Here is a 453,345-nt window from a genome sequence, read left to right as displayed (position 1 = left end):
CAGTTCCCGGTCGATGACGTTCTTGAGGGCGTCATAGGTGGGCCTGCCGGTGAACTTCACGCCGTTGATGAAGAACGTCGGCGTGCCTTCCACGCCGACCTCGGTGCCGTCGGCTTGGTCGGCCAGGACCCGGTCGATGGTGGCTTGGGCGTCCAGGGCCGCTTCGAACGCGGGCATGTCGAGTCCGAGCCGGCGGGCGAAGCCGAGGAACGTGTCACGGTGGGAGACGTCTTGGTCGCCCCACTGCGGCTGGTTCTCGTACATCAGCCGGTACATCGGCTCGAGTTTCCCTTGCCGTCCGGCAGCTTCCACCGCACGGGCGGCGAGTTCGGCGTTGCGGTGACTGGCGATCGGGAAGTACCGCATGACGAAGGTGACTTTGTCGCCGTATTCGGCACGGAGCTTTTCGACGCCGGGGAACGCCGCCCCGCAGGCTTCGCACTCCAGGTCGAGGAATTCGACCACGGTCACCTTGCCGTCGGCAGCGGTGGAGAGGCGGTGGCTGTCCGGACGAACCAGCAACGAAGCGGGCGCGGTGGACGGCCCGCCCGCGGGCCCCGCCTGAGCGGGCCCGGAGGAGCGGTCGGGCAGGTTGAACAGAACGACCGCGGTCACCACCGCGACGACAACGGCCGCCACGGTCAAGGAAACCTTCGTGTTCGGGGTCATGACTTCATCCTTTGCCGATCGAGTTGGGTTGGCAGTAGTCGGTTCAGTTCAGAACGGGGTGCTGGTCACAACCAAGCTCAGACCCCGCAACACCGGCGGGCCGGCCTCGGTGCCGCTGGCCAGCGCCGCAGGATGTGCTTTTGCGAGAGCTACGCGGAATTCAAGCTCCAGCTACGGGACCGAAGCGGAAGCCGACGGCAACGACCCACCGCGAACGACACGGCAAGGCCGGTGCGGTTACTGGCTTCTGCTACGTGCGAAGCACGCAGAGCACAGCGAGACGCGGCGCACGAAGACTGCGGCGCAGTGGCGCGAACAGCGGCCTAGCGCGGGGCGTTGCCTCCGACAACAGGCCAGGTCGCAGCAGGCCGATCACGACGAGCAACACGGCGACCAGGAGAGCCAGGCACAGCTCGACCACGCCGGTCGGCAAGTCCGGCAAGCTCGGCGGCGCCAGCGAGCCATGAGCGTCCAGCGGACCGGCGTCATCCACGATGTCCGGCAAGGCCGGACCGGCGCTCCCGATGGTCGTCATCGTCGAACACATCGGGTCGTGTCCGAGGGCGTGGAACTCATCCGGACACGGCGCGCCCTGCAGGACGATCAGGCCGACCAGCGCTCCGATCACAGCGACCAGCCGTGCGAGCCTTCCTCGCGCGGCTGCTGTACCACTTCGCCTGTCGGGCACGTCACCAGGCTAAAGGGCTCCAGCACCTGCCACCGAAGCCACCCCGAAGACATCAGCCGGATCGCGGCCGCACGACGGCGTGGGTCACCAGGACATGCGCTGGCAGCGATCGGTCAGGTCAGGGGACTCCACCTGCAGCGTCGCGTGCCGCAGGCCGAACTTGTCCGCCAAGACCTGCTGGGCCTCGGCCAGCACCGTGGCAGGTTCGATGTCCACGTCGATGGTCAGATGCGCGGAGGCGACCTCCATGCCCGAGGTCAGTGTCCACACGTGCAGATCGTGGACCTGACGTACTCCGGCCAGCGCGCTCAGCGCTCCGGACACTTCCACGACGTCCAGGTCGGGCGGAGCGTGCTGGAACAGGATCCGCAAAGCGTGCCTGCCCAGGTTGTAGGCCCGCGGCAGGACGAACAGGCCGATTGCGACACCGATCACCGGGTCGGCATAGCGCCAGCCGAACAGCAATGTGATCAGACCGCTGAGCAGCACGCCGACCGAGCCGAGCATGTCGGCCAGGACTTCCAGGTAGGCCCCCCGAACGTTCAGGCTCTCCTTCGCGCCACTCTTGAGCACCAGCAGCGCGGCCACGTTCATCGCCAGGCCGACCACCGCGACCAAGGTGACCGGCAAGCCCGGCACCTCCGGCGGGTCGGCCAGCCTCCCGACCGCCTCATACAGCACCCAACCCGCGACCGCGAACAACAAGACGGCGTTGAACAAGGCAGCGAACACCTCGGCCCGGTACATCCCGTAGGTGCGGTCGCTGCGGACGACAGCGCGACGGGCGACCAGGATCGCCACCAGTGCCATCGCGACGCCGAAGACGTCGGTGAACACATGCGCCGAATCCGACAGCAACGCCAGCGACGACGTGTTCAGCCCGACCACAAGCTGAATGACGAAGGTGACCAGCCCCAGCCCGATCGCGATCGCCAGCCGGCGCACGTACCGGCCTGAAGCACTGCCCGCTTCCGCCGGCGGCAACCCGTGACCGTGTCCCTGTCCCACCTGGTCAACCTCCCTGTTCGTGCCGGTCACAGGCAACCTGCGGGGCACCGGTTCACTCCAAAGACAACACATAGTAACATGCGCATGTATTGATATATGCGCTGGGTTCGCCGCCATGGCAGTTCGATCAACTGGATCCACGCGCGACGCGCACGTCTCGGCAGGATGGACGAGTGCCCGACTCGCCTTCTACATGCCGTTCGCGATGTTCGTGGTGCACACGCTCGAGGAGATACCCGGGTTCGCATCGTGGGCGTCGCACTTCGCGCAGCAAGACAACGGAGAAGTTCGCCATCAGCCCCATCCCGTTGATCTTGCTGGTATCGCTGTCGTCGTGGCGGGCCCTCTCGCCCGGAGTCGGCCACGGGCTGGGTCGTGCCAGCGACGGCGTTCCAATGGCAGTTCGCGGTGAATGCCGTCTTCCATCCGGGGACAGCGATCGGCGTGCTGTTCCTCGGGGAGGGATTGACTTCTCGGGCTTGACCTTCGAGTCGAGTCGAAGGTTTAGGTTCGGGTTGTGACCAGTTTGCGGATTTCCCAGCTCGCGACCCGGACCGGTGTCCCGGCGACGACTCTGCGGTTCTACGAGACGGCCGGGCTACTGCCCGCGGACCGCACCACCGCCGGATACCGGGTCTACGGGCAGGACGCGGTGGAGCGGCTCGCGTTCATCTCCTCGGCGAAAGTCCTCGGCCTGCCGCTGGAGGAGATCCGCGACCTGCTCGACGTGTGGGAGCAGGGTGTGTGCGCGGCGGTGCGGGCGCGGATGCGGCCGCTGGTCGCCGACCGCATCGCCGACGCCGATCGCCGCCAGGCCGAGCTCGCGGCGTTCTCCGCCCGTCTCGCCAGAGTCCAGGAGCAGTTGTCGACGCCCGCTCCGGCAGGCGGGTGCGGACCGGACTGCGGCTGCACGACCGCCACCGCGCCCGGCCCCGTGCCGGTGACGTTGTCCCGTTCTCGCCCCGGCGAAGCCTCGGCTGCGGCATGGCGGGACGCACCGGTGGCCTGCACGCTGGACGGTTCCGCGCTCGGCGAGCGGATCGCGCAGTGGCAGCGGATCACGGCGCGGGCCACCGACCGGCGCGACACCGCGGACGGTGTGACCCTGAGTTTCCCCGCCACCCCTGAGCTGGCCGCCGAGGTCGCCGCGCTGGCCGCTGCGGAGCAGGACTGCTGCGCGTTCTTCGACTTCACGCTGCACCTGACCCCCGCCGCGCTGGAACTGACCGTGCGCGCGCCCGAGACCGCCGGCACCCTGGTGGCCGAACTGTTCGGAGCGACCGGATGAACCCGGCTTCCCGTCCCTCCCGTTCGTGGACAAGGTGGGGCGCCGGTGCGACCGGAGTCGCGGCGTGCGCGGTGTGCTGCGCGGGACCGCTGCTGGCCGTGCTCGGCGGCATCGGTGCCGCGTCCGCGCTCACGGCGATCTGGCTGCCGGCGTTCGCGGTGCTGGCCCTGCTCTCAGTGCCGGCCATCATCGTGGTGCGCCGGAGACGACGGGCCTCGGCGTGCGGTGGTGACACCGGGCCGGTCGCGCTGGGCCTGCCCGCCGTGCCCGGTGATTCGGCCGCCATCGCGGCGCGCTCGGACCGACCCGTGGCGGAACATCAGACGCCGGACCTGTGAGGATGGGACGGCAGAGAGCGATCGAGAAGAAGGAATCCGCGGAGTGGCACAGGGGTTCGCCGACCGGATGGAACACCATCAGGTGCCGATCTATCTCGCGGCGATGGCGGCCGGCGGCCTGCTCGGCTGGGCGCTGCCCGCGGCGGGACCGGGCCTGGAACACGCCATCAACCCGGTACTGGGCGCCCTGCTGTATGTGACGTTCCTGCAAGTTCCCGCCGCCGAACTGGTGCGCTCGCTACGGGACACGCGGTTCCTGTCCGCGACGTTGGTCGTGAACTTCGTCGCGGTTCCCGCGGTGGTGGCGGCGATGTTCGTGTTCCTGCCCAGTGAGCAGGCGGTGCGGATCGGCGTGCTGCTGGTGCTGCTGTGCCCGTGTGTGGACTACGTCATCGTCTTCAGCGGTCTGGCCGGCGGGAGCAGCCGACGGTTGCTGGCCGCCACCCCGCTGCTGCTGGTCACGCAGATGCTGCTGCTACCGGGTTTCCTGTATCTGTTCCTGGGCTCGGAGCTGGCCGATATCGTCGAGATCGGCCCGTTCGCCGAAGCGTTCCTCGTACTGATCGTCATCCCGCTCGCGCTGGCCTGTGCGACCCAGGCGTGGTCCGCCCGCGCACCGGCGGGCCGGGTGGTCTCCGCCGCGGCGAACACCACGATGGTGCCGCTGATGGCCGCCACCCTCCTGGTCGTCGTCGCCTCCCAGGTACCGAAACTGGGCGGCAACCTCGCCAGTGTGGCCGCCGTCATCCCCGTTTACATTGCGTTCCTGGTGGTCATGGCCTTCGCGGGCTGGGCGGTGGCCCGCCTGTTCCGCCTCGACATCCCTGCCGGGCGAGCCGTGGTGTTCACCGGCGCGACCCGCAACTCCCTGGTCGTGCTGCCGCTGGCCCTCGCACTACCCGACCGCCTGTCCCTCGCCGCCGCTGTCATCGTCGCCCAGACCCTCGTGGAAGTGCTCGGCATGGTCGCCTACGTCCGCCTCGTACCCAGGCTCATCCCCGCCTGCTCACCCTGAGCGGCGAGGTCAGCGGGCCGGAACCGGCCAGCGAGGGTGTTCTTTGTCGATGACGAGCTCGTGGCTGTGTCGCCACACCCCGTCGGCGACCTCGACGGCGTCGGCGAGGTGCGCGTCATCACCGGGACCGTGATGGGTGTGTTCGACGACTTCAGCTTCCCGGCGAGGCCACATCCGCACTGCGACAACGAGGCCGGCGAGTCCGAGCACGGCGAGCACCGTCCAGGTGGCGGTGAAGCCGGCCGCCGTGGCCAGCCAGCCGGCGATCGGGTACGCCAGGAGCCAGCAGGCGTGTGACAGGGAGAACTGGGCGGCGAACACCGCCGGCCGGTCACCGGCGTGACTGGACCGGCGCAGGACCCGGCCGACCGGGGTCAGGATCAGCCCGGTTCCGGTGCCGATGAGCGCCCACAGCGCCAGCGCCGCGGGCCATCGCCATCCCCCAGCGTCCACTGTGGACATTCCAATGGCGCCGGTGATACCGGTCAGGAGTACCGAAGCGCCGGTCAGCATGACCGCGCGCTCAGCGATCCGGCCGAGCACTCGCGGCAACAACAACGCCGCGACGATGGTGCCGACGCCGTTGCCCGCCAGCAACAGCGCGACATCGGCCTGGGATCGGCCGAGCGCGTCCTGGACGTAGTTGACGGTGTTGACCATCACCACCGAGCCGACGGCCGCGACCACGAGGTTCAAACCCAGTACGCCGCGCAGGCGCGGGGTGGCGACGAAGATCCGAGCCCCCGCCAGCGTGCGATCCCAGACACCACCACGCCTGCTGCGGACCGCGTCCGGGATCCGGGTGCTCACCACCAGCAGCGCCGAGAGCACGAATCCGGCCGACGTGCCGCTGAACAGCCAGTGGAAGCTCACCACGCTGAGCACCGCCGCCGCGATCACCGGGCTGAGCAGGGTCTCCATCGTCGACGCGAGCTGCGAAGCCGACAAAGCCCGGGTGTAGAGCCCCTCATCAGGAAGAATGTCCGGCAGCACCGCCTGAAAGGTGGGGGTGAAGGAGGCCGACGCGGATTGCAGCACCACGATCAGCACGTAGATCTGCCAGACCTCGTCGACGAACGGCAAGGCCAGCACCACCAGCGCCCGCACCAGATCCAGGCAGACCAGCGCCGTCCGGCGTGGCACCCGATCGGCGTACGCGCCCGCGAGCGGCGCCACCGTCACATAGGTGATCATCTTGATCGCCAGTGCCGTACCCAGGACCGCGCCCGCGTCGGCGCCGGCCAGGTCGTAGGCCAGCAGGCCGAGCGCGACGGTCGCGAGCCCCGTGCCGAACAGTGCGACCAGCTGGGCACCGAACAGGTGCCGGTAGTCCCGATGACCGAACAACGACATACCGGAACACTCCTCACCTCTACGACAACCACCATGATAGGTGCACATGTACGCACATGACGAATCTGGTGCTCAGTGGGCTCAGCTTCCGCCACCCGACCAGGTAGAAGCCGCGTCCACCGCGTTCAGGATGCTGGCCGACCCGGCCCGGATGCGGATGCTCTGGCTACTGAGCGGGGACGAGTCCGACGTCGCGTCGCTGGCGGCCGCGGTGGGCATCGCCCGCCCGGCGGTCTCCCAGCATCTGGCCAAGCTCCGGCTCGCCGGACTGGTCAGCATGCGTCGCGACGGCCGATACGTCCTCTACCGCGCCCGCGGTGGCCACGTGCGCCGGCTGCTGGCCGAGGCCATGAACGCCGCCGACCACCACCTCCACGGCATCCCCGACCATGACTGACCGCGGGCGACGCCACGCGTTGGCGGAACCACCAGGCCGAGACAGCCCGTAAGCTGCACCGGTGGCACGGGATCCCGAAAGCCTTCCGGTCGCGGTTCACGCTGCCCGCACCGTGGTTCTCGCCGGCGCGGCGGCAGCGCTCGGGATCACTGCGCACATCCTTGGCGGTGGCGTGATCCCCCACATCGGGATGACCCTGGTGATCGCCGGGCTGATCGGCTGGGCGGGTACCGCCATCGCCGACCACTGCCGGGGCCCGATCGCGGCGATCGGCGCGTTGGCGGCCGCCCAAGCCGTGCTGCATGCCGTCCTGCTGCTGCCCTCACAGCTGACCCACCGCCACATCGACCCGGTCCTCGCCGAGGTCGGCCCGCTGCAGGTACTCGGTGTTTACGCGCTGGCCATCGTCCTCCTCGGGCTCTTGCTGACCGGCGCGGACACCGCCCTGCTCGCGATCCGCGGCCTCGTGTGGCGGACGCTGGGCTGGATTCCGGTTCCGGCCACACCACCGCATACCCCGCTGTGGTCGCCAGTCCTGCGCCCGGACAGGACGAACATCGCGACCGACGTTCTGCTTCGGCGTTCCCGCCCTCGTCGTGGACCACCGGCCTTTCGCTGAATTCCCCCGTATCCACAAGCCCGCAGCGCCACGTTGAGCGCACGGGTTCCCCTCCGCGCGCCCGGACGCCTGAGGCCGCGAGATTCAGCGAAAGGCTTCCCATGCTTGCAAGACCGAGCCTGACCAACATCGTCCGAAGACGACTTCCCCGCGCCGTCGCCCACGGAAAGCACCTCGCCGTCACGACCGAAGACCTCCTGCAACGCGCCTTGGCAACCGCAGGTCTCCGACAACGCGACTCGACGATCGCGGCCGACGCGCAGAAGTACTGGCGACGCCCGTCCGGGCCCCGCTGGGCGGCGGACTCCCATTGGCGTGATTCACCGGCGTTCGACGGCAGCGACCTCTGGCACAAGATCGGTGAAGAGCACCTAGCTCTGTTCGAAGCCGGGGCACGGATGGCCGGATTCACCCGCACCTGGGACCGGGTCGTCGAATGGGGATGCGGAGGCGGCGCCAACGCCGTCCGTTTCGCGCCCCGAGCAGGAGAGTTCGTCGGCGTCGACATCTCCACGGAGTCCCTCGACGAATGCGGCAAGCAGATCGCCGACGTCTGCGACACCCCGTTCCGCCCGACGGCCGTCGAAGTGGCGAATCCTGAATCCGCGCTCGACCGGATCGACGGCGAGTGCGACGTGTTCCTGTCCTTCTACGTCTTCGAGCTGATCCCGACCCCGGAATACGGTGAACGTCTGCTGCGCATCGCCCGGGACCTCCTCGCCCCAGGCGGCCTGGCCCTGATCCAGATCAAGTACAACACCGGCAGCTGGTTCACCAGACCCCGGCGACGCTCCTACCGGCGTGGACTGGCGGACATGACGACTTACCCCATCGACGGATTCTGGGAGCTGTCCGCACGCTGCGGGCTCACCCCGAAAGCGGTCCACCTCGTACCCCGCAACGAACTCGACGCTCGCTACGCGTACTTCTTCCTGTCCAAGGAATCCGCAACCCTGTGATCGCATCCGGCCGACCGAATCCAAACGTCGATCAGGAGCCGCTCGGCGGAGGGCCGAGCGTGATGGCGGGACTCTCGAGTGCTTGGGCGAGATCGGCGATGAGGTCGTCGGCGTCTTCGAGACCGATCGACAACCGGATCATGCTGTCGGCGATGCCCCTGCGGGCACGTTCGGCGGGGTCGAGGCCGTGGTGGGTCGTGGTGATGGGTTGGGTGACCAGGCTTTCGGCGCCCCCGAGGCTGGCGGCGATGCTGAACACACGCAACCGGTCGACCACGGCCGCCGTGGTGGCGGCGTCGCCGTCCACGAGGAAGCTCAGCATGCCGCCGTGGCCGCGCATCTGGTTTTTGACGATGGCGGCCTGATCGCCGGTGGCGAGACTGGGGTGATTGACCTTGGTGACACGGGGATGTTCGGCGAGGAATTCGGCGACGGCCGTGGCGGCTGCGTTCTGGGCTCGGACGCGGACGACGAGAGTGCGGATGCTGCGCGCGAGCAGGGACGCGATCTCCGGGGCGATGACCTGGCCCAGGTTCTTGCGCCAGCCCGCGATCGGAGCGAGCAGGTCGGCGGGCCCGGCGACGAGTCCCGCGGTGAGGTCGCTGTGACCGCCGAGGTATTTGGTGGCGGAATGGACGACGAGATCGGCGCCGTGACGCAGCGGGTTCTGGTTGACCGGGGTGGCGAAGGTGTTGTCGACAACCACCAGCGCGCCGACCGAGTGCGCCTGCGCGGTGATCGCGGCGATATCGAAGACATCGAGGCCGGGGTTGGTGGGAGTTTCGAAGAAGACGATCCGGGTCCGATCGGTGAGCACTTCCGGTAACCGGCCTACCTCACTCGCGGTGAGGAACGTGGTGTCGATGCCGAGGCGAGGCAGGTTCTCCCCGAGCAGCTCGAACGTTCCGCCGTAGACATCGCCCAGACACACGATGTGGTCGCCGGTGATGACGTGGGCAAGGAAGGTCGCGGCCTCGGCGGCCATGCCGGAGCCGAACGCCAAGGCCACTGGCGCGTCTTCGAGATCGTCGAGCTTGCGCTCAAGCGAGCGGATGGTGGGGTTGAGACCGTAGCGGGTGTAGAGATTCCCCTCGACGCGGCCCTCCACCACGTCGAGCAGATCGGCGGTGGAGTCGAAGGCGAACGTGGAATGCCCGTAGAGCGGAGGATGGATGGCTCCCTCGGGATCGCGGATGTCCCCGGCGTGGACACACCGGGTGGACAAACCGGCGCGCGGCTGCCCTGGCGTGCTGTTCATGTTCGCTTCACTCATGAATTCCTGCTTCCTGTCGGGGTGTTGCCGGTCGTTCGCGTGCAGTCCTGAACTCGGTGCGATCACGGCCTCATGAGGCTGTGACCAGCTCCGCCGCCCGGTCGACGTCGTCCTGGGTGCTCCAGCGGCCCAGCGACAGCCGGAGCGCGGACATGCCGCGGGCGTCGTCCAGCCCCATCGCGGTCAGTACCGGCGATGGCCGGTGGTCGCCGCTATGACAGGCCGAGCCGGTGGAGGCGGCGATTCCGGGTGTCGCGGCGAGAAGGCTGTGCCCGGTGATCCCGCGGATGCTGATGTTGAGCGTGTTCGGCAAACGCCGTTCCACCGGCCCGTTGAGCAGGACCCGCCCAGGCAGGCTCTCGGCCAGCCGGTGGTGGAGGCGGTCTCGCAAGTGCCGGAGGTGGTGGTGTCCACCGGCGGCGAGGTCGTCCGCGGCGATCCGGGCGGCTTCTCCGAGCGCGACGGCGAGGGCGACGTTTTCAGTACCGGCGCGCAGTCCGCGCTCTTGGCCGCCGCCGTAGACCAGCGGTTCGAGGACTGTTCCGGGCCGGACGTAGAGGGCGGCGATGCCTTTGGGGGCATACATTTTGTGCCCGACCACCGTCAGCAGGTCCACATCGAGGTCCGTCACGTCGAGTGGGATCTTCCCTGCTGTTTGGGCAGCGTCGCAATGGAACACCGCACCGTGGTCGTGCGCGATGCGCGCGAGTTCACGGATTGGTTGCAGTGCACCGGTTTCGTTGTTGGCGGCCATGATCGACACCAGCGCGGTGCGTGCGGTGATCGCGGCCGCCAGGTCCCGCGGTTCGACGATGCCGTCGGTGTTGACGGGAAGATAGGTGACCTCGGCGCCGTGCCAGCGTTGCAGCGCACGGCAGGTTTCGAGGATGGCGGGATGCTCGGTGCGCTGGGTGATCACGTGCGGCCGGTCGGCTCCGGCGGCGAGAAAGGCACCGCGGATGGCGAGGTTGTCGGCCTCCGAGCCCGACCCTGTGAACACGACGTCACCAGTCGACGCGCCCAGCAGCGCGGCGACCTGTTCACGGGCACGCTCCAGTGCCCCGCGAGGCGCCTTGCCGTAGTGGTGATCGCTGGATGGGTTCCCGAAGCCACCGGTCAGATAGGGCAGCATAGCGTCGACGACAGCGGGATCGACGGGAGTGGTGGCGTTGTAGTCGAGATAGATCGGCCTGTCGCCAAGTCCACTGTGGATGGTCACGATACGTCTTCCTCTTCGAGAGAAGCGGGGTTAGGGCGCCGGCTCCGGGGGTGGGTTTCGTACATGCGGGCAGCGACGAGCACGCCCGAGAGAGCGGTGATCGCCGCGACCACCCACACGGCGGAGCGCAGTCCCCAAAGGTCGGCGACAACGCCGGCCAGAAGGGCGCCGACAGCGAAGCCGCCGTCGCGCCAGAGTCGGTAGACACCGACCGCACGGGCGCGCCACGCGGGGTGGGCGACGTCGCCGATGGTGGCCAGCAACGTCGGGTAGACCATCGCCGTACCCGCGCCCAGCAGCACGGCTGCCCATACCCACGCGCTGAAGGTGTCGGCGATCGCGACCAGGGCAAGGGCCGCGGCTTGGACGAGCATGCCGGTCGTGATCAGGTGTTTGCGTCCCCAGCGATCCGACAAGGGCCCGGTGACGAGTTGCCCGAGTCCCCAGACCGCGGGGTAGACGGCGGCGAGGATTCCGATACGGGAGATCGAGAGACCGGCGGTGGCGAACAGGATCGGGAACAAGCCCCAGGCGAGGCCGTCGTTGAGGTTGTTGACCATCCCGGCCTGGCTGGCCGCCGACAGGGCGGGTTCGCGCACGCTGGTGTGAGCGAACACCTCCCGGTTCGTCAGTTCGCCATGGCGTGCGACGTGCTGAGCGGCCTCGGCTCTGGCGTGGTCGCGGGTCTCCCGGACGGCGAGGGCGGTCAGCCCGAGGGCGAGGGCGACGTAGGACAGGCCGAGCAGGAACGGTGCCGGCCGTAGCCCGTAGCGGGCCGCCAGGTAGCCGGTGGCCAAGGCGGTGAGAGCGACGGCGAGGTAGCCGGCGGCTTCGTTGAGGCCCATCGCCAGCCCGCGCCGGGCGGGGCCGGCGAGGTCGATCTTCATGATCACGGTGGTGGACCAGGTCAGCCCCTGGTTCACGCCGAGCAGCACGTTGGCGGCCACGACCCAGCCCCACGACGGCGCCCAGATCAGCATGAGCGGGACGGGGATCGCGATCAACCATCCGGCAAGCAAAACGGGTTTGCGGCCGAAGCGGTCGGAGAAGGTGCCGGCGAAATAGTTGGTGACAGCCTTGGTGAGGCCGAAAACGAGAACGTAAGTAAGCAGGAACGTGTAGCCGGTGAGGTGGAAGGTCTGCTCGGCCAGCAGCGGCAACACGGTGCGTTCCTGCCCGAGCACGCCGCCGACGAGCGCGTTGACCGCGACCAGCAGGCTGAACTGCGCGAGGTTGGCGCGGATCCCGAGCGCGGGGTGACTCACAGCCCGGTCTCCAGGTGACGACCACTCGCGGCGGCCCAGTCATCGGCGCCACCGGTGAGCACGGCGAGGTCGCGGTGCCCGGCCCGTTCGAGCAGGCTGGCCGCCCCCATCGCCCGTTCGCCGTGTCCGCACATCACCACCAGCGGCTCGCCCGGCACCTCATCCGCGCGACCGGGGAGGTCGCCGAGTTCGATATGCAGGGCGCCCGGCAGGTGACCCGCCTCGAATTCCGGCGCCTGCCGGATGTCCAGCACCGGCCCCTCGACCTCGCCGGGGCCGACCAGGCGGGTACTGGTGGTGGGGTGTCCCGCGGCGATCCAGGCATCGATACCGCCATCAAGCTCCCCTGCGAGGTCGGTATAGCCGATTTTCGTGGCCTGCCAGGCGATCTCGGCCGGGTCCTGATCGGCCTCGCGCAGGAAGATCAGCGGCCGGTCAGGCGGCGCCAGCCATCCCAGCCAGGAGGCGAACACCGGCCGGAGCGGGATCGACAACGAACCCGGCACGTGGGCGTCCGCGAAATGCGTGAGTGGGCGGACGTCGACCAGTTGGGCGCCTTGGGCCAGCAACGTGCGCACACCGGTGGGATCGAGCGGCACCAGCGCGGGCGGCGCGCCGAGCACGGCAGGGCCACGGCGGTTGATCTCCCCCAGCCGGTGGAAGTACGGCGGGAAACTGCCCAATGAACCGAGCAGCGCGGCGACAAAACTGTCTTCGTCCGCGGCGTGCAGCAGCGGATTGGTGGCCTTTTCCCGGCCGATGGTGCTGGTTCGCTCGGAACCCGGCGGCGCGGAACAGAAGGATCCGGCGCCGTGTGTCGGCCACACCGCCACGTCGTCCGGCAGTTCGGCCAGCCGTCGTAGCGAGGCGTACTGGGCGCGGGCCAGCGCCTCGGTCTGCTCGGGCGAGACCAGGTCGGTGCGGGCTGCGGATCCGACCAGCAGAGAACCGCCGGTGAACACTCCGACCGGCCGTTCACCGTCCAGCAGCAGGAACGACAGATGCTCGTGGGTGTGGCCCGGCGTGCCGAGCGCCCGCAGCCGAAGCCCGCCGAGGTCGACCTCGTCTCCGTCACGCAGCCCGCTGTGGGTGAACTCGCGGTGCCCGGCCGCCGAAGCGAGCACCTGCGTGCCTTCGGTCGCCGACAACTGCCGGGCGCCGGAAAGGAAGTCCGCGTGCAGATGAGTGTCGGCCGCGAACGCCACCGTCAACCCGCGCCGTCGAGCGGCACGGGAGGTCGCGCGCAGGTCAAGGCTGACGTCCACGACCATCGCCCGCCCATCCCCCAGCTCAAGCAGGTACGCGGAATTACCCAATCCCTCGTCGACAAGCGGAACGACCTCGACCGAGCTCACAGGTACCTCCTCGACTTCGGAAGCAGGCCGTCAACGCACCCGCCCTCCCATGTTCTACACTATTCCACAGATGATTGGAGGATCATGGGTGACCGCGACGCGAAGAACGCCTTGTTCGATCAGTTCGCCCGGGTGGGCAAGGCGCTGGGCAGCGGGAAGCGCCTGGAGTTGCTCGATCTCCTCGCCCAGGGCGAGCGGACGGTCGATTCGCTGGCGCGCGCCGCGGAGCTCGGGCTGACCACCGCTTCGGCGCATCTGCAGACTCTCAAGCAGGCCAACCTGGTGGCGACCCGCCGGGACGGCACCAAGATCTACTACCGGCTCGCCGCCGACGACATCGCCGCGCTGTACGCGCTGGTGCGCTCCGTCGCCAGCGAGCACCTGCCCGATGTCGAAGCCGCCCGAGCCGCCTACCTCGGCCCGGACACCGATCAGGTCACCCGCGAGGAACTACTCGACCGCGTCCAGGCAGGCCACGCCACCGTGCTCGACGTGCGGCCCCGCGAGGAGTACGCCGCCGGGCATATCCCCGGCGCGGTGTCGATTCCGTTGGAGGAACTCTCCGAACGACTGGCCGAGCTGCCCGCGGATCAGGAGATCGTCGCCTACTGCCGCGGCGCGTACTGCGTACTCGCCCACGACGCGGTTCGTCTGCTCGCGGCCGAGGGCCGATCCGCGCGAAGGCTCACCGACGGGATGCTCGAATGGCGGCTGGCCGAACTTCCCGTCGCGTCCTGAGCCCTGCGCAGCGGCTCAGGCTTTGACCGCGGCGACCCGTTCCACCGTGCCGAGCTTGAGCCGTTCCTGTCGTCGCACCACGAATCCGGCTTGTTCCACCAAGGGCAGCGGCCGGCGGGTCTGGTAGTCACCGCACATCCGCAGGCTCACCTTCTCCAGCAACGACTGTCCGAAGTGGACGATCTTGCGGTGGCTGCCGATGTGGTCGAGCAGCAGCAGCGTCCCGCCCGGCCGCAGTACGCGGTACATCTCGCCGATCGCCGCCCGGTCATCCGGGACACCGCACAGACCGAGCGTGCACACCACGGTGTCGAAAGAGGCGTCAGGGAAGGGCAGCTCCTGCGCGTCGCCTTCACACAGCTCGACGTCGCGGCCGAGTTCGACTGCCCGGATGCGGGCGATGTCGAGCATGGCGGGGCTGAGGTCCAAGCCGGTGAGCGTGACGCCTGCCGGGTAATGCGGGAGGTTTCGGCCGGTGCCGATGGCGACCTCGAGAACGTCGCCGCCGGCTTGGGAGCACACCCATTCACGGCCGCCGCCGAACTGGAGACGTTCGACGAAACCCATGTCGCGGTCGTACCGGGACGCGTAGCGATCCCACACGTCGCGAAGCCGTTCATTGCCGTGTTCGTCGCTCATCTCGATATCCCTTCGGCCGGTCAACAGCCCCGGCCACGTCGACGATGCCGTGCACGATCTGGGCGATGCGGCCCGCGGCCTGGTCCGGATCCGGCTGTCCCGCGTCGAGCCAGGCGATCACCGCCTCAAGCGTGACCGCCGGAACCAACTGGACCGCCCAGTCCAGCCACGGGCCGTCCGGGATCATCGCGGCGAGCTCCTTGCGCGTGACCTCGGCGGAGGCGGACCGGATACCGTCCACCACGTCACGGAACTCCGGCTCCCGCACCGCGTGACGGAACAGCAGCCGGAATCCGTCCGGATCGTCAGCGGCACTGCGCATCAGCGCGGGCAGGCTGCCCTCGTCGTAGTCCCCCTCGGATCCCACCGCGGTGCCGAGCCGGGCGCAGGCCCGGTCGAGCACGGCCCGGTACATGTCGCCCTTCGAGTCGAAATGCCGGTACAGCAACACACGCGTGATTCCCGCCTCTGCGGCCACGTCATCCAGACCGGTCGCGGCATACCCCGTGCGCGCGAACGCCCGGGTCGCCGCGTCCAGGATCTGCTCGCGCCGTTCGGCGCGGGGCATGCGCCGGACGGGCTCGGGTTCAGCCATCGCACCTCCACTTGTCAACATCGGAGTATACAAGTACGTTTGTTTACGTCAACGTATACAACTGTGAGTTCACAAAGAGGTTCATCGTGAGCGCTTCAGCCCGACTCCCTTTCGACCAGCCCGACCTGCTGCGGGTCGCACCCCAGCTGTGCGCCTTGCAGGCCCAGGGACCAATCCACCGGATCCGCACCGCCGTCGGCGACGAGGCCTGGCTGGTCACCGACCACGCGCAAGTGCGACGCCTGCTCTCCGACGACCGGCTCGGCCGATCCCATCGCGAACCCGAGAACGCGGCGCGAACCGGCGAGTCCGCGTTGTTCGGTGGCCCGCACGGCGACTTCGACACCGAGTCCACCCACCACGCCCGGATGCGCACCCTGCTGCAACCGCACTTCTCCCCCAAACACATGCGAGCGCTCAGGCCCCGCATCGACACACTCACCACACAACTGCTCGACGACCTGGACGGCGGCCCGCAACCCGCCGACCTGCATACGGCGCTGGCCTTACCGCTGCCGATCCTGGTGATCTGCGAACTGCTCGGCGTGCCGTACGAGGACCGCGACCAGTTCCGCGCCTGGACCGAAGCAGCCGGTGACATCCGCGACCGGGCACGATCCGAACAGGGACTGGGCGAGCTGTTCGGCTACGGCATGCGCCTCGTCGTCGACAAGCGCAAGTCCCCAGGCGACGACGTGATCTCCCGGCTGTGCGCGACCGACGGTGTCTCCGACTCCGAAGCCGCCATGCTGTCGATGGCATTGCTGTTCGCCGGCCACGAGACCACCGTGGTCCAGATCGGCATGGGCGCGCTGCTCCTGCTCGCCAACCCTGGCCAATGGAACGCCCTGCTCGACAATCCCGGTCTCGTCCCGAACGCGATCGAAGAACTCCTCCGGGCACCAGGCAAGAGCGGCGGCGGGATCCCCCGATACGCGCGAACGGACTTCGAGATCGACGGCGTCACGATCCAGGCGGGCGAACTCGTGCTGCTCGACAACGGCGCCGCCAACCACGATCCCGCCGTCTTCGCAGAGCCCGACCACGTCGACGTCACCCGCCATGCCTCGGCGCACCTGACCTTCGGGCACGGCCTCCGCTACTGCATCGGCGCGCCTCTGGCCCGCATGGAACTACAAGCCGTATTCACCCAACTGATTCCACGGTTCCCCACCATGCGCCTTGCCGTGCCCGTCGAAGACCTGACCATCCGACGAGACGTCCTCACCGGCGGCCTGACCGCCCTCCCCGTGACGTGGTGACCCGCCTCTCCCGCCCCGTCCCCCCGAATCGGAGCCGCTCCCGCGAACTTTGTTGCATCTTGGGACTATATAGTTCTAGATTGGAACTATGTCGAGTAGCCCCGAGCCGGCCGCCGCCCACGAGTTCGCCGAAACGTTCGTCAGTCTCGTGCGGTCCCTGGGGCTGCTCGAACCAGACCGCACACCCTGTGGATCTCCGATGTCCGTGGCGGAGGCGCACGCACTGACCATCCTGCGAGATGGCCCGCTACACCAAGGCGAACTGGGCTCTCGCTTGAATTTGGGCAAGTCGACCACCAGCCGCCTGACAGATGGCCTCGTCGACCGCGGCTGGGTACTCCGCCGGCCCGACCCCGCCGACGGCCGGGCCCGGCTGCTGTCGCTCACCGACTCCGGCACAGAGGTCTCCGCCGGAGTCGTCGAGCGACGCGGCAAACGGCTTGCCCAACTCCTCAGCAACATCGACCCCGAACAGCACACCAACGTGATCAACGCGCTACGCCTACTGAAAGAGGCCACCACCAGTGACCACCCGTAGAGCCATCGCCGCCGCCGTCCTCGTCGCGACCCTGGGCGCCGCATGCTCGACACCAGCCACAGAGCCACAGTCGGCCCGTCAATCAGAGGTCGCCGAGAAGGGCAGATCCGTCATGCCGTTCGACCTCGAGAAGACAACGCACCGCTTCACACCTCGCCCAGACGGCCTCCTTCAAGAAGTCGTCGCCGACGTGCCGGGCGACATGGCGCAAATCGGCCCCATCCGCACCCACCTCACCGAAGAGAGCACACGGTTCCGCAGCGGAGACTTCACCGACCCCGCCAGCATCCACGGCGGCACCATGCCCGGCCTGACCGAACTCACCGCCGGGGCGCCACGGATCACCATCGACTACGCCGAACTACCGGACGGCGCTTCACTTTCCTTCCACACCAACGATCCTGCCCTCATCACAGCACTGCACGCCTGGGGCGAAGCGCAGGTCTCCGACCATGGAGAGCACGCTGAACACGGGAATCGATGAAGGTCTCCAGCCTCCGGCAACCCCGTTCGCGGGCGGGTCGGGCACTGTCTGCCCGACACCGGACGGATCGCCAGAACACGCGGCCAAACACGGGCTTCGCGTCGTGGGGCATCGCTACGCCGGCGGAGTCGCGGTCGACGCACAGATGATCCCTTCCAACCGCCCACGATCACCCTCACGCAACCGCAACGCCTCCGCCACATACATGCGGCGATTCTCCCGCACCCACACCCGCAGACGTAAACGAATCAACGACACTAGGGTGCATACGTGGCCGCAGAAGGAAGTACGCGGGCGGTTGTCACGGCGATGTTCGCCAACCTGGGGATCGCGGTGACGAAATTCGTCGCGTTCCTGCTCACCGCGTCCTCCTCGATGCTTGCGGAGTCCGTGCACTCGCTGGCCGACACCAGCAACCAGGCATTGCTGCTACTGGGCGGCAAACGCGCGAAGCGGGCCGCGACACCGGAGCATCCGTTCGGCTATACCTGCTGGCATGGGTGGTGCGGAGAAGCCCTGATCAGATACCCCCGGGTGTATCTTCGGTAGCGGTCCGACAATCAACGAACACGAGAGGTGATGAGAATGGACTACGGCATCGCGGTCCGGAGTGCCGCGCCGATGGCGGAGACAGTCGAGCGGGTGCGGACGGCGCTGGCGGATCAGGGATTCGGGGTACTGACTGAAATCGACGTACAGGCGACGTTGAAGGCGAAGCTTGGGCAGGAGAGCGAGCCGTACCTGATCTTGGGGGCGTGCAACCCTCAACTGGCGCATCAAGCACTCGGTGTCGATCGCCGGATCGGGCTCTTGCTGCCGTGCAACGTCGTGGTGCGCGTGGACGGTGAGTCGACCATGGTAGAAGCACTGGATCCGCAGGTGATCGTCAGCGTGCCGGAGGATTCGCGGCTGCAGCCGATCGCGGACGAGGCCGGACGGCGGTTGCGGGCGGCCTTGCAGGCGGTGGGTGAGCGGTAACCGGATTCGTTCCACGTCACCGTCCCGGCACGGAGGCGACGATGGGCGGTGCCTCGATCGGCTGAATGTGACGGTGGCCCTGGCGATGGCCGCTGGCGTGGTGTGGGCGCGTAGCCGGCGCTCGACCTCGATGGATCGACCTGGCGGGAGTACGCGGCGGATCCTGGACGAGCGTTCGCGCGGGGCGAGATCGACCAGGACGAGTACCGCCGCCGGGCGAGCCGGAATGAACGGCGGCCAGGTCGGCCGTCGCCGCGCGTTGGCCTGGTGGCAGGCTCGGCGAGCGCGGCGGCGGGGTGGTGGTACCAACCCGAACCGGGCACCGTTTCGTCGCCGACCAGCTCTTCGGCGGACGCTTCGGCGCGATCATCGTGGCCGACGTGCGCGTGCAGTTCGCCGACTTTCCCGGCCGCATTGTCTACCACTGCCACATCTTCGACGACGAGGACGCCGGAATGATGGCCACCGTCCAGGTCCTCCTGACTACATCTCCGGGCGTCGATCGCCATTGGTGAAACGAGTCCAGCGGAGGCACGAGGTTTGCTCCCGCCCTCTGCCGCCCATGACGTCGCGGGCGACTCCTTTCTCTCCTAGATGACTGATTCCGTGAAGATCGCGTGAAGGGAGCCGCTGTGTGGGCTCGGGAGGAGGGTGTCCAGGATCAAACCGTGACGAAAGAACTGAACACCCTCTTGGTCGCACTTTACGTGCTGATCGACGATCATGTGGTGCCGCCCCGGGCCGGTCGTGGGAGGCGACCGGAGTTGACCGACAGTGAGCTGATCACGATGGCTGTTGCGCAGGTTCTGCAGCGCTACGACAGCGAGCGGCGCTGGATCCGGCGCATCCACGCCGACTCCGAGTGGCGGTCGATGTTCCCCGCCATGCTGGGCCAGTCCGGATACCACAAGCGACTGAAGACGGCACAACCGTTGCTGTGTAAAGCAATCCTCACGGTGGCCGCGTGCTGCCCGTCCTGGTTCGACGACCTGTGGATCACCGACGCCACCCCGGCGCCCTGCGGAATGTCGCGGGAAACAGTGAAGCGCTCGGACCTGGCCGGGCACGCCGGCTACGGCTACTGCGCGTCACACACCCGTTATTACTGGGGCCTGAAGCTCCATCTCGTCTGCGCCGGTGACGGGATGCCGATCATGTGGTGCCTGGCCAACCCGAAACTCGGCGAACGGCAGGTGCCGGCGGCCCTGCTCAACCACAACCATCACCTCATCCGTGAAGGCCAAGTCCTGTTGGCGATAAAGGTTTCGCCGGTAAGGACTTCAAACAGCTGACCGAGTCCATGGGGCTGGAGCTGCTGCGCCCGGACCGCAAAGACGAGACCTATCGCAATGGCAACCTCGGTGGCGTCCGCCAGCGGATCGAGTCGGTCAACCAGACCCTCAAAGGCCAACTCGACCTCGAAGCACACGGCGGACGCACCCCGCACGGCGTGTTCACCCGCGTCGCGCAGCGCCTACTGGCCATGGCAGCCGTGATCTGGTGTTGATATCGGGGGTCGTGAGTGTTTTGTGTGGTTAGAACGACACAAAACACTCACGACCCCCTGCAAAACCGTACATATGGACATGAATCGGTCCTCCCGCCGCCAAGAAGTGTCCTTTGTGGACACCCGAGACACGGTCGGCTCCCCCGCGGCCCCAGCAGGGACAGCCTTAGCGGACGAACAGCCCTACACCTCACACGATCTTCACGGAATCAATCATCTAGCAGCGTCGGCCTTGCCGCCGCACCGGCGGAATCGGACAGAACGCAGCCGCTGGCATCGGTGTGGCGCACGACTCTGTCCGCTCTATACCCTGGGGGGTACCCTGCGGGTAAGAGGCATCGAATCGAGGAGGTTCACTGATGTGCCGTCGGGTGACGTGTTCGCGTTGCGGGAAGACCACCTACGCGGGATGCGGGCAGCACGTGGAGCAGGTATTGGCCGGCGTGCCGGCCGCGCAGCGGTGCCAGTGCCAGCCCGAACCGGGCGGGGTGACCCGGGTGTTGCGTCGGCTGTTCGGGCGCGGCTGACGTGCTCCGCCCCGGATCGCGTCCACCCTTCGCGGGAACTGCATACCCCGGGGGGTAGGCTGGCGACGTTGGAGGTGGGGCATGGAGATGACGCCTGAACTGGTCGGTGACGCGCTGGTGCGGCTGCGCCGCGCCCAGGGGCAGCTGGCCGCGGTGATCGGCATGATAGAGGCCGGTGAGGACTGCGCGACCGTGCTGACCCAACTGGCGGCGGTGTCGCGGGCGCTGGACCGGGCCGGGTTCAAGGTGGTGGCCAGCGGCATGCGGTACTGCCAGGCCGCCCGGGACCGCGGCGAGGAACCCTCGATGACCGAGGCCGAACTGGAGAAACTCTTCCTGGCCTTGGCCTGAGCGCCGGTATTGGCGGACAGCGCGGACGTGTGTTTCGCACATACCCCCCGGGGTACAGCAGGGCAGAGGTAAGGCATGGCAGTCCATGAAGCAGCCGTCGGTGACGTGGATCGGGCGCTGAGCGTGGGAGCCCGGTTGGTGGACGTGCGTTCGCCGGGTGAGTACGCCCGGGCACACGTGCGTGGCGCGGTCAATGTGCCGTTGGAACAGGTGCCCACGGCCGGCCGGGAATGGGCCAGGCAGCAGGTGTGGGTGATCCGCCAGTCCGGCAAACCGCAGCCTGCGCGCCGCCCAGGCGTTGGCCGCGATGAGTGTCGACACGGTATCGGTTGCCGAGGGGACCGCGGGCTGGCAGCGCAGCGGCCGGCCCGTGCGCACCGGGCCGGAACTGACCACGCAATGACTCCCGAAGGAGACAATCGCATGCTGGACGTAGAAGTGATCGAGACGTCGTCGCTGGGCGACCGCAGCTACCTGGCGCACGACGACGAGGTAGCGGTCGTGGTGGACCCGCAGCGTGACATCGACCGGGTGCTCGCGCTGGCCGGCCGGCTCGACGTGCGGATCGCGTGGGTTCTGGAGACCCACGTGCACAACGACTACGTGTCGGGCGGCCTGCAGCTGGCCCGGCTGACCGGAGCCCGCTACGGGATCGCCGCCGACGACGAGGTGCCGTTCGACCGGGTGCCGCTGCACGAGGGCGACGTGCTGAACGTGTCGGAGCGAATGCACATCCGGCCGGTCGCGACGCCGGGCCACACCTTTCACCACCTGTCCTACATCCTCGACGGCCCAGGGGGGCCGGAAGGGGTCTTCACCGGGGGCTCGCTCCTGCTGGGCACGACCGGACGCACCGACCTGCTGGGCCAGGACCACGCGCACGACCTCGCACGGCAGCAACGTTCGTCGGTGCACCGGCTGGCGCAGCTGCTGCCCGACGGGGCGCAGGTGTGGCCTACCCACGGCTTCGGCAGCTTCTGCTCGGCCACCCAGGCCTCCGGGGACGCGTCCACGATCGGGCGGGAACGACAGATCAACCCGGCACTGACGCTGGCCGAAACCGAGTTCGTGGAACAGACCCTCGCCGGGCTGGACGACTACCCCGCCTACTACGCCCACATGGGCGTCCGCAATACCGCCGGCCCGGAGCCGATCGACCTCACCCCGGTGGCCACCGCCGATCCGGTCGAGCTGCTCCGGCGGGTCGATGCCGGGGAATGGGTGGTGGACCTGCGCTCACGCAAGGCGTTCGTGCGCTCGCACCTCGCCGGGACGGTCAGCCTGGGCCTGGACGGGCCAATGGTGACCTGGCTCGGCTGGCTCATCGACTGGGGTGCCCCGATCACGCTGCTCGGCGACACCCCCGACCAGGTCGCCCAGGCACAGCGGGAACTGGTCCGGATCGGGATCGACCGCCCCGCCGCCGCGGCCACCGGGGACCCCGCCCAGTGGGCCGGCGACCACGCCGAGCGGCTGGCCGCGCTGGCGACGGCGTCGTTCGGCGACCTGGCCGCAGCCTTGGCGCACCGCGGCCCCGACGGGCTTCCGGCGCCCGCCGTGGTGCTGGACGTCCGGCTGCCCCACGAGTGGCGCGAGTCCCACGTGCGCGACGCGGTACACATCCCTCTGCCGGAGCTTCCACAGCGGCTCGGTGACCTACCCGCAGGACCGGTGTGGGTGCACTGCGGAAGCGGCTACCGGGCCGCCGCCGCGGCCTCGCTGCTGGCCCGCGCCGGCCGCACCGCGGTGCTCATCGACGATGCCTTCGGCCACGCCGAGACCGCCGGCGTGCCGATGGCAGCCTGACCGATGTTGATCGCCGCCGCGCTGGCCGGGCTGCTCATCGGGCTCGCGCTGGGCCTGCTCGGCGCGGGCGGGTCGATCCTGGCGGTGCCCGCCCTCGTCTACGCCGCCGGACAACCCCTCGCCGCGGCCATCCCCGCCTCCTTGCTGATCGTCGGCGTGTCCTCCGCCGCGGCAGTGATACCGCGGCTACGGACCCGAGCCGTGCGGTGGCCGATCGCGCTCGTCTTCGGTGCCGCCGGCATCCCGGCCGCCTTCGGAGGCGCGGCGCTGGGCCGGTCACTGCCGCCGCGTGTGCTGTTGCTGGGTTTCGCCGCGTTGATGGCGGTCGTCGCGGTCCGGATGCTCACCGAACACCGCAGCAGCGGCGGTGCCTGCCGCACGAGCGGCGGCCGGATCAACTGGCGAGCCTGCCTGCCCAAGGCTCTGGCCGCGGGCGCGGTCGTCGGGGTGCTGACCGGTTTGTTCGGCGTCGGCGGCGGATTCCTCATCGTGCCCGCCCTGACCCTGCTGCTCGGCCTGGACGCGGCCCAGGCCGTCGCCACGTCATTGGTCATCATCGTCATCAACTCCGCCGCAGGCCTGGCAGCCCGCGCCGACGCCCCCATCGACTGGACCACTACCGGGATTTTCGGCGGTGCCGCCGTCCTCGCCGCACTCGCGGCGGGGCGCCTGGCGACCCGTCTGCCTGAGCGCGCGGTCCGCCGCGGGTTCGCGTATCTCGTCTTGCTCATCGCCGCGGCCATCGCCGTGACCGCCATCGTGGATCCCGCCACCTTGCCCACGCGATGAACCCAGCAGCAGACCCGGGTCCAGTGTGGCCATGAGCCGTCGTCGCCCGAACTCAACGCTCGCGGCGCCGACAAAGAGTTCTCGGTGGACTGACTTTGATGGCAACTGATGGCCTCGTCGCTGCCGCGCCCGGGACACGGGAAGGACATGATCCACTCCTTCGGATGGCGCGCCAGGCGTTCTGCTGATAGCTGACTCAGCGGATCGGCAACAGGTTCGATAGTCCAGTACGCAGCAGCAACCGGTGGATCCTCGCCGAGGGCAGGACCCGAAGGGCGATGTGGTCGGCGACGCAGCGATTGTTGAGTCCGACGAGAACCGATAGACCGGTGGTATCACAGAAGTCCACCGCGTTCAGATCGACGACCACGCTGGTCGGCGTTGGATCGAGTGCCTGACTGAATTCCCCTTTGAGGAACTCGGTCGTCACGAGATCGATCTCGCCGGTAACGGTGATGCTCACGTGCCCAGATCCCGCTCTGGTAGTCACCACCGACAGCGGGTCCGACGTGCGGCCATCGCCTCCACCTGCCACGGTCATCCTCCCAGCGGCGTTTCGTTCTCTAAGCGTATTGCTGGAAATGGCGAAACGCCGCGTGAAGGGCGTAACCCTTGAGCGGGCTGGCCCTCCGATCCGCCCCGCGCCGAAAGGACACGCCGACCGCGGTCATCGCGGCCTGACCGAGCGCCGACCCGATCTGGTACGAGGTGTTCACGATGCCCGACGCGAGCCCGCCTATCTCCGGCTTCGCACTCGAGATCGCGGTGCCCAGCGACGGGTTGAACGCCGGCGCCTGACCAAGTGCCGCGACCAGCGACGCGGGCAGGACGCCGACGACGAAATCGCCCCGTCGGGCTGACGAGCGACAGCCACACCAGACCCGCCGCGAGCGCCCACAACCCACCGCTGATCATCTTCTTCGGCCCTAACCGGACAGCCCGCTCCGGTCTGCGGCCGAGGTTGCACCGAGTTCGGTCTCGAATCCCTCCGGGACAAGCACGTCCTCACGAGTCAGGTCTCGGACGCTCTTCTTGCCCAGTGCCAGCAGCGTCGAGTCGATGCCGTTGCGCAGCACGTCGAGGACGTTTTCCACACCCGGCTGGCCGTTCGCTGCCAACCCCCATAGGTAGGCGCGGCCGATGAGGACCGCCCGCGCGCCGAGCGCCAGTGCCTTCACCACGTCGCTGCCACGCCGGATGCCGCCGTCCAGCAGCACCTCCACCTGGTCGCCTACCGCGTCGGCGATCGAGGGAAGGGCCCGGATCGTCGCCGGGGTGCCGTCGAGGTTGTTGCCGCCGTGGTTGGACACCGAGATCGCGCTGACTCCGGAGTCGACAGCGCGCCGGGCCTCGTCGGCGCGGATGATTCCCTTGAGCAGGAACGGCCCGTTCCATTGCGCGCGCAGCCAGCGCACGTCTTCCCACGACGGGGGCGGCGTTTGCATCCACTGGCCGTACGCGCCGAAGAACGTAGGTGCCTGCTCGTCCGGGGCGACCATATTCGGCACGCTCAGGTCGGGCAGCCGCCGTGTCTTCGCGTAGTCCAGCAGCCACCCGGGTCGGGTCAGCCCCTCAGGGGCGAACCGCAGCAGCTCGCGGAAGGTGAGCCGCTCCGGGATGTGCGGGCTGCCCCAGTCGCGGCTGTGCGAGAACGACCAGTCGAGTGTGAGGATGATGCCGACGGCCCCGGCAGTCCGGGCGCGGTCGAGGCGGCGGAGGATGTCGTGGCGCGTTCCGGTCCAGTAGATCTGGAAGTACGTGTTCGGGTTCGCGGCGACGACCTCCTCGATCGGCTTGCTGCCGAACGAGCTCAGTCCCATCGACGTCCCGCGCGCGGCCGCTGCCCGGGCGACGGCGACCTCGCCGTCCGGGTGCACCGCCTGCACCCCGGTCGGGGAGATCAGCACCGGCAGCGCGACGTCCCGGTCGAGCACGTGTGTGCTGAGGTCGCGGTCACCCGACAGCCCGGCGGTGCGGGGAGCGAACCGCAGCTCGTCAAAGGCGCCGAGGTTGTCGCTCAGTGTCAGGCCTTTCTCAGCCCCCGCGATCAGGGCGGAGTAGACCGAGCCGGGCAGTCGCTTCTTCGCGCGCCGCTGGGCTTCGGCGACAGACTCGAACCAGGTGCTCATCGTTTTCCCTTCGGGTCGAAACGCAGCGGGCGCCGGAGGAAAGCTGGGCGGACCGGTGCGGCGGTGCGGCTGGTCAGGCAGCCGGCCCAGACGCCGGCGCCGTAGGCGATGTCGTCGGCGATCGCGGCGGCCGTGTAACGGATCGGGTCGAGTTTCGGTCGTTTGCTCGCCCACGCGGTCAGCGGCGGGCCGAGCAGCAGCGAAGCCACGGCGGCACGGCGGCCCCATCGCCGCCGTCCGCCCGGCACCAGAAGTGCCACGAGCAGCGGTGCGGCGAACTGGGTGCCGTGGCGGCCACAGCCGAGCCAGGTCTGGTGGACGGCGGTGGCCAGCGCCCGCACGACTCCGTCCGATGGGACGTCGTTCGCGCGCAAGAGCCGGACCGTGCTGCGCACCGAGCCGCCGAACGCCACAGCGGCGAGCAGCGGCCGGCGGGCGAGCAGCGCTCCGACGGTCAGCGCCGGCCAGAAGTGCAGCACCAGCGGGGCCAGTGCCTTCGGATGCCGTAGCGCCAGCGGCGCCGCGGATACGCCATAGCGGACGCGGCGGCCGAGAAGCCCGCGCCAGGACGCGGGTTCGTGGTGGCCAACTTGGACGTCCGGGGCATAGCGGACCCGGAAGCCCGCGGCGTGCAACCGCCAGACGAGGTCGACGTCCTCGCCGACGCGCAGCCGTGGGTCGAACACCTGGCCGCCGTCCGCGACGGCGGCCAGCGCGCTCCGGCGGGCCACGAGCATGGCGGTCGGCACGTACGACATCCGGGTACCCGGCGCGACGCGCGCGGGCCGGTCGCCGAGGTCGAGACAGCCTGCGGCCCGGGTGTACCGCCCGGACCAGGTGTCCTGGGCGAGCGCCCGGACTCGAGGCGCGATCGCGGCGAGCAGTGGGTCGGCGAAGTGCGCGGCGAGCAGGCAGGCCCAGTCCTCCGGCGGTACGCAGTCACTGTCCACAAAGGCCACGAGCTCGGTGGAAACCTGTTCCAACCCGGTATTCCGCGCCGCACCGGGGCCTCCGTTGACGTCCCGGCATACCAGTTTCGCGCCGTGCGCGGCGGCCACCGCGGCGATGGCGGCGGGGTCGGCCGAGCCGTCGTCGACGACGAGCACGGGATGCCGGCTGCCGAGCCCGGCCAGGCAGCGGGCGAGCAATTCGGCGCGGTCACGCACGGGGACCACGATGGTCACGCCCGGCGGGCCGTCCTGCGCGGGCGGTACCGGGTGGGCGAGCCCGGCGTCAGTGAGCCGCCGGGCCAGCACACCGGTCGCCGCCGTCGTCACAGGACCGGCGTCGAGCACCCGCCACGCGGCCTGCCCGGCCGCGGTCAGCCGCAGCACGCGCGCAGGGGAGCCGCCGAACCAGAGGCCGTCGGCGAGCTTCCGGACGTCCGGGTCAAGGTCGATCCGGAAGCCGGGAGGCAGGGGTATCGTCACAGCGCCAATCCTCCGTCCACCGGCACCATCGCGCCGGTCATCGCACCGCTGTCCGGGCCGGCGAGGAACGCCAGCACCGCGGCCACTTCGTCGGGGTCGAGCAGCCGGTGGACCGGTTGCTGGGCGGCGAACGCGACCGCGGCGGGCAGGTCGTAGAGCCGGGCACTTTCGGCCAATATCGGGGTGTCGGTCGAACCGGGGCTGACGGCGTTGGCCGTCACGCCGCTCTCCCCCAACTCGGCCCCCAGCGCGCGGATCAGGCCGCCGACACCCGCTTTGGCGGCACAGTAGGCGGCGAGCAACGGCAGGCCCCGGGTGGCCGCGGCCGACGCGACGGCGAGGAACCGCCCGGACCGGGGCCGCGGGCGCTTCAGCAGTGCAGGCACCGCGGCGCGGGCCAAGTGGACGACACCGTTCAGATCGACCTCCAGCACCGCCCGCTCCTGCTCCGGCGGTACCTCCCAGAGCGGGACGCCGCCGGCTACGACACCCGCGGCCGCGACGGCGACGTCAAGCCCGCCCCACCGCCGTTCGGCTTCAGCGACGGCTGCCGCTACCGCCGAGAAATTCCTTACGTCGGCTACGAAAGCTTCGACGTTCCCGCCTGCCTGTTCGACGACGGCGGCGAGCTCGGCCTTGCTCCCCATCGGGTACGGGAGCGTGGGGTCGTCGGCGGCAAGGTCGACGGCGAGCACCGCATACCCCTGCCGGGCCAGGATCCGGACAGTCGCGGCGCCGATCCCTCGGGCCGCGCCGGTGACGAGGGCTGTGCGCGAGGTCATCGCCCACCCCATCCGTCCACATGAGACACCAGTTGATCGGTCAGCCGGTCCAGCAACACCGCGCCTTCAACGGCGGTCGCCCCGGTCGGGTCGCCGAGCACCCCGGTCGCGGTCACGGCCCACACCCCGCCGCCGAGCAGGTGTGGCATCAGCTCTCCGATCGGCCGCCGGTCCCCCGGCACCGCGCGTTCCATCCGGACCGCCTCGGGCCGCAAGGCCAGCTGCAGCGCGGTTTCCGGCCGTCCGGCGTGCGGTTCGCCGGACCATCGTGGCTGGAAGACCTCGACATCCCGGGATTCCGCGCGCAGCCGGGTGACGGCGCGGGCGACCGGCCCGGCGTTTCCTCCGTGGGCGGAGACGAACAACAGGCGGTGGAACGTCTCCGCCGCAGACCGGCCCAGCTCCAGCAGGAGGAGTTCGATCGCCTCCTGACCGATCGACAGCGTCCCGGCGAATCTGGCGTGCTCTCCGCTGGAGCCGTACGCGACGGCGGGGGCCACGATGACGTCCGTACGTGTGCCGGCCAGCCGATCGCACAGGGCGAGCGCGATGTCGGTGTCGGTCGTCAGCGGCAGGTGCGGGCCGTGTTGCTCGGTCGCCCCCACCGGGACGGCGAGGATCGCACCGGACGCCGCGCGTTCCGCGACGTCCGGCCAGGACAGGTCCGCCAGCCGCACGATTCAGCGCCCCGGCGGGGCGAACCCGGCGAGGGGGTTCTCGTCGCAGGCTCGTTCCGGCGGGCGGCGCATCCCGATAGTGATCGGGACGGGACGGCGCCGGTGCGAGTGGTCCAGCGACGGCTTCGGAACACTCCCGGCGACGACACCGGCCAGCGCGCGTTCGCCGTGGCCGCGCACACATTCCGGATCCGGCCCGTCGAGCGGCAGACCGGTGAAGAACTTCGCGGCCATACACCCGCCGCGGCAGCTGTCGAACGCGGAGCACGACGTGCACGCACCTCCGCTCTGCGGGCGCCGGAGTTCGGTGAACAGCTCCGATTCACGCCACACGCGGGTGAATCCGCCGCCGTCGCGGACGTTCCCTGCGAGGAAGGTGTCGTGAATGGCGAACGGGCAGGCGTAGACATCACCGACCGGATCGACCAGGCATACGACCCGCCCGGCACCACACAGGTTCAGCCCGGGCAGCGCGCCGTCGCCGTACCCTGCGAGGTGGAAGAACGAGTCCCCGGTAAGGACGTTCTCACCGCGCGCCACCAGCCAGTCGTAAAGCTCCCGCTGCTGCGCGGCGGTCGGGTGTAGCTCGTCCCAGACGTCGGCGCCGCGGCCGGACGGGCGCAGCCGAGTGATCCGTAGCTGGGCTCGGTAGCGATCAGCGATCGCCTTGAACTCGTCGAGCTGGCCCGCGTTGTGCCGCGTGACCACTACGGAGATCTTGAAGTTCTCGAACCCGGCGGCTGCCAGATTCTCCATCGCACGGATCGCCGTGGCGTACGAACCCGGCCCGCGAACGTGGTCGTTTACCTCGGCGGTGGCACCGTCCAAGGAGATCTGGACGTCGACGTAGTCGCTCGCGGCCAGGCGGCGCGCCACCTCGGGAGTGATCTTGATACCGTTCGTGGAGAACTTGACCCCGACGTGATGCTCGGTGGCGTAATCGACCAGCTCCCAGAAGTCCGGGCGCACAGTGGGTTCACCGCCACCGATGTTGACATAGAAGACCTGCATCCGCTCGAACTCGTCGATCAGGGCCTTGCACTCCGCGGTGCTCAGCTCCCGCGGATCCCGCCGCCCTGACGAGGAAAGGCAGTGCACGCAGGAAAGATTGCAGGCGTAGGTCAGCTCCCAGGTGAGGCAGATGGGGGCATCGAGCCCGTACTGGAACTCGTCCACAAGGGACATCACACACTCCTCGGCTGGATCATCCGTGACACGGCCAGTTCGGCCAGCGCGGCGCGGTAGCGCGGCAGCTCCGGCGGCCCGACCCCCGCCCCCGCGCACGCGGCGCGGGCTGTCGGGTGGTCGGCCAGCGTCCGGACGACGTCCAGCAACGCCGGACTCTTCAGGAACGACAGGCGACGGGTGCCGAAGTGATAAAGCAGCGCCCCGAACCGCTCGGGCCGGACGGCGACCCGGTCGTCCAGGCGCCAGCCCGCGTCCAGGTCGAACGCGCGGCCCTCAGTAGACACCGCACATCCCGTCGATCGAAACCTCCTCGACCAGCAGGTCCTCGGCGACCACGGTGTCTTCGGCGGGAGTTGCCTGTTCGGCGATCTTCTCAGTCATCGGAACTCCTTCGAACGTTACTGCTTGGATATGGACTGAAGAATGTCGTTCAACTGGCGGGTCCATCCGCTACGAGCCGCCGGACCGGATTCCCAGCCGCGCGACCATCCGTCCCATGGGCGGAAGATGACCGGCCGCCGCGGTGACCGTTGCCCAGTGGCAAGGGCCGCAAGCTGGAACGCGGACTGACGGCTGCGCGCCCACCAACGGCACGAACTTGTCCCGGCTCGCCAGTTGCGTACAGATATTCGCGTGGTGTCCCGCGGGTGTACACAGGCAACGGCATTCGATGCTCGCCATTTTCACGCTCCTAGCTACTCGGCCAATCTCGTAGGATCACGGCGGCGGAATGCGGATCAGAACGGCTGCTTGAGCAAGCCCCGCATCCAACGCGTCTCGTTCCGTTTTTGTGAGCTGGGCTCGCATGTCGGTTCCGGCCGCCCGGGCCAGAACGACCAGCCGCTTGGCAAGGCCCCGCGCCTGGGTCAGGCGGAGCCGGCCGCTGCCAAGTGAAACTCGCGAGTCATCGATCAGTCCTCGATAGCGAGAATTGAGATCGGCGTGATCATCGACAATCTCGATCGCGTGAGCCAAGGCCGCCAGCTCGGACGTGTACACGCTGTCCAGATACGGATCAGCCATGAGCGTGCCCATCATCATGGCCTGCCAAAGATGGTGCCCGCGCTCGACCAGAATACGAAAACAACCACCAGTAGCAGGAGCGCGGCTACACACCACACCGGACGACCCGGATCGACGGAGAAGAATCGTCTCGCGCGCTCATCGCCGTGCAGATCACCTCCTCCGACATCGACCTGCAGTGGCCCGGCAAGATCAGATCGGAAGAACCGCCGCCCGAACTCGTCGCCGGTCCGCACGCCACGCAACAGGACGTCTGGCGGCCCGAGGGAAGCGATCTTGCCGTTCCAGAGGACTGCGACCTCATCAGCCACCCCACGCGCGAAGCTCAGGTCATTCGTCGTGATCAGTACCGTTGCCCGTCTCTTCTCGTTGACCGACTTGATCGCCCTGACGACGGCATCGAGGTAACGGGGGTCGCATGTGGTGTCCACGTCGTCGAGGATGATCAGTGGCATGCCCGACACCAAAACCTGCGCGAGGAGCACCCTGCGTCTCGCGTGCGCGGGAATCTCTTCGGGGAAGGAGTCCGCGAAGACTTCGAGCCCGAATTCCTGTATCAGCGGGGCAACGGCCGCGTGCACCTCGTCGTCAGCCGCACCGGCATGACGTGCTACGCAAGCGACGTTCTCGTAGACGCTCATCGACGAGAACAGCCGGCTGCCGTCCAAGTGCGTCCCACCGATCACGGCTGCGATTCCGCCTCGCGCACTTGCGAGTTCGTCCGAGGTCATCGACCAGACGTCCCTGCCGTCGAGTCGGATACTGCCTCCGGTCGGCGGCAGTATGCCGACAAGGTGCTTCAGGAGAGTCGTCTTGCCACTCCCCGGCTGCCCGAGAATGACCGTGATCTGTCCCGCCGGTACCGACAGCCGTAGTCTGTGCAGTACCGGTTCCTCGCCGAGCACCGACGTGACGCCGTCGAACTCGAGCTTCGAAGCACTCTTGGAATCGTCCATTGCGATCACCTCCTCACCTTGGCCAATACCGCGAACTCGATGGCGCAGACGTCAATCGAGGGTTTCCACCTTCAATCGACCGCCCGCGTAATCCCCGCGCAGCACCTTCTTGTCGAATTTCCCGACACTGGTCCGGGGAATCTGCTCGATGAAGCTCCACCGCTCGGGTAGCCACCACCGCGGTAACTTGCCGGACAACCATGTCCGAAGTTCACCAGGCGAAGCCGTCGCCCCTTCACGAATGACGACGGCGGCCAGAGGACGTTCCTGCCATCGCTCATCAGGTACCGCGATGACCGCTGCCTCGAACACATCGGGATGCGCCGCGAGCGCCGACTCCAGCTCGACGGAAGAGATCCACTCGCCGCCGGACTTGATCACGTCCTTCATCCGATCGGTCAACGTCAGGAAGCCATCTGGGCTGATGTAACCGACATCGCCTGTCCGCAGCCATCCGTCATGGAAACGCGCGTCATCGCCGACCTCATAGTACGAGGCCGTCACCCAGGGCCCCCGCACCTCCAGTTCGCCGACGGATCGCCCGTCTCGTGGCTGCGGCGTCCCGTCCTCGGTGACGATCCGCATCTCGACGCCGCAGACCGGGCGCCCCTGCGTCGCTCGCATACGCCATGAGTCGTCCGAGCTCGCAGTGACCGCCGGGCGCGCCACCGACGCCATCGGCGAGGTCTCGGTCATGCCCCACGCCTGCAAGATGGTCACGCCGAGCCGGTCCTCGAACGCCTCCATAAGAGCCTGCGGCACAGCAGATCCGCCGCAGACCACCAGCCTCAACGACGAGAAATCCAGGCCAGTGTCCTTCTCCGTGTGCAGCAGGACGTCGTTCCAGATCGTCGGGACCGCCCCTGCGACGGTGGGCCGCTGGGAGTGGACCATCTCGGCGAGCGGAGCCGCCTGCATGAACCGGTCGGGCATCAACAGCTCCGCACCGGCCATCAAGGCGGCATACGGTAGTCCCCAGGCGTTGGCGTGGAACATCGGCACGATCGGCAGGATCCGGTCCTGCTCGGCGATGCCCAGGCCGTTGCCCGTGCAGGCGGCCATCGAGTGCAGGTACAGCGAACGGTGGCTGTACACCACACCTTTCGGATCGCCCGTGGTACCGCTGGTGTAGCACATCGCGGCACCGGAACTCTCGTCCGTGTCGATCCAGGCGAATGCCGACGACTCGGCGCTGAGAACCTCCTCGTACCGAAGCACTGCCTTCCCGCTGGCCTCGAAGGGTTCCAGGGCACCGTCTCCAGTGACCAGCACGACCTTGACCGTATCGAGTTCGGGAAGTATTCGGCCCAGTATTGGCGCGAGCGACGAGTCGACGATGACGACCTTGTCTTCGGCGTGACCGACGATGAAGCGAATCTGTTCTGCGGACAACCGGATATTGAGCGTATGCAGCACGGCGCCCATCGCCGGAACCGCGGCGTAGGCCTCCAGGTGTTCCTGGTTGTTCCATTGAAAGGTGGCCACCCGGTCGTCGCCGGCGATCCCGAGTCGGCGCAGCGCGTTTGCGAGCTGTCCGCACCGTTGGCCCACCTGTTCGTAGGTCGTCTGGCGGAATCCCTCACCTGTCGCGGTGATCACCCTTCGGTCGCCATGAATCTCCACGCCGTGCCGCAGGATGGACGCGACCGTGAGCGGCGTGCCCTGCATGGTGCTACGCATTACTTGACCTCCGTCACGCCGACGTCGTCGTCGGAACTTCGCACGCCACTCACGCCTTCAGGAGGTCGTCGCGCCCGTCGCGCTCCAGCATCGCTTCATAGGTCGGGAAGAGAGACTTCGCTGCGGGCACGAGCTTCAAGATCTTCGAGACCGGGCCCTTCGCCCGCACCTGGCCCTTCGCCATCGCGACGGACAGGTTGACCTTGCCGAGCCAGAACCGGTTACCGGTGTCCGCGGACATGAACAGTTCGACATGCGGCGTCAGGCTGCTCTGGCCGGTGTGGACCTCGCCAGAGGGCATGTCGACCGTGACGACCGAGTCGGGGTCGGTGTAGGTGATCTGGAGCACGACGCCGGAGCTCTTCAGCTTCGGCCCGACGTCCGGGTCTGCCAGACCGTTCTCGAAGACACCGCCAATGTACTTGTAAACCTCGGTGTCGTCCTTGAATGCACCCATTTTGTACTCCTCGTTGAGCTTCTTACGGAATCTGTGGAATGGTGAGAGTTGGCGGGGTTCAGTCCAGCCCGATCCAAACGGACTTCGTCTGCGTATACCCCAGTAGCGACTCCTCCCCGAGGTCACGTCCATAACCCGAGGACTTGTACCCGCCGAAGGGAGCCGCCGGGTCGATCATGTTGTACATGTTCACCCAGACCGTGCCTGCTTCCAGCTCGCGCGCGACCCGGTGAGCTCGCTTCAGGTCGTTGGTCCACACGCCCGCGGCGAGGCCGTAGGCGCTGGCGTTGGCACGACGCACTGCCTCGTGCTCATCGTCGAACTTCAGGACCGAAAGCACCGGACCGAAGATTTCATCGGTGGCGATGGACATCTCGTCCCGCACGTCTGTGAACACCGTCGGCTCGAGAAAATGCCCGCCGGCCAACGCTCCTGCAGGCTGTCGGCCACCGCATACCAGCGCCGCACCGTCGCGGATGCCGGCTCCGACGAAGCCTTCCACCCGTTCCAGTTGCCGCGCCGAGATCAAGGGCCCCATCTGAGTCTCTTCGTCCAAGCCGTGGCCTAGCCGGATCGTCTCGGCCTCCGCCTGAATTGCGGCCACTACCTCGTCGTGAATGTCGCGGTGGACGAACAGCCGCGACCCCGCACAGCACACCTGGCCTTGGTTCAGGAAAATGCCGTTGAGAGCACCTTGCGCAGCCGCCTCGATGTCGGCGTCCGGGAAGACGATGTTCGCGGACTTCCCGCCCAGTTCGAGCGTGAGCTTCTTCAGACTTCCAGCGCTAGCGGTCACGATCCGCCGTCCGGTCTCGGTCGACCCGGTGAACGAGATCTTCGCGACGCCGGGGTGGTCGATAAGCGCCTGGCCGGCGTCCGACCCCAGGCCCGTGACCACGTTGAGCACACCAGCAGGAAGCCCCGCCTCGAGCGCGACCTCAGTCAGGCGCAGGGCGCTCAGCGAAGTGAACTCAGAGGGCTTCAACACTGCCGTATTTCCTGCGGCGAGCGCGGGCGCCAACTTCCACGACGCGATCATCAGCGGGAAGTTCCACGGCACGATCGCGCCGACCACTCCAAGTGGTTCACGCTGGGTATAGACCAGTGCCTCCCCAACGGCCGGGGAGACCGGCAGGGTCTGACCGCCGAGCTTCGTGGTCCATCCACCGAAATACCGCCAGATCTGTGCGGAGAGGCTGACATCGAGGTAAGTCGACTCGGTGAGCGGTTTGCCATTGTCCAGTGTCTCGAGGATGGCCAACTCCTCGGCGTGCTCGTCGATCGCATCGGCGACGTCGAGCAGCACGCGTCCACGCGCGGCCGGGCTGAGGCGCCGCCATTGTGCGAATGCCTTTCGTGCGGCATCGACGGCGCGGTCCACGTCCGCCTTGCCACCGGCCGCGATATTCGCCAGCAGCGTGCCCGTCGCGGGATCCGTGGTCGGGATCTCCCCTCCCTCGGCCGCCGCCGTCTTCGTCGCACCGATGACGATGCTCGCGGACGCATCATCCAGGAAGGGACGTACCTCCGGCGGAACCTCGACCGACATCATCGTCATCAGCAAACGCCTTTCCGACTCAATGCTTCATGAAGCAATCTTGTTCCCACCGCGGCTCTCAATCGACCGCGACCGGGTCGACCAACTCCGCCAGCCTCCGGACGGCGCGGTGCTGCAACGCGCGCACCGCACTGCTCTTTCGCTTCATCACCTGCGCCGTTTCCGATACGGACAGCCCGTCGAAGAACCTTAACCGTAAACAGACCCGCTGGTCTTCACTCAACGCGAACATCTGCCGAGCTATCTCGTCCCGGCGAGGCTGCAAAAAGATGCTGAATTCCGGATTCACGGCGGCTTGTTCTTCTTCAGTGAACTCCGAAACCGTCAATTCATGCCGGAACCGCCCCGACTTGACGTGATCCAGGATTATGTTTCTGGCTATGGTCATCAGCCAAGCCCGAACGCTGGACCCGAAGTAACTCACCGTGCTGATACTACGGAGAGCGCGAAGGAAGGTTTCACTGGTGACGTCCTCGGCGGCATGCTCGTCTCGAAGCCTTCCTCGCGCAAACCGGAACACGTCCATTGAGAATCTCGCATACAGCAGGCCGAATGCTCGCCGATCTCCCTGTTGCGAGGCGCGGACCAAGGACCATGGATCAGTTTCGGAAGCCACAACAGAGAACACGTCGTTCACTCTGTTCTCGTGCGCACGTTCGCAGTAAATCGTCGCCATTGACGTCATCCGGAACTCCTTATGACCCGCTCTCCGCCGGCATCGGGCCGATGCGTGCCGTATAGCGGCTAGTTCTTCTCAAATTTCTGCACGAATTCCGTATCCTCGATCGGCGGGTCGACCTTCGTGGAACCCCCCGGGCTACCGAGGGACTCGAAGGCCGTCTTCGCCGACTCTTGGAACGGTCGCCAGCGGTCGTCGACCTGCTGCGCCGGCTTGATGGCTTCGACCGGGCAGACCGGCTCACACGCCGCGCAATCGATGCACTCGGAAGGGTGAATGTAGAGCATGCGCTCGCCCTCGTAGATGCAATCGACCGGGCATTCCTCGATGCAGGTCATGTCCTTCACATCCACGCACGGTTCTCCGATGACGAAAGCCATCAGTCCACCTCCTCAGGATTATTCGATGAATGTCGCTGGGCTCAGACGCCGACCCGCGCCGGGACGGTCAAGTCGCTCGAGTGCCCGGGGGCGAGCTCCGCCCGCGGGTCGAGCGCGACAGCGGCGTTGTTCACAGCGGTCGCCACTTCACCGAAGCCGACAGCGATGAGCTTGACCTTGCCCTCGAAAGTGGCCGCGTCGCCGGCCGCGAAGACCTCCGGCAGGTTCGTCCGCATTTTGCTGTCGACCCGGATCGCCCGCCCCTCGAGTTCGAGGCCCCAGTCCTTGATCGGGCCGAGATCCATCAGAAAGCCGAGCGCGGCGACGACAATCTGCGCCTTGGTCTCACGAACCTCGGGTTCGCCTGCCACCCGGATGCTGACGCTCTCCAACTGGTCCTGCCCTCGCAGTTGAGTCACATTGGCGTCGACCAGTACCTCGCAGGCCGACTTGTGCAGCAGCTGGACCGAGTGCTCGTGGGCGCGGAACTGCCGACGGCGGTGCACGAGCGTGGTCGACCGCGCCCTGGGAAGCGCAGCCAAGGCCCAGTCGACCGCGGAATCGCCACCTCCGACCACGACGACGTCCTTGCCGTCCAGCACGTCCAGCCGCGGTACGAAGTAGCACAGCCCACGGCCAAGGAACTCCTCGCCTGCCGGGATGGGCCGCGGGGTGACGGCTCCGACACCGGAGGTGATCACGACAGCCCGGGCTTCGACGACCACGCCGGTGGTAGTCGTGGCTCGCCACCGACCTTCACCGCGTTCGAGTCGCAGCACTTGTTGCGACAGCAGGTACTTCGGGGAAAACGGCGCGGCCTGCCGAACGAGATTGCCGATGAGCTCTTGGCCCTGCACTCCCGGCAGGCCCGCGATGTCGTAGATCTTCTTCTCTGGGTAGATCGCCTGCACCTGGCCGCCGACCTCGGGAAGGGCGTCAACCACCGCCATGCTCAGGCCCCGAAATCCTGCGTAGTACGCGCCAAAGAGACCCACTGGTCCGGCGCCGATGAAGAGCAGGTCGACGTTCGTGTCCGGTTCTTGCACAGAGGTGGCCTGCGACATGTCGATGGTCCTTGGGTTCGAGGTCGGCGTCGACCTGGTGTCGAGTGAGGTCGGTCGGCGTATCAGGACCCGACGGCCGTGAGCGCCTGCGCGACCGCCACTTCGTCTTCCGCGGCGAACTTGTCCTCGAGCTGCATCGGGGAGTAGTCCTCATCGACCTCCTCCACCGGGCAGCCGCGCGCGCTCTCGATCGACTCGAGCCTGCGGTTGACCTTGTCCAGCGCGTAGTCGGTCATCTCGTCGATGCTGATACCGAACGGCGTGTCGTCCTCAAAGACGTCGAACAGCCGCACGATCAGCTGGAGCGCCGGCTGGAGCAGTTCCTGCATCCGCTCGTCGACGACGTCCCAGTTGCGGTCGTCGGCGGCGACGTGCCGTCGGCACGTGAAGGTGCCCCACGCCATGTGACGCCGCTCGTCGTCACCGATGTGCTTCACGACCTTCTGCATGCCGGGCAGGATGTTGCGGCTCTTACACACTTTTGCCCAGGCGAAGTAGCCGGTGAGCGCGAGGCAGCCTTCGACGACGTGGTTGTAGGTCACAGACGCGCGGATCTGCGCGGCCGCCGAAGGGTCCTTCTCCAGCGCGTACAGAGATTTCGGCAGCTCCTCGGTGAAGATCTTCGTGTACGGCTCGCTGTACTCGACGAACTCGTGAAGGTCAGTCCCGAGGCCGACTGCGTCGAACCACAGGCGGAAGGCCTGCATGTGTTTGGCTTCTTCGAAGGTGAACTGCGTCAGGTATGCCTCGTCGGCGAGCCTGCCCTCTGCGGCCATCGCCTTCATGAACGGCTGCAGGTCCTGCGTCACGGATTCCTCGCCGGCCATGAACTGCGCGGCCAGAATCGACGTGAGCCGTTTCTCCCCGGCGTTCATCGCGGCGAAGTCCTTGGCGTCCTGCGAAAAGTCGATGTCTTCGGGGTTCCAGAATTTCTTGTTTCCCTTGCGGAACAAGCGCATCGGGAACGACTCCATGCGGAGGCCATCCTCGCTCAGGCTGCCGAAGCCCGTGCGGTTGCCGTGCTCGATGTTGCGATCGATTGCCATGAAAACTGTCCTCACATCACGAATTTGAGCTGTGGCGGGCGACCGAGCTGAACTAGAAGCGAATGAGTCCGCGAATGTTCTTGCCGTCGCGCATGTCCTGATAGCCCTGGTTGACGTCCTCCAGGGAGTACTCGGTGGTGACAAGCTCATCGAGCTTCAGCAGCCCGGCGTTGTAGAGCTCGAGCAGCCGCGGTACGTCGTGCTGGCCGTTGGACGAACCGAACAGCGAACCTCGGAGCTGCTTCTCGTACAGCGTCAGTTCCATCAGGCTGGCCGTGATCGTCGTTTCTTCGGGGTGGCCGATGGCTGTGACGACAACCCTGCCGCGTTTGCCGACGAGCGAAAGAGCGGGCAGGATGTGAGCCCCTTCGGCGACATCGGTGGTGATCACGCAGACGTCGGCCAGCTGACCGCGGGTCAACTCGCTGACGGTGTTCCACGCCTCGTCCATCGACGCGGCTGTGTGGGTGGCACCGAACTCGAGGGCTTTCGATCGCTTGAATTCGACGGGGTCGATCGCGACGACGAGGCGGGCGCCTGCGATCCGGGCGCCCTGGATCGCATTGATGCCGATGCCGCCGACGCCGACAACGACGACCGCGTCCCCGGCTCGCACTTCGCCGGAACGAACAGCGCTGCCGAAGCCGGTGGTTACGCCACAACCGACGAGCGCGGCCTTGTCCAGGGGAATACCATCATCGATCTTTACGACCGACGCCGCCGGTACGACCGTGTACTCGGAGAACGTTCCGAGCAGGCACATCTGACCGACATCCTCGCCGCGTGCGTGAAAGCGGTAGGTGTTGTCCAACTGCGGGCCGAGCATCACCGCGGCGCCGGTATCGCACAGATTGCCCAGGCCCTGTGCACAGTACGAGCACCTGCCGCAGGCAGGTAGGAAAGTCATGACCACGTGGTCGCCCTCGGCGATGTCTGTGACGTCGGGGCCGACGGCTTCGACCACGCCGGCGCCTTCATGTCCGCCGACCAGCGGGTAGGGGAAGGGCAGATCTCCGGTGACGAGATGCTCGTCGGAGTGGCACAGCCCGCTCGCGGTCAGCTTGACCAAGACCTCGCCCGCCTTCGGCGGGTCCAGGTCGATTTCCTCGACCTGCCACTTCTCGTGCAGTCCCCAAAGGACCGCAGCCTTCGTCTTCATTGACGTCAACTCCTTAACGGTGAAGGTCTCGGGTCATCATCACAAGACCTGGCTCGATTAGCACCGGTCGCGCGAGCCATTGATGGCCCGCACGTGCCAACTGTGCGGGCCCGCATGGACCCCTCGCGAATGCCACCGACACGCAGCAGAGCCAGAACCTAAAGGGAGGTCATCGGATGGGCCGGGGTCGACCGGAACACCGCGAAATGCTCAGTCGACCGGCATTTCGAGGCACACGACCATGCCACCGCCCGAGCGCGGCCGGAAGCTGATCCGGCCATCGAGGGACTGCGCGATCTGGTCGGCGATCCATAGCCCGAGGCCGGCGGTGCCACGCCGCTCGCCGACGGAGACGAAGCGTTCCGTGACGACGGGGGCGAGTTCGGCCGGAAAGCCCGGGCCCCGGTCGAGGACCATGACCCGGAGCAGGCCCTGCCCCAACCGCGCGACGACCTCGACGGGAGTTCCCCGGCTGTGCCTTCCTGCGTTCTCCACGAGATTGGTGACGACGCGGCGCAGCAACTGCGGGTCCAGCTGGCACCGAGCGCCAGGCGGCGTAACGGTGATCCGCAGCTCGGAGTCCGCCAATCCGGCAGCGTCTCCTGCCGCGTACAGGAACTCCCTGACATCGACCACCCGGCGCCGCCCGGTGCTGAAAGTGGGCCGCCTGCTCGCGGCGACGTCACCGAGCGCGTCCATCATCGACGAGAGATGTCCCGCGTGGGCCGCAAGCAGACGCACACTGGTCCAGCTGTCGTCCTCTTCCGCCGACGTGTCAGCTTGCTCCGCCAGGTTGTCGGCAAGCGCCTTGAGGGACGCAATAGGCGTCCGGAACTCATGCAGAATGACGCGGAGCCCGGTTTCCTGAGCCTCATAGGACATCATGAGCCGGGCACGCAGGTCCCGTTCCTCATCCGCGGCCGCGCGTTCGGCTATCGCCTGCGCGCGGGCGGCGGTGTGCGCCTGCGTCGCCCGCTCGGTCAACAACGCGAAACCACCCGTCAGGGCGGCGCTGAAGACCAGGTAGACCGGCCACCACAAGCCGGATTGCAGCCGAAACTCCAGTGGTGTCTGGCCGGTGTCCACCAGCACCGCGATCAGCAGATAGGCCACCCCCAGTGCCAGCGACAGACCCATGGTGGCCACGAAGGACAGTCGCATCGCGGCAGCCGCGATGACGAGGAAAAGCAGTGACACGGCGACGCTACCTCCGCCGCCGGTGAGCCCGATGATGGCCAGCGACAGTACTGAGTCGAGACAGGTCACCACCGAAGAAGATCGATTGCTGCGCAATTCGATAGAGGGATCCCAGAAAACGATCAGTGCGTAGATGCTTCCGACAGACAGCCACACCAGCGCGATCAGGAGGTGATGACGCACCTGGTCCGGTCCGAGCACCAGTAGTAGACCGACCGACACCACGACACCGACTCGGACGCTGGCGGGCACCCGTTCCACAGTCCGTATGTCCGTGTCCCGGAAGGCATCCGTCTGAAGGATCGTGCTCGACCGCACGGAACGCCACCACGGTACGGTCGACATCGAACCCTCCACAACGCCGACTCCAGCGCCATTGCTGGTGAACTAAGTCAGTATACTGATAATGCCACTTTCTGACGAGGAGAGCCGTGCGAGACCATAAACTCGTCCTAGTGCTAGTCGACGACCACGACCTGTTCACCCAGGGCCTGGCCATGCTGCTCAAGGCGAAGGCCGGTGACCTGTTCGAGATCGGTGGTACCACGAACCGCGCCGAGGAGGCGGTCTCGTTGGTGAACTCGACTGGCGCCGACATCGCGCTGGTCGATCTCGCCATGCCCCCGCTCAACGGCATCCCGGCTATTCGGCAGATCAAATCTCGCTACCCGGACACAAAGGTTGTTGCTCTTTCGGGCACCTCGGACTTGAAACTGGCCGAAGAAGCCCTGCGCGCGGGCGCGAATGGATTCCTGCCGAAATCGGCGGATCCAGACGTGCTTGTCGCTCCCCTGCTGACGATAGCCGCGGGCTTTCGAGTGATCGAGGACGGTCTTTTCACCGCGTTGCTCGATGCGGTTCGCCACCCGCCGGAGGAGATTCTCGGCCAGCTGGCGGTGGAGGAGATTCGCCTCTGGGTACTGCTGTCGCGTGGCCTTGAGACCACGGAGATCGCCGAACGCATGCTGGTCTCAGAAAGGACCGCGAAGCGTTTGGTTGCCTCTCTCCTGCACAAGCTGGGCGCCCCGAACAGGATCGTCGCAGCAGGTATGGCGGGTCACTACGGTCTGCTTGGGAAGCAGGCGCCGAGCCCGGGCTGACCAAGCTCGGCGCCTGCCGGCTAGAAGAACGCGGCGACCGAGAACGCGACGAAGACCGCCGCGACGGCGTAAGCGCCGACCGCGCCACGCCGGACAACCTTCGCGCGCCGCTCACGCTCGGCGATCGGCAAGTTCGATGGGACGAGGTCCAGCGAGCGCTTCCTACCCCACCGTCCCAGCAGGACGAGAAGTGCTGCCAGGCAGAGGAGGAAAATCACCGTGCTCATCGCGACGGAACCGGTTGTCCCGGAGCAGGCTGGCTCTGAGTCGCCGCCCCCTGCTGCCCACTTACCGGGCTACCACCCGGCTTGACGTCCGGGGCTGCGTCGGGGTTGTCCGGCCTGTACTCGTCGGTGTACTCGACGCCTGCATCGCGAATCTGCGTTCCCAGCCAGGAACGCCAGACTCCGAGCATCTTTTCCATCTGGAGCTGCTGTTTGAGGCTGTCGTGCACCTTCTCGAAGGCCGCCGGTACCGGCGGTGTCACCTCGTTGACTCGTCCGACGTTCCAACCGAACTGGTTCTGCACCGGGCCGAAGACCGTTCCGGAGGCTGCGGTGAAAGCTGCTTTTCCGTAATCGTCCTGCAGCTGGCTGCGAGAAATCGCTCCGAGGTCGCCACTCTTGTCCCGTGTTGCGGTGTCGATGCTCCGCTGTTGGGCCACGGTCTCGAACTTGGCTCCCTGCCCCAGACCGGCCACGATCTGGTCTGCCTCGTCCTTCGTCCGGACGACAATGTTGCTGAGCTTGCGGAGCTCTGGGGTGCCGAGCTGATCTTTCCGCTTGACGAAGGCATCCTTCACCTCCTGCTCAGTGACGTCGCCGGATCCCCTGGTCACCGCATCGAACAACTGCGACAGCGCCAGCTGCTGCTTGATCTCCTCGATCACGGCAGCTTCCGAGGTGCCGACGGTGCCCAGCTGCTGAACGAACTTGCCGCGGGCTTCCGATCCCTCGCCGAGTTGCTGCGAAATCAACCTGGACAGCGCGTCCTGCGCTACTTTGTCGCCGACCACGATTCCACGTTCCTGTGCGGCCTTCTGCAGGATCAAGCTCACCGCGTACGCCTTGGCGGAGTCCTTGCGGAACTTGCCGAGCGTCGCCTGGTCCTGCGGCGGCTGAACCCCGTACATAGCACGCCAGGTCTCCAGTACGCCGCTAAGCTGATCGGCCGTGACGGTGCGGTCCGCTACCCGGAAGGCCGCGTCGTCCGGCAGTCGCTGGGAGTCGTACCAAACGTAACCGCCGACCCCGCCGCCGACCAGGAGCACTAGCACCACAAGCAAGATGACACGCACTTTGCGTGTCTTCGGCAGCCTGGCACGCAGGATGCGCCTCAGGGTGTTCTTCGGCTTTTCCGTATCTGTATCGTCGTCCTGCTTCGGCGCGTCTTCGCGATCGTCCGATTCGGACAAGTCGTCATCGTCCGCGGTGCCGCGCTCGGTCGCTTCCGTCTTGTCGTTCTCGACCGACGCCTCGACGTCATCTGTCTCTACGTCGTCGACCATGGTGGTGCTTGAGGTGGTCACAGTCACCTCCTCGTCCTTGTCAGTCTTCTTCTCACGTTCAAACCGCACGCTCATCGACCCACCTCCGCTACAACTCGTTCACCAGGTTCGGACTGAGGCGTCGCCGTCTGGGCAACGCGATCACGAGGCGGCCAGAGCCACACCACACAGCACGCGGACAGCAGGGCGAGAACGACCGAACCCGCCAGCAGGATGCCGAACTCGCGCACCGCGGCGAGCTTCGACAGCACCAGGACCGCGTACCCCACAGTGGATGTGCACGCGGCGAGCAGGATCGACAGCCGCAGCCCCCTGCTGCGGCGGCGGGCCGCTTCCGACAGCAGCACGGTGAACTCACACCCGACCGCCGCGGTCAACGACCCCAAGCCGGCGGTGATCGGGCTCAGCGGCACTCCGGCCCCCCAAAGGAAACACAAACCCGCACCGGTCGCGACGGCCGCCGCCACCACCGCACGCATTGCGTCAGCCCGGCGACGAAGGGCGATAAGGAGGACAACGCCCGCGGCCAGGATCCCGGCCAGGTTGGTGAGCAGCCGGTCGGCCGATACGAGCTCGTTCCCGCGTACCGCGATCATCGGCAACCCGGTCAGGTCCACGTGATAGCCCTGCGGAGGCGGAGGCAAGTACCGCACCACGTCGTCGCGCAAGGCCTGCAGCTCACCAAGGTCCTCCATCCGCACGCCGAAGCTCAAGAGCGCGGCCGTCCGGTCGCTGCGGAAGACCGCCCCCGTGAGGTACGGCGGCAACAGCCGGACCCCAGCCGCGATCTGGCTCGCCGTGGGCGAGGAGCCCAGGAACGGAAGCAGCGTCGGGGGTGACACCACCGGGCGCATCTGATCCCCATGCCGCGAGACGATGCTTTCTTGTGCGTCGCTGGCCCATTTCATGGCTTCGGGAGCCAGAACGTCACGTCCCCTGAGGACGACGGCGACCTCCCCCGAAGAGCCGATGACGGATTCGACGTGCTGAGCGTCGGCGAGCGCGTCCAGACCGGTGGCGAAGCTCTGGAAGTTGCTCTCCAGCCCGATCCGGGGGAGCGCCACCCACCCGGCTACCGCCACCGCGCCCACGACGATTCCGGCGGCGAGTCGAGCCCATCGAGGTGAGGTCGCCGCGCGCGGCGAGTCGACAGTCTCGTCGAGCTGCTGGTCTCCTTCGGCCGAGGACTTGAGGCCGCGGATGAGAAGCATGCCGACCAAAGCCGCGATGAGCACGCCCATCGACAGCGCGAGACCGAGCTCGCGGACGAAGGGCAGCGGCGACAGCAGCAACATCGCGAACGCTGCCGCCGTGGCGGCGGCGACCACCAGAACCACGCGGCGTCTCGCCTGCTGGACGAAGTAGGTCGGGTAGTAACTTCCGACGCCGAGCAAAACCGGGAGGAAGGCGATGACACCAAGCGACAGCGGTTGTCCGAGCCAGCCGAAGATCGCGAGTGTCAGCCCGATCGCGACGACCGTCGTCATGACCGGCACCAGCCTGCGCCGCCACCGTGCGGTCCATGGAATCAGCAGGAAACACGCACCCACCGCGAGCAGAGCCACCCCACCGATCCACGGGATCTCCCGCTGCACCTGGTCACCCAGCGACACGGCCAGGACCGGAACACCGGAGACCGTGATCCGCTCCGCATCCGGTTTGGCCGCCGAGACGGCGTTACGAACGGCCTCGACCAGCCTGTCCGTGCCCTGCTGATCCAAACCTTCCCGAGGCCGGACGAGAATCGCCGCCGCCCGGTCGGACGGCACGACGAAACGCCACTGAGGACGTGGCTGGCCGGCCTCCGTATAGACAACCGTGTTCACAAAGGACGGGTTGTGCAACGTCGGGAGACCCGCCGGCAGGCCTTGCACCAGCAGCGGGCCGTAGCGGGCATCGAACTCCGCGACCGCGGCGTCGCCGGCCTCTCGCGCGTCCTTCTCGGACTTTCCTTGCTGGGCCTGCTGCCTGACGGCGTCACGCCGCCCGGACAGCTCTGCGAGTAGGTCTTGTGTCCGGCCGGCGATCTGGTTCAGCGTCGTGCCGGGACCGTAGGCGGCCGCGACGTCCGGAAGCCGCGCAAGTTCGCCTTCGAGCTTCACCAACGTCGGCAGGTGCTGCTGGTCAAGCTGTGTCCGTGGCTGTCCCGACTCCAGCAGTACCACGATCGGGTCTCCACCGAAGGAGCCTGACTCCGCCTCGAACTGGCGCACCACCGGGTCGTCGGTCGGCAGGAACGAGTTCACGCTCGTCTCGATCCGCACCTTCGCGAGGCCGCCGAGCAAGAAACCAGCCGTCGCGATCACGCCCAGCGCGACGAGGAGGCCGCGTTTGGTCGGCCGTCGCCAAAGGGTGTGCACCCGCCGCAGCCCATTCCGAATGCGGGCGTCCGGGGACATCCTGCTCAACGACGGCCGACGCACCATCACTTCGTTCCTTTATCCACTCGTGGGTACTGGCCTTGGAACGGCCCCGGGTTTGCTGACTGACCGGGCGCCGGATACGGGTTGCTCTTGTTGAGGAGAGGCAGATTGTTGAGGTTGAGCGGATTCCCGCGCAGGCTCTGCTCGTTGAGGATGAGGAAAGTGCGCAAGGCCGTGCCGTTGTCGTCGCCTCTGGACAGTGCCTGCCCCATGTTGGTGAACATCGCGGCGATGTCCCGCCCATACGGCTGCAGGTACGACAGCATCGGATTGACATCGCCGAGCGCGACGTTCAGGGTCGGTAACAGCTGGTGAGCGTCCGCGGCCACCGCCGGCACTCGCTCCAGCGTGCCCGGCGCGTTGTCGAGTACTCCGTTGAGCGCGGGCAACAAGCCCCGCAAGTCGCCGGCGGTCTCCGGTAGCTGCTCCAGTGCCTTGCTCAGGTCCGGCGCGGCGGTGTTGAGGTTCTTCGCGACCGGCGCGAGTGATCCGGAGAGCTCGTTCAAACTGCCGCTCGCGCTCTTCGCCTTGTCCATGACGCCCGGCAGTTCCCTCATCACGGCCTTGAGGTCCTCCCCGCCGTCCGCGGTGGTCTTCGTCAGCGTGTCGGCATCGCGCACTAGCTGCGCGATCTGACCCTGGCGAGTGTCCAGCGCGGCGAGGAGGTTCGCCGTGTTCCCGCTGAGCTTCTTCAGGTCCTCGCTTTGCGCGGCCAGCGCGGACAACGCGCCCTGCCCCTCGCGGCCGAGATAACCGAGCCCGCTCAGTGCGCGGGAAATGCTGTCCTGACTGTCCTTTGTGGACGCCCCGAGCGAACGGACAGTGCTCGCCAGCGCCTGCCTGGTCGAAGGATCGATACTGGCCAGCACGTCGTTCAGCCCGACCGCGGGCTTGGCGGCGCTCTCCGGGAGTGCCGTCCCGCTGTCCAGATCCGGACCACTACCGTCGGTCAGTTGGAGGAAGGTCTCCTCGACGAGGGTCTTGTTCCGAACCTGGACCGTCACGCCTTGGTGGAGCGGGTACTCCTGGTCGAGCTCCATGGTGACGTGCGCGCGCTCACCCTCGTTCTTGATCTCGGCTACCTTTCCGACGGCGACACCGCTGATCATCACGTCGGAGTCGGGCACGAGGTTCGCCACCCGGGGAAAGGTCGCCGTGACCTGATAGCGAGCACTGCTGAAGGGAAGCTTGCCGCCCGAGTTCACCCAGAGGTAGCCGAAGAACACGGCACAAGCGGCGGCGAAGACGACGAGTACGAGCAGCCGGATCACCGGCATCACGGAATGAGAGATTCGCATGGCAGCCACCTAGCGGGGGGTCTGGCCGGACGTGGCGCCCACACCGGGAGTCCCCAGGCTGCTCGGGGTGAATTCGAGCAGGCCTCGCAGGATCCCTCCGTTGGCGTCGTGCAGGCTGGTCAGTGAGTTCGTCTGGTAGACGAAGGCGCCGAGGTCGTTCAGATACGGCAGTACGGCCGCAGTGATCGGGTTGAGCCTGCCGGTGACCTCGTGCAAATCCGGCAGTGTCCTGTTGAGATCTCCGACCAGTGGACGCAGGTCGCTGACGACAGGCTTCGCCTTCGACACGACTGGCTGCGCCTGGTCCACGGTGGCGCCTACTTGGTCCACGGCCTTCGTCAGCTTCGATAGCGAATCGGGGAGTTCGCCTGACGCCTTGCGCAGGTTGTCCAACGTCGGATCGAGCTGGTCGCTCAGCCCCACCACACTGCTCGTCGCTTCTTTGAGCTGACGCGTGAGGTCGGGTAGCTGCGCCAAAGACGCGTTTAACGGTCCACTCTGCGCGCCGGCGGCTCCGAGGGTCTCCTGCAGGCTCTTGGCAAGCGAGGACAGGCGGGCATCGTTCCCGCCGACGGACTTCGATATCTGGGCGAGGGCGGTCACCAACCTCGCCAATGTCTCCTTACGGGTCTGCAGCGCAGTCACCACCGGCTTCAGGTCGGTCGCGACCTGGCCGGTCGCCGACAAGCCGCTCGCAAGCGCTTGCGGCGCGTGGGCAAGTGCCACATCGGACTCGTTGACCAGCGACGTCAGCGCGTTCAGGGTGTTGTCGTCCAGGTGACCGAGCACTTCATCCACCTGGATCGGCCGCTGTGAGTGGCTCGCCGGGAGCGTCCCGTCCTGCGGGATCTCTTTTCCGGGTGGTCCGCCAGGAGCGATCTCGACGTACATCTCGTTGAGCGGGCTCTTCGGCCGAAGCACCGTGCGCGCATTGTCGTAGACCTTGTACTGCGGGTCGATCGACAGGGTGAGCAGCGCCTTGCCGTCGTCCGAGACGGAGGCCGAATCGATCTGACCGACCTTCACTCCGGCGATCCGGACCTCCTGGCCGTTGCCGGGGCTGACAGCGGGAGCGTTGTCGAACTCCGCCTTCATGATGAACCTGTCTTGCCACGGCCAGGTCGTGGTCCCGGCGCCTTGCTGGCTGATGATGTATCCACCGACCGACAAACCGAGCACCACAAGCACGGCGAGCGTGAGTACGTTCCGGCCGAGCTTCGGCTCGCTGCGGACGCGCTCCCAGGTCTTCTTGATCCGGCTCTGCTCGTGGGTCATCGCCCCTCCTGCTGCTGTCCGAGCCTCATGAGATTGCCGACGAGCTGTTCAAGGCTGATCGGCAGGCCACCGATGGTCCCGGGGCCGATCCCGGGTTCGAAACCGATCGACGCGCCGTTGCCGTCGGTCATCGACGACGCCCTGTCCACGTTCGACAGCATGTATCCGAGTTCCTGGTAGAGCGGCCGGTCGCCGAAGGTGCTCGCGTATGGTCCGGTTCCGCGGTACGGCGAGAGCACCGTCGACTTGATCGGTCCGTTAACCCGGTCGAGGACCGGTCCGCGTACGTCGTCGAGCACAGTGGTGAGCCCCTGTGCGGTCGGTACGAGGTCGCGGACGACCGGCCTGGCGTCGGTCAGCAGGTTCTTCAGGTCGTTCACCAACGGACGGGCCTTCACCAGCACCGGGTCCGCATGCTGCAGGGCGGTGTCGAGCTCTTCGGCCACCGGCCGGGCCCCGTCAGCGGTGTCCCGAAGCTTGGCCAGCGTGCCGTCCAGCCGGGACAACCCGGCGTTGGTCGAGTCCAGCGCCGCCGGCAGACCGGAAACCGTGCGGGACAGATCCGTCGCGCGATCTCCCAACACCGAACTGACCTTGCTGAGGTTCTGGACGATGGAATCGAGCTGGCCCGGCTCCCGCGTCAATGCCGAGGACGCCGACTGAAGCCCGGTCACCAGGTCGGTGAGGTCCTGGCGCGGCCGGGTCCCTTGCGCCGCGCGAAGAACGTCAGCAGCCGGGTCCAGCGTTTCCGGCGCGGCAGCGAGGAGTTGGTCGATGGCCGCGCGCCCATCCTCATCAAGGGTGGCGTCCAGGCTCCCGGTCGTCTTCTGCAGCGAGTTGAGCGTATTCGGCGGCAGCGCGCCGACGACCTTGTCAAGTTCGACCGGTACGCCCGTGCGTTCCTTGGGAATCCTGCTGGTGAAAACTCCCTTCTCCCCACCGGGGACGAGGTCGACGTAGTACCTGCCACCCAACACGGTGGCCGCGCGGATCACTGCCGACGGGGCGGTGCGGAGTTTGGCGGGCACGTCGTCGTCGACCTTCACCGTGACGTCGGCGGATCCGTCCACCGCTTCCCGGACGTCCACGACCTTGCCGACCGGGATTCCCGCGATCTTGACTATCGTGGCGTAGGGCTGGAGCCGGTAGTCACGCGCGAAGTTGATGGTGAACTCCGTGCCAGGACGTAGCGTGGTAAGGATCTGATCCTTGTTGAACAAGGCGATACCGGCCACGAGTGCCATGACGATGAACGCGGCTCCCAGCCGGAACGGCGTGCCCTTGCCCTTCGGACGCCAGCGCCGGTTCTTCATCCGCAAAGTCATCTTCCTCACCTCGGCCCCAGCAACGAGTTCTTCTTGTCGCGCGGTGCCTGCCCTGGTGTGGGATAGGCGTTGCGCGCGGTGACCGGGTCCTTCAACGCACTCAAGGCGCCGGTAAGGGACTCGGTGTTGAACAACGGATAGATGCGCAGCCAGTGGCCCGCCGCGTCGCCCTGGCCAAGCGCATTGGCCGCGTACGAAAACCATGACGTGATCTCCGGCGAGTACGGCGCGAGGATCTCGAGTGGTACGTGCGCCGAGCCGACTGCCGTGCGAACCGCCGGGGCCAACGGCCTCGCGTCGGAGAAGGTCTGGGTGAGCGCGCCGACCGCAGGCTCGGCCTGCCCAGCGACGCCGGGCACCTTGTTGAGCGGAGGAACACCCTCACGGAGCACGCCACGGACATCCGGAGTCGCCTTGCCCAACGCGTTAGCTCCTGGCTTCAGCGACGTCATGGCTGACTGGGCGTCAGCCAGCGGCCCCTGCAACGCCTGTAGCGCTCCACGGGTCTTCTCCAAGGTGTCAGGCGCCTTCTCTACGACATCCGCGAGCGGCTTTCCGCCGTCGACACCGACCGCGTCCAGCGTGGTTTTCAGCTGTCCGACCAACGCGGAGATCTCCTGCTGGCGGTTGGTGAAGCGACCGCTGAGGCTGTCCAGCGCACGCAGTGTCCTGGTCAGGTCCTTCCCATTGTCGATGGACAACGCCCGCGCCACCGTGCCGAGGTCAGGCAGTTCCCTGGGCAAGGCTCCGAGCGCGTCGCGGAGGTCCTGTTCGTGTCCAACCGCACCGCCGCCGGTCTCACGCAGCGTCTCCTGCAGAGCTTTCCGAGTCGGCTCGTCCAGCACGGCCAACACGTCGGAAAGTTCCTGCGCGCCTTCGGTTTTCGTCGAGGGGATGATGTCGTTTTCGCCGACCTCACCCGCGTCGGGTGTTCCCGGCGTGAAGTCGACGTACTTCTGCCCCAGTGCCGACCGCGCGCCGACAGAGGCAGTCACGGCCTTGGAGTTACGGTAAATCTGCTTGGTACCGTCGAACTTGAGCTCGACGATCGCTTGGTTGTCGACGAGGTCGATGTCGCCGACCTGGCCGACCCGCACACCGCCGATGCGGACGTCGTCACCGCCGCGCAACGCTCCCACGTCGTCGAAGGCGGCCCTCACGGCCGTCGTCGGCTTGCCGGGCAGGCCGTCGCTCGCGGTGATCGCGACACCGACCGACGCAACGAACAGCACAAGGACAACGAGTCCTATGAGCAGAGACCTCTTGCGGCCGACCATGCGCAGCATCACTGACCTCCACCGATGAGGAATTGCAGCACGCCGCTCTCTTGCTGCTGGCTGAGTCCGGTCACTCCTCCGTCGGATTGCTGCCCCGTCGCCAGCAGCCCGCCGAGGACTCCGCCCGGACCGGTGAGCCCAGGAAGGCTCGGCAACGGAAGGGGGAGTTCACCGTCTTGGGGTGGCGTGGCCGTACCGCCCTGAGGGACACCCTGTTGCGGAGGTGTCGGAGCTCCGTTCGGCGCGTTGAGGCCCGGCACGAGTCCCGTCAGCAGATCGGGATTGACGACGAGCATCGCCCGGAAGTAGTGGGAAACACCATCACGACCGTTGGTGGTGAGTGCCCAGTTGCGGATGAAGTTCAGCACGTTCCCGAAGTTGCTCGTCAAGTCGGTGACGATCGGGCGGGCGGCGCCGACGGCGGATCGCAGGTCCGGGCCGGCGGCCTTGAGCTGGTCGACTACCGGGCGAGCCTCGTCGAGCAGGCCCTGCGCCTTGACCAGGACCGGCTTCGCGCTGGCCAATGCCGGATCGAGCGACTCGGAGAACTTCTTGAGCTCATCGCTGATGGCGCTCAGGTTGTCCGTGGTCGGCCGGATCGATTGCAGGACGGGTGTCGTGGCCTGCGCGGTACCGGTCAGCTGCCCGAGTGTCGTCCGGGCCGCGGCCAGGGTGTCCGGCAGTTGCTTGAGGGTCGTTTCGAGCGCTGCGCGATTCTTCGCGGTGGCTTCCGTAGCGGTCTGCGCGGACGAGAGGAGACCATCCAGGGCAGCCCCGTTGTCCGTGGCCAAGGCTTGGGCCACCGGTTCGATCTTGTCGACCACGCTGGTGAGCAGTCCGTTTTGGTCCTTGAGGATCTTCGCTAGTCCATCGGTGTCCCGCATGGACGACGCGAGCGCCTGGATGGTCGCGTCGGCATTGCTGCCGTTTCCCCGCATGCCTTCGCCGAGCATGGTCACCAAGGCCGCCAGCGACTGCCCCGTGGGGTCGTCGATGGTGTTGAGGACCTGGTCGAGGTCGGTATACACGCTGGTCTGCTGGACCGGCAGGACGCCGCCGTCCTGGAGTGCAGGCGCCGAGGGTGTCCCGCGATCAAGATCGAGGTAGCGCTCGCCGAGGATGCTGACCGGCTTGAGCGTGACCTTGGCGTCGGTGTGCACCGGGAGAGCCGAGGGGTCCAGGCTCAGTGCGACCGCGGCGTGCTTGTCGCTGTCGACCGTCATGGCCGCCACCTGGCCGACGTTGACACCGTTGACTTTGACCTCGTTGCCCGGGATCAATGGGCTGGCATCAACGAACTTGGCGACGATCGTGATCTCTCCTGGCTGCCCCCTGTCCGCCGCGCCCATCGCACCGGCGGTCACACCGATACAAGCGACGACGACCACGACGAGGCCCCGGAGCCGAAATGACGCCGGACGCGATCGCCGGACCAGGTTGAAGGAATGCGTGCTCATCGGATCCCACTTCCGAACGCGTCGGTCCAGGGCTGGTTGACAGGCGATCCGGGCAACGGGGTCGGGTTACTGGTGAAGCCCGGCGGAACGATGCCCGGGTTGATGTTCAGGCTGGACGCGCCGGCCTGCACGTAAATCCGGCTGTAGTGGCCATTCGCGTCGTAGTTGGCGCTCGCTGAGCCCCAGTTGGACAGGAGGCCCGCCGCTTCGGGTGTGAACGGACGTAGGAAGCTCAACGCGGGCGTCAGACTGCTGACCGCCGAGTTCAAACCTGGCGCTGTCGCGTGTGCGGTATCGAGCAACCCCGGCGTGTAATTCAGCAGCGTTTGCGCGTAAGTCAGGGTCGGCCGTAACTCGGCCACCAACGGCCGCAGATCGGTCAGCAGCGGACGGAGGTTCTGGCTCACATTCGGCAGCTTCGCGGTCGCCGGTTCGAGATCCTTCAGCAGCGGCACTGCCTTTCGGACCGCATCGGGCACGCCGCCTAGCGTCTGACCCGCGGTCTGCAAGGTGCCCGGCATCTTCGCGAGCGCCGCGGCCAGTGCCGCATGCTGCTGTGCGGTGAGTGACGTCGTCTTCGACAACTGGTCAATCACCGTGCGCAAGTCAGCCTCACGGCCCGCAAGAGTCGAAACCATGGCGTCGAGCTGGGTGACCATCTGCTTGATGGCGGGCCCGTCACTGCCCAGGCCGCGCAGCACCTCTCCAAGCGCTTGCACGGCCGGGCCAGCCGACCGCACCGTTCGGTTCAGATCATCCTCGTTGCCCTTGACCGTGCTGTCGAGCCTGTTGATCAGCGAGCTCAGCCTTGCCCGGGTCGGCGGATCCAGTGCGTTGAGGACCTGGTCGAATTCCATCGGCACAGGCATGTGCCCCTCGATCATCCCGCCGTCGGGGATCACCGCGTTCCCTTCCGGTCCGTCGTTGATGTTCACCATCCGCTCACCGAGCGCCGCCTTCCACTCGATCCGCACCTTCGCGCCGTCGTGGAGGGGAACGTGATCACCTTCGAGAGCAAGCATCAGCTTCGCCTTGCCGCCCTCGACCGAGATGTCCGACACTCTGCCGACTTCGAAACCGTTGACCTGCACGGTGCCACCGGGAACAACGTTCGTCGCGGAGTCGAGGATCACGCCGACTTCGTAATCATCGCTGCTCATCGCCGCCACGGCAGCGGCCCCGCCACCCAGGAGTGCCACCGCGATGATGCCGACTGTCAAGACACGCTTCATGAGTCAGTCCATCCCCAATGGGCCCGCGGATTCACCGGCGAGGAACTGGCGAACGAATGGGTCGTCCGACGCGAACGCTTCCTCAGCTTCACCGTAGTGAACGACCTTTCCCTGCCAGATGAGACCGACATAGTCGCTGACCTTGCGCGCCGTGCGAATGTCGTGCGTGACGAGAAGGTATGTTCCCTTGTGCTCGCTGTGCATTTCCAGAATGAGGTCGTTGAGCAGGCTGGTGCGGACCGGGTCCAAACCGGAGTCCGGCTCGTCGAACAGCACGATGTCCGGGTTGAGCACCAGTGCCCTCGCGAAGCCGGCACGCTTTCGCATACCACCTGACACCTCGTTCGGCAGCTTCGTCACAGACTTTTCCAGGCCGACCTCGGTCAATCTGGTCATCACGATGTGCTCGATCTCGCCTTCGCTCATGTCTGTGTGCTTGCGCAGCGGGAAGGCGGTGTTGTCGTAGATGTTCATGGAGCCGAACAGGGCTCCGTCCTGGAACAGGACGCCGAAGCGCTTCCGAAGGGCGTAGCGCTCCTGTTCGCTGATCTTCCACAGGTCCTGGCCGAAAACGACGATCTCCCCCTCGTCGGGTTCGAGCAGCCCGACGAGGTGCTTCAGCAGGACGCTCTTGCCGGTGCCAGAAGGTCCCAGCACCGTCGTGATGGCGTCGTCGACGAAGTCGATGTTCATGCCGCGCATGACATGAAAGTTCCCGAACGCCTTCGATACGTTTCGCACTTCCATCGAGTGCGTCCGATCCGCAGGGCCGGCCAGCAGATGGCCACTGCGGGTGTGGATCCGCGTGGGCGCTTCGGCGGAGTTGGAAGTGGGCACAGAATTCTCCTCACGGGGCGAAGGTCCGGCTGACCGGTCAGTTGGCGATGGGCGCATTCGGTGCCAAGCCCCAGAAGAGCTGCGTTCCCAATACGCCGATTATATGTATGAGCACCATATTCAGCATCATCGACTTCGCGGTATTTCGCCCCACACCGACCGACCCGCCACTGGCGTTGTATCCGTAATAGCAACCGACGAAAATGATCGCCGTTCCCATGGCCATCACCTTGCACAGCGAGAAGAAGAGGTCCTGTGGATTCTGGTAGAGCCAGAAGATGAAGTTGTACCCGCCGGGCGAAACTCCGCCGAGCATTTTCACGGTGGTCAGGAACTCGCCGATGTACATGATCCCGAGACCCACCACATAGAGGAATGGCATCGCGATCCAGGCCGCGACGATACGACTGCCGACCAGGTAGCTTCTCGACTTGACCCCCATGACTTCCATGGCGTCGATCTCATCGGAGATGCGCATCGAGCCGATCTCGGCAACCAAGCCACAGCCGACTTTCGCCGCGAAGATGTAGCCCCACATATACGGAGCCATCTCCCGGATGGCGCACCAGGCATTGAAGATCCCCGAATAGAGGGGAACACCGATCTGCTTCAGCGTGTAGTTACCCTCCAGCCCGCACTGGTAACCGATCACGAACTGCATGAACCAGATAATGAGCCCGCTGGACAGGATGAGCACGCCACACTGGTGAAACACTTCGGTCGCGTAGTGACGAAGGTCAGGCAATGCCCGAATGGTCCGACCGGAGAACCTGGCAATGTCGCCACCGGTCTCGACTGCCGACTTGACCGAATTCGCCATTCCCTTGAACGAAACTTCAACGTCGGCCGGCTTCGGTGCCCCCTGCCGCTGCTTTTGGCCGACTCCGCCGTTCTGCGCAGACCCAGTCACGGTGTCCTCTCCCCGCCTCGTCATTTGTAGACCTGCATCTCGGGGTTGAGACCCAGCATGGTCGCGGTGAACACCGCATTGAAGATCCAGATCGCAGCGAAGGCGATCACCACAGCCTGGTTGACCGCACGTCCCACTCCGATCGGACCGCCACCGGTGTGCAAACCCTTGTAGCAGCAGACGACGCCGATGATCAGACCGAAGATTGTCGTCTTGAGAACACTCGCCCAGATGTCGGTCGTCGTCGCGTTGTCGAAAAAGCTTCCGAAGAACGCGCTGCTGTTTGCTTTGAGGATCGGCACGGCGGCGATATACCCACCCACGACGCCGAATGCCAGCGCCACCAGGTCCATCAGCCCCGTGATCAAGGTCATCGCGATCACGCGCGGCACGATGAGCGTCCGGACGGGGTCGACGCCCAGGACCTCCATCGCGTCGATCTCTTCACGGATGCGACGCGCACCAAGGTCTGCTGTGATCGCCGTGCCCATCACCCCGGCGACGACCATCGCGTTGATCCACGGCGCGAACTCGCGAACGCTCGCCATGATGAAGAACGACCCCAGCCGTTCGGGGATACCGAACAGGGAGAAGATATTGCCGCCCTGCAGTCCCGGAGCCCCGAGACCGAAAGCCGTGGTCGAGATGATCATCGGGAGCCAGCACAGCTTGAGCGTCTGGAACATTTGCTCACGAACTTCGCCCCAGTAACCGACGGGATGCCGGATGGCGGAGTACAGCACCTTGCCCATCAACTGCACCATCTCACCGGCCTGCTCCAGCGGACGCGCGACCGCGGAACCCAGACCGGATCGCCGACTTGCCTTCCGCCGCTCCCGACCTTTCGACCTGGGCGGTCCGGCTGTGTGCGTCGTCATCGGTGCACTCCTCGGTGGGATTCAAGTCAGTTCTGCGCGACAGGACTCATCTGAGGAACGAGGTTCCCGGCTTTCCGCCACGCCGCAGGGGCGGAATACGCCTTCCGGCCATCACCTGGAACTGCCGTCATCCCGCACACCACGTTTTCTCCTGCTGCGGACAAACCCGACCACAGCGCCGACCACCACGGCTGTTGCGGCCGTCAAACCGATCTGGACGGGGTCCCGGCCAGCCGGTACGAGCAACGACAACGGAAGTGCGAGTATGTAGCTGCACAGGGCAGCGACCGCGCCGTGCACGGCAGGGAGGCTCGCGGTTCCAATTCTTCGTGAGGCAACGGCGAATGCCGCCAAAGCGACCAGGGGAAGCCACACGCCGCCGAGAACCGGCACCACCATCACCGCCAGTGGCTGCGCGAGCCCGCCGATGACAAGAATGCTGAACCCGGTCGAAGCACCGCGGACCGCAACAGGCGCGTCGATTCGTTCAACCCAGGACAGTTGCCCTGCGAGACCCTTGGAATTGTCTCGGGTTGGCCTCATGCTGCTTCCGCCTTCGCGCCGATTTGCGATCTCGTGCACCTATCCGATGTGTGACCTCGGACAGTTTCAGCGGTGCGCCCCCTCTGCCGGGAATAGCGCCAGTGTGCGCACACGAATGATCTTGCAAAGCCACGTCGAGGCCAGCTGAGGGCTGCGCACGTTGGTTTCGGACGCACACCGGCCGGCGACGAGCTAGACCTCCTGCCCGTCGCGACCAGCGGGTCACGGGATTCCAAACCGGCTTGCCCCGGGGGTTCGACAATGAACACTGCGGAAGTATGTCCGCCCAGCGCTGGTCCATATGGGCCAACGGTGGCCCCCGAGGGCCAACTTCACATAGGTCCGCCTGTCGAGATCGCGGCGGGACCAAAAGGGTCACCAGCAGTAATTCTGGCGGCCTAGACCACTCCAATCGGGCAGACGCGTGCCTCTGCCGATCACGTGGCGTACGACACGGCCCAAGTCGCAAACTGTTGCCGAGGTCGAGTGCAACGCCAGCAATCCGGGACGGCGTACCGCGCACCGCGGGCTTCACACTAACTGCGCATGCCACGGTAAGAATCGATATGGACGCGGCCGTGTCAGACACCAGCCGAGACCATGGACCGTTTCGCACTCTCCACCTGACGGCAACGACATCACCGCGACGGCGGTGATGTCGTTGACCGATCATTCGCAGGGCCAACCATGTCTCCTCGCAGGGACGCGAATATGCCCTTGGCCGCCGAATACTCCCAGTAGGCGACCCAATGAGGTTCTGGTTCTGACCCACATTCGTGATCATCATGACCCGCGCTGCAGCGGCCGGGCGGCGGGGGCGCTGCGATCATGCTCGATCGTGGGTTGATCATGGCCTGGACGTGCCGTTTCCGCGTCTCGCGCAAGGAAGAGCAGGAAGGCGATTCTGCGGGAGCTAGTGTCGCGTGATCCTGTTTCCTTGCGTCCGATGTGGATCCACGTGATTCCTGGCAAGACGGAGAAAAGCCGCTTGTACTGGTTGTACCAGGGGTTTTCTCCGACGCAGCCAGGGGCCGCGTGGGCCGCAGCGACGTAAGGCAACAGGATCACGCGACACTAGGGCTGGCGAGGAGGCGGCGCACCGTTTGCCGTGTCGTGGATGTCGCTGAGTCGACCGCAATTACACATCGGCACAATTCGACAAGACGCCGAAATCGCTCACAATCCGACGATAGGCCAGACGCAGAGGAATCTGCGATTCAAACATCGTCGAATCGTTCTTTGCAAGACTAAGAATCAGCTTGCCCGCTGCACTATCTATCCAACGCGCCAGCATACAACAGCAGATATTGCACGCTATACCAAATTACACAACTACAGCCAGCGTCTCCACTCAGGACTCGAATATAAGACCCGCACGAGGCCCACGCCGAGGTTCTGGAACCGACAGCTCACAGCATGGAGTAAGCAACTAAGCAGCTGTCCGAAAACGCCGGTCCCGCAGATCGACGGCTTCGCACACCGGGTCCCGCGCCCGGACGCCCAGCGATTACTCGCACCGTCCGCGCGACTGGCTCGTCGCGACGGTTCCCTGCCTAGACTGGCTGCGGATGGCACCTACCAGATCTGAGTCTATTGGCAACAACCGGACTCACGAACGTGCGCGGTCTGCCGGTGCATCGCGTGCACCATCTCACCGGATCACCGTTCAGAATACCGCTTGGAATCCCACTCCGCTGTGTTGACACCGTCGACACGGTCGGACGGCCGTGCAGTTACAGACGAGCAGGGACATCTTGTTCATGTGGCTCGCGATTCAGTGCCGCGATCCAGCGGGGGCTTGTGAAGCTGCTGGTGGGTTAGCGTGGTGGTTTGGGTGAGTGCGTCTGCCCATGGGGTTCTCTGGGTGATGAGGCGGCGGAGTTTGGTGATGGCTCGGGGTTGGTTGACGGCGAGCGCCGCGGTGATGTGGTTGCTGTGGCGGTAGAGCACGGTGAATTGTCCGGTGTCGGGATCTCCGATGAGGGTGGACGGTTGGTCGGTGTGTGGGTCGCCGATGATTTGGATGCGGTGGCTGTACCAGTCGGACCACACGTAGGGCACGGGTTCGTAGCGGGTGGGTGCCGCGGTGGTGATGGCGTTGCGGGCGGCGTGGGCGCCTTGTTCGGCGGCGGCGGTCCAGTGTTCGAGCCGGAGGGTGCCCTCGCGTCGCGGATGGGGGAATCGTGCCAGGTCTCCTGCGGCGTACACCCCCGGTGCCGAGGTGGCGAGGTACGGGTCGCAGGCCACGCCGTCGTCGAGGGCGACGCCGGAGTCGGTGAGCCAGCCGGTGGCGGGGACGGCGCCGATTCCGACGAGCACGGTGTCGGCGGGCAGGACGCTGCCGTCGGACAGGTGCACCTGCTCGATGTGGCCGGTGCCGGAGAAGCCGGTGACCTGGACACCGCATTTGAGGGTGGTGCCGGCCTGTGTGTGCAGCCGGGCCAGTGCTGTCCCGGCGGTTTGTCCGACCGCGTGGGCCAACGGGGTGTCCTGGGTTTCGACGATGGTCGCGTGGATGCCGTGTTGGGTTGCTGTGGCTGCGACTTCCGAGCCGATGAAGCCTGCGCCGATGATCACCAGGTTGGTTGTCCGCGCGAGTGCGGCGCGCAGCGCCCGGGCGTCGTCGAGGGTACGCAGGTAGTGCAGGCCGGCGAGGTGGGTAGTGGTTGGCCACCGGCGTGCCGTGGCGCCGGTGGCGATGATCAACCGGTCGTAGGGCAGGCGTTGCTGGTCGCGCAGCAGGAGTTCCCGGCTGTCGATGTCCAGTCCGGTTGCCGTGACTCCGAGGCGGAGGTCCACACCGAGGTTCTCGCGTAGCTCGTCTTCTGCCATCAGGACGGTGGGGGCAGGGGGGTGAGCCTGCTCGTCGGGTTCGTGTGCGGCGGGGTGGTCGCTGCTGTGGGTGAGGAACGTTTTCGACAGTGGGGGCCGGTCGTAGGGTAGGTGTTCCTCGGCGCCGATGAGGATGATGGTGCCGGTGTGCCCGGCGTGGCGTGCGGCGCGCGCGGCACGCACCCCGGCCAGCGAGGCACCGACGATCACGAGTCGGCCGGGCTCGGGGGCCGCGTGGGCACTCATGACGGCGGGGCGTCTTCAAGCCGGAGCGCGAGTGTCGGGCATTGCTGCACGGCCTGCTCGATGACCTCACGCCGATCGTTGGGGGGCGGGTCCTGGAGCAGGTGTGCCAGTCCGTCGTCGCCGACTTCGAAGATGTCCTCGGCGAGGCCTTCGCAGACGCCGTGCCCGGTGCAGCGGTCGGGGTCGATGTGGATCTTCATCTGCTCCCTCCTTGATGTGGTGGCAGAAAGGGGTGGGTCGGGGCTGGCAGTCGGTGTCGACGGTCAGTGCTCTGGGGTGAAGCGGCAGGGCATGGACTTCACGGCGTGCAGGAAGTTGCCGGGGACCAGTCGCTGATCGCCGGCTTCAATGTCGGGTAGGCGGTGCAGTAGTTCGTCGAACAGCGCACGGAGCTGGGTGCGGGCGAGTTGGTTGCCGAGGCAGTGGTGGATGCCGCCGCCGCCGAACCCGATGTGCGGGTTGGGGTCGCGGGAGAGGTCGAAGCGCCACGGGTCGGTGAACACCCGCTCGTCACGGTTGGCCGAGGAGTAGAACATGACGACCTTGTCGCCGGCGGTGATGTGCTGGCCGTGTAGTTCGAGGTCGCGGGCGGCGGTGCGGCGGAAGGTCATGATCGGGGTGGCCCAGCGGACGAACTCCTCGACCGCGCCGTCGATGCGGTTGGCGAAGTCGCTCATCAGCCAGGCCCGCTGGTCGGGGTGGTCGGTGAGGGCTTTGAGCGCGTGGCTGGTGGACTGGCGGGTGGTGTCGTTGCCGGCGATGGTCAGCAGGGCGAAGAAGGCGCTGATCTCGTCGTCGGTGAGGCGTTCCCCGTCGATTTCGGCCTGGACGAGAGCGGTGATCAGGTCGTCGCCGGGGTTGCGGCGCCGGTGATCGGCAAGGTCGGTGATCAGGCCGTGCATGTAGTGCAGCGCCTGGAACAGTCGGCCGAGGACCTGTTCACGTCCGTGCCCGACGAGTTCGGGGTCGTTCCAGCCGGTGCCGACGGCGGCTTCGTGGGCGGCTTTCTGACGTTCACCGTCGGGCACGCCCATGATGTCGTTGATGTTGTGCATCGGCAGCAGGGCCGCGCACTCGGCGACGAAGTCGGCCTCGCCTCCGCTGTCCGCCCCTACGGCGGCGAGGTGGTCCACGACCATGCGGGCGTTGGCGCGGATCCGGTCGTTGATGCGGCGCATCTGTTTCGGGGTGAATGCCGAGGCCACGAGCCGTCGCATCTTGGTGTGCCGGGGCGGATCCATCCCGATGATCGACTGGGCGGCCTCGACGAGTTCGGGGGGCAGGCTTTCCATCAGGATGCCAGGCCCGGACAGGAAGTCCTCGTGCCGCTTGGTGACCTCGACCAGATCGGCGTGCCGCACGATCGCCCAGAACCCGTAATCCTCCGGGTCATCCAGCAACTGCTCCTCGAACGGGCGATGCCAGGTGACCGGCCGGTCGGCGCGCAGCGCGGCGAAGTTCGCGTCCCGTTCGGCCATGGTCGCCGACCAGAACCCCCGTGAGGACAGGTCCACCTCGTCGTAGGGGCGGTCGGGATGTCCGCTGGCGTTCCGGGTACGGGGCAGCGTCATGGCGGCACTCTCCTCAGATCGGCGTTGACACCCTCAAGGTTAGACAGTACGCGTCACATTGTCCATGGATCAGACATAAGGTCGTGGCTGGTCTACTGGTTTGACGACCGTGGGCGGCTTGTCTGAAGATGGTGGGGTGGTGAATGCGGGATTGTCGGGGCGGGCGCGCCAGTTGATGCGGGCGGACGCCCTCGATGTGGCGGAGGCGATCGTGCTGGATCGCGGGTACCGCGGGGTGAACATGCAGGAGGTCGCGGACCGGGTGGGGGTGGCCCGGCAGACGCTTTACAGCGAATTCGGCAGTAAGCAAGGTCTCGCGTCGGCGTTGGTGCTGCGGCTGACGGGCCGGTTCCTGGACGGCATCGAGCGGGCGCTGGCGGCTCATCCGGAGATGCGGGCGGCGTGGTGGGCGGCCGCCCGCTACACCTTCGACGCCGCTGCCGACAACCCGCTGCTCAAGGCCGTCCTGGTCGGCGACGGCAGCGGTGAGCTGCTGCCGCTGTTGACCAGCGAGGCCGCGCCGGTGGTGCGGGAGGCGACCGACCGTCTGGTGACAGGTGTATGTCGGCGTTGGCCCGGTCTCGATCATGCCGAGGTCGGCGTCGCGGCCGAGGCCGCGACGCGGCTGGCGTTGAGCCACCTGGTGTTGCCGCTGCACCCTCCGGATGTCGTCGCCGAGCACATCGCGGAGTTGGTGGTGCGGTTTCTTGGTCACCAGGGGTGACCCGAGGGTGGAGACGGGTGGCGCGGTTCAGCGTCGGGTCAGGTGGACGGGCAATCCGTCGGTGGGGATGGGTAGTGAGGTGTTGTCCCAGCGCACCCGGTAGCCATCCGGCACGCTCCAGTGGTGGGTGCGCAGCATCTCGTGCAGGATCGCCTTGACTTCGAGGGTGCCGAAATGCATGCCGATGCATTTGTGCACGCCGCCGCCGAACGGGATCCACGCGAAGCGGTGGCTCTGGTCCTCACGGCGGTGCGCGGCGAACCGGTCGGGGTCGAAGGTGTCGGGGTCGGTCCAGCATTCCGGCACGAAGTGGTTGATCGCAGGGGCGACCGCGACCAGGGTGTCGGCGGGGAGGTAGTGGCCGAGGATCTCGGTGCCGGTCACGGTCTTGCGCATCACCAGCGGTACGGGCGCGAGCAGTCGGAGTGCTTCCTTGATGACCAGGTCGAGGGTGTCCAGGCGCTCCAGGGCGTCGATGTCGGGGAGGTCGTCGCCGAGGGCGAGGGATTCCTGGCGGGCGCGGTCCTGCCAGTGGGGGTGGGTGGCGAGGTAGTAGGCGGCCGCGGTGGTGGTGATGGTGGAGGTGTCGTGCGCGGCCATCATCAAGAAGATCATGTGGTTGATGACGTCGTCGTCGCTGAACTGCTCGCCTTCGGGGGTGGTGGCCTGGCACAGCGCGGAGAACAGGTCCTCACCGTTGCCGGCGCGGGCGGCGGGCAGATGCTGGGCGAAGTAGCGCTCCAGGACGCGGCGGCCGCGCAGCCCGGCGCGGTAGCGGGTGCCGGGCAGGGGGTAGCGCACCAGGGAGCTGGCGGCGCGCACGGTGGCCACGAACGCGTGGTTGATCCGCTCACTGTCGGCCCCGTCCCCGCGGCCGCCCATGAACACCCGGGTCGCGATGTCCAGGGTCAGGTCTTTGAGCAGCCAGTACAACCGAACCGGGTGGGTGGTGGACCAGGTGGGCACGGTGGCGCGCACACAAGGTCCGACCTGCTGGGTGTAGCCGGCGAGGCGGTCGCGGGTGAAGGCGTGCTGCATGATGCGGCGGTGCATCTTGTGCTCGTCGAAGTCGAGCAGCATCAGCCCGCGGTGGAAGAACTGGTCGATCAGGAAGGTCCACCCAGCTTGGGAGAAGGCCTTGTCCTTGTTGGTGAGCACCAGCTGGGTCGCTTCGGGTCCGGCGACGGTGGCGATGCGGGTGCCGAAGGCACCCATCCAGGTCACGGGGCCGTAGCGGTCGTAGCGTTCGCGGGCGAAGTCGGTGCCGAACCGGATGTAGTCGAGCACGTGCCCGACCAGCGGCGCTCCGTAGTCGCCGCGGATCGGCCGCAGGTCGCTGCCTGAGGGTGGGGCGGCGAGGTCGGTGGCGGGCCAGCGGCGGCTGAACCGGCGCAGGGCGTCATCGACCGGCTGGGGTGCCGGTGCCAGTAGCACCGAGGACAGGCGCTGCCGGGCTGCCCGGGTGGTGCGCTCGATCAGGTGCGTCATCTCGGCTCCTCTATCGGTGGGGTGTGAGACGGGGCGAAAGTGTCGATCACCGCGGTGGTGGCCGATGGGCCGGCGAACGAGGGCGGGTAGAGCAGGGTGTGCTCGTACAGGCCCGCCCAGCGAGCATCGAACTGGGCCCGCACCTGGTCAGGGGTGCCGGCCAGGGCGATCGTGTCGATCATCTGGTCGGTGACGGCGGCCACCATCGCCTCCAGGTCTCCGGCCTTGTGGGCGGTGCGGATGGCGGCGGCCTCGTCGGTGAACCCGTGCAGGGTCATGATCGCGTCGTAGGTTTTGACCGAGGCGTAGAACGCGATCTGGGCCGCGGCGAGCCGGCGGGGCCCGTGTCGGGTCCGGATCGACCGCGCAGATCACGTAGCCCGCGACCGGCACCGGCTCGGTGCGTCCCGCCCGGTGGGCGCCGGCCTGCAGCGCGGGACGCACGGTGTGGCGCAGGTATTCGGGGGTGCACAGCGGATGGCCCACGAGCCCATCGGCGACCGCGCCGGCGGCGCGGACCATGCGGGCGTTCACCCCGGCCAGATAGAGCGGGATCGCCCGGCGTGTCGGCGGCGGCACCGGGGCGGTGGGCACGACGTGTGCGCGGTAGAAGCGGCCCTCGTGGTGCACCGGGCCCTCGTCCAGCCGCCACAGCTGGCGCAGCAGCGGTATCAGCTCCTCCGTCCGGGGCGCGGGATGCTCACCTGACAGGCCGTGCCAGTCCTGCTGCATGCGCCGGGTTCCGGTGCCCAGCCCCAGGATCAGCCGCCCACCCGAGAGCGTGTCGAGGTCCCGGGCCTCGGCGGCCAGCACCAGCGGGGTCCGGCCGGAACCGTAGGCGATCCCGGTGCCCAGCGTGATGTTCTCGGTCGCCGCGGCCATGGCCGCCACAGCCACCACCGCCGACCGGTCGTAGAAATCGGCCGCCCACACCGAGGCGAAACCCGCCCGCTCCGCCGCGGCGGCCATCGACGCCACCTCGTGCACATCCCGCCCGGCGCACACCAGCGACACCCCCCCGCCGGACCGATGCCACCGTCGGTTCGCTCGTCATCGAAGGCTCCCTTCGCGCCACCTGGCTTGTCCTCCCCCACGGCGGGGACCCGTCACTCCGTCGCGTCCACGGGGCCGGGCCGGTCGCGCTGCACCGCGCGGGCCTCGTAACCGGCCCGGGCGGCCGGATCGGCACCCGCGAGGACCCGATCCGCGCGGGAGGCCCGCAACAGAACGTCGCCGACCGCGCGCGGCACCACGGCCAGCAGCCGGTTCATCGCCCCCAGCGACCGAGGCACATACACCGCGAACCGCGGGCGGGCCACCGCGCCCACGATCGCCTCAGCCACCTGCTGCGGCGTCACCGGCCGCACCAGCGGCGACTCGCCGAGCCCCGAGGCCAGCTCGGTCCGCACCACCGTGGGCATCACACACGACACCGACACACCCGTGCCGCGCAGCTCAGCCCGCAGCGCCTCGGACAATCCCACGACGCCGTGCTTGGTGGCGCAATAGGTGGCCGCCTCGGCGAACCCGACCTTGCCCGCCTCCGAGGCCACGTTGACGATGTGGCCCCGCCCACGCGGACGCATCCGGCGTACTGCCTGCCGGCTGCCGTGGATCACGGCGTGCAGGTTGATCTCCACCTGTCGCGCCGTGACCGCCTCCGGCTCGTCGGCCAGCCGCCCCAGCGGCATGATCCCCGCGTTGTTGATCAGCACGTCGAGCGGCCCGAACGCCTCCTCGACCTGATCGAGGAAACCGGTGAACGAGTCCCGGTCGGTCACGTCCACCCGCCACACTCGCACCGCGTGCGCCTGACCCGCCTGCCCCTGTGCCGGCGAGGTGTCCAGGTCACCGATCGCCACCCTGGCCCCAGCCCGGGCCAGCGCGTCCGCGGTCGCCGCCCCGATTCCGCGCGCTCCGCCGGTGATGGCAACCACCACACCGGCCAGCGGCCGCGCGACCGGAACCCGGCGTTGCCAAAACCTGCCTACCCGCTCAGCCATGGACATCGCCTCCGCCGCTGATCGATCCATCTTCTGACAGAAACCACTGTCAGAATGCTTCTGACAGGAGACCATGTCAAGATGGGGTCATGACGACGCCTAAGCGGAGCTATCGCGGGGTCAGCGCCGAGCAGCGCCGCGACCTGCGGCGCGAGCAGTTGCTGGAGGCTGGCCTGGATCTGCTGGGCACTCAAGGGTGGCGGCAGACCACGATGACCGCGGTCTGCGCGCGTGCCGGGCTCACCGAGCGCTACTTCTACGAGAACTTCGCCCACCGCGACGAGCTGCTGCTGGCCGTCCTCGACCGGATCGCGGCGCGGATCCGGGACGTGGCGTTGCGGGCACTGGCCGGCCCGGACGGCGACCCACGCGCGAAGGCGGAGGCGGCGATCGGCGCGTTCGTCGACCTGCTCACCGACGACCCCCGGGTCGGGCGCGCGGCCATACTGGAATCCGCCGCCGCTGAACCGCTGCGCGCCCGGCGGCACGAACTGCTCGTCGGCTTCGGTCAGCTGATCGCCACCCAGGCGCGCGCCCTCTACGGCGACAACGCGCTGCCCCCGCCCCGCGACCGCATCAACGGCCTCATGCTCACCGGCGGGCTCGCCGAACTGCTCATGGCCTGGCTCAACGGGGAGATGCAGATCGACCGCCAGGACATCATCGACACCGTCGCCACGCATTTCGCCGCCACCGCACGGCGGCACTGAGTCACGGGAGGTCGTGTGACGGTGCCCACCGGAGACTTTCAGAACTCATGGTCTTACAACGAGACTAGCAGTCTCGCTGTGTTCGATAACGGAAGGACAACATCACGATGGCTGATTCGGGGGTCGCTTCGCTGCCGCCGCACCATCCGCAGTGTCTGGGCTGCGGGCCGGACAACCCGGCCGGGCTACATCTGTCCGTCTACCGCGACGGTGACGAGGTCTTCACCGACCTCGCCTTCGACGCGCGCCATCGGGGCGCTCCTGGGCTGGCGCACGGCGGCGCGATCTCCGCCGCCTGCGACGACCTGTTCGGGTTCGTGCTCTACGTCGTCGAGGAGATCGCCGTCACCCGCACGTTGACCGTCGAGTACCGCGCTCCCGTGCCGTTGGGACAGCGGCATCGCATCACCGCGCGCCTGCACCACCGGGACGGCCGGCGGCTACACCTGGAAGCCACGGGCGTCGGCGAGGACGGTGTCACGCGGTTCACCGCCCAGGCGCTGTTCATCGTCGTCGACATCGACCATTTCAGCGATCACGGCACCGAACTCGACGTCCACGCCATGTTCACCCAGCATCCCCTGCGTACCCGCGAGGGTGGCTGAGGCCGTCCACCACGGCACCACCGGCGACCTGCTCACAACACGATGAACGCGGTGCCGGTGGCTGGGGTACCGCGACACGATGAAGGAGATGCTCCGTGCCCGCACACCGCAGCCCGTGGATGACCGACGACCTCGACGCGTTCCGCGACCTCGCGCGCCAATTCTGCGAGAAAGAACTGTCGCCGAACCAGCAGCGGTGGGCGGCGCAGAAAAGCGTGGATCGCGGCCTCTGGAACAAGGCCGGGGAGGTGGGGCTGCTGTGCCTGTCGATCCCGCAGGAATACGGCGGGGGCGGTGGCAGCTTCGCCCATGAAGCCGTCCTGCTCGAAGAACAGGCCGCCAGCGGCGACAGCTGCTGGGGTGTGGGCCTGCACAACGCCATCGTGGCGCACTACCTGCTCGCCTACGGCACCGAGGGGCAGAAACGGGACTGGCTGCCCAAACTCGCCCGCGGCGACTGGGTCGGCGCCATCGCCATGACCGAACCCGGCACCGGCTCGGACCTGCAAAACGTCACCACGAAAGCCATCCGCGACGGCGACTCCTACCTCGTCAACGGCGCCAAGACCTTCATCACCAACGGCGGCCAGGCCGACCTGATCCTCGTCGTGGCCAAGACCGATCCAGCACGGGGTGCCGAGGGCATCTCGCTGATCGTGGTGGAAGCCGAACGCGACGGGTTCCGACGCGGTCGGGTCCTGGACAAGGTCGGCCTGAAAGGACAGGACACCGCCGAACTGTTCTTCGACGACGTCCGCGTCCCGACCGGTCACCTCCTCGGTGAGGTCGAGGGCCACGGTTTCCTCCAGCTGATGCAGCAGCTCCCGCAGGAGCGGCTGCTCATCGGCATCGCCTCCGTCGCGGCCATGGAACTCGCCCTACGCGACACACTCGACTACACCCGCAGCCGCACGGCGTTCGGCCGGGACATCTTCTCCTTCCAGAACACCAAGTTCACCCTCGCCGAAGCGGCGACCGAAACGCGGGTGGCCCGCGTGTTCCTCGACGACTGCATCAGCAAACACCTCGACGGCACGCTCGACGTCCCGACCGCGGCCATGCTCAAATGGTGGTCCAGCGACCGCGCCATGCGAGTCATCGACGACTGCGTCCAGCTCCACGGCGGCTACGGCTACATGAGCGAGTACCGCATCGCCCGTGCATGGACCGACCAGCGGGTGCAGAAGATCTACGGCGGCACCAACGAGATCATGAAAGAGATCATCGCCCGTACGCTATGACCTCGGCATGCGCGGGACTCCACGGCGGGCACGGCTCGATCGGCCGCGCGGGGCCGGCGGAACTCACGTCCGGCGGGTGTTGGCGGCCAGGAAGTCGTCGACAACGCGGGCGCAGAAGGTCTCGTCGTTGGGAAGGCCGGTGACCAGGCGGTTGAACACGACCGGCCCGACAAGCTGAGCCAGCGCCGCGGTGGTGTCGATGTCGGCGCCCAGTACCTTGCGGGCGTCGTCACCGGTGAGAATAGTGTCGAAGGGCCGCCGGTAGAGTTCGACGATGCGGCGCCGCAACGTGCGCATCCACGGCCGGGCGGTATCCGGCTGGTCGATGCCGGGCAGGTCGTCCGGTTGTGCCGGCAAGGTGCTCATCCCCACCCAGGACAGCACAGTGAGCTGCAGCGGGGCGTGGTCGATGAGCTGGGCCTGGTTGACGAGCAGGGTGAGCAGCCGACGCCGCAGCGTGCCCCGGGCGGGAGCCGGCGGCACGGGCGGCAACAGTTTCTCGAAGGCCGCGGCCACCAACTCGGTGCCAGTGCCGAAATGGCGGTAGAGCGTGGCGCGGGCGACACCGGCGGTGCGGGTGACCGCGTCGATGGTGACCGCGTCGACGCCGCCCTCGGCGAGCAGCCGGGTGGCCGCGTCGATCAGCAGTGCCCGCGACTGCGCCGGTCGCGGGTCCTCACGTGGCGTGCGTGGTGAGCGGGTGGTGGGTGTGGGCATTGGTCTCCCTACTGGCCGACATCCTAGTAGCGCAGCGTTTCACCAGGACGGCGAGTGTGCTCGAGCAGGTGTTGTGAACTGTCAGTCTAGGTCCGATACTGGGAGTCTCATAACCGTGTAGGAGTCGTGGGTGATGCGCGTGCCGGAACCAACCGCCAGGTCGCGGCCGTGGCGCCAGATGTGGACACTGACGGTGTCGTGTCTGGCAGTGGCGCTGGTGATGGCGGCGGTGGCGTCGCTGACCACGGCTCTGCCCGGCCTCGCCGGGGACACCGGGGCCAGCCAGACGCAGCTGACGTGGATCGTGGACGCCTACACCCTGGTGCTGGCCTGTGCGCTGCTGCCGGCGGGCGCGGTCGGCGACCGCTACGGTCGGCGAGGCGTGCTGGTGATCGGGCTCGTGGTGTTCGCGGTCGGGTCGGCCCTGCCGACGGTCGTCACCTCGCCAGGCTGGGTGATCGCCTGCCGCGCCGTCAGTGGACTGGGGGCGGCCCTGGTGATGCCCGCGACGTTGTCCATCCTGACCGCGGAATTCCCGCCGCGACAGGCCTCGCGCGCGGTGGGGGTGTGGGCGGGCTTCGCCGGTGCGGGCGCGGTGCTGGGCATCCTCGGCGCCGGGATGTTGTTGCAGACCTGGTCATGGCGGGCGGTGTTCGCCGCCACGGCGATCCTGGCCCTGCTGTTGCTGGCAGGGGCCTTCGCCGTGCCACCCTCTCGGGAACCGGACACCCAGCCGCTGGACGTCCCCGGCGCGGCGCTGAGCGCGACGGCGATCGGCCTCGTGGTGTTCGGCATGATCGAAGCACCCGACCGAGGCTGGGACAGCGTCCTGGTCATCGGCGCGCTCAGCGGCGCCGTCCTCGCCGCGGCCGGATTCATCCTCGTCGAGCGTCGCCACCGTGCGCCGCTGCTGGATGTGCGACTGTTCACCGAACGCGCGTTCGGCACCGGCGCCGGGTCGCTGGTCGTGCAGTTCCTGGCCGCGTTCGGGCTGTTCTTCGTAGTGATGCAGCACCTGCAACTCGTCTGGAACTACTCGCCGCTGGACGCCGGTCTGGCACTGACCCCCATGGCCGTCCCGCTGGTCGTGGTGGCGGTGCTCGCGCCGTGGCTGACCGAGCGGCTCGGGCTGAGGCTGATGACCTGTACCGGGTTGGGGCTGGTCGCCGTCGCCCTGGCCGGAGTGGCCGGCCTCGGAGTCGAGGAGAACTACCCACGTCTGGCGGTGTTCATCATCATGTTCGGGCTCGGCCTGGGAATAAGCGCCACCCCGGCCACCGCCGCCATCGTGCACGGGGTCCCCCGCGCGAAACAAGGTGTCGCCTCCGCGGTCAACGACGCCACCCGCGAAATCGGCGCGGCACTCGGGATCGCGCTGGCCGGCAGCCTGCTCGCCAGCGGCTACCGCACCGGCATCATGCTCGACGCTGCCACCCTGCCCGAGCCGGACAGGACCCTGGCCACCGACTCCTTGACCGCGGCACTGCACGTCGCCACCACCCAGGCAGACCCCGCTCTGGCGGCCGCGGCCCGCCGGGCGTTCACCGAGGGCATGCACGACTCGCTGCTCACCCTGGCCGCCGTCACCGCCACGGCCACGATCGTGCTCGCCCTGCGAGCTCCCGGGCGCCCGCGCGCGAAACCCGCGCACGCTCCCTCGACACCAACGGCCGAAACCCCCGGACCCAGCGCCCTCGATCAGTCAAGGAGCACGTCGTGACCGACCAGCAACTCATCGGCAACTACCCGCACCAAGTGGCCGGACACTGCGGCTCCGGAGCGCTGCGTGATCTGATGCAGTGGGCCGGACTGTCCTACGACTCCACGCCACTCAGCGAAGGCACGATCTTCGGCCTCGGCGGAGAGCTCGGATTCAGCTATCTGCGCCACTCCGCCATGTCCCCACCGATCTACCTCGTCGGCCGCGGCCCCGACCTCACCGGCCACTTCACCCGTCGACTCGGGATCACCGCCACCCAGCACGCCACCGACGACCCCGACGAGGGCTGGGCCTGGGTCCGCGACGAACTCGACCAGGGCCATCCCGTCCTCTGCTGGGCCGACATCGCCGAACTCCCCTACCTGCGCGTCCGGCTGAGCATGAGCCGCCACGACATCGTCATCATCGGCTACAACGACCACACCCGCACCGCCACCGTCATCGACAACGACCGTGCCGACCCGCAACCCGTCCCCTATGACGCGCTCGCCCGCGCCCGCAGCTCTACCGGATTCCCCGCACCCACCCGACACACCACCTACCGGCTGCGCTACCCCACCCAACTCCCGCCTCTGTCCAGCACCGCCGCCGACGCCTGCGACGCCGCCGCCTCCGCACTGCGACACCCCGAACCCATGCTGACCGGCGATCTCGACACCACACCCGAACTCGTGCACGGCTACGGCCTCAACGGCGTCACCACCTTCGTCGACGACCTCCACCAGTGGTCCGACCTCTTCCCACCCGACCAGCTCGACACCGTGCTGCGCGCCCTAGCCGCCTTCATCGACAAAGCCGGCACCGGCGGCGGCCTCTTCCGTCGCCTGCAAGCCGACTACCTGCACTACCTCGCCCGCCACACCCACCTGCCCACCGCACAACAGGCAGCCGACACCTACTCTCAACTCGCACAAGTCTGGAGCGACCTCGCCACCACCGCCACCACCGATATCGACATCACCACCCGAATCGCTGCCCTCACCGACACAGCCCAACAGCTCCCCGCCCTCGAACAACGCGGCGCCGACGACCTCCATATCCTCGCCCGCGACCTCACGACCTGACACTCGCTTTGGTCGCGCACGCCAATCCAGCCCCCGGCACTCTTGTCGCGGGTCGGGACTGTGGGGCGGGTCTATCCCGTGATCGGTGTTTCCGGCCCCAGCCCGGTCGACCGAGCCCGTATCGGGTCGAAACACCACGTGATCACCGACGGCACCGGCATCCCCTTGGCGGCCACCCTGACCGGCGGGACCCGGCACGACGTCACCCAGCTGATGCCGCTGATCCACGCGATTCCGCCGGTCCGGGGCCGCCGTGGGCGACCCCGCCGCCGACCACAACGGCTCTACGCCGACCGCGCCTACGACCACGACAAGTACCGCAAACTGGTCCGCGCCGCCGAAATCACGCCTCTCATCGCCCGCCGAGGCCAGGAACACGGCTCCGGCCTCGGCGTTCACCGCTGGGTCGTCGAAGGCGCCTTCGCCTTACTGCACTGGTTCCGGCGTCTACGCATCCGCTGGGAAATCCGCGACGACATCCACGAAGCCTTCCTCACCCTCGGCTGCGCCATCATCTGCTGGCGCAGACTCAAAGCCTACTCAATCTGTTAGGACCCCTAAGTCCTCCTAGCCTCCCCGTCAGGCGGCCGGCGGTAGCTTCCTGTTCTTTCGGCGCGGGATGATCGAGGCGGCCGCTTCGGCGGTTTCGCGGGCGAGCTCGGGCAGGACGTGGGTGTAGGTGTCGGCGGTGATGGCGATGCTGGAGTGTCCGAGAAGTTCCTGGACCTGTTTGAGGTCGGCTCCGGCGGCGATCATGAGGGTAGCGGCACCGTGGCGGAGGTCGTGCAGGCGTACGGGCGGGAGGCCTGCGGCTTCGGCGATGGCATGGAAGGCGTCGCTGAGGTGTGAGGGTTGCAAGGGTTTGCCGTCGGGTTCGGTGCAGACTAGGCCGTTCTCGATCCACGCGTCGCCCGCTGCCACACGCTGGCCCTCCTGTCGCTGCTTGTGTGTGGCGAGGACGTCGGTGGTGTCGTTATCGAGGGCGATGACCCGGCCGCTGGCTTCGCTCTTGGGTTCGCCGAATTCGGCCCGCCAGCCGATTTGGACCAGCGCCGCGGTGATGGTGATGCTGTTGCGCGCGAGGTCGACGTCCCACCAGGACAGACCGCAGGCTTCACCGCGCCGTAGTCCTCGGTAGGCGATGAGGTGCAGCAGTACGTAGTAGGGGTGGTCGACGGCGTGGTCGAGGAACCGCCCGGTCTGCTCGGGTGTCCACACCATGACCCGGGAAGGCTTCTGCCCGGTGCGTTGCCACCGTTCGACGCGTTCTGGGGTCCAGAGCAACGCTTTCGGCCGCCGCCCGGATGGCAGTTCGACGTAGGAGGCGGGGTTGAAGGTGATGGGCAGTCGTGGGTCGCGGATGGCGGCGTTGAGTGCGGTGCGGAGGGTGGCGCGGTAGCGCTGCATAGTGGCGTCGCTCAATGTCCGCATGCCGTGCACGCTCTTGCGGATGTCGGGATCGTCGCTGGCTTTCGCGGCAAGAATGGTGTCGTTGCGTTCGGCCATCGCGTCGAACATGCGTGAGATGTGCACGACGGTGAGTTCGTCGAGCCGGTAGTGGCCCAGGTACGGGATGAGCCAGAGTCGGATGTGGCTGCTGTAGGAGAGCTGGGTGGTACTGCGGAGTTTCTTCTTCCGCCCGGCGAACCACGTGGTCAGCCACTCACCGACGGTGGGAACCTGGCTGGCATCGACGATCCCGGCGTCGAGCTGCGCGCCGATGGTTCCCGATGACGGGAGTGGCTCCCCGGTTTTGAGGTGCTTGTCGATGAGGTCGCCGATCGCGACGATGGCGGCGGCGCCATAGGATTCGGCGACGTCAATCAAGGCCGCCATATTGTCCAGTTCAGCCTGGGCGTCGGTCTGTGACTCGTGCCCGCCACGCCTGCGGGTACGGCGGGTGCCGTCGGCGCGGGCGGGTAGTTCGGCTTGGTAGTACCAGGAGCCGTGGTCGGAGCTCCAGGCTCCGTTGCGGCGTTTGAGTTTCCGGCACGCCGACCCGAGTGGTTTACCGGTGTCTGGGTGCTTGCAGGTGCAGCGTTTGTAGGTGCTGCCCGAGAAGTTCTGTGCCATCGGATTCGTTCCTGCCGTAATCAGTTGATGCGTGTTTCGGACAGCGCCTATCGACGCTCCTGTGAGGACAGAGAGGAACCATCAGCCACGAGGCTCTTCGTCCAGTTCGAGGAATTCCGCCAGCCGGGCGACCACGACCCGGTAGTTACGGCCGACTCGTTTCAGCGGAACAGGAAACGTTCCCTCGCGGGCGAGTCGGTAGGCCGTTGTGCGGCCGACACCGAGTACCCGGGCGGCTGTCATCAAGTCGGTGGTGACGCCGAGGCTCCATAATTGGGAGGAAACGGCGGTGGTCGCGGTGTGAGTTTCGGGTGCGTCACCAGCGTGGTGGCCACAGTCGCGCAGGGCGGACTCCTTAGTTCCCGCGTGGCCCTCGGAAGTCACGTGGCCAACGACGACTTGTCCTGAGGTTGCCGACAGGTCGGGCGGCCGGTGCGCTGACGACGTTGTGTGAGTCGCCGATGCCGTGGTATTCGGGCGCAATGTCGTCATGGCGTGTTCCGCTCTACGCGGGATGTGGAACCGGGATTTGTTGGCACTAGGCGACGCGGGAGGCACCGAACGCTGGTGGCCGGGTCTTGAGCGGCCCAGAACAATGCGGGGGTGATCAGGGCGCGGTGCGCGGGCTGGTCGGAGAGCACCCAGTGCTCGGCGGGGCGGAAGGCGCCGTGTTCGTCGCGGGTACCGGTGGCTTGGTAGCCGGTGTACTTGATGTCGGTCAGGATCGCGGCTACTGCGTCGGGCGGCCAGGAGGAGTGAGTTCCGGGCGGCGGGTAGCGGTCGTGGTCAGTGTCGAGCCGCGCGGTGATGTCCTCCACGGACAAGCCGGTGATCGCGCGCCAGTAGAAGACGTCTTGCACCACTAGAGCGCGGCGTGGGTCTGGTGTCAGGCGAGTGCGAGGTGTTCCGCGGCGGCTTCGTGCTCCGCTCACGGTCATCGTGGTGTAGCCGTACGGCGGGTGGTGAACGTTCCAGCCCGCGCGGATCAGGACGGCGATCGCCTCGGCCGAACGTCGTGTCAACGGCTGCTGCGCGGGCTGGACGCCGGAAGGCGTGTGGCTGGTGAGTGAGCGGTTTGGTGGCCGCCGGAGGCAGTGGCGGGCGGTTCGGGCCCAGCGGCGCAGATGGGCCGCTGGGTGGCGTGTCCAGCTGTGTACGGGCATGACGAAGAAACCCTTCAAGAAGTCGAGGTGTGGAAGCGGGTGGAGCGTGGCGCTCCGGGGCGGGCTCGGTGGTGTCCTCGCCCCGGAGCGCCACGGGTTCAGCGCCGTTTGCGGGGATTGCTGCGGCGGGTGTGCGCGGCGGGTATGGCCTGGGCGGTGCCCGCCGGATGCGTCAAACCACTGTCCGCCCGGGGCGGGCGACTCGCTCGGGAGCCGCCTGTCCTGCGGCGGCGGGCTGGCCGGCGGCTGGCAGGGTGAAGGTGCAGGTGAGTGAGGTCGTCCAGCAGGTGACGTAATGCGCGCGCGGCTTGCTGGGGCATGACTCCGTTGCCCAGTGCGCGAAGTCGCGCTGTGCGGGGCAGCTCGAGGTGCTCGGCGGTGACCCAGCCTGGGGGCAGGCCCATGAGCCACTCGACGAACGGTGGCGCGAGCACGGGGCGCCCGTGCCGGCCGGGCTGGGTCGGGTACGGCGCTGCGCGGCCGGTGATGAGTTCCCATCGGTGCACGGCGGCGGCGTACTCGCCCCAGTCCACCGGCCTGGGTTCACCGCGTGCTGTGCGGCGGGCGCGCGGTGCGCGGGCGGTCGTCATGGTCCTTCACCTTCTTCCGCGCTCGGGACTTCGGTGCGGGTGTGGTGACGGCGATGACGACCGAGGGCAGCATCAGGTCGCCCTTCGAGCCGCGCTGCGCGGGACAGCCTTTGGTGCCGTCGGTCGCGCGCGGGGTCGGCAGAAGTCGTGGAGTGTCCATGAGGGTTGGGCCTCCTTGTGCTGGAGATTCGGTGGGCGGACCGTGGTGCGCGGTCAGGTGTCGGCGGCAGTGCACCAGGCACCAGCGGAGAGGCAGCTATCGATCTCTCCGCTGTGGGCCGCGGCGCACCACGGTCCGTCCGTCGGTGGCGTCGGTGTGCTCAGGGCGCGGGCGCGGTCGGGCAGTGACGGTCCGCCGTCGTGTGTGTCGTGGGTGCAGTTCTTCGCGTCCGAGGCGGTCGGGGTCGGTAGCAGCCGCACCGAGTCGGTCAGCGTCACGCATCCGGCGGGGATCGGGCGGCCCGGCTTCTGCACCGTCTGGATCGCCGCCGACCGCGAGTCCGCCGCCGTCGGAGTCGGCAGTACGTGCGCCGCCTTGGCGACCGAGTCGACCGCGTCGTTGAGGTTGACCTGATGTCCGCCCGCCCGTCGCCGTGCTGGGTCGACGGGGCCGCGGGGTTCGCCGTCGCGGGCCTGCGGGGTCGGCATCATCCGCATCCCGTCCCGGGGCGGGGACGGCACACAGGAACACGCGTTCGCGGCGGTGGGCGGCGCCGATGTCGGCGGCTCGTACGCAACGCCAGACCGCGTCATACCCCGCTTCGGCCAGCCCTGCGAGTACACGGTCGAGGCCGCCGTTTTTCCAGCGGAGGGCGGCGACGTTCTCCACGACGACGAGGCGGGGTCGTAGTAGGCGAATGGCGTCCAGGATGTTGCTCCACAGTCCACTGCGAGCGCCTTTCTCGATGCCCGCGCGCCGACCGGCGGCGGAAATGTCCTGACAGGGGAAGCCCGCCGTGAGCACCTCGACCGGTGCGACGGAGGTGAAGTCGACCGCGCGCAGGTCGCCCAGGTTCGGCACGCCGGGCAGGCGCGCGGCGAGGATCGCGGCCGCGTGCGGGTCGACCTCCGAGTACCAGGCGATGCGGCCGCCGAGCACGGCGGCGACGCCGAGGTCGAGACCGGCCACTCCGGTGCACAGCGACCCGATCACCGGGCCGTCGGTCGCGACGAACCGCAGCGGATCCACAGCGTCGGTGTGGCGCTCAGGCATGGTGTGCCTCCCGCGCGACGGGTCGCCGGTCCGAGTCGTTGCCCGGCGGCGGGCAGCGGTGTCGGGTGGCGGCGCGCCGGGCTGTGGCGGGATGCCGGAAGTGCGCGTCCCAGCCGCAGTCCCGGCAGTGCACCCGCGTGCTCACGACGCCCCCCGCCCACGACTCGCGCCCCCGTCGCCCGACAAGGCCGACGTGCCGCTGGGTGCGAGGGGCTTGGCCAGGACGATGACGTCCTCGTGCGCGATCAGATGCAAGGGCAGGCCCTGCTCGCGCTGTTTGCGGATGAAGTCGCGCTGGAAGAAGCTCCCGCGGGCGACCAGTTCGCGGTCGGCGAGGCGGGCCAGCAGGGCGACGCAGCGTTCGACCGGTACCAGCCCGGCGGCCTGGCCGCAGGCGATGATCTGCGAGGGCAGGTCAATGAGCTCCGAATGCTCGCGCCACGGGCGGACGGTGATCGCGATGTGCCCGCCGGGGCGCAGCACGGCCGCGCAGCCGGTGAGGATGCGGGTGAAGCCGGCCAGCAGCCGGTGGTGGCCGACGTTGGCGAGGTTCCCGCGATCCAGCGCGGAGCCGTAGCGGTGGTGGTACTTGTGCACTTTCCCGTCATGTGAGTCGGTGGTGGCGGTGACGACCTGCCCATGCGTGGACGGCCCATACGGCGGAGAGGTGATCACGAGCGCGACCTGGCCGCGGTATTTCGCGGGTAGCAGGGACGGCAGCTGCCGGGCGTCGCCGTGCACGATCTCGCCGTCGTGCTCGTGGCCGCGTTCCCGGGCCAGGTCGAGGTTCGCTTGGGCGACGCTGACCCAGTGCGGTTCGTACTCGACACCGACCGTGCGGCGCCCGGCGTCGATCGCCTCCACGAGGGTGGTTCCGGATCCGGCCATCGGGTCGAACACCAGCTCCCCGGGGCGGGTGTAGGCGCGGATGGCGTGCGCGGCCACGGCCGGGAGCATCTTTGCCGGGTGCGCGGTCGACTCGGGCACGTAGCGGCCTTTGCGCTGGGAGGCTGGGGAGGTCTGCGCGGTCGTCCACACCGACAACGGCAGCTCGCCGGCATCGAACGCACCGGTCGGGTTGGCCGGGTCGTGTCCGGTCGTGATGTCCGTCCGTGCCGCGCTGGTGTCGCTAGCGTTGTCGAGGGTGTCGATGAGCGCGCGGGAGATCGGCACGGTCGGGTCGGCGCTGCTGTGGGTGGTCGAGCTGGTCGCGTCGGCGGCGATCGATGCTGCGGAGTGCTGGTGGGACATGAGGGCGCTGCCTTTCGCTGGTGCGGGAGTGGCCGGGGACGGCCAGGCCGGGTGCGGCAGGTGCGGGGTCACTGGTCACCTCCAGTGCCGGGCGCGGCGGTCACCGGACCGGTCCCGCTGGGCGGTGTGCCGGGGTCGGCCGGTTGCGCGAACGCGAGGACATCGCCATGCGCGCGCAGGTGCGGTGCGGGCAGTCCGCGGACCGCCGCGCGATGCCGGGCGCGGTCGTACTCGGTGGCCACCGCCGCGCTCGGCGCGAGATTGAGACGTCCCCTCTCCACGAGAGCGTGCAACGTGACGATGTGCTGCAGGTAGAGCAGATCGGCGTGCTGCGCAGCGGCGACGATCGCGCCGGTCGGGTCGACCAGCCGACCCCGCGTCCAGTCACCGTGCGTGTACACCGCGAGGATGCCGCCATGGCGCAGACGGTTCGCCGCCAGTAGCGCGAGCCGGTCCAGCGACACCGACTCGGCGGAGTGGTCGGGCAGGGACACGATCACGAGATCCGCCCGCGCGCCGTGCTCGGACTCCGGTCCTTCCGCGCTGCCGGGGACACCGGTGCGCGCCAGGGCCGACGGTGTTCCGGCCAGCGCCGCGGACGGGTCGGTCGCCTCGGTGACGAGGTCAGCCCAGAACGGGCGCGACGACACGGCGGAGCCGCCGTCGCCTGTGTGGAAGGTGAGTGTGTCGGCGGTGCGGCCGAGCGCGCACACCGCCTCCCGCGCCGCCACCAACGACGCCTCGCCGGTCGTCGCCGAGCCGTCCGCACCGGAGGTCAACGCTGCGGCCGGAGCGGGGTCGAGGTCTACCAGGACGACGTGCGCACCGGGGTCGGTGAACGCCGCCGTGACGGACTCCACGATCGGTACCGGCCACACCGCGTGCGCGTCGATCGAGTCCGGCCCGCACGTCCACACCGTCGCCGGAGTCGGCGCGGTCGACGACGGCGCCGGGCGCCGGCGCGACGAGGTCCGTGTGCCCTCTGGACGCGAGGTGCTGTCGGTCCCACCGGCACCTGCCGTGGTGCTGTGAACGTGGGCTCCGGGGTAGGGAGCGCGGTCGCCACCGCGCCGGGTGCGCGGCGGGCGAGTTGAGTCTGTGCGGCGACCGGGGCGGCCATCCGGCGACTGCGGACGAGGGGACATCAGGACCTCCGAACACGAGTTGCCACCACGTATGCGGGCGTGTGGCGCTGTCACCCCCTAACTCCGCGAAAAACGTCGATTTTGGACATGTGGTATCGGAAATTTTCAGATTAATTTGCTAAACCGGCTCGCGGCGCACCGAATGCGTCAACGCTTTCAGAATCTGATTGCACACTGAGGGTTCATTGCACCGCCCGACCGCGCGCCTGTCGAGCCGGAAGCTTGAGGCGCCGCCGCACGAAGCCTGAACCGAACAGCTCGCATGTGCAGCTCTAAGCCCTTTGTTCTCCGTCGAAGACGGCGCCTCGCGATGGGATTCTCGCGCCAGGCAGCACGCTGACCTTTGCTCACGACTCCGAGCATTGAGGCGCTTTTGAGGCGCCCGCGAAGCGGTCTTGAGGCGGCTTGGAGGCGGTTTTGAGGCGCCGATTATGGCTTTCTTCGAGGCGTCCTTATTTTGCCTTTTAGGGAGTGTGGCCGACATGGACTCATCGTTATCGAACGTCGAGCCCGAACCGGGCTCTTTCTCTGCCCGCCGGGGCCGTGGCACAGGCATAGAGGGCGGGGTGTTCGATGTCGCGGCGGTCAGCTTTGAGTGGCTGGTGACCGGCCCGCGTCCGGTGTGTGTGAACGGCGCCGAGATCGCGGGGCTGCCCGCTCGGCCGGTGCCGCTGGATGAGCTGGGTGCGGTGCTGGTGGCCGAGGAGTGCACGCAGGCCGTGCGGGACGCGGCGTGGACCTATCTGGTCACCCGCGCGCGAACCGAGCGCGGCACGTGGACCGTCGCGTGCGTCGGGCTGGCGCTGCCCGTACTGCTGTCCGTCGCGACGGCCTTGACCAAAGGGTTCCGCGGCGACAAGCACGACATCCACGCCGACATCTTGACCGGGTTCCTGCAGTGGCTGAACGAGGTCGATCTGGACCGGCCGGCGATCCTCGCGCGTCTGCGGTGGGCGGCTTTCCGCCACGGCTATCTCGCGTTGCGCGAGGCTCTCGACGCCCCGCTGCTGACCGAGGAATTGGACGAGCTCTCGGCAAGATCCGCTCGTTTCCGCTCGGCACCGCCTCAGCGACTGGGCGGACATCCCGAGGACTTGCTGATGGCCGCCGTCCGCGACGGTGTCATCACCCTCGAGGAGGCCGCCCTGATCTGGGACACCCGCTTCGGCGAGGTGCCGATCGAGGACGCCGGAGGGCCTCTCGGCCGTGACGGGTGGGCGATCCGGAAGGTACGCAGCCGCGCTGAACAGCGCCTGGTTTCCGACCTGACCAGACACGAGGAAAACCCTGCTGGATCGGTGCCCCGCGTCCGCCAGGCACCGCTATTGATCCCTGCCTGGCTCCGCTGTCTTCCACGTCTTGCCGAGGCTCCCGTGCCGCGAACGAGTCCGCGATCGGACCTCGCTGCGCGCGGAACCCAGCTGCCCGCGGACCCCCGTTTCCGCACCAGCCGTATCGGCTCCGCTGCGCTCGCGCAGACCAGCCGGGAGGTGAACTCATGCGACTGACACCACGGCCGCCCGTTCTGTCCAGCCCGCCTCACGGTTCGCCGCATCGCATCCCGCCGCCGCGGAACCCAGACCACCGCCGTGTGCCCCGGCGAGGCACGTCCTCGGACGATGCCCGCCCCCGACCGGCCATGCCACTGTGCCCGTTCTGCCACTACGCGGCCCCGGCTTCGTCACTGTGTGACCCGTCGTCGGGTAGTGCTGCTGCTCGGGTGGCTGGTCGCCGCCGGGGTCCTGCTGACATCCTCGGCCGCGCGGGCGGAGACCGTCCACTATGTCGCGCTCGCGGCGACCGTCGATCAGGTCCTCAACAACATCCGTAACTGGATCATGGGGATCTTGGCCGGGGTCGCGGTCGTGTTCATCACCATCGGCGGCCTGCGCTACCTGATGGCCTCGGGTGACCCCGGCGAAATCGAGAAGGCCAAGGGCGCGTTCAAAGCCGCCGGCATCGGCTTCGGGCTCGCCGCGCTCGCCCCGCTCGTGGTCGAGATCCTCAAGGGCATCGTGGGCGGGGTGTGAGCGATGACCACCCCACGCCACACACCGTCCTTCCCTCCACGCGACCCCGCCCGGCGCCGACCGGCGGCACGGACTGTGCGCCCCGCCCGAACTGCCGATTCCAGTCCTGACAATGAGGGCACGGACACGAGGTCGGGGCGCGGCGATCGGCTCATGCTCGGACCACCGGCAGCACCCGCCCGGCGCCGTCGCGGACGCGGCGGTCGGGGCCGCTGGCTGCCCCAGCGGCGGTGGGCTCGCGCGCTCGCGGTGCTAGTGCCGCTGCTGGTGGCCGTCGCGGGAATCGCGCTGACCGCCTCGGCCGCGCCCGGGCCCACGCCCGCACCCGTGGCAGCGGCGGCACCGCTGGCGCCCGCGCAGCCACCGGTACTGCCGCTGCCGCCCAACCCCAGCTGTGTGCCAGGTTCTGCCGAACCGGCGTGCCTTCTGCCGGAGACGTCGTCGCCGCGCCCCGCGCCTCCGACCGGACTCCCGAGTACACCGCTGGTACCCGGCCCGTCGGCGCCGCCGGTCTCGTGTTTCCCAGGCTCGGTGCTGCCCGAGTGCGGCAACCTCCCCACCCAGCCACCCACGAGCCAGCCATGCGATGGACCGAACTGCATCCCACAGCCAGTACCCCGCGACCCCGGCGACGACGACAGCGAGTGCGGGTTCACCGACCCGGTCGCGTGTGTCACCGAGGCCATCGACACCTTCTTCCGCGGCCTGGTGATCGGCGCACTGAACCCGCTGCTCGATCTGCTGGGCAAAACGGTGCTGTCCACACCGGACCCGAGCCTGCTGCCCGGCATCGGCCAGGCCTGGACCGAGTCCTGGCACCTGATGCTCGCCTTCTACGGCAGCATCGTCGTGATCGCGGGCCTGATCCTGATGGCCTACGAAACCCTGCAAACCCGCTACACGATCAAGGAGATCGCGCCCCGGCTCGCGGCCGGGTTCCTCGCCGGGACGCTGTCACTGTTCTTGGCGACCCAGGGTATCGAGATCTCCAACGCCGTGAGCGCGACGTTGATGACCGACGCGGTCAATCCGAACACAGCTGCCAAGGCGATGACCGACATGATCCTCGGTTCGCTCAACGGCGGGCAGGGCTGGCTGCTGTTCATCGGGCTCGCGCTCGCCGCGCTGCTCGTCGTGCTGCTGTTGACGTTCATCGTGCGGGTCCTCGCAACGATGCTGCTGATCGCCGCCGCGCCGTTCGTGCTGATGTGGCACGCCTTGCCGCACACCGAAGGCGTCGCCGTGTTCTGGTGGAAGGCCTACGGTCTGCTGCTGATCATCCCGATCGGACAGGCCGGTGCGCTGAGTGCGGCGCTGCGGGTGTTCTTCACCCCCGGCGGTTTCACCATCTCCGGGCCGACGCTGAACGGGGTGACCAATCTTCTGTTCTGCGTCGCGCTGATGTGGATCTTGGTCAAGATCCCCTTCTGGTGCCTGCAACCGCTGCGCGGCGGTGGCGGCCGGTCGCTGCTCGGGTCACTGGTGCGCGGCGCGATCGCCTACAAGACCATGGGCCTGCTCGGCGGCGCCACCTCGCTCTTCGGCCGCAAGGGCCGCAAGCCCGGCCCAGCACATCGTGCGCGCGGACGCGACACCGCACCCGCGGATCCGCCGTCGACCCGTTCGGGCCAGTTCATGCTGCCGATACGGGTCCGCCGCACACGCCCCGCTCCCGGACGATCCCCGCGACTGGGTGAGATGACGGACACCGGTGCCGGAGCGGGGAGGAAACCCGGGCCGGGACAGCTGTCGTTGTTCACCACGAGTGGCTCCGGGGACGGGCAGACGGTCTCGGCGAACCCGCGGGCGCTCCCACCGGATTCCCTGCCGGGCGCACTGCCCCGTGACCAGCTCGGGCTGCCGATCACCACACGCAGGAACCCCGACCGGGTCGGACGCCGGTCCCTGGCCGACGACCTCGCCGCACGAGGCGCCGGGATACCGCCGCCGGTGCCCCAGCCCGGGTTACTCACCTCGGATGGGCGGGTCAACCGCAACGCCCGCCCGCCCGCGCATCTACCCCGCGCGCTCATCGCGCCGAGCGCCGGGATGCTGCCGATCCACCTGCGTCCAGCACCCCCGGCTACGCCTCGGCGGTCGCTCGCCGACGACCTCACCAACCCCGCGCCGGCCAGCCCACCGCGGCAAACCGGGCCTGGGCTGATCACCCCGTCCGGCCAGATCAACCGCGCGGCCCGCGCCTCCCGTCGTCCGGCACGGGATGCCTACACCGGCAACCGGCCACTCGCCTCCGGCCAGTACCCGCTTCCCCTCGACGTCCGGCGCCAGCCCCCACCCCCGCCGCCTGCCAGCGGCGCGAGCGCTGCACCTCCGCCGAAACGGCGCACCGGAACGCAACTACGCCTGCCCCTGGACCTGCCCGCCCGGCGAGGCCCGAAGACGAAGTGAGGACCGACTCGCCATGACTTCTCCTGTGCGTGTGCCCGCCGACGTCGACCGCCCGGACCGGGTGCTCGGTCCGCTGACCGCCCGGCAACTCGCGATCCTCGGCATCACCGGCCTCCTGCTCTACGGCCTGTACTCGCTGACCCGTGGGTTCGTGCCGCTGCCGGTGTTCCTCATCGTCGCCATCCCGGTCGGGATCACGGCCACCGTGCTGGCTCTCGGGCAGCGTGACGGGCTGCCCCTGGATCGGCTCGCGCTCGCCGCGATCCGCCAGCACCTGTCTCCGCGGCACCGGGTCGCCGCGCCCGAAGGCGTCCGTGCGGCCCCGGCCTGGCTCACCGCCCACCACTCCGACACCCGCGCCCGTAGCCGTGACGGACGGCGTCGGTCACCAGCCGGGACCGAGCCGGTGTCCCCGGCACCGTTGGAGCTGCCCGCCCACGGTGTCGCCGACACCGGCGCACACGCCGGAGTCGTCGACCTCGGCACGGACGGGCTCGCCGTCATCGCCGTGTGCAGCACCGTCAACTTCTCGCTGCGCACACCCGGGGAACAAGAGGCGCTCGTCGCCAGTTTCGCACGCTACCTGCACTCGCTGACCGCGCCCGTGCAGATCCTCATCCGCGCCGAACGGCTCGACCTCGCCCCGCAGATCGCCGAACTCCGGACCCACGCCGGCGGGCTCCCGCACCCCGCTTTGGAAGCGGCCGCGCGGGACCACGCGGACTACCTCGCCGAGCTCACCGCCCAGGCGGATCTACTCCGCCGCCAAGTGCTGCTGGTGTTGCGCGAACCGCTGCGCACCGGCCCAGCCCCCGCCGCCGCGTCGAGCGTGCTGCCATGGCGACACCACCGCCGCGACAACGGATCGGTGGAGAACGGAATACGGCAGGCAGCCGAGCAACGCCTGGTGCGCCGCCTGGACGAGGCCGTAGAGCTGCTGATCCCGGCCGGGATCGTGGCCACCCCGCTCGACGCCGCCGCCGCGACCGGCGTTCTCGCGGCGGCCTGCAACCCCGACACCTTCCTGCCGCCCTCGGCCGCACTGGCGGGGGCCGACGAGGTCGTCACCTCCACCACCACCTTCACCGACCTCTACGGCCCCGACGACCCCGCCGGCGATGCCGATCTCGCGGCGGCGTCTCATCCGGCTCCGCCGCGTCCATCCACTGTCGCGCCGCGCTCCGGTCGCTCGCAGGCGCCGGGCCCGTGGCTGTCCGAGGACGAGGACTGGGACTACGACGACGAGATCGAAAGCAGGTAACCCCTGATGGCACGCACCAGAAACCACGGCACCGTGGCCCGGCCCGGGTCGGCGGGGGCGTTCACCCCGGACGCGCTGTCGGTGTCCGCACGGCACCTCGAGGTCGGCAACGAATTCGTCGCCAGCTTCGGCGTCACCGGCTATCCCCAAGAGGTCTACCCCGGCTGGCTCGCCCCGCTGCTGACCTACCCCGCCCGCTTGGACGTCTCGGTCCACGTCCAGCCCGTCGACCCTGCGACCGCGGCCAGCGGACTGCGCAAGCAACGCGCCAAACTCGAATCGTCCCGCCGCCACAACGCAAAGCATGACCGGCTCGACGACCCAGATCTCGACGCCGCCGCCGAGGACGCCGCCGACCTCTCGCGCAGCATCGCCCGCGGCGACGGACGCCTGTTCCGCTTCGGGCTGTATCTCACCGTGCACGCGCCGGACGAAACTTCGCTCGGCGAGGAAGTATCCGCGCTGCGTTCGCTGTGCGCGTCGTTGCTGCTGGACGCGAAACCCGCGACCTACCGGGCTTTGCAGGGCTGGGTGAGCACCCTGCCGCTCGGGCTCGACCCGCTCGGCCTGAAGAGGACGTTCGACACCGCCGCGGTCAGCGCCGCGTATCCGTTCACGTCGCCGGACCTCCCGCCGACCGATCCGACCACCTCCGCCCCCTCCGGTGTCCTTTACGGCTACAACGTCGGCTCGTCCGGGCTGGTCCATTGGGATCGGTTCGCCTGCGACAACTACAACTCCGTCGTCCTCGGCCGCTCGGGCGCGGGAAAGTCGTACTTCGTCAAGCTCGAGACCCTGCGCAGCCTCTACCGCCGACTCGGCGACACCGAGAACGGATCGACCGCGCACGGAGTCCAGGCATTCATCATCGACCCGGAAGACGAGTACGCGCGGCTGGCCTCCCAGGTCGGCGGAACGTACGTCCACCTCGGCGCGGGCGGAGTCCGGCTGAACCCGTTCGACCTGCCCGTGCACCTCGGCGCGAACGGACGCCGGACCGCGCCACAGGACTCCCTCAAGCGGCGCAGCTTGTTCCTGCACACCGTCCTGGCAGTGCTGTTCGGCACGGAGGTCACCGCCGCCGAGCGAGCCGTGCTCGACACCGCGATCACCGCCACCTACCACCGCGCAGGCATCACCGGCGACGCCCGCACCTGGACGCGCCCGGCGCCGCTGCTGCGCGACCTGCGCGACGTGCTCGCCACCACAGGCGACGGTGGTGACGCGATGGCCGCCGACCTCGCCGCCCGGCTACACCCGTTCGTCGACGGCTCGTTCGCCGACCTCTTCGACGGGCCCACCACGACCATCCCGGACGGGCACCTCGTGGTGTTCTCCTTGCGCGACCTGCCCGACGAACTGCGCACGATCGGCACCCTGCTCGTGCTCGACACCGTCTGGCGGCACGTCTCGAACCCGGCCGACCGCCGGCCCCGGCTGGTCGTGGTCGACGAAGCCGGAATTCTCATGCGCCAGCACGAGGCCGCGCTGTTCTTGCTGCGCCTGGCCAAAGCCGCCCGCAAACACTGGTGCGGACTCACCGTGGCCACCCAGGACGCCGCCGACCTGCTCGGCAGCGATCTGGGCAAAGCCATCGTGTCCAACGCCGCCACCCAGGTGCTCCTTCGCGCGGCGCCGCAGGCCATCGCCGAGATCGCCGAAGCCTTCGACCTCTCCGCCGGAGAGCGGCGATTCCTGCTCTCGGCCGACCGCGGCCAGGGCCTGCTGTCCTCGGGCACGCAAAGGGTGGCCTTCCAGTCACTGGCCTCCCCAACCGAGAACTTCCTGGTCACCACCGACCCCGCCGAACTCGCCCAGTTCGCCGACGAGGACCCCGACGCCACCGACAGTGGCCTCGCCGACGCCTACATCGACCTCGGCCCCGCCGGCAGTGCCGACCTCGACGACGGGATCGACGACACACGACAGGTCGACCTCGACACCACGTGATCCGACCTCGTGCCGCTTTCCGACTTTCTTTGTCTCACAGGAGTTTTCCCGGAAGGGAGTTCCGACATGGCCGTACACACCACAGGCTCCCCGGTGACGCAGAACGGGGTGAGCGACTACCTGCGCGACCCCGGCGGTGTCACCGGTCGCCTGCTCGCAACCGTAGGCGACTGGGCGCTGACCTGGGGACCGGTCGCCGTCCCGGCCCTGATCCTCGCGATGACGGGCGTGGTCGTGGCGCGGCGCTGGTGGCGCGTTCACCGCCATACCGCGCTGCTGGCCGACGCTCGCCGGATCACCGTGCTCGCCCCGCCCACCGTCGATCCCGCCGGCGGGGCCGTGGTCTGGTCCAACCTCGTCGGACTCCTCCGCCCCGCCTGGCGGCGGCTCTGGGCCGGGCAACCACATCTGGCGATGGAATACGTGTTCGGCGAGCACGGCGTCACCGTGCAGTTCTGGGTCCCCGGCGTCATCCCCCCGTCACTGGTGGAACGGGCGGTCGAGGCTGCCTGGCCCGGCTCCCACACCCGCACCAACCCAGCCACCTCACCGTTCCCCGCGCTGGAGTCCGGGCGCCGGCGGATCACCGTCGGCGGACAGCTACGCCTCGCCCGCACTGAGGCCCTCCCGATCCGCACAGCGTTCGACGCCGACCCGATCCGCGGCCTGCTCGGCGCACCGGTCGGACTCGGCCGCGACGAGCGCGCTTGCGTACAGATCCTGGCCCGCCCGGTCACCGGCCGCCGCGTCGCCCAAGCCCGCCGCGCCGCCCGCCGGGTCCACCACGGCTCCTCGGGACGGCTCGGGGGCCGGATCCTCGACGCGATCACCCCAGGCGCGAACGCGACCCGCGCTCGCCGGACCTCGGACTCGCGACGCATTAGCCAGGATCCGCAGCTGTCGCTGGAATATTCGACGCAGAACAAGGCGATCGTGGGCAAGCAGCGCGGTTCGCAGTACGAGACGGTGGTCCGGTACGCCGTGGCCACCGACCTCCCCGCCGACGCTACCGACGACCTGGCACGGCAAGCCCGTGACACCGCACGCGGGCGGGCGCACGCGCTGGCCGCCGCGTTCGCCGCCTACACCGACCACAACCACTACACCCGCACCCGCCTCCACCGGCCCGCTCGCGCGCTCGCCGACCGGCGCCTCGGCCGTGGAGACCTGCTCTCCGTCCCGGAGCTCGCGGCGCTCGCGCATCTGCCCACCGACGCCGAGATCCCCGGCGTCGAACGCGCCGGAGCCAAAGCCGTCGCCCCACCGCCCGGCATCCCCGCCCCGGGTCCGGGCGTGATGCCGCTGGGGCACTCCGACACCGGGCATGCCCGGCCGGTCGGCCTGCGGCTCGCCGACGCCCGCTACCACCTGCACCTGATAGGACCGACCGGTTCCGGGAAGTCCACCCTGCTCGGCCAGATCATCCTCGACGACGTCGACAACCAGCGCGGTGTCGTCCTGATCGACCCGAAAGGCGACCTGGTCACCGACATCCTCAACCGGCTCCCCCGCAGCGCGGCCGAACGGGTGGTGCTGTTCGACGCCGACTCCCTGCACCGACCACCCGTCTTGAACCCGTTGGAAGGCGGGGAAACCGACCGCGAGGTCGACAACCTCGTCTCCGTCTTCCGCCGCGTGTACTCGGCGTTCTGGGGGCCGCGCACCGACGACCTCATGCGGGCCGCCTGCCTCACCCTGCGCGCGCAAGAGGCCGTGCCGACCCTGGCCGACCTGCCGAAACTCTTGACCAGCGAGGCGTTCCGGTCCCGCATCACCGACGGGCTCACAGATCCGGTGCTGCGCGGGTTCTGGGAGTGGTACGACGAGCTCACCGACTCCAGTCGCTCTCAGGTGATCTCACCGCTGATGAACAAACTACGCGCGTTCTTGCTGCGGCCCTTCGTGAAAGAAGCCATCGCCGGAGGACGATCCACAGTGGACATGTCGCAGGTTCTCGACGAGGGCGGCATCTGCCTCGTGCGCATCCCGAAAGGATCGCTCGGGGAAGAAACCACACGGCTGGTCGGGTCGCTGGTCGTCGCCCGCACCTGGCAGGCCACCACCGCCCGCGCCCGCGTCCCGCAACGCCTGCGCCCCGACGCGCACACCGTGATCGACGAGTGCCACAACTTCCTGCATCTCCCCTACCCCATGGAAGACATGCTCGCCGAGGCCCGAGCGTTCCGGAACGGGTTCATCCTGGCCCACCAGCACCTGGGCCAACTATCGAGGGAGCTGAAAGAAGGCCTCTCCACCAACGCCCGCAACAAAATCATCTACTCCTCATCCCCCGAAGACGCCCGCGAACTCGCCCGCCACACCACACCCCGGCTGTCGGAACACGACCTGTCCCACCTCGGCGTCTACCACGCCGCCGCACGACTGGTCGTGCACGGCGAGGAAACCGAACCCTTCACCATGACCACCGCACCGCTACCCGAACCCATCCCCGGGAGGGCACGCGAAATCCGGGCCGCGCTCCGCGCCCAGCGCCGCGCACACAACACCGCGACCAACACGAGCGGCACGGCACCGAGTACCGGAAGCCGCGCACCTGCCACAGCGACGCGGACCGGGCGCCGGGTCCCGCCGACCCGGCCACCGAGGACCGACCCACGCCGTGCCCGCCCCCAAACCATCGCGCGACACGGGGTTTTTCGGCGCACCACAAGGACATAGCTGCGCGACTGCCGGCCTTGGCCCGGGACGGGAGTTCGGCTTGCCCACAGAACTTGTCCACAGCCTGTTGACAACCAAGGGAGCGTCCGTTGATCACGACCACCACCCGCCAGCACACTTTGCGGGGCCATCTCCCTGGCCGTCACACCGCCCGCGCCGCCAGTTCCGTTGAGCACCAAGCCATGCTCGCCTCCCGCCTCACCGCCCGCGACAAGTGGCTCCTGGCCTTGTTGCACGAACACCGGGTCCTGACCAGTTTCCAGATCCAGGACGCCGCCTTCCCGTCGGGCCGCTCGGCCCGCCAGCGGATACGGGATCTCTACCTCTGGCGCGCGGTGTCGCGGTTCCAGCCGTTCCAGCAGCTCGGGTCCGCTCCGATGCACTACGTCCTCGGCCCCGCCGGGGCCGCCGTGCTCGCGGCCGAACACGGCCTCGAGGTCAAGGAACTCGGCTACCGGCACGACCGCGCCATGGCCATCGCCCACAACCAGCGCCTCGCCCACACCATCGGCGTCAACGACTTCTTCACCTCCCTGATCGCCCGCACCCGCCACACCAGTGCAGGTGAGGCGCTGGCGGTGTGGTGGTCGGAAGCCCGCTGCGCCCGCCACTTCGGCGACCTCGTCATCCCCGACGGCTACGGCCGCTGGCGCACAGGTTCCGGGGCCGTTGTCCGTGAGGTGGAGTGGTTCCTCGAATACGACACCGGTACCGAATCTCTCACCAAGGTCGGCCGCAAGCTGGCGGCCTACGCACGGCTGGCCGAGTCCACCGGCATCGCCACCCCGGTGCTCGTGTGGCTGCCCACCACCCGCCGCGAAGCCGGAGCCCGGACCGCCCTGGCCGGCGTGCACGCCGGGCTCGACAACCCTCGCGCGGTGCCGGTAGCCACCGCCGCGGCCGACCTGCTCGACCCGACCTCGCCGCATCCGAGCCCAGCTGAAGCGGTGTGGCTGCCGCTGACCTCCGCGCGCCACGGCCGCGCCGGCCCGCGCTACAACCTCGCCGACCTCGCCGACGCCTGGCCCGGCCTGGCACCACCAGCCGGCCAAGGCGGTGAGGACGGCGAGGGCGAGGCCGGTGACGCCGCGGTGGCCTCGCCGTACCGGCTGCCGCCACCGAATCCGATCCCGCCGCGGGCCACTCCGAACCGGGGCGCTCGCGGCAAGCACTGACCCGGCATCGCCACTCGCTCACAACGAGTCCCGTTTCCACCCCGTCGCCGTGAAAGGAGCGCGATCCAGCCATGGGAAGCAAACTCGGGGCCGCCGTCGCCGCCGTAGTCCTCGCCATTCCGTTGCTCATCGGCGCCGGCGTCGTCGGCATCGTCAGCACGTTGTCCGGCGGCAACGGCGCGAGTTCGCTGACCTGCACGCCCGACGGGACACCGACCGGCGCCGTGCCGGGCCTGACCGCCGAGCAGATAGACAACGCTGGCGTCATCGTCGCGGTCGGCAAGCAGATGGGCGTGCCCGAGCCGGGCTGGGTGGTCGCGATCGCCGCCGCCATGCAGGAATCGAAGCTCCGCAACCTGCACTACGGCGACCGCGACTCCCTCGGACTTTTCCAGCAACGCCCCTCAATGGGCTGGGGCACCGTCCAGCAGATCACCACACCGACCTACGCGGCGACGAAGTTCTTCGAACGCCTCACCGCCACACCGAACTGGCAGACCATGAGCGTCAACGACGCCGCCCAAACCGTGCAGGGCTCCGGCTTCCCCAACGCATACGCCCAGCACGAGGACAAGGCACGCGCGATCGTCGTGGCTGTGTCCGGGGTGCGCTGTCAGCCCGCGCCCGCGATGACCGGGACTGGTGACTGCGACAATATTCAGGCACCCACCGCCGCCGCGATGACCGCGATCAACTACGCGTGCGGGCAACGCGGGCTGCCGTACGTGTGGGGCGGCAACGGGCCTTTGAACGGCGACGCGGGATTCGACTGCTCAGGCCTGACCAAAGCCGCATACGACGCGGCTGGAATCCCCTTACCCCGCACCGCGCACACCCAGTACCACGCCGGACCGCGAGTGCCCGGCGGGCAACTGCTGCCAGGCGACCTCGTGTTCTACGGCCCAACCTCGAAAATCAGGCACGTCGGGCTCTACATCGGGAACGGGAAGATGCTGAACGCCCCGACCTTCGGCCAGCCAGTGCAGATCGACAATTACCGCTACCCCGGCGACGACTATGCGGGCGCCACACGACCCGCGCGCTAATCACGTGTAGGTTCTCAATGAATCTTGCGGTTTCTCACGGAGTTTGCGGCGGTCTTGCGTTTCCGCAAGATCTGATGAGACAACGTCGGCGTGTCGGCGTTCTGGTGGCCCCGCGGCGGCGGAGGGTGGCCGCTATGAGCGGAAACCCTTGCGCGGGAACGATCTTGCTCGATGCACCTACTGGTGATCCTTTGACAGTGCGGTATCGACGTCACGATGGACGGTTCGTGGATACGGTGTTGAGCCGGTTGCCGGTCACGGATGTTTTGCGCGGGCTGCCGGTGCGTGAGTTCCGTGCTTGGCGTGGACGTCGGCATTACTCGGGCTGGTACTGGTCTGCCACGACCGGTGGTCATGTGGTTTATGAGAGCCGGTTGGAGCTGGCCAGGATTCTTCTGGCCGATCATGACCCGGATGTCGTGGGGATCGCAGCGCAGCCGTTTGTGCTGGAAGGCTTTGATGGCAAACGGGTACGGCGGCATGTCCCGGATCTGTTGCTGGCACGCGGCGACGGCCGCGTGGTGGTTGTCGACGTGAAGTCGGCTGCACGGCTGGATGACCCGGATGTCGTGGCACAGTTCGCATGGACACGACGGGCGTGTGAGCGACGCGGTCTGGGTTTCGAGGTGTGGTCGGGCACCGACGCGGTGGTGTTGGCGAACGTGCGGTTCCTGGCTGGCTACCGGAGGCCGGAGACAATCGCTGCGGACTTGGCGCCGGTCGTGCTGGAGGCCGTCGCGGCGCCGGTTTCGGTCGGCGATCTGGAGCGGCGGCTGTCCGGTTCGGGGTCGTCGAGCGTCCTGCGTCCGGTGATTTTGCATCTGTTGTGGCGGTCGCAGCTGAGGGCTGATCTGTCACGCCCGCTGGATGGCGACACCCTGGTGCAGTCGGGGGTGGTCGCGTGAACGCGCGCACGGTGACGATCGCGACCGGGGTTTCGGTGTTGATCGATGGTGATGCGGCTCGGATCGTGGAGTTCGACGGGCGGCGGGTGGCGGTGCGCTACGCCGACGATCGCTGCAGCAGCTTCACTTTGGCCGAATTCGTTGCTCGCGCGCGGGGCCTGGACTCAGGTGGGAGCGATGAGCCGGATCCAGGGCTGGTGCTGGCGGGGCTGTCGGAGGCTGAGCGACGGCAGGCGGCGACGCGGGCGGCGCATGTCCGGGAGGTGCTGACCGGATACGCCGCGGGGTATGCGCAGGCGGCGCGGCCGGGCGAGCCGCGCCCGGCCTACGCCGCCGGCGTTTCGTTGAATGTTCGGTATGCGGCGAAGGCCGCGGAGCTGTCGGTGTCGGTGCGCACGCTGGAGTACTGGGCGGCGGCCTACCGGGAGTCCGGGGAGGCGGGCCTGGTCGACCACCGGCACCGATCCGGCGGCGGAATGCGGGTGGATCTGCGCTGGGATGCGGCGGTGCGGGCCGAGATGGCGGCGGGGGTGGCGGCGTCGACACCGACCCGCTCGGCGCTGCTCGCGCGCGTCGTGGGGCGGTTGGAACGTGAGCACGGCGCGGGTGTGGTGATGGTGCCGTCGAAGGCGACTGCCTACCGGCGTCTTGCGGAGTTGGCCAAGGGCAGCAACGCGGTGAGCGGGTCGGCGAAGGCGCGACGGTCGATTGCGCAGCGCCCGCAAGGGGTTTACGGCCGGCTGCGGGCGAGCAGGCCGGGCGAGTATCTGATCCTGGACACCCAGGATCTGGATGTGTTCGCGATGGAGCCGGTGACCTGCCGGTGGCTGCGCGCCCAGCTGACGGTCGCCCAGGATCTGTTCGACCGCGCGATCGTCGGGCTGAAGGTCACCCCGGTCTCGACCAAGGCCGTCGATGTCGCAGGCGTGCTGTTCGAAGCGGTCACCGGCCGCGGCTCCGGACGCCCGCCGCTGGGCCCGGTGCACGGGCTGCCGGCAAACCTGGTGTTCTCCGAGACCGGTGCCGACGTCGATGGCGGTGCGGCGGTCTGGTGCCCGCCGGAAACGCTGGTGATCGACCGGGGCCGGGCGTTCCTGTCGGCGCACGTGATCGGGGTTTGCGCGCGGCTGGGCATCTCGATCCAGCCGGCGCAGCCCTACAAACCGACGGACAAACCCACGGTCGAGCGGTTCTTCCGGTCCCTGCGGGAAGGCCTGATCCAGCACCTTCCCGCCTACAAGGGCCCCGACATCCACAGCCGCGGCGCCGGCTTGGAGGACCAGGCGTTCCTGTTCCTGAACGAGCTGGAGGACGTGATCCGGGACTGGGTTTGCTCGGTCTATCACCGCAGCGCCCACGACGGGCTCGCCCTCGCGCAATGGCCGGGAATGGTGTTGTCGCCCAACGACATGTTCGCCGTCGGCATCGCCAAGGCCGGGTTGCTGCGGATCCCGGCGGCACCGGAGCTGGTGTTCGAGTTCCTGCGGGTGGCCTGGCGCACGATCCAGCACTACGGGGTGGAGATCGACGGCCGCCGCTACAACGGCCCGGCGCTGGACGGCTACCGCAACGCCCGCAGCCCCTACAGCGGGCTGGCCGCCGGGCGCTGGCCGGTGCGGGTCAACGACGACGATGTCCGCGCCGTCTACTTCCAGGACCCCGACGACGGCCGCTGGCACGAACTGGCCTGGGAGCACGCACCGGCCTTGGGGACGCCGTTCTCAGCCGAAGCCGCGGCCTACGCGCGGCGCCTCACCGTCGCCGGCGGAGGGCACGTGGAGCCGCAGCAGGCGCTGGCCGAGGTGCTGGCGCGCTGGAGCGCCGGTGAGGTCGTCGATCGCCGCGAGCGGCGGATGGCGGCGCGGTTGTCCGCCGAGCGCAGCGATCTGCAGGCGCTCGCGGAAGGTGAAGCCGCGCCCGCGCTCCCGGCCGCCGGCGAGGACGCTGGTCCCGGCGGTCCGCCGGGTCTTGCGGTGACCGGTGACGATGACGACGAGGGTGAACTCTTCGACGACGACGCCGCCGAGGTCGAGGCGTTGGAGGTGCTGGAATGACCGGCACCTACAGCCTGTCCCGCAAGGAGGGGTGGCGGCGGTTCGTCGACACCACACCGCGCACCCGCCCCGACGTCCTCACCTCCGCCGGGCTTGCTGCGCTGAGCGGGGACGCCCGCGCGGACTACGACGAGGCCCGCCACGACTGGCACGCCAACTTCGGCATCATCGCCACCCCGCAATTACGCGCTGTCCGGGAGGAACTGGAGCTGATTGTCGCCTCGAACCGCCAGGACCCGGACCGGGTCCGCGGGGCGGCGGTGATCGACGGTCATCCCGGGTTGGGCAAGACCACGATCATCAACCTGTTCGCCCGGGACTACCACCGCGTCGCGCTGCGCCGACACGGGGAGCTGACCGATCAGGGGCACGAGCACATTCCGGTGTTCCGGGTCGGGCTGACGTCCAACACCACGCTGCGCACGCTGAACAAGATGATCTGCCAGTTCTACGGGCATCCCGGCGCCGACCGCGGCAGCGCCGCCCAGCTGGCCGCGAGCGCGCTGGATTGCGTGCTGTCGTGTCAGACCCGGGTCGGGATCATCGACGACGTCCACTTCATCAACCAGCACAGCCGGGACGGGCTCGCGGTCAGCAATCACCTGAAATGGCTCGCGAACGAGCTCCCGGTGACGTTCATCTACGCCGGGGTCGGGTTGTCGGAACGCCGGTTCTTCGACGAAGGACTGTCCGGCCCGTCGGCGGCGCTCGCGCAGACCGCGCGGCGCTGGACTCGGTTCGAGGTCGGCCTGTTCGACCACGACCGGCACTGGCTGGCCCTGGTGAAAGCCATTGACCGGCAACTGGTGCTCGCCGCCCACCGGCCCGGGCAGCTGAGCGGGCTGGCGGGCTATCTGTTCGCCCGCACCGGCGGGCACATCGGGTCGCTGATGACGTTGATCATCCGCGGCTGCTTCAAGGCCATCCGCATCGGCGACGAATCGATCTCCCAGGGGCTGCTGGACACCGTCCGCATCGACGAAGCCGCCGAAAAGGCCCGCCGGACGCCGGTCGGCACTCCGGTCCGCACGGCGGGTGGGCGGGAGCGGTCATGACCGTCGTGATCACCACGCTGCCGCTGCGGGTCCCGGTCCTGGCGGGGGAGAGCCTGGACTCTTGGCTGCATGCGCTGGCCCAGCGGCACAACAGTTCCCCGGGCCAGCTGCTGGCCGCGCTCGGTCTGGGCCGCGGGCAACGCTGGATCCGGCGCCTGATCGACGAGCCCGATCCTCGGATGCTGCGACGGCTCGAACAGACGACCGGCCTGCCCCCGGGGCGGCTGGATGCCACACTGGGCTCGGTGGCCGGACCGGCCGGGCTGGTGGATCGCCTGGCCACCCACGGATCCCGGTTCTGTCCGGCCTGTCTGGCTGAATCCGGCGGCCGCTGGATGTCGTCGTGGCGGCTGAACTGGTCGACCGCCTGCTTGCGGCACGAACGTCTGCTGGCCGATGTCTGCCCGGACTGCGGGAGCGTCCCACGGCGCACCCTCGTCGGCGGCATCACCGCGACACCGGCGACAGCCTGCCCGAGCAGGCCCGGCCGAGTGCGCCGCTGCGGCGGCGATTTCACCGCCGCGCACACCACGCCGGCGCCCGCCGCGGTCCTGGCCGCGCAACGCTGGATCGACCACGTCACCGCCACCGCCTGCACACCCGGCAACGATCGCACCGGAGCCGAGCAGGCACTGGCCGAAGACACCCTGCGCGACCTGCGCTACGTCACCAACTGGCTGCTTCGCCTGAACCACAAGCACCTCGCGGGCGAAGCCGGCATCCTTGAGCCGCGGCGTCGCGCTAATCCGTTGTCCAGCAACGGTTCCGCAGCGAAGCTCGATGCGGCGCTCGCGGCCATACTGCTCACCCGCGCGCAGCGCATCCTGGGCGAGAATGAACAGGCCGCGATCGCCGAGCTCGCCACAACAGTCACCGGCCAGCCACTGACCCAGCGGATCCCGCCCCCGAGGGGACCGGACCAGCAGTGGCCGACGACATCGCCCCGGTTCGCCCACCGATACCTGCGCGCGGTCGATGCCGAGCTGATCGCCTCGGACCGGCTCCGGACCAGGTCGCTGACCCCGCAGGCGGCCCGCCCGGTCACCGACACCGCCGCGCGGGCCCGGATGATCCCGCAGCAGCTCTGGCCGGACTGGTCGAGCCGGCTGCTGCCGCCGGCCGGATACTCCGCCGGGCTCTTCCGCGCCGCCCTCGCCGCGCTGCTGCTGCTTCCCGGCGCCCGCGCCCGCACCATGAGCACCCTCGCCGCCGCGCTCAACCCTCGCGTCACGCGCGCCCACATGAGCGCTGCCCTGCAAGGACTCGCGCAACGCGACACGGGCCCCGCTCTCGAGGGCGCGTTGACCCTGCTCTGCCGCATCGCTGACCATCTCGACCAGACCGGGGCACCGATCGACTACCAACGCCGCCGCGAGGTGGTTCCGATCGACCTGATCGACTGGCCGGCCTGGCAGGAGCTGGCCTGCTCAGCGAAGGCTCATCCCGGCGAACTCCGCTTCGGTCGACGCGCTCGGCTGCTGCACGTCCAGCGGCATCTGCACCACCTGCTCACCGGATCCGACCTCGACAACCCCGCCCACCCGCTCCACTTCCACGCAGCCGCCGACCGCAGCCAATACATCCGGTTCACCACCACGCTGACCCCGCAGCTGCGCCACGCCCTGCACCGGCACGCAGAATCGGTCCTGCCCGATCTCGGGATCGACGAACCAGCGACCTGGTCGCCGCCGGCCGAGCTCGCCGACGGACTCGAACTGCCGGGGATCGACGTCGGCGCGCTCGACATCGACAAGATCAGCCGGCTGCTGATCGACGAACAGCGACCGGCCAGTGAGGTCGCCGACCTGCTCGGCGTCCACATCGAACACATCCGGCTCGCCCTCGAGCGGCTGGACCGGAACCGAGACGACGAACCCGCCGCGGTCGGCTACTGGCGGCGCGAACAGCAAGCGATGCGACTGCTCACCCGCGAGTTCTTTGAACGAGAGTACGTCCACGGCCGCCGCAGCCTGGGTGACCTCGCCGCCGAAACCGGCTTCAGGAGGGGCATCCTCGCCCGTTACGCAAGGGAAGCAGGAATCACCCTCCGGCGAGGCGGCCCACCGATCCCGATCGACCCAGACTGGCTGCGCGTCGAATACCACGACCGGAAACGACCGCTGAGCGATCTCGCGGGCGAGGTCGGCGTCGCCCAGATGACCATCCACAAGGCCCTCACCGAGTTCGGCATCCCGACCCGTCCACGAGGCGTCGGCAGCCGCACCGAAATGATCACCACCCTTGACGATCGCGTCCCGACACTCATCCGCTCCGCGGTCGAGGGCACCCTGCACGGCTGGCAACGGCTGCACCGATTCCAGGTCACCATGGCCTTCCCCACCATCGACACCGCCGCCGGCTACCTGAACACCCTGCCCAACTCGCTGGTCCACCAGCTCGACAAGCTCGAAAAGTCCCTCGGCAGCACACTCTTCCACCGCGCGGCTGTCCACAAACCCCACCAGCCCACCGAACTCGGACAGCAACTACTGCACCAGCTGAAAGATCCGCACGTTCAGCAGCTCATGGCCACCGCGCTGCACCCGGACCTCCTGACCCTGCCCGACACCAGCACCATCGACCACGCTCGCCAGCACAATGCCGCCCCCGCCAAGCGCCCACGACTGCGTCCCTACCCCGACATCCCCGTCACCCGGCTCCGCATGACCCGCGCCACCCTGGCCGTCCTGGCCGACCTGCGCGCACGCCATCCCGCCGAGTTCTACGGCCACGAACTGCACCAGCGCCTCGGACTTCACCACGGCACCATCTACCCCCTACTCAACCAGCTCGAGAACGCCGGCTGGCTCACCAGCCACCCAGAAGACGAAGCCGAATGGCTCGCCGGCGCACCACCCGGACGCGGTCCCGGCCGACGGCGCACCTACTTCCAGCTCACCCCCGACGGCTTCCGCGCCACCATCCACGAACTCGCCCAACCCCGAAGAAACCGCAACACCAAGAGGAATCCAGCGGCGCAACACCGGCGAGAAACACCATGAACAGCCCAGCTCAGCGCACGCCGCAGCGCAAACAAGAGCGGGAACCTACATCACGGTTGTGTCTCGTGTGGATAGTGGTCGTTATCGGAGAAATTACGCCCCGGGTCGAGTCAAAATCTATGCCTGGCTTGACATCCCGACGCACACGGAGCGTCCCTGGTTATGTCATAGCGCGGATCGCGCACCGCATCGACGCAGGGACGTGTCTCTTATGGACGGACTACGCGCAGCCATTCCCGGCCGTGCCGCGGAACCTCCGGTTCTTCCGGACGGTGAAGTATGGGTGGCGATGCCGTACAAACCGGCATTCCCCGGCATCGTCCCCGCCGACGAGACACCACCCGGGACCATCGAGGACCAGACCCGCTTCCCCACCCTGCACAGCCTGAAGAACGATGTCGAGATCGGCGTGCGGTGCCGTCCCGCTGTCGCGCGCTGGATCGGGGTCCACCTGGAATCGTTCTACGGCACCGCCCAGTACCGCTTCACCTGGCACGAGGACACGCTGGAAATCCACGACGACCCTTGGGGTGACTCGGTAGAACCCCAGCCGCGCGTGGTCCGGCCCGGGAACGACGGCCGATACGAGATCCGCGATCTCTGGTACCCCGTGGCACCGACGGCGATCGGCGGGCTGTGCCAACGTCATCCCGACGCGCTCACCGCGCTGACACGCGACGACACCCCCAGCCCCGTGCCGCACATGCTGGCGTACTTGACCGACCATCCCGGCGCGTCGCCGAGGATGCGGCGGAACGTCGAGACCGCGCTGGCGAAACTCGCCGCCGAACTGGGTCGGTGACCTCCATGGTGGCCGTCACGGCGCGCGACGTGCCCGAGATCCGGGCACGGATGAGCGATTGGGCCCGTGATCCCGGCTTGGACGGCGCGGGCAACTGGTTCCGGTTCTTTGTCGGCCCCCGGCCCGAGGACACGGCGGGCGAACCCGCGTTCCCACCCCTGGACGACGTCGGCGCCACGATCGCGGACACACTCCGCGCCCAGATCCCCGCCGCCGAACTGTTCTACGTCTCCGCCGACCTGACCGACCTCGCGAGCCACGCCGCCACCACCCTGGCCGACTACCGCCTTCACCCCGAAGACCTGCCCGCCCCCGTGGGGCTCATGGTGTACGAGCACCCGCCCGTCGAGGGAACCGCCTCAAAGCGGCACGACGCCGTATCGCTGGTCTCGTGGGGTCCAGGGCGCGGCGGCTTGTGGGTGCAGAGCTGGGGAACCGTCCCCGACCCCGAACCGCCAGCGGTCGACGTCGGACGCAGGCTCGCCCGCTTACCTCGCCACTACGCCCTGACCCAGATGCGGAAAGCCGCCGCGCTGAACCTGCCACCACCCGCACCGGACAACAAACCCGCCAGCCACGACGACGCCGTCGACCTCGGCGCCAAGCACATCCTGGCCACGTTTCTGCGCAATGCCGAACGCGCACCGATTCCGCCGAGTTTCTCCCCTCCGCACGGATACGAATGGTGCGGCCTCACGCCCATGACGTTCACCGACATGAAGGGCTGGCCCAGCGCCCTGACCGAAGGCACTTCCTCCGCCGATATCGACACCCAGATCGCCCTGCAGCGCACCATCCTCACCACCTGGCTGCTGATGGGCCAGACCCTCGTTCGTTCCGAATGCACCAGCGCGCCCCGCGCCGCCCGCCGACGCATCGAACGCTACGACCCGGAACTCAACACCGCCGTCCGCCTCGTCGACCTCCGGCGCGCCCGCACCGCGCCCACAGACCACAGCGGCGACACCTCCGGCAAAAGCACACGCGAATACCGCCACAGCTGGCTCGTTCGTGGCCACTGGCGCAACCAGTACTACCCCAGCCGAGGCGACCACTGCCCCATCTGGATCGCGGACCACCTCGCCGGACCGGACGACAAACCACTCATCGGTGGCGAACGCGTCAACGTGCTGCGCCGCTGAACCGGACACAACGGCCACCCGCCGCCCACCCCACGAGTCGAGCTGGCCGCGACTGTCCACACCAGACGCCCTGCACCCGCAGGCGATGCACACAAAAGAAAGGAAACTCCATCATGACCACCACAGAACACGTCGACACCCCGGCGCCCCCACCAGCTCCCGCACCCGTGGTGATGATCGGCGACTCATACGATGGCACCGTCGAGCTGTCGCTTCGGGAAATCGCCGCCCGCATCCGCGAGGACCTCGTCGTCGTCCAGGACGACGACATGATCCACGCCGACGCGGAGTTCGCCGTCGTGGCGGACGAGTCCGGTCCGCAGAACCAGATCCACATCACGATCTCCGGGCTGCCACACAGTGACCACGGCACCGCCGACACCCCAAGCATGGACGTAACCAGGGACGTCTTCCGGTCGGCGTTCGTGCTCGCCAGCCACTACAACACCTTTGTCAGCAGCCCCTATCGGTTGCGGTACCTCGTAGTCATCCAGGCCGTCCACGACAGCGGCACCGTCTACGCCGAAGGCGTCGGCGCCATCGGCCTCTGGGGCACACTCTCCCAGCCCGAAACCGCGGAAGCACCTCTCCGCCACGGGTAGGAGCCCTGAGACGACAACAAGTCAACTGCGGGGCGCGGCAATCACGAGCCGCGCCCCGCAGTTGGCTTGTCAGCTACGGCCACCATCGCCTGCACCGATACGGCCCGTTGCATGACCACCCGGGCGAATCGCGGAACACCGAACCACCCACACATTGGCCCGTTTGTATCGGTCAAACATTGAAACACGACGTGTCCACATGAGACACATGTCTTGTTTGACGGATCGCTTGACAATAGTGCGGTGACGAAGCGTCCATAGACGTGTAGCCCGACCAACCGGATGCGCACCGGCGGGCCAACGCCCCGGCCGGGGCATGACCATCCCCATTTCCAACACCTGGAGTTCGTCATGTCCCGCAAGAACCGCAACCCCCGCACCACCCCGACCCCCGACACCGCCATCGACGGCGACCGCCACCTGCACGCCGTGGCCGACGCCCCCGGACAGCGGAACGCGCCCACCACGGAAGACAAAGTGCATGAAGCACTGACCGCCAACCCCGGGGCCACGACCGCCGCCCTGGCGATGGCCGCCGAAGTCGGCCGTTCGACCGCCGCGAAGATCCTTGCCCGCTGGGGCCGTGAAGGCGCCGCGATCCGGACCGCCGGAGACGGCCCGCGCAATCCCGACACGTGGGCGCTCGCTCCGTCGGACCGTGACACCGACGCACCCAGCACCGAGGACACGCGACCGGACACCACGGCGAGCGACACCGCTGACAACACCGAGACAGCAAACGAGCCCGACTCCGACGGCGCGACCAGCACGGCGGTGCAGGAAACCGCCACCAGTCCGGCCGTCGACGACGACCCGGAGTCCACCGCCACGGACAGCACCAACGACGAGACCGGGTCGGCTACTGCCTGCGACGTCGACAACGACACCAGCCCGTTGCCCGGAACCGCACCGGAGGCTCCGGCCGACAGCGAGAACGGAACCGGGCCAGCTGCCGCAGAATCGCCTGCGGACACCGACACCGCCGTCAAGGGCAAGGACCGTCTGCGCAAGGGCGGCCTGCGGGCCCTGGTGGAGGAATACCTGACCGACCACCCGGGCGACAGCTTCGGGCCCGCCAAAATCGGCAAGGACCTCGGCCGTTCGGGCGGAGCGGTCAACAACGCCCTGGAGAAGCTCGTCGCCGACGGGTACGCACGCAAAACCTGCGAGGCGCCGAAGCGGTTCGCCATCAACCTGGACAAGACTGACGTCTCGGCAACGAGCGATGACACCGAGCCCGCGCAGGAAGCCTGACACCTGCCTGCCTGCCCGCCTGATCCGCGCGCAAGACCGCCGCCCCAATCCCGAGGGTTACCGGTCTTGCGCGCGGCTTTTTCTTCTAAACAACCGGGTTGCGCTAGGCAATAAACGGTTGGATCACCTGATGCCACGGCGGGGCTGGCAATGACCCGCCGCCGCACCGTTCGGGATGGACCGATGGAGCGACGCGGTCCGCGCCGACCGAGCCTTGGCCCTCGCCCGCCGTTCCGGTGGCGGCTGGGCGCGATACGTCGTTCCGTCCCGTCGCTCGTTTGCCGTCGGTGATGCGGTCCCCTGCCCTTTTGTTCATGGCGGCGGGCGTACCTGATTACGCGGAGATCAGGTCATGCAGCAGCGCGCGGGTTTCGGCGTCGGTGGAGTAGAGAATGGTGCCCGCCGTGGCGCGGGTAAGCAGCACGCGGTAGGAGCGGCGCACCCACAGGTCGACGTCGGCGGCTGTCGCGCCGTCGAGGGCATCGTCGCGGGTGGCTGCGGGATCGGTGACCCATCGGTCGTCGCGCCATAGGAGGTCGGGGCCGAGGATGACGCCGCCGTAGTCGTACTCGAAGCCTTGCGCGCTGTAGACGCTGCCGATCTGGCCGGCGCCCGCGGGCTCGATCGCCCACATCGCCGAGGGCGGCAGCCCTCCGACCGCGCGCTGGCCCTTCACGCTCCAGGGTCGGCGCCAGTCGCCGATCTCGATGTCCTCGACCAGCGGATTTCCAGGTCTCGCGTCGCTCCACGGCCAGCACAGCCCGGCCGTGATCCGGGTACTCGCCCCGACCTCGGTCTTCGGACGCAGCAGCTGCTCCAGCTCGCCGGGGCAGTCGGCCACCCGCAACTCGAACCGCGGCGCGGAGTCCTTGTCACCGTTCCAGGGTGCCGGCGGGCTGAGTGGGGCGTCGAGGCCGAGTAGGCCACGGACCCAGGTGTCGTAGCTGACGCTGTGATGGCGGTGCTGGCTCGTCAGCTCAGTGCCGTGCACGGTGGCACCGCAGGCGCGGGCGGCTGTCGCGAGGTAGTTGCGAGTGCCGATTTGCCCGGGACGGATCGCCTGGTCCTCGTCGAGGAGAAACACCACGACACGGGCGGTCTCGAGCAACTGCGCGGCCTGAGTGCGGTCGCTGCGGCGTGAGGCGGGGGTGTAGCGGGTGTTCGAGGTGGCCCGCAGTTGGTGCGCGCCGTCGCACACCAGCAGGTCCAGCCCGTCGGGCTCGGTGTCGGCGGCGGTGCCGAAGTACTGGAAGAGTTTCTGGGTGGCGCGGGAGCCGTGGCCAGCGGTCTTGCGCAGCGCGGTGGTGAACGCCTGCGAGCCGGTGGCGTGCCGGGCCCGGTAGCCGGCGCGCAGGGCCTCGCCGAGCAAGGTCAGCGCGAGGGCACTCTTGCCCGTGCCCGCGCCGCCGGCGACCACCACCACGGCCCTCGGACCGCTCTCGTCGGCAAGGCATCTGCGCACATGATCGAGGACAGCCTGCTGATCGCCGTCAAGGCCGAACACGTCGGCGTGGGTGATCGAGCGGGCCGCGAGGTCGAACAGCGTGGGCGCCGCGGAGCGCGAGGGTGATCCGGCGGTCGGCATGGTGGTTACGGTCCTCCTCCCTGCGGGACGAACGTGTGTCAGGGTCTCAAGACTCGGCTGTGACCGTGCCGGGCACGATGTCCGGTCCGGTCGGTGTTCGCACGACTCCGCCGCCGCCAGCACAGTGCCGCTACGCATCCGAGGACGCGGGCCAGCTGGCGCTCATCCTTAGTGGTGGCAGCCCCGTTCGCTGGGTCATGCCAGGTTCCCCTATCAGCTCGGTGTCACGGCCGGGCGCACATCACCCTCGGATTTCTCCGAGACGGCCTGGAAAACCCACTCCTGGGCGCCGATCCGGTAGTTCCCGTCAGCGTCGGGGTCGATCCGCCAGGGCAAGTAGCCGTCGTGGGTGCGCCGATGCTGGTGGACGTGGACGAGGGTGTCGCGGTCGAAGTACACCAGCGGGTGGTCGCTGGGGAAGGTGTCGTGGTTCGTCGCGCACCACACCGCCACGGCCTCGGCGATCTCCGGCCGGAACACCAGGACCCGCTGTTGTCCGGGCGAGGTGTCGATCCGGGCGGGAAAACCGCTCACGGGCAGGTTGTCGGGATCGCACGTGACCACGGTTTCGCCAGGGCGTGGGTAGTGCCGCGCGGCGTCGCGCAGCACTTCGAGCTGGCGGTAGAAGCGCGCCCGGGTGCGAGTCGGGCCGGACAGGAACCAGCGGCCGAGCTCTCCGAGCGGGTAGCGGCCGTCCGCGCCGAGGGCGATCTCGTGGCGCTGATGGGCAGCCTCCCCGGTGAACACCACCAGCACGTCGTCCTCGACACGGGCCAGCGGATACCAGTCCGGGCCGATCGGGTACACGACATTGAGCCACTCGCACACCGCTTCGGCGACCTCCCTGCGCAGCCGGGGCCGCACCCACAGCCCGTGAAGGCGGGCGGGTTCGATCACAGCGGGAAAGCTGACTCGGCACTCGTCCGCGCGGGCGGCGGGCACGTACTCGATCCAGTACTCGCCGACAGCGAGGTCGATGCCCGCGGACGAGTCCGGGGTGGTGGTGAGCGCGGTCATCGTGGCTCTCCTTCGACAGGCGTGTTCTGGTGTTGGGGGCGGGTCCAGCGGTGCGCGACGGGATCCCAGGTGGCTGTGGTCATCAGGCGATTGAGATCGGGCAAGCCAGGGCCGTACAACCAGCCGAACTCGATGCACTCGGCATCCCCGGGCCACAGCCCGGACCACGTGTCCTGCGGGCACTGGCATGTCTCGTCGTGACCGAGGCGCTGCAGTCCGGTGGCCAGACAGCGGGCTACGTCGCACCACTCGAGGTGAACCTGGCCGATCTCGGCGTGGCAGTCCGGGCATGACGGCTCCAGCGACGAGGTTCCCGACGAGTTCATGGGCGGGGTGCTCATGCCGACCTCCTGGTCGCGTTGTGCTGGTTTTCGAAGTACTCGTTCCACTCCTGTGTTTCGGCGCTCACGTAGGTGTCGTGCAGGCGCACATCGGGGTTCGCGAGCAGGCGGCGGTGCGCGAGGACCAGTCCGGCTCCGGAGGTGATGGCCTCGGCGAGCCGAAGATGAAGATGCGCCCAGTCGAGGCAGCGCCGGTACTCGTCCTGGTGATACGCGCGGCTGCTGAGGCTGGGGTACATCGCGCGGGCCCTGGCGAAGAGAGCCTCGGCGGCGGCGCAGTGCTCGGCAGCGCCACGCGGCTCCCCCGCCTCCGTGGCGGCGGAGTCGGCGGGTGCGGTGTCCGGTGACATGGTGTCTTCTCCTTCGGGTTGTGGTTCTGGGAGCCGGAGGTCAGTAGGTGGTGAGCACCGCGCGGGCGCGGGGGTCGTCCAGCACCGGGTGCGTGGTGTGGCGCTCGTCGGTTGCGATGCGGACCCGTACGCCGAAGCGGGGCGGCCCGCCGGACGGGTCGGCCCATCCGTAGAGGGCGGGCAGCATCGACAGGGCATGCACGGAGGTGTCGGCGGCGAGGTCGCCGTCGCGGTAGCCGACGACCTCGAACTCCACCTCCACCGGCGCTTCATCGGCGGTGACGGCGTAGCGCAGGTGCGGTGGCAGCTGAGCGCGGAGCCCGCTGAGAGCAGCGGGTTCGCCCAGACCGGGTGGTCCGGTGAGATCAGCGAGGATCCGCAGCCCGAGCTGGGGTAGGTCGTGTTGATAGGTGTCACCCAGCAGTGGGCCGTAGCGGCGGGCGGTCGTGTCGGCGGCGTCGATCCCGGTGCAGCCGCAGCTATCACGCATAGGCGGGAACTCCAGCGGTGTCTCGTCCGGGCCGGGTGGGATGTACTGGTCGGCGCGCAGCGACCACCGGTCACCTCGTCGCGCGGTCCACACCGCGTCGGTGTCGAAGGCGTGTGTGAAGTCGGTGCCGTGGCTGGTCGGCCAGGGCCAGGGCCACTCACGGTTTCCGAGCGCCACCTCGCCGGCCTCGTGGATCCTGGCGGTGCGCAGGAAGAGCGCGACGAGGGTGATGAACCCTCCCGCGGACCGGGCTCGCGTGATCTCGTCGAGCCAGCGGTCGTTACGGGTGCCGAGGCGGACCGAGCCGAGCCAGTCGGCGTCCTGGCCGCGCCCGAGGTAGAAGTCGTGCGTCGTGCTGCTCATCCGGCGTCACCGCCGATGATCGGCATGTCGGCGGAGACCTCCCGCATCAGCGGCATCGGCACCGACGGTGGCGCTGCCGGTTTACGCAGCCACGCGTACAAATCGGGCGGCCCGAGCGGGTCGTCCCCCTCGGGAAACCACGGGTTGCTCGGGTCGATACGGTGCCAGCGGACACCGCCGCCCACCGTGGCGAACACCGCGCCGTCGCCGGGGTCGAAGGTGATGATCCAGCTGCTGTTGTGGCTGGAATACCACGGCCATGGCCAGCCGCCCTCGCGCCGATACGCGCGGCCGAGACGTTCCTCCTCCCACACAACGAAAGCGTCGGCCACGGCCGCGCGGAAGATGGCCTCGGTGGTCGCGGTCACCGCCAGCCGCAGAGGTGGGACAGCGAGGAAGTTCTCGGGATAGCACTCCCCGTGCAGGGAGCCGATCCACTCCGCGTCCTCGCCGCGTCCGAGGTAGAAGTCGGTGTTGCTCGACATCGCCAGGTCCTCCTCATCGTGACGATGCATAGGGATTCCGGCCCACAGGTGCTGGGACACAGGCGTACGGATCGGGCGGCGGATACGGTGGAGCGTCGCCGTCGTGGGTGGCGTCCTGATCGTGTTCGGTGGCGCGGCCGAGGATGTAGGCCAGCACGATCACCGGGGTCCACGGGCCGGGCAACATCACGGCCAGCACGGTCCACATGAGACGTTTCCTCCTGTCGTGCATAATGTGTCGCCCTTTCAGTAGTGGGGGGAAGTGGTTGGTCAGCTGAAGGTGGGAATCGCGCCCAGCGTGCCGACGACCTCGGCCACGACGGCGGGCACGTCCATCACCGCGAACACGGCGTAGCCGCCGAGTTCGGTGTTGGCGGTGACCCCGACCCGGCTGCACAACACCGCCTCGCAGCGCCCGCTATTCCACTGCTCGAACGAGATCCCCGCCTCAGTGAGCATCCGCCACGCGCCCGGGCAGTACAGGCGCAGTACCTCGGGCCACGCGCGCTCGGGCACGTCGAGCTCGCCGCAGTACAGCGCGGACACCACCGCGACAGTCGACGCACGGCCAGAGAGGATGTAACCCCAGTTCGGGTCGAATCGTTCGACCGGGCGGTACCGCTTATCCCGTCCGGTCAGGGCGGGCAGCATCTCGCCCGCGTCGGGTTCGGCGTGACGGTAGAGGTCGTGGGGAATAGGCAGGAACGTAGTCATTTTCTGGCCTGTCCTTTCTGGACCCTGAGGTCGGCGGGTTTGCGTCAGAAGACGTGCGCGCAATGGGTGGCGGGTGTCTCGGGCGGGCGGTAGACGGGGAGCGGGACCGCTGGCGGCGCGTTCGGGTCGCGCAGCCATCGCGCGAAGTCCGGCGGGCCGCACCGCAACGGCGGGCGCGGGTCGTCGGGGTCCAGGCGGTGCCAGCGGTCCCCGCCGCCCGCCGTCATGTGCGCGGCGCCGTCAAGATGGGTGATGATCCATTCGTTGCGGTGGCTGGTTTCCCAGTCCCATGGCCACCCGTTCCGGGGTTCATGTGCGGCGCCGAGTCCCTCGACCGCCCACATCAGCAGCAGGTCCTTTACCGCCGTCTGGTAGGCCGAGGGCTGCCTCGCGGTCAGCGCGGCGCGGCCGTGGGGGTCTTTGAGGAGGTTGTCGGGGTGGCAGGCGAATTGCAGGGACCCGAGCCAGTGCGCCGTCGGTCCGGTGCCGAGGTAGAAGTCGGTGCGCGTGACCATCACGAAGTCCTCTCCCGAGGCGGATTGGGGGCTGGGTCAGAGGTCCTCGAGGACGGGGCATCCGGGTGTGTGGCCGACACCGGAGGTCAGCCCGGGCGGGCACGGCACGGGAGTGCCCGTGGCCCGTGCGTCGAGGTAGCGGCCCAGCGCCGCAGGTTCGTTGGCCGCGATCAGCGGCACCTCGCCGCCGCACTCCGGGCACGACCCGAGGACGCGCAGGTCGTCGACCTTGCCGTTGAAGCAGGTGAACCGGTAGTCGGTGCCGTCATCGGTGATGGTCACGAGAAACCAATTCCAGCCGCCGTGTTGACGGTCGGGGTCGTCGGTCACCGCCACCGCCGTCCTCGCCACACCGAACTCCTCGGTCACGTCACGAACCAGGACGCGGCGCAGGGCGGCGCGCTTGAGAAAGGCGGGATCGCGGCCAAAGCCGAACCCAGGGTTTTGTTGTCGGGCCCGGTCGAAAGCTTCGCGGGCACGTCCGGCGAGCGTGGCGACCCTGTGAGTCGCAGGCTGTCCGGTGGTGAGAGTGATGCTGTGCCAATCATTCTCGGCGTGATCGATGCCACGAACAACGTCGGGCAGGTACAGCACTCGTCCGCCGTCAAAGGTGTATGCGCCGCCCACATGGAGGTCCCTGCGCCGCCACGTCTTCCACGTCGCGAGGTCGTGGTTGCAGCCGGACACCGCTGGCCCGAAACCGCACATCGGCCATGCCTCAGCCAGGGTGTCCAGTGCGGTATAAAAGTCGGTCTCGGTGGTAGCGGTCAGGAATTGCCGTCCGACGGGCAGCAGAGCGATGGTCGCGGGGTCGGGTGTCCCGTCCGGGTATGCGGATTCGAGGTAGCCGACGTACTGGGTGCGTGGTCCCGTGCCGAGGAAGACCTCAACGCGGGAGGACATGTGCAGATCACCGGGACGTAGGCGTGTGAGGGTGGCGTTGATCGTGGTCATGTCGTCTCCTGGGTTTCCGGCGGTGTGGACGGGGCGGTCGTGGCGCTATCGGCCGAGAGTGCTTGTGCGAGCACGGGAATGCGGGCGAGCGCGTCGTCGATCGGCATGGTCAGCGTGATGCTCATGCGGTCGTCGGCCACGTAGTAGATGCGGGCGGGCTCGGGTGCCTGCGGGAACGCCTTTTCCAGTTGCGTGGCGATCTGGCGGCGCGCATCGTACTGGCGTGCTTGGGTTTCGAGGCGGTCACGTAGGGCGGTCTGGGCGCGGCCGAGCCACTGCTGGAAGGCCGGAATGAGCCGTTGGTGGATGTGGGTCGCGACCTCGGTGGCCGAGGTACTGACTGCGAACGTGGCCACGGGCAACTTGTCTCGGCGGTACCAGCGGAAAACGTCGTGAAGTTCTCGTGGGAAGTCCCCGGGAATGAGCCGGTAGCGCCACACGCCCGGCCCAGGCACGGGCCGGAAGCCGACACTGACCCCGGTGGCCAAGCACACGATGTCGGCGACCTGGTCTCGGGTTCGGCCACGGCCGACCGTCCACTTGCCCGGTAGCGCGGTCGCAACATCGATCGCGGCGAGCGCTACCCGGTCTTCTTTGCTAATGCGTGCGGGTTTGTCAGCCGTTGCTGCTGCAGTCGTTGTCATGACAGGGGCTCCTTTCGGTGTCCCGCACGGAGTTCCGACGCGTTCGCGGAGTAGCGGCAGTGCGTGCGGTGGGCGGGGTCGCCGTGGAATTCGAAGGGTGCGGTGTCGAAGAAGTGCTCCTCGGACTTCGTGTCGAGATAGGCGCCGAGGTCGGCGAGGCCGGCGACTCGCGCGACGGGGACCCGCGGTGCCTCGCAGTCCGGGCACGGGCCCAGCAGCAACCAGGACCACATCACGAACCCGGACAGGTCGGGGATGAAACGCCAGCAGCGGCCGTCGCTGGTGACCTCGATCAAATCCCCCGGGGTAAGCGTGGCCCCGGTCCCGTAGTGGCGGTCCGGGTCGTCCCGCACGAGCACGGTGTCGACATTGACGCCGAGCGCGGCCGCGATATGGCTTGTGGTGATCGCGCGGCGATTCCAGGGCGACCGGGCACCGTGACGATCGGCGAACGCGCGCGGCGCGATGGCGCGGTGAAGGCGGGCGACGGTGATCGCGCGGTCGGACAGCGAGGCGGGTGCGTCGGTGTGCGTCTCGTCGGTGGTCATCACGACCACCCCAACGCGTCGGCGACGGGCGCGGCAACGTACCCGACCTGATCACTCGCGCCGAGCCACACCACGGGCCGATCGGCGCCATCCGGGGCGCACACGACGCGTGCGAGAAGGTTCTCCAGGGGGTAGGCGGGTTGTGTAGCGAGCCGTAGCGGGGCGGCCGGGTCGTAGTGGTCGAGGGCGGCGATCAGCTCGCCCACGGTGTCGATGGTGGTGTCGGTCATCGATGGTCATCTCCAGTTCGCGGGTGATCGTGGGCCCGGGCGGGGCGGGACATGAGGGGGAGGGTGTCCGCGCCCCGCCCGGGGTCTGTGGGGTGGTTAGCGTGTGGCGCGAAGCGCGGCGGTGGCGGCTTGTCCGATGGCGCGGGCGGTGGCGGTGGGGTCGGTGAGCGTGTGCAGGGTGACCCCGTGCATGGGTTTGTTACCGGGTTTGTTGGGCTGCAGCCACAGGACAGCGCATCCGTTGGCGCGCAAGCGGTCGAGAAGCTTCTGCCCTGGCTTTTTGGTGCCAGTCTCGAAGATGCCGTCGGAGATGATCACCAAGAGGCGGGCGGCGTTCGGGCGCGACAGGTCGAGGGCGCCGTCGAGGGCTTCGATGGCGTCGTCGATGGCGTGCCCGCCGTAGCCCGTTTTGAAGGTCGTGACCCGTGCGGGGGTGGCTCCGGGGTGGGTGACCGGGGTGACCAGGCCCGAGCCGAAGGTCACGGTGGCGGTGGTGGCGGGCACGTCGGTGTGGTGTGCGGCGTGGGCGAGAATCCACGCGGCCGATGCGACAGGCTCTCTGAACGCCGACATGGATCCGGTGACGTCGCACGCGATGCCGAGCCGTAGTGGTGGTGCGGGCACAGTTTTGCGGGTGGTGCGGGTGAACGGTTCGGCGGTGGGAGTCGCGCCCGCCGCGCGTTGTGCGGCGGCGGTCATGGCGCCGCGCACCCGGAGCCGCCCGGGCGGTATGACCGAGGTGACTTTGGTGGTGGTGCGGTCGCGAATCCCGGCAGTGGTCAGCGCACGGGCAAGTTGCCGCGCGGCGGTGCGTTCGGCTGTCGCGGGCGCGCGGGTTCCGTTGGTGTGAGTTGCGTTCGGGTTGATCACGGTCCCGAAGGTTTCGTTCGCCATGGTGACCGCGCGGGCGCGGGCGGCGTCGTCGGCTGCGCGTGCCTCCATGGCTACGGTGACGGCGTCGGTGGGCGCGGGGTCGTCGGCGGCCGCACTGGTAATAGCGGTGGCGGTGGCGGTGATCGCTTGCGCTAACGGTGACGGCACACCGTTCCCGCTACCTGGCTGGGCGCCCGGGTTGGCGGCGCCGCGCTCGGGCGGCGGCTGGTCGGGCTCGTCACCGACGACCTCGCACCAGCGGCGCCCGAGTTCGATCATGGCGGCAACGTCGTCGTCGGCGACCTGGTGGGCGCTACGCCAGATGGCGCGTAGGTCGGCGAGGGTGTCGTCGCCGAGAATGCCGCGCACAACACGCTCGACCCGGGCGACTTCGCGACGGTTGAGGACACCACCGTCCACACGTGCCAGCACGAGCGTGGCGGTTTGCGCGGCGTCGTGTTTCGTCATGGTCGGCGCGGCGGCGGGGTCGTTCGCCTTGGTGTCGGCGAGGATGAGATTCGTGGCGCTCCCACGCAGCCAGAACCGGTCCTGCGGGCGGCGGCGTAGCTGCGCGGCTTCGATACGGGACTCTTCCAGCAGAATCGCGGCCGCCGCCGCACCCGGTGGCGCCCCGGGGGGTTCCCGCCACACCGAGTGTTGCGCGTGGGCGCATTCGTGGGTCAGCAACCCCCATGCGGTGCGGTAGCGCTTGCGGTCCCCGACGCGGTGCGGTTCGACGGTGGCGGGGTCGACCCCGCTGGGGAGGTGGATTCCGTCGACTTCGATGGCGGCGAGGTCGAGGAAGAAACACGCTGGGGCATCGTGTCCCGCCCCGGGGGCGACGGTGACCACGAGGTCGTCCCGGTCGGCGATGGCGGGAACCTCGTCCCCGAACCGGGACGACAGGGTCAGCCATTCCGGTTTGGCGGGGAACACGGCGGTCGGTGTGGCGGCGGGTGCGGCGATGTGCGCGGTCATCGTGTGTCCTTTCCGGACGGTCGCGGCGGCGGTAACCGGTGGGGCGGGGGGTTTAGAACTGTTCGCCGACGGCAAGCGGGGCGACGTGGGCGCCGAAGACGTTGCGGACCACGTCGGCGACGATGTCCTGGTCTTCTTCCGGCGCGGCGGCGATCAGGTTTCCGGCGGCGGTGATGAGGTCCAGCGCGGCGGCGGCGTTCTTGAACGCGATGAGTTCGCGCATCTGAGGCGCCCACCCGATCTCGCCCTTTTTCTGCCGTGCGACGAGATTTTTCGCGACACGCACCGCTTTCGGGTCGACCCCGATCCGGGTGGCGAGGTCGTAGTCGGTGGTCACGTGGATCTTGATCGCGAACCGGGACGCCAGCGCGTCGCTGAGTACCGCCCCGTGCACCCCGGGGTTGTGCCCGCCCACCACGTAGAAACCGGGCGCGGCGTCGACACGTTCCCAGTTGTTGGTCTTGATGGTGATGTGCCCGCGCCCGTCCATGACGGGGTACACCACGGCGAGCACGGGGGCGGGAATCAGGGTGAAGTCGTCGATGAAGAACGCGCGCCCCTCACGCATCGCGGTCACCAGCGGCCCGTGCGCGAATTCGTAGGTTCCGCCCGGGGTGGGTACATACCCGCCCACGATGTCGTCCACCGTGGTGTCACTGTCGCCTGAAAGGGTCACCGCATCGTCGAACGCGGCTTCGACCAGCGACGTCTTGCCCGTTCCCGGGGGTCCGTACAGCAGCGAGGGAATTCTGTTTTGCCGCAACTGCCGCAATACCGTCACGTCCGAGCTGCCCGCGAGTTTGCGCGGGTGGTAGAGCTGCCCATTCGGGCGCCGCACCGGTGCGGTCACCAGCACGGGCGCGGTCGCCTTTGTCGGCCCGGGGGCGCGTTTCGGCGTGACGGGCGCGGGCGGCGTGGCGGCGTCGTCTGTCGCGGTTTCGGTGGTGCGCGTGCTGATCACGGCCGTCGCGGCGGCGGCGGGCGTATTGGCGTTCGCCCGGTAGGCGCGGGACGGGTGTCCCATGTAGTCGGCTTCGCCGCGCGCTTTCAGGGTTTCCAGGGCGTTGCCGACCGCGCCGGATGACCGGTTCAGCAGTCGGGCGACGGCGCCCGCCGTCAGTCCGGCATTGGCGGGTTGCTGGGTGAGCAGTTCGGCCACCATGCGGCGGAGTTCGCCGTTGCGTAACCGGTGTGCCGCGCCCGGGGCGGCGGGCGCGGTGCCCGTGGCCGGAGTCGTGGCGTTCGTGGTCATCGTGCTGGTTTCCCTTCACGGCAATGGGTTTGACCGTCATGAATTGCGGGCGGGGACCGGGGCGGGGGTGCGGGTGTTATGCGCGGCGCAACGTGGTGGTAAGCGCGACCACGGCGTGGCCTTCGCTGGGGGCGCGGTATTCCGCGCCGTCGGCGGTCACCACCCGCCATTCCGATTGCCGCACGATGTCGGCGGGAAAGAAGCTACCGATGAAACGCCCGTCGGGTCCGGTTACGGTGCCGTACAACAGTTGTTGACGGTCGGCGGGGTCGATCACCACACCCGTGACGGTGCATTCGTTGTCGATGTCGGTGCGGGTCACCAGTTCGGGTTGCACGTCGCGGCTCATGGTCGGGTCGACCACGTACACCACACGTTCCGGCGCGTCGTCGGTGTTGTCGTTCACGGCGTTGTCCCTTTCGGTGTCGGTGTGACGGTTTCGCGGTGGGTGATCAGTGGGCGGCGGCGAATTCGGCTTCCGCCGCTTCGGCGTCCCGGCTATGCGTTTCGGCGGCGGCGGCGTCGGCGGTGTCGTGGTCGGGGTAGGTGTCGGACCAACCGCAATAGCAATGCGCGGTGGTGGTGCTGTCCGGGTTGTCGGTGGTGTCGGCGTAGCACATGGCAATCCCCAATCGCGTGTTTGCTGGTTTTTCGCTTTCCGGGGGATAATTCGCGCCCGGGCGGTGATTTTGTCGCGCTTTCCGGTTTTCCCGGTGACACAACAAACGTAACTCGACCACGGGCGCCCGCGCAATAGTTTTCCGGGATTAATTTCAGGGAATTTCGCCTATCTTTTCGCATGAATGGCCGCGATTTCACGGAAATGTTTGTGCAGGTCAGGCGGTTGCGGGTCGACCAGGAAGGGGGCAGCCGGCGACAGGTGAAACCGCGGATAGATGTAGCCTTTTTCATTAAATAGAAAGAGAAGGGAAGAAAGGGGAAGAGTGAGTGAGGTGCGAGGGTGAGCGCTGGTGAAACGTTGACGGAGTCGCGTGACATCGGCGCCGGGCCTGATGTGTTCACCTGCTTGGTGTCAAGCGAGTCTGGGATACCGGTGGATCCCCCATCAGGGGGTGTGACCTGCGAGAACGGCCGACATGGGGGGATCCACCTTAGGCGGATGCCGGAGAACGAGGCTGATTGGCCGGGGCGGTGGCCCCACGGGTGGCAGTCACGCTCCGCATCACCGGAGACGGCGGGGGCGGCACTGAGTGATCGCGCCGACGGCTCAGGCCTAGCATTCATGGCGGTATCCGCGGGCAGGGCAGGCGGGTCGCCCCGGTGAGATAGGAGCGTTTTTGTGGCGCGCGAGAGTCGCTGATAACACTCGGCGAGAGCGGGTGTCAGAGCTGCCGGGGAATTCGATTGTGCGCCCACGAAGTTCTTTTTCTTCAGCCTCGACGGTTGTGCTGCCACAGTCGACGCTAGCATCGGCGCGGGCTGAATATCGGCGGGAAATCGAGGTATTTCGCTATTCCGCACGAATACCTCTACCGCCCGGTAACCGCACCTCGCTTCCTGCTTCGGCGAGGTGTGTTCGAGAGTCGGCGGCGGTGTGTCATTCATGGCGCCGTGGTTCGGGAGCAGTCCTCGACCGGTATTCCGCGCTCGCGGGCACGTAACCGCTGGGCGAGGTCGACGGTGTCCGCGGTGGGCGTGGTGTCGATTTCGGCGAGGCGGGTTCGCAGGAGGTCCAGGGTGCGGGAGATGGCGTCGTGCCGGCCGAGGGTGTGCTGCAGCCGCATGATGTCGCGGTAAAGCAGTTCGTTGTGCGGATCGAACGCCCGCGCGGTTTCCAGCAGATCCAGGGTGTAGTCGGGGTCGGCCTCGACTCGGGCGCGAGCGAGCGCGGCCACGGCGTCGAGCGCGTCGCGCCTCGTCACTTCCCGGGCGGCGATGAGCCAGTCGGAGTCCATCCCGTCGGCCAGGACACCTCCGTAGTGCGCGACGATCGCCTCGTAGGCGTCAGCTCGCCGCTCGGCCGTGCCGGCGGCACGGCGGCGGGTCACCACGTCGGCGAAGGACCAGTAGTCCACCTCCACCACGGCCGGGTCGAGCCGGTACTGGCCGTGCTCGGCCAGTACCAGTTCGCCGACGGTGCCGCTGGTCGCGCTATCGAGAGCGCGGCGGATGCGGGACAGGATCGTGCGGAGCACGCTGGCAGGGTTGCGGGGCGGTTCGTTCGGCCAGAGGGCGTCGACGATCGCGTCCCGCGATACCCCGCCGGGATGCACCGCGAGGAAGACCAGCAGTTCGAGCGGGCGGTTGCTCAGCTCGCGCGGCTCAGCCTCGGCTTGGCCGGGGCCGGGTCGCCAGTGCAGGGCCGGTGCGCCGAACACCGTCAGCACCAGCGGCGCGGGTGATCCCGGATCCATGCTTGCCACATGTGGGCGTGGCTCCTCGGCGGGTTCGCTGGCCGGGGACGGTTCCGGCGCGGCTGGCCCCGCGGTGATCTCCAGTCGTCGCGGGTCGTCGCCGGCATTCCGCGGCGGGGCTGGGGACGTCGTGTCCGGTGGTGTCACTGCGTGCCAGGGCTTGGGGGCGTCGCGGGGCGGGTGAACATCGGCGGTGCCGCTGACGACGCTGTCGTGGTGTGCGGCGCCGCGAAGGAAGACCAGGAGGTCGCGGGTCGCGGTCTCGGGCAGAGTGAAAGCACGGTTTCCGCGCAGGGGTTCGCCGAGACCGGGATCGGTGGCCGAGATGATCCCGCCGCCGGTGACGTAGGCGGTCACCCCGGCGAGCCACTGGCCCAGCACCAACGCGGTGAGCCCATGCTGGCCGTGGTTGTCCAGCAGGTGCTGCAGCCGCGCTTCCTGGCCAGGGTCACCGGGCGGGGATGCGATCAGGACGGCGGGCCGCGGCGGCGCCGGGGCGGCGAGGGCAGCCAGTGCGGTGTCCAGGTCAGCCACCACGGTGATCGACTCCGGCAGGTCGGCGGTCACTCCCGGAACACCGAGCAGGCGGGCCACGTCGGCACTGGGCACGTAGACCATGAGCATGGGTGCGCTCTCGGACGCGTCGGCCAGGAGGGTGAGCAGCAGGGCACGGGCCGCGGCGTAGCCGCCTGGCCCGACCAGGCCCAGCCCGTGGACACGGGCCAGGTCGAGGGCGATCTGGGTCCCCTCGTCTGCTGTGGAGGCCTCACCGTCGGTGTCAGGGCGTGTGGTGTCGAGAGCGATGTCGACCACGGACGGCAGCGTCGCCGGTCCGGCGACGCTGCCGATGGGTGCGGCGGCACCGATCACGCGGCGGACACGAGGTATGAGCACCGTCAGCGGCCCCTCGTTGTCCGTTCCTTCCGGTGCTGTGTTCGAGCGCGGTGCCGGGTCGCCGGCCGCGATGTCGGTCTCGGCGTTCAGTTCGAGGTCTTCGTCGTGGTGCTGGGCGCGCAGATGAGCCAGCCGCAGCTGGTACACGACCGGAGCGACGGGCAGCTCGTCGTCGCGCCAGCCGCTGCCCGGCCGGTACCGGGCGTGGCGTCGCCGTCGCGCCAACACGAGCAGGGCGCTGACCGTCGCGGCCAGGCCCAGGCTGACGAACACCTCACCGCTCCCCCATGTCGCCGCACCCCCAGCAGGTTGATCCGCCGCGGCCGGAGCAGTCTCCGAGGACGGTGGCGTGGTCGTGGCCGGTGCCGGTGGTGCTGATTCGGGCGCGGGTACCGAGGGGGCGGGCGTCGATTCCGGGAGAGGCGGCGTAGGCGGACCGGTGGTGGGGAGGTGGAGGGTGTCGCCGGGGTGAATCAGGTTCGGGTTGGTCAGTACCCGTCCGCCGGGCTGGGCGCTGCCGTGGTTGAGGGCCCAGATTTCCGGCCAGCGATCACCCTCGCCCAGGCAGCGTTGCGCGATCCTCCACAGCGAGTCGTGCACCCCGTTCTCCGGTGGCCGGACCCGCTCGGTCCCGGGCTCCGCCGGAAACCGGGTCTGTTCATGGGCGACCGGTGTCGCGGAAACGGGAGCGGTGACGGCCACCGGACTGTGGCCGGTGGGGAGGGGCGCGGCGGTGGCGGTACGGCCCAGCAGGGCCACGAGCAGGGCTCCGACGAGCACGGCCGCGACGCGCCGCACCGGGCCTGTCTGTCGTTTCAGGTCCGGCAGTCGGCCGCCGCGGGCGACGTAGGCCGCGCACGCGGCGAGGTCGAGGACGAACGCCAGCCACAGCAGCCAGGCCAGGCAGGCGAGCGTGTCGAGCAGGAACCGTGGCGACATCCGCGTCATCAGCGCCGTGCCGATCTCGTCCAGGCTCGGCAGGTGATCCGGCAACGGCCAGCCCACGCCCTTGACCAGCGCCCATGGCAGGCCCGCCACCAGCGCGACCAGTAAGACGGCGGCGATCGACCCGCGCGCCGCCCGGCCCAGCAGCCGCGCGGCGCGCGCGGCTGGTGCGCGGCCGATCATCAGCTGCTCGCCGCGCCGACCGCTACTCCCCCGTTGCCGGCGGACTCCGGTGCGGCCGGGGTCGGCGCGGCGGGCGGTGCGGTGGCTGCCGGGGTGTCCTTGCCGGGGGTGCCGTTGTTCTTCGCGGTGCCAGGGCGTTTGCGTTTGCCGCCGCGGGCGGGCTTGGCTACCTGGTCGCGCCAGCGGGTGAGGTCGGCAACGGGGACGTCGGTGACGTCGGCTAGTTCGGACACGTCGATGACGTCGCCGGCGGCGGTGAGGACCTCGCCGAGCTCGCGCTCGAGGTCGGCGAGCTGCTCTGCCAGTTCGGTGTGCCGGCGGGCCAGCTCGCCCACCGTGCTGGCCGTCTGGGCACGACGCGCGCGACGCGCCGAGTCTCGTTCCTCGAGACGGCGGGTGATCTCCTCGTCGGTGTTGACCATGCCTGTGTTCTCCCTCCACTGTGTGCGTCCGGGGTCAGGGCTCGATGCCGGTGACCCCGCGCTGCGGATGTGCTGCGCCTCGCCCGTGGGTGTGGATGGCGTCGATCCCGGCCAGCGACAGCAGCTGGGTCCGGTAGACGGAAGTGACCTCGACGGTCACCGTGTCCCCGGCGACCGCGACGGTGCCGGTAGCGCCGACGCTGGCCAGATATCGCTGCGCGAGGTCACGTGCCCGCGCCGGATCGATGCGAACAGCGCCGTTGGCGCGATATGCGGCGAGGTCGAGCGCCTGGGCGCCGGCGCGGGCGGCGGACTCGGCCTGCCCGCCGGCGCGGACCTTGCTCGCCAGGGCGAGGCCGCCGTCCAGGCACAGCCCGGTCAGGGCGAGCAGCCCGAGCAGGAGCGCGAGCACGAACGCGGTCACCCGGCCTTCCTGCGCCCGCCACCACCGCAGGTGTGCGGGCGTGCCGGACGGTCGGGTGCGCGGCGAGGCAGAGGGGTAAGCAGAATGAGCGGCGTGACCGCACCCGGGACGGAATCGCCTGATATGGACGAGGATCGCGTGACCGCTTGGCACGAGGCCGGGCACGCGGTCGTCTACCTGCTGCAGGGCCGCTCGCTGCGCTACGTGACCCTGCGGCCCCGAGGCGCCGGGCGCGTGGGCTTCACCGCGGTCCGGCCCCGCCGTGTCGACCTGGGAGCGCAGGCGGTCGTAGCCCACGCCGGACCGCTCGCCCAGGCTCGCTACGTCCTTGAGGCGACCAGCGCAGCCGAACGGCGTCACGACGGTGTGACCGCGGAGGACGTCCGTCTCGGCGCCTACCTCCTCGGCGGGCACGATGATCTCGCCCTGATCTCCGAAGCCCGCCAGGCCTACGGGGTCTCCGACCGCCAGCCAGATCTGTGGGCGGAGTTCGCGCAGGACATCGTCGACCGGCACTGGAATGACATCGGCCGTATCGCCGAAGCGTTGCTCGAGCACCGGACGCTGACCGGCGCTCAGCTCCGTGCCTGGGTGCCCGGGCTCGCACTCGGGCGCTGACGACGTCATCAGGCACCGCCCGGACGGGCCTGGGACCGGTGGGTGTCGACGACTTCGCTGGCGGACGATTCCAGGGTTTTCCCGCCGGGGACGCCGAGCAGCGCGGCTTGTCCAAAGTCGACGGAACACCTGACGTGCACGGTCACCGCCCCGGCGGGAGCCAGGGTTCCCGACAGCGTGGTGGTCACCTCGCGGCACACCACACCCGCCTGGGCCAGCGCGGCGCCGGCCGTGTCGCGAGCGGCAGTGGAGGCAGCGGGTGTGGTGCGGTGCAAGGTGGCGGCGCGAGCGGCCTGATGAGCGGCGTCGTCGAGCCGCAGCCGCGCATCGACACCACGGTGCACCACCACGGCCAGCAACACCAGAAGCATGACCAGCACCGGCGTCACCAGCACGGTCTCAGCGGTCACCGAGCCGCGCTCGGCCCGCCACCATGCCCGCACCCCTCCCGACTGCCGGCTACCTCGCGGCGTCACGACTGCCGCTCCCCTGCCTGGCCGCCGGCGCCGAGCGGTGTGGTCGTCGGACGGTGAGGTGGGACCAGCCTGAGCCGAGGCCATTCCGTGGCTGGTCGTTCCCAGGGGAACTCCCCAGCTTGGGTGAGGTCGCGGGCCGCGGTGACGTGAGCGAACACGTTCTGCGGCAACACTTCGGCGGCATGGGTCAGTCGGCGAAGGTGGTCGTGGCCGGGCAGTGTGGCCAGAACATGGCCGGTGCGGTGCGTCAGGTCGGTGTGCCGCAGTTTCGCTTCCCACGCCCGGGTGAGCAGCAGGCAGCCGTGCAGATGACGGCCAACCTCGTCCAAGCCGTGGTCGATCGCCGAGACCGCCTCGCGTGCCGCGGCCACCAGGTCCTCGCCGACGTCGGGATCGCTGGCGAGTTCCTCGGCGAGGACGCGCACGTCACGGCTGCGATCGAGACAGCACAAGGCCTCCCACACCACCCGGTGCGCCTCACCCGGCACTGCGGGGTCGATCCAAGCTCGGGCCGATGTGCGGTGCAGCTCGTCGACGCCAGCCAGCAGATCCCGCACCAGCCTCGCGGTATCGGGCCCGAGGTCGGTGAAATCCCTGCTGCGCCAACCCTCGCCGTGACGTAACCGGGTCCGGGGAGTGTCATCGTGCGGCCCCTGGTACTCGCGGGCCGCGCACACGGCACGCCAGCCGGCCAGCACGACGATCAGGACCACGGCGGCGACGATGAACTTCCCGGAGAATCCTTTCCCCACTACTAGGGCGAATCCCACGGCGATCGCGCTGGACAGTCCTTTCAGGACGGTGTCCGGTCGCACCGCGGCGAGGATCTGCCGACGGCGCCAGTGGCGTGCGGTGACGGCGGGATGGAGCAGCACGGTGTCCTGCCCATCTGGGAACACGCCGTCGAGCACCGGCGACACCATGCCTGAACGGCTGAGGTTGCCCATCGGGAACTCCTGTCGGTCTACACCAAACTCGGCTCTGGATAAGGAAAAGTCAGGGTGTTGTGTCCGTATCGGGCACGAAGCGTTCGACCTCGCCGACCGTTTCGGCGTGCACGTGCAGGTGCACACCTGGCAGGACCGCGACGGCCTCGCCACGGATACTCACCGACACCGAGGTCGCGTCACGGACCACGGCGAGCCGCGATTCGCGCAGCGGGCCAGCGGCGAGGTCGTCGAGCAGCCGCTGACCCGCGGCATGGCCGGCACCGGCGGTGCCGTCCTGGGTCCGTGCCGCGGCCAGGGCCTGGGACGCGGCGGCCTGGGCGACGTGGGTCGCGTGAGACCACACGGCGAACTGGATGATCGCCAGCAAAGCCAGCAACAGCAGCGGCGTCGCGATGACCAGTTCGACGGTGACCTCGCCCCGGTCCCCGGAAAGCGCGTGCCGGACACGGCGAGCCAGCCGACCGCGAGGAGGTAAGGCGTGTCGGGCCGGCATGGTCAGCCGATCCCGAGGTTGATCGAATTGGCCTTCTCGGTCAGTTTCGCGACGATGATGGCGATGATCGCGATCGCGGCGATGGCCATCAGCGCGGTGACGATGACAGTGGTCGTGATCTCACCACGCTCAGGTTCCGCTCGCAGCACGGCGATCCTCGCCGACACCACTGTCCATATCGTACGGACGTATTGCGTCATGGCTCCTTCTTTCATTTCCGTGCAAGGCTTCTCGCTGCGACTCCACGCGGGCTAAAGCCCGTTGAGGACCTGAATGACAGCGGGATAGGCGATGAATCCCAAGAATCCGAGGAACAGCAACGTCACCGGGAGTGCCATGTGCTCGGTTGCAGCCTGGGCGTCGGTTTCAGCGTCGGTGACCTGGTGGGTCCGCAGCGCTTGGGCCTTCGCCGCCAGAGACGCGCGGACGCGAGCACCTTCGCTCCCGGCCAGAGAGATCGACGCGGCGAGTTCGGCGAGTTCGGTGATGTCGAGTTCCTCGCCGAGCCGGTGCAGCGTGGCCCAGGGGGTGGTGCGGGTCAGCTGGGCGGCGTGCAGCGCGCGGCGGATCTTGTCGAACGCCGGACCTGTCCCGACGGCCGCGGCGTCACCGAGAGCGGCCTCGACCCCAGCTCCTCCGGCGAGCGTGATCCAGACGAGATCGAGGAAGGCCGAGAGAGCGTCGCAGAACTCTCGCCGCGACCGAGTGGCTTTGGCGCGGACCTCGAGGTCCGGAGCCAGGAAACCGAGCGCGGCGAGCCCGAGCCCGGCCAGCAACGGCACCTCGCCCCCCAGCGACAGCCCGCCGAGAACCAGCAGCGCCTGCAGCGGCCACGGCGCCAAGAGCCCGGCCACGGCGAGCACGGCTTTCGACGCCAGGTGGGTGTCGACGCCTCGGCCGGCGACCCGCAAATCGGCCTCGATCTTCGTACCGGGCAGCCCGAGCATCCGCAGGACGGGCACGAAAACGCGGCCCCAGGCGCGCACCCACGCGGCCTCGCCGGTGAGGACGATCGGCGTAGCCAGCCGCCTGGCACTGACCTTGGCGAGCTGGTCGCTCAGCGCAGGGCGAGGCGGCACGGCCCAGGCCAGGAGCAGCCAGAGCCCTGTGCCAGCACCGGCGCCGAACGCGAGTGCCGGGATCATGAGGGCCCACCTCCGCCGTCTCGCGCGCCGACAGCCGCTGGGCTGTCCAGGACGAGCACCCGTGGTTGCCGTCCGCCGGTCGCGATCCGGGCGAGCCACGCGAACCCGGCTGCGAACAGACCCCCGATGAGCAGCAGGACGATTTGGCCGGTGGCGGTGTTGTAGACGTCGAGGTAGGCGCGGTTGAACAGCACGACCCCGGCGGCGAAGGCGAGGGTGGTGGCGACGATGACCCGCACGGAGGTCCGGGTCCGGGCGCGGCCGGTCTCCACGCGCATGCGCATCGCGGCTTGTTCGCGGGCGGTGGTGGCCAGGGAGCCGAGCAGGTCGCCGAGCTGGCGGGCTTGGTGCTCGGCGGCGAGGACGAGGGCGGCGAGGACGAGGTCTGCGGTCGGGTCGTCCAGCTCTCGTGCCAGCTTCCGTAAGGCGGGCGCCAGGCGCTGCCCGCTTTCCAGCCTCGCGGTGAGGGTGGTGACCTCGCCGCGGATGGCCGCGGGCGCGAGCGGGGCGGTGGCGAGGATGGCTTGCTCGAGCCCCGCTGCGGCGGACAGGATGTCCCGCAGCATCTCAGTCCAGGACGCGATCGCCTCGATCCGCGCGACCCGGCGGGCGTGGGCGCGGTCCGGACCGACCAGACGGGGCAGGAACCACGCTCCAGCGGCGGCCAGCACCGCGCCGACCACCCAGCCGGTCGCGGCGCCGGTCAGTGCGCCCACGCCGACCGCCACGGCCAGGCGCAGCAGCACCCGCCGGTCTCCGGCCTGGTCGCGTGCGGCGCGCAGCAGCGTGTGACGGCGCGGGGGTGGCGGCACCGCTGCGGGCCGGCGCCAGGCGGCCACGATCAGCAGTACACCGACGGCGGCCCCCAGCCCGAGCGCGGAGGCGAGCATGGTGGTGGTGTCGATGGTCATGGCGTCCACCACCCCTCCGGACGGGCCAGCAGGTCGGGGTCGAATCCGGCGGCGGTGAGGTCGTCGAGGGTGTCGGCGCGCAGGGCGCCGGCCACCGGGACGGCGCGGCGGTCCGGGCCGCGGCGGTAGACCTCGTTGGAGATCACCGCCCCGTCTTCGGCGTCGATCACCTCGCGGATCGAGGCGATCACCCGTGTCGTCCGGTCGGTGGCGCGGTCGAGGTGGACAACGAAATGCACCGCGCTCGCGACGAGCAGCGCGGTGGCCTCCAACGGGAGCCGCTCCGGTCCTTGGGCGGCGTAGGAGGCGAGGCGGGTGAACGCGATCTTTGAACTGGACGCGTGGAGGGTGGCCATGGAGCCGTCGTTGCCCTGTGACATCGCGTTGCACATCGGAATGACCTCGGCACCGCGGATCTCCCCGACGATGACCCGGTCCGGGGACATGCGCAGGCCCCAGCGGACCAGCTCCGCCTGGTCGATGGCGCCCTCGCCCTCGACGTTGGGTTCGCGGGCCTGCAGGGCGGTGACATCGGCGTGTAGCTCGGGATCTCGGTCGAGGCCGAGTTCGAAGGCGTCCTCGACCGTGACGATCCGCTCCAGTGGGTCCATCTCCGCAGCCAGGCCCCGCAGAAGCGTGGTCTTCCCGGCGCCGGTGCCGCCGGTCACGAGCACGTTCTTACGTGCCCGCACCAGCGCCCGCAGGAACCGCTCCAGCCCGACGTCGAGAGTGCCGCGGCGACGTAGCTGCGGGAGGGTGGCGGTGAGGTAGCCGTGCCGGCGGATCGTGCACGCCGTCACCCCGCCCGCCGTCAAACCGAGGACCGCGAAGAGCCGCTCGCCGCCGGGCAGCTGGAGGTTCAGCGCCGGACTGCCGCGATCGAACCTGCGCTCCTCCGACGACGCCCGCGCGGCGAGGGTGCGGATCAGGTCGGTGAGTTCCGCGTCCGACGCCGCCACCGGCGCGGCCTGGGCACGGCGGCCGTCGTTGTACTGCACGAACACCCGGTCGTAGCGGTTGACCGCGATCGTCTCCACCGAGCGATCGGCCAGCAGCGGCTGCAGCCCGCCCAAGCCGAACACCTCATCCAGAACCTGGTCGACGACTCGCTGCTCGGCTACGGAGTCCACGAGGGCACGTCCGGCGAGAAGCTCGGCCTCGCTGTGCGCGGCGACCGCGATGTCGAGGACCTCACGGCCGATCTCGCGACGCTGCGCCACGCTCAGCGCCGCCACGCTCAGCGCCGCGCCGCTCGTCCGGGACGCGGTCTCGACCCGGCCGGGTAGGTCCGTGGTCAGCGTCTGCCGGAGCCGGTCGCGTAACCGCTGCTCGGCATCCCTCGGGCCGGTCGCGGCGGCGGGCATGGTGGGGTGGTCTGTCTGAGTCATGCGCGGGGCTCCTTCCCTGCAGGGCTGGGCTGATGGCCGTTGTGTCGCGGATCCCTCACTTGCGGCGGCGGCGCGGACGCAGGTTGTGGCCCGAGGCCGGGCGGGGTGATGAGCACGCCACCGGGTCGGCGCACCTGCTGGGCAGGTACACCCGGCACCCCGGCCGGTAAAGGCGCCGGAGGCGGAGCCATGGGACTGAAGGGTTCGGCCAGGGTGAGGGCGAGAGCGGCGGCGTGGCGGGCAAGGCCACCGTTGGTGCCGCGGCGGCGGGCCAGTGGCTGCCGGTACCCGGTCAGGGTGGCGGCAGCGAACGGGTCGTGCGGGAGACGCCCGATCGCGGGTATCCCCAGCTCACGTTCGACATCCACGGTCGGATAGCCATCACCGGTTAGCAGCAAGCCGGGACGTGGCGTCCAGCGCGCCAGTTCCCCCAGCCGCGCCGCGGTGTGGGCGAGGTCGTCGCCCTGAGTACCCGTCACCAGCACCAGAGCATCGGCGCAGCGCGCGATCGTCTCGGCCGGTGATCCGGGATCCACCCGCCCGCAATCGGCGAGCACCACCACACCCGTGTCGCGGGCCACGACGGGCAGCAGCGGCCCGTCCGCGGCCGTGGCCAGGGTCGACAGGGCGGCACGTGCGTGCGTGCCACCCGGCGGGGCCACCAGTGCGCGGGCGCCGCCGGGCAGGGGCTGGGTGTGGTCCCACACCACCGCGGGATCACGGGTGCGGCGTGCCGCAGCGGCGAGGCTCACCAACCCTGGGGAGCCCGGCAGGCCAAATCGCATCGCCAGGTCACCTCCGGACGGGTCGACCTCGGCGACCAGACAGCGCATGCTCTTGGCATGCGGCCAGGTCATGGCCAGCGCGACGGCCAGGGTCGTCACGCCCGGCGAGCCTTTCACCGAACACAAGGCGATCAGCATCACCGCTCACCGCCCGCCGCCTGCATCACCAGCGTCAGCTGCCCGGCGGGAACCTGTGCCAGCTGCGACGCCCCCACAGTGTCGAGATCCAGCGACACCACGGTGGACTGATCAGTGCCCGCAGGGCCGACCCCGACGACCGTGGCGCGCCAGGACGTCCCCGGCACTTGTCCGGTGGCCGCGGCGCCTGCCGCTGTGGCAGCGGTGACGACGACGGTCACCGGCGCTCCGGCGGCCAGCTCGGGCGGGGCCTGCCCCGGCTTTACGACGACCCCGACCACCGCCCGGCCCGCCGCCGGAATCGCGGCAGTGCCCACCGCGTCCGGCGTCAGCAGCGCTCCCGCGCCGAGGCTGGTCGCCATCGGCCGACCCAGCACGCTCGCTACCCGATCCGCCGGAATCAGGGCCACGCCTGGCGCGGCGTACACGTCGATGCTGCGCAGGTCCGCGGGCGTCAGCACATGCCCGAGTTGGACCGGCTTCGCCAGCGCCAGCGCCAGCACCGGAACCCGGTCCTGGGTGCTGGTTGTCCACCACACCGCGCCACCGACGCACAGCACCACCAGCAACGCTCCGGCCACCAGATGCGGCAACCGGCGCCGCCGGCTCCCTCGCGCAGCCACCCTTGACGGCGAGCCCGAGGAATTCAGCCACGGCACCGGCCGTGCTTCGCCGGTCGCGCTGTCGCCGCGCGCGGGACTGTCAGTACTGGTCACGAGAAACCCCTCCAGGCATAGCTCGCCCGCACCACGTATTCACCCGGCCAGCAAATGCCGCCGCGAATACACGGTCAGGAAAAGGAAAGAGAAAACTTTTGATTCAGTTGGGAACGTCGTCCGGGTTATCCCGTGCCCAAGGCTTGGGCTTCGGCGACCCGGAAGGACGCCGCTGCGCTTGTGGTCATGTCCGGGAACGTGCCCGACGCCCCGGCACCCGACCACGTGATTCGCCACGACACGGTCGCCGTGGCCGGAAACCGTTCGCCCGGCGCACCGGCCGACGAACGCTGGTAGGTGTGGCCGCAATCGGGGGACGCCGCCCGCGGATCCCCGTGGGCGGGGAACGGTGTGCCCGGCCCAGCGCAGGACACGGTGTTGCTGTCGCCCATGGCCCAGGACACCGAGGTCGGGGTCGCGGTCGCGGTGACCGACACCCCGGGCACCGAGGCCGTCGCCGACTGCGGCCGCCACATCGCCCGGTCCAGCCACAGCCACGTCGGCAGCTGCACCAGCTGGGTTCCGGCCGGGCTCGACGCGATCACCGGACTCGGCAACCGCAGCTGCGACCGCGCCTGCTCAGCTAACTCTTCTGGCGAGGGCAGCGGCGCTGCACCTGGTGCCTGACCATCGGGAATCCACACCGGCGCCCGGTAGAGCGCGTCCCGCTGCCCCTGGCCGGAACACTGATAGACGTACCAGGCGCCGGCTGGACCTGGCCCCTGCACCGGCACCACATCTTGGGGCCGCGGACGGGCCAGCGACACGAACTGCACCTCACCAGAGCCCCAGCGGTGTCGGTGGAAGCGGATCGTCTGCACACCGTTTGCCGGTGGCTGGTAGTTACTGCGCACGTACGAGCAATCGGCTTTGTTGTCCTCACCACCCACGATCCGGTCGCCAGGTGGATGGGCTGGAGTGCCCGGTTCACCGCCTTGTGATTTCGGCCCGCCGGGTCGCGGTGCCGGATTCGGAGCGGGCGCGCTGCGACCACGTTGTCCCGCGCCGAGCTCGCATCCGGCGTACGAGCTTCGGCCGCAGTCGACCTCGCCATACCAGTCGCCTGCCAGGGCGGGCGCGACGCTCGCGAAAGTCGCAGCGGAGGTCAGGATGGCCAGGGTGCCCAGTCGTCTGGCTGTCAGCATGTTCCGGTCCCTTCCACAGCGAACCGGGTCACCCGCCAGGAACCGTCGACGGCCAGCTTCACCTCGGCGTTGATCAGGTGTTTGCCGCCGGGCTCGTTATCGGCGGGCTGGCCGTTGTCCGCGCGGTACTTCAACCAGTTACTGGCGTCCGAGCAGTCGCGGATCATGACGGTTTTCGGCGTGTCCTGGGGTTCGACGGACTGAACGACGGGGAGGTTGACCGGCTTTCCCTTGGTGATCAGGCCGTTGTAGTGATCGGCGTACATCTGGCGCGAGAGCACCGACAGCGCGTCGCCGGTGGCGTGGTCGGCCAGGCGGGGTGACTGCCAATCGGACGTGGTCGCCACGGCGGCGACGTCCTTCCACATGCCTAGGTATGCAGCGATGGCCTTCTGCTTAGCGATGTCGGCGGGGGAGGTGGCCGTGGCACTGGGGACAGGTGGCGGCGCCGGCGCCGCGGAAGTCGGGGTCGCACTGTTGTCCGAGCTGCAGGCGCTCATGCTCAAGCCGAGTCCGGTCGCGGTGACGAGGGCGGTCAGGGCGAGGACGGTGCGGTGGTGGTACGTCATTACGGTCCCCCAGTTCATCGACGATCGCAGGTCAGCGTGGGCGAGCCACACCGTGACGCTCACCGGCGTGGAGGTCGACGCAAGAACGACTTTCGCGGTGCTGACGCTCCGGACGGCTGCCCTCGTGCAAAGTTCACCCATTGGTTTGAGAGCGGGTCGAGCTGGAGTCCTGGCGGGCAGGATGGCGTACAGGATGATCACGCAAGGTCCGGAGGAGTCGTGCAGCTGACGGCGAGCAGCTGGTGGTGGAGCGGTAGCGCTGCCGTCGGCCTGGTGCTCGGTGCGGCGGCGAGCGGGCTCACGCGCCGGTTTCTGCGACATGAGCGGCCACTGGCCGGGACGTGGTGGCTCGGCTCGGTGCTCACGGCCGCCGCTCTGGGGTTGCTGGGCTGGCGTGTGGGAGCGCGCGGCGAACTTGCCGTCTACGGGTTCGTGGCTGTGCTGGCGGTCCCCTTGGCGGTAATCGACTGGTGCGAACACCGGCTGCCCAGAGCATTGATGTGGCCGCAGCTTGCCGGTGCCATGCTGGGGTTCGCGGTGCTGTGCTTGGTCCGTCACGACCCAGCCCCGGGTGGTCGAGCACTTGCCGCACTCGTCGCGGCGGGTGGACTGTTCCTGATCCTCGCCGTGGCCACCGGCGGGGGTGTCGGTGCCGGCGACGTCAGCGCCGCCGCGGTTGTCGGTCTGGTGACCGGTTGGATCGGCTGGGCCCAGGTCGTCGGAGCGCTGCTGACGGCATCGCTGCTCGCGTTGGTCATGGTCGCTGCGCCCGGCGTCCGACGCCGTGATGACGACGGCGCCACAGTGGTGCCGTTCGGGCCGTGTCTCCTGACGGGCGCGCTGGTCATGGCGCTGGCAGGCGGATAGAACGCCCCTCGCCAGGTCCGGTCGCTGCGTGGGTGTCTGGTGTGCCATCGTTCTCCCTCCTTCCTGATGACCCTCGTGGCGGGTGAGGTGTATCGGTTGGTGTGTTTGCAGTGGGGTTGCCGGGGTGGCGCTTGAGGGGAGGGGCGCCACCCCGGCGGTACTTCCGCCGGTCCCCCGACCAATCGACGGAAGTGCTCGTGGTTGAGCGGTTAGTTGGAGCGGCGTGACGGGCCAAGCTGGGCGGCGAGCCTGGTCTCCCGCCACGCCGCGTCCGGGGGCCGGCTCCCCGGAGCGTCAGAGCTATCGCCGCCGATCAGCAAGTCCAGGGTCGGCGACGACGGCTCTGACGAGTCTGGATTCACGCCGGGCCGTAATAACCCGGGATGCAGCGGGTGCCTCCGTTCCACCAGGCTCCGGTCACCCGCCATTTGATGACCGGTTGGAGGTTGGTCGTCCCGGGACCAACGCAGTAGCGGAAGAGAGCGCCCCAGAAATCCTCGACGTCCAGCATCACGGTGGAACCCGTACCGCCATCGCAGTGCCGGTACTTTCCCCAGCCGAGATACCCGCATCCCTCGCTGACGGCGACAGGACCACGAGAGGCTGATTCTCTTGCAGTGGCAGCGTTTGCCGTCGCGCCCGATCCTGCGACGGCGAGCGCGGCCAAAGCTCCGGCAAGGCCATATCGAATTGCCCGAGTTCGCAAAATAGCAGTCATGTCTTCAATCCTCAAAGTCGATGCTTATTCGAACGGCGAGCTCTTCCCGAGAAACCAAAGGGTTTAATGTAATCCAAGAGGAACGTTCGAGTGGTTCTGCTAACTACTATCCACTGCGGCGAGCCGACTGGAAACCTTCCGGCGAGCACAAAGTTGTGCTCGTTTTGTGCCAACCTTGTCCTCTGTTTGTCATAACCGAAATGATGTTCATTAAGTGCGTCGGCACGACTGGGCAAGACAGGTAACCGAGCGCATTGCGCGGTGTTAAACAGACGAGCCCAGCCAGGTCAATGCTGGGCTGGGCTCGTGTCGACTGTCACGAATCTCGCTTCAGGGACGAGCTTTTTGCTGCGCCAGCAAGGCGATACGGGCGCGGACGTCAGTTCCCTGGGGGTCGCGAAGGCCGTCGAGGATGTGCGCTGCTTGACTGTAGGCATCCCGAGCCGCAGCTATTTCTCCAAGTTCGGTAAATGTTTCGGCGCGGGCAACATGAGTTTGCGCTTGAGCCCAACAGTCGCGACCCGTGCGCCGGAGGGCAAGGGCGGCGTCAAATTCTGCCAGCGCGGGCCTGAGGGCATGCCGCTGGCGAAGCATGAGACCGCGATGGTGGTGCACAGATCCCAGCAGAGGCTTTGAGGCAAGTTTGCGCGCCTGGGCAAGTGCGGCCGCGGCGCTGATGTCCGCTCTGGTGGTGTCGCTCAGTCGCTGATGAACCGGGGCCGCCATACTCAGGGCGAGGACGGCTCCGAAAGTGCAGTCGGCCGAGAAGAATAGCTGTTCCGCCCGGGCGAACGTGTCCCGCGCCTCCTCCAGGCGATTGAGCGCCGCGAATGCTGAAGCGGTGCCCAAGGTCGTCCAAGCGCGACATCCGTCGTCTGTGTCGTCGCAGTGCGCTTGGGCGGCCTGCTCGAAGCGTTCCAATGCTTCGTGATCGCGACCGAGTTCATGCAGAGCCCAGCCGAGATTTTGCAGGCAGCGTACGAGCCCAGCGGGGTTTTCCACGGCGCGGGCGGCATCGAGTCCGGCGGTGGCAAGCGTGAGCCACGCGGTCCAGTCTTTCGATAGATGAAAGTAAGGCAGGAAGGCAGCGGCGAGCTGCCACAGCGCGTCTCCCGCCGAGACACTTCGAGCAGAACGGACGAGGTTGATCACGGTAGCGGCTTCCGTCGCGCACCAGCTCATCGCGGCGTCATAGTCGCCGGTAAAGGTAGCGGGCCGGACACCGAAGTTCTCGCGCGAGGGCGCCTGCCGACCGAGCCATCCTGGCATGAGCGCCGCACTGGCCGCAGCCGCGGAGCTGGCGTACCAGCGGATGACACGGTCACGGGCGCGTTCAACTTCGGACAGTGGTTCGTCGACGAGCCCGTGCAGGTAGGCATATGCCCTAGTCAGCGGGCTCATCCTGATCCGACCCGCCGGAGTCTCCTCGATCAGATGGGCGCGCCGCAGCGCCGAGAGCGCGTCACTGGCCGTGTCTTCGTCTACCGCGGCGAGCGCTGCGATACCGGCGGGAGCGATGTCGCGTACTGGACTGATACCCAGGAGTCTGAACAGTCGCGCGGACCGGGGCGGCAGGGCGAGGTAGGAGAGATCGATGGTGCCGTGGATGTTGATTTCTCGGTCCGACGATGTGAAGACATCGAGTACGCGATTTTCGTCGATGAGTTCTGCGGCCAGTCGTTGCAGCGTGGGTGGGCGCCGCCGCGCGAGTTGCTCCGCCGCGATGGAGATAGCCATCGGGAGGCCACCGCAGGTCTCGACGACCAGGTCTGCGGAACCAGGATCCGCGTCCACGCGGGCGTCGCTGGTTCGTTTCCGGAGCAGGGTCAGCGATTCTTGTCTGTTCAGCGGCGGCACGACGAGGCGAAATCCGCCGGTCTTCATCAGCAAGGCGTCTTGGTGTTCCCGGCTTGTGGTCAGAACGACGCTTCCTGCGCCGGGCAAAAGGTCTTTGACCTGCTCGTAGCTGCCGATGTTGTCGAGTACCACGATGGCCGGGCGCCGTGAGAGCAGCGATCGATAGTACGCGGCTTTATCCGGCAACGGCGCTTCCAGCTGTGCAGCATCGGCGCCCAGAGTGCGAAGAAAGCCGTCCAACGCCGACTCCGATGTGAGAGGTCGCCCCGGAGCGAGCCCGCGCAGGTCAGCGAAGAGGCAGCCTCCGGGATAGCCGTGGACTGCGTTCGCGGCCCACTGGACTGCCAGGGCCGTCTTGCCGACCCAGTACTCGCCCTCGATCGCGACCAGGACGGCCTCACCACGCTTCCCGACAGCCACGTCGATTCGCCGCAGCTGCTCAGCACGCCCTACGAAGCCTGGAACCGTGGCTGGCAACTGCATGGGGCGAATCGGAGCGTTTTCGCCGACCCTCTGCTGCTTTGCCAACCACTCAAGCTCACCCCCGGCGCTGAGGGCGCGGTCGATCTCACTCACCGCCGCCGGCAGCAACGGACGCCAGCCGTGGAGCATCTTCGACAGGTAGCTGGCGCTGTAGCTCGTCATACCGGCCAGCTGGCCGAGCGTCACTCCCCGCTCGCGGCGCCATCTCTCAACCGCCGCCGCAAAACTGTTGATATTCCTCAAGGCGCCTCCCCGCGCGTCACCGCCTGCCCGCCCCCCACAATCGAGCGAGGAAGGCGCGTATTACTGGGCGGGGACCCGGGAGTCAGCCCGTGTTGCCACGATGCCGTTGATACGTTCGGACGATGTGCCCGCGAGGCGTGTTCCCCGCACAAGCACGTTCCGATATAGTGGAATGATCAAGGTCGAGAGTACGTAAGAGTGGATCGCGAGTCAACCATTTCGGACAAGGGCGGCATCAGATCCGATATTCCGGACTGGCCGCGCGGAGGGGTGCACGGTGTCCGAACCTGGCCACGACATGCACAGCGCATCGGAGAATGAGGCTGATGGCGAGCCGTTCGCCGTGCTGCTGCGGCGCTTGATCGGCCTGAGGAAGCTCCCGGACGGCAGACCGTACACCGTCGCTGACGTGGACAAGGACCTCAACCGCGATCAGAAGCGGATCTCCAAGAGTCATTTGTACGGGCTGGTCAACGGCACCAGTGAACCAAGCCTGGAGGTCACCCAGACCCTCGCCGACTACTTCGGCGTAGAGCTGGAGTACTTCGGGAAGGGCACACGAGCACGCACTCTGCAAAACCAGTACGCGCTGCTGGAGAAACTGTCACACGACGGCGTACAAGAAGTCGCGTTCCGCGCAAGCGAGCTCTCGGGCGACCAGCTGCGGAGCGTATTGGACTTCATTGAGTTCCAGACCAGCCGAAAGGACGACCCGGGTAACACGTCCGGGTGACGTCAAAGTCGCTTCCCCGATGTGACCTGGTCTTTCTGCGACGATGCGATCGGGTGATCAACAACGGACTGGGAGGGCCGTCGTGAGGAACCTTTCTTCAGTTGTCCGGCGCGAGTGGCGGGTGATGCGCTTGCGGCGAGATCTTCGTAGGCAGCTGGCCGCAGCGAAGATCGAGGGGCCAACGCCCATGTCCGAGGTGTGCGATCGCCTCGGTCGGATGCGCGGCAAGCCGATCCGGTTGATGTTGATGCCCATGGATGTGCCCGGTCCGTTCGGGCTGTGGTTGAGCACGGCCGCCGCGGACTTCATCGTGGTGCAGAGAGTCGGTACCACGTGGTTACACCGCGAGCACATCATCGCCCACGAGCTCGGGCATCTTCTCGCGGGTCATCCGACAGATACCGGTGACGACTCGGTGTGGCGGGAGCTCATGCCCGACATTCCCATCGAGATGATCCGTGGTGCGCTGGGGCGCACTACCTACGACAATAGGTTCGAGGAGGAAGCCGAAACTCTCGCCACCGTGCTGCTCGAGGCCACGGCGAAAGCGCAATCGGTCACTCTTCCCGGCTATTCGCCTCGTGCTCGCCGGGCACAGACGGCACTGGGTGACCCGATCGATCTACTATGAACCTGACCCAGTTCCTGATCCTCGTGCTGGCCTGGTTCCTCTACAGGCTGGCGAAGTCGCCGCGCAACCCGGCGTTGTGGGCTGTGGTCGCGTGTATCGCCTTCCACCTGCTGGGGTCCACCACCGGCATCGTCTATTTGCGCTTGCTCTTCGGCGAACTGCCGGCCTCCAGCACCGTCAAGCTCGTCATGAACCTCGCCCTGAACATCTCGCGGTACGCGCTGATGCTGTTCTTCCTGCTGTCCGCAGGCGGAACCCGGCGGCGCGCGCAGATCGAAGGCGCGGTGCTCGGCGTCGTGTGCGCCGCGATGACCACAGCAGTTCTCGTCCTGCCGCCGGAATTACGAGACAAGGCCTACCCGACCAGTGGCTCGCTCCCCCACACGATGTCCGCTCCCGGCGTCGCCCCCTTCTATCTCATAGGCGGCGCCTACACGATCTACGCCACGATCCAAACCGCCCGCTGGGCCCTGCGCTACGCCAACGAATCCCAGCACCGCGCCCGACTCGGCCTCCGTATCGCCGCAGCAGGCCTCGGGTTCGCCGCAACGGCGACAGCGGCACGAACCGTTGTCACGATCGTGCGCTGGACCGGTCATCCCGGCTACGGCGGCGACCTCATGGCCGTCACCAACCGGTTGGTCCCCATCGGGACCTTCCTCTTCTTAGCCGGCGTGCTGTACGTCGGGCTCGCCGCACGACTGTCCGCCCTCCGTGTCTGGCTGCGACACCGGCGGACCTACCACGAGCTACGGCCACTGTGGGAACCGCTCCACACAGCGTTCCCCGAGGGCCAGCTCGACCGCGCTCCCACCCACAGATTGTTCGACCGCATCAGCCCATGGCGCATCGGCCACAAATATTGGCGACGCGTCATCGAGATTCGCGACGGTCTCCTCCAGATCAGCCCCCACCTTGTCGACCTCGGCTACGACGCAGCGCGCCCTGCCGAGCAGCAAGCAGACACGATCCGAAGAGCGGTCGAACGACAGCGGGCGGGAACGGCGCCCCAGGCCAGGACAGCCCTCACTGTCGCAGAACCCAGTACCACCAACATAAACGACGATGTGAACCAGCTCGTCCGCCTCTCACAGGCCCTGGCCCAGAAAGGTAGTCCGTGACCACCCCGCCGAAGACCGAGATCCGCGACCGCAACTCTTCAGCACTCAGCAAGATCCGCGCTGGTGAACCGAAACCATACGAGGAGAAGACCTATGTCCTGCGAGCACTGACCATTCCAGGCCGCTCAAGTGGACACCCACGAACAGTTCCCATAGCCGTTGTGCAACTCGACGGAACACGCTACATCTGCGCGCCCGACCGCGGGCGCGACTGGGTACAGAACCTCATCGCAGCCAAGCACTGTGACCTCGAAGGCGACCCCGAACCACGGCACCAGGCCGACCTCGTCGACGACGAGGCTGCAGCCGGCGCCGTCCATGCCTACCTCGCGAAACTCGGGAAGCCTTCGACGATGTGGCCCTTCCCGAGCGACGCCAGTCCCGAGGAGATCCACCGGCACCTCGGCAACATCGCCGTGTTCCGGCTCAAGCCTCGCACCCCGTGACCCCCATGGAACAGGCCAGTGACGGTCGGCAGATGCTGATCACCGCGTCCCAGGTACTTCGTGGCCCTCGCGGTGAACACATCAGTGATGGTGCCGTTCTCGTCGAGGCAGGCATCATCGTGGCGGTCGGCACCCGTCGCGCCGTTGAGCAGCAGGCCCAGCCCACCGCGGTCCACTTCGACTATCCCGGTTGCACGGTGCTGCCTGGATTGATCAATTGTCACGTCCACCTGGCCTTCGACGGCGGCCCCGACCTCGTCAGCACAGTCCGTGAGACGCCCGACGCTGCCTTACTCGACGGAATGGCCAAGCGGGTAAGACAACTGCTCTACTCCGGCGTGACCACCGTCCGGGACCTCGGCGACCGCGACGGGCTGGCCATCCACCTCCGCGACAGAGTGAACCGAGGCGAAGAGATCGGCCCACGAATCGTTGCCGCCGGCCCGCCGATCACACCACCACGAGGTCATTGCTGGTTTCTCGGCGGCGAAGCCGAAGGCGAACAACAGCTGCGGCAACGGGTGCAGCACAACGCCGACATGGGCGCCGACGTCATCAAAGTCATGGCCTCCGGCGGGCAGATCACCCCGAACTCGCCGCCGATGTGGCAAACCCAGTTCACAAAGAAGGACCTGCAAATCGTCGTCGACCAAGCCAGCCGCCTCGGGCTCCCCGTCGCCGCACACGCACACGGCACTCACGCGATCCAGACAGCGGTCAACGCTGGCGTCGCCACGATCGAGCACTGCACGTGGCTACAGGACGGCGGAGGCGGCTACGACACCCAGGACGCTGTGGCACGCACGATGGCCGAGCGCGGCATCTACGCCTGCGTTGCATGGCCCCCCGACTGGCAAGGTTTCATGGCGCGGCTAGGAGCTGAAAGAGCCGACATGGTCGTCAACAGGTTCCAATGGATGGCCCGAGTTGGCATACCCCTCATCCCCGGGACCGACGCAGGCTTACCTCGCTCAGGCTTCACCGACTTCGCCGAGGCACTCAAGCTCTACACTCACGTCGGCTACACAGCCGACCAGGTCATCGAAATGGCCACTACGACCAGCGCGCAAGCCCTCGGCCTGCACCGAGTCGGCCAGCTCGTAGCAGGCCACAGCGCTGACATCCTGGTCGTCGAGGGCGACCCGACGACCAACCTCGACAACTTGAGTCAGCGTCAGGAAATACTGATACGCGGCGTTCCAACGATGAAATAGGGAACCCAACCAAAGATAATCTACTTTTACCGGAGCGCCCCGAAGCCTTACACAGTTCGACCAAATTCAGCGTATTGCACTGAACCGTCCAGAAGCGCTCGATGCGCTACTTCAACTCGGCGAGCCATCGACGGACGAAGACGTTGCTTGGCGACATCAGCGCGGAGGAACTCAAATCGACCAACCTCGTCGACCGCTGGCCGAATCGTCAAAATTTGTTCATCGCTCAGGACACCACCGTCGAAGATGAGCTGGATGCTGTCACGCCAGACTCCATGAGTCGGCATCCAGTCGATGAGCAGCAGTCGACCGATCTGCAGGTCGATGCCGAGTTCTTCACGAACCTCGCGATAGCAAGCGGCCCGCGGCGATTCCTCATCCTCGGTCAGACCTCCGGGAATGTCGAGGAATGGCTTGTAGGTCGGCGAGATGAAGAGCACACGTCCCGCACCGTCACGGATGAGCACGCCTGCGGCCACATTCTTTCGAGGCAGACGCCCCGCAATACCGGGGTTGAACTCGACCTCCGGGTCGCCTTCGTCCTGCAAGTCATTCCCGAAGACTGCGCGATCACCGCAGTGGTTTGGCTGCTCATGCCTCAAGGTGCCTCACTTGGTAGGAACGGGGCCACTGTGTCGGTCAACTCGCGCACAGGCCGCAGCTGCCGGCACCCTTCAAACTGGCTGAGCAAGTCGCGAACGATGTGATGCGAGCGCTTCGAGTCGGCGACCGCAGCGGCTTCGGCCGCCATCGTGCCATAGTGAGCGCATTGCTCCACATCCTGTTCGAGCAGCGCCGCCGTGGCTCGATGCTCAGCGGCGAAGTCAGACGGGTCCTGGATGCACGGTTCCACCGCTCAAACAGTTCCTAGCTTATGCCAAGTATCCGATCATTTAATCGAAGGGGATTCAAAACACTACGACAACGTTTTCAAAATGCCGACCATGTCCATGGGCGATCAATTTTACCCATCAGACAAGATACTCGATAACGCGCTTGCTTAGCAGCTTTTGAGCTCGCGCCAGCTTTCCCTAGAACAAAAGCAGTCCAGCGCAATTCTCTAATTGTAGCAAGAGTACGATATCCTGGCCAGACTGTCATATCATAGCCACCGTAAGCAGCGACGAAAGCGCGGTAATCAGCCTCGGTGATCCGCGCGAAGTCCGTGTAGTCGACCGCCAGCGAGACAAGGTCCCATTCGCGAGGCCCGACTCCTAGTTGGTCGAGATCCAGCAACACCGGGTCCCCACCTGCCATAGGGACGACGACGTTGCCCTGCCAGGCGTCCCCGTGTATGACCGCGGGAGGAACGCTCGGTGCCAGCTCCCGATAATCCAAGCTTAGTTGTTCGACCAGGCCTTTAAGCCACGCTCGATCTTCTTCCAGCAAAACGAATCCACCGTCGATGGAGGCACCTAGACTGTCGAGGGGATCCACGGTGGGAAGAGGCAGCTCCTGAGGTACGGCCAAGTTGTGGAGCTGCCTCAGTGTTGAGCCGAGCTCGGCTGGGGTGGCGTGGCGGTGCTCTGGTAGTTCGACCCACCATGTGACAGGTCGATCTCCAACGGCAGTGGGCTGTTCGATGTTGTCGACGGTGCGGACAACGGTAATGCCAGCTTCGGCAAGCCAGTGCGAAGCTTGGATCTGACGTTCCGCGACAAGCTGGGAGCCAGGCGGCCCGATCCGGGCGACGACACCGCCAGCCAGCCGGTAGAGCACGTTCGTTCCGTCACGAATCAGAGTTGCTCCGGCCGTCGCCACGCCTGCTCGTTCAGCGGCCACCTCCAGAATAGTCCGTGAGTTTTGCGTTGATAGAGGGTGGTGGTTGGGCGCATCAGACATCGGAAGAACCGGATGCTATGAGTTCTGAAAGGTCGACCACGTCGGGTATCGCATGATGCCGTTTGCATTCCCGGGCCAGTTTGACTAGTTCCGCGTCCATCCGGCGAGAATGCAACATCGTGGCGTCGTCGAAGGCTTGTCGACCGATGAGGACGGCTTCGCGGGGGTCTCCGACAGCCATGTGCAAGGTAGCGAGGCGCGCCCTGGAGAACGCTCGCGAGCGCGGATAGGCGTCGCTGTGCAGTCGAATCGCAGAAGCAAGTCGTTCGGCGGCGTCCCCCGGCTGCTCTTCTGCCATGGCGAGCGGGGTAAGTGCTCGCGCGGTGCTGCCAGCGTGTTCGGCTTCGTCGTAGTAGACCAGCCAAGGCGGATCGGACTCCGGCTGCCGTTGCGCAAGGAACGAGTCCGCGCGGTCCACGTCAGCTCGCGCTTCGAGGTGGCGGCCCAGCATCGCCAACAACCGGGCCCGGACTACGCCGATCATGGCATGTGCTGTAGCGGTCAACCGATCAGTTCGCACGTGAGCGAACTCGATCAAGGACAATGCTTCGTCCAGGTTGTCGAGATACATGGCTTGGCGTGCCATGTCGGCGAGAGTCGCGGCACGTAATTCCCACGAGCCGCCCTGTTCGGCGCACCATAGACCAAAGCGAAAGCATCGAGCCGCTGCGTCGTGGTCTCCGACGTCGAAAGCCGAGAATGCCACCACTCCCGCAAGGTTCCCGACAGCCTCGAGTATGCCCGCTTCGACGGCTCGGCTGGCTCGTGCACTCAACAGGTTGCCGGCCCATCGCAGATGAGCGACCCCAGCTTCACCGGCCATGCCCCCGCCATAGAGGTTCTCGCTGGCGGCCAGGCTGCTGGTCATTAACTTGACCTGTTCGACCTCGGTCCATCCGATCCGCCGCGGCGGCTTCACTGTCAAGGTGAGCGACTTGAGGAACTCTATGGGCGCCGAATTTATGTCGAGGCTTCCAGCGTGGTCATACGCGACTGAGGTCGCAGAGGTACGCGAACTCGCCATTGGCGCGGAGTGTTGGACTTGCCCCTGTCCGTCTGCCCTGCGACCGGCTGCAACAAGATCCTGTGAACCGCGAGTTGGAACTTGCCCAAGAAGTGCGTTCAACTCGTCAAGGGAGACAGCCAGCGCTTTCGCGATTCGCGGACGCCGCCACGACTGAGGCGTCATTACACCCCGTTCCCACCGCCCAACGGTGGAGAACTCCACTCCTGCCGCCTCACCGAAGCTCTCCTGAGTAAAGCCCATCGCCTCACGTCGAGCCGCAAACGCCTCCCGGTTGGAACCCATACTGCCTACCTCACTGCCTGATTCAGCCACCAGCCCGGTTGGCGAGTAAGCCACGCCGGATGTCTGCCAATGCCGTCAATGGCTCAAGCGTGTTGTTCGATGTGTTCAAAGATCTCGATGTCCGTCGCCTTCTGCCAGTCGGGTAGATCGCCCCAGTCCGCTACGTAGGACGACTTCGGGTTGGGGAAGTGCTTGTAAATCTGGCCGATCCAGCACAGCGCGACGAAGCGCCCTTTCTGGTCTGAGGTGAGTTTCGCGGTGGCGCCACCGGTGGCCTCGATGAAGGCGAGGACTTGGTCGTACACAACGGTCGCGGCGTCGCGTTCCCAGTCCGGGGTCTCGTCCCACGGAGTGATGTAGCCGGGCTTGGGCTCGCCGGGGTAGTGCTTGGTGACTCCGGCGATCCAGGCCTCGCGGAACACGCGGCCACGGTCATTCTGCTGCATCTTGTCGTCCTCCATCATGTGGCGCGATTGCCAACGAGTTCGGTGATCTCGACGTCGAGTCGCTGGATCTGCTGGTGGGTGAGCAAAGGAGCCAGATTCGGCTGAAGGCCGCGCAGCTTGCGGGCAATGACTCCGGAGCCGGTGTGGCGGGCGGTGGCCAGGGCGGCGTTGACGTAGGTAGCGACCTGATCAGGATCGCGGCGGTGCACTCCGATCATCGCCAGGTCGGTGAGAACGCCGGCTTTCCGGCGGGCAGTCAGGTCTCCCGCCAGGACATCGGTCAGGGCGGCCTCGGCGAGGTCGTAGCGGCCCAGGTTGACATAGCATGTGCCGCGTTCCTCGGCCAGACGGGAGCCATCAAACCGGAGCCAACCACCGTTGTGGATCAGGCCTTTCATGTGCTGGACCTCGGCGGCTGTGTCTAGTGCACGCTGGCAGGCATCCAGATCACCCAGGCCAGCGAAAGTCTCTGCCTGCACTGCGGCGATCCATTGTCGGGTGGAGAGAGCAGGGTCGCCGCGGCGGGCCAGGTTGGAGGCCAGTTCGAGCAGCGGTATGGCCTCGGCGAACCGTCGCTCGTATACCGCGATGAAGGCGTGTCTGGTTAACGCACAGGCCCAGAGGTCGGAAGCTGTGGCTTCCCTGCCCGCTGTCGCCGCCAGGGTGTAGCAGTGGGCGGCGTCGGTGTACCGGTCGCCGTCAAAGGAGATCTCTCCAGCCAGCTGGTACAAGTCCGCGGTCAGTTCGCACAGCTGCCGTCGAACTCCTGGTGTTTGTGGTCGGCGTAGAGAGTCGGTAAGCACGTCAAGCTGGGTTCGAACCAGTGGTAGTACCTGCGCCTTGGTCGGTGACAGCGCGAACACACGCCACAGGTGAGAGTTGAATTGGGCGAACTCCGCGGCACTGGCGGCGTCCACCCTGCCGGTGTATGCCGCTGCGGTAAGTCCGTCGACATCGCCGGCAACTGCCTCGTCAGCAGGCAGCGCGAGCAACGCGCCCGTCACGCTGAACAAGCGCAGCAGGTCTCGACGATTCATGTCGTCGGCCTCCGCAGGGTGGGGGTGGACAACATCAACGATAGGAGCCTGCCGGGGCGGCGTCAGCAAGGCCCCCAACTCAGCGAGGCTCACGTTGAGCGCCTTGGCGATACGTGAGCGGCGGTACGGATGTGGGGTCAGGTCGCCCCGTTCCCAGCGTCCGACGGTGGAGAACTCCACTCCCACCGCCAACCCGAAGCTTTCCTGGGTGTAACCCATCTGCTCGCGCCGGTCGGCGAAGGCATCTCGCCGGTCACCCATGAACATCACCTCGCCCGCTGGTCACCTGCCACGATAGCCAGCTATCGGTCAAGGCTGATCACCCTCTCGATGAGCTGCACCCGTTCGGACTACGAACGCCGGAGAGGTGTTTGCGCAGGTCAGACCTAGTGACGCCTCATGGCCGCCTCATGATCGCCGCGTTGACGCTCTGGCTGTTGTTGATCACCGAGCGTTGACTGGCTTCGCTCCGATCCGGACGAGCACCCGCCGCAGAGGTGGACCCACACAGCCGCTGGTCTGCGGATGAGGACTTTGCGCGCCGAGCAGCCCATGCAGGGACACCCACGGTTGCCTGCGTGTCCGACGAACCGGAATCGGTAAGTACCAGCATCCACCCAACCTGTGCAGAGGAGTCGATTCCATGCCCCACCCACTCGATGCCGTCACTACGGCTCAGCTTCACACTGTCAGCGGCGTCGACTATGCCGACGTGTTCACCGCCGCTGCCGCGTGGTTCGCCGCGCCGGCCCAAGCCGACGTGGCGATATGGAGCCTTGAGCTAGACCAGCAGGGTCGGTTGTATATCGAGTCCGAGGAACGTCTCTATCTCGAAATCTACTATCAGCGCTTTGACAAACCGCACCTCCTACGGAGAGAGCATTGAATTGGGCGGCAAGCGCGCTGGTGCTGGTTTCCCCGTCCGTCAAGCACGGCAGTGCTTCGGACTTCGGGCAGGTCAGCGTGGGCAACGATCTATGAACGCCGCATCGACGCCACATAGCCGCTCTGGACCGGGACCTGTTACAGACGTTTAGCTAATTAGCGCCTACGGGCCGCTGCTACGCCGGACCAGGACCGCCTGGACACCGTGAGGCTTACGAGAACGCTTTGACAACTGCGTGGACGACAATCCGACGCAATAAATCAAATAGGGACTCGCTGACTATTGGAGTAATGATGCTCTTCCAGCGATTCGTGGCGCCACGCGCGTCGCGATACCCAAAGACTCAGCTCGCTGTGCCGTGTTTGTTCGTGCAGCCGGTGTGTCGACGGGAATGGAGTAGGGACACCGCGCGAGGTGGTGGCCGCATGACGAACACCGGATCCTGGTCCATCGCGTGCCGTGACGTGAACGGCCGTGAACGGGCGCTGTGTGTTGCCGTGCGCGACTCGGAGGTCGTGGTCGTGGCTCCCCCAGGGGAGAGCGCGATCTTCGACTACGGGGCCGCCGCGAAGTTCCGCTCTGCCGTCATGAATGCCACTGAGGTGGCGGCCACGCCCGCGCCAGCCATATCTGGCGCCGTCACGACGACGGACACGACGAGCACGGCGGAGCAGAACCTTGGCTGTCTTCCCCCAACTGCCGAGGAGCGCCCTGCTCTGTCGCCATGTCGCGGCGGGACCACGACCCCGATATCTGGTCCCGCCGCGATCCCCGCCGCCAGGGGTGAGGGCGCATGATCCCCTTGAGTATCACGGCCAGTGCCGCGCTGACGTTTATCTGTTGCCTGCTGCGTATGGCGTGGCGGCGACGGCAGCAAGCCGAGTCCGCCTATGCAGGTTCGCACCGCCGCGCGCCGCGCCAGCCCCCCAACCGAGTCCTGCGGTACGCGATCGCGACCGCCGGGACCCACGGCCTCGGCTTGATCAGGAAGGCCGAGGGCCCATGAGGCGGCCATGTCACACCGTGCCCGCCGCCGCCTTGCTTCGTCGGCTGGGTTGGCAGCACCGCAGGGTCGACTGCCGCGACGGCGACGGCCATCGGTCCGCGCTGCACCTACGGCGGCGTACTTCCGCGGACGTCGAGATCGAGCTGCCGGGCGGGCGACTCGCCCGGTTGACCAACGTCGAGGCCGGGCAGCTCCGTGCGGCACTGCGCGATGTCCTGCTCGCGGATCAACCGTCGCACCGAGCGGGGGCCGTCTAGCCAGACCTCGCGGGCCAGGTCGGCTTTCCCGTGGTGCCTTAGCGGCTGAGCACGTCCGCGACACCGACTGCGGCCGGGCGGGAGTGGTTACTCGACGCCTCCCGTTCGGCCGCGCCCAACGCCCAACTCTCTCGAGGAGGAACGAATCATGACCGCCGTCATCGACGCCCCACCCGCGCAGCCCGAGCAGCAACCCGGCCAACGTGTGCGGAATTACCGCGACGTATTCGCGTGGCCAACCACGATCGACAGCGTCTCCGGCGACGTCTACCTCCAGCTCGGTACCACGGTCGACGCGCTCATTATGCGCGCCGGGTCCGGCGCGGAGGTCAACAACTTCCTTGCGCGGCACATGTTGCGGGTGCCCATCATCGTGGTTCCAGGTGATCCCAATGACTGGATTTTCCTTACCCAGCCGCGCACGACGATGCGCATGTCGTCGTGGGGTGATCTGGTGCGCACGCAGATCGGCTGGAAACGGCGTGGTGACGCTGTTTTGCTTCCCGCGTCGGACAACGTGACGGAGGGCGTCCGGTGGCTTGAGCGGCCACAGCCGCACATGACCCTTCCGCCGTGGACCACAGTGGCCGACGCTGCCCGCTGGGCGTCCTCACCGTGCGGGACGTGGTGATCGTGCCGATCGGCTCGCCTGCTCCGCGGCACCCGCGGCACGCCATTGTGATCGCCTCCGGAGGTCTGGACTCCACTGTGCTGGCGTACTGGCTAGCCCAGCGCGGAGCAGAGCTGACGCTCTTGTCCTTCGATTATGGTCAACGGCACCGGGTCGAACTGGAGCACGCAGCTGAGATCGCGCGACTGCTTGACTGTCCACACGAGATCGTTGACCTGGCGATGCTTGGCCGGCTGCTGGCTGGTTCCGCGCTGACCGACGCCGACGTGCCGGTTCCTGACGGCCACTACACCGACGAGTCGATGCGAGCGACGATCGTCCCGAACCGCAACGCGATCATGCTCGACATCGCGGTCTCGCTAGCCGTTGTCCGCAACGCCGACGTGGTCGCGTTCGGCGCACACGCGGGTGACCACACCGTCTACCCGGACTGCCGCCCGGAGTTCGTCGAGCGGTACGCCTGGTCTGCCCGCGTCGCCAACGACGGACTTCTGGACGACGATTTCGAGATCCTCGCTCCGTTTATCACCCAAAGCAAGACCGACATCGTCCGGATCGGCGCGGCATTCCGCGTGCCGTTCGAGAAAACGTGGTCGTGCTACCGGGGCGGAACGACGCACTGCGGCACGTGCGGGACCTGCACCGAACGCAAGGAAGCGTTCCAGCAGAACGGCATCCCCGACCCCACCAACTACGGCAACGCGTGAGGAGATGACGACGATGGCGGACGCGGAGTTCGGATCACCGGCAGGGCCTGGGCGGGGCCGTCGTTCCCACCGCTACAGCTCGCGCGTGTCGGGTAGCGAGCCGGTACAGCGTGGCGAGGGGATCGTTCCTGCCGCCCAAGCACCCAGCACGGTAGCGCACCCGGACGTAACCGCGCCAGCGTCCCCGGACGCCGGGCCGCAATCGCACTCACTGATGCCGCTGCTGTCCGAGCAGCGTCTGCGCCGCGCGTTGCGCCAGTGCGGCAGGCGGGCCTCCACCCCCGGTGCCGACGGCATGACCTGGGGGCGGCTACGCAGCGAGGCCCACGTGATGCTGCCGCAACTGGCCCTCGAGCTCGCCGAGGGCACCTGGCGACCCGGACCTGTCCGGACGGTCCGGCTGCCCACCTATACCGGCAAACAGATGCACACCTTCATCCCCACCGTGCGGGACCGTCTGGTGCACCGCGCGCTGCGCACCGCGTTGGAGCCGGTGTTGGAAGCGAGCGCCTTCCACGACTGGGTCTCGGGATTCCGCCCACGCCGAAATCGCATAACCTCGTTGCGGCAGGCCGCCGTGCATCATCAGGCAGGCTTCCGTTGGATCGCCGATCTCGATGTCGCGTCGGTGTCCGAAGGCGCGACGATCGACGAGGTCATCGACTGGCACGCCGAGTACATCCACGACGGCACCTTCCTGGCCCGCTTGCGTACGGCGCTTGCCGCGATGCCGAGCCCGATCGCGGCGGGCTCCGGCCTGGCACCTCTGCTGATCAACCTTCGATTGTCCCAAGTGGACACACAACTCCCGCAGCTTCGCGTCGTTCGCTTCGCCGACAACTATGCCGCCTTTGCCCCGACCCGCGAGGAAGCGCACGAGGCCTTCGACACCATCAGCGACGCGCTACTGCGGCTTCGGTTACGTCCCAACGAGCGCAAGAGCCGCATCCGGAACGACGCCAACGTCGAAGACCTGTTCCTGATCGGCGGCTGAGGCATGCACCTGGAATGGATCAAGATCGATGGCGGACTCTGCGCGTACGGGGATGCAGGGCGTCCCGTCAAGGTCCCGACCCTGTTGTGGACGCGCACCCCGATCGCCTGCGGACACCTGCCGAGCGAACACCCTGGTCTCGGGCCGCGGTACCCCGTCACAGAGATCAGCCACGCCGAGGCGACCCAGATCGCCAGTCGTCTGGGCGGCCGGTTGCCGCGCTCGGCGGAGTGGGAATGGATGGCCGCAGGTCCCAGCCGCCGTCGCTGGCCGTGGGGCGCCAGCCCTTGGCAGCCGGCGTTCGCGAACCTCCGTGATTCCCTGCACGACACGGTCACCCCGGTCGACACGCATCTCGCCGGAGTCACACCCGAGGGCATGCTCGATGTCGCGGGCAACGTGTGGGAGTGGACCGCCAGCACCTCGATGAGCGAGGGAGCCGTCATCCGGGGCGGTTCCTATGCCTCGCAAACGTTGTACGCGCAATGCACGTTCCTCAACGCCGCTCCCGCGGAATTGCGCTCGCGTGGCATCGGCATGCGGGTGGTGCGCGAGCCATGACTCTCCGGCCGCCCACCACTCGCGTCCTCGCACCCGACCAAGGGTTGATCATCCTCAACTGCTCACGACGAAAGCTTGTCACCGCCGCACCGGTCGAGGCGCTCGACCTCTACCAGGGCGGATGCGTCCCGAGCGCGCGAGAACATTTCGCCGCGGATCCCATTCGCCGAGCTCGGATCCGGATCCTGTCCGGCGCCCACGGCCTGCTGCGACCTGAGACGCTGATCAGCACCTACGACCACCGGCTCACGACGCGGGCCGCTGCCGCGCGCCTGCACGAGCGGACGGTCGGCGCGCAACTGGACACCGAACTCGCCGACGCACCGTCGCTGCGGCACGTGCTGATCCTGGTCGAGCCGCTGTATCTGCACGCTCTACAACGAGTGTTCGACCATCCCGCCCGATTCGGGCAGATCACGATCATCCCGGATCCGAGGGCATGGCGCGACGGAGTGCCACACCTCCGGGATTGGGGGTGGGCGTGATCACGCTGCATCAGGAATTACTGCACCGCAACAACTTTCACACCAGCAGCACCCGAAGCTGGGAAGCCGTGTCCGGAATCGACTGGCACGAGCCCACGCCGTCAGGCCTTCCGCTGGCCGCCGTGCGCACCCTCTCAGTCGTCATCCCGGCCCACAACGTCGGCTATTGCCTTCCCTCTGTGCTTGACGCCTTGGAAGGCCAGCACCACCGGTACAGGTTCGAGGTCATCGTCGTCGACGACGCCAGTATCGACACCACAGCCGCCGTCGCCGCCGTGCATCCGATCGTCACCACCGTCCTGCGGATCCCTGAACGCGCGGGCGCGGCCACCGCACGTAACCTCGGCACCGCGCTGGCCCGCGGGCAAACCGTCCTCTATCTCGACGGCGACATGGTCCTGCCCCCGCACGTGATCACCGACATCACCGCCCGCGCGACCGACACCACGGTGCTCGTCGGGTTCCGCCACAACCTCCCCTACGACCTGCACCAGGGCGGACGGGGAGTGCTCGCCGATCACCCGGACCTCGCGGCCGACCACCGAGTCGTCTGGCGGCCACCGGTCGGCCGACCTCTGCTCTACACCGGCATCACCCTGGATAAGCGCTTCGACGGCCGCCCGCTGGATCACACCCGAGACTTCCTCGACCTCGGCTACGGCCAGCGCTATGTCGACTGGGACCTCCCCCGCATGGTCGTCACCGCCCTTGTCGCCGTTCCCCGCACCGCTGTCCTCAACGTCGGAGGGTTCGACCCCGAGTTCGGTCGAATCGGCTGGGGAATGGAAGACACCTACCTTGGCGCGTGCCTGATCGCGTCGGGATTGCTGGTAATACCGCTCCGGCAAGCCGTCGGGTTCCACCTCGATCCCCCGGACGCCGACCAGCAATGGCAACGCAAACTCGCCAGCTGGCCCGACACCCTCGCCCGTTACTGGGACCTCATGCGGCGCCCCGCCCCAACCGGCCGCTCCCGTTCATTCACCGCCGAAATGACCGAGCTACTGCGCTCCTGCGAGGTACTGCGATGACTCCACCTACGCCAGCGACGGCCACCAACATCGAATGCCGCCACGACACCGACCAGAAAGAAGGTGCTGCGCGATGATCGACCCTATCTCCCTCGCGGTGGGCGCTGGCCTTTTCGGCGCCGGGCTTCTGGCGGGCAAGCTGACCCGCCGCCAAACAGGTGCAGGCACGACTCCGAAACCGGTCTGTGGCTGTTCGCATGGGCTGGAACAGCACGACCCCGACACCAAAGAGTGCCACGGCCAGATACTGCACAGGGACGCGCGCACCAAGGGCGGTTCCTGGATCGGCAACCAGTGGGTGCCCTGTACTTGCCGCCAGTACGTCGGCCCGAAGCCGTTCGAGGAACTCTTTGTCTCGCCGATGCTGCCGCCGCAGGACACAGCATGACGGCACCACGCACGACCACGACACGTACTTTTGCGGCGCGAACACAGGGCAACGAGAGCGTCATCCATGATCCGCTCACCGGACTGTCTCACCGCGCCAGCACCGCCCTCGGCTCCGGGCGCGTCCGGTTGTCCGGCACTGACGTCGGTTCCTGGCCTGAAATCCACCCGGCGGCCGTGCACGCGGACGTGCCGATCAGCGTCTGCTGGTCGCCCCTGGTGCGCTGCAACCTGGCCTGTCCGTACTGCCTGGACGACAAGTCCGTCCTCGAACTGGGCCGGGCCGAGCGCTACCGCATCGCGAACCTGCTCGCCGAGTCCGCACTCCTGGGTGTGGACATCTCCGGCGGCGAACCGCTGCTGCTGCGCGATTTGCCTGAGTTGATCGACGTGCTCGTCGCGGGCGGGTGCGCGGTCAGTGTGACCACCAACGGAACACACCTGGCCCGCCGCGCCGAAGCCCTGGCCGCCCGCGTGGACGCCGTACGGGTAAGCCTGGACGGCCCGGACGCCGAACGCCACGACCGGTGGCGCGGTGCCGGCAGTTTCGATCAGGCCATCGCCGGAATCCGGGCGGCGATCGCCCAGGGAATCCCGACACAGATTCAGGCCGTGCTCCTGCGATCTACGGCCCGGGTCAGCATCCGAGCGATGGTTGCCCTGGCCGCGCCCCTGGGAGTGAGCGGAGTGACCTTCCTGCAGATGCTCCCCATCGGCGAAGGCGCCGCGATGGCCGACGACGAGCAGCTGACCGATGACGAAGCTCTCGCTCTCCTCGCCGAACTGAGCTCCACCGCGGACGTACCCGTGCGACTGCGTACTCGCGAGGCGGCCGGAGGCTTCACGGTGATCCGCGCCGACGGCCAGATCTGGCGCAACCAGCCCGGCGCGCACGCCATCAGCTCCCTTCACCCCCTGCGCACGACCAGCGACCTCGCACTGACCGCACGCGATGGCTCAGCATGAACAGCTCCGCGGACGACGTCGAAATCCGGCCCAGCGCCCAAGCACGCGCCGCATTACGGAGGACAGACCATGAACACGCCGACGAGTGATCAGTTCGACCAGTTCGCACGCGCTCTGGGTGAACTGCTGCGTTCCGCGCGGAGAGAATGCGGCTGGACCCGCAAACAGATGCGTGCCGCGATGTGCGCAGGCGACGATGAACTTTCCTTGCAAACGCTCGCCAGCTATGAACTCGGCACGCGCCGGATATCCGTCGAGCGGCTGGTCGAAGTGTGCGCTGTGCTGAAAAAGCAACCAGACGAGCTACTGCGCCGCGCTACGACACTCGCGTTCAGCGGTCACTACGGCACTCGGATCAAGGTCGACCTCCTTGGCCTCGCGCACACCACCGATCCCAGGCTGCGGCCTCTCCGACGGTGGGCACAGGTCCGTACCCAGCAATCCCCGGCGGAACGAATCCTGGTCGAAGAGCTCGACGCTACCGCGTTGTCTGCGATGGCCGGCATCGCCGGAACCTCCGAATACGACCTCGTACAAGCCCTGCAAGAACTCCGTACCGTCCACGACACAGGCATCCAACTCGCTGACGCGATATCCCCTGCCTTGTAAGGAATAGACCCTCGAATGACCACAGCACAACGCGACTTCGACCATCACCGGATCTGGCGCGTGACGCCAGAGGCTCTCCACGACGCCGCCACGCTTCTGACTGACGCGGTCCTACGTGATCACTCGTCGGTCGAGCGCGTCATCGGCATCGCCAACGGCGGTGTCTCGCCCGCCCACCTCATCGCGTCCACACTTCGGCTGAACGCCCGCATCGTCCGCGCCCGCCACAACACCAGCGACGACGCCTACCAGCAGGCCACCGGCAACGTGTCCCTCGATCTCACCCCGCTGACCCGCGGCCTCAACGGTCAAAGACTCAGGGGCCGCGTGCTGGTGGTGGACGATATCTGTGGCAGCGGTGCCACACTTCGCCGCGTCCACGACGACCTGACCCCCTTGCTTGGCCCGGACGCCCAGATCCTGACCGCGGTCCTCTGCCTCAACACCGGGGCGACCACGCGGCCCGACTACTCGATCTGGACCGTCTCCGACTGGGTCGTCTTTCCCTGGGAAAAGCCACCCGCCGACCCCGCCACCACAACGCTGCCGCCGCCGAAGAATGCCTTCCGCCATGTCTAGCGCGCCCCCGCTGACCGTCGCGTTCGTCCTGGCCTCCTACACCCCGAACGCGCCGGCCGGGATCGAACGCGCCACCGCCGCCCTCGCACACGGCCTGCGCCAGCTCGGCCACCACAGCCTCATCCTGACCGCCGCCCCGATCGCCACCCCGGATGACACCGTGATGCGGGTGGGCTCGGTGGGCGTCACCTTCCCCTGCGACGACGACGAATTGCGCGACGCGATCAGCACCCACGGACAGGACGCCCTGCTCGCCGCCGAACTCTGCGAGGTGTACCGCGAGCACCAGGTCGATGTCGCCGTCTACACCGACGGCTTATGGGGTCTCGGCAGGGCCGCACCGATCAGCCGGGCGCGCTCGGTGCTGGCCATGCACGTCGTCGGGCATGACCAGGACCTCGAGCCCGCCCTGGGCCGTGCAGACCTGGTCATCGCACCGTCTCAGACGGTGCTCGTTCAGGCGCACGGTCGCGGTTATGACACCGGCGGTTGGCAGGTCGTGCCCAACGCCCTGCTGCACGACCTCGCACCACCACCCGACTCGCGACGCGAGGCGCTGCGACGGCATGGCCCCATCCGGATCCTGGCCCGGCTCGGGCCGGAGAAGAACGTCCGTGCCTTGCTGGACGCCGGACGCCTGGTCGACCGCACGGTTGAGGTGATCGTCGGCGAGGCCGGGTTCGAGGTGGCCGTCGGCGGCCAGGCGGCCGAACTGGACCAGTGCCGCTACTCCGCGGCCCACCTCACACTCGGTACCGTCCACGGCGGCGGCCTCGACTGGGACCGGGTGCCATCCTGGCTCGCGCAGGCCGCAACAGTGATCGTGCCCTCGCTACGGGAAACCTTCGGGCTGGTCGCGCTGGAAGCCATGGGTGTCGGGACCCCGGTCGTCGCCTTCGACGTGGGCAACCTGCCCGCCCTGGTCGGCACCGGTGACGACGCGGGCGGAGTGATCGTCCCCCGATCGTGGGGTGAACACGGCCTCTGGCGCGCCGCCGAACAGCTACTCGCAGATCCAGTACGCTACGCACACCTATCCAGGGCTGCGTACTACCGCTCGCGGGACTATCTGCCCACCACAGTCGCCGAGACATTCGTAAAGGCGGTGCGGTGATGCCTGCTGGCGTCCCTTTGCTCCTCGTAGACGGTCACAACCTGCTCTGGCGAGCGGCTTTCGGGTTTCCCGCCGCGATCCTCTCCCGCGACAAGACCCGCGATCTCACGGCCGAGTTCGGGTTCTTCGCCCTGCTCCGCGTCGCGATCCGTGAGGAGATGCCGGAAGCACCGGAGGTCCTCGTCGTGTTCGACGGCGAGCACGGCACCGCCGACCGCAAGGACAGCGACGCCGACTACAAGGCCAACCGTGTCATCGACGAGGCCGCCCTCAAACCCCTGCGCGCGATCCCGCACGTCCAGCGGGCCCTGTCCGGCTATGGCATCCACTGGATCGAGATCGACACCGCCGAAGCCGACGACGTCATCGCCACCCTCGTCGCCACCACCCGCGAACGCGAACCCGGCCGCCGGATCTGGATCATGTCCGGCGACCGCGACTTCTACCAACTCGTCGACGAGCACGTCCGTGCGCTCAACACCGTGATGAAACGCGGCCGACGGCACATCGGCCCCGCCGAGGTCACCGAACGCTACAACGTCACTCCCGGGCAGTGGCCCGATTTCTGCGCCCTCAAAGGCGATCCCGCGGACAACATCCCTGGCGTGAAAGGGATTGGCGAAGGCACGGCTGCCACGCTCCTGGCAGGCGGGCTGCACCTCGACCAGCTCCCGGACTCCGGACGGCTGACCGGCGCGAGGAAGGCCAAGGTCGCGGAGACCTGGGACCAAGTACTCGCCTGGCGCGAGCTCATCCGGATGCGCACCGATCTCACGCTCCCACACCACCCGACCGGCGATCCCACGCGAGAACTGCCCAAGCCCGCCGACGTCATCGAGAAGCTCGGACTGTGGTGAGCGGCGTGCCGTTCACCACGCCGGCGTCAGTGCTGACCGTGATGGCCCACCCCGACGACGCCGAGCTCTGGGCCGGCGGAACTCTCGCACGCTGCTCCGCCTCCGGGGCCGCCGTCACCATCGCCGTCCCGCGCCACGCCGAACCAGGACGGGACACCGAAGCCGCGGCAGGCGCGACGATCCTGGGGGCCACGCTGTACCAATACGACCAGCTCACCATGGCGACGCTGCGCGAACTACTGCTCGCCGTCCGGCCCGAGGTCGTCATCACCCACCCGCTTCGCGACGTCCACCCCGACCACCGCGCGGTCGCCGACACACTCGTCGCGGCTCTGCCCGAAGTCGTCATCGCCACTGGGCATCCGCACCGGGTCTACATCGCCGACTCCTACAACAGCCTCACCCTCGACGGCCCAATCCCCGCGCACACGATCATTGACATCACCGATACCTACGAACAAAAACAACGCGCCCTCGCGGCACACGCCTCCCAGCCGATCACCGACCACTTCGGGCCGATGGCCGAGACACTCGCACGCCTATGGGGAAGCCGCATCGGCGTGAACCACGCGGAGAACTTCGTGCCCCTGCCCGTACTCGGACGCCTCCCAGTCGCCCCCGCCATGTGATCGGCTGAACCACATCGTGTAGCAAGCCATCGATATTTACCGCATGGCTAATTGAGCCAAGCCCCGCAGATCTCGCCTTGGAGCGACTCCCATACTCGGCCATCGGCTCCGGCGTGACCGGCGGCCCGGACCGCGAGAAGGTAGGCGGCTCCGGCGCGCGGAAAACCGATCCACATGGAGAAGGAGGCTGGACGCCGGATCGACAACGGCACCGGCAGTACCCGGATCTCCCTGGAGGAGGCCGCCGTCCTCCAGTCGTTCCCGGCGGACTTCTCGTGGCGCCGTAACGCTTAAAGGCCCCGTCTCTTGAGGAGGCGGGGCCTTTTAAGCGTTTACACGGTCACCCGAGGACGCCGTTGAGGAGGCCGCCGACGCTGCCGAGAAGGCCGCTTACGGTACCCCCGAGATCACCATCATTTTGGAGGCCGAGAAGTCCGCCGCCTCCCAGGCTGCCGTCTTGCGTGGATGGGGTGGACGCGCTCGCGACCGGCGAGACCGCGACCATCGCAGCGGCGGCAAGCGCTGTGGCGACGATGGGCTTCTTCACGATGTTCATGGGCGGTAAACCGGCTTTCCCTTGGACGTACGTGCCGGGAGTCGACACGCGGCCATACTTCAGGCCGAGCCGTAAGACGTCGATTCCCTGCCAGCATGATCAAGCGGCACGCAAGAGTGACTTACTCCTCGCGCGGCTTGAGCACGTACCCCGGCACTCACTGGCCCGCCTTCGAGCCACCGCGTCCTCATTGATCATGAACTGAACCCAGCCGAACCAGTAGCCGCTCGTGCTGACCTTCCACATCGACAGTTCGCCGCGGACGGTCTCCTGGAGGTCGAGTCCATCCGGGATATCGCCCCTGGGCGGACCGACAGGATAGATCTGGCTCAGGTCCACCCAGACCTTCCGAGGAGGTCGGTAGCCCCGGAAGGTCTTCTCTCCCAGCGGGCCGCCCGAAGTGGGGCGATCGACATAGCTTCGATTGTGCATCGCGCGCATGTCCGCGCAACCCGGCCGATCTCAGCCTGTATGCTGAGTCGCAGACTTTGGGTCGACGCGTGAACTCGCTAGTCACGCGTTGTCCATTGATGAATAACAAATAGTGAAACCCAATGTCCGCCCTGTCTTGGCAGGGCAGCAAGTGAGATAGCAGTACATGACCCGGCGACGCCGGGCCACACTCATGTACACCAGTCCACAAGTGTGGACGCCTGTGCTCCGTCTGGCGTTAGCTGTTGGCGCCACCGAGGCCGGGACACAGGAGCAACACCCCCGCCGACGAGTGTCGGCACGCGCCACTTCGTACACCATCCTTTACCGGCTGGTGAGGACGCCTCGGCACTTGCTAGCGGTGAGGGCTGCACGTGTCGGAGTTCGGTACCGGTCTCGCGATGACGTCCACGACTGGCGTTATTGCCGTCTGCGTCTTCCTGTTGATCAGGTTCGTCGGAATCTGGCTTCTAACTCGCCTGGTCCTCGATAAGGTGCAACCCGGCGAGCACGTCCGGATCAAGGCGCGGTTCCTCTTCTCCATCGAGACCGGCCCGCCGGCCCCGACTCCCGAGGACGCCGACGGCAAGATCCCGGAGCAGCGCCCGCCCGCCGTGGAGCCACCCAAGCCAACCGACCCGGACCCGCCGAGCTGACCGATGACCGATGACCGTCATGACACGCTTAGGGCCGTTGACCTGGGACTTCGGCCCACCTGGCACGTACCCCATGGCCAACGTCGCTCCGCCTCATCTACCCATAATTGGGCGTGACCGCAGTGCGCAGGGCGGAGACGAGGTACGACCAGTCGAAGGTGGCCAGGCTGTCCTCGGCGCGGGTGGTGATCGTGTCCGGGTCGAGCAGCGTCACACCGGCCTTCGTCAGTCGAACGACGCTGTCCGCGTACGCGGGGTGCCGACGAAGGACGGGTTTGACACACGGAGCGGCAACTATGGGGACTTCGGTGCCGAGCATCTCGTTGAGCACACCCAACGCGAACGTGTCACTGATACCCGACGCCCACTTGTTCATCGAGTTGAAGGTCAGTGGCGCGACTAGAAGCGCGTCGGCTCGCGGAAGTGACTTCTCCCTCTGGCGGGGCGGCCGCGGTTGCACCCGTGTCACACATCCTGTTGCCGTTGCCAAATCGTCAAGGTCGATCCAGCAGGCAGCCGTCGGTGTCGCGATCACGCACACGGCCCAGCCGTCGGCGGACAGGTGGGGAATGAATTCCTCGAGTCGCAACACCGGCGGCGCTGCTGAGGCCACCAGGTAGAGACACTGTCGAGCAGGAGTCACACCGCGACCCCTGCTCGCAACGCGAGACCACGTAGAGCTGGCACCTCTTGGCGGCGCTCCCGGGCCAGCAAATCCGCGATCAGCGATCGTGCGTTCGGGTTGGTTCGAACCAGTTCTGGAGCCACACGCTCAGTCTCCAGCAGGTGGATTACTGCCTGTGGATCCTCGGCGAGCTGTGTGTGCGCCCACGCACTGTCCAAGTGGAACTGAGCCTGCCGGCCGTTCAGCCCGACCGGCAGTCCAGTGATGTCCAGCTGCTCCGCCGTCGCGAGCGCGCGATGCGGATCGTCCAGAGCGACCGCGACGGACGTGCGGTGGATCAGCACCTTCGACGGGCCGAACGCGGTCCACCCGATGTTGCCATCGACGCCGAGCCGCTGTGCGAGTTCATCAGCGTGCTTGAGCCGTTCATCCGCTTCAACATGGTCGGCGCGGCGCGCAGCGATAACAGAACCGATCAGGGTCAACGCGCCCCGCCAGGTCACACTCTGTGGGTCTTGACCTCGCAGAGCGGTGGCGGCGGAGACCGCTAGCTTCTCAGCGTCATTAATCTGTTCAACGCCCTCTGTGCTGCTGGAGCGCAGCAGAGCGCAGGCTCGTTGATATGCCGCCGCAGCGACACCGAAGGTGTCCTCAGCCTCTTCAGCCGCTACGCGCGCCAGCTCAGCCGCGGCTAAACCGGCCTCGCCGTCGCCCCCCTTCGTCGCCAGCTTGGCCGCGACGATCTCCACACTGCACCGGAGCCTCAGCCCCTCCTGCCGCCTCTGCGCTGGCCCGTTGTCGATCAGAGCATCGACAGCTTCCCTGACAGACGGCAATCGCCGGGCAGCATCGGCGTAGCGGGCGGCCTGATATCTCCGATGGAGATCCGCAACTCGTGCCGACACTCCCGCTCGGTCCATCCGGCGACACAGCGATTCCTCGCTACGCCTGCCCAGCACGTCAATGGCTGCCCCGCCAGCGACAAGGGCCGCATCCACCATGACCTCGCGCTGCGTGGACGAGGGCTGCCTGACAACAGGCTTCGCCACCGACGGGTTGAGGAGGGCTGCAAGTTCGTCAAGAGACACCTGAAGTAACTCAGCGATGCGAGGACGTCTCCAGGCGTGCGGTGTCAGCGTTCCGCGCTCCCACCGACCGACCGTCGACAGCTCCACCTTGAGCTGCTGGGCGAAGGTTTCCTGGGTGAAGCCGAGCGCCTCGCGCCGAGCCGCAAAGGCTTTTCGCTGCATACCCATCACTGTCACCTTGCCTCGCCGGTCACCGCCACGATAACCGGCTACTGATCAAGGTCGAGCACCTCCTCGACGAGCTGCACCCGTTCGGACTACCACACTCCAGCAAGTTGGTCGAGGGATCGCCAACCCTTCACCTCATCGTGCGCAAACGTCGACACTGCCCAACTCAACGACGCAGCTCATAACAGCCAACGCCGCATTGGCGCCCTATGACCGCTCCATACGCGCTCTGGCAACACAAAGCGGCAGGCGTTCTACTGGCGTTCGCCAATATCTGCGCGACAGGAAGCCCCTGCCCCGCAATCCCTCCAGTCCACACATGAACATTCCTCTTAGAGTCAATTTCACCATTTTCATTGGCAAAAATTGACCGCACACTAATGACTAGCCAGCAAATCGCCAACGACAGAACATGAAGGGACTCAATAGACAATGATTGCGCTCTTTCCGAAAACACGACGCTGCAGCATGGGCATTTTCGTCTCCGCTCGCAGCCAGCCGCTTCTCGCGTCGCCTGCAACTGGAACGAGAATGACCACTTGCCGCGGGCAGAGAGGCTGACCCATGACATCGGTCTCGAAGCTCACAAAAAGGAAGCAGGTCACCGGGGCTGCAAGAATCCGCGTGCGTTCGAAGCTGAGGGAAGAGTACGAACGCGGTTCCAGCATCCGAGCTTTGGTCGAGCTGACTGGCCGCTCGTACGGCTTCATTCACCGACTCTTGCTTGAGTCCGGTGTGCAGCTGCGTGGGCGAGGCGGCCGGCCTTTCACCGGCTCGCCCAGGCGCCGCAGCAATCGTCAGATCGGCGCCAAATAGATGCGACGAGCAGTGTTGCGCGGTTACCGCTGGGGTCGTGCCAGCGTGGAGTCTGATCGCGACGATGATCCCGTAGACCGAGTGGCAGCCCAGTTCGCGTGTTCACGTGGGCATGTGTTCACCGTGCGCTTCGCGGCGGATGCGGTCCTTCCATCGCATTGGAGCTGCCGACAGCATGGGCTCGAGGACTGCGCCCGATTCCGGTCATCCACCGACGACTCGACCGGGGCTCTGGAGACGAAGCCGCCTCGGACACACCTGGCAAAACTGCACGAACGGCGCACCGTAGCCGAACTGGAGGCGCTGCTCGCCGAAGCGCTTTCGGCGATCGAACGGCAGGGAGGTCCGCGGCCTGGCTGCGTCTACCTCGGAGACAGGACGTACTCGTTCAGCTTCAGCAGTTGACCGCGTTCACCCAGCCGGACATCTGAGGAACCCGACCTGCTGAACACGTGCCGGCTGATGAGCCCAGTGGCGTCGCATCGCTTCCCTGGTCAGGGTGAGCGACGCAGTGTCCCCGCCTCATTGGCGTCTCATGGGCGCTCTGGATTGCGTCGATCATTCGGCATTGACTGAGGCGTGGTGTGCGGCGGAAGGCACCTCACGCCCCTCGACCTTCCGCCGCACACCACACCCACTTCCCGTTTAGCGAAACGCGTGTGCTGTGCGCGCTCGCGGCGAAAGGATCCGGCACTCGCGATGTACGACATGGAGGCAAACGGGCAGATCATCGCCGACCAGGAGAAGCCCACCATGGCCGCTGCTGCGCCGACGGCCCATCTGATCAGCATCGAGCACACCTTCGAAACCGCGCACCGGCTACCGCACTTGAACGGCAAGTGCACCAGCCTGCACGGACATTCCTGGCGGGTCACCGTATCCGTCTGCGCTCCCGCTCTGAGTAGCGACGGCACTGTCGTGGAGTTCGGCGCCCTTAAAGCCGGAGTTCGGCAATGGATCGACACCCACCTTGATCACGGAACCATGCTCGGGATCCGGGATCCGCTCGCTATGCACCTTGCTACTGCGGGTTCCAAAGTCTTCCGCTTCGGCGCGAACAACCGTGAGGCGGTCGGCAGTGAGGAAGTGCTGGCTGCCGACTTGCCCTGGCCGACTGTCGAAGCAGTGGCGGTGTTGCTGCGGCGAGCGAGCCAGGCCGTACTCGTCGGGTTGCCTTGTGCTCCCGAAGCCTCGGTCGGCCGGGTGTTCGTACGTGAAACGCACCTCAACGCGGCGAGCTACGGACCGGCGGACGTCCTGTGAAGCCACCCGCTGTGTCCGATGTAGCCCGCGACCTCGTGGTCAACGAAACCTTCGGCCCCACCTTTCAAGGTGAGGGTCCCAGCACTGGCAGGTACGCGCACTTCATCCGCCTCTTCGGCTGTCACTTGTCCTGCGCGTGGTGCGACACCCCCCAAACCCATGACCCAGCCCGGTACGATCTCGCCGCCGAGCAGCGAGTTCTCTCGATCGACGACATCCTGTCCTGGCTTGCCTCTACTCCCGCCGAGCTGCTGGTGATCACGGGCGGCGAGCCGTTGCTACAGCCGCGTGTCCTGGAGCTGCTGGTGCACGAGATTCGGGAGCGCGCGCTCGCCGCCGATATCGAGATCGAAACCTCCGGCACCATCTCGCCCACGGACTTCCTCACCTCGGCAGTGACACGGTTCAACGTCTCACCGAAGCTCGCGCATTCGGGGCTGCGCCGCCATCAACGCGTCCGCCCAGCAGTGCTGCGTCACTTCGCCGGCACCGGGAAAGCCATCTGGAAGTTCGTCGTCCAAGAGGCCAACGACTTGGACGAGGTCCAAGAGCTAGTCGGGACCTACGACCTCAAGCCGGTCTGGATCATGCCGGAGGGCACCGACAGCGCCACTGTGCTGGCACGGACGCGACTGCTGGCCGAGCCAGTGCTGTCCCGCCGGTGGCACCTATCTACCCGACTTCACACCCTGCTATGGGAGAACGATCGTGGCCACTGATACCGAGTTCACTGATCCACGCCTATTCAACGGTCACAAAGGGAACGGCCCGACGGTATCCGTCAGCAACGAAGCATCTGAAGGGCTCAGATGGCGCAGCGACCTGATCTCACGTTCGCACTCTCGGCTGCGCACAACGCCATGGATCTCGCCGTGGAGCATGTGCTTCGCCACCCTCCACGTCAGATCCGCTACAAGGGTGACCGCGATCCTGTTTCGGACGTCGACGAGACGGTCGAGCGCCTGATACACCAGTGCTTGGCAGGCGCGGGCGGCGCCGACGTTGGGTTTCTTGGCGAGGAGACGGGCCCAGTCGGAAACCGTGACACCTACTGGGTTCTCGATCCCATCGACGGCACGATCAACCACCAGCACGGCAACCCACTCTGCGCGATCGCACTCGGTCTGGTACACAACGAGCAACCAGTACTAGGAGTCACCGCACTGCCCTTTCTCGGGCACCGATACTCGGCAACGGAAGGCGGCGGCGCCTTCCGTGACGACGAGCCGATCACAACATCGAATACCGACAGGCTCAACAAAGCCTTGATTGGCTTCAGTGACTATGGCAGTGGTACTGACACGGGCTTGCGTGACGTCCTGTGCGCGTCCCTGGACCACTCCCTTACCGCACGCGCACAGGGACTTCGCCGCTATGGATCCTCCGCGCTCGACCTGGTCTGGGTCGCCGACGGAACCCTCGACGCCTGCATTCTGCTCGGCAACCGGACCTGGGACACCGCAGGCGGCGCTGTCATCGCCCGTGAGGCCGGAGCACGGGTTCTCGACTCGGACGCCAGCCCACACTCCGTGCGTTCCCGCTGCGTCGTAGCGGTCAGCCCAGGACTCTCCGAGGAAGTGCTACCCCTGCTACACCCCTTGCGCGGCAGCCGATTCTGGCCCGGCAGCGATCAGGCCGACCACGGCAGCCTTGCGTGCACAGCAGCGGAAGACAGCTCTGGACCTACGAACGAAACGCCAAGACCCAGCCCGACTGTCACATAGGGACCGCTGCCGCCGGACGCAAACGCGGGTGACGTTCTTCCAAACATTTTTCGATGAACGCCGAGGTAATCGCTTTGCTGCAAGCCACATCAATACCCTCTGCACTGCTCGCTGAATTGCGCATTTTCCATCAGCGAAGCCCGGGCATGCTGGACGACGATCTGCCCGGACTACGGATGCGCCGACTATCTGGTGGCCGCAGGAATCGCTCCTTCGCCTGGGACGGCCCAGGTGACGAGATCTGCCTCAAGCTGTACGCATCCGGCGATCATGATCGCGCCGTCCGTGAGTATCGGGCGCTGGTCCATCTCGCTGATTCGGGAATCAGGGCGGTACCACAGCCGCTGTGGCACGACCCAGACCCGGAACTCCCCGCTGTGGCTACGACGATGCTGCCTGGCCTGGCGGTGCCTGGACTTGACGAGCCGGTCAGCGCACTGCGCGCCATGGTCGCTGTCCTCTCCGATGTGCGCAGAGTCCCGGCCGGACCGTTCGCCGACACCCCACGAGCCGGCGCGGCGAGGGACATCGTGCACCGGCTCATGGGCACATGGTCCGGTCAGCTCGATGATCACCTCGACGATCCGGACACCTACGACATGCGCGCGATCCTCGACGCCTGGAGTGAGTGCGGCGCCGTGACGACGCTTCTCGACCCGGCACCCAGGATCTTCTCCCGAGGCGACTCCAACTTGTCGAACTGGCTCTGGGACGGATCCACCGCCCGAGTGGCCGGCTGGGAGTTCGCCGGATACAGCGAAGCCGCCTACGACGCCGCGGACATCATCGAGCACCCCAGTGCCCGCGCAATCGACGACGCCCGGTGGATCTCCCTGTTACCCGACCTCCGCGTCAGTGACGAGGACAGCCGCCGACGGTTCCTTGCCGCCCAGCGCACCGTTGCACTCCACTGGCTCAGCCGCCTGTGGCAGCGCCGCGTCGCACGAGCCGAAGAGTTCGAAGCCCAACGCACACGAGTACGGAACCTTCTGGACCACGACTTCCTGTGAGGAAGAACGTTGACCAAGGACCTTCACCTCGTGGGAAGCCCGCCTAGGCAACGCCTCGATTATCCGAGCGCGTGCAGGTCCTTCGAGCCTGTGCACCCGCGCCGGACACAGCCTGGAACAACCGCTATCCACAACTGGACGAGTGCCTGATGACCCATAGCAACCGGAACGGCGATGAACCCGGCCCTGCCCGTCGGCCTCGTGACTGTCCTGCTGTTAGCTGGCGCGGTGCTCGCCTTGCGCACCCGCGCCCGCCAACGGCGTCGGCGCTGGAACTCCCGCCCAGACTCGGTAGCGGGTATTACCGCACGCATCGCGGCCGAGCATCAGCAACCTCGCCCGGCCTGGCCCGCGTCCGACCGCGACCTCCGGCGAACCACCGCGAATCACGAGCAGCAGACCCTCCAGCTGCCCCGCATTCTTACGCCTCAGACACGACGAAGGCCCAGTCCGAGGACGCGCTAGTAACGCCTCACGCACCGCATTCTGTCCCCGCCCGCGGCCAGGCGGTGGGCTAGGTGAGCCTTCCTCCGCCGCGCGTAGACCACTCCGGACGCGGGCCGCCACACGCACGTAGCGACTCCTCACTGCACAGTTCAGCCCCTTCATCGACTAGAAAGACAGCTCCTTGCACAGAAAGACTTTGTCGTTCGCAGCCGCCGTAGCGGTGAGCATCGCCACCGCGTTGACTGCCCCCGTGACGACGGCCGTCGCCGACACTCCACCCCCGCGGGTCGAGCCGATGCTGATCGGTGGTCACCCGGCCGCGAGCGCGCCGCCGGGGATCGCCTCGCTGCAGTACGACGCACCCGAACACGGTGAGAAGTACGTCGACTACCACACCTGTGGCGGCGGCCTGGTGTTCCGTGGCTGGCTGTTCACCGCCGCGCACTGCGTCACGGATCCGCCCGCGGGACCTGCGGCTCGATCGACGGCAAGTCAGTGGTTCAACACTGATGACGCGCCGATTCCGACCGCGGACAAGCGATTCCACGTCCGGGTCGGCAGCCTCGACCGGCTCTCCGGCGGCGAGACCGCGACCGTCAGCAAGATCGTGGTACACCCCGGCTGGCAGTGGGGACAGGGCGCGCCAAAGAAGAAGGTCGTCGACGCCGCGATGCTCAAGCTCGACCATCTGCTCCAGCAGCCGACCGTGCAACTCACCCGCGACACCGCCCGACGTGGTGACAAAGTCACCTTGTACGGGTGGGGCGTGACCGAACCTGACAGCACCCGCTCCGGCCTGCCGAGGCGCCTGCAGAAGCTCGACACTCGTGTCACCGCGCCGTCGCGCTGCGCTGCAGCGTTCATCTCCGCCGGAGAGATCTGCACCGACAATCCCAGCGGCACCGACGGCAGCTGCTTCGGAGACTCCGGAACACCTGCCCTGGCCACCATCGACGGAGTACCCCAGCTCGTCGGAAACGCCAGTCGTTCCGCCGACCCCCAATTCTGCGGCGTCACACCCGACGTCTTCACCAGTTCCCCGGAGCTGCGGGACTGGATCTATCACGTCGCCCGCACCGGCAACGCCACCTAGCCACCGATCTCGGGGTGCCGCCTCCTCTCGAAAGGGGGCGGCACACCCCACCTTCCAGGACATCGGCGTTGATGAACGTCTCAACCAGAACACCACCCGACGGACAGGGACGGAGATGGGTTACCGGACTGCGCGCGCCGTCTCGTCACGATGTCGCCGAGACTCACGTCCGCCGTTAGGGCTGAGCGTCCGCTACCAGGCTGGCGCCACCTTGCGCGACCTCGCGGTTGTATACCACTTGTCCGTCCGGGCCGTGCGCGCCTTCCTGGTCGCGGACGGAGTCCAGATCCGTCGTCCTGGCCGCAGAGTCCGAACCTCATCGGTGTCCGCCACTGCGGCAGCGGACCGGCATCCCGTACGAGCGGGAACAGCGATGCTGGCGACCGTGCACCCGTTGCACACGCCCGGCCGCGTTTCAGAGCCGCAGCTCGGCGTGGACGCGCTGTTCTGGCCACCCTGCGACCTCGACTTACCGCACGAGCCGGGCGCCGGCCAGCTCGTCACGGCAGCTACTCCAGGCCAGCCATGTATCGGCGTCACTTCCCCGTATGTCGTGCATCAGGTCAGCGAGAAGCCGATACCGACCAAGTCCGGGGAGTACACCGCGGTCCTGACTCGATGCGCACGCATCGGCCTCGTCGACGCTCCCCTGCCGCCGAACGCGCAACTCTGCGCCGATTGCCACCGTGAACCGACCACCCCGTGAGGGACAACCGTGCCGAACTCGCTCCCGTACGACCTAGCGAACGACGAAGACGCCGAGCACTACATCCGCGAAGCCTTCACCCCATCTCACCGCGACAGGTGGGAAGCCCTACTCGCCGACGACCGCGTCTCTCAGACCTACCGCGTACTCAAAACTATTGAAGCCCAGGCGAGCCACACGGCCACATGCCGCCGCGACCAGATCAAGCTCGCCGAGAAGCAACACGACGCCGGGCTCATGACCGCTGCCGAGCACACCAGCCAGTACCGCGAGTTCATCGCCTGGCGTGAACGCGCCAGCCGCTTCAACACCGTCCTGCACCAATACGTCGCCCTGGCCTGCGACCGCGTCCGCCAGGTCCATCGCGACAGCGTCGTGGAGTCCCTACAGCGCTCGCTCCTGGCTCTGGCGGTCGCTGTTGACGACCACCGCCAGGCCCATGCCGGCGAGGAATCACTCGCCGACACCGCACTCTGGGCCCGGCTACAGCTCCTCCCCTGGCCAAACTCAGCAAACGCCAGCTACCGGCTCGCTGACGCGGTCGCCGCCGAACGCGGCCGCCGCGGTGCCGCCCGCCATATCAAAAAGGGACTCATAGAGTTCCAAGGCACACCAGTCTCCGGCGAGACCGTGGACGTCGCCGACCTCCTCCTCGAGATCACCGACCACGCCCAGCCGACCTGCGACCGCACCCGACTCGTCGAACTCTGGCACCAGCGAACCCCGGACCTGCTGCACTCACCCGCCGCACAAGTCGCAGCAACAAAACACAACGGCCGCTACACCACCCACCGGCTCCGCCGGTCGCTCACCTACCTCGAGCTACAAGGACTCATCGCCCGAACGACACACGAGAACAAGCCCGAGATCACGGTCCTCAATCGAGCCGCCCTGATCGCGCTACGCCGCCAATGGGACAAAGAGCACTTCCCACTCGACGACGCCGACTTCTAAGGATCGGAGACCCGCTCTAGCGCTTACCTCGTCGCACACTTGCAATAGTGGCGGCAGCTGCAAGTCGGCACGCGAGCGCAGCAAAAGACCCGGCAGCGAGGGGGAGAGGCTGCCGGGCCACTACCTAGGTCGCCGATGGCTCGGCGGGCGTTACCGCGTTCCGTGGCCTTCCCGCACCTCGCAGAAGACCGCACTCACCGCGATGTAACCCGCCGCTGGACCCCGATGACACGACTCCGGCCCACCCGAAGCTGGTCAACGAGCTGGTGGAGGCCGCCGACGAACGCCAGCTCACCATGACCATCGCCCGCCACGGCCGCGTCGACCTGCTCTGCACCGACAAGTTCGGCTCCATGAAACTCGACCGCCCGCGGCGCCGAACTGCTCTTCCAAGTCCTCACCGAACGCGAGGAGACCAACTCCATCGCCATCGCCTCCAACCAGCCCTTCTCCGGCTGGACCCGCACCTTCACCGACCCACGTCTCTGCGCCGCGATCATCGACCGACTCACCTTTGCCGGCAACATCCTCGAGACTGACACCACCTCCTACCGACTCGCCTGCGCCCGGTCGGCGACTGCGCACTGAGCCGACACTGTCGGTGGGAGCTGATTAGCTAGCCGAATGTTCAGTTGATTGACTAACTCGAACAATTCGACCATCAGGATCTCTCACTTCAAATACCCCCCCTTGAAGTATTAGTTCTGATCCCTCAAGCCCAAGCCTCGATATCATGGACGAGAAGTCATCGACCACAACATTTATTGAGACCAAATCAGCGTCAATAGGCGTATCGTCAGGAGTCTCAAACATCAATAGCCGAGAATTTATCTCGGCCATACCAGCAGAAACTGGTATATCTCGCCCAATAAGCCGAGCATAGAAACTGGCAGTCTTTGCAAGGTTTCTCGCGGCAAGAAGTGCCTCAACGCGCTGCCTCGAAATCCCACTTCCGGCAACGGAAGATTCCGAGCTCGTCGAACTCGAGGCAGCCTTGTTGCTTACAGCATCGGACGCTTTTGAAGTGACTGACTTCTCCCGCAAGGCGTCCGATGTCCTATTCGTGGCGCTTGTCGACCTTAGCGGGGTGTCAATCAGAGCAGTCTGCCCGTCGTCGAGCCTGAGTTTCGTACGCAGAACTTCTTCGCTAAGAAGTACAAATTCGCCAACATGATAATAACGCCCGTCAGGAAATTCCCCGCCGGCGACCTTGCGCAATACAAGAGCTTCCCTGATCTCGCGACTTAGCGTCCTCGGCCGCTTGGTCGGCCAGGATGATGCCAGGTCGCTTTGCGTCACGCAACGAGCAGCCATATCACTGAGGTAGCCAGCGTCCTGCACTGTCGACGCTAGGGGCCCGAGCCAATCAGGGCCGTGTAATGCACCAAGGATTCCCGCAGTAAGTGACGCCAATGTATCCGTATCTGCTTTACTCAAGTAAGCTGCGGAAAGCAGAGCTTCATGCGGACGCGCAGCAAATCGGCTTGCAAGGTACACAGCTCCGGCAGCGCTGACTGTTCCAGCTCCACCGATATCCTTATCTGTGCATCCGATTTTCTCCAACGTTGACTCAGGGTCACTCATAGCACCCTGCCCAAGAGAGTCTGAGACTATACCAAGGAGTTGCTCCATCTCTTCATTTGCTTCTCGCCAGGTCGATGCAAAATGATCGATTTCACTTGCAGATCCCCACCCTTCAGGAAGAAGCGGAACAATATTCGCGACATCGACCAATCCGACAGCGGCAGCGTGAACGTTTGCCCCGAATCCGTGAGTCCCTGTCGAAGAAAGACAGCTTCTCAATACGAATGCGTAACTTAGCGCTCCCACAAGCGCCCTTGGGTGCCCGTGTGTCGCTATCCCGTCGAGAAACACACGGCGAATGAGCTCATCCGGACTGCCCGCGAACAGTACATGAGGCGAGATACGCATAGCTACGCCGTTAGCGCCCGCGTTACGATATCGGGTAGCGACCCTTGGCGCCTGCGCTGAACCTTGGCCTCTCCACGGCGGCCGTCGTTCAGCCCAAGAAGACGCAGCAGTTAGCACTGCCCCACCGCCACCGCGCTGATAGAAAGGCCATGCCGGGAGTTCGACTTCCGTGAGGCGCGTCCACCACGCTTCGCCTGCCAGGCAACACCTGGCCGTTGCAAGAAGCAACTGCGTGTCATCGCTATACTCACCAGCTCGTACCGGGTCACGGTAGCGCCGAGCGTATTGCCCGGCATGGCGGGTCCAGTCGCGAAATTCGAGGCGTGGCACTGCTCGATCGCGTTCCTTTTGCCCGCCGATCAGGTTGCCGCGGATCTCCTGAGGCCAGCCCAACGCGTCACCCACGGCCGCCCCCAGGAACATTCCCTGTGCAGCACGCGAAGTATCTTCATTTGTAGTCATGGTGTCGCCTTGGGTCGTGCTGATGGGTACCAAGCTGTCTCAGAGAAATACCGACTGAATCGGACAGCAGAGGTTATGCTTTCCGGACTAAACATACCTGGCGAAACAATCCAGCCCACGTGGCCGGGAGGTAGTTGCCCAAACCGTTCCAAACGTCCGTATTCCTCGGCAGCCGCAGCTTCTGTCGGAAAGACGATCGCACGGATCGCCGAGATCAGAACAGGAGCGACTACAAGTACTTCAGCTTGTACGTCAGTGGGGCTCGCCGGGTCGTGACTCGGGCCACGCGAACGAGTGAAGCCTCCCTGCCCAGGAACCGACTTCGCATAGCAGGCCCGCAAGCCCTGAACGCCAGCAACAGCCATCCCTCCGGCAGCAGCGGCATTACGAGGGCAGAACAAAGTCCCTTCGACTGCTGCGACCGACTTGTCCAGCAGCAGGCAGACCCAGTCAGGATAGTTAACGATATCGTGCTTCTGTCGTGCAATTTTGAAGTAGAAGCCATTTGGATACTGAAGACTGCAGCAAACTTTATCGGGATAGCCGTCCAAGCGTTGACGATCCGTGGTCCGATAACAAGCTCTAACATCTTCGCCAAGATCTTTGACGCTACGCAAACGACCATCGCTCACGATATTGGGCAGGTTCATGGCGGGCGTGAAATGCGTTAACCGTGTTACCGGGTGCGTTAACATCTCAGCCGCGACCGCGTCGTCATACTTGATCATCAGTGCGCCACCTGATAGAGACCAGAATCAGCAGGCGGAAGCAGTGAAGTTAGCTGGCCAGTATAGGAGATAACAAGTTCCGCTCGCGCGCGAGTGACGCCAACATAAAGAAGCCGACTCTCGCGACTGGCAGCCTCGTCGTAACCGAAAGCAGCGACAGCATCACTGTCTGGGCAGCGGTCAGCTCCACAGAATGGAAGAAATACCACGTCGAACTCAAGCCCTTTGGCAGAATGATAGGTTCCGGCATAGATACCGGAGTCAATCTCCCAGCGGCGCATGTCGTCGTGCAGCATCCGAACCCCAGACAAGCCTTGAACGGCCTTTCTGGCTTCGTTCCGAGTGCGGGCCAGCACGCCAACCCGGCTCGTTCGCCCAACACGCGCGGCAGTGCTCGATACCGCCTTCACCTCGTCTTCCCGAGTAGCATACCTGCTCAGGGTAGGCTTCGCCCCTGCTGCGCGTTGCGGTGCACGAGGCTCGACTAGGTCCGCAGAATCGGCGAAGTGGGGCATCTTAGCCATCGCGATCGCTAGCCGAGCGATTTCAGGACTATTACGATAGTTGTCCAGGAAAACCTCGGCCTTGACTACTTTCAAGCCGCACGAACGCCAGGAGATCCGCTGCCCATAGATCTGCTGGGCATAATCTGCAAACAGAGTCAGGCTGCCGTCCTCAGGGATTGCCTCTGCCAGTGATCGTATCGCCTCAGGAAAAAGATCCTGAGCCTCATCCACAACAATATGCTTGTATCGACGTGAATTAGCATCAGTCGCCAATGATTCACGCACCGACGCAGGAAGGGAAGCCCAGTCGTACCTATACCCTCCCCCTTTTCGGGATGCAAGGTAGTTATCGCGGATTACCCAGACTGCCCGTCGTTGAGCAGGCTGCAGCGCAGCCATACGGCCGACTCGGTCCGCATCAAGATACGCCTCGACTGTTTTTAGTCCGTTACCATCGATCCACTCGAGCTCGTCCAGGAAGAAGTCGTTTGATCGGTCAAAGAACTTGTTAGGCTTGTAAACTGCTGCGGTTGATTTTATGGCTTGAGCAACGTGAAATCGTCGCTGATCAGGCCCCGCAATCTGGTTGTAACCCATCTTGTTCTGCGAGGCAAGGTAGCCGCGGGCGAACTTCCCGTAGGTCTCGATAGTGACCCCAGGAAGTTTGTCTCCGAGATGACGCAGATACGTCACCAGCGAGTTGTTGTAAGTCAGCAGGAGGGTTGGCCCTGAGTTCCGGGTGCGGTTGTCAGCCAGATGAGCCGCGCGATGGATGGCCATCACAGTCTTGCCGGTACCAGCGGTGCCGAGGACAACTTGGTGGCCCTCGCCAGCCAGGTAGACGACGTCACGCTGGCGGCCCTGGGGTATGGGTAGGCCCATTAAGTGTCTCCCTGTAGATCACCGGCGGATGGGAGTTGCCACGCGCGTGGCACCGCCGAGAGACCATGGACTCTACCTGAGTGCCTCGAAGGTCCCAATGTTGTTTCCCTGGCCGCTGACGGCTACCCAGGCACACCACACTCAGATCGAGGTTGGCGGAGCGTCCTGCCCGGGCGGGCACCTACGCGCGCCAGTTCAGAGCGTCACCACCAGCCGCAGGTCTACCCAGGCATCGACATCGGCACACCAGAGCAAACGGAGACGAAACGGAGCCCAATCGCCGTCCTCGTCGAGGCAAACATGGCACATAGAACCTACATCCCCGCAGGTCATCGGGGATGTAGGTGTGGTGGGCCGCCTGGGGCTCGAACCCAGAACCTACGGATTAAAAGTCCGCAGCTCTACCAATTGAGCTAACGGCCCGTGCGGCCGAGTCTAGTAGACCGCCGTCGACCACCAGGATGGCGGGGCGGCCGCCGGAGCGCGACCGAATTGTCGGGGGTCTCTGCCAAGGTCGGGGGCATGGACACGATCCCTGACGAGAACTATGCGCCGAACTGGGAAGGCGACCGTCCGGAGCCTCCGCGTGTGGCGAGTGAGCGTGAGATCCTGACGTCGACCCTCGACTGGCATCGCCGCACCTTCGAGCTCAAGTGCCAGGGGCTGACACCGCAGCAGATGGCCCTGCGGTCGGTGGAGCCGTCGAGCATGTCGCTGCACGGGCTGCTCAGGCACCTCACGGGCGTCGAGCGCTGGTGGTTCCGCCTGCAGTTCGCGGGTGAGGACGTGCCGCTGCTCTACTACTCCGACGAGTGGCCCGAGCAGGACTTCGAGGACACCGGCGGTGACGTCGAGGCCGCGTGGGCGGCGTGGCACCAGGAGTGCGCGCGGTCGCGCGAGATCGTGGCGGCCGCGTCGCTCGACGACACGGGCAAGAGCCGCCGCGACGGCGAGCCGTTCTCACTGCGGTGGCTGCTGACCCATCACATCGCGGAGTACGCGCGCCACGCCGGGCACGCCGACCTGCTGCGCGAGCGCATCGATGGGAGGACAGGCCACTGAAACCTTGAAGTGCGATGCTGGGCCGATGAACGCCGATCCCGATTCCGGCCTCCTGTCCCCGGTCCGCGCCGGCACGCCCGCCGAGGCGGCGACGGGTGATCTCGCCTGGGTGCGGGCCCTGTTGGACACGGAGGCGGCGCTCGCCAGGGCCCAGGCCGCCACCGGGCTGATCCCACGGGCAGCCGCGGAGGCGATCACCGAGGCCGCCGCGTCGGCCGAGATCGACGTGGTCGCGTTGGCGAGGGCGGCTCGTGAGACGGCGAACCCGGTCGTGGGGCTGATCAAGGAGTTGACCGAGGCCGCCGGAACGGAGTACGTCCATCGCGGCTCCACCAGCCAGGACATCTTCGACACCGCGATGATGCTGGTCGCCGCGCGGACGCGGGCGCTCCTGGTCGCGGATCTCGAGGCGACGGCGGACGCGCTGGCGAACCTCGCCCGCGCGCATCGCGACACGCTCATGGCCGGGCGCACCCTCACCGCCCACGCGGTCCCGACCACGTTCGGGCTCAAGGCGGCGGGCTGGCGTCAGTTGACGCTCGACGCGCTCGACCGGCTGAACCGTGTCGTTCTCCCGGTCTCGCTCGGTGGCGCGGCGGGCACGAGGGCCGCGTACGCCGAGTACGCGCGCTTCGCCGACTTGCCCGATGGCTATCCGCAGCGGCTCCAGACGGCCTTCGCCGAGGAGACCGGTCTCGCCGAGACCACGCTCCCTTGGCACACCCTCCGCACCCCGACGGCGGACCTCGCGGCCGCACTCGCGTTCACGGCCGCCGCGCTCGGGAAGATCGCGGTCGACGTCCAGTTCCTGACGCGCACCGAGGTCGGGGAGGTCACCGAGCCGGCGGGTGAGGGCCGTGGCGGTTCTTCGGCGATGCCGCACAAGCGCAATCCGGTGCTCGCGACGCTGATCCGGTCGGCCGCGCTCCAGGTCCCGGTGCTGGCCACGGGCGTCACCCAGGCCGTGCTCTCCGAGGACGAACGGTCCGCGGGCGCGTGGCACGCCGAGTGGCAGCTGCTGCGCGAATGCCTGCGCCTGACCGGCGGCGCCGCGCATACGGCGGCCGAGCTCGCCCGCGGCCTGGTGGTGCACGACGAGCGCATGCGCGAGAACCTCGGCCTCACGCACGGCCAGATCGTCTCCGAGCGACTGTCGGCCGTGCTCGCCCCGCTGCTCGGCAAGACACGGGCCAAGGAGGCGCTGGGACGCGCGGCCAAGCTCGCGCTGGAGCAGGACAAGCCGCTCGGCGAGGTACTTTCCGATCTGCCGGAGATAACCGGAGTCCTCCCCGCGGATTCCCTCGCCGAGCTGCTGGATCCGGCGAACTACACCGGGTCGGCCGGGGTGCTCGTCGACGCCGCGCTGGACGCCCGCGAAGAAAATCCGAAAACTCCTTGAACCGGTCCCGCACCGGCTCCGTGTAGGGGGTACGAGCTCACCGCGCCAAGCCGCGGAACCCCTACGAACAAGGAGAAATCCCATGCTTCGCAAGCGTTTCGTCGTCGCAGCGGCGTCCGCGGCCGTGGGCCTGGTTGCGTTGTCGGCCTGCTCGGGCGGCACCGAGACGGCGGCGCCCGCCGTCGCTCCCGCCGCCGCGGTGGCCGGGGCGGGAGGGAACGCCCCCGCGGCCAAGGGCGAGACCAAGGTGGCCGTCGCCGACGCCGGCGACCTCGGCCAGGTGCTCGTCGACAAGGACGGGTTCACGTTGTACCGCTTCGACAAGGACAGCGCGAAGCCGCCGAAGTCCAATTGCGACGGTGACTGCGCGAAGACCTGGCCGCCCGTGCTGGCCGAGGGCGACGTCCAGATCGAAGGCGTGGATCAGGCGCTGGTCGGCGAAGTGACCCGCGCCGACGGTCGCAAGCAGGTCACCGTCGGCGGCTGGGCGCTTTACCGCTACGCCAAGGACGCCAAGGCGGGCGAGACCAAGGGGCAGGGCGTCGGCGGCACTTGGTACGCCGCGAACGCCAAGGGCGGCAAGGGCGGCAAGGCCGGCCAGGCCGCGAAGGAGGAGGCTCCGGCCGAACAGAAGGACGGCGCCACGAAGCTGGTCGCGAGCAACGTCGACGGCATCGGACCGGCCATTGTGGACCAGGAGGGTTTCACCCTCTACATGTTCACCAAGGACAAGAAGAACAAGCAGCCGACCTGCAACGGTGACTGCGCGAAGACCTGGCCGCCGGTACTCGCCGAGGGCGACGTCCAGCTCGAAGGCATCGACCAGAAGCTGCTCGGCACGGTGAAGCGCGCGGACGGCACCACGCAGGTCACCGTCGGCGGGTGGGCCGTTTACCGCTACGCCAAGGACGCGAACGCCGGCGAGGCGAACGGGCACGGCGTCGGCGGCACCTGGTTCGTCATCGAGCCCGCGGGCTGCAAGAGCACCGCGCCGGTCAAGAACAAGGCCGCCCAGAGCGGGAACGCCGCCCCCAAGAAGGAGGAAGGCGCTCCCGCCCAGGACTACGGCTACTGAGACCTAGTGGGCCAGGCCCGGCGGTCGCTCGTCACGAGCGACGGTCGGGCCTTTCTCATGCTTCGGCCGTCGCGAGGCGTCCGGAAGGGGCTCGACGACGGTGGCGCTGTCGGCCCGGTCCGTCACCACGGTCTCGTCTTCGTCCTCCGGCAGCAGCACCTTGTGCCGCGCGGGCAGGAACGCGATCAGCAGCCCGAGGGCGGCGAGGCCGAGGTGCAGCCAGTTGTCGGTGGAGTTGAGGTTGAACGGGTTCCCCGCCTCTGACACCGGATTCGTCGAAACGGTGCCGGCGATCATCAGACCCCAGACGAACAGCGCCCCGAAGGCGACGAACGTCAGGAGACCGAAGACCCGGGACCGCCCCGAGCCGAAGGTCAGCAGCAGACCGATCGCGCCCAGCAGGACGAACCCGAGGTTGTAAAGGGGATTCACCGAGAATCCGAGCACCGTCGCGTCGCTGCGGCCGGCGAAATCGGCGAACCCGGTCCTGGTGAAGCCCACTATCCCGAACACCAGGAAGGCCAGGCTCGACAGCCCGGCGAGAACCTGCGCGGGCTGGACGCCCGCGGTCCGGATTCGAGCGCGTTGTGCACGTGCCATTGCTCCGCCTCCCAGAGTTGGCGACCTGAATTCAGGCTTGGCAGCCGGATACCCAGGGGCCCTCGCGGGCAAACCGAGGCGGCCGAACGGCCTAGCCGTGAACACGATCGGGTGATCCGGTCAACAGGTCGTGTGGGCAAGGTGAGCGGAGTCTTTCTCCTGGTGGGGTTGTGCCTGGGAGCCATCCTCGCGATGGCGCTGATTCCGCGGTCGCGTCCCGGCCCGGCGGCGGTCGCGGCCGCGGCCTCGAACGACGCGGTGATCTCCCTCGAAGCCGAACCGGAACCGGTGGAATCCCCACCCCCGTCCTCCTCCTCGGCGGCGCCGGGCCCGCCGCCGAAGTCCGTGGACATCGAGGCGCTCGCGAGCCTCGTCCCAGGTGGACAGGTGAGCGTGGTCGTCTACGACCGCGTCGCCAAGAAGACCACGGTCTCCCTCAAGTCGGAGCGCGCTTACACCTCGGCTTCGCTGGTGAAGCTCCTCATCGCGCTGGATGCGCTTCAAGCGGGCACACCGGCGAGCACCGTGCAGCGGATGCTCTCGGTCAGCGACGACGACATCGCCAGCAGGCTGTGGACAGCCCTCGGCGGACCGGCCATCGTCACCCGATGGGCCGCCAAGATCGGCCTCGGCGGCACGCGTCCGCCCGAGGACCCCGGCCGCTGGGGCGACACCCGGATCACCGCCGCGGACGTCGCGAAGATCTACCGCTATCTGCTGGACAGGGCGGGCGCGGGGACACGGACGACGATCATGCGGGCGTTGAGCGGCGCGACGGAGAGCGGTTCCGACGGTGTCCGGCAGTACTTCGGCATCCCCGACGCCGTCGGTTCCCTTCGCTGGTCGATCAAGCAGGGCTGGGCGTGCTGCCGCGGCTCCCGGATCCTGCACAGCTCCGGCACCGTCGGCGAAAACGATCGCCACATCGTCGTCGTCCTGACCTCCCAACCGGTGTCGACCACCTACACCGGCGCCGGCGAACACGTGTCCGAGGTGGTGAGAGGGCTCCTCCCAGCTATTGACGACCTGTAAACAAGGTGGGACAGTGGCCGCACGCCGCTCTTCCGGGAGGTCGTCATGAGCACCGAAGCCCGCCTGCCCGCCGTGACCCCGCTCGGCCCGGATTCCGTCGCCTGGCGAGTGGTCGGCGACCGGAGACTCCTGCTCGGCGCGGGGACGGCGTTGCTGCTGCAGGTCGCGCACCCGGTGGTCGGCGCCGGTGTCCACGACCATTCGAACTACACCGAAGACCCGTGGGGCCGGCTCGACCGGACCATCGATTCCTTGCTGTGCCAGGTTTTCGGCGGCCGCGAGGCGGTCGCCGAGGCCGAGCGGCTCCGTGAGCTGCACAAGGCGATCAAGGGCGTCGACCATCACGGCGAGCGCTATCACGCGCTGAACCCCGAGGCCTACTGGTGGGTGCACGGATCGACGTTCTGGACGACGGTCCGCATGCGGGAAGTGTTCATACATCCCTTGTCCCACGCCGAAAAGCGCCGCTTCTATGCGGAATGGCGGCGCCTCGGCCTGCTACTCGGCCTTCGCGAGCACCACATGCCCGAGGACCTCGAAGGATTCGAGGCCTATTTCGACGACGTCGTCGCGAACCGGCTCGAGGACAACCACACCGTCCGGGAACTGCTCCACTCGATCACCATGCGGGACACACCACCACCGCCGTGGTGGTTCCTGCCGGAGGCCTTGTGGCGTCCCGTCCGGCCGGCGGGCGGGAACGTGCTGACCCTGTGCGCGATCGGCTTGCTCCCCGCGGCGCTGCGCGACCGCTTGAGTCTCAAGTGGACAGACGCGGACGAGCGCCGGCTCCGGCGCCTCGGCGCGGTCACGAGCGCGGCCGGAAAACGCGTTCCCGACCGGCTTCGGTTGTACCCCAAGGCTTATCGCGCCAAGCGCGGGTAGCTACTCGACGACGTCGACCAGCGCGCCCTTGGCACCGGTGTTCGGCAGCGGCCACGGTTTGACCCCGCCATTGGTGACGATCTTCTTGTCCTGCGGCGGGGACGGCGGCAAGGTCCGCGCGCCGATCCACGCCAGCACGTCGGGGATCTGCGTCTTGAAGGTGTTCATGTTGTGGCCGGCGTCCGGGATCCGCCACGACGAGAGCGTCGCCGGCGCGCGGACGGCCGCCTGGAGCTGATCGAGCGAGGAACTCTCGAAGCCTTCCTTGTCCCCCGCGATCGCCAGGATGTCCACCGGCGACGGATGCTTCTGCAGGTTCAGCGTGACCTTGTTGGCGTCGATGATGTCCTGCCTGCCCTTGAACAGGTTCTCCGTCTCCGCGTCCACCGAAGCTTCCGTGTAGCCGCTGACACTCGCGGCCTGGCCGTACCACTGCGGGTGCCGGGTCACGAGGTTCATCGCGCAGTACCCGCCCGAGGACCAGCCCGCCATCGTCCACGCCTTCCGCTGCGGGTTGGCGCCGAGTTTCTCGATCGCCCAGTCGCGGATGTCGGCGGTCAGGTAGGTGTCGTTGGCCGACCCGCCGACCTCGTCGACACACTGGGTGTCGTGGCCGATCTTCGGTTTCCCGGTCGGGTCCGGGATGATCACCACCGACGGCGGGAGCACGTTCTTCGCGATGGCCGCGTCGAGTTGCGCGGGCAGGCCGTACGGGCCGGTGACCACTTCGGGCCCGGACGGATAGTTCGGGATCCATTCGATGACAGGGTACTTGAAGCCCTGGTACGCGGAACCGTAGTACTGGGGCGGGAAATACACCGAGACGTCACGCGTCAGGCCGGTGCGCTTGCCGGTCACCGTCATGTACACGACGGAACCCTTGCCCTCCTTGGCGCGCATCGCCCCGCCGGCGCCCAGTTTGTCCAGGTCCGCGCCGTTCTGCCCGCCGACGGCGTCGACTCCCTGCCCCGAGTACACGCCGGTGCCGAACAGGGCACCGACCGTCGGGAAGAACCCGCCGATCATGTTCCCGCCCATCCCGGTGCTGACCACGATCAGCACCACCGCGAGGAGGATCGTGGCGCTGCGGCCGAAAAGCTTGCGGCGCCAGCGTTCCCAGAAGAACGGTACGGCGATGATCGCGAGCAGCGCCAGCACCACCACGATGACGAGGTTCAGGGTCGAATCCAGCCGGATGGCGCTCAGGCCCAGTCCCATGGCGATCGTCCCTCCCGGCGGCGGCACGCCCCCGCGCCGCACTTCCCACATCCGGATCAAGAGACGTGCGGCCACCGGAAAGTGTTGTCCGGGGTGACACGGGTCACCCCGGACGGACCTCAGCCTTCGAGTGCCGTGCGCAGCACGCCGATCGCCTGCGAGATCGCGGCTTCCGCGGCGTGCGTTCCGCGCAACGTGTTGAGCATGACGAAGTCGTGCACGATGCCCTGGTACCGCACGGCGGTCACCGGAACCCCGGCCTGACGCAGTTTGGCGGCGTACGCCTCGCCCTCGTCGCGCAGGACGTCGGCCTCGGCGGTGATCACCAGCGCGGGCGGCAGGCCCGCGAGCTCGTCGAGGCTCGCGCGCAGCGGCGACGCGGTGATTTCCGCGCGCTGCGCCGGATCGGTCGTGTACTGGTCCCAGAACCACTTCATGCCGTCGAGGGCGAGGAAGTAGCCCTCGGCGAACCTCCGGTAGGACTCGGTGTCGAAGTTCGCGTCGGTGACCGGGTAGAAGAGCACCTGCTGACGGAAGGTGACGTCGCCGCGCTGCTTCGCGAGCAGGGTGAGCGCGGCGGTCATGTTCCCGCCGACGGAGTCTCCGGCGATCGCGATCTTCGTGCCGTCGAGACCGTTTTCGGCGCCGTGCTCGGCGACCCACTTCGCCACGGCGTAGTTCTGCTCGATGGCGACCGGGTAGCGCGCCTCGGGCGAGCGGTCGTATTCGGGGAAGACGACGGCCGCGCCCGCGCCGACCGCGAGCTCGCGAACCAGGCGCTCGTGGGTGTGGAAGTTCCCGAAGACCCAGCCGGCGCCGTGGATGTAGACGATCACGGGCAGCGGCCCGGTCACGCCCTGGGGCCGGACGATGCGGACCTCGACGCCGTCCACGTGCGTGGTCTCGACGTCCGCGGCGGGCAGTTCGACGTCGCCGCCCTGGACCTCGTCGACGGCCTTGCGTCCTTCCTCCGGCGGCAACTGGAAGAGGAACGGCGGGTTGGCGGTGGCCTCGACGAAGGCCTGCGCGGCCGGTTCGAGGGCCAGGTCGTGCGGGTTGGCGGTCATTTCTGCCTCCTGGGTTCCGAAGTCGATGCAACAAAGGTAGCTCACAACTCAGTTGTGCACAACTAAAATGCACCCAAGGAGATTTGGCTCACTCGACTGGCGATCTGCGGCATGATCGACGCACCATGGGGGACGAGGAGGACCGATGCCGACGGACAACACCGGATCGCTGTGCCTGGACGATCAGCTGTGCTTCGGGCTCTACGCGGCATCGCGGGCCGTGACCGCGCTCTATCGCGTGGTGCTCGACGATCTGGGCCTGACCTATCCGCAGTACCTGGTGATGCTCGCGCTCTGGGAAGAGGACGAGCGGCTGGTCAAGGAGCTCGGCACCGTGCTGAACCTCGACTCCGGCACGCTGTCGCCGCTGCTCAAGCGGCTGGAGAAGTCCGGGTTGATCGAGCGTGTCCGGCAGGCCGACGACGAGCGGTCCGTCCGGATCAGCCTGACCGGGGACGGCGCCCGGCTCCGGGAACGCGCGAGCGGGATCCCGAAGATCATCGGCGACGCGATGGGCCTCGACGCGGCCGGGCTCGCCCGCACCCGCGCGGAGCTCGATCGCTTGACCGAATCCGTGAACGCCTACCGCGAGGCCTACGTCCCGGCCGGTTAGCATGGGATTTCCGGCGCGGACAAAGGGATGACGATGATCGATCACGACGCGGCGCTCAAGGCCGTCGAGAACAGCTTGGACCGGCCGTCCGCGGCCCGCGTCTACGACTACTTCATCGGCGGCGACACCCACTACGCCATCGATCGCGAATTCGCCGAGAAGGTGCGCGAGCGCCTGCCGCTCATGGGCGACTACTGCAAGACCAGCAGGCAGTTCCTCGGCCGGGCCGTGCGGCACTGCGCGGAGCTGGGCATCAAGCAGTTCGTCGACATCGGTTCCGGCCTGCCGACCGCCGGCAACGTGCACGAGGTCGCCGACGAGGCGCGGCCACAGGAGGACACGCACGTCCTCTACATCGACAACGAGCCGATCGCGCTCGCGCATTCGACGCTGCTGCTCGCCGACACCGCCGACCCGGATCGCCACCACGCGATCGCCGCGGACCTGTTCGACCCCCAGGACCTGTGGGACCGGGTGATGGACTCCGGCATCATCGACGTCCGGGAGCCGGTCGCGCTGGTGGTCAACGCGGTCATGCACTTCATCAAGGACGAGCAGGACCCCGACGGGCTGCTGGACTTCTACCGCGACCGGCTCGCCCCGGGTTCGCTGCTGGTGCTTTCGCAGATGACCAACGAGAACCCGGCCAACGACGAGGAACGGCAGGCACTGCTCGACATCCTCGAGTACTACGAGACCACGACCAACCCCGGTTTCCTGCGGACGATGGACGAGTTCCGGCGGTTCTTCGGCGGCTGGCCGCTGCTGGAGCCGGGCCTGGTCTACGCGCCGGCATGGCACCCGGACGAGAAGACGATCTTCGCCGCGGCCCCTTCGGAGTCCCGCGTCATCGGGGGTATCGCCCGCAAGCCGTAGCTTTCCCGTGAAGGCCCCCTTCCCTCGGCTCAGCCGAGGGAAGGGGGCCTTCACGCGCTTTGTGACGCGCGTCGCCTTGCCGTGCAACTAGGTGCATATGAAACTAGGTGCATGGCATTGGAGCACGCGATCCTGGTCTCACTGTCCGAGCGGTCCGGCTCGGGCTACGAGCTGACGCGGCGCTTCGAGAAATCCATCGGGCTGTGGTGGAACGCCACCCACCAGCAGATCTACCGCGTCCTCAAGCGGATGGAGGACGCGGGCTGGGTCGCCGTCGACCACGTCGCGCAGTCCGGGAAACCCGACAAGAAGGTCTACACCGTCGGTGACGCGGGGCGAGCCGAACTCACCCGCTGGCTCGCCGAACCCGACCCGTCGGCCACCGCCAGGGAGCTCGCCGTGAAGATCCGCGGCGCCACCCTCGGCGATCCGGCCGCCGTCGCCGCCGAGGTCACCCGGCATCGCGACGCGCACGCGGCACGCCTCGACGCCTACCTGCGGATCGAGAAGCACGACTTCCCCGATCCCAGCGTCCTCAGTGGACAGTCGTTGCATCAGTTCCTCGTGCTGCGCGGAGGAATCCGAACCGAACAGGGCCACGTCGAGTGGCTCGAGGAAGTCCTCCAGGCATTCCACCACGATGCGTAAGGACCAGCGATGAGCCCGTACCCGAACCTGCTGTCCCCGCTCGATCTCGGCTTCACCACCCTGCGCAACAGGGTGATCATGGGTTCGATGCACACCGGCCTCGAAGACAAGGAAGCGCATTTCCCGCAACTGGCCGAGTACTACGCCGAACGCGCCCGCGGTGGCGTCGGGCTGATCGTCACCGGCGGCTTCGCGCCGAACCGGACCGGCTGGCTCCTGCCGCTGGCGTCGAAACTCTCGACACGTGCGGAAGCCAAGGCGCACCGGCGACTCACCGATCCCGTGCACGAGGCGGGCGGCAAGATCGCGCTGCAGATCCTGCACGCGGGCCGGTACTCCTATCACCCGCTGAGCGTCTCCGCGTCAAGCATCAAGGCGCCGATCAACCCCTTCAAGCCTCGGGCCCTTTCCGGGTACGGCGTGCTGCGCCAGATCCGCGCGTTCGCCGATTGTGCCTTCCTGGCCAAGGAAGCGGGTTACGACGGCGTCGAGATCATGGGGTCGGAGGGCTACTTCATCAACCAGTTCCTCGCCGAGCGGACGAACAAGCGGACCGACCAATGGGGCGGCAGCGCGGAGAACCGGCGGCGGATCGCCGTCGAGATCGTGCGCCGCACGCGGGAAGCGGTCGGCGAGGACTTCATCATCGTCTATCGACTGTCCATGTTGGACCTCGTCGAAGGCGGGCAGCGCTGGGAAGACGTCGTCGCGCTGGCCAAGGAGGTCGAAGAGGCGGGCGCGACGATCATCAACACCGGTATCGGCTGGCACGAGGCGAGAGTGCCGACGATCGTGACGTCCGTGCCGCGCGCAGCGTTCACCTGGGTGACCGGGAAACTCAAACCGCACGTCGGGATCCCGGTGGTCACGTCGAACCGGATCAACATGCCCGAGGTCGCCGAGGAGGCGCTGGCGAGCGGTGACGCGGACCTGGTGTCGATGGCGCGGCCGTTCCTCGCCGACCCGGAATGGATCCGCAAGACCGAAAGCGGGCGCGAGGACGAGATCAACACCTGCATCGCCTGCAACCAGGCCTGTCTCGACCACGCGTTCAAGCGCAAACTGGTGTCCTGCATGGTGAATCCGCGCGCGGGCCACGAGACGGCGCTGACGCTTTCGCCCACGCGGAAGACCAAACGCGTCGCCGTCGTCGGCGCGGGCCCCGCCGGGCTCGCGGCCGCGACCGGCCTCGCCGAACGTGGGCACGCGGTCGAACTGTTCGAGGCCGACGACGAGATCGGCGGCCAGTTCGGGATCGCGCGGAAGATCCCGGGCAAGGAGGAGTTCGCGGAGACCATCCGCTACTACACGCGGCGGCTGGAGGTCACCGGCGTCAAGGTGCGCCTCGGTACCCGCGTGGCCGCCACCGACCTGGTCGACGCCGGGTTCGACGAGGTTGTGCTGGCCACCGGCGTGACGCCGCGGGTGCCGTCGCTCCCCGGGATCGACCATCCCAAGGTTCTGTCCTATGTGGACGTCGTCCGGCACGGGAAACCGGTGGGCGGCAAGGTCGCCGTGATCGGCGCGGGCGGGATCGGCGTGGACGTCAGCGAGTTCCTGACGCACACCACCTCCCCCGCGCTCGATCTGGACGCGTGGATGGCCGAATGGGGCGTCACCGATCCCGAGCACGCGGCAGGCGGGCTGACCGAGCGGAAGGTCGAGCCGTCACCGCGGCAGGTGTTCCTGCTGCAGCGCAAGAAGTCCGGGATCGGCGCGGGGCTGGGAAAGACCAGCGGCTGGGTGCACCGCGCCGCGCTGAAGGCCAAGCGCGTCGAGCAGCTCACCGGGGTCACCTACGACCGGATCGACGACGACGGCCTGCACATCACCGTCGGTGACAAGCCGCGCGTGCTCGATGTGGACAACGTCGTCGTCTGCGCGGGACAGGAGCCGGTGCGCGACCTCGTGGACGACCTGCGCGCGGCCGGACTACCGGTGCACCTGATCGGCGGCGCCGACGTCGCGGCCGAACTGGACGCCAAGCGGGCCATCGACCAGGGAACCCGCCTGGCCGCCGTTCTCTGACGAGTGGCCCCGTAGATGGCAGGATGAGCCTTGTGCGGGACGTATGCGTGATCGGGCTCGGGTTGATCGGTGGTTCGCTGCTGCGCGCGGCGCATTCGATCGGCCGCACCACGTTCGGGGCGACGACCTCCGAAGCTGACGCGGACGCCGCCAGCAGAGCCGGTTTCGACGTGACGACGCAGGTCGAAGCCGCGCTGGGCAAGGCGGCGGAGCGGGACGCGATGATCGTGCTCGCGGTGCCGCTGCCCGCGGTCGAGGAGGTACTCCGCACCGTTTCGCGGGTCGCCGGGCACTGCGTGCTCACCGACGTGACCAGCGTGAAGGGCCCGGTGCTCGACTCGGTCCGCCGTCGCGCGCCGTACGCGAAGTTCGTCGGCGGGCATCCGATGGCCGGGACGGCGAACTCCGGCTGGAAGGCGAGCGACCCGGCGCTGTTCGGCGGCGCCGCCTGGGTGCTGGGTGTCGAGCACGACACCGATCTGACCGCGTGGGCGGAGGTCGCCCGGCTGGTGCTGGACGTCGGCGCGCATGTCGTACCGCTGCCGGCGGACTCGCACGACGAGACGGTCGCGCGGATCTCGCATCTGCCGCATATCTTCGCGGCCATCCTGGCCACGATCGGCGCGCAGGGCGGGCCGCTGGCGATGGCGCTGGCCGCCGGGTCCTACACGGACGGCACGCGGGTGGCCGGGTCGAGCCCGGCGCTGGTGCGGGCGATGACCGAGGGCAACCGGGACGCGCTGCTGCCGATCGTCGACGAGGCACTCGGACGGCTGGGCGCGGCGCGGGGTTCGCTGGCGTCGACGGGTGGCCTCGCGGTCACGGTCAACTCCGGTCACGAAGGGGCGCAAGCGTTCGCGGCCGCCAAGGACGCGGAACGCGCGGGGGTCCGGGTCAGCCTCAGCGCGCCGGACGCGCGCGACGGCCTGATCGCGCTCGGCGAGCGCGGCGGCCGGATCACGGCGATCGACGGCGACACCGCGATCGGCGAGGTCTCCTGACGCGTTTCGTCCTCTGAATGCGGTCCTTGCACACGCAAGTACCGCGTCCAGAGGACGAAACGCGGGCGATTACTGGGGGTTCTGGGGCTGCTGGTTCTGGGGCGGGTTGTCGGGGGTGTCGTCGAACTTGTTGATGAAGCCCTTCGCCTTCTCGACCCCGGAGTCGATCTGCGAGTCGTGACCGGAGAACTTCGACTTCGCGAAGTCCGCCGCCTTGTCCAGGCCGCCCTCGATCTTGTCGTTGTGCTCGCGGAGAGCGTCGGTGGCCTTGTTCTTCAATTCGTCGAAGTTGATGCCCATGGCCACATCGTCACACAGGAACCGGCCGGCACGCCCTGGCGATCACCCGTCGTGGGGACGCTCAGAACGGCCGGTCGCCCACGATGGCGACGCGTTCGGCCACGCGTGCGTGCGGGTGGTAGTCGTTGACGGCGTAGTGCTGGGTGGCGCGGTTGTCCCAGAACGCCACCGAACCAGGCCGCCAGCCGAAGCGCACCTGGAACTCCGGGATATGCGCCCGGCTGAACAGGTACCGCAGGAGCCGGTCGCTCTCGTCGCGGTCCATGCCGACGATATGCGTCGTGAACGCCTGGTTCACGAAGAGGGTGCGGCGCCCGGTCTCCGGATGCGTGCGGACGACCGGATGCTCGACCGGCGGGAACGCTTCCTGGTGGCGCAGCAGCAGTTCCGGATCGGAGAAGCGGTCGAAGCCGGGGATGAAGTCGTGCACCGCGGTCAACCCGTCGATCCGCTCGCGGACGTCTTCCGGCAGGTTGTCGTAGGCGGCGGCCATGTCGGCCCACATCGTGTCGCCGCCGACCGGTGGGACCTCGATCAGCCGCAGCACCGAACCGAGCGCGGGCTCTGGCCGGAACGTGACGTCCACGTGCCAGATGTTCTCGAACGCGGGCATGCTCGCCGAGCGGGTGAACCGGGTGGTGTCCTCGGTCTCCCCCTTCGGGATGAACGGGTTCGTCTCCAGTTCACCCCAGTTGGCGGCGAACGCGCGCTGGTGCGCCGAAGTGATGTCCTGGTCTCGGAAGAACAGCACCTTCCACTCCAGCAGCGCGCGGTTCAGCTCGGCGTGGAGAGCGGGCGTCAGCGGGCGGGCGAGGTCGACGCCGCCGATCTCGGCACCGATCAGCCGTCCCAGCGGGCGCAACGCGAAAAGCTCGTACGGGCGTTCTTCGGCACCCTCCGGCAGGCGCCGCAGCAGCCGCGGCCCTTCGAGGATCCCGCCGTCGGGGACGGTCGCGGGGCGGAGGCGGACACGGTCGGGCAGTGCGATGGACATACGTGCTCCCAGGGATTCACCGGTCGGATGACTTGGCGAGATGAGGAGCTACGCGGGCGGGGAACCCAGCCGTCCACGGCGCAGGAGCAATGCGGCGACGCCTTCGCCGGCCGAACGCGTCGGCGCGGACTCCCAGTGGACGGACACGTGGCCATGGTGGGCGTGATTTGGCGTGCGGTCAACAGCGTCCATGAGGCGGGACGATCATCGCCTCCGTTCGGAAGGGAAGCTTCCCGACCACGTGTTCCGCTCCTCGCGCGGGCGCAGCGCCTCGGCCAGCACCCACTGCGAATGCGTCGTGCCGCCCCGGCCGACCGGACCGAGCTGGAAGGTGACCCAGCCGACCCAGTGTCCCGTCGTCGTCGCCCGCCACATCCCCAGCAGCCCGGGGACGACGCCGGTCAGATCCAGGCCGTCGGGCAGGCGGGTCTTCACCGCGCCGACGGGGTACACCAGCTTGAGATCGACCCAAACGGGCTGGTTGGGCCGCACCATGTGCAGGTGACGCGGCCCCGGCGGCAGCGTGTCACCAGTGTCGAGCATGCGTCGATTATGCGTGAAAACTCGAACATTAGTTCGAGACGATGCTCACCATCCCCCATCCGGGTGGGAGGAGGTCTCAGGCGCGGCGGTGGTATGGCAGGAACCGCCGGACCAGCCGCAGCGGCGCGCGTTCGACGAGGTCGGGGCCGCGCACGGCGTCGAAGGCGGCGCCGATCTGGTCGACGACGCCGGACAGCTGGTCGTTGTCGGGCATCGGCATCTCCGCCGGGTCCCGTTCCTCGCGGACGGCGGCCGCGAGTTCGGTGAGGGCGGCCGTCAGGAGGGCGATGTCGGCGTCGGGCGGGGCGGGGGCACCGCGGCCGAGGGTGACGCCGACCTCGGTGACGGCGTCGGCGACGCGTTCGAGCCCGGCGATCACCGGCCACCAGGCGACGGCCTGCCGTCCGGCGGCGGAGGGTTCGACGACAACCTGCTGGAACGCGGTCCGCAGGTCGGCCAGTGCGCGGTAGGCGCGGCGGCGGGCGCGAGAACGTTCCAAGCGCGCTTCACCCGATGGCGCGAGCACGAGCCCCTTGTCGACGTATTTCACCAGGCTGTCGAGGCTGTCGGCGAGCCGTCCGCCGACCTGCGGCCGACGGCTGCCCGGCCAGAGCAGGTAGCCGAAGAGCAGGACGATCGCGCAGCCGAGCACGGTGTCGACGAGCCGCGCGAGCACGATGTCCCAGCTTCCGGTGCTGGCGAGGTCCATCTGCAGGATGATCAGCGGGGTCACGAAGGCGCTGAGGATGCCGTAGTTGCGCACCTTTCCGACCGCGACGCCGCCCGCGAACACGGCGATCAGGAGGACCAGCAGCCAGCCTTCGCCGCCCGCGGCGAGGACGGCCGCGCCGATGCCCACCCCGATCACCGTGCCGATGCCGCGCAGCACGGCGCGGCCGAACACCGAGCCGAAGTCGGGTTTGAGGACGATGCCGACGGTGAGCGTGATCCAGTAGGACCGTTCGAACGGGACGAGCAGCGCGACGACTTCGGCGATCGCGACGCACAGCGTGAGGCGGAGCGCGGCGAACCAGGTGAGCGGACCGGAGACGAGCGACCCCGCCCAGCCGCGAAGGCGTTTGTGCCACGGCTGCACCTCACGCCGTTTCCGGTTGTCGCCCTTGCCGATCCGGGCGAGCCCGGCGTAGAGCGCGGCGAGGACCGGGTCGGCGTCTTCGGGCGCTTCGGGCGGCTCGGGCAGGTCCTGGTTCGCGAGTACGGCCGCCGACGTCGCGACGAAGTGGTCGATCACGTCGTCCGGGGCGTGGCGGCCGGCGTTGACCATCGCGACCGACGCCTCGACGGCGGGGGTGCTGGCCGACAGCAGGTTGAGCAGCTGGCGGTACGTGGCGTCGCGGCCCGACAGCCAGGAGCGCGCGGTGAGGAGCCGGTCGTACGCGGTGTTCATCGCGGTCGTGAGCTGGTGGCGCGCGACGCGGGAGGTGGCCTCGTCGGTCGCGGAGAGCATCGCGGCCAGTTCGACGTAGACGTGCGCGACGGCGCCGCGTTCGGGGCTGGTGGCGCGGAAGGTCCAGGTGGCGAGCGCGACGAGCAGGCTCCAGGCGGCGCCGGCGCAGAAGTAGCCGAGGAGCACTTCGACGCGGAGGCCGGTGACGTGCTGGCCGGTGCCGAGGACGCAGAAGACGAACATCTGGAGCCCGGCGACCGACGCGTTGCTGCCCGCCGCGCTGATCAGTGCCGAGATCGCCGCGACCCCGACGACGACCGGGATGGACGCGGCCGGGATGCCGCCGGTGACCAGCCCGGCGAAGTAGCCGAGACCCGCGGCCGCGGTGGCGCCGCCGAGCCGCCGGGCGCGATAGCGGTACGGGCCGGCGGATTCGGAAAGGACGGTGGGCAGGGCGCCGGTGGAGATCAGCGCGCCGACTCCGATGTCGCCGAGCGCGTAGCCGACGGCCAGCGGGACGGCGAGGGCGAGGACGGCGCGGGCGACCATGTTCCAGGGAATGGGAACCGGTGTGCTGCGGAGCAGCTGCACCAGCCAATGTGGTGCGGCGATCTCGCGGCGCGTCGTGCTCACGTCCCTATCTTCACTCATCGGACGGTACGGCCGGAGGTGGCGCGTTGCGAAAGCCACTTTCGCAACGTTGAAGGTTGCGAAAGTGGCTTTCGCAACGTCGGCGGAGGCGGCACTGTCACCCTTGACCACTTATCCGTGGCGGCCGGAACGGTTATCGTCGCCGCATGGGCAAGACGTACTCCTTCGAGGTCAACCGGACGAGCAGCGCCTCGCCCGCTTCCCTGTTCGCGCTGGAGGCCGACGGTTCCCGGTGGTCGGAATGGGCGAAGCCGGTGGTGTTCCACTCGCGCTGGGCGCGGAAACCGGACGCGGGCGAGGTGGGCGCCGTCCGGGCCGTCGGGCTGTGGCCGGTGTATCTCCACGAAGAGACGCTGGAGTACGAACAGGACCGAAAGCACGTCTACGGCTTCGCGGGCCTCGCACCGCTCAAGGACTATCGCGCCGAAGTGTTGTTCACGCCGAACGCTTCGGGCGGCACGGATCTGCGCTGGACCGGCCGGTTCACCGAACCGCTGCCTGGCACTGGCGCCGCCGTCCGCACGGCCCTGCGCGCCGTGATCTCGATCCTGGCCACCCGCCTGGTGAAACACGCGGAACGCACCTGACCCCCCCGCCCTTCCCAAGGGGGGCGACCCCGAGTCCAGTCTACCGGCGATGGGCGCGCGGAAGGGCTGCTCGGCGGAGTTGTCCACAGGGGGCGATGGTTGTGGACAACTCCTGTGGGGAACTGAAGGACGCCATAGCCGTATGGGGCGCGGCGAAAGGAGCTTTAGCCGCGTAGGGCGCGGCGAAGGGAGCTTTCGCCACAGCACGGCGATCGGCGAAGAGAGCCTTAACCACATCGCACGCGGCGAAGGAAGCCTTAGCCACATCGCAAGCGGCGGAAGTCAGCCCGCGCCCAGGCACAGGAACGGGCGCCGCAGCGGATCGGCGGCGGTCGCTTCCGCGAGTGCCAGCGCGGGCGCGGTCCCCGAAGCCAGCCGCCGGTGCAGATCGGACATCGCGGCGGCGGCGGCCTTGTCGCCGACCCGCGCGATCGCGCCGATGACCGTCCGCGAACCACTGGCGAGCAGCGTCCCGGCGAAACCGAGCGCCTCCTCGCCGGGCCGGATATGACTCATCGCGAGTTCGCACGCGGCCAGCACCACCCGCTCCGGCGGCTTCGCGAGCCGGGCGGTTTCGTGTGCGTACAACGGGCCGTCGACGAGCTCCAGCCGCGAGAACAGCGCGTTCGCCGGTTCGTGCGCGCCGTGCGCGACCAGATGCGCCATCCCGGAACCGTCCAAAGCGGACAGTACGGCGTCGCTGGTCGCGTCCTTCCCGTCGACGAGACGGGCTTGCGGGTACACGGTCCGCAGGTTCCGCACCTCACCGACCGAACCCGGCACCCCTGGCCCGCCGGCGAGCAGGACCGGCCCGGAGCTCCGCCGCCCGGACGCGCTCACCCAGGCGGTCGCCGACGGCGCGATCGACACCGGATGTCCGTGCAGTGACGGCAAAGCGCCCCACGGCAACGCGTACAGCGAGCCGATCGGCACGATGATCAGCTCGCGGTTCTCCAGCGTCTTCGCCAGCGACGCCGAGATCAGCTTGTCCAGTTTGTCCGCCCGGCGCCGCGCGGAACCGGTGACGACCTCGACCAGCGGCGCGGGCAGGTTGTCCGGGGCCAGCGCGTCGAGATCCGCGTGCAACTGCCGCGCGGTCTCGACGATCTCCGCGAGCGGCCCCAGCTTCAGCAGCCGGAACCGGCCGCGATCGACGACCACCGCGTACAAGGTGTCGCGATACCCCATCAGGCTGACCAGCACGCGATCGCCGAGCCGCTCCACCACCTCTTCGGGTGTCGAGACGGGACGCGGACGACCCCATTGGCTGGTGTACCAGCCGAGCCGCGTCGCCTCCCGCTGCAGCCGGTCGTAACGCTCCTCGAGCTTCCCGACCGGTTCGCCGGACAACCGCCGCGCCTGGATCGTCCCCTGCACGTGCCGCATCTCGTTGATGTGCCGGGCGAGCGCGGGGTCCTCGATCAGCGGGAGCGGTTCGTAGCGGTACACCTGCGCGCGCGTGCGTTCCAGCCACGCGAACAGGCTCTTCGCGCCGGCGCCGCTGCGCCTCGCCTTCTTGAGCACCAGCGTGAGCGCGAGTTTGCCCAGTTCCTCGCCGTGCGCCGCGGTCCCGCAGACGAGGTCGAGCCCGCCCATGCGGTCGCGGATCTGCCCGAGTTCCGCCAGTCCCGCCCGTGCCTGCGCGAGCGCCGAACGCGGCCGATGCGACGCCACCGCGAGTTCGGCCCGGCACAACCGCAGCTGCATCCGGTGGTCGATCGGCGTGGTCTGCCGCGGTTTCGGTACCTGCGCGAGGAGTTCCTGCGCGGCGACCGTCTCTTCGCGACGGATCAGCAGCCGCACCGCGAACATCCGGGCCGCGCCCGCTTCGTCGCGCAGACCGAGCCCTGCCAGCCGGATGGCGAGATCGGCCAGCCGCTCCGGCAGTTTCGCGGACGGCTTCTTCTCCCGGTCCGCAAGGACTTTCACCGCGTCCGCGCGAAGCCGGGTCAACTCGGCGATCTCCGCCCACCGGCCGTTGCCACGCCGCAGGAAGCTCCGCCGTGCGGACGTCGCGAGCTTCTTCGCGAGGACGTGGTCACCCTCCAGGATGGCTGCCCCGGCTCGCGCGACCTCCGCTTCCGCGACGAGATGGTGCGCGCCGTTGCCCCGGAGTTCGGGGATCGCCTCGTCGAGATGTCGCGCCGCCTCTTCGGCGAGTCCGGCGGTGAGCAGGGCCTTCGCCTGGTCGAGCCGGACGAGCGGCAGCGAGCCGGGCCCGTCGGTGACGAAGATCGAGGCCGCCTGTTCGTAATGCCGGAGCGCTTCGGGGATGTCGCCGAGCAACTGGGCGTGATCACCCAGGTTGTGCCGGATCTTCCCTTCGAGCATCCGGTGCCCGTGTTCGACCGCGATGTCGAGCGCGGCGACGAGATCGGCGTGCGCCGCCTCCGGATTGCTCATCTGGAGATGCAGCCAAGCCCGGTTCACCAGGTTCCGGGTGAGCAGAAGGCTGTGCTTCGCCGCTTCCGCGACGAGGTTCGGCATCGCGGCGTTGTACAGCGCGAGCGATTCGTCCAGGTGCCCGGACCTCATCAGCACCACGGCTCGCTGGAGCACGACGGTGAAGCTCAGCTCGCGTCGGATGTCGCCTTCCGGCAACTGGAGCCGGACCTGTTCCGCCTCGGAGAGCCGGGCGAATCCGTCCTGCTGGGACGCGACCTCCGCCTCCGCGGCCGCCAGGCTGATGAGGATCCGGACGCGGATGGCCAGCCGTTCGACGCTGCCGGATTCGACCGGCCCGAGGCGCGCCAAGCCACGCTGCAGCAACCGGATGGCGGCGCCCGGACCGTGATCGGAGGCCGCGGCCCTCGCCTGACGGTGCAGATCGGCCGCCGCCTCGGCTACGGGATCGACGACAGGAAGCTGCACGGGCACACGCACTATGGGAGCACACCCGCGCCGCATAACGGAACAGCCGTCCGGTTACAGCACCACTGTCGGTGTCACGACCGTCCGGCGACAGGTCACGTCGCCGAGGTGGATCACGATCTGGGTGGTGCCCTGGGGGACGTTGTCCAGCACGAACCGGCCTCCCTCGTCGGCGGTGGTGGAACTCGTGCCGTGCTCGGCGACGCGAACCTCCACTCCGTATTCGCCGGCGGGCACGAGCCAGCCGTCGATCCGGTGCTTCTTGCCGATCTTGGTGAGGTTGATCATCACGGTCAGGTCGCTGACGGTGAAGGTGATCGTGCCGGTGTCGCTGCCACGGACGCCCGCGGTGGCGTCCATCCGTTCCCATCGGGCGACCTCGACGTCGAGGTTTTCGAGCGCGAGCGCGAATTGAACCCGCTGCACCAGGTCTCCCGGTGGCGGGTCCAGTTCGTCCATGAAGCGCCCGATATCGGCGAGCAAGGCCTCATCGCCCGGGGAGGTCATCTCCCCCGGCGTCCCGAGGTCGTTCATCGGCTTCCCCCTTCGTGGGCCAGCAGGTCGCGCATCGATTCGAGGCAACGGCCCCTGGTCGGGCCGACACTTCCGCGTGGCATACGGAGTGCTTCGGCGACCAGTTGGTATTCGGCCCGCCCGGCGAGCACGGTCAGCCGAAGGAGCTGCTGACAGCGGTGCGGCAGGCGGAGGAAGGCGCGCCAGACCCGGCGATCCCGGTCGGCGCGGACGGCTTCCTCTTCGGGGGCCGGGTGGGTGCTCTCCATGCTTTCGGCCAGCTCGTCGGTCAGCGGGACGGGCTGGGCGCGGCGGCCGAAAGGATGCTGCGCTTCGCGTCTGGTGGTGGTGATCAACCAGGCGGCGAGCGCTTTGGGGTCCCGAAGTTTTTCGAGCTGGCTGAAGAGGGCGAGCCACACCGTCTGGACCACGTCCTCGGCGGTCAGGCGGTCGAGCCCGTTCGCGCGCGCGACGTGCCACACGAGCGGGGTCAGCTCGTGCACAAGTCTGTCCATCGCCTGGCGGTCACCGGCCCGCGCCGCGCGCATGCAGGCGGCATGCAGGTCGGCACCGGTCAGTCCTTCCCATGGCGGGTCTACCTCGGTCGTTTGCACGTCGGTCACCGTATCTGCCCCACTTCGGACGTGTCTTCGTGTCGGCGCTGGCAGTATCGCGGGCCCTTCGGGGAGAAGGAGCGTGCAAGAGGCTCTGGGATACATCAAGTCACTAACTTTTTTGTCGAATTTCGGTCGTCCCCCTCGGTCTGGGGTGAAGGACAAAGGCACCGGCCGGCGCGAGTAGGTGTGGACTGCGCACCGGCCGGTCCTTTTTTCCCTCCCCCCGGGCCCGCTCCCCAACGGGCCCGCGTCCGGGCGTCCCCCTCCCCCGAAGGAGCACCCGGAGGCAATGCCCGGAGGCCCCCTCGGCCTCCGGACATCACCTGTCTGTGTTGGTTCAGTTCACCGGCGGTTTGGTGCCGTTCGGGTCCCAGTTGCCGTCGGGGCTGGTGCCGGGACGGGGCGGGACCGGCGCCGTGATCGGCTTCGGCTTCGGGGTCGTCTCTTCGAGGTCTTCGGTGGCCGTGGCCTCGTCGTCGACGGGCGCGGTGTTGGTCTCGGTCGTCATCGGGTGTCCCTCATTTCCTCGACTGCTCCATAGGACGCAATGAGGCTGCCACCAGATACACGCAGAGCCAGCTTTTTCGCGGAAATTTCTCGATCTGTGGCAGGAGGGTGACCTGATCAGCGCTTTTGCCGCGAAAAGGTGCCGCTGAGTAGCCGCCGGCTCACGTCCGCGAGCTGTTCGGCCCAGCGCCGATAACCCTCGGGGCCGGGGTGGAAGCGGTCCTCGGCGAAGGTCGCCGGGTCCAGCATCGCGGCGGGCATCGGGACGTGGACGACGCCGGGCACCAGCGCCAGCCGCGCGGCCGCGGCGTCGAGAACGGCCGACCGCGCGCCAAGGACGTCCCGCAGCGGACGGGGCAGCGACGGGAACCGGCCCATCGGCGGCACGCCCGCGAGCACCACCGGGACCGGGCCGACCCGGCGCCGCACCGCGACGACGAGGTCGAGCAGGTCACGCCGGTAGCGGGCGGCCGAATGCAGTTCGATCGTGTCGTTGACGCCGAGCGCGATCACCACGAGGTCGGCGGGTTCGAGCAGCGGCAGCAGTTCCTCGCGCGCCACGCGGGCGTTGGCGCCGGTCTTGCCGATGGCCTGCCAAGCGACCGCGCCGCCGTCCCGCGCGAGTTCGTCCGCGAGCCGCCCGGTCAGCGCCTCGGCGTGGGTGGCCGCGCCGACGCCGTCCACAGTGGACTCGCCGAGCACCGCGAGCCGCATCGGCCCGCCTTCGCCCGCCACCAGGCCCGTGACCGGCCCCGCGGCGCCGGGCAACCTGGGCGTCGTGCGGCGCACCCGGACGGCTTGCGCGAGCAGGATCGGGGCGAGCACCACCGCACGGCTGATCACCCCGCGACTCTACTTCCGCGTTTCGTCCTTTTGAACGCGATCGTTGCGCACGCGACAACCGCGTTCAGAGGACGACACGCGGGCGAGGTCAGCCCTTGGCGATCGAGACCGTCTGGCGGACGAGCGAGTCGTCGGCGGCCGCGCGGAGCAGGTAGTCGGCGACGTCGGCGCGGTTGATGCTGTAGCTCCCGCGGACGTTGCCGTCGGTGCGGGCGGCGATCACGCCGGTGTGCGGCCCGTTCAGCAGGCGCGGCGGGCGCACGATCGTCCAGTCGAGGTCGCTCGCGCGCACGATCCGCTCGGCGGCGACCATGTCCGCGAAGGCGTGCCGGAGGACCCTGCCCAGGATCGGCTTGACGATGTTCCTGGTGAAGAAGCCGTCACCGTCTACGAACGGCCCGCTGGCGCTCACCAGCAGCAGCCTTCGCGTGCCCGCCGATCCGAGGGCGGCGACCGCGGCGTGCGCCCCGTCGGTGACGACGGTCGTCGGGTTGCGGTCGCGGGAGCCGAGGGCGGAGATCACCGCGTCACGCCCGGACACCGCCTCGGTCAGGGCGCCGTGCTCGGACAGCTCGGCGACGACGACCTCCAGCAGTTCACCTTCGGCGTGTAGTCGGGACGGGTCGCGCACGACGGCCGTGACGTGGTGCCCCGCGGCCAGTGCCTGCTTGACGACTTCGGAGCCGACCCCGCCCGTGGCACCGAGAACAGTGAGCTTCATGGTCACGCCTTCCTGGGTTAGTGAACACTCACCCACTATGGTGAGTGTTCACCCACCACTTGTCGAGCGAACGCTGAGAAGCCCTCAGGAGCGAACATGGGAAGCCGCGAGGAGATCGTCGCCGCGGCGGCGAAGGTGATGCGCGAGCAGGGCTACGCGCACGCCACGACGAAGGCCATCGCGCGGGCGGCCGGCTACTCCGAGGCGTTGCTGTACAAGCACTTCAAGGACAAGACCGAGATCTTCATGAGCGTGCTCACCGAGCGGCTCCCCGCGCTCGGGACGACCCTGGACGAGCTGATGAGGTCCGCGGCGGATAACCCGCTCGTGGAGAATCTCGCCCGGCTGGCGCGGATCACGCTGGCGTTCTACCTGGAGAGCTTCCCCATCTCGGTGTCGCTGTTCTCCTCGCGGGAGCTGCTCGCGACCCATCGGGAACGGGTCACGAACAGGGCGGGCGGGCCGGACGTGCCGCTGGTGCGCCTCTCCGCGTACCTGGGCGAGGAGGTCCGGCTCGGCAGGATCCGCGAGGACGCGGATCTGGACGCGGCGGCGTCCCTGCTGCTCGGGGCCTGTTTCCAGTACGCGTTCCTGGCGTCCTTCGAGGATCGCGAGCCGTCCGCGGAGGAGCTGGACCGGTGGGCGGAAAGACTGGCGGGCACGCTGGTGGCCGCACTGGTCGTGAGTGGCAATGACGGTTCCAACCGTCCTGAACACTCACGAGGTCGCCGCTAGGCTGCTCGGCCGGGGTTGCGCCCATCTCGCCGTGGGCACATACCCCTGGCCGACGCGCGATCCCGCTCTGGTCTCGTGAGTGGCAATGACGGCTCTCACCGAGGGCCTCTTAGCTACATACCGGCTTCCCGACCTGTGAGGGCCTGGGGGCCTGGAGCCGGTGTCGCGAAAGCCAGGACGGTGCCAGGCCCGACGTTGCGAAAGCCACTTTCGCAACGTTGAAGGTTGCGGAAGTGGCTTTCGCAACCCGGCCAAGCCCGGCACCCGGCAGAAACCACGCTACCGAGGGTTCCAACCGTCCTGAACACTCACGAGACCCGATGACCTACTTGCCCTTTTCCGCCCGCATCTCGTGCCACTTCGCGTACATGTCGTTGAGCTCCTTGATCATGAAGCTCAGGAAGTCCCGCATCTCGGCGACCCGTTCACCCGCCGGCGTGTCCGCGCCCAGCGCCGAAACGCCCTCGTCGGCCGCGTCCCGCCACATGGAGATCATGCGGTCGCGCTTCATAAAGGTGGCGTACCAGAGGTCGTCGAAGAGCCGGTAGTGGTCGCGGCGTGAGCCGGGTTCGCGTTCCTTCGCGACCAGTCCGATCTGCTCCAGGTACCGCACGGCCCCCGAGATCGCGGCGGGGCTCACCGAGAGCTGGTCGGCCAGCTCGGCCGCGGTGAGACGGCCGGCGTCGGTGGTCATCAGCGCGGCGAACACCCTGGCGGGCATCCGCTGCATCCCGATCTGGGAGAGCGTGAGGCCCAGGTGCTCCACGTAACGGCGGACGGCGTCCTCGTCTCTCTGGGTGCTCGAAGCACTCTCAGGCGTCGTCGTCATGGCCACATCCTCTCGTACAACCCCCAGAGTGATCACACCATCCATATGTTTTCTTAACTTCACAACTTCGTGAAATCACTGTACCTTCAGGCGCATGGAAAACGCCATCTCCATCTCCGGCCTCCACAAATCCTTCGGCCGGACCAAGGCTTTGGACGGCCTCGACCTGCAGGTACCCGCCGGGGAGGTGCACGGTTTCCTCGGCCCGAACGGCGCGGGGAAGTCGACCACCGTCCGGGTCCTGCTCGGCCTGCTCCACGCGGACTCGGGCGACGTCCGCCTGCTCGGCGGCGACCCCTGGAAGGACGCGGCGCGCCTGCACCGGCGCCTCGCCTACGTCCCCGGCGACGTGAACCTCTGGCCCAACCTGTCCGGCGGCGAGGTGATCGATCTGCTGGGGCGGCTGCGGGGCGGGCTCGATCAGCGCCGCCGCAAGGACCTGATCGAGCGGTTCGACCTCGACCCCAGGAAGAAGGGGCGCACCTACTCCAAGGGCAACCGGCAGAAGGTCGCGATCGTTGCCGCGCTGGCCTCGCACGTCGACCTGCTGATCCTGGACGAGCCGACCTCGGGCCTCGACCCGCTGATGGAGGCCACCTTCCAGTACGCGATCCAGGAGGAACGCGAGCAGGGCCGCACGGTGCTGCTGTCGAGCCACATCCTCGCCGAGGTCGAGGCGCTCTGCGACAAGGTCAGCATCATCCGGAACGGCCACACCGTCGAGACCGGCACGCTGGCCGAGCTCCGGCACCTGACCAGGACGTCGATCTCCGCCGAACTCGCCGGCCCGCCGAACGGGCTGACCAGGCTGGAGAACATCCACGACCTCAAGGTCGAGGGCAACCGGGTCCGCTTCGACGTCGAAACCCGTTCCCTCGACGAGGCGCTGCGCCAGCTCACCCAGGTCGGCGTCCGCAGCCTGACCAGCCAGCCGCCGACGCTCGAAGAGCTCTTCCTCCGTCACTACACCACCGAAGCGAGCGCGAAATGACCGCGACGCTGGACCGTCCCCTGGTCGCCGGACCGGCGCACGGACTGGTCGGCACCTGGCATCTGACCAGGTTGGCGCTGCGGCGGGACCGGATCGTCCTGCCGATCTGGATCGTCCTGCTCGGGATCATGCCTTCGACGTCGTCGGGGACGTTCGAAACGCTGTACCCGACGGCCGCCGAACGGGCCGGGCTCACCGCGAGCATGGGCGCGAACCCGTCGCTTTCGCTGATCTACGGCCCCGCCTTCGATCTTTCGACCGCGGGCGGGTTCACCGCGTGGCGGCTCGGCGGGTTCCTCGCCCTGATCGCCGGGCTGATGGCGGTCTTCACCGTCACCCGGCACACCCGCGCCGAGGAGGACACCGGCCGCGCGGAACTGCTGGCCTCCGCGGTGGTCGGCCGGTACGCCCTGCTGACCGCGGGCGTGCTGGTGTCCGCCGGCGCGAGTGTCCTCATCGGACTCGTCGAGACCGGGCTGATGATCGGCGCCAAGCTGCCCGCCGCCGGCTCGCTCGCGCTCGGCGCCGCCACCGCCGCGACCGGGCTCGTCTTCACGGCGATCGCGGCGGTCGCCGTCCAGGTCGCCGAGTATTCGAGGACGGCCAACGGGATCGGCGCCACCGCGGTCGGGGTCGCGTTCCTGCTGCGCGCCGTCGGTGACTCGACCTCGGACGCGACCTGGGTTTCGTGGCTTTCCCCGATCGGGTGGGCGCAGCAGATCCGGCCGTTCGCCGACGAGCGCTGGTGGGTCTTCCTGCTGCCGCTGGCCGCGACCGTGGTGGTCGGCGCCGCCGGATACGCGCTGCTCCCGCGGCGCGACGTCGGCACCGGCATCATCCCGCCTCGCCCCGGCCCCGCCGAAGCGGCGGCGTCGCTGCGCAGCCCGTTCGCGCTGGCGTGGCGGCTGCACCGGGGTCCGTTGATCGGCTGGCTGATCGGCACGGCGGTCTGCGCCGCGGTGTTCGGCTCGGTGGCGAGCGGTATCGGCGACGTCGTCGGGGAAAGCCGGCAGGCGAAGGAGATCTTCACCCGGCTGGGCGGCACGGATGCGCTGGTCGACGCCTTCATGGCCGCGATGGCGGGCCTGTTCGCCATGGTCATCGCGCTCTACGGCGTGCAGTCCGCGTTGCGGCTCCGCGCCGAGGAGACCACGGTGCGGGTCGAGCCGCTGCTCGCGACGAGCGTGGGCAGGCTGCGCCTGCTGGGAAGCCACCTCGTGTTCACCTTCGGCGGCACGGCGCTGATGATGGTGCTCAGCGGTGTCCTTTTAGGACTGTCGAACGGTATGCGGGCAGGCAGTGTCTCCGACGCGATCGGGGACATGGTGCTCGCGTCGCTGGCGCAGCTTCCGGCGGTGTGGGTGATCACCGGCCTCGCCGTGACGCTTTTCGGCCTGGCGCCGAAGTTCTCGACGGCCGCTTGGGCCATCGCCGGGCTGGCGTTGCTGCTCAGCCTGTTCGGCCCGGTGCTGAACCTGCCGCAGGCGGTCGTCGACGCCTCACCGTTCTCGCACGTTCCGAAACTGCCCGCCGCGGAGTTCACCGCGACACCGCTGGTCTGGCTGACCGCGGTCGCCGTGGTCGCGCTCGTGGCCGGGCTCATGGGCTGGCGGCGTCGCGACGTCGGCTAGCCACAGGGGAAACCGTGAAGGCCGTCCGACGGGGTGGGCGGCCTTCACGGTACTTGCCGTACTTCGCCGCCGGACGTCACGACCAGTTTCGCGACCGGCACGCCGCCTCCGCACTCTTTTTTGATCGGATAGGCGATCGCCGGTGTCACGTCGAGGGTGTGGGGCCGGCCGTCGTCGAGGGTCACCGTGGTCCGCACCGGCGTGGTCGGCAGGCCCCGGGTCGGGATGAAGACGCGCTTGCCGCCGGGCGCGGACTCTGTCACGCAGGCACCGGCCCAGCACAACTCCAGCGACACACGGGTGACGCCCGGTGGGACGTCGAGGGATATCCCCTCCGACAAGCCGATGGCCGCACAGGCCGTCTCACCGGGATGGCAAGCGGCCAAGGTCGCGAGCAGGAGCAGGCAAACGGGCGCTCTTCGCATACCTGGACAGACGGCGCGAAGGGCCGCCCGGGTTGCCTCAGTCGCTACGGAACCCGGTGGTCGTCGACGACGGCGGCAGCTCCGTCGAGGTGGGTGAAGGCGTCACGGTCTTGGTCACCGTGCGCGGCGCCGGCGTCCGGGTGCGGGTGACGACGAGCGGTTCCGGCGCGCTGCCCGGCACGGTCACCGTGACCGGCCCGACCGAACGGGACGTCGTGACCGGGGATGGGGTCGTGCCGACTTCGTACACGCGGCGCTGCGGCTCGCGGCCCGCCACCAGGAGGGCGGCGACGAGCAGCCCGGTCGCGAGGCCGGCGATGGCCGCGACCGTGACGGAACCCTGGCTCGACATCCGGCACCCCCTCACCATGCGAAGCGCAGGTACGAGGACCACTCGTGACGATCTTACGTTTCGTTACGTTGCGTACGCAATCCGTCGACAACGATCCGCACGAGATGACGTTCTTCGAGCGAATACCGTTCGGCGGCCAGGCATCCGGCGATCAGGGCGCGCAGGTCGTCGCCGTCGATGTCCTCGCGGACGCCGCCCGCGGCCTGTGCCCTGGTCAGCAGCGCCTGCGAAGCGGCACGAAAGTCGTTGCCCGCGCTCGCTTTGAAACCCAGCCCGGTCGTCTCGGCGAGCGCGTCGCAGAGTGCCCGGTTGCGCGACGCCTGCTGGACGACGCGTTTGAAGAAGTCGAAGAACGCTTCGCCGGGGTCTTCGGCGGTCAGCAGTTCGCGCGCTTCCGCCGCGAACTGTTCGAGCCGGTCCACCACGACGGCCTGGAAGAGCGCTTCCTTGCTGGGGAAATGCCGGTAGACCGTACCCGCGCCGACACCGGCGATACGGGCGATCTCGTCTAGGGGGACGGCGAGGCCGTCGACGGCGAAGGCCTCTTCGGCGGCCGCGAGCACCTTCGCTCGGTTGCGGCGCGCGTCGGCGCGCAGCGCGGGCTTCTCCACTGTTCCCCTCCTCGAACCGGGTCCGGCGTTCCGATTCAACGCCGCCGCAGACGAGGGCATTCCTCACTGCACCGCGGTCTGCGTGCCCTCCGGCGGGAAAAAGCCCTGGACGGTGGTGAACAGGTAATCCCAGACACCCGGGATCAGCACCACCGCGGCGACCGCGAACACCGGGAAGATCAGCCGGTTCTCCACGTTCTTGCCGGTGCGGAACCGCAGCGCCTTGGGCGGCCGGATCTCGTACCAGGTCTCGCCCGCGATCGGGATCGGGAACAGGAACGGGCAGCCGGACTCGGTCAGCGCGTCGCCGAGGCAGTGCACGAAGCACCCGGCCGCGACGGCGACGCCGAGCCAGCCGGAGATCTCCGCGAGTTGCGCCGCCTTGTCCGGCGGGGCGGTCCACACCCACCAGGCGACCGCGGCGCCGCTGACCGGCAGGAGCCAGTCGCCGAGCGCTCCTTCGGCGAGCAGCAGGCCGAGGACGACGACACCGAACACCGCCCACGGGCCGCCCTCGGCGGTGCCCCAGGAGGTCAGGAAGCCGAGGCCGACGGCGAACAGCACGGTGTGCGAAAGATGGCGGTGCTTACCGGTGACCTTCTCGTCCCGGGGTCCCTTGGTCAGCGCGTACAGCGCCGCCGAAACCCGGCGGAGCAGCCAGGAGATCGCGCCGGTGAACCAGCCGAGCAGTTTCGACGCGCGGGCGCCCGGGTGGTCGAGGTCGGGAAGGAGGGCGAAGCCTGCCGTGGTCGCGGCGAACACGACCGCTTGATGCACCGTCCCCGCACCGACGACGGGCGCGAGCGCGAGCCCCGCGCACCATCCGGTCAGGGCATGCGTGCGCCCCATCATCGTACTGCCCCCAGGTGTCGCGGATCACGAGCCCACGACCGTATCGGGGGATCAGGCGGGAGGCTCCTCCGACACGCTGAGGTGCTCGGCGACGCCGGTGAGCTCGATCACCCGGCTCACCTGCGGGCTGGGCACGAGTTCGAGCTCGACCTCCTTCTCGGCGGCCTGACGCTGTGCCTGGAGCACCACGTTCAAGGCCGAGGAGTCGAAAAACGTCACGCCGGTCAGGTCGGCGACCACCCGACCCGACGGTTTGTCCGTGATCAGGGCCCCGAGGGTCTCCTGAAGCTGCGGGCTCGTCAGCAGGTCGAGCTCACCGGTGACCACCACACGCGGTTCAGACGCGTCGGCGTCCAGCGTGATGCTGAAACCGGGCGGCGTGGTGTTCTGGTCCGCTGCGGGCATGCACATTCTCCTCATCAGGTGAGAACCGACGCTCAGCGCCGGAACGCGCCTGTGGTCTCAAGCGACGGCCGCGCCCAGTCCGGACACGGACGCACGCTCTTCTTCGGCGGGTAGGCGTGGCTGTCCCCGCAACGACAGTCCCAACCCTAACCCAGTACGGACGGGGCGCCACGATCGCCGTCGCGCGCGTCGCCGACCGGTGCCCGGGACGCGCTCAATGCGCGGTCAACGCCTTGCGCCCGGCGCGGCGTTCGCGGAGGAACAGCTCGCGGCGCTCGATCTCGCCAAGACCACCCCAGATGCCGTACGGCTCCTGCACGGCGAGCGCGTGCTTGCGGCACTGAGCCAGCACGGGGCAGGTCTGGCAGATGGCCTTGGCCCGCGATTCGCGCCGCTCGCGAGCCGAACCGCGCTCGTTGTCCGTGTGGAAGAACAAGCTGCTGTCGGCGCCTCGGCACGACCCACGGAGCTGCCAGTCCCACTCTTCCGCCACCACGTTCGGCAGCCGGCTCACGTCAGCCATGTCGGTCCCCGCCTTCCCAGGAGATCGTTTGTCGCCGGTTACATGCCCGCCCCCTGCGCGGCTCAAACGTGGGTTTGGTTTGCTCACACCCAGGGCATCTGATCGATCGGCAGCGCAGCTGGAGAGAGGAACACACGTGGTGGACAACACCCCGCCCGGCGGCGAGGGCGCTCAACTCATCGAGGTACGCACGGCCGCGGTACCGCACGTGGTACCGACTCTCCGGACGATCGTCGCGGACATCGCGATGCGCCAGGACTTCGACCTGGACGCGGTCGAGGACCTCCGGATGGCGGTGGACGAGGCCTGCTCCATGCTGCTCCCCTCGGCCGCCGACGGGCACCTGACCTGCGTCTTCTCGTGGAAGGACGGGCGGATCGAGGTGACCGTCTCGGTGCTTTCGGATTCTCCGGAACCCGACGACGAGACCGGTCTGTCCTGGCAGCTGCTCACCGCGCTGGCGACGTCCGCGCGACGGAGTGTCACCCCGGCCGACGGCGGCTACCTGTCCAGGGTGGAGCTCATCCGGGAGAGCGAGGCGGCCCGGCCGTGACCGAACCCGTCGAGCAAGACGGCGCGGACGTTCCGGCCCTGTTCGAGCGCATGTGCGCGCTGCCACAGGACTCCCCCGAGCGCGAGACGCTGCGGGACGAACTGGTGCGCGCGCATCTCGAACTCGCGCGCAACCTGGCGCGCAAGTTCCGCAACCGCGACGAGTCGATGGAGGATCTGGTCCAGATCGCGACGATCGGGCTGATCCACGCCGTCGACCGGTTCGACCCCGGCCAGGGCAGCGACTTCCTGGCCTTCGCGGTCCCCACCATCTCCGGCGAACTGCGGCACCACTTCCGGGACAACAGCTGGTCGGTGCGGGTGCCGCGGCGGCTCAAGGAACTGAACGCGAACATCTCCGCCGTGCGCGAGGAGCTGACGGTCCGGCTCTCCCGCGCGCCGAAGCCCAGTGAGATCGCCGCCCATCTCGGCGTCCCGATCGACGAGGTCTACGAGGGTCTCCGTGCCGGCCAGGGCCGGTACGGCGCTTCGCTGGACAACCTCCTGGAGAACTCGGCGCACACCCGCTTCGGCGAGGCCGACGCCAATCTGAGCCAGGCGGAGCTGCGCGAGGCGCTGCGGCCGATGCTGGAACGGCTGCCCGACCGGGAGCGCAAGATCGTCGCGCTGCGGTTCGGGTCCGGGATGAGCCAGTCGGACATCGCGCGCCGTGTCGGTGTTTCCCAGATGCAGGTGTCGAGATTGCTGGCCGCCACGCTCAAGAAACTGCGGGAAGGACTGACCGAGACCGAACTCACCGACGGGACCTGATTCGACCACGGCCCTTGTGGGTATCAGGGAGGCGAACAGCGGATCTGAGAGTCTCTCGTGAGGGGAGGTGCGGAACCATGACGATGTCCAAGACGCGATCGGAGGGCTCGTTGCCGGTGGTCTCCCTCCCCTTGCCGGTCGATGTGACGGCACCCGCCGTCGCGCGGCAGGCGGTGCGAGCGACTCTGGCGGGCTTCGGCCTCGACGGCCCGTCGGTCGACGACGTCCTCCTGGCGACCTCCGAGCTGGTCACGAACGCCTTCGAGCACGGCGAGAAGCCGGACAGGCTCGAGGTCGAGTACTCCGACGGAAGGCTCACCCTGCGGGTCTTCGATTCCGGGACGAACCGGCCGAAGCTGAAGGAGCCGTCGCCGATGGCGGCGCGCAGCCGCGGTCTCCAGCTGGTGCACGCGTTGTCCGACGACTGGGGCCACGAGCTCTGCTCCGGCGGGAAGTACGTCTGGGCCGTGTTCAGTCTCGACCGGGCCGACGCTCCAGCTTGAGCGCGGCGTCCGTTTCGGCGATGCGCTCCCGGAGCGATTTCCGCTCCAAGGCCTCGACGGCGGCGATCAGTACCTCCCTGAGCGGGTACGGCAGTTCGGCTTCCAGCTGCGCGGCCGCGGCACTGGTCGCCGCCCACTCGGCTTCGAGCGTCGGCATCAGGCGCCGCGTCTTCTCGGTCAGCGAAACGATCCGCTGCCGGGCGTCGGTCCCGGGCCGGAGCGAGACGAGGTCCTGTCGCGCCATCTGCGCGATCGTCTGACTGGCCGCGGAATGGGTGACGCCGACTTCGGCGGCGAGGTCGCGGATGGGCAGCGGCCCGTGCGCGACGATCGCGCGGACGAACGGGGTGAACCGCGGGCGGTAGTCCCCCAGGCCGATGTCCTCGAAGAACGCGGCGACGTCCGCCTCGGTCACTTCGAGGACGTGCCTGAGCAAAGTGCCCATCCCTCGTTCGCGCGGCGGCCTCCCCACCAGCGGATCATAACGACATAATCGCCGGATGACGCCCGAAGAGCTGCTGACGACCACCCGGACCGTCCGCAAACGACTGGACCTGACCCGGCCGGTGCCTCTCGAACTGGTCAAACACGCCTTGCAGGTGGCGCTGCAGGCGCCGAGCGGATCGAACACCCAGCGCTGGCACTGGCTCGTGATCACCGATCCCGGGCAGCGGGCCGAGCTCGGGAAGCTGTACCAGCGGGCGTGCCGCGAGTACCTGGATTCCCCGCGGGCGGCCGGGAAACTGTTCGCGGACGACCCCCAACGGTCGAAGGTGCAGAAGCGCGTCGGCTCCAGCGTCGAGTACCTGGCCGACAAGATGGGCGAAGTGCCCGTGCACGTCATCCCGTGCCTGGAGACGAACAGCGCGGAGCTGCCCGCCGGCAACCAGGCCGGTCTGTGGGGGAACCTCCTGCCCGCGGTGTGGAGCTACATGCTCGCGGCGCGCGCCGTCACGCTCGGCACCGCGTGGACGACGCTGCACCTCGCGTACGAGAAGGAGGCCGCCGAGATCCTCGGGCTGCCGGAGAACGTGCACCAGGCCGCGCTGATCCCGACGGCGTTCTACACCGGCGACACCTTCAAGCCCGCCGCGCGGCAGCCGCTCGAAGAGGTCATGCGGCTGGATCGCTGGTGAGGTAGGACTCCAGCCGGTCCGCCAGTTCCTTGGGGTGGCTCAAGGGCACGGAGTGCGGGCCGTCGATCTCGTCGGGGGCGAAGCCGAGCCTGTCCTGGACGACCCGGCGCTGGAACTCGGGCGTGAAGAAACGGTCATCGCGCCCGATGAGCACCTTCGTCGGGACGTCCGGCCACGCGTCCAGCGGCCACGGCTGTCCCCATTCGGCGCTGACCTGGTTGCGGCCGTGCGAGCCCGCCTCCGCGACGATGTCCGCGGGGACGCCGTTGTAGAACTTCTCCTCGTCGGTGAGGCCCTCCGCGTCCTCGAAACCCGTGTTGCCCCACCAATCCCCCGGCGTCTCGCCCGGTTTCGGGATCATCGGGGTCAGCATCACGAGCAGCCGCGCCGAAAGCTTCCCGGCGGCGATCGGCGCGGTGAAGCCGCCGTAGGAATGGCCGAGCACCACCAGGTCTTCGCGGTCGCCGGCCGCGTTCACGACCGCGTCGACGTGCTCCGGGAAACCGGCCTTCTCGTCGTCGATCGGCAGGTTCACCGCGACGACGTCGTGCCCGCGGCCGGTCAGCTCCGCCTCGAGGAGGTGGAAGTCCCAGGCGCTGCCGCCACCGCCATGGATCAGTACGAAGGTCGTCATGGCCACAGCCAACCCGAAGGCGGACGGATCAGCAACGACCGAGCATGTCGCTGAGCGCGCTCTTCTCGGCGGTGGTGATCGTGAGGCCGTAGTAGTGCTTCACGGTGATCCAGTCGGTGGCGTAGGTGCACCAGAACGAGACGAGCGGCGGCTTCCACTGGTCCGGCGCCTTGTCGCTCTTCTCCTGGTTGACGTTGTCGGTGACGGCGAACAGCTGCGGGCGGGTCAGGTCGTTCGCGAACTGGCGCCGCTTCTCGTCGGTCCACGACTTCGCGCCGCTGACCCAGCTCTGCGCGAGCGGGACCATGTGGTCGATGTCGACGTCGGTCGGCTTCGTCCAGGTCTCGCCGTCGTAGATGCTCGTCCAGCTGCCGGAGGTCGGGGCGCAGTCGGAACCGGCCTTAACGTCCTTGCCGTCACGCTTGAGCACGAACTCGCGGGTGTTGCAGTTGTTCCCCTGGTTGTCCCAGTGCGGGTACTTCTTGCGGTCGTAGCCGTCCATCGAACCGCGCGGCGCGACGGTGAGCTCGTCCAGCTGCTTGCGCGCGTCGGCGGCGCTCGCGGGGTTGGCGGGCTTCGGCTGCAGCGCGTCGCCTTTGCCGCTCACGAACCAGAAGACCGCGAGCACGACGGCGGCGAGGGTGATCAGCAGGAGCAGCCGCTGAGCCGTGGTCATCTGGCTGGTACGCGTTGCCACCGCGCGGTTCCTCTCGACAGGGGGTTGGGGGGAGCGCCAAGTATCGCCGCGCGGCGCGGGGAAACCGGGTGCGACACGGCGATGACACCCGGTAGTTGTTGTCACATCGGGGCCCTGAGCAGCGACTACCCCAGCGACGCTGCCGGAAGGAGCGGGCTTGTGGGCGACGGAAAACGTAAGTGGAACACCCGGGTCGACGACTATCTGAACCGGAAGGCCGCGGAGCGCGGTCACGTGATCGCCATGGCGCGTATGGGATCCACCGCGTTGGAGCGCGGGGATCTCGACGAGGCGGAGGCGTGGTTCCGGAAGGCCGCCGAGGGCGGGGACAGGGTCGCGATGGGCAACCTGGCGCATCTCCTGACCGAGCGCGGCGTGCCCGAACAGGCCGAACGCTGGTACCGCGAAGCCGCGACCGCCGGTGATTCGCATGCCATGTCGCTTCTGGGAAATCTCTGCGCGAAACGAGGAGATTCCGACGCCGCCCAGGACTGGTGGCGACGGGCGGCCGCCGAAGGCCGGGTCGAGGCGATGGCGGAACTGGCGCGGGCGCTGCACCGGCGCGGCGAGCTCGAAGAGGCCGAGTACTGGGCGGGCGAGGCCGCGGAGGCCGGCAACGTCGAAGGGATGATCACGCTCGGCGCCGTGCTCTGCGACACCGGCCGGACGTCCGAGGCGGATCCCTGGTGGCGCAAGGCGAGTGAAGAGGCCGACGCGACGTCGTTGATCAAACTCGGCCACCAGGCCCAGCAACGGGGCGATCTCACGCGTGCCGAAAGCTGCTATCACGCGGCCGCGGCCGCCGGTGCCCCCGACGCCGCCGTCCGCCTCGGCCTGGTGCTGCACCGTCGCGGTGAACTCGACGCCGCCGAACGCTGGTATCTCAAGGCCGCCAAGCGGGGCGACGCGGCCGCGATGACGAACCTGGGTGTGCTGGCCAACGACCGGAACGATCCCGGCGAGGCCACCGCCTGGTACCGGAAGGCCGCGGAACTCGGCAGTGTTCCCGCGTACACCAACCTCGGCAGGCTCGCCGCCGACCACGGGAACTTCCAAGAGGCCGAGCACTGGTTCCGCGCGGCCGCGGACACCGGCGACCAAGCGGGGCTGAAGGATCTGGAGGAGCTGTACCGCAACCGTCAGCGGTACTAGGCCTTCCAGTTCCGCATCGCCGCGAACCCCTCACGCAGCCGCTGGAGTTTGCGGCTGCGGTACGGGTCTTCGCCGTCGTCGAACCGCCACCGCTCCTCGACGCCGGCGCGGAACACCGCGAGCCCCTCGAAACCGAGACCCGCGGTGAAGTCCGCGATGTTCACGTCGACCCGGCCCGAACCGTCGAGGTCCAGCCGCAGCAACCACTCCGCGAGCTCCTTGGGCTCCGGCGGCGAGTCCGCGCAAGCCTCGGCGTACAACGCGAGCGCGCCCCTCGCCTCGTCGCCGAGCGCGCCGAACGAATCCTCGACGAAGTCCAGCGCCTCCACCACCAGCTCGACTATGCGGCAAAGCAGCGGCCCGTCCATGAGTTCCCTGGCGGTGGCGAGCACCTCGCGCACCTTCTCGGTGTACGCGACCGTGCCCTGGAAGCCGACGAAACCGCGCAACCGCAACGTTCCCTCGACGTGCCGCCGCAACGCGTCGAGGTCGCCGCGGCCCGCCTTGAGCGAGAGTTTGCGGAACAGGGCCGGGTCCTCGTTCGCGTGCGCGACGAGCAGCTCGACCAGCTCGGCGCGGTCCAGGGTCTCGACGTACCCGCGGATGTCGGCCGCGCCGCCGTCCGCCACGCCCTCCAGGACCAAGAGCCCGACGGCCACGCAGTGCTTGCAGAAGAAGCCGTCCGCCGCGTGCGGGCAGGAGCACTCGCCGATCAGCTCGCCGTCGACGTTGCGCAACCGGACCGTGTACCGGTCGGTGCCGCTGACCACCGCCGTGACCCCGCCCGCGACGTCGTCCAGCGTCTCGACCGACTCCAGGTACTTGGCGCCACGCGCGAACGAGACGTCACCGGCCTGCCTGCGGAGTTCGTCCTCGCTGAACCACGTCACCGGCCTATTCTGCGCCTTGGCCCGGCGGCCCGAGGAACAACCCGCCGCTCGCCTCGATGACCTGCCCGGTCACCCACCGGGCGTCGTCGGAGGCGAGGAACGCGACGACGTCCGCGATGTCCTCCGCGGTGCCGAGCCTTCGGTGCGCCGTAAGGGTTTTGATGGCTGCCTCCAGCTCCGACGTGAAGATCGCGCCGTTGTCCGCGGTCCTGGTGGCGCCCGGCGCGACGACGTTGACCGTGATGCCGCGCGGTCCGAGCTGGTGGGCGAGGGTGCGGCTCATCGTCTCGAGCGCGCCTTTCGTCATCGCGAAGGACGTCTGCGCCGGGTTGGCCATCCTGGTCGCGACCGACGAGACGTTGACGATGCGGCCGCCGTCGTTCAGCGGTGCCCGCTGGATGAGGAAGTACGGCGCCTTCACGTTCACCGCCATCAGCCGATCGAAGCTTTCGGGCGTGTCCGACTCGATCGGGCCCGCCGGCTGGGCGGCCGCGTTGTTGACCAGGATGTCCAGGTTGTCGATGTCCTCCAGGGCTTTGTCGACACCTTCCATGGTCGACAAGTCGGCCTGTTCACTTGATCGCCTGATCGTCCGGATGCCGTCTTTCTCGAGCCTCCGCGCGATCGCCGCCCCGATCCCCCGTGACGCCCCGGTCACCAATGCCGTCTTCATCGCTCACCCCAGATGTTAGTGACTAACACTTTGATAGTGTCTACCACGTGAGCCTCCGAGACCGCCAGCGCGCCGAAACCCGGCTTCAGGTGCAGACGCACGCCATCCGCCTCTTCACCGACGTCGGCTACGACGCGACCACCGTCGCCGACGTCGCCGCGGCCGCCGGCGTCTCGGCGATGACGGTCTACCGGCACTTCCCGACGAAGGAGGACCTGGTCCTCTACGACGAATACGACCCCGTGACCGCTTCTGCCGTGCTTGATCAGCCTCCTGGCCCGCTGCCTGTGCGGATCGGGCGCGCGCTGGAGTCGACCGCCGCCTTGGGGTCTTCGCAGGAGAAGGCGTTCCTGCTGGCGCGGCTACGGCTGATGATCTCGGTGCCAGCGCTGCGGGCGCGGCATCTGGACAGCCAGTACGCGACGGCCGATGCGATCGTCACCGCTCTCTGTGGTCCCTCGCCTTCGCCGGATGAGGAGTTTCAGGTGCGGGCTACGGCTATGGCGTGCCTTGGCGCCGCCCACGTCGCGCTGGTGCGGTGGGCGGAGACGGACGGGGAGGCGGATCTGGCGGGGTTGATCCGGGAGGCGCTGACCAGCGTCTTTGGGGATTGACTTCGACGCGTCGCCCGATTGAAGCCCGATGCAGCTGGCGCACCCACTCAGGACCCTCTATCCGAGGTTGCCAGAATGGGCGGGTGAAGCGGCTCGCCACGACACCCGAGACAAGCACTCGGATGAGCAGACAAAAGTCGCGCGACACGAAGATCGAAGTCGAGCTGCGCCGCGCCCTGCACGCCGCCGGCTTGCGCTACCGCGTCCATCGACGACCAGTGAAAGGCGTGCGGCGCGAAGCCGATATCGTGTTCGGCCCGAGTCGAGTCGCCGTCTTCATCGACGGGTGCTTCTGGCACGGCTGCCCCGAACACGCGACATGGCCGAAGACCAACGCCGACTTCTGGCGCACCAAGATCGAAACGAATCGTCGGCGAGACCTGGACACAGACCACAAGTTCGCGGAAGCAGGCTGGCTCGTCATCCGCATCTGGGAACACGAAGCACTGCCCGCTGCGGTCGACAAGATTCACGAGGTGGTTCAACAGCGTCGCCACACACGGTCTCACCAGCCAAAATAGTGAAAGTCAAGCTCTATTTGACACATCCGCAACTGTCAAATAATGTTGTCACCCAGAAGTAGTACGTGATACACGTGGAGGGGTGGCGACAAGGATGACCTCTGGAGAGGTCGAGAAGTTCGGCACATGGCTGGCACGCCAACTCCGACGCACAGGCATGACCCAGGCAAGTCTCGCCGAAAGGCTGGACATCACGCGGGCAGCCGTGTCGGCATGGATCAACCACCGAGCCGAACCCCGCGAGGAAATGAAGCGAAAGATCGCCGCCCAGCTCGGCACAGACCCCTCCGCACTCTTCAATCTGTCTGCTGACGTGGCGGCCGAGTTGCCACGTCGATGGCAGCACCGCCCCGGCCACACCGATGGCGGCCGCGAGTACGGCAACGCTGCAGCTTTCGCCTTCGACGCCGATCTTGCGGGACTTGCGCGTGAAGCAACCCAGAACTCCCTTGACGAACGTTACGACAAGAAGAAACCGGTTCGTGTGCACTTCACTTTTCACGAACTTACTGGTGCATATCTGGATGCGTTCAAACAGGCCATCCAGTGGGACTCCCTCGAAGCGCACTTTTCGGAAGCAGCCAAGGCCGACCAGAAAGTATCCCGCAGCCTGAAAGCCGCCCTGGCCAACTTGGAGGAGACCCGGTCGTTGATTCTGCTTCGGGTCGATGACTACAACGCCTCCGGCCTGACTGGTCCCGAATACGACGATGGGCGGTATGCCGCAGTCGTCCGGCGCCAGCTCGACAGCCACAAGCACACCGGAGGACGCGCCGGTGGCTCTTATGGGCTGGGCAAAGCCACGCTCTGGGCAGCGAGCCGTTTCGGCATGGTGTTCATGAACAGCACATTGTCCCAGCCATGGGAAGGCCGTACCGAACGACGAGTCGTCGGCAGACTCGACCTGCCATGGCGCGAGGTCGGCGGAGTTCCCTACGCAGGCCCGGCCTGGTTCGGGGAGCCCGAGACCGAGACGAAGTACCCCGGCGTTTCCCGTTCATGGTGGGCTGACGAACGAACTCTTTCCGACCTGCACCTGACCCGAGTCGGCTCGGACCCCGGGACCTCTTTTCTCGTAGTCGGCGCGCACGACGCGTCGGGATCTGCCGAAACACTGGGAGAGATGCGCGAGAAACTCATCCATTCGCTGGAAGACAACTTCTGGGCCGCGATGGTGGGGGGTCGGACCGAGGTACCTCTGCTCGAGGCCCAAGTGACGACGCTACGCAATGGTCACATCGACAAGCCGGATCACCGCGTCGACCCCCGAGAACGTCACCCTGCTCTGACCCGTGCCCTTCGGGCCTACTTAGATGACGACACCGTTGCCGAACTGACCACCGCGGGCCAGGTCGCCAAGGCTGAAGTCCCCCTGGTCGTCACCCCACTGAAGGGCGGCAAGGGCAAAGGGGTCACACACAACGCGGTCCTGCTGCTCACTCACACGGATGAGGAAGACAAGCCGCTCAACCACGTGGTCCTGATGCGCGGTAACCGGATGAGCATCACCGATCACCGTCCGCGCGAGCTCCCGTTGGGCGCCTCGCCGTTCCGGGCGGTATTACTCGCGGGCTACGCCACTCGGGAACGAGGTGAGGACGTACAGCTCGCTGAGGAGTTTCTCCGTGCCTCCGAACCGCCCGAGCACAATAAATGGGATCGCACCGAAGAGCTGACCTCACTGTATGCCAGGGGAGCGCGACTCCGGCTCAAGGAGTTCCACACCGAAATCGACGAGGTCGTCCGCCGGCTGGTCGGACGTCGTGAGTCCAACAGCGACGAGGGACCGTCGTCGCTACTCGAGCTTCTACAGCTCGACGGCTCAGGTTCCCCTGGCAACCGCCGCGCACCAGGCACGGCCGCGATCGACAAGGTGGACGCTCGCATCGACGACAACGGAGCATGGAACGTTCGCGTAACCCTCAAACTGCCCGACGCACAGGACTTGTGGCAGCTCGCCCCGGTCGCCAAGTTCGCGGTGCGTTCCGGCGGTCGTCCGATCGTCGAGTGGATGTCACTGCACCCCGTCGACAGGTGCCGAGTCGAGGACGACTGCGTCTTGGTGGACCCAGGAGTACGCGCGGCAACTTTCGAAGGCGTTACCGACCCCGCCACCCATCCTGTGAAAGGCAATTTGGCCCGCCTCGTCATCGATCTCCAGAAGCCGCGCGGAGGTGTCGCGTGAAGCAGGTGTTCCCTTACAAGACTCTTTTCGGCGACATCAAGCTCGAGGTCGTGTCCGTCGCCGTCGATGGCGACTCGCTGCCGTACACAAGGATTTCGACGGGTGACCGAGTCGTGGCCCTGCACGACATCGGCCGCGACCGCTGGGAAGTCGCGACCCTGGGGCTGAATGCGTCAGTCCCGCGCGAGAAAGGACCGTGGGAGGATATCCGGTGCATGGCCGTCCTCGCCGAGTCCGCGACCAACGCGCGCCGAACCGTCGCCTTGACCAAGGTCGGACAGGACACCTGGACCGGCTCGATCGACTTGGTGCGGAGCAGGCACGTTCACCGCGCGACACTGTCGCTTGCCGTTGTCGCCACGGTCGACGGGATTCCTGGTCGAGTCATCAAGTCGACCGAGGAGAACTGGTATGCCGATCTGGACGCCGTCACGCCTCGGCGACGGCAGCAGGTCGAGATCGAGAGGATCGACTTCCAAGACGGGCCGAAGGAGTGGCTGCGCCCTTACCAGGATGCGCCGTGGATCGTCGATACGACCGACGCCGCACCGAAGGTCTACCTCAACACCTCCGCGATCCCTGAGTTGATCGAAGTTCTTTACGCCAAGGGCGGCACGCCGGAAGAACGGGCGCTTCGCGATACGACGTCAGCTCATATCGCCCAGGATGCCTGGGTAGCCATGTTCGAAAGCGCAATCAGCAGCCTGGAAGTGGACGAAGGCACACCCTTGCTGCCGAACGACTGGCGCAAGAACGTCATCAAGTCCATGCTGCCCAGCGTGTTTCCCGGCAGGACGTTCTCCGACGCTCTCTATGAGGTTCACAAACGACGGCAGGACGGCTATGGCTGGTCCGAACTCCAAACCGGCATCCACTACGCGGCCGCGAAACGCAGCCGGGTGACCAGGAGGCTGACCGACGCGGTCCGATCCGTCAAGGCCGAAAGGGACAGCCGATGAAGGCGCCAGAGGTGGGTATCGAAATCCCGGAGATTCTGGGGTCTCTTCCGAACGCCGTCGTGGCACGACACCTCACCACCGGCGTACTGTCGGGTCGCCAGATGCCACCGCATCTGACACTGCGGAAGGCAGCGGTGCCGCTGCCCGAAGGCGAGATGCGATGGCGGACGGCGCCGATCAGGGCGCTGGTCGAGGAAGCGATGCGCCGTTTCCAAGATCTCCGGACTCCGAAAGCCAGGGCTGCGGCCGATGGGTGGCTCGCTCCCCGGTTGCACGCGACTCTGCGGATGACCCGTGCGGAAGCAGCCGACAACGGCTTGTGGAACTTCATTGCCCTGATCGTGGCACCGGACTATGTCATCTGGCGCCACTTGGGCACGAAAGGCACCAAGGCGGTTCGGTTCAGCGGCCGTCACGACCTCCAGGCCTTCTCTCGCTTGTGGTGGGCTGCCGAGCTTTTTCGCAACGGGAGTGACTACCGGACAGTCGAGCTGGCATGTCGTTCCCAAGACGTGCTGGGATCCCCCATGCGGCTCGACGTTATCGACCACCGCCCGACAGCCTTGGCATTCCTTCGTGTCCTACAGGAGCCCCTGACCAAGCGCAGTCCTCGACACGGTGATCTCGTGAACGCCTTGTCATCCGCAGTGAACACCGCGGGAAGTACGTTGTTCTATGACGTACTCGCCCCGGAGGAGCCCGCCGACGACGATGCGCTCCGAATGTGGATCGAGGACGCAGCCGAGATGCCTGCGGTGCCGTGGGACCGGCTACCTGTCGGCCCTGATGACGGAGCCGTCGACGATACCTCGATCGCGCGCTTGACCCCACTCTTCGAGCGTCTGCTGAAAGAGGCTCCAAAACGGGATCGAAGCAAAAGAGTCAAGCCTATAGACGAGTGATATCGAGTTGCTCAGCCTCGACTCTCAGAGGAACGGTCTCGATCGGGCGAGAGTCTCGGGTAACTGCCCAGTTACCACTGACTGCTGAATCGAGGTCCTCCTCGATGGGCTTCCGACCGAAAGCTGCGGCCAGCACGTGGACGGCAAGGCGCGGCGGAATGGCGTTACCTATCTGCTGTCCGACGTCCTTGCCTGCCCACGGGTAGTCCTTCGGGAAAGTTTGGAGGCGCCCCGCCTCCGGGAGCGTGAATCGGGTTTCACTGCCGTCGGGCATAACCAAGCGATTCCGCATCACCTTTCCGGTGACGGTCGCGGAGGGCTCTACGGACTTTCGCTCTCCACGGGCTTTCGGATCGCCACCCGTCCCGTAATTGGAGACGACCTTGAAGGGTTTCTCGATACCGGTCGCCTCGGCCATGGTCACCCATTCACGAAGCGAAATATCACCCTCGCGACGTTCTACACCTTTCCGATACCGACGATGTGTCGGCTCGGGAAGCTTGGGAACCTCGCCATCGGTCAACCGTGCGATCAGAATCGCGCGCTTCCGGGTCTGCGGTACACCGAATTCTTCGGTGTGAAGAATCCCGCATACAGCTCGGTACTTCGGTTGCGACCTGGCGCCTTCCTTCATTTCGGAACCTTCGAGCGTTTCTCTGCCGAGACTCTCGAGCGCTTCCTTGAAAGCCACCCAGACGGGGAGCACAGCCGGTACCTGCTCCAGGACGATGGCCTCGTATGGCCGATTGTCCTGCCACGCTTCCAACGCCCAGCGGAGCGGCTCCAGCACGAGGCCGGTGCGCTCGTCGTCCAGTTCCTTCAGCTCGGGTCGGACGTCCTCACCTGTGGCCATGCGCTTGACATAGTCCAGGACTATATCCAGCGCGCGACGGCCTGCCCCTGTCCCCGCGACCGTGTATGTCTGGCATGGCGGACCACCCGCAAGCACCGTCGCCTTGGGGAAGTTACGGGGGCCGAAATCCCGGACATCGGCGTGGATCGTACTAAGACCCGCTGCCTTGCGGGTTTCGCACGCCGCGCCGTCCCACTCCACTCCGTCCACGGTGACACCGAGCCAGTGGGCGGCTACATCGAGTCCGCCTGGTCCGGCGAACAGGTCGACCATGTGGACCTGTTCGAGTGTGTTGGGTGGTTCCGCGGTCATGGTCCCGGATCCTATCCGGGACCATGAGAACGCAGGAATCAACACACGGCGAGAGCTTCTCTCACCGCTTCGCCCAGCGCCCGCCCGACCGGAGGCGGGCACGCCTGCCCGACCTGACGATACGTCGAAGTCTTGCGGCCCACGAACTGCCAGTCAGGAGGGAACCCCTGAAGAAGAGCCGCCTGTGCAACCGTCAAGCGAACCATACCTCGTGGGCCGGCTGCCGGATCCCATCGGAAGTCCTGGTCCGGCAGTTCGTCAGCCAGCGAGCCGCCGTTGACCCCCATCCTCTCCCACGCCCGTTTCGACCCTCGAGGGCCGAGATCGGCACCTCCGCGTTTTTCTGAACCGCCGACCAGCGTCGGCGCGACATGGGAGGCCATCGCCGCCCACTCTTCGGCCTGCGGCCAGCCCTGAGAGGCCATCGACTCGAACAACGTGCCACCGACGGTGCCGGCAGGTTCACCACTCGCGACCGGCGGCTTGAAAGCGTCGATTCCGTCACCTTTGAGCGCGACCAGGACACCCTGCTTCCGATCCTGCGGCACACCGAACTCGTTCGCGTTGACCACGAACCATTTGCACCGGTAATCCAGGTCTCGCAGCCAGTCCTCCACATAGCTCCGGACTCCCTGGTACTTCTCGTTCGTCACCAGATCCGGAACATTCTCGATGACCAGCGCCTTTGGCTGGACACCGGTGACGAGCAAAGCGGCAGCCTTCACGAGCGCGAGTTCGGGTTCCCCTCCGTCGGGGCGCGCGACAGCGGCCGTGGCCTTGACTCGCGGCAATCCGGCGACCAGCACGTCCACGTCGTACACCTGATCGTGCTCCGCCGGGTCGAGATCGGTGAAATCGGCATGCAGGACCGGCCAATCCGACATATTCGCGGAAAGGGTTCCGCATGCGTCAGGGTTGTTGTCCACTAGCAGCACCGGATCGAATCCCGCTTGGTGCATTCCAAGAGCAAGTCCACCTCCGCCCGCACACACTTCGAATGACGTGAGCCGCTTACCTGATTCTGCGTACGACGTGGAACACTCCACCATCTTTGCCATTCCCGCGGTCCCTCCATAGCCTCACCTCAGGAGAACCGAGTGTACTCGTCGTCACGTCGGCGACAGCTCGTTTATCGTCAACGATCGAGCGTGGTCCCGCGATCTATACCAGCCTTGTCCTGCTCGCCGACGCTGACGGCCGTCAGCCCCGTCGACACGATCCGCTCAAAACAGGATTGCCACACTGTGGTCGATAGGTCATAGTTAGAGCTGTCAACCAGACCCAGGAGCAGCCATGATGAACATGCATGAGCGAAAGGCGCAGCGTCGGCATTCGGCCGCCGCGTCCATCGCTGCGTGTTCGTCGCTTTGCTCCTGGCGACGTTCACGACGCTACGACCAGCGAGTTCTGGTCGACAAGGGCTCCCCATCATGACGCCATAGCGTTCGTCATGTCAGGGAGCCGCCCATCGGGAAACCGATCCGGGCGGCTTCTCTCTTTTTGCTGCGCGAAAGCAATTCCCTATCGGCGAGCTTGGGAAGCGGAACGGTCTCCAAAACCGTGTCCAGGGGGTTCGACTCCTCCCGCCGGTGCTCGACGCTGGCCACTTCAGCGCGAACCTTGAGAACTGAAGACTTTTCCCAAAGCTCGTCCCCGTCGTCGAAGAGGCGGCCAGGACGCGCGCCGGTGGAGGCGTGCACTCGCCTCCACTTCACCCCTGTAGCTCAGGTGGACAGAGCGCCGCACTACGAATGCGGAGGTCCCAGGTTCGAGTCCTGGCAGGGGTACTGGTCGGCGTATCCGAGGGGGATACGCCGGTCGGCGGATGTGGGGCTCTGGCGACCCGCCTGATGCGGGCTCAGTCACCGCGTCCGACGAGCAGCACCGAGGAGGATTGGCCGAGTCCGGTAAGGCAACCGTCCCGAAAACGGTGGTCGGCGTGAGAACGTCGCGCAGGTTCGAATCCTGCATCCTCCGCAAGCCCTCGTGGTCCAACGGATACGACGCCGGCGTCCGAAGCCGGGAACGCAGGTTCGACTCCTGCCGGGGGCACGGGATCATCGCGCTTCTTCCGGAGCTCGTAATCCCCGCGACGTCCAGCGCAGAGGCTCCGACACCAGCCCCGGACCTCGGCCTGAAGTGGTACCGCGATCGAGGACTCGCGTCGGCTGACCGACCGGGGCGGCAAGGGTCCTTCCCCTCGCGGAGTCCGGCCGCGGCCGCCGGACGCAGATCGCTTAGGCGTTAAGGGTTCTGCTGCGAGCACCGTGGCTTCGACACGAACTGAGCGCGCCGGTGCGGGAGCGCTCATGGTGCCCCTGCGGCGAAGCGACTGGTTCACGCAGATGATCCTCGACGAGACGCGCACGACAAGCACACTGCGGCTGGTTCTCATCGCGGCGGTGGTGATGCTCGCGATCACCTCGCCGCCGACGGCGCTGAGTCCACAACGGACAGACAAAAAGGCCCTCCCGCGAACGGGAGGGCCTTAGTGCTGTCTCAACCAGACGTGCGCCCGAAGGGATTCGAACCCCTGACCTTCTGATCCGTAGTCAGATGCTCTATCCAGCTGAGCTACGGGCGCTTGTTCAGTTATCAATCTAGCACCTGCCGGAACAGGTACCAGCGGAGGCTCCGGGATTTGAACCCGGGAGGGGGGGTTACCCCCAACCGCATTAGCAGTGCGGCGCCATAGACCAGACTAGGCGAAGCCTCCCAGGCCCAACGACCACTGCTCAAATAGGTTACACACCCCGCGGACCCCCTCGGAAGGCACCCCCCTTAGACGCGTTGCAGGGCTCTGAGCAGGCGATATGGGCGTCCACCGAGTCCTTCGGCTTCGAAGACGGCGACGCCGACTCGGGGGAGGTCGCGGGCTGCGGGGTAGGTCAGGTAGCGCGGGACCCAGCGGGGCCGGAACTTCGCGTTGAAGCGGTAGAGGGTCTCGATCTGGATCCAGCGTGAGAAGAATCGCAGTGTCCGGGCGGACAGGCGGGCGACGGGGCCGGCGCCGATGCGCTGGCCTTGCTCCAACACCGCGCGGAAGGCGGCGAAGTTCAGGGAGACGTGCTCGGCGGGGGTCGTCAGGAGCAGCTCGGAGATCATCAGTTCGTTGACGCCGTTGTCGGCGGTCCGGTCACGGCGCATGACGTCCAGGGAGAGGCCCTTCTCGCCCCAGGGCACGAACTGGAGGACGCCGCGCACCCGGCCATCGTGTTCGGCGGTCACCAGGATCGAGCCTGGGTCGCCCATGCGGCCGAGTGCCATCGAGAAGCCGCGTTCCGTATCCGTGCCGCGCCAGGTGGCGGCGAGGGTGCGGAGTTCGTTCAGCTCCTCGTCGCGAAGGTCTTCGGCTTTCCGGATGCGCGCGGTGTAGCCGGCGCGCTTCGTGCGCGAGACGGCTTGGCGGACTCCGCGCATGACGCGGCCTTCGAGGGTGAAGGTGCCGGTGTCGACGACGGCCTCGTCGCCGATCTCCAGCACTTCGAGTCCGAAGCGTGCCCAGACGGTCGCGCCCAGTTCCGAGCAGCCCATGGCCGCCGGGGTCCAGGCATACCTGCGGCAGACGTCCAGGTACTCCTCGATCGCGCCGGGCCACGCTTCCGGGTCACCGAGCGGGTCCGCCGAGCACAGCGCGACCCCGGCGATCACCCGATAGGTCACCGCGGCCTTCCCCGACTTCGAGAAGACCACGAACTTGTCCCGGCGCAGGGCGAAGTACCCGAGCGAGTCCCGCTCCCCCAGCAGCCCCCTGAGCCGCTCGACCTCGTCGTCGGTCAGCTCCGGCGCGGGTTCGGCCGAGCGGAGGAGGAAGTACGCCGCCAGCAGCACCGCGGCGATCCCGAACAGCAGGCCGACGGCGGCCGACAGGTCTTCCAGCCACAGCGCGGGGAACGTCACCGGGCCGCTCACGCCGGCCAGGGCCAGCGCCGACTGCGCCAGGCGGTCGCCGGCACCCGCGTCGACAGGCGCGACCGACAGCAGCACGAAGTTGATCGCGATCCCGGCGCCCGTCAGTTGCAGGAAGACCCGGATCGCGCGCCATCGGCCGGTGACCGGATCAGGCAGCGCGATGAAGTGGCGCCGCGTCGCGATCAGGGCGATCAGCAGCGCGAGCGACACGAGACCCGCGCCGAGGGCGTGCCGCAGCCCGAGGTGCGACACGGTCAGCAGCGCGGCGGTGGCGACCGCCAGCTGCCAGGCCCGCCGCTTGCGCCGTTTGAGACCGGTGGCGAGCAGCATCAGCAGCACACCGGTCACCAGCACGACCGTCGCCGCGCCGACCGTGGCCTCGTGCGGCAGTTCCAGCCATTCGGCGACGCGTCCGCGCAGGGTGCGCCGCCCGGCCGGGACCAGCACCGAGACCACGGCCAGCAGTCCGGCCAGCCGTGTCACCCAGGTGATCACCGCCACCGAGGTGGCACCCGCCACCCGCCAAGCGCCCGCCAACTTCCGTCCCTACGTTCAGCTCCTCGCCAGCTCCACGAACGGTACAAGGGCGTCGGGGTTCAGCAGGGCGTCCCGGCTCACGGCGCGATCAGGGGAAACACCCGAAAGGATCTTCTTGACCGGAACCTCGCACTTCTTGCCGTTGAGCGTCCGGGGCACCTCACTCACCTGGACGAACCGGTCGGGCACGTGCCGCGGCGAGAGGGCCCCGCGCAGTTCCTTGCGCAGGACGGGCTCGACCTCGTCGAGCGACGCGCCCTCGGCCAGCACGAGGAAACACAGGAGCTGCCCGTCCTCGTTCCCCGCCGCCGACGTGTCGATCACCAGCGAGTCGGCCACCTGGTCGAACGACTCCACGACCCGGTAGAACTCGGCCGTGCCCATCCGGACGCCGCCACGGTTGAGCGTCGAGTCGCTGCGCCCGTAGATGACGGCGGAGCCGCGTCCGGTGATCCGGATCCAGTCGCCGTGCCGCCAGATCCCGGGGTACATCTCGAAGTACGCCTCGCGCAGCCGCGAGCCGTCCGGGTCGTTCCAGAAGAACACCGGCATCGACGGCATCGGCTCGGTGATCACCAGTTCGCCGACCGTCTCCACCACGGGTTTCCCGGCCTCGTCGAACGCGGCGACGGCGGCGCCGAGCGCGCGGACCGAGAGTTCGCCCAGCCAGACCGGGACGTCCGGGGCCGACGCGACGAACGCCGCGCACAGGTCCGTGCCGCCGGACACCGAGCAGATCTGGACGCGTTTGCCGACCTCGTCGACGATCCACCGGAAGCCCTCGACGCTCAGCGGCGCGCCGGTGGAGCCCAAGGCGCGCAACGCGGTGAGGTCGTACCGCTCGGCCGGTTTGATACCGGCCTTCAGGCAGCTCTGGATGTACGGCGCCGACGTGCCGAAGTAGGTGACGCGGTGCTGCTCGGCCAGGTGCCACAACACGTTCAGGTCCGGATGGCCGGGGCTGCCGTCGTAGAGCACGATCGTGGTGCCGGTCAGCAGGCCGGAGATGAGGAAGTTCCACATCATCCAGCCGGTGGTGGTGAACCAGAAGAACCGATCGCCGGGGCCGAGATCGCTTTGCAGGGCAAGGGCTTTGAGGTGTTCGAGGGTGATCCCGCCGTGCCCGTGGACGATGCCCTTCGGCAGGCCGGTGGTCCCCGAGGAGTACAGCACCCACAGCGGGTGGGCGAAGTCGACGGGCTCGAACGCCAGCTCCGCGCCTTCGTTGTCGGCGAGCAGCTGGTCCCAGTCGAGCGTGCCGTCGAGGCGGCCGCCGGCGTAGTCGACGAGCACGGTGGCTTCGAGCGAGGGGATCTCGTCCCGCAGGGAGTTCACCGTCGACCGGCTGTCGAACCACCGTCCATTGTAGACGTAGCCGTTGACCGCGATCAGCACCTTCGGCTCGATCTGCGCGAAACGGTCGGTGATCGCGCGGACGCCGAAGTCCGGCGAGCACGACGACCAGATCGCGCCGAGGCTCGCGGTGGCGAGGAAGGCGATCAGCGTCTGCGGGCAGTTCGGCGCCAGCGCGACGACCCTGTCCCCTTTGGACACTCCCAGCTTGCGCAGCCCTTCCCGCGCGGAGGCGACGGCGGACCGCAGGGCGCCGTACCTCAGCTGCGACGAGAGGCCGTCTTCGCGGTGGAAGATCACGGCGACCTCGTCGTCGGCCTTCGCGGCGCCCGCGACACCGGGCATGAGCGAGTGCTCGGCGTAGTTCAGCGTGCCGCCCGCGAACCACCGGGCGTTCGGCATCTCGCCGGAGAGCACCTCGCCGGGCTGGTCGTGCCAGCGCACGCCGAGGAAGCCGGCGACGGCGGACCAGAACTCCGGCCCGCGCTGGACGGAGAACTCCCACAACGCGTTGTAGTCGTCGACCTCCACGCCGCGTTCGGTGCGCAGCCACTGGCGGAACGCGTCGATCTTGGTGTCGGGCAGGCGGCTCGGCTCAGGGCGCCAGAGCACTTCTGGGGCGTCGGCGGTGTGCGTCACCCCGCGATGTTAACCCTCGTTAACCGAACTGGCGAGCCCCCGTGAACAGCTCGTACGCCATCGTCTTGAGCCGCGACGCGTCGAGCGGGGTGACGGTCAGCCAGCCTCGATCGCGACGGAGCCCGTAGCGGCCGTCGGGGGTGTCCACCCAGGTCAGCGTCCCTTCGCCGCGTACCCAGCGGCCCTCCCACGACTTCCTGGCCGCGCCGAGCCGCCCGCCGCCGATCCGCTGCGTCGCGATCCGGACCAGCACGATGACCTCGGGTTCCCGCAGCCCGGCGTCGCGCAGGACGTCGGAGAACGCCGGCTGCCCGCCGCGCTCCCCGGCCTCGCAAGCGGCCGTGTAGTCGTCGACCCGCAGGTTGACCGAGAGGCCCCGCCCCTGCTCGCACGGCGGCAGCGCCTGCAGCAGGGTCGCGGCGACGAGCGGCTCCCGCAGCGCGGACAGCTCGACGTCGGTGCCCGAAACCCCGATCGCGACCGCGCCGCGATCGGACACGCAGCCGACGGCCCGGTACGCCGGTTCGCCGTCGAGCCGCAGGTCCAGCGTGAGTTCGCTGTTCGCGACGGTGTGCAGCAGCCGCACCAGCCCGGGCGCTGGTGAGTCGACCGTGCCGAGGCCGCGTTCGGACAGCGTCGCGCTCGCCGTGGCCACCAGTTCCGCCCGGAACTCCGGTGTCCGCCCGACATGCGGGACCTCCAGCACCGCGGGCAGTTCGTCGCGCCCGTGTGCCGACCAGAGGAGGAACAGCTCGCCGACGTGCAACCGGATCCAGTCCATCAGCGGTCGGTCCTCGGGTCTTCGCCGATGACCGGCGGCGTCACATGCCCGCCGAGCCCCCAGACGTCGGAATCCTCGACGAGATAGCCCGGGGACTTGCGGCTTTCGTTGTCCTGCTGCCCTTGCGGCGGCATCATCCCCATCGGCATCCCGCCGACGCCGCCGATCCCCGCGGCCGCGGCCCTGGCCCCGGCGACCTGGCCGGGCTGCTGCCCCGACGGGCCGAACCCGCCGGCACCCGACCGGTTGCCCTGCCCCAGATCCTGGGCGGTGCCGGCGACACCGGGCGGCGGTGCCACGGCACCGCTGCTCGCGCCGGGCTGGCGCGGCGTCTCGACCGGCTCCCGCACCTGGATCGGAGCGGCGTCATCCACGCCACTGCTGCTCGTGGAGTCGTCCGGCGGTGTCTCCGGCTTCGGGTCTGGCTTCGGGTCGGGTTCCGGCTTCGGTTCTTCGGGTTTCTCGAGGATCTTCGGCTGTTCGCCGTACGACACGAACTGAGGGACCTTCTCGTAGACCTCGCCGGAACTCCGCTGCATCCGCGTCATCACGTCGGCGGCCTGACGGTGCAGGTCCTGCGCGTTCTCGTCGGTGGGTTCGGCGACGATCCGCCCGGCTTCGGCGAAACTCCCTCCCGACGGCGACGCGGCCGACATGGCCTGCGTCGAATCCTGATCCGCGACCGGGATCGGGCGGCGCGTCGGCCTTTCCGGCAGCTTGGGCCGCGGGGCGTATCCCGGCGGCTCGGGCATCGTGCGGCGCGCGGTTTCGGCGATATCCGCCTGGCGGCGCACGCAGTTCGCGACGTTGTCGGCGCGCAGGCTCGTCTCGCTCGCCCAGTCGACGAGTTTGATCGCGACGTCGCGCGCCCGCTCCGCACCCTCGCCCGTCCAGCCGTCGGCGGTCGCGATGATGGCCGACCTCAGCTCGGAACCGATCCGGTCGAGGACCACCCCGATGGTCGCCCACTGCCCGGCGACGGCTTCCGCGCTCGCCAGGTCCAGCTCGTTGTGGACCATCTCGTAGAGCTGCCTGTGCGGGATGGTCATGTAGTCGATGTCGGCGTAGAGGCTGTCGGGGCCGGGCTCCGGGTCGGGCTCGCGCGGCGGCCACGGCATGGGCAGGATCCGCATCAGCGCTCGTCCTTCCGCTCGTGGTCGACGACGTCCTCCATGTCGAACCGGCGGGCGATCCGCTCGATGCGTTCCTGCCCCTCCTCGTCCGCGGCGACGTACAACTTCCGCGCGGCCTTCACGGTGAGCTGGAAGTCTTCGAGGACACCGGCGAAGTCCGTGAGGACGGGTACGGCGGCTTCGGTCCCCTTGGTCGCGGCGCCCTGGAAGCGTTCGCTCATCGTGTGCCCGACGAAGTTGTCGCCCAGCTTCAAGGGCGCTTTGAGCTCCGTCGAACCCTTGATCAGGGCATCGAGCTCCTGACGGGCCTTCACCAGCGCGTCGATGAGCTTCTTGGCGGCGTCCTCGGTGACCTTGACGGTCCCCTTCTTGGCATCGGTCTTGGCGGCCCGGACCTTGCTCGCCAGCGGCACCAAGGCCGGCGCCGAAGCTCCGAACGCGGCCTGTGCCGTCACGCGCGTTTCGGGTGACTGTGCCATCGGACCCCTCCCCTGTCACATCTCAGGGGAATGCTAGCGCGAACGGCGTCATCGCAGGTGGGCGTCGAACCAATTCAGCGTGCGCTGCCAGGCCTCCGCGGCCGCGTCCGGATCGGCGTCGAAACGGTGGTTGGCGCCCGGGTAGTGGACGACGTTCGTCGCGACGTTCGCCGTCGCCGCCGCGTCGCGAAGTTGCTCCACTTCGGCGCCCCCGGCCTCGTCGCCCGCGTCGCCGTACATACCGAGCCAAGGGCTGGTGAGCCGTCCGGCGATTTCGACCAGGACCGGCAGCCCGGTGACGCCCTGCCCGCCGACGCTGACCGCCGCGCCCAGCCTGCGGTTCGACGCCACGACCAGCGCGGCCGTCCCGCCGAGGTCGAAACCGACGACACCGACGAGATCCGCCTGGATTCCGCGCTCACCGAGCCACGCGAGCGTCGCGTCGGTGGCTTCGAGCAGGTCCTGCTGGGTGAGGTCGTCACGGTCGAGATGCGGGGTGACGGTGAGCCAGCCTTCGCCGGCGAGACCGGCCAGGAGCAGGCCCAGACCCTCTTCGACCTCTTCGGCCTCCTCGTGCAGCACCACGAGCCCGCCGCGGACGACACCATCCGGTTCGGCGAAGGTCAGGCGCAGCGTGTGGCCGTCGGCGTGCTGGTGTTCCACGGTGGTCGTCAGGGTCATTCCTCCATCAGACCACTCTTAGGTAAATATTCGGAGCTTGCGCTCGCGCGGGAGGATACGGTGTCGGAGCCGTCCCCCAGACGTAGGAGCGCCGAAGATGTCACCTGTTTCGCCGCGTGCGGATCTCGAATCGTTGCCGAAGTACGTCCCTGGCCGGACAATCCAGGGCGCGATCAAGCTGGCGAGCAACGAGGTCCCCGGTGGGCCGCTGCCGAGTGTGGCGCAGGCCATAGCCGAGACGGCGCAGGGCATCAACCGGTACCCGGACATCACCGCTTCCGGGCTCGTCGAGCGGCTGGCCCGCGAACTGAACGAGCCGGTCGAGCGGATCGCCGTCGGCTGCGGTTCGGTTTCCCTTTGCCAGCAGATGATCCAGGCCCTGTGCGGCCCGGGCGACGAGGTCGTCTTCCCGTGGCGTTCGTTCGAGGCGTACCCGATCGTCACGCAGGTGGCGAACGCCGTCAGCGTGAAGGTGCCGCTGACCGCCGGGCACGGGCTGGACCTGGACGCGATGCTGGCCGCGATCACGCCCAAGACGCGGCTGGTCTTCGTGTGCAACCCCAACAACCCGACCGGGACGGTCGTGCGGCGGGCGGAGCTGGAGCGCTTCCTCGACGCCGTGCCGTCGGGTGTGCTCGTCGTGCTCGACGAGGCGTACAAGGAGTTCGTGACCGACGCCGAGGTGCCGGACGGTGTCGAACTCGCGCGCGGCAGGGACAACGTCGCGGTACTGCGGACTTTCTCGAAGGCGTACGGCCTCGCCGGTCTTCGCGTGGGTTACGCGGTGGCGCCCGAAGCGATCACCGTCGCGCTGAAGCAGGTCTACGTCGCGTTCTCGGTGAACATGATCGCCCAGGCGGCGGCCATCGCCTCGCTCGACGCGGCCGACGAGCTGCTGGAACGCTGCAAGGAGATCGTCTCGGAGCGCACGCGCGTCCGGGATGCCTTGGTGGCCAAGGGTTACGAGGTGCCGGAGACGCAGGCGAACTTCGTCTGGCTGCCGCTGGGCGAGCGGACGACCGAGTTCGCGGAGCACGCGCTGGAGCGCAAGCTGATCGTGCGTCCCTTCGCGGGCGAAGGCGCGCGAGTGACCATCGGGACACCTGAGGAGAACGATCTCTTCCTCGAAGCGGCCGGGGATTTCCCGCGCTGAGCACGCTTTCGGGCGGCCCGTGCTTCGCCGACCCGCGTTTAGTGGGCTAAGTGCGGGCCGTCCTTTCGAGGGGCAAGGCAAGGGTGCCGTCGCGAAAGCCACTTTCGCGACGCCTGACGTCCCGAAAGTGGCTTTCGCGACACGAGCACCAGGCCCAGGCCGCCGAGGGAAACCCGCGTTTAGTCGGCTAAACGCGGGCCGTCCCCTACTTGAGGAGCAGCTGCACCATCGCGGCGAGACCGATCACGACGATGACGCCGCGCAGCACCTTCGGCGAGAGCTTCCGGCCGATCTTCGCGCCGATCTGGCCGCCGATCGTCGACCCGACCGCGAGCAGCGCGACCACGGGCCAGCTGACCGGCGCGATGAAGGCGTAGATCGCGCCCGCGACGATGTTCACGACCGCCGACAGGGCGTTCTTGACGCCGTTGAGCCGTTGCAGCGACTCCGACATCAGCATCCCCATCACGGCCATCATCATCACGCCCTGCGCGGCCGTGAAGTATCCGCCGTAGATGCCGATCAGGAAGATCAGGAACAGCAGGAGCGGCCCGATCTTGTGGACCGTCCCGTTCTCCTCGCGGCGCTTCGCGACCCAGGCGGCCACTCGCGGCTGGACGATCACGAGCACCACCGCGAGGCCGACCAGCGCGGGTACGACGGTCTCGAAGGCGTCCTTCGGCAGCGAGAGCAGCAGGATCGTCCCGCAGATCGCGCCGAGGAACGACGCCACCGCGAGCTTGGCGACCTGGGGCCAGTAGCCCCTGAGCTCCTCCCGGTAGCCGATCGCCCCGCTGACCGTGCCGGGAGCGAGGCCGATCGCGTTGGACGTCGTCGCCGTCAGCGGCGAGTAGCCGAGGGCGACGAGAACCGGGAAGGTCACCAGCGTGCCCGAGCCGACGACCGTGTTGATGGTGCCCGCCCAGAGCCCCGCGACGAAGATCACGACAGCGTGCCACCACGTCATAAAGCGCTCACGTCCGCACCCTAAGCACCGTTACCTCCTTTCGCGCTCCGGATGTGTCTAGTCGAACATTCAACGAGCCCGTTATGTCTCGTTCGACGGGAAGACGCAGAACTCGTCAGCCTTCGGTGTCCTCGAGAACGTCCCACTCGACGTCACCAGCTCGGCCGTGGAGCCGAAAACGTCGATGTGCATACGGGGTTCTTCACGGTCTTCGCTTCGGCCGCTCGTCGCGGTGTCGCCGGACGTAGCCCATCGCGGCGCACCACCAGTCCGCGAGGGCCTGGTGGTCGTTCGCGTCGAGACGGATGTCCTTGAACACCGCCGCCGTTCAGTTCTCCTCCGGGAGATGGGCCGCGGTGATCTCCGCGGCGACCGTCCAGCCGAGCGCCAGGTACAACGCGCGGCCCTCCTCCGTCGCGACCAGGACCGCTCGCTCCGCCCCGGCGGCGACCGCCACCTCGTCGAGCCTGCGCATGACGAATCTGCCCAGCCCTCGCCGCTGGTGCTCGGGCTCCGTCACGACCTGGTCGATCACCGCCGTGCCGCCGGCGATCGCGACCCGGCCGGTGGCCGCGCGTGAACCGTCCGGCGCGCGCACCACCACGTCGGTGACGACGCCGTCGCCGACCAGCTCCGCCCGGTACGGCTCGGGCGCGGCCATCACGGGCCGCAGCGCTATCGGGGCGCTCATCAGGTACTCCGGCGGGCCGACCTCCCACTCCGGCGGCACCGTCTTCGCCACCTCGTCCCGCGATCCGCTCACCTTCAACCACGTTCCGGGCTCGTGCAGCGAACGCGCCCGGCGCTCGACCGATCCGGCGTCCGCCAGCACATAGCGCACGCGATGCCCCGGCCGCCCGACGTCGAGCCGGTAGCCGTCCGGCTCGGCGACCGGGAGCCCGACGCCGCGCGAAAGCGCCCAGCCGTGCACCCAGGCCTTGATCAGTCCCGCCACCCCAGTCATCCCCGGATGATGACACCCCGCACCGACAATTCCGGGCGTTCCGCCGGACCTGCGAGGATGGCACCCGTGGCGGACGGCGAGCGCGAACAGGTGTGGAGTGCGACGGTCGATCATCTGCGCACGATGATCGACTCGGGCAGGCTCCCCGCCGGATCGAGACTGCCCGCCGAACGGGCGCTCTGCGAGCAGCTCGGCATCAGCCGCGGCTCGCTGCGGCAGGCGTTGCGGGTGCTGGATTCCATCGGTTACGTGCAGGTGCGGCCGGGCTCGGGTACCTACGTCCGCGAGAACCTCGACGAGCAGCCCTTGCGCGGCTGGTTCTCCGAGCACGAGCAACTGGTCGAGAAGCTGTTCGACCTGCGGACCACCGTCGAGCCGACGCTGGCCGAGCGGCTCGCGCTCGACCACACGCCACGGGTGCTCGAACGGCTGGCGGGCACCGTCGAGGAGATGGACCGGGCCGCGGCCGACGGCGACATGCTGCGCGTGATCGCGGCCGACGCCGAATTCCACCGGGTGATCGCGGAGAACGCGGGCAACGACGACGTCACCGATCTGCTGCGTTCGGTGCTGTCGCTGGTCGGCGAGGAGCGGCGGGCGGCGCTGCGGCTTCCGGGGCAGATCCGGAAGGCCGTCGACGAGCATCGCGCGATCCTCGAGGCGATCCGCGGTTCGGACGCGGCGGCCGCGCGGGAGATCACCCTGCGGCATCTGCTCGACGCCAAGACCTACGTCCACGACTACACGACGCGGGATTGACGCTTCCTTGATGGCGCGAACACCCTCGCGCGAGTATTGTTTTCAGAAGTTTGTGAAACTTCTGACGGGGGTGTGCGGTGGAGAAGGTCCGGTTCACCGAAGAAAAGGCGACCATGCTCGCCACGCTGTACGGCCGGGCGCTCGACGCCCGCAGTGATCGGCCGATCCTCGGCGACAAGGCCGCCGACGAGGCCGTCAAGCAGATCGACTACGACTTCGCTTCACTCGGCGTGAACGCCGACATGGGGCTGACCGTCGCGATGCGGGCCAAGCCGATGGACGAGTGGGCCGCGTCGTTCCTCCGGGGGCACCCGGACGCGACCGTCGTCCAGCTCGGCTGCGGGATGGACAGCCGCGTGTACCGCGTCGACCCGCCGCCTTCGGTGCGGTGGTTCGACGTCGACTACCCCGACGTCGTCGATCTGCGCTCCCGGATCTACCCCGGACGGGACGGATACCGGACCATCGGCTCGTCCGTGACGGATTTCGGCTGGCTCGACGAGATCCCGTCGGACAAACCCGGTCTGGTGATCGCCGAAGGGCTGACGATGTACCTGCGGCCGTCCGAAGGCGAGGAACTGCTGCGACGGCTGATCGCGCATTTCCCGCAGGGCGGCGAAATGGTCTTCGACATCTTCAGCACGCTGGGGATCAAGCTGCAGAAGCTGAACCCGGTGGTCCGCAAGGCCAAGGCGACGCTGTACTGGGGTATCGACGAGATCTCCGAACTGGAACGGCTCGGCTTGACGCTGGTCTCGGAGCTCGACTCGACGGATTACGCGACGCCCGAAGTGAAGGCGCGGATCTCGCCGTCGATGCGGGCGCAGCTGTGGTTCGCGGGGCTGTTCCCGGCGTTCAAGAAGATGGGGCGGATCCTGCGGATGCGGTTCTGAAAGCGGGTCAGCGGGACTCCAGCACCCGCTCGACGAACCGGTGCAGCTTGTCCTCCAGCCGGAAGACGCGTTCCTCCAGCGTCAAGGATTCGAACGGCTGCGGCACGTCCGACTTCAGCTCGCCGCGGATGTACTGGCTGCACGCCAGATTCGCGCACGCGTAGATGCCGAGCGTGTTGCCCTCCCGGCCGGATTTCCCGGCGCGGCGGCCGGAGAACAGCGCGATGTCGGACAGCGGATGTGTCGTCGTGCACAGGCCGCACATGTTGCTCAGCAGGACACGGCCCTTCGGCCGGGGAGCGGCGCGAAGGGACAGTCCGACGGTTTCCCCGCGGTACGGCAGCACGAGATACGCCCGGGAGGCGGCCTTCGGATCGCGCCAGCCGAGGAATTCCCTGTTCTCCCAAGGGATCTCTTCGGGCCGGGCGGGTAGCGTGACCCCCTTGGCCTCGCCTCGGGTGCAGTTCACGAAGGACGCCCTGATCTCGTCCTGGCCCAGCGGTTCCATACCCGCACGGTAACCACCGCACCCGAGAACGGGCGAACCGTTTTCCGCCGGAGGTCATACGATCACCGGGTGCGCGGGATGACGATGTCGAGCCGGTTCCGGCTGGTGCTCCGGACCAGTCTCGGCTTCGCCGCGCTCGGCGTCGGATCCAGTGTGTGCGGCGCCGGAGTGGTCGCGTTGCTGCTGCTCCTGCAGGGCCTGCCGAGCGAGGTCGGCGATCGCGGCTGGATCCTCAGCGTCACCGCGGCCGGCATCGTCGCGCTGGCGCTGGTCGTCGGCACCTTGTGGACGGCTTGGCTCCAGCGGCGCACGGCGGTCTGGTTCGTGTTCGGCCGCCCACCGACGAAGGCCGAGGCCGAGCGGGCGCTCCGGCTCCCGATCGACATGGGGATCGTCAGCGGGACGCTCTGGCTGATCGGCACGATCGTGCTCGGCGCGCTCGCGCGGGTGCTCGGGTCCTGGATGGACGCGCTCGGGATGGCGCTGGTGATCGGGCTCGGCGGGCTGACCACGGTCGGCCTCACCTATCTCGCCGCCGAATGGGTCGCGCGGCCGGTGATGACGATCGCGCTCAAGGTGACCCCGCCGAAGGGGACGCTCAAGGTCACCGTGCTGACCAGGGTGGTCGTCACCTGGTCGCTGGCGAGCGGCGTCCCGTTCCTCGGGGTCCTGCTGGTGGCCACGCCGCCGGATCTCGGCCAGGGCGACCACGTCGCGAGCCTGATCATGATCTCGGTGATCGGGCTGGCCGTCGGCGCGATCGGGACGGGCCTGCTCGCGAAGGCCGTCGCGACACCGCTGCACCGGCTGCGGGTCGCCCTCGACGAGATCGCGCGCGGCAACAAGGAGATCGTGGTCGAGGTCGACGACTCCAGCGAGATCGGCCTGCTCCAGACGTCGGTCAACGACCTGGCCGCCGGGCTCCGCGAGCAGGAACGCATGCGGGATCTCTTCGGCAGGCACGTGGGGGACGAGGTCGCGCGACACGCGTTGGAGTACGGCGCCTCCCTGTCGGGCGACGTGCGCGAGGTGACGGCGCTGTTCGTCGACGTCGTCGATTCGACGGCCCTGGCGAGCCGCACCCCGCCCGAAGACCTCGTGAAGATGCTCAACCGGTTCTTCACCAGCGTGGTGAACGCGGTCGGCGCGCGCGGCGGGCTGGTCAACAAGTTCCAGGGTGACGCCGCGCTCTGCGTCTTCGGCGCCCCGACCAGGCTCGCGGACGCGCCGACGGCGGCCCTTTCGGCCGCGCGGGCCATCCGGGACGCCGTGCAGGAGACCGGTGAGCTGGACCTCGGCATCGGTGTCGCGAGCGGGCGGGTGTTCGCCGGTCAGCTGGGGACCAGCAGCCGGTTCGAGTACACCGTCATCGGCGACGCGGTGAACGAGGCCGCGCGCCTGACCGAGGATGCGAAATCCGCCGACGGCCGGATCCTGGCGAGCGAGGCGGTGCTCAAGGCCGCGCTGGAGAGCGAGCGCGCGCACTGGAAGCCGTACGCGGAACTCGAGCTGCGCGGCCGCCAGGAGCCGACGCACGCCTGGGAGGCGAGCGTGCTCAGCCCGGAATGACGTCCGGCCAGCGCAGCAGCGTCGAACCCCAGGTCAGCCCGGCGCCGAAGGCTCCCATCACGACGCGGTGCCCCGGCTGGAGCGCGCCTTCCTTGGCCGCGTCGGCCAGCGCGATCGGGATCGACGCGGCGCTCGTGTTGCCCACCTTCTCGATGTTCGAGTACATCACGTCCTCCGCGAGCCCGAGCTGCTTCGCACAGGTCTGCAGGATGCGGATGTTCGCCTGGTGCCCGATGAACCGGTCGATGTCGCCGACCGCCCAGCCCGCGGAGTCCAGTACCGCGCGCGCCGATTCGGCCATGCGGGCGCAGGCGTGCCGGAAGACGGTCTGGCCCTGCATCACCAGGTAGTGGTCGCGCGGATCGTCCGACCTGCGGTTCTTCGCGCCGCCGGCCTCGACCCAGAGCAGCTCCGCGAGCGCGCCTTCGCTGTGCAGGTCGAACGGGCCGAGCGCGCCGAGCTCGTCCGGGTCGCCCGCGCGCAGCAGGACCGCGCCCGCGCCGTCGCCGAAGATCGGCACCGTGCCGCGGTCTTCGGGGTCGACGAGGGAGGTGAAGACGTCGGCGCCGATCACCAGCACGCGGCGCGCGATCCCGGCGGCGATCAGCCCGGCGCCGGTGGCGAGCCCGTAGACGAACCCGCTGCACACGGCGTTGACGTCGAACGCGGCGACACCGTTCAGCCCGAGCTCGGTCGCGACCTGCGGCGCGCTGGCCGGGCACAGCTGGTCGGCCGTGGACGTCGCGAGCACGACGGCGTCCGCCGTGGTCTCCCCCGCCGACACCAGCGCCCGGCGGCCCGCCTCGACCGCGAGGTCCACAGTGGACGTTCCGGGGTCGACGACCCGGCGTTCGGCGATGCCGGTCCGCGAGCGGATCCACTCATCGGAGGTGTCCAGCCGCTGGGCGATCTCCTCGTTGCCCACCACGCGCGGAGGCAGCCATGAGCCGAGACCGGCGAGAACGGCGGCCTGAGATGAGGGCACCAAGGAATCCTTTCGCGGGGAAATGAGAGGTCTGCCATTCACTTGTAAGCGCTACCATTCAGTAGACCCGTCAGTTGTGTTCCGGGTCACAATTCAAAGAATTCTCATCTTCTTTCCGGGAGTGACCGGGCACACGGGCCGAGCACCCGAACGGGTGACGCACACCGCGTCGTGGCGCGGCCGGAGAACGGGCGCCCTGGAGAGCCGTCCGGCTAGCCTGACCTGGTGCACACACCCGACCTCGACCGCATGGACGTCGCCATCCTCGCCTGCCTCCAGTCCGACGCCCGCACGATCGCCGAGCACATCGGCGCGAAGGTTGGTCTGTCGGCGGCCGCCGTGCAGCGGCGGATCAAGCGGCTGCGGGAGACCGGGGTGATCGAACGCGAGGTGGCGGTGCTGTCCCCGCGGGCGCTCGGGCTGTCGATGACGTTCGTGGTGATGGTCGAGATGGAACGCGAGAACCTCGCGGTCCTCGACGGGTTCCGGCGCCAGGTGCTCGCGGACGACAACGTCCAGCAGTGTTACTACGTCACCGGCAACGCGGACTTCGTGCTCGTGGTGACCTGCCGGGACATGGCGGATTTCGAGACGTTCACGCGGCGGATGTTCTTCGACAACCCGAACGTGCGGCACTTCACGACGTCGGTGGCGATGGACCGGGTCAAGACGGGACTGACGCTGCCACTGGAGCCCTGAGGGTCCAAAAAGGACTACGCGACCTCGTCACCACGGGTATCCGCCCGGACGCAAGGGGTCTGTGCCGGGCGTTACACCACTATGGACAGATGCAGCCGATAGCGTGAACGTCGTCGCAGTCGCGTCATCCGGCGTGGGTCCGGCCATCTCCTCCCCGAGACGAAAAGTTCGCGCCGCGCGAACCACGAGCACCAGAGGAGTGGCCGTGCACACCGACGCAATTCACCAGAGCCAGTTCGTTCTGCTGAACAACAGCAGCACGCCCGTCCTTTCCCGCCTGTCCTTCCACGCCGGCGAGCCGTTCGCGGTCACCGTGTCGTTCCGGACGGAGCGCGGCCGGTGGGTCGAGTGGACCTTCGCGCGTGAGCTGCTCGTCACCGGCCTCACCGACCCCGCCGGGCTCGGCGACGTCCGCGTCCGCCCCGACCTCTCGGAGGACGAGGCGCTGCTGACGCTCGAAATCGAGTCACCCGACGGTTACGCGTCGTTCGAGCTCGAACGCGAGGACGTCGAGACGTTCCTCGAGTCCACGTACGAGCTCGTCCCGCTCGGCTCCGAGAGCGAGCACTTCGACGTCGAGGCGCTGATCGAGGAGATCAGCAACGTCTGAGACCTTCCCGCGGCAAGAAGACGAAGGGCGGCCCGAGTGCGCTGGAGGCACTCGGTCCGCCCTTCGTCCTGTTCACGGTCCCCCGTCGACCGGGGCTGAGGTCAGCCGAGGACCAGGGAGGTCCCGGTCGCGGACAACGCCGGCCGCACCGGGAAGAAGTACGTCACCGAGCTGTTGCCACCGGACAACATGCCCTGGGCCTGGTTGCCCGCGATGAACGAACCGCCGGAGTCGCCCGCCTGCGAGCGGACGTTGGTGGCGGTCATGCCGTAGACCGTGCCCTCGGCGTAGCGGACGGTCTGGTTCTTGGCGCCGACGGTGCCGCAGGTCCAGCCGGTGGTCGAGCCGGACTTGCAGACCGACGCGCCGGTGGCCGCCTCGGCCGAGCCGCTCACGCGGGTGCCGTTGTTGATGACCCCGCGCGGCACCCAGTTGCTGTTGACCCGGACGTGGCCGTAGTCGTTCCCGGGGAAGCTGGCGCGGGCGAACGAGCCCATCGCGACCCGGTTGTAACCGGTCACCGTGCCGGGGCCGCAGTGGCCGGCGGTGAGGAACCCGCCGTTGACCGAGAAGCCGATCGAGCAGCGCGAGGAGCTGTTGATGTAGTAGGCGTCGCCACCGCGGACGTCGTACTTCAGGGTCGGCACCGAAGTGGTCTCGACCACCGCGACGGCGGCCTTGTCCACCTTGGTCTTCTCCAGGTACGAGTCGACGACGCCGCTCTTGCCCGGCAGGACGTTCACCGTGACACGGTTGGTCTTGGTGTCGACTCCCCAGCCGGTGATCGCGCCGTCCGCCGCGCGCTCACCCGCGTTCAGTTTGTCCACAGTGGAATCGAGCTGGGCCGCCGAGAACCGGACGAGTTCCGCCTCCGCGCCGCTGGCGAGGACCTGGCCCAGTTTCGCCGCGTCCGTGACGCCGACGCGGAGCTTGCCGGTGGCCTCGTTGTAGCTCGCGCCGCCGAAGCTGCCGGCGAGCGCCGAGGCGAGTGACTGTTCGAGCGCGCCGGCGGCGGTCTCGCTCTGGATCCGGGCGAGTGCCTGGCCGGCGGTCAGGCCGAGGTCCCGTTGCAGGGCGGGAACCATCTCGGCGTTGAGCAGAGTGTCCGAAGATGCTGAGGTCGCTGCCGCGGGGGTACCCGTGACGAGCGCGCCGGTGGCCAGTGCTGCCGTGGCGGCCACACCGAGGAGCTTCGTGATCTTCATGCTTCTCCCTCGTCATCACGCACGGCTCCGGTTCGCCATGCGATGTCCCTCCCCTGACGGGTGAGCGTTCTCGACTCGGACGAAGGGCGCAATCCGGGTCGGCGCGGGATAGGTATACCCATTCTTCGGAACGCGAATCCCCTGCTCCAGGGGCGGCCACCTAGAGCAGGCACCCGGACGGGGCCGTCCGTAAGTAGGGTTTCGAGGCAAATACCTTGCGTAGTCATGGCCACCCCCTGAACGTGGGATGACTCGCTGAATCGGGTTGGTCGCCGATGTTTCGGGTGTCCGGTGATTTTCCAACCGACGATCCGTCAGCCAACCGGTGACGCTGCGTCTCCGAACGGCCTCGCGGGGTGCCCATGGTGTCCGTGTTGGGTGGTTTACGACCGAGTAGGCAGTGCTTAGGCTCCGCAGGACAACGCACAAGATCGTGTCGGGCTCAGCGGGAACTCCCCACCGAGGAGCGCATGATGTGGCTTGCCACCCCTCGCCCGACCTCGGTTTCGGTCCGCGCCGGATCGACGGCGCTCGTGGGCCGCGACGTCGAGGTCTCGGCGATCGTGAAGATCCTGCTGCGCCGTCCCGCCGCCGTGCTGATCGAAGGCGAACCCGGGATGGGCCGCAGCAGGCTGCTCGAAGAGCTGGCCGGGCGCCGCGAGTTCGCGCCGGGCCGGGTACTGAAGGGTGCCTGCCAGCCGATGCGCGAGCCGTTCCCGTTCGGGCCGGTGCTCGAAGCGCTGCGTTCGGCGGGCGACCGGCCGCTCGGTCCGCTCAGCCCGGTCGCCGGGGTGCTGAGACCCTTGCTGCCCGAACTGGCGGAAAGCCTTCCGCCCCAACCGGAACCACTCGCCGACCCGTGCGCCGAACGGCACCGCCAGTTCCGCGCCGTCCGCGAACTCCTGATCGCCTGCGGGCCGGCGCTCGTCCTGATCGACGACCTCCAATGGGCCGACGAGGGTACCCGCGACCTCATGCGCTTCCTCGCCGCGGCCATGCCCCCCGAACTGGCCGTCGTCGCGGCGTACCGGACCGGCTCGCCGTCGGGACACGGCGGCGCGGGCATCCCGTTCCGCACCCCGCCGAACGTCCAGACCGCCCGCGTGACGCTGGGCCCGCTGGACGTCGAGGCCGTCGGGAAGCTGGCCGAGGAACTGCTGGACCTGCCGCGGGTTTCCGCGCCGTTCACCGCGAAGCTCCACGAAAGCACCGCCGGCATCCCGTTCGTGGTCGAGGAGACCCTGCGGGCGCTGCGGGACGCGGCCGGCCGCCTGCCGATCGGCGAAGTGCTGAGCGACCGGCTGCTGGAGAGCCTCGAAGTCCCGATCTCCCTGCGTGAGGCCATCACCGAACGGCTCGACGCGCTCCCCGGCCCCGCCGTCCGGCTGGCCCGCGCGGCGGCGGTGCTCGCCGTCCCGTCCGAGCCCGCGGTGATCGGCGAACTCGCCGGGCTCGACGGCGACGCGCTCCGCGCCGCCCTTTTATCCACTTTGGATGGTGGGGTCCTCGGCGAACTCGGCGGCGACCGCTACGGCTTCCGGCATCCGTTGGCCCGCAAGGCCGTCTACGACACGGTGAGCGGCCCGGAGCGCGGCCTGCTGCATTCGCGCGCCATCCAGGTGCTGGCCGATCAGCCGGTCCCGCCGCTCACCCTGCTGGCGAACCACTCGCGCGCGGCGGGGCGGACGGAACAGTGGCGCCACTACGCCGAAGCCGCCGCCGACGAGGCCATCGCCCACGGGGACACGTCACGGGCCATCGACCTGCTCCAGTCCGTGCTCGCCGACGCGGGACTCGGCGAGGACGACATCGCCCGGCTGGCCACGAAGCTCAGCCAGGTCGCGCTGCGCGGGTTCCGCCCGGACGTCATCGAGACGCTGGAGCGGATCCTCGAAGACCTCACCGACCTGCGCCCGAGCGTGCGCGGGACGATCCGGCTCAGCCTCGGGATGCTGCTGGTCCGCACGATCGGGCGCCTCGGCCGCGGGCGGGTCGAGGTGGAGAAGGCGATCACCGAGCTGGTCGACGAGCCCGAGCTGGCCGCGCGCGGGATCAACCTGCTCGCCCAGCCGATCGACGGGCTGACCCCGTTGTCGTGGCACGAGGTCTGGATGGAGCGGGCTCGCGAGGTCTTCGGCCGGATCGAGGACCCGGAACTGCGGCTCGCGCTGCTCGGCGACCGGATCTCCACCCAGGCGCATATCGGCGACGGATCGGCCTGGGCCGAGTTCACCGCGCTGCCGGACCAGGCGGGCAGCGTCGCCGAACGGGTCCAGCTGGCGCGGCTGTGGTGCAACCTCGCCGACGCGCAGTCCTGGGCGGGCCATCTGACCAGGGCGGAAAAGCTGGTCACGGAGGGGATCCGCCGCGCGACCGACGCCGGGGCGCTCTACGCCGCCGGGCTCGCGCAGGGCACCCGGGTCCGGCTCGACTGGGTGCGCGGTGACTGGTCCGGCCTCGCGGAGGCCACCGAACAGCTGCGCGACGCCTACCCCGACCTCGGCCCGATCGTCATGGAGTGCTCGCTCGTCCTCGGTGGTTTGTCCGCCGTTCGCGGGGAATTCGCCGCCGCGCAACGACATCTGACCGCGGCGAGCGTCCACGCCCCGGAGCACGGGCCCATCCCGGTCGTCCTTTCGGCCGCGGGCGTCCTGATCCGGGTGCTCCTGGCGACGGACGACGTCGACGGCGCGTGCGCGGCGGCCGACAACGCCGTCGCGGCGGCCCGGCGCAAGGGCGTCTGGGTGTGGGCGGCGGCGCTGGTCCCCGCCGCGGCCGAGGCCTACACGCGGGCCGGGCGCTGGTCGGAGGCGGACGCCGTGGTCGAGGAATTCGCCCGCGGGATCGACGGCAAGGACTCGCCGGTCTCCCGGGTCGCGCTGCTCGCCGGCCGGGCGATCCTGCTCGACGCGCGCGGCAAACATCCCGCCGCGGCAACGGTTTTCGACGAGGCCGCGGCGGGCTACGAGGCGCTGCCGATGCCGTATCAGGCGATCGGCGCCCGGGAGCGGGCGGCCCTTTCCCGGCTCAACGCGGGCCGTCACACCGCGGGCGACCGCAAGGCGATCGAGGAGCTCACGGCGGCCGCGGAGGCCTACGAGCGGCTCGGCGCGACCAGGGACGCGGGCCGCTGCCGTCACCAGCTGCGGGAACACGGCGCGTGGGCACCCTCGCAGCGCGGGCGGCGCGGCTACGGCCAGGAGCTTTCGCCCCGGGAGCTCGAGGTCGCGCGAATGCTTTCCGACGGACGGACGAACCGGGAGATAGCGGACGGATTGTTCCTCTCCCCGCGTACGGTCGAGCAGCATGTGGCCAAGGTGCTGCGGAAACTCGGGGCCCGGTCGCGGACGGACGTGGCCCGCCGGATGACGACCTACGCGCCCGCTTCGGCAGGCCGCTGAGGAAACGTCCCCTGTGGACAGTCGTCAGTCGTGAGTCCCGGCCCGGCGGGGGTGTCGCGAAAGCCACTTTCGCAACCATCAACGTTGTGAAAGTGGCTTTCGCAACGCCGGCCCCGCAAGCAAGGCGCCCAGGAACCAACGACAGAGCGGCGGCCCGCTTGCGCTCTCGCGACCCGAAGGGCGTGCCCCTGCCCGATGTCGCGAAAGCCACTTTCGGGACATCGGACGTCGCGAAAGTGGCTTTCGCGACACCCCGGCCGGGAGGGGCTCACACCCGCCGGGAGGCCGGCCGAGCAGGCCGTTCACCGTGCCCGCTATTCCTTTAGGGGCAAGAAAAGTGCCCGATCGGGCATGGTGATCCATTCCATCGGGTCCAGCCGTGTCCGTGTGGTTCCGTAGTGTCATGCGCTGTGCTAGTTTGTTTTGGCCATTAACAAAGTCGGGGCCCGGCCCCCGCGAGGGAGTAGCGCAGAAGCATGGCTGAGCGAGCCGATTTCGCGCTGGGGACCGTCGAGGCGACCGTGGTCGGGCAGGCGCTGGGCGTCGACGTCCGGTTGTTTCCGTTGCGTGTCCGCAACACTTCGATCGACCCGGAGCGCTACGCCACGGTCATCCGGAAGGTCTACACCGACCTCGAACAGCGCCGCCTGTCCATCAACGGCGAGCTGAACCAGGCCGTCCGCACCGCGTTCGCGCTGCTGGGGAACCACCGGATCACCGTCTCGATCAACGGCATCGACGGTATCGGCCAGGACATCGCCGTGCTCGCCCTCACCGACGGCAGGCAGGCGCTCGGCATCACCCAGGCCCATGGCGAAGACCTCCTGCAGTTCGCGCTCTTCTCCGACGAAGAGCTGGTCGAGGTCCTCTCCGGGGTGCTGCCGCGGATGCGCCCCGCGTCGACCGGCCGCCGCACGATCGTGCAGAAGGAGGAGCGCGCCGTCTCCGCGATGGCCGCGCGCCGTCAGGCCGAAGCCGAGTTCGACGAGGAGGAGACCGACGCGTTCGGCAACCTCCAGTTCACCGGCGTCGTCCGCGCCCGGCCGGAGGCCCCGGCCCGGCGGTCCGACGAGAGTGACGTCGAGGTCTTGGAGAAGGTGCTGTCCGGGACCCGTCTCGGCGGCGGGTACATCATCGTGAGCGGGATCGGCCGCCGCGGCGAACGGCTCCGGTCGACGCCGCTGAGCTGGCTCGACACCGAAGACGGCCGGTACCTGATCCGGACCGAGACCGACGAAGCCTCCGGCGCCGTGATCGGTCACTACGACCCGGCGAGCCAGTCGGGCGTGGCGAACGCGATCCGGGACGCCATCGCTGACATCTACTGACCCTCCGAACCGGGCGAGAGGATCCTCCGTTGACCGAGGAAGCACAAGCACTGGAGCCGGTGATCGCGGCGCGCAAGGTGGCCTTCGCGAGTGCGCGGCTCAAGGAGATGGCCAAGCAGGGCAGCTTCGCCGTCGACGAGAGCACCGGTCAGGAGATGATCCGTTCACTCCAGGGAGTGATCGACAGTCTCGAAGAGCGCTGGAGCGCGCTGACCAAGCTGCAGAAGACGCCGCCGATGAGCTCCACCGCGACCGCGCGCTGGGTGTCCCAGCACATGCACGGCACCGCGACGGACGCGCAGGGCCTGCTCACTCAGCTCGAGGCCGCGCGCGCCGAATTCCCGACCTACATCGAGGCGATCGAACTCGCCAAGCGGAACTACCGGGAACGCGACGAAGAGAACCAGCGCACCTTGAAGCGGATCGACACCGAGATCTAAGAGGAGAGACCCGTGACGGAATCCGCGGAGAAGACCGCGAAGGTCTCCGATCCCGCTTCCGAGGACTACAACCCGGACGACCCGTTCTACGACGTCACGGCCGATTCGTCGTCGGCCTATTACGTCGGGCCGCTGGCGGACGAGGCCGCGTCCGGCGACGAGATCCGGGCCGGGGCCTCGGCCGGGACGGACCTGCTGTTCAACATCCTCGGCTGGGGCGACACCGCCCTCAACGGCTTCAAGGACATCTTCACGCAGAAGATGTACGAGGGGCAGCTGGAGAAGGCGCGCGAAGGTCTCGACAAGAACCTGGAGCTCCGCCAGCCCGGCGAGCCGCCCTCCACGGTCTGGGCCAACGCCACCCACGAGCAGATGCAGGCCGCGATCGCGGATGACGCGGATCCGGCCGCGGTCGCCGAGACCTCCGAAGAGTGGGTCCGGGCGGGCAACGACCTGGCCACGCACCAGCGCAACCTGGCGAAGGCGATCAACGCGAGCACGGCCAACTGGGAGGGTGCGGGCGGCGACGCGGCCCGCGAACACCTCGCCGGTGTCGGCAAATGGCTCGGCGCGACCGCGAACGGCGCGACGCTGGCCGGGCGGCAGCAGCAGATCCACTCGCAGACCCTCAACGAGACGCAGAAGCTGATGGCGGCGAACCCGCCGGTGGCGTTCAGCGTGCAGGAGGCCAACGCCAACCTGCAGAAGATCACCGACCCGCACGTGTACATGGCGCAGCTCGGGAAGGATCTCTCGACCTTCAAGAAGCAGCAGGACGCGCGGGACCAGGCCGCGAAGGTGATGACCGACTTCGACAGCACGGTCGGCTCGGCGATCGCCACCCCCGCGTTCCCCGCCCCGCCGAAGCTGCCGACGATGCAGGCGGCCAGGCAGGTGCAGGGCACGCCCATCGGCGGTGGCGCGGGTTCGCCCGCCGGCACGCTTCGCGACCGGATGGCGGTCGAAGGTACCGAGGCCACCCCCTTCACCGCGGCCACGGAACGTACGCGCCCGGACGGCCTCGTCGCTTCGATGGACGGCACGCCGCAGGGCGTGACCGGTGGCCCCGGCGGCGTGTCGCCGTTCAACTCGCCGAGCGGAGGACCGGGCGGCGGACCCGGTGGACCCGGCGGCGGCCCTGGCGGCTTCCCCGGTGGTGGCGGCCCGGGCAGTGGTGGTCCCGGCTCCAGTCCGGTCATGCCGAACATCGGCGTCCCGAACGGGCCGTCCGGCGGCGAGACCTACAAACCCGCGGCGTCGACGAGCCCCCATCTCCCGAACATGCCCAAGATCGACGACAGCACGCGCACCACGGGCTACACCCCGCCGTCCGTGACGCCGCCGTCGTTCACCCCGCCGAACATCCCCATCCCGGAGAGCGGCGGCCCCCGGCCCGGTGGCGGTCTTCCGTTCACCCCGCCCAACATCCCCATCCCGAACGGGCCCAACAACAGCGGGCCGAGGCCGGTCATGCCGAACATCCCGCCGATGCCGCGTCCCGGCGGGATCGGCGAGCGGCTCACCGGTCCCTCGTTCCCGGACGGCAACTCCTACAAGGGCACGCCGTACAACGCGCCGAAGCTCGGCATGCCGAACCTGCCGAACATCCCCGGCGGTGGTGGCACCGGCGGTACCAGCGGCTTCGGTGGTGGCGGTGGCGGCGGTACCGGCGCCGGCGGCGCGGGTGCCGGCGGTGTCGGCGGCGCCGGCCGGGCGACGGGCTCGCTCGGCATGGGCGGTGCCTTCGGCGCGGGCGCGGTGGACGCCGACGGGGCCGCGGCCCGTGCGGCGGGCTCCGGCGGCAAGCCGGGTACGCCCGGCGGCATGGCCCCGATGGGCGGCATGGCCCCCGCCGCGGGCAAGGGACAGGGCCAGGAGGACAAGGAGCACAAGGTCGCCGACTACGTCGAGTCCGACGACCCGTCCTTCTTCGCCGCCGACGAGGTCGTGGCGCCGCCGGTGATCGGCGACTGGAAGAACAAGGACTGGAAGTGACGGCTTCGTTCGAGGTCGACCCGGACGACCTGACCGCGCACGCGAGCCATCTCGAAGGGCTCGTCGACCGGCTGAACACCGCGCACGGCGCGACCGGTTCGGCGATGTCCGCGGACGCGTACGGCCTGCTGTGCGCGTTCCTGCCGCCGATCGTCAACCCGGCGGGCGAACGCGCGGCGGAGACGATCAAGGCGGCCGCGGAAGGTATCCAGTCGACGGCGGACAACGTCCGCACCGCTGCCAAGTCCTATGTAGACGGTGACAAGACCAACGCGGAACCGTTCAAGGCGGACTTCAAGGCACTGGACATCGGAGGAAAGCAGTGACCGGCGGGAACGAGCTCGGCGAGCTCATGCTGGACCCCGACGAGGCCCAGCGCAAAATGGACCGATGGGCCGCGGGACTGGAAGAGAAGGCCCAGCGTTACGCGGCCGCGCAGGAGCGGACGGAGCAGCTGCGGCTGACCGCGTCCAGCTCCGACGGCGCCGTCAAGGTCACCGTCGGGGCGGACGGCGGCGTGACGGACATCGAGTTCGGGAACAAGGCCAGGACGTATCCGCTGGAGGAGCTGTCGCGGCAGATCCTCCAGACCATGCACCAGGCCCAGTCCGGGATCGCGAACCAGGTCGCCGAGGTCATGCAGGAATCGCTCGGCGACGAGGACCAGGAGACCAGGGCGCTGATGATCGGCACCCTGCGCAGCCGCTTCCCCGAGATGGAAGAGGAAGAGTCCCCGGACCCGCCCGCTCCTCCCGCGCCGTCCGCCGATACGCCGCCCGCGCCTCGCGACAAGCGTCACGAAGCGCCGGACGACGAGGAAAACTCGCCCTGGTGAGTTCCTCGTCCCTTGAAACATCAGAAAGGTCGTCGTGGGTAACCCGCTTGTCGCCGAGGTAAAGGACTCGACGAAGGCGTACACCGGCTCGTCACTGCTGGAGTCGGCGTTCGAACTGAAGTCGGCCATCGAAAGCGGCGACTGGGCCTCGGTGGCGCTGGGCGCGGTCGGGACCGCGCTCGACGCGCTGTCGATGGCGATGGATCCCTTCGGCGCGATCCTCGCGAACGGTGTCGGCTGGCTGATGGAGCACGTCGGCCCGCTCAAGGAGGCGCTCGACGCGCTCACCGGCAACGCCGACGAGATCGCCGCGAACGCCGAGACCTGGATGAACATCGCGACCGAACTCGGCGACGTCGGCGCGGATCTGGCCGGGATGGTCTCCGCCGATCTGCAGAGCTGGACGGGAACCTCGGCCGACGCTTACCGCGCGCAGGCCAAGGACACGGTCACGCTGCTGGAGTCGGCGAAGGCCGGTTGCGAGGGCGCCTCCAGCGGAGTGAAGACGGCGGGCGAGGTCGTCGCCGCCATCCGCGCGCTGGTGCGTGACATCATCGCCGAGCTGATCGGACATCTGATCAGCTGGGCGCTCCAGGTGTTGTTCACCCTCGGGATCGGGCTGACCTGGGTGGTCCCGCAGGTGGTCAACGCGGTGGCGAAGACCGCGAGCAAGATCGCGAACCTGACGAAGAAGACCGTCAAGGCGCTCCAGGCGCTGATGCCGCTGCTGAAGCGAGCGGACGACCTGTTCGACAGCGCGGCGAAGGCACTGAAAAAGCTCCAGCCGGGCAAGGGCGCGCCCGCGCCGAAGCCGAACAAGCTGGACGAGGGCACGACGCCCAAGAGCAGCCCCGACGGCGGGGGTACTTCGCCGTCCGGCGCGGGGCCCGGCAAGAGCGATCCGCCGCCGGTGAAGTCGGATCCACCTCCGCCGCCGAAGAACGAGACCCCGGACGGATCGACCACGCCGTCCGGCTCGCCGCCTCCGCCGCCCAAGGACCGCGGCGCCCCGAAACCCGAGACGAACAACCGGATCAAGGACAACGAAACCACCCCGGGGGACCGCGTCCCGCCCAAGGACCGCGGCGGCTGCGGCGACCCGATCGACGTCGCGACCGGCTCGATGATGCTTACGCAGGACGACGTCGTGTTCGCCGGCGTCCTCCCGCTGACCGTGTCGCGGACGCATCTCTCGTCGTACCGGCTCGGCCGGTTCTTCGGCGCTTCGTGGGCGTCCACTGTGGACCAGCGGATCGAGGTCGAGGACGACGGCCTGCACCTCGCGCTCGCCGACGGGACGCTTTTGTCCTATCCGGTCCCGGTTTCCGGCCCCGTCCTCCCGGAATTCGGGCAGCGACTCCCGCTGTCCAAAGTGGACGACGGCTACGCGGTGACCACTCCCGACGGGATGCTGCTCTTCGCCGGCCCTGGCGATTCCCTTCCCCTGCGCGCGATCGTGGACGGCGACGGCCACCGGATCTCGGTGCACTACGACGACAACGGCGTCCCCCGCGAGCTGGAGCATTCCGCGGGCTACCGCCTGCTCGTCGAGTCGAAGGACGGGCTCATCACCGCCCTTCGGCTTCCTGGAGCGGAAACCGCGCTGCGGAGCTATCGGTACGACGAGCGGCGCCGTCTGGTGGAAATCACCGACGTCGCCGGGCAGCCCCTGCGGTTCACCTATGACGCCGAAGGCCGGATCGTGCGCTGGGAGGACATCGACGGGCGCTGGTACGGATACGGCTTCGACTCCGAAGGCCGCGTCGTGCGGGCACAGGGCACCGGCGGCTTCCTCGACGTCGATATCGAGTACGACCGCGAAAACCTGGTCACCTCGGTCACGAACTCGCTCGGGCACGTCACCCGGTATCAGCTCGACGAACTGCACCGGATCGTCGCGGAGACCGACCCGCTGGGCAACACCACGCGGTACGAGATCGACCGCTTCGGCAAGCTGCTCAGCCGCACCGACGCCTTGGGCCGCACCACGCGGTGGGAAATGGACGACGACGGGAACGTCGTCACCGTGCTGCAGCCCGACGGCGGCCGCGCGCTCGCCGAGTACGCCGCTCCGGGCCGCTGGATCAGCCGGACCGGGCCGGACGGCGCCGTCTGGCGCCGCGAGTACGACGAGCGGGGAAAGCTCGTGCGGGCCACGGATCCGACCGGCGCCGTCACCACCTACGGCTACGACGACGCGGGCAACGTCGCGGTCGTGACCGACGCGCTCGGCGGCGTCACCCTGATCGAGTCGAACTCCGCGGGCCTGCCGGTCGCCGTCACCGACCCGCTCGGCGCGGTCACGCGGTACACCTACGACGAGTTCGGGCGGACCATCTCGGTCACCGACCCGCTCGGCGGTGTCACCCGGACGAAGTGGGACGGCTTCGGCGAGATCGCCGAGCAGATCGACCCGGACGGCTCGGTGTGGCGCTGGAACCGCACCACGGCGGGTTCGGCCGACGAAGCCGTGGACGCCCGCGGGCACGCGGTGCGCACCGAGTACTCGCAGTTCGACCTGCCCACCGCCGAAATCGGCCCGGACGGCGATCGACTGTCCTATGTGTACGACACCGAGCTGCGGCTGGTTTCGGTCACCAACGAACACGGTCTCGTCTGGCGCTACGACTACGACCCCGCCGGAAACCTGGTGGGCGAGACCGATTTCAACGGCCGCACCACCCGCTACGGCTACGACGCCGCGGGGCAACTGGTGTCGCGCACCAACAGTCTCGGCCAGACGGTCACCATCGAACGCGACGCGCTCGGCCGCGTCGTCGGCCGCCGCGCGGGCGACGACGTCGCGACGTTCACCTACGACGGCGCCGACCGGATGACCTCGGCGCGCAACGCGCATTCCGAAGTCACCATCGCCTACGACGCGCTGGGCCGGATCGTCTCGGAAGCGCTCAACGGCCGTGCCGTCCTCTCGGAGTACGACGCCATCGGCCGTCGCGTCGCGCGGCGCACGCCGTCGGGCGCCGAGTCGTTCTTCGCCTACGACGCGGCGAGCCGCCCCGTCGCGCTGCGAACGGCCGGGCGCACCCTGCGTTTCGAGTACGACCCGGCGGGCCGGGAAGTGTCGCGGCGGCTCGAAGGCACGCCGGTCGAGCTGCGCCAGGGCTGGGACGCCGCCGACCGGCTGACCTCCCAGACCGTGTCCACCGGCCGGGGTGTCGTGCAGCACCGCGAGTACGGCTACCTGCGGGACGGGCTCGTTTCGTCGATCTCGGATTCGCTGTCCGGGCCGCGTTCGCTGCGGGTCGACCGGGCCGGCCGCGTGGTCGACGTCCAGGGACAGGGCTGGCGCGAGGGCTACGGCTACAACCTCGCGGGCGCGATCACGCAGGCGGGCTGGCCGGGCGCGGATCCGGCCGTCGGACCGCGGCGCTACCAGGGCACCCTGATGACCGGCGCCGGATCGACGTCGTACCTGCACGACACCGAAGGCCGCACGATCGCGCGCCGGGAACCCGGACGCGCCTGGACTTACCAGTGGAACTCAGACGACCGGCTCACCGGCGTCGTCACCCCCGACGGTGAGCGCTGGCTTTACCACTACGACGCGCTCGGACGGCGGATCGCCAAGCAGCACCTCGACGTCCACGGCCGGATCCTCGAACAGATCGACTTCACCTGGGACGGCACGAACCTCGCCGAGGAGATCCGCGGCGGGACCGCCGTCGTCTGGGACCTGGAGCCGGGCACGGAACGACCGATCACGCAGGTCGAACGGATCCCCGGACAGGACGCCCGGTTCCACGCCATCGTCACCGATCTCGTCGGATCACCGAGCGAACTGCTCGACGAGGCGGGCGACGTCGCCTGGCATCTGCACACGTCGTTGTGGGGCAAGGTGCTTTCGCCGCCGGGGCGGGCGTACACGCCGCTGCGCTTCCCCGGCCAGTACCACGACCCGGAAACCGGGCTGCACTACAACTTCAAGCGCTACTACGACCCGGCCACCGGGCGGTACCTCTCGCACGACCCGCTCGGCCTCGAACCGGCGTCGGACTCGCTGGCCTACGTCGGCAACCCGACGGACCTGATCGACCCGCTCGGCCTGGCGCCGACGCGACCGAAGACGGGCACCTGCGGCAAGGGGACCCGCGGGGGCGGCGGCAAGACGAAATCGCCGGGCAACCGGGTCACCAAGCCGAAGCCGGCACCGGGGCCGAAGAAGCCGCGGCGCCCGCCGCAGAGCTACCTCGACGGCACGCACGGCGCGAAGAAGCGTGAGCAGAACCGGCTCACGGCGAAGTACGACAACGAACTCAAGGGCGACGGCCGGGACAAGGTCTCCGGAGATTCCCACGAATCCGAGCACCCGGTCCCCTACGAGGCGATCGGCCGTGGCAGTGGTGGCGCACGGGGTTCGAGTCACGAGCAAAAGGACCTGGAGAACCACGCTTGGGCGTATCAGGAGGCCAAACCCGCGCACGCGTCGCATATCGGTACCGGTAACAAGGGCGACCAGGACCTGACCGAAGGTTCGGCGAAGCCGAGCGGCTTCAAGAACAGTCAGGACTACCGCGACTCCGAGCGCAACGCGCTGGAAGGCGGCGACGCGAACACCGCGATCCAGCTCAACCAGCTCGACTACGCGTTCCGGGACGGGTTCAAGAACACCGACGGCACCCTCGACGGCAAGATCGCGGACGACTCGTACCACAAGATGATCGACGACGCGCATGCCAGCGGTAAGGGCCTCACCTACTCGACCGGTCCCGGTACGACCGCGACCACGCCGCCGCTGTCCAGCCACGACGTCAAGGAACTGCACATGGCCCGGGACACCATCCGGGACGGCGACTGGCCCGAGGAGATGAAGCGGCAGAACCGCGAGACCTACGAGCAGGAAGTCGATCGGATCCACGACAACTACCCGGAACCGAGCGCGGCCGACCGGGCGAAGTACCAGACCGGCGAGGGCGGCTGGGGCGACCTGGATTACGGCAAGAAGGACCCGAACGCGATGGACGTCGACTGACGCGTTTCGTCCTCTGGATACGGTATTAGAGGGGTAAGCCGAATGTTGCGTCTTGCCTGCCGGGGAGCGGCCAGCCGGGCTGATCGTGACCGCACTGTCCACAAGGGACACCAGGGGCGCGCCCGATGCCCGATTTGGGCGCTTCGTGCGAGGTCACCGCACCCTGCCGGTCCGTGAAGGCCTGTCGAACACGTCGCGAAAGCCACTTTCGGGACATCAGGCGTCCCGAAAGTGGCTTTCGCGACACGGGCGCCTGCGGTGAGGTGGTCGGCGCGAGTGAGTGGCCGGGGTGAAGGCTCCCTTCACCCCACCACCGACCCGCCCCGGGTCACGACACCTTTGACTCACCTCTCAACCAGAGGACGAAACGCGGGCCGTCAGGCGGCGGCGAGGGAGACGACGCGGTTCCGCCCGCTGTTCTTCGCCTGGTAGAGCGCGGCGTCGGCGACATGCAGCAGCCGTTCCAGCACGGTCCCGCCGGACGGGTAGACCGCGGCGCCGATCGACACCGAAAGCCCCCGTACGACGCCCGGCCCCGAAGCGGTCGCAACCTCGACTTCGAGCGCCATCACCGCCCGCCGCACGCGCTCGGCCACGGGGAGCACGTCGGTCTCCGTCGCACCGGGAAGCAGCACGACGAACTCCTCACCGCCGAAGCGGCCGACGGAGTCGTAGTCGCGTACGTGCTCGGAGATCGTCTTCGCGACGGCCTTGAGCACGACGTCGCCGGCGAGATGCCCGTAGACGTCGTTGACCTGCTTGAAATGGTCGAGATCGAGCATCAGCACACCGAGTTTTCGGTTCGCCCTGGCCGCCGACGTGAGCTCCCGCTCGCTCAGCGCGTGCCACGCGTGCGCGTTCAGGACGCCGGTCTTGCCGTCGATGTTCGCCGCGATCTCCAGCTGCCGCACCAGCACGCTGCGGTGCAGCACCAGCACCGGCAGCAGGACGAACGGCACGAGCGCGGGCGCGTGCACGATGCCCAGCGCGGTCGAGGTCCCCAGCACCAGCGTGGTGATCTCGAGCAGGTTGTCGTCGCCGGTGCCGAACAGCGCACGCGGGGCCCTCGCCCCGGTGTGCAGGTACACCGAGAGCGCCACGACGAACGCGTTGACCACGGTGAACACCGCCGCCGCCTCGACGATCTTCAGCGAGCCGGCGAACCCGACGGGCAGCCCGTTCCAGCCGGAGACGATCGCTCCCGAAGCCAGGCAGGAGATCACGATCGCCGCCGCGCAGTACACCACGCGATACGCCGGGCGGTGGCTCATCCCCCGCCACACCCGGAGCCAAAGATGCAGGTAGATGAGCAGTCCGAGGGCCAGCGCGAGCCCCTGCGGCAGGACGAGCACCCCCGCGAACGTCCACACCGAAGTCATGTTGATATGCGGCCGGTCACAAAGCGTGCGCCGTAACCGTTCCACCGAACGCGAAAGCTCGGCCTGCAGGACCGCCAAGCCGAGCAGTGATCCAAATCGGACGAATTCCGTAGTCTCGTAGTTCGATCGGAGCAGGGCGACTACGGCGACCGCCGCCGCAAGTCCTTCCACCACAAGGAAAACCGCGGGAACACCGCGTGGCCCGGACCATAGGTCCCAGTTTCGGACCCAGGTTCTCAGACGTGTACCGGTCCCTTCTCCGGCGAGTTCCGTATCCCCCATAATCATCGTCACCGGCCCCCTTCCGTGCACATTTCAATGTATCCGAGGTAGTACTGAGGGTGGCTCGAGTCAATTCCGGAACACACAGATGGAGCAGTGGGAGGGAGGACCATCATGAACGGTCGCGAGGACTGATCCAGTCGATTCAGCCGGTCCGGCTCCCGGCCGGGAGCCACACATCGGGGCCGGTGGCGATGGCGCGTTTCCAGGCCATCGCCATCGGTCCCGCCGAGGCCACGGCCACCGTCGCGGCCACTCCAACGGCCACGAACGGGCCGGTCAGCTGGGCGAGAACGCCCGCGAGCATGATCCCGATTCCTTGTACGGTCACCAAACTCGTCGAGGTCAGGCCCATCACCTGCGCCCGGACGCCGTCGGGAACCGCGCGGGCCATCAACGCGACGGCCTGCAGGTGGTACGGCGCCGCGAAGGCCCCGCTGAGCCCGATCAGCACCAGGCAGACCGGCAGCGGCGGGCGAAAGAAGAGAAAGACCAAAGGAACGACGGATGCGATGGCGAGAATGCCGACCATTCGCGTTTTCCGCCGCGCCGGAACCCATTTCGTGAAGATCCACGATCCGATTACCGCACCCATCGGATCCGCCGCGAGAATAAAACCGACCGCGAAAGTCCCCGCCCCGAGACCGACGGCGAGCGGCGCCGCGAGCCCCTCCGGCGCGATGGCGAACCCGGCGAGCATCTTCAGCCCGAAGAGCACCCGGATTCCCTTGCCCTGCCACAGTTCTCTGGCACCTTCGCCGCTGAAAGCCCGTGCCACCCGGCTTTTCACCGAAGATTCCGCGGCGACAGGCCTCCGGCGACGAACCCCTGTGGACACCAGCAGCGCCGAGACCACAAAGGTCACCGCGTCGATCACCAGTCCCCAGTAGGGCGTCACGAAGCCGATCACCAGCCCGCCACCACCGAATCCGGCGAGCTGTGCCGTTTGGATGGTGATCGTGCGGACCGCCAGCCCGGCGAGGTACCGGTCGCCTTCGAGGACGTCCGGGAGCAACGCGAGCTGCGCCGCCCGGAACGGCCCGCCCGCCATCGTCAGGACCACCAGCAGCCCCGCCAGCACCGAAAGCGGCATTCCCGGCACTGCCATCAGCGCCGCGATCGCCGCGCGCAGCAGGTCGCAGACGATCATCACCGTCCGGCGCGGATACCGATCCGCCAGGCCGGCGAACAGGGTGCCCCCGATCAGCGTCGGCAGATACGTCAGGCCGTATGCGAGCCCGGTCAGCCCCGCCGACGCCGTTCTTTCCCAGACCAGCACCGACAACGCGACCCTTGCCAGCTGGTCACCGGCCTGCGAAAGCGCCTCGGCCGCCCACAACGCACGGAACTCGCCGACTGCGAAAGCGGCCTTGAACGCGGTGCCCCGAGCGGAATCCCCCTTCTCCATGAGCCCCTCCCCTTGGCTCACGGTAGTCGATCACTTCCGCAGTGTCAGCGTCCATCCGGACCACGACGGCCGTCAAAGTCCACTGTGGACGGACAGTTTCGCGTGCTCCACGGCAGCGCGGGCGAAGGCCTCGACGAGCGGATGCGGCCGGGTTCCGTCACCGGCGAGTTCCGGCTGGAACAGCGACGCCACGAAGAACGGATGCTCCGGCAGTTCCGCGATCCGCGCGTCGCCCTCGTCGTCGAATCCACTGAAGACCACCCCGTTCGCCGCCAAGGTGTCCAGGTGACGGGCGTCGAGGCCGTACGAACAGTGGTAGCGCTCGACGGAACGGTCCGTCCCGAGGATCCGTGCCGCGCGAGTACCGGGCGTGACGTGGACGGCGCCCTCGTGCCCGACGAGCGAACAGGCCAGCGGGACGATCAGCCGCTCGGGCGATTCCGGCGTGTTCTCCGCGTGCCCGATCCCGTCGAGGCCGCAGACGTTCCGGGCGTATTCCAGCAGCGCGTGCTGGAAACCGGCGCAGGTGCCGAGGAACGGGACGCCGTTCTCGCGGGCGGCGCGCACGGTCTCCACCGCACCGGCTTCGGACCGGTAGGGGCTGCCGGGCACCAGCCAGACGCCGTCGAAGCCGGTGACGTCACCGACGGCGTCCGTCGGGAGCCAGTAGGCGTCGAGTTCGAGGCCGTCACGTTCGGCGAGACGGGCGAAGAGCTTCGGGATCCGGACGTGGGAGCGGACGCCGTCCGAACGGTCGCCGACCACGGCGATCCGGGCTTTTTCTGTCATGCGGCCATCCTCACCCGCGAACCGAGTTCAGCACCAACGATGATCCGTGCTGGTTCGATAAGCGATACTGATGACTATGGAGACCCATCTGCTCCGCACCTTCGTGGCGGTGGCGCGCGGCGGTTCGTTCTCGCGGGCCGCCCGAGACCTCGGCTACACGCAGTCCGCGATCTCCCAGCACATCGCCGCGCTCGAACAGGATCTCGGCACCGCACTGCTGACCCGGCGGCCCGTCGCGCCGACCCGGGCCGGGGAACGGCTGCTCGAACACGCCGGCCCGCTGCTGACCCGGCTCGACGCCGCCCGCGCGGATCTCGCCAGGCTCACCGCCGCGCCCACCGGCCGGGTCGTCCTCGGGCTGACCCCGCTGTCGCTCACCGCCGACGTCGCCACCACCGTGCGGCGCGGCACCGAAGTGCGCGTCCTCGGCAGGGAAGACGTCCTGACGGAGATCGCGGCGGGCGCACTGGACCTCGGTCTCGTCGACGGGATGACCGCGCCGAGCGATCCGCTCCCGCTGCCGGACACCGGCCCGCTCACCACCACCGTCGTCGGCGAACGCCCGCTCGCGGTCGCGGTCCCCGCGGACCATCCGATGGCGGGCCGGGCCGTCCGGCTGGCCGAACTCGCCGACGCGGGCTGGATCGACGCGCCGGACACCGCGATTCCCTTGGAGCGGCTGAGGAAATCCGCCTCGACCGACGGGTTCCGCGGCCGGCTGCGCTACACCGGGACCGACGTCCACGGCCTGCTCGGCCTGGTCGCCGCCGGTCAGGGACTCGCGTTGCTCCCAGCGGACGTCCTCACCGGCGTGAGCACGCTCACCCTGTCCTCGCCGCGCGTGGTGCACCGCACCGAACTCGTGCACGGCGACCCCGGCGAAGGCGCCGCGCTGGCCGCCGCGCTGACGGGTCAGCGGCCGTAACTCATCATCCCCTGCGCCATCTCCATCGCCAGCGAACTCGCCACGACGGGATCCATCATGCTCCGGAGGCTCTCCGCGGCCTTGTCCCGCGATCCGAGGTCGGAACGCGGCTGCTCCGGCGGTTTCGTCTCGGCGGGCGGCAGGGCGACGACCTGTTCCTTGGCGGGCTTCTTCTTCGTCGTGGGCGCCTGCTGTTTCACGGTGACCGGGACATAGACGGTCACCGGAGCGGCCTGCGGCGCGGGCTGTACGGGCTGCGCGGCGGGCGGCGCGGGCTGGCTCGCCACGGCGGGCAGCGGCTGCTCGGGCAGGGCGGTGTCGCCGGCGGGCTCGACGGTGAAGGTGCCGGCGAACCAGCCGATCGCGAGCAGCGCCACCCCCGCCCCACCGGCCAGCCACGACCGGGCGCGGCGATGGATGACGACGGCCTTGGGCCGCAGATCCTTGTCCACGACCGGTTCGCACACCGGGGGCCGCACCGGCATCGGCTCTGGCTCGATCTCGTTCTCCGGGCTTCGCCGCCGCTTCGGCAGGCTGGCCGCGATGATCCCCGTCCGGTCCAGGAGTTCGACGGTCTCGACGGGCGCGGAAAAGGCGTCGGTCGACGGACGGCGCTGGGCGGCGCGCGGCATGGGGACCTCCGGAAGCGGAATCACGAACTTGAGCATTGTGGTGCATTTCCGACGCCGCCGTAAGTAACGCACCCCGATCGAGTTATCCCGAGCCGTCCGGAGCACGGAGGGTTACTCCGTTCAGAGCCGTTTCATTCCCATGCGCCCCAACAGGGCGAGCGGCCGCTGGTAAAAGGAGCCGAGCACGCGGGGAATCGCGTCGATGGCATACGCGTCCGGGCCGATCAGGATCCGCGCCGTCCCCCGTTCGATACCGCGCACGATGGTCTGCGCGGCCTTCTCCGGCGTCGTCCTCGCGATCTTTTCGAATCCCTCGGCGGCTTTGTCCATGTCCCGCTCGACGCCGCCCCGCGCGTCACGCGCGATATTCGTCTTGATGCCCCCGGGATGCACGCAGCTGACCTTGACCGGATGCCGGGCGATCAGCATTTCCTGCCGCAGCGCCTCGGTGAACCCCCGCACCGCGAATTTCGCCGCGTTGTAGGCGCTCTGCGTGGGCACGCCGATGAAGCCGAACACGCTCGAAAGGTTGACGACATGCCCGTCACCCGAAGCGATCACCTGCGGCAGAAAGGCTTTCGTGCCGTTGACCACACCGCCGAGATTGATCCCCATCAGCCAGTCGTAGTCGTCCCAGGTCATTTCCTCGACCGTGGCCCCGAGCGCGACCCCGGCGTTGTTCACCACGATGTTGGCGCCGCCGAAATCCACGGCGACCTCCTCGGCGTGCGCGAGGACGGCGTCACGGTCGGCGACGTCGAGCGCGTACGCCTTCGCGGTCGCGCCCGCCTTCTCGCACTCCGCCACGGTGCCCGCCGCGCGGACGGCGTCGACGTCGGAGAGCGCCAGCCGGGCACCCCGCCCCGCCAGTTCGATCGCGAGCGCCTTGCCGATCCCCGAGCCCGCGCCCGTGATCACCACGACCTTGTCCGTGAACGACCTCATACCCGCTCCCAACCCGCTCGACTGTTACCGGAGGTAACACATACTACGGCTGTGAGCTCGCTGTGCGTTGATCGAATCGGGCTGTGTTCGCGTGCCACTTATGGTGATCTGGAACCCGGACGGCCGTGGACGAGCGAAAGGAAGGCGATGCGCCGCGCCCTGTTGCTCGTGCTCTGTGCCGTTCTGTCCGGTTGTTCCGCCGCGCCGGATCCCGGCGTGACGGCGGCGGCCGGCCCCGAGGCGTCACCGACCACTCCGGCGATCGGCGCGCTCTTCCTCGACGGAACACATTTCTGCACGGCCAGCGTCGTCCACAGCGCCCCCGGCGACCTCCTGCTCACGGCGGCGCATTGCCTCCACGACGGCGAAGGCGGCGATTACGCGACAGGGATCTCGTTCGCTCCCGGCTATCACGACGGTGTCGCGCCGTACGGCTATTGGGACGTCTCGGATCCGCGGGTGCCCGAGGGGTGGGCCGAGTCCTCCGACCCAGACCTCGACGTCGGCTTCGCGACCGCCCATCAGGCCGGCAGCACGAAGACCCTCGAAAGCGTCACCGGCGCCAACACGCTGCTGACCGGCAGCGGATTCGCCCATGCGATCACCCTGACCGGTTATCCCGACGAACGGGACGCGCCGGTCGTCTGCCACGGCTTCAGCGCACAGGCCGACACCTACCAGATGCGCGTCGCGTGCCCCGGTTTCACGACCGGCACCAGCGGCGGCCCGTGGGTGGTCGGTGCCGACGCCGGGACCGGACTCGGCACCGTCGTCGGCGTGATCGGCGGCTACCTGTACGGCGGGGACGATCCGGACACGTCCTACAGCAGCTACTTCGACACCGACGTCGCCACCCTGTACCGCAAGATGGACGCGCGGGGATGATCTCCCCATGAGCATCCACGACGTCCCGATCACCGGAGAGCCGATCCGCCTCGGCCAGTTCCTCAAACTGGCGAACCTCGCCGAAGACGGTTCGCACGCCAAAGACCTCCTCGACGCCGAAGAGGTCACGGTCAACGGCGAGGTGGAGGTCCGGCGCGGACGTCAGCTGACGAACGGCGACGTCGTGGAGGTCGGCGGCGAAGGCGGCCGCGTCGTCCTGGGCTAGCTGCGCGCCTCGCTTGCCTCTCGCGCGTGATCAGACGGACGACACGGCCGCAGCCGGGTCCGGCGCCGTGTCGTCCGTCTGATCAAACACCCTTCAGCGGCCCTGCAACGGCGCCAGGCGCAACGCCCGCGCGAGGTCTTCGAGCTCGCGGTGCACCGGCTCGTTCAGCGGGACGCCCAGCGCCTGGCACTGTTCGAGGTACTGCGCCTCGCGCCAGCCCGGATAGCGGACCGGGGCGCCGCCCTCCCAGCCGAGCAGGCTGCCGAACAACGCGCTGGCGGCCTTGTAGAACCCGTCGGCGCTGCGGAGCGTCGTCGGCGCGATCGCCATCACCATCAGGCCGGTGTCGTGATCGTGGTCGCCGACACCCGACAGCACCCCGGCGAAGATCTCCACCAGCAGCGCGAAACCCGCGACGGCCGCGCTATCGACATCCGCCAGTGTCTCCAGGTCGAGGACGAACTCGGGGTACGCGCCGGCCGGAGCGGCCATGCCGAGCGGATTCGCGGCCTTCCCGAGCTCACCGCCCGCCGCCATGACGAGCCCGATCATGGTGTGCGGCAACGCCCTCGCCGCATGGTGCCCGGCACGGCCGAACGGACCGACGCCGCGGACCGACATGAGCCCGACGCCGTACCGGCCGGCCCGCGAAACCGCCCGGTCCATCGCGTCGCCGACGGCCCACAGGCCGGGCGCACGGCGGTAGTCGATCAGTGCCGCGGCGCCGCGGTCGGCGATCATCAGCGGTTCGGCCCTCGGCCGCACCGTCCCGTCGGCCAGCATCGGCAGATGCAGCCTGGTCAGCTCGGCGACACCGGACTCCGGTGTTCCGGTGAGATCACCGTGGCACAAGGCCTCGGCGGCCATCCTGGCGCGCGACCACGGCAGATCGTGTGCGGTGAAGACCTCGGTGACCAGGTCGATCAGGGCGTCGATCGGGACGCGCTGCCAGACCTGTTCCGGAATCGGGGAGGGTTCGGCCGGTTCGGCGATCGGCTCGACGGGCGCACGGCGAAGAGAGCGGGGTCTGAGGGGCACTCCGCCGAGGGTGCCCAACCGCGTTTTTCGGCGTCAACGAACCAAGGCAGCTTCTAACCGACTGTGTGATCCGCTCACTCGGAAATGTCGGTGGACGGACTTACCATCGAGTCATGTGCCGGAACATCACGACGCTTCGAGGGCTTGAACCGGCGGCGACGCCGGACGAGATCGAGGCCGCCGCCCGCCAGTACGTCCGCAAGGTGTCCGGGGTGCAGAGCCTGTCCGACGCCACCCGCGAGCCCTTCGAGGCCGCCGTCGCCGAGATCACCGAGATCACCCGGCGGCTGCTGACCGAGCTGCCCGCACGCCGTCAGCCGCCGGCGACGGTGCCACCGTTGCGCCGCCCCGAAGTCCAGGCGCGAATCGCGGCAAAGGCCGCGAAGAGCCAGGCTTCCTGAACCCCGGCGGTTACGGTGAGCGGGTGACATACCCGCAAGACCCCTACGGTCAGCAGCAGCCCTACGGTCAGCCGTACCAGCAACCGGGCTATGGGTACGGCCCGCCGCAACCGCCGCAGGAACAAGGTCTGGCGATCGCTGCGCTCGTCGTGTCGATCGCCAGTCTCGTCGCGTGCAGCGGGCTGCCGTCGATCGCGGGCGTCATCATGGGGCATATCGCGCATTCCAAGGCCAAACGCGGGGAAGCCGGCGGCCAGGGGATGGCGCTCGCGGCGATCATCATCGGCTACATCGGCGTCGCCGTCGTCGTGTTGCTCTTGGCGGCCTTCATCTTCGTGGGCATCCTGACCGACTGGGACTTCGACTAGTCCATCCATGCCCCCGCCACCACCCTCAACGGAAAGCTGCGCTTCGACTAGATCCGAAGCGTTTCGCCAAAGCCCCGTCGGATACCCTCGACAGCGGTAGCGTGTCCGAGCGGCCGAAGGAACATGTCTTGAAAACATGCGAGGGCTCTGTCCTCCGTGGGTTCGAATCCCACCGCTACCGCCAGTCTTGAAATCGGCGGCGCCCCGGGGGCGCCGCCGTTTCCACTACCCTTCCGGCATGCCCAAGTACCTGCTGCTCAAGCACTACCGCGGCGCTCCGGCGGCGGTCAACGACGTGCCGATGGATCACTGGGCCCCGGACGAGATCACGGCGCACATGAACTACATGAAGGACTTCGCCGCCCGGCTCGTGGAGACCGGCGAGTTCGTCCAGGAGCAGGCTCTCGCCCCCGAAGGCACCTTCGTCCGGTACGACGGCGAGGGCAAACCCCCGGTCACCGACGGCCCCTTCGCCGAGACCAAGGACCTCATCGCCGGCTTCATGGTGATCGACGTCGACAGTTACGAGCGGGCGCTCGAACTGGCGGCCGAGCTGTCGGCCGCGCCGGGAGCGGGCGGGAAGCCGATCCACGAGTGGCTCGAACTGCGCCCGGTCCTGAGCGAGCAGCTCGTCATCACGGAGTGAGCGCCGAGCTGGACGAGGTCCTCCTCCGGAGCCTCACGCCGAACGTCCTCGGAATCCTCTGCCGCCGCGGCGCCGACTTCGCGGCCGCCGAGGACGCCGTGCAGGAAGCGCTGATCGAAGCCGTCCGCGTCTGGCCCGGCGACCGGCCGAAGGATCCGAAAGGCTGGCTCGTCACCGTCGCCTGGCGCAAGTTCCTCGACATGGCCCGGTCGGACGCCGCCCGTCGCCGTCGCGAAGACCTCGTCGACGAGGAGCCCGCCCCCGGCCCCGCTCCCGCGGTGGACGACACGCTGCAGCTCTATTTCCTGTGCGCCCACCCGTCGCTGACGCCGTCTTCGGCGGTCGCGATCACCCTTCGCGCCGTCGGCGGGCTCACCACCCGCCAGATCGCCGAGGCGTACCTGGTCCCCGAAGCGACCATGGCGCAGCGCATCAGCCGGGCCAAGCGCACCGTCTCCGGCGTGCGTTTCGACCAGGCGGGTGACGTCGCCACCGTGCTCCGCGTGCTCTACCTGGTGTTCAACGAGGGCTACTCCGGCGACGTCGACCTCGCCGCCGAAGCCATCCGGCTCACCCGCCGTCTCTCGGCCTCGATCGACCATCCCGAGGTCGCGGGACTGCTCGCCCTCATGCTGCTCCACCACGCCCGCCGCGCCGCGCGGACGGCGCCCGGCGGCGAGCTGATCCCGCTGGCCGAGCAGGACCGCGGCAAGTGGGACACCGGCCTGATCGCCGAGGGCGTCGAGATCCTTCAGGCGGCATTGGCCCGTGATCGGCTGGGCGAGTTCCAGGCGCAGGCCGCCATCGCGGCGCTCCACGCCGACGCGCCCACGGCCGAAGAGACCGACTGGGTGCAGATCGTCGAGTGGTACGACGAACTCGCGCGGCTGACCGGCAGCCCGGTCGTCCGGCTCAACCGCGCGGTGGCCGTCGGCGAGGCGGACGGACCGCGCGCGGGGCTGGCCGCGCTCACGGAACTGGACGACTCGCTGCCGCGATACGCGGCGGTGGCGGCGTACCTGCACGAACGCGACGGCGATCTGGCGACGGCGGCGCGGCTGTACGGCGAGGCCGCCGGCAAGGCGGTCAACCTGGCCGAGCGCGCGCATCTGACCCGTCAGGCCGCGCGGCTCAACGCCCTCAAGAAGTGATCGGCGGCAGGCGCGGAAGGCCGTCGATCTCCGACAGGTGATCCAGCACCCGGCCGAAAGCCTGCCCCAGCACGCGCTGCTCCTCGGGGCTCAGCAGGTCGATCAGATGCTCCCGGACCCCCTCGACATGCGTCGGCGCGGCACCTTCCAGCAGTTTCGCGCCGCGTTCCGTCATCTCCGCGACGACACCGCGTTTGTCCGCCGGGTCGCGCGTGCGGCGGATGAGCCCGTCGGCCTCCAGCCGGACCATCTGGTGCGAAAGCCTGCTCTTGGTCGAGCCGAGCATGCTCGCCAGCTCCGTCATCCGCATCCGCCGGTCGGGCTGGAGCGAAAGGCAGACCAGGACCTCGTAGTCGGCGAGGGTGACGTCGTGGCGCTCGGAGAGTTCGCGATGCAGGCGCTGCCGCAGCCGCATGGTGGCGACGATGTACGAGCGCCAGGCGACCATCTCGGACTCGGACAGCCAGCGCACTTCCTTCTGCTCCACCGCCATCCACGCAGAGTAGAGCGTTGATCGCACAAGGCGCATACCCACCGGTCACTTTTCGGCCCGTGAAAAACCCGGCGGGACATTCGCCCGAAGGAGGGTCACGAAAAGGTTGAGACTCGGCGCGAAAAGGCGCATTCTGCTTGTCAGCGGATGGTCGGGCAAGTAACGGGCGATCTCCTCGAACGGTCGCCGACCTGCTCCCCAGCCGGGAAGGGTCAGGTGGTGGTATGGCGGGTGATTCTCGCGGTTGACCGCCTGCTGTGTCCCCGCGACCGGAACGGAAAGGACCGGGTCGGTCGCGACTGCGAACAGCGATGAGCGCGGGCATCTCAAGATGCGCTCGACAATTCTCGCGCATTCGGCGTCACTCCGGCCTGTTTCGGGTTCGCGGCCTCTTCGACCGCCTCGGCAGTGCCCGGCGCCGGCCCGGTGATCGCGGCCAACCGGCGATCGGAACAAGACAACCTCGGTAGTTCTGGGTGCGGCGCCTCCGGGTGGCCGCACCCAGGCATATCCGGGGTCTTCCGGCTACGCTTTCCCCGTGCGATTCGACGAAGGCGCGGGCCTGGACACCTCCGAGGTCGAGGACCTGCGTGGCGGTGGTGGCGGTATCGGCGGCCGGGTGGCACTCGGCGGCGGCGGGCTCGGCGTGGTCGGCCTCGTCATCTACTTCCTCCTCTCCCAGTTCGGCGGCGTGAGCCTGAACCCGTCGTCCGGCGGGATCGGCAGCCTCGGCGGCGTGGGCTCCGGGCAGCAGATGGACAACACGTCGCTGTCGCAGGAGTGCAAGACCGGCGCGGACGCGAACCGGAACCACGACTGCGCGATCGTCGGCTTCATCAACTCGATCCAGGACTACTGGGGGCAGGAGTTCCAGCGGTCCGGGTCGACCTACCGCAAGGCCGTCACCAACTTCTTCAACGGCGGCGTGAACACCGCCTGCGGCAGCGCGACTTCGGACGTCGGGCCGTTCTACTGCCCCGGCGATTCCGAGGTCTACATCGATCTCAACTTCTTCAACGAACTCCGCAGCCGGTTCGGCGCACAGGGCGGTCCGTTCGCGGAGGCGTACGTGCTGGCCCATGAATACGGGCACCACGTGCAGAACCTCACCGGGGTGTCCAAGAAGGGCACCGGCAGCGGGCCGACGTCCGGTTCGGTGCGGCTCGAACTGCAGGCCGACTGCTACGCCGGCGTCTGGGCGAACCACGCCACGACCACCCCGACCGAATCCGGGCGGCCGCTGATCACCGACGTCACCCAGGCGGACATCGACTCCGCGCTGGACACGGCTTCGCGGATCGGCGACGACTACATCCAGTCGAAGCTCGGCGGCGGCCGGGTCGACGAGTCGAAGTTCAGCCACGGCACGTCGGCGCAGCGGAAGAAGTGGTTCACCACCGGCTTCGAGACCGGCGAGCCCGCGCGGTGCGACACCTTCGCGGCCAGGAGCCTGGGCTGAGGCTTCACCGGCGCACCTGATAGCGCAGGTGAAGCACCCGGTCGCCCTGGAGCACCACGTCGGGATCCTCCAGCAGGTGCTGTGCCTCGACCGACCCGAAGTAGCGTTTGCCGGACCCGAGCACCACGGGTGCGACGTCCATGCGCACCTCGTCGACCAGGCCAGCGGCGAGCGCCTGGCCACCGACGTCACCGGCGGCGACCTCGACCACGCGGTCACCCGCGAGCTCCCGCGCCTTGGCCACGGCCGCCTCGACGCCGTCGACGAAGTGGAACGGCGCCTCGGGGTCCCACCCTTCGGGCGCGGGCCGGTGCGTCACGACGACCACGTGGTCGATGCCGCTCGGCGGCTTCCCATCCCAGCCGTCCGTCAGGTCGAAGACGTGTCGGCCGGCGATCGTCACCCCGATCTGGTCCCAGTACGCCCGGGTGTAGTCGTAGGACGCCTGTGACACCTTGAGCGCCCCGCTGTCGTCCAGGGGGACGTCACCGCCGGTCAGCCAGTCGAACAGCGGTCCGGGCTGGTCGCTCTCGTCCGCGATGAAGCCGTCCACCGACACCGAGGCGTACATGACCACCTTGCCCACAGGCCCTCCTCTGTTTGGGGTGCCCCGAAACTAGCGGGCCGGGCGCCGTCGCTCTTGTAAGAAATCAATCGGCGGGCAGCGGCCAGCCGTCCAGCGCGTGGCCGGGATGTTCGCGCAGGAACCGCCGCCGGACTTCGAGGTACCGGGTCGGCGTGAGCCCGGTGAACTCCCGGAACTCGTGGCCGAAGTGGGCCTGGTCGAAATAGCCGGCCCCGCCGGCGAGGGCACCCCAGTCGACCGGTCCGGCGGGGTCGATCGCGAACACGGTGGCGGTGAGGCGGTACGTGCGGGCCAGCCGCTTCGGCGTGACGCCGACGAGCTGCTTGAACCGTTGTGCCAGATGTGTGCTGCTGACCCCGGCCGCGACGCTCAGGCCGCCGATCGCCACCGCGCCGCCGGTCGCCGCGAGAACGCCGCTCGTATGGCGGACCAGCCCCAGGCCGGCGGTCTCGCGCAGCCGACGCATCAGCTCCTCTTCGAGCAGCGTCAGCATCTCTTGCGGTCCGTCCGCCGTGGCCAGCCGGTCTCGCAGCTCGGCGACGGCCTGCCTGCCCCAAACCTGCTCCAGGGTCACCGGCCGGTCGCACAGCTCGGCCGCGGGCATCGGCAGGAACTGCGCCGGGCCCCACGGTTTGAAGTGCACGCCCACCGACCGGGTCCCGGGCGGATAGCCGAACTCCAGCGCGCGGGTGGGCGTGGTGACCACGCAGCCGTCGGCGTACTCGGCCGCCTCGATTTCGGCGCCGGCGCGGATACGGAACGGCGGCCCGAGGTTGACGATGAGGAACGCCCCGGGCATCGGCGGCAGCGTCAGCCGGACGTACGGCGGCGCGCCCGCCAGGTGATAGAGGTCGTCGATCAGCCCGTCCAGCGGCGGTCGCGGCACTCTGGACACGTACTCCACGCCCCCAGCATCGCCGAAGCCCCCTTCCTCACGCCAGACGCGAGGAAGGGGGCTTCGGATACTTCGGATCAGGAAGCGACGTGGTGGTCGTCAGCGTGGACCGAAGCCGTCAGGCTCCGCTGCTGCGACCGCTCGGCCGCGCGAAGTTCCTGCGCCTTCATGGCCTTGGCACCCGAGACACCGTTGATGTTCTCGGTGCTGGTCGCGTACACGCCCAGCGCCCAGGCGACGGCGTCGGAGTTGCGGTCGAGCGCGACGCGGTCGACGTTGCCGAGGTTGTCGCAGGCCTGGTGGTAGCACTTGTCGTAGGGAACGTCGGCGCTACCGCCCCACTTCGCGGCCTGTGCGGCGGTCTTCACCCCTTCGGCGCCGGTGAACAGGCCACCGGCCGGGATGCCGGCGCGGATGAAGCCCTGGTAGTCCGAACGGCCGGTGAAGTCCGTGCCCTCGACCGGGACGCCCTTGCCGAGCTGCAGGTAGTCGACCAAGGTCTTTTCGAGCTGACCCGAGCCGTACGGGCCCGCACCCTCGCCGACACCGTCGGAGTTGTCACCGTCGTAGGCGAAGTACGCCGCGTTCGGCGAGCCGATCATGTCGTAGTTGTAGTAGAGCGCGATGTCGAGCTGCTGCTCGAAGCTCAGCGAGTTGACGTAGTGGGTCGAGCCGACGAGCCCGAACTCCTCGGCGCTCCACCAGCCGAAGCGGACGGCGTTGTTGGCCTTGGGCTTGCTGCCCAGCTGCAGCGCGGTCTCCAGCAGCGCGGCGGAACCGGTGCCGTTGTCGTTGATGCCGGGGCCCTCGGTGACGCTGTCGAGGTGGGCGCCGAGCATCACGACATTGTCCTTGCGGCCGGTCTTGGTCTCGGCGAGGACGTTGTAGCTGGTCCGCGCCTCCTGGAAGGCGCGGAGGTCGAGGGTGACCGAGGCGCCTGCCTTGCCGGCGAGGGCCTGGCCGTCGGCCTGAGTGATGCCGCCGGTCGGGATCTTGGCCGCGGACGGGTCGCCCAGGGTGCCGTTGACCGGGCCGGGGACGTTGTTGTAGACGATCGCGCCGATGGCACCGGCCTCGGCGGCCGTCGCCTGCTTCTGCGCGAAGGAGCAGCCGCCGCGCTGGATCAGCGCGATCTTCCCGGCGACCCCGCCGGCGTAGTCGGCCGCTTCGCAGCCGCTGGTGGCGTCGACCGGGACCACCGCGAGCGGCGCGGTGATTCCACCGGCGGGCGTCGACGGGCTGTAGGACATGATGATGATCGGGACGTCGGCGCCCGCGACCGTCAGGCTCTCCGCGAGGGTCTCCGCGTAGGTGAAGGGGAATTCCTGCCGCGTGACCGCGAAGCCCGCCTGCTCCAGCTTCGTGGCGATGTACTCCGCGGATCGCTTGTGGCCCTCGGTGCTGGCGGCGCGGCGGCCACCGGTCGCGTCCGAGATCCGCTGGAACGCGATCAGGTGCCGGTTGACGTTGTTCACGTTCACCTTGTTGACGAGCTGCTTCGCCAGCGCGGGACCGTCGATCCCGGTGGTGGCCGTCGCAGCCGGTGCCATTCCGACCGTGAGCGCGGCGGTGGCCGCTACCACGATCGAGGGAACAATGCTTCTTCGCGAATATGACATGGGCGACACCCTTGTGTGGTTCACGCCACAGGTCAACCGACGTTCGGCGGACTTTATGACACCGGGATAGGGTCGTTCGTATGTACGCGATCACCATCCGTGAGCCCGGCGATCCCGATGTTCTCGAATGGACGGAGGTCCCTGATCCCGTCGCCGGTGAAGGCGAAGTAGTCATCGAAGTCGCCGCGAGTGCCGTCAACCGTGCTGACCTGCTGCAACGCCAGGGGAATTACCCGCCTCCGCCGGGTGCGAGCGAAATCATCGGACTCGAATGTTCGGGCACGATCGCCGAAATCGGCGAAGGCGTCGAAGGGTGGCGAATCGGCGACGAGGTTTGTGCTTTGCTCGCCGGTGGCGGCTATGGGGAAAAGGTCGCTGTCCCGGCAGGACAACTGCTTCCGCTTCCCGCCGAAGTCGAATTGCTCGCGGCCGCCGGACTGCCCGAAGTCGCGTGCACCGTCTGGGCGAACGTGGTGATGCACGCCGGCCTGTCCGAGGGTGAGGTCCTGCTCGTCCACGGCGGTGCGGGCGGCATCGGCACGCACGCGATCCAGGTCGCGAAGGCGCTCGGCGCGACGGTCGCGGTGACGGCGGGTTCGGAAGAGCGGCTGGAGAGCTGCCGCCAGCTCGGCGCCGACATCGCGATCAACTACAAGGAGCAGGACTTCGTCGAGGTCCTGCGCGCCGAGACCGGCGGCGCGGACGTCATCCTCGACAACATGGGCGCCAAGTACCTCGACCGCAACATCGACGCGCTGAAAGCCGACGGCAGGCTGGTGATCATCGGCATGCAGGGCGGGGTCAAGGGTGAGCTGAACATCGGCAAGCTGCTGGGCAAACGCGTGAGCGTGTACGCCGCCGGGCTGCGGTCGCGGCCGCTGGAGCAGAAGGCGGCGATCGTCGCCGACGTCCGCGAGCGGCTGTGGCCGTTGGTGGAGCAGGGTTCGGTGAAGCCGATCGTCGGCCAGGTCGTCCCGATGGCCGAAGCCGCTTCGGCGCACCGCGCGCTCGAAGAAGGCACGGTTTTCGGCAAGGTCCTGCTGGCGGCGAAGAGTTAACGGATCTCTTCGAGTACCCGGACGAGCTGATTGACCTCGAAGACGTTCGAGTAGTGCGCGAGTCCGATGCGGACGGCGCCGCCGACTTCGGCGGCGCCGAGCGACCCGAAGACACCGCTCGTTCCGTCGTCGGCGAAGGCGCAGAGCCCTTGGGACGCCAGGTATTCGGCGACCTCGGGCGCCTTCTTGCCCGCGACGGCGAACGCGAGCGCGGGGATCCGGCGCATGGCGTCGCCGATGACCATGACGTGCCGCAGCGAACGCAGCTCCGTGGACAGCTGCGCCAGAAGCCCCGCGTGGTACGACTTCGCCGAACCCAGCGACGTCACCAGCTTCTCGCGCCGCGAACCCATCGCGGCGTCGTCCAGCCCGGCCAGATAGTCGATCGACGCGACCAGACCGGCCAGCAACGGGTACGCGTGCGGCCCCAGCTCCATCCGGGCCGGCCCGCGCGCGGCCGGATCGAGCGACACCGACGGCAGGCGTTCGAGCAGCTCGGGATCGCGGAAGACCAGCGCGCCCACCGACGGGCCACCCCAGGCCTGCGCCGAAACCACCATCACGTCGGCACCGAGCGCGTTGAGGTCCAGCGGGACGAACGGCGCCGCGTACGTCGCGTCGACGACCACCAGCGCGCCGACCCGTTTGGCGAACTCGATCACCGTCGGGACGTCGGGCCGGGTGCCGACCGAACCGGACGCCATCGTCACCGCGACGGCCTTGGTGCGCGCGGAGACGAGGTTCTCGTACTGCCAGGCGGGCAGCTCGCAGGTCTCGATGTCGATCTCGCCCCAGCGCACGACCGCGCCGACGCGTTTCGCCGCGCGGCGCCACGGCGCGAGGTTGGCCTCCTCGTCGAGCCGGGAGACGACGACCTCGTCGCCGATCGTCCATCGGTCGGCCATCGCGTCGACGAGACGGCGGATGAGATCGGGCGCGTTGGGGCCGAGCACGACCCCGGCCGGGTCGGCGCCGACCAGGTCGGCGACCGCCCGGCGAGCGGCCGTGACGATGCTTTCCGCACGCTGGGAGGCCGGAAACGCTCCACCCGGTCCGGACACCGGAGCGCGCATGGCCGTGGATACGGCCGAAGCGACCTGTTCAGGTACGAGCATTCCGGCGGCGCCGTCGAAGTGAATCCAGCCGTCACCCAGCGCGGGAAACAGCCCACGGATACGAGCGACGTCGAACGCCATGGGGACACCGTACGGACGTGCGGTTTGGCGCTTTACCCGGGGTTGGCTGCCCGAACACGGGGTGCGACGATTCCCGCTACGCTCGGAGACGGCGGCGAAAACCACACTGCGCTCGGCGCCCGACGTAGGCCAGGATGGAGCACATGACCGACCCAGTTTCCCGCGAATCGACCACCCCCGGTGACGGCGGCGGAGACTCCCCACACCATGTGGTGGTCGTCGGTCCCGACGGCGTCCCGGTCGGTACCGCACGCGTCGCCTCCCCCGGATCCGACTCCGGCGAGGAGGGGCAGGAGGAGTCCCTCGGCGACCTCGTCGAGGAACCCGCCAAGGTGATGCGCATCGGCACGATGATCAAACAGCTGCTGGAGGAGGTCCGCGCCGCGCCGCTGGACGACGCCAGCCGCACCCGCGTGCGCGAGATCCACCAGACCTCCATCCGCGAGCTGGAGCAGGCGCTCGCGCCCGAGCTGCAGGACGAGCTGGAGCGCCTGGTGCGGCCGTTCACCGAGAACTCGACGCCGTCCGATGCCGAACTGCGGATCGCGCAGGCTCAGCTGGTCGGCTGGCTGGAAGGGCTGTTCAGCGGCATCCAGACCGCGCTGTTCGCGCAGCAGATGGCCGCGCGGGTGCAGCTGGAGCAGATGCGGCGCGGGCTCCCGGCCGGTCCGTCCGCGGGCGGCGCCGCTTTGGGCGGGCACGGGGCCGGCGGAGAATCGCACGGCCCCGGCCAGTACCTCTGACAAGGGGTCAGCGGAACCGGCGAAAGAACGTCCGCAGGTCGTCGATGAGCAGGTCCGGCACCTCCAGGCCGGGGAAGTGACCCCCGCGGTCCGGAGTGGACCAGTGCACGATGTCGTCGGTGCGCTCGGCGAGGTGCCGGATCGGCAGGCCGGTGTCCTTCGGGAACACGGCCACGCCGGTGGGCACCGTGGACTTCGCAGGCCCCTCACCCCAAGCCGGGCCCAGCGCGGCGTAGATCCGCGAAGACGAGTTCGCCGTGCCCGTGAGCCAGTAGAGCATCACGCTGGTGAGCAGGTCGTCGCGATCGATCGCGTCTTCCGGGACGTCTCGCGAGTCCGAATAGGACTTGAACTTCTCCACCAGCCAGCCCAGTTGTCCGGCCGGCGAGTCGGTGAGCCCGTAGGCAAGCGTTTGCGGTTTGGTCGCCTGGATCATCGCGTAGCCGAGCTCGCCGGTCTGGAACTCCCGCCCACGAGCCAGCGCCGCCTCCCCGCGCGCGAGTTCCTCGCCGGTGAGCCCTTCGAGATCGGCCTCGGATTCCGGCACCGCGTGCGGCAACATCGTCAGATGCGCGCCGATCACCCGCTCCGGGGACCGGACGCCCACGTCGCGCGAAACGATCGCGCCCCAGTCGCCGCCGTGCAGCCCGAACCGCTCGTACCCGAGCCGCGACATCAGTACCGTCCAGGCGTCGGCGATCCGGCCCGTGCCCCAGTCCGCGTCGGTCGTCGGCCCCGAGAAGCCGAACCCCGGCAGCGACGGCACGACGACGTGGAACGCGTCCGCGGGGTCTCCGCCGTACGCGCGCGGGTCGGAGAGCGGGCCGATGACGTCGAGGAATTCCACAATGGACCCCGGCCACCCGTGCGTGAGCACCAGCGGGATCGCGTCCGGCTCCGGCGACCGCGCGTGCAGGAAGTGGACGTTCGCGCCGTCGATGTTCGTCAGGAAACCCGGGAACCCGTTGAGCCTCTCCTCATGGGCGCGCCAGTCGTAGCGGAGCCGCCAGTACTCGGCCAGCTCCTGGAGGTATCCGAGCGGCGTCCCGAGCCCCCAGCCGACGCCGTCGATCTCGTCCGGCCAGCGGGTGTTCGCCAGGCGGGCGGCGAGGTCGTCGAGGTCGCGTTGGGGGACGTCGATCGTGAACGGCTTGATCTCTTCGGTCATGGGGCCGACGGTAGGGAGGATCGAGGACAGGTGCGGTCCTCGATTCCGACCCGAGTCGTCAACTGCGGATGAGCCGAGCCCACCGCCTCCGCCGCGGGGGCACGTGAGCTTCCACAGGGGCCTCCGGCTCCGGTTCGGGCCGGAGCACTGGCGCGTAGATGGTCTTCGCCAGGTCGTGCTTCGCCTTCCTGAAACCGGCCAAGGTCTCGGGTGGATAGCCACCCGCCTCCGGCCGATCCGGAACCTCGCTCAAGTCCTCGAGAACGGTCCAGTTCGAACCGAGCGCCGCCAAGGAGCGGTGCTTCGTCGCGTAATAGTCGGCGTGGATCGAGACCGCGACGCCCGAAGCGCCTCCCGCCGCGGCCAGCATGTGCAGGTGGAACCTGGTGGAGATCCAGGTCTGCTGGGGCGAAACCGGGAGCCCGTGCGTCCAGATATGCGAAAACGGGTAGAACCGGGCACCGGGCAGTTCCCGCTCGAGGAGCGCGAACACCTCCCTGTCGACGCGCGGAACCCCCTCGACCACGCCGATCTTTTCGGGCGGGACCTTCCAGGACCGCAGCATCGACAGCACCGCGCCCGCCAGCTTTCCGACCCCTACCTCCACCAGGTCGGACTGGAGGCAGAGCATGATCTCGGGGAGATCCTCGGACTCCTCGTAGAGATGCGGGCCGATGCCGATGAACGCGTCGTCGAGCCCCACCGGCACGTCCAGCAACTCGGCCGAAGCCTCATCGCGGACTTCCACGATCTCGAACCGGTCGGCCAGCGCGCGCAACAACGGCGCGACGCCGTCACAAGCGGGCACCAGCCCCTGCCCCGTCATGGCAGCCCGGCCACCCGAGCGCTCGGCGGCCGCGGCCGCGCCGGCCAAAAGGCCGATCTGCTTGGGCCACAGCTTGTTGATGTAGCCGCCACCGACGACGTGGATCACGTCGGCCGTCGCGAGCAGTTCGATCCCGTGATGCAGCCTGGGCATCATCCCGGGGTTGTGGATGACTTCCCGGACCCATCCCGCGGCCTGCCACGGGTCCTCGGAGGCGGCCTCCCAGCAGAGGCGCCACAAGGTGTCCGTGAACTTCGCTCGCGGGTGCAGGTCATCGAGAAGTACGGCGGCGGGACCAGGTGAATGGGTGTCCACCCACACATCCGCGTCCGGTGCCACTTCGGCCAGATGCCGGAGCCAACTCGCGGCAATGAGTTCGTCACCGTAGTTCGGGTGACCGACCGGCGCGACCAGGTAATACAGGGCGCGCCGGGCAGGCTTCGGTTCCGAAGCCGTACTGTCGGGGACCGGCATTCGTGCATCGTAACGCCGCACACACGGTTACCGGACCGGGAGCGCGAAAGCTGCTCGGGCGGGGCGGCCCAAGCATCACCGGCCCCATCGGTACCCTCGTTCCCGTGCATGCCACCAGCACGGTTCACGCCGCCGACGGTGCTGCGCCGACCTCGGTTCCGCCGATTTCGGACAGCAAGACCTTTTCGCGCGCGTTCGCCGACATCAAGACCGGTTTCGCCGCCAAAGAGCTGTGGGGACACCTCGGCTGGCAGGACATCAAGCAGCGCTATCGCCGCTCGGTGATCGGCCCGTTCTGGATCACGATCAGCCAGGGCGTCATCGCGCTGGGCCTGGGGCTGCTGTACTCACAGTTGTTCGGCCTGCCGATCGATACCTTCCTGCCCTACCTCAGCACGGGCTTCATCATCTGGGGCTTCATCAGCGGCTGCCTGTCCGAAGGCATGGAGACCTTCATCTCCAACGAGGGGCTGATCAAACAGCTCCCGGCGCCGCTCTCGGTCTACGTGCTGCGCACGGTCTGGCGCCAGACCCTGATGCTGATGCACAACCTGATCGTCTACGTGATCGTCATCGCGATCTTCTTCACCGCGCTCAACCACGAGTATTCGCTGAACACCGGCAACTGCAATCCGGGCTTCTCCGGCATCTGCCACCCCGGCATCGGCTGGTACTCGCTCACCGCGATCCCCGGCTTCTTCATGCTCGCGTTGAACGCCGGCTGGGTCACCCTGCTGCTGGGCATCATCTCGACCCGCTACCGCGACATCCCGCAGGTGATCAACTCGCTCATCCAGCTGCTCTTCTACATGACGCCGATCGTGTGGCCGATCGACCAGCTGCTGGCGGGCGGCGCGCGGGCCTCCGCCTCTTGGGCACTGCCGTTCGTCCACGGCAACCCGTTGTTCCACTTCATCCAGATCGTGCGCGCACCACTGATCGGGCAGGAAGTCAGCATCAACAGCTGGTACGTGGTGGCAGGCATCACCGTCGTCGGCTGGGTCCTCGCGCTGGTCGCGATGCGCAATTACCGTTCCCGCGTCTCTTATTGGGTGTGACAGATGGTCAGCATTGATGTGCACAACGCCTACGTCGACTTCCCCATCTTCGACGCGAAGACCCGCTCCATGAAGAAGAAGGTGCTGGGCAAGGTCGGCGGCAAGATCGGCACCGAGACCAAGGTGCCGATCATCGAAGCCCTGCACGACGTGACGCTCCAGCTGCGGGAAGGCGACCGGGTCGGCCTCGTCGGCCACAACGGCGCCGGGAAGTCGACGCTGCTGCGGCTGCTGTCCGGCATCTACGAGCCCACCCGCGGTTCGGCGAAGATCTCCGGCAAGATCGCGCCGGTCTTCGACCTCGGCATCGGCATGGACCCGGAGATCTCCGGGCTGGAGAACATCATCATCCGCGGCCTGTTCCTCGGGATGACCGCGAAGCAGATGGAAGCCCGTGTCGACGACATCGCGGAATTCACCGAGCTCGGCGACTACCTGCAGATGCCGCTGCGGACGTACTCGACCGGTATGCGAGTGCGCCTGGCGCTGGGTGTGGTCACCTCGATCGACCCGGAGATCCTGATCCTCGACGAGGGTATCGGCGCGGTCGACGCGGCGTTCCTCAACAAGGCCAAGGACCGGTTGAAGGCGCTGGTGAAGCGGTCGGGCATCCTCGTGTTCGCCAGCCATTCGGACGAGTTCCTCTTCGAACTCTGCGACTCCGCCATCTGGATGGACGAGGGACACGTCAAGCAGCGCGGTTCCCTGCGCGACGTGCTCACCGGCTACAAGGGGCGCGACCCGTTCGAGAACATGAGCCAGGAAACGCTGGAGCGGTTCGGTGTCGAGCCCGAGCCGGCGGCGACGACGAACGGCGGGCAGGGATGACCAGCGAGACCCGGCAGTTGCCCGAAGGCGCCGTCGTCGGCGTCGTCGTCACGCGCCATCGGCGGGAACTGCTCGCGGACTCGCTCAAGGTGATCGCCGCGCAGACGCGCCCGGTCGACCACCTCGTCGTGGTCGACAACGGGCCGGACAAGTCGGCACGGGACGTCGTCGAGAACTACCCGCTCCCGTTCACGTACCTGCCCTCGCACCGCAATCTCGGTGGTGCGGGCGGGTTCGCGCTCGGCATGCTGCACGCGCTCTCGCTGGGCGCGGACTGGGTCTGGCTGGCCGACGACGACGGCCGCCCGGCCGACGAGAACGTCCTCGCGATCCTGCTGGACGAGGCCGAGAAGCGGGATCTGGCCGAGATCTCGCCGGTGGTCACCAACATCGACGCGCCGGACAAGCTCGCGTTCCCGCTGCGGCGCGGGCTGACCTGGAAGCGCTCGTCGTCGGAACTGGGCACCGACTTCCTGCCCGGCATCGCCTCGCTGATGAACGGCGCGTTGTTCCGCGCGTCCACTTTGGACGTCGTCGGTGTGCCGGACCTGCGGCTGTTCTTCCGCGGCGACGAGGTCGAACTGCACCGGCGCCTGGTGCGTTCCGGACTGCCGTTCGGCACCTCGCTCAAGACCGCGTACCTGCACCCGGACGGCTCGGACGAGTTCAAGCCGATGCTGGGCGGCCGGTTCCACGCGCAGGACCCGGAGAACGAGGTCAAGCGCTACTACACCTACCGCAACCGCGGGTACCTGCTGTCCCAGCCGGGCATGCGCAAGATCGGCGCGCTCGAAGTGGTGCGGTTCGGCCTCTACTTCATCGGCGTGAAACGGGACCCGAAGGCTTTTCTGCAGTGGCTGAAACTCGTGCGCCAGGGACGCCACGAAAAGTTCTACCGCTACTGAGCTACACGCGAAAAGGCGTTGGTGGCCGCCAACGCTTAGGAGACATACGGAGGCAGGTTGCCTGCCCACCGGACATCCGGTGGGCAGGCAACCTGCCTCCGGCTTCAGTCGTGAACACAGAGCACCAGCACAGCAGTTGGCACAAGACCCGGACTTAAGGGGTTAGATCGTGAACGCACCCGCACTCGCTTCGGAAGCTCCCGAGGTGAGCCCCAGATCCAGACCTAGACCTGGGTTCGACTGGAATTTCGTCACCATCGGGCTGGTCGTAGGCCTCTTCGCGGTGATCGCGTGGAACCGAAGATGGGTGTGCGACGACGGCCTCATCGTCCTGCGGACGGTGCAGAACCTTCTTGACGGCAACGGTCCGGTGTTCAACGCAGGTGAACGCGTCGAGGCGAACACCAGCACGCTGTGGACGTACATCCTCGCACTTGCCGGCCTCTTCGGCGTACGGCTCGAATGGGCGTCCGTCATCCTCGGTCTGCTCTTCGCGGTCGCCGGGATGGCGCTCGGCCTCGACGGTGCCCGGCGCATGCATCCCTCGAAACTGATCCTCCCGGCCGGAGCACTTGTGCTTCTCGGCCTCTCCCCGTTCTGGGACTTCGCGACATCCGGTCTCGAAACCGGTCTCGTCACCTGCTGGCTCGCCGGCGTGTGGTGGCTCTTGGTCCGCCACGCCACCCGTCCTGACACACGTCCCTGGGCGACGGTCTTCATCCTCGGCCTCGGCCCGCTGGTCCGCCCCGAATTCGCGCTGGTGACGGCGCTCGGGGGCGTCGCCTTGCTCCTCGTCGCCAAGCCGGGCTGGAAACGCGCCCTGCTCTGGATTCTCGTCGCCGGCGTCCTGCCGGTCGGCTACCAGATCTTCCGGATGGGCTACTACGGCCTGATCACGCCGAACACAGCGCTGGCGAAGGAAGCCTCCAAGGCCCGTTGGGACCGGGGCTTCTTCTACATCGCCGACCTGCTCGACCCGTACCTGCTGGTGATCCCGCTGCTCACGCTGGTGGTCATCGCGGCGTTGGTGTTGCGGAAGCTGACACGTGCGACCACCATCGTGGTCCTGATGCCCGTCGTCGCCGCGCTGGGCCTGCTCTTCTACGTCACGCGCGTCGGCGGTGACTACATGCACGGCCGCATGCTGCTTCCGTCGCTCTTGCTGCTTCTTCTCCCTGTGCTCGCCGTACCGCTCAGCAAGTGGACCGCGGTGCCGCTGCTGGTGCTCGGCGTCTGGGCCGTGGTGAGCGCTGGCTGGTTGCGAGCGCCTTCGGCGATCACGCACACGATCGGCGCCAACGCCATCACCGATTCCCGCGTCTTCTGGGTCGACACCACGGCCAAGTTCCATCCGATCCTGGCCGAGGACGCCGCTCAGGTCCCCGGCTACCTGCCGGAGCTGGCCAAAGCCATGGAGGGCAAGCAGGGACCTGTCGTAGCGGTGTCCGTCGGCGGCAAGTGGCTCGTCGTACCGGCGCAAGAGCGGACCGTGGTCTCCTCGCCCGGCGCGCTCGGCTTCCCCGGCATGCTCCTGTCCTACGACTACAAAGTGGTCGACGACCTCGGCTTGGCCAGCCCGCTGGCATCGCACTCGATCTCGGTTCCAGGATGGCCGATGGGACACGACAAGCTGCTCTCGGTCGCCTGGACTATCGCGGACGCCGGCCGGGGCACTCCGGAGGAGCTGTCCGCGGCGACTGGAGGAGTGGTGAAGGCGGAGGAGATCGCGTCCGCGAGGCGTTCCCTCGCGCGTCCCGAGATCCAGGAGATGCTGGCTTCTGTGCGGGCACCCCTGACCGGAGACCGGTTCTGGAACAACCTGGTGCACTCGGTCGGCCGGTCCAGTCTGCGTTACGACCGCAACCCGTACATCGCACAGCACGGGCGCTGACCCGCCACATCGCCGCCGTCTACCGTCAATCATCTTGCGCGCAATGAAACCGCATCTGGGCGGAGGCCGCGACATAACTGCCAGGTAAGCAACCGAACGAGTGATGTCCACGCAGCCAAGGCCGCAATGGAGGTGCGCCCTTGGCCTGACTCAACGACGCTCGCATTGAGCATGCTGCCCTGAAGGCAAGAACCTGCGCGACCGTGATTTCGGCCGCGCAGGTTCTCGACCAGGTCAGGAGTGTGCTTTACCGCCGGTGTATACCGGCGGTGCCGGCTTGGCCGCGGCGCTACGCTGCGTCGGCTCCGCGCCGTAGATCCCACGGTAGGTGTAGATCTCGCCCTGCGGGCCCCGCCAGCTCACCGCCCAGCTGTCGTCTGGCAGCATCACCGCAGTCGGATCGGTACCGGCTTCATGCAGGTCACGCACCTCCCAATCGCGGAAGACACCACCGGCATTGGTCTGCCCAGTGCTGTAGATCAGGCTGTCGCTGCTGAGGACTGTGATCTCCACGGTCCCCCGGCTGGTGACGACCGCGGCCGGGGAACCCTTGGCCGTGATGCCGTCGATCGGCTGCCAGGTGCCAGGGAAGCCCGCGGAGGTCTCACGCTGGGTGTAGATCTTCCCGTCCGCGCGCCGCACGACGACCTGAAGCTTTCCGTCGCTGTGCGCCACAGTCGCGGGAACGCCTGTGACGTCCGTGCCACCCAGGTTGCGCCACGCACCGAGCGTGTCGCCGACGAAGCGCGCGACCCGGACCGAGCCGTCGCCGTGCCTCCCGACGACCTCGAACCCATCACCGTTGCGCACCACGCTCAGGTCAGCGGTGAGTCCGGCGCCGCCCAACGAACGCCAGGCACCATAGCCACCTTGGACCGGCGCACCCCAAAGCACCAACTGTTTGCGATACCAGAGATTGCCGTCGACGTCGGTGGCGAATGCGGTCATCAGATTGTCCGAGCCCTTGACCAGGCTGGGGCTGGACAGCATTCGACCCGAGTGAGCCTTCACCCCGGCCTGCCAGGTGCTGTTCTTCGCCGTTTGCAACTTGCCGCGCACATCGGCGTCGTCGTAGCTGTGCGCCAGAACCTCAAGTTTGCCATCGGGATGGGTGGCCGCCGTCGGCTGCCCGGTGTACTTGAAGTAGTCGGGGAACGTCTGGTGGTCGATCAGGTTCCATTCCGACGTCCTGCGTTGCTTGGCATGGGTGAGGCCACCAGCGTTGTTGACGTAGAAGTAGTTCATCAGGCCGTCGTCACCCTGCACCGCGGTGTTGCGCGCGGTGAAATTCGCGGGGACCGCAGGCCTCGTGGGCACAGCCTGGCCGACCAGCTTACAGGCGTCGGAATCACCTTCGGCCAACCAGTCAGCGCGCCATCCCGCACCGACCTGGGTTCCGGAACCCGTAGCCCAGGCACCGTTTCCGAGGTAGCGATGCCACCTGAGTGCCTCATTGTTGACCACTGCGTAAAAGACACCACCACCGACGCCCGCGACATCGGTGATATTCTGCCAGCCGTCGCCGAGAACCCGCCCGTACTCAAGCCACCGGTCGCTCTCCGCGTGGTATCGATAGCCGTGCAACTGGCCAGCCGGGGTACGGGCGAACAACTGACCTTCACCCGAGGCGAAAATCATGTTGTACTTATCGCCCCAGCCGACATCGATCACGCGCTCGGTCCACGTCTTAGCGGTCTGATCGTAGCGCCACCAGTGCAGCGCCTTATCCGAAGGAAAGCCGAAGAAGTCACCTTTGGCGTCGATGGTCATGCGATTCCGGGCAGACGCGCTACCCCAGCCCGCCCACCCCGTGGCGATCAAGGTCGGGGTGCCACCGTTCTCCCAGCCTGAGGATGTCCAGCGCCGCTGATAGACCTCTCCTGCCTCGGTGAGGTGGTACACCAGGCCATCGGGACCACCGAGCATGATCCCAGCCCAGTTGAACCCGATACCCCGTTCTGTTCCCCAGTTTCCGGATGGCAGTTCGGGCTCATTGTTGATGTGCATGTTGAGCCCGGTATCCGGACGGCGGGTGTAGATGTTGGCCGCGGTGTCGCACTGGAGGGTCTCGGCGGCGACCGCCGGACCGGCGAGCGGAACCGGAGCGGTCACCGCGACGGTGGTGGCCAGGATGGCGATCCCGGCCGAACGTCTGAATCTTGTCACCACGATATCTCTTTCTGCCATCAGGGTATGAAATCGGTGGAGAAGCTTGGGTTCTCACTCGGAAAATCGAACGGGAAAACGTCGGTACGCAGAACTCCGGTCAGCAAATCGAGCAGAACACCGGTGGAACTCCGCGGCGATACCGTGAAGCCCAACTGACCGGACTCTATGATGAGAGTCGGCCAACCAACCGGATCGCCGACAGGTATCCACATGAGAGAGTCCGCGTTATCAGTCCCTCCCCATTGGATCAGCTCACTGGCATCGACACCATACGAGCGTAGGACTTCGCGGATTCCATCGGCAGTATTTCGTCGAAGAATCTTTCTCATCCCATGGGTGCGTGAATGAATATCAAGGTGCTTATTCTCGACCCCCGCCCCGTATATCCACAGGAATTCATCGAAGCACCCCGTTCCGTAAGCATTCAACAAGTCGAGATGACTGGCCGGAATCGCCGGCCCGACGCCCCGGCCAAGAACCGCCCGATCGACTACCGCAGGAGGAGGGCAAAGTGAGACAAGCCGCTCCAGGTCACTCATGTCCCCTACCTCTCTACATGTTGGTCAGCCGACGCCTGAACGACCAGCCAAAGTCGTCAACGGCCTCGATGACAACATGACTCGGCACGACTCCGCCGCCACCATATTCCGGCGTGACACTCATGATGATCGTATTACCACTGAGTTTGACGTGCTCGGCAATGAGGTCCTCCGCGTCGCTAATCGGGCCGCTGTTCTGGATTTCCGATTGCGTCACAAGGTTCCTCAAATCGCGACCGTCGCCACCGAACTGCTTTCCGATCAGGTGACCGCGCGAGTGACGAGCCGTGTCACCAAGGAACCCAGCAGGGCTGTAACGCTTTCCACGCCCGGCTGCAGAGCCGATGAGTCCCTGAGCCGCATCAGCCAGTACTTGAGGGGAAACCTCGGCGTATGCTGGGCCGGCCCTCCCGTTGTCGAGTTCGCTGTATATCGGCCCACAGTTGTGGACCAGGACATCCGCAGTGGTGGTCTGACCGGTGCCCGCTCCCACGTAGTACGTGTGGATGCCGTCGACCGTCAGGTTGTAGACCTGGCGGACGTCGGAGAACGACCGCGTGCCGGTGACCGTCGCCGGCCGGTTGTCCGCGGTCAGGAACCGGTACCCGGCCTTCAGGTCCTCGGCGCCGAGCCAGCGGCCCAGGCTCTCCACCCAGAACGGGTGTTCGTCGGTCGCGGTGATCTTGCCCTTACCGCCGGCCGAATCGACGGAGATCTCGTACAGCTTCCCGTCGGCTCGGTGCGCCCGGACGTCGGTGACCTCCTTGACCGCGGTCTTGCCGGTGGTCGGATCCGTCGCGATCACCTTGTCGCCGACCTTGACGTCCTGGATCGGCTTACGCGATCCGTCCGCCATCAGCACGGTGGTCGCGCCATCGAAACTGTTCCGGTCACAGCTGACCTGGTTACGGGCGCTGCGGCCCGCGTCCTTGGCTTCTTCGGAGCCGCGTTTCCGATGGCCGCCCATCAGGCTGAGCGCGTCGCCGAGGCCCGGCACCTGGGTGTTCGCGAAATCCGAGACCGCCTGTTCGGCGACGGACTGGATCACGCTCGTGCCCGGCTTGATGATCGTCGCCTTGACGGTCTCCCAGACCTTGTTGACGTCCTGGACGTTCTCCGCCGTGGCCGCGGCGAACCGTGCAGGGACGTTTGGGGACGATGAGACCAGGTCCTTCGCGGCGAGTCTCGGCTTCAGAACCGCCTGCTGAACCGGAAGCGGGTTACGTTTCGCCGCCGAGGCGATCGCCGCCTTGGCCCGTGCGGTCACCGCGAGCTGGGCCCGGCGTAGCGCGGCTGCCGCGGCGGCCGCGGCCGCCCGACGGGCCGCGGCGGCCGCAGCCGACTTCGCCGCCGATCGGCCGGCCCAGGCCGCGGCATGCCCGCCTACCCTGCGCACACCGCCGGCGACATCGTCGGCGTAACGGCGGACTCCGCCCGCGACGTCATCGGCGTACCGACGCACGCCACCCACGACATCGTCGCCGTAGCGACGTCCCGCGGAGGCCACCTGGCCACCGACCCGCCGGCCTGCGGAGGCCAGGTCACCGCCCCACTTGACGGCGTGTTTGATTCCCTTCGCGATCTTGCCGCCAGGTACGAAGTTCGACACGGCCCAGAGGAAGTTGCCGATACTGGGTTCCTTGATGAACTTGGCGACGTCGTTGTAGCCCGAGACCTCCTTGACGCCTTCCCAGATACCTCTGCCGATCGCGCCCCAGTTCGGCCAGTGACCGTCGGGGTCGATCAGGTCGAGCGGCCGGCCTGCACCGTAGGTGTAGCGGTTGAACAGGGTCGACGGGCCCGACGCCGCGGACACTGTGTCGCGCGAAGCGAAAGCGCCCGTGCCGGGCTGATACCAGCGGGCACCCATGTTGACCTGCTGGGTGTCGGGATCCGTCCAGTCACCCTGGTAACCGACCGCTCGCTTGCTTCCCGAAGACGCGGTGACCGTGCCGAAAGGATCGAAGGCGGTCGAGTCTGCCAGGCCCGAGTCCGGTTTGGACGGATCGAATCCACCGACGATGTCCCCGTGCTTGTCCGCCAGGGTGAACCGCTTCTCGGCGCCCTGGCCGATCGAAAGCAGCTCCCCGGACGGACCACGTCCATAGGTCGCCGTGCCATCCGAAACCGGGTCGAGATCGGCACCGGCATACGCGAACTTGGTGCTACCGCGGGACAGCACCCGGTCCATGTCGTCGTAGGTGTACTGAGACTTGCCTACGCTGATCAGCCGATCGAAGGAGTCGAAGGAGAATTTCTCCTCCATACCCGAGCTGGTGCGCGAGGCCATACCACCGCGTGCGGTGTACGAGTACGTGTAGTCCCCGTCGGCCAGCACCCGGTTCCGCTCGTCGAACGTCGCGGTCTTCTCGCCGTTGCGGATCCGGTTACCCGACGCGTCCCAGCCGTACTCGGTGGTCTTGCCGCCGGTGGTCCAGCTGGCGAGCCGGTTCGCGAAGTCGTACGTGTAACCGTTGTCGCCGGCTCCGGCCGTGCCCGCGGTGACCTTCCGGGTCAGGCGGTCGTTCAGGTCGTATTCGTAGGAGACCGAAGACGCCGTGACGCCGGTGGACGCCTTGAGCACGTCCGAAGACTGCCGGCCCAGCACGTCGTAGCCGAACTCGCGAGTCCGGCCCTGCCCGTAATCGACCTTGTCGAGCCTGCCGACGGCGTCGTAACCGAACGCCTGAGCCGCACCGGTGACCCCATCGGACACGGTCGACAACCGTCCCTTGAGGTAGCTGAACCGCGACGTGCCCGAAGCGTCCGATCGGGTGGTCGGCCGCCCGTCCGCGTCGTACTCGAACGCCGACTCGCCGGAAATGCCGGTGGCGGTCAGCATCGCACCACGATCGTTGTAGGTGTAGGCGTTCTTGCCCATCCCGGATTCGGTGCCGGTCAGCCTGCCGACGTCGTCGTAGCTCTTGAGCCGCTCACCGTTCACCCCGGCCCCGGTGCCGGTCTCCTTGACCAGCCGGTTGAGGGCGTCGTATTCCCGGGTCCTGCTCACATTGCCCGGCGACACGATCTTGGTGGCGTTACCGGCCGCGTCGTAGACGGAGGTCCAGGTGCGGTCCGCCTCCGCCGGATGCGCCGTGGTCGCCGGTTCCCGCACCGTTTCCGGCAGCGACAACGCGTTGAACGTGTAGAACGTCGAGTTCCCGCGGCCGTCGGTGTAGCGGGTCCGGTTTCCCTGCGCGTCATAGCCGAACGACGTGGTGATCGAGTTCGTGTCGGACACCGGTTCGACCTGCTTGACCAGCCTGCCGAGCGGGTCGTAGTCGAACTTCGTCATCTTGCCCAGTGCGTCGGTCGCCGAAACCACCTGGCCGGCCGCGTCGTGGGCAAAGGACGTGCGCCGTTGAATACGGTTGCCGCCATCGAGGTTGACCATCGCGGTCTTGCGGCCAGCGGGGTCGTACTGCGCGAAGCTGGTCAGCCCCTTGGCGTCCCGCTGCCACACCTGACGACCGATCCCGTCATAGCCGAGCTGCGTGGTCACCCCCGCCGGGTCCGTGACAGAAGTCCGCTGCCCCAACGCGTCGTAGGCGCTGGTGGTCACGTCGCCAGAGGGCGAAGTGACCTTGGTCAGGTCGCCGGCGTCGTTGTAGTCGAACTTGGTGGTGTGCGCGCCCGCGACAGGTTTGCGTTCCAACGCCGTCTGAGTGATCTTGCGGCCTAGGAAGTCATAGGTCGCCTCCTGCCGCGAGCCGGTCGGGTCGGTGACCGACAGCCGCTCCCCGGTGAGCGTGTAGTCGTACTTCCACACGCCACCGACCTCGCCCGGGGCGTCCGCCTTCGGCTGCTGTTGCTCGACTTGACGGCCGAGCTGGTCGTACCGGAACCGGCTGATCGCACCACGCGGGCCGACCGATTCGATGACGTTGCCCACCGCGTCGTAGACCACGGAGGTGGCGGCGACGACCAGGTCGGCCGAGCCTGGCGCGCGATAGGCGGGAGCTTCGACCCGCACCGGCCGTCCGACGGCGTCGTAGGACCGCTTGGTGACGTTGCCGTTCGCGTCCTTGGTCGCGGTCTCCTCACCGAAGACGTTGAAACCGACCACGGTTTCCGGCCTGCCGACGGCGGATTTCCCGTCGCCGGACTCCAAGGTCGCCGCGGGCAGCTTGGCACCGACCTGCTGCTCGGCCTCGTCGTAGCGGTATTCGGTGGTGAAGGCGGCGGGATCCGCACCCGCGACGTTGCCGCGTGGTTCGGTCTCCGCCACCAGCAGCCCGCGCTGATCGTATTGGCGTTTGGTGATCAACGCCGACTGCCCGTGGCGGACGCTTTCCGAGGTCTGGTTCCCTGCCGCGTCGTACGTGAAGTCGATGACCTCCGCCGGACCGCTTCCGAACGGCCCGGTGTTCGAGTTCTTGCCGACCTTGGCGACCTGGGTGACGTTGCCGTTCGGGTCGTAGGTGTACTCGGTCCGGCGGGCGAGCCCGCCGGGGTCCTCGACGGTCGCCCTGGTCCGGCCGACGGCGTCGATTTCATGGGCGGTCAGCCTGCCGCCGGGGCCGAGGCGGCGGACGAGGTTGCCGGCGGCGTCGTAGGCGTTCTGTTCCAGGAGGACCTTTTCGGTCGTCCCGTCGGCCTTCTTGCCCTTTTCCGCATGGACCCGGAAGACCAGATCGTTGTGCGTGTACTCGTACGTCGTGGCCCTGCCCATCGCGTCGACGTGACGGATGAGCCTGCCCGCGAGGTCGTAGGTATTGGACTCCAGCACGAGCAACTTGGCTTCGGAGTCATCGGGGCTGTCGGAGTTCTTTCCACCGCTGACAGGTTTTCCGTGCCAGCCGCGAAGACGGACCTCGGCGAGTTTGTTGCGCGCGGTGTAGGCGTACTCGATCCGGGCGCCGAGCGCGTCGACCGTCCACATGCGATTGCCGAAGACGTCGAAGCCGAACGACGTCGTGGCTCCGGTCGCGTCGGTGACGGAATTCTGCCTGCCGTGCTCGTCGTAGGTGTAGCCGGTGACCCTGGTCTGGTCTCCACCGGTGAGATCCGCGACCTCCACCTTCTCCGGCTCGCCGTCGGCCGTGTACGTCGTCGTGGTGGCCCGGGTGTGCTTGACCCCGGTCACCGCGTCGGTCACCGGTGGTTCGGTCACCTTGGCGAGGAGATTGCGTTCGTCATAGGTGAAAGTGGTGGTGAGGCCTTGCGGATGGGCGTCGGACACCTCGGTTTCGGTGATCTTGCGGCCGAGCGCGTCGTAGGTGTACCGAGTGACCATCCCCCGGCTTTCACCGTCTCGCCGAGGGCCTTCGGTTTCGGCGAGATCACCGTTCGCGTAATAGCGGTTCCGGGTTTCGGCGCCACGGGCGTCCAGGGTCCGTTGCAGGAGCCCGGCGGGTTCGAGCCCGCCGCCGACGGCAGCGCTCTCACCGTCGGTGTAGAAGTGCTTCACCGTCGAGCCGTCGGGCGTGACCTGGCTGTCCAGATCACCACGCGGCGTGTAGGCGAACGTGGTGCGATAGCTGTTGTCGGTCGCGCTCGTGGACCGGCCGTCGCGCGCTTCGAGCTGCTTGTCGATCCGCGGGTCGGTGTCGTTCGCCTTACCCGGAGCGGGTTTGTAGTAGGTGAAGTACTCCGTGTCGCACACCGCGGGTTCACGGCACGTGCGGCGAGACAGGACGTTGCCTCGGTCGTCGTTTTGGAGCACGACCTGGTGGCCGTTCTCGTCGGTGATGGTCTGCTGGAATCCGCTTTCGTCGTAGTCGTAGCTACGCACGCCGATGCCCTGCACCGGGCCGCCGACCCAGTCCGGCGTGTTGTGGCCGGGACCGCCGCAGTAGACCGGGCTGCCGTCCGGGTTCGGTGGCGGCGTTCCGGTACACGCCGGCGCCGTCGTCGGGGGTGACGTCGGCACCACCGAGGGGTCGGGCCGGTCTTCATCACGGGTGCCCAGCCCGAGCGGGCTCGACGTGCGGATGACCCGCCCGCGGATCGGGTCGTAGTCGTAGAACCTCGACCGGTTCCCGGGATCCGTGACCTCGATCGACCGGACGAGATTGCGGACCGGACGTTTTTGCTCGTCGAGCTTCTCGGTACCGCTCACGTTCGGCACGCCGAGGGTCCATTTGCCGCCGTCGTCGTCGGTGTAGGTCCGGATCCGGTCGTTGACCGTGTCGTAAGCGAGCTGCGCGGCCACCCGGCCACCCGGCATGGTGACCTTGGTGAGCTGGTCAGCGGCGGCGCGCGCGGCGAAGTGCGCTTTCGCCGCCGACTCGCCCAGCGGATGCTGGTAGAGCGCGACCTCGTCGATCTCGCCCGCGAAATGCTTGACCGCCTGTCCCGGCCACCATCCGGCGGGTTCCCAGTTGGCCGGGCCGACGACGTGCGAAGCACCGATCTGCCCGTAGTTGAGCAGGCTGTCGTCGATTTCACCGTCGGTGGTGCCCACCTTCACGCCGTCGAGGAACATCGTCTGGGTCGCCAGCGACCCGGACAGCACGACGTGATGCCACTGCCCGTCGTTCACCGCGCCGGTGGTGGTGATCGGCGCGACGCGGCCGTGCCAGAACTGACCGCGAAGCTTCCCGTCGCGGTCGACGTAGAGCGCCGGGACCGCCCCGCCTGGCGCACGGTCGAACGGCTGATGCTGGAAACCGACCAGGGGCCCGCCACTGGTGGTCTTGAACCACATCTCGATGGAGAGATCCCGGCTCTTCTTGATCGCGCCGTCGGGGAGCTTGACGTAGGAATTGGTGCCGTTGAAGGTCGCGGCGGTGTCGGGGCTGCCCGCCGCCATGCCCGGGCTCCCGAGCTGGACGGTGCGGTAGGCGCCGTGGTCCTTGCCGAGATTCGTGGCGACCTGGCTTTTCGCGCCGTCGCCTTCCGTTTCGCCGAGGCGCCAGTAGGAATCCGGCTTGGAATCGACGACCGCACTGCGATAGTGCGAGCCGGTGTCGTACTCGTAGGACGTGCAACCGTTCTTCGGATCGCACACCCGGGTCAGCCGGTCGCCGTCGTACTCGTACTTCCAGCTGATGGCCGCGCCGTTGACCGGATCGGTCTTGACCTCGGTGACATGTGCGCCGGTCCAGGTGAAGTACAGCGTCCTGCCGCTGGTCCGGCTGATCGCCCGCTTGAGCTGCCCCGTGGCGCCGTAGTCGAACTCGACCCACCGGCCCGCGTTGTCGTGGACGGTGATGAGCTTTCCGTCGAACGGACGGAACGTGTAGGTGGTGTTGGACTTGTCGACCAGCACGTAGTTCTGCGCCGGCGTCACGACGTCCTGGTAGAACGTCGCGAATCTGCCGGGCGGCGGCGCGAAACTGCCGTTCTCGGCGTTGTGCCCGAACCGGACCTGCTGGCCGTCCGGATAGGTGACGACGACGTTGCCGGAACCGTCGAGATCCGAGACGACCCGCATGTCGTATCGCGTCGACCAGCCCGCGCCGAACGCGAGATCCTTGCGCGGGTCCAGGCTGTTGTAGGTACGGGCGACGTTCAGGTCCGGGCCGGTGACTCCGACCGCCGCGTCGATCGCGCCGGTCGTGTAGTTGCCGATCTGCGGATCGAAGTCCAGGTCACCGGCGCTGTAGGGCGCACCTCCGAGGTGCGAGGTGATGTCCGGCTGCGGAACCGCCGTGAGCAACGCGCTGAACGGGAGCTGTTCGCTGCGGGTTCCGCTCGGATCGACCGCGAACGCGCGCCAGTGGTAGGTCTCGCTCCACCGCAACCGTCCTTTGGGGACGGTCCAGGTCTTCGCCTTGGTACGCGGGGAAAGCGTGCAGGCGAAATCGATCGCGCCGGTGGCCTCGTTGCGCTGGCAGATTTCGAACTCGTAGTCGATCGTCGTGTTCGGAGGCGCGTCGATGTCCACCGCGTCGGCCCACAGCTGCGGGGTCAACGTCGGCGCGGTGTGCCCGGCGGGCGGGTACTGGGCCTTGACCACGGGCGGCAGTTCGAACACCGTCATCGAAAGCCGGGCGGGCGGGATCTGCTCGTCGGTGAAGAAGGTGTTGTTGTGCACCATGCTGAAGTCGAGCAGGTAGTCGCCCGGGTCCATCTCGAACACCGTGGCGTCGAGGGTCACCGTGTCGCCCGGCGGCACGTCGCGCGGCAGCCTCGCCGACTCACGTGCGTCCTTCGGCCGTCCGTCGGCGGTGAACGCGCGGTACGACAAGCGGTATTCGGCAGGCGTCCAGGTCCGCGAGCCGCGGTTGGTCACCGCGATCCGCACCTTCGCCTTGTCACCGCTGTCACGGTGAACCGGCGGTTCCGGGACGCCCCGTTCGATGCGGTAGCCGGCGTCGTAGGGAGTATGCGTCACGAACAGGCGTGGCTTGTTCGCCGTCTGGTGTCCGGTGAACTTCTTCCAGCCGCGGACGGCCTTCACCGCCAGCCCGTGGTTCGGCTGGCCCTTGACCCAGCCCTGCACCAGGTCGCGGCCGCCGTCGCCGAGGTCGATCGCGTGCGCGGCGGTGGGGCACGGCGAATACGACTGCCCAAGTCCGACGTAACCGTGCGCGAAGCTCGCGCCACCGAGCACTCCACCGGTCGGCGGGGTCCCGGACGTGCCCCACGGCGCGGTCACCGGATGCACGGTGATCGGCTCCGGACGGCAGGACGGCGCGTCGAAGTTGGTCAAATACAGCTGGGCGCCGAAGATCTTGTGCCCGGACAGGGCGCCCGACACCCCGCCGAAGTCGAAGTAACCGACGGAGCCGTTGCCCACCAGCAGCTCGCTCGCGCCGCTGCGCCGCTGACCACCGGAGACGTACATGCTGTTGCCTGCCACGCCCTGGTGCACGCTGGGATCCACCAGCACCGGATAGTGCCGGGCCGGGTCGCGCAGCCATGCCTGGTCGAGGTCGACCTTCAGCGCCTGACCACTGCCGTGCGGCACGAGCGAGTAGGTGACGCCGTAGGACGTGGCGGGGTTCTCCGCGGCCGAATCCGTCATGAATCCCGCGGGGATGTGTGCCTGCTCGGCACCCGAGCCGTCGAGCAGCGCGACCCGGCCGTCGATCAGCTTCGGAGTCAGGCCACCGAGACGCAACGGGAAGAGCCAGCTGGTGGCGGCTTGGGGCGAACCGAGAACCAGTGTCTCCTTGATCCCGCCGGGCAGGACGTCGATCCGCAGGTCGGCGCCGCCCGCCACCCCCGGATAGGTGATCGCGCTGCCCTCGACACGAGCGGGGACGGCCTGCGCGCCCGCGAGACCGAAGGCGAATTCCTGGGCGCCGGGCAGCCGCATCGACACGAACGGCTCGGGCGACGCCTTACCGGCGAACCTGGTGTCGACCTGGTCCGCCGCGTTGCGCCAGCCGCCTCCGTCGGGAACGACGGCCGGGTCGATGGGCTGCCAGCCGCCGTCAGCGCGACGGAAGTTCAGCGGCCCCTCGGAGAACTCCGTGGTCTCCGTCCCGTCGGGATTGGCGAAGGTCCGTTCCCTCGGCCCACGGCGGTCCGGCAGTTCACGGCTGGCCCGCTCGTCGAACCCGGTGACCTTGGCGGACACCGGTTGTTCGGCCACCGGGTTCGGCTTGGGCTTGTCCGAGTGGAAGACCGGCTGGGGGTACTTCGCGAGTTCGGACTTCGGCTCGGCGCGGTTCCCCGTCGCGGACTCGACCTCGTGCTGCTGCCCCTCCGCGGTTCCCCACTCCTGCCGGGGAGCGAGATCACCCGGGTTCACCGAGTCCACGCTTCCGGGCTGGAAGGTGTCGGCGCTCACCATCCCCAGCAGAAGCACGATCACCAATCCAAGGGCACCTAGAGCCCCACCGAATCGGGATCCGGAAAAAGGCATGCGTCTACCCTGAATTCGGCCGGCGGCCATCAGCGATCCCCCCTGCTCACAGGCGGACATCCGTCGCCGCCCAAGGCAAAACCTCGATTAACCTAGCGGCCGCCGATCATCGGAACAATAGTTGTCCAGACAACTTTCTTATCACCGCGAAGCTCACGGAAAGTAATGCCCGTGAACGTTACCTATTCCGGCTGAGATCACACTCGGAAAAGGCCGACGTCGACCATTCAGACGATTCTTTTACGGAACAAGACGGGCCTCGACGTTTATTACCGCCAAGGAAAGCCTCGAACCAGTCACTTTTTCCCGAAACACGAGTGGCCCCCTTGCTCATGAGCAAGGGGGCCACTCGTGTGAAGAACTACTCGCCGATGACCGGCGGAGCGGTGCGCATGTCGGTCCCGAAGACCTCGTCCGGGTCGCCCTCGACGAGGTACGTCGGACGCTGGTGCTCGGTGTCCTCGTCCCCATCCGCGTGCTGACCGCGGCCGCCCATGCCGCCGCCCATACCCGGCCCGCCGCGACCGGCGGCGCCACCGCCGAGACCGCCCATACCGCGGCCTGCCGCCGCTTCGGCGGCACCGATACCACCGGGGCGGGCCGCGCCGGACGCGGAGCCCGAGCCGGGCGTGGAGCCCCCGGCTCCGCCACCGGGACCGAACCCGCTTCCGCCGCCACCGCGGGCGGTGCGGCTGTTGTGCTCCGCGTCGCCGAGGCCGCCGCCCATCATGGGCGGCGCCATCGGCATGGGGCTGATCGGCATCGAGGTGTTGTTGTTGGGGCCGGGACCGGTGATCGGCGCCGGCGTGTTCTGGAAGCCGGACGGCGTCGTCCCCGACGGGAGGCTGCCGGAGCCCGTGCTGCTGCCGGGGCCCGGGAGGTTGGGCGAGCCGTAGCCGCCGCCACCTCCGCCTCCTCCACCGCCGCCGGTACCCCTGCTGCCGGGCGGGATGTAGGTGTTGCCGGGGTTGTTGGAGCCAGGCGTGTTCGAGCCGGGCGGAATCTGGTAGATACCGGGCCTACCGGTGTCATCGCCGCCGCCTCCCACACCGAACTTCGGCGGCTCGGCGAAGGCCGGCTGCTTCGACGCGGCGTCGTACAGCGCCTTGTCATAGCTGTGCATGGCGGAGGCCGCCTCGGTGTGCGCCTCCTGGCTGTCCTTCTGCTTCTGGATGGACTTGTCGATGTTCTCGCCGAGGTTGAACGGGTTCGACGTCATCCACCCCCCGACCTCTTCCTTCCAGCTGAAGGGGATCGGTTTGGGCATCGTGTTCTTCACGGTGGAGGCCGCGGTGCCCTGGTCGTAGATCGTCTCGGAGGCGAGCTTCGCGTTCTGGGAGTTGGTCTCGGACCATTTGCTGAGGCTCTTGAAGTAGCCCTGTGCGTTGCCCGCCGCGTCGCCTTCCCAGGTGCCCTGCGACGAGGTGACCGCCTGGTCCATGGTCTTCGAGAAGGTTTCGAAGGCCTTGGACAGGTCGTGGTACGCCGTGGAGACCTGGGTGACCTGCTCGACGTTCAGGTCCGTGTTGACGAACTGTTCGAGCCGCTCGTGGTCGTAGCCCTGGTAGTCCGCGTTCGACGGCTCCAGGCCCTCGACGTACTGGACGTCGCCGTTCCTGGTCAGCTGGTCGACGTTCTTGTCGCCGACCTCCTGCGACTGCTGATTGGCCTTCCCGGAGGCGATGAACCGGTTGACCGCGCCGAACAGCCAGCCGTCACTGGGGTCGACGCCCTCCTGCGCCTTCTGCTGGAAGTACGCGTCGCGAGCCGCCGGCGAAAGGTCGGAGACCTGCTGCTCGGTCAGGTTCGGTGTCTTGGTGGTCATCCTGGTTCCCCCTTAGCCCTTCGGAAGCTTCGGTTCGACGATGTCGGCGACCTTCTCGGCGATCCCGCACGCCTTCTGGGCGTCGTCGGCCGCGACGAGGAGATCGACCCGCGCGGACGGGCCGAGTTCGAGCGCCATCAGGCACCCGCCCGGAGGCCTGGGCGCGAGGACCGCCTTGCGTCCGTTGACGTTGCCGGTGGTCTTGCCGTTGCCGGAGTCGCTCACCGAGTCGAGGCCCTGTGCGTCACGGACGCCGACACCGATCGAGAGGGTCTCCGAGACCGCCGCGGCCTCCTTGTTCAGCGTGCAGAGCCGGGCCCCGCCCGCGCTCTCGTTCGTCGGCGGCTTGAAGGTCCCGTAGGACGCCAGGTCCGCCGCGCTGACAAGCGAACACGGGTCGATCGAAGCGGTGTCACCGCCGGAAGTGGGCGCGGCGCTGGAAGCGCTCGACTGCGCCGGAGGAGCCGACGGCGCGGGACTGGCGCTGCCCGGCTTTTCGCTGGAGCACGCGGCCAGTACCAGGGCGGCCGCGGCGAGCGGCAGCACGCAGAGTTTCTTCATCGTCCCTCAGGCCTGAATCTTCTTGGTGGCGTCGATCGCGCGGTCTTCGACGTCCTTGTACAGTCCGGCGGCCCTGGCCAGCGCCTCGTCGGCGTCCTTGACCACCTGCTCGAACTGCCCGATGATCGCGTTCGCGGAGTTCGCGGACTGGGCCGCGCCCTTGTGGTCGTGGGCGGCGACCGCCTTGCCGTACGGGTGACCGCCGAGCTGCGGGGCCTCGTTCAGCGCCATGGTCTTGGTCTTCAGCGCCTTGAGCTCTTCCGACATGTTCGCGAGCGCTTCACGCAGCGGCTTGACACCTTCGGCGGTGATCTTGAAACCACCGCTCTTGGCGGCCGAGACCAGCTTCTGGGTCTCGGCGCTCACCTTGGCGATCGCGGCCTGGTTCAGGCCGCCCGCCTCCACGTACTTGGCAGCCGCCCCCATGGCGGAGCCGATCGAGAAGTCCGGTGCCGCCTGTCCGCCGTCCGCTTCGAAAGCCATCGCCCGCCCCACTGCATCGTCTGCTCGCCCGTGCGTTCCGCCCGGAAGTCTACTAGCCGGGCACTCAGCGCAACGGTGATTCCCGGATCACCGGAGATCTCACCGGAACTGTGACGAAACGGGCGTCACGCCGGTTCCCGTAGGTTCAGAACTGGCCTTCGAGCTGGGCATACAGCTGCTGGGCGATCCTCGCGTTGTCGGCGGGCGCGTAGGTCAGCCAGCTTTGCCCGTCGGACGCCTGGCGCGAAGTCATCATGAACCGGCCCGCCTCGGTGTCGAACCACGCCAGCGGCGGAAAGGCCTGGCCGCCGCGGATGAACACGCTGAACTGACCCACGCGCTTCATCGGCTTCTCGAAGATCCGCTCGACCTGCCTCTGCTGCGGGTTCGACCCGTGGGACCTGGGCCCGCTGACCTGGGCGAAGGGGTCGTACGCGTCGTCGTTCCGTGGGCGCTTGGGCGCGCTCGCCGGCTTCGCGATGGTGACCGACTGGCCGGGGCCCGACGGGGTGAGCGGCAGGAGGTCGACGATCGACGCGACGATCGCGGTCGGCCTGGTCTCCTCGAACACGAGCAGGTTCTCGTCCTGGCGCGCGAGGACCGCGAACTGCCCGTTCGTCGCCGCCCGCGCGAACAGCTGCTTGTCGTTGTCCAGCTGCGCGACCGTCCAGACCGCGAGCTGCGGGTTGGCGAACGTGGCGAGCGCGAGTTCGACGTCGGCGTCGAGCCTGCCGCCGCGCATCATGCCGCGGCCTTCGAGGTCACGGAAGACGGCCTCGCGCACCATCGCGCGCTGATCGGTCGTCGTGCCGATGTGCGGGACCTCGAACGGGACCGGCGCCGGACCGAACCGGCCGTGTTCGAGCAGGATGTCCACCGCCGCCAGCGACAACGAGAACGAATGCGGCATCGCCATTTCCCCCCGCGGGTGTCTTGTCCGTCGGGATGAACGTAGTCCACACACCCGATACGCCCGCAGCGAACCCGCTTGCCCGGCCGTGATCAAGACTGGTGCCATGGATTAATGGCAGACCAGAAACCCGCGCTCGTGCTCCATCTCGCCGCCGGCGGCGAGCCGCTGCTCTTCGCGCTCACGGCGGAAGAAACCGAACGGCTGACCAAGGATCTCTCGCATTTCGTCCGCACCGGCGCGGTGCAGACGGTCCGGACGCGGGACGACTCCGAGGTGGCGATCAACTTCTCCCACGTCGCCGCCGCCTACATCGACGACCTGAACCGCAAGACGAGGGTGTTCGGCCTTCACTAGGGCGTGTTTCATAAGCCTGTTCGATGGGCTTCGTGATCCAGGTGGTTCCTGACGGTGCGAAGACCGCGAACTTGGCTTATGAACGCGCCCTAGGCCCGGGAGAAGAGCTCCAGCAGCCCCGTCTTGATCTCCGGGCGGCTGGCGGCGACCAGCAGGAAGGTGGCTTCCCGGACGAGCCGCTGGGGGTGTCGTCCGACGAGTACCGACGTGCTGCCGTTGGCCGCGACCAGCGCGCCCGCGGCCCGGAAGGCGAGCTCCGCGCCCGCCGCCCTGGCCGCGGGCAGCGTCGGCGGGTCGGCGAGCGCCGCGTCGAGCCTGCCGCGAACGGCGTCGATCTCGGCCCGGATCCCGGCGGCGACGTCGGCCTTCCCGAGGTCCTCGATGAGCCGCGCGGCGCGTGCGGCCAGGCCGAGGGGCGCGCAGCCGTTGAGACGGGAGGCGAAGGTGTTGCCCGCGACGAAGTCCGCGTGCGGAGTCTTCCCGTAGACGCGTTCGTCGGGGAGGAAGTAGCGGGTGAAGCCGAGGTGCACGGTGGACGTGCCCTGCGCCGCGACGAGGTCGAGCGGCTGGACCTCCAGCTGTTCCCCCGCGACCGGATCGATGATCGCGCCGACGATGGTGTCGCCGTCGCGGGCGCAGAGCTGGAGCACGTCGATGACGCCCCAGCCGCTGACGAAGGGGGCTTCGCCGTCGAGAAGATAGCCGCCGTCGACGCGTTCCGCGCGCAGCCTGGGCGGGGTCGGGATCACCGCGGCGAACGCGGCGCCGGCCTTGAGCTCGCCGCTGATCAGCGACGGGAGGTAGCGGTCGCGCAGTTCGGCGCCAGCGTTGCCGGCGGCGGTCAGGGCCGCGACCAGGCCGTGGTGCTGGAGCCAGGTGAACGTCGTGGTGAGGCAGCCGCCGGCCAGCGCCTCGAGGATCTGGACGATCTCCGGGAGGCCGGCGCCCGGACCGCCGACTTCTGTGGGCGCCGCCAGGCCGTAGAGGCCTTCGGCGGCGAGAGCGTCGAAGTGACTTGAAGGGATTTCGCCCTTGAGGTCGACTTCGGTGGCTGCGGGGAAGAGGAGATCATCGGCGAGGGCGTGGGCTCGGGCGACCAGATCCGTCATGCGGGTAAGGCTACCCTTACTTGGGTCGACGTGGGTCTAGCACCGCTAGGAAAGCTAGCGGTACTAAAGGTCCCTTGCTCCCCTTTTGGGACTGCGGGCGAGGGGTTGCGAAAGCCACTTTCGCAACGTTGAAGGTTGCGAAAGTGGCTTTCGCAACCCGCCGGCGGCAGGTGACCAGCTTCGACCGAGACGAAAGGGCCCTTCACCGCGTCGCATGCGGCGAAGGGCCCTTTCAGCCACGTCAGGCAGTGCCTACAGCTTGTAGAGGCGCTTCCAGTTGTCCCGCGAGGTCAGCTCGGGCATGGCGCGCTTGTACTGCTCCTGCACCGCCGCGCCTTCCTTCCGGAGCCGCTGGATCACCTTCGCGCCCCGGCGCGCCAGGTCGAACATCTTCGCGCGGTCGTACGAGCGGACCCGCACGCCTTCCTGCGAAGCGTCGGTGACGACGGCGGTGTCGAAGGTCGCGACGTGCCACCAGTGGGCCTCGTCGATCGGGATCGCGCCGAGCGAGTGGCGGCTGCGGCCGAGCACCCGGTCGAGGATCCGCTTGATCAGCACCAGGCGCTGCATGCTGGGCCGCGGCGCGCTGTTGATGATGCCGATGTCGTTCGACGCGATTCCCGGGACGTCGGTGGCCTTGTGCCGTTTGGTCTCGGGGTACTCGTCGCGGATCCGGCGGATCTCCTTCATCGCGGCGACGCCGCCGTCACGCAGGACCTCCGGCCCCTCGAGGAAGTCCTCGACGGCCTTGATCAGCGTGGCGGACAGGCCGTACTGCATGCCGAGCAGGTACCGCACCAGCTGCGCGAGAAGCACGCGCGAGAGCAGGTTCAGGTTGAACGGCGAGTGCAGCGCGGCGGTGATGATCGAGTTCCGCAGGTTGAAGTAGCGGTGCCACTCGTCCCAGTCCTTCCAGTGGAAGTCGGCGTGCCAGACGCCGGCGCCCGGAAGGGTGACGGTGGGGAAGCCGTGCGCGCGGGCGCGGTAGCTGTACTCCGCGTCGTCCCACTGGAAGAAGAACGGCAGCGGGTAGCCCGTGGCCTTGACGACCTCGTACGGGATCAGGCACGACCACCAGCCGTTGTACCCGGCGTCGAGGCGGCGTTCCTGGCGGTTCGGCTTGAGGGTCTCCTCGTCGACGCCGAGCAGGTCGGCGGTCGAGAGCGAGTGCTGCACCGGCTGGCCGGGTTCCAGCGTGTTCAGCCGGGCGTATTCGGCGCCGACGTGCAGCTGGTTCGGGTGCAGCAGGTTCAGCATCTGCCCGCCGACGATGACCGGGTTGACCGTGCGGTTGGAGAACGCGGTCATCCGGATCACCAGATCCGGCTCCAGCAGCACGTCGTCGTCCATGAACAGGACGTTCGCGTGCTCGGTCTCGGTGTGCCCGGCGACCTCGTAGAGGCCGCGGGTGAACCCGCCGGCGCCACCGAGGTTCGGCTGCTTGATGTAGTGCAGCTTGTCGCCGAGGTCCTTCGCGACCTGCTCGAAGCCGTCACGCGACTCGACGAGGTCGGTGCCCTGGTCGGCGACGTAGATCGCGTCGAGCGTCTCCAGCGAGGAGACGTCGGCGGCGAGCGCCTGCAGGTTCGACAGGCAGTCGTCGGCGCGGTTCATCGTGCAGATGGTCACCGCGGTCGGGCGGATCTTCTCCGGCGCTTCGACCGTCCAGCGGACCTTCTCGACGCTCAGCGACTGGCCGCCCTCGGTCTCGAGGTCGAGCCAGAGCGCGCCGCCGTCGTAGAACTTGTCGAGCTTCGCGGTGAGCGTCACCTTCTGCTGCTTCGCGCCCGTGACGATCTCGGCGGCGACCACGCGGGCGTCGCCCTCGATGTCGGAGGCGCCGACGGACAGCTGGCCGTCACCGGAGACGACGGCCTCGACCTGGACCTCTGTCACGTCGGTCCAGCGCTGCCAGTAGCTGGCGGGGAAACGGCCGAAATAGGTGTTGCCGGACACCTTCGACGCCGGCTCGATGGTGATGCCCGCACGCTCGCGCACGGCACTACCCCACTGGAGCTCGGCGTAGAGGTCTTTGCTGACGATGGGGGCCGGGCCGGCATAGAGCCCGCGCTGCGCGGTGAGACGGCCCTGCGGGGTGCGTTCCGCGAAGCGGGTGTCGTCGACAGTGCTCACCATGGCGCTCGGGGCCTCTCCGGTGACGGCGGCTTTACCGGGCATGAATCCTCAGTTCTCCTCTTTGCTGGTGGCGATGGCGCGGGGCTCACGGAAGACGACCCACTTGAGCATGACGAAATTGATCATGGTCGCGGTTGCCTGCGAAACGACCCAGCCGAAGGTGGCCTTCCAGGCCGACTCCGGCAGGACGTGCAGCATCGTGCGGTTGACGCCGACGGCGACGAGGAACGTCACGGCGTACAGGAGCACGAAGCTACCGATCTGACGCGCGCCCTCCTGGCGTCCACCGGCGAAGGTGAACTTGCGGTTCAGGAAGAAGGCGGTCGTGGTGCCCACGATGAAGCTGAGCGCGCGGGCGATGTCCACCCACGGCGTCGCGTCCATTCCGAGGGCGCGAAGCCCCTGGTAGACACCGAAATCGACCAGGGCGCAGAAGCCGCCGATGAGGCCGAAGCGGATGAGCTGCCCGAGCAGCCCAGGAGAGGACGGCGCTGCTGCCGTCACGCCGGCTTTCGGGTCGGTCGCCACCACTGCTCTACCTCATAAACTGCTGGGGCTGGTGCGCAAAGTGTAGAAGCGAGCACTTCAGGGTCACGTTCCGGGCATTGTTCGGCGTGGTTACCCTGGTCGGCGTGACCCAAGCACCCAAGACACAGCGGCAGTCGCTCATGGGCTGGGCAAGGACGTCGCCGAGTATCGCGGACGTCCTGAGCACCCCCGACGTGGAAGCCATCGCCCGCGCGGTGACGCGGGCCGGGGAACGCGGGGTCATCGCGCGTGGTCTCGGCCGCTCGTACGGCGACCCGGCGCAGAACGCGGGCGGCCTGGTCGTCGACATGACCGCGCTCGACCGCATCCACTCGATCGACCCGGATTCCGGCATCGTCGACCTCGACGCGGGCGTCAGCCTCGACAAGCTGATGCGCGAGGGCCTCCCGTACGGCCTTTGGGTGCCGGTGCTGCCGGGTACGCGCCAGGTCACCATCGGCGGCGCGATCGCCAACGACATCCACGGCAAGAACCACCACTCGGCGGGCAGCTTCGGCAACCACGTGGTGTCGATGGACCTGATCACCGCCGACGGCCAGGTGCGCACGCTCACGCCGGAGGGCCCCGACGCGGAGCTGTTCTGGGCGACCGTGGCCGGCATCGGCCTGACGGGCATCATCGTCCGCGCCAAGATCCGGATGACGAAGACCGAGACGGCGTACTTCAAGGCCGACATCCAGCGCACGGCGAACCTCGACGAGACGCTGGCGCTGGTCACCGACGGCTCCGAGGCGAACTACACGTACTCGTCCGGCTGGTTCGACTCGATCTCCAGGGGCGCCAAGCTGGGCCGCGCCGCCTTCCAGCGCGGCTCGCTCGCGAAGCTGGACGAACTGCCGCCCAAGCTGCGGGCCGACCCGCTCAAGTTCAACCCGGGCACGCTGGCCACCCTGCCGGACGTGTTCCCGAACGGGCTGGCGAACAAGCTGTCGTTCACTGCGATCGGCGAGCTGTACTACCGCAAGACCGCGAAGAACGCGCGCGACCAGATCCAGAGCCTGACGGCGTTCTATCACCCGCTTGACCTGTTCGGCGAGTGGAACCGCGCGTACGGCACCAAGGGCTTTCTGCAGTACCAGTTCAGCACGCCGCTGAACGCGCACGAGCCGCTGCGCCGGATCATCCAGAAGGTCGCCGACTCCGGCCACGTGTCGTTCCTCAACGTGTTCAAGCAGATGGGCGAGGGCAACGCGGCGCCGCTGTCGTTCCCGCACCCCGGCTGGATGGTCTGTCTCGACTTCCCGATCAAGGACGGGCTGAGCCGGTTCTGCCAGGAACTCGACGAGGACGTCCTCGCGCTCGGCGGCCGTCTGTACACGGCGAAGGACTCGCGCACCTCCGCGGAGAACTTCGCGAAGATGTACCCGCGGCTCGAAGAATGGCGCAAGGTCCGCGCCTCCGTTGACCCCGAAGGCGTTTTCGCCTCTGACATGTCCCGAAGGTTGGAACTGTGATCGACGCTGTGGGCAACCCCCAGTCCCTGCTGCTGCTCGGCGGCACCTCCGACATCGCGCTCGCGATCGCGGAGAAGTACCTGTCCGAGAAGCCGCTTCGGGTCGTGCTGGCCGGACGGCAGTCGCCCCGGCTCGACGCCGCCGCGCAACGCCTGAAGGACAAGGGCGCCGAAGTGTCCACTGTGGACTTCGACGCGAAGGACATGGAGTCGCACCCCGCCGTGCTGGACAAGGCGTTCGAGGGTGGCGACATCGACGTCACCGTCGTGGCGTTCGGCCTGCTCGGCGACCAGGAAGAGCTGTGGCAGGACCACGCGAAGGCCGTCGAGGCGGCGACCGTGAACTACTCGGCCGCGGTGTCCGTCGGGGTCGCGCTGTCGAACAAGCTCAAGAAGCAGGGCCACGGCAAGGTCATCGCGCTGTCGTCGGTCGCCGGTGAGCGGGTCCGCCGGTCGAACTTCGTCTACGGCTCCTCCAAGGCCGGTTTCGACGGCTTCTACCTGGGCCTCGGCGAGGCGCTGGCCGAATTCGGCGTGCGGATCACCGTCGTCCGCTCGGGCCAGGTCCGGACCAAGATGACCGAAGGTCTCAAGGACGCCCCGCTGACGGTGGACGCCGAGCAGGTCGCCGAGACCGCGGTCGCCGCCTCGCGCGCCGGCAAGGAACTGGTGTGGTCGCCCGCGCCGTTCCGCCTGGTCATGTCGGCCCTGCGGCACATCCCCCGACCGATCTTCCGGAAACTGCCGATCTAGGGAACGAGCGCGTTACGCCATTCGTCTCACCCGGGCACGGACTCCCTCCGTCCCCGGGTTGAGAGGAATCGATGGCTGACCAGGAAGCCAGGCTCGACGCGGCCATCCGGTCGTTTCAGGAGCAGGCCGCCAAAGCAGCGGAACTGAAGGACAAGATCGCCGGGCTGCGCGGATCCGCGCGCAACGCCGACGGCTCGGTGACGGTGACCGTCGCCCCGTCCGGCGCCCTGCTGGGACTCCAGCTGTCCCCCAAGGCGATGAACCGCACGCACACCGCGCTGCAGCAGGAGATCCTCACCGCGGTCAGAGAAGCGACCCAGCAGGCCGCGGCCGCGATGCAGCAGACCGTCCAGCCGATCCTCGGCGACCGCGCGGACCAGTTCAAAGAGGCGTTCAACGCCCACGTCGAGCCGCTCGGGCCGAGCGCTCCCCCGCCCGCGGAATCCCTCGCCGGACCGGCCGCGCAGCAGCCCGTCCGCACCCAGCGCCCGGCGCGCCCCGCTCCCGCGGACGATGACGACTTCGGCGGCCCGATCCTGCGGAGGGACTCGTTTTGACCGGCTTCGGCGTACAGACGGAAGCGCTCACCGCGCACGCGACGGGGTCCAAAGAGGCCTCGGGGAACTTCGGCAGCCTCGCGAGCCTGCTGGAGCAGGCCCGGGTTTCGGACGACTGCTTCGGCCCGCTCGGCGAGCTGATGGCCTTCAAGTACTTCGAGGGGCTGCAGGAATGCCAGGGCCTCGCCGAGCAGGCGAAGTCCTTCATGGACCAGATCGCCGACAAGACCACCACCGCGGCGAAGACCTACCTCGAGCACAACCAGGGCACCGCCGAGGTCATCACCGGCCTCGGTGCCGGTCTGGATGACGGCGGCAGCGGCCCCGGCAGCCTGAGCGACCTCAACAGCGCCGGCGACTCCGGCCGAAAAGGGTTCTGGGAGCAGAACGGCGGCTACGGCAGCTCGTGGATCAGCACGTCCTCGGAGGTCGCCAGGGCTAGCAGCCCGCCCGACGTCGCGATCGCGGCCGTGCACGCGCGGATGGAACAGCTCCAGCTCGTGACCAGCCCCGGGCAGTCCTTTGTGGACAACGGGCTGGGCTTCCTGATCGGGATCGTGATCAGCCCGCTGGTCGAGCTGGTGCTGGAGCCCGCGATCGGTGACCCCGAGCAGATGCGCAGCACCGCCAAGGGCTGGGAGCAGACGGCGAAGTGGCTCGACGGCGTCGCCGAGCACGAGCAGAAGCGCGCCGAAGGCACCACGGAAGCTTGGAAAGGCCAGGCGGGCGACGCGTTCCGCGGCCAGATGACCGAGTTCTCGGGTGGCGCCAAGGCGTTCGCGAACGACGTCCGGGGGCTGCAGCAGATCCTGGAGATCGCGGCCGACCTGTTCGACGCCTTCGTCGAGATCGTCGTCGACATCATCCAGGAACTGGTGATGGGCCTGATCATCGAGTGGCTGGCCGCGCTGGCCGCCTCGTGGATCACGGCGGGCGCCTCGGTCGGCGCGGCGGGCGCGGCCACGGCGGGCCAGGTCGCGGTGACCGGCGGGCGGCTCGGGATGAAGGTCAAGCAGCTGCTCGGCAAGCTCAAGCCGTTGATCGACAAGCTCGAAGACATCCTGAAGGCGCTCCGCAACGGCCCGCTGAAGAAGGTCGTCGAGCGCACCGAAGGGCTGCGCGACGGCAACTGGGTGCAGAAGCGGATCGCCGACCAGATCGACAAGAACCCCATCGCCAAGATCGTCACGAAGGCCAACCCTGCGACCGGTGCCTCCAAGACGGCCAACCGGTTCGCCGACCGGTACGGCGTCGGCGGCGAGGGCTCGGACGCGCTCACCACGAACCTCACCGAGGCCGGGCTGCGCGCGATGGGCATGACCGGCACGACCAGCGTCGGCAAGGCCGCTTTCCGCGGCAGTGCCGGTAATCTGGCCGAACTGGGCGTCGAGCAGGGCGTCAAGGCGGGCTACCACGAGTCGCAGGACTCGTCGTCCGAGGAAGAGCGCCGCGCGGCGACCGACAGAGGGTTCACGATCGAAGAATGAATCTCGGCTACCCGCTCGGGGCCGCGTCGCAGGCCCTGCCTTCGCTGCACCCGGGCGAACGGTTGCTGTGGGCCGCGTACGGCCGGACGCTGAACTACGACGTGCGCGGCCTCGACCCGTGGGGCGTGCCGAAGAAGAGCGTGCTCGGCAAGCTCGGCTCCGGCGCGGCGAACTTCGCGGGCGACGTGGTCGGCGCGGCGCTGGGCGGGGGTGACGACAGCGGCCGGTCGAATCCGCCGTCGCCGCAGGTGGTCGTGCTCGGCGAACAGGGCGGCCTCGCGCACGCGGCGGTGCGGGAGCTGCCCACCAGCGGCTCGCTTTCGCGGCTTTGGGCGCTGACCGGCACGCGGCTGCTGGTACTGGAGAAGTTCGTCGCCCCGGAAGAGCCCGTGAAGAAGTCGTTCATGTCGAAGGCGATCGGGTTCGGCAAGGACATCGCCTCGATCATGACCACGAAGACCTACGGCGAGAACGCCGAGGGCGTCCCGATCGCGCGGCACGAGATGGTGCCGTGCGCCGAGATCCCGCGCGAGGCGATCGCCGGTTTCGCGGTCGCCGAACACGGCAAGAAGCGGCGCCCGTGTCTTCGCGCGTCCTTTGTGGACGGATCGGGAATGGATTTCCTCTTCGACTGCGACGATCCCCGGCAGTTCGCCTGGCTGCACTCGGTGACGGTGAGCTGATGGAGAACACGCTTCCGATGGCGAAGTCCGTCGACGAGATCGTCGAACGGGAACTGCACCAGTTCTGGCTCGCACCCGGCGAGCGGCTGGTCATCGGCTGCCCGCCCGCGCACGGGTACACCGGCCTGCTCCTGGACGGCAAGCTCTCGCTGCCGTACGAGCCGTCACGGGAAACCCCTGCGGTGACGGGGAAAACGCGGTGGCCGCTGCCCGCCTCCGACGTCCTCGAAGGCGACTGGACCGACGACCCGACGATCGCCTACTGGGCCGTCGCGCGGACCGCGGATCAGGTCGCCGCACGGCTCGCGGACCACCTCGCGGGCGGCAAGGGCGAGGCGCGGCTGACACTGTCCGACCGGCGGCTGGCCGTCGTGTACCCGGCGCGGATGCTGGAGGGCGAGGATCCCGCGCAGCCCTTCCGTACCTTCGAGGAGATGCCGTCGGGAGTGGTGCGTTCGGTGTCCGCGCTCTACCTGGGGCGGAGTTTCCCGCCGCGGCCGGTGCTTCAGTTCGTCTTCGCCGACGGGTCCATGGTCTGCCAGCGGGACATGCTGGCCGTCACGAAGGCCGACCGCGCCCACTCGCGCCGCTGAAGGGCCGCGGCCACGCGAGTCGTCCGTCCAATCACGCGAGACCGCCATCCGCGCACCGGCGGGACCGTCCAGGCCCTGGGGGCGTGAGTGCTGAAGAGGGTTAAGTCAAACCTGGGCGTGTTTCCCAGCCGATGGCTCACTCGCGGCACCTGACGTACCACGACTGTCCACAAAGGACGCCAATTCGGTCATTCGTGTCCGATTCAGGCGCTTTGCGTGGGGTCGTGAGTGGCAATGGTCGTTCTAACCCTCTTTTTCACTCACGACCTCCGCGAGAACCGGACATCGTTACATCAATCGGGCGCGCAATCGGCTAGAGGTGTCCTTTGTGGACACTTCGCGACGGGGTCGGGCCGGGACCCTGCTGTCCAGGGTGGCCATCTCAGTGCGAAGTCGGCGAAGACGGCCCGCGCGGCAGGGGTTCGTCCACGCCACGTTTGACTTGCGGCTCAACAGAACGCTCATGGCCACTCACGACCTCAGTCAGGACCGCGCCGAGCCTTGCTCCCGCCACCAACCGAACGCCATTCACCGCGCGGGCAGCAGGTACAGGCTTTGGGTGCCCATCCAGGGTGAGCTGATCGTCCAGGTCGCCAGCGCGTTCGGCGGCGGCGCCTTCCGGGTGGTGGCCAGCACGAGATCCGGGGTCGCGGGCGGGACGCTGTGGTCGAAGAACCGGAAATTCGCCGCCAGCAACGCCTTGCCCAGATCGCTGCTGCGGTTCTTCGTCTCGACGATCGCCGGGTCGACCGAGCCGCGGTCGGAGAACTGGTCGACGATGTCGCAATCACAGGAGTAGGCGAGCGCGCCGACCTCGCCAGCGCTCTCCACCTTGCGCCCCTTGGTCAGTTCGCCCAGTTGCGCGCCGATCGCGCGGTATTCGTCGGACGCGGCGTGATTGCTGGTGATGGGCGCGAACCGGCGCGGCAGTTCGGGAGCCGCGTAGGCGACGGCGCTCACGAGAAGGAAGGCGCCCGCGAGGATCCCCGCGCCGAGCCGGGCCCGGCTCGGCACCGCGCAGGCTCCGGCGGCGAGGAAGATCGTCGCGCCGACGATGCTCGGCGCGTAATACCAGTGGTACGGCGGGACGTTCAGCCAGCAGTAGGCCAGGTAGTGCACCGCTCCGGCGATGGCGAGCGTGGCGAACGGCAGCAACCGCTTCGCCCGCTCCGAACCGCGCCGGAAGTGGAATGTCCACAGTAGACCGGCTAGAGCACCGATCACGAGCGGCAGGAAGGAAAGCGTCGCCGACACCGGGAAGTTGTTCAGGTACAGCAGCGGGCCGTTGGTGAAACTGAACGGCCCCCACGAGCGCTGCATGATCTTGATGACCAGGGTGTCCGGCACCGCCGAACCCAGCACCAGCCAGCTGAACAGGTACCACGGCAGCGTCACCGCGAGCGCGGCGAACGCCATCCGCCAGATACCCGCCCAGAATTCGCGGCGCCCGAGGAACAGCACGAACGCGATCAGCAGCAGGTCGATCCGGATCAGCGCGATCAGGCCGATCACCGCGCCCGCGGCGGCGGGACGGCGTTCGTGCAGCAGCACCATCGACCAGACGACGGCGGTCGCGCCGAGGGCGACTTCGAGCCCGACCGACGACAACAGCAGCGGATTCACCAGCAGCATGCCCAGCGCCAGCGGGGCGAACCAGCCGGGGAGCCCGGTCGCGGCGCCGATACGGCGCAGGCCGAGGACGAGCGCCACCTGGCTCGCGACGAAGACGATCCCGGCGGCGAAGACGGCGTCCCGCACGATGAAGGTGACGAGCGCCAGCACGAGGACGTTCAGCGGCGACGTCGCGGTGTTGGCGGTGCCCTCTTCGATCAGGCCCCAGTGGCCATGGAAGGCGAGGTTCTTCGCGTACGAGAGCGTGATGTACGTGTCGTCGATCAAATGCCCGCTGACCAGCACGAACACCAGGGCCGAAGCGACCGCCGCCCCGGCCGGGAGCACCCAGGGGCGGGTAAGGACGGCGGCTCCCGGCAGCGCACCGGGAGCCTGGGGCAGATCGGCGGAGGCGCTTCGCATCACGAACACCGTACACGGCGGCGTGATGATTCCGTTATCTACCTGCCGTGGGACTCGTCACGCCAGCCGCGGTCGCCCGGGCCGTCACGGAAGTCACGGTGCATGCCGGGACCGCCGTGACCACGGTGTTCGCGGGAGAAACCGGGCCGGTCGCCGTCGCGGGAAGCCAGGCCGACGGCGGTGCCGATGATGCCGCCGCCGAGGACGAAACCGAGGGCGCCGACCGCGACCAGCTGCGTCGCGCGGTGCCCGGCGAACCGGCGGAATCCGCCCTTCTTCGGCGGGGCCGGCTGCACCGGCGGAGGCGCGGCGGGCTGCTTCGGGGTTTCGTCCGCCACTGAAGGCTGCTCGACCGTCTTGTCCTCGTCTTCGGACGGCCGCTGCGGGTCGCTCATCTTTCGCTCCTCAAAGTGATGGGGGCGGGCTGCGTGCCCGCCCCCATCACCGAGGATGCGTGCGCTTCCTATGGATGCGCTGTGTGTGAGCTGTCGAATCAGAGGTAGAACGACAGGAACAGCGTGATGACCCAGCTCGCGCCGAGCACCTGGAGCACGCGGTCCTTGAGCGCGATCTCCTCCGGCTCGCCGGCGTTGCCGCCGTCGACGTCGACGGCGTAGCGCAGGACGGCCACCACGAACGGGACCATCGAGACGACCGCCCAGACCGAGTCGTGCTCGACCTGGCGGATCTCGAACGCCCACAGGCAGTACGACATGATCAGGATCGCCGCGGAGGTCGCCCAGACGAACCGCAGGTAGCTCGCCGAGTACTTCTTCAGCGAAGACCGGATCTTCGCGCCCGTGCGCTCGAAGAGCATGATCTCGGCGTAGCGCTTGCCCGCCACCATGAACAGCGAGCCGAACGCGGTGACCAGCAGGAACCACTGCGAAAGCGCGATACCCGCGGCGACACCACCGGCGATCGACCGCATCAGGAAGCCCGAGCCGACGATGGCCAGATCGACCACCGGCTGGTGCTTGAGCCCGAAGCAGTAGCCGAGCTGGACGGCCTCGTAGACCGCCAGCACGACCGCGAGCTGCCAGCTGGCGAAGAACGAGATGCCGAGGCCCGCCGCGAAGAACACGGCGGCCGCGACGAACGCCACCGGCACCGGCACGATCCCGGCCGCGATGGGCCGGTTCCGCTTGGTCGGATGCGCCCGGTCGGCCTCGACGTCGATCGCGTCGTTGATGAGATAGACCGAGGAGGCCACCAGCGAGAACGCCGCGAAGGCGATCAGCGCGGCGATCAGCAGGCCGGTCCGGTCCGTCGACTTCGAAAAGGCGAAGAACGGTGCGGCGAACACCAGCACGTTCTTCACCCATTGGCGCGGGCGTGCCGTCTTGATGATGCCGCCGACGAGACCGCCGGCGACCTTCTTCGGTTCGGCGGCCTCGGCCACGGGTTCTACGTCGTCAGGCTTGGAATCGGCCTTCTCGGTCGTTTCACTCATCGTCGCTTCAGCTTCCTACGTATCAGGCCGCCGACTACGCCCCCTAGGGCCGCTCCGGCCAGAACGTCGGTCGGGTAGTGGACGCCGAGCACGAGCCGGGAGGCCAGCATCGGCGGTACCAGGGCCGGGACCAGGTTACGCCCGGTCAATCCGGAGTAGAGCACCGCCGCCGCCGTAGTCGATGTCGCGTGCGAGGACGGGAAGCTCAGCTTGCTCGGCGTGGAGACCAAGACCTCGACGCTCGGGTGGTCCGGTCGTGGCCGCCTGACCACGCGTTTCACCGCGATCGACGCCGCGTGCGCGCCGACGACCCCGGCCGCCGCGACCAGCCAGTCCTTGCGGCGCTTCTTGTCGACCGCCGCCCCGACGAGCCCCAGCGCGAACCATCCCGCGCTGTGCTCGCCGAAGTGCGAAAGACCCCGGGCCGCCTTCACCGTGACGTCGCTCTTCAGGACGCCCTGTGCCTTCGCGAGAACAGCCACCTCACCGGTGGGAGCGCCCTTCTCAAGCATCGAGGGACCCGTCGAGAGGCGCGCCATCGGTCAGGTGCGGCGCGATCTTGTTGTCGAACGCGGTCAGCGCCGAGCCGATGGCCATGTGCATGTCGAGGTACTTGTAGGTACCGAGACGGCCGCCGAACAGCACGTTCTTGTTCTTGGCCTCGGCCTTCGCCAGCTCGCGGTAGGCCTCGAGCTTCTCGCGGTTCTCCGGGGTGTTGATCGGGTAGTACGGCTCGTCGGCCTCGCCGGCGAAGCGGGAGTACTCGCGGAACACGACCGTCTTGTCGTTCGGGTAGTGCTTGCGCTCCGGGTGGAAGTGCCGGAACTCGATGATCCGGGTGTAGGGCACCTCTTCGTCGTTGTAGTTGACGACCGAGGCTCCCTGGAAGTCACCGGTCTCGACGACCTCGGATTCGAAGTCCACCGTGCGCCAGGTGAACCGGCCCGCGGAGTAGTCGAAGTAGCGGTCCAGCGGCCCGGTGTAGACGGTCGGGGTGCCGGCGGGGATGTGCTCGCGGACGTCGAAGTAGTCGACGTTCAGCCGCACCTCGATGTTCTCGTGCTCGGCCATCTTCTCGAGCCACGCGGTGTAGCCGTCGACCGGCAGGCCCTCGTAGGTGTCGTTGAAGTACCGGTTGTCGAAGGTGTAGCGGACCGGGAGCCGGGTGATGATGTCGGCGCCCAGGTTCTTCGGGTCGTTCTCCCACTGCTTGGCCGTGTAGCCGCGGATGAACGCCTCGTAGAGCGGGCGGCCGATCAGCGAGATCGCCTTCTCTTCGAGGTTCTGCGCGTTCGCGGTCTCGAACTCCGACGCCTGCTTGGCGATCAGCTCGCGGGCCTCGTCCGGCGTGTGGGACTTGCCGAAGAACTGGTTGATCAGCGCCAGGTTCATCGGCAGCGGGTACACCTGACCCTGGTACTTGCCGAACACGCGGTGCTGGTAGTTCGTGAACTCGGTGAAGCGGTTGACGTACTCCCACACACGCTTGTTGGAGGTGTGGAACAGGTGCGCACCGTAACGGTGCACCTCGATCCCGGTCTCCGGCTCGGCCTCGGAGTAGGCGTTACCACCGATGTGGTGCCGCCGCTCCAGCACGAGGACCTTCTTGCCGAGCTCGGCCGCGGCCCGTTCGGCGACGGTCAGCCCGAAGAATCCGGAGCCGACCACGATGAGGTCGTAGCCGGTGTAATCGGCTTCAGTAATCTTGTCGGGGTTCGTGTGCGCGCTCACGGGCGTCGAGGGTACGCACGTCGACTCCGAGCCCTGCAGCGAGCATCGGTTTTCACCTTCGACAGACACATTTAGGAAGCAGTGCCTACTCCGGACACCTTCTGGTCGTACTTCGGTGCGACCCTCACCTATCTGGCCGTCCTGGCGGTCCCCGGCGGGCTCGTCGGCCGGGCCGCGGGCCTGCGCGGCTGGGCACTGGCGGGCCTGGCCCCACTGCTGTCCTACACGGTAACCGGACTGGCCGGTCCGTGGCTGGCACTCGCGGGTGTGTCGTACAACCCGCTGACCGTGGCGGCCGTCACGGCCGTGCTCGCCGGGATCGGTTTCGGCCTGCGGAGGCTGGGGCAGGCACGCGGCTGGATCAAGCCGGGCGCCGAGGAGCCGCCGACGAAGTGGCACCCGCGCGCGCACTACGCCGTCGCCGCCTGCGTCGCGCTGGCCGTGGGGATCTCGATCCTCGTGGTGCTTTCGGCCCGCGGCGGGACGACGGCGGTGTTCCAGCGCTGGGACACCGTCTTCCACGCGAACGGCATCCGCTACATCGCCGAGACCGGCGACGGCTCGCTGACCGGTATGGGCACCATCAACTGGTACCCGGACGGCTCGTTCTACCCGAACGCGTATCACCTGGTCGGCTCGCTCGTGTACTCGATCTCGGGCACGACGATCCCGGTCACGCTGAACGCCATCACCATGCCGGTCGCCGGCGTGTTCGCGCTGTCGATGGTCGCCCTGATCCGCCAGCTCGGCGGGCGGGCGGTGTTCGCGGGCTGCACGGCCCTGGTGGCCGCCGCGGCCACCACCGGCGCGTACGAGTCGGTGTCCAGCGGGCTGCTGCCGTTCGCGCTGGGGATCGTGCTGACGCCGCTGGCCGTCGTCGCGCTGGCCCGCTTCCTCGCGCGGCCCGGCCTCGACACCGGCTACGTGCTCGCGCTGACCGCGGTCGGCCTCCTGGCCGCGCACTCGTCGGCGCTGTTCGGCGCGCTGCTGTTCGCGTTCCCGCTGGTGGTGCAGCGCTGGTACCGCGCCCTGCGGCACAAGCCGCTCGACGGAGTGCCCGAAGGCCGTGGCGGCTGGCGGGTGATCGGCGGCGACGTCGTCAAGATGGTGCCGGTGATGGTGGGCAGCGGGCTGCTCGCGGCGCCGCACATCCTCGGCGCCCTGAAATTCACTTCGGGTTCATACCCTTATTACGCGTGGGGCTCCGACCTGCCGGTCGTGAAGTCGCTGGGCCTGCTCGTGACGTTCCGGCAGGTGCTGAGCGCCCCGCAGGTGTGGCTGACGGTGCTGCTGGTGATCGGCGTGCTGAGCCTGTTCCGGCTCGGCCGGATGCGCTGGCTGGGGCTCTCGGCGATCGGCTTCTCGGCGCTGTTCGTGCTGGTCGCCTCGTTCGGCGCCGAGCCGTGGGTGATCTCGCTGTCGCGGCCGTGGTGGAACGACCGGTACCGCCTGATGGCGCTCGCCGCGATCCCGCTGTGCCTGCTGGCCGGGCACGGGATGGCGGAGCTGCAGCGCTGGTTCGCGAAGTGGGCGAGCGGGCGCTCCTGGGTGAAGAGACGCCCCGCGCTGCCCGCCCGGCTGGGGCTGGCGACCGCCGTGTTCGTCGTGGCCGCGTCGGCCGTGCTGACCAAGGGCTTCTACACGGAGTCGAACGCGCACGCGGTGTCGTTCCTGTACTACAACGGGCCCGAGGGCGAGGTCACGCCGCCGGTCAGCGCCGACGAACTGGCCGCGATGAACGAGCTGACCAAGATGAACGTCGGGCCGGACGAGAAGGTGCTCAACGAGCGCTTCGACGGGACGGCCTGGCTGTACGCGATCACCGGGATCCACCCCGTCGCCGGGCACTACGACCCGGGTGTGCCGCCGCCGGACGCCAAGTACCTGGCGCTGCACTTCCGGGAGTACGACACCGACCCCGAGGTGCGGGCCGCGGTGCGGCGGCTGAACGTCAAGCACGTGCTGATCGGGAGCACGCCGATCAAGATCGGCGAACCGCCGGCGCCGGGCCTGCGGGATCTGGACGGGCTGGACTTCCTGCGGAAGGACTTCAGCAACGCGGGCGCCTCGATCTACACGCTGACGCGCTGACCACCTGCCGGGCGTAAGACGCGTGCTTGAAGCCGTATGACGCGTGATTGAAGGCGTAACACGCGTGTCTCCCGCCGGAACTCGCGAGTTACGCCTTCAATCACGCGAGTTACGGCTTCAAGCACGCGAGTTACGGCTTCAAGCACGCGAGTTACGCCTTCAATCACGCGAGTTACGCGCCTGGACACGCGAATCACGGCAAAAGATAAGGCTCGCGTGGTCGCGGACTGCCCCTGCCGCGACCACGCGAGCCTCAGTCCCCCATTCACCCCCGGGGTGACCCATGAGGGGCAGCCGTCGCCGGCCGCACCCACTCGCTGTACTCGTCTGTCAGACGACCACTGGGCGGAACCGGTTTACCGGACCCGCCGATGTCACCCGATCGGCCTAAGAACTTCTTCCCTGGAGTACCGGGAGTACGTCGCTCGCGACCTCTTCGAGGGTCGACTCCCGGCCGACGTAGTAGTCCCCGGACCGCGGCCAGTGGGTGACGATGTCGGTGAAGCCGAGCTCCCCGGCCCGCCCGGCGGCGTCGGCGAACGCGCCCGCGCTGGAGAGCGAGAAGACCGGCGCCGAGTCGAGGCTCAGGAACCGCTGCACACTCGCCTTGTCCCTGCCCACGACGTCGAGCCGCTCGTCGAAGGTCTTCACGAGCTCCGTGACGCCCTTCCACCACTCGTCTTGGGTGTCCGCCTTGACGCCCGTGGTGGCCCAGCCCGCGCCGAACCGCGCGGCGAGCGTCATCGTGCGCGGACCGTTCGCGGCCACCAGGAACGGCAAACGCGGCCGCTGCACGCAGCCCGGCTGGTTCCGCGCGCCCTTGGCCCGGTAGTACTCGCCCTCGAAGTCGAAGCCGTCGGTCATCAGCAGCCCGTCGAGCGCTTCGACGAACTCGGCGAACCGGTCCGTGCGCTGTTTGACCGACAGCTCGGGGCCGTCGAGGACGACGGCGTCGTAGCTGGTGTTCGTGACGCCGGCGCCCACGCCGAGGATGAAGCGGCCGTCGGAGATGTCGTCGAGGGTGGTCAGCTCGCGGGTGAACGGCACGGGATGCCGCGCGACCGGCGAGGCGACGAAGGTGCCCAGTCTGATCCGCGACGTCACCATCGCGGCCGCCGTCAACGTCGGCATCGCACTGAACCACGGGCCGTCGACGAGGGTCCGCCAGCCGAGGTGGTCGTACGTCCAAGCGTGGTCGAAGCCGTATTCCTCGGCGGCCCGCCATTTCGGCTCGGCCGCCCACCAACGATCTTCCGGAAGGATCACGATGCCTACGCGCACACCGGGGAAGGTACTGGTCCAGACCGACACTTCGCCCGATGGGCGGATCTTCGGGGATGATGTGCGGGTGGAAAAACCCCTCTTGATCGCCTCCGACGTCGACGGAACGCTGCTCGGCCCGCTGGAGGTCCTGTCCGAACGCACGATCGACGTCGTCCGGCGCGTCGCCGACGCCGGTGTGCCGTTCGTGCTGGCCAGCGGCCGTCCGCCGCGCTGGATCGCGCCGATCGCGAACCCGCTCGGCCTGACCGGGTACGCGGTCTGCGCGAACGGCGCGGTGCTGTACGAGATCGGGACGGACCGGATCGTGGCGGTCCACGGACTGCTCGAACCCCAGCTGCTGCACGACACGGTGAGTGCTCTTGATCACGCTCTGCCCGGCTGCCGGTTCGCCGCGGAGCGGGTCGGCGGCTCCGCGCTCGACCCGGAGATGCGCAACTTCGTGATCGAGCCGGACTACCACAACCCCTGGGGCAACCACGAGGGCACGGAGGCGCCGCGGGCCGAGGTGCTCGGGCATCCCGCGATCAAACTGCTGATCAGCAGGCGCGGGATGAGCTCCGACGAGATGGCGCGGGCGGCGCGTGAGGTGCTCGACGGCTCGGTGGACATCACCTACTCGACCAACACCGGCCTGATCGAGGTCGCCGCGCACGGCATCACGAAGGCGACCGGTCTGGCCGAGGTCGCCGAGCGGCTGGACGTCCCGGCCGAGCGGGTGATCGCGTTCGGGGACATGCCGAACGACGTCGAGATGCTCGGCTGGGCAGGCCACGGCGTCGCGATGGCCAACGCGCACCGGTACGCCCTCGACGTCGCCGACGAGGTGACCGCGCCGAACTCCGAGGACGGGGTCGCGCAGGTGCTGGAGCGCTGGTTCTAGCGGGGCGCGGTCCGGGTGCCAGCGGACTTTCGCGTGTCGCGAAAGCCACTTTCGAGACACCTAGCGTCGCGAAAGTGGCTTTCGCGACACGGCAGCGGGGCGTTGGCGGTGCTAGCGGCCTTCGCGGTCGAGCTTCGCGGCCTCTTCCGGCGTCGGCGCGGTGCCGCCGAGGTGCGCGGGCAGCCACCAGCGCTCGTCGTCGGAGGACGGCTTCTCCGGGTAGCCGGCCTGGACGCGGTCCACGAGCGCGGACATCCGCACGCGAAGGTCCTTCGAGAGGACCTCGGCGTCTTCGTCGGCCTTCGGGTGCATCGGCTCGCCGACGAGGATCGAGATCGGGACGTGGCGTTTGGTCAGGTCCTTCGGGCGGCCCTTGGTCCACAGCCGTTGCGTGCCCCACAGCGCCATCGGCACGACCGGGACACCCGCCTCGGCGGCCATCCGGACCGCGCCGGACTTGATGTCCTTCACGGTGAACGACCGGCTGATCGTCGCCTCGGGGAACACGCCGACGACCTCCCCGGCCTTCAGCCGCTCGACGGCTTCGCGGTACGACGCGAGACCGGCGCCGCGGTCGACGGAGATGTGGTGCATGCCGCGCATGAGCGGTCCGGCGATGCGGTTGGAGAAGATCTCCTTCTTCGCCATGAACCTGACCAGGCGCTTCGCCGGCTGCGCGCCGAGGCCGCAGAAGATGAAGTCGAGGTAGCTCACGTGGTTGCAGGCGATGACCGCCCCGCCCGTCGACGGGATGTGCTCGGTCCCCTCCACCCGGATGCGGTTGTCCAGCACCCGGAACATCAACTTCGCCGCCATGATGACGGGCGGGTAAACGAGCTCAGCCATTCGTTCAGGTTACGCTACCGTAGGGTAACCAACCTACGGTCGCGTAGGTCACATCACTCCGAGCGCGCGAAGGTCACCAGTGCGAGGGCGACGCCCAGCACCGTGCAGTACAGCGCGATCACCTGGTGCTTGACGTTCTCCAAGCCGTCGCCCAGCGCGGCCAGCACGAACTGCCCGGCGGCGATGGCGAGCAGGAAGCCCAGCACGACACCCAGCGCGGCGCGCCGCGTCTTCCAGCCTCGCCAGGCGATCAGGGCCCATATCGGCAGCAGAGCGAAGAAACCCAGCGGTGCCAGCAGTTTCGTCACGGTCGAAACGATCGGGACGCGGTATTCCTGGGTTTCCGGGGCGAAGCCGGCCGACCGGTCGAAGCTACCGAGGTAGGGCGGCCGCGCGGTGAGCAGATCGCCCGCCGCGCGGTCCAGGATCTCGACGGTGCGCCACGGGTGCGTCGCGAAGTACTCGACGACGTTGCGCCTGCTGATCTGTTCGCGGTACTTCGGGTACTCGGGGTCCTGCGTCGCGGGCTTCGGATGCCACCAGCCGTTGCCCGCGTACTGGCCGAACGAGGCGGGCAGGCCCAGCGCGGCGAGGTCGGCCGCGGTGTCGTGCCGACCGTCCACAATGGTCAGGAAGATCGTGTTGAACATGTTGATCTCACGCGAATCGTCGCCCGGCCGCGCGGCGAGCGAGCCATCGGGAAGTTTCGCCGGTTCGACGGTCTGCTGCGCATAGGCCGTGCCACCGGCGAGCGCGCCGATGACGAACACCACGGGCAGCCAGCGCCTCAAGCCGCGAACGCCGTCCGGACGGACGAGCAGCGCGGCGAGCGCGAGCAACGGCAGGATCATCAGCGTCTGGACCTTGGCGTTGACCGCGATCAGGCCGCCGAAGAGCAGCACGGCGAGGCCCGCGTAGCGCCACCAGCCTGGCCGCGCGGCGAGCAGCAAGCCGCCGACGGCGAGCAGAAGACCGAGGAAGGCGGCACCTTCACCGAGCACGGAGGCGAAGTAGCCGAAGAACGCGGAGTCCGCGACGACCAGCAGCAGCCCCACGGCCGCGAAACCGCGGACGCGGCGCGAGTACGGCAGCCCGACGACGATCAGCGCGACCGCCGCGGCGGCGAGAACGCCGGTGAGCACGCCGAGGACGACCAGGCTCAGCGTCGATTCGAGGCCGAGCACTCCGCCGATCGACCGCGCGATCCGCGCGAACCAGCTCTGGGTCAGGAGATAGGTGGCGTCGCATTCGCCTGCCGGGACGGTGTAGGCGAGGTGGACGAATCCCTCCGGCTTGCCCTTCCACGGGATGCCCGCGCCGCACAGCACGCGGAAACCGTCACCGTTGTCGGACATCGCGATCGGCCGCGGCACGAGGAAACGAACCAGGAGCACGGTGAGCGCGGCGGCGAACACACCGAGGCCGAACAGGCGCGAGGTCGCCTCACGCGCTGCCGGTCTGCTGGGGGAAACGACACTCACGAAGGGCACGGTACGTGGCGGAAATCCGGCGAGCGGTCGAGGGCCGAGGTGACCGCTCGCTCGACGTCCGCCCGCGGGAACACGGTGATCCACGACGAGGTTCCTTCACGCGCGAAGGTCGCGACGCGGTACCTGGCCGCGTACGCCGGGTCGATCACGCAGGTCTGCTTCGCCGAGTAGCCGCTGTCGGTGACGACGGCGATCGTCGGATGCCGCCTGGAGACGACGGCCTCGCCCGTTTCCTCGGTCTGGCCCCGGACGCCGACGATCTGCAGTCGTGTCCCGGCGTGATACGACAGCACGCCGGGCGCGGAGGTGCTCACGACCGAACCGGGCGGGAGGTAGGCGTCGAGCCAGCGGCCGATCTCCTCCATCTGAACGCCGTGGTCGTGCCAGGCGCGCACGCGGGCCAGCATCTCCGGGCTGAACACCGACACCAGCACCGCGAGCCCGGACAGCGCCACCGCGGCGGCGGGCATCAGCCGCTGGACCGGCGGACGCGGGCGGGGGCTCGGTTTCGCGGCCGCGACGAGCACGCCGTAAACGGACACGGCCGCCACCGACAACAGCGGCGGGATCGGCGCCAGGAGCCGCCAGGCGGGCCCGGCGTCGCCGCCGAAGAAGACCACGAAACCGGTGAGCGCGACCGCGGTGACCAGCATCAGCCAGGTCAGCGACCTGGCTTCGGCCTCGTGCGGCGTCCGGCCGGGCCGGCGCAGCAGAAGGGCAACCACGGAGATCAGGCCGAGCAGCAGAAATCCCTGGTGGACCAGCGAGAAACCCGACAGATACCGCCATCCGGCGTCGATCCGGGCGGGCAGCCCGAGGTCGAAGGGGATGACGACCGACGTCGGCAGGACATGGTCGTAGTAGGTCACCCGCCAGGCCGTCCACGGCGCCGCGAAGACGAGCCCGCCGAGCAGCCAGCCCACCGGTGACCACCACGTGTAGCGGCCGCGCAGGGCGGCGGCGACCAGCCAGATCCCGACCAGTACCGCGAGCAGGAACCCCGCCGGGCGCGTCATCGTCGCGAAGGCGACGAGCACGCCCGCGACCACCGGCCGACGGGCCGCGAGCGAGGCGAAGACGCCGAACACGAGCAGCACGAACAACGGCGTCTCGGAGCCGGATCCGCCGTACGCGGCGAGCCCTCCGGCGCCCGCGACGAGCACCGCGGCGGCCACGCCATAGGCCGGGCGCGCCTCACCGGCGGCCCGCGCGACCACGCGGTTCACCGTCACGTGGGCGAGCAGGACCACGCCGAGCGTGGCGAGGACGCCGAGCACGATCGCGGACGTCTCGATGTCGGCCCCGAAAGCGGCCTTCGGCAACGCGATCACGATCATCCAGAGGAAATTCGCGTAACCCTCGATCCGCTCGCCGGGGTTGAACACCGGGCCGTTGCCGTCGGCGATGTTCTGGGCGTAACGGAAGGTGATGTACGCGTCCTCCGCGATGGTCGAAAACATCAGCTGGTGCACCAGCGAGAAAACGAGGGTCAGCAGCAGCGCGCAGGCGCGCCAGGCCTTGTCGGCGCCGATCCTCGGCCAGGCCACCAGTACGAAGATCGCGACCAGGAACCAGGCGACGACGAGCGCGATCACCACCTGATCCCCACCCTCCCGGGCCGAGCCACCCCGTGTGCGAAAAGACTACGGTCAAGTATCGATCACCGCGGCGGTGCGTTTCTTTCGGCGCAGTCAATTGACACGAATGGGCCAGCAAGTGTGCACAAAGTAGGCAATGTTCCGCCCTTGTGCCGGACCGGATGTGACTCCTTCGGGTAACGGTGCCCCGCGGTTAATCTGGTTTCCCATTCCGTTCCGCACCTCGGGGGTTCCGTGCGGATTCCCCACCCGAGGTAGCCCGTGCCCACCCAGACCTCCCTGTCGGCCGACGTCGTCACGCTGTGCGTCGCGCTGCTCGTCATCGGTCTCCCCGGTCTGCTCACCGGGCTCGCCGCCGGCCTGCGTGGCTGGGTGCTCGCGGGGATGACGCCGTTGCTGAGTTACGCGATCGGCGGTCTCGCCGGGCCGTGGGCGGCCGCTCTCGGGCTCCCATTCAACCCGGTGACGTACGCGGTGGCGACGGCCTTGTTCGCCGGGGTCGCGTTCGGTCTGCGAAGGCTCACCCTGCGCCGATGGCCGCCCGGGCCCGAGGAGCCGCTGTGGGGACGTTCCGGGCATCTCGCGGTCGGGGCGTGCCTGCTGCTCGCGGCCGGCGTCGGGATGTACGCGGTGGTGCGCGGGATGGGCAGGTTGGACGCCATCCCGCAGGGGTTCGACGCCGTCTATCACGCCAACGGTGTCCGGCAGATCGCCGAAACCGGGGACGGCGGCCTGTTCGGCACCGGCGAGGTCAACTGGTACGGCGGCGCGGCGCCGGTGTTCTATCCCAACGCGTACCACCTGCTCGCGTCCGTGGTGTACCTGCTCGGCCCGGCGACCATCCCGCTGACGCTGGACGTGAACACCGCGCTGCTGCCCGCGTTGCTGGCGTTGTCGCTGGTCACGATGGTGCGCGTGTTCCGGGGGCGCGCGGTGTTCGCGGGCGCGGTCGCCCTCGTCTCGATCGCGCCGGTGATGGGCCTGTACGAATCGATGAGCAGGGGACCTTTGCTCCCGTTCCTGCTCGGCCTCGCGCTGACCCCGCTGGCCGCCGTCGCGGTGAAGCGCTACCTCGACCGGCCCGCGCCCGACACCGGTTTCGTGCTGCTGGCCGCCGCTCTCGGGTTGCTGTGCGTGCACTCGTCCGCGTTGTTCGGCTCGATCCTGTTCGCCGGCCCGCTACTGCTGCAACGCTGGGTCGCGCCGGGCGAACGGTGGCGGCGGATCGGCCGGGACCTGCGCGCGCTGGCGATCGTCGCGGTCATCGCGATCGGCGTGGCGTGGTTGCAGCTGTTCGGCGCGATCGGGCTCGCGAACGGCGAGGTGCCCTACCGGAGCTGGCCGGTCGAATGGCGGGCGACGACGGCGCTCGGCGCGCTGCTGGGCTTCCAGCACCACCAGCCGTATCCGCAGGTCTGGCTTTCGGCCGCGCTGCTGCTGGGCTTCATCTTCTTCTCGCGGCTGGGCGGGCTGCGCTGGATCGGCGTGACGGCGTTGATCACCGGGTTCGCCTACATCGCGGTGACGTCGTCCGAGCAGCCGCTCGTGCTGGCGCTGTCCCGGCCGTGGTGGAACGACCCGTACCGGTTCATGTCGATGGCGGCGATCCCGCTGGCGATCATCGCCGCCCACGGCCTCGCCGAGACGCAGGCGTGGCTCCGGGACAGCGTGACGCACCGGAAGGTGCCCGCGTTCGCCGTCGCGGTGGTGGTGTTCGGCGCGTTCGCCTTCCTGAGTGACGGTTTCTACGCACGGTCCAACGCGGAGAAGATCGCGCCCGGCTACGCGAACACGCCCGGCGTGAATCCGCACAAGCTGCCGGTGAGCCCGGACGAGGTCGTCGCGATGGAGAAGCTCGCCGAGTTCGTGAAACCCGGCGAGCGCGTGCTGAACGACCGGCTGGACGGGACGGTGTGGACCTACGCGCTCTCCGGCGTCCGCACGACTTCCGGGCATTTCGACGAGACGCTGCCGCCGCCGGACGTGGGGCTGCTGGAGTGGCATTTCCGCGAGTACCCGTCGAACCCCGAGGTGCGGGCGGCGGTGGCGCGGCTGAACGTGCGGTGGGTGATCCTCGGGCAGTACGGCTACCCGACGGGTGCCCAGCGCCAGCCCGGGCTGCGCGATCTGGAGGGGCTGAACTTCGTGACCGAGGTGTACCGCAACGCCGACGCCGTCATCTACCGGCTGACCCCTCGCGATTAGCCGACTAATCGCGGGCTACGAGGCGGGCCGAGAGGGCGGCGCCACCGGCGGTGATCAGATCGGCGACGGTGAACATCACCCGCGAGGCGATGGCGAACGCCGTCGCCTGGACGACGGTGAGACCCGAGGCGGTCAGCACGGCGACCTGCGCGACCTCCCGGACGCCGACGCCGCTGGGCAGGATGAACGCGAACGTCCCGACGGTCATCGCGACGGCCATCGCGCCGACGCACAGCACGAACCCGCTGAACCCGGGCGTGCCGACGGAGTTCGCCAGCAGCCACAGGTGCACGCCCTGGAGCGCCCACGCGGCGGTCGACGAGCCGAAGACCTTCCCGACGACCGACCAGCTCAGCCGGTGGTCCAGCGGCGGGCGGCGCAGGATCCGCAGCACGAGCGACGTGCCCCAGGTGAGCACGCGTGGGTGCAGCATCGCGAGCCCGACGGGGATGAGCACGAACAGCCACAGCGCCCGCGGGCTGTTGCTGAACACCGCGGGGGCCGCGAGCAGCGAGACGACCAGGGCGGACACCACGCCGACACCGAGCTGGATCAGCGAGCCGGTGAAGATCCGGGCCCTGGCGAGCCCGGCCTTGCGGCCAAGCTCCATCTGCAGCAGATACGCCCACACCGAACCCGGCACGTACTTGCCGAGCGAGCCGACGAGGCAGATCTGCGCGCCGCGGGCGTAGCCGATCGGCTTGCCGAGGTCGTCGACCATGACCTGCCAGCCGTAGGTCGACACCATGATCGCGGCGATGAGCGCGAGCAGGCTCAACGTGGAGGATTCCCACGCGACCTCGGACAAGGTCCGCCAGAATTCACCCCAATTGGTGACCAACGTCTTCGCCGCGAAACCGACGACCAGCAGGATGGCGACCCAGCGGACGACGTCGAGGATCTTCGCCTTCGTGGATTTCGGTTGCTTTACGGAAACCGAAGTGTCCTCTTCGGGCGTTTCGACGGTCGTCACTGAACCTCCTCTGCTGCTACCTCGTCACCGCAGGTCAGGCCTGTACGGTCACCAAGCGGCTGAACTCGGTCAGCAGATCGTAGCCGTCCCAAATCGCGGAGAACGTCAGGGCCGAGCCGAACGGAACGACGCGGTCGACGCCGCGGCCCGCCAATTCCGTCACGAATTCCGTCAATTCTTCTTTGGTGAAGCCGAATTGACCGACGGTTTGATCTTTGCGGAGCACGATCGGGACGAGGTCGGAAAGCGTGTCGACGCGCGCGTTGGCGAAAGTACCCGCGCCGAGCCATTCGCGCGGGAGGATCGCGGGGTCGGCCAGTTCGAGGGTCGCGATGCCGTTGCCCTGGAACTCGATGCCGTTCACGAGCCCGTCGACGGCGGCACCGTACGCCGAAACCCGCTTCTGCACGGCCATGGCGGGCTCGGTGACGTGCTGTTTCGTCGCCAGTACCTCGGCGAGCAGCTTCCGGAACTCCTGTCCGGCTTCGCGGGCTCCGTCTTCGTCTCCGACCCAGAACACCGCGCGCGGCGACGAGCAGGCGGCCTGGTCGAACCAGTACGAGTCGTTGTAGAAGCCCTCGGCCGCGCCGCGGCGTTCGGCTTCGGAAGCGTTCTGCCAGCCGCGCACCGACGCGACCGCGAACGACGACCGGTCCGGGAAGGTCAGGTCGCGCGCGTGCGGGGCGAGCGGATACTTGCGCAGCGCGGCGACCGAGGCGTCGCCGCCCCAGATCACGCGCAGATCCGCGGCGACCGAGAGCGCGCCGCTGATCGCGTCGCTGCGATCGTAGGTGACCATGCGCTGGGTCGCGGTGATCGCGGCGGCGGTGTCGGCGTCCACTTCGGACAGTGCGGCGTTCAGCGCCTCCAGCACCGTTTCCGCCGCGCCGGCCGAACGCGACGACACGCGGACGACGTTGTGGTTACCGGCCAGCGCCGAAAGCGCCCACGAGTACACGAAGATCGTGTCGACGTTAGCCGGCGGCACGTGGAAGACGAGTCCGCGCGGGAACCGAAGCGCGTCGCCGGAAGTCTCCAAAGTGGACAGTGCCTTGGCGATCTCTCCCTTGCGCAGGAAGAAACCGAGCGACGCCAGCTCCGGGAAGCGGCGTGCGGTCGCGGGTGCGAGCAGCTTGCGCGCGAACTTTGTCAGGAATTCGACGACGCGTGGGTCGCCCACGCGAAGCCGCCCGCCGACGGGCTCGGCCCGCAGCTCTTCGACGAGCTTGTCGACCTCGATCGCTTCCGCGAGCGGAAAACGCTGGTTCAGGCTCATGCCGCCGCTCCCTGGAAGGTGTCCGAGCAGCCGCGGGCCTCGGCCTTGGGCAGCCTGCCCATCACCGAGAAGTGCTTGCCCGGCCAGTCGCCGTCGTCGATTCCGTTGTAGACACCGAGATCCTCGGTGAGCAGGACGTGGCCGGGGTACGAGTGCGGCAGCGTGCTGACGACCTCGATCACGCCGGGTTCGCCGACCGGCTGCTCTTCCCAGGTCTCCGGGTTCCGGATCACGACGTCGGCGAAATCGGGGCAGTACAGCGAGTTCCCGGACGGTCCTTCGAGGAACACGGTGCCGATCTGCTCGATCATCCCGTAGTAGTTGTGGATCCGGGTGAGCCCGGTGTCCTCTTTGAAGCGACGGCGGAACTCGGCGTTGTCCACCGCGCGGTCGATCAGCTTCTTCCAGCCGCCGGAGTGGATCAGGATCCCGTTGGAGAGGTCCAGCTTGTGCTCGCGGGCGACCTCGTAGAGGTACTGCCACACCATGAAGGTGAAGCCGAAGATCAGGAACGGCTTGTCACCGTAGGTCGCGAGGAACGTCTTGACCGCCTCGACGTCCGGCTGGTCGTTCTCGTCGAGCACGTAGGTGTGCTTGCGGCCGAAGTTCGCCATGCCCAGCACGCCCGCGCCGCGCGCGGAGAACGAACGGCGGTTCTTGATGATGCCGATGGTGTCGACCATCAGCATCGGCAGCCGCTCGCCGCCGAGGACCTCCTGCAGCGTGGCGCCGAGCTGTTTGGTCTGCGCGCCGGCCGCGGCCTTGTCCAGGTAGATCCGCGACGCGCCCGCACCGGTGGTGCCCGAGGAGGTCAGCGTCTTGAAGATCTCGGACTCGGGGATGCTGCGCAGGTCGTGCGTCTTGAACATCCGCACCGGCAGCCACGGCAGGTCCGCGATCGACGCGAATTCCGTCTCCCGCGCGATGCCGAGCGACGAGAGGATGCGCTCGTAGCCCTCGGAGTTCTCACGGTGGTGCGCGGTCAGTTCGGCGAGCTGCGGAAGCAGGTGCTTCTCGCGCTCCGCCTGCGAAAGCGTGAACACACTCATACCTGGGCCTCCAGCGACCGGTAGTCGATCTTGCCGCTGGCCAGCAGCGGCACGGTGTCGATGGGGCGGACGTCGAACCCGCTCGTGTGCAGGTGCAGCCGCTCGGACAGCGCCTTCGCGGCGTCCTTGCAGATGTCCTTGTCGGCGCCTTCGGCGAACAGGACGACCTTGTCCCCGGCCGGGACGGCGGCCACGACGTCGATCCCCACCGATGCCGAACGCACGGCGTGCTCGAGATCATCCAGGCTGACCCGGTTGCCGAAGACCTTGCCGATCCGCTTGAGCCGTCCGGTGATGTAGAGGAAGCCGTCCTCGTCGAGGTAGCCCAGGTCGCCGGTGGCGAGCACGCCGCCGTACTCGTCGCCCGCGGCCAGCCCGGCCTCGTCCTCGGCGTAGCCCATCATCACGTTGGGCCCGCGGTAGACGACCTCGCCGACGATCTTCGGATGCGTGGTCTCGGAACCGTCCTCCCGCCGGATCGCGAAGGAGCCGCCGGGCAGCGCGGGCCCGGCCGAACCGAGCTTCTCGGCGAGCCGTTCGGCCGGGACGGTGGTCATCCGCGGGGCGGCCTCGGTCTGCCCGTACATGACGAACATCCGCCCGCCGACCTCGCGGATCTTGTCGTTGAACTGGGCGACCAGGTCGTCGCGGAGCTTGCCGCCCGCCTGGGTGAGCGTGCGCAGCGTCGGGTACTTGGCCGGGTCGAACTTGAGGCGGCGCAGCATCTCGTAGTGGTACGGGACGCCCGCGAGCGAGGTGACCTTGTGCTCGTTGACCGCGTCCCAGAATCCGCGTCCGAGCACGCCGGAGGGCTCGATGACGACGGTCGCGCCGCGGACGAGGTGCGAGTTCAGCACGGACAGGCCGTAGCTGTAGTGCAGCGGGAGGCTGGTCGGCGCGATCTCGTGGCGGTCGATGCCGAGCACCTCGGCGATCGCGTCGGCGTTGGCGAACACCGCGCCCCGCGAAAGCCGGACCAGCTTCGGGTTGCCGGTCGAACCGCTGGTCGGCAGCAGGATCGCGAGATGCGGATGCGGTTCGACACCTTCGGCGGACTTCCGGACCCAGTGCCCGTCGGAAACGCCGTAACCCTCGGGGGCGGGCGCGTCCGGCGCGGACAGCACGGCGGCCGGGCGGAAGCGCTCGATGAGCCCCGCCAGGACGTCGGCGTCCAGCGCCGGGTCGATCAACGCGATCGCGCGGCCAGCCTCGAACGCGCCGAGGTAGTTCAGGACGCTGGCGAGGTCCACCGACATCCGCGCGAACAGCGCGCCCGGCGGCAGCAGCGACAACGCGGCACCCACGCGGGTGACCTCGGTGTCGAGTTCCTCGCCCTCGAGCGTCCTGCCGCTCGTGACGTCGATCAGTCGCGCACCCACACCCAGAAGGGTCATTACAGAACCAAGCCTCCGTCGATGCCCAGCACCTGCCCGGTGATGAACGAAGCGTCGTCACTGACGAGGAACCGGATCGCGTTCGCCACGTCTTCGGGCGTGCCGAGCCGCCCGAGCGGGGTCTTGCCGATGTTCTCGGCCTTGGCGTCCTCGGTCAGGCCCGAGGTCAGATCGGTGTCGATGACGCCGGGCGCCACCGCGTTGACCCGGATCCCGGAGCGGCCGAGCTCCTTCGCGGCCGAACGCGCGATGTTCGCCACCGCCGCCTTCGAGGCCGCGTACACCGTCTGACCAGCACTTCCGTGCTCGCCGACGATCGAGGCCAGCACCACGATCGCCCCGGTCTTCTTCCTCATCATCGCCCGCGCGGCGGCCTGGACGGTGTGCAGTGTGCCGGCGACGTTCGTGCTCAGCGTGGTGTCGACCAGTTCCTCGCGGATCATGCCGAGGAGCGCGTCCTCCATGATCCCGGCGTTGGCGACCACGATGTCGAGCTTGCCGTGCTCCTTGGCCACCCCGCGGATCAGCGTCGACACGGCCTTGGCGTCGGTGACGTCGAGAGCGAGCCCGCTCGCGGCCCCCGCCGCGGCCGCCGCTTCCTTGGCCTTCGCCTCGTCGCGGCCGGTCAGCACCACGGTGGCGCCCGCCTCGGCGAGCGCCCGCGCGGTCGCGAGCCCGATCCCCCGGGTCCCGCCGGTGACCAGGGCGACCTTCCCGTCCAGCATCACTTGGACTGGAGGTCGGTCACCATGTCGACGGCGACCTTGAAGCTGGACATGTCGATCACCTGATCGGTGTCGAACTCCACGTCGAACTCGTCCTCGATGGCCGCGACCAGCGCCATGTGACCGACCGAGTCCCAGGCCTCGATGTCGCGGTACTTCAGGTTCTCGACGTCGACGTCGCCATCGAGGTCCAGCGCCTCGACGAAGACCTCACGCAGCTTGCCGGCGACTTCCGCCATCGTTGAACTCCTAATGCTCTTCGCGCGGACGGGCGTCCCACGCCTTCACCAAGGTAGAGAGGTCGCCGGGCAGCCGGTCGGCCAGCCCGTCCTCAGGGAGACCGGCCTTACCCTTCAGCCACGGCCCCAGTGCCTCGATGGTGGCCTCGTCCAGGCCGCGGCGGGACAACCCCACGGTGTTGACGCCCGTCACCCGTGCGGGGTTGCCGACGGCGATGGTGAACGCGCCCACCTCCTTGCGGACCGCGGAGCCCATCCCGACCATCGCGCCGGGGCCGACCACGACCCGCTGGTGCAGGATCGCGCCCATGCCCAGGTTCGCCCCGGACCAGATGTGGCAGTGGCCGCCGGTGATGACGTTCGAAGCGACCGTGACGGCGTCCTCGACGACGCAGTCGTGGGCGATGTGGGAGCCGCGGAGGAAGTAGCCGCCGTCGCCGATGCTGGTGGTGCGCCAGGTGCCCTGGTGGACGCTGACGTACTCGCGGATCCGGTTCCGGCTGCCGATGACGACACCGTGGCCGTCGTGATCGGGATCACCGTTCGGCGCGGCCTCCCAGGCGGCCGGGTGCTCGCGGCCGCGGTCCTCACCGGGGGTGCCGATGGTCACGTGCGGGCCGATCCAGTTGCCGTCCCCGATCCGCGCCGGGCCCACGATGACCGTGAACGGTCCGACGACGTTGTCCTCGCCGAGCTCGACACCCTCGCCGATGACTGCTGTCGGGTGGATGCGGTTCACCACGTGAAGTTCCGTTCGTCGTGGCTGGAGACAGCCTGGGGTAATGGGCGCTTCGGCGGTCCCGGTAACGTGTGGCCCGCGCCAGAGCGGGCGGCCGGGCGCAGAACCGGCGGCTCACTGTACCGGACGCACCAGAACGCCCAGTCGAGAGAGACTTGCAGATGATCCCCATTACCGTGGTCGACGTCCGTGACGCGGAGGACCTCGTCGTCGAGGTGCTGCGATCCGGCGCCATCGCACAGGGACCGATGGTCAAGCGCTTCGAGGACGCGTTCGCGAGCGTTTCCGGCACGAAGCACGCGATCGCCGTCAACAACGGCACCACCGCGCTGGTCGCCGCCATCCAGGCGCTCGACCTTCAGCCGGGTGACGAGGTCGTCACCTCGCCGTTCACCTTCGTGGCGACGCTGAACGCGATCCTGGAAGCCGGCGCGACCGTCCGCTTCGCCGACATCCGGCGCGACGACTTCGCGATCGACCCGGACGCCGTGGCCGCCGCGATCACCGACCGCACCAAGGTCCTCATGCCGGTGCACCTCTACGGGCAGACCGCGGACATGGGCAAGCTCGCGCCGCTGGCCGCCGAGCACGGTCTCAAGGTCATCGAGGACTCGGCGCAGGCCGTCGGCGCGTCGTTCCAGGGCAAGCCGTCCGGCTCGTTCGGGATCGGCTGCTTCTCCTTGTACGCCACCAAGAACGTGACCACCGCCGAGGGCGGCGTGATCACCACGGACGACGACAAGCTGGCCGACAGCCTGCGGGTCCTGCGCAACCAGGGCATGCGCGCCCGGTACCAGTACGAGGTCGCCGGGCACAACTACCGGATGACCGACCTGCACGCCGCGGTCGGCATCCCGCAGCTGGAGAAGCTGGACCAGCTCACCGCCGCCCGCCAGGCCAACGCGAAGCGCCTCACCGAAGGCCTCGCCGGCACCCCCGGCCTCGACCTCCCCCAGGTCCTGCCGGGCCGCGAGCACGTGTGGCACCAGTACACCGTGCTGGTCGGCCCGCACGCCTTCCTCTCGCGTGACGAACTCGCCGCCGCCCTCACCGAACGCGGCATCGGCAACGGGATCTACTACCCGAAGATCGTCTTCGACTACGACTGCTACCGGAACAACCCGCTGATCCCCGACGCGAAGGTCGAGGACTTCCCGGTGGCCGCTTCCGTCGCCGCGCAGGCGCTTTCCCTGCCGGTGCACCCGCACCTTTCCGAGTCCGACCTGGACACCATCATCGAAACGGTTCGCGAGGTACTCGGCGCATGAGCACCCACAAGATCGCCCTCATCGGCACCGGGAACATGGGTTCGCTGCACGCCCGTGTCCTCGCCGCGAACGAGCGCGTGGACCTCGTCCGCGTGATCGACCCGCGTGAAGAGGCGGGCCGCAAGGTCGCCGATCGGTACGAAACCCAGTGGACGCCCGAAATCGGCTCTCTGTCCGATGTGGACGCCGTCGTGCTCGCCTCGGCCACCGAGGCGCATTACGAGCTGGCGCAGGAGATCCTGGGCCAGGGCAAGCCGATGCTGGTCGAGAAGCCGGTGTGCAACAGCTTCGCATTCTCCCAGGAGATCGTGGGGCTGTCGGCGAAGAAGGACGTCCCGCTGATGTGCGGGCTCCTGGAGCGCTACAACCCGGCCGTGATGACCGCGCGGGCGCTGGTCAACGAGCCGATCCACCTGATGGCCCGCCGCCACGGCCCGTACGCGCCGCGGATCAAGACCGGTGTCGCGTGGGACCTGCTGGTGCACGACGTCGACCTGGCGATCCAGTTCTTCGGCGGTGCGACCCCGCAGCGGGTCGCCTCCGGCGCGGGCTACTTCCACCCGAGCTCGGTCGAAGGCGCCGAGGACACCATCGAGACGGTGCTGTCGTTCGAATCCGGGCTCGCCACGGTTTCCGCGTCGCGCCTCGGCCAGCGCAAGGTCCGCTCGCTCTGGGTGTCCGAACTGGACCGCATGATCGAGATCGACCTGCTCCGCCGCGACGTCACCATCTACCGGCACGTGTCGCACGACTCGGTCACCGAGGACGGCCTCGGCTACCGCCAGCAGACCGTCATCGAGATCCCGGAGCTGGTGACCGCGCGCGAGCCGCTCGCGACGCAGCTGGACCGGTTCGTCGACCTGCTCGAAGGCAAGATCGACGCCGGCACCGAGCGGGACCTGATCCTGCCGTCGCACGCCGTCGTCGACCAGGTGCTGACGCAGGCCGCTGCCTGATCTCTCGCATTTCGCGTTATTTGGTGAGGCGCTGGCCCTTCGCGTCGTACGCGACGAGGGGGGTCAGCACTCCGGCCGACTCCACCTGGGCGCCGTCGAACCAGAAGATGACGACCGACGGATCCTCGCTCCAGGGAATCGCCTTGGCCTCGACCGGCTTCCCGCGGACGGTGCTGGTGATCCGCGCCGCCGGCCCGGCGAAGTAGCCGAACACGGGCACGAACGTCCCCCGGATCACGTCGCCGCCGTCCACCGCGTGGAAGCCGAACGACCGATCGGATCCCTTGAACTCGTTGCTGGCCAGGAGCGCGTCGTACTCACCCGACTGGCTTCGGTACGCGACCTGGAGGCCGAACCTGACGTCCGGCATCCGCGGCTCTTCGATCGCGAAGGCGTAGAGCACCAGCTCACGGCCGCCTTCTCCCTTGACCCCGAGTGGGATCGCCTCACCGAACGGCTGATCCGCCGGAGCCGCGGTGATCGTCGGGCTCGCCGGGGCGGGCTGCGGCGGAACGGGCGAGCTCGTGACCGGCGCGCTCGCCGCAGGCGGAAGCGGGCGCTGAGCCGGTTCCTTGAGCGCGACCGCGCCGACGATGACCAGCACCGTCACCACGGCGGCCGCGATCCCGCCCCCGCCGGCCGCGAGACGGCGACGACGGCGGATACGCCTTCCCTTGGTCATGATCGCGTCGAGGTCGGGCTCGGCGAACCCTCCGGCGGGCGGTTCCCGCAAGGCCGAACGCAGCGTTTCGAGGTCGGTCATCGTCCCAGCCCCCCGATCAGTTCCGTGCCGTCCTCCGCGGTGATCCGCAGCTTGCTCAGGGCGCGGGAATTGGTGCTCTTCACGGTGCCGATCGAGACACCCAGTTCGCCGGCCACGTCGGATTCCTTCAAATCGAAGAAGTGCCTGAGCACCACGACGGCCCTTTCCCGGTCTGTGAGCGTACGCAACGCGTCGAGCAGCCATTTCCGCTCGACGACGGCACCGGCGACGTCCATACCGCTCGGCTGCTCGGGGATGTCCTCCGTGGCGTTCTCGCGGATCGGCCGCCGCCAGCCATCGATGACGTGGTTGACCAGGACCTGCCGCGCGTAGGCGTAGGCGTCCTTGCGGCGTACGCGCGACCAGGCCGCGTACGTCTTGGCGAGCGCCGTCTGGGTGGCGTCCTCGGCCTGATGACGGTCGCTGGTGAGCAGGTAGGCCGCATGCTGGAGACGAGTCGCCGAGTTCCGCACGAACTCGACGAACTCGTCATCGCCGCGAGCCACCCTGGTCCTCATCTCCGTTCGACGGTTGACCACCTGAAAGGTTGCCTCGGCCGCTGTCGTTCTCAGTTCTTCCGGCGAGTGAACCGGAGCGCCACGACGACACCGGCCGCGACCGCCGCGATGGCGAGAACGATCCACACCCAGGCCGGCACCAGGTTCTCGGGCGTGGTCCCGGCGGCCTGCGGTGCCGGGTCGGCGCTACTCGCCGGGGCGGGGGCCGGGGCTTGGCTGCTCGACGGGCTCGGGGAGGCCGCGGGTGCGGGTGCGCTGAGGTTGAACTTCACCGAGCCGCTCGCGGCGTGCGTGTCCTCGAAGGTCACCTTGTAGCGGAGGGTGTACTCGCCCGCGGGGCCGACGGCCTTGACCGGCGCCGTGACGACCGATCCGGCGACCTCCGCCCGGCCGACCGTCCACGAGGCGTTCTCGGGGCCGGTGATCTGGATCGGGTTGTCGTCGGCCAGGGTGACCGGGCCCGAGAAGGTCAGCTTGATCTGCGTGGGCGGCGTCGCCAGCGAAGCGCCCCTCGCCGGGTCACTGCTCTTCAGCTCCGAGTGGGCCAGCGCCGGGGACGCGGCGCCCAGCAGGACCAACCCGGTGACCAGCAACGACGCGCCGAACCGTTTGAACCTCATCTGACACCCTTCTCACCCGGGGACTCCCGTCGAGCCTAGTAGTCGGGCTCGGTGGTGCGGTGGTTCCGAGGGCGCTCAGGGGCGCTGCGCGTGGCGGGTGGTCAGCGCGTCGAGGTCGAGGGTGAGCGGGGTGCCGTCGAGGTCGAGGCTCACCTTGCCGGTGTGCTCGCCGAAGTTCTCGTACTCGCCGTCGATCAAACGGTAGGTGGTCATACTCGCCGGTTCTTCGAGGTCGACGATCCAGTAATGCTCGATGCCCACTTCGGCGTACTCGGAGAACTTGGTGACCCGGTCGGTGCGGACGGTGCCCACGGACAGCACCTCGATGACCAGCCGCACGTCTTCAGCCGCGTACCGTGCCGGGTTTCTTTCCACGAACTCAGTCGCCGCCACGAGAACGTCCGGGACTCGAATCGTCAACGGGACTTCCGAGACAATGAACTCGGCTTCCGAAAGAGCCATGAGCGCTTCAGGCAACTGTTCATTGAGCAGGTAGCCCAGGCGAGTGACCGCGAGCTGATGGAACGACATCGGCCGGGGGGCCACGACCAGCACTCCTTCGACGACTTCTGCGCAGTGTTCCGGGTCTTCCGGCAGCGCGGCCCAGTCGTCGAGCGTCAGGAGGCGGTGAGGCCATTGCACGACACTCATCGAACTCCTCCTTCGCCGGTGATCACCAGGCCATCTTCCCACGGTTTCTCGAAGAACGTAGCACCACGGAAAGTAGCGACTCGTTACGGTGAGGAGTTGCAAAGAGGCAAGTAGCCGATTGTCGAACGACCTCGGGAAGAATTGCCTGGCCGCTCAAACCCGCTTCGGATACCTTCCCGACGTGCACAGATCGAGGGGAATCCTCACCACCACATGCCTGCTGTTCGCCGTCACGGCTTGCTCCAGTGGCGCCGCGATCGAGCCCGCGCCGACCTCGACGGCACCGCCGTCGTCATCGAGCAAACCGGCCGTCAGCACGGCACCCAGCACCACGCCACCACCGACGCCCCTCGCCAAAATCACCGCGGCCTGCCCCGTGCTGAGCCCGATCGAGTTCCTTCAAGTGATCGGGAAATCGGACGATCTGGTCGCCAACGAAGGTGAAGCCGAACGGGTCGGCGCCGGCAAGGCCTATCGGTGCGCCTTCGACGACCCCAAGGGAAAGTACGGGAAATCGGCCGAACTCTTCGTCGCGGCGATCCCCGGAAACCAGCCGCCCCATACCACGATCGACAAGCTCGCGAAGGAATGCAAGCAACCGGTCACCCAGCTTCCTGGTGTCGGCGAGCAGGCCTTGTGGTGCGGGATCCCCACCGACGGGCCGGACCTCAACGTTCTGGTGACCGTGGGAAAGCGTAGCCATGGCGAAACACGGGTCGCGACGCTGTACATGTACGAGACCAGGACCGACGTCTACGCCTCGCTGGCGAAGCTGATGGCCGACCGGCTCTGACTACTCCGTGAAGTCGCCCGCCGGAGCTCCCCAAGCCCCCGGCGTGTCCCCGCGCTCCTCAGCCAGCGCCCGCCGCCGCGCGTTCTCGGCGCGCACACGCTCCACTTCGGACTGGATGTACTCGTCGTCGTACTTCTGGAACACGCGCGCGGGGTTGCCCGCGACCAGGGTGCGCGGCGGGACGTCCTTGGCGACCACGGAATTCGGCTGCACGGTGGCGAAATCGCCGATCGTGACGCCTGCCATGATCACCACGAGGCCGCCGATGAAGCAGCCTTTGCCGATCTTCACGGGTTTGCGTTCGATGAGGTCGCTGCCGGAGTGGTTCTGCAGCGTCATGTTCGCGAGCCAGCTGGAATGCGTGAAGATCAGCGTGTTGAGCCCGATGCTGGTGTGCTCGCCGATCTCCAGCCCGCCGCTCGCGTCGAGCGCGGCGCCTTCGCCGATCCAGCAGTGTTCGCCGATCTTCAGGTTCTCCGGGCTGATGATCTTGACCCGTTCGCGGACCCTCGTCGACTCCGGCAGCCCGTAGAACTTCGCGCGCTCGGCGTCGTTCATGTACTGCGAGACGAGTTCGGTCAGGATCTGCGGGCGCAGGCGGTTGCTGCGCTCGTCATCGAAGAACATCGGCCTCGGTCACCAGTTTCTCGAAGGTACGCAGGTGTTCTTCGGCGACGACGTCGAGGCCGAAGTTGGCCCGCACCATCGCGCTTTCCCGCTGTGCCACCAAAGCCCGCTTCTCGGGGTCGTCGAGCAACTCGATGACGGTGTTCGCCACCGCCTCGCTGTCGTCGGGCCGCACCAGCAGGATGTTCTCGCCGTTGCGCAGTTCGATGCCCGGGTAGTTGTCCTCGGTGACCGACGCGATGGTCGCGGTGCCCGAAAGCATCGCCTCCAGCGACGCGGTGCCGCAGCCGCCGTTGAGGTCGTGCGTGACGATGTCGGCGGCGGCGAAGTACGCGGGGACGTCGGCCTTCGGCACGGCGCCGGTCACGATGATGGCGTCCGCGACGCCGAGTTCTTCCGCCCGCTTCAGGAAGACGTCGTGGTAGACGCGGCCGACGACGACCACCTTCACACCGGGGTGCTTGTCCAAAATGGACGGCAGCGCCTCGACCAGCGGGAGCCGGTTGCGCAGCGGGATCACGTGCCCGAGCGAGACGATCACCGGGCCGTCGCCCAGCTGGTGCTCCGCCCGCACATCCTTCGTCAAAGGCTTTTCGAAGTTCCCCGTGTCGACGGCGATCGGGAAGTAGTCCGAGTTCGCGTCGCTCGTGCCGTAGCGCTCGACGCAGTAGTCGACCCCGAGTTTGTCGAGGATGACGTAGCGCGGCTTGAGGTAGCGCAGGATCGGGTTCACCAGCACCTTGTCCAGGAACCGGAAAACCCCGCCGTACAGCTTGTTGTCGCTGATCAGCAGTGTGTGGATGGTCAGCAGCATCGGCAGCTTGTGGCGCCGCGCGTACAGCCCGGCCAGCCACGACAGGTCGAAGAACTGCCCGTGCAGGTGGACGGCGTCCGGCTTGAACTCGTCCAGCAGCTTCCACAGCCGCCGCCAGTTCCCCGGCCGCAGCGAGGCGAAGCTCATGTCGAAGTCGATCGACAGGCCCAGCTGCGGCATCTTCACCGCGGGCAGGCGGACGACGCGGTAGCCGTCCTTCGTCTCGTCGGCCGGGGCGTCGGCGTACGCGGCGGTGATCGCGAGCACCTCGTGCCCGCGCGCCGCGTACTGCTCGGCCAGGGACGCCGCCATGTGCGCGCTTCCGCCCACCCTCGGCGGGAAGAAGTTGTTCACCACGGCGATACGCATGGGGCGGCTCTCCCCTGGCCCGGCGGTCATCCCTCCGAAGCCTTCACCAGTTCGTACATGCCCTCTTCCACGGAGATCTTCGGCTCCCAGCCGAGAACCTCGCGGGCGCGGGTGATGTCGGCGGCGCGGCGCGAGACCAGCACGTCGCGCTCGTTGAACAGCGGCTCGACGTTGACGCCGACGGCGTCGATGAGGATCTTCGCCAGCGTCGCGATGGAGGTGTCGATCCCGGTGCCGATGTTGATCGGCAGGTTCGCCTTCTCCGACTCGAGCGCCGCGACCACGGCACGGGCCAGATCCGTGACGTGCACGAAGTCCATCGACTGGTCGCCGCGGCCGTCGATGATCGGCGGCTGGCCGGCGCGCAGGCGCTGGATGAAGTGGTTGATCACCGACGTGTAGTAGGCCTCGATCTTCTGGCCGGGGCCGTACACGTTGAAGAAGCGCAGCGCGTTCCAGGACAGGCCCTTGGTGCGCTCGTAGAAGCCGAGCATGTCCTCGCCCGCGCGCTTCGAGATGCAGTACGGCGTGAGCGGCTTGAGCTCGTCGTCCTCGTGCATCGGCAGCCGCTTCGGGTCGCCGTAGACGGACGCGGTCGAGGCGAACACCAGCCGCTCGACACCCTCGTCCGCCGCGGCGGCGAAGACGTTGTGGTTGCCGACCATGTTGATGTCGATGGACTCGTGCGGGTCCGCGACCGACTTGTTGATCGACACGGTGGCGAAGTGGATGACGTGCGTGCAGCCGCGCATGGCCTCGCGCACGGCGCCGCCGTACCGGACGTCCTTCTCGACCAGCTCGACCTTGCCGGTGGCGACGAACTCGTTGATCCGGGCGCGGTCGCCGCGGGTCATGTTGTCGAAGACGCGGACGGTGTAGCCGCCCTCGATCAGCATCGGGATGACGTGCGCGGCGATGAAACCGCCGCCCCCGGTGAAGAGGACCTTCTTGTCGGGCATTTCTCTCCTAGCTCGGCAGTGCGGCGCTGACGGTCCCGATGACCCGGTCGACCTGGGCATCGGTGAGGTTGGCGTGCATCGGGATGGCGAGATGACGGGCGAAGAGGTCCGCCGAAACCGGCAAGGTCTGCTTCTTGCCGTAGATGGGCTGCAGGTGCGAGGCGTACGTGCCGAAGTTGCACTGCACGCCCTGCTCGCGGATCCGCAGCGCGAGCGCGTCGCGATCGATCTCCGGGGCCACGGTGAGGATGTAGGCCTGCCATGGGTGCTCGCGGTCCGGCAGTTCCACCGGGACGTCGAGACCGGGCAGATTCTCGAACGCCTCGTGGTAGCGCTTGGCCACCGAACGGCGGGCCGAGAGCAGGTCCGGGAGCCGGTCCAGCTGGACGTTCATGATCGCGGCCTGCACGTCCGAGAGCCGGAAGTTGTAGCCCAGCTCGTGGAACTCCGGGATCGGCAGCGCGCCGGAACCCTCACGGGTGATGGCGGGCTCGATGCCGTAGGTGTGCAGCTTGCGCGCGTGCGCGATGAGGTCTTCGCGGTCCGAGACCAGCGCGCCGCCTTCGCCCGCGGTGATTCCCTTGCGGCCGTGGAAGGAGAACGCGGCCAGGTCGGCGAGGCTGCCTGCCGGGCGGGTCTTGTACGTCGCGCCCGCGGCGCAGGCGGCGTCCTCGAACAGCCACAGGCCGTGCTTGTCGGCGATGGCGCGGTATTCGTCGAAGTCACCGGGCTGCCCGGCGACGTCGACGGCGAGGATGCCGACCGTGCGCGGGGTGATCAGGGCTTCGATCGACGCCGGGTCGGCGCTCCAGACGTCGGGGCGGATGTCCGCGAACACCGGGGTCGCGCCGGCCTGGAGCACGGCGTGGCCGGTGGCGGGGAACGTGTAGTCGCCGACGATGACCTCGTCGCCCGGCTTCACGCCGAGCACACGCAGCCCGAGGAAGAGTGCCGAGCCACAGTTGCTGGTGGTCAGGGCGTGCGCGGTGCCGACGGTCTTCGCGAAGCGTTCCTCGAAACGACGGCACGCGGGGCCGGCTCCGGCCAGCCAGCCGGACCGGAAGACCTCCGCCACGGCGGCGAGTTCTTCGTCGCCGACGGTCGGCTGACCCAGAACGACGGGTTCCTGCTCAGACATACCTCTCCCATTGCGTGGGGACCCGGCGAAGTGTATAGACGCCGATCGGCGTAGTTCGGGCGGGCTGGATCCACCCAGGTCAATGACGCCCTAGGGTTACGGCATGCGATTCCGCGTGCTGGGGGCGACGGAGGTGCGCCGCGACGACGGCACCACCGTTCCGATCGGCGGGCCCAGGGTCCGGACGCTGTTCGCGTTGCTCGCGCTGGAGGCGGGCCGGATCGTCCCGGCGGAACGCCTCATCGACGGTCTCTACGGCGAACAACCACCCGAAGGGGTGGCGAATGCGCTGCAATCGCAGGTCTCGCGGCTGCGCGGCGCGCTAAAGGAGCTCGCGCCCATCGAGTTCAGCCCGGCGGGTTACCGGCTCGCCGTGGACCCCGACGACGTCGACGTGCACCGGTTCGAGCGGCTCGCCGCCGAGGGACGGCGCACGCTCGCGGCGGGAGACGCCGCGAAGGCGGCGGAACTGCTTCGCGACGCTCTCGGGCTCTGGCGTGGCCCGGCCTTCGCGGACATCACCGACGCGCCGTTCCGCGATCCCCAGGTCACCAGGCTGAACGAGCTGAAGACGTCGGCGATCGAGGACCGCGTCGAGGCCGAGCTCAAGCTGGGAAAACACGAAGACGTCCTCGCCGAGCTTCGCGAGGTCATCGACGAGCAGCCGCTGCGGGAACGGCCCCGCGCACTGCTGATCCGCGCGCTGCACGCCGCCGGACGGCAGGCCGACGCGCTCACCGCGTTCGAGGACGCCCGCCGCGTCCTCGCCGACGAACTCGGCACGGACCCCGGGCCGGAGCTCGCCGCCGCGCATCTGGCCGTGCTTCGCGGCGAGACGCCTGTGAAGGCCACTTCCGCGGCGCTCCCGGCGCAGCTCACCAGCTTCATCGGCCGCGAAGGCGATCTCCGGCACGTGCTCGACAGGCTGGAGAGCTCGCGGCTGGTGACGCTGACCGGCCCGGGCGGAGCGGGCAAGACGCGGCTGGCCATCGAGACGGCGGCCGCCGTGGACCTCCCCGCGGTCTTCGTCGAGCTCGCTCCGTACACAGAGGACGCGGACGTCGCACACGCCGTGCTGACCGCGCTCGGCCTGCGGACGGTCCCGCTCGGGACGGTCACCGCGCCGGTGGAGAACGCGCCGGTGGAGCGGCTGATCGACGCGCTGTCCGAACGGGCGGTCCTGCTGGTGCTCGACAACTGTGAGCACCTGATCGAGGCCGCCGCGAAGCTGGCCGCCCGGCTGCTCGGCGCGGCCCCCGCGCTGCGGGTGCTCGCCACCAGCCGTGAACCGCTGGGCATCACCGGCGAGGTCGTCTCCCCCGTGCCGCGGCTCGCCGTGCCGCCGCCGGGCACGCCGCCCGCCCGGTCGCTGGAGTTCGCCGCGGTCCGGCTGTTCGCCGACCGCGCGCGGGCAGGCGATCCGGGTTTCGTGGTCGACGACGACACCGCGGGCGACGTCCAGCGGGTCTGCGCCGCGCTCGACGGGCTGCCGTTGGCCATCGAGCTCGCCGCCGCGCGGGTCCGGACCCTGCCGGTCGGCGAGATCGCGTCCCGGCTGGACGACCGGTTCGGGCTGCTCTCGCGGGGCAGCCGGGCCGCCGAGAGCCGTCATCGCACCCTGCGCGCCGTCGTCGAGTGGAGCTGGGATCTACTCGACGAGGACGAACGCCTGCTCGCCAGGCGGCTGACCGTCTTCGCGGGCGGCACGACCCTGGCCGACGCCGAAGCGGTCTGCGCCGTGCCGGACATCGCGGAGCTGCTTCCGTCCCTTGTGGACAGATCGCTGGTCGAGCGCACCGGCGACCGGTATCGGATGCTCGAAACCATCCGGGCCTTCTTCGCCGGGAAACTCGCCGAAGCGGGTGAAACCGAGCGCTTGCGGCGCGCGCACGCCGAGCATTTCCTCGCCCTCGCCGAGGAAGCCGATCCGATGCTGCGCACCGGCGACCAGCTGGTCTGGCTCGCTCGGCTCGACGCCGCCTACGACGATCTCCTGGCCGTGTTGCGCTGGGCCGCCGAATCCGACGTACGGATCGCGCTCCGGCTTTCTGCTGCGCTGGTGCTGTACTGGTGGATGCGCGGTCGCCGCTTCGAGGGTTCGACGCTGTGTTTGGAAGTGGTCAAACGGCTCGGAGAACGGGCGCCGGACGGTCTCGAAGAGGAGTACCAGCTCTGTGTGCTCACCGCCGCCGCGGGACTGCGGGGGCACGAGGCGCTCGACCGGCATTTGCCGTTGGTGGACGGCCTCATGCTGAACATCGCCAAGGCGCCCCGGAACCCGGCACTGTTGCTGTTGATGGGCGTCGTGTCCGGCCCGCCCGGTGACGACGACGCGCTGATCAAACGCAGCCGGGTGCTGCTGGCGAACAGCGATGCCTGGAGCCTCGCCCTCGCTCCGACCGGTTACGGCCTCCGCGCGCTGATGCAGGGCGAACTCGACACGGCGGAAGAGTTCCTGCTCGAAGGGGCGCAGGCGTTCCGCTCGATCGGGGAACGCTGGGGCCTTTCGATGGCCCTCGACCATCTGTCCCAGATCCTGATCTGGACGAACCGGCAGGCCGAAGCCCTCGAAACGATGAACGAGGCCTTGCGGCTGATGCGGGAGCTCGGCGCTTCCGACGACAACGCGGACCTGCTGTGCCGTCGCGGCGGCAGCAAGCTGCTCCACGGCGACGCGGCGGGCGCGCGGGCGGATTTCGAACTCGCCATCGAGATCGCGCGCCGCGCCGGGATGCCCGAGAGCCGGGCGGCCGGGTACGTCGGTCTGTCGTTCCTCGCCCGGCACGAGGGCGACCTGGCGGCGGCTCGCGCGCTGAGCGAACGCGCGCTCTCGGAGTGTTCCGGTGGTTCGTTCGCGGCCGAAGGAGTTCGCGCCGGCGCGAAGATCTCCCTCGGCTGGGTCCTGGCCGCCGAAGGTGACGCCGACGGGGCCGAGGAGCTGCACCGGCTGGCGCTGGTGTCGGCGGACCGCTGGCACGACAGCACCACCATGGCCTGCGCCGTCGAGGGTCTCGCCGGGGTCGCGCTGGTGCGGGGTGACGCCGAGCGGGCGGCGGTCCTGATCGGCGCGGCGGTGACCATCCGGGGCACCCCGTTCGCCGTCGATCTGGACGCCGCCCTGCTCAGGACGACCGTGCGCGAGCGGCTCGGTGACGACTTCGACCGGGCCTACCGCCGCGGGCTCGGCCTGCGGGGTGCCGCTCAGCTGGCCTAAGCGCGGGTCAGCTGCGTGCCCTGCGGCGCGAAGCCCACCTCGCCGCCGGCACCCGTGTCGCGAAAGCCACTTTCGCGACGCCTGATGTCCCGAAAGTGGCTTTCGCGACACGGTCGACGGGCACCCCTGGTCCCTTGTGGACGGTCATAGCCCCGTCGGGTGCCTAGGCGCGGGTCAGCTGCGTGCCCTGCGGCGCGAAGCGGCCGACGGCCTCGGCGAGGAGCCGCTGGTCGAGCTCGCTGTCCTGGACCGCGACGTACAACGGTGCGGCGTTGACCGGGACCGCGCCCAGGCGGGTCATTCCAGGGCCGACCGGGTCGATGGTGAGCCGGGTGACGTCACGCCACGGCACGACCGTCCGCTCGATCCGGACGCCGACCGCGTCCAGTTCGAAGAGCACCCATTGCTGGTCGTGCAGCGATTTCACGTAGCCGATGGCCGCGCAGCCGACGGCGATCGCGATGATCCGCAGCACGCCGGGCCCTTCCAGCGAGCCGACCAGTGCGATGAAGCCGAGGACGACCACCACCATCCCGGTCAGCTTCGCGGCGCCGACCAGGCCCGCGTTCGGTTTGTGCACCCGGAACCGCACGGCGCGCATCAGGTGTTTGGTGAGCAGCCCGCCGCCGATCGCGGCGGCCAGCCCGAGCATCGTCACCACCAGCGAAACCGGGGAGAAGTCGGCGACGACGTTGTAGCCGGCGACCAGCGCGACGAACCCGCCGATCACGGCCAGCATCAGCGCGAGCTTGCCCTTGCGCACGTCCTGCTCGCGGCGTTGGAGGGAGGCCTGGTCGGGTGCGGCGAGGAAGCCGCCGTCGATGTTCCTCATCGGGCGTCACGCTGCGCTTCGGCGGCCGCGCGACGCTCGCGCTGACGGCGGTCGAGGACGTACAGCAGCGCGCCGGCGCCGGCGCTCACGGCGGCGTAGAGCAGGTCCTGCAGGCCGTCGTCCGGGTAGCCGGTGGAGAACTCGACCATCGCGAGCGCGACGAAGAGGACGCTGAGGACGGCCCCGCCGATGATGTACACCTTGTTGCTGAGCATGGTTTCCCTCGCTTGTCGTTGCCTGGTGGGACCACTTTCGCGCGGGGCACATGACATTCCGATGACAACACTGACAAGCACTGACACCACCGTCAGGCACTGACAGCGTTCGGTGCGTGGACGGTCAGCGGCGGCGGACACCCTCCGGGGCATGACCTACGTAGCCGGTTCTCCCGAAGACTTCCTCGCCGTGCGGCATCTGACGCTGCGCGGCTCCCAGGCCGAAATCGGCCATGCCCTCGGCGCCGAGGTGAAGGCGCGCTCGGACTGGTCGCCGCCGTCACTCGATCCGATCGTGGCCAAGGCGCGGCGTACCTGGTTCGCCCGGAACTGGCCTCAGTACGCGGCGCGCACGGCCGGGTTCGCCGAGGCACACGGGTTCCCCGCCGACGCGGCGGTCTCCTTCGACGACGCGAGTGCCTTGCCCCCCGGATCGGGTTGTTCGGCGCTCTGGACGGGAAGCGAGCTCGGCCGCAACTACGACTTCTTCACCATGAGCTGGACTCAGCTGGGTGCGGTGCTGGCCGGTGAGGAGCCGGTCGACGACGGGACCGTCCCGATGGCGTCACGGCCCTATGTCCTGACGACGATCCCCGACGACGGCATCGCGTCGACCTCGCTCACCATGTCCACAATGGACGGTGGAACGGAGGGGGTCAACGAGGCCGGGCTCGTCGTCACCCTGCTGATGGCCGAGGTCGAGACGGCCATGCCGCTGGACCACGGTCCGCAGGCGGGCCTGTCGGTGCTGCAGGTGTGCCGGTATCTGCTGGACACCTGCGAAACCGTCGAAGAGGCCAAGGAAGCGCTGATGCTCGCCAAGCAGTACGCGCACGGCGCGCCCTGCCACTACATCGTCGCCGACACCTCCGGCCGCGGCTTCGTCTACGAACGCGGAGCGCACGACGTCGAGTACTTCGTCGAGGTGGCCGACGGCCCGCTGTGCGTCACGAACCACCTGCTGCACCGTCATCCGGATCTCGACGCGCTGCCCGAGGACAACCCGGAGACCATGCGCACCTACGAGCGGCTTCGCACCATCACCAAGGAAGCGGACTCCGGAACGCGGGACGCGCTCGACACGGTGGCCTTCGCGGTCGAGCCCGGCGCGCCGTGGCGGACGTTGTGGCGCAGCGTCCTCGACCCGTCGGCCCGCACCCTGAGCACCCGGTTCTACCTGGGTGACGGCGAGAACGGCACCGCGCGGCACACGCCGGAGCTCACCTTCGGGGTCTCGCGGTGAACATCGGCAAGGGCCGCAAGATCGGCACCGTCGCGGTCTGCGTGCTGGCGCAGCTGCTGATCGCGATCGACCTGACCGTGCTGCACCTGGTGCTGCCGTCGCTTTCGGAACAGATGCACCCGTCGACGACGGAACTGCTGTGGATCGCCGACGCGTACGGTTTCGCCCTCGCCGGGCTGCTGATCACGATGGGGAACATCGGCGACCGGGTCGGGCGGAAGAAGCTGCTGCTGATCGGGGCTTCGCTGTTCGGTGTCGCCTCGGTGATCACGGCGTACGCGCCGACGGCGGAACTCCTGATCGCCGCCCGCGCGCTGCTCGGGATCGCCGCCGCGACGCTGATGCCGTCGACGCTGTCGATCGTGCGGAACGTGTTCACCGGCAAGGAACGCGCGGCCGTGATCGGGGTTTCGAGCGGGCTGACGATCCTCGGTTTCGGGATGGGGCCGCTCGTCGGCGGTTTCCTGCTCGACCACTTCTGGTGGGGTTCGGTGTTCCTGGTCAACGTGCCGGTGGTCGTGGTCATGGTGATCGCGGGCGCGCTGATCCTGCCCGAGTCGAAGAACCCGGTGTCCCATCGCATCGACGTGCCCAGCGTGCTGCTCTCGCTCGTCGGCATGGTCGGGATCGTCTACACGATCAAGGAAATCGCGTACAAGGGCTGGGGACACTGGGACGTCGCGGTCGCCGCCGTGCTCGGCATCGGCTGCCTGCTGGCGTTCGTCCTGCGGCAGCCGCGGCTGGCCGAACCGCTGATGGACCTGAAGCTGTTCGCCCAGCGGGCGTTCTCGGCGACCGTCGGCACCACGATCCTGGCGATGTTCGCGCAGCTCGCGGTCTCGCTGATGTTCGCGCAGTACCTGCAGCTGGTGGCGGGCTGGTCGCCGCTGAAGTCCGGGCTCGCCGGGCTGCCCGGGATGGGCGGCGCGATCCTCGGCGGCGTCCTCGCGCCGCTGGCGATCAAGGCCTTCGGGCGCGCGGTCACCATCGGGCTGGGCTGCGCCCTGTCGGCGGTCGGGTTCGCGTTGTACTCGGCGGTCGGCGTGACGATCGTCTACACCGACCTGCTCGCCGCGATGATCGTGTTCGGGGTCGGGCTGTCGCTGATCCTCTCCGTCGCGACGGACACGGTGCTCGGCGTCGTGCCGAAGGCCAGGGCGGGCGCGGCGTCGGCGATCTCCGAGACGGCGACCGAACTCGGCGGGGCGCTGGGGATCGCGGTCCTCGGCAGTGTGCTCGGCGCGCTGTACCGGAACGAACTCGTCCTCCCGGCCGGTGTGCCGCCGGAAGCGTCGGCGGCGATTTCGGACACGCTCGGCGGCGCCGTCCAGGTCGCGGCGCAACTCCCGCCGGAACAGGGTGCGCTGGTCTTGGCGAGTGCGAAGTCGGCGTTCGTCGACGGGTTGCAGGTGACGATGCTGTGCTCGGCGGCGCTGATGGCGTTGCTGGCGGTGAGCGCGCTGTTCACGTTGCGCGGGGTGCCGAAGGTCCTCGAAGACCCTGAGGACGAACCGGCTCCGGCCCCGGCTCCTGTGGCTGTGTCCTGATTGCGCGTGAAGGCCCCCTTCCCTCGGCTGAGCCGAGGGAAGGGGGCCTTCACGCGCAATCGTCAGCGCGGGCCGGCCAGCGGGACCGCGCGTTTGTCACCGGACCGGACCATGGCCAGCAAGGGTTTCGCGGCCACCTTGAGCAGCCGGGCCGCGAAAGTGCGGCCGTTGCGGCGGGCGATGTCCGGGCCGAAGGCGTCCATCAGCGCGACGAGCCCCGGCAGCGGCCGCACGAACAGCGTCACTTCGGCGATGAGCCCGTCTTCGCCGAGTTTCAGCACCGCCGCCTCTTCGATCTCCTCGCCGCCGATGCGCGCGGTGTAGACGACGACCCGCGTCGCCTCGTCGCCGGTGTCGGTGTGGAACCGGACGTCCCGCAGATGCGAGTACGCGACCTCCAGCAGCGGCCTGAGTTCCGCGTGCCCGGTGAACCGCACCCGGCTCGTCAACGGCGAACGCACGACGGCGTCCGGCGCGAAGGCGCTCAGCGCGAGTTCGACGTCCCGGGTTTCGAGGGCGCGGCGGTATCGCTCGGTGGTTTCGATGCTCATGTGTCCTCCTGGATCAGGTTCCCCAGCCCGCGCCACAACAGATCCGCGGTGAGCGCGACGACCTGCTCCCGCGGGATGTCGCGGTTGCTCCACCACCAGGTGGCGATGGCGTTCAGTGCGCTCTTCGCCGCTTCGGCGAGCGCTTCGTTCGCGCGGTCGCGCGGCAGGTCCGCGGTCAGTGCCAGGCCGGGGACACCGGCGAACACCTCGGTCAGCTGCCCCGTGGCCCTGGCCTGCCCGCGCCGGTGCACCTCGGCGACCGCTTCGTCGGACGGCGTCTCGGCGAAGATCATCCGCCAGCCGCGTTCGTTCGTCTCCATCCAGGCGAAGATCGCCGCCACGCGGCCACGCAGCAGCTCCTCGGCGGTGCCCGAAGGCGGCAGCTCCGCCCAGCCGGCCAGCAGGCTGTCCACTTCGGACTCCAGAAGCCCGGCGTACAGCTCGGCCTTGGACGGGAAGTGGTCGTAGAGAACGGGTGTGCTGATGCCGGCGGCCGTCGCGACCTCGCGCATCCCGGCCGCGTCGTAGCCGGACGCGGCGAACACCCGCGCCGCCGCGGCGAGGATCCGCTCCCGGCGTTCTTCCCTGCTCAAGCGCTTACCTGACATCGGTTAGGTACGCTACCACCGAACCTGACGGCTGTCAGGTAGCGCTCCGGGTAACCTGGTCGATCGTGCGCACAGTCGTAGTCATCGGAGGCGGGATCGTCGGTCTCGCCACCGCCTGGGAGCTGACCAAACGTGGTCTGGACGTCACGGTGCTCGAGAAGGAGGACCACTGGGCGGCCCACCAGACCGGGCACAACTCGAACGTCGTGCACGCGGGGCTCTACTACAAGCCGGGTTCGTTCAAGGCCAGGATGGCGACCGCGGGCAACCGGTCCATTGTGGACTTCGCCCGGCAGTACGGGGTGCCGGTCGAGGTCTGCGGCAAACTCGTCGTCGCCACCTCCGAAACGGAGCTTCCGGCGCTGAAAGTGCTCGCCGAACGCGCCGAGGCGAACGGCGTCCCGGCGAAGCTGATCACGCCGAGCGAGGCCCGCGAGTACGAACCCGAGGTCTCGTGCGTCGCCGCGCTGCGCGTGGAATCCACCGGCATCATCGACTTCGCGGGCGTCTGCACCGCCCTCGTGCGGCTGCTCGACGAAGCCGACGCCGACCTGCGCCTCGGCACGCCCGCGCTGGGGATCCGGCCCGGCCGCACGGGCGGCGTCGACGTGGCGACCGGTGACGACGTGATCCACGCGGACGCGCTCGTCAACTGCGCGGGCCTGCACGCCGACCGCGTCGCGCGGCTCGCCGGGCTGACCCCGAGCGCACGGATCGTGCCGTTCCGCGGCGAGTACTACGAGCTGAAGCCGGAACGCCGCCATCTCGTGCGCGGCCTGATCTACCCGGTGCCGGACGCGTCGCTGCCGTTCCTCGGCGTGCACCTGACCCGCATGCTCGACGGCAGCGTGCACGCCGGCCCCAACGCCGTGCTCGCGCTTCGCCGCGAGGGCTACACCTGGCGCGACATCTCGGCGAAGGACCTCGCCGAGGTCGCCCGCTTCCCCGGCGTCTGGCGGCTCGCGCGCAAGTACGCGTACCCGACCGGGCTCGACGAGGTCCGCCGCTCGTTCTCGCGCCGCCGCTTCGCCGAAAGCCTCGCGCGGCTCGTCCCCGCCGTCACCGAGGACGACATCGTGCGGCACGGCTCCGGTGTCCGCGCGCAGGCGCTGCGCCCGGACGGCGCGCTCGTCGACGACTTCCTGATCGAGACCGCGCGGAACCAGGTGCACGTCCTCAACGCGCCCTCACCGGCGGCGACCAGCGCACTGGAGATCGCGAAGCACATCGCCGACGAACTGACCGGCTAGAAGGCGGGCATGTTCCCGGTCACCAGCGGCATCACGGCCTGCGGGATTTCGCAGGCTTTGGCGTTGTCGCTGAGGTCACCGGTGTCGACCTTTACCGAGGACGTCTCCGTGACCGGCAGCATCGCGACGCAGATCGGGCTGTCCGGGCTCGAGTAGACGAACCACTTCTTGCCCGCCACCATCTGCTCGACCGGGGTGCCGTCGAGACCGGGGACGTCCTCGAGTTTCGTCGCCGTGTAGATCCACAGGTCGAGCGCCTTCTTGCCCTTGTCGCCGTCGTTGTCGTCCCACTGGCAGCCGTTCTTCGGATCCCTCGACGAACCGTTCATCGGCCGCGCGGGCTGGAGGTTGAACGGCGTCACCTGCTCCGGCTTGAGCAGCGAGCACGGATCGACGGTCATGAGCGGCCCGGAGGGCTCGATCGGCTTCTGACCGGGAGGCGCGGTGAGCGGCGGGCTCGGCTGTCCGCCCGGCAGGTGGGACGCGACCGCGGGAGCCGCGGCCTTCGCCAGGTCGCAGGCCTTGGTGACGTCTTCGCCGGGCGCCTCGCTGGTGATCTCGACGAAGGTCTTCGGGTCGAGTTCGGTCATCAGCGAGCAGTGGCTCGGGCCGAAGATGGACGCGTACCGGGTCCAGGTGAACCCGCCGATGCCGAACTTCTCGCCGGGGAGCGCGCCGCTGACGTAGTCGACCAGCGAGAGGTCGAAGCTCTGCGACACCTCCAGCGTGACCCCGTCGGGCGCGTCCTCCAGCTCCGGATACCGGCAGGTCCCGGGGATCTTCCGGGCCTTGTCCGCCGGACGCTCCTTGCCGGGGAAGGTGACCCCGATGGCTTCCGCCTGCTCCTGCGAGAGCAGCTTGCACGGCTCGGCCTTCGTGATGACCGGCCCCTGCCCCGGCACCGGCGACGCCGTACCGCCGACGACCGACGTGCAGCCGCCGAGCGTCAGCACCGCCAGCCCGATCGCGAGCGAATTCCGAAACCGCATGCGTCCTCTTCCCCTCACCGCCGACGGCTACTTGGATGCCGGCGTGAGCACCTCGGTTCCGCCGAGGAAGGGGCGAAGCGCCTCCGGCACCCGGACGGAACCGTCTTCGAGCTGGTGGTTCTCCAGGATCGCGACGATCCACCTGGTGGTGGCCAGCGTGCCGTTCAGCGTGGCGACGGTCTGCGGGCGGCCGTCGTCGTCGCGGTAACGGATGCCGAGGCGGCGGGCCTGGAAGGTCGTGCAGTTCGACGTCGAGGTCAGCTCGCGGTAGGTCCCCTGCGACGGCACCCACGCCTCGCAGTCGAACTTCCGGTACGCCGACGTGCCGAGGTCGCCGGTGGCGGTGTCGATCACCCGGTACGGGACCTCGATCTTGGCGAGCATCTGCTCTTCCCAGTCCAGCAGGCGCGCGTGCTCGGCTTCGGCGTCCTCGGGACGCGTGTAGACGAACATCTCGACCTTGTCGAACTGGTGGACGCGGATGATGCCGCGGGTGTCCTTGCCGTACGAACCGGCCTCGCGGCGGTAGCAGGACGACCAGCCCGCGTACCGCTTCGGGCCGTTGCCGAGGTCGAGGATCTCGTCGGCGTGGTAGCCGGCGAGCGGGACCTCGGAGGTGCCGACGAGGTACAGGTCGTCGTCGCGCAGCCGGTAGACCTCCGACGAGTGCGCGCCGAGGAAACCGGTGCCCGCCATGATCTCCGGCCGCACCAGGGTCGGGGTGATCATCGGGGTGAAGCCGTTCGCGGTCGCCTGCGCGATCGCCATGTTCAGCAGGCCGAGCTGGAGCTGGGCGCCGATACCGGTGAGGAAGTAGAACCGCGAGCCCGAGACCTTCGCGCCACGCTCCATGTCGAGCGCGCCGAGGCCCTCGCAGAGTTCGAGGTGGTCCTTCGGCTCGAAGTCGAACTTCTTCGGCTCACCGACGTGCTTGAGCACGACGTAGTCGTCCTCGCCGCCTTCGGGCGCGTCGGGGTGGACGAGGTTCGGCACCAGGCGATGCAGCTGCTCGAACTCCTCCGACGCCTCGGTCTGCTCGACCTCGGCCGTCTTGACCTGGGCGGCGAGGTCCTTCGCCTTGGCGAGCAGCTCGGCCCGCTCGTCGCCCTGTGCCTTGGGGATGAGCTTGCCCAGCGACTTCTGCTCGGCGCGCAGCTTGTCGGCGGCGGCGATGGAGGACCGGCGACGGGAGTCGAGGGAGAGCAGCTTGTCGACCACTCCTTCGTCCTCGCCACGGGCGCGCTGCGAAGCGCGCACGACGTCCGGGTCATCGCGCAGAGTCCTGGGGTCAATCACGAGTGCTGAGAGTAGTCCGTGCCGACCGCACAAAATGTGCGGGTCCGCGCGGATAACCCGACAGTCTGATCGTTGCCGCCCGTTTCGGGCCGTCCCCATACTGAGATCTCCCTGCTGCGGACGGAGAAACCCGATGACCGATGCGGACCTGCTGGCGCGGCACAAGGCGGTACTGCCGTCGTGGCTGGCGCTCTACTACGACGAGCCGATCGAGATCGTGCACGCGCAGGACCGCCGGGTCATCGACTCGACCGGGCGCACCTACCTCGACTTCTTCGCGGGCATCCTGACGAACTCGATGGGCTACGACGTCTCGGCGATCAGCGACGCCGTGCGCAAGCAGCTCGACACCGGCATCCTGCACACGTCGACGCTGTACCTGATCCGGTCGCAGGTCGAACTGGCCGAGCGCATCGCGAAGCTCTCCGGCATCCCCGACGCGAAGGTGTTCTTCACCAACTCCGGGACCGAGGCCAACGACACCGCGCTCATGCTCGCCACCCAGTACCGGCGCAGCAACCAGGTGCTGGCGATGCGGAACTCGTACCACGGGCGGTCGTTCGCGACGGTCGGCATCACCGGCAACCGCGGCTGGTCGGCGTCGTCGCTCAGCCCGGTGAAGGTGAGCTACGTGCATGGCGGTTACCGGTACCGCAGCCCGTTCCGGGCGCTTTCGGACACCGAGTACATCGACGCCTGCGTCGCGGACCTGGTCGACGTCCTGGAGACGGGCACTTCGGGCGACGTCGCCTGCATGATCGCCGAGCCGATCCAGGGCGTCGGCGGCTTCAGCTCACCGCCGGACGGCCTGTTCAAGGCGATGAAGGAGGTCCTCGACCAGTACGGGATCCTGTTCATCTCCGACGAGGTGCAGACCGGCTGGGGGCGGACCGGGGAACACTACTGGGGGATCCAGGCGCACGACGTCGTCCCCGACGCGATGACCTTCGCGAAGGGCCTCGGCAACGGTCTCGCGATCGGCGGTCTCGTGGCGCGCGGCGACCTCGTCGACTGCCTCACCGCGAACTCGATCTCGACCTTCGGTGGCAACCCGGTCGCGATGGCGGGCGCGGCCGCCGTGCTCGACCACATCGCCGACCACGACCTGCAGGCCAACGCGCTCGCCCGCGGCAACGAACTGCTCGACGGCCTGCGCGCGGCGGGGAATCCGCTGATCGGGGACGTGCGCGGCAAGGGCCTGATGATCGGCGTCGAACTGGTCGAGCCCGGCGGGATGACACCGAACCCGGGCGCCGCGGCGCGGATGATGGAGGAGACCAAGGCGCGCGGGCTGTTGATCGGCAAGGGCGGGCTGCACGGCAACGTTCTACGGATCGCGCCACCGATGACGCTCACCGCCGAAGAGGCCGCCGAAGGCCTCGCGATCATCACCGACGCCCTGGCCGCCGTCTCCTGACCGGACGTCCGTCTCGCCGGGGTCTTGCCGGGGCCCGGTACCGCCCTGGCGATCATGTCGCGAAAGCCACTTTCGAGACGTCTGATGTCCCGAAAGTGGCTTTCGCGACACCACTCCTCCAGCACCCCAGCCAGACCCTTGGTCGCTGGAGTGCGTTCAGGAGTGCACGAAGCGCGCGATGACCTCGCCCAGCCGTCCGCCCGCGTCCTCCTGCAGGAAGTGGCCGGCCCCGGTGATCGTCGGATGCTCGAGTTCGCGGGCGCCGCGCATCGAGCCCCGCAGTTCGAGGCCCCACGGCGCGGTGATCGGGTCGCCGTCGGAGAACGAGACCAGGAACGGCTTGTCCAGTTCCGAAAGCACCTTCAGCGCCGCCCGGTTGGCGGCCGAGGCCGGATCGTCCGGGGTGATCGGCACCAGCGAAGGCATCGCGCGCGGCGCGGCCTTGTACATCTCGTTCGGGAAGGGCGCGTCGTAGGCGGCGCGGACCTCTTCGGACAGCTTGGTCTGACAGCCCGACTGGACGAACCGCCCGACGTCGAGCACCTGGGCGTTCTCGACGGTGTCGCGGAACTTGTGCCACAGCTCGGGCATTTCGGTGTGGCCGGTGGGGAGGCCGGTGTTGGCCGCGACGACCCTGGCGAACCGATCGGGGTTCTCGGCGACCAGCCGCAGGCCGATCAGGCCGCCCCAGTCCTGGCCGACCAGGGTGACGTCGGTCAGGTCGAGGACGTCGAAGGCGAACGCGCGCATCCACTCGACGTGCCGCTGGTAGGTGTGGTCGACCATGTCGCCGGGTTTGTCGGATCGGCCGAAGCCGACCAGGTCGGGCGCGATGGCGCGCAGTCCGGCGTCGGCGAGCACCGGGATGACCTTGCGATAGAGGTAGGACCAGGTCGGCTCGCCGTGGAGCAGGAGGACGGGCGGCCCGTCCTCGGGTCCGGCCTCCACGTATCCCACTCTGATCACGCCGCCGTGAAGGTCGACGAGTTCCGCGTAGCGCGGTTCGAAGTCGAAATCGGGCAGGTCCGAAAACCGGTCGTCCGGTGTCCTCAAAAGGCGCACGACCCCCACGTTAGTGGGAATCGTGCGCCGATGCCGGTTTCAGCAGGTTAAGAAGTCACGAGATGCCGACGGCCACGACCAGGCCGAGGGCCAGGTGCGCGGCCGCGACCACGACGCTGACCGGAGCGAACTTCTCGCTCTCGATCGTCGAACGGACGTCGATGCGGGTCGCCCACTCCAGCAGCCGGACGGCCAGCACCTGGACGACGATGCCGAGCAGGCCGTAGACCAGCGAGGTGATGAGGCCCTCGGTCAGGTCGCTGGCGGAGTTCGCGATCGCCACGACGACGATGAACGCCATCGACAGCAGGCCCGACGCGGTGACGATGACCGCGTTCGGCAGGCCGCGGCTGACCAGCTGGGACAGCTTGCCGGGCGTGGTCCAGTCGATCGCCCAGAACCCGGCGAACATCAGCAGCAGGCCGACGACGCCGTACAGCAGGATCGCGCCGATCCCTCGCACGAGGTCGGAGCCGAACGTGTCGGACAGCGCAAGGGTGGTGGTCACAGGGTGCTCCCAGAGGTACGTGCTGGTCAGGAATGTCAGGTTTGTGCGGTTGCTTCTATCACGACTCGACGATGATGTGCGGGACGAACGCCGCACCGTCGTCGGTGACGAGGCCCGCGGTCTCGCGGATCCCGAGGCCTGCGGCCTGGTCCCCGACGATCCACGCGCCGAGCGCGGGCCGGTAGCCCTGGAACTCGGGGAGCGGGTCGAACGCCTGGTAGACGAACCCTTCCGCACCGTAGACGCCGTCGGTCTGCGTCTCGTACCCGGTGGCGACGATCTGCACGTTCGCGCCCTCGCGGCCGAGTTTCGGCTTGCGGACGTACTCGGTCAGCAGACCGGGGTCGTCGGCGAAGGCGGGCAGCAGGTTCGGATGGCCCGGGTAGTTCTCCCACAGGATCGCCAGCAGCGTCTTGTTGGAGAGGATCATCTTCCACAGCGGCTCGACCCACAGCGTGCGCGGCATGGTCTCGACGGCGAAGCGGCCGAACTCCTCGTCGACCACCCATTCCCACGGGTAGAGCTTCACCACGGTCGCCATCTGCGCCTCTTCGAGGTCGACGAACCGTTTGAGCACCGGGTCCCAGCCGATCTCCTCGATCGACAGGCCGACGGTGTCGAGCCCGGCCTCGGCCGCGGTCTCCTGCAGATACGCCGTCGTCACGTGGTCCTCACCGGACGGATCGGCCGACGACCAGGTGAAATGCAGTTCGTTCGACGGCAGTTTGTCGGCGAGTTCGCCCCAGCGCTCGACCAGCTTCTCGTGGATCGAGTTCCACTGGTCGTTCTCGGGGAAGACCGCGGTCTTCCAGTGCCACTGCAGCACCGCGGCCTCGAGGAGCGAGGTCGGGGTGTCGGCGTTGTACTCGAGCAGCTTCGCCGGGCTCTTGCCGTCGTAGCGCAGGTCGAACCGGCCGTAGACGTGCGGATCCTGCCGCTTCCACGACTCGGCGATATGCGGCCAGACCCACTCGGGGATGCCGAAGCGGTGGTACTGCTCGGTGGTGATCACGTTGTCGACGGCTTCGAGGCACATCGAGTGCAGCAGTTCCACGTCCGCCTCGACGGACAGGATCTCGTCCATGTCGAAGACGTAGTGGACCGACTCGTCCCAGTACGGACGGGACTTGCCGGAGCCGTCGCGGGCGGGCGTGCCGAAGACCAGGCCCTGTTCTTCGACGATGTTCTGCCAGTCCCGCCGGGGCGGCTTGGAATCCCGGTACACCTACGAGCCCCCGCTCTTGCCGCTGCCGCCGGAGCCGCTCTTGCCGCTGATGCCGAACCCGCCGCGCTGGACCGTCTTGCCCGACTTCGTGCTGATGTTCGCGTTCGACGGCGCGGTGTACGAGCCACCCGACACACGCTGCCCGATCGCGCCGGACCCGCCGTAGTTGTAGCGGTAGCTGTTGTAGTTGCCGCCGCCGATCGGGATGAAGAAGAAGCCACCGGAGTGGTAGCCGCCGTGGGACGTCACGTACCGCTCGTCGCAGTTGTCGTCCTGGTCGACGATCCCGTCCTTGGTGGTGCAGACGGCGGTGACGTTCTCCGGCTTCGCGACCGTGTAGAACGTCGCGACCAGACCGACCAGGCCGACCGTCACACCGGTTCCGATCAGGATCTTCTTCTTGGTCGAAGACTTCTTCTCGGCGGCGCGAGCGGCTTCGGCGGCCAGCGCCTCCTGGCGCTCCTGTTCCGCCAGTGCCTGCTGTCGCGCCCGCTGCTCGGCCAACGACGGCTGCCGCGCCTGCGTGCTGCCGTCCTGGAAGCGCATGGAGCCGCGCTTGGGCGGCTCCTGAGGCCCCTGTGCCCCCTGGTTGTCATCCTGCGTCATCGAAGCTCCGTAATCGCCCGCCGGCCCGAACCCGTGTCTCAACACTAACCACCCGGTACGCGCACCTTACGTGCGGCGCGGGCATCATGGAGTGGATGTCTCAACAGGCCGAGCGGTTCCGTGATCCGCGAAACGCGCTGAGCACCCTGCGCACCCGGCTCCTCATGGCCGGTGTGTTCGCGGGCGCGATCATCGCGCTTTCGCTGAGTGTGGCGTTTTCGTGGAACGTGGGCCCGGAGGGCGGTGCGGGCGGCGGCGCCCCCAAACTGTCGCCCGCCGCGGCCGAGGCGTTCCAGTCTCCTCCTGGCACCTGTCTGACCTGGAACAATCCGGACGCCACCGACGCGCGGCGCGTGCCGTGCGCCGAGGCCCATCTGTTCGAGGTCACCAGCATCGTCGACATCGGCGCGCAGTACCCGCCGGGGGCGCCGAGCCCGAACCTGGAGCAGTGGCAGGAGATCTCCAGGTCGCAGTGCACGATCGACGTCAAGCCGTACCTCGGCCGCACGCTGGATCCGTACGGCAAGCTGAGCATGAACCTGCTCCGGCCGACGCCCGCGCAGTGGGCCGACGGCGACCGGCAGCTGCGGTGCGGTCTGCAGTGGGCGGGCCAGGGCGGCAAGCTCCAGCCGACCAAGGGGCCGGCGAAGGAGCAGAACCAGTCCGCCGTCTGGGAGCCGGGCACCTGCCTCGCGCTGCTCAACAACAGCTTCGGCGACCCCATCGACTGCGCGCAGGCGCATTCGTACGAGATCTTCGCGACGCTCGACCTCAAGACGAAGTTCAAGGACGGCTACCCGTCGCAGGAGCAGCAGAACACCTGGCTGGACACCGAGTGCTCGACGGCCGCGCAGGAGTACAGCGGCAACGCGGACCTGGCGGCGAAGAAGCTCATCATCAGCTGGGACGTCCGCGAGCAGGAGAGCTGGGACGCCGGGTCGACGCTGGTGAACTGCAAGGTGGCGGCGGTCCTGCCGGACAACAAGGGGCTGGCGCCGGTCACCGGGAGCGTCAAGGTCGGAACCGGCGAGGCCCCGCCGCCGTCGTCGTCCTCCCCGCCGAAGACCGGAGGGTGATCGCGTGCCCGTCGAGATGACGCAGCAGCGGTTCGAGGAGCTGGTTTCGGAGGCGCTGGACGAGCTGCCGCCCGAATTCGCGGACGCCATGGACAACGTCGTGGTACTCGTTGAGGAGTTCAACGAGGAGTCGCCCACGATCCTCGGCCTGTACCACGGGGTCGCGCTCACCGAGCGGACCCACGAGTACGGCGGGGTGCTGCCGGACCGGATCTCGATCTACCGGCGCCCGCTGCTGGAGATGTGCGACACCGAGGAGGACGTCGTCGAGGAGGTGCTGATCACGGTCATCCACGAGGTCGGCCACCATTTCGGCATCGACGACGCGCGTCTGCACGAGCTCGGGTGGGGCTGAGCCGCCGGGGTGGTAGCAAAGGTCCCTTGCTCCCCCGCGACGGATTCCGCGCCGAAGGCGGCATGGTCGGTGATTTTTGTGCGTGGAGCACCATGGGTTCTCCGGAATCTTAACTCGGTGTAACAAACCAGCCACTTTGGGCGACAGCCCCGGCTAAACTTTCGACACCTTGTCGCCGGCCGGCGCCGGCGAATGCCCGGGAGGCGGACATGGCCGGATCGGCGACACGCGGGAGGGGTGACCGGCGGTTGCGCTGGCTGCTCGCCTCCAGCGCGGCGTCGAACCTCGGCGACGGCATCGGCAAGGTGGCGTTCCCGCTGCTCGCGGTCACCCTCACCCGGGATCCGCTGCTCATCGCCGGTCTTTCGGCGACCCAGTTCCTGCCGTGGCTGCTGTTCGCGCTCCCGGCGGGCGCGCTGCTGGACCGCGTCGACCGGCGGCGGGCGATGATCCTCGCGAACGGCGTCCGCGCGGTGGTCGTCGGCGGGACGGCCGCACTGGTCGCCGCGGGCGGGGTGACGATCTGGCTGGTCTACGCCGCCGCCCTGCTCATCGGCTTCGCGGAGGTGGTCGCCGACAGTGCCGCGAACGTGCTCATCCCGGCGGTCGTCGGCGAGGGTTCGCTCGACAGCGCGAACAGCAAGCTCCAGGCCTGCGAGATCGTGGGGCAGACCTTCCTGGGCGGGCCGGTCGGCAGCTTCACCTTCGCGCTCTTCGCGACGTTCCCGTTCCTGCTCAACTCGGTGGGCTTCGCGATCGCGGCCGCCGTGTTGATCGGCCTCGCCGGGAGCTACCGGCCGAGAGCCACCGGCGACGCGCCCGCCAACCTCCGCGCCGGACTTGCGGAGGGTTTCCGCTGGCTGAAGCACAGCCGGCTGGTGCTGCGGCTGGTCGTCGTCGCCGGGCTGATCAGCCTGGTCAGCGAACTCGCGCAGGCGCAGCTGGTGCTCTACGCGATCGAGTACCTGCGTCTCAGCGAAGCGGCCTTCGGGCTCTTCGCGTTCGTCGGCGGCATCGGCGGCCTGCTCGGCGCGGCCGCCGCCCCGCGGCTGGTGAAGGCGACCAGCCGTCGCGCGGTACTCGTCGGCGGCACGGCCTGCTGCGGCGCGGCGTTCACCGGCATGGGCCTGACGAGTTCGCCGGTGGCGGGAGCGGCACTGTTCGGTCTGTTCGCGGCCGCCGTGGTCGCGGTGAACATCGTGCTCGGCACGGCGCGGCACACACTCGTCCCCGGCGACCTGCTCGGCCGGGTCCTCGGCGTGTGGCGCACCGTCGTATGGGGAGCGATCCCGATCGGCGCCCTGCTCGGCGGCGTCCTCACCCACGCCCTCGGTTCCCCGGCCCGAACCTTCCTCACGTCCGGGCTGCTGCTGTTCGGAGTAGCCGGTTTCGCGTTCGTCTCGTTACGGCAAGGAGCCTTCGATGACGAATCGGCCACGGAGGAGCGGGTTCTCCACCAAGACCGGTGAAAACAAAGGTCTTTGGTGCTGAAATAGCCCATCACCGCCACGGGTGACGGGGAGGTCCGCGATGCAGCAGACACTGGTGCCGGAGGCCGGCGTGGGGACGACAGAACCTTCGAGACGTCCGCAGGTACTCACCGCCTTCGCCGGTTTCGTGATCGGCGGTGGCGTGATCGGCATGCTGTGGGCGCTCTCGGGCGTCGACGCGGGGGCGCTCGAAGACGCGCAACACGCTTGTTCGGCGCTGGCCAGGGTCGGCACGATCCCGGACACCACCGATTCGGCACCCGGCGAACGGACCGTGGCCGTCCTAGCCCCCGAAGTCCTGCACCGGATGACGGCCGCACGCGAACTCTCCGCCGCGGCGGCCGCCGCCAACGACACCTACCGGCCGCTGGCCGAACATATCGACGGTGTCAGCCGGATGGTGTTCAGCCTGCACTTCAACCAGATCTCGGGCCAGCGGCACCTGGCACAGGCCGAACAGCTCTGCACCCAGCTCTAGCCCTTGTGGACGGTCTGGACGGTCAGCTGATTGCCCGGGATCTTCCCCGCGCAGCCGAGTCCCTGCACCGGCACGAAGTTCGAGGCCGTCTCCTGCGGCAGGTACACCCGCAGCCCCCGGGTCTCGGTGGGCTTGCAGACCGTCTCGTCGTAGTTGCGGACGTTCACGAAACCGACGTCGGCGACCGCGCTCTCCCCGTTGGCGAGCTGGACGGGGGCGCCCTTGGCGCCGTCGCGATACGCGGCCTCACCGACCTGGTGGCCGTCGGCGCCCGTCACGTAGGAGACGCCGGGGAAACCCTGGATGGTGCACGGGTGCCCGCTCGAATTGGTGATGACGAGCTTGCGGTACACCGTGCCCGCGGCGGCGTCACCGTCCTTGATGGACAGTTTGACGTCGCCCGCCTTGCACAGCCCGTCGTTCTTCGGCGCCGGTGCGGGCGACTGGGCGGGCTGCGGGGCGGGCGCCGGGCTCGACGAACTCGCGCTGGGCGCGGCGGAGGTGTCCGGCGCCGAACTCGACGGCGACGCGGACGTGTTCTGCGCGACGGGCGCGGGTTCCGCACCGCAGGCGCTGAGCAGCAGAAGCCCGGCGGTACCCGCGACGAGACCGCCGATGGAGATCAGTTTCGAACGAATCATGGTCATTCGCCTCCCTGTAACCGGACAATGCCGGGTGACCCACCGTTCAGTAGACGTGTTGTCCGCCGTGGGGGTTGCGCTCCATCGGTTAATTCCCCACAAGGTGTTAATCGATCTTGTGGGGGGTATTCCCCGGCGGGCGCGGAGGCAAACGTCCCTGGTCAGGCCTCGACGAGGGCGTCCGCCCAGGTGAGACAGGTCCAGCCGGCGGGGGCCGCGACGAGTTCGACGATCCCGGTGTTGGGAATGAGCCCCTGGTTGGCGACCTCGGCGGTCACGTTCCCGGCGAGCCATTCGCCGCCGAGGCGGATCGCGCCGCCGTGGCTCACCAGCACCACCGTGCCGTCGGGGTCGGCCTGCTCGTGCTTGGCGCGGAGGCGGGCGACCGCGTCGAGCATCCGGGCACGGACCTGCGCACCGGTCTCGCCGCCGGGGATCGGCGGGTCGAGCTCGCCGAGCGTCCACCGGCGCACGACGCTCATGTAGGTCGTGATCGAGTCCTTGTCCGTCTTGCCTTCGAGATCGCCCGCCGCGACCTCGTGCACGCCGTCGAGGACCTGGACGTCCAAGCCCCGTTCGGCCGCCAAGGGCGCGGCGGTCTGCTGGGCGCGGACCGCCTGCGAGGCGTAGACCGCGACGATCGGCTCGCCGTCCAGCCGCGTCACGAGGCTCTGGGCCTGCTCACGGCCGAGCTCGGTGAGCGGCGGCCCCGGCAGCGCGGTGTCGAGCGCGCCACGCACGTTGCCTTCGGTCTGGCCGTGGCGGACGAGGAGAAGTTTCACGCCTGTGCTCCCTTCCGTACCGACTCGACCCAGCCGATCGCGTCGGTGAAATCCTCGTTGGCGGCACCCGGTTCGATCTCGGTCGTGCCGTTGTCCGCGCGCGGGTGGGAGCCGAGGAACCGGACGTTCCGGCACCGGCGGCGCAACGCGGCCAGCGCGTCGCCGATCCGGGGCTCGGCCACATGCCCCTCGAAGTCGATGAAGAAGCGGTACTCGCCGAAGTTGTTCCTGGTCGGGCGGGCGTCCAGCTTGGTCAGGTTGATGCCGCGGACCGCCAGTTCGGTGAGCAGTTCGGCCAGGGCACCGGTCCGGTTCGTCGCGGCGGCGACGATCGACGTGCGGTCCGCCCCCGTCGGCTCCGGCAACTCGCCGGGCGCGCGGACCAGCAGGAACCGGGTCTTGGCGTCGCGGACGTCGGCGACCTCGGTGGCCCGCACCTCCAGCGGGTAGTGCTCGACGGCGACCGGCGCGGTGACGGCGGCGTCGAACTCGCCCGCGTCCACCGCGACCGCGGCCGCCGCCGTGGACGACGTCGCGACCGGATGCGCCCCCGGCAGGTTCGCCTCGACCCAGTGGCGGACCTGGGCGAGCGCGTGCGGATGGCTGGCGACGGTGCGGATCTCGGTGGTGCCCGGCCGGGTCAGCACGCTGAAGTGCACCGGCAGCAGCACCTCCGCCACGGCGACGAGCGGCTCGGCCTCGCTCAGGCTGTCGAGGGTGGCGGTGACCGCGCCCTCCACGGAGTTCTCGATCGGGACGCACGCGGCGTCGGCCGCGCCCGAGCGCACCGCGGCCAGCGCCGCCGGGATGGTCTCCGCCGGGATCAGCTCCTCCCCGGGGGCGAGCCGGCGCGCGGCCTGTTCGGTGAAGGTTCCCTGGGGGCCGAAGTAAGCGATCCGTGACACCCCGCCAGATTACGCACGGCGCGGGTGGCGACTTTCACTCGGACAGCCGGTACGCGCACCGGTTACGCCGGGTGGCTTTTTTTGTCATGCTTAGGGCGTGACCGCCGAACCGGGCACGCGCACCGGCCACGAGGACGCCGGCTCCTCCTTTCCTCCCCTCTCGGACCGCCCCACTCCGGAGCTGGTGTTGTGCGCCGTCGATGACCTGCTCGCACAAGCCTGGACGACCGTCGCGGACACGGTGGACGGCCGGGTCTTCGTGCACCGCGGGTCCGTGCTCGACGTCGTCGCGCAGGCCGTCGTCAGCCCCGCGAACTCCTACGGCTGGATGCGCGGCGGCATCGACGCCGTCTATGCCCGCGCCTATCCCGAGGTCGAGCAGAACGTGCGCAGCGCGGTGCTCGCCTACCACGGCGGGGAGCTCCCGATCGGCGAAGCGGTGGTCGTGCCCACCGGCGAGGCCGAGCCCGCCTGGCTGATCAGCGCGCCGACGATGCGGGAACCCGGCGAACGCCTCCCGCGTGACACCGTGCATCCGTACCTGGCCGCCCGGGCGGTGTTCCGGCAATGGCGTGACGGCAGGCTCGACCAGGGCCGGATCCGTGATCTCGTCCACACGATCGCGATGCCCGGACTCGGTACCGGTTTCGGCGGCGTCGCGCCCGCGTCGTGCGCACGGCAGGTCGCCGCGGCGTGGAACGAGGTCTTCACGCCGGGCCGTACCCGTAACGGACGGTAACGCCCTGAAGCGGGGTACATCACATCGCAGCGCGTTCACGAGCCGTAAGCCCTACCGTTAAAGCGGCTTCATCCGGTTCGAGGCACGTTCACCCGCCGAGAACTCGTCAACACGGTTTTGTACGGCGCCAGCGCAGGCGACGGGCGAGGAGTGTGCGATGCCGCGGGTCCGTGAGCTCAGTCCCTACGTCGAGCTGCACCGTGAGCAGTGGCGCGAGTTGCGCAGGTCGACCCCTCTGCCGCTGACCGCCGCGGAACTGCTGCGGCTGCGCGGTCTCGGCGAACAGGTCGACCTGGCCGAGGTCGCCGAGGTCTACCTGCCGCTCTCCCGGCTGATCAATCTCCAGGTCGCCGCCCGGCAACGGTTGTACGAAGCCACCACCACCTTTCTCGGTGAAGACAGTCGGGGCACCAAGGTGCCGTACATCATCGGGATCGCCGGCAGCGTCGCCGTCGGCAAGTCGACCACCGCGCGCATCCTGCGCACCCTGCTCGCCCGCTGGCCGGATCACCCCAGGGTCGACCTGGTCACCACCGACGGGTTCCTCTACCCGCGTGCGGAACTGGTGCGGCGCGGGATCATGCACCGCAAGGGTTTCCCGGAGAGCTACGACCGCCGGGCGCTGCTGCGGTTCGTCACCGATGTGAAGTCCGGGGCGGAACGGGTCAGCGCTCCGGTGTACTCGCACCTCGCCTACGACATCCTTCCGGACGAGGAACAGGTCGTTCAGCGGCCGGACATCCTGATCCTCGAAGGGTTGAACGTCCTTCAGCCCGGCCCTCGGCTCACCGTCTCCGATCTGTTCGACTTCTCGATCTACGTGGACGCGCCGACGACCGACATCGAACGCTGGTACATCGAGCGCTTCCTCAAGCTGCGGCACACCGCTTTCGCGGACCCCGCGTCGCACTTCCACCACTTCGCCGGCCTCCCGGACGACGAGGCCCGCGCCGAGGCACGTCACCTGTGGCGCACGATCAACGAGCCGAACCTGATGGAGAACATCAAACCGACTCGGCCCCGGGCGACCCTCGTCCTCCGTAAGGACGCCGACCACGCGATCAACCGGGTCCGGCTGCGCAAGCTCTGAGGCTGGAGCTCGCGTGATCGGAGCCGTGACTCACGTGCGCGGGGGCGCAACACGCGTGTGCTAAAGCGCAACTCACGTGGCCGAAGCCGCAACTCACGTGATCCAGGGCGGAACTCACGTGGCCGAAGCCCGACCTCGCGTGATCGGGGCCGTGACTCGCGTGATCGAAGGCGCAACATGCGTGATTGGCGCCGTAATTCACGTGATCGAGGCCGTAACTCACGTGATCGAGGGCGCAACTCACGTAATCGGGGCCGTAACTCACGTGATCAGAGGCGCAACACGCGTGCTTGGAGGCGTAACTCGCGTGATAGAGGCCGTAACTCGCGTGATCGAGGGCGTAACTCGCGTGATTGGGGGCGTGACTCGCGAGGCACGTCGGTGAGACCACGACACGGCGTAACCGGGCAAGCACGGATTCTCTACTCACGGCGAGCGTTCACGGCAGGTTCCAAGATCACTTCGCCGGGACCCGATCACACGGGCGACTTCCGGTCGTTCCCTCACAAAGACCAGCCTTCGCACCATCGGAGAGGCGGTGGCGCCCGCTGGTCGCGCACCGCTGTCGGGCGGTGGCATTCCTCGGCCGATCGGCCGATCCACGCTCAGTACGTGTAACCGGTTGGCCGATACCGGCTACAGGCCCCCGAGGCGACCCTTGTCTCAGGGGTTCACGAGGTCTCGAAAAGGACCTTGAGCAGGGAGGAGGCTCACGATGTTCTCGATCATCCTGACCTGGGTCGGCTCGATACTCGGACTCGCACTCCTGGTGGCCATGGCCGCCGGCGCCTTCGTCGTCGACTTCGACGACGCCCGTGGAGACCGCCGCCGGAAGAAGCCGCAAGTCACGGAGAGCAAGGGCACTCCCGCGGCACCTCTGGGCTGAGCTTCGGCAGGCCTGAACTCTGGCGGGCCGAGCTTCGGCAGACCACACTCCGGCAGACCACACTCCGGCCGATCAAGGCGTCCGGACGTCTTGATCCTCTCGGAGCTTCCTTCAGTCGAACGGATCGTGCACCTGCGCACCGAGCCCGGCCATGTCGGCGAGGTTCCTGGTGACCAGGGTCAGGTCGTGGACCCGGGCGGTCGCGGCGATCAGCCCGTCGATGGACGGCACTTTGCGTGGCGCGTACTGCCTGCCCCATTCGGCGGCGATCTCGGCGGTCACCGGAAGGATCCGTTCCGAGAACTGCGCGGTGAGCCCGGACAGCCACTCGGTCAGCACTTCCGCGCGCTCCCTGTCCCGCTCGCCTCGATTCCTGAGCTTCGTTATCCCCCTCTCGATCTCCCCCACCGTCAGCGCGCTCAGATAGAGCCTGCTCGACGACACTCCACCCCACCACCGGGCGAAACCCGGGTTCTGCGTGCGGCGCCGAGCCTCGGACACGATGTTCGTGTCCAGCAGAAAGCTCACCCGCTCACCTCCACGACATCTCTCGGCAGGTCTTCCGCGCGTTCGGCGGCGATCTCCTCCAGTACGTCGGCCAGCGCCTCCCCGTACTCGGGATGGTGGTGCTCTCCGGAGAGCACGAGCTTGAAATCGACGGCTTCACCGCTTCCGGTCAACCTGCGGTAATCCACGATGTCCAGCACCACGGCCACCTCCTCCCCATGTTTCGTGACGAACTGCGGCCCATCGGACGCGGCGCGGCGCAGCAGCTCGCTCAGCCGCTGCTTGGCGTCCTGCACTTGCCAGGTTGCTGCTTCCATCTAGACAGACTAGACAGAATGGGGTGGGTTGGCAAGGGAGGGAGGGGTGTGACCGGGGAAAACGGGGTTCAGGCGAGCTCGTCGAGCGCCTTCCGGTAGTCGTCGACGTCGTAGTCCATCTCGTGCTCGCCCGATTCGGTGAGCTGGGCGGACAGCGCGTCGATGAGGCGGTCGAAGATCTCCTCCCGCTCCTGCCCGGTCTCGCTCAGCCGCCGCACGGCCTGCCAGACCTCGGCGGGCTCGTCGGCCCAGAGCTGGTCGACGATCGTGGTCTTGAGCGCGAGCCGCATCCGCGGTTCGCCGTCGAAGGTCTCCTCGGCCAGCGCCTCGTGGTACTCGGGGTGCTCGCCGATCACCAGGAGACGGCGCTGTTCGGGGTCGGCGGGTTCGAGCTCCAGCTCCTCGTCCCCGATCTCCGCGTAGACCGTCGGGACGGCGAACATCCGGCGCGCCAGGGCTTCCGCGAGTTCCGCCGGGTCCTCGATCCCTTCGGAGCCGTCGAAGTAGACGTCGAGCGCGGAGTCCTCGTCCTGCGCGAATTCCTCCAGGAACTCGGTGGCGCTCTCCAGCAGCGCGACACGCGCGGCCTCGGGGAGCCCGGCGCGGTCGGCGGCCCAGGTGACCCAGCCGAGCAGAGCCGGCTCCAGCGCGTCTTCGTAAGCCTCGTCGATCTCGAATTCCCCGTCCAGCAGCGATTCGAGGAACCGGGCGAGCTTCTCGGGCCCGACCCGCAGCGGGCTGCCCGGCTCGGTCTCACAGCCGTAGTCGACGAGCAGGCGCGCGTAGAACCGCGTCGCCTCCGTGTCCTCCACGAGCCCGGAGCCGATGAAGTCGGCGACGACCTCTTCGCGGACCTGCTCGGGCCATTCGGTGATCTCGGGCGACGGCTCGGGAGCGGGAAGCGCCCGGATCCAGGCCAGCGCGAGCGCGTGGAACCGCGCGTAGTCCTCGCTGACGTCGGGCTCCTCGACGACGTCCGTCGCGGCCAGCCCGTCCGCCAGCAGCTGGTGGGCGCGCTCGGGCAGCACCCGCTCCAGCGTGACCAGCTCCGGGTCGTCGGCGGCCTGCTGCCGCATCTCGGCCAGCACGTCCTGCGGCTTGTCGACCACGACGACGTCGCGGATCCGGCCACCCTCGGTGAAGTCGACCAGCGCGAGCAAGCCGTGTTCGGCACCGCCGCGGGTGAAGACGCACAGAAGGGAGGACTCGTCGCCGAAGACGTCACCGGTCCGCCAGCACTCCCCGACGGTCACCGCGGCCAGGTCCGCCGCCCATTCCGGTTCCGGGATGCCGCGGCCCAGCACGGTGTTCAGCGCCGAAGCGGCCGCCTCGCGCTCCTCCTCGGTCTCGGCGAAGACCCGCAGCCCGGCGAGAAGGGCGGCCGCGGCCGGCGTGATCTTCCGCTCGGCGAACGCGATGAGCTCCAGGCCCAGCGGCGTTTCGTCCTCTTCGAGCTCGATCTCCCACCACTGGCCGAGCACTTCGGAGGTCAGCAGCTCGACGTCGAGCACCTCGGGCTCGGCACCGAGGGTCGAGAAGTCCCGGAGGACGTCCTTGAAGAGACCCGTCACACTCGGAGTGGAGGGCTGGGCTGCCTTCTTGCGGGCACGGCTGACCGGACTCATGGCGACATGTTTTCACGCGGACCCGGCCGGGCTCGTCGCGGTGGCCCTGGGCGCGGAACACGGGGTCCGTTCGCGGGGAGGACGCGGGGGGACACCGGTTCACCGACCACCGCGACTTCACCCTCTTCGCCGGTTTTCCTCGGTTCGCTTCGAATAACGAGAGGCGGCGGGCGCGGTTACGCCCTGACCGGTTTGGGAATCGCGATTCTCGCCGCTTTGACCTCGGCGATCAGCCGCGTCTTGCGTTTGTGTATTTCCACCAATGTGCCGAGGTACGAGCTGAATTCTTCAGCCGTACCGGCCTTTTTGTGCGCCGTGCGCAGTTTGCGCAGTTGCCGGGCCGCCTCGCGGTAGGCGTTCGGATCCTTCCGCGTGATCAATTCTTCGACATGGTCCCGGTATACGGGAATGGTTTCGGCGGGATGGGCGACGGAACGGGAATCAGCGAGTTCGACCCGCACCGGCAATGAGGCCTCGAATCGCACCGCCGCCCGCCATGCCTCGTCGGCGCGGTCCTCGCCGAGCAACGCGCGGACGAGTTCGTCGGCGGCCTCCGTGCTCCCGGCGGCGAGTTCACGCAATCGGGCGAGTGCGGTCTTCCGCTGCGCGACCCAGCGCCCCGTTTCCAGCGACTCCTCACGCAGCGCGAGGTACGTCGCGGCGGTGGGGTTCTCATCAAAGTCCTTGCGCGACAAAGGATCTTTCTCCGTCGGCGGCGCTTCTTCCTTCTTGTCGTGCGTGAGCGCCCGCGCCGCATGCGCGATGGCTTCGCTGTGCCGCCCCGCCGCGCGCAGCACGCGCACGATCTTGAGACTGACGTCCACCCGCGGCGGCTTGGCGGCGAGGATCGCGACGAGCGCGTCGACGTCGCCGGACACCTCCGCCAGCTCCTCGCGCAGCCGCTCGGCCGTCTCGCGTTTCGCGCCGGACGGCTGCTCGGCCAGCACGCTGTCCACTGTGGACTTTATCCGCGCGATTCCCTTGTCCCCCAAAGCGGAGGCGAAGTCGGCAAGGTCGATGACGGGCCAGCCGGGGCCATCGAACTCCACTTCGAGGATCCAGGCGGCCAGGCTTTCGGGATCCGGCGGATGCGCCACGCAGGCCCGCGCGTACAGCTCGACGGCCCGGTCCAGGCGGTCCGCGACCTCGCCCGAGGCGTCGTCGATCTGCTCCAGCATCTCGCTGATGTCGTCCACGGTCCGGCGGGCGAGCGGGGCGAGGTCGGCCCGGCTGCCGGCGTCGAGAAGCCGCTGAAGCGTGTCGAGGACGGAACCGACCTTCGCGGCGTACTCGACGTTGCCCGCCAGCACGGCGGTGTCGAGGAGACGGTGCGCCTCGGCGACATCACTCCCCTGGGTGGCGAAGCGGCTCTCCAGGGCCTGCCGTAACGCAGGGTCACGCTCGGCTTGGGCGTGCAGCAGGTCCGCCAGCGTTTCCGCGTCCAAGGTACGCAGGTAGGGGCGCAGATCCGTCGGGGAACTCACCCGGACAAGTCTGCCCGACCGCTTCGCCGACTCGTGTGGGCCAACAGCGTGCTCTTTTCGGCGTAATCGCTCACCAGGTGTGACCAGGTCGGGATCGGGGTCGGCAGCCGGCGGGCGAGCTGCATGACGATCGCCATCACCACCCCCGCGAGCAGCGAAATCGCCGTGGCGGCGGCGAGGGCTCCGCTCAGCACCCGGCGTCCGCTGTCGACCGCGAGCTGCGCCGAGTACTCGATCTGGCGCGCGGCGAGGTCACCGAGGGTCCGGCCGACGACACCGGCCGCGACCCGCCAGGACTCCTGGCCGACGGGAGGCGGCGTGGCCGCGCTCAACGCGGTTTCGACCGCGGCGAACCGGCCCCAGTCCTCACTTCCGACGAGCTCCCGGTAAATCCGACGGCTACTTTCCGTCAGTTTTCCGGCGATCGCGTCGAGCCTGGACCGGTAGGCGCCCACGGCGGCGGCGTAGTCGCGCCGCCCCGCGTCGTCGATCCCGGCGACCGCGAGGGAATCGCTGCGGTCCATGCCTTCGACGACGGTGAGCAGTTCGACGGCGATCGTCTGCTGGTAGCCGACCTCGGCATCGGGGGCCGCCCGCACGATCTCGCGCAGGGAGGAAAGCGAGGTGTCGATGCGGTCGGCGTACGCGGTGTAGGTGGCGGAGCGGCTGCCCGGCGCCTTCAACGCGGCTGCCCGCTCCCGCTGCAGCGACGCGATCCCGCGGCTCGCCTCGGCGAGCGTGACCGCCCCGTTCTCGGCGTCGTCGCGGTCCTCGATGGCCTGCTGCACGAGGAATCCGCCGATGAACAACGCGACGAGCACCAAGGCCGCGCTCGGCACGAACGCGATGGAGAGCACGCGAGAGCGAAGGCTTCGCTGGTACGTCAAGGCTTTCCTTCCGGATCGGTCTCCCGACGCGGAGCGACGTTATGCAATTTGCAAATTGCACGTCAACGAGCGTCCGCCATACGGCCGTTAGCGCACCGTGACGATCTGGTAGGCACGGCACGTGACACTCGACGATCTCAACCAGCGCCTCCGCGACTTCGCCGCAGCACGGGACTGGGAACCTTTCCACACGCCGAAGAACCTGGTCATGGCGCTGTCCGGCGAAGTCGGCGAGCTGACTTCGCTGTTCCAGTGGCTCACCCCGGAGGAGTCCGCGGAGTGGCGCGCCGACCCCGAGCTGGCACACAACGTGGTCGACGAGATCGCCGACGTCACGCTGTACCTCCTCCAGCTCGCGAACAGTCTCGGCGTGGACCTGATCGAGGCGGCCAACGCCAAGATCGACCGGAACGAAATCCGCTTCCCGGCGCCCGGCGTCAAGCCCTGACGGCGATCTGCCAGCCGCCGAGCAGACCACCGACGCCCAGCACGCCCACGAAGAGACCCGCGGCGAGCCCCGCGCCGCCGAACAACGCGAGCACCGTGATGAACATGAGCAGCATCCCGAACCCCATGAGGACCCGGCCGCCCCACAGCTTCACCGAAGGCGGGGACGGCACGGGCGGCACGTACCCGTGCGGAACAGGTGCCTGTGGAGGCGGCGTGAAGACGGCGGTCCGCTGTTCGGCGGCGTAGACCGGCCGGCGCACCGGAGCGGCGGGAGCCGGAATCGGGGCAGGCTGTGGGACGGGGATCGGCGCGGGTGCCGGCCGTGGAGCGAGACCCAGCACTTCACGTGCCTCGTCGACTCCGAGCACCTTCGCCCCGAGTTCACCCGCCCTGGCGATCCGCGGCTCGGCACGGGGCACTCCGGAACCCACGGCCAGGTGGGTCACCGACGCGGTGAGCTTCTTCGCGAGCTGAAGGCCCGCATCGAGTACCGCGGCGCGCAAGTCGTCCTCCGCCAGCCCGTCGCCGAGAACGAGGACGCGGCGACGCGCGGCGGACGAGGCCGCCGTGGCCCGGAGTCCGTGCAGCGTTTCGGGTACCCGCAAAGCCGCCGCGACCGCCCGCAGGTCCCGTTCTTCCTCCGCGGTGATGACGCCGTCGCTTTCGGCGAGCTCGCGCATCGCCGTGACGAAACCGGTGTGCACGCGGTGCAGATCGGCGTCCGACATCCCCGCCGCCGAGGCCGCCGCGCCGAGGGCTCTCGCCTCGGCGTCGGAAATATGCCGGTCCGCCAAGGCGTTCCCGAGCAATTCGACATAGGCGTCCTGCAGCGAGCCACCTGCTCCGAACGCGGCCTCGGGTACCCGGTCGACGAAGTCCGCCATCCAGGTGCCACCGCTCGGCACCACCACACGGCGAGGCGCCAGGCGCGCGGCGGGCGCGAACCGCGGCAGTTCGGGGAACACCGGCCGTTCCACGAACCTGAGGCCATGCGTGTTCACCAGCGTCGTCACGATCCGGGCGCACACGTAGGCATCGGCGAGCGCCGTGTGCGCCGCGAACTCGCCGACACCGACCGCCTCGGCCACCGTGCCCAGGCGATAGTTCGGCAACCGCAGCGCGCGCCGCGCCGCGGCCAGCGTGCACACTCCCGGCATCGCCGGGATCCGCGCGCCCATCCTGCCGGACTCCCCGTCGAGGAATCGCGCTTCGAAGGGCAGGTTGTGTCCGACCAGGACACTGCCCTGACAGACGTCGAGAAAGTCGCCCAGCACTTCGCCGAGGTAGGGAGCGTCGTCGAGCTCCCGCCGGGTGATCCGGTGCACGTGGGCGGGACCGGGGTCCACGCCGGGGCCCGGGTTGACCAACGTCGAAAACTCCCGCAGGACCGCGCCGTCCGCCCGGATGCGCACTGCCGCGACCTCGACCACGTGCCCTGGGTGCAGGCCGGTGGTCTCGAAGTCGATGGCGGTGAATTCGGTCGTCCCCACGGCGAACCGGCCGTCTGGAGTCAACGCGAGATTTTCGACTGTCTCCGCCATTTCGTTTCCTTTTCTCGAAGCGTCTACCGGTGGATCGCGACGTCACCGTTCGCGTAACACCCGAATGCCGACGGTGACCCGTTCGTGGCCGCTTCGTGACGGAAAAACCTGGCTTGTAACGACATTCGCCGAGTGAACGACAAAAACCGGCGAAGCTTACCCGAAGCAAGGAATTCCGAGGACGCCCATGCACACCGGTCCCTCCCGCGACAAGCGGATGCCCCGCTGGATGATGATCGTCCTCGCCGCCTTTTCGGTGCTTTTCGTTCTCGGCGCCGTCTTCGGGAAAACCCCTCAACCGCAACAGGAGCGACCCGTCGCGGCCGAGAGTGCCACCCCGTCGACGTCGACCACGCCGACGTCCTCGACGCCCGCTCCGAGCGCGGACCGGGTCACCGAAGTCGTGGACGCCGGTACGATCAAAGTGACCGGTACCGGCGGTGAAAAAGTCGTCCGGATCCTCGGTTTGACCACCCCGCCGAACACGAACGGATGTTTCGCCACGGAAACCCTCACGTGGGCAAAGAACACACTGGCGGGCCAAGAGGTCATCATTCGATCCATATCCGATGAAGCCGGTGTCGCGCTGGCATCGGTGAGCATGGTGAACGGTGGCGACTACGCCACGACCGCGCTCAAAGCGGGATACGCGAAATTCGCGAGCAGGGCGGTCGAGAAGACCGTAGGTACCGCCCTGCAGGCCGCCGAAGACACCGCGCGAGCGGCGGGGAACGGGCTCTGGGGGCCGCCCTGCTTCGGCAAGATCGACGCTCCTCCGACCTCCGTCGCGCCACCGCAGCAACCCGTCGCGGCACCGCCGACCACTCGGGCCGAGCCCACTACGAAGAAGTCCACCCCTCCGCCCGCGGCGGCCAAGCCGGATCCGCCCAAGACGGTGTCCTACGCGAACTGCGACGCCGTACGGGCGGCCGGGGCGGCGCCGTTGTACTCGCACCAGCCCGGCTACAGCCGCAGCCTCGACCGGGACGGCGACGGGGTCGCCTGCGAGCCGAAGAAGTAGTTCCCGGCGCCCGGTTAGCCGCCTTTCGGGTCTTGTGGGGCGTTCGTTCGGCGGAAACACTGTGCCGACGTTCCCCTGGAGGTGGCCCTTGTCGCGTTCGGCTCGCACCGTGTTCCTCGCCCTCGTGCTGTCCCTGAGCGCGGTCGCCGCGCCTGCCTATGCGGCGCCGCCACCGACGACGCACCGGGACCCCGGCAACGGGCCGGAACGCAACGAGATCGCCGCGACCGATCAGCCGATGAGCGTCACGCGGGCCGCGGCGGGCGAGAACGTCGCGGGCGACCGTTCCGGCTACCCGCGCAAGACCAAGCTGCGCGTGTACCCGGAGAACGCGGCCGACAAGTCGATCAAGCTCGGGCTCGCGCCGTATCACGCGATCGCGCCGAAGCTGAACGCGTTGCAGGCGCGCAGCGACCGGATCTCCGTCGAGATCGCCGGGCAGTCCGGCCTCGGCCGGGACCTCTACCTGGTGACGATCACCGCGCCGGAGAGCCCGGCCGAGACGCGGCGGCAGGACGCTTGGCGGTCGCTGGTCGAGAACGACCCGGCCCGCGCCGCGCGCGACCCGTTCCTGCGCCACGGCTACAAGGCGCCGGTGTGGATCAACAACAACATCCACGGCAACGAATGGGAAGGCACCGACGGCGCGCTCCGCGTCATCGAGAAGCTGGCGACGTCGAACGACCGCAAGACCGCCGAACTGCTGAAGCGGAACCGGTTCTACTTCAACGTCACGGCCAATCCGGACGGTCGTGTCGCCGGCACGCGGCAGACGTCGCAGGGGTTCGACCCCAACCGCGACTTCGTCACCGCGTCGCAGCCGGAGGTGCGGGCCATGCGCGGGATCGCCATCGGCAAGCAGCCGCTGATGATGCTGGACGAACACGGTTACGTCGCGAACACGCTCATCGAGCCGACCACGCCGCCGCACGGCCAGAACTACGACTTCGACCTCTACATCAAGCACGGATACGCCAACGGGCTCGGCATGGAGAAGGCGGTCCAGGCGCTCGGGCGGCCGGAGACGGCGAAGCCCGAGATCCCGTTCCGCGACTACGAACCCGGCAGCTGGGACGGCTGGGCGCCGATCTACACCGCCCAGTACGCGATGTACCACGGCGCGGTGTCCTTCACGATCGAAGTCCCGATGCGGGTCAACAACGCGGACTACGAGACGCAGCCGGTGGCGGAGCTCCAGCGGCGCGCGGTGATCAACACCGAGGTCGTCGAGGCCACCATCGGCAGCACGCTGAACTACGTCGACCGCAACCGCGGCGAGCTCATCGCGAACCAGATCGAGATGTTCCGCCGCGGCACGGCGGGCGAGGCACAGCGCGAGATCCCCGACGGGTTCGTGCCCGGTTTCGGACCGGAAGACCGCTACCGCACCGAGTTCCCGCGTGCGTACGTCATTCCCGCCGGCGCGGACCAGCGTTCCGCCGTCGCCGCTTCGCGTCTCGTCGACCACCTGGTGGCCAACGACGTCCGCGTGAAGCAGGCGGATCGCCCGTTCTCGCTGGCCGGACGCCGTTACCCGGCCGGTTCGTACGTGGTCGACATGCACCAGCCGAAACGCGGCCTGGCGAACGTGATGCTGGAGCAGGGCAGCGACATCTCGGCGAAGGTGCCGGTCATGTACGACATCTCCGGCTGGAGCCATCGCCTGCTGTGGGGCGCGTCGGTCGACATCGTGAAGCAGGGTCGCCTCGACGTCCGGGCGCACGACGTCGTCGCGGCGTCGCCGACCGGTGGCGTCGACGCCGCGCCCGGCCGGGACCTCGCGCTGAAGCTCGTCGACGGCAAGGACGTCAGCGCCGCCAACGACCTGCTGAACCGCGGGCTCGCTCTCGGCCGCACCGACGACGGCACGATCGTCGTCCCCGCGTCGGCCCGGCAGGCCGCCGCGGAGGTGGCGGACCGCTACGGCGTCCGGTTCACCGAAGCGAGCGGGACAGCGACGCCGTTGACGCGGAAGACCATCGCGGCCGCCGTCGGTCCGGACGAGCTGAAAGCGCTGCGGGACATGGGCTTCGACGTGCGGCCGGTGTCGGCGGCCGTGCTCAACGCCGGCTTCGACTGGTCCCGGGTGGACCTGCTGTTCGTCTCTTCGGGACTGCGGTACACCGATCTCAACCCGGCGGCGAAGGACGCTTTGCGCGCCTTCCTCGCCCGCGGCGGCGTGGTCACCCGAGGTGCCACCGGCGCGCGGTTCAACACTGACGTGGGACTTCTCGAAGCACGTCCGGTCGCGGGCTGGGAAGACGGGAACGGCGTCGTTTCGGTCGTCAACGGCACCGGCCCGGTGGGCGCCGGCGCGCTGCCGGACTCGTTCGTCTACGGGCCGTTCTGGTTCACCGATCTCGGCTCCTCGGTCAGTGTCGAGCAGCGCTACGCGAGCGGGAATCCGCTGGTCGCGGGGCACTGGCGGACGCGGGACGACGGAACGGGCGGGCCGCTGCAGGCGGCGGGACAGGCCGCGGTCGTGTCCGGGACCTCGGGGCTCGGCGGACGGGCGGTGCTGTTCGGCACCGAACCGCTGTTCCGCGATCACCCGAAGGGCTTGTACTCGCAGGTGGCCAGGGCGATTTACTGGGCCGCCGCGAAGTAACGTGGGGGTATGCCGATCCAGGTGCTGCTCATCGACGACCACGAGGTGGTGAGGCGCGGCCTGCGTGACCTCCTCACCGACGAGCCCGACATCGAGGTGGTCGCCGAAGCGAGCGGGGTCGACGAGGCCCTTGCCGTGGCGATGCACGTCGAGCCGGACGTCGCGGTGGTCGACGTGCGGCTCGGCGACGGCGACGGCATCGCGCTCTGCCGCGAGCTGCGGTCGAAGCCGAACCCGCCGCAGTGCCTGATGCTGACCGCGTTCGACGACGAGGAGGCCATGGTCGGCGCGATCATGGCAGGCGCGGCCGGGTACCTGCTGAAACAGGTCCGCGGCCAGGACGTCGTCAACGCGGTCCGCGAGGTCGCGGCGGGCCGTTCGCTGCTCGATCCGCTGTCGACGGCACGGGTGCTCGACAAGCTGCGGCATCCGCCCGAGGACGAGCTCGGTTCCCTCACCGAACGCGAGCGCGAGGTGCTGGAGCTGATCGGGCAGGGCATGTCCAACCGCGAGATCGCGGAACGCCTGTTCCTCGCCGAGAAGACGGTGAAGAACTACGTGACGTCGGTCCTCGCGAAGCTGGGCATGCAGCGCCGCACGCAGGCCGCGGCGTGGATCGCGCGCCGGGACAGGTAGTGCGCGAAATACATACCCCCCCCCCGTCGTTTTGGCCGAAGGTCCCGGTCGAGCCGGGGTTCCGCTCCTGGTTGACCAACGCGCCCGAACGACAGCTCCTCGTGGTCGTCCGGACGTTGACGACGTTGAACCGGCTCCAGGACATCCTGACCCTGACGAGCGCCGACCTCCGGATCCAGACCACCTTCACCTTCGACGAGGCGCGGCCGGGCATCCTTTCGGCCGGGGTGAGCGACGCGTTGCGTGCCCTGCGCGTCGCCGTCACGCCGTGGGAGCAGGCCGCTAAGAACACCTTCGACCTCATCCTCGCGGCGAGCGAGAACGACGCCCTGCACGAGCTGAACGGGCCGATCCTGCTGGTGCCGCACGGGATCGGTTACCAGAAGTACTACCCGGGCGGACGGGTCACGTCGGGGATGGACCCGGACCGGCTCGTGCACCACGACCGGGTGATCCCGGCGGCGATCGCGCTTTCGCACTCCGTGCAGCGGGAACAGCTGAAGTCGGCCTGTCCGGAGGCGCTGGACCGGGCGGTCGTCGTCGGCGATCCCTGTCACGACCGGATGATGGCGAGCAGGCACCGGGTGACGGCGTACCGCGCGGCGCTCGGCTCCGGCGACCGGAAGGTCGTCGCGATCGCGTCGACCTGGGGCCGGCATTCGCTCTACGCCACGCATCCGCGGCTGCCCCAGCGGCTGCTGACCGAACTGCCGCTCGACGACTACCAGATCGTCCTCACCCTGCATCCCGGCGTGTGGGCGGCGCACAGCCCGTGGCAGCTGGAGTCGTGGCTACGGCCGGAACTCGGCGCGGGGCTCACCCTCGTTCCCCCGGATCACGGCTGGCAAGCCGCGTTGCTGGCCGCGGACTGCGTGATCTCCGATCAGGGATCCGCCGCGCTGTACGCCGCCGCGGCGGGTAAACCGGTGCTTCTCACCGCGTCCGCCGCCACCACGACGGTGGACGACTCGCCACTCGCGATGCTGACCAGGGTCGCGGCCAAGGTGGCGGGCGATGGGCTTCGCGAGCAGATCGACACCGCCATCGAGAACCATGTTCCGGAGCGCTACCGGCCGATCGTCGACCAGGCCGTCGAGGACGCCGCGAGCGGTCCGCGGCTGGGCGATGTGCTCTACGACCTTCTGGACCTGAAGCGGCCGGACCCCCGTCCCGCCTTCCCGCCCGTGCCGGATCCGGCGCCGGTGACCCATCCGGTGGCCGCGCTCGCCGCCGGATGGGACGAGACCGGGAAACTGGTCCGGTTTCCCGCCTCCACCCGGCCGGAAAGCCTGCGCCACCGGCATGTTCTCGCCCACGCGGATCAAGCGACCCTGCGCGATCTGGACGGGGCGGCCGTCGTGTTCGCTGAGGACCCGGACCGGTTCGACGAACTGCTCACCCACTGGCCGCTCGCCCGGCTCGTCGCCGCTCCCGCCCCCGGCGGCTGTCTCGCGCGGGTCCGGGGCCGCGGCGATTTCCTGCTGTCCGCGGAAATCGACCCGACCCTTCTGGCGAGTCACCTCTACGTTCTGCTCGCTTCGCACGCGGACCTCGAAGGGACACACGCGGTCGGCGGGCGACCCATCACCGTCGCCCGGTGTTAGCCAGGACCGAACGGAACTCGGCCTCTCGCGGATGCCCCGCGTCGAAGTACGTCTGCCAGGCACGCTGGAAGTGCGTGTGCGCCCGGCCGTGGTCCCCGCGCGCCGCGAAAAGCCTGCCGAACTCCTCCTCGAACTCGGCCGTGTACTGCGTCGCGCCGGACACCAGCCGCCACGCCTCGAGCAGTTCGCGTTCGGCGTCGTCGTAGTGGCCGACCGCCCGGAGGTACTTGGCCCGCACCATGGACACCCGGCCGAGGTTCCGGCTGTCCGACGCGGGGAACTGCTGTGCGGATTCGGCGAGCAACGCCCAGACGTGCTCGTACGCGCCGGCCTTCAGCAGCACGTTCGCCAGCATGCGGGTGTGGATGCCGAGCGACCGGCGGCCCGCTTCGGCCATCGCCCGGTCCAATGTCACGGCTCGCCAGAGGAAGTCCGCGGCGGCGGGGAGAAGCCCTTTCTCCTCGTGGAACCGGCCGCAGAACTCCTGCACGGACGATTCCAGCGCCGGGTTGTCCAGGGTCCGGACCGTTTCGAGCGCCTCCTCCAGCAGCGGCTGGGCGCGGTCGAAATCGTGCAGCAGGAAGTAGGTACGGCCTTGCTGACTGAGGATCCTCGTGGTCAGGGCCGGTTCGCCATGCCGCCTCGCCGCGAGGAGACCGAAGTGGTTGATATGGGCGAAAAGCCGGTGGTGCCCGCGGTTGAGCATGAGCACTTCCAGCGCGCCGCAGATCTGCCCGAGCTCGACGTCCCGTTCGCGCTCGAAGGCCTGAAACGCCAGCGCGCCATAGGTTTCCCGGGCGTCCTCGACCCAGTCGAGCGGCGCCTTACCCTCGAAATCCGGGGCGGGCACGGAAACCGGCTCGTAGCAACGCAGGCGGTCCGGGCTGGTGCGGTGATCCGCGGCGACGGCCTGGTCGCGGAAGAAGACCAGCGCCCGATCGGTCGCGACGTCCCGGGCCCCACGCCGGCGCGCCCCCTCCCGGATCAGGTTGAACAGCCGCTGCCGGGGAGTGCCGGTCGGCGCCAGGAACCCCGCGTCGGTGAGTTCGTCGAGCGCGTCTCCGGCGGGCGCGCCGAAGACCGCGGTCGCCGACGCCGTCGTGAAATCGGGCCCGGGATGGGACGCCAGCAGTTCGCAGAGTTCCGCGGCGCCGGCGGACAGCTCGGCGAACGACTGCTCGAACGCCATCGCGATGACGTCGACCCCGCCGAGCACCCCGGTCCGCCGGAAATCGGCCAGTACCGAGGCGACCGCGCCGGGACCGCGCCGCAGTCGTTTGCGGATCCGGACGCCGGCCTGCACCAGGGCGAACGGCATGTGGTCGCACAGCGCGGCGAGTTCGGCGGCGGCGTCGCGTTCCGCCTCGATGGCCGCCGGATCCGACGCCTTGCCGAGGAGTTCGAGCGCGAAGTCCCGTTCGAGGGAGTCCAGTTCGATCGGCGGAGCGACGTTGCCCGCCAGCAGGTCGTCATCCTGGCGGATGGCGGTCACCAGCACGAGACTCGACGGCGACGAAGGGATCAGCTCGCGGACGTCCGTGGCCACTTCGGCGTTGTCCAGTGCCAGGAGGAACCGGCGCCGGGCGGTGACCGACCGGTACTGGGCCCACAGCTCGGCGGAGTTCGTGGTCACCAGATTCGTCTCGACCCCGAGCGCGCGCAGGACCCTGGTCGCCACCTCCGAGCGGCGCAGCACGGTGCCGTCGCGATAGTCCGCGAGGTCGACGTAGACCTGATCCGGGTAGCGGTCGCGGAGGTCGTCCGCGAGCCGGTACACGAGCGCGCTCTTCCCCGCCCCGCGCGGACCGGTGATGACGTGGACGCCCGGCCCCGAAGCGCTTCGCCGTTCCCTGTCCCGGTCGACGAAATGCGCGGGCGAGCCCGGCACGTCGCGGACGCCGGTGCCGTCTCCCGCGAGGATCTCCTGCAACCGCTCGGCGAATTCGGGATCGGTTTCGACCAGTTCCCGGACGGCTCGCTCGGCGCCGGCGGGATCCGCGAGCAGCGCCTCGACGTCCTGTGCGGTGCGGCGACGGGCGAGCCGCTTGGCCACCAGGTCCTTCACCCCGCCGGCGGCGCCGACCGCCAGCGCTTTCACGGCCTCACCCAGAACGGCTTCCCACACGGCGTGTTCCCCTCGTCACGGCTGGTACCGAGGCTATCAACGATCGGCCTCCCCGGTCGGGAGATGGCCGATCACGACCTGCCGGTTGTGGAAGAAGTCGTCCTCACGCAGCACCGTGACGCTGCCGGGTGAACCGCGGAAGTCGACGTATCCGGCCGATTCGAGCGGCATCCGGATCCACGCGGCGATCACGAAGGTGAGCGCACCGCCGTGCGTGACGACGATCTGGTGCTCGCAACGGCTTTCCAGGATCGACTCCATGGCCGCGTACACCCTCGCGGCCATCGCGCCCTTGGTTTCGGCGCCGGGGATTCCCTCGTCGTGCGCCAGCCGCTCGCCGGTCGCGGGCGGCGGGACGAACCTGCTGTCGAGCCATTCCTGCGGTTTGCCACCGGCTTCCCCGTACGACTTCTCGCGCAGCCGCCGGTCCAGGATCGGGGCCACGCCGAGCCGTTCGCCGATCAGTTCCGCGGTCCGCGCGGTGCGGCGCAGATCCGAGGAGTAGAGCTCCACCTCGTCCGGCACCTTCGCCCGCAGCGACTCGGCGACGGCGACGGCCGCGCGTTCGCCGTCGAGGGTGAGCTCGGAGTCGAACCATCCGCCCACCAGGCGATCGACGTGGTGGGTGGCCTCCGGATGCGTGACGACGTAGACGGTGCGCATCCTCCGAATCTAAGCCCGCGTCAGTTTCGCGTAGGCGATGACGTTGTCGAGGTAGTTGCCGGTCGAGGAGTCGAAATCACCGCCGCAGGTGATCAGGCGCAGTTCGGGTCCGGTCGTGTCGCCGTAGACCTTCTCCGTGGGGAAGGCCGCCTTCGCATGCCGTTCGACGGCGTAAACGGTGAACACCGCCGTGATCCCGTCTTCGCGGTGGACGAGGGCTTCGTCGCCTGCCTTCAGTTCCTTGAGCCGGACGAAGACGCCGGGGACCTTCTTGTAGTCGACGTGCCCGGCGAGGACGGCGGGCCCGATCTGGCCGGGTGCCGGGCCACCGGTGAACCAGCCGGTGGTGATCGCGTCCTGCGGCACCTCCAGGGTGCCGTCACCGGCGAGGCCGAGGTCGATGATCTCGCCCGTGCGGACCCCGATCGCCGGGATTTCGAGCTTGGCGGGCCGGGCGGGCGCCAGCGGAGAGACCGTTGAGGCCGCGGTGGAGGGCGCCGCCGCCGTGGACACGGTGGTCGGTGGCGCCGGCGACGCAACCTTGCCCGGCGGCGGAACGGCGCACGCGGTCAGCGCGACCGCGCACACCACCCCGATGAGGGCGCCGATGACCAGCGGAAACGGCCACCGGCGCCAGAACGCCCCGGTCATCGTTCGGCACGCCGCCGGAGCACCAGGGACGCGCCCGCCGCCGTCGCGGTCAGCAGTGCGGCGCCGGTCAGCGCGACCGCGGCGACCTCCACGGGACCGCCGTTGGCCTCGCCGCCGCCGGTCGCGACGCCACCGACAGGTTTGACCTTGACCTGACCCGATTTCGCGGGCTCGCCGAACCGGGATTCGCAGGCGTACCCGTCGTGGTCACCGTCGAGCTTGTGCGGGTCTCGCGGGTTCTTCTTGAGCTCGGCCTGCGCGGCGGCCTGCGACGGGAAATCGGCGCAATCCTTGTCGGTGGATCGCGGCGCCGTCGTTTTCGTGGTGCTCGGCGGTGCGGTGGGCGTGCTTGTTTCGGTCGGCGCCGTTCCGCGCTTGGGAAGCCTTTCGCAGGCGATTCCGTCGTTGTCGTCGTCCAGATTGTGCGGATCGGATCGATCTTTCTGGAGTTCGGCCTGAGCGTCTTCCTGGTACTTGAAGTCACCGCAGTTCAGATCGGCGATCGCGGGCGCTTCCGCCAGCGCGAACGCCACGGAAGCGGGGCCGAACAAGGAGAATCCGGCGAGGATGACGGCCGTGCCGAGGGCGCGACGAACCGAGGACATGGGGAGTCCTTTCACTGGGATTTCGCGCTCCGAGCGCGTTCGATGCACTTACAGTCGCGCACCGGCGCCAGCTGTTACGGATTAATCGAAATTCTCGAACCGTTAATTTCACACGGTTTGATCGAGCGGCACGTCGAAAGCGACCAAAGTCCCGAGACTCGGAGAGGAATTGATCGAAAAGCGACCACCGGACGTCGTCGCGCGTTCGGCGAGATGACGGAGACCGCGTTTGGCCACTCCCTGCGGAACACCGGATCCGTTGTCCCGCACCCGGAGTTTGACGCCTTCCGCGTCACGGCTGAGCGTCACGCGGGTCTCGCTCGCCCCGGAGTGTCTGACCACATTGGACAGTGCTTCGCGCAGGGCGGCGCGGATGTGGTCCGCCTGCTCGGCGGGGATGTCGGCCAGCTCTCCCGAAAGTTCGAGGGTCGGCGGGTAGCCGAGCAGCTCGCCCGCGATGCGCACCTCGCCCCGTGCGGATTCGGCGAGGTCGGTGGCGGTGACCGTCTGGTTCGCGGGTTCCGGGCTGCGCAGGGCGCGCACGGTACCGCGGATCTCTTCGATGGTCTGGTCGAGCTGGTCGATCGCCTCGGACAGGCGCGCGCCATCGGCCTGGGCGAAGCGTTTCCGCATGTTCTTGCGGACGCGGTCGAGCTGCATCCCGGCGCCGTAGAGGCGCTGCACGATGACGTCGTGCAGCTCGCGCGCGATGCGTTCCCGCTCTTGGTAGAGGGTCACGCGGTGCCGGGCGTTGGCGCCTTCCGCCAGCGCCAGCACCACGCCCGCCTGCGCGGCGAACGCCGTGAGCACCTCGACCGTACTGGCGGAGAACGGTTCCCCGCCGTGACGGCGGTACACGGTGAGCGCGCCGAGGACGCGTCCGCCCGCGCCGAACGCCGACGCGGCGAACGGCCCGAAGCCCTGGAGCTCCGGCGGTACGAACGGCGCCGTGCGGGGATCGACGGTGAAGTCCTCGCTGACCACCGGTTTCCCGCCCCTGGCGACCTGGCCGGCGGCGGAATCGGCGGAAAAGGCCAGCCCCCGGAGACCCTGGGTGGTGTCCCCGTGCGCGGCCTCGGCGACCACCTGGCCGTCGTCCGCGCGCACCATGACGAGACCGAGGTCGGCCTCGGCCAGTTCGACGGCGCGGGCGACCACGGTCTCCAGCACGTCGCCCGGGTCTTCACCCGACAGGGCGGTGCCGGTGATCTCGGTGGCGGCGGACAGTGCGCGCGCGGCAAGCGTGGGATCCATGAGCGCTATCGACATTAGTCGGCTCCGGCCATCGCGCGCGCTGTGACGCGGCCCTCCCGCACCTCCAGGATCACGTCCGCGCCGTCGGCTTCGGCGGCGTTGTGCGTGACGTGGACGACGGTCTTCCCGGCGAGCGCCTCGCCGAGCCGTTCGCGGACGGTGCGCGCGGTCGGCTCGTCGAGATGAGCGGTGGGCTCGTCGAGCAGCACCAGATCGGCACGCGCGGCACCGAGCACGGCCCGTGCCAGCGCGACCCGCTGCGCCTGCCCGCCCGAAAGCCCGGCGCCGGCGCTGTCGAGCATCGTCGCGAGCTCGACGTCCTCGAGAACCGCCTGATACAAGGCTTTCCGCAGGTCCGCCTCGGACGCCGTCGGCTTGGCAAGCCGCAGGTTCTCGGCGACCGTGGTCGAGACGAGCATCGGCTCCTGCGGCGCCCAGGCGACGTTCTCGGGAACGGCGACGTCGCCCTTGCTCGGCTTGAGGAAACCGAGCAGGGCCGCGACGAGCGTCGATTTCCCGGCGCCGCTCGGGCCGACGACGGCGACGTGCGTGCCGGGCGCGATGTCGAGGTCGACCCCGGTGAGGACCGGGCGCTCCGTGCCGGGCCAGCCGAGGTCGGCGTTCCGGATCCGCACCCCGCCGGTGCCAGGAACGGCGCTTTCCTCGCTGAGAACGGCCCGTTCATCGCACGCGGCGAGGCGCAGACGGGCCTGGCGCAGGGTGTCCCAGTGCTGCGCGGCGGGCGGAAGAAGGGAGAGGACCTCCGCGAGCGCGAGCGGCACCAGGCCGACCACGGGCGCGAGGACCGGGTTCAGCGCGCCGGCGGCGACGGCGCTCACGGCGAACCCGGTGCTCACGACGGTGGCGGCCCCTGTCGCCAGGATGATCAGGGCGTCGGCCGCTCCGGCGCCGAACGCCTGTCGCCGGGCTTCGGCGGTCAGCGCGGCGTCGGTCGTGGCGATTCGGCGACGTCGCTCTTTGTCGACTCCGTACGCGATCAGTTCGGCGGCGGCTTCGAAGAGACTCAGCACCTGCGCCGACACCGAACGTCGTCCGGCGGCCAGGGCGCTGGTCGCGCGGCGCTCCACCCGGAGCGCGAGCAGCGGCGCGAACGCGCTGACCAGCACGGCCGCGGCCAGCGCGAGCCCGGCTTCGGGCAGCACGACGGCCTGGACCGCGACGGCGCCGACGGCCACCAGCGCGACCACGACCAGCGGCGTGATCACGCGCGGAAGCAGGTCGCGCACGGTGTCGGTGTCGCCGACGAGCCGTCGCTGCTCCTCACCGGCCCGCAGTGCGCGAGCCGGGCCGAGCCGCACCAGCGACTCCCACAGCCGGACGCGCAGGCTTCCGGCGATCCGGAACGCGGCGTCGTGCGTGACCAGCCGTTCGAGGTAACGCAGCCCCGCGCGGCCGAGGCCGAACGTCCGCACGCCGACGATCAGCACCGTCAGGGTCAGGATCGGCGGCTGTTGCGACGCCTTGGCGATCAGCCAGCCCGAAAGCGCGGTCAGCGCGACCCCGGCGAGCAGAGCGGCGGCACCGAGCAACGCGCCACCGAAGAACCTGGGGTGCAGCAGGTCGCGCCAGGGCAGCGGCTTGACTGTCTGTCCGTCTTCGGTGGTTCCGGAGTCGGCAGGCACCATGGTCGACATGTCGACACCGGGCGTGCGCTCGTGTGCGGCGATGATCGCGGCGGCGCCGTTGCCGACCGCCTCGTGGACCGCGGACATGACGAGCGCGGCGTTGGCCTCGTCGAGGTGGGCGGTCGGTTCGTCGAGCAGGAGCAGCCACGCGCCCGACCGGACCCGCGTCAGCGCCCGCGCCACCGCGACACGCTGCCGTTGCCCCTGTGACAGCTTGGAAACCGGCCGCTCGGCGAGCCCGGCGAGGCCGAGTTCGGCGAGGACGTCTTCGCCGCCGACCTCCTCGCGGACCGTGCCCCCGCCGAACACCGGCGACTGCGGCACCCAGGCGACGTTCTCGCGCCACCGCTCCAGGTCGGCGTCGGCGAGGTCGGTACCGCCGACGGTGATCGTCCCGTCGTGCGCCTGCACGAAACCGAGCAGCGTGGCGAGCGTCGTCGATTTGCCGCCGCCGCTGGGCGCGCGCAGCCAGGTGAGCTCGCCGGGCCGGACGCTGAACGTCTCGCCGTCGGGCGCGAATCCGCCGCGCCTGGCGACCCGCAGTCCTCGGACGTCGATCTCGCCCTTGGTGGGCGTCTCGGAACCGTTGGGCGGCAAGGGTTCCGCCAGCACGTCCGCGACACGGCGGACGGCCTCGACGCCGTCTTCGCTGGCGTGGAAGGCGGCGCCGACCGCGCGCAGCGGCTGGTAGCACTCGGGCACGAGGATCAGCACGCCGAGCCCGATGGCCAGCGACAGTTCGCCGGAGACGAGGCGGACACCGATGACGACGGCGACCAGCGCGACCGACAGCGTCGCGATCAGTTCCAGCGCGAACGCCGACGCGAACGCGACCTTCAACGTCTTGAGCGTCGTGCGGCGATGGCGTTCGGAGATCTTCCGGACCGTCTCGGCCTGCGCGCCGGCGCGGCGGAACGCGCTGAGGACCGGCAGGGCACGGACGAGTTCGAGCAGGTGCCCCGAAAGGCGTTGCTCGGCGTCGGCGGCTTCGGCGACGCGCTCGGCGGTGTGCTTGCCGATCAGGATCGCGAACAGCGGAACCAGCGGCACGGTGATCACGACGAGCACGGCCGACGGCCAGTCGGCGAACAGGATCGCGACGCCCGCGGCGAGCGGCACGATCGCGGCGGTCACCAATGCCGGGAGGTATTGGGTGAAGTACGCGTCGAGCGCGTCGAGTCCCTTGGTGGTCAACGACGTCAGCTCGCCGTGACCGCGGCGCGCGATCCATTCCGGGCCGAGTTTCAAAGCGTGGTCGAGGGCTTTGGCGCGCAGCTCCTCCTTCGCGCGGGCGGCCGCGCGAACGGAAACGATCCGCACCGCCCAGCCGGTCGACGCGCGCCCTGCGACGAGCGCGAGCAGCACGGCCAGCTGGGCGGTGCGGTCCCCCGGTGTTCCGCGGACTACCGCGGAGAGGACGTCGGCGAGTAGGAAAGCCTGCCCCACCAGCAGGATCGCGTTGACGAAGGACAGGATCCCGCTGAGGATCAACGCCCGGCGCGCCGCACTCGAAAGTGGAGCCAGCGCGCCGAGCGGACCCTTCCCCGGTCGCGCTGGGTCCATTGTGGACTCCGTGGCGGAAAGGGTGTCGCGGCCGGGAAGTTCGGTCATGGTGCGTGCACCGGTGGGATGTGCCGGGTGCCGATGCGCTTGCGGAACACCCAGTACGTCCAGCCCTGGTAGATCAGAACGGCGGGAGCGCCGAACAGCGCGACCCAGGTCATCACGGTCAGCGTGTACGGGCTCGACGCCTCGCCCGCGATGGTCAGCGTGTTCGCCGGGTCCACAGTGGACGGCAGGACGTTCGGGTACAGGGCGACGAAGATCGCGACGGCGGAAGCCGCGATGACCCCGCCGAGCGCGGCGAACGCCTGACCTTCGCGGCCCATGCGGATCTTGAACCACGCGAGGACCGCGGCGACCACCGCGACGCCGATGAGGAACAGCGTCCAGAGGTCACCCGAGCGCAACTGCACGACGATGAGGAACGCGAGCAACGGCAGGAGCGCGACCGGGAGCAGGCGGGTGGCCAGGTTCCGTGCCCGGTGGCGGAGGTCGCCTTCGGTCTTGAGTGCGAGGAAGGCGGCGCCGTGGACCAGGGAGAACCCGACGACCGCGATCGCGCCGAGCAACGTTTCGAGGCTGAGGGCGGCGAACGGGCCGCCGACGCGGTTGCCGTCGGCATCGAGCGGGAGACCGAGGACGGTGGTCGCGAGGAGCAGGCCGACGCCGAACGGCGGGACCCACGAACCGATGCCGATGACGCGGTCCCAGTTGCGGCGCCAGCGATCGGAGTCGACCTTGCCGCGGTACTCGAACGCGACGCCGCGGCCGATGAGGGCGAGCAGGACCACCAGGAGCGGGAGGTACGCGGCCGAGAAGAGCGACGCGTACCAGCCGGGGAACGCGGCGAACATCGCGCCGCCGGCGACGATCAGCCAGACCTCGTTGCCGTCCCAGACCGGGCCGATCGTGTTGACCATGACGCGGCGCTCGGTGTTGTCCTTCGCGAGGACCGGCATGAGCATGCCGACGCCGAAGTCGAAGCCTTCGAGGAAGAGGTAACCGAGCCAGAAGAGGGCGATGACGCAGAACCAGATCGTTTCGAGGGTCATCGGATACTCACTTTCCTGGCTCGCGTGGCCTTCCGGACGCTTTCGCCGCGGCGAAGGGCCCCTTCAGCCCGCTGCCCGGTCACGCGCCTGGACGACGCCCCGCGGCGTGTCGCGAAAGCCACTTTCGGGACATCAGACGTCGCGAAAGTGGCTTTCGCGACACTCCCCGCCCCACCGAGACCGCCCCATAAGCCCCAGTCGCCCTGAGTTGTCCACAACCGCTCAAGTTGTCCACAGATCGGCTGTGGGTAACCCGCCTGAGCGATACCCCCGATACGCTGGGTGCGGGGCCGTCCCCCGGGAAGGGCGGGGGGCTGGGTAGGTGACGTAAAGAGGCGATCAGTAGGCGAAGGCCAGTGCGTCGTCATCGCCGTCACCGCCTTTCGAGTCGCTGTTGTTGCTGGTCGAGGCCGGTTTCTTGGGTGGCATGACGGCGTCCACGCCGCCCCGGACGTACTTCCGCATCAGGAAGACTTCGACCACGCCGAGCACCGCGTAGACGGTCGTCAGGGCGATCAGCGACGTCCAGACTTCGCCTGTGGACAACTTCGAGACCGCCTGCGCGGTGAACATCCACACCCCGTCGACACCGGTCGGGTTCGGCACCACCACGAACGGCTGACGACCCATCTCGGTGAAGATCCAGCCGGCGCTGTTACCGATGAACGGCGTCGCGATCCCGCCGAGCACCATCCACGGGAACCATCGCTGCCCGGGGATCCGCCCACGCCGGGTCAGCCACAGCGCGAGCAACCCGATCCCGGCCGAGATCGCGCCGAAGCCGATCATCGCGCGGAAACCCCAGTAGGTCACCGGCAGGTTGGGCACGTAGTCGATCGGCTTGCCCGCCAGCGAACCGAGCTGCGGGTCGTCCGGATAGTTCGTGCCATACTTCGCCTGGTACTCGGTCACCAGGTTCTCCACGCCCTTGACCTCGGTCGAGAAGTCGTTGTGCGCCAAGAACGAGAGCAGCGCGGGCACGTTGAACGTCTTGACGTCCTCGCAGTTCGCGTTCCGCACGTCGCCGATCGCGATGATCGAGAAGCTCGCCGGTTTCTCCGTGTGGCACAACGCTTCCGCCGACGCCATCTTCATCGGCTGCTGCTCAAACATCAGCTTGCCCTGGAAGTCGCCGGTGATCGCCAGCACCGCGAACGCCACCACACCGGTCCAGCCGCCGAGACGCAACGACGAACGCCACACCGCGCGGTGCTCGTCGTCCTCCGAACGTTTGCGCCACAGCTGCCAGCCCGCGACACCGACCAGGAACGCCGCCGCCACCGAGAAGGCGCCCGCGAGCGTGTGCGGGATCGCGGCCAGCGCGGTGTTGTTCGTCAGCACCGCCCAGATCGAGTTCATCGTCGGCTTCCCGTCGACGAACTCGACCCCGACCGGATGCTGCATCCACGAGTTCGCCGCCAGGATGAAGTACGCGGACGCCACCGTCGCCAGCGAGTACGCCCACGCGCACGCCAGGTGGACCTTCTTCGGCAGCTTGTCCCAGCCGAAGATCCACAGCCCCAGGAAGGTCGACTCGACGAAGAACGCGACGAGCCCCTCCATCGCCAGCGGCGCGCCGAACACGTCACCCACGAACCGCGAGTACGCGCTCCAGTTCATCCCGAACTGGAACTCCTGCACGATGCCGGTGACCACGCCCATCGCGAAGTTGACCAGCAGGAGCTTCCCCCAGAACTTGGTCATCTTCAGGTACCGCTGATCACCCGTCCGGACCCACGCCGTCTGCATCCCGGCGACCAGGACGGAAAGCCCGATGGTCAGCGGGACCATCAGGAAGTGATAGACGGTGGTGATACCGAACTGCCACCGAGCGAGATCGAGAACTTCCACGCCTCAAGCCTGCTCAACGCCCGATGCGCCCGCCAGTTCAAGTGGTCCCGATCTCGCCGGGACGTAGGTCCCGCGCCCAGGTCAGCCGAGGCCGGCGAGTGTGAGTCGCGCCTCGTCGGCGACCTGCCGCCGCACGCCCGAATCCCCCAACGTCAGCACGTGTTCCAGCGCCAACGCGTACGCCGTGTCGAAAGCGGCCTCGACGTCGACGGCGATGTCGGGCTGGACGCCGACGCCTTCCCAGTTGGTCCCCGTGACCGGGTTCACGGCCCGTCCACCCGGAACGGTGACATCCAGATGGGTGTCCACTTTGTACTGTCGCCGCGGGTTCGCCCCGCCGCCGGTGACCGCGCCGACCGTCTTCGCCCGCCCCAGCTGCTGCAACGAGTAGCTCAGGTCCTCGGCACCGGAGAACGTCGTCGGCCCGGTCAGCACCCACACCGGCTTGTCCGCGCCGAACTTCCGGCCCGGTACGTACGGCAGCGTCCAGAACTGGTTCGTCACGTCGCCGTCGCGCAGATAGATACTGTTGAAATGCGTCGGCTCGCCGACCAGGTAGCTGATGATCAGCGCGACCGCCATCGGATCCCCGCCCCGGTTCTCGCGGACATCGATGATCAGCGCGTCGGTGGTGGCGAGCAGCGTCATCGCCGCGGCCAGCGCCTCGCCGGCGATGTCCGGCCCGTAGAGCAGCTTGGTCTCCAGGTAGCCGACGTTCCCGGCCAGCCGCCGCGCCGACGCGATGCCATGGCCGTTCAGCTCCGCCTCCCGCCGGTACTGCTCGGGATCGAACGACTCCCCTTCCACCTCGGGCAGCGGATCGACGTGGTGCCGTAGCCGCAGGTGTTTGTCCCCGTTGACCGATTGCAGATCCGCGGTGACCGCGACGGCGAACGCCTGATCGTCGAGCCCCGCGTACGCGTCGTCACGCAGCCGCGCCCGCAGGAACACGGTCAGCTTCTCGGCGACGTCGGGGAACACGTAGTGCTCCTTCAGCCGCTTGCACACGTCCTCGATCCGCGCTCTCTCGTCCATGCGCCCGGACGCTACCAGTGGAGCCGGAAAAAAGAATTCGGTTTGCCGAAATCTCAATTCAGCCCGGCCGCGAAAAACAATTCGCCCGCACATGCCGGGCGATTCGGAAAAGCCATCAGCTTGCCTTTCTCTAAATCGCCCCTTTATCGTTGCAGTGAAAGGGGTGAAGCACTGTCATGTCGAGCTCGATGTTGGCGCTGATCAGCGCGTTTGGCCTGGTACTGGCCGTGGAGCTACCGGACAAGACCCTCGTCGCCACCCTCGTTCTCACCACCCGTTTCCGCGCGTGGCCGGTATTCGCCGGGGTCACCGCCGCATTCGCCGTGCAATCCGCGATCGCCGCCACCTTCGGCAGTGTGCTCACTTTGCTGCCGGAGACACTGGTGACCGTGATCGTCGCCGCGATGTTCGGTATCGGCGCGTTCATGCTCCTTCGTGAAGGGTTCAGCCCCGGCAAGGACGGCGGCGAGGACGCGTCGCGTTCCGGGCCGAGCCCCGCGACCTTCTTCCGCTCCGCGCTGACGTCGTTCGGAGTGCTGTTCGCCGCCGAATGGGGTGACGCCTCCCAGCTCGCGACGGCCAGTCTCACGGCCCGCTTCGGCAACCCGTTCGCGGTCGCGCTCGGCTCCTTCGTCGCGCTTGTCGCCGTCGCCGGGCTCGCCGTCTTCATCGGAGCAAAGGTCCGCAGCCGGATCCGCCCCAAGCTGATCCAGCGCGTGGCGGGTTTCGTCTTCGCCGGGTTCTCGCTGTTCGCGCTGGCCCAGCTGGTGTTCTGACCGCACGGGTTCTTCACAGGTTCGCCGGGTAACCTTTCGGGAACGAAAAGGTGAACACCCGCCCCGACCTGCCTGGAGAAACCGCTCGTGACCTCGCCGAAGACACTTGCCGTCTCCCCCGTGCACGGCAGGCTCGCGGTCTTCGGCATGGCCGTCGCGGTCGCCATCTCGATCGACCTGCACCTGAGGCTGTCCAGCCAGGTCAGTCCGATCTGGCAGACGCTGTCCGAGTACGTCTACGGCTACCTCTCGCCCGGTTCGACGGCGGCCCCGCTGTTCGGCGCGATGTGCCTGGCGCTGGGCTTCGGCTCGCTCGCGCTGCTCGGCGGGATCGCCAAGGCGCACCGCCGGGGCTACGAGTCCGTTCTCGTCCTTCTCGGCGTGTGGTGCGCAGGGCTGTTCGTCCTCGCGCTCGTCCCCGTCGACCCCGAGGGCCAGGCCCGCTCACTGGCCGGACAGATCCACAACTACGCGGCGCTGGCGGCCTTCCTGGCGCTTCCCGCCGCCGCCTGGGTGCTGACCCGCCGCGGCCGGGCGCGATGCCCGTGGGAGCCGCGCCGCACGACGATCCGGCGGCTCGCGGTGGCCAGCTTCGCCGCGGTGGTGATCGTGCTCGGCGGGTTCGTCTGGACGATGCTCACCGGCCCGTCGCATCAGGAGGTCACGCTCGGCCTGTTCGAGCGGCTGCTGTTCGCGGTCGACCTCACGCTGCTGGCGACCATGGTCCGCCCGCTGCTCAGCCACCGCTGAGCGCTACTCGGGCTGTTTCAGCACCTCGGCCAGCCGGACGGCGGCCGCCACGACCGCCGGGCCCACCACGGACGCGTCCAGCGGTTCGAGGGACACGACGCCGACACTGGCCTTCAGACCGGGCACCCCGCGCACGGGCGCGGCGACCCCCGACGCCCCCGCCTCCAGCTCACCCGACGAGGTGACCCAGCCTTCGCCGCCGCCGGGACGCAGCGTGATCGCCTTGCCCGCGGCGCCGGCGGACAGCGGATGCCGGGTCCCGACGCGGTAGGCGACGTGGAAGCTCGTCCAGGACGGTTCGACGACCGCGACGGCCTGCGCCTGGTCCCCCTGGGCGACCGACAGGTGCGCCGTCGCGCCGACCTTCTCCGCCAGCTCACGCAGCACCGGTCTCGCGGCCTCGCGGAGTTGCGGAAGGACCTGGCCGGCTAGCCGAAGCAGGCCGACCCCCAGGCGCACCTTGTTGCCGTCGCGCCACACCAGACCACGCTCGGACAGCGGGACGAGCAGCCGGTAGACGGCGGCCCGGCTCGCGCCGATGGCGACGGCGAGCTCGGAGATCGTCGCCGCCTCGCCGCCAGCGTCCGCGACCGCTTGGAGCAGCGCGAGCCCGCGGTCCAGAGTCAGCGACCCTTCACGAGTCACGGCCGCCCCGCCCGGAGCGACCAAAGATCTCGCCTTTCGGCCGACGGCCCCGCTATCGCGATGACAGGGCGCCCTCCAAGAACACGCGACCTTGCATGGTCACGAGCGCCCTGGCAGCGCGATAGCGGCAGCGCGATCATCACAACAACCCGAGTTCCCCGAGGTCGGCGACCGGCTCGTCGAACGAAGCCGCCGCGTACGAGGCGAAGAGCCCGCGAACGGCCTTCGCCGCCTCGTCCGACATCCCCTTGGCCTCGGCGGCCAGCGCGGCGCCGTCGGTCGATTCGAGGGCGGCGCGCACGTCACCACCCGAAAGGCAGCGCGCGGACGCCACGATCAGGTTCAAGAACCCGTGATGGGTGAAACCGCTCGACTCCTCGGTGTGCCGGACGGCGCGGTGCAGGCTGTTCGTCGCCTTGAACGACGCCCCGGTCGAGCCGCTGACCACCGCGAGGAAGTCGGCGACCTCGTCGACGCTGGGGAAGTTCTCGCCCGCCTTGCCGCCGCAGCGGATCTTCGGCCAGCTGCCGTGCTCGATCACCTTCCGCACGCCGTCCAGCCAGCCGACGCCGCGCCGCGGCTCGACCACGCGGATGACGTCCTCGGGCACGAACTCGGAGACACGCTCCAGCCAGACCTCGTCGACGTCGGACGGCGCCGGCATCTCCACCATGCGCAGGCTGAGGATCTCGCTGCGCGACTCGACGATCGAAATCGCCTTCGGGACCCCGCCGAGGCCGGTGTCGATGATGAGCGACAGCGGCAGCGGTTCCTTGGGTTTGATCTTGATGAGCTCCGTGATGAGCTCGGGCAGCCGCGACGCCTGGCACAGGAACACACCGAGGACGCCGGAGTGCTCACCGGCCCTCGACGCGAAGTGCGCTCGCAGCGCTTCGGGCATGGACGCCTCGCCGGGCGGGAACAACGCCGAGTCGTCGACGAGCCGCGCGAACAGGGGAGGGATTCCTCGGGGGCCGGGTGGCGTGAGTTCCACAGCGCTTGACACGACTGACACGCTAGTAGCGTACGACATCAGGACAAAATCGTTCGCACAACGGACACGTTCCGGGGAGATTCCGATGCCTTACTACCGGCAGGTAGGCGAGATCCCGCACAAGCGCCACACGGCGTTCCGCAAGCCCGACGGGGGCCTGTACGCCGAGGAACTGATGGGTGTCGAGGGCTTCTCGGCGGACTCGGCGCTGCTGTATCACCGCGGGCTGCCCACCGCGATCGTCGACGCGGTCGCGATCGAGGACGAGCGCGGCCCCATCACCCCGAACCACCCGCTCAAGCCCCGCGCCTTCAAGACCCACGACCTCAAGTTCGGCGACGCCGACGCGGTCACCGACCGGCGACGGCTGTTCGGCAACGCCGACGTCACCATCGGCTTCGTCCACGCGACCAAGCCGTCGCCGCTGTACCGCAACGCCGCGGGCGACGAGCTGTTCTACGTCCAGGGCGGCGGCGCGACCGTCGAGACGATCTACGGCGCACTGGAAGTCGGTGACGGCGACTATCTCGTCATCCCGACCTCGTGCACCTATCGCGTGCTCCCGCACGAAGACGGGGTCAAGCTGCTGACCATCGAGGCGCGCGGCCACATCGGCCCGCCGAAGCGGTACCTGTCGGCGAAGGGCCAGTTCCTGGAGCACTCGCCGTACTGCGAACGCGACATCCGCGGCCCGTCGGAGCCGCTGGTCGTCGACGGCACCGACGTCGAGGTCCTCGTGCGGCATCGCGCCGGGCTGACGCGCTACACCTACGCGACCCATCCGTTCGACGTCGTCGGCTGGGACGGCTGCCTGTACCCGTGGGTGTTCAACATCGACGACTTCGAGCCGATCACCGGCCGCGTGCACCAGCCGCCGCCCGTGCACCAGACGTTCGAGGGCCCGAACTTCGTGGTCTGCTCGTTCTGCCCGCGCAAGGTCGACTACCACCCCGAGTCGATCCCGGTGCCGTACAACCACGCGAACGTCGACTCCGACGAGCTGATGTTCTACGTCCGCGGGAACTACGAGGCACGCAAGGGTTCCGGGATCGAGGTCGGCTCGCTTTCGCTGCACCCGTCCGGTTTCACGCACGGGCCGCAGCCCGGGGCGGCGGAGGCGTCGATCGGGGCGCAGTTCTTCGACGAGACCGCGGTCATGGTGGACACCTTCGCGCCGCTGGACCTCGGCGAGGCGGCCGACGCGTCGGAGGATCACGGCTACGCGTGGACCTGGTCCGGCCGGGGCCCTGGTGCCTGATTTCCCCGTCGCGGCCATGGCGGGATAAGTACCGCCATGGCCGCAACGGTTCGGCAACGCCAAGCCCGGCAAGGCGAAACCTCCGGATAATCGGTGTTTCTCACCGGGAGGTTCTCCATGGTCGTGAATCCAGGGCAGTCCCGCGGCGGCCGGAAGGTCCTGGCGTTCGTGGCCGCCGCGGTGGTCGCGATCGGGTTGATCATCGGTCTGCGCGCGATCACGAGCGATTCCGGCGAGGAAGCCGCGGAAGCGAAGTGCACGACGGGCGACGCGGTCAAGCTCCAGGTGTCGTCATCGCCGGAGAAGGCGGGCGTGGTCGCCGAGATCGCCAAGGGCTACAGCGGCCGCACGGTGGCCGGGCGCTGCGTGGACGTGCTCGTGCAGTCGAAATCGTCCGGTACCGCGATGCAGGCGCTGTCCCGCGGCTGGAACGAGGCGGTGGACGGCCCGCGCCCGGACGTCTGGACGCCCGCCGCGTCGGGCTGGGTGAACCTGTTGCGCCAGAACCTCACCGGCTCCGACCATCCCGCGCTGGTGCCCGAGGGCGACCCGGAATCGGTCGCGAACGCGCCGCTGGTCGTCGCGATGCCGAAACCGATGGCCGAGGCGCTCGGCTGGCCGGGCAAGGGCATCGGCTGGAAGGATCTCGCCGCGCTGGCCACGGATCCGCAGGGCTGGGCGAAGTACGGCCACCCGGAATGGGGGAAGTTCCGGCTGGGCAAGACGAATCCGAACATCTCGACCTCCGGCCTCAACGCCACCATCGGCGCCTACTACGCGGCGACAGGCACGTCTTCGGACCTCACCGCGAACGCGCTCGCGAAGCCGGAAGCCCAGACGTTCGTGCGGAACGTCGAGCAGGCCATCGTCCACTACGGCGACAACACGCTGACCTTCCTGACGAATCTGCAGAAGGCCGACGACCGCGGCGCCGCGATGTCGTACATCTCGGCGGTGACGGTCGAGGAGAACTCGCTCGTCGGCTACAACCAGGGCAATCCCACCAACGACCCGGCGAAACGCGGGCAGCACGCGCCGCCGAAGGTGCCGCTCGTCGGGATCTACCCGAGCGACGGCACGCTCAACTCCGATCACCCGTTCACCGTGCTGAACTGGGCCGACGACCTCCGCAAGCAGGTCGCGGCGGACTTCCTCGCGCATCTGCGCGGCGCCGAAGCACAACAGAAGTTCAGCGACATCGGTTTCCGCACGTTCGACCGCAAACCCGGCTCGCAGACCACGAAGGAGAACGGCGCCGAGCCGGATTCGAAGCTGAACCTCATCCGCCCGCCGAGCCCGCCGGTGCTGACCGAGGTGCTGAAGTCGTGGAAGGACCTGCGGAAGAAGGCGAACGTGCTGCTGGTCGTCGACGTCTCCGGATCGATGGGCGACGGCGTCGACGGGACAGGGAAGAACAAGATGGATCTCGCGAAACAGGCGGCCGTGGCGTCGTTGCCGCAGTTCAGCGACGCGGACAAGGTCGGGCTGTGGATGTTCTCGACGAAACTCGACGGCGACAGGGATTACGTCGAGCTGCGGCCGGTGTCGCCGATCGGCGGCGAGCCGGGCAGGCAGGAGCTGGCGTCGCGGCTGAACGGGCTGACCCCGCAGAACGGGACGGGGCTTTACGATTCGTCGCTCGCCGCCTACGAATTCATGAAGCAGCGGCTGGATCCGGACGCGATCAACGCCGTCGTCGTGCTCACCGACGGCCGGAACGAGGATCCGGGCGGGATCGATCTGCCGAATCTCGTCGGCCGGTTGCGGACGGAGGGCGGCGGTGAGGCGGTGCGGATGTTCACCATCGCCTACGGCTCCGACGCGGATTTGGACATCCTCAAGGAGATCGCCGAGGCCACCCAGGGCGTCGGGTACGACTCGTCCAAACCGGACTCGATCGACCAGGTCTTCACCGCCGTGATCTCGAATTTCTGAGATCCTGGGATATGCGCTTCGTCCGTGAGCTGACCGAACCGTGGGGACTGCTCCTCGCGGCGACGTCGGCGGGTGCGGCCTGGGCGGTGCAGCTGCCGGTGCTCGCCGCGCTCGGCGTCGGCGTGACCGTGCTGGCCGCCCGGGCGGGCGTCGCCGCCGCCACACGGCCGAAACCGTTGCCAGAACCCGAAGAACGGCCGCTCCCGGACGTCGAGCCCGGTTCGCCGGAGGCGGATTGGTTACGGCGCGCGGAAGCCGCGGCCGACGGTTTCGGGTCGATTTCCGCTTCGCTCGACACCGGACCGCTCGCCGACCGGGTGGCCGACATGGAGCCGGTGGTGCGGGAGACCGTCGACACCCTCCGGCGGCTGGCCGCCCGGGCGTCCGCCACCGGAAAGGCGCTGGCGCGAGTCGATCTCGGCGCGGTGTCCGCCGAGAAAGCCCGGCTGCGAAAGGATCTCAAGTCCGCCGACGACGACATCCGCGGCGACCTGATCCAGTCGCTCGAAGCCGTGCAGGCACAGGAGGACGTGCACGCGCGGCTGTCGAGCGCGCAGCGGAAACTGCTGGCACAGCTGCGATCCGGGGCGCTCGGCCTCGACGGACTGGTCGCCAGGGCCGCCGAATTGTCGGCCGCCACCGGCGATTCGCTGCTCGACACCACGACCATCGGCGAGCTGAGTGAACAACTGGAAGGGATCCGGCGAGGCGTCGTGGAGACCGAGGAAGCGACGCGGCGCTCCTTCGGCTGACGTCACCGGCCGAATCGGACCGGACCGAACACCGCGTGACCGGGCACTCCGGCCTTCGCCGTCTTCCCGGCCGCGGGCACGCCGAGCACCCACAGCCGCCCGGTCGCGGCGATGTTCGCGGCCAGCGACGGATCCGAACCACCGGCGGTGACGGTGACTTCGCGGCCGTCGGGCAAGACGGTCCGGCCCTTGACGGTGACCATGCCGAAGAAGCTGATCGACGCCGGCCCGGACACGACGGCGAGTTCGGTCCATCGCGGCTCGGGCAGCTTCCTGAGCAGCACCAGCGCGACGACGGCGAGGCCGAGCGCGCCCGCCGCACAGCCGTAGCCGAAGTAACCCGAATACCGCACCACGACGCTGTCCCGCTTCGGATAGTCCGCCGACGTCCAGAAGGCGAACGCGCTCATGACGAGCAGCATCACGACACTGATCAAGTAGTACGCCGAAAGCAGTCGCCGCTGCGTCGCGAGCATCCGGCCCGGTGACACCGGCTCGAAGGCGAACGGGACGGAGCCCTTCACCGGAGCGTCGCGGAAGGCGCCCCGGCGCGGGACGACGACGCCGGGCAGCATGACGAACGGGCCCAGCACCCAGAGCCGTCGCTGTGCCGCGAGTTGCGTCCGGAGCGGGATCGGGAGCCGCACGACGAGCCACCGCCCGTCCAGGGGAACGCTCACCCGTGCACCCGCGACGACAGCGTCGTCCAGCCCGCTCACCAGGCGGAACGGCTTGCCGGTGAGCTTCCTCATCGAGGACGATCCGGCAAGGGCGGAGTAGCCGAAGAAGAGCGAAGACGGTGTCATGAAGACCAGAAGGGCCAAGGGCACGGCGATCCCGTGTCCCCCGGACACCGCGAGCACGACGCCCAGCGCCACGAGCAGTCCGGTCGCGACGGCCATCGTCCCGGCGGTGACGGTGTTGCGATCGAGAAGAGGGGTCAGGACCGGCATGTTCGTCGCCGGAATCCCTTCGGGTGGTTCGAGCACCCGGATTCCGTGGGCTTCCACCTGGTCAACCTATACGAGCACGGCGAGACGTGATCCAGACTACTTCCGCTCGGCGGCCAGATCAGGTTAGGCTCACCTAACTAGGAGGTGAGCCGTGACCACACCGACGTCCATCCGCCGCCCGCCGGCGCCGAACCCCGCCGAACGCGCGAAGACGATCGCCACCCGCAACGGGCCGGCGACGCTGATGCCGACCGCGGAACAGCGTGACCAGCCAGGACAGTGCGGCCGGGTCATCCCGGAGCTGCACCACGTGCACACGAGCGGCAGCGTCAGCATCCTGCTGCCGGACGAGCACCACCTGGTGAAACGCGCGCACGAGGCCCAGCGCGGCGAGCTCGCGGTGATGGTCGAACTGACCGATCAGGCGCCGGTCGACCTGCGGGAACCCATCCGCGGGCTGCTGTGGATCACGGGCTGGCTCCGCCCGCTGTCGGAGGTTTCGGCGCGGGCCCGGGCGGTCTCCATCGCCGAGACCAGGCCGGACGAGCGGCTGCTGGACGTCGGGCACGGCGTGACGTTGCTGCGGCTGACCCCGGCGTCGCTGGTGCTCGCCGACGCCGAGGGCACGCATTCGCTCCGGCCGCATATGTTCAGCGCCGCGCCGCCGGATCCGTTCCACGACTACGAGGCCGCGTGGCTGCGGCATCTGGAGACCGACCACGCCGACGTCGTCCAGCAGCTCGCCAAACACGTGCCCGCCGAACTGCGCGGCGGCTGGATCCGGCCGCTCGGGCTGGACCGCTACGGGCTGCGGCTGCGGGTCGAGGCCGACTCCGGCGACCACGACGTCCGGCTCGCGTTCTCGCGTCCGGTCGAAGGGCCGCAGCAGCTGAGCGGCGAGATCCGCCGTCTCGTCGGCTGCCCGTACTTCCCGCAGGGTTAGGCGAGTTCCGCCGGGAAACCGCCCTTGGCGACCGGGCCCCACGACTCGATGGTGACGCGGATGATGCTCTTGCCCTGTTTGACCATCGCATCGCGGTATTCGTCCCAGTCGGGGTGCTCGCCGGAGATCGCGCGGAAGTAGTCGACCAGCGGCTCGACCGAGTCGGGCAGGTCGAGCACCTCGGCGGTGCCGTTCAGCTGGACCCACTGGTCGTTCCACTCGTCGGAGAGGACACAGGCGGACACCTTCGGCTCACGCCGGATGTTGACCACCTTCGCGCGCTTCGGGTACGTGGAGATGACCAGCCGGCCTTCTCCGTCGACACCGCAGGTCACCGGGGAGAGCTGGGGGCCGCCGTCGGCCTTGGTGGTCATCAGGATGGCGCGATGACGGGTGGACAGGAAGTCGACGAGCGCGGCGCGGTCGACGGTTTCGTTGGTCGCGATGCTCCTTGGCATGACTCGACGGTAACGTGCGGCCGATGAGCTGGCTGCGTCCCGAACGCCCGGCGCTGCCGGAATTCGTGGAAGATCCGGCGCGCCGCCGCGCGATCGTCATCGAACTGGTCGTCGTCTTCGGCATCACCCTCGGCCTGTCCGGGATGCGCAGCCTGCTGTCCCTTGTGGACTCGCTGCTGCAGCCGGTGCCGCTGGCGCAGCAGCAGGCCCAGCTGAACGTCCCGCAGGCGACACTGAGCCTGGTCGACCTGCTCAAGCAGCTCCTGAGCGCCGGCCAGCTGGTCGGCTGGGGCGCGCTCGGGCTGTACCTGTTGTGGCGCGGCGGGATGAAGCTCGCCGAGATCGGCCTCGACAAACAGCGCCCGGGCCGCGACGTCGTCCACGGGCTGCTGCTCGCCGCGGTGATCGGGATTCCTGGGCTGGGGCTGTACTTCCTGTCCTACGGCCTCGGGTTCAGCCTGTCGGTGCAACCGTCCACTTTGGGCGAGACATGGTGGCGCCCGATCACGCTGACGTTGTCGGCCTTCGGGAACGCGTTCGCCGAAGAAGTGCTCGTCGTCGCGTACCTGCTGACCAGGCTGCGGCAGCTCGGCTGGCGTGAGAACACCGCGCTGGTCGCGTCTTCGGTGCTGCGCGGGTCGTATCACCTGTATCAGGGTTTCGGCGGTTTCGTCGGCAATGTGGTGATGGGCCTGGTGTTCGGCAGGCTGTGGCAGAAGACGAACCGGCTGTGGCCGCTGATCGCCGCGCACACCGCGCTGGATTTCGTTTCCTTCGTCGGATACGCGCTGCTCAAAGGGCGAGTTTCCTGGTTGCCCTAGCTAGGGTGAACCAGTGATTGACGAGACGACTCCACCCCGAGTTGACAGCGAAGTCGGCCCCCTGCGTGCGGTGCTGCTGCACAGGCCCGGCAACGAGCTCAAAAGGCTCACGCCTCGCAACAACGACCAGCTCCTGTTCGATTCCATCCCCTGGGTGGACCGCGCGCAGGAGGAGCACGACGCGTTCGCCGAGGTGCTGCGCGGCCGAGGTGTCGAGGTGCTGCTGCTGGCCGACGCGCTGCGCACGGCGCTCGCCGACCCCCGCGCCCACACGGCGGGCGTGCACGCGGCCGTCGACGAGCGGCGGCTCGGGCCCGACCTCGCCGATTCGCTCCGCTCCCATCTGTCGAGCGTCACCCCGGCGACACTGGCCGAGGTCCTGATGGCGGGGATGACCTTCGAGGAACTGCCCGCCGCCGAGGGCGCCTCGCTGGTCCGGCTGATGAACCATCCGAACGACTTCGCCGTCGATCCGCTGCCGAACCTGCTGTTCACCCGTGACTCGTCGGCGTGGATCGGCGACCGGGTCGCGGTCTCCTCGCTGACCATGCCCGCCCGGGTCCGCGAGACCGCGGTGCTGGACCTCATCTACGCCTACCACCCGTGGTTCCGCCACGCGTCCCGCGCGTACGGCGCGCATTCGGCGCCGATCGAGGGCGGCGACGTCATGCTGCTCTCGCCGGGCGTGCTGGCCATCGGCGTCGGCGAGCGGACGACCGCGGCGGGCGCGGAGTCGCTGGCGCGGTCGGTGTTCGCCGACGGGATCGCGCACACCGTGCTCGCCGTGCCCATCCAGCAGACCCGCGCGACCATGCATCTGGACACCGTCTGCACGATGGTCGACGCCGACGCCGTCGTCATGTATCCGCTTTCCCGCGATTCACTGACCGCGTTCACGATGCGGCCGACCGACGACGGTTCCGTGAAGGTGGAAGGCCCGGCCCCATTCCTCACCGCGGCCGCGGAGGCAATGGGAATCGACCGGCTCCGGGTCATCGACACCGGGCTCGATCCGGTCACCGCGGAACGCGAACAATGGGACGACGGGAACAACACCCTCGCCCTCGCGCCCGGCGTCGTCGTCGGGTACGAACGAAATGTGGAAACCAACGCGCGCCTGGCCGAAGCCGGTATCGAAGTACTGGCCATCACCGGCTCCGAGCTGGGCTCCGGCCGCGGCGGGCCGCGCTGCATGTCGTGCCCCATCCGACGCGAAAGCATCTGACCCGGAAATTAAGTAAGCCTTCCCTAATCGATTTCAAATGATTAGGGAAGGCTTACTTAATTGAGGTGAACCTATTATCGGTAATACTAACCTAATAGGGGGCAGGTCACCAGATAAAAGTGGAAATCGAATAAGAGGATGGCGTATCGTCGAACACATGGCCCTCCTCAAGAAGCAACCGCGCTCGAAGTTCTACGAACTGCTGCAGGCGCAGATCCACAACGAGTTCAACGCCTCCCAGCAGTACATCGCGCTGGCGGTCTGGTTCGACGCCGAGGACCTGCCGCAGCTCGCGAAGCATTTCTACAAGCAGTCCGTCGAGGAGCGGAACCACGCGATGGCGCTGGTCCAGTACATGCTGGACACCGACCACCACGTGGAGATCCCCGGCACCGGCGACGTGCGCAACGACTTCTCCGACGTCACCGAGCTCATCGAGCTCGCCCTGCAGCAGGAGAAGGACGTCGCGACCGACATCCAGCAGCTGGCCAAGGCCGCCCGCGCCGAAGAGGACTACATCGGCGAGCAGTTCACGCAGTGGTTCCTCAAGGAGCAGGTCGAGGAGATCTCCCAGATGTCCACGCTGCTCAACATCGTCAAACGCGCGAACGGCAACCTGTTCGAGGTGGAGAACCACCTGCACCGCGAATCCGTCGGGGACGGCGGCGCCGACTCGGGGATGCCCCCGGTCGCCGGCGGCGCGCTCTGACGCACCGGCCAACGCTCCCACCACAGGAAAACCCGGGCTCTCCCCCTTGGAGAAGCCCGGGTTTTCTCGTTCCCGTCAGCTGAACTGACAGCTCTGGTCGACGCGGGTCAGCAGGATGCCGATGGCCGAGCCGTCGTCGGCGAGGGCGATCCGGTACGCGCTCCCCGCGCCGGCGGGCGCGAAGTAGGCGCTGCCGTCCTTCGTGCTGCCGGGGTACGCGGCGAGGATGTCCGACTCGGTCGAACCGACGCCGATCCCCTCCGGGGTGTGCACCGTCCCGGACGGGTTGATGACGGTGATCCCGTCGGCTTCGGTCAGCGACACCGAAGCCGGCCCCGGAACGGCGGTTCCCTCCACATAGCCGTAGACGCAGGATGCCCGGTAGTCCTTCGCGCGCAGCGGGCCGACGGCGGCCTCCGCCTCCTCCTCGCTCATCCCGAGCCGGAGCTTGCCGAACCCGGCGGGAGTCAGCAGCGCGCCGGTGGTCACCTTGCGCTGCGTCGGCGGCTTCGTGGAAGCGGTGCTCTTCGGCGGCGGGGCGGGCTCGTCGTGGGATGTCGACTGCGGTTGCCCGGACGTGGGGTTCGGCGGGGCGGCCTGGGACGAGACCGGCGGCGCCGAGCTCCCCGGCGCGGGCTGCGCCAGGCTCGACGAGGCCGCCCCGATGGTGAGCTGGTCGCCCCCGGGGAAGGCCGCGCCGTTGTCCCTGTCGTGGATCGTGAAGACCGTGAGCCCTCCGCCGAGCAGGACCACCGCGGCGGCCATCCCGCTGGTGGTCTGCATCAGCTGACGGCGGCGTCGGCGACGGCGGGCGCCCGCGACGATCGTCTCGGGATTCAGCGTGGGTCCCACGCCCAGCCGCTCATCAGAGAACAGGTCACGCAGCTTCCGCTGCACGTCCTCTTCGGACATGTTCATCCCGCTTCCCTCCCTTCGTCCTTGGGCTCGATCAGGGCGAGCTTCGTGCGCAGCGACGCGATCGCCTTGCTCGCCTGGCTTTTGACGGTGCCCTGGCTGACCCCGAGCGAATCCGCGATCTCGGCTTCGGACAGGCCTTCGTAGTAACGCAGGACCATCACCGCGCGTTGCCTCGGCGGCAGCGCGCGTAACGCCTGCCACAACGGCTCGTGCTCGAACGGGTCGGCCGGGCTGTACGGCCGGGTGTCCGGCGGATCGGGGACCAGGCTCTCGCGTTTGGTCCGGCGCCAGCGGCTGATATGCGCGTTAGCCATCGAACGGCGGATGTAGGCCATCGGGTCGCCGGTCTTGTGCTGGACGTACGACCAGCGGGAGCCGATCTTCTCCAGCACGGTCTGGACCAGGTCGGCGGCGTCGTGCGGGTTTCCGGTGAGGGCGTGGCCGTACCTCAGCAGACCCGGAAGACTGGCTTTCACGAAGTCCCCGAAATCGGTGAGTTCACCCGGCACGTCACTCCTCCGGCTCTCGCCGGTCCCCCAGACGTCCGTCGCCGGTACGACCGTCGCGGCAGCGGTCACCGTATCGCCTCCTCCCGGGGTCACCCGGCCAGGTTCACCTGGCTCACCTCTCCCGAAACGCATGACCGCCCCCACAGGTTGTCTCTCGCCGCGAACCAATTCGAGGGACGCTTGCTCAGCGCCTCGACACGGAGTCGGGAATTCTGAACGTACCGTCCCCCTGAACAGGGAATTCGTGGACGGCCACCACGGCGTTACGCGGTATCGGCCCGTACACGTGGGGGAACTGGAGACCGGCCGGATGCGGCGGGTCGCCGTCCTCCCAGACGACGGGCGCGCCGACGAGCGCCGGGTCGATTTCCAGCAACAGCAGGTCGGTGCGGCCGGGGAACACGGCGTTGGCCGGGATATGCGCCGTCCCGGGGTCCGAGCAGTGGATGAAGCCGTCGGAGCCGAGCGACGCGGCGGTGTAGACGCCGCCTTCGGGCACCTCGGCCCAGTCGGCCTTGGGGCAGATATGGAGGATCACGCGCCCATTGTCGCGTGAAGGCCCCCTTCCCTCGGCTGAGCCGAGGGAAGGGGGCCTTCACGCGAGTCAGCGGATGGTGAGCTGGCGGCCGATCAGGCCGTCACGCGAGCGGCGCTCGGTGGCGTTGAGCGGCTCGGTGTCGAGGGACTTCAGCGCGGCGTCGAGCCGGACGCCGAGCTGCTCCTTCGCGTCGGCCCACTCGCGGGCGTGGGCCTCGGGGTCGAGGTCCCACACCGGGACGAGCAGCCCGTGCGCGCGGAACGAACCGGCGTAGCGGGAGCCCTCGCCGAGGCCCAGCTCACCGGCCGCGGACAGCCGCGCAAGCGCTTGCAGCAGCAGGTTCTCCGGCTCCGGACGAACCCAGCGCAGGTGCGCCTTCTCGCCGGCGAGCACCCAGTACGCGCCCGCGCCGAGGCGTTCGGTCGGCATGATCGCCGCGTTCGCGCGCTCGAGGGACAGCGCGACGTCGCCGCTCGCGTCGGCGTCCTCGGGCAGCCACCAGGCGAAGTCGTTGTAGAGCGTGACGTCGAGTTCGGCGTTCACGTCGAGCAGGTCCTGGAGACGGGCCTTCTCGTCGGCGGTGGGCGGCGTCGTGGTGTCCGGCACGGACAGCACGTCACCCTCCTTGGCGTCCAGCACCCACCGCAGCGCGCGGCCGAGGTCGCGGCTGATGTCCGAAGACCGGGTCTGCACCTGCATGCCGACGTAGCGCTCGCCGTCGGACCGGACGAACGCGGCCGCCGCCATCGGCAGCACCGTGCCGAGGGTGACCTTCTCGCCGGAGCCCAGCGTGAGCGCCGCCGTCGCCGACGGGACGAACTCGCGCAGCGCGATCAGCTCGGTCTCCGCCGCGAGCCCCTCGAAGGGCTGGCCGACGAAGACGTCGCGCACCTTCGGCTTGCGGTCCGAGGTCGTCTTGGGACCCTTCTTGCGCGAACCCTTGCCCACGTCAGCCTCCTCAAAGCTCGGTTCGGAACGCTATCGCGGGAAGGCACGCGTCTCGTAAGGCCCCCGGGGTTGGTGACGAAGACGGCGCGGACGGCACCCGGCAGACCGCCCTATCGACCGGATCGGCGGGTTTCAGCGGCCATCCGGGTACCACGGAAACGTGACTGAAAACGGTTGTCATCATCCGGACGGTCGAATGGCGGGTGATCAGCCTGCCGTTTCCCCCGTACCGCACCGAATACTCGATCAAGGCGCCATCCCGGCGCCGCAGTGCGGAGAAGGGAACACAGATGATCACCTCGAAGCACCGGGCCACCTTGGCCGCGGTTCCCGTGGCACTCGGACTGATGCTGGCCGGGCCCGCGGTGGGCACGGCTTCGGCCGCGCCGGAGTCCGGCAGAGCGGAGCAGGCGCGACATTGCCTGCTGCTGTGCGTCGGCCATCACCACGGGCATCACCACCACGGCCTGCACCTGCACCTGGGGCTTTGGCTGCATCTGTAGCTCCGTGCCGCGCCGGGGCGGCCACCCCGGCGCGGGTTACAGTCGGCGAGTGTTCGACCTCGCCGACCCGGCCTTCCTCGCGAATCCGTACCCGTATTTCGCCGACCTCCGCGAACGCGGCGACGTCCACCGGCACGACGGCCTCGGCATCGCCGTGGCGGTTTCGCACGCGGCGTCGGCCGCCGTCCTGCGGCATCGGGGACTCGGCCGGATCTGGCAGGACGCGCTGCCGGTGGAGCGGTTCGCGTCGTTCAACCTGCTGCACCGCAACTCGCTGCTGGAGAACGAGCCGCCCGCCCACACGCGGCTGCGGCGGGTGATCGCGGGCGCGTTCGGGCGCGGGCACGTCCAGCGGCTGCGGCCGATGGTCGCCGAACTCGCCGACGGCATGGTCGCCCGCCTCGCCGCCGAAATCGCCGAAACCGGCTCGGCCGATCTGCTGACGCATCTCGCGCAGCCGCTGCCGGTCGCGGTCATCGCGGAACTGCTGGGCGTCCCGGTCGAGGACGGCCCGCGCATGGTGACCCTTTCGAACCACATCGTGAAGATGTACGAATACGGGCTCGCCGAAGAGAAGCGCGACGCCGCCGAAGCCGCGTCCGCGGAGTTCGTCGAGTACCTGCGCGGTGTCGCGAAGCAGCGCGCGGACTCCCCCGGCGACGACATCGTCAGCGATCTCCTGCGTAGTGAGCTCACCGAGGACGAACTGGTCGCGACCGCCGTCCTGCTGCTGATGGCCGGGCACGAGGCGACGGTGAACGTCATCGGGAACGGCGTCAACGCGCTGTTGACCCACCGCGACCAGTGGGAGCGGCTGGTGGCGTCGCCGGAGCTGCTGGACCCGTGCGTCGAAGAGCTGATCCGCTTCGATGCGCCGCTCCAGCTCTTCGAGCGGACGGCGACCGCCGACGTCGAGATCGCCGGGTTCCGGGTGGCCGAGGGCGAGAAGATCGGCGCGCTCCTCGGCGCCGCCGCACGGGACCCGAAGGTCTTCGACCGGCCCGACACCCTCGACATCGGCCGCACGCCGAACGCGCACCTCGGCTTCGGCATGGGGATCCACTACTGCGTCGGCGCCCCGCTCGCGCGCGTGGAGATCGCGGCCGCGCTGAGCTCCCTCGCCGCGAAACTGCCGGGACTGGAGCTCGCCGAAACCCCGGAACGGCGGCCCGAATTCGTGATCCGGGGGCTGCGCTCGCTCCGGGTCACCACGCGTTAGGGGTACTCGACGACGACTTCGTAGAGCGCGGCGTTGGGGTTCGCGACCTGCGCGGCGCGTTCGGTCGACGCCTGGAAGACCTGGTTCCTGCCCGCCGCTTCCCAGGCTTCCTTGCTGTCGTAGTGCGTGACGTTGACCAGCTGGAAGCGCGAATCCGGCAGCAGGGCCCGGTGGAGCTTGGCGTCGCGGAACCCGGGCGCGTCCCGCATCAGCTTCGCGCGCTCTCGCCACGTCTCGACGAACTCGTCCACCTGGTCGGCGGGGATCTCGAAGACGTTGATGAAGGTGACGCCGTCGTCGCTCATGAGCACAGTCTCGAACCTCCAGCGAACTGGAGGTCAACAGTGACCTGGCTCACCTCGCCAGCCCGGGCGGTAGCAAAGGTCCCTTGCTCTCTTTTCGCAGGTCAGGGCCCACAGGTCCACAAGGGACGCTTCTCGGTACTTGAGTGACCGATTCAAGGCTTTTGCGCGGTTCGCAAAGCGGGTCGTGAGTGGCAATGCGGGTTAGAACCCGCATTGCCACTCACGACCCCCGCCACAGACCTCGCTAATCGCCCAAAACGGGCGCGTTCGTCTCGACACGTGTCCCTTGTGGACAGACAAGGCTCTTCGGCGACTCCGGTGATCAAACGGACGACACGTGTGATCCGGTGGACGACACGCGTGATTGAACGGACGACACGAGTCGCGTCAGCGCACCGAAGAGGCCGGGCGCTCCCGCCGCTCAGGATCCGGCGCCCCGTCCACCTTCAGCACGCGAAGCAGCCGAAGGCGCTTCTCCGCCACAGGAGCGAGCAGGCCGGACATGCGCTTCACGAGCAGCGCCGTCACCACCGCCAGCCCGGCCGCGGCCAGGTCGGTCAGCGCGACCAGGACCACCCCGTCGGCCAGGGCCTGGACGCCGTCACGGAACCGCCAGACGATGACGAGCCCGAGCAGCACCCAGTTCAGCATCCAGACGCCCCACCAGATCAGCACGAGCCGCGACGGCTTCGGCCGCGTTTCCCGCGTCCGGCGTAGGACGGCGTGTTCGAGTTCGGCGACGATCGGCAGCACCATGATCAGGTTCACCACCGGCACCAGCACGAACACCAGCACGTGCCACAGTCGCCTCGGCGGCATCTCGCCGCGGGCGTCCGCGGCGGCGTGCCTCGCCACGAGCAGCCACCACACGGTGAGCCCCGACGGCAGCAGCGAAAGGATCGTCGTGAGCAGGCCCGCGGTGATCACGAAGCTGTCGGACACCGAGACGACGGACGTCGACAACGCGGAGTCGCGGCTCTGCACGAGCAGGACGTAGCGCCAGATTTCGGCGGCCGAGGCCACGACGGCGAGAGCGGCGAAGGTCCACAGCACCGGCAGGAGGCTTCGCGTGATCACCCGGAGCCGTTCCCCCGCGGTGACCTCGCCGGACGCCGTCCCGGGGACCGCGGTCGGCCGTCGCCAGACCAGGTTCGGGAAGCCCCACCGCGGCGGGACCGGATAGGACGGCGGACCGGAATAGCGTTCGGCCACGGGTTTGCGACGCGACGGCAAGGCGCCTGGCGGCGGCGAAGCGACCCAGCGGACGCGATGCCGCACCGGCTGCCGCATCGGCGCGGGACGCACCGGCGGTATCGGCGCTCTCGGCGGGTAGTGGCCTGGCTGCACGGTTACAGCACTTCGGGTTCGACGCCGGGATGGTCGCCGACCATCGGGCGCCCCTCCTGCTTCCAGGAGCCCATCCCGCCGGCGACGTTCACCGCGTCCCAGCCGCTCGCGTTGAGCCACGCGGCGGCGCGCGCGGACCGGCCGCCGCTGCGGCAGATCACGTGGATCGGCTGGTCGTCGGGCAGCTCGTCGAGTTCGCCGACGCGCGCGGGCAGTTCACCCATCGGGATGTGCTTGGCACCGGGGGCGTGCCCGGCGGCCCACTCGTCGTCCTCGCGGACGTCGAGCAGCACGACGCCGTCCTTCGGCAGATCACGGACGGCGACGGTCGGGATGTCAGCAGGGCTCACCACCGTTCCATCCTCGCATCCCGTCCCGTTGCGCGCGCGTGAAGAGCGACTCAATGCTTGACGGCCTTTTCCGCCCCGGCTCCGGTGAGCGAGCGGACCTCCATCTCGGCGTACTTCTTCTGGTCGTGCTCCTTGGACAGCACGGTCCCGAGCCAGCCGAGGAAGAAGGCGACCGGGATCGACACGATGCCCGGGTTGTCCAGCGGGAACCAGTGGAAGTCGACACCCTGGATCATCGAGGCGCTCTTCCCGGTCTTCGGGTCCACGGGCTTGCCCGAGACCGCGGGCGAGAACACGATCAGGATGACGCACACGCTCAGCCCGCCGTAGATGCTCCACAACGCGCCTTGGGTGTTGAACCGCTTCCAGAACAGCGAATACAGGATCGTCGGCAGGTTCGCCGACGCCGCCACCGCGAACGCGAGCGCCACGAGGAACGCCACGTTCTGGTTCTTCGCGAGGATCCCGCCGACGATCGCGACCGCCCCGATCACCAGCGCGGTGATCCGCGCGACGCGGACCTCACTGTCCGGGGCGGTCTTGCCCTTCTTGATCACGCTGGCGTAGACGTCGTGCGCGAACGACGCCGACGCGGTGATCGTCAGGCCCGCGACCACCGCGAGGATCGTCGCGAACGCCACGGCCGCGATGAACCCGAGCAGGATCGGGCCGCCGAGTTCGAGTGCCAGCAGCGGGGCCGCCGAGTTGGTCGTCCCCGGCGCCTTCGCGATCACGTCCGGGCCGACGAGCGCGCCCGCGCCGTAGCCGAGCACCAGCGTGAACAGGTAGAAGATGCCGATCAGCGCGATCGCCCAGACCACCGAACGGCGCGCGTCCTTCGCGGTCGGCACCGTGTAAAAGCGCATGAGCACGTGCGGCAGGCCCGCGGTGCCGAGCACCAGCGCGATGCCCAGCGACAGGAAGTCGAGCTTCGTCGTTTCGGTCTTGCCGTACTGCTTGCCCGGCCCGAGCAGCGCTTCCCCGGTCTGCCCGCCCTTGTCGACGGCGGCCTGGAACAGGCTGGACAGGTTGAAGCCGTACTTCCCGAGCACCCACAGCGTCATGGCGAACGTGCCCGCGATGAGCAGGACGGCCTTGATGATCTGGACCCAGGTGGTGCCCTTCATCCCGCCGATCAGCACATACAGGATCATGATCACGCCGACGACGGCGATCACCAGGTCCTGGCCGAGGTTCCCTTCGATGCCGAGCAGCAGGTTCACCAGGCCGCCCGCCCCCGCCATCTGGGCGAGGAGGTAGAAGAACGAGACGGCGAGCGTGGAGACCGCGGCCGCCGCGCGGACCGGGCGCTGCTTCATCCGGAACGCCAGCACGTCGCCCATGGTGAACTTGCCGGTGTTGCGCAGCAGTTCCGCGACCAGCAGCAACGCCACCAGCCACGCGACGAGGAACCCGATCGAGTAGAGGAAACCGTCGTAGCCGTTGATCGCGATCGCACCGGCGATACCCAGGAACGACGCCGCGGAAAGGTAGTCGCCCGAGATCGCGATGCCGTTCTGCGGACCGGTGAACGCGCGCCCAGCGGCGTAGTAGTCGGACGCGGTCTTCGTATTCCGGCTCGCCCGGAAAACGATCACGAGCGTGATCGCGACGAAGATCGCGAAAATGGTGATGTTGAGCGCCGGATTGCTGCCCTGTACGCCCGCTGCCAGCGTATTCACCGCTCGGTCCCTTCGACCTCATGCCGGATCTTGTCGGCGAGCGGATCGAGTTTCCGGTTCGCGTACCGGACGTAGAGGCCGGTGATCACGAAGGTGGACACGAACTGCAGCAGGCCGAAGACCAGGCCGACGGTGATGTTGCCGAAGAGCTTGGTGCTCATGAACTCGGTCGCGTAGTCGGCGAGGAGCACGTAGAGCAGATACCAAAGGAGGAACAGCGCCGAGACCGGGAAAACGAAGACCCGCAGCCGTCGGCGCAACTCGGCGAAGTCCGGACTCGCCTGCACCTTTTCCCAGTCGGATTCCGGATCGGTATCGCTCACGTCGGACCTCCCGTCTACCGCGACCATTCGATGACTTCGTTGTCACGAAAGATCATGCCCCTCTCAGGGCCGGAGAGGAGCAATCCATTTGAGTGAACGGTACGACTCTGAGTAGACGCTCGCGACTCGAAAGAGTGATTTACTTCCGGTGGCGGCCTTTACCGGTGGTCCGTGCCTTCTCGGTCTTCTGTGGCTTCGCCGTGTCCGCTGTGTCGTCTTCGGCCTGCCCGAACCGGGCGACCGCGCGATCACGCATGAACCCGAGCGGATCGGGCGCGTGCAGCCGCAGCATCACGCCGTGGACGTCGTCCGGCCGCCCGTATCCGGTCGCGCGGCTCACCACGTAGGTGGTCAGGAACGCGGCCGGCACGGTGATCAGCGCGGGCTGGTTCGAGAACCACGGCGCCCAGCCGCCGCTGTACTTGCTGACGATGTTGACCACGAGCGCGGTCAGCACCAGCCCGCCGCCGACCAGCATCCCGGCCAGCGCGCCGGGCCAGCTGAGCTTGCGCCACCAGACCCCGAGCAGCAGCAGCGGGCTGAACGTCGACGCGGCCAGCGCGAACGACATCCCGACCGAAAGCGAGAGGTCCTCGGACGGCAGCAGGACCGCCAGCGCGAGCGGGATGATCGCCACGATCGCCGTCGCCACCCGGAAATCGCGGACGCGACCGGGCAGGACGTCGGTGGACACGACCCCGGCGACGCTCACCAGCAGCCCGGACGAACTCGACAGGAACGCCGCGAAGGCTCCGGCCGCCGTCACCGCGCCCAGGATCTGCCCGCCGAGCCCGGGGAGAACGGCCGATGGCAGCAGCAGCACGGCGGCGTCGGTCTTGCCGGTCACCAGCAGCTCCGGCACGTACATCCGCGACAGCGCGCCCAGCAGCGTCGGGAACAGGTAGAACAGCCCGAGCAGCAGCAGGACGTGCACCGTCGTGCGGCGCGCGGCCTTGCCGTCGGGGTTGGTGTAGAAGCGGACCAAGACGTGCGGCAGCCCCATGGTGCCGAGGAAGGTCGCCAGGATCAGCGAATAGACCTGCAGCAGATCGGTGAGACTCCCCGACCCCGGCCGGAGCCAGTCGCCGTTGGACGTGGGCGCGTCGCTGACCACCGGCACCGGCGTACCCGCGGTGAACTTCAGCGTCGTGCCCTTCGCGACCTTGTGCCCGGCCTCCGGCGTCCACACCGCGAAACCGTTGGCGCGCGCGCCTTCCACCTCTCCGTACGCCTCGAGCACGGTCACCGAGGTGACCTTCAGCGTGACGTCGGCCTGCACCGACACCGTGGTGTTCTCGGGGAACGTCGGCGGGGCGGGCTGCCCCAGCGGACGCGCGCTGCCCGGCCCGCCGGAACCGAGGAACACGATGCACAGGACGAACGTCGGCACCGCGATGGCGAACAGCTTCAGCCAGTACTGGAAGGCCTGGACGACGGTGATGGCGCGCATCCCGCCCGCGATCACGTTGAACCCGACCACGAAGGTGACCAGGAGCGCTCCGGCCCACACCGGCACCGGCAAGATCGTCGAGAGGGTCAGCCCGGCGCCCTGCAGCTGCGGGACCATGTAGAGGATCCCGATGAACACCACGAACGCCGTCGAGAACCGGCGCAGCATCGTCGAACCCAGCCGCATCTCGACGAAGTCCGGCAGCGTGTACGCGCCGGACCGCCGCAGCGGCGCGGCGACGAACAGCATCAGCGCGAGATAACCCGCGGTGAAGCCGATCGGGAACCACAGCGCGTCCGCGCCGTCCTTGAGCACGATGCCGGCGACGCCCATGAACGACGCGGCGGACAGGTACTCACCGGAGATCGCGGCGGCGTTGCGGCGGGACCGCACGGTGCGCCGGGCGACGAGGAAATCGTGCGTGCTGACGGCCGACCTCGAGGAGCGATGTCCGAGGTAGAAGGTCAGGACCGCCACCAGCACGATGCCGGCGATGGCCCACGAATTCAGCTGCACGGTGTCATTTAATCGCGCGCTGACGGAAACGCGCCGCCAGGGCGCGGCGAAAACAGGTCGGTCACGGAGGCATCAAGGCGCCCTGCCACCGCGTTTCCGTGGCCCTCGGCCACAAGAGAGCGCGTGATCATGGGTCCTCCTCCATGTGCAGCTCCGCGATCAGTTCTCGATCATGTCGACGAAGTCGCGTTCGTGTCGTTCGGCGAGCCGGTTGTACCAGAGGCCGATGCCGAACAGGAACGGGAAAGGCGCCACACCGAGGATCAGCCAGGGCACGGGGATGCCCACGACGGTCACCCGGCCGAACGACGGGATCAGATAGAAGAGCACCGGAAGCGAACACAGCGTGACCATCACCAGCAGCGCCAGCCAGGAAGCGGTCCGCAGCTGGATCTTCACCAGATCCCGGACGAGGAGCTTGCCCCAGCTGGTCTGTTCTTCGAGTTCGACCCTGGCCCGCAGGGTGCTGGTGGCCTGGCGCGGATCGGCGAGGATCACTCGCTGCCGCTTGGGTTTCGCGTGATGTTCGGGTTTGGCCTCGTGCTTCGGGCCGGACGGCGCGCCGGGAACGGGTTCGACGGCGGCGCCCTCGGGCACCGCCGGCTTCCTGCTCTTGCCGAGTGTCGGGTCCGGTTCGCGGACGCCGTTGACGCGGCGGTAGTAGTCGTCGGTCACGTCGACCGGTTGGCGCCGACCAGCCTGTCCTTGAGGGCGCGCGTGTGGCGGCGGCTCACCGGCAGCACCTTCTCCTCGTTACCGATCACGACCTGATAGCCGCCCTGCCCCATGCGCAGTTCGGTGATCAGCGGCAGGGAGACCAGGAACGACCGGTGGATACGGACGAAACCCGCCTTCTCCCAGCGTTCTTCCAGCTGGGCGAGCGGGATGCGGACCAGGTGGCTGCCGTCGGTGGTGAACAGCCGGGCGTAGTCGCCCTGCGCCTCGACCCAGCGGACCGAAGACCGCGGGATGAGCTTCGTGGTTCCCGCGAGCTCGACGGGGATGACCTCGTCGTCGTTCTTGACCTGTCCCAGCCCGCCTTCCGCGCCGAACTTCGGCGCGGCGTTGGCGGCGAGCTTGTCCATCACGCGCGTGATGGCCCGGTCGAGCCGATCCTGCTGGTACGGCTTGAGCACGTAGTCGAGCGCGCCGAGGTCGAAGGCGTTGACGGCCTCTTCCGCGTGCCCGGTCACGAACACCAGCGCCGGTGACGGGCGCAGCGCGGCGAACACCCGCGACATCTCCATCCCGGACAGGCCGGGCATGTCGATGTCGGCGAACACCGCGTCCACGATCGGCAGGCCGCGGGACTTGCGGTCGGCCAGCCTCGGGTCGTCCGCGGACAACAGGCGCAGCGCCTCCGAAGCGTCGATCGCCGGGTAGACCAGGGCGACGTGCGGGCTGTTGCGGAGACAGTGGACGAGTTCGTCTAGCCCTTTGGGCTCATCGTCCACCGCCAGGACGATGAGCTTCCGGGTGTCATCGTGAGCACTCACAGTGAGACGCATCCTGCCCATTGCCGGGTTCCTTGTCCAGCCCGCTTCACGAAAGTCGAACGAAAAGGACGGCACCGCCCACCCCCGCGCCTGGGGTGACCGGTGCCGTCATCTTTTCCGGTGACACGAACCGCCTCGCCGTGCCACACCTATCCCTTCACGGCGTGAAGGTGAACCAGTTGACGCTCACGAAATCGGCGGGCTGTCCGCTCGTGAAGGTCAGGTAGACGTCGTGTTTCCCGGTGACGCCGCTGATGTTCGCCGGGATGGTCCGCCAGCTCTGCCAGCCGCCGGTGTTCGCGACGGCGAAGCTGCCGACGGGCGGATTGGACCGGCTGTCGAGCCGGACTTCGACGAGTCCGCTGACGCCGCCCGCCGCTCCGGACGCGACGCGCGCCTGGAACTGTCTGGCCGTTTGCGTCCCGAAGTCGATGCCCGGATACAACGCCCAGTCACCATTGCCCGCCGGGCCGATGCTCTGCCCGCCACCGGTGTCGGACGTGGCCTGTTTGGCGATCCCGGCCGCCTGGCCGTACGACTCGGCCTGGATCGTGCCGTACGCGCTGCCGCCGCCGGGACTTCCCGTGGTGGTCGTCGTCGGGGGTGTCGTGCCGCCGCCGCGGGTCAGCACGGTGACGTAGTCGACGAGCATCGGGTGCCCCGGCACGATCCCCGGCCCCGGCGTCGTGGTGCCGGAGTTGTTGTTCGGGAACGCGCCGCCGATGGCGACGTTCAGCAGGACGAAGTAGCCCGCGTGGTTCGTCATGTTGGCCCACGTGGTGGCGTCGACCTGGTTCTGGCTGACCGAATGGAATTGCTGCCCGTCCACGAACCACCGGAACACGTTGGGGCTGACGCTGGTGTCCCATTCGAAGGTGTAGGTGTGGAACGCGCTCTGGCAGCTGGCGCCGGGGCAGGTGCGGCTGCCGACCAGCCCGGTGGTCTCGTTGCACGGGCCGCCGGGGTTGACGCCGCAGTGCAGCACGCCCCAGACCGTGTTGATCCCGTTGACGTTCTCCATGATGTCGAACTCGCCGACGGCGGGCCAGTTCCAGTAGTTGCCGCGATACGGCGAGCCCAGCGCCCAGAACGCGGGCCAGTAGCCGAGTGCCGCCGCGCCGGTGACGTTCGGCATCTGGATGCGGCCTTCGATCCGCAGCGCGCCACCGGCCGGTGGTTTGAAGTTCGTGCGCTGGGTCTCGATCCGCGCCGAGGTCCAGTTGCCCGCGCCGTCACGCAGCGGCGTGATCCGGAGGTTCCCGGAGCCGTCCTGGGCGAGGTTCGCCGGGTTCGCCGTGTAGTTCTGGATCTCGCCGGTGCCCCAGTTGCCCGGGCCGCCGGGGTAGCCGTGGCCGGTGTCGATGATCCAGTTCGCGCTGGACGGGAGCGAGCCCGCGGCGCCGGTGAAGTCGTCGGTGAACACGGTGGTCCAGCCGGACGGCGGGGGCGGGACGGCGGCGGATGCGGGCAGGGTGAGGGGGACGGTGATCAGAGCCGCGCCGGCGGTGGCGGCGAGCGCGATCTTCCAACGGGAACGATTAACGGACATCGGACCTCCTCGTCAACGCTGTCGAGGTTTGTTGCCGTTCACAACAAAGCGGTATGTCCGATATGAGACCTGGTCTGAACCACTTCCGCCTACCACCGTTCGGGTGAATCCGACCTGCCCTGAACGCGAAGAACGGCCCGATCCACGAGGACCGGGCCGTTCTTCGCACGCGGGTCAGAGACCGAAGCGGCTCCAGGCGGCCTTGGTCTGGACGGCGTCCAGCAGCGCGCTCGCCGCGGCGGGAGCGCCGATGCCGAGCCGTGCCAGGAGCGGCTTCTTCGGTTCGGCGATCGCGATCTCGGCGTCCGGGTACCGCTCGGTGATCACCTGGCGGAGGCTGCCGACGCCGTCGACGAGACCGAGCTCGACCGCGCGGGCGCCCAGCCAGACGTCCCCGGTGAACAGGTCTTCGGAGCCGGAGAGCCGGTCGCCCCGGCGTTCGGTGACCCAGTCGACGAACAGTTCGTGGAGCTGGCCGTGCATCTTCTTCAGCCACTCGACGTCTTCCGGCTTCTCCGGGCTGAACGGGTCGAGCCGGGACTTGTTCGCCCCCGCGGTGTGCAGCCGCCGCTCGATGCCGAACCGCTCCAGCAGGCCGGTGAACCCGAAGCCGCCGCTGATCACGCCGATGGAGCCGACCATCGACGTCCGGTGCGCGTAGATCTCGTCGGCGGCGCAGGCCAGCCAGTAACCGCCGGACGCGGCCACGTCCTCGGCGAAGGCCAGTACCGGCACGTTCTTCTCGTCGGCGAGCTGGCGGATCCGCTCGGCGACCAGGCCCGACTGCGTCGGCGCGCCACCCGGCGAGTTGATCTGCAGCGCGACGGCCTTCAGCCGCTCGTGCCCGAACGCGCGCGTCAGCGCCGATTCGACGGCGGCGAGGTTGATCGAGCCCCTGGCCAGCGGCGACGGGGTCGGCGTGATCACCCCGTGCAGCTTCACCACGGCGACGACGTCCTTGCGTTCACCCCGATCGCCGATCATCGGGAGACGGGAGGTCAGCTTGTCCGCAACGCTCATACCGCCAGGTTACCGACGTTCACGACGGCAGCACGCCGCTGCGCGAACCGCTCACCCCGCTGGACTCGTTCGGACCGCCCTGTGGCGGGACGGTGGCGCTGTCGGCGGAGAAGTCCGGCAGATTGGGCCGCACGCCGGGCATGAACTTCGGCACCCGCAGGGTCACCTTCATGCCGGCACCGGGCGCCGTCTCGACCATGAGCGCGTAGTCGCGGCCGAACACCTGCTGCATCCGCTGGTTGATGTTGCCGAGTCCGACGTGCGCACCCGTGCGGTGCTGGCTGCGGAGGTCCGCGAGCTTGGCGGGCTCCATGCCGATGCCGTCGTCCTCGACGCTGATCAGCGCTTCGGCGCCGTAGTCCTCGGCGATCACCGTGACGCAGCCGCCGGACGGCTTCGACGCGAGGCCGTGTTTGACGGCGTTCTCCACCAGCGGCTGGATGATCAGGAACGGGACGACCACCGAAAGCACCTCGGGCGCGATCTTCATCCGCACTTCGAGCCGTCCGCCGAAACGGGCGTTCTCGATGGTCAGGTACCGGTCGATGTTCCGCAGTTCCTCGGCGAGCGACGTGAACATGCCCGACGTCCGGAACGAGTAGCGCGTGAAGTCCGCGAAGTCCTGAAGCAGCTCCCGCGCTTCCTCCGGGTCCGTCCGGATCAGCGACGAGATGGTGTTGAGCGCGTTGTAGACGAAGTGCGGCGAGATCTGCGCGCGCAGCGCCTTGATCTCCGCCTGCTGGAGCTGGTTCTTCGATTCGTCCAGGCGCGCGAGCTCGAACTGGGTGCAGACGAACTGCGCGACCGCGTCGGCCATCTGCACCAGCCGCCCGCGCGTGCGCCCGACGACCAGCAGCGCGGCCTCGGTCTCGCCCTCGACGATCAGCGGCACGATCACCGCGGTCCGCATCCGGCAGGTGCCGCGGTGGTTGCACGGCATCTTGTCGTGCGCGACGACCTCGCGCCGGTGCTTGCGGATGGCGTTGCCGATGGCGTCGACGAGGTCGACGTAGTGGTCGTTGGCCTCGCCGTCCCACGACAGCAGCGTGCCTTCGCTGTCGGTGATGCCGACGGCGACGCAGTCGAGCATCTCCAGAAGCTGGCTGGTGATCTTGTCGGCGACCTGCTCGTCGAGGCCCTCGCGGAGATCCGGTGTCGCCTTCGACATCCGGTGGACGGCCTGCAGCACCGCGTTCTCGACGATGCTCGCGGGACGCCTCAGCTTGATCAGGAGGACGACGACGAGGATCGCGAGCAACAGCGCCACACCCCAAGGGATGATCTGCGCGATTTCGAGCCCGGACACGGCGTCCATGCTCTGCGCTCGACCAACCGGGTGCAAGGCCTGCTCCCCACTTTCCGTTGAGTTGTGACAACTGAGGGTGGGGCCGACCCTACCCAAGACCCGGGCACTGTCCCCATGGTCACTCCCCGTCGCGCGAAGAAGACTGTGCGCAGGCAATCGCTTCCGGGGGAGGAACACAATGCGCGGATCGGGGAAACTCGCGGCGGGGGTGCTGGCGGGGGTCCTGCTGGCGAGTGGGACGGCGGTCGCGGCCGGGGACCCGGTGCGCGCGGCGGTCGGCGATCTGGTCGGTGAAGGGGGATTCCCGGGAGCGGTCGTCCAGGTCCGGACCGGTGAGGCGGTCTCGCGCTTCGGCGCCGGATACGCGAACCAGGCCACGCGCGAACCCGCGGGGCCGCACCACCGGTTCCGGATCGCCAGCAACACCAAGGCGTTCGTCGCCACGGTGGTGCTGCAACTGGCGGGCGAAGGCTCGCTTTCGCTCGACGATCCGGTGGAGCGACGGCTGCCCGGTGTCGTACGCGGACCGGGCTACGAGCCGGAGAAGATCACGCTGCGCATGCTGCTGAACCACACTTCCGGCGTGCACGACCCCCTCGATCCGCATTTCTTCGACCCGTACCTCGTCGAGGGCAACCGGGCGCACATCATCACGCCGCCGGAGGTGATCCGGCGGTCGCTCGCCGACCGGCCCACGTTCCCGCCGGGCACCGGCGTGAAGTACACGAACACCGGATATCTGTTGCTGGGCAAGGTGATCGAGAAGGTCACCCGCAACGACGTCCGCGAGGAGATCCAGCGGCGGATCCTCGATCCGCTCGGTCTCGGGCGGACGTACTTCCCGCTCTGGTCGCCGTTCCTGCGCGGCCCGCATCTGCACGGCTACGACATGCGCGGCGAGGACATGACGGTGTTCAGCCCGTCGTACGACTGGACCGCGGGCGCGATGGTGTCGACCGTCGACGACGTCGCGACGTTCCACCGCGCGTTGCTGGCAGGACGGCTCCTGGCACCCGCGCAACAGGCCGAACTCAAACGGCTCGTGCCGAACGACGAAGGCGGCGCCTACGGGGCGGGGATCGAGACGCTCGACGTGAAATGCGGCGACGGCGTGAAGACGTTCTGGGGCAACACCGGCGCCGGGCCGGGCTTCTTCAGCGTCTCGATGAGCAACGCCGACGGCTCGAAGCAGATCGTGCTCGCGCTGAACGTGTACGACCTCGCCGCGGACGTGCACGGCGGGCAGCGGGTGCCGAAGCCGCCGATGCCCGCGGTGATGGCCGCCCTGTGCTGACCGCATTGGCGGGTCACTTGAGCAGGCGCGACATCCTCCGGTCGGCCAACGGCTTCCCGCCGGTCTGGCAGGTCGGGCAGTACTGGAAGGACTTGTCCGCGAACGAGATCTCGCGGATCGTGTCGCCGCAGACCGGGCACGGCAGCCCGGTGCGCGCGTGCACCCGCAGCCCGGACCGCTTTTCGCCCTTGAGCCGGGCCGCGGACTGGCCGACCGACCGCGTCACCGCGCTGGTCAGCACCGCGCTGATGGCTTCGTAGAGCCCGTCGAGCGCCCCTTCGGACAGCTTTCCGATGGTGGCGTAAGGCGAAAGCTTCGCCATGTGCATGATCTCGTCCGAGTAGGCGTTGCCGATCCCGGCGATCAGCGACTGATCGGTGAGCGCCGTCTTCAGCCGTTCGGTGCGTCCGGCGAACAACTTCTCGAGGCCCGTGCGGTCCAGCGAAAGCGCGTCCGGCCCGAGGCGCGCGATACTGGGGACCTCCTTCTCCGGATCACGCACGATCCAGACCGCCAGCCCCTTCTTCGTCCCGGCCTCGGTGAGATCGAAGCCGGGCCCGGCGGCCGCGTCGAGGTGGACGCGCAGCGAGATCGGCCCCTTGCCGGGTTTGAGCGGCGCCGGCGCCAACGCGTCGGACCAGCGCAGCCAGCCCGCCCGCGCCAGGTGGACGACCAGATGGAGCTCCCCGACGACGAGATCGAGGTGCTTGCCGAAGCGGCCGGCACCGGTGACCTCGCGGCCGTGCAGCTCCGTCCACGGCGGTGTCGCCGTCTTCAGCACACTGAGGGACGCCACGTCGACACGGAAGACCGTCTTGCCCACCGCGTGTTCACGCAGGTGGTGAGCGAGCGCTTCGACCTCGGGTAACTCGGGCATGGCCCCAGTCTCGCGCGTTCAGGCCGCCGCGACTACTCCACCGGGTGCAACGGGCCGTCGAAATCCGGCAGCGAGTGCTTCTGGATGGTCTTCGAGATCTTCGAGACCTCGCCGCGCACGGTGAACATGCCGCGGATGGTGCCCACCCAGCGCTCCGAGGGCCGGTCTCCCGCGAGGTCGCCCTCGGTCTCGGCGACGACGGTCCACGGGCGGCGCAGGATCCACCGCAACGGGAAGAACAACGCGACCAGCAGGAGTGCCAGCGGGACCCAGGACGGGATTCTCACGTCGGCGGGGGTCCACATGATGAGCACTATCGCGAGCAGCGCCGTCACGGCGACCATCGCGATACCCGGGCCGTAGCTGCCCGCCACATCGTGCTCGAAATCGTCCGCTGTCGCGGGAGCACGCCATTCCATCTGGGCTCGGACCACCCAGTCACGGCCGTCCTCGCCGTGCACCAGCCGGTTCATTCAGTCGCCTCCCGCGCGGCCGCTCGCTCGTCGTGAGCGAGCTCCACCGTACCGTGACGGGAGCCGGATTCGCGAGAGTTCGAAGGCGATATGCCCGCTCGGGCGTTATGGGCACGTCGGGTAGTCGACACCCGGTTCCGGATAGTGGGAAGTCGGTTCGACCGGGCTCGGCTCGTCCTTCGACGGCTCGCCGGACGGGGTCCCGGTCTCGCTCTCGGGCGTGCCGGTCTCCGGCGAAGTGGACCCTTCCGGGTCGGTCGTCGACTCCGGCGTGTTCGACGGATCCGTCTCGTCCCGGGTGGTCGTCGAGGTCGGGCTCAGCGACTCACCGGGCGGGATGTCGTCCCGTTTCGTGGTGGTCTGGTTCGTGCCGGTGCCCGGTTCCGGGACCTCGTTCCGCGGCGCGGTCTCCTCCTGCGTCGGGTTCTGCTCGTCAGGCGGCTGCACGACGTTCTCGGCGCCACCGTCACCGGCGTCCCCGCCGCCGACGTCCTGCCGCGACGTACCGGCACCCGGCAGGCTCGGCAGGTCGGAGACCCCGAGCTCCGCGCCCGTGCCCTGCCCGGTGACGGCGGGCCGGTCGCCCTTGCCGTGCATCCGGTCCTCGGCGATCCGCTGCGGCGGGAGCTCCACCGGCTTGCCTTCGGTGGGCGGCGCGACCTGCGCCGGCAGCAACGCCAGCTCCGGCTGGCCGCCCCCGGACAGGCCGACGGTATGGGTCACGTCGGTGCCGAACACGGCCGGACCGGCGACGATCCCGACCGCGCCCGCGGCGGCCGTCGACGCCACCGCCAGGCCCACCTTCACCTTCGAGCCGAGCAGAAGCCCCTTGACCGACGCGGCGAGCCCGGACAGCGCCCCGCTCGCGTGCGCACCGGCGGCCGCCGGCACCAGCAAGGCGACGACCCCGGCGTGCGCCCGGAGCGATGAGCAGACGTCACGCAACTCGTCGTGCGTCGCCCGGCAGGACTGGCACCCGATCAGGTGGGTCTTGATCCGGCGGGCCTCGGCCCCGGTGACGCTGCCCGCGGTGAATCCGCCCAGCTTCTCCACCACGGCCCGGCACGAATCCGGCCCGCGGTTCACCGACAGATGCGCCTGGAGGTACGCCGCGCGCAGCCCCTGCCGCGCGCGACGGGCCAGCGCCGCCGTCGCATTCGCGCTCAACCCGAAATGCGGCGCGACCATGGCCGGCTGCTCGCCTTCGACCTCGGTCTGCCACAACACCGAACGCCACCGCTCCGGCAGACTCGTGAAGGCCGTCGTGATCAGGGAATGTTCGGCCGTACGGGCATGCGTGTCCGCCCCGGCCCCGGCCCGGAAGGTCAGCTCGTCGTCGCTCACCGGCACGTCACGACGTGCGCCGTGCCACTCCCACGAGACCCGGCGAGCCACCGTCAGCAGATACGCCCGGACGTAGTCCCGCGGCCCGGCGCCCCGGCGCAACGCCTGAAGCACCCGGAAGAAGGTCTCGGCCGTGATGTCCTCCGCCTCCGACCGATCGGCGGCCAGGCTGCGGGCCAGCCGGCGCACGGCGGCGGCGTGAAGTTCGAAAAGCTCCCCGAAGGCGGCGTCCTCCCCGTCACGGAGACGCTGGAGCAATGCCTGCTCGTCGGATTCCGAGGCCGCCTGAAGCGGCACCGTGCCCTGCTCGGTCATCCGGCCAGGCACCTCCTCCCCGAAGGACTCACCATTCGGTCGAATGGGGACACCATACGGAGGTATGCAGCCGTCGTCACCCCTTGTACGCCAGGTGTGACGCCGGAGCACCTGGAGGGGTGGGTCGAAACCGCTACAGAGGGTCGGTGTATGGTTGTTCCACTGCTTCAAACGAGTACCGGAGCAGAGCAACACATGCGGATGTAGCGCAGCTGGTAGCGCATCACCTTGCCAAGGTGAGGGTCGCGGGTTCGAATCCCGTCATCCGCTCGCAGGTGGGTATCCGCGTCCAGGGAACGCCTGGACCAGGACCTGCTCACCATGATTCCCGGGGGGCCGAGCCTCCCCCGGACCCCCACGGTTCGTTCACCTCACCTTCCCGGGTGAGTATGGGGCACGTCGATCTTCTCCCCTTCTTAGCGTCTTGTTTCGCTCGTTCTGGCGGTTACTAAGTGCTACATGTTCGGCGAGTGGGTTCACACGACCGTAGTAATTCGGATTTGCGCGTATGCGGGCGAGGAGCAGGCGCCTGCGGCCGACGCCGACGGGTCACCAGCCGACCGTTCGGTAAGGGGTGCGTCGCGACCGGGCTGAACCCCGTGACGGCGGCAGCGGCCGCCACCGCTCGTCCCGTCACGAAGAACTGCAGCGACGTCAGCGCGGGAGTGACCGGGCCTGGATCCCAGGCGCCCCACTGCCTGGATCAGCCGAGCACCCGTCGCGTACGGCCGCGTAGTGGCCGTTAAGGGCCATGCCGATGTAGCCGGCCTCGTCGATTTCGAGGATCTGCCCCGAGCAGGGGACCCATGTATCACCTGGACGCAGCGAATCCCCTAGTCGAGACCATGGTCGAGAATGTAGCCGTGACCCCAGGGGCAGCTAGAGTGCGGGCGTTTTGAAGGGGTCGTGTTCGGCGAGGAGCTTGTCGACCCGGGCCTGGTCGACTCTGCTGACGACGGTGTTCTCGTCCTGCCGGTCACGGACGCACTTGGCGAGGGTGAACGCCGAAGTGGTCAGGAAGAGCATGCCGAGGGCGAGGAAGCCGCGGACCCAGCCGTCGACCGGCAGGTACCAGATGCCGATGACGACCGCGAGCAACGCCAAGCCGAACGAGAGGGCGGCCTGGACGAAGAACGCGACGGTGATGGGCGGCGCTGCGGAGGTTTTCGTCATGTGTACCACGGTCGCGCCGACGACTCCTCGCTGTCTTGAGTACTGCTACTCAAGAAGGGTTGCGATTCAGGAGATCAGGCATCTCTAGTCGATCGAAAGTTCCACCACGCAGTTCAAGATTCTATTTTACGAACGACGCAATGTCGTCAAAAGCATCTTCAGCTTGCCCGCCGAGCACGGGATCCTTCAAAAGTTCACGCAACTTCGAAACTAATTCATTCGACACTTCTCCGTGCAGGCGTGCAACATGCCCGACGCAGGTGACCGCGAGTGCGCGTATCTGAATATCCAGGCTCGAATTCAGACATTCCAAAAGGAAGGTTTGCAACCAGGCCACGTCCGACTCGTTGAAAGTCAGATCAAGCAAGGCGCTCGTACCTTCGACGACCCTTCCCGCCCTGACATCGGCAACATTCGACTTACGCCACTGCGACAAATGAGACCACCAATCGCCCAAGAGGGTCGATCAAGCCTCGCTTGATCGACTTGCCCGAAACCGCAACCGCTTTTCAATTTACAGGTCTGACCGACGACGATGTTCTCGTCTTTCCGGTCACGGACGGACTTGGTGAGGGCGAACAGTGAATTACCAGGAAGAGCGGATACGACAGCGAGAGCTTGCGAACTCGTCGGATCTCCTGTTCAAACCATGGCCGCAGTCGACCTGACTTATGTCGAGACAGTTGATCAAGCCTTTTTTACATGCACCATCTTGACGAGTCAGCTAATCGATTCACAGTCATGGTCACAATCGTCGGTCATGATGTCGAGAATTATACGCCCGCCAATTTCAGCTAGGCTAGATATCAGATTGGCATCGAACCCCACGCTATCCTGTCCTCGCCGAGGCTCCCATCCAATAAAAACGTTGATGCCATCAGCCTGACGGCCGACTTCGATCAGTCCCTCTCTGTATGTGCAGATCATTTCAGCAAGCAGGTCGAGTTGTCGCTCAAGTGATTCACCTTCCTTCCCGTAGAAGTCGACGATCCACCAGTGATCACTGGGCCTCCCCCTGCCGTCAAGGTCTGTCGGACGGCCGACGATTCTCTCCACTTGCTCAAGAGAAAGAGCGCCCAATGGAACTCGTAGCGAAACTTTTGCCCAGCTTCCTTGCGTTCTGTAATCAATCTCGCCCATCAGCGCCGACGCCCTTTGGAATATCCACCCCTGCCATAGTCATCCCCATCCGAAAGGTAGTCGTGAATGTTCCCAATCGAATCCTCGGCAGGGCAACCGCAGGGTAGCTTGGTGTGAATTTCCCCGGAATCCACATCGACCATGATGTCCGGGTTGCTCCGGGCTCCACCGATTTTACCCTGCCTCTTCACGTCGTGAATAGCATCCTTGACTTCTCGGACTTCCCGGCCAAGCGAACGTGAGATCTTGGAGTATTTGTCAGCAAACCTACCCTCGGGACGCACATAACCGTCACCACAGTTGTGCACAAGACTCGGTACGACGCCGACGAAGAAGGCATGAATCTCGTCGATCGTGAGGTCGTGGACGGGCGACACCTGCGTGAAGTGCCGAACCGCAGTGACGACCGATGACCGACCATCCGGCGAGTGTAGATGCTGACCAGGGACCAGGTCACCGATCGCTACCCAGTCATCGGCTTCCTCCACCCAGACGAGATGCCAGTCCGTCGCCACGATGGTGTCCGAAACACCACCGGACTCGACGGTGATCTCGGTCCGTTCGTCCTCGTCGTCGTGCACGATGGTGCCGACGACGCGACGCCGCTCCAGGCCGCCGGTCTCCGGGTCTGTCGTCTGTACTTCATCGCCGATCCGCACCTGCTCGATCGGCTTCGTCGTGCCATCCGACATCAAGACCTGCGTGCCAGGGACAAAGCTGTTGCAGCCCGAGTCGCTCGCCGCGGCGGCACCGCCCATGGCCGCGGCCGCGGCACCGACGACGCCCTCGCCTTCGCTGACGGCGACCACCACTTGGACCGCGTTCGCCGCCGTCGCGGCGTCGGCGAGGATGCGCTCGGTGTCGGCGATGACCTTCTGGGCCTTCTCCACCTCGCGGCCGAAGGTCACCAGAGCACGTGCGCCCTTCCAGAAGCTGGCGACGATCTCGCCGACCTTCAGGATCTTGCCCCAGGGGATGAAGTTGAGGAGGGTGCTGATGCACGAGCCGACCGAGCCCTCGATGCAGCCCATGATGTCGTCCCAGCCGATGAGACTCTTGATCAGCTCACCGGCCGCGTCTATGAAGACGTCCCATTTGGACTTCTTTACAACGGCTTGCGCTTCCTTGTAGGAATTCTCGTTGTAGCCCCGTTTGACCTTCTCCTGCTGCGCGGCCGCGTACTTCTTGCCCTGCGGTGACGACGGTGAGCTCGCCATGACAGTGCAGCTCTTGCTGCTCTTGGCATTGCAATAATCAGCTTGTTCGGTGCCTTCGCGGCAGAACAGGCCGTCCTCGCCCATATGGAAGCAGGCCGACATGCCGGACGGATCCGTCATGGTCACCGGCGAGTTGTTCGCGTAGGAGTACGGGTTCCACAGCTGCGGCACTGCCGGGTCCAGGACCGGGTCGGTCTTGGTGAACCTGCCGATCGCCGGGTCGTACTCGCGGGCGCCCAGATGGGTCAGTCCGGTCGCGTCCTGGTAGCCGCCGACGAAACCATGCTTGTCCGGCCAGGTGGAGGGTGCCGGGCCGCGTGGATTGCCGAACGGATCCATGTAGCGCTGAGTGGGTGTGAGCGTCCCCGCGGTGATGGCCAGGCCGTTCGTTCCGTGAAGATCGCCGAGCATCCACTTGAGGGCGGAGCCACCGACTCGGACCGCGACCTGGACCCCGCCGTGCTGGTAGAAGCGGGTCGCGGAAACGCCGGTCGTGCCAGTGGTGATGACCAGCTCGAGATCGCCGATCGACAACGTGGTGCCGGTCGGAGCGCGGGTGACGAGCCGGTTGCCGTCGGCGTCGTAGAGGTATTTGCTCTCCCCCGTCGGTGACGTGACACCGGCGGTTCTTCCCTCGTGGTCGTAGCTGAAGGTCTGGGTGTCACCGCCGACGTTCCTGGTCAGCAACGAGCCGGCTTCGTCGTAGGTGTAGCTGCTCGTCGAAGTTCCGTTCGGACCGCTCGTGTCCACCTTCTGCAGGGCGTGCGGCTTGACCGCGGTCGGGCCTGCCGCCGGATAGGTGGAGGTGCTGGTGACGTCCCCGGTCGACTTGTGGTCGATCTCCTTCGTGCGGTTCCCGGTCTTGTCGAAGGAGTACGACTTCCAGTACGGCGCGGCACCACCGAGCGCGGACGCCGATTTGGCCGTCGCGCAGTCTCCCGAAGACGGAGTCCAGGCCTCGGTCAGGCGCCGCTGGTGGTCGTACTCGAAGCACTGGGTGTCGGCCGGTGCACCTGAAGGGGTGTCGGAGATCTTCGTGACGTTGCCCGCCGGGTCGTAACCGTAGGTCCGGTTGGTCAGCTGTGACCCGACCTGCGTCGCCCGATTGACGGTGGTCGTCTGCGGACGCCTGGTGACCTCGTCGTAGGTCTGGGTCACGCCGACGTTCGCGGTGGACTTCTCCCCGTCGAACTGCATGCGGGACATTTCGTTGAAGGAGGTGTAGTCCGTCTTCGAGACCAGGTTCGTGGTCGTGCCCAAGGCGTCGATCGCATACGTCGTCGACGGCAGCCCGAGTTCGTTGTAGGTGTGCCGGACGTGTTCGAGCGGCAGGTTTCCGGCCTTCGGGCTCACCGTGGACGCGACAGCACCCGTCGCCGTGTAGGCGGTACTGAACTCATAGGTCCCAGCCAAACCCTTTTCGACGGCTGGGACATCGACGGCCTTCTTGGTCGGCCTGCCGTACCTGTCGTAGGCCACGACACGGGTGACGTACGCGTCCGTGCCCACCCACCGAGTCGACGAAGCGGGCAGCCCGATCCCGTTGGGGATCGTGTCGTAGGTCCAGCTCGCCAATTTGGTGCCGGTGGGCGAGTCGGCGTTGGTCTGGGTCTTTCGCCCGAGTTTGTCGTAGGTGTAGGCGACGGTCTTGCCGCGGGAATCGGTGGACGAAGTCAGTTGCCCGCCGTCGTCGTAGGTGTAGGTCGACCTTCCCGCGTCCGGGTCCGTCTGCCAGATCTTGCGGCCACGCAGGTCATAGCCCGTCGACCAGACGTTGCCTGCCGCGTCGGCCATCGACGTCATGGCGCCCGCGGCGTTGTACGTGTAGTTCGTGACGTCGGCCGGATTGGCCGCACCTGGCGTGTACCCGTTCGTGTACAGCAGTCGCTGGACGGTCTGCCCGTGTACGTCGGTCACCACGGTCTGCGGCGACGCACCCCGCGGCGGGATGGTCGTGACCCGGTCGCCGCCGTAGATGGTCGACGTCTGCCACTGCTTGACGCCCTTCGACATCAGGATCGACGCCGTCGCACGGGCACGGCTGTCGTACTCCGTCACGGTCTGGTTCAGCACCGTGTTGTCCGCGACGGTCACCAGCTTCGGCACCGGCCCCGAAGCGTCGTTGAAGTAGCCGTTGTTCGACTTGAACGGGAGACCGCGCGAGTCGTAGACGGTGTCGCTGATGATCCGGCCGCCACCGGATGCCGCGGACTGCGCTTGCCTCGTCCGCCCGAGACCGTCGTAGATCGCGTACGACGTCGTGTACTGGCCGTTGTCCTGTAAGGCTTTCGTCGCCACCGTCGTGGGGACGGCGGTCGGTGACGTCGACGCGTCGGTGTATTCGAAGGTCGCCGTCGCCTTGTCACCATCGAGCTTGCTACGCCCGGGATTCCAGACCGCTGTCTTGCGCCCCAAGGCGTCGTAGGTGATGTCCGTGCGGACCTTGTTCACGTCGACCGAGAACACCGGGTTCCCGCGCGCCGGTTCCTTGGTGGTCGTCGAGACCCAGCCGAGTGGGTTCGTAACGGCGACTTCGGCGACCTGTCCTCCGGCGCTGTGCGTGTACGCGGTCTTCGTCACCGCTCCCGCCACGTCGGTCGACAGCGTCTCACGGCCGTAGCCGTCGTACTCGTTCGTCGCGGTCGTCACGAACTTCTTGCCCGTGGCGTCCCAGGCGCTCAGCGTTTCGGTGCGCGTGATGTCGCCCGCCGCCGGCGGGGCACCGAACGCCTGCTTGTCGTAGGAGACCTTGACGTTGGTGATGACCGTGGACGCCGTCGCCGTGCCGGAACAGAGCCCGGCGAACATCACGACTTCGCTCGACTTGTCGAACATCCCCGTAGCGGTGTTCGGGACGTAGGTCGTCTTGGTGCAGGTGTCGTCCGTGGTGACGCCGGTGTCGCCGAGATCCTCCTGCTCGATGACGAGACCGTTGTCGTTGAACTTCTTGTTCACCTGGTTGCGGCGGTACGTCTTGCCGTCGGAGAGCAGAGTGCGGCCGCGCACCGCCGCGGTGTCCACTGAATGTGCTTTGAGCAGGCCGTCCGCGCTCGTCGCTGTCGGACCGCGTACCCAGGGGTCGTTGATGGCCGCGTTGTCCACCGTCGTCGTACCCGGCAGATAGGTCCTGGACTCGCGGAGGAACCCCTGCAAGGGATCCTGATCGACGATCGTTCCCTTTTCGGAGTCCTCGACGGAGACCGAACGTTTACCGCCGTTCGGCAGGTGGTCGCCGTCCATCCCGCGCAGGTACAACGACTCCGTCACCGTCTGGGTGGCGGACGGGTGGCCGATGGACGTCCGCACGACGCCGTAGCCACGCCATTGGCTCCAGGTCTTCCGCTCCTTGGGCGTGAACTGACCCTCGTCGTAGTGCCAGGCCGCGTCGCCGAGGTAGTCGTAGTGGGTCTTGACCGCGACTCCACCCGCGGTCAGGTCTTCTTCGGAGATGTCCGTGACGACGTACTTGTGAAACCAGTCGAGGACCGGGTCCTTCGCCGAAGGAGGACTCCAGAAAGACGCGTAACACCGCATCGTGTCGGTCTCGGGCGACGCGGGCATACGTGTCCCGGCGACACAATCAGGGCCGGAGTAGGCGACACCGATCCGTCCGCCGGTCTCGGTGCGGATCTCGTTGATCCGGTACCGGGTGATCGGGGAGTACTGGTCGTTGGCCGTGTCGACCCGGTTCGCGAACATGAATCCGCCGAAGGTGGTGGCGGGGCGGGTGATGCTCCCGACCCCGCCCTTCCCGGTGTGGGTCACCGAGGAGAGCCACAGCGCGGACGGCGAAGCGTCTCCGGTGCCGGGGAACGTGTGGGCCAGGTTCCAGACATCGACGTCGGTCTGGGTGCCCGCGTTGTTGTACTGCGTCCGGACCGTGGTCAGCCGCTTGCGAGTGAAGAAGGCCGGCGAACCGTAGTCACAGGGCTTGTCCTTGGCACAGATCTGCTCGAACGGGACGTCCGGCCAGGACGAGGCTGTCGTGGAGTTCAGTTGCTCAGGAGCACAGGTCACCGCTCCGGATGGGAGGCAGCGCTCCGCCGTTTCGAAGACGATCTGGTTCGTGGGTGCGGAGCCGTAGACGCTGCCGTCCTTCAGCCGCAGGCCGTACTCGATCCGCAGGGGATACCCGCCCGCCGTGTACTCGGTTCCGGCGGTCGTGACGTTCTGGTTGAGCCCGTAGTAGTTGATCTCCGGCTGGTAGTAGTACGTGCTGGCGTTCCCGTGGGGATCCACCACGTAGTCGAGGTTCCAGCGCCAGGGCTGCCGGCAGGACGAGCCTGCGAAGTTGTTCGGCTTGTAGCAGGCTTCGCCGTCGTTGTTGCCGAACACCGGGACCGTCCACGTGGACTGGGTCTCGGGTTTGCCGGAAGACCAGCCCGGCGGGCGGTTGAGTCCCAGGAAGTACTGGGTTCCGTCGCCGGTGGTGACCTTCCAGTGCTGGCCATCCTGGGCGTTGTTCGCGGCACCGCCGAGCAGTTCGATCTTGGAGCCGTCGTCGTTCTTCGGCCGCCACTGATTCGTCCCGGCGAGTTTGATCAGTTCCGTCGACTTGCCGCCGAGGACGAGGGTCGCGTTGTCGATCCCCCAGCACTGGTCACCGGTCTTGGTCTGTCCGTTGTTGCCGCCGAGGTCCTCGCTGCAGGGCAGGTAGTTGCGGACGACATAACCGCCAGGGGTGAAGTCCCACCCGTCACCGACCCAGGACGACTGGTTGTTCGTCGCGGAGGTCAGCCCGTCGACGCCGCTGGACGAGTAGGAGAGCGCGAGACTCGGTACCGCGCCGCTCGGAGCGGCCGGGGCCGCGAACGGGTAGTTGTAGGAGAAGGCCCCGGAAGATCCGCCGCTGGACCACGATCCGGCCGCGGACAACGGCTGAGCGGACACGTTTCCGGCGGAACCGCTCGCCGCGGCCGTCACCGCGAAGACCCGTGGCGCCGCGCCGGCGAGCGCGACATCCGCGGAGACCTGACGCGCCTTGCCGTTGTTCACCGTCCCGGGCACCGGGGTCTTCGTCCGGCACTCGGCCTTCTCCGGTGTCGCCAGCGCACAGCCCGGCAGTTCGACCAGCTGCAACCGGTCGGCCCAGCCGCCGCCGTAGGCGTTTCCGAAAGCCCCGTAATCCACCGCGACGTTCACCGGCTCGGTACCCACGCCCGTGTCGGCCACGGTGAGCACCACACCGCGGAGCCCGAGTGCCTCACTGGTCTTCTGATCCGCGACGCGTACCCGAGCCTTCGGAGCGGGTCCCGCCTTCCTGGCGGTGAGGTCTTTCGCTCGAGCCCAGCCGACCTTCACCGGGGTGCCGTTCGCGGCGCTCTGGACTCCGAGTCCCTGTGGCTGCCGACCATCGCGTGCTCCGGCCCGCAGTTCGACCTCGGCTTCCGTCGCTCCCGGCCAAACCGGCGGCGTCACCTTCGCATCGGGCAACATCGGCGGCGGCGACGGCGGGGCGACGAGCGGGGTGACCGGGACGCTCTGGTCCTTCTGCCCCGGCCCGAGCGACCAGCCCGGCACGTTCCCCTTGCTTTCGAGCGCGATCGCCGCGCCACCGGACGCGAGCATGATCGCGGACACCGCCAAGGAGGTGACGCGGGAGAACCGGCCGATGCGGGTCCAGCGGGTTTCTTTACGCATGACGAAGCCTGCCCAAGGTTCGGATGGAGCGTCTGCCTGGCCGAAGAGACGTCAGGGGTGGTCGAGGATCATGTCCGCGGCGATCCGCTGCGCGTCCAGCACACCGGTGTAGACGCGAACGCCGCGGACATCGCCGTACCAGTAATCGGATTTGAGGCCGGTCCACACGCCTCGGCCGATGAACAAGCTCGCGATGTCACTGTTGCCGCTCCAGCCGGCGACACCGGTCTGGCACACGGGCTGGAACTGCCTCTCGTCGGTCTCCGCGTAGAGGCACGCGACATCCGAGACCGCATCGTAGGTTCCGGTCAAGTGCGTCCAGGTGTTCTCGTCGATGCTTTCCGACGTGACACCGACCATCGGAGTCGGCTGCCCGGCGACGGCCGACGGCGAACTCGTCAACCAGCTCCACTTCCCGTACAAGTTGCCTGCCGCGTCCTTGGACGGCCTGTATCCCAGGAGGAAGGGTGAGAACTTCGGGTCGTTCAGCGCGACAGCGGCTCGAGCGGCGTCGTCTCCACCCACACCGTTCGAAGGACTGCGTAGTTTGGCGTCTTGGACATCCTCCGGAGACCACTTGTGCCTTACCCAAGCTTCCACAGTGAAGCTCCGGTCGGCGCGAAGTGCGGGCGGGCGGGGACTCTCGATCTCACCACTCCAGGACTTGTCGAACTTCGCGACGTTGACGCCGTTGTCGTTCACCATGGCCGCGCCACCCGAGATGACACCGGTCGCGCCGGTGACGCCGTCGGCGGTACTGCCGTCGAGCTGGTAGTTCGCCCGGAGCACCGCGGTGTTGGCGAGGCCGGCGGCCTCGGCGGCGGGCAGCGCGCGATCCCAGACCTGGACCTGGTCGATGCTGCCCTTGAAGCGGCTCGCCGGCTGGCCGTACCACCGCACCATGCCGACGTTGAATCCACCTGTGGCGGTCCAGGTGGTCCCTGCGGGAATGGTCGTTTGCCCTTCGAGGACGCCGTTCACATAAATCAGCACTTTGGCAGTGGACGCGTCGTAGACACCCGTCAAATGCGTCCAGACACCCGCCTGCGGGACGCTGGTGGAAATCGCCCACCGATATCCGTCTCCGTCGATGTCCGCCGACGGAAGGCCCATTATCCACCGGTTCACGTCCGGGGAATAGCGCAGTTGAAAGCCGCTGGAACGAACGCCGTCTTGCCCGGCCACAGGGTAATAGTCATTGGTATCGGCCAGTTTTGCCCACGCCGAAACCGTGAAACTCTGCGCGGTGTCGATCACCGGCGTCTTCGTATGACCGTAACCGCTTCCGCTGCTCACGAAAGCCTGCCCGGACGACTGCCCGACCTTGCTCTCCGTGGCGGATTGCCCGGCGGAGTCGCTGTAGCCGGTTTCGAACCCGGAATCGGACGTGAACGTGAGCGCGCCGTCGTTTCCGGTCGCGTCCACCGTGTTGCTCTCGAGCGCGTACTCACGGACGGCCGACAGGCCGGTCGGAACGCCGTTGTTCCCATGCAGCGAAACGACTTCCGCCGCGGTGAGCGCGCGGTCGAAGACCGTGGCCTCGTCGAGCTTCCCGGAGTACAGGTAGGTCCGTACGCCACCGGACTTCCCGCCGCCCGCGACCAACGGCCCCACTCCGTCCACGCCGGTGGCCGGGACCGTGGCCTGCGGTTGTCCATTGACATAGAGCGTCGCCGTTTTCGCCACGGCGTCGTACACACCGGTCAGGTGTGTCCACACCCCTTCCGCAGGGGCAGCCGTGGAGAGGGCAGAACTCTGAGTCGAATCACCGATGCCGAACGCCCACTTACCGGATTCGTGATACTGCAAGGCGAAACCGCTGCTCTGAGTGTCGTCCTGAGACAGGACGACCCGCCTGCTGGTCAGCCCGGTCGGGTTCACCCAGGCGGAAACCGAGAACGACTTCGTCGTGTCCACCACACGCGCACCGGTCGCGAAGTAGTCGCCTGCCTGGCCCGACAGAACCGCGCCTTCCCCGATCTTCCCTCCGGCGAACGTTCCCTTGCCTTCACCGACATATCGCAGACCGGTCGCTTGAGAAGCGCCGTTTCCTTCGAACTGCCATGAGGCGAGAGGAGCCGTCACGTCGCGGACGCTGAAGTTGTAGTCAGTCCTGGTCGACGGCGTCTTCGCGCGGTTGCACGACCAGACACTCAAGACATGCGTGCCCTTGGTCTGCGGGGCGATGGCGACGGTGGCAGGCCCGCTGTACGCGGCGGGCTTCACGGTGCCGGGCTCGGTACCGTTGCAGGTAGGCGGCGCGGTGTTGTCGAGCTTCCACACATAGCTTCCGACCGAAGTCGGAGTGTTCGCCACCGTGAAGGTGAAGTCACCCGCCCGGCCGGGACCACCGCCGAAGGCGCCACTCGGATACGTCTGGGACGACACCGATGGCGCGGCGGGAGGGGACAACTGCACCTCGACCTCACACGCGACGGACCAGCTGGTCTCGCGGCCATCGGTGACGTGTACGTCGTATGAGTACAAGCCGTCCGCGTTCATCGACGCGGTGGACAAAGTGGCCTGAGCGTTGCGATTGGCGACGGTCGAGTCACTCAAGACGTTGTCGACACCGGCCTCACGACCGTCCCACGCGTAGTTCCCGGTACTCACCCAGCCCTTGTAGACGCGAAAACCCGCGTAGAGCATGCCGCCGTCCGGGTCCCGGACATTTGCTTTGACCACATAGCCGGTGCTTGTCGGGCCGAGGATGGCGCGGCTGCGTGGCATGCCCGGAACGTAAGTAGGGCAGGGATAGGTGGCCGTCCCGTTGACGATGGCGAGGTTCAACGGCCTGTTCGGCTGTGAGTTGTAGGTGACTGTGAACCCGACCTGGGTCGAGTACCTCTTCCAAGTTTTCTGGTCGTTCTCGTCGGGCGAGACGATGCCGAAAGTGAAGGTCGGCCCTCCCGCTTCCACCAGCTGTTTGATCGTCGGAGTCACGTTGAAGCCGACGTTGGTGGGGCAGCCGCTCACGGTTCCGAAGCCTGCCCACAAAGCAGGGCCGCTCCCGAACTTCAAACCCGGCGTGATCGGATTCGTCAGCATCACGTTGTTGGAATGCCTGGGCTCGCAGGACTTCGCGCTGTCCACCGCAAGGGTCAGGGACGCGTCATAGATCAGCTTCCCGCCCAGCCCGCCGAGGTTCATTTCGACGAACGAGCGTGCGGTGACGAGATTTCCCGCGCAGCTCGATCTGGAGTCGTAGATGTACCCCGCTTTGAGATTGGCATCCGAGTCCCATACCGCGTCACCCGGAGCCGCGGAAGCACCACAGGCGTACTGGACCAAGTAGTGGTTACGGCCACAGGTGGAGCAGTAGTTCGTCTGCCAAGTGGGGTCGACGTAGACCGGGTAGGCGGCGTTCGCCAGCAGATCGGCGTCGGGTGTGAGGAGCAGCGACTTACCGGCGATCTCGGTCTGCACCTTGGCCTGACGGCCACCGGCCGCCGGGCCGCGGACGAAATCCGTCGCGCCGGGTTCGACTCCCGACGAGTCCCACATCAAGGGCGCTTTGGCCAGGAAGACATCGGCACCCTTGGTGTCCTTGACCCGGAGACTGCCGTCGTCGTCCTTGGTGAGCTTGCCGTTCTTCACCGGCACGCCCAGCTTGATCTTCGCGATGGCCGGGTGCTTCGCCGCCTCCGGCGTCTTGATCACGACGACCTCGTGGACCTTGTCCACGTCCACCTCGACCTTGAGGTCGACGCCGGGGAGCACCTCGGGATAGGTGGCGATGGCGCCCGAAACGACCGGCTGCGGAAGCACCCCTGGCCAGTCGAGCCCTATCGACGTGCCCTTGGCGCTCAACTGCAGCAGGGGTGCGGTTCCCGCGGTCTGAACGTCCCCGCGACGACCTGCGGAAAGGGAGATATCGGCCATCGCGGCCTTCGGCGACAACCCGTTCGGCCCAGAGCTCAGAGTCGAGTCGGCCGGGATCCAGCCACCGTCACGAGGGACCCGGACCGGGCGGGTGTTCTGCGTCAAGGTCACGGAGCCATCCGGGTTCGCGAAGGATTCCGAACGCTCGGAGGTCAGGTCGTCGATCCGGACCTTCTTCCGGCCCTGCTTGGCGAATTGCGTCGCGGCCGCGGTATCGGGAGCGGAATCCGGCACCATCGACGGCGCGGAGGTCGCAGCGACCCCCGGATACGCGAAAGCCGTGGCTGGGAATACCCCCAGAGCCACGGCCGACACCAAGACGACGACACCGAGACGCGATCTCAGGCACGACGATCTCACGGCGAATCCCCCTCGTTCAGCGGGGATATGCCACCCGCACCCGGATGAACTCTGTCCTATTCGGACGGGCGGGGATAGCAGCCGAACAGCCTAATTCGATCACTCACGAAAAGCGCTGGCCAGACAGCTCAGATCTCGTAGCCGTCCATCACGGTCGGCGCGACCGGCGACAGGTGCTCGTCGCCGCGTTCGGTGACCAGGCCGCGGGCCATCCGGTACACCTTGAACTCGTTGTCGTGGTCGGGATCCTGGTCGTCCCAGACGTGCAGGAGACCGTAGGAGCCGGGCGCGAGGTCGCCGACGCGGGTGAACAGGTCCACCAGCTCGGGCGCGATCGCCGTGCCGTGTTTGTCCATGCCGCCCAGGTGCAGCACCGGCACCCCGGCGGCCCAGCGGAGGTCGAGCAGGTCGGCGTCGCCGAAGTCGCGGACGGCGCGATGCACCCGCTCGACGATGCGCTCGAGCAGCGCCGCGTCGTCGTCACCGGAAGGGCTCGCTTGGATGGTCACCCACCCGTGGTATTCGAACACCTGCCTGAGTTTAGGCAGGTCCGCCCGCCATCACGGCCGGCGCCCCGTCGCGCCGCAGCGCGTTCTTGAAAATCTGCCCGCCGTGCTTCTCGAAGGCGGGCACGAGCTTCTCGCCGTACACGCACAACGTCCGTTCCCACGGGTGCCCGAGCGTGCCGAAGCGGAAGTCGTTCGCCAGGAACATGTGGTAGTCCGTGCGCGGGAACACCGGGACCGGCCACGGGTCGAGCGCGGCGTGCCGATGCGGGTAGAAGCGGTACGACTGGTGTTGCCAGTGCAGCACCCAGACCCACTCGTCCTCGGCGACGCAGTCCTTCAGCGCCGCGAGCGCAACGCGGGCGACGTCGTTCTGCTCGACGGCGTACGGGCCGAGCCGGAATTCCGGTGACGAACGGTCGAGGCCGCCGGGGGCGAGATCCCAGGCGACGGACGGGGCGGGTTCACGGAAGCCGGGCCAGGCGTGCGCGTAGGTGCTCGGCCAGAACGCGAGCTTGTCGTAGACCCAGTACCAGGCGGGCTCATCTGCGACCCTGGAGATGGCTTCCCAAGCGTTGTTCACGAGCGACCCTCGGTGGTTCGGCCGGTTAAGACTGGGAAAGCTTCGTGTTCAGGGCCCAAGTTGTCCAGCTCGTGGGCACACTCCGCGAAACTGTCACCTGATCAGGTGTCTTGCGTCGCCGCCGGAACCGTGAGAATGACGGTGCGTGAACGGCGAGCCCACCGAACGCGGGCTCGCCGTCGTCCGATCACGCGGCCGCCTCCCAAAGACTCATGAAGGCCGAAGCCTCACTCCGCACCCATGGCCGCACCTTGTCGCGATCGCGCGGCGACAACGCGAACTCCTTCGAGCGCCGGACGTCGACCACCAGCGGCCGCCCGCCCGGCCGCAGCTCCTCCATCGTCTGTTCGAGCAGCCACAGCACCATTTGCGCGGCATCCCGGCTCAACGGCTCCTCCTTGAAGTAGAGCCAGGTGACGTACACGGGGCCGTCGCCCTTGCGCAGGCCGAGATGAGGATTGATGCCCACCTCGAGCGAGCCGAGCCGCCATCGCGACCGGCCGACCTCCGCCAGCCGCAGGTCACGCCTGCCGACGTAGCGCAGCCAGCCGTTGGCGATCTCGGTGTAGTGCGGTCGCGTGCGCTCGTCCGCGTTCTCGACCAGTGCCCGCAGCACCTCGCGATCCCGGCCGGAGATCCGCCCGGCACGGATCGCGTTCGCGGCGCGGAGGTAGAAGTTGAACCCGCCCCGGGCCGGGTCCTCGTACTGACGGCGCCAGCGCCGGACGAACGAGGAACGCGAAGGACCCGAGCTCGTGCTGTACCCCACGAACGTGGGCAGGGTGATGTAGGCCATCCGTGTCTGCCTTTCGCCGCTGTTCCTGCTGTACAACGACCATTTTAGAACACATGTACGACAGAAAACGGGGCTTTACGGGTGACGCGGCGAAGGAGGCCAGGGCCCTTCGAGCAGCTCGGCCGATTCCTCGAGGATCGGCACCTCGCAGACGTCCCTCGGGGTGAGGTCGGTCGGGATCCAGCCGTCGAGCATCGCCGACCACCGCGCGATCCCGCGCAACGACGGCGGCGACCCGAGCAACTCGCCCACCTCGCTGACCAGCGCGCCGCCTGCCGCGGGCGAAAGACGGCCTTCGACCATCGCGGTGAGCCAGCCGTGGATCAGCAGCCAGCGGGCGGCCGTCGGATCGGCGGGCAGTTCGAGCCCGAGTTCGTCGACGACCTGGCCGAACGCCTTGTCGACGGCGGCTTCGGCGGAGGATTCGAGCCCGGCGAGCAAGGCGAGGGACGGGGTGTCGAGTCCGGCGACGATCGCGTCCAGGCCCGCCTCCACCAGATGGGAGGTGCGGACGTCACGTCCGGCGAGCCTGCCGATGGCCAGCTCGCGCAGCGCGCCGCGACACGCGTCGATTTCCGTCACCCGGCACTTCCCACGTCCGCCACCGTACCGCTCCGGACAGTGCTGGACCTGCGCCGAAACGGACGCAAGAATGAGAAAGACCAATATCAACCACCCGTCCGGGTCATGCGACACTGGCTGCCCACACCCGGCGGCAGGGGGCTAAATGAGCTGGCAGGACGAGCTTCGGCAGCTGGATGTCGAGCTGGCCTCAGGCCGTATCGGGCACACCGAACACCGCAAGAGGCGCGACGAGCTCCTCGCGGAGGCGTCGGGTGGCGCGATGCCGTCACCGGTCGCCTCGCCGCTGCGTCATCCGGCCGGGCCGTGGCACAGCACCAACCCGGCCGCCAGACCGGCCGAGCTTCCCACCGTCACGCTCCCGCCGGTGCCGCCGCCCTCCACCGAGCCGCGCGAAGCTCCGACGAGCGAGCCCCCGAAGGGCAGACGCGCCCTGCCCAGCCTCCCCGACCACAAGACCACCGCGCCGTCGCCCGCCGACATCAACCCGACGGTGTACCTGCGCGCCGAGCCGCCCCAGCCCCGGCGCGATCCGGGCACCCGGCAGCTGCCCCGCAACCTGCCGTCGCTGGCCCCCGACGACGCCGTTCCGCAGCACCGCGCTCCGGCCCTGGAGGACTACGCCGTCGTCGGCAAGAAGAAACCGACCTGGCTGTTCATCGCCGCCGGCGTGCTGGTCGTGCTGGGGCTGATCATCGGCGGCACCGTGTGGCTCGGGGCGCCGAAGGGCGGCGATCAGCAGTCGCCACCCGCCATCGCGCAGGCACCGGACGCACTCGGCGGACCGGGGGCCGCCCAGCCGGAGCCCGCTCTCGAGGACCGCGTTCCGGCGTTGCCGGGCTCGCCGCTCCCCGAGAACTCCACGGTCTCGCTCGACAAAGGGGTCGAGCTGAAGCTCTTCCAGAAGGAGTCCGCGCAGATCTTCGCCCAGCACGGCGTCACCAGCGTCGTCTTCCGTGGATCCAGCGACGGCGACACCGGCTATCTCGCGTACGCCGTCCCCACGCGATCGGACGAAGACGCGAAGGCCGTCGTCGCCTACCTGATGCAGGCTTCCCAGGCGGGCGGATTCGCCCTGCGGCCGGGCGACCCCGAGGTCGTCACCGGGCGCGACGGGGCCCGCCGCCTGGACGGCACGTGGTACACCTCGGGCAAGGTCGCCGTCGGGCTGTGGGCGTCGCAGCCGTTCAACCTGGACAAGAACAAGCTGCGCACCAGCCTCGACAAGACACGCGCCACCTTCAAGGCGGCGCTGCCGCCGAGCTGATCAGGCCTGGCCACCCGGTTCGAGGACGCCGGCGAGGGTCCGCCGGGCCAGTTCCGCACCGAACCGGCTCTCCACCACGGTCTTGCCCTCCTCGGACAGGCGAGCCCACAGCTTGTCGTCCTCGAGCAGGGTGACGATCCGGTCGGCGAGTTCCGCGGCCGTCTCCCCGATCAGGACGTCCTGACCGTGTGTGAGGTGCATGCCCTCGGCAGCGAGTGAGGTCGCGACGACGGGCACGCCGTAACCGAGGCTCTCGCCGAGCTTCCCCTTCACCCCCGCCCCGAACCGCAGCGGCGCGACGACCACTCGCGCGGTCTGGTACACCTCGTCGAGGTCCGGCACCCAGCCCCGCACGACGACGCCGTCGCGTTCGAGTTCGAGCACCGCGGGCGGTGGGTTGCTGCCGACGATCCGCGCGACCGCGTCGGGCCTGCGCTCGCGCACGAGCGGCATGATCTCGGTGGCGAGCCAGTGTGCGGCGTCCTGATTCGGCGTGTGATCGAAGCCGCCGACGAAGACGATCCCGTCGCGACCGTCGGGAACCGACGCGGCGCCGTCGGCATAGTGCACGTTCGACAGCACCTCGACCCTGGCCGACGGGACGAGTTCCCGCAGGAGCTCACGTTCGACGTCGGACACGACGAAGGTGACGTCGGCGATCCGGGTCAGGCCCAGTTCCGACTCCCGCAGCACTTCCGCGCGCCGGCGCAAGGTCACCTCTTCGCTCGTGTCACCGAGTTGCGCGGCCAGATCGGCCTGCCGGGTGAGCCGGACGAAGTGCAGATCGACGGTGTCGTAGGCGATGGTGCAGTTCGGCGCGTGCTGCCGGACCTGCTCGATCAGCTGCCAGGCGACATGCGGCCGCGACAGCACGGCCAGCCGCAGGTCGGGGCCCGCGTCGCGCAGGAACCCCAGCTGCTCGTCCAGGCCGGTGATCACTGTGACGCCCATGCGGTACAGCTGGTTCGCGTACGGCTCCGGCAACGCGTTGTTGAACGGCATGAAGACGACGCGCTGCCCCAGCCCGGTGAGCAGCTCGAGGATCCTGGCCATCCGCACCGACCCGGAATCCTTGTCCGGTGTGGGGACCTGGTGGTCGACCACGAGCACGGTGCCACCGCGATGGCCGTCCTCGGTGCGCTGCCGTGCCGCCCAGACCGCGCGCGCACTGGCCGACGGGAGGTGGTCGCGCAGCTGGACGCTCCACTTGTCCACGAACACGCTGCGGTTCAGTTCCTGGTGCCGCTTGACCCCGGAGGCGAGGTCGGTTCCGTTCGAGATGCCCTCATGGTGGACGACCACGGACGCCGGCTGCACCATCGTCCGGAACCCGGCCGCCCGCACGGCGAACGCGAGGTCGGTGTCCTCGTAGTAGGCGGGCGAGAACCGCTCGTCGAACCCGCCGATCCGCTCGAACAGCTGACGGCGGACCAGTACGGCGGCCCCGGAGCAGTAGTCGACGTCACGCAGTGCCTGGAACCAGGGCAGGTCCGGGTTCTGCAGCCTGCCGTAGTTCCAGCCGGAGCCGTCGGCCCAGATGATCCCGCCGCATTCCTGCAGCCTGCCGTCCGGGTAGACCAGCTTCGAGCCGACGAGCCCGACGTCCGGCCGGGTTTCGACGACGTCGACCAGTTCGTCCAGCCAGCCGGGCCGGACCTCGGTGTCGTTGTTGAGGAACATGACGAAGTCGCCGCGCGCGTGTTCGGCGCCGAGATTGCACGCGCCGACGAAGCCGAGGTTCCGCGGCGCCCGCACCAGCCGGATCCCGGCGCACCCGGCGACCCGGTCGGCGGAGTCGTCGCGCGACGCGTCGTCGACCACGATGACCTCGAACGGGGTGGCGGGCAGGTGACGCTGGATCGAGTCGAGGCAGGCACGCGTGTAGGACCAGTTGCCGTAGACCGGGATGACGACGCTGACGATCGGCTCGTCGCTGGTGGTGACCGCCACCGGGCCGGGTACGGCCGCCGCGATCGGGTCCGCTCCCGTGGGACGGCCGAGCGCCGTCTCGTAGAAGTCACGCAGGCGGGTGCCCCGGGGAGCGAACTTCTCGACCGCGCCGCGGTACGTGCCGAGCACACGCTGGACGAGCGCGGACTGCTCGGCCCGCAGCCGGGAGTTCTCCGCGGCCAGGCGACCGACCGTCTCGCTGAGCTGGACGTTGTTCCGGCCGAGCCACCGCAGCCGGTCTCGATCGTTGGCCGCCTTCCGCTGCAGCAGGCCGAGTTCGTTCGCGGCCCGGCGGTGTTCGGCGCGGGCGCTCTCGGCACGGGCGGTCGCCTCGTCGCGTTCCTCCACCGCACGCCGTTCGGCGGCCGTGATCTCCGCGATTTCGCCCGCCTGCCGGGCGGCCTGTTCGCCTGCCCGGCGCAGCCCGTCCTCGGCACGGCCCAGCGCGACACGTGCCCGCTCCGCCTCGGCCGCGTGCGCCTCCGCGGCGGCGTTGGCCTTGGCGACCAGCGTCAGATGCGGGTCCACCAGCATGGAAGCGTTCGGCAGGGTGATCGGCGCCGAGGACGCGACCGCGACGAAGTACGTGTGCGGCACACCGTCGGCGACGTGCCACTCGTCACCGTCGCCCGGCTCGAGCCGGAACAGCTCGGCCGCCGAGGTTCCGCCGTCGTGGATCAGCGAGCCGACCGCGACGTTCTGCCGCAACAGGGTGACGTGCTCGAAGCTCTTCCCCAGCAGCGTCCGGAAGGCCGACTCGGTCAGCTCGTGGACGTGGAACGGGTTCTGGTTGCCGTGGTCGTGGGTGTACACGGCGAGATCCGGGGTGCTGCACAGGAAGATCCCGCCCGGCGCGAGCCGCGCACGGACGAGGGCCATCATCTCTTCCTGCGCCTCGACGTGCTCGATCGCTTCGAAACAGGTGATCAGCTCGAACGGCTCCGTGCCCGCGAGCGCCTCCGGGTCGGTGATCGAACCGACCTCGAAGGTGACCTCCGGATAGCGGGCGCGAGCATGGTCCACGGTGGCCGGATCGATCTCCAGCCCGACCACCTCGGCCGCGGACCCGGCGAGCAGAGCGCTGCCGTAGCCCTCGCCGCTGGCGAGGTCGAGCACCCGTTTCCCGGCGGCGAACCGGGTGGCGAAGGCGTAGCGGTGATAGTGCTCGTAGATCACCTGGATGTCGTCGACCCACGGCACGCACCGCTCGCCGGTCCACTCGATCAACCGCTCACCAGGAGTCCCCTTGCCCATGACGAGGAGACTATCCGCCGGGGAAACCGGTCTTCACATTCGCCTCCGGCGGCGAGCACGCCCCAGCTACGATCGCGGGTGTGTTCGTCAATCCCCCACCGACTTCGTCCGGGCAGGCAGAGCTGCTCCAGACCCCGGAGTCGTGGTTGCCGAACGAGCACAGCCTTTACCGGCCACGGCACAGCAGGCGGCAGCGGACGGCGCTGACCTGCGGGCTCGTCTTCTTCTTCGTCCCCGTGCTCCTGCTGGTCGTCGGTGTCCGGACCGAGCCGTTCGAAAACCGCCCGCTACGCGAATTCCCCGGTTTCGGCGACGGCTGGAGCTTCTTCACCGGGCTGTCCGGCTGGGCGACCGACCACCTCCCGTTGCGCAAAGCCGCGGTGAACGCGGCCGACGACATCAGTACCGGTGTCTTCGGCGACCCGCCCGGCGCCGCGGCCGGTGCGCAGGACAGCTCGGCGGGGATCCCGAGCAAGGGACGAGTGCCGAAGGGGCCGCAGGCCTACCCGCAGGTGATCGCCGGCAAGGACGGCTGGTTGTACCTCGGGGAGGACATGCACACCCGGTGCGAGCCGGTGCTGGATCTCGACCGGGTGATCTCGGCGTTGAACCGGTTACGTCAGGCGGTCGAGGCGTCGGGACGCCGGTTCGAGCTCGTCTTCGCGCCCGACAAGTCCAGCATGAAGCCGGCGCACCTGCCGGACCACTACGCCGGTCACGACTGCGCGCCACCGCGGACGGCCGAGTTCTGGGGCAAGGTGCCCGCCGCGACCAGGGCGATCGATCTGCGTAACCCGCTCGCCGATGCCGAGCGGCGCCTCGGCCGGTCGGTGTACGACCCGCACGACACCCACTGGACGTTCGAAGCCGGGCTCACCATGACCTACGCGCTCGCGCAGGCGATCACGCCCGGGGTCACCGCGACCTGGCAGGCGAAGGAGAGCGGCTTCCGGTCATGGCCCGCCGACCTCGAACGGCTGCTGGGGCGGTCGGTGGACCGCAACCTGCGGGCCTACGCGCTGGCACCGGACGGCGGTGCCGATCGGACGCGGTACCTCGCCAGCGACTTCAAGACCCCGCTGCGGCTGACCCAGGCCGACACCACCCGCGGCACCGTCAAGCCCAATACGGCGGTGGTCGCCGATTCGTTCAGCCAGTTCGCCAGCCCGTTCCTGGCCGCCACCTGCAAGGATCTGACGATCGTCCACAGCGACACGGTGGCCGGGGGTGACGCCGGTACGCTGAAGGATCTGTTCGAAGACCGCGACGTCGTCGTGTTCGAATTCGTGGAGCGCAACGTCATCGGCGGGTCGTCGGCGCTCCTGCGCGATCAGACCATCGACCAGCTCGCCAAGGTCCTCGCGCAAACACCGAGGTGAGCCGGGCGGCGGGCGGGATCGGGCGTCCGAATATTACGACTCGGTGGTGGGCCGCGACGCCCCGACGACCCCCGTGCACAATGTGCCCGGTGCGGTCATGTAGACCGCGACGACAAAGATCCTTCGTCGCTCGGGGACGACTGATCCAAAAGGGGGTAACGGGGTGACCTGGCAGGAAGAGCTCCGCAGGCTCGACGAGGAACTCGCGGCCGGCAGGCTCACGGCCGACGATTACCGCACTCGGCGTGACCAGGTGCTCTCACAGGCCGTGTCCTTGGAGCACCCGCAACCGCAGGTGCCGGGAGCGAACCCCGCCGAGACGCAGATCATCCAGCCGGTCGCGCCGCCGGGAGAGCCCCCGCGGCCCTCCGCCGACGCGACCCAGATCGTGTCGCCGTCCGACACCGGCGGAGCCGAACGCACCCAGGTCGTCCAGCCATGGCAGCCCCAGCAACAGCCGCCGCAGCAGCACCCCGGTTCGCCCGCGGGCGGGTTCCAGCAGCCGTACGCGCAGCGCCCCGGTGAGCACTCGCCGAGTGGCGGGTTCGCCCAGCCCCCGCAGCCGCAGCAGGGCTGGAACACGCCGCAGGACCAGAGCCCGCCGTGGGGCGGTTCGGAGTTCCCGCCGCTGGCGCCGTCCGGCAACGACACGAACTGGGTCAGCCAGGGGCCGGAGTCGTTCCAGATCAAGTCCTCGTCCGGCGCCAAGCGCAAGGTCATCATCGCCGCGATCGCCGTCGTGGTGCTGGCCGGTGTCGGCGTCGGCGCGTGGGCGCTGTTCTCGAACACCATCGAGGACAACCCCACCGCCCAGCCGACCTCGGGCCAGCAGCAGCCGCCGCCCGCGCCGACCACGACGCCGCTCCCCGAACCCCCGGCGGCCAAGCCCGAGCCGTCGGCCAACGCCGCGGCGCTGACCGACCTCGCCGGCACGCCTCGCGCCGGTGGCGGCACGTTCGACATCGCGAAGCTGAAGTCGGCCAAGTTCCTGCCGGATTCGGTGATCGCGCAGATCGAGCGCAGCGGGATGACCGAAGGCCTGCTCAAGACCAACACCAGTGGTGAGGTCACGCTCGGCCTGATCGCCCTCGACTTCCCGGACGCGCAGGGCACCTCGAAGGTCGCCCAGGAGTACGGGAACGCGCAGTTGGAGGGCGGTCTCACCGCCGAGCGAGCCCTCGCGATGCGCGGGGTGCCGGTCTTCGTCACGAAGTCACCCGACTCGACCGTCTATCGCGCCGTGTACATCCTTTACAGCCGAGTGATCGTCGTCGAGGCCTACGGACCCGAGGCGCAGGCCGAGCAGGCGTTCCGGTCGCTGCTCAACGCGCAAATCCAGAAGGCTCCGCCGACCGAACGCAACAACTGATGAGACGTCCGATCAAGAACCCGTTGCGCGCCTTCGTCAAGCGCTGGGCGGTCGCACGGAAGTCGTATGACGACATGATCATCCGGGCGGGTCGATACGCCGAGCTGTACGAAGAGCTCGGCGTGCGCTACGACCAGCTGACGGCACGCTACGAGGCGGTGACCGACCGGTACTCGGAGCTCGCCGAAAGCCGCCGTCAACTGGAGGTGGCGAACAGGGACCTCCGCTCGTGGCTCGAAGACGTCCTGCGGGCGAAGCAGTCCTTCGAGGACGAGTACCGCACGTGGGTCCCACCCGGCCACTTCTACTCGCCCTTCGCCTCGCAGGAGGAGATCGGCACCCGTGCCGCCACGATCTTCGACTCCTGGCCCGAGGCCGTCGACCTGCGGGAAAACGACCAGCTGGAGCTGTTCGGCACGCTCGCCGAACTGGCCGCGGACCTTCCGTTCACCGCGCGGAAGAACGATCGGCACCGCTACTTCTTCGAGAACTCCGCGTTTTCGTGGTCCGACGCGATCGTGCTGCACACGATGCTGCGCCATCTGCGGCCACGCCGGATGATCGAGGTCGGCTCTGGCTATTCGACCGCGATGACCTTGGACACCATGGACGGCTGGCTGGGCGGCGAGACCGAGCTGACCTGCATCGAGCCATACCCGCAGCTAATGGAAAGCCTCTTCCGGCCCGGCGACGCGGAGCGGGTGCGGGTAATCGGCAAGGCCGTCCAGGACGTCCCGATCGAGACGTTCCAGGAGCTCGAGGCCGGCGACCTGCTCTTCATCGACTCCACGCACGTCGTCAAGGCGGGTTCGGACGTCAACTACCTGTTCTTCGAGGTCCTTCCCCGCCTGCGGGACGGCGTATGGGTCCACGTCCACGACGTGTTCTTCCCCTTCGAGTACCCGATGAGCTGGCTGCGTGAGGGGCGAGCCTGGCAGGAGGACTACCTGCTCCGGGCCTTCCTCATGTACAACGACCGGTTCGAGGTCCGCTGGTTCCAGCACTTCATGTGGACACAGCACCGGGACCTGCTGGAGTCGAAGATCCCGGCGATGGCGCATGACTCCGGCGGCAACATCTGGCTGCAGAAGGTCTCGGGCGGCTAATCCATCCGAGTGAGTTAGGCCGTGTCGGTGAACGCCCTCCCCCGGTGATGCGCCTTATGGGCAGAGCATCGGAACGTTCGGATGCCGGACGAGGAGGAGCCTCATGGCCTGGGAAGTAGCCCTGGTCGCCGTGTTGGCCGTCGTGTTCGCCGTACGGCTGGCGCTTCAACTGAAGCGCGGCTGACCCGATTTTGCGCACCCCGCGGCGCATGCAGGAGATGAACGGGGCCTTCCCATGAAGAAGGCCCCGTTCATCCCATCGCGATCCGCGGTATCCGCAGCTGCGGAATCCGCCGCCGCGCGGACGGGACCGGCGTGAGCGGCGGGCCGTCCTCACGCAACGGCTTCTTCACGTGGATCGTCTTGTAGCCGGTGCTCAGATATCCGTCGTTCTTCAGTTTCGCCATCTCGGCGTTGACCGACGCGGGCGAAGCGCCGATCGCGGAGGCGATGTCCGTGTGGTTCAGTCCCACGTCGATCACGACGCCGCCCTCACCGGGAACCCCGTAGAGCGCCTGCAATCTGGTCAGGAACGCGGTCAACCGGCTCCGCACCTTGGCCGTCGCGAAACCCAGGGCGACGTTCCGCTGCCGCAGCCGGGAGGCCAGTGCCACCGCGATCAGGGCCATCGCCTGGTCGTCATCGTCGAGAAAGCCGCGAAAGGCGTGCTGCGGAACCTCCAGCACCCGAGCCGGCTTCGTGGCGATGTACGAGAGTCTGCTCGGCCGTCCGGCCAGGCAGTCCTCGACGCCGAGCACGTCACCGGCGCCGAGCAGGTCCACGATCATCGGCGTCGTGTCGCCCTGGGCGGCGCGCAACGCCTTCACGAAACCGGACCGCGGGATCAGCACCGGCGGAGCCGGGTCGCCCTGGCGGAGCAGCGTTGTACCCACCGCGTGATCCACGTGCCTGCCGAGGACGAGCAGCCGATGCCACTGCCGTTCGGTGAACTCCACGTCCATCAGCCCACCACCGCCGCGAACGCGTAGAGGATCGCCGGGAGCCCGGCCACGAGCGCCGCGACCGACCCGATGACCTTCGCGGGCTGGGCGACCCTTCCGGCGAGGAGAAGCCGGATGAGGATCGCGGCGAAAACGATGTAGGCCAGGACGACGACGCCCGCGGTGATCACCAGAAGCGGATCAGATGTCTGTGTCGTCAATGGTGACTCCCAGTGAGAGAAGAAAGGTGAATCCAGTTTCTGCCCGGCCGGGTGAGAATCACGTCGGGTAGGTGACATCCCCCTTGCCGTTGAGCCGAAGACTAATGCTCAGCGCGCTTGCGAGAAAGGAACTCAAGTGCGCGGGAACCCGTCCAGGGAGCGGTTTCGCGACGGAAAATGATCGTCGTTCCGTCCGCTGACCGAACAAAAAATCACGCCCCGTATCCGGCGAAGAGAGAACTTCTCGCGCTTTACTTCTGCGTTCGCCCGGAAATCAGCATTAGCCGTACATTCGTCTTGTTTTCGGACCGTCCACCGGAATCGTCCCTCCGGATCGCCGGAGCCCTGGTGGAGACGGAAATAAGGCCTCGCCAATCGAAGTGCACGTGCAGATGCACGTCCTGTATCAGTCCTGCCGACATGTCGATCCGGCGGTCGATTAACGGAACGTCAGCGTGGGGGCCACCTTGGCGACCCACGGTGATCGGCTGAGTTTTTTCGGCAATCTCAGCTTTTTGGGGGAACCTCAACCCCGGCGAGGGCTGACCAGACCCGATTCGTAGGCGAGCACCACCAGCTGCGCCCGGTCGCGCGCCCCGATCTTGGTCATGATGCGGCTGACGTGCGTGCGCGCGGTGGCCGTCGAGATCACGAGATGCGCGGCGATCTCGTCGTTCGACATCCCGCCCGCGACCAGGCCGAGGACCTCGCGTTCGCGGTCGGTGATCTCGCGGACGGCGCTCACGTCGATGCGGCGGTTCTCCGGCCGGTCGACGAACTCGGCGATCAGCCGCCGGGTCACGGTCGGCGCCAGCAGGGCCTCGCCCGCGGCGACCACCTTCAGCGCCCGCAGCAGTTCCACCGGATCGGTGTCCTTCAGCAGGAATCCGCTCGCTCCGGCGCGCAGCGCCTCGTAGACGTACTCGTCGACGTCGAAAGTGGTCAGGACCAGGACCTTCACCCCGGCCAGCTCGGGATTCGCGGTGATCCGCCGCGTCGCTTCGAGCCCGTCGACGCCGGGCATGCGGACGTCCATCACGACGATGTCCGGCCGATGTTCGACGGCGGCCGCGACGGCCTGCTCGCCGTCACCCGCCTCGGCGCAGACCTCGAACCCGTCCTCGGTCTCCAGCAATACCCGGAAACCGGCGCGGACCAGCACCTGGTCGTCGGCGAGAACCACCCGGATCGTCATTCTTCCCCCTTGATGGGCAGGTCCGCGCGGACTTGGAAGCCGCCGTTCACCACGGACGTCGTGAGCGCGCCGCCCAGCGCGGCCGCCCGTTCGGACATCCCGCGCAGGCCGTGACCGGGCGCGGGATCGACGGCGCCACGGCCATCGTCGCGGACGAGCAGCGTCAGCGCACCGGTTTTCCGCTCGAACCTGACGTCGACACCGCGCGCCTGATCCGCGTGGCGGACCACGTTCGTCAGCGATTCCTGCAGGATCCGGTACGCGGCGCCGTCGACGGGCGCGGGCAGCTCCCCCGGTTCGCCGTCGACACGAACCTCCAGCCCGGCGGCGCGGGCGTGTTCGAACAGCTCGTCGACCTGGGCGAGGCTCGGTGCGGGCGCCTTGTCCTCCCCAGAGCGCAGCACGGCCAACGTCGCGCGAAGGTCCTTCAGCGCCGAAGCGCTCGCCTCCTTGATGTTCAGCAGCGCCTCTTTCGCCTGCTCAGGACGCCGGTCGGCGACGTGCGCGGCGACCCCGGCCTGGACGTTGATCATCGCGAGGCTGTGCGCGACGACGTCGTGCACCTCGCGGGCGATGGTGAGCCGCTCCTGCTCGGCCATCCGGTGCCGGTGCTCGTCGGCCTGCTCGCGGCGGGCCCGCGCGGCCGCCATCCCGTTGCGCACCGCCGTCCCGATCCCGACGACCGCGATCACCCAGACCAGCCCCAGCCCGGCCCGCAGGTCGAAGCCGGCCAGCCCGTGCCGGGCGAACAACGCGATCCCCGACGCCACCAGGAGCGCTCCACCGGCACCGCCGGCGACGATCGGCCCGCGGATCTTGGTGAGCAGGAACAGCGCGATGGTCGGCAGCACGATCGCCGGCCCGCCCGGGTTGCCGGACGTGTAGTAGCCGAGCGTCAGCGCGGAGGTGAGCAGGAAGATCGTCATCGGGAAGCGGTGGACGATCAGCAGCGGCACCGCGATGGCGACCAGCCACAGCACTGCGGACGTGGTCAGCGGCGGCGCGTCCGGCTGCCAGCGTGAGGCGCCGCTCGTGGCACCGAGGACGAACCCCAGCGGCAGCACCACGCGCAGCACGCGGCCCACCCATGGGCTCCACGGAAACCGTTCTTTCAGCAGCACGGTCCGAAAACTACCCGTGGCGGGGGTGGATCGCGTCCGTTGAAAAGCGACTTCCCGGCTACGCCGCGTGCGGTAGCCGCCGCAGGACCGAGATCATCATCAGCACCCCACCGGCCACCTGAACCGCCAGCACCGCCGCGTGGTCGGTGGATCCCATGGTGAGCGCGCTGAACAGGCCCCACATCCCCGTGCCCGCCATCGCCCCGGCGCCGGTCCACACCAGCACCAGCCGCGGCCAGAACCGCCCTCGCGACACGTTCGCCAGCGCGAGAGCGGCGAGGACGGCGAGCGCCGCGATCACGACGTCCTGGCCGCGGGCGGCGATACCGCCGGTGCCGAACGCCCAGATCGAGTGGCCGATCGCCGTCACGAGCGCGGCGACGATGCCGAGCATGCCTGCCGCACCGATCGTGCCGGGTTTCACGGTGCCGGTGACGACGAACCACCAGCGGTCGCGGGCGTAGAGCACGAACGCGGTCAACAGCAGAATGCCCTGCCAGGCGAATCCGCCGTAGACGACGGCCCAGACCCAGTTCTCCAGCGGCATTTCGGTCAGTTGCGTGGTGGACAGATCGGCGACGATCACCGGGAGGTTCAGCACGATCGGGGCGAGCAGCCCGGTGCCGATCCAGATCGGGAACAGGACCAGCGGCGCGGGGATGCGGCGGCCCCAGGAGTAGGTGAACGCCAGGGCGAGGATCACCGCGACGACGTCCATCCCGCCGGTGACCAGATTCGCGAACATCATCAGGTCGGAGTCCACAAAGGACGGATCACGCAGGCCGAGGCTGCCGCCCGTGACCCAGGACGCCTTGAGGGTCAGGTACGGGAGCGTGCCGAGGATCGCCGCGTAGCAGACGATCAGGCGGACGCTGGAGATCTTGGGTGGAGCCATCGCTACGGTCATGCATCCCAGCGTCGGCGTTCGCGCCGCGGAACGGCTCCCTCGCGAGCCTGGTCCGCCTCCCCCTTCAGAAGGAGCTGGGCAGCTTGGCCGCGGTTTCCTCGTCCGCCGGGGTCAGCGTCGCCAGCGAGATCTCGGAACGCCGCCCGAGGTACAGGTACGAGAATTCGAACCGCAGCAGGCCGACGTCCGGGTGCAGGTACCGCTTGAGCACGATCCGCTCGCTGGAGACGTCGTGCTCCTTCCACATCCGCTCGAAGAGCTCGGACTCCTGCCGCAACCGTTTGACCAGGTTCTTCCACGCCGGTTCGGCGATGTGCTCGGCCATCGCCGCGCGGAATCCGGCGACCACGCGGGGCAGGTTGACCTCCCAGTCCGGGAGCCTGCGGCGCCATTCGGGATTGGTCAGGCACTGGATCATCGTGTTGCGCTCCTCGAACGGGATGTCGTCGAGGCCGCCCATCAGCCAGTCGTAGGCCCGGTTGTAGGCGAGGATGTCGCACCGCGCGTTGCGCACGCAGACCGGGAACGGCTCCAGTTTGTCCATCATCCGGTAGACGTTCCGGCTGAGGAGTTTGCAGTCCTTCTCCAGCGGCGGCTCCGGCGCCCCGGCGAGGGTGAACAGGTGCGTGTGCTCGTGCGGGTCGAGCCGCAGGGTGCGGGAGATCGCCTCCAGCACCTGCTCGGACGCGTTGATGTCGCGCCCTTGTTCGAGCCACGTGTACCAGGTGACCCCGACCCCGGCCAGCTGCGCGACCTCCTCGCGGCGCAGCCCCGGCGTGCGGCGCCTGCCGCCGATCGGCAGGCCGACCTGGTCCGGGGTGATGCGCTCGCGGCGACTGCGCAGGAAGGCGGCCAGTTCGTGCCGCCGCACCTCGGCCACTCGCGAATCGACGGTCATGGTCACCTCATCAGGTTCGCAAAGCTCGAAGCCGGTTACCAGGTAGTGGCGGTACCAGGATAAACACACTCCTGGTACCAGGGTCGGAATCGGCTGATCGTGGTACTCATGACTTCCACGCAAGTTCCGGTGACGCCTGCCCGCGTCGCCGCCGTCCCGGCCCTGACCTCGGCGGGCCTGGTCACCGTGCTGCTGGGGGCGGCACTTCCGCTCGTCGATTTCTTCATCGTCAACATCGCCCTGCCCGCGATCGGGTCGGATCTCCGCACCTCGTCCGCCACCTTGGAACTGGTGGTCGCGGCCTACGGGATCGCGTACGCCGTCCTGCTCGTCGTCGGCGGAAGGCTCGGCGACGCCTTCGGCCGCCGCAAACTGTTCCTGATCGGGCTGGCCTCGTTCACCTTCACCTCCCTCCTCTGCGGGATCGCGCCGACGGCGTTGACCCTGGTGCTGGCGCGGGCCGCGCAGGGGGCGGCCGCCGCGCTGATGCTGCCGCAGGTGCTGTCGATCATCCAGGCGACCACGACCGGCGAGCGCCGGTCCAAGGCGCTCGGTCTCTACGGCGCGACGGCGGGGCTTTCTATGGTGCTCGGCCAGTTCCTCGGCGGGGCACTGGTGGCCGCGGATCTCTGGGGCACCGGCTGGCGGCCGATCTTCCTGGTCAACGTGCCCGTCGGGGTCGCCGGTCTGCTGGTCGCGCGGCGGCTGATCCCGGAGAGCCGCTCGCGGAACCCACTCGGTGTCGACCGTCCCGGCACGGTCCTCCTGGCGATCGCGTTGGTGTCGCTGTTGCTCCCGCTGGCGGAAGGGCCGGTGCTCGGCTGGCCACTGTGGACGATCGCGCTGCTCGTCGTCTTCCCGTTCGCCGCGGCGGGATTCGTCCACGTCGAACGCCGGATGGAACGCCGTGGCGGGGTTCCGCTGCTGCCGCCTTCGGTGTTGCGGATGCCGAGTGTGCGGCAAGGACTGCTGGTCGGGGTGCCGTTCTTCATCGGGTTCAGCGCGTTCATGTTCGTGTTCGCCGTGACCCTGCAGGACGGCCTCCACCTCGGCCCGCTGGGATCCGGTCTGGTGACGGCGCCGCTTTCGCTCGCGTTCTTCGCGATGTGCCTGGTCAGCAGCCGCCTGGTGACCCGGTTCGGGCAGCGGGTGGTGGCCGCCGGTCTCTCGGTGCAGCTGCTCGGGCTGCCGACGCTGATCGGCACCGTGCTGCTGGAGTGGCCGGATCTCGGCGTGCTCGATTTCGTGCCGGGGATGCTGCTGTGCGGTCTCGGCCAGGGGCTGGCGATGACGACGGTGTTCCGGATCGTGCTGTCGAAGGTTCCGCCGGAGATCGCCGGGGTCGGCAGCGGGATGCTGACGACGTCGCAGCAGGCCGCGATGGCGCTGGGCGTGGCGACCCTTGGCACGTTGTTCGCCTCGGCCGCCGCCGGACCGCTCGGGATGAAGGGCGCGTTCGTGCTGGTCATCGGCATTCAGGCGGTGCTGACGGTCGGGGTGATCACGGTGGCCCGGCGGCTGCCGGATCCGCGAACCTGAGAAAGTTCGGTTTCACCCGTCGGAGTTCAGGCTCCCCGAGCGACGATGGGGATGTGACGGAACCGCGGGTGCATCGGGACCCGGCCTTCGCGCTGCTTTCGCTCTACGAGACGGCGTTGCCGGAGGTCTACGGGTACCTGCTGTCCCGGTGCGGTGATCGCACCCTCGCCGAGGAGCTGACGTCCGAGACGTTCCTCGGCGCGGTGCGGGCCTGTCGCAAGGAGTTCGCACCTCCAGTGAGCACCGGGTGGCTGATCGGCGTCGCCCGGCACAAGCTCGCCGATCACTGGCGGCGCAAAGCACGTGAGGAACGCGGGCTACGGCTCGTCCACGAGGAGGAATACACCGATCCGTGGGACGAACGGCTGGACGCGCTTCTGGCACGCGAGGTGCTCGCGTCGCTCGGGGCGCATCACCAGGCCGCGTTGACGCTTCGCTACGTCGACGGCCTCCCGGTACCGGAGGTCGCCGGCCATCTCGAGCGCACGGTGCACGCCACGGAGGCGTTGCTCGTGCGGGCCCGTGCCGCGTTCCGGCGTGCTTACCAGGAGAAGGAGGGTCGCGATGCCTGATCCGTTCGACGCGCTTCGCGCGCCCTCGCAGCCTGTCGAGCCTGACCCGCTCTTCGCCGCCGAACTGCGCGACAACCTTCGTCGCGCCGTCCTGAACGGAGCCGATATGACGGAAACACTCACTACCGAAGCGGAAGTACGTTCCCTGACGCCCTATCTCGTGGTCACCGACGCGCGCGCCGCACTCGACTTCTATGTCGAGGTGTTCGGGGCGCGGCGTCGGTCCGATCCGATCGTCATGGAGGACGGCCGGGTCGGGCACGCGGAACTGGCCATCGGGGACAGCGTGCTGATGTTCGCGGAGGAATTCCCCGAACTGGGCATCGTCGTGGCGCCCGCCGGTGGCCCGCTGATCCGGGTCGAAGTCGCGGACGTGCACGCGTCGGCCGCGCGGGCCGTGGAGCTGGGCGGGGAGCTGCGGCGTCCCGTCGCGGACGAAGGCCACGGGCTGAGCGGAGAGATCAAGGACCCGTACGGCCAGCGGTGGCTTCTCGCGCAGGCGGCGCTTCGGCCCGCTTCGGCCGCTACGCCGATCCGGCACGGCGAAGCCGGCTACTTCACCTTCCAGGTGCCCGACGATGAACGCGCGAAGGCGTTCTACGGCGCGGTTCTGGGCTGGCAATTCTCGCCCGGGCGCGTCGAAGGCGGCTGGGGCGTCGAAGGTTCCGGACTGCAGGGCGGGCTCTGGGGCGGACCGGGACGGCAGGTGGGCTGGAAGCTCATGTACGCCGTCGACGATCTCGCCGCCGCCCTCGACCGTGTCCGCGCCCAAGGCGGCCAGGTCGGCGAAACCGAACAGCAGCCCTACGGCCTGAGCGCCGACTGCGTGGACAACCAGGGCATCGAATTCTGGCTCTGGGAACAGCCGCGCTCTTGAGTCACCACCCAAACCCCCGCCCATCCCAGGGGGGCGACCCCGAAGCCAGTCTATCGCCGATGGGGGCGGGGAGGCGGGCGTGAGCCGAGTTGTCCACAGGTAGGAGGCATTGTGGACAACGTCGATGTACTGAGGCTGGAGAGCGTCAGCGGCCGACGGCGTAGCCCTGCATTCCGCGCGCGTTCGCGGCGGCGCGCAGGACACCGCCGGACCGCGACACGGCCGAAAGTCGCCCGAGCGCCCAGGGTCCGGCGTCGACGACGGCGTGCCCGCGCGCGGCGAGAGCGTCCATTGTGGACTGACCGAGCCGCGATTCGACCACCAGCTCCCGCGGCGTCCACGAACGCGGATAGAACGAACTCGGGAACGCGGTCGTATGCCACGCGGGCGAGTCGATCGACTCCTGCAGGTTCAGCCCGCCGAGCGTGTGCGCCAGCCAGAAACACAGCTGCCACTGGTCCTGCTGGTCGCCGCCGGGCGTCCCGAACGCGAGCACGGGCTCGCCGTCACGCAGGCCCATCGACGGCGAAAGCGTGATCCGCGGCCGCTTCCGAGGCGCCAGCGAGTTCGGCAAACCCTGTTCCAGCCAGAACATCTGCCCACGCGAGTCGAGACAGAAACCGAGCTCCGGGATCGTCGGGCTCGATTGCAGCCAGCCGCCCGACGGCGTCACCGAGATCATGTTCCCAGCCGCGTCGACGACGTCGATGTGCACGGTGTCGCCCCGAGTTTCGCCCAGCGGCCCGACCGTCGGCTCCCCCGTCGCACCGGAACCGGATTCCAGCCCGCGCAGCTTTTCGAGAATCGCGGGCAGGCGCGGTGAGGGGCCTCCTGGCCGGAGTTCGGCGGACGCTTCGTCGGTGATCAACGCGCGGCGGGCGTCCGCGTACTCTCGGGAGATCAGCAACTCGATCGGCACGTCGGGCGAATCCCCGAACCAAGCCTCACGATCCGCGAACGCCAGCTTCGCCGCCTCGACGGCCAAGTGCACCGTGCGCTCCGTCGGGATTCCGTCCACATAGGACAGTTCGTCCCGCAGGCCGTCCAGCAACCGCGCCTGCTGCAGCAACGCCGGGCCTTGCGTCCAGGCGCCCATCTTCACCAGGCCCCACTCGCCGAAGTCGACCTGCAGCGCGTCCTCGTACGTCGCTTCCCAGCCCGCGATGTCCTCGCCGGTGAGCAGACCGGCGTGATCGCGCCCGGAATCGTCACGGAAGGCCTTGCGGCTGAACGCTTCGATCGCCTCGGCGACGAAACCCTGCGACCACGCGCGGCGTCCGGCGTCGATCTGTGCCTCTCGGCCGGTGGCCGACTCGGCCTCGGCGAGCAGCCGCTCCCAGGTGTCCGCGAGGGCCGGGTTGCGGTGCAGCCCTTCGGCGGGCTTGCCGTCGGGCAACCATAGCGCCGCGGACGTCGGCCAATGCTCGGTGAAGAGCTCCTGCACCGCGCGGATGGTGTCACCGACCCGGCTGACCAGCGGAATCCCGTTGCGGGCGTATGAGATGGCGTAACCGAGCACGTCGCGCAACGACTTCGTACCGTGATCCCGCAGGAGCAGCAGCCAGCCGTCCCAGGCCCCCGGGACGGTCGCGGGGAGCAGACCGCTGCCGGGGATCAGGTCGAGCCCGAGGTCCGCGAAGTACTCCGGCGTCGCGGCCGCGGGCGAGACCCCCTGACCGGCGAGAACTCGCGGAGTCCGGTCGGCGGCGGTGACGAAGATGCCGGGGACCTGCCCCGCCGGACCGCACAAATGCGGCTCGGCGACCTGCAGGACGAACCCGGCCGCCACCGCCGCGTCGAAGGCGTTGCCGCCGTTTTCGAGCACCGCCATACCGGTGGCCGAAGCCAGCCAGTGCGTCGATGCCACCATGCCGTGGGTGCCGGCCAGTTCCGGCCTGGTCGTGAACACGGAGCCGATACTACGCTTTGCTAACTACTTTTTCAGTCCCAGTAGTTGAAGAGGGCTTCGCCGAGGTTGTCGGGCCGCCAGTACCTGACGTCGTCTTCATCGACCCAGGGCCACGCGGCCTGGTCAAGCGGCCCCTCGAGCTCGGCGCGGGTGAAGATCCGGCAGACGGGGAGCAGCTCTTTCAGGACGGCCAGCAACCCCGGCTCGTCGATGAAGGTGAGCGAACCGAATTCCACCGGCGTCGCGGCGATGCCGAGCCCGTGCCAGGTCGCGTTCCTGCCCCAGTCCCGCGTCCACAGCACGGCGACGGTGCGGTGCGGATAAATGATGTGACACTGGTCGAAGTTGGGCGCGTAGCAGGAGTACCGGAACTCCTTCACCTCACCGGCCGTCCGCCGGGCAGCCTCGTAGCAGCCGCGGCGAAAGCCCTTCTTGTCCATCACCCACCGAAACTATCCCCGCGCGGCCACCGGCGCGTCATAGTTTTCCAGCGTCGCCGCGTTCGCCGCCCGCGACGTGATCCACGTGAACACCTTCGTCATCGGCCGCGAGCCCAGCACCCGGTAGAGGAAGTTCCGGTAGCCGACCATGAACCGGGTCTTCGGTGCGAGGAACGTGCCGATCCCGGCCGCCTGCTTCTGCGAAATCTTCACCGGACCGCGCAGCTTCTCTTCGTAACGCGCGAAAGCGACTTCGTGGTCACCCTGCGCGGTGGCGAGTTCGCCCGCCAGGACGTACGCGCCCATCATCGCGAGCCCGGTGCCCGAACCGCCCGGACCCGCGCACCAGGCCGCGTCTCCGAGCAGCACGACCCGGCCCCGTGACCACTTGTCGAGGTGGATCTGGCTGAGCGAATCGAAGTACAGCGCGTCGACGTCGCCGAGGCCTTCAAGCAGCGTCGGGGCTTCCCAGCCGAAGTCGGCGTAGCGCTCGACAAGGATCTTCTTCTGCGCGTCGCCATCGCGGCGACGCACCTCCAGCGACTCCGACGCGAACACGAGGCTGACGTTGAGGGCCGAACTGTCGCGACCGCTGGCGACCATGACCGTGCGGCCGGGGACGCTGCAGATCTGGCCGAGATGATCCAGCCCGAGGTGGTTCGGCACGGTGAAGCCCGCGGCGTGGAAGCCGAGGTCGGTGCGGAACCGCTCTTCGTCGCCGAACATCAGCCGCCGCACGCCCGAGTGCAGCCCGTCCGCGCCGACGACCAGGTCGAATCTGCGTGACTCGCCGTGGGCGAAGCCGACGTCGACGCCGTCCGCGACCTCGTCCAGCCCGGTGATCCAGTCACCGAAGACGTACTCGACGTCGTCCTTCGTGTGGTCGTAGAGGATGCGGGTCAGATCTCCGCGCTCGATCTCGACTTCGCCGCTGAAGAACACCGACGGCATCTGGGCGACCTTCTTGCCCCGGACGTCGACGATGACCTGCGCGCCCATCGCGGTCTCCTTCGCGCGGATGTCCTCGAGGATTCCCATGCGCTCCAGCAGGGCCATCTGCTCGCCGCGGAAGTCGACAGCACTGCCGCCTTCGCGCAGGGCCGGGGCACGTTCGACGACGGTCGGCGCGAAACCGCGCTTCCGCAGCCAGAACGCGAGGGCCGGGCCCGCGATGCCGGCGCCGGAGATCAGAACGGTGGTCGTCATGGCTGCTCCCTGGGGTTCGTGGTGATGGAAGCGACCGTACGGCAGATTTGCACGCTTGGTCAATCCATTTGGTTAAACCAAGTGGATAAACCGCGTGGCCTAGGATCCCGGGACATGGGTAATCGCGAGGACCTGATGGCGGGCGCCATCCAGTGCTTGAAGGAAAAAGGCTGGTCACGCACGACGGTGCGGGATATCGCGACGGCGGCCGGGGTCAGCCACGCGGCGATCGGCTACCACTTCGGCTCGCGCGAAGCCCTCCTGCTGACGGCGTTCTCGCAGGCGATGGACGACTGGGGCCGGGAAATCCAGGCAGAGATGATGAGCGCCGTCGACCCCGACGCGTCGCCCTCGGAGCAGTACGCGGCGTCCTGGCGCGCGATGATCGACTCCTACGGGCGCAACCGGCAGCTGTGGATCGCCTCGATCGAGGCGTTCGTGCAGTCCGAACATCACCCTGAGCTGCGGAAACAGCTCGCCGCCGCACAGCGAGAGGGCCGCCGGGGAATGGCGGCGGGCATCCTGGGGATCGACGAGGAGACCCTCACCGAGGCGGACGAGCGGCGGATCGGCGCGGTGGCCACGGCCCTGAACTCGGGCGTGATGCTGCAGCACATGCTCGACCCGGAGAACGGCCCGACGGCCGAAGAGGTCGTGGAAGGGCTGATGAAACTCGTCTCCCTGGTGTCCTGAAAGGGTCGTTCAGGACACCAGGGAGGCGGGTGGGTCAGGAGACGGCGACCTTCCGCCGCAGCGCCGCCCGCGGCCGCCCGACGCCCTGCCACGACAGGCCGGCGTCCAGGATTCGTTGCGGGTCGAGGAGATTGCGTGTGTCGACGACCGAGTCGCCGTCCATCTGCTCGGCCATGTAGGTCCAGTCGAGCCGCTTGAACTCGTCCCATTCCGTCAGCACGACGACGGCGTCGGCCGCCTTCGCGACCTGGTACGGGTCGTCGACCACGGTCATGCCGTCGATGTGGCCGCCGACGGCGGGGTCGTAGGCGGTCAGTTCCGCGCCGAGCGCGCCCAGCACGGAAGCGACCGCGAGGGCGGGCGAGTCGCGCAGATCGTTCGTCCCGGCCTTGAACGCCAGCCCGAGGATGCCGATCCGCGAACCGGCCAGTGTGCCGCCGACCGCGCCGGCGATCTTCGCGACGATCCGGTCCCGCTGCGCGATGTTCTCCTCGATCGCCGAGGTGAGCAGCGTGAAGTCGTACTGCACCGACTCGGCGACGCGGACCAGCGCGCTGGTGTCCTTCGGCAGGCACGAGCCGCCCCAGCCGGGGCCGGGTTTGAGGAACGAGCGGCCGATGCGCCGGTCGTAGCCCATCCCCTCGGTGACCAGGTCGATGTCCGCGCCGAGGCGTTCGCACAGTTCGGCGATCGAGTTCACATAGGACAGTTTCATCGCGAGGAAGCAGTTCGCCGCGTACTTCACCAGTTCCGCGCTGGCCGCGTCGGCGACGACGACCGGCGCGGCGAGGTCGGCGTAGAGATCGCCGACCCAGCGGGCGGCCGCGACGTCGTCCGAGCCGACGACGATCCGGTCGGGGCCGAGGAAGTCCTCCACCGCGGTGCCCTCACGCAGGAACTCGGGGTTCGACACCACCGGCACGTCCGTGCGGCCGAGCATCGCCTGGATGCGCTTCGACGTCCCCACCGGGACGGTCGATTTGGTGACCAGCGCGCACCCCGGCGGGATGACGTCGCCGATCTCGGCGGTCACGGCCTCGACCGCCCGCAGGTCCGCCGAGCCGCCCGCGCCCATCGGCGTTGGCACACAAAGGAAAACGGCCTCCGCGTCCCGGACGGCGTCGCGCGCGCCGACCACGAATTCGAGTCTTCCGCTGGTCAGCCCCCTCGACACCAGCTCGGACAATCCCGGCTCCAGGATGTCCACCCGTCCGGCGGAGAGCCTTGCGACCTTCGCCTGGTCGACATCGACGCAAGTGACTCGATGCCCCAGGCCGGCCAAGCAGGCTCCCGTGGTCAATCCGACGTAACCGGTCCCCACCACCACGATCCGAGCAGCGCTCATGCTGCTGAAGGTGACAGCCGGAGTTGACCTCCAAACGAACGGAATGCTTCAGGTCCGAATACTCCTCACGACATGCTGCGCACCCGAGTGAGCCATCCCACCCGGGCCCGATGCGAACGAGCGTTAACCTATGAACGGTTGTCGACGAAAGGGAGAACATGCAGATCACCGATACCGCGGCGCTGGTCACGGGTGGCGCGTCCGGGCTCGGCGGCGCGACCGCGAAGGCGCTCGCCGCGAAGGGCGCGCGGGTCTTCGCGCTGGACCTCGCCGGTGCCATCGCGAACGCCGAGCAGATCGAGAACGTCACCTACGTCGAGGCCGATGTCACCGACCCGGAGCAGGTGCGGGCCGCGGTCGCGACCGCCGCCGAATCCGGCGTGCCGCTGCGGACCGTGGTGAACTGCGCCGGGATCGGGCCGTCCGCGCGGATCCTTTCGAAGAAGGGCCCGCACGACCTCGCCCTGTACGCGAAGGTCGTCCAGATCAACCTGATCGGTTCCTTCAACGTGCTGACGCTGGCCGCCGAGGCCATCGCCAAGACCGAGCCGCTGGCCGACAACGCGCGCGGCGTCATCATCAACACCGCGTCGGTCGCCGCCTTCGACGGCCAGATCGGGCAGGTCGCGTACTCGTCGTCCAAGGGCGGCATCGTCGGGATGACGCTGCCCGCCGCGCGCGACCTCGCGTCGCACGGCATCCGCGTGCTGACCATCGCGCCGGGCATCGTCGACACCCCGATGCTGGCGACGGTGAGCGAGGAATCCCGCGCTTCGCTGGCCGAAGGCGTGCCGTTCCCGAAGCGGCTCGCGCGGCCGGACGAGTACGCGCAGCTCGCGCTGTCGCTGATCGACCACGACTACCTGAACGGCGAGGTCATCCGGATGGACGGCTCGCTGCGCATGGCCCCTCGCTGAGCCGGATGCCAGGAAAGGGTCGTTCCTGACGAAAAATGTCAGGAACGACCCTTTCCTGACATTTCAGGGACGGGTGAGGCGGACGTCCAGGCCGATCCCGGCCGTGCTGACCTCGCACGTCCGGAACGCGGTTTCGGCGACCAGCCCGCTGAAATCGACAGGCGTGTAAGCACGCCGCCGCAGCTGGCCGAGCGTCTGCCGGGTCGCCAAAGCGGCCAGCTTGCCGAGCTTCATGCTCGCGACCTCACGCACGATGTCGCCGTCGGTCGCGTCCCGGTTCATGTCCTGCACCACGGCCGTACCGCCAGGGCGCAGCACGCGGTACATCTCGTCGAGCGACTTCACGGGCCACACGAAGTTCTTGAACGCGGCCTGGCAGACGACGAAGTCGAACGTCTCGTCGTCGAACGGCATCGCCGCGACATCACCCTCGCGGAACGAGACCTCGACGCCTTGAGCCCGCGCGTACTCGCCCGCGATCTCCACGAACGTCGGCGCGACGTCCAGTCCGGTGACGGAGAAGCCGAGCCGCGCCAGCTCGACGGCGAAGTAGCCGGGGCCGAAGGCGACCTCGAGGATCTTCGCGCCTTCCGGCAGGCCTGCCGTGAGTTCGCGGGCCTGCGTCCGCCAGAGTTCGATCTGCGGTTCGGTGCCGCGTTGCCGGGCGTAGTTCCGCGCCAGCGCGCCGCCCATCTCCGGGATGAGCTTGAACCGCTTCCTGTCCTTGATGTTCGTCATGGTCACTCCAGGTCGGTTTCCCGGAGCCCGGTTATCCTCAAGATGCCGTCTCGTGGCCGGGTTCCGGTTGCGGGATCGTCCGCCCCGGCGGGGTGCTGCAACACCTCGCCGGGGCTCTTTCGGCTAGCCGGTGTTCCCCCTTTCGGCCAACAGGGCCCGCCATTCGGCGAGGCCGGGCATCGAGCCGGAAGTCAGTTCTCCGAGGATCGAGCGGACCCATTCGGCCTCCGCCACTCGGATCGCCAGGTGGTATTCGAGTTCGAGCAGC

435 protein-coding genes, 9 tRNA genes and 5 pseudogenes (2 of these 449 cut by a window edge) are annotated in these 453,345 nt (G+C 68.3%); 186 read left to right on the top strand and 263 right to left on the bottom strand.

Going from position 1 to position 453,345, the window contains the following annotated elements; all coding sequences use genetic code 11:
- The 3 genes from NQK81_RS28350 to NQK81_RS28340 all read right to left on the bottom strand — a co-directional run.
- Positions 1 to 669: the 5' portion of a DsbA family protein gene (locus tag NQK81_RS28350; protein WP_257483946.1), read on the bottom strand. Its footprint begins 9 nt before the window's first position; the window shows 669 of its 678 coding nt (coding positions 1-669); its start codon is at positions 667 to 669; its stop codon lies off the left edge, out of view.
- A 250-nt stretch (positions 670 to 919) separates the two neighbouring features.
- A complete protein-coding gene (locus NQK81_RS28345; RefSeq protein WP_257483945.1) occupies positions 920 to 1,357 on the bottom strand; it encodes a hypothetical protein in 438 nt (145 codons plus the stop codon).
- A gap of 84 nt (positions 1,358 to 1,441) precedes the next feature.
- Positions 1,442 to 2,365, bottom strand: coding sequence for a cation diffusion facilitator family transporter (locus tag NQK81_RS28340; protein WP_257483944.1), 924 nt, complete (start codon positions 2,363 to 2,365; stop codon positions 1,442 to 1,444).
- 517 nt (positions 2,366 to 2,882) lie between these two features.
- Here NQK81_RS28340 and NQK81_RS28335 point away from each other — a divergent pair.
- The 3 genes from NQK81_RS28335 (at position 2,883) to NQK81_RS28325 (ending at position 5,006) form a co-directional block, all read left to right on the top strand.
- Entirely contained in the window at positions 2,883 to 3,653 is a 771-nt protein-coding gene (locus tag NQK81_RS28335) for a MerR family transcriptional regulator (RefSeq protein ID WP_257483943.1), read from the top strand.
- Positions 3,650 to 3,991 (top strand): hypothetical protein, encoded by a 342-nt coding sequence (locus NQK81_RS28330; protein WP_257483942.1) that lies wholly within the window; start codon positions 3,650 to 3,652, stop codon positions 3,989 to 3,991. Before NQK81_RS28335 ends, NQK81_RS28330 begins: the two co-directional genes overlap by 4 nt.
- 67 nt (positions 3,992 to 4,058) lie before the next feature.
- The gene (locus NQK81_RS28325) at positions 4,059 to 5,006 is read left to right on the top strand and encodes an arsenic resistance protein (RefSeq protein WP_257489870.1); all 948 of its coding nucleotides are present in this window, start codon (positions 4,059 to 4,061) and stop codon (positions 5,004 to 5,006) included.
- 9 nt (positions 5,007 to 5,015) lie between these two features.
- On the opposite strand, the gene NQK81_RS28320 is transcribed toward NQK81_RS28325, so the two are convergent.
- Positions 5,016 to 6,359 (bottom strand): MFS transporter, encoded by a 1,344-nt coding sequence (locus tag NQK81_RS28320; RefSeq protein ID WP_257483941.1) that lies wholly within the window; start codon positions 6,357 to 6,359, stop codon positions 5,016 to 5,018.
- A 46-nt stretch (positions 6,360 to 6,405) separates the two neighbouring features.
- Between NQK81_RS28320 and NQK81_RS28315 the strand changes: the two genes are divergently transcribed.
- The 3 genes from NQK81_RS28315 (at position 6,406) to NQK81_RS28305 (ending at position 8,334) form a co-directional block, all read left to right on the top strand.
- Positions 6,406 to 6,756 carry an ArsR/SmtB family transcription factor gene (locus NQK81_RS28315; protein ID WP_257483940.1) on the top strand — a complete coding sequence of 117 codons (351 nt, stop codon included), beginning with the start codon at positions 6,406 to 6,408 and terminating at the stop codon, positions 6,754 to 6,756.
- A 61-nt stretch (positions 6,757 to 6,817) separates the two neighbouring features.
- A complete protein-coding gene (locus NQK81_RS28310; protein ID WP_257483939.1) occupies positions 6,818 to 7,375 on the top strand; it encodes a hypothetical protein in 558 nt (185 codons plus the stop codon).
- 101 nt (positions 7,376 to 7,476) lie between these two features.
- Positions 7,477 to 8,334 carry a class I SAM-dependent methyltransferase gene (locus tag NQK81_RS28305; protein WP_257483938.1) on the top strand — a complete coding sequence of 286 codons (858 nt, stop codon included), beginning with the start codon at positions 7,477 to 7,479 and terminating at the stop codon, positions 8,332 to 8,334.
- 31 nt (positions 8,335 to 8,365) lie between these two features.
- Here NQK81_RS28305 and NQK81_RS28300 read toward each other — a convergent pair whose 3' ends face one another.
- The 4 genes from NQK81_RS28300 to NQK81_RS28285 form a co-directional block, all read right to left on the bottom strand.
- A complete protein-coding gene (locus NQK81_RS28300; protein ID WP_257483937.1) occupies positions 8,366 to 9,607 on the bottom strand; it encodes a trans-sulfuration enzyme family protein in 1,242 nt (413 codons plus the stop codon).
- A gap of 70 nt (positions 9,608 to 9,677) precedes the next feature.
- Complete coding sequence (locus NQK81_RS28295; protein ID WP_257483936.1) at positions 9,678 to 10,826, bottom strand: cysteine desulfurase family protein; 1,149 nt, start codon at positions 10,824 to 10,826, stop codon at positions 9,678 to 9,680.
- Positions 10,823 to 12,091, bottom strand: a complete 1,269-nt coding sequence (locus NQK81_RS28290) for an MFS transporter (protein WP_257483935.1) — start codon at positions 12,089 to 12,091, stop codon at positions 10,823 to 10,825. Before NQK81_RS28290 ends, NQK81_RS28295 begins: the two co-directional genes overlap by 4 nt.
- Complete coding sequence (locus NQK81_RS28285; RefSeq protein WP_257483934.1) at positions 12,088 to 13,446, bottom strand: MBL fold metallo-hydrolase; 1,359 nt, start codon at positions 13,444 to 13,446, stop codon at positions 12,088 to 12,090. The genes NQK81_RS28290 and NQK81_RS28285 overlap by 4 nt, the downstream gene beginning before the upstream one ends.
- Positions 13,447 to 13,530: 84 nt before the next feature.
- Between NQK81_RS28285 and NQK81_RS28280 the strand changes: the two genes are divergently transcribed.
- Complete coding sequence (locus NQK81_RS28280; RefSeq protein WP_257483933.1) at positions 13,531 to 14,184, top strand: ArsR/SmtB family transcription factor; 654 nt, start codon at positions 13,531 to 13,533, stop codon at positions 14,182 to 14,184.
- Between the two features lie 15 nt (positions 14,185 to 14,199).
- Here the strand turns inward: NQK81_RS28280 and NQK81_RS28275 are convergent, their stop codons facing one another.
- Both NQK81_RS28275 and NQK81_RS28270 read right to left on the bottom strand, forming a co-directional pair.
- Positions 14,200 to 14,823: a class I SAM-dependent methyltransferase gene (locus tag NQK81_RS28275; RefSeq protein ID WP_257483932.1), complete on the bottom strand. Its 624-nt coding sequence runs from the start codon at positions 14,821 to 14,823 to the stop codon at positions 14,200 to 14,202.
- A complete protein-coding gene (locus NQK81_RS28270) occupies positions 14,801 to 15,418 on the bottom strand; it encodes a TetR/AcrR family transcriptional regulator (RefSeq protein ID WP_257483931.1) in 618 nt (205 codons plus the stop codon). Before NQK81_RS28270 ends, NQK81_RS28275 begins: the two co-directional genes overlap by 23 nt.
- Before the next feature lie 86 nt (positions 15,419 to 15,504).
- Between NQK81_RS28270 and NQK81_RS28265 the strand changes: the two genes are divergently transcribed.
- The 12 genes and pseudogenes from NQK81_RS28265 (at position 15,505) to NQK81_RS28220 (ending at position 23,660) form a co-directional block, all read left to right on the top strand.
- Positions 15,505 to 16,680: a cytochrome P450 gene (locus tag NQK81_RS28265; protein ID WP_257483930.1), complete on the top strand. Its 1,176-nt coding sequence runs from the start codon at positions 15,505 to 15,507 to the stop codon at positions 16,678 to 16,680.
- Positions 16,681 to 16,879: 199 nt separating this feature from the next.
- A complete protein-coding gene (locus NQK81_RS28260) occupies positions 16,880 to 17,218 on the top strand; it encodes a MarR family winged helix-turn-helix transcriptional regulator (protein WP_257483929.1) in 339 nt (112 codons plus the stop codon).
- Positions 17,205 to 17,702 (top strand): hypothetical protein, encoded by a 498-nt coding sequence (locus tag NQK81_RS28255; protein ID WP_257483928.1) that lies wholly within the window; start codon positions 17,205 to 17,207, stop codon positions 17,700 to 17,702. Before NQK81_RS28260 ends, NQK81_RS28255 begins: the two co-directional genes overlap by 14 nt.
- A 270-nt stretch (positions 17,703 to 17,972) precedes the next feature.
- Positions 17,973 to 18,188, top strand: a pseudogene (locus NQK81_RS28250) (cation diffusion facilitator family transporter); the annotation flags it as partial.
- 99 nt (positions 18,189 to 18,287) lie between these two features.
- Entirely contained in the window at positions 18,288 to 18,680 is a 393-nt protein-coding gene (locus tag NQK81_RS28245) for a DUF302 domain-containing protein (RefSeq protein WP_257483927.1), read from the top strand.
- A 296-nt stretch (positions 18,681 to 18,976) separates the two neighbouring features.
- On the top strand, positions 18,977 to 19,195 hold the full coding sequence (locus NQK81_RS28240; protein WP_257483926.1) for a multicopper oxidase domain-containing protein: 219 nt from the start codon (positions 18,977 to 18,979) through the stop codon (positions 19,193 to 19,195).
- Positions 19,196 to 19,348: 153 nt separating this feature from the next.
- A pseudogene (locus NQK81_RS28235) lies at positions 19,349 to 20,187 on the top strand (IS982 family transposase).
- 359 nt (positions 20,188 to 20,546) lie between these two features.
- A complete protein-coding gene (locus tag NQK81_RS45590) occupies positions 20,547 to 20,714 on the top strand; it encodes a DUF8730 family Cys-rich protein (protein WP_503827226.1) in 168 nt (55 codons plus the stop codon).
- Between the two features lie 81 nt (positions 20,715 to 20,795).
- The gene (locus NQK81_RS28230) at positions 20,796 to 21,065 is read left to right on the top strand and encodes a metal-sensitive transcriptional regulator (protein ID WP_257483925.1); all 270 of its coding nucleotides are present in this window, start codon (positions 20,796 to 20,798) and stop codon (positions 21,063 to 21,065) included.
- A gap of 75 nt (positions 21,066 to 21,140) precedes the next feature.
- A pseudogene (locus NQK81_RS45455) lies at positions 21,141 to 21,242 on the top strand (hypothetical protein); the annotation flags it as partial.
- A gap of 246 nt (positions 21,243 to 21,488) precedes the next feature.
- Positions 21,489 to 22,871 (top strand): MBL fold metallo-hydrolase, encoded by a 1,383-nt coding sequence (locus NQK81_RS28225; protein ID WP_257483924.1) that lies wholly within the window; start codon positions 21,489 to 21,491, stop codon positions 22,869 to 22,871.
- Positions 22,872 to 22,874: 3 nt separating this feature from the next.
- A complete protein-coding gene (locus NQK81_RS28220) occupies positions 22,875 to 23,660 on the top strand; it encodes a sulfite exporter TauE/SafE family protein (RefSeq protein WP_257483923.1) in 786 nt (261 codons plus the stop codon).
- 196 nt (positions 23,661 to 23,856) lie between these two features.
- Here NQK81_RS28220 and NQK81_RS28215 read toward each other — a convergent pair whose 3' ends face one another.
- From NQK81_RS28215 to NQK81_RS28120, 19 genes are all read right to left on the bottom strand, one after another.
- Positions 23,857 to 24,123 carry an STAS domain-containing protein gene (locus NQK81_RS28215; RefSeq protein ID WP_257489869.1) on the bottom strand — a complete coding sequence of 89 codons (267 nt, stop codon included), beginning with the start codon at positions 24,121 to 24,123 and terminating at the stop codon, positions 23,857 to 23,859.
- Positions 24,124 to 24,586: 463 nt separating this feature from the next.
- Positions 24,587 to 25,789, bottom strand: a complete 1,203-nt coding sequence (gene mftD, locus NQK81_RS28205) for a pre-mycofactocin synthase MftD (RefSeq protein WP_257483922.1) — start codon at positions 25,787 to 25,789, stop codon at positions 24,587 to 24,589.
- The gene (mftF, locus tag NQK81_RS28200) at positions 25,786 to 27,219 is read right to left on the bottom strand and encodes a mycofactocin biosynthesis glycosyltransferase MftF (protein WP_257483921.1); all 1,434 of its coding nucleotides are present in this window, start codon (positions 27,217 to 27,219) and stop codon (positions 25,786 to 25,788) included. The genes mftD and mftF overlap by 4 nt, the downstream gene beginning before the upstream one ends.
- Positions 27,216 to 28,001 (bottom strand): mycofactocin-coupled SDR family oxidoreductase, encoded by a 786-nt coding sequence (locus NQK81_RS28195; RefSeq protein WP_257483920.1) that lies wholly within the window; start codon positions 27,999 to 28,001, stop codon positions 27,216 to 27,218. Before NQK81_RS28195 ends, mftF begins: the two co-directional genes overlap by 4 nt.
- On the bottom strand, positions 27,998 to 28,678 hold the full coding sequence (gene mftE / locus NQK81_RS28190; RefSeq protein WP_257483919.1) for a mycofactocin biosynthesis peptidyl-dipeptidase MftE: 681 nt from the start codon (positions 28,676 to 28,678) through the stop codon (positions 27,998 to 28,000). The genes NQK81_RS28195 and mftE overlap by 4 nt, the downstream gene beginning before the upstream one ends.
- Before the next feature lie 3 nt (positions 28,679 to 28,681).
- Positions 28,682 to 29,863, bottom strand: a complete 1,182-nt coding sequence (gene mftC, locus NQK81_RS28185; protein ID WP_257483918.1) for a mycofactocin radical SAM maturase — start codon at positions 29,861 to 29,863, stop codon at positions 28,682 to 28,684.
- A complete protein-coding gene (gene mftB / locus NQK81_RS28180; RefSeq protein ID WP_257483917.1) occupies positions 29,863 to 30,150 on the bottom strand; it encodes a mycofactocin biosynthesis chaperone MftB in 288 nt (95 codons plus the stop codon). Before mftB ends, mftC begins: the two co-directional genes overlap by 1 nt.
- Positions 30,140 to 30,247, bottom strand: a complete 108-nt coding sequence (mftA, locus tag NQK81_RS28175; protein WP_257483916.1) for a mycofactocin precursor MftA — start codon at positions 30,245 to 30,247, stop codon at positions 30,140 to 30,142. Before mftA ends, mftB begins: the two co-directional genes overlap by 11 nt.
- 336 nt (positions 30,248 to 30,583) lie before the next feature.
- Positions 30,584 to 30,889 carry a hypothetical protein gene (locus tag NQK81_RS28170; protein ID WP_257483915.1) on the bottom strand — a complete coding sequence of 102 codons (306 nt, stop codon included), beginning with the start codon at positions 30,887 to 30,889 and terminating at the stop codon, positions 30,584 to 30,586.
- Between the two features lie 14 nt (positions 30,890 to 30,903).
- Complete coding sequence (locus tag NQK81_RS28165; RefSeq protein ID WP_257483914.1) at positions 30,904 to 31,845, bottom strand: ATP-binding cassette domain-containing protein; 942 nt, start codon at positions 31,843 to 31,845, stop codon at positions 30,904 to 30,906.
- Positions 31,846 to 31,896: 51 nt separating this feature from the next.
- Complete coding sequence (locus NQK81_RS28160) at positions 31,897 to 33,525, bottom strand: fatty acid--CoA ligase (RefSeq protein WP_257483913.1); 1,629 nt, start codon at positions 33,523 to 33,525, stop codon at positions 31,897 to 31,899.
- Positions 33,526 to 33,574: 49 nt separating this feature from the next.
- Positions 33,575 to 33,982 (bottom strand): SCP2 sterol-binding domain-containing protein, encoded by a 408-nt coding sequence (locus tag NQK81_RS28155; protein ID WP_257483912.1) that lies wholly within the window; start codon positions 33,980 to 33,982, stop codon positions 33,575 to 33,577.
- A 58-nt stretch (positions 33,983 to 34,040) separates the two neighbouring features.
- Positions 34,041 to 35,540, bottom strand: coding sequence for an aldehyde dehydrogenase family protein (locus NQK81_RS28150; RefSeq protein WP_257483911.1), 1,500 nt, complete (start codon positions 35,538 to 35,540; stop codon positions 34,041 to 34,043).
- Between the two features lie 58 nt (positions 35,541 to 35,598).
- Entirely contained in the window at positions 35,599 to 36,225 is a 627-nt protein-coding gene (locus NQK81_RS28145) for an RNA polymerase sigma factor (RefSeq protein WP_257483910.1), read from the bottom strand.
- 59 nt (positions 36,226 to 36,284) lie between these two features.
- Complete coding sequence (gene fdxA / locus NQK81_RS28140) at positions 36,285 to 36,599, bottom strand: ferredoxin (RefSeq protein ID WP_257483909.1); 315 nt, start codon at positions 36,597 to 36,599, stop codon at positions 36,285 to 36,287.
- Positions 36,600 to 36,640: 41 nt separating this feature from the next.
- A complete protein-coding gene (locus tag NQK81_RS28135; RefSeq protein ID WP_257483908.1) occupies positions 36,641 to 37,663 on the bottom strand; it encodes an NAD(P)/FAD-dependent oxidoreductase in 1,023 nt (340 codons plus the stop codon).
- A 62-nt stretch (positions 37,664 to 37,725) separates the two neighbouring features.
- Complete coding sequence (locus NQK81_RS28130; protein WP_257483907.1) at positions 37,726 to 38,709, bottom strand: R2-like ligand-binding oxidase; 984 nt, start codon at positions 38,707 to 38,709, stop codon at positions 37,726 to 37,728.
- Between the two features lie 52 nt (positions 38,710 to 38,761).
- Entirely contained in the window at positions 38,762 to 39,868 is a 1,107-nt protein-coding gene (locus NQK81_RS28125) for an NDMA-dependent alcohol dehydrogenase (protein ID WP_257483906.1), read from the bottom strand.
- Between the two features lie 210 nt (positions 39,869 to 40,078).
- Positions 40,079 to 41,317 (bottom strand): sensor histidine kinase, encoded by a 1,239-nt coding sequence (locus NQK81_RS28120; RefSeq protein ID WP_257483905.1) that lies wholly within the window; start codon positions 41,315 to 41,317, stop codon positions 40,079 to 40,081.
- Between the two features lie 203 nt (positions 41,318 to 41,520).
- On the opposite strand from NQK81_RS28120, the gene NQK81_RS28115 reads away from it, so the two are divergent.
- The gene (locus tag NQK81_RS28115) at positions 41,521 to 42,165 is read left to right on the top strand and encodes a response regulator (RefSeq protein ID WP_306855997.1); all 645 of its coding nucleotides are present in this window, start codon (positions 41,521 to 41,523) and stop codon (positions 42,163 to 42,165) included.
- Positions 42,166 to 42,185: 20 nt separating this feature from the next.
- Here NQK81_RS28115 and NQK81_RS28110 read toward each other — a convergent pair whose 3' ends face one another.
- From NQK81_RS28110 to NQK81_RS28035, 16 genes are all read right to left on the bottom strand, one after another.
- On the bottom strand, positions 42,186 to 42,392 hold the full coding sequence (locus NQK81_RS28110) for a hypothetical protein (RefSeq protein ID WP_257483903.1): 207 nt from the start codon (positions 42,390 to 42,392) through the stop codon (positions 42,186 to 42,188).
- Positions 42,389 to 43,747 (bottom strand): peptidylprolyl isomerase, encoded by a 1,359-nt coding sequence (locus tag NQK81_RS28105; RefSeq protein ID WP_257483902.1) that lies wholly within the window; start codon positions 43,745 to 43,747, stop codon positions 42,389 to 42,391. Before NQK81_RS28105 ends, NQK81_RS28110 begins: the two co-directional genes overlap by 4 nt.
- Positions 43,744 to 46,098, bottom strand: a complete 2,355-nt coding sequence (locus NQK81_RS28100) for an RND transporter family protein (protein WP_257483901.1) — start codon at positions 46,096 to 46,098, stop codon at positions 43,744 to 43,746. The genes NQK81_RS28105 and NQK81_RS28100 overlap by 4 nt, the downstream gene beginning before the upstream one ends.
- Positions 46,098 to 47,393: an MlaD family protein gene (locus tag NQK81_RS28095; RefSeq protein WP_257483900.1), complete on the bottom strand. Its 1,296-nt coding sequence runs from the start codon at positions 47,391 to 47,393 to the stop codon at positions 46,098 to 46,100. The genes NQK81_RS28100 and NQK81_RS28095 overlap by 1 nt, the downstream gene beginning before the upstream one ends.
- Positions 47,394 to 47,402: 9 nt before the next feature.
- Entirely contained in the window at positions 47,403 to 48,668 is a 1,266-nt protein-coding gene (locus NQK81_RS28090) for an MlaD family protein (RefSeq protein ID WP_257483899.1), read from the bottom strand.
- Positions 48,665 to 49,993: an MlaD family protein gene (locus NQK81_RS28085; protein WP_257483898.1), complete on the bottom strand. Its 1,329-nt coding sequence runs from the start codon at positions 49,991 to 49,993 to the stop codon at positions 48,665 to 48,667. Before NQK81_RS28085 ends, NQK81_RS28090 begins: the two co-directional genes overlap by 4 nt.
- 5 nt (positions 49,994 to 49,998) lie before the next feature.
- A complete protein-coding gene (locus NQK81_RS28080; RefSeq protein WP_257483897.1) occupies positions 49,999 to 51,279 on the bottom strand; it encodes an MlaD family protein in 1,281 nt (426 codons plus the stop codon).
- Positions 51,279 to 52,727 carry an MlaD family protein gene (locus NQK81_RS28075; protein ID WP_257483896.1) on the bottom strand — a complete coding sequence of 483 codons (1,449 nt, stop codon included), beginning with the start codon at positions 52,725 to 52,727 and terminating at the stop codon, positions 51,279 to 51,281. Before NQK81_RS28075 ends, NQK81_RS28080 begins: the two co-directional genes overlap by 1 nt.
- Complete coding sequence (locus tag NQK81_RS28070; RefSeq protein ID WP_257483895.1) at positions 52,724 to 53,959, bottom strand: MlaD family protein; 1,236 nt, start codon at positions 53,957 to 53,959, stop codon at positions 52,724 to 52,726. Before NQK81_RS28070 ends, NQK81_RS28075 begins: the two co-directional genes overlap by 4 nt.
- Positions 53,960 to 53,962: 3 nt before the next feature.
- The gene (locus tag NQK81_RS28065; RefSeq protein WP_371878817.1) at positions 53,963 to 54,796 is read right to left on the bottom strand and encodes an ABC transporter ATP-binding protein; all 834 of its coding nucleotides are present in this window, start codon (positions 54,794 to 54,796) and stop codon (positions 53,963 to 53,965) included.
- A gap of 37 nt (positions 54,797 to 54,833) precedes the next feature.
- Positions 54,834 to 55,706 (bottom strand): ABC transporter permease, encoded by an 873-nt coding sequence (locus NQK81_RS28060; RefSeq protein ID WP_257483894.1) that lies wholly within the window; start codon positions 55,704 to 55,706, stop codon positions 54,834 to 54,836.
- Between the two features lie 20 nt (positions 55,707 to 55,726).
- Entirely contained in the window at positions 55,727 to 56,584 is an 858-nt protein-coding gene (locus tag NQK81_RS28055) for an MlaE family ABC transporter permease (protein WP_257483893.1), read from the bottom strand.
- 111 nt (positions 56,585 to 56,695) lie between these two features.
- The gene (locus NQK81_RS28050) at positions 56,696 to 57,166 is read right to left on the bottom strand and encodes a hypothetical protein (protein ID WP_257483892.1); all 471 of its coding nucleotides are present in this window, start codon (positions 57,164 to 57,166) and stop codon (positions 56,696 to 56,698) included.
- A gap of 1,719 nt (positions 57,167 to 58,885) precedes the next feature.
- Positions 58,886 to 60,205 (bottom strand): NAD(P)/FAD-dependent oxidoreductase, encoded by a 1,320-nt coding sequence (locus NQK81_RS28045; protein WP_257483891.1) that lies wholly within the window; start codon positions 60,203 to 60,205, stop codon positions 58,886 to 58,888.
- Positions 60,202 to 60,405, bottom strand: a complete 204-nt coding sequence (locus tag NQK81_RS28040) for a ferredoxin (RefSeq protein WP_257483890.1) — start codon at positions 60,403 to 60,405, stop codon at positions 60,202 to 60,204. Before NQK81_RS28040 ends, NQK81_RS28045 begins: the two co-directional genes overlap by 4 nt.
- Positions 60,406 to 60,468: 63 nt before the next feature.
- Entirely contained in the window at positions 60,469 to 61,776 is a 1,308-nt protein-coding gene (locus tag NQK81_RS28035; protein WP_257483889.1) for a cytochrome P450, read from the bottom strand.
- A 118-nt stretch (positions 61,777 to 61,894) separates the two neighbouring features.
- Between NQK81_RS28035 and NQK81_RS28030 the strand changes: the two genes are divergently transcribed.
- Positions 61,895 to 62,500, top strand: coding sequence for a TetR/AcrR family transcriptional regulator (locus tag NQK81_RS28030; RefSeq protein ID WP_257483888.1), 606 nt, complete (start codon positions 61,895 to 61,897; stop codon positions 62,498 to 62,500).
- A gap of 27 nt (positions 62,501 to 62,527) precedes the next feature.
- Here NQK81_RS28030 and NQK81_RS28025 read toward each other — a convergent pair whose 3' ends face one another.
- The 3 genes and pseudogenes from NQK81_RS28025 to NQK81_RS28015 all read right to left on the bottom strand — a co-directional run bounded on the left by NQK81_RS28025 (position 62,528) and on the right by NQK81_RS28015 (position 65,991).
- On the bottom strand, positions 62,528 to 63,988 hold the full coding sequence (locus NQK81_RS28025; RefSeq protein WP_257483887.1) for a cytochrome P450: 1,461 nt from the start codon (positions 63,986 to 63,988) through the stop codon (positions 62,528 to 62,530).
- Positions 63,985 to 64,957 (bottom strand): annotated as a pseudogene (locus NQK81_RS45585) (LLM class flavin-dependent oxidoreductase). Before NQK81_RS45585 ends, NQK81_RS28025 begins: the two are co-directional and overlap by 4 nt.
- A 137-nt stretch (positions 64,958 to 65,094) precedes the next feature.
- Positions 65,095 to 65,991 (bottom strand): SDR family oxidoreductase, encoded by an 897-nt coding sequence (locus NQK81_RS28015; RefSeq protein WP_257483885.1) that lies wholly within the window; start codon positions 65,989 to 65,991, stop codon positions 65,095 to 65,097.
- Positions 65,992 to 66,080: 89 nt separating this feature from the next.
- Between NQK81_RS28015 and NQK81_RS28010 the strand changes: the two genes are divergently transcribed.
- The 3 genes from NQK81_RS28010 (at position 66,081) to NQK81_RS28000 (ending at position 68,547) form a co-directional block, all read left to right on the top strand.
- A complete protein-coding gene (locus NQK81_RS28010; RefSeq protein WP_257483884.1) occupies positions 66,081 to 66,701 on the top strand; it encodes a TetR/AcrR family transcriptional regulator in 621 nt (206 codons plus the stop codon).
- 107 nt (positions 66,702 to 66,808) lie between these two features.
- Positions 66,809 to 67,306 (top strand): PaaI family thioesterase, encoded by a 498-nt coding sequence (locus tag NQK81_RS28005; protein WP_257483883.1) that lies wholly within the window; start codon positions 66,809 to 66,811, stop codon positions 67,304 to 67,306.
- A gap of 119 nt (positions 67,307 to 67,425) precedes the next feature.
- Positions 67,426 to 68,547: an acyl-CoA dehydrogenase family protein gene (locus NQK81_RS28000; RefSeq protein WP_257489867.1), complete on the top strand. Its 1,122-nt coding sequence runs from the start codon at positions 67,426 to 67,428 to the stop codon at positions 68,545 to 68,547.
- A gap of 63 nt (positions 68,548 to 68,610) precedes the next feature.
- Here the strand turns inward: NQK81_RS28000 and NQK81_RS27995 are convergent, their stop codons facing one another.
- The gene (locus NQK81_RS27995) at positions 68,611 to 69,264 is read right to left on the bottom strand and encodes a TetR/AcrR family transcriptional regulator (protein ID WP_257483882.1); all 654 of its coding nucleotides are present in this window, start codon (positions 69,262 to 69,264) and stop codon (positions 68,611 to 68,613) included.
- A 133-nt stretch (positions 69,265 to 69,397) separates the two neighbouring features.
- On the opposite strand from NQK81_RS27995, the gene NQK81_RS27990 reads away from it, so the two are divergent.
- From NQK81_RS27990 to NQK81_RS27980, 3 genes and pseudogenes are all read left to right on the top strand, one after another.
- Positions 69,398 to 70,984: an MFS transporter gene (locus NQK81_RS27990; RefSeq protein WP_257483881.1), complete on the top strand. Its 1,587-nt coding sequence runs from the start codon at positions 69,398 to 69,400 to the stop codon at positions 70,982 to 70,984.
- Positions 70,981 to 72,048, top strand: coding sequence for a BtrH N-terminal domain-containing protein (locus NQK81_RS27985; RefSeq protein ID WP_257483880.1), 1,068 nt, complete (start codon positions 70,981 to 70,983; stop codon positions 72,046 to 72,048). The genes NQK81_RS27990 and NQK81_RS27985 overlap by 4 nt, the downstream gene beginning before the upstream one ends.
- A gap of 90 nt (positions 72,049 to 72,138) precedes the next feature.
- Positions 72,139 to 72,600 (top strand): annotated as a pseudogene (locus tag NQK81_RS27980) (IS5 family transposase); the annotation flags it as partial.
- 27 nt (positions 72,601 to 72,627) lie between these two features.
- On the opposite strand, the gene NQK81_RS27975 reads toward NQK81_RS27980, so the two are convergent.
- The 7 genes from NQK81_RS27975 to NQK81_RS27945 all read right to left on the bottom strand — a co-directional run bounded on the left by NQK81_RS27975 (position 72,628) and on the right by NQK81_RS27945 (position 79,198).
- Positions 72,628 to 74,121 carry a tyrosine-type recombinase/integrase gene (locus NQK81_RS27975; RefSeq protein WP_257483879.1) on the bottom strand — a complete coding sequence of 498 codons (1,494 nt, stop codon included), beginning with the start codon at positions 74,119 to 74,121 and terminating at the stop codon, positions 72,628 to 72,630.
- Positions 74,122 to 74,202: 81 nt separating this feature from the next.
- Positions 74,203 to 74,364, bottom strand: coding sequence for a helix-turn-helix transcriptional regulator (locus NQK81_RS27970; RefSeq protein WP_257483878.1), 162 nt, complete (start codon positions 74,362 to 74,364; stop codon positions 74,203 to 74,205).
- A 245-nt stretch (positions 74,365 to 74,609) separates the two neighbouring features.
- On the bottom strand, positions 74,610 to 75,143 hold the full coding sequence (locus tag NQK81_RS27965; RefSeq protein WP_257483877.1) for a recombinase family protein: 534 nt from the start codon (positions 75,141 to 75,143) through the stop codon (positions 74,610 to 74,612).
- 684 nt (positions 75,144 to 75,827) lie between these two features.
- A complete protein-coding gene (locus tag NQK81_RS27960) occupies positions 75,828 to 76,034 on the bottom strand; it encodes a hypothetical protein (RefSeq protein WP_257483876.1) in 207 nt (68 codons plus the stop codon).
- Positions 76,035 to 76,130: 96 nt separating this feature from the next.
- Positions 76,131 to 77,087, bottom strand: coding sequence for a DNA cytosine methyltransferase (locus NQK81_RS27955; protein WP_257483875.1), 957 nt, complete (start codon positions 77,085 to 77,087; stop codon positions 76,131 to 76,133).
- Positions 77,088 to 77,228: 141 nt separating this feature from the next.
- Complete coding sequence (locus NQK81_RS27950) at positions 77,229 to 78,338, bottom strand: TRM11 family SAM-dependent methyltransferase (protein WP_257483874.1); 1,110 nt, start codon at positions 78,336 to 78,338, stop codon at positions 77,229 to 77,231.
- A 68-nt stretch (positions 78,339 to 78,406) separates the two neighbouring features.
- The gene (locus NQK81_RS27945) at positions 78,407 to 79,198 is read right to left on the bottom strand and encodes a hypothetical protein (protein ID WP_257483873.1); all 792 of its coding nucleotides are present in this window, start codon (positions 79,196 to 79,198) and stop codon (positions 78,407 to 78,409) included.
- On the opposite strand from NQK81_RS27945, the gene NQK81_RS27940 reads away from it, so the two are divergent.
- The 17 genes from NQK81_RS27940 (at position 79,185) to NQK81_RS27860 (ending at position 102,849) form a co-directional block, all read left to right on the top strand.
- Entirely contained in the window at positions 79,185 to 79,370 is a 186-nt protein-coding gene (locus NQK81_RS27940; protein ID WP_257483872.1) for a hypothetical protein, read from the top strand. The two genes, NQK81_RS27945 and NQK81_RS27940, sit on opposite strands and share 14 nt — an antisense overlap.
- A 679-nt stretch (positions 79,371 to 80,049) precedes the next feature.
- Positions 80,050 to 80,991, top strand: a complete 942-nt coding sequence (locus NQK81_RS27935; protein WP_257483871.1) for a sigma-70 family RNA polymerase sigma factor — start codon at positions 80,050 to 80,052, stop codon at positions 80,989 to 80,991.
- A 198-nt stretch (positions 80,992 to 81,189) separates the two neighbouring features.
- Entirely contained in the window at positions 81,190 to 81,513 is a 324-nt protein-coding gene (locus NQK81_RS27930) for an Mbov_0395 family pilin-like conjugal transfer protein (protein WP_257489866.1), read from the top strand.
- A 153-nt stretch (positions 81,514 to 81,666) separates the two neighbouring features.
- The gene (locus NQK81_RS27925) at positions 81,667 to 83,922 is read left to right on the top strand and encodes a TrbL/VirB6 family protein (protein WP_257483870.1); all 2,256 of its coding nucleotides are present in this window, start codon (positions 81,667 to 81,669) and stop codon (positions 83,920 to 83,922) included.
- Positions 83,923 to 83,935: 13 nt separating this feature from the next.
- The gene (locus NQK81_RS27920) at positions 83,936 to 85,183 is read left to right on the top strand and encodes a PrgI family protein (protein WP_257483869.1); all 1,248 of its coding nucleotides are present in this window, start codon (positions 83,936 to 83,938) and stop codon (positions 85,181 to 85,183) included.
- A 6-nt stretch (positions 85,184 to 85,189) separates the two neighbouring features.
- Complete coding sequence (locus NQK81_RS27915) at positions 85,190 to 87,133, top strand: VirB4 family type IV secretion system protein (protein WP_257483868.1); 1,944 nt, start codon at positions 85,190 to 85,192, stop codon at positions 87,131 to 87,133.
- 66 nt (positions 87,134 to 87,199) lie between these two features.
- Positions 87,200 to 89,812: a type IV secretory system conjugative DNA transfer family protein gene (locus tag NQK81_RS27910; protein ID WP_257483867.1), complete on the top strand. Its 2,613-nt coding sequence runs from the start codon at positions 87,200 to 87,202 to the stop codon at positions 89,810 to 89,812.
- A gap of 89 nt (positions 89,813 to 89,901) precedes the next feature.
- Positions 89,902 to 90,987 carry a replication-relaxation family protein gene (locus tag NQK81_RS27905; RefSeq protein WP_257483866.1) on the top strand — a complete coding sequence of 362 codons (1,086 nt, stop codon included), beginning with the start codon at positions 89,902 to 89,904 and terminating at the stop codon, positions 90,985 to 90,987.
- A 71-nt stretch (positions 90,988 to 91,058) separates the two neighbouring features.
- A complete protein-coding gene (locus tag NQK81_RS27900) occupies positions 91,059 to 92,033 on the top strand; it encodes a C40 family peptidase (protein ID WP_257483865.1) in 975 nt (324 codons plus the stop codon).
- 227 nt (positions 92,034 to 92,260) lie between these two features.
- Positions 92,261 to 92,938 (top strand): TnsA-like heteromeric transposase endonuclease subunit, encoded by a 678-nt coding sequence (locus NQK81_RS27895; RefSeq protein ID WP_257483864.1) that lies wholly within the window; start codon positions 92,261 to 92,263, stop codon positions 92,936 to 92,938.
- The gene (locus tag NQK81_RS27890; protein WP_257483863.1) at positions 92,935 to 94,992 is read left to right on the top strand and encodes a TnsB C-terminal domain-containing protein; all 2,058 of its coding nucleotides are present in this window, start codon (positions 92,935 to 92,937) and stop codon (positions 94,990 to 94,992) included. Before NQK81_RS27895 ends, NQK81_RS27890 begins: the two co-directional genes overlap by 4 nt.
- Positions 94,989 to 96,047, top strand: a complete 1,059-nt coding sequence (locus NQK81_RS27885; protein ID WP_257483862.1) for a TniB family NTP-binding protein — start codon at positions 94,989 to 94,991, stop codon at positions 96,045 to 96,047. The genes NQK81_RS27890 and NQK81_RS27885 overlap by 4 nt, the downstream gene beginning before the upstream one ends.
- Positions 96,044 to 99,049 carry a TniQ family protein gene (locus NQK81_RS27880; protein ID WP_257483861.1) on the top strand — a complete coding sequence of 1,002 codons (3,006 nt, stop codon included), beginning with the start codon at positions 96,044 to 96,046 and terminating at the stop codon, positions 99,047 to 99,049. The genes NQK81_RS27885 and NQK81_RS27880 overlap by 4 nt, the downstream gene beginning before the upstream one ends.
- Positions 99,050 to 99,338: 289 nt before the next feature.
- Positions 99,339 to 99,851 (top strand): hypothetical protein, encoded by a 513-nt coding sequence (locus NQK81_RS27875; RefSeq protein ID WP_257483860.1) that lies wholly within the window; start codon positions 99,339 to 99,341, stop codon positions 99,849 to 99,851.
- Between the two features lie 5 nt (positions 99,852 to 99,856).
- The gene (locus NQK81_RS27870) at positions 99,857 to 100,993 is read left to right on the top strand and encodes a hypothetical protein (RefSeq protein ID WP_257483859.1); all 1,137 of its coding nucleotides are present in this window, start codon (positions 99,857 to 99,859) and stop codon (positions 100,991 to 100,993) included.
- Between the two features lie 113 nt (positions 100,994 to 101,106).
- On the top strand, positions 101,107 to 101,595 hold the full coding sequence (locus tag NQK81_RS27865; RefSeq protein WP_257483858.1) for a hypothetical protein: 489 nt from the start codon (positions 101,107 to 101,109) through the stop codon (positions 101,593 to 101,595).
- 282 nt (positions 101,596 to 101,877) lie between these two features.
- Entirely contained in the window at positions 101,878 to 102,849 is a 972-nt protein-coding gene (locus tag NQK81_RS27860) for a prolipoprotein diacylglyceryl transferase (protein ID WP_257483857.1), read from the top strand.
- A gap of 334 nt (positions 102,850 to 103,183) precedes the next feature.
- On the opposite strand, the gene NQK81_RS27855 is transcribed toward NQK81_RS27860, so the two are convergent.
- The 20 genes from NQK81_RS27855 to NQK81_RS27760 all read right to left on the bottom strand — a co-directional run bounded on the left by NQK81_RS27855 (position 103,184) and on the right by NQK81_RS27760 (position 119,431).
- Positions 103,184 to 104,434 (bottom strand): DNA/RNA helicase domain-containing protein, encoded by a 1,251-nt coding sequence (locus tag NQK81_RS27855; RefSeq protein WP_257483856.1) that lies wholly within the window; start codon positions 104,432 to 104,434, stop codon positions 103,184 to 103,186.
- 213 nt (positions 104,435 to 104,647) lie between these two features.
- Complete coding sequence (locus NQK81_RS27850; protein ID WP_257483855.1) at positions 104,648 to 105,451, bottom strand: hypothetical protein; 804 nt, start codon at positions 105,449 to 105,451, stop codon at positions 104,648 to 104,650.
- Positions 105,448 to 105,792, bottom strand: coding sequence for a hypothetical protein (locus NQK81_RS27845; protein WP_257483854.1), 345 nt, complete (start codon positions 105,790 to 105,792; stop codon positions 105,448 to 105,450). Before NQK81_RS27845 ends, NQK81_RS27850 begins: the two co-directional genes overlap by 4 nt.
- Entirely contained in the window at positions 105,789 to 106,142 is a 354-nt protein-coding gene (locus NQK81_RS27840) for a hypothetical protein (protein WP_257483853.1), read from the bottom strand. Before NQK81_RS27840 ends, NQK81_RS27845 begins: the two co-directional genes overlap by 4 nt.
- Before the next feature lie 40 nt (positions 106,143 to 106,182).
- Positions 106,183 to 106,995, bottom strand: coding sequence for a hypothetical protein (locus NQK81_RS27835; RefSeq protein ID WP_257483852.1), 813 nt, complete (start codon positions 106,993 to 106,995; stop codon positions 106,183 to 106,185).
- Positions 106,992 to 107,480, bottom strand: a complete 489-nt coding sequence (locus NQK81_RS27830) for a hypothetical protein (protein WP_257483851.1) — start codon at positions 107,478 to 107,480, stop codon at positions 106,992 to 106,994. The genes NQK81_RS27835 and NQK81_RS27830 overlap by 4 nt, the downstream gene beginning before the upstream one ends.
- A gap of 13 nt (positions 107,481 to 107,493) precedes the next feature.
- Positions 107,494 to 107,688, bottom strand: a complete 195-nt coding sequence (locus tag NQK81_RS27825; RefSeq protein ID WP_257483850.1) for a hypothetical protein — start codon at positions 107,686 to 107,688, stop codon at positions 107,494 to 107,496.
- Positions 107,689 to 107,750: 62 nt separating this feature from the next.
- Positions 107,751 to 108,194 carry a hypothetical protein gene (locus NQK81_RS27820; protein ID WP_257483849.1) on the bottom strand — a complete coding sequence of 148 codons (444 nt, stop codon included), beginning with the start codon at positions 108,192 to 108,194 and terminating at the stop codon, positions 107,751 to 107,753.
- A 44-nt stretch (positions 108,195 to 108,238) separates the two neighbouring features.
- Positions 108,239 to 108,709, bottom strand: coding sequence for a hypothetical protein (locus tag NQK81_RS27815; protein ID WP_257483848.1), 471 nt, complete (start codon positions 108,707 to 108,709; stop codon positions 108,239 to 108,241).
- Between the two features lie 36 nt (positions 108,710 to 108,745).
- Positions 108,746 to 109,663 (bottom strand): hypothetical protein, encoded by a 918-nt coding sequence (locus tag NQK81_RS27810; RefSeq protein WP_257483847.1) that lies wholly within the window; start codon positions 109,661 to 109,663, stop codon positions 108,746 to 108,748.
- Positions 109,660 to 110,307, bottom strand: coding sequence for a hypothetical protein (locus NQK81_RS27805; RefSeq protein ID WP_257483846.1), 648 nt, complete (start codon positions 110,305 to 110,307; stop codon positions 109,660 to 109,662). The genes NQK81_RS27810 and NQK81_RS27805 overlap by 4 nt, the downstream gene beginning before the upstream one ends.
- The gene (locus NQK81_RS27800; protein WP_257483845.1) at positions 110,304 to 110,855 is read right to left on the bottom strand and encodes a hypothetical protein; all 552 of its coding nucleotides are present in this window, start codon (positions 110,853 to 110,855) and stop codon (positions 110,304 to 110,306) included. Before NQK81_RS27800 ends, NQK81_RS27805 begins: the two co-directional genes overlap by 4 nt.
- Positions 110,855 to 111,085 (bottom strand): hypothetical protein, encoded by a 231-nt coding sequence (locus NQK81_RS27795; protein ID WP_257483844.1) that lies wholly within the window; start codon positions 111,083 to 111,085, stop codon positions 110,855 to 110,857. The genes NQK81_RS27800 and NQK81_RS27795 overlap by 1 nt, the downstream gene beginning before the upstream one ends.
- Before the next feature lie 96 nt (positions 111,086 to 111,181).
- Positions 111,182 to 112,936 (bottom strand): VWA domain-containing protein, encoded by a 1,755-nt coding sequence (locus tag NQK81_RS27790; RefSeq protein WP_257483843.1) that lies wholly within the window; start codon positions 112,934 to 112,936, stop codon positions 111,182 to 111,184.
- Between the two features lie 52 nt (positions 112,937 to 112,988).
- Positions 112,989 to 114,098, bottom strand: a complete 1,110-nt coding sequence (locus NQK81_RS27785; protein WP_306855996.1) for an AAA family ATPase — start codon at positions 114,096 to 114,098, stop codon at positions 112,989 to 112,991.
- A 166-nt stretch (positions 114,099 to 114,264) separates the two neighbouring features.
- The gene (locus tag NQK81_RS27780) at positions 114,265 to 114,594 is read right to left on the bottom strand and encodes a hypothetical protein (RefSeq protein WP_257483841.1); all 330 of its coding nucleotides are present in this window, start codon (positions 114,592 to 114,594) and stop codon (positions 114,265 to 114,267) included.
- A gap of 46 nt (positions 114,595 to 114,640) precedes the next feature.
- Entirely contained in the window at positions 114,641 to 114,808 is a 168-nt protein-coding gene (locus NQK81_RS27775) for a hypothetical protein (protein ID WP_257483840.1), read from the bottom strand.
- Between the two features lie 942 nt (positions 114,809 to 115,750).
- Complete coding sequence (locus NQK81_RS27770) at positions 115,751 to 118,585, bottom strand: AfsR/SARP family transcriptional regulator (protein WP_257483839.1); 2,835 nt, start codon at positions 118,583 to 118,585, stop codon at positions 115,751 to 115,753.
- The gene (locus NQK81_RS27765; protein ID WP_257483838.1) at positions 118,585 to 119,007 is read right to left on the bottom strand and encodes a hypothetical protein; all 423 of its coding nucleotides are present in this window, start codon (positions 119,005 to 119,007) and stop codon (positions 118,585 to 118,587) included. The genes NQK81_RS27770 and NQK81_RS27765 overlap by 1 nt, the downstream gene beginning before the upstream one ends.
- Before the next feature lie 34 nt (positions 119,008 to 119,041).
- A complete protein-coding gene (locus tag NQK81_RS27760; protein WP_257483837.1) occupies positions 119,042 to 119,431 on the bottom strand; it encodes a hypothetical protein in 390 nt (129 codons plus the stop codon).
- A 93-nt stretch (positions 119,432 to 119,524) separates the two neighbouring features.
- Between NQK81_RS27760 and NQK81_RS27755 the strand changes: the two genes are divergently transcribed.
- Positions 119,525 to 120,049: a M50 family metallopeptidase gene (locus tag NQK81_RS27755; RefSeq protein WP_257483836.1), complete on the top strand. Its 525-nt coding sequence runs from the start codon at positions 119,525 to 119,527 to the stop codon at positions 120,047 to 120,049.
- A gap of 8 nt (positions 120,050 to 120,057) precedes the next feature.
- Here the strand turns inward: NQK81_RS27755 and NQK81_RS27750 are convergent, their stop codons facing one another.
- From NQK81_RS27750 to NQK81_RS27700, 11 genes are all read right to left on the bottom strand, one after another.
- Complete coding sequence (locus tag NQK81_RS27750; RefSeq protein ID WP_306855995.1) at positions 120,058 to 120,459, bottom strand: TadE/TadG family type IV pilus assembly protein; 402 nt, start codon at positions 120,457 to 120,459, stop codon at positions 120,058 to 120,060.
- A 62-nt stretch (positions 120,460 to 120,521) separates the two neighbouring features.
- Entirely contained in the window at positions 120,522 to 121,472 is a 951-nt protein-coding gene (locus NQK81_RS27745; protein ID WP_257483834.1) for a hypothetical protein, read from the bottom strand.
- A 49-nt stretch (positions 121,473 to 121,521) separates the two neighbouring features.
- Entirely contained in the window at positions 121,522 to 121,968 is a 447-nt protein-coding gene (locus NQK81_RS27740) for a TadE/TadG family type IV pilus assembly protein (RefSeq protein ID WP_257483833.1), read from the bottom strand.
- Between the two features lie 2 nt (positions 121,969 to 121,970).
- Positions 121,971 to 122,168: a hypothetical protein gene (locus NQK81_RS27735; protein ID WP_257483832.1), complete on the bottom strand. Its 198-nt coding sequence runs from the start codon at positions 122,166 to 122,168 to the stop codon at positions 121,971 to 121,973.
- A gap of 51 nt (positions 122,169 to 122,219) precedes the next feature.
- Positions 122,220 to 123,113 carry a type II secretion system F family protein gene (locus NQK81_RS27730; RefSeq protein WP_257483831.1) on the bottom strand — a complete coding sequence of 298 codons (894 nt, stop codon included), beginning with the start codon at positions 123,111 to 123,113 and terminating at the stop codon, positions 122,220 to 122,222.
- The gene (locus tag NQK81_RS27725; RefSeq protein WP_257483830.1) at positions 123,110 to 124,024 is read right to left on the bottom strand and encodes a type II secretion system F family protein; all 915 of its coding nucleotides are present in this window, start codon (positions 124,022 to 124,024) and stop codon (positions 123,110 to 123,112) included. Before NQK81_RS27725 ends, NQK81_RS27730 begins: the two co-directional genes overlap by 4 nt.
- Positions 124,021 to 125,412: a TadA family conjugal transfer-associated ATPase gene (locus tag NQK81_RS27720; RefSeq protein ID WP_257483829.1), complete on the bottom strand. Its 1,392-nt coding sequence runs from the start codon at positions 125,410 to 125,412 to the stop codon at positions 124,021 to 124,023. Before NQK81_RS27720 ends, NQK81_RS27725 begins: the two co-directional genes overlap by 4 nt.
- On the bottom strand, positions 125,409 to 126,335 hold the full coding sequence (locus tag NQK81_RS27715) for a CpaE/TadZ family protein (RefSeq protein WP_257483828.1): 927 nt from the start codon (positions 126,333 to 126,335) through the stop codon (positions 125,409 to 125,411). Before NQK81_RS27715 ends, NQK81_RS27720 begins: the two co-directional genes overlap by 4 nt.
- Positions 126,335 to 127,051 carry an SAF domain-containing protein gene (locus NQK81_RS27710; RefSeq protein WP_257483827.1) on the bottom strand — a complete coding sequence of 239 codons (717 nt, stop codon included), beginning with the start codon at positions 127,049 to 127,051 and terminating at the stop codon, positions 126,335 to 126,337. Before NQK81_RS27710 ends, NQK81_RS27715 begins: the two co-directional genes overlap by 1 nt.
- Before the next feature lie 125 nt (positions 127,052 to 127,176).
- Complete coding sequence (locus NQK81_RS27705) at positions 127,177 to 128,196, bottom strand: hypothetical protein (protein WP_257483826.1); 1,020 nt, start codon at positions 128,194 to 128,196, stop codon at positions 127,177 to 127,179.
- On the bottom strand, positions 128,190 to 128,765 hold the full coding sequence (locus NQK81_RS27700) for a hypothetical protein (protein WP_257483825.1): 576 nt from the start codon (positions 128,763 to 128,765) through the stop codon (positions 128,190 to 128,192). Before NQK81_RS27700 ends, NQK81_RS27705 begins: the two co-directional genes overlap by 7 nt.
- 219 nt (positions 128,766 to 128,984) lie before the next feature.
- Between NQK81_RS27700 and NQK81_RS27695 the strand changes: the two genes are divergently transcribed.
- Positions 128,985 to 129,632, top strand: a complete 648-nt coding sequence (locus NQK81_RS27695; protein WP_257483824.1) for a prepilin peptidase — start codon at positions 128,985 to 128,987, stop codon at positions 129,630 to 129,632.
- A gap of 358 nt (positions 129,633 to 129,990) precedes the next feature.
- Here the strand turns inward: NQK81_RS27695 and NQK81_RS27690 are convergent, their stop codons facing one another.
- Together NQK81_RS27690 and NQK81_RS27685 are read right to left on the bottom strand one after the other, a co-directional pair.
- Complete coding sequence (locus NQK81_RS27690) at positions 129,991 to 130,350, bottom strand: DUF6355 family natural product biosynthesis protein (protein WP_257483823.1); 360 nt, start codon at positions 130,348 to 130,350, stop codon at positions 129,991 to 129,993.
- Positions 130,351 to 130,680: 330 nt separating this feature from the next.
- The gene (locus tag NQK81_RS27685; RefSeq protein WP_257483822.1) at positions 130,681 to 132,933 is read right to left on the bottom strand and encodes an XRE family transcriptional regulator; all 2,253 of its coding nucleotides are present in this window, start codon (positions 132,931 to 132,933) and stop codon (positions 130,681 to 130,683) included.
- 277 nt (positions 132,934 to 133,210) lie between these two features.
- Here NQK81_RS27685 and NQK81_RS27680 point away from each other — a divergent pair, with 277 nt between their 5' ends.
- The 5 genes from NQK81_RS27680 to NQK81_RS27660 all read left to right on the top strand — a co-directional run bounded on the left by NQK81_RS27680 (position 133,211) and on the right by NQK81_RS27660 (position 137,078).
- The gene (locus NQK81_RS27680; RefSeq protein ID WP_257483821.1) at positions 133,211 to 133,666 is read left to right on the top strand and encodes a helix-turn-helix domain-containing protein; all 456 of its coding nucleotides are present in this window, start codon (positions 133,211 to 133,213) and stop codon (positions 133,664 to 133,666) included.
- 217 nt (positions 133,667 to 133,883) lie between these two features.
- Positions 133,884 to 134,297, top strand: coding sequence for a hypothetical protein (locus NQK81_RS27675; protein ID WP_257483820.1), 414 nt, complete (start codon positions 133,884 to 133,886; stop codon positions 134,295 to 134,297).
- Positions 134,294 to 135,418, top strand: a complete 1,125-nt coding sequence (locus tag NQK81_RS27670; protein WP_257483819.1) for an MAB_1171c family putative transporter — start codon at positions 134,294 to 134,296, stop codon at positions 135,416 to 135,418. The genes NQK81_RS27675 and NQK81_RS27670 overlap by 4 nt, the downstream gene beginning before the upstream one ends.
- Entirely contained in the window at positions 135,415 to 135,864 is a 450-nt protein-coding gene (locus NQK81_RS27665; protein ID WP_257483818.1) for a nitroreductase family deazaflavin-dependent oxidoreductase, read from the top strand. The genes NQK81_RS27670 and NQK81_RS27665 overlap by 4 nt, the downstream gene beginning before the upstream one ends.
- 32 nt (positions 135,865 to 135,896) lie before the next feature.
- The gene (locus NQK81_RS27660; RefSeq protein ID WP_257483817.1) at positions 135,897 to 137,078 is read left to right on the top strand and encodes an amidohydrolase family protein; all 1,182 of its coding nucleotides are present in this window, start codon (positions 135,897 to 135,899) and stop codon (positions 137,076 to 137,078) included.
- Positions 137,079 to 137,125: 47 nt separating this feature from the next.
- Here NQK81_RS27660 and NQK81_RS27655 read toward each other — a convergent pair whose 3' ends face one another.
- The 5 genes from NQK81_RS27655 to NQK81_RS27630 form a co-directional block, all read right to left on the bottom strand.
- On the bottom strand, positions 137,126 to 137,518 hold the full coding sequence (locus NQK81_RS27655; protein WP_257489865.1) for an NUDIX domain-containing protein: 393 nt from the start codon (positions 137,516 to 137,518) through the stop codon (positions 137,126 to 137,128).
- A gap of 490 nt (positions 137,519 to 138,008) precedes the next feature.
- Positions 138,009 to 138,860 carry a phosphotransferase enzyme family protein gene (locus NQK81_RS27650; RefSeq protein WP_257483816.1) on the bottom strand — a complete coding sequence of 284 codons (852 nt, stop codon included), beginning with the start codon at positions 138,858 to 138,860 and terminating at the stop codon, positions 138,009 to 138,011.
- A 52-nt stretch (positions 138,861 to 138,912) separates the two neighbouring features.
- On the bottom strand, positions 138,913 to 140,187 hold the full coding sequence (locus tag NQK81_RS27645) for a helix-turn-helix domain-containing protein (RefSeq protein ID WP_503827236.1): 1,275 nt from the start codon (positions 140,185 to 140,187) through the stop codon (positions 138,913 to 138,915).
- Between the two features lie 125 nt (positions 140,188 to 140,312).
- The gene (locus NQK81_RS27635; RefSeq protein ID WP_257489864.1) at positions 140,313 to 140,690 is read right to left on the bottom strand and encodes a hypothetical protein; all 378 of its coding nucleotides are present in this window, start codon (positions 140,688 to 140,690) and stop codon (positions 140,313 to 140,315) included.
- Positions 140,690 to 141,973: a helix-turn-helix domain-containing protein gene (locus NQK81_RS27630; protein ID WP_257483815.1), complete on the bottom strand. Its 1,284-nt coding sequence runs from the start codon at positions 141,971 to 141,973 to the stop codon at positions 140,690 to 140,692. The genes NQK81_RS27635 and NQK81_RS27630 overlap by 1 nt, the downstream gene beginning before the upstream one ends.
- Positions 141,974 to 142,355: 382 nt before the next feature.
- Between NQK81_RS27630 and NQK81_RS27625 the strand changes: the two genes are divergently transcribed.
- The 15 genes from NQK81_RS27625 to NQK81_RS27555 all read left to right on the top strand — a co-directional run bounded on the left by NQK81_RS27625 (position 142,356) and on the right by NQK81_RS27555 (position 153,411).
- Complete coding sequence (locus NQK81_RS27625; protein ID WP_257483814.1) at positions 142,356 to 142,598, top strand: hypothetical protein; 243 nt, start codon at positions 142,356 to 142,358, stop codon at positions 142,596 to 142,598.
- A 1,023-nt stretch (positions 142,599 to 143,621) separates the two neighbouring features.
- On the top strand, positions 143,622 to 143,861 hold the full coding sequence (locus tag NQK81_RS27620; protein WP_257483813.1) for a hypothetical protein: 240 nt from the start codon (positions 143,622 to 143,624) through the stop codon (positions 143,859 to 143,861).
- A 148-nt stretch (positions 143,862 to 144,009) separates the two neighbouring features.
- Positions 144,010 to 144,492: a hypothetical protein gene (locus NQK81_RS27615; protein WP_257483812.1), complete on the top strand. Its 483-nt coding sequence runs from the start codon at positions 144,010 to 144,012 to the stop codon at positions 144,490 to 144,492.
- On the top strand, positions 144,492 to 145,199 hold the full coding sequence (queC, locus tag NQK81_RS27610; RefSeq protein ID WP_257489863.1) for a 7-cyano-7-deazaguanine synthase QueC: 708 nt from the start codon (positions 144,492 to 144,494) through the stop codon (positions 145,197 to 145,199). Before NQK81_RS27615 ends, queC begins: the two co-directional genes overlap by 1 nt.
- A 214-nt stretch (positions 145,200 to 145,413) precedes the next feature.
- Positions 145,414 to 146,193 carry a reverse transcriptase domain-containing protein gene (locus NQK81_RS27605; RefSeq protein ID WP_257483811.1) on the top strand — a complete coding sequence of 260 codons (780 nt, stop codon included), beginning with the start codon at positions 145,414 to 145,416 and terminating at the stop codon, positions 146,191 to 146,193.
- 3 nt (positions 146,194 to 146,196) lie between these two features.
- The gene (locus NQK81_RS27600) at positions 146,197 to 146,754 is read left to right on the top strand and encodes a formylglycine-generating enzyme family protein (RefSeq protein WP_257483810.1); all 558 of its coding nucleotides are present in this window, start codon (positions 146,197 to 146,199) and stop codon (positions 146,752 to 146,754) included.
- On the top strand, positions 146,751 to 147,239 hold the full coding sequence (locus NQK81_RS27595; protein ID WP_257483809.1) for a DUF6884 domain-containing protein: 489 nt from the start codon (positions 146,751 to 146,753) through the stop codon (positions 147,237 to 147,239). The genes NQK81_RS27600 and NQK81_RS27595 overlap by 4 nt, the downstream gene beginning before the upstream one ends.
- Entirely contained in the window at positions 147,236 to 148,270 is a 1,035-nt protein-coding gene (locus NQK81_RS27590) for a glycosyltransferase family 2 protein (RefSeq protein WP_257483808.1), read from the top strand. The genes NQK81_RS27595 and NQK81_RS27590 overlap by 4 nt, the downstream gene beginning before the upstream one ends.
- A 73-nt stretch (positions 148,271 to 148,343) precedes the next feature.
- On the top strand, positions 148,344 to 148,658 hold the full coding sequence (locus NQK81_RS27585; protein WP_257483807.1) for a hypothetical protein: 315 nt from the start codon (positions 148,344 to 148,346) through the stop codon (positions 148,656 to 148,658).
- Entirely contained in the window at positions 148,655 to 149,623 is a 969-nt protein-coding gene (locus tag NQK81_RS27580) for a radical SAM protein (protein WP_257483806.1), read from the top strand. Before NQK81_RS27585 ends, NQK81_RS27580 begins: the two co-directional genes overlap by 4 nt.
- Before the next feature lie 69 nt (positions 149,624 to 149,692).
- Positions 149,693 to 150,232 carry a helix-turn-helix domain-containing protein gene (locus tag NQK81_RS27575; RefSeq protein ID WP_257483805.1) on the top strand — a complete coding sequence of 180 codons (540 nt, stop codon included), beginning with the start codon at positions 149,693 to 149,695 and terminating at the stop codon, positions 150,230 to 150,232.
- A gap of 15 nt (positions 150,233 to 150,247) precedes the next feature.
- Positions 150,248 to 150,811, top strand: coding sequence for a phosphoribosyltransferase (locus NQK81_RS27570; protein WP_257483804.1), 564 nt, complete (start codon positions 150,248 to 150,250; stop codon positions 150,809 to 150,811).
- Positions 150,804 to 151,925: a glycosyltransferase family 4 protein gene (locus NQK81_RS27565; RefSeq protein ID WP_257483803.1), complete on the top strand. Its 1,122-nt coding sequence runs from the start codon at positions 150,804 to 150,806 to the stop codon at positions 151,923 to 151,925. The genes NQK81_RS27570 and NQK81_RS27565 overlap by 8 nt, the downstream gene beginning before the upstream one ends.
- On the top strand, positions 151,925 to 152,782 hold the full coding sequence (locus NQK81_RS27560) for a 5'-3' exonuclease (RefSeq protein WP_257483802.1): 858 nt from the start codon (positions 151,925 to 151,927) through the stop codon (positions 152,780 to 152,782). The genes NQK81_RS27565 and NQK81_RS27560 overlap by 1 nt, the downstream gene beginning before the upstream one ends.
- A 5-nt stretch (positions 152,783 to 152,787) precedes the next feature.
- Positions 152,788 to 153,411, top strand: coding sequence for a PIG-L deacetylase family protein (locus tag NQK81_RS27555; protein ID WP_257483801.1), 624 nt, complete (start codon positions 152,788 to 152,790; stop codon positions 153,409 to 153,411).
- Positions 153,412 to 153,751: 340 nt separating this feature from the next.
- On the opposite strand, the gene NQK81_RS27550 is transcribed toward NQK81_RS27555, so the two are convergent.
- Positions 153,752 to 153,967, bottom strand: a complete 216-nt coding sequence (locus NQK81_RS27550) for a hypothetical protein (RefSeq protein ID WP_257483800.1) — start codon at positions 153,965 to 153,967, stop codon at positions 153,752 to 153,754.
- An 833-nt stretch (positions 153,968 to 154,800) separates the two neighbouring features.
- On the opposite strand from NQK81_RS27550, the gene NQK81_RS27545 reads away from it, so the two are divergent.
- Positions 154,801 to 155,055, top strand: coding sequence for a hypothetical protein (locus NQK81_RS27545; RefSeq protein WP_257483799.1), 255 nt, complete (start codon positions 154,801 to 154,803; stop codon positions 155,053 to 155,055).
- A 97-nt stretch (positions 155,056 to 155,152) separates the two neighbouring features.
- On the opposite strand, the gene NQK81_RS27540 is transcribed toward NQK81_RS27545, so the two are convergent.
- From NQK81_RS27540 to NQK81_RS27530, 3 genes are all read right to left on the bottom strand, one after another.
- Positions 155,153 to 155,647 (bottom strand): flavoprotein, encoded by a 495-nt coding sequence (locus NQK81_RS27540; protein WP_257483798.1) that lies wholly within the window; start codon positions 155,645 to 155,647, stop codon positions 155,153 to 155,155.
- A 47-nt stretch (positions 155,648 to 155,694) separates the two neighbouring features.
- Positions 155,695 to 156,936: a helix-turn-helix domain-containing protein gene (locus tag NQK81_RS27535; protein ID WP_257483797.1), complete on the bottom strand. Its 1,242-nt coding sequence runs from the start codon at positions 156,934 to 156,936 to the stop codon at positions 155,695 to 155,697.
- A 422-nt stretch (positions 156,937 to 157,358) separates the two neighbouring features.
- The gene (locus NQK81_RS27530) at positions 157,359 to 157,646 is read right to left on the bottom strand and encodes a hypothetical protein (protein WP_257489990.1); all 288 of its coding nucleotides are present in this window, start codon (positions 157,644 to 157,646) and stop codon (positions 157,359 to 157,361) included.
- Between NQK81_RS27530 and NQK81_RS27525 the strand changes: the two genes are divergently transcribed.
- From NQK81_RS27525 to NQK81_RS27490, 9 genes are all read left to right on the top strand, one after another.
- Positions 157,561 to 157,752, top strand: coding sequence for a helix-turn-helix domain-containing protein (locus NQK81_RS27525; protein WP_072029188.1), 192 nt, complete (start codon positions 157,561 to 157,563; stop codon positions 157,750 to 157,752). The two genes, NQK81_RS27530 and NQK81_RS27525, sit on opposite strands and share 86 nt — an antisense overlap.
- Positions 157,753 to 158,157 carry an RNA polymerase-binding protein RbpA gene (locus tag NQK81_RS45445; RefSeq protein ID WP_371878815.1) on the top strand — a complete coding sequence of 135 codons (405 nt, stop codon included), beginning with the start codon at positions 157,753 to 157,755 and terminating at the stop codon, positions 158,155 to 158,157.
- A 294-nt stretch (positions 158,158 to 158,451) separates the two neighbouring features.
- On the top strand, positions 158,452 to 159,015 hold the full coding sequence (locus tag NQK81_RS27520) for a 6-pyruvoyl trahydropterin synthase family protein (protein WP_257483796.1): 564 nt from the start codon (positions 158,452 to 158,454) through the stop codon (positions 159,013 to 159,015).
- 11 nt (positions 159,016 to 159,026) lie between these two features.
- On the top strand, positions 159,027 to 159,734 hold the full coding sequence (locus NQK81_RS27515; protein ID WP_257483795.1) for a 7-carboxy-7-deazaguanine synthase QueE: 708 nt from the start codon (positions 159,027 to 159,029) through the stop codon (positions 159,732 to 159,734).
- Positions 159,735 to 159,824: 90 nt separating this feature from the next.
- Complete coding sequence (locus tag NQK81_RS27510; RefSeq protein WP_257483794.1) at positions 159,825 to 160,739, top strand: inositol monophosphatase family protein; 915 nt, start codon at positions 159,825 to 159,827, stop codon at positions 160,737 to 160,739.
- A 53-nt stretch (positions 160,740 to 160,792) separates the two neighbouring features.
- A complete protein-coding gene (locus NQK81_RS27505; protein ID WP_257483793.1) occupies positions 160,793 to 161,749 on the top strand; it encodes a phosphotransferase family protein in 957 nt (318 codons plus the stop codon).
- Positions 161,750 to 162,446: 697 nt separating this feature from the next.
- The gene (locus NQK81_RS27500) at positions 162,447 to 163,289 is read left to right on the top strand and encodes a S1 family peptidase (RefSeq protein ID WP_257483792.1); all 843 of its coding nucleotides are present in this window, start codon (positions 162,447 to 162,449) and stop codon (positions 163,287 to 163,289) included.
- Between the two features lie 373 nt (positions 163,290 to 163,662).
- Positions 163,663 to 163,995: a hypothetical protein gene (locus NQK81_RS27495; protein ID WP_257483791.1), complete on the top strand. Its 333-nt coding sequence runs from the start codon at positions 163,663 to 163,665 to the stop codon at positions 163,993 to 163,995.
- A 9-nt stretch (positions 163,996 to 164,004) separates the two neighbouring features.
- Entirely contained in the window at positions 164,005 to 164,949 is a 945-nt protein-coding gene (locus NQK81_RS27490) for a hypothetical protein (protein WP_257483790.1), read from the top strand.
- A gap of 194 nt (positions 164,950 to 165,143) precedes the next feature.
- On the opposite strand, the gene NQK81_RS45290 is transcribed toward NQK81_RS27490, so the two are convergent.
- Entirely contained in the window at positions 165,144 to 165,449 is a 306-nt protein-coding gene (locus NQK81_RS45290) for a hypothetical protein (RefSeq protein WP_306855994.1), read from the bottom strand.
- On the opposite strand from NQK81_RS45290, the gene NQK81_RS45285 reads away from it, so the two are divergent.
- Positions 165,373 to 165,537, top strand: a complete 165-nt coding sequence (locus tag NQK81_RS45285) for an ATP-binding protein (RefSeq protein ID WP_306856065.1) — start codon at positions 165,373 to 165,375, stop codon at positions 165,535 to 165,537. The genes NQK81_RS45290 and NQK81_RS45285 overlap by 77 nt on opposite strands.
- A 24-nt stretch (positions 165,538 to 165,561) precedes the next feature.
- Here NQK81_RS45285 and NQK81_RS45440 read toward each other — a convergent pair whose 3' ends face one another.
- The 4 genes from NQK81_RS45440 to NQK81_RS27470 all read right to left on the bottom strand — a co-directional run bounded on the left by NQK81_RS45440 (position 165,562) and on the right by NQK81_RS27470 (position 169,882).
- Positions 165,562 to 167,304: an ADP-ribosylglycohydrolase family protein gene (locus NQK81_RS45440; protein WP_371878917.1), complete on the bottom strand. Its 1,743-nt coding sequence runs from the start codon at positions 167,302 to 167,304 to the stop codon at positions 165,562 to 165,564.
- Positions 167,305 to 167,339: 35 nt separating this feature from the next.
- Positions 167,340 to 168,071 (bottom strand): DarT ssDNA thymidine ADP-ribosyltransferase family protein, encoded by a 732-nt coding sequence (locus NQK81_RS27480; protein ID WP_257483789.1) that lies wholly within the window; start codon positions 168,069 to 168,071, stop codon positions 167,340 to 167,342.
- Complete coding sequence (locus tag NQK81_RS27475; protein WP_257483788.1) at positions 168,071 to 169,459, bottom strand: 3'-5' exonuclease; 1,389 nt, start codon at positions 169,457 to 169,459, stop codon at positions 168,071 to 168,073. Before NQK81_RS27475 ends, NQK81_RS27480 begins: the two co-directional genes overlap by 1 nt.
- A gap of 347 nt (positions 169,460 to 169,806) precedes the next feature.
- Positions 169,807 to 169,882: transfer RNA gene (locus NQK81_RS27470), tRNA-Lys, on the bottom strand.
- A gap of 99 nt (positions 169,883 to 169,981) precedes the next feature.
- Here NQK81_RS27470 and NQK81_RS27465 point away from each other — a divergent pair.
- The 3 genes from NQK81_RS27465 to NQK81_RS27455 all read left to right on the top strand — a co-directional run bounded on the left by NQK81_RS27465 (position 169,982) and on the right by NQK81_RS27455 (position 172,995).
- On the top strand, positions 169,982 to 170,521 hold the full coding sequence (locus NQK81_RS27465) for a DinB family protein (protein ID WP_257483787.1): 540 nt from the start codon (positions 169,982 to 169,984) through the stop codon (positions 170,519 to 170,521).
- Positions 170,522 to 170,546: 25 nt separating this feature from the next.
- Positions 170,547 to 171,920, top strand: coding sequence for a nitrosuccinate lyase (locus tag NQK81_RS27460; protein ID WP_257483786.1), 1,374 nt, complete (start codon positions 170,547 to 170,549; stop codon positions 171,918 to 171,920).
- Between the two features lie 82 nt (positions 171,921 to 172,002).
- Positions 172,003 to 172,995, top strand: a complete 993-nt coding sequence (locus tag NQK81_RS27455) for an SCO0930 family lipoprotein (RefSeq protein WP_257483785.1) — start codon at positions 172,003 to 172,005, stop codon at positions 172,993 to 172,995.
- A 3-nt stretch (positions 172,996 to 172,998) separates the two neighbouring features.
- On the opposite strand, the gene NQK81_RS27450 is transcribed toward NQK81_RS27455, so the two are convergent.
- Positions 172,999 to 173,595, bottom strand: a complete 597-nt coding sequence (locus NQK81_RS27450; RefSeq protein ID WP_257483784.1) for a DUF4383 domain-containing protein — start codon at positions 173,593 to 173,595, stop codon at positions 172,999 to 173,001.
- 132 nt (positions 173,596 to 173,727) lie between these two features.
- Between NQK81_RS27450 and NQK81_RS27445 the strand changes: the two genes are divergently transcribed.
- Entirely contained in the window at positions 173,728 to 174,627 is a 900-nt protein-coding gene (locus NQK81_RS27445) for a serine hydrolase (protein ID WP_371878814.1), read from the top strand.
- 45 nt (positions 174,628 to 174,672) lie between these two features.
- Positions 174,673 to 175,512 carry an oxygenase MpaB family protein gene (locus tag NQK81_RS27440; RefSeq protein WP_257483782.1) on the top strand — a complete coding sequence of 280 codons (840 nt, stop codon included), beginning with the start codon at positions 174,673 to 174,675 and terminating at the stop codon, positions 175,510 to 175,512.
- On the opposite strand, the gene NQK81_RS27435 is transcribed toward NQK81_RS27440, so the two are convergent.
- Complete coding sequence (locus NQK81_RS27435) at positions 175,513 to 176,730, bottom strand: alpha/beta hydrolase (protein WP_257483781.1); 1,218 nt, start codon at positions 176,728 to 176,730, stop codon at positions 175,513 to 175,515.
- 119 nt (positions 176,731 to 176,849) lie between these two features.
- Positions 176,850 to 177,797 carry an alpha/beta hydrolase gene (locus NQK81_RS27430; protein ID WP_126732345.1) on the bottom strand — a complete coding sequence of 316 codons (948 nt, stop codon included), beginning with the start codon at positions 177,795 to 177,797 and terminating at the stop codon, positions 176,850 to 176,852.
- A gap of 145 nt (positions 177,798 to 177,942) precedes the next feature.
- On the opposite strand from NQK81_RS27430, the gene NQK81_RS27425 reads away from it, so the two are divergent.
- The 5 genes from NQK81_RS27425 to NQK81_RS27405 all read left to right on the top strand — a co-directional run bounded on the left by NQK81_RS27425 (position 177,943) and on the right by NQK81_RS27405 (position 182,963).
- A complete protein-coding gene (locus tag NQK81_RS27425) occupies positions 177,943 to 178,410 on the top strand; it encodes a MarR family winged helix-turn-helix transcriptional regulator (RefSeq protein WP_257483780.1) in 468 nt (155 codons plus the stop codon).
- Positions 178,411 to 178,437: 27 nt separating this feature from the next.
- A complete protein-coding gene (locus NQK81_RS27420; protein ID WP_185927055.1) occupies positions 178,438 to 179,286 on the top strand; it encodes an SAM-dependent methyltransferase in 849 nt (282 codons plus the stop codon).
- Positions 179,287 to 179,397: 111 nt separating this feature from the next.
- Complete coding sequence (locus NQK81_RS27415) at positions 179,398 to 179,934, top strand: PadR family transcriptional regulator (protein ID WP_257483779.1); 537 nt, start codon at positions 179,398 to 179,400, stop codon at positions 179,932 to 179,934.
- Between the two features lie 9 nt (positions 179,935 to 179,943).
- Positions 179,944 to 181,962 (top strand): NADPH-dependent 2,4-dienoyl-CoA reductase, encoded by a 2,019-nt coding sequence (locus tag NQK81_RS27410; protein WP_257483778.1) that lies wholly within the window; start codon positions 179,944 to 179,946, stop codon positions 181,960 to 181,962.
- A 47-nt stretch (positions 181,963 to 182,009) separates the two neighbouring features.
- Entirely contained in the window at positions 182,010 to 182,963 is a 954-nt protein-coding gene (locus NQK81_RS27405) for a prephenate dehydrogenase (RefSeq protein WP_257489862.1), read from the top strand.
- 69 nt (positions 182,964 to 183,032) lie between these two features.
- Here the strand turns inward: NQK81_RS27405 and NQK81_RS27400 are convergent, their stop codons facing one another.
- From NQK81_RS27400 to NQK81_RS27385, 4 genes are all read right to left on the bottom strand, one after another.
- On the bottom strand, positions 183,033 to 183,263 hold the full coding sequence (locus NQK81_RS27400; protein WP_257483777.1) for an antitoxin: 231 nt from the start codon (positions 183,261 to 183,263) through the stop codon (positions 183,033 to 183,035).
- A 61-nt stretch (positions 183,264 to 183,324) separates the two neighbouring features.
- Positions 183,325 to 184,257 (bottom strand): TauD/TfdA dioxygenase family protein, encoded by a 933-nt coding sequence (locus NQK81_RS27395; protein WP_257483776.1) that lies wholly within the window; start codon positions 184,255 to 184,257, stop codon positions 183,325 to 183,327.
- Positions 184,258 to 184,461: 204 nt separating this feature from the next.
- Positions 184,462 to 184,800 carry a hypothetical protein gene (locus NQK81_RS27390; protein WP_192747584.1) on the bottom strand — a complete coding sequence of 113 codons (339 nt, stop codon included), beginning with the start codon at positions 184,798 to 184,800 and terminating at the stop codon, positions 184,462 to 184,464.
- A gap of 76 nt (positions 184,801 to 184,876) precedes the next feature.
- Entirely contained in the window at positions 184,877 to 186,841 is a 1,965-nt protein-coding gene (locus NQK81_RS27385) for an FUSC family protein (RefSeq protein WP_257483775.1), read from the bottom strand.
- 164 nt (positions 186,842 to 187,005) lie between these two features.
- Here NQK81_RS27385 and NQK81_RS27380 point away from each other — a divergent pair, with 164 nt between their 5' ends.
- A complete protein-coding gene (locus NQK81_RS27380) occupies positions 187,006 to 187,446 on the top strand; it encodes an SRPBCC family protein (protein ID WP_257483774.1) in 441 nt (146 codons plus the stop codon).
- A gap of 282 nt (positions 187,447 to 187,728) precedes the next feature.
- Here the strand turns inward: NQK81_RS27380 and NQK81_RS27375 are convergent, their stop codons facing one another.
- From NQK81_RS27375 to NQK81_RS27350, 6 genes are all read right to left on the bottom strand, one after another.
- Complete coding sequence (locus tag NQK81_RS27375; RefSeq protein WP_257483773.1) at positions 187,729 to 190,329, bottom strand: CHAT domain-containing protein; 2,601 nt, start codon at positions 190,327 to 190,329, stop codon at positions 187,729 to 187,731.
- A gap of 42 nt (positions 190,330 to 190,371) precedes the next feature.
- Positions 190,372 to 190,851 carry a hypothetical protein gene (locus NQK81_RS27370; RefSeq protein ID WP_007030725.1) on the bottom strand — a complete coding sequence of 160 codons (480 nt, stop codon included), beginning with the start codon at positions 190,849 to 190,851 and terminating at the stop codon, positions 190,372 to 190,374.
- A complete protein-coding gene (locus tag NQK81_RS27365) occupies positions 190,848 to 191,453 on the bottom strand; it encodes an RNA polymerase sigma factor (RefSeq protein ID WP_007030724.1) in 606 nt (201 codons plus the stop codon). The genes NQK81_RS27370 and NQK81_RS27365 overlap by 4 nt, the downstream gene beginning before the upstream one ends.
- A 331-nt stretch (positions 191,454 to 191,784) precedes the next feature.
- Entirely contained in the window at positions 191,785 to 191,955 is a 171-nt protein-coding gene (locus tag NQK81_RS27360; RefSeq protein WP_185927056.1) for a hypothetical protein, read from the bottom strand.
- Between the two features lie 116 nt (positions 191,956 to 192,071).
- Positions 192,072 to 192,797, bottom strand: a complete 726-nt coding sequence (locus NQK81_RS27355; RefSeq protein ID WP_257483772.1) for an SGNH/GDSL hydrolase family protein — start codon at positions 192,795 to 192,797, stop codon at positions 192,072 to 192,074.
- 88 nt (positions 192,798 to 192,885) lie between these two features.
- Positions 192,886 to 193,518, bottom strand: coding sequence for an NAD(P)-dependent oxidoreductase (locus NQK81_RS27350; protein ID WP_192747579.1), 633 nt, complete (start codon positions 193,516 to 193,518; stop codon positions 192,886 to 192,888).
- A gap of 96 nt (positions 193,519 to 193,614) precedes the next feature.
- Here NQK81_RS27350 and NQK81_RS27345 point away from each other — a divergent pair, with 96 nt between their 5' ends.
- A complete protein-coding gene (locus NQK81_RS27345) occupies positions 193,615 to 194,253 on the top strand; it encodes a TetR/AcrR family transcriptional regulator (RefSeq protein WP_257483771.1) in 639 nt (212 codons plus the stop codon).
- A gap of 325 nt (positions 194,254 to 194,578) precedes the next feature.
- Here the strand turns inward: NQK81_RS27345 and NQK81_RS27340 are convergent, their stop codons facing one another.
- A complete protein-coding gene (locus NQK81_RS27340; RefSeq protein ID WP_126732357.1) occupies positions 194,579 to 195,082 on the bottom strand; it encodes a GbsR/MarR family transcriptional regulator in 504 nt (167 codons plus the stop codon).
- A gap of 94 nt (positions 195,083 to 195,176) precedes the next feature.
- Here NQK81_RS27340 and NQK81_RS27335 point away from each other — a divergent pair, with 94 nt between their 5' ends.
- Both NQK81_RS27335 and NQK81_RS27330 read left to right on the top strand, forming a co-directional pair.
- Positions 195,177 to 196,073, top strand: coding sequence for an ABC transporter ATP-binding protein (locus tag NQK81_RS27335; protein WP_257483770.1), 897 nt, complete (start codon positions 195,177 to 195,179; stop codon positions 196,071 to 196,073).
- Positions 196,070 to 197,704: an ABC transporter permease gene (locus NQK81_RS27330; protein ID WP_257483769.1), complete on the top strand. Its 1,635-nt coding sequence runs from the start codon at positions 196,070 to 196,072 to the stop codon at positions 197,702 to 197,704. The genes NQK81_RS27335 and NQK81_RS27330 overlap by 4 nt, the downstream gene beginning before the upstream one ends.
- A gap of 44 nt (positions 197,705 to 197,748) precedes the next feature.
- On the opposite strand, the gene NQK81_RS27325 is transcribed toward NQK81_RS27330, so the two are convergent.
- From NQK81_RS27325 to NQK81_RS27300, 6 genes are all read right to left on the bottom strand, one after another.
- Entirely contained in the window at positions 197,749 to 198,129 is a 381-nt protein-coding gene (locus NQK81_RS27325; RefSeq protein ID WP_257483768.1) for a hypothetical protein, read from the bottom strand.
- Positions 198,130 to 198,166: 37 nt separating this feature from the next.
- Positions 198,167 to 198,481, bottom strand: coding sequence for a superantigen-like protein SSL4 (locus NQK81_RS27320; RefSeq protein ID WP_257483767.1), 315 nt, complete (start codon positions 198,479 to 198,481; stop codon positions 198,167 to 198,169).
- A 53-nt stretch (positions 198,482 to 198,534) separates the two neighbouring features.
- Entirely contained in the window at positions 198,535 to 199,092 is a 558-nt protein-coding gene (locus NQK81_RS27315; RefSeq protein ID WP_257483766.1) for a TetR/AcrR family transcriptional regulator, read from the bottom strand.
- Between the two features lie 63 nt (positions 199,093 to 199,155).
- Positions 199,156 to 199,941 (bottom strand): metal-dependent hydrolase, encoded by a 786-nt coding sequence (locus NQK81_RS27310; RefSeq protein WP_126732362.1) that lies wholly within the window; start codon positions 199,939 to 199,941, stop codon positions 199,156 to 199,158.
- Between the two features lie 54 nt (positions 199,942 to 199,995).
- On the bottom strand, positions 199,996 to 200,349 hold the full coding sequence (locus NQK81_RS27305) for an STAS domain-containing protein (protein ID WP_126732363.1): 354 nt from the start codon (positions 200,347 to 200,349) through the stop codon (positions 199,996 to 199,998).
- 214 nt (positions 200,350 to 200,563) lie between these two features.
- The gene (locus NQK81_RS27300; RefSeq protein WP_037315146.1) at positions 200,564 to 200,872 is read right to left on the bottom strand and encodes a WhiB family transcriptional regulator; all 309 of its coding nucleotides are present in this window, start codon (positions 200,870 to 200,872) and stop codon (positions 200,564 to 200,566) included.
- Positions 200,873 to 201,008: 136 nt separating this feature from the next.
- On the opposite strand from NQK81_RS27300, the gene NQK81_RS27295 reads away from it, so the two are divergent.
- From NQK81_RS27295 to NQK81_RS27285, 3 genes are all read left to right on the top strand, one after another.
- A complete protein-coding gene (locus NQK81_RS27295; RefSeq protein ID WP_016330768.1) occupies positions 201,009 to 201,425 on the top strand; it encodes an ATP-binding protein in 417 nt (138 codons plus the stop codon).
- Positions 201,422 to 202,195 carry a SigB/SigF/SigG family RNA polymerase sigma factor gene (locus NQK81_RS27290; RefSeq protein WP_306855993.1) on the top strand — a complete coding sequence of 258 codons (774 nt, stop codon included), beginning with the start codon at positions 201,422 to 201,424 and terminating at the stop codon, positions 202,193 to 202,195. Before NQK81_RS27295 ends, NQK81_RS27290 begins: the two co-directional genes overlap by 4 nt.
- Before the next feature lie 77 nt (positions 202,196 to 202,272).
- A complete protein-coding gene (locus NQK81_RS27285; RefSeq protein WP_257483765.1) occupies positions 202,273 to 202,698 on the top strand; it encodes an ATP-binding protein in 426 nt (141 codons plus the stop codon).
- Here NQK81_RS27285 and NQK81_RS27280 read toward each other — a convergent pair.
- Positions 202,667 to 203,143 (bottom strand): MarR family transcriptional regulator, encoded by a 477-nt coding sequence (locus tag NQK81_RS27280; RefSeq protein ID WP_257489860.1) that lies wholly within the window; start codon positions 203,141 to 203,143, stop codon positions 202,667 to 202,669. The two genes, NQK81_RS27285 and NQK81_RS27280, sit on opposite strands and share 32 nt — an antisense overlap.
- A gap of 55 nt (positions 203,144 to 203,198) precedes the next feature.
- Between NQK81_RS27280 and NQK81_RS27275 the strand changes: the two genes are divergently transcribed.
- Positions 203,199 to 203,834, top strand: a complete 636-nt coding sequence (locus NQK81_RS27275; RefSeq protein ID WP_257483764.1) for a nitroreductase family protein — start codon at positions 203,199 to 203,201, stop codon at positions 203,832 to 203,834.
- Here the strand turns inward: NQK81_RS27275 and NQK81_RS27270 are convergent.
- A complete protein-coding gene (locus NQK81_RS27270; RefSeq protein WP_257483763.1) occupies positions 203,812 to 204,468 on the bottom strand; it encodes an alpha/beta fold hydrolase in 657 nt (218 codons plus the stop codon). The genes NQK81_RS27275 and NQK81_RS27270 overlap by 23 nt on opposite strands.
- A gap of 28 nt (positions 204,469 to 204,496) precedes the next feature.
- Positions 204,497 to 205,165 (bottom strand): HNH endonuclease family protein, encoded by a 669-nt coding sequence (locus NQK81_RS27265; protein ID WP_038507695.1) that lies wholly within the window; start codon positions 205,163 to 205,165, stop codon positions 204,497 to 204,499.
- 159 nt (positions 205,166 to 205,324) lie between these two features.
- On the opposite strand from NQK81_RS27265, the gene NQK81_RS27260 reads away from it, so the two are divergent.
- Positions 205,325 to 206,317 carry an SEL1-like repeat protein gene (locus tag NQK81_RS27260; RefSeq protein WP_126732369.1) on the top strand — a complete coding sequence of 331 codons (993 nt, stop codon included), beginning with the start codon at positions 205,325 to 205,327 and terminating at the stop codon, positions 206,315 to 206,317.
- Here the strand turns inward: NQK81_RS27260 and NQK81_RS27255 are convergent.
- Both NQK81_RS27255 and NQK81_RS27250 read right to left on the bottom strand, forming a co-directional pair.
- Positions 206,314 to 207,207 carry an SWIM zinc finger family protein gene (locus NQK81_RS27255; protein ID WP_257483762.1) on the bottom strand — a complete coding sequence of 298 codons (894 nt, stop codon included), beginning with the start codon at positions 207,205 to 207,207 and terminating at the stop codon, positions 206,314 to 206,316. The two genes, NQK81_RS27260 and NQK81_RS27255, sit on opposite strands and share 4 nt — an antisense overlap.
- A 4-nt stretch (positions 207,208 to 207,211) precedes the next feature.
- The gene (locus NQK81_RS27250; RefSeq protein ID WP_257483761.1) at positions 207,212 to 207,880 is read right to left on the bottom strand and encodes an SDR family oxidoreductase; all 669 of its coding nucleotides are present in this window, start codon (positions 207,878 to 207,880) and stop codon (positions 207,212 to 207,214) included.
- A gap of 47 nt (positions 207,881 to 207,927) precedes the next feature.
- Between NQK81_RS27250 and NQK81_RS27245 the strand changes: the two genes are divergently transcribed.
- The 5 genes from NQK81_RS27245 (at position 207,928) to NQK81_RS27225 (ending at position 213,061) form a co-directional block, all read left to right on the top strand.
- Complete coding sequence (locus NQK81_RS27245) at positions 207,928 to 208,494, top strand: TetR/AcrR family transcriptional regulator (RefSeq protein WP_257483760.1); 567 nt, start codon at positions 207,928 to 207,930, stop codon at positions 208,492 to 208,494.
- 122 nt (positions 208,495 to 208,616) lie between these two features.
- Positions 208,617 to 209,015, top strand: a complete 399-nt coding sequence (locus NQK81_RS27240; protein ID WP_257489859.1) for a very short patch repair endonuclease — start codon at positions 208,617 to 208,619, stop codon at positions 209,013 to 209,015.
- Between the two features lie 94 nt (positions 209,016 to 209,109).
- Positions 209,110 to 211,200, top strand: a complete 2,091-nt coding sequence (locus tag NQK81_RS27235) for a helix-turn-helix transcriptional regulator (protein WP_257483759.1) — start codon at positions 209,110 to 209,112, stop codon at positions 211,198 to 211,200.
- The gene (locus NQK81_RS27230; RefSeq protein ID WP_257483758.1) at positions 211,197 to 212,159 is read left to right on the top strand and encodes a hypothetical protein; all 963 of its coding nucleotides are present in this window, start codon (positions 211,197 to 211,199) and stop codon (positions 212,157 to 212,159) included. Before NQK81_RS27235 ends, NQK81_RS27230 begins: the two co-directional genes overlap by 4 nt.
- 11 nt (positions 212,160 to 212,170) lie before the next feature.
- The gene (locus tag NQK81_RS27225) at positions 212,171 to 213,061 is read left to right on the top strand and encodes a DUF6339 family protein (RefSeq protein WP_257483757.1); all 891 of its coding nucleotides are present in this window, start codon (positions 212,171 to 212,173) and stop codon (positions 213,059 to 213,061) included.
- Here NQK81_RS27225 and NQK81_RS27220 read toward each other — a convergent pair.
- Both NQK81_RS27220 and NQK81_RS27215 read right to left on the bottom strand, forming a co-directional pair.
- Complete coding sequence (locus NQK81_RS27220; RefSeq protein ID WP_257483756.1) at positions 213,048 to 214,226, bottom strand: DNA cytosine methyltransferase; 1,179 nt, start codon at positions 214,224 to 214,226, stop codon at positions 213,048 to 213,050. The genes NQK81_RS27225 and NQK81_RS27220 overlap by 14 nt on opposite strands.
- A gap of 38 nt (positions 214,227 to 214,264) precedes the next feature.
- Complete coding sequence (locus NQK81_RS27215) at positions 214,265 to 215,185, bottom strand: DNA cytosine methyltransferase (protein WP_257483755.1); 921 nt, start codon at positions 215,183 to 215,185, stop codon at positions 214,265 to 214,267.
- Positions 215,186 to 215,749: 564 nt separating this feature from the next.
- Here NQK81_RS27215 and NQK81_RS27210 point away from each other — a divergent pair.
- The 5 genes from NQK81_RS27210 to NQK81_RS27190 all read left to right on the top strand — a co-directional run bounded on the left by NQK81_RS27210 (position 215,750) and on the right by NQK81_RS27190 (position 216,718).
- Positions 215,750 to 215,818: transfer RNA gene (locus NQK81_RS27210), tRNA-Trp, on the top strand.
- 121 nt (positions 215,819 to 215,939) lie between these two features.
- Positions 215,940 to 216,013: transfer RNA gene (locus NQK81_RS27205), tRNA-Arg, on the top strand.
- Positions 216,014 to 216,114: 101 nt separating this feature from the next.
- Positions 216,115 to 216,203 (top strand) — tRNA-Ser (locus NQK81_RS27200).
- Positions 216,204 to 216,206: 3 nt separating this feature from the next.
- Positions 216,207 to 216,278, top strand: a tRNA-Arg gene (locus NQK81_RS27195).
- Positions 216,279 to 216,535: 257 nt separating this feature from the next.
- Positions 216,536 to 216,718, top strand: a complete 183-nt coding sequence (locus NQK81_RS27190) for a hypothetical protein (protein WP_257483754.1) — start codon at positions 216,536 to 216,538, stop codon at positions 216,716 to 216,718.
- Positions 216,719 to 216,736: 18 nt separating this feature from the next.
- On the opposite strand, the gene NQK81_RS27185 is transcribed toward NQK81_RS27190, so the two are convergent.
- The 8 genes from NQK81_RS27185 to NQK81_RS27150 form a co-directional block, all read right to left on the bottom strand.
- Positions 216,737 to 216,810, bottom strand: a tRNA-Arg gene (locus NQK81_RS27185).
- A 42-nt stretch (positions 216,811 to 216,852) separates the two neighbouring features.
- Positions 216,853 to 216,942: transfer RNA gene (locus NQK81_RS27180), tRNA-Ser, on the bottom strand.
- A 65-nt stretch (positions 216,943 to 217,007) separates the two neighbouring features.
- The gene (locus NQK81_RS27175; RefSeq protein ID WP_257489858.1) at positions 217,008 to 218,657 is read right to left on the bottom strand and encodes a phosphatidylglycerol lysyltransferase domain-containing protein; all 1,650 of its coding nucleotides are present in this window, start codon (positions 218,655 to 218,657) and stop codon (positions 217,008 to 217,010) included.
- A gap of 33 nt (positions 218,658 to 218,690) precedes the next feature.
- Positions 218,691 to 220,667, bottom strand: coding sequence for an acetoacetate--CoA ligase (locus NQK81_RS27170; protein WP_257483753.1), 1,977 nt, complete (start codon positions 220,665 to 220,667; stop codon positions 218,691 to 218,693).
- A 19-nt stretch (positions 220,668 to 220,686) separates the two neighbouring features.
- Positions 220,687 to 221,448 (bottom strand): ESX secretion-associated protein EspG, encoded by a 762-nt coding sequence (locus NQK81_RS27165; RefSeq protein ID WP_257483752.1) that lies wholly within the window; start codon positions 221,446 to 221,448, stop codon positions 220,687 to 220,689.
- Positions 221,448 to 222,581: a PPE domain-containing protein gene (locus NQK81_RS27160; protein ID WP_257483751.1), complete on the bottom strand. Its 1,134-nt coding sequence runs from the start codon at positions 222,579 to 222,581 to the stop codon at positions 221,448 to 221,450. The genes NQK81_RS27165 and NQK81_RS27160 overlap by 1 nt, the downstream gene beginning before the upstream one ends.
- Entirely contained in the window at positions 222,581 to 223,060 is a 480-nt protein-coding gene (locus NQK81_RS27155) for a hypothetical protein (protein WP_257483750.1), read from the bottom strand. Before NQK81_RS27155 ends, NQK81_RS27160 begins: the two co-directional genes overlap by 1 nt.
- A 48-nt stretch (positions 223,061 to 223,108) precedes the next feature.
- Complete coding sequence (locus tag NQK81_RS27150; RefSeq protein ID WP_034319814.1) at positions 223,109 to 223,741, bottom strand: dienelactone hydrolase family protein; 633 nt, start codon at positions 223,739 to 223,741, stop codon at positions 223,109 to 223,111.
- 97 nt (positions 223,742 to 223,838) lie between these two features.
- Between NQK81_RS27150 and hisC the strand changes: the two genes are divergently transcribed.
- Positions 223,839 to 224,894, top strand: a complete 1,056-nt coding sequence (gene hisC, locus NQK81_RS27145; protein ID WP_192747552.1) for a histidinol-phosphate transaminase — start codon at positions 223,839 to 223,841, stop codon at positions 224,892 to 224,894.
- Between the two features lie 205 nt (positions 224,895 to 225,099).
- Here the strand turns inward: hisC and NQK81_RS27140 are convergent, their stop codons facing one another.
- The 3 genes from NQK81_RS27140 to NQK81_RS27135 all read right to left on the bottom strand — a co-directional run bounded on the left by NQK81_RS27140 (position 225,100) and on the right by NQK81_RS27135 (position 226,816).
- A complete protein-coding gene (locus NQK81_RS27140) occupies positions 225,100 to 225,861 on the bottom strand; it encodes a sulfite exporter TauE/SafE family protein (protein ID WP_126732384.1) in 762 nt (253 codons plus the stop codon).
- Between the two features lie 202 nt (positions 225,862 to 226,063).
- The gene (locus NQK81_RS45435; RefSeq protein ID WP_371878813.1) at positions 226,064 to 226,180 is read right to left on the bottom strand and encodes a VOC family protein; all 117 of its coding nucleotides are present in this window, start codon (positions 226,178 to 226,180) and stop codon (positions 226,064 to 226,066) included.
- A gap of 9 nt (positions 226,181 to 226,189) precedes the next feature.
- Positions 226,190 to 226,816, bottom strand: a complete 627-nt coding sequence (locus NQK81_RS27135; protein WP_126732577.1) for a GNAT family N-acetyltransferase — start codon at positions 226,814 to 226,816, stop codon at positions 226,190 to 226,192.
- A 75-nt stretch (positions 226,817 to 226,891) separates the two neighbouring features.
- On the opposite strand from NQK81_RS27135, the gene NQK81_RS27130 reads away from it, so the two are divergent.
- Together NQK81_RS27130 and NQK81_RS27125 are read left to right on the top strand one after the other, a co-directional pair.
- Positions 226,892 to 227,584, top strand: a complete 693-nt coding sequence (locus NQK81_RS27130) for a FadR/GntR family transcriptional regulator (RefSeq protein ID WP_257483749.1) — start codon at positions 226,892 to 226,894, stop codon at positions 227,582 to 227,584.
- Positions 227,585 to 227,661: 77 nt separating this feature from the next.
- Positions 227,662 to 228,477, top strand: coding sequence for a class I SAM-dependent methyltransferase (locus tag NQK81_RS27125; protein WP_257483748.1), 816 nt, complete (start codon positions 227,662 to 227,664; stop codon positions 228,475 to 228,477).
- Positions 228,478 to 228,484: 7 nt separating this feature from the next.
- Here the strand turns inward: NQK81_RS27125 and NQK81_RS27120 are convergent, their stop codons facing one another.
- Positions 228,485 to 228,985: an FBP domain-containing protein gene (locus NQK81_RS27120; RefSeq protein WP_126732387.1), complete on the bottom strand. Its 501-nt coding sequence runs from the start codon at positions 228,983 to 228,985 to the stop codon at positions 228,485 to 228,487.
- 84 nt (positions 228,986 to 229,069) lie between these two features.
- Between NQK81_RS27120 and NQK81_RS27115 the strand changes: the two genes are divergently transcribed.
- On the top strand, positions 229,070 to 230,554 hold the full coding sequence (locus NQK81_RS27115) for an adenylate/guanylate cyclase domain-containing protein (protein WP_257489857.1): 1,485 nt from the start codon (positions 229,070 to 229,072) through the stop codon (positions 230,552 to 230,554).
- On the opposite strand, the gene NQK81_RS27110 is transcribed toward NQK81_RS27115, so the two are convergent.
- Entirely contained in the window at positions 230,541 to 231,539 is a 999-nt protein-coding gene (locus tag NQK81_RS27110) for a beta-ketoacyl-ACP synthase III (RefSeq protein WP_257483747.1), read from the bottom strand. The genes NQK81_RS27115 and NQK81_RS27110 overlap by 14 nt on opposite strands.
- Before the next feature lie 225 nt (positions 231,540 to 231,764).
- Between NQK81_RS27110 and NQK81_RS27105 the strand changes: the two genes are divergently transcribed.
- Complete coding sequence (locus NQK81_RS27105) at positions 231,765 to 232,238, top strand: Lrp/AsnC family transcriptional regulator (protein ID WP_125679070.1); 474 nt, start codon at positions 231,765 to 231,767, stop codon at positions 232,236 to 232,238.
- A gap of 205 nt (positions 232,239 to 232,443) precedes the next feature.
- Positions 232,444 to 232,848, top strand: coding sequence for an SsgA family sporulation/cell division regulator (locus NQK81_RS27100; RefSeq protein WP_034319994.1), 405 nt, complete (start codon positions 232,444 to 232,446; stop codon positions 232,846 to 232,848).
- Positions 232,849 to 232,949: 101 nt separating this feature from the next.
- On the opposite strand, the gene NQK81_RS27095 is transcribed toward NQK81_RS27100, so the two are convergent.
- Positions 232,950 to 234,053, bottom strand: coding sequence for a S1 family peptidase (locus NQK81_RS27095; protein WP_257483746.1), 1,104 nt, complete (start codon positions 234,051 to 234,053; stop codon positions 232,950 to 232,952).
- 473 nt (positions 234,054 to 234,526) lie between these two features.
- Here NQK81_RS27095 and NQK81_RS27090 point away from each other — a divergent pair, with 473 nt between their 5' ends.
- From NQK81_RS27090 to NQK81_RS27060, 7 genes are all read left to right on the top strand, one after another.
- On the top strand, positions 234,527 to 237,454 hold the full coding sequence (locus NQK81_RS27090; protein ID WP_257483745.1) for a helix-turn-helix transcriptional regulator: 2,928 nt from the start codon (positions 234,527 to 234,529) through the stop codon (positions 237,452 to 237,454).
- 476 nt (positions 237,455 to 237,930) lie between these two features.
- Positions 237,931 to 238,782, top strand: a complete 852-nt coding sequence (locus tag NQK81_RS27085) for an ESX secretion-associated protein EspG (protein ID WP_257483744.1) — start codon at positions 237,931 to 237,933, stop codon at positions 238,780 to 238,782.
- 29 nt (positions 238,783 to 238,811) lie between these two features.
- Positions 238,812 to 239,222, top strand: a complete 411-nt coding sequence (locus NQK81_RS27080; RefSeq protein ID WP_257483743.1) for a hypothetical protein — start codon at positions 238,812 to 238,814, stop codon at positions 239,220 to 239,222.
- A 12-nt stretch (positions 239,223 to 239,234) separates the two neighbouring features.
- Positions 239,235 to 241,217, top strand: a complete 1,983-nt coding sequence (locus NQK81_RS27075) for a hypothetical protein (protein ID WP_257483742.1) — start codon at positions 239,235 to 239,237, stop codon at positions 241,215 to 241,217.
- Positions 241,214 to 241,543, top strand: coding sequence for a type VII secretion target (locus NQK81_RS27070; RefSeq protein ID WP_257483741.1), 330 nt, complete (start codon positions 241,214 to 241,216; stop codon positions 241,541 to 241,543). Before NQK81_RS27075 ends, NQK81_RS27070 begins: the two co-directional genes overlap by 4 nt.
- Positions 241,540 to 242,052, top strand: a complete 513-nt coding sequence (locus NQK81_RS27065) for a YbaB/EbfC family nucleoid-associated protein (protein ID WP_257483740.1) — start codon at positions 241,540 to 241,542, stop codon at positions 242,050 to 242,052. The genes NQK81_RS27070 and NQK81_RS27065 overlap by 4 nt, the downstream gene beginning before the upstream one ends.
- 34 nt (positions 242,053 to 242,086) lie before the next feature.
- Positions 242,087 to 247,042 (top strand): RHS repeat-associated core domain-containing protein, encoded by a 4,956-nt coding sequence (locus NQK81_RS27060; protein WP_257483739.1) that lies wholly within the window; start codon positions 242,087 to 242,089, stop codon positions 247,040 to 247,042.
- Positions 247,043 to 247,419: 377 nt separating this feature from the next.
- On the opposite strand, the gene NQK81_RS27055 is transcribed toward NQK81_RS27060, so the two are convergent.
- From NQK81_RS27055 to NQK81_RS27045, 3 genes are all read right to left on the bottom strand, one after another.
- Complete coding sequence (locus NQK81_RS27055) at positions 247,420 to 248,595, bottom strand: GGDEF domain-containing protein (protein WP_126732395.1); 1,176 nt, start codon at positions 248,593 to 248,595, stop codon at positions 247,420 to 247,422.
- Positions 248,596 to 248,848: 253 nt separating this feature from the next.
- Positions 248,849 to 250,111, bottom strand: a complete 1,263-nt coding sequence (locus NQK81_RS27050; protein WP_257483737.1) for an MFS transporter — start codon at positions 250,109 to 250,111, stop codon at positions 248,849 to 248,851.
- A gap of 72 nt (positions 250,112 to 250,183) precedes the next feature.
- Positions 250,184 to 250,900, bottom strand: coding sequence for a CTP synthase C-terminal region-related (seleno)protein (locus tag NQK81_RS27045; RefSeq protein ID WP_257483736.1), 717 nt, complete (start codon positions 250,898 to 250,900; stop codon positions 250,184 to 250,186).
- A gap of 76 nt (positions 250,901 to 250,976) precedes the next feature.
- On the opposite strand from NQK81_RS27045, the gene NQK81_RS27040 reads away from it, so the two are divergent.
- On the top strand, positions 250,977 to 251,825 hold the full coding sequence (locus NQK81_RS27040; protein ID WP_257483735.1) for a LysR family transcriptional regulator: 849 nt from the start codon (positions 250,977 to 250,979) through the stop codon (positions 251,823 to 251,825).
- Here the strand turns inward: NQK81_RS27040 and NQK81_RS27035 are convergent.
- Together NQK81_RS27035 and NQK81_RS27030 are read right to left on the bottom strand one after the other, a co-directional pair.
- Entirely contained in the window at positions 251,813 to 252,481 is a 669-nt protein-coding gene (locus NQK81_RS27035) for a hypothetical protein (protein ID WP_257483734.1), read from the bottom strand. The genes NQK81_RS27040 and NQK81_RS27035 overlap by 13 nt on opposite strands.
- A 96-nt stretch (positions 252,482 to 252,577) precedes the next feature.
- Complete coding sequence (locus tag NQK81_RS27030; RefSeq protein WP_257483733.1) at positions 252,578 to 253,402, bottom strand: SDR family NAD(P)-dependent oxidoreductase; 825 nt, start codon at positions 253,400 to 253,402, stop codon at positions 252,578 to 252,580.
- 147 nt (positions 253,403 to 253,549) lie between these two features.
- Between NQK81_RS27030 and NQK81_RS27025 the strand changes: the two genes are divergently transcribed.
- Positions 253,550 to 254,287 (top strand): trypsin-like serine peptidase, encoded by a 738-nt coding sequence (locus NQK81_RS27025; RefSeq protein WP_257483732.1) that lies wholly within the window; start codon positions 253,550 to 253,552, stop codon positions 254,285 to 254,287.
- Positions 254,288 to 254,294: 7 nt separating this feature from the next.
- On the top strand, positions 254,295 to 254,513 hold the full coding sequence (locus tag NQK81_RS27020) for an RNA-binding S4 domain-containing protein (protein WP_016330720.1): 219 nt from the start codon (positions 254,295 to 254,297) through the stop codon (positions 254,511 to 254,513).
- Positions 254,514 to 254,606: 93 nt separating this feature from the next.
- Here the strand turns inward: NQK81_RS27020 and NQK81_RS27015 are convergent, their stop codons facing one another.
- Positions 254,607 to 255,551, bottom strand: coding sequence for an Ldh family oxidoreductase (locus NQK81_RS27015; RefSeq protein WP_257483731.1), 945 nt, complete (start codon positions 255,549 to 255,551; stop codon positions 254,607 to 254,609).
- Positions 255,552 to 255,664: 113 nt separating this feature from the next.
- Between NQK81_RS27015 and NQK81_RS27010 the strand changes: the two genes are divergently transcribed.
- The 5 genes from NQK81_RS27010 (at position 255,665) to NQK81_RS26990 (ending at position 258,117) form a co-directional block, all read left to right on the top strand.
- Complete coding sequence (locus NQK81_RS27010) at positions 255,665 to 255,952, top strand: DUF2277 domain-containing protein (protein ID WP_034309927.1); 288 nt, start codon at positions 255,665 to 255,667, stop codon at positions 255,950 to 255,952.
- A 23-nt stretch (positions 255,953 to 255,975) separates the two neighbouring features.
- The gene (locus NQK81_RS27005) at positions 255,976 to 256,320 is read left to right on the top strand and encodes a DUF4190 domain-containing protein (protein ID WP_257483730.1); all 345 of its coding nucleotides are present in this window, start codon (positions 255,976 to 255,978) and stop codon (positions 256,318 to 256,320) included.
- Between the two features lie 95 nt (positions 256,321 to 256,415).
- A tRNA-Ser gene (locus NQK81_RS27000) sits at positions 256,416 to 256,504 on the top strand.
- Between the two features lie 54 nt (positions 256,505 to 256,558).
- Positions 256,559 to 256,966 (top strand): YciI family protein, encoded by a 408-nt coding sequence (locus NQK81_RS26995; protein ID WP_126732405.1) that lies wholly within the window; start codon positions 256,559 to 256,561, stop codon positions 256,964 to 256,966.
- Positions 256,967 to 256,974: 8 nt separating this feature from the next.
- Positions 256,975 to 258,117, top strand: coding sequence for an RNA polymerase sigma factor (locus tag NQK81_RS26990; RefSeq protein WP_257489856.1), 1,143 nt, complete (start codon positions 256,975 to 256,977; stop codon positions 258,115 to 258,117).
- Here NQK81_RS26990 and NQK81_RS26985 read toward each other — a convergent pair.
- The gene (locus NQK81_RS26985) at positions 258,107 to 258,610 is read right to left on the bottom strand and encodes a MarR family winged helix-turn-helix transcriptional regulator (protein ID WP_257483729.1); all 504 of its coding nucleotides are present in this window, start codon (positions 258,608 to 258,610) and stop codon (positions 258,107 to 258,109) included. The two genes, NQK81_RS26990 and NQK81_RS26985, sit on opposite strands and share 11 nt — an antisense overlap.
- Before the next feature lie 538 nt (positions 258,611 to 259,148).
- On the opposite strand from NQK81_RS26985, the gene ypfJ reads away from it, so the two are divergent.
- The gene (gene ypfJ / locus NQK81_RS26980; RefSeq protein ID WP_257483728.1) at positions 259,149 to 260,069 is read left to right on the top strand and encodes a KPN_02809 family neutral zinc metallopeptidase; all 921 of its coding nucleotides are present in this window, start codon (positions 259,149 to 259,151) and stop codon (positions 260,067 to 260,069) included.
- A 4-nt stretch (positions 260,070 to 260,073) separates the two neighbouring features.
- Here ypfJ and NQK81_RS26975 read toward each other — a convergent pair whose 3' ends face one another.
- The 3 genes from NQK81_RS26975 to NQK81_RS26965 all read right to left on the bottom strand — a co-directional run bounded on the left by NQK81_RS26975 (position 260,074) and on the right by NQK81_RS26965 (position 263,169).
- Entirely contained in the window at positions 260,074 to 260,655 is a 582-nt protein-coding gene (locus NQK81_RS26975; protein ID WP_257483727.1) for a dihydrofolate reductase family protein, read from the bottom strand.
- Positions 260,656 to 260,719: 64 nt separating this feature from the next.
- Positions 260,720 to 261,541 (bottom strand): AraC family transcriptional regulator, encoded by an 822-nt coding sequence (locus tag NQK81_RS26970; protein WP_257489855.1) that lies wholly within the window; start codon positions 261,539 to 261,541, stop codon positions 260,720 to 260,722.
- Positions 261,542 to 261,627: 86 nt separating this feature from the next.
- Positions 261,628 to 263,169 carry a M28 family peptidase gene (locus tag NQK81_RS26965; RefSeq protein ID WP_257483726.1) on the bottom strand — a complete coding sequence of 514 codons (1,542 nt, stop codon included), beginning with the start codon at positions 263,167 to 263,169 and terminating at the stop codon, positions 261,628 to 261,630.
- Between the two features lie 80 nt (positions 263,170 to 263,249).
- Here NQK81_RS26965 and NQK81_RS26960 point away from each other — a divergent pair, with 80 nt between their 5' ends.
- Entirely contained in the window at positions 263,250 to 264,227 is a 978-nt protein-coding gene (locus tag NQK81_RS26960) for an NAD(P)H-quinone oxidoreductase (RefSeq protein WP_257483725.1), read from the top strand.
- On the opposite strand, the gene NQK81_RS26955 is transcribed toward NQK81_RS26960, so the two are convergent.
- The gene (locus NQK81_RS26955; protein WP_126732410.1) at positions 264,224 to 265,423 is read right to left on the bottom strand and encodes a cysteine desulfurase-like protein; all 1,200 of its coding nucleotides are present in this window, start codon (positions 265,421 to 265,423) and stop codon (positions 264,224 to 264,226) included. The genes NQK81_RS26960 and NQK81_RS26955 overlap by 4 nt on opposite strands.
- Positions 265,424 to 265,557: 134 nt before the next feature.
- On the opposite strand from NQK81_RS26955, the gene NQK81_RS26950 reads away from it, so the two are divergent.
- Entirely contained in the window at positions 265,558 to 266,166 is a 609-nt protein-coding gene (locus tag NQK81_RS26950) for a bacterial proteasome activator family protein (protein WP_257483724.1), read from the top strand.
- A gap of 7 nt (positions 266,167 to 266,173) precedes the next feature.
- Here NQK81_RS26950 and NQK81_RS26945 read toward each other — a convergent pair whose 3' ends face one another.
- Together NQK81_RS26945 and NQK81_RS26940 are read right to left on the bottom strand one after the other, a co-directional pair.
- A complete protein-coding gene (locus tag NQK81_RS26945) occupies positions 266,174 to 267,334 on the bottom strand; it encodes an epoxide hydrolase family protein (protein ID WP_257483723.1) in 1,161 nt (386 codons plus the stop codon).
- 58 nt (positions 267,335 to 267,392) lie between these two features.
- On the bottom strand, positions 267,393 to 268,634 hold the full coding sequence (locus NQK81_RS26940; protein WP_257483722.1) for a polysaccharide pyruvyl transferase family protein: 1,242 nt from the start codon (positions 268,632 to 268,634) through the stop codon (positions 267,393 to 267,395).
- A 104-nt stretch (positions 268,635 to 268,738) separates the two neighbouring features.
- Between NQK81_RS26940 and wzm the strand changes: the two genes are divergently transcribed.
- From wzm to NQK81_RS26920, 4 genes are all read left to right on the top strand, one after another.
- Positions 268,739 to 269,692, top strand: coding sequence for a galactan export ABC transporter permease subunit Wzm/RfbD (gene wzm, locus NQK81_RS26935; protein WP_257483721.1), 954 nt, complete (start codon positions 268,739 to 268,741; stop codon positions 269,690 to 269,692).
- 3 nt (positions 269,693 to 269,695) lie between these two features.
- Complete coding sequence (gene wzt / locus NQK81_RS26930) at positions 269,696 to 270,520, top strand: galactan export ABC transporter ATP-binding subunit Wzt/RfbE (RefSeq protein ID WP_257483720.1); 825 nt, start codon at positions 269,696 to 269,698, stop codon at positions 270,518 to 270,520.
- Positions 270,517 to 271,425, top strand: a complete 909-nt coding sequence (glfT1, locus tag NQK81_RS26925; RefSeq protein WP_257483719.1) for a galactofuranosyltransferase GlfT1 — start codon at positions 270,517 to 270,519, stop codon at positions 271,423 to 271,425. Before wzt ends, glfT1 begins: the two co-directional genes overlap by 4 nt.
- 205 nt (positions 271,426 to 271,630) lie before the next feature.
- A complete protein-coding gene (locus tag NQK81_RS26920) occupies positions 271,631 to 273,316 on the top strand; it encodes an arabinofuranosyltransferase AftB family protein (RefSeq protein ID WP_257483718.1) in 1,686 nt (561 codons plus the stop codon).
- Positions 273,317 to 273,550: 234 nt separating this feature from the next.
- On the opposite strand, the gene NQK81_RS26915 is transcribed toward NQK81_RS26920, so the two are convergent.
- From NQK81_RS26915 to NQK81_RS26885, 7 genes are all read right to left on the bottom strand, one after another.
- The gene (locus NQK81_RS26915; protein ID WP_257483717.1) at positions 273,551 to 275,503 is read right to left on the bottom strand and encodes a DUF8189 domain-containing protein; all 1,953 of its coding nucleotides are present in this window, start codon (positions 275,501 to 275,503) and stop codon (positions 273,551 to 273,553) included.
- A complete protein-coding gene (locus NQK81_RS26910) occupies positions 275,503 to 276,024 on the bottom strand; it encodes a hypothetical protein (protein ID WP_257483716.1) in 522 nt (173 codons plus the stop codon). Before NQK81_RS26910 ends, NQK81_RS26915 begins: the two co-directional genes overlap by 1 nt.
- Before the next feature lie 13 nt (positions 276,025 to 276,037).
- Positions 276,038 to 285,733 carry a polymorphic toxin-type HINT domain-containing protein gene (locus NQK81_RS26905; protein WP_257489854.1) on the bottom strand — a complete coding sequence of 3,232 codons (9,696 nt, stop codon included), beginning with the start codon at positions 285,731 to 285,733 and terminating at the stop codon, positions 276,038 to 276,040.
- A gap of 412 nt (positions 285,734 to 286,145) precedes the next feature.
- On the bottom strand, positions 286,146 to 287,609 hold the full coding sequence (locus NQK81_RS26900; RefSeq protein WP_257483715.1) for a hypothetical protein: 1,464 nt from the start codon (positions 287,607 to 287,609) through the stop codon (positions 286,146 to 286,148).
- A gap of 12 nt (positions 287,610 to 287,621) precedes the next feature.
- Positions 287,622 to 288,170, bottom strand: coding sequence for a DUF3558 family protein (locus NQK81_RS26895; RefSeq protein ID WP_257483714.1), 549 nt, complete (start codon positions 288,168 to 288,170; stop codon positions 287,622 to 287,624).
- A 6-nt stretch (positions 288,171 to 288,176) separates the two neighbouring features.
- Positions 288,177 to 288,653: a hypothetical protein gene (locus NQK81_RS26890; protein ID WP_257483713.1), complete on the bottom strand. Its 477-nt coding sequence runs from the start codon at positions 288,651 to 288,653 to the stop codon at positions 288,177 to 288,179.
- 145 nt (positions 288,654 to 288,798) lie between these two features.
- Positions 288,799 to 289,563, bottom strand: a complete 765-nt coding sequence (locus NQK81_RS26885; protein WP_257483712.1) for an ESX secretion-associated protein EspG — start codon at positions 289,561 to 289,563, stop codon at positions 288,799 to 288,801.
- Positions 289,564 to 289,677: 114 nt separating this feature from the next.
- Between NQK81_RS26885 and NQK81_RS26880 the strand changes: the two genes are divergently transcribed.
- Complete coding sequence (locus NQK81_RS26880; RefSeq protein ID WP_126732425.1) at positions 289,678 to 289,920, top strand: hypothetical protein; 243 nt, start codon at positions 289,678 to 289,680, stop codon at positions 289,918 to 289,920.
- Positions 289,921 to 290,009: 89 nt separating this feature from the next.
- On the opposite strand, the gene NQK81_RS26875 is transcribed toward NQK81_RS26880, so the two are convergent.
- The 3 genes from NQK81_RS26875 to NQK81_RS26865 all read right to left on the bottom strand — a co-directional run bounded on the left by NQK81_RS26875 (position 290,010) and on the right by NQK81_RS26865 (position 293,696).
- A complete protein-coding gene (locus NQK81_RS26875) occupies positions 290,010 to 291,029 on the bottom strand; it encodes an acyl-CoA dehydrogenase family protein (RefSeq protein ID WP_257483711.1) in 1,020 nt (339 codons plus the stop codon).
- Between the two features lie 252 nt (positions 291,030 to 291,281).
- Entirely contained in the window at positions 291,282 to 293,207 is a 1,926-nt protein-coding gene (locus NQK81_RS26870) for a glycosyltransferase (protein WP_257483710.1), read from the bottom strand.
- A gap of 6 nt (positions 293,208 to 293,213) precedes the next feature.
- Entirely contained in the window at positions 293,214 to 293,696 is a 483-nt protein-coding gene (locus NQK81_RS26865) for a GtrA family protein (RefSeq protein WP_192747497.1), read from the bottom strand.
- 101 nt (positions 293,697 to 293,797) lie between these two features.
- Here NQK81_RS26865 and dprE1 point away from each other — a divergent pair, with 101 nt between their 5' ends.
- The 6 genes from dprE1 (at position 293,798) to NQK81_RS26835 (ending at position 299,240) form a co-directional block, all read left to right on the top strand.
- A complete protein-coding gene (dprE1, locus tag NQK81_RS26860; protein WP_306855992.1) occupies positions 293,798 to 295,168 on the top strand; it encodes a decaprenylphosphoryl-beta-D-ribose oxidase in 1,371 nt (456 codons plus the stop codon).
- The gene (gene dprE2, locus NQK81_RS26855) at positions 295,165 to 295,920 is read left to right on the top strand and encodes a decaprenylphospho-beta-D-erythro-pentofuranosid-2-ulose 2-reductase (RefSeq protein ID WP_126732430.1); all 756 of its coding nucleotides are present in this window, start codon (positions 295,165 to 295,167) and stop codon (positions 295,918 to 295,920) included. Before dprE1 ends, dprE2 begins: the two co-directional genes overlap by 4 nt.
- Before the next feature lie 71 nt (positions 295,921 to 295,991).
- Positions 295,992 to 296,477, top strand: coding sequence for a YbaB/EbfC family nucleoid-associated protein (locus NQK81_RS26850; RefSeq protein ID WP_257483709.1), 486 nt, complete (start codon positions 295,992 to 295,994; stop codon positions 296,475 to 296,477).
- Positions 296,474 to 297,964, top strand: coding sequence for a WXG100 family type VII secretion target (locus NQK81_RS26845; RefSeq protein WP_257483708.1), 1,491 nt, complete (start codon positions 296,474 to 296,476; stop codon positions 297,962 to 297,964). The genes NQK81_RS26850 and NQK81_RS26845 overlap by 4 nt, the downstream gene beginning before the upstream one ends.
- Positions 297,961 to 298,647 (top strand): hypothetical protein, encoded by a 687-nt coding sequence (locus NQK81_RS26840; RefSeq protein ID WP_257483707.1) that lies wholly within the window; start codon positions 297,961 to 297,963, stop codon positions 298,645 to 298,647. The genes NQK81_RS26845 and NQK81_RS26840 overlap by 4 nt, the downstream gene beginning before the upstream one ends.
- On the top strand, positions 298,647 to 299,240 hold the full coding sequence (locus tag NQK81_RS26835; protein WP_257483706.1) for a hypothetical protein: 594 nt from the start codon (positions 298,647 to 298,649) through the stop codon (positions 299,238 to 299,240). The genes NQK81_RS26840 and NQK81_RS26835 overlap by 1 nt, the downstream gene beginning before the upstream one ends.
- A 528-nt stretch (positions 299,241 to 299,768) precedes the next feature.
- Here the strand turns inward: NQK81_RS26835 and NQK81_RS26830 are convergent.
- The 5 genes from NQK81_RS26830 to glf all read right to left on the bottom strand — a co-directional run bounded on the left by NQK81_RS26830 (position 299,769) and on the right by glf (position 304,458).
- Positions 299,769 to 301,274 carry a hypothetical protein gene (locus NQK81_RS26830; protein WP_257483705.1) on the bottom strand — a complete coding sequence of 502 codons (1,506 nt, stop codon included), beginning with the start codon at positions 301,272 to 301,274 and terminating at the stop codon, positions 299,769 to 299,771.
- Between the two features lie 38 nt (positions 301,275 to 301,312).
- A complete protein-coding gene (locus NQK81_RS26825) occupies positions 301,313 to 301,669 on the bottom strand; it encodes a hypothetical protein (RefSeq protein ID WP_257483704.1) in 357 nt (118 codons plus the stop codon).
- Between the two features lie 98 nt (positions 301,670 to 301,767).
- Positions 301,768 to 302,727, bottom strand: a complete 960-nt coding sequence (locus NQK81_RS26820; protein WP_063277319.1) for a decaprenyl-phosphate phosphoribosyltransferase — start codon at positions 302,725 to 302,727, stop codon at positions 301,768 to 301,770.
- Complete coding sequence (locus NQK81_RS26815; RefSeq protein WP_037333445.1) at positions 302,724 to 303,239, bottom strand: phosphatase PAP2 family protein; 516 nt, start codon at positions 303,237 to 303,239, stop codon at positions 302,724 to 302,726. Before NQK81_RS26815 ends, NQK81_RS26820 begins: the two co-directional genes overlap by 4 nt.
- The gene (gene glf / locus NQK81_RS26810; protein ID WP_126732438.1) at positions 303,232 to 304,458 is read right to left on the bottom strand and encodes a UDP-galactopyranose mutase; all 1,227 of its coding nucleotides are present in this window, start codon (positions 304,456 to 304,458) and stop codon (positions 303,232 to 303,234) included. Before glf ends, NQK81_RS26815 begins: the two co-directional genes overlap by 8 nt.
- 81 nt (positions 304,459 to 304,539) lie before the next feature.
- On the opposite strand from glf, the gene NQK81_RS26805 reads away from it, so the two are divergent.
- Positions 304,540 to 306,549, top strand: coding sequence for a DUF6541 family protein (locus NQK81_RS26805; protein WP_257483703.1), 2,010 nt, complete (start codon positions 304,540 to 304,542; stop codon positions 306,547 to 306,549).
- 387 nt (positions 306,550 to 306,936) lie between these two features.
- Here NQK81_RS26805 and NQK81_RS26800 read toward each other — a convergent pair whose 3' ends face one another.
- Complete coding sequence (locus NQK81_RS26800) at positions 306,937 to 307,830, bottom strand: LLM class flavin-dependent oxidoreductase (RefSeq protein ID WP_257483702.1); 894 nt, start codon at positions 307,828 to 307,830, stop codon at positions 306,937 to 306,939.
- An 82-nt stretch (positions 307,831 to 307,912) separates the two neighbouring features.
- Here NQK81_RS26800 and NQK81_RS26795 point away from each other — a divergent pair, with 82 nt between their 5' ends.
- Positions 307,913 to 308,713: an HAD family hydrolase gene (locus NQK81_RS26795; protein WP_257489852.1), complete on the top strand. Its 801-nt coding sequence runs from the start codon at positions 307,913 to 307,915 to the stop codon at positions 308,711 to 308,713.
- Positions 308,714 to 308,824: 111 nt separating this feature from the next.
- On the opposite strand, the gene NQK81_RS26790 is transcribed toward NQK81_RS26795, so the two are convergent.
- Genes NQK81_RS26790 through NQK81_RS26780 form a run of 3 tightly spaced genes read right to left on the bottom strand, consistent with a single transcriptional unit; the run spans position 308,825 to position 312,647 of the window.
- Positions 308,825 to 309,559 carry a lysophospholipid acyltransferase family protein gene (locus NQK81_RS26790; protein ID WP_126732442.1) on the bottom strand — a complete coding sequence of 245 codons (735 nt, stop codon included), beginning with the start codon at positions 309,557 to 309,559 and terminating at the stop codon, positions 308,825 to 308,827.
- 53 nt (positions 309,560 to 309,612) lie between these two features.
- Positions 309,613 to 311,040, bottom strand: coding sequence for a glycan biosynthesis hexose transferase WsfD (gene wsfD / locus NQK81_RS26785; protein WP_257483701.1), 1,428 nt, complete (start codon positions 311,038 to 311,040; stop codon positions 309,613 to 309,615).
- Positions 311,037 to 312,647, bottom strand: coding sequence for a DUF8728 domain-containing protein (locus NQK81_RS26780; protein WP_257483700.1), 1,611 nt, complete (start codon positions 312,645 to 312,647; stop codon positions 311,037 to 311,039). The genes wsfD and NQK81_RS26780 overlap by 4 nt, the downstream gene beginning before the upstream one ends.
- 261 nt (positions 312,648 to 312,908) lie before the next feature.
- Here NQK81_RS26780 and NQK81_RS26775 point away from each other — a divergent pair, with 261 nt between their 5' ends.
- Positions 312,909 to 314,852: a DUF6541 family protein gene (locus tag NQK81_RS26775; RefSeq protein WP_257483699.1), complete on the top strand. Its 1,944-nt coding sequence runs from the start codon at positions 312,909 to 312,911 to the stop codon at positions 314,850 to 314,852.
- Positions 314,853 to 314,856: 4 nt separating this feature from the next.
- Here NQK81_RS26775 and NQK81_RS26770 read toward each other — a convergent pair whose 3' ends face one another.
- From NQK81_RS26770 to NQK81_RS26740, 7 genes are read right to left on the bottom strand one after another with little or no spacing between them, the layout of a single operon-like run.
- Positions 314,857 to 315,825 carry a lysylphosphatidylglycerol synthase transmembrane domain-containing protein gene (locus NQK81_RS26770; RefSeq protein WP_257483698.1) on the bottom strand — a complete coding sequence of 323 codons (969 nt, stop codon included), beginning with the start codon at positions 315,823 to 315,825 and terminating at the stop codon, positions 314,857 to 314,859.
- Between the two features lie 34 nt (positions 315,826 to 315,859).
- Positions 315,860 to 317,101 carry an acyl-CoA reductase gene (locus NQK81_RS26765; RefSeq protein WP_257483697.1) on the bottom strand — a complete coding sequence of 414 codons (1,242 nt, stop codon included), beginning with the start codon at positions 317,099 to 317,101 and terminating at the stop codon, positions 315,860 to 315,862.
- Positions 317,098 to 318,150 (bottom strand): LuxE/PaaK family acyltransferase, encoded by a 1,053-nt coding sequence (locus tag NQK81_RS26760; protein WP_257483696.1) that lies wholly within the window; start codon positions 318,148 to 318,150, stop codon positions 317,098 to 317,100. The genes NQK81_RS26765 and NQK81_RS26760 overlap by 4 nt, the downstream gene beginning before the upstream one ends.
- Complete coding sequence (locus tag NQK81_RS26755) at positions 318,147 to 319,544, bottom strand: AMP-binding protein (RefSeq protein ID WP_257483695.1); 1,398 nt, start codon at positions 319,542 to 319,544, stop codon at positions 318,147 to 318,149. Before NQK81_RS26755 ends, NQK81_RS26760 begins: the two co-directional genes overlap by 4 nt.
- On the bottom strand, positions 319,544 to 320,269 hold the full coding sequence (locus NQK81_RS26750) for an SDR family NAD(P)-dependent oxidoreductase (RefSeq protein ID WP_257483694.1): 726 nt from the start codon (positions 320,267 to 320,269) through the stop codon (positions 319,544 to 319,546). Before NQK81_RS26750 ends, NQK81_RS26755 begins: the two co-directional genes overlap by 1 nt.
- Entirely contained in the window at positions 320,269 to 320,508 is a 240-nt protein-coding gene (locus tag NQK81_RS26745; RefSeq protein WP_034309750.1) for an acyl carrier protein, read from the bottom strand. The genes NQK81_RS26750 and NQK81_RS26745 overlap by 1 nt, the downstream gene beginning before the upstream one ends.
- A gap of 10 nt (positions 320,509 to 320,518) precedes the next feature.
- Positions 320,519 to 321,250: an acyl-ACP--UDP-N-acetylglucosamine O-acyltransferase family protein gene (locus tag NQK81_RS26740; RefSeq protein ID WP_257483693.1), complete on the bottom strand. Its 732-nt coding sequence runs from the start codon at positions 321,248 to 321,250 to the stop codon at positions 320,519 to 320,521.
- Positions 321,251 to 321,408: 158 nt separating this feature from the next.
- Between NQK81_RS26740 and NQK81_RS26735 the strand changes: the two genes are divergently transcribed.
- Positions 321,409 to 322,515: a DegT/DnrJ/EryC1/StrS family aminotransferase gene (locus tag NQK81_RS26735; RefSeq protein WP_257483692.1), complete on the top strand. Its 1,107-nt coding sequence runs from the start codon at positions 321,409 to 321,411 to the stop codon at positions 322,513 to 322,515.
- Positions 322,512 to 323,471 (top strand): Gfo/Idh/MocA family protein, encoded by a 960-nt coding sequence (locus NQK81_RS26730; protein ID WP_192747475.1) that lies wholly within the window; start codon positions 322,512 to 322,514, stop codon positions 323,469 to 323,471. Before NQK81_RS26735 ends, NQK81_RS26730 begins: the two co-directional genes overlap by 4 nt.
- A gap of 16 nt (positions 323,472 to 323,487) precedes the next feature.
- On the opposite strand, the gene NQK81_RS26725 is transcribed toward NQK81_RS26730, so the two are convergent.
- The 4 genes from NQK81_RS26725 to NQK81_RS26710 form a co-directional block, all read right to left on the bottom strand.
- On the bottom strand, positions 323,488 to 324,234 hold the full coding sequence (locus tag NQK81_RS26725; protein ID WP_257483691.1) for a hypothetical protein: 747 nt from the start codon (positions 324,232 to 324,234) through the stop codon (positions 323,488 to 323,490).
- Positions 324,231 to 324,740 (bottom strand): SigE family RNA polymerase sigma factor, encoded by a 510-nt coding sequence (locus tag NQK81_RS26720; protein ID WP_126732456.1) that lies wholly within the window; start codon positions 324,738 to 324,740, stop codon positions 324,231 to 324,233. The genes NQK81_RS26725 and NQK81_RS26720 overlap by 4 nt, the downstream gene beginning before the upstream one ends.
- Before the next feature lie 62 nt (positions 324,741 to 324,802).
- The gene (locus NQK81_RS26715; protein WP_257483690.1) at positions 324,803 to 325,372 is read right to left on the bottom strand and encodes a copper resistance CopC family protein; all 570 of its coding nucleotides are present in this window, start codon (positions 325,370 to 325,372) and stop codon (positions 324,803 to 324,805) included.
- Positions 325,373 to 325,447: 75 nt separating this feature from the next.
- The gene (locus NQK81_RS26710) at positions 325,448 to 326,023 is read right to left on the bottom strand and encodes a Uma2 family endonuclease (RefSeq protein WP_257483689.1); all 576 of its coding nucleotides are present in this window, start codon (positions 326,021 to 326,023) and stop codon (positions 325,448 to 325,450) included.
- Positions 326,024 to 326,204: 181 nt separating this feature from the next.
- On the opposite strand from NQK81_RS26710, the gene NQK81_RS26705 reads away from it, so the two are divergent.
- Positions 326,205 to 326,816: a hypothetical protein gene (locus NQK81_RS26705; RefSeq protein WP_257483688.1), complete on the top strand. Its 612-nt coding sequence runs from the start codon at positions 326,205 to 326,207 to the stop codon at positions 326,814 to 326,816.
- Here the strand turns inward: NQK81_RS26705 and NQK81_RS26700 are convergent, their stop codons facing one another.
- The 4 genes from NQK81_RS26700 to NQK81_RS26685 are packed head-to-tail and all read right to left on the bottom strand — an operon-like array spanning position 326,817 to position 330,723.
- Complete coding sequence (locus NQK81_RS26700) at positions 326,817 to 327,443, bottom strand: acyltransferase (RefSeq protein ID WP_126732461.1); 627 nt, start codon at positions 327,441 to 327,443, stop codon at positions 326,817 to 326,819.
- Positions 327,430 to 328,626, bottom strand: a complete 1,197-nt coding sequence (locus NQK81_RS26695; RefSeq protein ID WP_257483687.1) for a glycosyltransferase family 4 protein — start codon at positions 328,624 to 328,626, stop codon at positions 327,430 to 327,432. Before NQK81_RS26695 ends, NQK81_RS26700 begins: the two co-directional genes overlap by 14 nt.
- Before the next feature lie 26 nt (positions 328,627 to 328,652).
- On the bottom strand, positions 328,653 to 329,585 hold the full coding sequence (locus tag NQK81_RS26690) for an NAD-dependent epimerase/dehydratase family protein (protein ID WP_257483686.1): 933 nt from the start codon (positions 329,583 to 329,585) through the stop codon (positions 328,653 to 328,655).
- Positions 329,586 to 329,592: 7 nt separating this feature from the next.
- Complete coding sequence (locus tag NQK81_RS26685) at positions 329,593 to 330,723, bottom strand: DegT/DnrJ/EryC1/StrS family aminotransferase (protein ID WP_257483685.1); 1,131 nt, start codon at positions 330,721 to 330,723, stop codon at positions 329,593 to 329,595.
- Positions 330,724 to 330,826: 103 nt separating this feature from the next.
- On the opposite strand from NQK81_RS26685, the gene NQK81_RS26680 reads away from it, so the two are divergent.
- Positions 330,827 to 333,937, top strand: coding sequence for an AfsR/SARP family transcriptional regulator (locus tag NQK81_RS26680; RefSeq protein ID WP_257483684.1), 3,111 nt, complete (start codon positions 330,827 to 330,829; stop codon positions 333,935 to 333,937).
- Positions 333,938 to 334,100: 163 nt separating this feature from the next.
- Here the strand turns inward: NQK81_RS26680 and NQK81_RS26675 are convergent, their stop codons facing one another.
- Together NQK81_RS26675 and NQK81_RS26670 are read right to left on the bottom strand one after the other, a co-directional pair.
- A complete protein-coding gene (locus NQK81_RS26675; protein ID WP_257483683.1) occupies positions 334,101 to 334,769 on the bottom strand; it encodes a hypothetical protein in 669 nt (222 codons plus the stop codon).
- Positions 334,766 to 334,984: a hypothetical protein gene (locus NQK81_RS26670; protein ID WP_257483682.1), complete on the bottom strand. Its 219-nt coding sequence runs from the start codon at positions 334,982 to 334,984 to the stop codon at positions 334,766 to 334,768. The genes NQK81_RS26675 and NQK81_RS26670 overlap by 4 nt, the downstream gene beginning before the upstream one ends.
- 151 nt (positions 334,985 to 335,135) lie before the next feature.
- Here NQK81_RS26670 and NQK81_RS26665 point away from each other — a divergent pair, with 151 nt between their 5' ends.
- Positions 335,136 to 336,227, top strand: coding sequence for a C45 family peptidase (locus NQK81_RS26665; RefSeq protein WP_257483681.1), 1,092 nt, complete (start codon positions 335,136 to 335,138; stop codon positions 336,225 to 336,227).
- Positions 336,224 to 337,774, top strand: coding sequence for an MFS transporter (locus NQK81_RS26660; protein ID WP_257483680.1), 1,551 nt, complete (start codon positions 336,224 to 336,226; stop codon positions 337,772 to 337,774). The genes NQK81_RS26665 and NQK81_RS26660 overlap by 4 nt, the downstream gene beginning before the upstream one ends.
- A gap of 62 nt (positions 337,775 to 337,836) precedes the next feature.
- On the opposite strand, the gene NQK81_RS26655 is transcribed toward NQK81_RS26660, so the two are convergent.
- Positions 337,837 to 338,325 (bottom strand): nuclear transport factor 2 family protein, encoded by a 489-nt coding sequence (locus NQK81_RS26655; protein WP_257483679.1) that lies wholly within the window; start codon positions 338,323 to 338,325, stop codon positions 337,837 to 337,839.
- Positions 338,322 to 338,918, bottom strand: a complete 597-nt coding sequence (locus NQK81_RS26650; protein WP_257483678.1) for a TetR/AcrR family transcriptional regulator — start codon at positions 338,916 to 338,918, stop codon at positions 338,322 to 338,324. Before NQK81_RS26650 ends, NQK81_RS26655 begins: the two co-directional genes overlap by 4 nt.
- Before the next feature lie 80 nt (positions 338,919 to 338,998).
- On the opposite strand from NQK81_RS26650, the gene lhgD reads away from it, so the two are divergent.
- Complete coding sequence (lhgD, locus tag NQK81_RS26645) at positions 338,999 to 340,183, top strand: L-2-hydroxyglutarate dehydrogenase (protein WP_257483677.1); 1,185 nt, start codon at positions 338,999 to 339,001, stop codon at positions 340,181 to 340,183.
- On the opposite strand, the gene NQK81_RS26640 is transcribed toward lhgD, so the two are convergent.
- Both NQK81_RS26640 and serS read right to left on the bottom strand, forming a co-directional pair.
- On the bottom strand, positions 340,180 to 341,172 hold the full coding sequence (locus NQK81_RS26640) for a DUF3558 family protein (protein ID WP_257483676.1): 993 nt from the start codon (positions 341,170 to 341,172) through the stop codon (positions 340,180 to 340,182). The genes lhgD and NQK81_RS26640 overlap by 4 nt on opposite strands.
- A 27-nt stretch (positions 341,173 to 341,199) precedes the next feature.
- Positions 341,200 to 342,468, bottom strand: a complete 1,269-nt coding sequence (gene serS / locus NQK81_RS26635) for a serine--tRNA ligase (protein ID WP_126732474.1) — start codon at positions 342,466 to 342,468, stop codon at positions 341,200 to 341,202.
- A gap of 133 nt (positions 342,469 to 342,601) precedes the next feature.
- Here serS and NQK81_RS26630 point away from each other — a divergent pair, with 133 nt between their 5' ends.
- Positions 342,602 to 343,885: an aspartate aminotransferase family protein gene (locus NQK81_RS26630; RefSeq protein WP_257483675.1), complete on the top strand. Its 1,284-nt coding sequence runs from the start codon at positions 342,602 to 342,604 to the stop codon at positions 343,883 to 343,885.
- Between the two features lie 156 nt (positions 343,886 to 344,041).
- On the opposite strand, the gene NQK81_RS26625 is transcribed toward NQK81_RS26630, so the two are convergent.
- From NQK81_RS26625 to NQK81_RS26610, 4 genes are read right to left on the bottom strand one after another with little or no spacing between them, the layout of a single operon-like run.
- Entirely contained in the window at positions 344,042 to 344,947 is a 906-nt protein-coding gene (locus NQK81_RS26625; RefSeq protein WP_257483674.1) for a haloalkane dehalogenase, read from the bottom strand.
- A gap of 55 nt (positions 344,948 to 345,002) precedes the next feature.
- Positions 345,003 to 345,455 carry a DUF350 domain-containing protein gene (locus NQK81_RS26620; protein ID WP_061980368.1) on the bottom strand — a complete coding sequence of 151 codons (453 nt, stop codon included), beginning with the start codon at positions 345,453 to 345,455 and terminating at the stop codon, positions 345,003 to 345,005.
- Positions 345,456 to 345,513: 58 nt separating this feature from the next.
- Entirely contained in the window at positions 345,514 to 346,680 is a 1,167-nt protein-coding gene (locus NQK81_RS26615; protein ID WP_126732477.1) for a glutathionylspermidine synthase family protein, read from the bottom strand.
- Positions 346,681 to 347,286 (bottom strand): hypothetical protein, encoded by a 606-nt coding sequence (locus NQK81_RS26610; RefSeq protein WP_257483673.1) that lies wholly within the window; start codon positions 347,284 to 347,286, stop codon positions 346,681 to 346,683. It lies immediately after the preceding gene.
- Positions 347,287 to 347,381: 95 nt separating this feature from the next.
- Here NQK81_RS26610 and NQK81_RS26605 point away from each other — a divergent pair, with 95 nt between their 5' ends.
- From NQK81_RS26605 to NQK81_RS26590, 4 genes are all read left to right on the top strand, one after another.
- The gene (locus tag NQK81_RS26605; protein ID WP_257483672.1) at positions 347,382 to 348,362 is read left to right on the top strand and encodes a septum formation family protein; all 981 of its coding nucleotides are present in this window, start codon (positions 347,382 to 347,384) and stop codon (positions 348,360 to 348,362) included.
- A gap of 4 nt (positions 348,363 to 348,366) precedes the next feature.
- The gene (locus tag NQK81_RS26600; RefSeq protein WP_034309691.1) at positions 348,367 to 348,717 is read left to right on the top strand and encodes a metallopeptidase family protein; all 351 of its coding nucleotides are present in this window, start codon (positions 348,367 to 348,369) and stop codon (positions 348,715 to 348,717) included.
- Between the two features lie 209 nt (positions 348,718 to 348,926).
- Positions 348,927 to 350,186, top strand: coding sequence for an MFS transporter (locus NQK81_RS26595; RefSeq protein WP_257483671.1), 1,260 nt, complete (start codon positions 348,927 to 348,929; stop codon positions 350,184 to 350,186).
- A 61-nt stretch (positions 350,187 to 350,247) separates the two neighbouring features.
- Complete coding sequence (locus tag NQK81_RS26590; RefSeq protein WP_126732480.1) at positions 350,248 to 350,685, top strand: hypothetical protein; 438 nt, start codon at positions 350,248 to 350,250, stop codon at positions 350,683 to 350,685.
- On the opposite strand, the gene NQK81_RS26585 is transcribed toward NQK81_RS26590, so the two are convergent.
- From NQK81_RS26585 to pheA, 3 genes are all read right to left on the bottom strand, one after another.
- Positions 350,682 to 351,332, bottom strand: a complete 651-nt coding sequence (locus NQK81_RS26585) for a DUF4232 domain-containing protein (RefSeq protein WP_257483670.1) — start codon at positions 351,330 to 351,332, stop codon at positions 350,682 to 350,684. The genes NQK81_RS26590 and NQK81_RS26585 overlap by 4 nt on opposite strands.
- Before the next feature lie 155 nt (positions 351,333 to 351,487).
- Positions 351,488 to 352,108: a histidine phosphatase family protein gene (locus NQK81_RS26580; protein WP_257483669.1), complete on the bottom strand. Its 621-nt coding sequence runs from the start codon at positions 352,106 to 352,108 to the stop codon at positions 351,488 to 351,490.
- Positions 352,105 to 353,013: a prephenate dehydratase gene (pheA, locus tag NQK81_RS26575; protein WP_257483668.1), complete on the bottom strand. Its 909-nt coding sequence runs from the start codon at positions 353,011 to 353,013 to the stop codon at positions 352,105 to 352,107. Before pheA ends, NQK81_RS26580 begins: the two co-directional genes overlap by 4 nt.
- Before the next feature lie 97 nt (positions 353,014 to 353,110).
- Between pheA and NQK81_RS26570 the strand changes: the two genes are divergently transcribed.
- The 3 genes from NQK81_RS26570 (at position 353,111) to NQK81_RS26560 (ending at position 355,728) form a co-directional block, all read left to right on the top strand.
- Complete coding sequence (locus tag NQK81_RS26570) at positions 353,111 to 353,752, top strand: macro domain-containing protein (RefSeq protein WP_126732484.1); 642 nt, start codon at positions 353,111 to 353,113, stop codon at positions 353,750 to 353,752.
- Positions 353,753 to 353,909: 157 nt separating this feature from the next.
- Positions 353,910 to 354,842, top strand: a complete 933-nt coding sequence (coaA, locus tag NQK81_RS26565; RefSeq protein ID WP_126732485.1) for a type I pantothenate kinase — start codon at positions 353,910 to 353,912, stop codon at positions 354,840 to 354,842.
- 715 nt (positions 354,843 to 355,557) lie between these two features.
- Positions 355,558 to 355,728: a hypothetical protein gene (locus NQK81_RS26560; RefSeq protein WP_167551706.1), complete on the top strand. Its 171-nt coding sequence runs from the start codon at positions 355,558 to 355,560 to the stop codon at positions 355,726 to 355,728.
- A gap of 111 nt (positions 355,729 to 355,839) precedes the next feature.
- On the opposite strand, the gene NQK81_RS26555 is transcribed toward NQK81_RS26560, so the two are convergent.
- The 5 genes from NQK81_RS26555 to NQK81_RS26535 all read right to left on the bottom strand — a co-directional run bounded on the left by NQK81_RS26555 (position 355,840) and on the right by NQK81_RS26535 (position 360,548).
- A complete protein-coding gene (locus NQK81_RS26555) occupies positions 355,840 to 356,256 on the bottom strand; it encodes a type II toxin-antitoxin system VapC family toxin (protein ID WP_126732486.1) in 417 nt (138 codons plus the stop codon).
- The gene (locus tag NQK81_RS26550; RefSeq protein WP_192747445.1) at positions 356,253 to 356,552 is read right to left on the bottom strand and encodes a type II toxin-antitoxin system Phd/YefM family antitoxin; all 300 of its coding nucleotides are present in this window, start codon (positions 356,550 to 356,552) and stop codon (positions 356,253 to 356,255) included. The genes NQK81_RS26555 and NQK81_RS26550 overlap by 4 nt, the downstream gene beginning before the upstream one ends.
- A gap of 68 nt (positions 356,553 to 356,620) precedes the next feature.
- Positions 356,621 to 358,177 carry a DUF1841 family protein gene (locus NQK81_RS26545; protein WP_192747444.1) on the bottom strand — a complete coding sequence of 519 codons (1,557 nt, stop codon included), beginning with the start codon at positions 358,175 to 358,177 and terminating at the stop codon, positions 356,621 to 356,623.
- Positions 358,178 to 358,353: 176 nt separating this feature from the next.
- The gene (locus tag NQK81_RS26540; RefSeq protein ID WP_257483667.1) at positions 358,354 to 359,661 is read right to left on the bottom strand and encodes a hypothetical protein; all 1,308 of its coding nucleotides are present in this window, start codon (positions 359,659 to 359,661) and stop codon (positions 358,354 to 358,356) included.
- Entirely contained in the window at positions 359,658 to 360,548 is an 891-nt protein-coding gene (locus NQK81_RS26535; RefSeq protein WP_257483666.1) for a nitrate- and nitrite sensing domain-containing protein, read from the bottom strand. Before NQK81_RS26535 ends, NQK81_RS26540 begins: the two co-directional genes overlap by 4 nt.
- A 121-nt stretch (positions 360,549 to 360,669) precedes the next feature.
- Here NQK81_RS26535 and NQK81_RS26530 point away from each other — a divergent pair, with 121 nt between their 5' ends.
- Positions 360,670 to 360,996 carry a nucleotide pyrophosphohydrolase gene (locus tag NQK81_RS26530; RefSeq protein ID WP_257483665.1) on the top strand — a complete coding sequence of 109 codons (327 nt, stop codon included), beginning with the start codon at positions 360,670 to 360,672 and terminating at the stop codon, positions 360,994 to 360,996.
- On the opposite strand, the gene NQK81_RS26525 is transcribed toward NQK81_RS26530, so the two are convergent.
- A complete protein-coding gene (locus tag NQK81_RS26525) occupies positions 360,986 to 362,539 on the bottom strand; it encodes a 3'-5' exonuclease (protein WP_257483664.1) in 1,554 nt (517 codons plus the stop codon). The two genes, NQK81_RS26530 and NQK81_RS26525, sit on opposite strands and share 11 nt — an antisense overlap.
- Positions 362,540 to 362,726: 187 nt before the next feature.
- On the opposite strand from NQK81_RS26525, the gene NQK81_RS26520 reads away from it, so the two are divergent.
- The 4 genes from NQK81_RS26520 (at position 362,727) to NQK81_RS26505 (ending at position 368,408) form a co-directional block, all read left to right on the top strand.
- The gene (locus tag NQK81_RS26520; protein WP_257483663.1) at positions 362,727 to 363,560 is read left to right on the top strand and encodes a thermonuclease family protein; all 834 of its coding nucleotides are present in this window, start codon (positions 362,727 to 362,729) and stop codon (positions 363,558 to 363,560) included.
- A gap of 88 nt (positions 363,561 to 363,648) precedes the next feature.
- Positions 363,649 to 366,168, top strand: a complete 2,520-nt coding sequence (locus NQK81_RS26515; RefSeq protein ID WP_257483662.1) for a M14 family zinc carboxypeptidase — start codon at positions 363,649 to 363,651, stop codon at positions 366,166 to 366,168.
- Positions 366,169 to 366,177: 9 nt separating this feature from the next.
- The gene (locus tag NQK81_RS26510; RefSeq protein WP_034309658.1) at positions 366,178 to 366,804 is read left to right on the top strand and encodes a response regulator; all 627 of its coding nucleotides are present in this window, start codon (positions 366,178 to 366,180) and stop codon (positions 366,802 to 366,804) included.
- Positions 366,805 to 366,875: 71 nt separating this feature from the next.
- Positions 366,876 to 368,408, top strand: a complete 1,533-nt coding sequence (locus tag NQK81_RS26505; RefSeq protein ID WP_257483661.1) for a hypothetical protein — start codon at positions 366,876 to 366,878, stop codon at positions 368,406 to 368,408.
- Here the strand turns inward: NQK81_RS26505 and NQK81_RS26500 are convergent.
- From NQK81_RS26500 to NQK81_RS26460, 9 genes are all read right to left on the bottom strand, one after another.
- Positions 368,389 to 370,533: an ATP-binding protein gene (locus NQK81_RS26500; protein WP_257483660.1), complete on the bottom strand. Its 2,145-nt coding sequence runs from the start codon at positions 370,531 to 370,533 to the stop codon at positions 368,389 to 368,391. The two genes, NQK81_RS26505 and NQK81_RS26500, sit on opposite strands and share 20 nt — an antisense overlap.
- Before the next feature lie 36 nt (positions 370,534 to 370,569).
- Positions 370,570 to 371,196, bottom strand: a complete 627-nt coding sequence (locus NQK81_RS26495; protein ID WP_257483659.1) for a histidine phosphatase family protein — start codon at positions 371,194 to 371,196, stop codon at positions 370,570 to 370,572.
- 9 nt (positions 371,197 to 371,205) lie between these two features.
- Entirely contained in the window at positions 371,206 to 371,847 is a 642-nt protein-coding gene (locus NQK81_RS26490; RefSeq protein ID WP_257483658.1) for a class F sortase, read from the bottom strand.
- A complete protein-coding gene (locus NQK81_RS26485; protein ID WP_257483657.1) occupies positions 371,844 to 372,452 on the bottom strand; it encodes an excalibur calcium-binding domain-containing protein in 609 nt (202 codons plus the stop codon). The genes NQK81_RS26490 and NQK81_RS26485 overlap by 4 nt, the downstream gene beginning before the upstream one ends.
- A 108-nt stretch (positions 372,453 to 372,560) precedes the next feature.
- The gene (locus tag NQK81_RS26480) at positions 372,561 to 373,706 is read right to left on the bottom strand and encodes a GAF domain-containing sensor histidine kinase (protein WP_125679171.1); all 1,146 of its coding nucleotides are present in this window, start codon (positions 373,704 to 373,706) and stop codon (positions 372,561 to 372,563) included.
- A gap of 14 nt (positions 373,707 to 373,720) precedes the next feature.
- Positions 373,721 to 376,963 (bottom strand): thiol reductant ABC exporter subunit CydD, encoded by a 3,243-nt coding sequence (gene cydD / locus NQK81_RS26475; RefSeq protein WP_257483656.1) that lies wholly within the window; start codon positions 376,961 to 376,963, stop codon positions 373,721 to 373,723.
- Complete coding sequence (gene cydB / locus NQK81_RS26470) at positions 376,960 to 377,967, bottom strand: cytochrome d ubiquinol oxidase subunit II (protein WP_257483655.1); 1,008 nt, start codon at positions 377,965 to 377,967, stop codon at positions 376,960 to 376,962. Before cydB ends, cydD begins: the two co-directional genes overlap by 4 nt.
- Before the next feature lie 339 nt (positions 377,968 to 378,306).
- Positions 378,307 to 379,818, bottom strand: a complete 1,512-nt coding sequence (locus NQK81_RS26465; protein ID WP_257483654.1) for a cytochrome ubiquinol oxidase subunit I — start codon at positions 379,816 to 379,818, stop codon at positions 378,307 to 378,309.
- An 81-nt stretch (positions 379,819 to 379,899) separates the two neighbouring features.
- Positions 379,900 to 380,853 carry a S41 family peptidase gene (locus NQK81_RS26460; protein WP_257483653.1) on the bottom strand — a complete coding sequence of 318 codons (954 nt, stop codon included), beginning with the start codon at positions 380,851 to 380,853 and terminating at the stop codon, positions 379,900 to 379,902.
- A 188-nt stretch (positions 380,854 to 381,041) separates the two neighbouring features.
- On the opposite strand from NQK81_RS26460, the gene NQK81_RS26455 reads away from it, so the two are divergent.
- Positions 381,042 to 381,629 carry a TMEM165/GDT1 family protein gene (locus NQK81_RS26455; protein WP_192747994.1) on the top strand — a complete coding sequence of 196 codons (588 nt, stop codon included), beginning with the start codon at positions 381,042 to 381,044 and terminating at the stop codon, positions 381,627 to 381,629.
- A gap of 87 nt (positions 381,630 to 381,716) precedes the next feature.
- The gene (locus NQK81_RS26450) at positions 381,717 to 382,379 is read left to right on the top strand and encodes a DUF998 domain-containing protein (protein ID WP_257483652.1); all 663 of its coding nucleotides are present in this window, start codon (positions 381,717 to 381,719) and stop codon (positions 382,377 to 382,379) included.
- Between the two features lie 3 nt (positions 382,380 to 382,382).
- Here NQK81_RS26450 and NQK81_RS26445 read toward each other — a convergent pair whose 3' ends face one another.
- A complete protein-coding gene (locus tag NQK81_RS26445; RefSeq protein WP_034309631.1) occupies positions 382,383 to 383,024 on the bottom strand; it encodes an IclR family transcriptional regulator in 642 nt (213 codons plus the stop codon).
- Between the two features lie 139 nt (positions 383,025 to 383,163).
- On the bottom strand, positions 383,164 to 384,018 hold the full coding sequence (locus NQK81_RS26440) for a hypothetical protein (protein ID WP_016330606.1): 855 nt from the start codon (positions 384,016 to 384,018) through the stop codon (positions 383,164 to 383,166).
- Between the two features lie 85 nt (positions 384,019 to 384,103).
- On the opposite strand from NQK81_RS26440, the gene NQK81_RS26435 reads away from it, so the two are divergent.
- From NQK81_RS26435 to NQK81_RS26425, 3 genes are all read left to right on the top strand, one after another.
- Positions 384,104 to 385,276, top strand: coding sequence for a homogentisate 1,2-dioxygenase (locus NQK81_RS26435; RefSeq protein ID WP_257483651.1), 1,173 nt, complete (start codon positions 384,104 to 384,106; stop codon positions 385,274 to 385,276).
- A gap of 117 nt (positions 385,277 to 385,393) precedes the next feature.
- On the top strand, positions 385,394 to 387,211 hold the full coding sequence (locus NQK81_RS26430) for a substrate-binding and vWA domain-containing protein (protein ID WP_257483650.1): 1,818 nt from the start codon (positions 385,394 to 385,396) through the stop codon (positions 387,209 to 387,211).
- Positions 387,212 to 387,222: 11 nt separating this feature from the next.
- Positions 387,223 to 387,963: a hypothetical protein gene (locus NQK81_RS26425; protein ID WP_257483649.1), complete on the top strand. Its 741-nt coding sequence runs from the start codon at positions 387,223 to 387,225 to the stop codon at positions 387,961 to 387,963.
- 2 nt (positions 387,964 to 387,965) lie between these two features.
- Here NQK81_RS26425 and NQK81_RS26420 read toward each other — a convergent pair whose 3' ends face one another.
- A complete protein-coding gene (locus NQK81_RS26420; RefSeq protein ID WP_257483648.1) occupies positions 387,966 to 388,973 on the bottom strand; it encodes a hypothetical protein in 1,008 nt (335 codons plus the stop codon).
- Between the two features lie 94 nt (positions 388,974 to 389,067).
- Here NQK81_RS26420 and NQK81_RS26415 point away from each other — a divergent pair, with 94 nt between their 5' ends.
- Entirely contained in the window at positions 389,068 to 389,859 is a 792-nt protein-coding gene (locus NQK81_RS26415) for a DUF2470 domain-containing protein (protein WP_257483647.1), read from the top strand.
- On the opposite strand, the gene NQK81_RS26410 is transcribed toward NQK81_RS26415, so the two are convergent.
- Complete coding sequence (locus tag NQK81_RS26410) at positions 389,856 to 390,317, bottom strand: PPOX class F420-dependent oxidoreductase (protein ID WP_257483646.1); 462 nt, start codon at positions 390,315 to 390,317, stop codon at positions 389,856 to 389,858. The genes NQK81_RS26415 and NQK81_RS26410 overlap by 4 nt on opposite strands.
- A 23-nt stretch (positions 390,318 to 390,340) precedes the next feature.
- Here NQK81_RS26410 and NQK81_RS26405 point away from each other — a divergent pair, with 23 nt between their 5' ends.
- The 3 genes from NQK81_RS26405 (at position 390,341) to NQK81_RS26395 (ending at position 393,072) form a co-directional block, all read left to right on the top strand.
- On the top strand, positions 390,341 to 391,138 hold the full coding sequence (locus tag NQK81_RS26405) for a CPBP family intramembrane glutamic endopeptidase (RefSeq protein ID WP_257483645.1): 798 nt from the start codon (positions 390,341 to 390,343) through the stop codon (positions 391,136 to 391,138).
- Between the two features lie 13 nt (positions 391,139 to 391,151).
- Complete coding sequence (locus NQK81_RS26400) at positions 391,152 to 392,363, top strand: arginine deiminase (protein WP_257483644.1); 1,212 nt, start codon at positions 391,152 to 391,154, stop codon at positions 392,361 to 392,363.
- A 157-nt stretch (positions 392,364 to 392,520) separates the two neighbouring features.
- Positions 392,521 to 393,072 carry a ferritin gene (locus NQK81_RS26395; protein WP_034309611.1) on the top strand — a complete coding sequence of 184 codons (552 nt, stop codon included), beginning with the start codon at positions 392,521 to 392,523 and terminating at the stop codon, positions 393,070 to 393,072.
- A 75-nt stretch (positions 393,073 to 393,147) separates the two neighbouring features.
- On the opposite strand, the gene NQK81_RS26390 is transcribed toward NQK81_RS26395, so the two are convergent.
- From NQK81_RS26390 to NQK81_RS26375, 4 genes are all read right to left on the bottom strand, one after another.
- On the bottom strand, positions 393,148 to 393,990 hold the full coding sequence (locus tag NQK81_RS26390) for a hypothetical protein (RefSeq protein ID WP_257483643.1): 843 nt from the start codon (positions 393,988 to 393,990) through the stop codon (positions 393,148 to 393,150).
- A complete protein-coding gene (locus NQK81_RS26385) occupies positions 393,987 to 394,499 on the bottom strand; it encodes a SigE family RNA polymerase sigma factor (RefSeq protein WP_126732587.1) in 513 nt (170 codons plus the stop codon). Before NQK81_RS26385 ends, NQK81_RS26390 begins: the two co-directional genes overlap by 4 nt.
- Positions 394,500 to 394,683: 184 nt before the next feature.
- Positions 394,684 to 395,037, bottom strand: a complete 354-nt coding sequence (locus tag NQK81_RS26380; protein WP_257483642.1) for a DUF952 domain-containing protein — start codon at positions 395,035 to 395,037, stop codon at positions 394,684 to 394,686.
- 66 nt (positions 395,038 to 395,103) lie between these two features.
- Complete coding sequence (locus tag NQK81_RS26375; protein ID WP_257483641.1) at positions 395,104 to 395,985, bottom strand: DUF5926 family protein; 882 nt, start codon at positions 395,983 to 395,985, stop codon at positions 395,104 to 395,106.
- A gap of 290 nt (positions 395,986 to 396,275) precedes the next feature.
- On the opposite strand from NQK81_RS26375, the gene NQK81_RS26370 reads away from it, so the two are divergent.
- Both NQK81_RS26370 and NQK81_RS26365 read left to right on the top strand, forming a co-directional pair.
- Positions 396,276 to 396,488: a hypothetical protein gene (locus NQK81_RS26370; RefSeq protein WP_257483640.1), complete on the top strand. Its 213-nt coding sequence runs from the start codon at positions 396,276 to 396,278 to the stop codon at positions 396,486 to 396,488.
- Between the two features lie 49 nt (positions 396,489 to 396,537).
- Positions 396,538 to 397,707, top strand: a complete 1,170-nt coding sequence (locus NQK81_RS26365) for a cytochrome P450 (RefSeq protein WP_257483639.1) — start codon at positions 396,538 to 396,540, stop codon at positions 397,705 to 397,707.
- Here the strand turns inward: NQK81_RS26365 and NQK81_RS26360 are convergent.
- From NQK81_RS26360 to NQK81_RS26310, 11 genes are all read right to left on the bottom strand, one after another.
- On the bottom strand, positions 397,704 to 398,012 hold the full coding sequence (locus tag NQK81_RS26360) for an antibiotic biosynthesis monooxygenase family protein (protein ID WP_257483638.1): 309 nt from the start codon (positions 398,010 to 398,012) through the stop codon (positions 397,704 to 397,706). The two genes, NQK81_RS26365 and NQK81_RS26360, sit on opposite strands and share 4 nt — an antisense overlap.
- Positions 398,013 to 398,399: 387 nt before the next feature.
- The gene (locus NQK81_RS26355; protein WP_257489851.1) at positions 398,400 to 399,326 is read right to left on the bottom strand and encodes a DUF4328 domain-containing protein; all 927 of its coding nucleotides are present in this window, start codon (positions 399,324 to 399,326) and stop codon (positions 398,400 to 398,402) included.
- 35 nt (positions 399,327 to 399,361) lie between these two features.
- Positions 399,362 to 399,712 carry a rhodanese-like domain-containing protein gene (locus tag NQK81_RS26350; protein WP_126732518.1) on the bottom strand — a complete coding sequence of 117 codons (351 nt, stop codon included), beginning with the start codon at positions 399,710 to 399,712 and terminating at the stop codon, positions 399,362 to 399,364.
- 47 nt (positions 399,713 to 399,759) lie between these two features.
- A complete protein-coding gene (locus tag NQK81_RS26345) occupies positions 399,760 to 401,391 on the bottom strand; it encodes a monocarboxylic acid transporter (RefSeq protein WP_126732519.1) in 1,632 nt (543 codons plus the stop codon).
- The gene (locus NQK81_RS26340) at positions 401,388 to 401,741 is read right to left on the bottom strand and encodes a DUF485 domain-containing protein (protein ID WP_126732520.1); all 354 of its coding nucleotides are present in this window, start codon (positions 401,739 to 401,741) and stop codon (positions 401,388 to 401,390) included. The genes NQK81_RS26345 and NQK81_RS26340 overlap by 4 nt, the downstream gene beginning before the upstream one ends.
- A 112-nt stretch (positions 401,742 to 401,853) precedes the next feature.
- Complete coding sequence (locus NQK81_RS26335) at positions 401,854 to 403,680, bottom strand: sodium/solute symporter (RefSeq protein WP_257483637.1); 1,827 nt, start codon at positions 403,678 to 403,680, stop codon at positions 401,854 to 401,856.
- A 159-nt stretch (positions 403,681 to 403,839) separates the two neighbouring features.
- Positions 403,840 to 404,355, bottom strand: a complete 516-nt coding sequence (locus tag NQK81_RS26330; protein WP_126732521.1) for a DUF485 domain-containing protein — start codon at positions 404,353 to 404,355, stop codon at positions 403,840 to 403,842.
- Entirely contained in the window at positions 404,352 to 405,188 is an 837-nt protein-coding gene (locus NQK81_RS26325; RefSeq protein ID WP_185927068.1) for a LytR/AlgR family response regulator transcription factor, read from the bottom strand. The genes NQK81_RS26330 and NQK81_RS26325 overlap by 4 nt, the downstream gene beginning before the upstream one ends.
- Positions 405,189 to 405,333: 145 nt before the next feature.
- Positions 405,334 to 406,725, bottom strand: coding sequence for a carbohydrate-binding protein (locus NQK81_RS26320; protein WP_257483636.1), 1,392 nt, complete (start codon positions 406,723 to 406,725; stop codon positions 405,334 to 405,336).
- Positions 406,726 to 406,899: 174 nt separating this feature from the next.
- Complete coding sequence (locus NQK81_RS26315; protein WP_257483635.1) at positions 406,900 to 407,745, bottom strand: S49 family peptidase; 846 nt, start codon at positions 407,743 to 407,745, stop codon at positions 406,900 to 406,902.
- A 19-nt stretch (positions 407,746 to 407,764) separates the two neighbouring features.
- Positions 407,765 to 409,060, bottom strand: coding sequence for a histidine kinase (locus NQK81_RS26310; protein ID WP_125679199.1), 1,296 nt, complete (start codon positions 409,058 to 409,060; stop codon positions 407,765 to 407,767).
- A gap of 169 nt (positions 409,061 to 409,229) precedes the next feature.
- On the opposite strand from NQK81_RS26310, the gene NQK81_RS26305 reads away from it, so the two are divergent.
- Positions 409,230 to 410,345: a serine hydrolase domain-containing protein gene (locus tag NQK81_RS26305; protein WP_257483634.1), complete on the top strand. Its 1,116-nt coding sequence runs from the start codon at positions 409,230 to 409,232 to the stop codon at positions 410,343 to 410,345.
- A gap of 13 nt (positions 410,346 to 410,358) precedes the next feature.
- On the opposite strand, the gene NQK81_RS26300 is transcribed toward NQK81_RS26305, so the two are convergent.
- The 3 genes from NQK81_RS26300 to NQK81_RS26290 form a co-directional block, all read right to left on the bottom strand.
- Positions 410,359 to 411,222: an Fpg/Nei family DNA glycosylase gene (locus NQK81_RS26300; RefSeq protein ID WP_257483633.1), complete on the bottom strand. Its 864-nt coding sequence runs from the start codon at positions 411,220 to 411,222 to the stop codon at positions 410,359 to 410,361.
- A gap of 32 nt (positions 411,223 to 411,254) precedes the next feature.
- Positions 411,255 to 411,695, bottom strand: coding sequence for a hypothetical protein (locus NQK81_RS26295; RefSeq protein ID WP_034309559.1), 441 nt, complete (start codon positions 411,693 to 411,695; stop codon positions 411,255 to 411,257).
- A gap of 105 nt (positions 411,696 to 411,800) precedes the next feature.
- Entirely contained in the window at positions 411,801 to 413,354 is a 1,554-nt protein-coding gene (locus tag NQK81_RS26290; RefSeq protein ID WP_257483632.1) for a sigma-70 family RNA polymerase sigma factor, read from the bottom strand.
- A 197-nt stretch (positions 413,355 to 413,551) separates the two neighbouring features.
- Between NQK81_RS26290 and NQK81_RS26285 the strand changes: the two genes are divergently transcribed.
- A tRNA-Gly gene (locus tag NQK81_RS26285) sits at positions 413,552 to 413,624 on the top strand.
- Positions 413,625 to 414,233: 609 nt separating this feature from the next.
- On the opposite strand, the gene NQK81_RS26280 is transcribed toward NQK81_RS26285, so the two are convergent.
- From NQK81_RS26280 to NQK81_RS26240, 9 genes are all read right to left on the bottom strand, one after another.
- The gene (locus NQK81_RS26280; protein WP_257483631.1) at positions 414,234 to 414,527 is read right to left on the bottom strand and encodes a YiaA/YiaB family inner membrane protein; all 294 of its coding nucleotides are present in this window, start codon (positions 414,525 to 414,527) and stop codon (positions 414,234 to 414,236) included.
- A gap of 121 nt (positions 414,528 to 414,648) precedes the next feature.
- Entirely contained in the window at positions 414,649 to 414,864 is a 216-nt protein-coding gene (locus NQK81_RS26275) for a hypothetical protein (RefSeq protein WP_257483630.1), read from the bottom strand.
- 383 nt (positions 414,865 to 415,247) lie between these two features.
- Positions 415,248 to 415,667, bottom strand: a complete 420-nt coding sequence (locus NQK81_RS26270) for a DUF4279 domain-containing protein (RefSeq protein WP_257483629.1) — start codon at positions 415,665 to 415,667, stop codon at positions 415,248 to 415,250.
- Positions 415,667 to 422,524, bottom strand: a complete 6,858-nt coding sequence (locus NQK81_RS26265; RefSeq protein WP_257483628.1) for an RHS repeat-associated core domain-containing protein — start codon at positions 422,522 to 422,524, stop codon at positions 415,667 to 415,669. Before NQK81_RS26265 ends, NQK81_RS26270 begins: the two co-directional genes overlap by 1 nt.
- 51 nt (positions 422,525 to 422,575) lie before the next feature.
- Positions 422,576 to 426,712: a LamG domain-containing protein gene (locus tag NQK81_RS26260; protein ID WP_257483627.1), complete on the bottom strand. Its 4,137-nt coding sequence runs from the start codon at positions 426,710 to 426,712 to the stop codon at positions 422,576 to 422,578.
- Positions 426,713 to 426,894: 182 nt separating this feature from the next.
- Positions 426,895 to 427,296 carry an immunity 7 family protein gene (locus tag NQK81_RS26255; RefSeq protein WP_126732528.1) on the bottom strand — a complete coding sequence of 134 codons (402 nt, stop codon included), beginning with the start codon at positions 427,294 to 427,296 and terminating at the stop codon, positions 426,895 to 426,897.
- A gap of 10 nt (positions 427,297 to 427,306) precedes the next feature.
- A complete protein-coding gene (locus NQK81_RS26250; protein ID WP_126732529.1) occupies positions 427,307 to 427,855 on the bottom strand; it encodes a DUF2716 domain-containing protein in 549 nt (182 codons plus the stop codon).
- A 187-nt stretch (positions 427,856 to 428,042) separates the two neighbouring features.
- Positions 428,043 to 428,651: a class I SAM-dependent methyltransferase gene (locus NQK81_RS26245; RefSeq protein WP_257483626.1), complete on the bottom strand. Its 609-nt coding sequence runs from the start codon at positions 428,649 to 428,651 to the stop codon at positions 428,043 to 428,045.
- Positions 428,652 to 428,726: 75 nt separating this feature from the next.
- On the bottom strand, positions 428,727 to 429,233 hold the full coding sequence (locus NQK81_RS26240) for a hypothetical protein (protein ID WP_126732531.1): 507 nt from the start codon (positions 429,231 to 429,233) through the stop codon (positions 428,727 to 428,729).
- A gap of 145 nt (positions 429,234 to 429,378) precedes the next feature.
- On the opposite strand from NQK81_RS26240, the gene NQK81_RS26235 reads away from it, so the two are divergent.
- Complete coding sequence (locus NQK81_RS26235; RefSeq protein ID WP_257483625.1) at positions 429,379 to 430,500, top strand: hypothetical protein; 1,122 nt, start codon at positions 429,379 to 429,381, stop codon at positions 430,498 to 430,500.
- Here NQK81_RS26235 and NQK81_RS26230 read toward each other — a convergent pair whose 3' ends face one another.
- A complete protein-coding gene (locus NQK81_RS26230) occupies positions 430,501 to 433,704 on the bottom strand; it encodes a glycosyltransferase (protein WP_257483624.1) in 3,204 nt (1,067 codons plus the stop codon).
- 80 nt (positions 433,705 to 433,784) lie between these two features.
- On the opposite strand from NQK81_RS26230, the gene NQK81_RS26225 reads away from it, so the two are divergent.
- From NQK81_RS26225 to NQK81_RS26215, 3 genes are all read left to right on the top strand, one after another.
- A complete protein-coding gene (locus NQK81_RS26225) occupies positions 433,785 to 435,083 on the top strand; it encodes an alginate O-acetyltransferase AlgX-related protein (protein WP_257483623.1) in 1,299 nt (432 codons plus the stop codon).
- 163 nt (positions 435,084 to 435,246) lie between these two features.
- Positions 435,247 to 436,452: a DUF1707 domain-containing protein gene (locus tag NQK81_RS26220; RefSeq protein ID WP_257483622.1), complete on the top strand. Its 1,206-nt coding sequence runs from the start codon at positions 435,247 to 435,249 to the stop codon at positions 436,450 to 436,452.
- Positions 436,452 to 437,558: a class I SAM-dependent methyltransferase gene (locus NQK81_RS26215; protein WP_257483621.1), complete on the top strand. Its 1,107-nt coding sequence runs from the start codon at positions 436,452 to 436,454 to the stop codon at positions 437,556 to 437,558. The genes NQK81_RS26220 and NQK81_RS26215 overlap by 1 nt, the downstream gene beginning before the upstream one ends.
- Positions 437,559 to 437,809: 251 nt before the next feature.
- Here NQK81_RS26215 and NQK81_RS26210 read toward each other — a convergent pair whose 3' ends face one another.
- The 6 genes from NQK81_RS26210 to NQK81_RS26185 form a co-directional block, all read right to left on the bottom strand.
- Positions 437,810 to 438,520, bottom strand: coding sequence for a Crp/Fnr family transcriptional regulator (locus tag NQK81_RS26210; protein ID WP_257483620.1), 711 nt, complete (start codon positions 438,518 to 438,520; stop codon positions 437,810 to 437,812).
- Positions 438,520 to 438,720 (bottom strand): hypothetical protein, encoded by a 201-nt coding sequence (locus tag NQK81_RS26205; RefSeq protein ID WP_192747397.1) that lies wholly within the window; start codon positions 438,718 to 438,720, stop codon positions 438,520 to 438,522. The genes NQK81_RS26210 and NQK81_RS26205 overlap by 1 nt, the downstream gene beginning before the upstream one ends.
- 526 nt (positions 438,721 to 439,246) lie before the next feature.
- Positions 439,247 to 439,915, bottom strand: a complete 669-nt coding sequence (locus NQK81_RS26200) for a response regulator (protein WP_257483619.1) — start codon at positions 439,913 to 439,915, stop codon at positions 439,247 to 439,249.
- Positions 439,912 to 441,036, bottom strand: a complete 1,125-nt coding sequence (locus NQK81_RS26195; protein WP_257483618.1) for a sensor histidine kinase — start codon at positions 441,034 to 441,036, stop codon at positions 439,912 to 439,914. The genes NQK81_RS26200 and NQK81_RS26195 overlap by 4 nt, the downstream gene beginning before the upstream one ends.
- A 58-nt stretch (positions 441,037 to 441,094) precedes the next feature.
- Complete coding sequence (locus NQK81_RS26190; RefSeq protein ID WP_257483617.1) at positions 441,095 to 441,943, bottom strand: hypothetical protein; 849 nt, start codon at positions 441,941 to 441,943, stop codon at positions 441,095 to 441,097.
- Positions 441,944 to 442,007: 64 nt separating this feature from the next.
- The gene (locus NQK81_RS26185; protein ID WP_257483616.1) at positions 442,008 to 442,841 is read right to left on the bottom strand and encodes a helix-turn-helix transcriptional regulator; all 834 of its coding nucleotides are present in this window, start codon (positions 442,839 to 442,841) and stop codon (positions 442,008 to 442,010) included.
- A 108-nt stretch (positions 442,842 to 442,949) separates the two neighbouring features.
- Here NQK81_RS26185 and NQK81_RS26180 point away from each other — a divergent pair, with 108 nt between their 5' ends.
- The 3 genes from NQK81_RS26180 to NQK81_RS26170 are packed head-to-tail and all read left to right on the top strand — an operon-like array spanning position 442,950 to position 445,829.
- Positions 442,950 to 444,380 (top strand): MFS transporter, encoded by a 1,431-nt coding sequence (locus NQK81_RS26180; RefSeq protein WP_257483615.1) that lies wholly within the window; start codon positions 442,950 to 442,952, stop codon positions 444,378 to 444,380.
- Positions 444,381 to 444,433: 53 nt separating this feature from the next.
- Positions 444,434 to 444,952, top strand: coding sequence for an RNA polymerase sigma factor (locus tag NQK81_RS26175; protein WP_257483614.1), 519 nt, complete (start codon positions 444,434 to 444,436; stop codon positions 444,950 to 444,952).
- Positions 444,945 to 445,829 (top strand): VOC family protein, encoded by an 885-nt coding sequence (locus NQK81_RS26170; RefSeq protein WP_257483613.1) that lies wholly within the window; start codon positions 444,945 to 444,947, stop codon positions 445,827 to 445,829. Before NQK81_RS26175 ends, NQK81_RS26170 begins: the two co-directional genes overlap by 8 nt.
- Positions 445,830 to 445,974: 145 nt before the next feature.
- On the opposite strand, the gene NQK81_RS26165 is transcribed toward NQK81_RS26170, so the two are convergent.
- From NQK81_RS26165 to NQK81_RS26155, 3 genes are read right to left on the bottom strand one after another with little or no spacing between them, the layout of a single operon-like run.
- Positions 445,975 to 447,738 carry a gamma-glutamyltransferase family protein gene (locus NQK81_RS26165; protein ID WP_257483612.1) on the bottom strand — a complete coding sequence of 588 codons (1,764 nt, stop codon included), beginning with the start codon at positions 447,736 to 447,738 and terminating at the stop codon, positions 445,975 to 445,977.
- 32 nt (positions 447,739 to 447,770) lie between these two features.
- Positions 447,771 to 448,178 carry a hypothetical protein gene (locus tag NQK81_RS26160; RefSeq protein ID WP_257489850.1) on the bottom strand — a complete coding sequence of 136 codons (408 nt, stop codon included), beginning with the start codon at positions 448,176 to 448,178 and terminating at the stop codon, positions 447,771 to 447,773.
- 12 nt (positions 448,179 to 448,190) lie between these two features.
- A complete protein-coding gene (locus NQK81_RS26155) occupies positions 448,191 to 449,384 on the bottom strand; it encodes an FAD-dependent monooxygenase (RefSeq protein WP_257483611.1) in 1,194 nt (397 codons plus the stop codon).
- A gap of 114 nt (positions 449,385 to 449,498) precedes the next feature.
- Here NQK81_RS26155 and NQK81_RS26150 point away from each other — a divergent pair, with 114 nt between their 5' ends.
- Entirely contained in the window at positions 449,499 to 450,077 is a 579-nt protein-coding gene (locus NQK81_RS26150) for a TetR/AcrR family transcriptional regulator (protein ID WP_126732548.1), read from the top strand.
- A gap of 34 nt (positions 450,078 to 450,111) precedes the next feature.
- On the opposite strand, the gene NQK81_RS26145 is transcribed toward NQK81_RS26150, so the two are convergent.
- Positions 450,112 to 451,422, bottom strand: coding sequence for a UDP-glucose dehydrogenase family protein (locus NQK81_RS26145; protein ID WP_257483610.1), 1,311 nt, complete (start codon positions 451,420 to 451,422; stop codon positions 450,112 to 450,114).
- Between the two features lie 158 nt (positions 451,423 to 451,580).
- Here NQK81_RS26145 and NQK81_RS26140 point away from each other — a divergent pair, with 158 nt between their 5' ends.
- On the top strand, positions 451,581 to 452,339 hold the full coding sequence (locus tag NQK81_RS26140) for an SDR family NAD(P)-dependent oxidoreductase (RefSeq protein WP_257483609.1): 759 nt from the start codon (positions 451,581 to 451,583) through the stop codon (positions 452,337 to 452,339).
- 63 nt (positions 452,340 to 452,402) lie between these two features.
- On the opposite strand, the gene NQK81_RS26135 is transcribed toward NQK81_RS26140, so the two are convergent.
- On the bottom strand, positions 452,403 to 453,077 hold the full coding sequence (locus tag NQK81_RS26135) for a class I SAM-dependent methyltransferase (RefSeq protein WP_257483608.1): 675 nt from the start codon (positions 453,075 to 453,077) through the stop codon (positions 452,403 to 452,405).
- A gap of 123 nt (positions 453,078 to 453,200) precedes the next feature.
- Positions 453,201 to 453,345 carry the end of a PadR family transcriptional regulator gene (locus NQK81_RS26130; protein WP_257483607.1) on the bottom strand. It continues 461 nt past the right edge of the window, so only the last 145 of its 606 coding nucleotides appear in the window; the start codon falls outside the window, past its right edge; the stop codon is at positions 453,201 to 453,203.

The organism is Amycolatopsis roodepoortensis (genome assembly GCF_024628825.1).
In the GTDB taxonomy this organism is placed as follows: Bacteria; Actinomycetota; Actinomycetes; order Mycobacteriales; family Pseudonocardiaceae; genus Amycolatopsis; species Amycolatopsis roodepoortensis.
The sequence above is the reverse complement of the archived record's forward strand: the minus strand, read 5'-3'. Positions and strand labels throughout refer to the sequence as shown.

What these genes read in the sequence shown, in the direction of transcription:
- NQK81_RS28330 (WP_257483942.1), top strand. Translation starts at nt 3,650, where the DNA reads ATGAACCCGGCTTCCCGTCCCTCCCGTTCGTGGACAAGGTGGGGCGCC.
- NQK81_RS28325 (WP_257489870.1), top strand. Translation starts at nt 4,059, where the DNA reads ATGGAACACCATCAGGTGCCGATCTATCTCGCGGCGATGGCGGCCGGC.
- NQK81_RS28320 (WP_257483941.1), bottom strand. Translation starts at nt 6,359, where the DNA reads ATGTCGTTGTTCGGTCATCGGGACTACCGGCACCTGTTCGGTGCCCAG.
- NQK81_RS28315 (WP_257483940.1), top strand. Translation starts at nt 6,406, where the DNA reads ATGTACGCACATGACGAATCTGGTGCTCAGTGGGCTCAGCTTCCGCCA.
- NQK81_RS28305 (WP_257483938.1), top strand. Translation starts at nt 7,477, where the DNA reads ATGCTTGCAAGACCGAGCCTGACCAACATCGTCCGAAGACGACTTCCC.
- NQK81_RS28300 (WP_257483937.1), bottom strand. Translation starts at nt 9,607, where the DNA reads ATGAGTGAAGCGAACATGAACAGCACGCCAGGGCAGCCGCGCGCCGGT.
- NQK81_RS28280 (WP_257483933.1), top strand. Translation starts at nt 13,531, where the DNA reads ATGGGTGACCGCGACGCGAAGAACGCCTTGTTCGATCAGTTCGCCCGG.
- NQK81_RS28275 (WP_257483932.1), bottom strand. Translation starts at nt 14,823, where the DNA reads ATGAGCGACGAACACGGCAATGAACGGCTTCGCGACGTGTGGGATCGC.
- NQK81_RS28270 (WP_257483931.1), bottom strand. Translation starts at nt 15,418, where the DNA reads ATGGCTGAACCCGAGCCCGTCCGGCGCATGCCCCGCGCCGAACGGCGC.
- NQK81_RS28260 (WP_257483929.1), top strand. Translation starts at nt 16,880, where the DNA reads ATGTCCGTGGCGGAGGCGCACGCACTGACCATCCTGCGAGATGGCCCG.
- NQK81_RS28245 (WP_257483927.1), top strand. Translation starts at nt 18,288, where the DNA reads ATGGACTACGGCATCGCGGTCCGGAGTGCCGCGCCGATGGCGGAGACA.
- NQK81_RS45590 (WP_503827226.1), top strand. Translation starts at nt 20,547, where the DNA reads ATGTGCCGTCGGGTGACGTGTTCGCGTTGCGGGAAGACCACCTACGCG.
- NQK81_RS28230 (WP_257483925.1), top strand. Translation starts at nt 20,796, where the DNA reads ATGGAGATGACGCCTGAACTGGTCGGTGACGCGCTGGTGCGGCTGCGC.
- NQK81_RS28225 (WP_257483924.1), top strand. Translation starts at nt 21,489, where the DNA reads ATGCTGGACGTAGAAGTGATCGAGACGTCGTCGCTGGGCGACCGCAGC.
- NQK81_RS28220 (WP_257483923.1), top strand. Translation starts at nt 22,875, where the DNA reads ATGTTGATCGCCGCCGCGCTGGCCGGGCTGCTCATCGGGCTCGCGCTG.
- mftD (WP_257483922.1), bottom strand. Translation starts at nt 25,789, where the DNA reads ATGAGCACCTGGTTCGAGTCTGTCGCCGAAGCCCAGCGGCGCGCGAAG.
- NQK81_RS28195 (WP_257483920.1), bottom strand. Translation starts at nt 28,001, where the DNA reads ATGACCTCGCGCACAGCCCTCGTCACCGGCGCGGCCCGAGGGATCGGC.
- mftC (WP_257483918.1), bottom strand. Translation starts at nt 29,863, where the DNA reads ATGTCCCTTGTGGACGAGTTCCAGTACGGGCTCGATGCCCCCATCTGC.
- mftA (WP_257483916.1), bottom strand. Translation starts at nt 30,247, where the DNA reads ATGACTGAGAAGATCGCCGAACAGGCAACTCCCGCCGAAGACACCGTG.
- NQK81_RS28170 (WP_257483915.1), bottom strand. Translation starts at nt 30,889, where the DNA reads ATGGCTGATCCGTATCTGGACAGCGTGTACACGTCCGAGCTGGCGGCC.
- NQK81_RS28165 (WP_257483914.1), bottom strand. Translation starts at nt 31,845, where the DNA reads ATGGACGATTCCAAGAGTGCTTCGAAGCTCGAGTTCGACGGCGTCACG.
- NQK81_RS28160 (WP_257483913.1), bottom strand. Translation starts at nt 33,525, where the DNA reads ATGCGTAGCACCATGCAGGGCACGCCGCTCACGGTCGCGTCCATCCTG.
- NQK81_RS28155 (WP_257483912.1), bottom strand. Translation starts at nt 33,982, where the DNA reads ATGGGTGCATTCAAGGACGACACCGAGGTTTACAAGTACATTGGCGGT.
- NQK81_RS28150 (WP_257483911.1), bottom strand. Translation starts at nt 35,540, where the DNA reads ATGACGATGATGTCGGTCGAGGTTCCGCCGGAGGTACGTCCCTTCCTG.
- NQK81_RS28145 (WP_257483910.1), bottom strand. Translation starts at nt 36,225, where the DNA reads ATGACGTCAATGGCGACGATTTACTGCGAACGTGCGCACGAGAACAGA.
- fdxA (WP_257483909.1), bottom strand. Translation starts at nt 36,599, where the DNA reads ATGGCTTTCGTCATCGGAGAACCGTGCGTGGATGTGAAGGACATGACC.
- NQK81_RS28135 (WP_257483908.1), bottom strand. Translation starts at nt 37,663, where the DNA reads ATGTCGCAGGCCACCTCTGTGCAAGAACCGGACACGAACGTCGACCTG.
- NQK81_RS28130 (WP_257483907.1), bottom strand. Translation starts at nt 38,709, where the DNA reads ATGGCAATCGATCGCAACATCGAGCACGGCAACCGCACGGGCTTCGGC.
- NQK81_RS28125 (WP_257483906.1), bottom strand. Translation starts at nt 39,868, where the DNA reads ATGAAGACGAAGGCTGCGGTCCTTTGGGGACTGCACGAGAAGTGGCAG.
- NQK81_RS28110 (WP_257483903.1), bottom strand. Translation starts at nt 42,392, where the DNA reads ATGAGCACGGTGATTTTCCTCCTCTGCCTGGCAGCACTTCTCGTCCTG.
- NQK81_RS28105 (WP_257483902.1), bottom strand. Translation starts at nt 43,747, where the DNA reads ATGAGCGTGCGGTTTGAACGTGAGAAGAAGACTGACAAGGACGAGGAG.
- NQK81_RS28100 (WP_257483901.1), bottom strand. Translation starts at nt 46,098, where the DNA reads ATGGTGCGTCGGCCGTCGTTGAGCAGGATGTCCCCGGACGCCCGCATT.
- NQK81_RS28095 (WP_257483900.1), bottom strand. Translation starts at nt 47,393, where the DNA reads ATGCGAATCTCTCATTCCGTGATGCCGGTGATCCGGCTGCTCGTACTC.
- NQK81_RS28090 (WP_257483899.1), bottom strand. Translation starts at nt 48,668, where the DNA reads ATGACCCACGAGCAGAGCCGGATCAAGAAGACCTGGGAGCGCGTCCGC.
- NQK81_RS28085 (WP_257483898.1), bottom strand. Translation starts at nt 49,993, where the DNA reads ATGACTTTGCGGATGAAGAACCGGCGCTGGCGTCCGAAGGGCAAGGGC.
- NQK81_RS28080 (WP_257483897.1), bottom strand. Translation starts at nt 51,279, where the DNA reads ATGCTGCGCATGGTCGGCCGCAAGAGGTCTCTGCTCATAGGACTCGTT.
- NQK81_RS28075 (WP_257483896.1), bottom strand. Translation starts at nt 52,727, where the DNA reads ATGAGCACGCATTCCTTCAACCTGGTCCGGCGATCGCGTCCGGCGTCA.
- NQK81_RS28070 (WP_257483895.1), bottom strand. Translation starts at nt 53,959, where the DNA reads ATGAAGCGTGTCTTGACAGTCGGCATCATCGCGGTGGCACTCCTGGGT.
- NQK81_RS28055 (WP_257483893.1), bottom strand. Translation starts at nt 56,584, where the DNA reads ATGACGACGCACACAGCCGGACCGCCCAGGTCGAAAGGTCGGGAGCGG.
- NQK81_RS28045 (WP_257483891.1), bottom strand. Translation starts at nt 60,205, where the DNA reads ATGAGTGCCCACGCGGCCCCCGAGCCCGGCCGACTCGTGATCGTCGGT.
- NQK81_RS28040 (WP_257483890.1), bottom strand. Translation starts at nt 60,405, where the DNA reads ATGAAGATCCACATCGACCCCGACCGCTGCACCGGGCACGGCGTCTGC.
- NQK81_RS28035 (WP_257483889.1), bottom strand. Translation starts at nt 61,776, where the DNA reads ATGACGCTGCCCCGTACCCGGAACGCCAGCGGACATCCCGACCGCCCC.
- NQK81_RS28025 (WP_257483887.1), bottom strand. Translation starts at nt 63,988, where the DNA reads ATGACGCACCTGATCGAGCGCACCACCCGGGCAGCCCGGCAGCGCCTG.
- NQK81_RS28015 (WP_257483885.1), bottom strand. Translation starts at nt 65,991, where the DNA reads ATGGCTGAGCGGGTAGGCAGGTTTTGGCAACGCCGGGTTCCGGTCGCG.
- NQK81_RS28010 (WP_257483884.1), top strand. Translation starts at nt 66,081, where the DNA reads ATGACGACGCCTAAGCGGAGCTATCGCGGGGTCAGCGCCGAGCAGCGC.
- NQK81_RS28005 (WP_257483883.1), top strand. Translation starts at nt 66,809, where the DNA reads ATGGCTGATTCGGGGGTCGCTTCGCTGCCGCCGCACCATCCGCAGTGT.
- NQK81_RS28000 (WP_257489867.1), top strand. Translation starts at nt 67,426, where the DNA reads ATGACCGACGACCTCGACGCGTTCCGCGACCTCGCGCGCCAATTCTGC.
- NQK81_RS27995 (WP_257483882.1), bottom strand. Translation starts at nt 69,264, where the DNA reads ATGCCCACACCCACCACCCGCTCACCACGCACGCCACGTGAGGACCCG.
- NQK81_RS27990 (WP_257483881.1), top strand. Translation starts at nt 69,398, where the DNA reads ATGCGCGTGCCGGAACCAACCGCCAGGTCGCGGCCGTGGCGCCAGATG.
- NQK81_RS27975 (WP_257483879.1), bottom strand. Translation starts at nt 74,121, where the DNA reads ATGGCACAGAACTTCTCGGGCAGCACCTACAAACGCTGCACCTGCAAG.
- NQK81_RS27970 (WP_257483878.1), bottom strand. Translation starts at nt 74,364, where the DNA reads ATGACAGCCGCCCGGGTACTCGGTGTCGGCCGCACAACGGCCTACCGA.
- NQK81_RS27960 (WP_257483876.1), bottom strand. Translation starts at nt 76,034, where the DNA reads ATGGACACTCCACGACTTCTGCCGACCCCGCGCGCGACCGACGGCACC.
- NQK81_RS27955 (WP_257483875.1), bottom strand. Translation starts at nt 77,087, where the DNA reads ATGCCTGAGCGCCACACCGACGCTGTGGATCCGCTGCGGTTCGTCGCG.
- NQK81_RS27950 (WP_257483874.1), bottom strand. Translation starts at nt 78,338, where the DNA reads ATGTCCCACCAGCACTCCGCAGCATCGATCGCCGCCGACGCGACCAGC.
- NQK81_RS27925 (WP_257483870.1), top strand. Translation starts at nt 81,667, where the DNA reads ATGCTCGGACCACCGGCAGCACCCGCCCGGCGCCGTCGCGGACGCGGC.
- NQK81_RS27920 (WP_257483869.1), top strand. Translation starts at nt 83,936, where the DNA reads ATGACTTCTCCTGTGCGTGTGCCCGCCGACGTCGACCGCCCGGACCGG.
- NQK81_RS27915 (WP_257483868.1), top strand. Translation starts at nt 85,190, where the DNA reads ATGGCACGCACCAGAAACCACGGCACCGTGGCCCGGCCCGGGTCGGCG.
- NQK81_RS27910 (WP_257483867.1), top strand. Translation starts at nt 87,200, where the DNA reads ATGGCCGTACACACCACAGGCTCCCCGGTGACGCAGAACGGGGTGAGC.
- NQK81_RS27900 (WP_257483865.1), top strand. Translation starts at nt 91,059, where the DNA reads ATGGGAAGCAAACTCGGGGCCGCCGTCGCCGCCGTAGTCCTCGCCATT.
- NQK81_RS27885 (WP_257483862.1), top strand. Translation starts at nt 94,989, where the DNA reads ATGACCGGCACCTACAGCCTGTCCCGCAAGGAGGGGTGGCGGCGGTTC.
- NQK81_RS27880 (WP_257483861.1), top strand. Translation starts at nt 96,044, where the DNA reads ATGACCGTCGTGATCACCACGCTGCCGCTGCGGGTCCCGGTCCTGGCG.
- NQK81_RS27875 (WP_257483860.1), top strand. Translation starts at nt 99,339, where the DNA reads ATGCCGTACAAACCGGCATTCCCCGGCATCGTCCCCGCCGACGAGACA.
- NQK81_RS27870 (WP_257483859.1), top strand. Translation starts at nt 99,857, where the DNA reads ATGGTGGCCGTCACGGCGCGCGACGTGCCCGAGATCCGGGCACGGATG.
- NQK81_RS27865 (WP_257483858.1), top strand. Translation starts at nt 101,107, where the DNA reads ATGACCACCACAGAACACGTCGACACCCCGGCGCCCCCACCAGCTCCC.
- NQK81_RS27860 (WP_257483857.1), top strand. Translation starts at nt 101,878, where the DNA reads ATGCGCACCGGCGGGCCAACGCCCCGGCCGGGGCATGACCATCCCCAT.
- NQK81_RS27855 (WP_257483856.1), bottom strand. Translation starts at nt 104,434, where the DNA reads ATGCCGACCGCCGGATCACCCTCGCGCTCCGCGGCGCCCACGCTGTTC.
- NQK81_RS27850 (WP_257483855.1), bottom strand. Translation starts at nt 105,451, where the DNA reads ATGACCGCGCTCACCACCACCCCGGACTCGTCCGCGGGCATCGACCTC.
- NQK81_RS27845 (WP_257483854.1), bottom strand. Translation starts at nt 105,792, where the DNA reads ATGAGCACCCCGCCCATGAACTCGTCGGGAACCTCGTCGCTGGAGCCG.
- NQK81_RS27840 (WP_257483853.1), bottom strand. Translation starts at nt 106,142, where the DNA reads ATGTCACCGGACACCGCACCCGCCGACTCCGCCGCCACGGAGGCGGGG.
- NQK81_RS27835 (WP_257483852.1), bottom strand. Translation starts at nt 106,995, where the DNA reads ATGAGCAGCACGACGCACGACTTCTACCTCGGGCGCGGCCAGGACGCC.
- NQK81_RS27830 (WP_257483851.1), bottom strand. Translation starts at nt 107,480, where the DNA reads ATGTCGAGCAACACCGACTTCTACCTCGGACGCGGCGAGGACGCGGAG.
- NQK81_RS27825 (WP_257483850.1), bottom strand. Translation starts at nt 107,688, where the DNA reads ATGTGGACCGTGCTGGCCGTGATGTTGCCCGGCCCGTGGACCCCGGTG.
- NQK81_RS27820 (WP_257483849.1), bottom strand. Translation starts at nt 108,194, where the DNA reads ATGACTACGTTCCTGCCTATTCCCCACGACCTCTACCGTCACGCCGAA.
- NQK81_RS27815 (WP_257483848.1), bottom strand. Translation starts at nt 108,709, where the DNA reads ATGGTCACGCGCACCGACTTCTACCTCGGCACCGGACCGACGGCGCAC.
- NQK81_RS27810 (WP_257483847.1), bottom strand. Translation starts at nt 109,663, where the DNA reads ATGACCACGATCAACGCCACCCTCACACGCCTACGTCCCGGTGATCTG.
- NQK81_RS27805 (WP_257483846.1), bottom strand. Translation starts at nt 110,307, where the DNA reads ATGACAACGACTGCAGCAGCAACGGCTGACAAACCCGCACGCATTAGC.
- NQK81_RS27800 (WP_257483845.1), bottom strand. Translation starts at nt 110,855, where the DNA reads ATGACCACCGACGAGACGCACACCGACGCACCCGCCTCGCTGTCCGAC.
- NQK81_RS27795 (WP_257483844.1), bottom strand. Translation starts at nt 111,085, where the DNA reads ATGACCGACACCACCATCGACACCGTGGGCGAGCTGATCGCCGCCCTC.
- NQK81_RS27790 (WP_257483843.1), bottom strand. Translation starts at nt 112,936, where the DNA reads ATGACCGCGCACATCGCCGCACCCGCCGCCACACCGACCGCCGTGTTC.
- NQK81_RS27785 (WP_306855996.1), bottom strand. Translation starts at nt 114,098, where the DNA reads ATGGTGGCCGAACTGCTCACCCAGCAACCCGCCAATGCCGGACTGACG.
- NQK81_RS27775 (WP_257483840.1), bottom strand. Translation starts at nt 114,808, where the DNA reads ATGTGCTACGCCGACACCACCGACAACCCGGACAGCACCACCACCGCG.
- NQK81_RS27770 (WP_257483839.1), bottom strand. Translation starts at nt 118,585, where the DNA reads ATGATCGGCCGCGCACCAGCCGCGCGCGCCGCGCGGCTGCTGGGCCGG.
- NQK81_RS27765 (WP_257483838.1), bottom strand. Translation starts at nt 119,007, where the DNA reads ATGGTCAACACCGACGAGGAGATCACCCGCCGTCTCGAGGAACGAGAC.
- NQK81_RS27745 (WP_257483834.1), bottom strand. Translation starts at nt 121,472, where the DNA reads ATGGGCAACCTCAGCCGTTCAGGCATGGTGTCGCCGGTGCTCGACGGC.
- NQK81_RS27740 (WP_257483833.1), bottom strand. Translation starts at nt 121,968, where the DNA reads ATGCCGGCCCGACACGCCTTACCTCCTCGCGGTCGGCTGGCTCGCCGT.
- NQK81_RS27735 (WP_257483832.1), bottom strand. Translation starts at nt 122,168, where the DNA reads ATGACGCAATACGTCCGTACGATATGGACAGTGGTGTCGGCGAGGATC.
- NQK81_RS27730 (WP_257483831.1), bottom strand. Translation starts at nt 123,113, where the DNA reads ATGATCCCGGCACTCGCGTTCGGCGCCGGTGCTGGCACAGGGCTCTGG.
- NQK81_RS27725 (WP_257483830.1), bottom strand. Translation starts at nt 124,024, where the DNA reads ATGACCATCGACACCACCACCATGCTCGCCTCCGCGCTCGGGCTGGGG.
- NQK81_RS27720 (WP_257483829.1), bottom strand. Translation starts at nt 125,412, where the DNA reads ATGACTCAGACAGACCACCCCACCATGCCCGCCGCCGCGACCGGCCCG.
- NQK81_RS27715 (WP_257483828.1), bottom strand. Translation starts at nt 126,335, where the DNA reads ATGCTGATCGCCTTGTGTTCGGTGAAAGGCTCGCCGGGCGTGACGACC.
- NQK81_RS27705 (WP_257483826.1), bottom strand. Translation starts at nt 128,196, where the DNA reads ATGCTGACAGCCAGACGACTGGGCACCCTGGCCATCCTGACCTCCGCT.
- NQK81_RS27700 (WP_257483825.1), bottom strand. Translation starts at nt 128,765, where the DNA reads ATGACGTACCACCACCGCACCGTCCTCGCCCTGACCGCCCTCGTCACC.
- NQK81_RS27690 (WP_257483823.1), bottom strand. Translation starts at nt 130,350, where the DNA reads ATGACTGCTATTTTGCGAACTCGGGCAATTCGATATGGCCTTGCCGGA.
- NQK81_RS27675 (WP_257483820.1), top strand. Translation starts at nt 133,884, where the DNA reads ATGCGCGGCAAGCCGATCCGGTTGATGTTGATGCCCATGGATGTGCCC.
- NQK81_RS27670 (WP_257483819.1), top strand. Translation starts at nt 134,294, where the DNA reads ATGAACCTGACCCAGTTCCTGATCCTCGTGCTGGCCTGGTTCCTCTAC.
- NQK81_RS27660 (WP_257483817.1), top strand. Translation starts at nt 135,897, where the DNA reads ATGCTGATCACCGCGTCCCAGGTACTTCGTGGCCCTCGCGGTGAACAC.
- NQK81_RS27645 (WP_503827236.1), bottom strand. Translation starts at nt 140,187, where the DNA reads ATGGGCTTTACTCAGGAGAGCTTCGGTGAGGCGGCAGGAGTGGAGTTC.
- NQK81_RS27635 (WP_257489864.1), bottom strand. Translation starts at nt 140,690, where the DNA reads ATGGAGGACGACAAGATGCAGCAGAATGACCGTGGCCGCGTGTTCCGC.
- NQK81_RS27630 (WP_257483815.1), bottom strand. Translation starts at nt 141,973, where the DNA reads ATGGGTGACCGGCGAGATGCCTTCGCCGACCGGCGCGAGCAGATGGGT.
- NQK81_RS27625 (WP_257483814.1), top strand. Translation starts at nt 142,356, where the DNA reads ATGCCCCACCCACTCGATGCCGTCACTACGGCTCAGCTTCACACTGTC.
- NQK81_RS27615 (WP_257483812.1), top strand. Translation starts at nt 144,010, where the DNA reads ATGACCGCCGTCATCGACGCCCCACCCGCGCAGCCCGAGCAGCAACCC.
- NQK81_RS27605 (WP_257483811.1), top strand. Translation starts at nt 145,414, where the DNA reads ATGCCGCTGCTGTCCGAGCAGCGTCTGCGCCGCGCGTTGCGCCAGTGC.
- NQK81_RS27600 (WP_257483810.1), top strand. Translation starts at nt 146,197, where the DNA reads ATGCACCTGGAATGGATCAAGATCGATGGCGGACTCTGCGCGTACGGG.
- NQK81_RS27595 (WP_257483809.1), top strand. Translation starts at nt 146,751, where the DNA reads ATGACTCTCCGGCCGCCCACCACTCGCGTCCTCGCACCCGACCAAGGG.
- NQK81_RS27585 (WP_257483807.1), top strand. Translation starts at nt 148,344, where the DNA reads ATGATCGACCCTATCTCCCTCGCGGTGGGCGCTGGCCTTTTCGGCGCC.
- NQK81_RS27580 (WP_257483806.1), top strand. Translation starts at nt 148,655, where the DNA reads ATGACGGCACCACGCACGACCACGACACGTACTTTTGCGGCGCGAACA.
- NQK81_RS27575 (WP_257483805.1), top strand. Translation starts at nt 149,693, where the DNA reads ATGAACACGCCGACGAGTGATCAGTTCGACCAGTTCGCACGCGCTCTG.
- NQK81_RS27570 (WP_257483804.1), top strand. Translation starts at nt 150,248, where the DNA reads ATGACCACAGCACAACGCGACTTCGACCATCACCGGATCTGGCGCGTG.
- NQK81_RS27565 (WP_257483803.1), top strand. Translation starts at nt 150,804, where the DNA reads ATGTCTAGCGCGCCCCCGCTGACCGTCGCGTTCGTCCTGGCCTCCTAC.
- NQK81_RS27560 (WP_257483802.1), top strand. Translation starts at nt 151,925, where the DNA reads ATGCCTGCTGGCGTCCCTTTGCTCCTCGTAGACGGTCACAACCTGCTC.
- NQK81_RS27550 (WP_257483800.1), bottom strand. Translation starts at nt 153,967, where the DNA reads ATGAACATCGTGAAGAAGCCCATCGTCGCCACAGCGCTTGCCGCCGCT.
- NQK81_RS27545 (WP_257483799.1), top strand. Translation starts at nt 154,801, where the DNA reads ATGACGTCCACGACTGGCGTTATTGCCGTCTGCGTCTTCCTGTTGATC.
- NQK81_RS27535 (WP_257483797.1), bottom strand. Translation starts at nt 156,936, where the DNA reads ATGGGTATGCAGCGAAAAGCCTTTGCGGCTCGGCGCGAGGCGCTCGGC.
- NQK81_RS27530 (WP_257489990.1), bottom strand. Translation starts at nt 157,646, where the DNA reads ATGAAGCCGTACGAGCGGCCAGTCAGCTCGACCAAAGCTCGGATGCTG.
- NQK81_RS45445 (WP_371878815.1), top strand. Translation starts at nt 157,753, where the DNA reads ATGCGACGAGCAGTGTTGCGCGGTTACCGCTGGGGTCGTGCCAGCGTG.
- NQK81_RS27520 (WP_257483796.1), top strand. Translation starts at nt 158,452, where the DNA reads ATGTACGACATGGAGGCAAACGGGCAGATCATCGCCGACCAGGAGAAG.
- NQK81_RS27510 (WP_257483794.1), top strand. Translation starts at nt 159,825, where the DNA reads ATGGCGCAGCGACCTGATCTCACGTTCGCACTCTCGGCTGCGCACAAC.
- NQK81_RS27505 (WP_257483793.1), top strand. Translation starts at nt 160,793, where the DNA reads ATGAACGCCGAGGTAATCGCTTTGCTGCAAGCCACATCAATACCCTCT.
- NQK81_RS27495 (WP_257483791.1), top strand. Translation starts at nt 163,663, where the DNA reads ATGCTGGCGACCGTGCACCCGTTGCACACGCCCGGCCGCGTTTCAGAG.
- NQK81_RS45290 (WP_306855994.1), bottom strand. Translation starts at nt 165,449, where the DNA reads ATGATCGCGGCGCAGAGACGTGGGTCGGTGAAGGTGCGGGTCCAGCCG.
- NQK81_RS45440 (WP_371878917.1), bottom strand. Translation starts at nt 167,304, where the DNA reads ATGTTCCTGGGGGCGGCCGTGGGTGACGCGTTGGGCTGGCCTCAGGAG.
- NQK81_RS27480 (WP_257483789.1), bottom strand. Translation starts at nt 168,071, where the DNA reads ATGATCAAGTATGACGACGCGGTCGCGGCTGAGATGTTAACGCACCCG.
- NQK81_RS27475 (WP_257483788.1), bottom strand. Translation starts at nt 169,459, where the DNA reads ATGGGCCTACCCATACCCCAGGGCCGCCAGCGTGACGTCGTCTACCTG.
- NQK81_RS27465 (WP_257483787.1), top strand. Translation starts at nt 169,982, where the DNA reads ATGGACACGATCCCTGACGAGAACTATGCGCCGAACTGGGAAGGCGAC.
- NQK81_RS27460 (WP_257483786.1), top strand. Translation starts at nt 170,547, where the DNA reads ATGAACGCCGATCCCGATTCCGGCCTCCTGTCCCCGGTCCGCGCCGGC.
- NQK81_RS27455 (WP_257483785.1), top strand. Translation starts at nt 172,003, where the DNA reads ATGCTTCGCAAGCGTTTCGTCGTCGCAGCGGCGTCCGCGGCCGTGGGC.
- NQK81_RS27450 (WP_257483784.1), bottom strand. Translation starts at nt 173,595, where the DNA reads ATGGCACGTGCACAACGCGCTCGAATCCGGACCGCGGGCGTCCAGCCC.
- NQK81_RS27440 (WP_257483782.1), top strand. Translation starts at nt 174,673, where the DNA reads ATGAGCACCGAAGCCCGCCTGCCCGCCGTGACCCCGCTCGGCCCGGAT.
- NQK81_RS27435 (WP_257483781.1), bottom strand. Translation starts at nt 176,730, where the DNA reads ATGGGACTGGGCCTGAGCGCCATCCGGCTGGATTCGACCCTGAACCTC.
- NQK81_RS27430 (WP_126732345.1), bottom strand. Translation starts at nt 177,797, where the DNA reads ATGACCGCCAACCCGCACGACCTGGCCCTCGAACCGGCCGCGCAGGCC.
- NQK81_RS27425 (WP_257483780.1), top strand. Translation starts at nt 177,943, where the DNA reads ATGCCGACGGACAACACCGGATCGCTGTGCCTGGACGATCAGCTGTGC.
- NQK81_RS27420 (WP_185927055.1), top strand. Translation starts at nt 178,438, where the DNA reads ATGACGATGATCGATCACGACGCGGCGCTCAAGGCCGTCGAGAACAGC.
- NQK81_RS27415 (WP_257483779.1), top strand. Translation starts at nt 179,398, where the DNA reads ATGGCATTGGAGCACGCGATCCTGGTCTCACTGTCCGAGCGGTCCGGC.
- NQK81_RS27410 (WP_257483778.1), top strand. Translation starts at nt 179,944, where the DNA reads ATGAGCCCGTACCCGAACCTGCTGTCCCCGCTCGATCTCGGCTTCACC.
- NQK81_RS27400 (WP_257483777.1), bottom strand. Translation starts at nt 183,263, where the DNA reads ATGGGCATCAACTTCGACGAATTGAAGAACAAGGCCACCGACGCTCTC.
- NQK81_RS27395 (WP_257483776.1), bottom strand. Translation starts at nt 184,257, where the DNA reads ATGTCCATCGCACTGCCCGACCGTGTCCGCCTCCGCCCCGCGACCGTC.
- NQK81_RS27390 (WP_192747584.1), bottom strand. Translation starts at nt 184,800, where the DNA reads ATGCTCGACACTGGTGACACGCTGCCGCCGGGGCCGCGTCACCTGCAC.
- NQK81_RS27380 (WP_257483774.1), top strand. Translation starts at nt 187,006, where the DNA reads ATGGGCAAGACGTACTCCTTCGAGGTCAACCGGACGAGCAGCGCCTCG.
- NQK81_RS27370 (WP_007030725.1), bottom strand. Translation starts at nt 190,851, where the DNA reads ATGAACGACCTCGGGACGCCGGGGGAGATGACCTCCCCGGGCGATGAG.
- NQK81_RS27360 (WP_185927056.1), bottom strand. Translation starts at nt 191,955, where the DNA reads ATGACGACCGAGACCAACACCGCGCCCGTCGACGACGAGGCCACGGCC.
- NQK81_RS27350 (WP_192747579.1), bottom strand. Translation starts at nt 193,518, where the DNA reads ATGAAGCTCACTGTTCTCGGTGCCACGGGCGGGGTCGGCTCCGAAGTC.
- NQK81_RS27345 (WP_257483771.1), top strand. Translation starts at nt 193,615, where the DNA reads ATGGGAAGCCGCGAGGAGATCGTCGCCGCGGCGGCGAAGGTGATGCGC.
- NQK81_RS27340 (WP_126732357.1), bottom strand. Translation starts at nt 195,082, where the DNA reads ATGACGACGACGCCTGAGAGTGCTTCGAGCACCCAGAGAGACGAGGAC.
- NQK81_RS27335 (WP_257483770.1), top strand. Translation starts at nt 195,177, where the DNA reads ATGGAAAACGCCATCTCCATCTCCGGCCTCCACAAATCCTTCGGCCGG.
- NQK81_RS27330 (WP_257483769.1), top strand. Translation starts at nt 196,070, where the DNA reads ATGACCGCGACGCTGGACCGTCCCCTGGTCGCCGGACCGGCGCACGGA.
- NQK81_RS27325 (WP_257483768.1), bottom strand. Translation starts at nt 198,129, where the DNA reads ATGCGAAGAGCGCCCGTTTGCCTGCTCCTGCTCGCGACCTTGGCCGCT.
- NQK81_RS27320 (WP_257483767.1), bottom strand. Translation starts at nt 198,481, where the DNA reads ATGTCGAGCCAGGGTTCCGTCACGGTCGCGGCCATCGCCGGCCTCGCG.
- NQK81_RS27310 (WP_126732362.1), bottom strand. Translation starts at nt 199,941, where the DNA reads ATGGGGCGCACGCATGCCCTGACCGGATGGTGCGCGGGGCTCGCGCTC.
- NQK81_RS27305 (WP_126732363.1), bottom strand. Translation starts at nt 200,349, where the DNA reads ATGCCCGCAGCGGACCAGAACACCACGCCGCCCGGTTTCAGCATCACG.
- NQK81_RS27300 (WP_037315146.1), bottom strand. Translation starts at nt 200,872, where the DNA reads ATGGCTGACGTGAGCCGGCTGCCGAACGTGGTGGCGGAAGAGTGGGAC.
- NQK81_RS27285 (WP_257483765.1), top strand. Translation starts at nt 202,273, where the DNA reads ATGACGATGTCCAAGACGCGATCGGAGGGCTCGTTGCCGGTGGTCTCC.
- NQK81_RS27280 (WP_257489860.1), bottom strand. Translation starts at nt 203,143, where the DNA reads ATGGGCACTTTGCTCAGGCACGTCCTCGAAGTGACCGAGGCGGACGTC.
- NQK81_RS27275 (WP_257483764.1), top strand. Translation starts at nt 203,199, where the DNA reads ATGACGCCCGAAGAGCTGCTGACGACCACCCGGACCGTCCGCAAACGA.
- NQK81_RS27270 (WP_257483763.1), bottom strand. Translation starts at nt 204,468, where the DNA reads ATGACGACCTTCGTACTGATCCATGGCGGTGGCGGCAGCGCCTGGGAC.
- NQK81_RS27250 (WP_257483761.1), bottom strand. Translation starts at nt 207,880, where the DNA reads ATGAAGACGGCATTGGTGACCGGGGCGTCACGGGGGATCGGGGCGGCG.
- NQK81_RS27240 (WP_257489859.1), top strand. Translation starts at nt 208,617, where the DNA reads ATGAGCAGACAAAAGTCGCGCGACACGAAGATCGAAGTCGAGCTGCGC.
- NQK81_RS27235 (WP_257483759.1), top strand. Translation starts at nt 209,110, where the DNA reads ATGACCTCTGGAGAGGTCGAGAAGTTCGGCACATGGCTGGCACGCCAA.
- NQK81_RS27220 (WP_257483756.1), bottom strand. Translation starts at nt 214,226, where the DNA reads ATGACCGCGGAACCACCCAACACACTCGAACAGGTCCACATGGTCGAC.
- NQK81_RS27215 (WP_257483755.1), bottom strand. Translation starts at nt 215,185, where the DNA reads ATGCACCAAGCGGGATTCGATCCGGTGCTGCTAGTGGACAACAACCCT.
- NQK81_RS27190 (WP_257483754.1), top strand. Translation starts at nt 216,536, where the DNA reads ATGGTGCCCCTGCGGCGAAGCGACTGGTTCACGCAGATGATCCTCGAC.
- NQK81_RS27165 (WP_257483752.1), bottom strand. Translation starts at nt 221,448, where the DNA reads ATGGACTGGATCCGGTTGCACGTCGGCGAGCTGTTCCTCCTCTGGTCG.
- NQK81_RS27160 (WP_257483751.1), bottom strand. Translation starts at nt 222,581, where the DNA reads ATGCGGATCCTGCCCATGCCGTGGCCGCCGCGCGAGCCCGACCCGGAG.
- NQK81_RS27155 (WP_257483750.1), bottom strand. Translation starts at nt 223,060, where the DNA reads ATGGCACAGTCACCCGAAACGCGCGTGACGGCACAGGCCGCGTTCGGA.
- NQK81_RS27150 (WP_034319814.1), bottom strand. Translation starts at nt 223,741, where the DNA reads ATGACCCTGACGACCACCGTGGAACACCAGCACGCCGACGGCCACACG.
- hisC (WP_192747552.1), top strand. Translation starts at nt 223,839, where the DNA reads ATGTCACCTGTTTCGCCGCGTGCGGATCTCGAATCGTTGCCGAAGTAC.
- NQK81_RS27140 (WP_126732384.1), bottom strand. Translation starts at nt 225,861, where the DNA reads ATGACGTGGTGGCACGCTGTCGTGATCTTCGTCGCGGGGCTCTGGGCG.
- NQK81_RS27120 (WP_126732387.1), bottom strand. Translation starts at nt 228,985, where the DNA reads ATGGAACCGCTGGGCCAGGACGAGATCAGGGCGTCCTTCGTGAACTGC.
- NQK81_RS27115 (WP_257489857.1), top strand. Translation starts at nt 229,070, where the DNA reads ATGTCGAGCCGGTTCCGGCTGGTGCTCCGGACCAGTCTCGGCTTCGCC.
- NQK81_RS27095 (WP_257483746.1), bottom strand. Translation starts at nt 234,053, where the DNA reads ATGAAGATCACGAAGCTCCTCGGTGTGGCCGCCACGGCAGCACTGGCC.
- NQK81_RS27090 (WP_257483745.1), top strand. Translation starts at nt 234,527, where the DNA reads ATGTGGCTTGCCACCCCTCGCCCGACCTCGGTTTCGGTCCGCGCCGGA.
- NQK81_RS27085 (WP_257483744.1), top strand. Translation starts at nt 237,931, where the DNA reads ATGGCTGAGCGAGCCGATTTCGCGCTGGGGACCGTCGAGGCGACCGTG.
- NQK81_RS27050 (WP_257483737.1), bottom strand. Translation starts at nt 250,111, where the DNA reads ATGGAGAAGGGGGATTCCGCTCGGGGCACCGCGTTCAAGGCCGCTTTC.
- NQK81_RS27045 (WP_257483736.1), bottom strand. Translation starts at nt 250,900, where the DNA reads ATGACAGAAAAAGCCCGGATCGCCGTGGTCGGCGACCGTTCGGACGGC.
- NQK81_RS27040 (WP_257483735.1), top strand. Translation starts at nt 250,977, where the DNA reads ATGGAGACCCATCTGCTCCGCACCTTCGTGGCGGTGGCGCGCGGCGGT.
- NQK81_RS27030 (WP_257483733.1), bottom strand. Translation starts at nt 253,402, where the DNA reads ATGAGGTCGTTCACGGACAAGGTCGTGGTGATCACGGGCGCGGGCTCG.
- NQK81_RS27025 (WP_257483732.1), top strand. Translation starts at nt 253,550, where the DNA reads ATGCGCCGCGCCCTGTTGCTCGTGCTCTGTGCCGTTCTGTCCGGTTGT.
- NQK81_RS27020 (WP_016330720.1), top strand. Translation starts at nt 254,295, where the DNA reads ATGAGCATCCACGACGTCCCGATCACCGGAGAGCCGATCCGCCTCGGC.
- NQK81_RS27010 (WP_034309927.1), top strand. Translation starts at nt 255,665, where the DNA reads ATGTGCCGGAACATCACGACGCTTCGAGGGCTTGAACCGGCGGCGACG.
- NQK81_RS26995 (WP_126732405.1), top strand. Translation starts at nt 256,559, where the DNA reads ATGCCCAAGTACCTGCTGCTCAAGCACTACCGCGGCGCTCCGGCGGCG.
- NQK81_RS26985 (WP_257483729.1), bottom strand. Translation starts at nt 258,610, where the DNA reads ATGGCGGTGGAGCAGAAGGAAGTGCGCTGGCTGTCCGAGTCCGAGATG.
- NQK81_RS26965 (WP_257483726.1), bottom strand. Translation starts at nt 263,169, where the DNA reads ATGTCATATTCGCGAAGAAGCATTGTTCCCTCGATCGTGGTAGCGGCC.
- NQK81_RS26960 (WP_257483725.1), top strand. Translation starts at nt 263,250, where the DNA reads ATGTACGCGATCACCATCCGTGAGCCCGGCGATCCCGATGTTCTCGAA.
- NQK81_RS26955 (WP_126732410.1), bottom strand. Translation starts at nt 265,423, where the DNA reads ATGGCGTTCGACGTCGCTCGTATCCGTGGGCTGTTTCCCGCGCTGGGT.
- NQK81_RS26950 (WP_257483724.1), top strand. Translation starts at nt 265,558, where the DNA reads ATGGAGCACATGACCGACCCAGTTTCCCGCGAATCGACCACCCCCGGT.
- NQK81_RS26945 (WP_257483723.1), bottom strand. Translation starts at nt 267,334, where the DNA reads ATGACCGAAGAGATCAAGCCGTTCACGATCGACGTCCCCCAACGCGAC.
- NQK81_RS26940 (WP_257483722.1), bottom strand. Translation starts at nt 268,634, where the DNA reads ATGCCGGTCCCCGACAGTACGGCTTCGGAACCGAAGCCTGCCCGGCGC.
- wzt (WP_257483720.1), top strand. Translation starts at nt 269,696, where the DNA reads ATGGTCAGCATTGATGTGCACAACGCCTACGTCGACTTCCCCATCTTC.
- glfT1 (WP_257483719.1), top strand. Translation starts at nt 270,517, where the DNA reads ATGACCAGCGAGACCCGGCAGTTGCCCGAAGGCGCCGTCGTCGGCGTC.
- NQK81_RS26915 (WP_257483717.1), bottom strand. Translation starts at nt 275,503, where the DNA reads ATGGCAGAAAGAGATATCGTGGTGACAAGATTCAGACGTTCGGCCGGG.
- NQK81_RS26910 (WP_257483716.1), bottom strand. Translation starts at nt 276,024, where the DNA reads ATGAGTGACCTGGAGCGGCTTGTCTCACTTTGCCCTCCTCCTGCGGTA.
- NQK81_RS26900 (WP_257483715.1), bottom strand. Translation starts at nt 287,609, where the DNA reads ATGACCACCAAGACACCGAACCTGACCGAGCAGCAGGTCTCCGACCTT.
- NQK81_RS26895 (WP_257483714.1), bottom strand. Translation starts at nt 288,170, where the DNA reads ATGAAGAAACTCTGCGTGCTGCCGCTCGCCGCGGCCGCCCTGGTACTG.
- NQK81_RS26890 (WP_257483713.1), bottom strand. Translation starts at nt 288,653, where the DNA reads ATGGCTTTCGAAGCGGACGGCGGACAGGCGGCACCGGACTTCTCGATC.
- NQK81_RS26885 (WP_257483712.1), bottom strand. Translation starts at nt 289,563, where the DNA reads ATGCCGCATTCGTTCTCGTTGTCGCTGGCGGCGGTGGACATCCTGCTC.
- NQK81_RS26880 (WP_126732425.1), top strand. Translation starts at nt 289,678, where the DNA reads ATGGCAGACCAGAAACCCGCGCTCGTGCTCCATCTCGCCGCCGGCGGC.
- NQK81_RS26875 (WP_257483711.1), bottom strand. Translation starts at nt 291,029, where the DNA reads ATGACGGATCTGGTCGCCCGAGCCCACGCCCTCGCCGATGATCTCCTC.
- NQK81_RS26870 (WP_257483710.1), bottom strand. Translation starts at nt 293,207, where the DNA reads ATGCCCGGTAAAGCCGCCGTCACCGGAGAGGCCCCGAGCGCCATGGTG.
- NQK81_RS26850 (WP_257483709.1), top strand. Translation starts at nt 295,992, where the DNA reads ATGGCTGACCAGGAAGCCAGGCTCGACGCGGCCATCCGGTCGTTTCAG.
- NQK81_RS26840 (WP_257483707.1), top strand. Translation starts at nt 297,961, where the DNA reads ATGAATCTCGGCTACCCGCTCGGGGCCGCGTCGCAGGCCCTGCCTTCG.
- NQK81_RS26835 (WP_257483706.1), top strand. Translation starts at nt 298,647, where the DNA reads ATGGAGAACACGCTTCCGATGGCGAAGTCCGTCGACGAGATCGTCGAA.
- NQK81_RS26830 (WP_257483705.1), bottom strand. Translation starts at nt 301,274, where the DNA reads ATGCGAAGCGCCTCCGCCGATCTGCCCCAGGCTCCCGGTGCGCTGCCG.
- NQK81_RS26825 (WP_257483704.1), bottom strand. Translation starts at nt 301,669, where the DNA reads ATGAGCGACCCGCAGCGGCCGTCCGAAGACGAGGACAAGACGGTCGAG.
- NQK81_RS26820 (WP_063277319.1), bottom strand. Translation starts at nt 302,727, where the DNA reads ATGAGTGAAACGACCGAGAAGGCCGATTCCAAGCCTGACGACGTAGAA.
- NQK81_RS26815 (WP_037333445.1), bottom strand. Translation starts at nt 303,239, where the DNA reads ATGCTTGAGAAGGGCGCTCCCACCGGTGAGGTGGCTGTTCTCGCGAAG.
- NQK81_RS26790 (WP_126732442.1), bottom strand. Translation starts at nt 309,559, where the DNA reads ATGGCTGAGCTCGTTTACCCGCCCGTCATCATGGCGGCGAAGTTGATG.
- NQK81_RS26765 (WP_257483697.1), bottom strand. Translation starts at nt 317,101, where the DNA reads ATGAGCCTGAACCAGCGTTTTCCGCTCGCGGAAGCGATCGAGGTCGAC.
- NQK81_RS26760 (WP_257483696.1), bottom strand. Translation starts at nt 318,150, where the DNA reads ATGAGTGTGTTCACGCTTTCGCAGGCGGAGCGCGAGAAGCACCTGCTT.
- NQK81_RS26755 (WP_257483695.1), bottom strand. Translation starts at nt 319,544, where the DNA reads ATGACCCTTCTGGGTGTGGGTGCGCGACTGATCGACGTCACGAGCGGC.
- NQK81_RS26750 (WP_257483694.1), bottom strand. Translation starts at nt 320,269, where the DNA reads ATGCTGGACGGGAAGGTCGCCCTGGTCACCGGCGGGACCCGGGGGATC.
- NQK81_RS26745 (WP_034309750.1), bottom strand. Translation starts at nt 320,508, where the DNA reads ATGGCGGAAGTCGCCGGCAAGCTGCGTGAGGTCTTCGTCGAGGCGCTG.
- NQK81_RS26735 (WP_257483692.1), top strand. Translation starts at nt 321,409, where the DNA reads ATGATCCCCATTACCGTGGTCGACGTCCGTGACGCGGAGGACCTCGTC.
- NQK81_RS26730 (WP_192747475.1), top strand. Translation starts at nt 322,512, where the DNA reads ATGAGCACCCACAAGATCGCCCTCATCGGCACCGGGAACATGGGTTCG.
- NQK81_RS26725 (WP_257483691.1), bottom strand. Translation starts at nt 324,234, where the DNA reads ATGACCGACCTCGAAACGCTGCGTTCGGCCTTGCGGGAACCGCCCGCC.
- NQK81_RS26715 (WP_257483690.1), bottom strand. Translation starts at nt 325,372, where the DNA reads ATGAGGTTCAAACGGTTCGGCGCGTCGTTGCTGGTCACCGGGTTGGTC.
- NQK81_RS26710 (WP_257483689.1), bottom strand. Translation starts at nt 326,023, where the DNA reads ATGAGTGTCGTGCAATGGCCTCACCGCCTCCTGACGCTCGACGACTGG.
- NQK81_RS26700 (WP_126732461.1), bottom strand. Translation starts at nt 327,443, where the DNA reads ATGTTCTTCGATGACGAGCGCAGCAACCGCCTGCGCCCGCAGATCCTG.
- NQK81_RS26695 (WP_257483687.1), bottom strand. Translation starts at nt 328,626, where the DNA reads ATGCGTATCGCCGTGGTGAACAACTTCTTCCCGCCGAGGGTGGGCGGA.
- NQK81_RS26690 (WP_257483686.1), bottom strand. Translation starts at nt 329,585, where the DNA reads ATGCCCGACAAGAAGGTCCTCTTCACCGGGGGCGGCGGTTTCATCGCC.
- NQK81_RS26685 (WP_257483685.1), bottom strand. Translation starts at nt 330,723, where the DNA reads ATGTCTGAGCAGGAACCCGTCGTTCTGGGTCAGCCGACCGTCGGCGAC.
- NQK81_RS26680 (WP_257483684.1), top strand. Translation starts at nt 330,827, where the DNA reads ATGCGATTCCGCGTGCTGGGGGCGACGGAGGTGCGCCGCGACGACGGC.
- NQK81_RS26675 (WP_257483683.1), bottom strand. Translation starts at nt 334,769, where the DNA reads ATGAGGAACATCGACGGCGGCTTCCTCGCCGCACCCGACCAGGCCTCC.
- NQK81_RS26670 (WP_257483682.1), bottom strand. Translation starts at nt 334,984, where the DNA reads ATGCTCAGCAACAAGGTGTACATCATCGGCGGGGCCGTCCTCAGCGTC.
- NQK81_RS26665 (WP_257483681.1), top strand. Translation starts at nt 335,136, where the DNA reads ATGACCTACGTAGCCGGTTCTCCCGAAGACTTCCTCGCCGTGCGGCAT.
- NQK81_RS26655 (WP_257483679.1), bottom strand. Translation starts at nt 338,325, where the DNA reads ATGAGCATCGAAACCACCGAGCGATACCGCCGCGCCCTCGAAACCCGG.
- NQK81_RS26640 (WP_257483676.1), bottom strand. Translation starts at nt 341,172, where the DNA reads ATGCGGTTTCGGAATTCGCTCGCGATCGGGCTGGCGGTGCTGACGCTC.
- NQK81_RS26630 (WP_257483675.1), top strand. Translation starts at nt 342,602, where the DNA reads ATGACCGATGCGGACCTGCTGGCGCGGCACAAGGCGGTACTGCCGTCG.
- NQK81_RS26610 (WP_257483673.1), bottom strand. Translation starts at nt 347,286, where the DNA reads ATGACGCAGGATGACAACCAGGGGGCACAGGGGCCTCAGGAGCCGCCC.
- NQK81_RS26605 (WP_257483672.1), top strand. Translation starts at nt 347,382, where the DNA reads ATGTCTCAACAGGCCGAGCGGTTCCGTGATCCGCGAAACGCGCTGAGC.
- NQK81_RS26595 (WP_257483671.1), top strand. Translation starts at nt 348,927, where the DNA reads ATGGCCGGATCGGCGACACGCGGGAGGGGTGACCGGCGGTTGCGCTGG.
- NQK81_RS26590 (WP_126732480.1), top strand. Translation starts at nt 350,248, where the DNA reads ATGCAGCAGACACTGGTGCCGGAGGCCGGCGTGGGGACGACAGAACCT.
- NQK81_RS26585 (WP_257483670.1), bottom strand. Translation starts at nt 351,332, where the DNA reads ATGACCATGATTCGTTCGAAACTGATCTCCATCGGCGGTCTCGTCGCG.
- coaA (WP_126732485.1), top strand. Translation starts at nt 353,910, where the DNA reads ATGCCGCGGGTCCGTGAGCTCAGTCCCTACGTCGAGCTGCACCGTGAG.
- NQK81_RS26560 (WP_167551706.1), top strand. Translation starts at nt 355,558, where the DNA reads ATGTTCTCGATCATCCTGACCTGGGTCGGCTCGATACTCGGACTCGCA.
- NQK81_RS26550 (WP_192747445.1), bottom strand. Translation starts at nt 356,552, where the DNA reads ATGGAAGCAGCAACCTGGCAAGTGCAGGACGCCAAGCAGCGGCTGAGC.
- NQK81_RS26545 (WP_192747444.1), bottom strand. Translation starts at nt 358,177, where the DNA reads ATGAGTCCGGTCAGCCGTGCCCGCAAGAAGGCAGCCCAGCCCTCCACT.
- NQK81_RS26525 (WP_257483664.1), bottom strand. Translation starts at nt 362,539, where the DNA reads ATGGCGGAGACAGTCGAAAATCTCGCGTTGACTCCAGACGGCCGGTTC.
- NQK81_RS26520 (WP_257483663.1), top strand. Translation starts at nt 362,727, where the DNA reads ATGCACACCGGTCCCTCCCGCGACAAGCGGATGCCCCGCTGGATGATG.
- NQK81_RS26510 (WP_034309658.1), top strand. Translation starts at nt 366,178, where the DNA reads ATGCCGATCCAGGTGCTGCTCATCGACGACCACGAGGTGGTGAGGCGC.
- NQK81_RS26495 (WP_257483659.1), bottom strand. Translation starts at nt 371,196, where the DNA reads ATGCGCACCGTCTACGTCGTCACGCATCCGGAGGCCACCCACCACGTC.
- NQK81_RS26490 (WP_257483658.1), bottom strand. Translation starts at nt 371,847, where the DNA reads ATGACCGGGGCGTTCTGGCGCCGGTGGCCGTTTCCGCTGGTCATCGGC.
- NQK81_RS26485 (WP_257483657.1), bottom strand. Translation starts at nt 372,452, where the DNA reads ATGTCCTCGGTTCGTCGCGCCCTCGGCACGGCCGTCATCCTCGCCGGA.
- NQK81_RS26480 (WP_125679171.1), bottom strand. Translation starts at nt 373,706, where the DNA reads ATGGATCCCACGCTTGCCGCGCGCGCACTGTCCGCCGCCACCGAGATC.
- cydD (WP_257483656.1), bottom strand. Translation starts at nt 376,963, where the DNA reads ATGACCGAACTTCCCGGCCGCGACACCCTTTCCGCCACGGAGTCCACA.
- cydB (WP_257483655.1), bottom strand. Translation starts at nt 377,967, where the DNA reads ATGACCCTCGAAACGATCTGGTTCTGCGTCATCGCCCTCTTCTGGCTC.
- NQK81_RS26460 (WP_257483653.1), bottom strand. Translation starts at nt 380,853, where the DNA reads ATGGACGAGAGAGCGCGGATCGAGGACGTGTGCAAGCGGCTGAAGGAG.
- NQK81_RS26455 (WP_192747994.1), top strand. Translation starts at nt 381,042, where the DNA reads ATGTTGGCGCTGATCAGCGCGTTTGGCCTGGTACTGGCCGTGGAGCTA.
- NQK81_RS26435 (WP_257483651.1), top strand. Translation starts at nt 384,104, where the DNA reads ATGCCTTACTACCGGCAGGTAGGCGAGATCCCGCACAAGCGCCACACG.
- NQK81_RS26430 (WP_257483650.1), top strand. Translation starts at nt 385,394, where the DNA reads ATGGTCGTGAATCCAGGGCAGTCCCGCGGCGGCCGGAAGGTCCTGGCG.
- NQK81_RS26425 (WP_257483649.1), top strand. Translation starts at nt 387,223, where the DNA reads ATGCGCTTCGTCCGTGAGCTGACCGAACCGTGGGGACTGCTCCTCGCG.
- NQK81_RS26410 (WP_257483646.1), bottom strand. Translation starts at nt 390,317, where the DNA reads ATGCCAAGGAGCATCGCGACCAACGAAACCGTCGACCGCGCCGCGCTC.
- NQK81_RS26405 (WP_257483645.1), top strand. Translation starts at nt 390,341, where the DNA reads ATGAGCTGGCTGCGTCCCGAACGCCCGGCGCTGCCGGAATTCGTGGAA.
- NQK81_RS26395 (WP_034309611.1), top strand. Translation starts at nt 392,521, where the DNA reads ATGGCCCTCCTCAAGAAGCAACCGCGCTCGAAGTTCTACGAACTGCTG.
- NQK81_RS26390 (WP_257483643.1), bottom strand. Translation starts at nt 393,990, where the DNA reads ATGAACATGTCCGAAGAGGACGTGCAGCGGAAGCTGCGTGACCTGTTC.
- NQK81_RS26370 (WP_257483640.1), top strand. Translation starts at nt 396,276, where the DNA reads ATGATCACCTCGAAGCACCGGGCCACCTTGGCCGCGGTTCCCGTGGCA.
- NQK81_RS26360 (WP_257483638.1), bottom strand. Translation starts at nt 398,012, where the DNA reads ATGAGCGACGACGGCGTCACCTTCATCAACGTCTTCGAGATCCCCGCC.
- NQK81_RS26340 (WP_126732520.1), bottom strand. Translation starts at nt 401,741, where the DNA reads ATGGTCGCGGTAGACGGGAGGTCCGACGTGAGCGATACCGATCCGGAA.
- NQK81_RS26325 (WP_185927068.1), bottom strand. Translation starts at nt 405,188, where the DNA reads ATGCGTCTCACTGTGAGTGCTCACGATGACACCCGGAAGCTCATCGTC.
- NQK81_RS26320 (WP_257483636.1), bottom strand. Translation starts at nt 406,725, where the DNA reads ATGTCCGTTAATCGTTCCCGTTGGAAGATCGCGCTCGCCGCCACCGCC.
- NQK81_RS26315 (WP_257483635.1), bottom strand. Translation starts at nt 407,745, where the DNA reads ATGAGCGTTGCGGACAAGCTGACCTCCCGTCTCCCGATGATCGGCGAT.
- NQK81_RS26310 (WP_125679199.1), bottom strand. Translation starts at nt 409,060, where the DNA reads ATGGACGCCGTGTCCGGGCTCGAAATCGCGCAGATCATCCCTTGGGGT.
- NQK81_RS26305 (WP_257483634.1), top strand. Translation starts at nt 409,230, where the DNA reads ATGCGCGGATCGGGGAAACTCGCGGCGGGGGTGCTGGCGGGGGTCCTG.
- NQK81_RS26300 (WP_257483633.1), bottom strand. Translation starts at nt 411,222, where the DNA reads ATGCCCGAGTTACCCGAGGTCGAAGCGCTCGCTCACCACCTGCGTGAA.
- NQK81_RS26295 (WP_034309559.1), bottom strand. Translation starts at nt 411,695, where the DNA reads ATGAACCGGCTGGTGCACGGCGAGGACGGCCGTGACTGGGTGGTCCGA.
- NQK81_RS26290 (WP_257483632.1), bottom strand. Translation starts at nt 413,354, where the DNA reads ATGACCGAGCAGGGCACGGTGCCGCTTCAGGCGGCCTCGGAATCCGAC.
- NQK81_RS26280 (WP_257483631.1), bottom strand. Translation starts at nt 414,527, where the DNA reads ATGACGAAAACCTCCGCAGCGCCGCCCATCACCGTCGCGTTCTTCGTC.
- NQK81_RS26270 (WP_257483629.1), bottom strand. Translation starts at nt 415,667, where the DNA reads ATGGGCGAGATTGATTACAGAACGCAAGGAAGCTGGGCAAAAGTTTCG.
- NQK81_RS26265 (WP_257483628.1), bottom strand. Translation starts at nt 422,524, where the DNA reads ATGCGTAAAGAAACCCGCTGGACCCGCATCGGCCGGTTCTCCCGCGTC.
- NQK81_RS26245 (WP_257483626.1), bottom strand. Translation starts at nt 428,651, where the DNA reads ATGGCCTACATCACCCTGCCCACGTTCGTGGGGTACAGCACGAGCTCG.
- NQK81_RS26235 (WP_257483625.1), top strand. Translation starts at nt 429,379, where the DNA reads ATGAGCTGGCAGGACGAGCTTCGGCAGCTGGATGTCGAGCTGGCCTCA.
- NQK81_RS26230 (WP_257483624.1), bottom strand. Translation starts at nt 433,704, where the DNA reads ATGGGCAAGGGGACTCCTGGTGAGCGGTTGATCGAGTGGACCGGCGAG.
- NQK81_RS26215 (WP_257483621.1), top strand. Translation starts at nt 436,452, where the DNA reads ATGAGACGTCCGATCAAGAACCCGTTGCGCGCCTTCGTCAAGCGCTGG.
- NQK81_RS26210 (WP_257483620.1), bottom strand. Translation starts at nt 438,520, where the DNA reads ATGGACGTGGAGTTCACCGAACGGCAGTGGCATCGGCTGCTCGTCCTC.
- NQK81_RS26200 (WP_257483619.1), bottom strand. Translation starts at nt 439,915, where the DNA reads ATGACGATCCGGGTGGTTCTCGCCGACGACCAGGTGCTGGTCCGCGCC.
- NQK81_RS26190 (WP_257483617.1), bottom strand. Translation starts at nt 441,943, where the DNA reads ATGACCGTAGCGATGGCTCCACCCAAGATCTCCAGCGTCCGCCTGATC.
- NQK81_RS26185 (WP_257483616.1), bottom strand. Translation starts at nt 442,841, where the DNA reads ATGACCGTCGATTCGCGAGTGGCCGAGGTGCGGCGGCACGAACTGGCC.
- NQK81_RS26180 (WP_257483615.1), top strand. Translation starts at nt 442,950, where the DNA reads ATGACTTCCACGCAAGTTCCGGTGACGCCTGCCCGCGTCGCCGCCGTC.
- NQK81_RS26170 (WP_257483613.1), top strand. Translation starts at nt 444,945, where the DNA reads ATGCCTGATCCGTTCGACGCGCTTCGCGCGCCCTCGCAGCCTGTCGAG.
- NQK81_RS26160 (WP_257489850.1), bottom strand. Translation starts at nt 448,178, where the DNA reads ATGGACAAGAAGGGCTTTCGCCGCGGCTGCTACGAGGCTGCCCGGCGG.
- NQK81_RS26155 (WP_257483611.1), bottom strand. Translation starts at nt 449,384, where the DNA reads ATGACGACCACCGTTCTGATCTCCGGCGCCGGCATCGCGGGCCCGGCC.
- NQK81_RS26150 (WP_126732548.1), top strand. Translation starts at nt 449,499, where the DNA reads ATGGGTAATCGCGAGGACCTGATGGCGGGCGCCATCCAGTGCTTGAAG.
- NQK81_RS26145 (WP_257483610.1), bottom strand. Translation starts at nt 451,422, where the DNA reads ATGAGCGCTGCTCGGATCGTGGTGGTGGGGACCGGTTACGTCGGATTG.
- NQK81_RS26140 (WP_257483609.1), top strand. Translation starts at nt 451,581, where the DNA reads ATGCAGATCACCGATACCGCGGCGCTGGTCACGGGTGGCGCGTCCGGG.
- NQK81_RS26135 (WP_257483608.1), bottom strand. Translation starts at nt 453,077, where the DNA reads ATGACGAACATCAAGGACAGGAAGCGGTTCAAGCTCATCCCGGAGATG.